Source organism: Gammaproteobacteria bacterium (assembly GCA_029881255.1).
Lineage (GTDB): Bacteria > Pseudomonadota > Gammaproteobacteria > S012-40 > S012-40 > JAOUMY01.
On sequence record JAOUMY010000001.1, the window covers coordinates 288358 to 749730 of the forward strand.

Genomic DNA, 461373 nt, shown 5'->3' on the forward strand with positions numbered 1-461373 from the left:
TGACGAGGTAGAAAATGGCAAGCTCGCAGTCGAGGCCTGCGAAAAGACAAGGTATGACCTGGTACTGATGGACATTCAGATGCCGGTTATGGATGGCCTTGAAGCCACTCGGATTATCAAGCGCTTCAAACCCGCACCGTTAATTGTCGCTTTAACAGCTTTCGCAATGAAAGAGGATATTGATTCTTTCTTTTCAGCGGGATGCGATGGCTATATCACCAAACCTATCGAAACGAACGCCTTCATGGAAAACATCGCGGACTATATCAAGAAAGCGAAAGATATTTCCGCGGAAGCCTCACGCTAGCGAAGACTCAGAAACGGAGTTTAAACAGCTTTCGAATATTGCTCCACACCAAACACCACCGTCGTATTTAGTAACTTCAACTCTTTCACACGCTGTTGCCGTTGCTCACTTGCATGCCAGTAGTATGGCGTCATTTTCAGCAAGTCAAAGATAAATGCATTTTCAACTACCATCTCCCATTGCCAAACACTGCTTGATTTGAGTTCTAAGCCTGGAAAATCTGGCGCTGCATCTTTATGCGGTCGGGGAGTTTCGTAAATGAGTTCTTTAAGTTCGATTAGATGTTCTGCTGCTGATGTAATTCTCAAAAAACAGCCATTGTTTTGTAGAACGCGCAAAATCTCGGCACTATTGGTGGGTGAGTTTATGCTATAGACAAAGGAGAACTGCTCATCGGTGAATGGTAAATCACTGCTGCTGGCGACTATATATTGTTCATTAGCCGAACGCTTTGCTGCCATACGCACGGCGTCTTTTGATATATCAATACCGGTCAGTTGCGTACCTGGCAAAAGCATATTCACTCTCCGCGTAAAATATCCTTCTCCGCAACCAATATCCAACACACTGTTTACCGAGTCATTACCCTTCGAGAGTTCCTGCGCAATATTTTCAACCAGTTTGTCATAATATCCGTTTTCCAGAAAGCGCCGTCGACTGATGAGCATTTCTTTACTATCACCCGGATGACGGCTTTTTTTCTTGTGCGCAAGCATCAAATTGTAATAGCCCTCTTTCGCACGATCAAAACTATGCCCAGACTCACATAGGAGACGCGCGTCTGCGTGCAAAAGGCTCTTACGGCAAACCGGACAACGTAGTGATAGCATAGCCAACCTTTTAAATACTCAAGCCTCGATCAAGACAGCGATATGTAATCGCTTCCGATATGTGAGGTGAATGAACCTCTTCGCTTCCATCAAGATCCGCAATAGTGCGGGCAACTTTGAGTATCCGAAAGTAGGCACGCGATGACAAGCGAAAACGATCCATAACCGTGTTCATAAGCAACTCGTCCGCTTGCGTAAGTTTCACGTATTGCTTTATTTCCTGGTTTCGTAACAGACTATTGGCTTTGCCACTCCGATCTATCTGTCTCTTTCTAGCATTGACGACGCGAGCCCTGACGGTTTGGGAGTTTTCTGCATTATTCGCGTTGTTGTGCAGATTCGACAATGGAATACGCGGCACTTCTATGTGCAAGTCTATCCGATCAAGCAAGGGCCCAGAGATCTTATTGCGGTAGCGACTGACTTGCTCAGATGTACAACGACATCGTCCGTCACTATCACCGAGATAGCCGCACGGACAAGGATTCATCGCCGCGATCAATTGAAAGCGCGCAGGAAAGTCGATTTGGCGTGTCGCGCGAGAGATCGTAATGCCACCGGACTCCAATGGCTCGCGTAAAACTTCCAACACCCGCCGATCAAATTCGGGTAACTCATCGAGAAACAAGACGCCATTGTGCGCCAGCGAAACCTCTCCAGGCCGTGGCACGCTCCCGCCACCCACAAGCGCGACAGCGGAGGCGGTATGGTGAGGTGCGCGAAAAAAGCGCTTTCCCCACTGTGCAACGTCAAACCCCGTGTTACTAATTGAATACAACGCCGCTGTTTGTATCGCCTCTTCTTCACTCATATCCGGCAGAATACCGGGCAAGCGACTGGCGAGCATGGTCTTACCCGTCCCCGGCGGCCCAATAAACAATAGATTGTGCCTGCCTGCTGCGGCGATTTCCAATGCACGCTTTGCCCTGGCCTGTCCGTTAACCTCACACAAATCATCCTCACCGCTGTTGCTGCTTCTATTCAGCCCACCATGTGCGCAGACCAAAGGCTTTTCTTCACTAAGATATGCGCACACATCAAGCAAGCTTTCGGCAGCGCCATAACGCAATGACTTGACGATATCCGCTTCGCCTGCATTTGCAAAAGGAACAATTAAATTTCGTCCCGCTTGTCTGGATTTAAGTGCCGCCGGCAACACACCACGCACGGGACGAAGCTGGCTGCCTAAGGCAAGCTCTCCGAGAAACTCAAATTTGGACAACACCTCTACTGGAATTTGCCCGGACGCTGCAAGTATGCCAATCGCAATCGGTAAGTCGAAACGCCCTCCCTCCTTAGGCAGATCCGCTGGCGCAAGATTTACCGTTAGACGACGCGCCGGAAATTCGAAACCCGCGTTAAGCAATGCGCTGCGAACGCGATCTCGACTTTCTTTAACAGTTGTTTCCGGGAGACCTACCACCGAGAGTGCTGGTAGACCATTTGACATGTGAACTTCAACCGTGACCAGTGGCGCATCGACCCCAACTGCGGCACGGCTATAGACAATAGCAAGTGACATAATCCCTTCTTATTCTTGTTTTCCTTTAGTGAGGCGGGATTATAGAAAGACTTTTCTTAGCTCAAGCTTGTGATTCAGCTTTCGCGTTTTTCAAGTGCTTCGATTTGACGTTCCAGCGCTTCGAGTTTGGCGCGTGTTTTGGCCAACACTTGTGATTGCACTTCGAATTCCTCTCGCGTAACGAGATCCAGTCGCGACAAACCGCCTTGTACCGCTGAACGTACATTTTTCTCCAGATCGGCCTGTAAATCCTTTAGCCCGCCAGGCAGAGCATCTGAAAATTTCTTTGCAATATCGTCGAGAATCTTGGGATCAAACATTGTTTACACCTGTTGAATTTGAGGCTGGCCAGTATAGCGGATAGAGACGAACAGGCTCAAACACTCACCAGCCGATCCTGCCCCATTACTGTGCATCTTTTTATAGGGAGTGCGCATGATGGTGCGCCAGATTTGGACAAACCAAACACCGTCCGCTCTAACTCTCTAATTTACAACATTATTTACAAGTGGCACACACAATGCTCTAAGGCTGACAGGGCTCAAAATAATATACGCCGCCACAGGTGTCCGGAAATCGGTGGCTTTCGTCTGAAGGAGACTTTTAAACATGAAACTTATTTCTGCAGTTATTAAACCGTTCAAGCTCGATGATGTGAGGGAGGCACTCTCAGAGATTGGGGTTCAAGGCATCACCGTCACTGAAGTCAAAGGATTTGGACGTCAAAAAGGACACACCGAACTCTATCGCGGCGCTGAATATGTGGTGGATTTTCTGCCTAAGGTCAAAGTCGACATCGCTGTAAGCGATGATCTCGTCGCACAAGTGACCGAAGCTATTATAAAAGCCGCTCGCACCGGCAAGATCGGTGACGGAAAAATCTTTGTTTATCCGTTGGAAGAAGTCATACGTATTCGTACCGGCGAAACAGGTAACGAAGCGCTGTAAAGAGGAGAAAGAAAGTGGAAAAATTAGTAGAACTCAGTTATGCACTAGACACCTTTTATTTTCTAATATCCGGCGTTTTAGTTATGTGGATGGCAGCCGGCTTCGCCATGCTCGAAGCAGGCATGGTGCGCGCAAAAAACACTGCCGAGATTCTGATCAAGAACGTCTCACTGTTTGCCATTGCCTGCATCATGTATATGTTAGTTGGTTACAGCATCATGTACGGCGCATCAGACAGCGGCTTCATTCCAAATTTCGGATTTCTGATTGGTTCCGATCATACATTGGATGCAGTTCTGAAAGGTGGAGAGGATGCACCGTATTATTCCAAACTTTCAGATTTCTTTTTCCAGGTGGTATTTGTTGCTACTGCCATGTCTATCGTATCCGGTGCGGTTGCCGAACGCATGAAGTTGTGGGCGTTTCTCGCCTTCGCAGTGGTAATGACGGGCTTTATCTACCCGGTTCAAGGTTTCTGGAAATGGGGCGGCGGTTTTCTTGATGGTCTGGGTTTCCAGGACTTCGCTGGCTCCGGCGTTGTGCACATGTGCGGCGCAGCGGCAGCACTTGCCGGTGTTCTGCTCCTTGGCCCACGTAAAGGCAAATATGGCGCTAACGGTGTCGTCAACGCAATCCCCGGTGCCAACATGCCTCTGGCCACGCTTGGAACTTTCATTCTATGGATGGGTTGGTTTGGATTTAACGGTGGTTCAGAGCTTAAAATTTCCGACGTTGGCGAAGCCAATTCGGTTGCCTCCGTTTTCGTCAATACCAATATGGCAGCAGCTGGCGGCGTAATCGTGGCAATGATGGTAGCTCGACTGATGTTTGGTAAGACAGATTTGACTATGGCACTAAACGGAGCGTTGGCAGGCCTGGTTGCTATCACTGCCGAACCTCTTGCGCCATCGCCTTTGGTGGCGACTATTATTGGCGGTATAGGCGGTGCCTTAGTGGTGTTCTCTATCGTGTCTCTGGATAAACTGAAAATCGATGACCCAGTCGGCGCTATTTCGGTTCACGGCGTGGTCGGTATCTGGGGATTGATCGCAGTACTATTTTCCAATAGTGACGCAACCGTTACTGGCCAGTTGGCAGGTATTGCTACAATTTTTGCCTGGACATTTGTTATGGCCCTCATCGTCTGGTATGTAATCAAGATGGTTATGGGCATCCGCGTCAGTGAAGAAGAAGAATACCAAGGCGTGGACATCTCCGAATGCGGCCTGGAAGCCTACCCGGAATTTACTTCTTCGCGCTAAATCCTCCTCTCTCCCAGAAGCGCGACGGGCACCTCAGGGTGCCCGTTTTCTTTTTATCAGCACAAATCCCTTGCATTCATTAATGTAAAAACCAGATACTCGCTACCGATGAACAACAATAGATCCACGCGAGAAATAATAATTGAGCTCGGAACCAGACAAGCCTAAGGCCCAAATCGAAACAAGCAAGCCATTAAGCGCTATTGAAATCCTTGGTGCAACAGCATGTGGCTTTATCGCCATATTCATTACCACATGGATCAGCAACAAATTCATTGGTACCGGAGGTTCGCTTTATATGGTGGCCTCTATGGGTGCGGCTAGCGTGTTATTGTTTACCCAACCAAATAGCAGCATGTCCCAACCCTGGGCGCTGGTTGGCGGTCATCTGGTCTCATCAAGTGCAGGTGTCATGGCAGCATTACTTATTTCAGACCCCGCGCTGGCGGCGGCGACCGCCGTTGCACTCGCCATTGCAGGCATGCTGGCTTTTAGATGTCTTCATCCACCCGGCGGTGCAGCTGCATTGGGTGCAGTACTGGGAGGGGACAGCGTCACCTCCCTGGGATTTTATTACGTGTTAACGCCCGTACTGTTCAACGCCATCGTTTTGTTATGCTTGGCCGTGATTATCAACAATCTCTATCCTGGCCGACGCTACCCGCGAAGACGTTTTTAAACCATTTACACTACCGTTAAAGGCTGCCGTGACTACCATCACAGAAAGGTGGATTTGCTGTGTGTTTACAACCACACAGAAACAACGTTTTGGCCTTGTCTACGGTAACTTTAACCGGCGAGAAACCAGAACCCTTGTGCGAACCGTCGCAAAATGGCTGCTTCTTTGATTTACCACATGCACACCAGAAGTAATCTCCCGGTTCTACATCGACGGCATAGGGGCCTTTTTGTGCAATATCCGGCTTTGTCATTTTAACTCCTTACGTTTTATGACGAATAACTTCTACCTACAACAGCTATAAAAGCAAAAGTTGTTTTGCTACAGTTGGTTTGTACCAGAGATGCCGCTATTCAACAATGCGCAAAAATATCCACCATGACATGACGCAAAGTCGATTCACGCTATGGTTCCGTGATAAACGTCTGGAACGGGCGTATCGTGCCTCACATACACGCAGAACGCTTATGCTGGTGCGTCTTGCATTGATGTTGGGCGCTATTATTTACGCATTGTTTTCCATACTGGACTATATCGTTTTACAGGAAGAACAGCTGGAGGCGATTGCGATCCGCTTTGCTTTTGCCGTTCCTGCCTTCTTGATCGGCTTAGCCCTCAGCTTTACAGATTATTTTCGCGAACGACTACAGTTTCTTGTTGCTGCACTGGCTGTCGTTGCAGGGCTAGGCGTTGCAGTGATTTCGGTTTTATATCAGGAAAGCATGAGCGACCTGTATCTGGCTGGAACATTAATCCCAGTATTCTGGGCATTCATGTTTTCCGGCTTACGCTTCATTGCGATTGTGACTACCTGTGTCTTGCTAGTCGCTTCCTATGAAATAACATTGATTTTTTTCAGTGACTATTCGACGGAAACGCTTATCAGCTACAACTTTTTTCTCATCACGTTATCTCTGGTTGGTGTCATTGGCGGCTACACAATTGAACGCTACGCACGGCGAGATTTTATTCAATCGCGTATCATTGATGAAAAGCGACGTGAAAACGAACGATTGCTGCACAACATACTGCCATCTTCGATTGCCGCGAAACTTAAGCAAAATCCCGGGACAATCGCCGAACGCCACGAAGACGTAACTGTGATATTTGCCGATATCGTGAACTTCTCTTCTCTGGCGAGAAATCAATCAGCAGCAGAAACTGTCTCCATACTTGGCGCACTTTTCACCCATTTTGATTCACTATGCGATGAGTTTGGTCTGGAGAAAATCAAAACCATAGGCGATTGCTATATGGTAGCTGGAGGCCTGGACGAAGAACCGGGAAACGCTCACCCGGTTCTTCGTGCGGTGGAATTTTCACTTGCCATGTTGCGCCACCTAAAAGAGTTTAATACCACCGAAGGTTTAAAAATTTCTATGCGCGTGGGCATACACAACGGACCTGTCATCGCCGGAGTGATAGGTACAAAGAAATTTTACTTCGACATTTGGGGAGATACGGTGAACATTGCCAACCGTATGGAAAGTACCGGTATACCGGGTTGCATACAACTTTCAGCACACAGTTACGAAGTTGTTCGCCACGACTATTTCTGTGAAAAACGCTCTTCCGTCGAAGTCAAAGGCTTTGGACATATGAGCACTTACATACTCCGCCCGCCTTCGACTCCGCTGAAAAATACTATCGGCCTTGTTTCGACAACAAAACAAGCCCTACAAAACGGGCTACCGGAATTAACTGTCCAGTGACTTCATGATCTCCGGATAAAAGAACTCTGGCGCCGCCATTGCTGCGCGGTGAATAGCAGCATTGTAATACTGTGTACTGAAGGTTTTGGCCTCGGCATCTTTTTCGCGAAATTCACTAATTGGCCTGTCCTTGCATGCCAATGTAGTTGACCACCAACCTGAAGGATAAGTGCATTGAGGAAAAAAGAAGGTCATGGTATCGACGAAACCGCCGCCACGCATCGCCTTATACATACCCTTCAAGATATCCATGTGAATAAGAGGTGATTCGCTTTGCTGAATCAACATGCCATTACTGTCCAGCACGCGCATACATTGCTCAAAGAATGGTTTTGAAAACAAACCTTCCGCTGGGCCAACTGGATCAGTGCTATCGACGATAATCAAATCATAACTCGCATCAGCAGCGTCCTTGATCCACTGCACGCCATCAATAAACATTAGCTCTGCGCGCGGGTCGTCATTGGATTCGCAAAGCTCCGGAAAGTGTTTTTCCGCCATGCGCGTGACCTGCTCGTCGATATCAATCTGTTGCACGGTTTCCACTTCAGAGTGTTTCAACACCTCACGCAGCGTGCCGCAGTCTCCACCGCCGATAATCAGCACCCTTCTGGGGTTAGGATGAGAGAACAAAGCCGTGTGGCTAATCATCTCATGGTAGATAAAGTTGTCTCTCTGGGTCAGCATAATACAGCCATCAATGACCATCAGATTACCGAAGCCTTTGGTGCTGAAGATTTCAATATGCTGAAACTCGGTCTGTATATCCTCGAGTTTCTCATTGATTTCAAAAGCAAAGGCACTATTTGAGATCTTGCTGACCTCAGACCACCAGTCTCCCGACAATGTCATTCATGGACTCCAAAAGAATAGGATTTAAAAAGGGAGCTCATTATAATGGCACACGCCTCAGAATTTCTAATTTTGTCACTCGCAGTAAAGAGAATCGTCTATGAAATGGTCTACCCAGGATTCCCGTAACACCTATAACATCCATCACTGGAGCAGCGGTTACTTCGATATTAATAGCGATGGTAACGCCTGCGCCCTGCCTCAAGGGAAAGACGGTCCTGCTATTGACCTGTTCCGCATTGCCCATGAAATTAAGGACAGCGGTCTGACGTGGCCAGTCCTCGTTCGCTTTACAGATATCCTGCATCAACGGGTGGGCGAATTGTGTGGAGCCTTTGATCAGGCCATCAGGTCGCAGGAATATAAGGGCCACTACACAGCAATCTACCCGATCAAGGTCAATCAGCAGCGAACTGTCGTAGAGCATCTGTTGTCATCCGATCGAAAAAACGTTGGCCTGGAAGCAGGTAGCAAACCCGAACTGATGGTCGTGCTTGCGCACAGTCGCAGCAATACAGACACGATCATCTGCAATGGCTATAAGGACCGTGAATATATCCGACTGGCCCTGATAGGGCGCAAACTCGGTCATCGTATTTACATCGTTATCGAAAAACTCTCCGAACTTAAACTGATACTTGAAGAAAGCGCCAGCCTGGGAATCGAGCCACTACTTGGCGTGCGTGTGCGTCTGTCATCCATCGGCAAAGGCAAATGGCAGAACACCGGTGGCGAAAAGTCCAAGTTTGGGCTGTCGTCCTCTCAAGTACTAGAAGTTGCCGAACAACTCAAAGCACATAAGGCCGAACACACCCTGCGTCTGGTTCACTGTCATCTCGGGTCGCAGCTGGCCAATATTCGCGATATCCAAAAAGGCTTAAGCGAAGTTGCGCGTTACTATGCAGAACTACATAAACTCGGCATCCCGATCGAGACCGTCGATATCGGCGGAGGCCTGGGTATCGATTACGAAGGCACTCGTTCCCGAAATTATTGTTCGATGAACTACAGCATTCAGGAATACGCCAACGATGTTGTGCATAGCCTGTGGCAAATATGCGACGATAAACAACTGCCGCATCCAAACATCATTAGCGAATCGGGACGTGCGCTAACAGCGCATCACGCTGTTTTAATCACTAATGTCGTCGATCAGGAAACAACAGCCAATATGGCGCCGCCTACTCGGCCAGACAACGATGCGCCGATTGTCATTCATAACATGTGGCACACGTATAGCGAATTGAGCGACAGATCAGAACTCGAAGCCTATCACGACGCCATTCATTTAATATCTGAAGCACAGACCGCTTTTCTACATGGTCTGGTGTCTCTGGAGCAGCGCGCCCACGCCGAACAACTGTATACGGCAATTTGTCGCAAAATCCAGCCAATGTTACAGAGTTCACGTCGCAGCCATCGTGAGATTCTTGATGAGTTGAACGAAAAACTTGCGGACAAGTTTTTCTGCAATCTTTCTATTTTCCAGTCTATGCCTGACGTATGGGCAATCGATCAAATCTTTCCGATCATGCCACTGCATCGTCTTGATGAGCAGCCTGAACGCCGCGCGACCATTCACGATATGACTTGCGATTCAGACGGTGCCGTAGAACATTATGTTGATTGCGATGGCATTGAATCGACCTTACCAGTGCACAGTTTCGCCACCGGAGAAACATATCTATTCGGTATTTTTCTAGTTGGCGCTTACCAGGAAATTCTCGGTGATCTGCACAATTTATTCGGTGACACGCATTCGATTAACGTCGAACTAAACATAGACGGAAGTTACCACTTTGCCGAAGCAGAGGAAGGTGATACCGTGAACGAGGTATTAAGTTACGTGCATTACAACAAGGATGTCTTGATGCAGCGGTATCGCAGCAAGCTTGGGCTGTCAGAACTTGACGATGTTGAATCTCAACAAATTCTGAGTGAACTGGAGGCTGGCTTAAACGGCTATACCTATTTGGAGGATTAAGTGGAAATACTAATAATCAGCAACCCTGAGACTTCAAAACTAAAACAACTGGGCGTGCATAACTGGCCCATATGGGAAAAAGAAAAATCAACATTTCCCTGGCACTACAACGAAACAGAGGTGTGTTACATTTTGGAAGGTGAAGTGACAGTAAAACCCAAAGATGGCACCACGGTTACCTTGGGCAAGGGTGACCTGGTAACCTTTCCTAAAGGTCTTGATTGCTCCTGGGAGATCACTCAGGACTTAAGAAAGCACTATAGTTTTACTGGCTAGTTTTCTGATCTGGTGGCGGCGAATTTTTGCCGCCACCGTGTTGACACGAGACTAATCACGTGGGCGACACAATACCTCAACCAGCTTGTCTTCAAGTTCAATCCTGTCGGCAAGCTTCTCACCCAACATCGACAGCTCATCTTCCAATTGCGATAGATCATCACAATGTTCAGGCGTGTCATAACGATCATTGAAATCGAGAATTTTCTGGGTGGAATCTTCAATATGGGGATAAACATGCTTAGCCAGCTTCGCAACCGACATTCTACGCTCCTGATTCGCATCAAAAAAACGATAGAGTCGGAAATGCGCGTCGGCAGTGTAGTCTATGAGCGACTGGCAAAAACGTTGAAGCAAATCGACGAGCTCCGGCGTTGAGGAAAATGGTCGGTGGGCGGCCAACTCTCCGTACAAGGCCAGCATCTCGGTGCGATGACTAACCAACTGCTCTATGGCCCGATGGGATTCAGCACGACGTTCAATCAAGACTTCTTTTGTATTCACGACCATTTCCTCTCGTTCAACGTTATTTCGTGAGCAATCTGCATCTACCATGCCGACTAGCTAATATCGGCGCTGAAAGTACACCTCCAGGCTCGGGTATAATTTTATCTTACTTTCTATACCTATATGCCCACTTTGTTCAACCAAAATATCCACACCAACTTTATAAAATGAATTAATAGGCCCATTCCATGAGGCTTGTGCTGTCACTTGGCCTGTACCCCCTCCCTGCTGAGCGTAGGCACCCACTGCGGTTTGCAGCCGTATATTTTGGCTCAGCGCGATCTGCGTGAGCACTTCTGTTTCCAGAGTGTGCAAGCGCAGTGAAAATTCCTCCGCATCTCCACGGCCCAAATCATATTGATACGATGTTCGATGCGCCAGACGCAGTCGTTTCCATTGAGGGCTAACCAGATTGAGACTCAGACCAACTATTGCTCCTGAACCCGATAGATCTTCGTTACCGACATCTGACATCCAATAACGACCTGCAAGCAATCCGAGATGCATATGCGACCGGAAATAGCTTTCTAACAACTCTGTGCGAACACCAGTCGCGTATCCAAGCTTTACCGGCGTGCCAGAGCCAATAAGCACGGGCATCCTCAGCAATGAAAATGAAAACGCCAGCGGATCAGAATGCCAGTGATTGAAAATATAGTTGGACGCAAATAGCTGCCCGCTAGACATACCCCAGCCCAATCCAAATAAGGCGAAGATTATTCGACGTTGTCTTTTTTGAACGGCAATTCCTCCTCCAGCGCCTCGCAATATTCACGCATATACGCCCTTTCCCTGTCGAGAAAGTCTGACACGACGCGTCGAAATCCCACATCTTCCAGCCAGTGCGCGGACCAGACTGAAGTTGGATAAAACCCCCGGGAAATTTTATATTCTCCCTGAGCACCGGGCTCGAATCGCGCCAGTTTATTCGCGATAGCGTATTCAATGCCCTGATAATAACAAAGCTCAAAGTGCAGACCAGAAAACTGTTGATGGCAGCCCCAATGTCGACCGTACAGGGTATCGTTACTTTTGAAAAAAATGGCCGCTGCGACATAGTTCTTATCTTGTCGCGCCGCGACAACGATGAGTTGCTCGCCCATGCTTCGGGATATTTCCTCAAAGAATGTTTGCGTCAACGTGGGCACACCTCCCTTGTCCAGAAAAGTGTCTCGATAGAAAGGATAGAGTTGCTGCCAATGTGAGTGATTGAGCATATCACCATGCAGTATCTCTATGTCGATACCCGCTTCCTGTACTCGCCGTCGTTCACGCAAGACTTTCTTGCGTTTACGGGAGCTGAATTCGGCAAGAAAGTTTTCAAAATTTTCATAGCCATTATTACGCCAATGAAACTGACAGGCCTGACGGAGCAACATTCCTTGCGCTTGCAACACCGCATGCTCAGTGTCGTGTGGAAACAAGCAATGAAAGCCGGATAAGCTCTGCTGCTGCACAAATGCATGCATGGCCTCCAACAAAGCGCTACGGTAGCGCACCACATCTCTCCCCGGCGCTACCAATAGGCGAGGCCCAGTGGCCGGCGTGTATGGGATCGCACATACAAGTTTCGGGTAGTACGCCATCCCGCTACGCTGATAGGCCTCAGCCCAGGCCCAGTCGAATACCAGCTCGCCGTACGAATTTGTTTTTATATACGCAGGCATTGCTGCAACCAGTTTCCCTTTTTCCTCAATGACAAAATGTGCAGGAATCCACCCAAGGGCTTCACCTACGCATCCACATTGCTCCAAGCCATTCAGAAACTCATAGCGAGTAAAGGGGTACAATTTTCCTGTTAATGTCTGCCATGACTCGGGCGATATTTGACAGAGCGAATTGAGAATCTTTATTTCCATAAATTAGCCAAGGAATCATCTACTGTTATGTCTGCTTCTGCCGGCGATTTTACCGCAAAACTAAAGGAACACTATTTGGAAGCCTTGCCGGGCATGCTTGACGAACTGGAATCCAGCATTGTTGACATGGAAAACAGTAGCAATCCGCGCGAGAGTTACTTCTCTATTTACCGACAAATACACAGCATGAAGGGTAGTGGTGGTACTTACGGCTTCCCGATCATATCTACGGTATGCCACCAGTTTGAAGACTACTTATCGACACTGGAAAAAAACAGCTCCTTCAGTCGAACGGAAATCAACAACATACTCGCCTATGCCGACGTGCTCAAACTCACCTGCGACAAAATCGCCGCAGGCGATACCAGCGTTCACTCTCTCACCTTCGCCCTCGACAAATTGCGCTTTAACGGTAAACGCCCCGCGCTCAAGGGGCTGTTGATCGAAAACTCCAAGATAAATTACGAACTCATAACCCGTGTATTGGGCGAACAAATGGATATCAACCTATCTCACTGCCGTGACGGCCTTGAAGCTTTACAGCGTTTGACCCATGAAAAATTCGATTTCGTGATTACTTCCAGGGAAGTTTCCTCCCTTAATGGTTACGCTATCATCGCCGCCACCAAATTGGGTAGCAAAGTCAATCAGAACATCAAGGCTGCGGTTATTACCAGCGATGATAAGCCGGTACCGAAATCGGAAAACTTTGTGGATAAGACTATTCACAAAGATGGCGAGCTATTCAAATCCATTACCGAATTTGTCAAAAACATTACTCCGCAATAGAATCGGCTCTATTAGGATTTTCCCAGGCTAGTCGATGGCGGATTCTCTGCGAAAAAGTTTTTTCTCCCTGCGCATCCCATCCGAGGAATTCATTCGGGTCTATGAGGGGTCCGCAAAATACGTGGTTACGCGCTCTTACGATGGACGCAACATCCGTTTTCCAGCGAACATTTTGCGCCAGTTTCTAACCCATGATGGTATTTTTGGCGAATTTGTCATCTACTATGACCAACACAATAAATTCCAGGAAATAAAAAAAATCGGCTGATTTAAGTCGACGTTAAGTAATAAAGCATACAAAAACCCCTTTAAAACCAATAAGAACGAGTATCGACAGAAATTTGTATGAAAAATTTCTTAATTTTCATACAATGTTGCCCTGGTCGCCGGACAAACAGATTTCTCCCTACTGCTTCAGTCGTTGTAGGAATCTGCCGTTATAAGCCCGAGAATAAAAGAATTATGTGGGGATTGCATAACGGGGCGACTTAGAAGATTTGTTGATGCAAATTTACAAGAAGCTGGGAAGATGCAATACAGAAAGACACAACTCGCCTTATCCTTAAGTGGGGCGCTCTTAATTTCGTCAATGCTTGATGTTATCTCACCTGCAATGGCACAGGTGGATATCCCCAATCGCAGTGATCGTCGTCCAAACCTGTCGCTGGATCCGTTTGAGCGCGCGCGTGAGGCAATGAAGAACTTACCCAATACTTCCCAGCCAAGCAGGACAGAACCTGAACCAGAGCCCGTGCGTGAACGTGCACAACCGGAAGAACCGCGATCAAGCATCGCTCCCGCGCCCGTCGTGGAAGCCCCGGCATTAGCACCCACAAAGGCATCTGAGCCCGAAGAGCCCGCTGAAGCTTTTTCCTACGGATTAATGGCCGTAGCCGATTATTTCAGCTTGGCCAGTGGTGGCTTAAACCAGGCTGCAGACCCGAATGAAGCGGTGAAGAGCGGTAGCGCATTACTCCTCGACATTAGCGGAGAAATTGATACCGAGGCAGCCGGTTACTGGAAGAATGGACTTTTTTCCGCCCAATTCGTCGTATACGGAACAGTCAGCGCAACTAGCCCAGGCGATATCGTGGGGGATTTCCATGGTTTGAGCGGCAATGACGCAGGACCAGACCCCTTGTACAAAATTTACGAAGGCTGGTACCAGCATTCATTTGATCATGGAAAGGCTTCGATTCGCGTCGGAATTCAGGACTGGAACTCCGAGTTTTATATCTCTGAGTTCGCCAATCTGTATATGAACGGAACACCTGGTATGGGCGGTGTTGTGAATATGGCAGGACCTAGTACTTTCCCCGCCACGTCTTTGGGGTTTCGTTTTCTGAGCGAGCTTACAGAAAATTCCTATTATCAGATCTCCGTTTTCGACGCGACACCGGATGAAGGTGGTATTGTTGCCGTCAATCTCAGCAATGACGATGGTTTTTTCAGCTCTATGGAACTTGGCATGAGCAATGCCGAGCCAGGGGAAGAGGGCTATTACCGCATTGGCGGAGGTATGTGGTTTTTGCGCACACTGATTTCTGGCTATGTCGGTACATCTGAAGAGGATGAACTTATTCCCCCATCCGGTGACCCGGTTGCTGTGAATACGGGCTCATTTGATCCACAGAGTGGGACATATGGTGCCTATGTATTCGGTGAAATGGCCATTGGTGATCGCATTGGTGTGTTCGTCAAGGCCGGCTGGGCCGATCCGCGTTACAATCGTTACAGCCTGTATGGTGCAGCGGGTGTGAATTATTCAGGACTGGTCCCCGGTCGCGTAGACGACGTTCTCGGCATCGCCGTGAACCACACGCAACAGTCAAAACAATTCCTATCCGACAATTGGGACAATGACAACGATGTCCAGTCGAGCTTCACCTACGAAACCAATATTGAGCTAACCTATTCGGCTCAGATTAATGATTGGCTGATGATACAGCCAGATTTTCAGTACATTATGCAACCCGCTATGCAATACGGCATTACCAATGCCGCCGTTGTAGGCATCCGGGTACAAGCGGAATACTGATTACCCTTTAGCTTCCTGCCTCGCAAAACGATATAGAAAACAGATATCTATTGTTTTCGCGCAGGGCCTCAGTTGCACACAGACAGCCATCCTAAAAGTTTCCAGTGGCAGGGAAAATACCCTGTTTTTTCAGCTATATACATTATAATCTGGCTGATATTGCAGGCATTTACGCCAGTTTTAGCAGAAGAACAATTCGAAGACTTCGACCACCTTGCCACGGGATTTGATCTCGTCGGACGCCATTTACAGATCAGTTGCGAGTCCTGCCACGTCAATCGTATATTTCGCGGCACACCTCGCCTGTGTTCAGGCTGTCACAATGGCCAGATTGCTCAGGCCAAATCACCCAATCATGTACCTACCAAACAGGAATGTGACAGCTGCCATCAGCCTACTGGGTTTTATGCCTCGGCACGTATGGACCACACGGGTATCGAGACAAACTGCCTGCGCTGTCACAATAGTGTTTTTGCAAGTGGCAAACATGTCTACCACATACCTGTTAGCGAGGACTGCGAGACCTGCCACGGCATTGGCACCAGTTGGGTGCCTGCGCTCTTTGATCATGTCGGTATTTACAACAATTGCCAGCAGTGCCATGACAACCTGCATACCCGCGGCAAACACCCGCAACACATCACCAGCACCACGGCGTGTGAGGCTTGCCACAACCGCACAGGCTGGCTGCCTGTGATGAATGTCGATCATCAGGAAGTCATAGGGCAGTGTAATAGCTGTCACAATCACGCGATCGCTGAGGGAATGCCACAAAACCATATTCCCACGGTATTGCAATGCAATGCGTGCCACACCGATACCGGAGTCACCTGGCTTATCCAGGCAGGATTCGCAGCTGTCCACGCTGCGCTGACAGGTGACTGCTCAAGCTGCCACAACGGCCAGTACGCAAGCGGAAAATCGATTAACCATTTGCCGACCACACAGGCATGCGAAGCCTGCCACAGCCCCAGCGCGCCAGACTTTGCCACCGTAACGAAAGTTGATCACAACGAAGTCACCGCAACCTGCGCAAAATGTCATACCGGTGCGATTGCACCGGGCAAAAACGATACACATATTGCGTCATCGAATCATTGCAGTAGTTGCCACAGCGTGTTCAGTTTCACTAGTGTGAGCCTGGTCGATCACAACGAAGTTCGAGGTTCCTGCGCCAACTGTCATGACAATTCAACAGCGCTTGGAAAATCGGCAGGACATATAGCAACTACGGAATCCTGCGATATTTGCCATAGCGTTAGTGGATGGTTGCCCACGCAATTCAATCACAGCACCATCGGTAATACAGCCTGTCTTTCCTGTCATGACGGCACCAGCGCCCGCGGCAAAGGTGTATTACATGTCAGCAGCAGTGATGATTGCCAGATCTGCCATCGTGCCGGCGGTAACTGGAGTGTATTCGCACTTGATCATAACAATCTGTTTGGCACCTGCAGCAGTTGCCACAATAATGTCAGTGCACGAGGTAAGCATGCGACACATATTCCGACAACAAATGAGTGCAACGATTGTCACAACAGCACCAGCAGTTGGTTAGTCATTACCTTCAATCACCAGGGTATCGTCAACGGCTGTGATACCTGCCATAACAATGTCAGCCTGGCAGGCAAACCTATTGGCCACATCTCGTCAACCAACCGTTGTGAGGCGTGCCATGCCACGAATGTCTGGAACCCGGTTTCCACTGTTCAGCACACCGAGATTTTAGGTAATTGCCAGACTTGTCATAACAATGTGATAACCTCCGGAAAATCAGTCAACCATATTTCCAGTACTGATAATTGCGGCAATTGCCACCAAAATCCGGGAAGCTGGTTAATCGGCCTTAAAGTTGATCACGGGGAAGTGAGAGGCACATGTGCCGGTTGCCATCCCAACAAACCGATCACTCATATTGCCACCACCAATCGTTGCGGTAATTGTCACACTTCATTTGGCTGGGTTCCCGCCCTCGCTGTTGACCACAACGAGGTACTGGGTAGCTGCGAAACCTGTCACAGCCCACCCGGCAGCCATGTCAGCGTCGGTGTCGTAAATAATTGTCAGAACTGCCACTCGACCGCAAGCTGGCGCAATCCGTCCAGTCGCCTACCTTAACCACACGACTAAGCCATAGGCGCTCAATTAGGCTAAAATAGCGCAAACGTAAATTAAGAGGTGTTATGTGGAACGTTTTACCATGTCACTGGAAGATGATCTCGCGGCACAGTTCGATGAGTTCATCAAAGAGAAGGGGTACTCCAACCGTTCCGAGGCCATGCGCGATCTCATCAGAACACGTATTGAAAAAGAACGTCTGAACTCAGATACGCAGGGCGCGTGTGTTGCGACCTTGAGTTATGTTTACAATCATCACGAAAGTGAGCTGGCCAGTCGTCTGACATCAGCACATCATGACCATCACGATTTAACTATGTCCACCACACATGTACATCTCGATCATGACAACTGTCTTGAAATGGTTATTTTGCGCGGCAAAATTAGTGATGTGCAGCAATTCTCCGATTCAGTTATGGCGGTGCGCGGTGTTCGACATGGGAGTTTACATATGGTCCCGGTGACAATCACTGAGGTATCACATCACGAACACGGACATTCACATACCCATAGCTCGCCAACTACCTGAACTTTGCCAGGCATATAGCAACTGATAAATACATTGAATATACTGGCGTCATATCAGCCAAGACGTTTACGCCATGGATATAGACAAAAAGTCCGGCCTGGTTTTCCAGGCGCGTTATGTACAGTCTCCCAATTGCGATGACAGGCCGCTGGATACCGCAGTCGATCTACTCGTCATACACAACATCAGCCTGCCTCCCTATCAGTTCGGTGGCCCGGAAATCGAACAATTTTTTACTAACTCCCTGGACCATGCCCAACACCCTTTCTTTGAAGAGATCCGTGAGATGCGCGTGTCTTCACATTTTTTTATCCGTCGTGATGGCGAGATCGTGCAGTTTGTACCCACTTGCAAACGCGCATGGCACGCGGGTGTCTCGCAGTTTTGCGGCAGAGAGCGTTGCAACGACTTCTCACTTGGCATCGAGCTTGAGGGCAGCGATTTTGTGGAATTTGAGGACGCCCAGTATTTGTCGCTCACCCGCCTGAGTCGTCTGCTTATGATGGCTTATCCGGGGATAAAACCGGAAAACATTGTTGGACACAGCGATATCGCCCCACAACGAAAAACTGACCCAGGCCCATACTTCAACTGGGAACGACTGCGTAATGGACTTGGCTAATGTGTGTTCCTTTACGCCGCTTGATGTATGATAGAGCGCACTCATATCGAAATATCAGGACTCTTGAATGACCCTGCTCGCAATTATCGCCGCCCTTTTTGGTGAACGTTTCATTGGTTCAGTACAGGAATTCCGCCAGTTTCAGTGGCTGGCTGATGCAGGTGAGTGGATACGCCGACAGTCATCTGGACTGGATAGCTGGATTGGCGCAATACTGATTCTGCTCCTCGCAGGCACCATTGTTGAGCTGGCGTACCTGTGGCTGTCAAAAGGATTCATAATACTCGGCTTCGTGGCAGCCACCGCTGTGCTTTTGTTCTGCATAGGTCCGCGCTCGTTTTATGACCAGATCAAGTCCTTCTGTGATGCTTACAGCAACGGAAACGAAGACAGCGCGTATTGGTATCTCAGCAATCTCAAAGATTCAGCGCTGACGGATGAAGATGAAAGATATTTGGCCAAGGCGGCGCTTGAGGCCGCGTTCGTTGCAGTTAACAATCGCCTGCTCGGGGTGATTTTCTGGTTTGTGATACTTGGCCCATTTGGCGCGGTAATCTATCGCATCAGCGGCGACTTTCACAGACTCGAAGAAGAAGGTGATCAACGCTCTCAACTCTATGCGGCATTTGATCGCATACATTACCTGCTCAATTGGCCGAGCTCACGACTTGTATCCATAAGCTACGCAGCAATGGGCAGTTTCGTCGAAGGTATGTCTCACTTAAAACGTAGTGCCTCACCTACAAGCAACTGGCCGGACCCCAATGAGCAATTGCTTGTGAGCAGCGGTCTCGGCGCTCTGGACCTGAAGCAGGAGCAAGCCACCGAGATCGGCTGCGATCAAATATTTAGCGGATTAGCCCTGTTGAGAAGATCCGTTGCCTTCTGGGTGGGGGTAATTGCATTATTGACTTTGGCTGGTTGGCTGGGTTGATCCAATGCAACACCCCATGACGGGTAGATGCCAACCACATACAGTAAATAAATAGTAGTTCGCTCAAAATCGTTGCCCACAGAGGCAAAGCCATTGCCAGTATTGCGCCTATCATTATTAATTTATAACTAAAATAAACAATGGTTAGATTGCGCAATTGCATAAGCGTTTTGCTGCTTACCGTCACCGACTCAGGCAGCAGCTCCAGACTATCTCCCAGTATGCCCACGTCGCTCACTTCATACACTTTGTTTCGTTGAAGTGCTCTTACACAAAACTTGAGCAATCCTTCGCTGAGTAAAACAGACTCGCGTGAACTGACGACCGCACTGAAACGACGATTGTCTTCATGCGCTAATATTTGAGACTTATCACTTTGGGACAAATCTGCTTTAACCGAATCAAACCCCATGCGATAAGCAAGCTTTCCAGAGGAAATTTCATTATCTTCCGTCAGCAAAATCAAGCGTTCGACATTCAATGCGTGCAGCCCGTCCACGGAAAGCGCAATATCATTTTGCAACGGATCAACAACATTAAACATACCAATGATGTTGTGCTTATTAGCGAGAAACAAAACATCAACGCCATCTTGTTGCCAGCGTTCGAGTCGGTCGTTAATGGTTTGCGTTACCAGACCATTTTCCTTCATCAGTCGAAAGGTACCGAATAAGTATTGCTCTCCACCTAACACACCAGCGAAGCCCTGCTCACCATACTGTTTCAGATCCTCAACTGCTTGACGCGACAACTGCTCATTTCTAGCTCTCTGAACAACCGCTCTAAAATAATCGTGTGCATTTCTTGGCACCAGGCTACGTGCAGTTTGCAATAGAGACTTAACAGATTCACCACTAAGTGAAATCACTTCCTCAACGTGAGCAGCACCCTGTGTAATCACGCCCTGCTTGTCAAAATATAACTTCCTAAGATTTGCCAGACGGGAAAAATGCACGCCTTGCTTTACTAATACGCCACGTTCGGCCAGATAGATCAGCGTTAACAGCGCCCGCCCCTGAATAGTGCTGGTGATTGCAGCTGGACCACTGATTAACAACAAGGCAAGTGCAACAGACACCGAGTATCCTGTATTCAACGCGGGTGAATAAATGGCCCAAAGTAAAGCTAAACCGGCACAAAAACACGCAGCAGAAAAAACGATTGCCACTTTACGGATGCGTTCCAATTCAGGAAAAACAGAATTAACCGATTGATGAAAACCTTGCAAAAAAACTGACCAGCGACTGTCTTGCTGCGAGCTGGTAACACTCACTTGAACTTCGCCCTCTAGTAAACGCCAACCAGCATAAACTTTGTCGCCTTTGCTCAGTCTTCCCGAAATTCTCTCCAGCTTGTTAAAACCTCGAAAGCTGGCGCTGCCCGTTGTGATCTCACCGTCCACCGCCACATACTCTCCAGCTTTTACAAGTAACGTCTGACCTGGCTGAACGTTTGAGGAACACTCACAAACAGTTTTTTCATTGTCTAACAAATAAGCATTCGCAGGGAGTCGCTGACGCAGGGCAAATATACGCGTTCTAATGTAGCGAAAGAATTGACGCTCAAAAAATGCTGCGCTGGAAAACATCGTTACCACCAGCGCCGATTCAAACCACATATGATAAAAATTGGCGATCATGGTCAACAACAAAATCACACTGGCGTGATTCACTTTTCGTTTATGAAATGCGCCTATCACACCATCTTCAAGCAGAGGCCAAATACCTGCAAGTATGGCAATAAAAAACGGTACGATCGCCCATGACTGCCACACAGAGGTCAAACTGTCCAGAACACAACCCATTAGTAACATCAGCGCCGCCACTACGGCACAATAATCCCGCAGGTTTCGCAATCGTTCCTTGACGACTCTGTTCTGCAGACGTGATGCAATATTGTGTTTATCGAGAGCACACACAAAACTGGAAGGGTTAACGCTGCTATCGTGCAAAATGCGCAAGTGCCCGCTGGCAACATCGAGGAAGAAGTTTCGCAAACCCGGCTGATTGCTCATGATCTTTTGGATGACTGCGCGTGTTTTCGCATCGATATCTGCAATGATGTCGAGATCAGCCTGAAATACACCTTGCTCTATCAACACCCTAATACCCTGTCTTTGAACAAATGTTATTAGAGCCGACTCATAATAGGAATCTTTCGCATTTGCAATTAAGGTTGCATCTACAAAATCCACCACAATCGAGTCGTCGCCAAATTCTTGGCGCAACTGTTTTTCAAGATTCGCCGCCTTACGTGGCGTAGTAAGTCCATCAAGTTCCAACACTAATTGCTGCATATTCGGTTTACCATTAATAGAAGTAATCGCTTACATCGCGTTTTTTTGCGAATCCTCTCAAACAATCATCACCAGAATGCAGCAACCATACCCAATCTGGCGCATAATCTGCCTTATCAATTTCCAAATTTTGTATTTCTAGAATTGATAGATATAATGGCGAGTCCCTTTATTTAAGGGACTAAATTCAGGATTCGCATATGTCATCACACAAGACATTAAACGCAGTGGCGCTAGGTGTGCTTTTAGCACTGGCAAATGGCTGCGCAACCAGCATCAAGGAAATCAAGGCGTCTCCAGAGAAGGAAGATGTCGTGCGCCTTCAGGCCATGCCTACCAATGAGGCCATAATGGAGGCGGAAACCTATATTACCCGTTCACGTGAAAGCGAACTGGATTTCCTTACGCCCCAACATTTCGATCTCGCCACCCAGGCAATCACTGAAGCCAAGGATATGTTAGCGCAGAACCAGCCACGGCAGCATGTCGTACAAAAGGTTGCTGTCGCAGAAGCCATGTTAAAAAACGGCGAGCGTGTTGCGCGTCAAATAAAGGCGACGCTTGCGGACGAACTGACGATCAAATCCAATCTGGATGAGCTAAACGCCGGCGAGATATATCGTGGCGAATACGGCAGTCTGATTGCACGGCTAAACAACATAATTCGTCAGGTTGAAGAAGGTAAACGCGCCGAAAAAGAAGAACGCGAGAGTCTTCTCGCCGAGATGAGTAAGCTTGAAAAGAAATCCATCACATATAGTGCATTAAAAGAACCCAAAGAGATATTAAAGCGCGTTAAATACCGCGGCGGCGCCGAGCTTGCGCCACAGACCTATAACGAGGCGCTTGAGGTATATCGCAAGGCCGAAGAATTTATCAATCTCAATCCTCACATGCGCGCAGCCGTCGAACAATTGTCAGATGAAGCGCTATTTGCCGCCAAAAGGGCTCTATATATAGTGGAAGAGGTCGCATCTCTCTCTCACAAAATCAGTATGTCTATGGAGCAGGTGGTACTTGATGAAGAATATCGGCTTTCGCGTGTCGCGCAGGCTTTGTCCACTCATGACGTGAGAGACAATCCATTAGAGGTTCAATCAGAATTACTGGCGCGTTATGTTGAAGAGCTATCTACACAGCAGAAACGTCAGGAAGACCTGGTAATTGCCTTACGAGATACCTTGATCAAGGTGAGAGATTCATCGACGCCGGAAGCAGTGAATGCCTCCATCCGCAAGTTAAAGAAGGAGAACGGCGAGTTGGTCGCCAAAGATGCGCTTTACTCGGCAAAAGTCTCGCAATTACAAGCAGAATTGGAAGCCAAGGAAAGCCAACTTGCGCTGACAAATAATAGGCTGGAGCGTACCGAAAAGGCATTAACCATGTCCGAAATGGAAAGCCAGGCACTTAGCATGACGGTACAACAGCAAAAACAGCAGGCGGCAGAACTCAACACTCCTCCTCAGGCGGAAACACTCACCAAAGAAAGTGCCAATGAAGAAGATAGTAACTCGCTAGCGGATGCCGATTCTGGTGAAGTCGCGAGTCAGGAAGTGGCCTTCGGAGACGAAGTAAGCGCACCAACTGTAGAAAATACCGTTGAAGAGACAAATGAGGCTCCGCAAGCTATAGTCGAAAACGAAGTGGACGACGAGAGCAAGACAACTGAGCCAAACAATCAAACAAGCCCACTTGCACCTGAACCAGTAGCCAGTGCACCTATAATTGATAAACCCGTCTCCGCTATCATTGCAGAATTAAACGCGGAAGAGCCCACCGCTGTTCAAGCAGACCCGGTTAAGACGTCCACCGAGCAAGCAGCAAAACCTGAAGCACTTGCTGCCGGCAATTAAAGCGACAACGATTGGCCGATCAGCAACCCCGAATTGGACTGGCACTCGGTAGCGGCTCTGCACGGGGCTGGTCACACATCGGTGTCATCCGCGAACTCCAGGACATGGGAATCGAACCGGAGATAGTATGCGGCACTTCGATAGGCTCTCTGGTTGGAGCAGCTCTGGTCAAAGGTGATCTTGACCGCCTCGAACGCTGGGCGCAGCAACTCACCAAATCCAGCCTGATAAAATTTCTCGACCTCTCGCTATTAACCGGTGGCGGTTTCATTGAAGGCAACAAATTATTTGAATTTCTCAGTCAACATCTGGGCGATATCGCCATAGAAGAACTCGAAAAGCCTTTTGCCGCAGTCGCCTGTAATCTCGGCACCGGACAGGAAGTGTGGTTTCAAAAAGGTTCTTTATTTGATGCCGTAAGAGCGTCCTCCGCTCTACCTGGACTGTTTACCCCCGTTCAATATCAAGACACCTGGCTAGTAGATGGGGGCTTAGTGAATCCCGTACCTATCTCAGTGTGTCGCGCACTCGGCGCTGAAAAAATCATAGCTGTAAATCTAAACGGCGACATTGTTGGCAAACACATGCCGCGTAAAAATAATATTCCCAACCTGCCAAGCTCCATCGATCACGACAAGGAAACCGGCATGTTGCAACAGTGGATGAAAAGCCTACGCGACCGGGCAAACCACATGGTCAACAACCACTTCGATGAACACACCGAAGCACCAGGTTTGTTTGATGTTATGGCTGGATCAATAAACATCATGCAAGATCGCATCACGCGCAGCCGCATGGCTGGAGATCCGCCGGATGTCATCATTAGTCCGCGCCTGTCACATCTTGGATTAATGGAATTTGATCGCGTCGATGAAGCCGTTGAAGCTGGACGCAAAGCTGTACGTGCGCAGAAAAGTGTTATCGAGGAATTGGTCAAATCACTATGAGTCAAATAGCAGAACAACGCATTAGCATATCCGGGCCGGCAGGCACGCTTGAGGCTGTTGTCTCTATTCCGGAAGAATATAACCAGTTTCATGCTGTCAGCGTGGTCTGTCATCCGCACCCACTACATGGCGGCACAATGGACAACAAGGTCGCGCACACCCTAGCCAAAGCATTTAATTCGCTAAATGTTCCCGCAATACGTTTTAATTTTCGTGGCGTCGGCAAGAGCACAGGACAGTTTGCCGAGGCAATTGGCGAGACCGAGGATGCGCTTGCCGTCATTCACTACGCTCAATCTCAGTTTCCAGATCACGATATCTGGTTAGGCGGATTTTCTTTTGGGGCATATATCGCATTACGCGTGTCGCAACAAATTGAACTGGCGCAGTTAATTACTGTTTCTCCAGCTGTGAATCTTTACGCATTGGACGACTACCGTTCGCCGACCTGTCCCTGGCTGTTGATTCAGGGTGAGGACGATGAAATTGTGCCGGTCGAAAGCGTTAAAACCTGGGCAGACCAGGTGCAACCACCTCCGCAACTTCATCTAATGCCAGAAACCGGACATTTTTTTCACGGTCGCCTAATCGATCTGCGGGACGCTATTATTCATCACCTGGAACAGACTACTTAGTGGAGCCTCTTATATGACACTGCTTTGCGCTATGAGTGAATTACAGGAAAACACGCCACGCGGATTCAGCCTGGGTGACGATCCCGATACCCAAGATGTGTTTCTGATTAAGCGCGATGGTCAGGTATATGCCTTTAAGAACAGCTGTCCGCATACCGGCGCTACCATGAATTGGTTGCCAGACGCTTTCATGGATATGGAAGGGTTTTATATCCAGTGTTCCATTCATGGCGCCTTGTTTAACGTCGAAGATGGTTTGTGCGTGAGAGGTCCATGCGTCAACCAAAGCCTGACGCCGGCCACCATACGCATCGAAAACCAACAGATTTTTCTTGACTGACAAAACTACAGTCTTCAGGATGAAATAATCTAGCGATAGTGATATTAGGCCCGAACACGGAGAAACAAAATTAACGTAAAAGGATAAGAAATTGTCTCGTGACTACCAACACATCAATCCCTACATCCAGGCCCTGCTAAATGATATCGGACCTGAAAAACTCCACCAGCAATTATCCCCCAAGCATCATGAATCGCCACCACACATCGCTCACCGGCCTAATTGCGACATCGACGGTGTCAATGCACGATGGTGTCAGCTAAATGTCGATGAGCACGCCAAAGCACAGTTGTTAGATGCACAAACTATCGCGCAACTACCGGTATTCGAACACAACATTGAAAACCTTATCGGAACAGTAAAGTTACCTGTAGGACTTGCCGGTCCGCTGCGTGTCAACGGAATGTTTGCGCAAGGTGATTATTATATCCCCCTGGCCACAAGTGAAGCGGCCCTGGTCGCATCATATAGTCGTGGTGCGGTATTAATCAGTAAGGCCGGGGGTTGTTCGTCAATGTTACTCAGCGAGGGAGTTAGCCGCGCACCCGCGTTTGCATTCGCAAACATTATAGAAGCTGGCGAGTTTGTGCGCTGGGCAGTACAACAGGTGGACACGTTTAAATCGATAGCAGAAACCACCAGTAGACACGCAAAACTGAGTGATATGCGTGTAACTGTCGAGGGAAATCATGTTTACCTCGGTTTTGAATATTTAACTGGTGATGCTGCTGGACAAAACATGGTGACGATTGCGACTGACGCAGTGGTACAACATATCGCGCAACACAGCCCGACTAAACCGCAATACTTTTTTGTCGAGGGAAACTTGTCCGGCGACAAAAAGGCCAGCGCCTTGTCTTTCCTGTCGGTACGCGGAAAAAAAGTCAGCGCTGAGGTCACCTTGCCGGAAAAACTCGTGCGTGCGGTTTTACACACCACCCCGAAGCAAATGGTTGACTACTGGCGCATGTCGGCGATCGGTGGTGTATTGAGTGGCACCATCGGTGTACAGGGACATTACGCCAACGGACTCGCTGCTTTATATATTGCCTGTGGCCAGGACGCCGCCTGTGTCTCTGAATCTGCGGTTGGTGTCACACGTATGGAAGTGACCGACAACAATGAACTATATGCATCGGTAACATTGCCCAATCTTATCGTTGGCACGGTTGGCGGTGGAACGAAATTACCCAGCCAGAAGGCCTGTCTGGATATTATGGGTTTAGCGGGACATGGTCACGCACGAGCCTTTGCCGAGGTTTGCGCGAGTCTCGCCTTAGCCGGTGAACTTTCCATCATCGGCGCATTAACGGCGGGACACTTCACCAGCGCCCATCAACGACTCGCACGCGGTGATGCAACAGGGAAAGCGGACGATAAATGAATCGATGGTGGATATATCAACGTGAACGATTTCCGCTACTTGCGCACAGCCTGTTAATCCTGGTTTTTAGCGCCTCCGCTGTCACGTACTCGATAATGATTTCAGAAGGAAGTCGCGAGTTTGCGTGGAGCGCATTGGCACTTTCATTTCTGTCCAGCCTGATTTTTTTTATGTTGCTGCGTATCGCCGATGAGTTTAAGGACTATGAAGACGATCTCGCCTATCGACCCTATCGCCCTGTTCCAAGAGGACTGGTAAGTCTAAAAGAACTGGGTGGCATTGGCATGCTCATTATTGTTGTGCAACTTGCGGCCGCAATCGTGTATCAACAAAAGCTTTTACCTTATTTGATTTTTACCTGGATCTATTTTGCGTTAATGAGCAAAGAGTTTTTTGTGCATGAGTGGTTAAAACGTCATGCACTGGCTTACCTTTTTAGTCATATGTTGATCATGCCCTTGATCGCCTTGTATGCAACCGGCTTCGACTGGATACGCACTGATGCTGTACCGCCCCAGAACATTATCTTTTTTCTTGCACTGAGCTTCGTCAACGGCATCGTGTTAGAGATAGGACGCAAGATACGCGCGCCTGAAAGCGAGGAGACCGGCGTTGAAACCTATTCCTTTTTGTGGGGCGCACACGTCGCGGTTTATGCATGGATTGCGACGATATTGATCGCACTTCTTATCGTCGCGCTTGCGGGTGCCGAACTCGATTATTTGGTGCCGTCATTACTCTTAGGCGGAATGTTGTCAGTCACCTGCATTTCCGCCGGTTTAAAGTTTCTGAAAAATATGACGCCGGAATCGTCAAAAAAGATCGAAAATATGTCTGGCATCTGGATATTGATGTCATACCTGACGATCGGACTCATTCCTTATATTTGGCAACAATAGATGAAGAATAGCTATTTCCTCTTTCCATCGCTGCAGGATGATACTTCGAGATACGGCGGCAAGGCCGCGGCGCTTAACCGTTTGTCACGCTACGGACTACCTATACCTGCCTGGTGCGTGGTCAGCACTCATGCCTTCTTCGATGCGCTATCAGATATTTCCATTGAGGAATTTCAACACCTGAGCGACTGGAAGAATATTGCGACCCAACTCGACAAACTTACACCACCCGCATCATTTGAAGATGAGTTACAGGAAGCACTCGAGCACAGCTTTCCGAACGAATGCCAGTACTTCGCAGTTCGTTCCTCTGCGGCAGATGAAGACGGTAGCCAGCATTCCTTTGCCGGCCAATTGGAAAGCTTTTTATATATTCCACGTTCAGAGCTCGTAACACACATCATAAAAGTATGGCGTTCTGGATTCAGTGAACATTTATTGCGCTATCGACGTGAGCGGGGACTTGAAGGCTCGCCATCACCTCCTGCGGTATTGATTCAACAAATGTTACGGGCAGAAACCGCCGGTGTTGCCTTTGGCGCCGATCCAGTTAGTGGACGCCGTGATGTTTCCGTCATTTCAGCTGTTTATGGGCTGGGTCATATACTGGTGTCGGGTGATGTCGATGCAGACAGCTATCGCATTGACCAGCAGGGCAAGGTGTTAGAACAGACGGTGTGTACCAAAACGCACGCATACCAATTTGATGAACAGACACGCCAGATTGCTCAAACACCGGTTGCAAGTGACCTGAAGAACGTCGCCTGCCTCAGACCACCGCAAATATCAGAGATTCAGACCCTATTAGGGCGCGTAAACGAGATTTTTCAGCGTCCACAAGATATCGAGTGGGCGTATGAGAATGGAAAACTCTTTTTACTCCAGTCTCGTCCAATTACGTCTCTCAGCGCCATGCCAGACCCGGGAGGCGAAACCCGCATCTGGGACAATAGCAATATCGCCGAAAGCTATAACGGCGTAACCACACCGCTAACATTTTCTTTTGCCCGCAGTGCGTATGAGGAAGTTTATCGTCAATTCTGCCGCCTCATGAGCGTACCCGCAAACACCATTAATTCCTGCGGCAATGTGTTTCGCAATATGTTGGGGCTGATACAGGGGCGTATCTATTACAATTTGATCAACTGGTATCGACTACTTTCCCTACTCCCCGGCTTCAAGATGAACCGTCGTTTTATGGAACAAATGATGGGAGTGAAAGAAGGAATACCTGACGAGTTCATCAACATAGAAAAGCCCGGATCAGCGGAGAAATTTTTCGATAGCGTGAGATTTCTGCGCACGCTGCTAATGCTGTTTTTTAATCATCTTAGTTTACCCAAAAAAATCGATGCGTTTTACCAACGCCTTAACCGTGCGCTCGCTCTTAGCAGCGAGGAATTGAAACGACAGCACCTAGACGAATTGGCCAAACACTATCGCGAACTGGAGGCAGCGTTGTTGACGCGTTGGGATGCTCCCTTGATCAACGACTTTTATGCCATGATTTTTTACGGTGCGCTCAAAAGTCTCTCGAGCAAATGGTGTAATGACGAGGGCGGCAATTTACACAATGAACTATTACAGGATCAGGGCGGTATTATTAGTGCCGAGCCTGCACAACGGGTTTGTGAAATGGCGGCGCTGGTACAAGGCCAACAGCAGCTGATTGAAACTCTGGAGGCTGTCACGCCCTACAATATCGAGCAGTCACTTTCCGACTGGCCGGAGTTTTACACGCTTTATTCGGCTTATCTGCGCAAATTTGGTGATCGCTGCGTCGATGAATTAAAACTCGAGAGTGAGACGCTCAATGACAATCCTCTCTCACTCATACGTTCCGTCGTCGCACTCGCTCGACGTGATCCACCGGTTACCCCCAATTCAGAATCGAAAAAAAACAACAATGAACGATGGAAGGATCACATAGGAAACAAGCCGATCAAACGACGCCTGTTTGCCTGGGTTTTACGCAATGCGCGAGCGCGTGTACGAGATCGGGAAAATCTGCGCTTCGAGCGCACCCGCGTATTTGGTCGCGTGAGGAGCCTATTTGTCGAGATCGGTAAGCGACTTTATGCGGAAGGTGTTTTGCTGCATCCACGCGATGTCTTTTATCTCAGCGTCGAAGAAAGTCTGGGGTTCATCGAAGGAACGGCCATTTCCACCCAGTTGGCGGAACTCGCGCAACTGCGGCGCAGAGAGTTTGAACACTATTCTACACAGGCGGTGCCTGCAGATCGTTTTGATACCAAGGGCGCTGTTTATATCGGCAACTCTTTTGTTCCACCACACCAGGCAAGCTTTGATCAACACGCTTCGCAACATGCCGGTACCGGTTGTTGTCCCGGCATTGTTCGCGGCAGGGTCCGCGTCATCACTGATCCACGCAGTCAGACACTTGAGGCAGGCGAAATCCTGGTCGCGGAACGCACCGATCCAGGTTGGATTATGTTGTTCGCCTCTGCCTCCGGTTTATTGGTCGAACGCGGCAGTCTGTTGTCTCACGCAGCTATCGTTGCCAGGGAGATGAGTATTCCGGCGATCGTCGCGATTGAGGATGTAACAAAGTGGTTAAAGAGCGGAGACCTGGTCGAGTTCGACGGCACCACAGGAAAGATCTGGAAGCTAGAGGAAGCAGAACATGTCGAGTGAAATCTCTCAACATGCGGATTTTAGTGAAATACGCTACGCCCAATGTTGGGAGGACGCGGACATTCTGCTTCAGGCCTTACGCATACAGCCGGGAGATACCTGTTTATCTATCGCCTCTGCAGGGGACAACACGCTGGCGATGTTGTCATGTAGCCCAGCCAAGGTAATTGCGTTGGATCTCAGTCACGCGCAACTGGCATGTCTGGAGTTGAGAGTCGCGGCCTATCGCAGTCTACAACACCACGAGCTATTGGAGCTCATCGGCTCCGTAGCGAGCACACAACGACTATCTCTCTATCGTCGGTGTCGCAATGCGCTGCCTACATGGTGTGTTGAGTTCTGGGACACGCGCCCGAATGATATCCAGAATGGTATAGGCACGATCGGAAAATTTGAGCATTATTTCGAGTTGTTCCGCAAGCGTGTGCTGCCGCTCGTACATAGACGCAAACGTATTTCCGAATTGTTAGAGGCCAAGTCGGTTGTGCAGCGAGAACGCTTTTACCAACACACCTGGAATAACTGGCGCTGGCGTCTGCTTTTTAGAATATTTTTTTCCCGTCGGGTGATGGGTAGCAAAGGTCGCGATCCACGCTTTTTTCACTATGTAGAGGGCAGCGTTGCCGAACGCATACTGCAACGCACACGCTATGCGCTTACCCAGCTCGACCCCTCGCAAAACCCCTACTTGCAATGGATACTGCTCGGTCAACACCAGCAAGCCTTGCCGTATGCATTACGAGAAGAGCATTTTGAATCCATACGTAATAATCTCGACAAACTTACGCTACACCCGATGTCGATAGAAGATTATCTGGCAAAGCATCCACAGGAAAGAATCGACTGTTTTAATCTCAGCGATATATTCGAATACATGTCTGAAGAAAACTTTCATCGCCTGCTGGACATTATCATTCAACATTCTAATCCAGAGGCAAGACTGGCTTACTGGAATATGCTGGTTCCACGTTCACGTCCACAGAGCCTCAGCGACAGGTTACACGCGAACGAGACATTGGCCAGCGAGCTATTTTCGCAGGACAAGGCGTTTTTCTATAGCCGCTTTATCGTCGAAGAAGTCTCGCAGCAATGAACATCGGATTAAAAATTGTCTTTTTTCTGCTTTTGCTTGTTGGCTACCTGCTTGTAGTTAAATTGCTTGCCAGACGATTCCAGTGGCACCCAGAGCTGTCGCGTAAAGCCGTACATATCGGCATGGGTTGCGTCACGCTTAGCTTTCCTTTTGTTTTTTCGCAGGCATGGGCGGTGGCCGTGTTAACCGGCATTTCCGCAATCCTGTTATTTCTGATTAAAAAGCTACCTATACTCCAGCGCAATCTCGGTAGCGCACTACACGGAGTGAAACGAGACAGTTATGGTGATTTCTATTTTCCGCTCGCTGTTGCCGCCAGCTTCTATCTGGCCAAGGGCGATACCACGCTCTATATGATACCGATATTGATACTCACCTTTGCCGACGCCATGGCCGCGCTTATCGGCGTCTTTCTTGGAGAGACACGCTTCAAGACTTCTGTCGGCGAAAAAACGGTTGAGGGTTCACTAGCGTTTCTGTTTACTGCCTTTCTATGCAGTTTTTGCTATCTGGTCATTTTTACCGACTTTGATGTCTACACCAGTTTGCTGGCGTCCACACTATTGGGCATTGTTATCATGCTGGTCGAAGCCTTCTCCTGGGACGGAATCGACAATCTATTCGTACCCATAGGCTCATTGTTTCTCATCCGCGAATACCTGCATCTAAGTCACGAGACTCTTACACAACACATTGGCATACTGTTGTTGCTACTCCTCGGATTACTCTGGTGGCGCCGCTGGAGCACCTTGCGTAACGAGGCCATTTTACTGGCCTCAGTATTCGGCTATGTCGTGTGGGCACTGGCGGATTGGCGCTGGTTACTGGTAGCCCTGGTAACAATACTCAGTTATCCGCTATTAACCCCGGCGCGTGAAGATATACAGCAGCGTATACACGGTATGTCGGCCATCATCAGTGTTACTGCCACAGGTACATTCTGGCTTTATTTTTTTCGCATACTGGAATACCCAACGCTTTTTTTTCTTTTTTCCCTCGGATTTGCCACGCATCTTTCCATCATTCTTTTCGTCAGACATTTACGTATAAGGCCTCGACTACACCGGGGTATATTAGCCATCATTTGCGCAACCAAGAGCGGGATACTTATTATGGGATTGTATCTGGTACTGGACTGGCAAAAAGATACAGCCTCGCTGTTTTATACTTTGATTAGCTTTCCGTTAATTTTTCTTGCGACATGGATGTTTTCTATGGATCAGACAAATATCGATGAGGCACCAGCCGACAAGGACCGTTGGCTGAGACAATCTACGATAGTCGGATTGGCCACGATAGTCGGTATAACACCCTTGGTACTGTTTTAAAATGAACGATGAATTAAGTATCCGCGAACTTTCTCACTCGGACCTCGAGCACTATAGGTTTGCCTATGGGCTATCGGGGATATCAAAAACTCAAATCGAATCAGATAAACCCCAACTCACACTGGGCATATTTAACGCCGCCCAGGAAATAGAGGCCCACGCCTCGGCATGGTGGACTAACACACCAAAATTGAATAGCCAATCCAGCGGACTCATCGGCCATTATGCCGCGGCAAGTGCCACAGCGGCCCATCTACTCATACACCATATGGAGAAAGTGCTACAGCAACAGCAGTGCGCCTATTGTATTGCTCCGATGAACGGAAACACCTGGAGGAGCTATCGTTTCACTACAGAACTCGGTGACCATGCACCTTTTTTTCTCGAACCCTATACACCGCCTGCCTGGGCTGAGCAATTTCAGACTGCAAACTATTCAGCCCTGGCCCATTACACTTCCTCTCTCGCTGAGGATATGAGCATTCGCGATGAACGGATTCCAAAAATACGCCAACGCTTGCAGCCACTCAAAATCCATTTTCGACCTATTCAGCTGGAAAATTTTCAACATGATTTACAACACATCTACAACTTATCAGTCGCGTCGTTCAAACACAATTTTCTATACACCGACATCGATTTCGAGTCTTTCAGTCAACTCTATATTCCGGTACGTCAATACATAAAACCCGAATTGACCTTGTTAGCATTTGATGGCGATATTCTGGTAGGATTTATTTTCGCGATACCTGACTATTTACAGCAAGGCAAACACGATACCTTTATTATTAAGACCGTCGCTATTTCACCGCTGCGTAAATACGCTGGCCTTGGGGCGCTTCTCGTCGATCAACTTGTCGATAAGGCGCAACAACTAGGTTACCGCCACGCCATACACGCCCTGATGCACGACAGCAATAAGTCTCTGGTACTCAGTCACCGATATGGGAGACCAATACGCGGATATACCTTGTTCGTAAAACATCTGCAGACGAACACAGGTATCGCGCAATGAATGTCGCTGAAATACTCCTGCAACAAACGAAAACGCGAGCGAATGAAGCGGTTCTTATCAGTTATCAGGGAAAGCAGACACGGTTGACATACGCTGAGCTCGATCATCAGAGCGCTTGCGTAGCCAGCCTGCTCCAGCAGCAAGGTATCAAGGCGGGTGACGCGGTATTGATCTTTGTGCCCGTTTCCATCCCTCTCTATGTATCGCTTATTGCCTGTTTTAGACTTGGGGCGATTGCCATGTTCATTGATCCGGGCATGGGTAAAACGTATATCGATAATTGTTGCCGCATATTCCCACCCAAGGCATTTATTGGCAGCGCCAAGGCACATTTACTACGCATTACCACGCGTTCATTACGAAATATTCCCGTTAAATTGCACACAGACCATTGGATACCGTTTTCCATATCATTTACACGCGCGCGTATGTTTAATCCCCTGGCTCACATTGCAGCTGGTGGAAGCGAACCCGCGTTGCTAACCTTCACCAGCGGTAGCACAGGCCGGCCTAAAGCTGCAATGCGTACACACGATTTTCTACTAGCACAGCATCACGAAGTCGTTAAAACCCTGAACGCCAACATCGGCGAACGCGATCTCACTACCTTTCCCATATTTGTTTTGAGCAATATGGCGGCAGGAGTATGCTCTTTGATTCCCGATGGCGATCTGCGCAAACCCGGAGAAATCGACCCGGCGCCTATCTCCGAAATTTTGCAGTCAGAGAAACCACAACGCCTATGCGCCCCTCCCGCCTTGCTGGAGAGAATTGCGAATTACTTTGTTCTGGAAAACAGGACATTGACGGCCAAGACGCATATTTTTACCGGCGGCGCGCCCGTGTTTCCACACCTGATTAAAAAATTGGCAGACATCAATCCACAAGGACTCATCACTACCGTCTATGGGTCTACCGAAGCAGAACCGATTGCACATCAATTGTGGCAGGAAGTTGAGGAGAACGATCTGCACCACATGCTAAATGGCGAGGGACTACTGGTTGGAAAACCTGTCTCTAATATCAAGTTGCGTATTGTTGATTTTGAGTGGGTTAAACAACAATCACACAGTGATTTGGCGACACTTGATCGTCATAGCTGTAGTCAAGGACAAGCGGGAGAAATTCTGGTAACAGGATCACACGTATTAAAGAGTTATTATCTCGGCAAAGGCGATGGTGAAACAAAACGCGATATAAGCGGCGAAATCTGGCATCGAACCGAGGATGCTGGATATTTAGATAAAGATGGGCGTTTGTGGTTACTAGGTCGTGCCTCAGCGCGAATAGAGGATGAGGCCGGTGTGCTATACCCATTTGCCGTCGAGTGTGCCGCACTCATGGTAGACGGTGTGAACCGGGCTGCGCTTATGCAACATCATGGAGAACGAGTGCTGATTTGCGAGACGAATAACAAGACATCCCAAGACTTGTCAGAAGTTCTGCATCAACAACTGAGTTGGGCTCAACTGTCACGCATACTGTTCATTAAAAGAATGCCTGTCGATCCACGTCATAACTCAAAAATACTGTACCCCGAACTTCGATACTGGTTAGACAAAGAAAATCCTGCTTAATACGTTTGACATCGCATGAGGTTTCTATGAACACTACCGAGAACAGTTTAGGTCAAAAAGATAGTGACGCATGACGAACTGGTGATACGAAGATCATGAACACCAAAAAGGACAAAACGCAGGCATTTAAGCTGGGTCGAGGCGTCAGTAACAATGCTGATGGTCGTTTTGAACAACTACAACATATTCCCGCTGTACCGCAATGGCCTGGCGATCTGCACGAAACCGATAATAAAACGACGATCACCTTTGAAAAAGCAAAACGCATTATCAGCTATAATCAGTCTCCTGATGTACCTTTCGATCGCTCTATAAATCCCTATCACGGCTGCGAACATGGCTGCGTCTATTGTTTTGCGCGACCTTCACACGCCTATCACGGCCTTTCTCCCGGACTGGATTTTGAGCGAAAATTGTTTGCCAAGCAAAATGCGGCAGAGTTATTAAGAGATGAGTTGAATGCGAAGAATTATCGCCCTGCGACGATAGCCATAGGTGTGAACACCGACGCCTATCAACCGATAGAGCGCAAGCTCGGCATCACTCGCCGCATACTAGAGGTTTTGGAAGAATCAAGACATCCGCTGGCCATCGTAAGTAAATCAGCACTTATCCAACGCGATATCGATATATTGAGCTCTCTCGCACGACAAGGCCTGGTACATGTGTATATATCACTGACCTCATTGGATAATAGCTTATCGCGTCACATGGAACCCCGAGCCAGTAGTCCTAAACGTCGACTGGAAACTATAGCAGCATTACATGAAAACGGCATACCAGTTGGGGTTATGCTTGCACCAATGATACCTGCAATTAATACAGATGAACTGGAGGCTATGCTACAGGCGGCTAAAAATGCAGGAGCCGAACAGGCTAGTTATGTGTTATTGCGCTTACCCAGGGAGTTAAAGGATATATTCACACACTGGCTTGCTGAAAATTTTCCGCTACGACAGGAGCGCGTGCTGCAATACATCCGCGAAATGCGTGAGGGGAAACTATACAACAACGCATTTGGCACGCGCATGAGTGGCAGCGGCCCCTATGCAGAGATGCTTGCTCAACGATTTCGATTGCAGTGTAAAAAATTGGGATTGAATGAGAGAACAGAAGAGTTACGTACCGATATTTTTCGAAAATCCGCATCGCCGCAGATGTCGTTATTCTAATTCGTTCCGCTTTTACCGATTCTGCTCGAAAGCCATATTCCGCTACGATTTATGGTCAGCTTTTCCATGAGCTCATTGAACGGATATGGTCGGCACAAGAGAAAACCTTGAACAAAATCGATTTCCTTGCGCAGGATAAAACGGTATTGCTCTTCAGTTTCCACGCCTTCGGCAACCGTTTTCAACTGCAAACTCTTTGAGAGAGTTGCGATGGCTTCGAGTATCGCCACATCTTCCGCGCAAGAGGACAATTCGCTAATAAACGTTTTGTCTATCTTGAGCGTCTCGACGGGAATACGCTTTAAGTAATTCAAAGATGAATAGCCCACGCCAAAGTCGTCAATCGCCACAGAGATACCAAATTCTCTCAACTTCAACAAGGATTGAACGACCTGTGAAATATCGTTCACCAAAAGAGATTCGGTCATCTCAAAGACCAGCTTCTTACCCGACACGCCGGATTGCAAAAGTATGCTATGCACAGACTCAACAAATTCTGCCTGCATAAACTGTTTGGGTGAAATATTAACGTTCACGCGTATATCGTCACACCCCATGCGCTCGAGACGGCGTATCGTCGCGCATGCTTCCTGAATAACCCATTTACCAACTTCTACGATTACACCGCTTTCCTCAAGCGTGGAAATGAATTGCAGCGGACTAACCAAACCTAACTGTGGACTTTCCCAACGGATCAGACACTCTAGTGCGTCAACCTTGCCGCTACGTGTCTCAAGTATGGGTTGATAGTGGAGTACAAATTCTTTGTTTGGCAAGGCCAGATGCAGCTTTTGCTCGACTTCGGCCTTGGCATCAGCGACAGAACGCATGCGATGCGAAAAGACCTGATACATATTACGCCCACCCTTTTTCACAGCATACATCGCGGCGTCCGCATTCTTAATAACCTCATCAATGGAGATGTCGCCATCCTCAAACGGATAAAAAGTAATACCGATACTCGAGGTGACAAACAAGGTTTTGCCTTTGATAACCATAGGGCGTGCAAGCGCATCGAGAATTCTTTCAGCAACTACATTCGCCTGGTCCACATGCAAAATATTTTCAAGAATTACAACGAATTCGTCTCCACCGATACGCGAGACGGTATCACTATCACGCACAGCTGTGGTCAAACGTTTGGCCACTTGCACCAACAAGGTGTCTCCCACTGCATGCCCGAGGCTGTCGTTAATCGGTTTAAATCGATCGAGGTCGATAAACAGAACGGCGATAAGTGTTTCTTCTCTTGTCGCGCGACGCATTGCATGATCCAGTCGGTCCTGTAACAGTAGCCGATTAGGCAAGCCCGTTAACGCATCATGCAGCGCTCGCTGTTCTATCTCTTTCTTGTTTGTCTCTAACGAAGTGTAGTTTTCAACAATAATCGTGTCGGCGCGTTTGACCACTGTAAACAACGCCAAAAACAGCAGTGAAAACATCAGCACCACAATACCGTATATCGAATACACAGTGTTCTGGATGGTGCCGTATAAAGGGGTAACATCAGAGTACAACTCGAACACGCCGTCAATGCTGCCGGTGTCCAAATTTAGTATGGGTATGTAACTGGCGATGAGATTGCGATTACGAATGGTGCCATCAATAGCCGGCATCCCTTCCTTGTATTCCAGTTCCGTCGCATGACCACCTGCCATAGCGGTCAAGAAATCGGGGTTTTTCGATTTATCTATACCGATCTGGGCTGCATCGGTTGAGAAAATTGTCAGTCCCTTGATGGTATAGATCTTCACCTTCACCACATCCAGCCCTATGGTGTCAGTACGGATATCCCGTTTTAACTGCTGCGTGACCGGATGGTTGCGTATATCTTCAAATTCCAGTACTTCCAGCTCGTGGACAAAGTTCGAGTAATACGGCCACAAGGTATTTGCAAATACCTGGGCAAGGGCAGCGTTTTTACTTTCCCCAAGATAAATGAGGTTTTCCTGCGCAATATTCTTGTACAGGTAACCCAATATAGTCGCTACTACCACCATGCTTACCAGACTGGCTATCGTAAAGTAGCGTACGAGCTTGAACACTAATTCCCACCAAAGCGACTGTTACAACTATGTCTAGATCGACTTCTTAAGGATTTCCTTTACCTCAGGGGGGCTGTTACAGACTTTTATTTTGGTTTGCACTAGAATATTCGGCTTTATTTTAGAAAAGACTAATATGCGCTCCCGTGACATAGACAAAATCTACTCACAAGCCCTGGGCAAAATCGTCGATTTTCGCTTTGACGAGCAGGTAGCCAAGGTCTTTCCGGACATGATAAATCGCTCTGTCCCGGGGTATGCCTCGATTATCCAGATGATCGGGACGTTAGCAGATCAATATGCCCAGTCCGACAGTAATTGTTATGACCTCGGTTGCTCGCTTGGGGCAGCCAGTCTATCCATCCGGCACCACTTGAAAGCGCCTAATTGCCGCATTATTTCCGTGGACAATTCGCAGCCCATGTTAGATAGATTTCAGTCATTGCTCGAGGAAGACTCGGCTGATACACCAGTTGAACTGATGTGTGCAGACGTACGTGATGTCGATATCCACAAGGCCTCTCTTGTGGTTCTAAATTTCACCTTGCAGTTCGTGCCCCTGGCCGACCGCCAGCGCTTAATCAACAAAATCTTCGCTGGCATGCTTCCCGGGGGCATACTTGTGCTATCCGAGAAAATTAGCTTTGACGATCCCAATAAGCAGCAAATGTTGACCGATCTTCACCACGCCTTCAAACGCTCACAGGGATATAGCGATCTGGAAATCAGTCAGAAACGCACAGCGTTGGAAAATGTGCTTATACCAGAAACCCTCGACGCGCATATCTCTCGACTTACTCAAGCCGGTTTTCAGCAATCACATATGTGGTTTCAGTGTTTTAATTTCATGTCACTGGTGGCGGTGCGGTGATCGACTTTGGCGCGTTCTATCAGGTACTGGCGCAGGACGCCAAACTCGCAAAGTTTAGCGATACCTTCCGCCTAAACATAGAACAGGTATGTCAGCGCAAAGACGGCAATCTACCTGGATGGTTGACGATTTTGGACGCACTTCCTCCACTCAGTCCACATCATATCGAGTTGAATCAAGCTGTCATCGAAATAGGTTCAGAAAAGCAACTTAACCAGTACGACCAGCAGCGTTTGGAGAAACAACTGCGCGCACTTATGCCTTGGCGCAAGGGGCCATTTTCAATATTTGGCATCCACATTGATACCGAGTGGCGCTCCGACTGGAAATGGGATCGGGTTGCGCCACACCTGTCTTCACTTGAAGGCAGGCGTGTACTCGACGTTGGCGCCGGTAGCGGTTATCACTGCTGGCGTATGTATGGTGCGGGTGCTTCTCTGGTGGTAGGTATAGATCCGTGGTGGCTGTATATCATGCAATTCGAGGCCATCAAGCATTTCATTGGCGAGGTATCGGTATTCAACCTGCCTCTGGGCATACAGGATCTCCCGGTAAATATGCAGGCCTTCGATACCGTGTTTTCCATGGGCGTGCTGTATCACCGCAAGTCACCAATAGAACATCTGCAACAACTCGCCCAGTGCCTGCGCCCAGGTGGAGAACTCCTGCTGGAAACACTGGTTATTGAAGGCGGAGCCGGTGAAGTGCTCGTCCCCGACGACCGCTACGCCAAGATGAAAAACGTCTGGTTCATACCCAGCACAGTTGAACTCGAACGCTGGCTCAAGCGCTGTGGTTTTACTGATATCCGCCTGGTGGATCTCAATCAGACCACGCTTGAGGAACAACGACCAACTAACTGGATGACAGGCGAATCCCTGCCAGACTTTCTAAACCAGACTGATCAAAATTTAACCATCGAAGGCTATCCGGCCCCAAAAAGAGCTGTTTTTCTCGCTACACGCCCCTAAAAACGGCAATTATTCACTTTTCTGAGGCTATTCGGCGCGGTGCTTGCTTTAAAAGCGCTTACCTCTTGAATCCTCAGGCTAAAACAGGTGAACAGCGTGAAGACAGCAGAAACGGTTCAGGACCACATCGAAGAAGGCCTGAAAGCACACCAGGCAGGCCAGCTGCAGGACGCAGAAAAACATTACCACAAGGCGCTGGAAAGCGACCCAAACAATGCCGACGCCTACCATTTACTGGGCATGCTGGCCTACGATATTCGTAACTACGATGTCGCCAGGGAACTTGTGCTCCATGCCGTCGACCTCAACGATAGCGTTCCCCTGTTTTATAACAATCTTGGCAATATCTTCGCGCAGCTCAATGAGCTTGAAGCCGCCCACGACTGTTTTAACAAGGCCATAAGTCTTGATCCGGGCTACCCCGACGCTCACTACAATCTCGCAAATATACTGCTGCAGCTCGAAGAGGAAGAACAGGCGATCAGCGAATACAAACGCGCTATAGAACTGGACAACAACTTTACCCAGGCGCACATCAATCTTGGTGGCGTCTACCTGGACCAGGGGAATTTGCATAACGCATTGGTGCTTTTCGGTAAGGCGGTGGAACTGGAACCTCAAAATCCGCGCGCACGCCGCGAACTTTCAAACACTCTCATCGCTCACGCACTACAGGATCAGGACAAAGGGGATATTACGGCTGCGATCGAATGGCTCGATCGTGCATGTAAAGCAGACAGTCGTAATAGTGAGGCCTTCCAGCACCTGGCGCAATTACACTACCAAAACGGACACATCAGCCGAGCAAAACAGGCTTATCTGGAAGGTCTGCAGGACAATCCACTCAATGCAGACATGTATTACAACCTGGGCGTCCTTGCAAGACAGGAGAACAATCCAAGCGAAGCGGTAGGAAGGTTTCAGCAGGCCATCACCGTTGATAAGCAGCATTCTGGTGCACACTACAATCTGGCCAATACCTACAAGGAATTGGGGCAATGGGATGAGGCCTTAAAGCACTACGATTTAGCCATCGAGGCAGATAAAGATTACTGGCCATCCTATGTCAACAAGGCCATCGTCCAACAAGGATTAGGTGAATTCGAACAGTCTCTGGCGACTCTTCAAACCGCCGACGCATTACACCCTAATGATTTTCAGATACACAACAACATGGGCATGACCTTGCAAAGCCTGCGTCGTGCCGACGAGGCCATAGCACATTATGATCAAGCCATCGCACTAGAACCTGCAAACCCGGAACCCTACTGGAATAAGTCACTGGCCTTATTACTCAAGGGAGACTATACGCAAGGCTGGCAGTTATACGAAAAGCGCTGGGAGCTAAAAAACCAAAAGCTCGGCACCAAACCCTCTTTTGCACAAGCACAATGGCGAGGTGAAAGTCTAAAGGGAAAAACCATTTTATTGACTTCGGAACAGGGCCTGGGTGACTCAATTCAATTTATTCGTTACGCCCAACCCCTGTCCGAACTTGGCGCCAAAGTCATCGTGCAATGCCCTAATTCACTTATCTCACTTTTTAAGACTGTGCCTGGGATCACTACTGTCCATGGGCCCGACGATACGCTGCCGACATTTGATACCTACTCTCCGCTGATGTCCGTACCAAAAAATATTGGCACAACCTTAAAGACAATTCCTCAAAGCGTCCCCTATTGCGAAATCGATTCGGCAAAAATAGAGGACTGGAGTGATCGTCTGCGTACGGTCACAGGTTTTCGGGTTGGAATTGCCTGGGCGGGAAACCCAAGACGCCATGACGTGGATAATAACCTCATTGACTCCCGTCGCAGTTGTTCACTAAAAGATTTCAAGACCCTCTCAACCGTCCCTGGTGTAACCTTAATCAGTCTACAGAAGGGCGAAGCCTCTATGCAGACCATTGTCGACAACGGCGGCGTGAATATTGTGGATGAAACAAACGCACTAAATGATTTCAGCGATACTGGCGCATTGATCGAAAATCTCGACCTTGTAATCAGCGTGGACACATCCGTTGTTCACCTCGCCGGTGCTCTCAATAAACCGGTGTGGGTCTTGTCACGATTCGATGGTTGCTGGCGCTGGCTATTGGAGCGCGACGATAGTCCGTGGTATCCGTCACTGCGTCTTTTTCGCCAAACCACACCTGGCGATTGGCAAAGCTTAATGACTGAAGTAGGTCACGCGCTGTCTCAATATATCAAGCAAACTCGCTAACCATACTCAATCACTTAATAACCGACGATATTGGCGTTCGCATCTACTTGCCTGACAATTTCAATCAATCTGTCATAGCTAACTCGGTCAATTCGAAATTCAACATTCAAAAGACTGGGCTTGGTACGCATAAAAAAGACATCGACAACCGCAGCATCATTCATTAAACGCGTGATAATTTGATCACGCTGTTGCGCGTCGACCTGCTCTTTTAACCAAATAATAGCTGTTCCATACCGTATACGAACGGCTTCGCGCGCCACGTCCAGGGCGCGTCCTTCAAACTGGATTTCATTAAATGTTATGGCTTGCATAAAGACTCCCTCTCATTTTTTCGACGCGGTTTCTGCGCTCTCTGTTATAGCCAGAATACGCTTTGGGCCGAAATTGAGAAGTGAGTCAGTTCACAGGAGGTTCTGATTCAGTCATCAGTAGATGAAAGCCAGGCAACAAGATAAAACAAGCGCAAGCCCTCAGAAGATCGAGCAGGTCCAACGACTTTCGCCGCGTACCAGTGCTTGGTCGGGTCTGCATTGTTTAAGGCTTCGTGTTCGGATTCCTGTATTTGGACACAGTTTTCCGGGTAGCGATCACGTTTACGCTTGGGCGCGTAAATGATAGCGAAAACTTCATTCACCACCCCCGTCTCTACATCACGACAATACCCGTTTACCATGGCTGTCCTCGTTTACGATTACCTATAACTGCTCAGCACAGTAATCATAACGTAAATACAACACAATGAAAAAAGGCGGCCAAAGCCGCCTCTCTTAGAGCATCATTCGGTTAGCTGGTGAAACTAGTCCAACTTAGCGGTACCGTCACCTGTCTCACTTTGCTCGGCCGGTGCAGCATTTTCACCTGACTCCTGAGCAATCAGTTGAACACATTCCTCAACATATGCGCGAATTTCTGATGCGTCGACCAGTCCGACATCTCGCGCTTCTTCAGCGCAATACGCTGCTGGTGATTCCCCTTCACCTATCGCGAAAGCCATGGACGGCATAAAGAAACCGACCAATATAACCATCAATAAACGTTTGCTCATCCCGTCGTCTCCTAACTATGCTATATGGATTGCAGCACCGCGGCACATAAGTCCGCTTATTATGTATAGCGCCCGCATCCCTCGCAGGTACAACGAATTAATCTGATGATAACCATTGAAAATATTACTCAAATTTACCCAAAAAGCGGCAAGGAATAATTCGGTCGCCAATCACATTGGCGCGTTCGCAAACGGAAAAAACGGCGGGATGTGACTTGAGAAACCTGAAGCGTTGGAAACTGTTGTGTTACTTCAGCGACTGGCCAGACAACTTGCAGAGAAATGCGAAGGTTTAACATAGATAAGATGCAACGGGAGGCGGCAGAGAGGACACTCAACCACCTCACGCGTTACGACTTGTCATCGACTAAATACCGGCTAAATAGGAATCGAAATCGTCTCGAAGCAAGTCTTCTAAAGCCTTGCGTTCACGATACTCTTCCAGCCGGCGACGAGCCGCCGGGTTCATTGAGCCCGATCTCACTATTTGAGGCGTACTGTCCTCTTCAACCTCTGAGTCCGAAGTCTCACCATCTGAATCCAACTCCAGATCGTCGTCGATTTGCTCTTTTTCGCGCATAACTCCCCCTTTAATCCAGACAGCCACACGTAAGGGCTATATACAATGGCGGGCAACCTGCGTAAAAACAAAAAAATTGATCGTTACGATAAATATAATATTTGTTAATTAACAACAGGATACGCCATCTGAGCTTAATAAAGTCTAAAATACGGTCAATAATTGACCGAAAATCAGCCCCTGTTTCATATCTTTTCCCTTGGATTCACGTCTTTATGTCACCAAGAACCACAGGGCAAACAAAATAGCACTATATGTGATCTTATTAGACTGCACTCTCCGCCCTGAGCGAAACTTTTTTTTACCTTGTTGTAGGTGCTTCTTCCTTATAGCGCTAACAGAAGTTTACAAACCTATGCCGCTAGGCACCTATAATTCACGCCTCGCCTAAACGATAACCTACAGGTACGCATGATGGTTACAGGCTTATGATATGAGTGACTACCAAATACTTACATTTCCCAGAGAAATTATGCAACGCATGAGCGAACTCGCAATGCGCAAAGCCGAGCTATCGATTTCCGTTAATAAGTTTTCGGATTCCGGTGATGCTCGAGCACGTGTGGTTGGCTACGATGAAGGTAAGCGCGTGCTTGGTCTTTCATTTTTCCGTAATACCAATGGCAAGACCATCAAGTTGTCTTCAAACAAGCTATTTATCAGCGCACATGACAACGGCATACACTATCGTTTCGTATCGCGCGTTGTCCCCACTGAGGTGCTGAATGCCGCTTACGGCATATCTTTCCCAGAACAGCTGGAATATTTGCAGCGGCGCAATTTTTATCGCGTGAATGTATCGAAAGAAAGCGCATCGGCGCGACTTTTCATACCTAGCTTTAAGGCGATCAACGCAGATCTGTTAGATATCTCTGCCAAGGGCTTACGCGTCTTAACCAACGGCGCACCCGAACTGGATCTGGAGCGAGGTTTCAGTATCCCGAGGATAGAACTAACCTTACACGATTTAGGCGAGGCCCAGTTCTCCACACTAGTGCGATATTTCAAAAGAGCCGGCGAAGGCCAATACATTATCGGCATGGAGATCGAGGATATTGCAAACGCCTACAGCGTGATGATTGAGCGCTTTATTGCACAGCGAGATAGAGAGCTACGTCAGAAAGCTGTTGGACTGTAAGACCGAGGGCTAGTTACTTTCCGACTCTTCCGTAACGACTTTAAAACCGGGGAAATGAAAAACCAGTTTCACACCGGTTTGATAAAATCTATTTCCATTTTCGAACTGTCGGTGTACGCGAAAAAATATTTCCAGATCGCGAACAATACGTTCTCCGCGTTGACTCAGCTTCGGAATAAAGACAGCGGGAATAAAACGACTGTTAAATTCCAAACCGACAGTATGCCCGAGTCCGTGGGTGTATCCGTATTCCGCGTTGACGATGCCGGCCACGGTAAAAATATTGGCAAACAAGGCGTGGCGTGAACCATCGGTATCAACGTCGAGCCGCGGCCACATACCCAAAAAGCCACCGAGCATCAGATTCTCGTTATAAAACTCCATAGAACCACTGTAGCGCCAACGGTCTTCAAGCTGAGATACACCTGCACCAATCGATATTTGCGGCTCATAAGCAAACGAGGCGCCGACGTAGGCCCAAGCAACAAGAAAGCAAGAGAAAGCGCGTTTTAGCCGTCCAGGTATCCTATTTTTCAATCAATGCCTGCAAGGTCGATCCGAGTTCTGCTGGCGATTTAGCTGTGGCCACGCCAGCCTTTTCCAGGGCTGCAAATTTTTCCGCTGCTGTGCCCTTCCCTCCGGCAATAATAGCACCCGCATGCCCCATACGCTTGCCCTTAGGCGCGGTAACGCCTGCGATATAGGCAGCGACTGGTTTGCTCACATTAGATTTGATGAACTCTGCAGCTTCCTCTTCGGCGGTACCGCCGATTTCACCAACCATCAATATCGCTTCGGTCTGCGGATCTTTTTCAAACAATGCCAGCGCATCGATAAACGTTGTACCAGGAATCGGATCACCGCCTATACCGATACAGGTGCTTTGGCCATATTTCAGATCAGTAGTCTGTTTTACCGCTTCGTATGTCAGGGTACCGGAACGGGAGACTACGCCAACCTTTCCGGGTAAATGAATATGCCCCGGCATAATGCCGATCTTGCACTCGCCTGGTGTGATGATTCCTGGACAATTCGGCCCTATCAATCGTGCACCGGCTTCATGTACCACCATATTGGCCTCAAGCATATCCAAGGTAGGTATGCCTTCGGTTATACACACAATCAACTCGATACCCGCATCGACGGCCTCAAGTATCGCGTCTTTACAGAAAGGCGCAGGCACGTAAATGACGGTCGCGTTGGCGTCGGTTTCACGCTTGGCATCTTTGACGGTATCGAATACCGGCAAGCCCAGGTGTCGTTGACCACCTTTTCCGGGTGTAACGCCACCAACCATTTTTGTACCGTAAGCAATCGCCTGTTCCGAATGGAAAGTGCCTTGCTTACCAGTGAAACCCTGGCAAATCACCTTGGTGTTTTTATTTACCAATACACTCATTTGCCACCTCCAATCGACTCGACAACCGCCTTCGCAGCATTATTCAAACCTTCCGCTGCGATCAGACTCAGCCCGCTGGCAGCAAGTAACTCGCGTCCTTTGTCTGCATTATTTCCTTCCAGACGCACCACCACCGGTACATTGACCTTAACTTCCTTAACCGCGCCGATTATGCCTTCAGCAATCATGTCGCAGCGGACAATACCACCAAATATATTTACCAGCACCGCTTTGACATTGCTGTCCGAGAGTATCAGTTTGAAGGCTGCCGCCACGCGCTCACGCGTTGCCGTGCCACCAACGTCGAGAAAATTTGCCGGACTTCCACCATGTAGCTTGATGATATCCATAGTCGCCATCGCCAGCCCTGCGCCGTTGACCATACAACCGATTTGCCCATCCAGGGCGACGTAATTCAAATCCCATTCTTTTGCCTCGACCTCGCGCGTGTCCTCCTGGCTGGTGTCACGTAAATCGCCAAGGTCTTTGTGCCGGAATAGTGCGCTCTCATCAATATTGATTTTGCCGTCCAGGCATAAAAGATCACCGCTCTTGGTTACCACCAGCGGATTCACTTCGATCAGACTCAGGTCTTTTTCGACGAAGAGTTTGGACAGACCTATGAGGATTTTTGAAAACTGCTTGATCTGTTCTGGCGTGAGACCTAATCCGAAACCCAGATCGCGGCACTGATATGGCTGCATACCCGTTAGTGGGTGTACAACAGATTTGAGAATTTTTTCCGGTGTCTCAGCGGCGACTTTTTCAATTTCGGTTCCACCTTCGGTCGAAGCCATGAATACAACGCGACGAACGCCGCGATCGACAACCGCGCCGACATAGAGCTCGCGATCAATATCACACGGCGATTCAATCAACACCTGATTCACCGGCTGGCCTTTGGCGTCGGTTTGAAATGTCACGAGATGAGTGCCAAGCAGACTCTTGGCAAAATCAATGGCCTGTTGCTTGTCGTCGAACAGTTTCACGCCGCCAGCTTTTCCACGGCCTCCCGCGTGTACCTGGGCTTTGACAACCCAGCGATTTCCGCCGAGCTCTTCGATCGCCTTCTTCACTTCCTGTTCGTTCGACGCAACACGATGTTCCGGTACTGCGATTCCGTATGCCTTGAACAGTGCCTTGGCCTGATACTCGTGTAGATTCATAATGTCTCCGTTATTAGCGTTTGCCTTTCGCCTGTACCGCGTGTATTGCGCGCCCGTGTACAGAGAGCGCCGCTTCATGAAAGGCTTCCGACAAAGTGGGGTGCGCAAACATCGTCATCGCCAGATCCTCGCTACTGGCCGAGAATTCTATCGCAATTTTCGCCTGCGCGATAATCTCCGAAGCCTGTGGTCCGATAATATGTACACCAAGCACGCGATCGGTTTTCGCATGCGCGATAATCTTAATCAAACCCTTAGTATTATTGATTGCCCGCGCGCGACCACAACCACTAAAAGGAAACGTGCCTATCCGATATTCGATGTTCTGTTTCTTGCACTCGTCTTCCGTCTTACCAACCCAGGCGATTTCCGGATCGGTGTAAATGACGGAGGGGACGGTGTTCAGATCTACGTGCGCGTGTTCACCCGCGATGATTTCCGCGACCATCACACCTTCCTCGGAAGCCTTGTGTGCCAGCATAGGACCACGCACCACGTCGCCAATTGCATAAATACCATTGATTGATGTACGGCACTGCCCGTCGACGACAATAAAGCCTCGCTCATCGACAAGTGATTTCAGATCATCGGCAAACACCTCTTCCGAATTGGGCGATCGGCCTATTGCGACAATCAATTTATCGACTTTTTCGCTATGTGATCCTTTTTCGTCGTCATATTTAATATCGACTTTGTTGGCTTTCACCTCGACCGTTTTGATCTTGGCGCCCATGCGCACTTCCACGCCCTGCTGATCAAAATACTTTTTCGCCTCTTTGGCGATTTGCTGATCTGCCTCAGGAAGAAAACTCTTGCTGGATTTCAAAAGAAACACCTCAGCGCCGAGACGTCGCCACACGCTACCCAATTCCAGTGCGATAACCCCCGCGCCGATGATACCGAGTTTCTTAGGCACGCTGTCAAACGATAAAGCCCCTGTCGAATCGACGATGTGCTTGTGATCGTATGGCGCCTGTGGCATTTCTCTCGGCCTTGAACCTGTGGCAATGATGATATTTTTTGCGCTGATATGCTGCACATCGCCTTTGCCTACCGGATTGACACGAATAGTTTTGTCCCTGGACACCTGGCCCATGCCGTGAAAAAAGGTGATTTTATTCGCTTGAAACAAGGCCGCAACGCCTTGCGTCAACTCACGCACGACCTGATCTTTACGCGCGAGCATTTTGTCCAGTTCGAGTTTGACGCTACTCAGTTTGATTCCGTGTTTTTCGAACTCATGTTGCGCGCGTTCATATAGTTCGGAAGATTCGATCATGGCCTTGGACGGAATACATCCCACGTTCAAACAGGTTCCGCCCGGAGAGGCTTTATTTGCTGCATCGACCCAACCGTCTATGCAAGCGGTCTTGAATCCCAGCTGTGCACTACGTATTGCCGCGACATAACCGCCGGGGCCTGCACCTATTACAACCACATCGAATTGTTGTGACATGATTTATCCTGTTAACTTTGAGCGTAATTATCAAACGGAACAGCGGACTGTGATCGAGCAACGACTGACCCAGGTCCGTACGTAGGCAGCCTATTTGGACTGCTGAACTAGATCTCGAGCAAAATCCTACCTGGATCTTCTACCAATTCTTTAATGGTGACGAGAAACTGCACGGCTTCACGTCCATCGACGATACGATGATCATAGGAAAGGGCGAGATACATCATCGGGCGTATCACAACCTGACCGTTTTCGGCCATGGGACGATCCTGAACTTTGTGCATACCCAGTATGGCGCTTTGAGGTGGATTGAGAATAGGCGTCGACATCAGTGAGCCGAACACGCCACCATTGGTGATGGAAAACGTACCACCGGTGATGTCTTCCATGCCGAGCTTCCCTTCTTTTGCACGCGTACCGAAATCGCGAATCCTGGATTCAATTTCTGCAATGCTTAATTGATCTGCGTCGCGCAGTATGGGCACCACCAGGCCACGTGGCGAACCAACGGCAATACCAATATCGAAGAAACCGTGATAGACGATATCATTTCCATCCACAGAGGCATTGATCTCCGGGAATCGTTTAAGCGCCTCGACAGCCGCCTTGACGAAGAAAGACATAAAGCCGAGGCGCACGCCATGCTTCTTCTCGAAAATGTCTTTATATTTTGCGCGCATTTCGGTGACCGGCTGCATATTGACTTCGTTAAAGGTAGTCAGTATCGCTGCCGTCTGTTGCGCCTCAACAAGACGCTCCGCAATACGCGCACGTAGCCGCGTCATGGGCACACGCTTTTCTTCTCTAGCGCCGACCTGGGCAACAGGTGCTGCAGAACTCGCAGTTGTCGGCATAAGATCCTCTTTCAGCACTCGGCCACCTTTGCCACTGCCACTGACTTTGGATGTATCAATCCCTTTTTCTGCTGCCATTTTTCTTGCTGCCGGCATCACTAACTTTTCATCCACGTCGGCAGGAACCTTGGCCGCCGGTGGAGTAGATACTGGAGGTGAAGGCGTTTCCGATTTTTTCTCGGCGCTGGCTTTGGCATATGCAGACGTATCGAGACGCGCAATAATCTGCTCAGAGACGACAACCGTACCTTCGCCCTCAACAATCTCATCGATAATGCCATCTTCCGGCGCAGGCACTTCAAACACAACCTTGTCTGTTTCAATATCAGCAATGACTTCTTCACGATGCACGGCATCGCCTTTCTTCTTATGCCAGGCGACTATGGTTCCGTCGGTGACAGATTCGGGAAATACAGGCACCTTTATTTCAACAGTCATTGATTAAACTCTCCAGTCTTTCTATTTAAATTCCTTGAAGGCATCATCCAGAATTTTCGCCAATTGCTCTCGATGTACCGACATATATCCACAAGCCGGAGCCGCGTGAAAATCTCTGCCGGCATAGTTCAAATACCCTCGATTGCCTATGGCTGTACGCACATGGTGTTGCGAGGTAAACCAAGCGCCCTGGTTTTTTGGTTCTTCCTGTGCCCATACGAACTCATGAGCATTGGGATAACGATCAATTTCTTTCTTCAACTCTTGCGTTGGGAAAGGATATAGCTGCTCCATACGCATGATCGCAACATCGTCACGTCCCAGTTTTTCGCGATGATCGTATAAATCGTAATAGACCTTGCCGCTACAAACCACGACACGGGTGACTTTGTCCTCTTTGAGATCAGCCGTATCGGGTATGATGTTCAGGAAATTGTTATCGGTCAGTTTCCATAAAGGACTGGCGGCGGCCTTATGCCGTAACAAACTCTTTGGCGTCATGATTACCAGCGGTTTGCGACACTCCATATGCATCTGTCGTCTGAGCAAATGAAATATCTGCGCAGCGCTTGATGGCATGCACACCTGCATATTGTTTTGCGCGCACAGCTGTAGATAGCGCTCGGGACGTGCCGATGAGTGCTCCGGCCCTTGTCCCTCAAAGCCATGAGGCAACATCATCACCAGACCACTGGAACGACCCCACTTCTGTTCGCCTGCACTGATAAACTGGTCGATGACCACTTGCGCACCGTTGGCAAAATCACCAAACTGCGCCTCCCAAATCGTCAGTGTTTGAGGATCCGTTGACGAGTAACCATATTCGAATGCGAGCACCGCTTCCTCAGATAGCAAGGAATTGATAACCAGGAATTTACCTTCCGCACCTCGTATACGACGCAAAGGTACGTGTATGCGATCTGTTTCCTGGTCATGAATGGTGGCGTGGCGATGAAAGAAAGTCCCGCGCCCACAATCTTGACCCGACAAACGTACGTTATAGCCTTCCTTCACCAATGATGCATAGGCCATGGTTTCTGCAAAACCCCAATCGACATCAATCTCACCATTGGCCATTTGACGTCGGGTATCCAGGAGCTTCTTGACCGCGAAGTGAATCGAAAAATCTTCCGGTATCGTGGTGATTTCTTCGCCCAACTGCTTTATCAACTTGGCACTGATACGGGTATCGCAGTCCTGTTCTAAAGGCTTGTTGATGTGCGGTCGCCACAAACCCGCGTGGGCGTAGTTTTCGGCAACCCCACCACGACTCAAGGCTTTCACCACGGGCTTGTCTAGTTCGAGCTCAGCTTTATAATCGACAACCATCTTATCGCCATAACCACTTGGCACTACCTGAACATCTTCAAGATGCTTGGCGTACAACGCGCGCGTTGTAGGCAACTCACGAATTGCGCGATACATCATGGGTTGTGTAACCCAAGGCTCATCTGCCTCATTATGTCCATGACGACGATAACAGACGAGGTCGATTACCACGTCTTTCTTAAAGCGCATACGATAATCCACAGCCAGCTGCGTTACAAACAACACCGCTTCAGGATCATCACCATTGACGTGAAAAATAGGTGCGCTCACCATCTTCGCTGCATCCGTGCAATAGAGTGTTGAGCGTGCGTCGCGCTGATTGCTGGTGGTAAAACCAATTTGATTGTTCACTACGATGTGAATTGTGCCTTTAGTCGAATAGCCGCGCGACTGTGACATATTCAGTGTTTCCATCACTACGCCTTGTCCGGCAAAGGCAGCATCACCGTGTATGATGACAGGCAAAACCTGCATCCCTTCTTTGTCATCACTTCTGTCTTGCCGCGCGCGCGCGGAACCTTCCACCACTGGACCAACAATCTCCAGATGCGAGGGATTAAACGATAACGCTACGTGAACCGAGCCGCCGGGCGTATCGATGTTTGATGAAAAACCCTGGTGATATTTTACGTCACCAGAAGCATCACCATTGCGCGCGGCCTTGCCTTCAAATTCCATGAATAGTTCCGCGGGTACTTTACCCATGATGTTTACCAGCACATTTAGACGCCCTCTATGGGCCATGCCGATAGCAATCTCTTTGAGACCCGCATTTCCTCCGCGCTGAATAATTTCATCCAGCATCGGAATTAGACTTTCAGCGCCCTCTAACGAGAAGCGTTTTTGACCGACATATTTAACGTGTAGATAGCGCTCCATCCCTTCTGCAGCGGTGATCAGACCAAGCAGCTTTTTTCTTACCTCAACCGGGTATATCCGCGCGCCACGCTCTTTTTCAAACTCTTCCTGCAGCCAGCGCTTTTCGTGAGGATCGGTGAGATACATGAATTCAGCACCCACAGATCCACAATACGTAACCTCCAGGAAATCGATAATTTCGCGCAGAGTAAGCGTTCCCTTACCACCTAATGAACCGCAACTAAAGGTCTTATCAATATCGGCCTCAGTGAGCTCTTGTCGGGGTAATGGAGAAAAAGAAATCTTGTGCTTCACCAGGGGGTTAATACCTGCGCGCAAATGCCCGCGGAAACGATAGGCATTGATCAATTGCAAAACCCGCATCTGTTTCAGCGTTTCCAGACCCTCGGCAGGCGCGGCGGCGCCATAACTGGGTTTGAAGTTTCGAAATACATCCTTGATCGCCGAATGCACCTGATCCGGCGCACTGGCATTCACTCGCGGTAGGGAATCAAAAAAGGATCGCCACTCCTCACTCACACTTTGAGGATTGGAAAGATAGTCCTCAAACAAGGCCTCAACGTAAGGCGCGTTACCCCCAGAGAGCTGGGAACTTTCCCACAATGCTTTTAGCGATGCGTATTTATTCAAATCGTCCATTCGTCACAACACAATCCGGATATCCATATATGAACTCGACTAAAACTACTAATTCTGAACCGAATTACCGACTTATTTTGAAATTTTTTTCTACCGGAATTTACACCGGTTTTACATTCCCGCACTTTACTCCAGTGTAGAGCAAAATTCTGGCCGTTTCGGCGCAATAAAACATTTGAATTCACACACATGCAAAGGTTCCCAAGTTAATGGGCGGAGATGGTGCTCAAACAACTCAGTTTAGTGATAAAAGCATAGCGAATTCTCCATCCGCCGCTATGTTCACAGAGCGATATATTCGCCACAGAACCAAGGTCAATTTCAAACCCTGAGCAAACCGTCCAAACGGTGTCACTTTGGAATACGCTCAGAACTGACGTTACGGCGATAGTGGGTAAATTCCAGCGTAAAGAAAATGTTGGCACTAACCAGTATCAGACTGATAAACACCGCACCAAAGTAGGTATAGCCTTGATCAATAGCGAACTGATGATAGGCATCAATGCCCGCTAGTATCGTTAGGTTGTGCGCTATTGCAAATACGCTCACCAGAACAAAACTGAAGGGAATAACAAATCCTAACATCGCCAGGTGCGCGTCTTTATATCGCTGATTAGGTGTTTTGAATTGACTGGCGAACCATTGTCGCCAATTGGCATCGAAACCATTGAAGTAATAAAACACAAATCTTCTTATGCCGAGGCCCGGCTGCGTCACAGGACAACGCTGTCGATTCAGATAGAAGTAAAAAACGCCTGCCGCCAATATACACAACAGCGATTGAACCACCAGAAAACCACCCCAGGACAGATTCAAACCAGCGACTAGAGGATTCCACTCATACGCCAGATCTGGCGTAATGTGATATGTGATAACCAAATCGGCACTGCGCAATACCACTAGCAACAAAAATAGTAGTAGGTAAACCTTCATTCCTGCATCCAACATCCGGCATAGTTAGTACTTACCAAGCAGACAAGTCAACTAGAGTCAATTCAAATTCACCAAGATCAAGTGAATGTGTTATGACCGCGTGCCTCTCGTCAAGTTCTCAAATCAATACCTGTCCAGGAATACAACAAGCATACCGTCGACTCGTTTAGCGAAAGAATTTTCGCGTACTGAGCGGCGCTGTTGAACCTATGGCTGGTATCCACTGAGCCACCGTATGACATTGATTGCATGAATTGGATGAAGGAACATGCGTCACGCTTTTCCCTATCGCGAGCACACCATTGTGACAATTGATACAAAGCCCAAAAACCTCATCGTGGTCGACACGAATAACAGGTACCCAGGTTAATGGCGAGTGGCAAGCCGCGCAGTTATTACTGGTCGGTATATGTGACGCCGGCAATGGCGTCGTTCCAGGTGGCGCAGGTGTAGGCGCAGGGACTGGCGTCCCGCCCGGCAGGGCGTTTGTTGGATTAAACCAGGTTATTGTACTGTGACATGCCTGACAATCCTGGCGAATACCAACTGCGATATGTGTCGCTGGCGAGATATGACAACTTTCACAAACACCAAGTACCTCATAGTGATCTACATTAATAGGCACCCATGTCATTATCGAGTGACAGGCATTACAAACATCCGTGGTTGAGATATGGCCAGGAAATTTGCCCGTTGCAACGGTACCGTTGTGACAAGCGACGCACTGACCAATAACCTCGTTGTGATCAACGGAGATCACTGGCATCCAGGCCATTGTGCTATGACAGGCGCCACAGTTTTCGGTCGCTGCGATATGCTGTGGAGGTTTACCCATGGCAACAATATTGTTATGACAGCTCAGACATTCTCCCATCACCTGAGTGTGGTCTACGGTAATTGCCGGCATCCATGTAGTGGTCGTGTGACAAGCGTCACAGGCGTCAGAGGCGATAATATGTGTTATATTTTTTCCAGACGCTGTGACACCGTTGTGACAATCCATGCACGCACCAATAACATAACTGTGATCGACCATCGTAAGCTGTCCATCTGGACTATGGCATGCCAGACAATCATTTGTGGTAGGAATATGATTCGCTGGTAGAGGCTGAGTCGGATCAAAAGTGGAAGGCGGAGCCGTCGGCAAAACCTGTCCCGATGTCGCCCAAATATCAAAATTCAAACCTTGTGATGACACCCGCGATTGTTTCCAAATAACACGGCGAGCACCGCCTGTCTCTTGAAGAATTGACGCCGATTCAACAAATCCGTTTTCGATGTATTCAACAATCTTTTCGGGATTCGACCATAGGTTATTGCTTTCGAGATGTGCACTGTATAGCGTGCTGGTCTGCGCACTGTTCACTACCCAGGTAGCAGAAAGCATTTCGCCACTCAACGACAAGCTTGTCTCAGCGATAAAACTTCCTACAACACCGACTGGGCCTTTCTCACTTTGCACGGGAGGACTGATACTCTCCGGCGATTGCCAGTTAGCGTTAGAATACCGACTGGTTCGGACCAGAGAGAATACCTGGGTACCTGCAACAACGTCTTCTACCCAGGCCAATGCCGCGTTTCCATTTTTGTCACGCGCAAAGCTAAACGGTACGCGTAGCGAATTGCAAACATTTGCCGCCGGACAAATCATCAGCATGGGCTGTCCCCAGGTAGTCCCGCGTAATTCAGACCGATATAGTGAGTCGCCTCCAACATCATCGATATTCTGAATGATGAGTTCCATGCCGCCATCAGCGCGATTAAAAAGCGCTAACTGAATGAATTCACTCGTAGGGGAAAAGACTCCAGTCGGAAATTCCAGCGGATATAGAACACCGGTGTTCATATCAAATACGGCAGCACCGAGATTTACGGTGGCATTCGCCCCTTTTTCCGCCCACGCAATATATGCCTGCCCTGATGAGGTGAACACCGGCCTGGACATCATCTCTAAGCTAGCTTCTGAACGTAAAAGGGAAACAGGCGCAGACATAGACTGCCCCCAAATGTGGAGAGTAAAACCCGTGGCGGTATTTTCGTGTGAAAAAATGATAACTTGATCGCTTGGCGTAAGCAGGGGATAGGTTGCCGTTCCCGGCAAAATCATTTCCGCCGGAGTCCATATACCGTTCAACCTGCTCCAGTAGACGTTTCCTTGAAATGTCCAACTCGCGATAGGTGTAGCCGGATTTTCTCCGAAGACAAATTTCGGTAGCGTCGCATTAATCGATTGATTTAACGGAATTGGATTGCTTGATGTAAAACTTCCGGCACCATCCGCTAATAGCGCCGTAATCTTGCCAACGCTATCGGGGGCAGGCGTGGTCTGCTGTCCCTCATGTAAACGCCAGGCAATAATACTTGCATTATTTCCTGGCGAAAGCTCAGGCCCATGCAGATAGCCAACGCTATTGGCAGGAAGCACGTCGTTTCCCAATAATACCGGTGAAGACCAGCTACTAAGATCGCGGCTTCTAACGACTTGCGTAGTATGAGAATTATTTTGCGTAGAATTGATTTTACGTGAAAAATCTGGAATTTGTTCTGCGCATGAGGTCCATAACAGCACAGTAAAAAGCATCAAGCCGATGGCGGATTTTCTATCCATAGTTTGCTCCCACACAAGCCATTATTGATGTTAAAGGTCTGGATGTGCCTTGCATCAAGTATTATTTTTAAATGCGAATTATAATTATCGCGTCGTTTATCATGATTATTCTTAGTGAACTGAAACTGAGAATATCGAACCCAAATTTGGGCTGAGGCGTCTTTCAAGACATAGGAAAATATATTGCCTTAAGGAACAGATATAAGAAGACGGGGAATTCGAATTTCTGAAGATAGCGGTGTATTTTACTGCCGAAAGATTCGACATATAAAGTTTACGCCTGAATATGATTATCCGCATATCGAAGACGGCGACTCACCTCTCTCGCCATATTCATGTGTAGCAAGGTGTATTGCTTTGGATTTGTTTGGTAAAGATCGAAAAGCGTGTCTTGCGTGATTTCCATGACTACACAAGAAGATATTGCGCGGACGGAAGCACTACGCGGCTGGTGATCAATCAGCGCCATTTCACCAAAACAGTCCCCTCGTCCCAGGTCGAAGAGGTGCTGCTCTGGATCACCACGCACGACTTTAGCCTGTCCACCAACTAAAATATAGAATGCGTCACCTGTATCACCTTCACATAGCATATAGACTCCAGGTTCACAGGTGAAAACTGATGATTTTTCGATGATATCGTTGACTGTCTGCTGATGCAGACCACCAAATATCGGAATTGACAAAAGCTCGGTATCTGGACAACGCATCGAACCACCATTGCAAAGTTATTTTATATAACTATATGCAATAGTGGTTCAAACGCAAATCGGATACCCAATATAAACTACGCTGCACTGGCTACGATGCCATTGTGTCGTAATAAGGCATCTATCTGAGGTTCTCTTCCGCGAAATTCTACAAATAATTCCATAGGCTCCCGCGATCCACCCTGTTCGAGAATAGTGGTTAGAAAACGCAAACCGGTTTCCCGATCAAAAATGCCGTTTTCTTCGAACAGGGAAAACGCATCCGCAGATAAGACTTCGGCCCACTTGTAGCTGTAGTAGCCTGCTGCATATCCACCGGCAAATATGTGCGAAAAGCTATGTGGAAAACGATTAAACGAAGGCGGATGGATCACCGCCACCTGTTTTCTGACTTCTTCCAGAAGAGGATAAATATGTGATGGTTTTTCCGGGTCATATTCCAGATGCAGGCGGAAATCGAAAATCGAAAACTCGAGCTGTCGTAACATCTGCATCGCGGCCTGAAAATTCTTTGCGGCCTGCATCCGTTGATATAAATCATCAGGAATCTGTTCGCCTGTTTCATAGTGACCGGCAATTTCGTTTAACGCTTCCCGTTCCCAGCACCAGTTTTCCATAAACTGACTAGGCAATTCGACAGCGTCCCAGGGCACGCCGCTAATTCCGGCAACACTGGGATAATCAACCCGGGTCATCATATGATGAAGTCCATGACCAAATTCATGAAAAAGAGTGGTGACTTCATCGTGCGTAAACAACGCCGGTTTGTCCCCGACTGGCGGAGAGAAATTACAGGTCAGATAGGCCACTGGTAATTGTTCAACCTCGCCCATTTTCATGCGCGTAATACACTCACCCATCCACGCACCGCCACGCTTGTGTGCACGCGCATATAAATCCAGGTAAAACTGCCCACGCACCTGCCCTTTGTCATCGGTGATTTCAAAAAAACGCACGTCTTTATGCCAGGTATCAATTCCCGCTTTTTCCTGGATATTCACGCCATAAAGTTGTTTGACGGTGTGGAACATACCATTGAGTACCCGATCTTCGGGCAGATAGGGTTTAATTTCCTCCTGGGTCACTGCATATTTATGCTGACGTAATTTTTCGCCATAGTAAGGGACATCCCAGGCTTCCATTTCTTCGACACCGAATTGCGCCAGCGCAAAATCTTTTAATTCCTTTAATTCCGCGTGCGCTTGAGACAACGATTTTTCAGCCAGATCGTTAAGAAAATTCAAGACCTGATCGGTGCGACTAGCCATCTTGGTTTCGATAGAACGCGCGGCATAATTTTCAAAGCCCAGGAGTTGCGCTGCCTCATGTCGAAATTGCAGAATCTTTTCCATAATCTCGCTATTGTCCCACTTGCCCGCATTTGGTCCTTCATCAGATGCGCGAGTGACATAGGCTTGATACATTTCGAAGCGCAGATCACGATCATCGGCATAGCACATCGTAGGATAGTAAGAAGGAAATTCGAGGTTCAACAACCATCCACTCTTTCCCTCACGCTCGGCCAGTTGTTTTGCCAGACCCATCGCGGAATCGGGCAAACCGGCCAGCTGCGATTCGTCTTCGATATGCTTGCTCCAGCCATTCGTCGCATCGAGCAGGTTTTCCTCAAATTTGCTGGTCAGGTTGGATAATTCCTGCATCACTTCCTTATATCGCGCCTTTTTTTCGGCCGGAAGTTCGACGCCAGAGAGACGGAAATCACGCAAACTATCCTTTAACAACTTCTTCTGTGCGGTGTTATAGGTACGGAATTCGTCGCCGGTTTCAAGCGACTTGAGTGCAGTAAACAGTCGTTCGTTCTGCCCCATATCGGTGCTGTAGTCGCTGAGCAAGGGCAGGCAGGCATTGTACGCAGCGCGAAGTTCTTCACTATTGACCACGGAATTCATGTGACTGACGGGAGACCAGGCGCGGCTGAGCTTCTCTTCCATTATTTCCAGCGGCTCAATCAAGGTTTGCCAGGTGTATGTAACGCCGGCATCGAGCATAGCCTCTACGTTATTTCTGTTTTCTTCGATGATTTGTCTTATTGCCGGTTCAACATGTTCAGGCTTTAACTGCGAAAATGGCGGTAATTCATGACTTTCCAAAAGGGGATTGCGATTCATACTTCTTCCTTTGCTTTTGTAAGACTATGCAAGTTATTCAATATGCGGTTTTCATACCCGAATTCAATTCATACAATATAGCCTAACTCATGACGGAACCAAATTCATGCAAACTCACTACGATCTAATCGCCATCGGCGCCGGTAGCGGCGGACTGTCAGTCGCGGAGAAGGCCGCGGCATTCGGAAAACGCTGCGCAATCATCGAGAAGGACACCGTTTTAGGTGGAACCTGCGTCAATCGAGGCTGTGTACCAAAAAAAGTCATGTGGTATGGCGCTGAGATGGCACAAGCCATAAGAAACGCCAGCGGCTACGGGTTCAAGGTTGAACAGAAGGGTTTCGACTGGAAGGCGCTGGTTGATAAACGAGAAAACTATATTCAAGGTATCAATAGCTGGTACCAATCCTGGTTCAAAGACTTGAACATTGACCTGATTGCAGGCACCGCCAGTTTTATCGATAACAACACCCTGGAAGTCAATGGCAAACGTTATACCGCGGATCACATCGTAATCAGCGTCGGTGGCGAACCAATGATACCCGAGATTGAAGGTGCCGAACTGGGCATTACTTCCGACGGTTTTTTTGAGCTACAGTCTCAGCCCGGCAACGTAGCGGTTATCGGCGCAGGTTATATCGCCGTCGAATTGGCTGGAGTGCTAAATGCTCTGGGCAGCGATGTCACTATGTTGCTACGTGGCCAACACCTGCTAGGGCGATTCGACTCCATGTTGCGCGACGTATTGATGGAGGAAATGGTCAACGCGGGCGTCAACATTCTCTCATGCATCCAGCTACAGGCGCTAAAAAAGGAAGCAAATGGCAAAATTACCTTAGTAGGCGCTAACAGCCTTACCCTTGGTGGTTTCGATACCGTTATTTGGGCTGTCGGTCGCAGACATCTCACCTATACGCTCAATTTAGAAAATACCGATGTCACAGTAGAACCTGACGGCACCATCCCAGTTGACGACTTCCAGAATACTAACGTTCCGCATATCTACGCGGTTGGCGATATCACTGGTCAGGCCGCGCTTACTCCAGTTGCTATTGCCGCAGGACGTCGCCTGGGCGAGCGCTTGTTTAATCAGCAACACGATCGCAAAGTTGATACCTCACTAGTGCCAACCGTCGTATTCAGTCACCCCCCCATCGGTACGATCGGTCTCAGTGAAGAAGATGCGCGCAAACAGCATGGGGAAGCAGTCAAGGTGTACCAGACTCGCTTCACCTCCATGCAACAAACCATGTTTGAACACAAACACGAAACAGCAATGAAATTAGTCACAGTCGGTGCACAGCAAAAAGTGATAGGTTGTCACATTATCGGACCCGCGAGTGACGAAATGTTACAAGGTTTTGCCGTTGCCATGCGCATGGGCGCTACAAAAAAGGATTTTGATGATACGATTGCCATTCACCCGACCAGCGCCGAAGAGCTGGTCACCATGCGATAAAGGGGAACATCAATGGCAGTACGTAGTTTTGACGGAATAACACCGGTGCTGGACGACGGTGTCTATGTGGACGAACAGGCCGCAGTCATTGGAGATGTACACATTGGTAAGGACTCCTCTATCTGGCCGATGGTTGCCCTACGCGGCGACGTGCAGTCGATTCGTATAGGTAAGCGCACAAATGTCCAGGACGGCTCGATTTTGCACGTCACCGCAGACAACGCCTTTAACCCCGGCGGTCATGCCTTGACGATCGGGGACGAAGTGACTGTTGGACATGCCGCAATTTTACACGCATGTACAGTCGAAGATCGCTGTCTGGTCGGTATGGGCGCTACAGTTCTCGATGGCGCAGTAGTAAAGACTAACACCATGGTGGCAGCCGGTGCTCTGGTGCCTCCTGGCAAGGTATTAGAAAGCGGTTTCCTGTATGTCGGTGCGCCGGTAAAACAGGCACGCGCTTTGTCGCAAAAAGAAATTGAATATCTGAGCTTTTCGGCTCAACATTATGTCGATTTAAAAAACCGGCACATGAAAGACCAATAAGCATTGTGCCGTTGAAATAGAGAGTTCGCGGGATAAACTGTCCCTAAGCGACCATACGTATTCCAACACCCTGAGTAGCATTTCATGCGCAAGATTATCCATGTCGATATGGATTGCTTCTATGCAGCAATCGAGGTTCGCGACAATCCCTCCCTGCTCGGGCGACCAGTAGCCGTTGGCGGGAGCCCGTCACAGCGGGGAGTCTTGTGCACATGTAATTATGAGGCACGGCGCTACGGCGTCAGATCGGGTATGGCCACGGCACAAGCACTCAAGCAGTGCCCAGAACTAATATTGTTGCCAGTGAATATGGATAAATACAAAAGGGTAGCAAGTGAAATACGCCGTATCTTTGAAAAATTTACTCATCGCATTGAACCACTTTCGCTGGACGAGGCCTATCTTGATGTCACGAATAACCCCTACTCAAACGGCAGTGCGACCTTAATCGCACAAACCATACGCGAAGAGATTTTTGGTAGCCAAAACTTGCGCGCGTCGGCCGGCATTGCGCCAAACAAATTTCTATCGAAGATCGCCAGTGACTGGAACAAACCAAACGGACAATTCGTGATCACTCCAGGTGAAGTAGACTACTTCGTCAAACAACTTCCAATAGAAAAAGTTCACGGTATAGGCAAAGTAACCGCCACTCGCCTACACCAGATGCGCATCAATACCTGCGGAGATCTACAGCGAGTCAGTGTCTATGATTTAGTCAAACAGTTCGGCGCCTTTGGACAAACGCTCTATCAATTATGTCGCGGCATAGATGACCGTGAAGTCGAGCCGTTCCGAGACCGGAAGTCATTAAGCGTAGAAGAGACCTACGCTCAGGACTTACACAGTGCAGACCAATGCATAAAGCAAATACCGGCTCTTTTTCAGGATTTCATGCAGCGCCTTCGGCAATGCAAGGACAAGGGGCCACGGGATATCAAAACTTTATTCGTTAAAATCAAATACGCAGACTTTTCTCAGACAACAGCGCAGGCGCCTGCGATGCATTTATGCGAGGATACATTTATCACGCTGTTTCAACAGCGCTATATCTACAATCCGCGACCAGTAAGACTGATTGGATTAGGCGTGCGTTTTCGCGACAAGAAGGAAGAAGAAGACAAACAGCTTGAGCTTGCATTTTGAAGACTACCAGTATCTACCAAAAATAGCTTAGCATCACACCAGTACTACTAGGCCCAATCAAGGAATAAGACCCATCACCTTGCGAAGTACCAATCATTAACAAAGAAGAACTCAGCAGAAAATGCTCGCCCAATTTTGCCTCAAACCCAAAACCAATGCCGAGGCTTAAAATATTTTGTGTTTCCCATATCTGCACATCTGCATCTTCATAATAAGAGTCATCGAAAGTATTTCTCATGCGAAACAACCAATATGGTCGGACTTTGGCTCTCGAAACATAAAGTCTGGCGTCCATCGTCAAATCAACCGTACTACTTGTACTCTGAATCCCTGATTCTTCTTGCTCATAGCCAGTTGTATCCACATTAAAGGAAAACATCATCAGGTCTGATGCACGATAGTGAACATAAAAATCAGGGAACACCAAATTATTCAATCCAATTCCGAAAGAATCTTTATCATCAGCCTGAACAGATGCAGCAGGGAACAAAAAGGCGAAAAGAAAAAGCTTTCTATAAAACAGAATTTTCGACATAAATCTCACCAGTAGTAGCTCATTCCGAAGCGCCAATAGGGAAATCGGTATGCATAACCCCCATCCAGCTTCACAATATAAATGGATGCAGCCCCTTCTATAGAGACACTTTCCGCCAGCATGTATTCGACACCATAGCGCCCGCCATAATTACCCAGATCATACGTCGGACGTGTACGTCCATTTACCGTTTCAAGACTAACAACGACTGAACTACCTAATTGAAAAAAATGACGAAACGGTGAAGTATTGAAATAGTAACGCACGCCCAGATCCATCACGCCATAGCTTGACTTCAGATCTGAAGTTAAACCACCGCCACCACCCGGTATCAACATCAGGTGCTCAGTTACAGCCCACTTCAGCTGCAGCCCGTATCCATTTTCAATAAACAAGGCATATGAACCTGGTGCTTCTTCCTCCTGTGCATATAACAGGGGTGACGTAACGAAGGAAAATAGAATAATAAATAATCGAGTGGGACTAAATTGCATCGGATAGACTTTTATTTATAGTTGGGTGGATATAGTCTAGTACGAATTTTATTCGATTCCAACAATAAACCACACTTCAAACAAAACTCTCTTTATGCCATTCACTACTTGCCTGCAGGGATGCGCTCCGCCGCTCCAGAAAGTGAGGACCAGCACCAAATCTCACCATCCCTCTAAAGCTGTATCCGATGCCTGCAAAAGGCAAATACTTGTCTGAATATCGGTAAAACGAACAACTGGTTCACCACTTGGAAAAATCATGCAAGGCTGTATGTTTCTAACCCAAATGGGCTATTTAGCAATACGCGCTCGCGTTTCGCCTTGGTTCACTAGCAGAATGGGAACTCAGTAGTAGCCAGAAGACTTCTGTGTTTTTTTTACACCGATCATGTAAATCAATGTAACAAATTTACAAATTTCCAACTGCCGCACATTACACCATTAATACATGCACGGATACCTCCGATATAGCAATACCCAACAACATATTTCCTCAGTATCGAGACACCCACTTGGAAAATAATGAACAATCAAACGACAGAGAAAACGGCTTACATCGCCTTTTGATAGAGCCGTTTCAACTCCTACCAAGCAAATCACAAAGATTTCAGGCCAAATTACTTGCCTCAATACTGGCAACTATATTCATCACGCAATTGGCGGTCATACTTGGAACCCGCATAGGCAACTCGCTTCCTACTATTGTCATTCAAATGATATTACCCATGTCATTCGCATGCTACCTCTTGGCAAGAACGCGATACTTTCAGCTTGGAGCGCTGCTTTGGGCAGCAACAAACTCTCTTGTTCTATTTTTGGTAACGTTAGATAGCCCGAACTGGAACTCCATGCATTTTGAATTTTACTATTTAAGCATCGGCATGTTGTTAGCAGCCATCGTGACTGGCCCGATACCGATATTTGTCATCGGCGCGATCAACATTACGGGTTTGTCTATTCTTGCCGCAACAAAGTCCGGATCAATAATTACCGAATCGGAGATGATTTTTCCGATACTATTTCAATTCATCATTACGCTACTCTTGGCAGGAAAAGTACATTATCAACGCCATGTAACCAAGCTCAATAATCTTGCGCTTACAAAACGTAGCGAACGAATCGACATGTTGATGAATTCGACCAGTGAAGCGATATATGGCGTTGACCTTGAAGGAAACTGCACCTTTGCCAATAATGCCTGCGCAAAACTTATTGGTTACAAGTCTCCAGACGCGCTGCTCGGCAAAAACATGCATAGACTCGTTCATCACTCCAAATCCGACGGCACGCCTATTCCGCTTCGAGATTGTCACATTCACGCCGCAACATTGAACGGACAAAGCTTGCAAACTGAAGAGTTATTTTGGAGACTTGACGGCACCAGTTTTCCCGTTCAGTTTTGTTCCAGTCCAATTTTTAGCAAAGACCAATTAGTTGGCTCAGTAGTAACACTAAGTGACATTAGTGACAAAAAGGCAATTAACAACGAACTAGAGCAAAGTCGCGCACGCTTTGAAGTCATTTTCGAATCTATTCCCGATAGCGTAATATTTGCCGACGAAAACCAGTCTATTCGACTGGTTAACAACGCTACAAAGGCATTATTTGGCTATACCAAAACAGATCTCATTGGCAAAAATCTCAACGAGTTTTTGTCGAATGCAGATACCTCAAGGCGTGATACGCTCAATAAATTTAGTCATCACACCAATACATTGTTTGCGACTTATCGTGCCAGTTATGCAAAACGGGATGGCAGCGTGTTCACCGCTGAAACAACCACAACTCCGATGCGCACATCAAGTGGCAAAAACATAGGACACATAACCTTAATCCGCGACGTTTCCGACCGCGCCTATATGGACAATGTTATGCACTCGTTGGCCAGCGGCAGAGGCGGAAGCAGCGTCAAACAGTTTTTGCAACAGTCTCTAGAGCAAATCAATAGTCTTTTTCATAGCCAGCTTGCCTATGTCGGTCGGTTCGAAAATGAGAACTCGAGCATCAGCATCAAGGCGGCTAAGGGAGAGGCAAACCTATCCTTGGAAATACAGGAGTTTCCAAGCGCAGGCTCGCCCGAACTGAATATTCTAGAGAGCCAGCAAAGCATATATTGCTCCGAGTCGAGTAAGAAATTTCCCGAAAGCCTCATTATGAGTCAATTTCATATCGAAGACTATTTCGCTACGCCGATCATATCCTCAGATGGCAACACTGTCGGCGTTCTGGCCATCGCAAGCCAAGGAGCGCTGCAATTGCCTGACTGGGGAGCAGCGGTGCTTGGTGTTTATGCGACTCGTATGTCCGTCGAAATGGAACGCTGTGCTGCGATTAGCGAATTGAAAGAACATCAAGATTTGCTCGAAACAAAGGTTAAGCAACGGACACAGCAGCTAGAGCATGCACAAGGGGAACTGTTACGCAGAGAAAAGCTTTCTACACTCGGTCAATTGACGGCAACAGTGTCACACGAATTGCGCAATCCGCTTGGCGCCATGCGGCCAGCTCTTTATTTACTCAACAAGAACCTCGATAAGGATAGCCAAAAACTACAAAAGGCCATCACGCTCATCAATAGGAATATTGACCGATGCGATCACATTGTCGATGAATTGCTTGATTTTACACGTACGGGAAATCTGCAAATTCATTCACACACTCTTGACCCGTGGGTAAGCAAACTAGTAAGCGAATTGACAGAAAATTCAGGAGTCGAACTTCACTGTTCACTCGGTTTTGCTGATGAAAAATTCTTTTTCGACGATGCCCGATTGCAACGCGCAATTATCAATATTGTAGAAAATGCGATACAGGCAATGACTACGTCTAGCAATACCGTAGAGAGAGCACCGACACTAAGCCTCATAACACGAGCAAAAGAAGATCGATTGGAAATTGTAGTCGCAGATAACGGCCCGGGAATGGACGAAAAAACCCGTTCGCGAATGTTTGAACCCCTTTTCTCTACGAAATCATTTGGCGTAGGTTTAGGAATGTCGATTGTGAAAAGTATAATGAATCAGCATCAAGGTGATATAGAAATTGAAACGCAACTGGGACAGGGAACTACGATTATTCTATGGATTCCGATGAGTTTTGCGAAAGCCGATGATATGCCAACAGGCTTAGCTAGTGGCAGCAACTAAAATATAGCCTCTAAATTAAAGACAGCGCCTTATTGCAAATATACGAAGAGTGATACGACACGGTCAGATACACCAGAAGTCATCTCTACTCACACAAGACTTTGTCGCACAGCATTTATTACGGATGCTGTTTGCGGGCGTTTTTTTCGCCAGATATAAAACGCTTCTGCAGCCTGTTCGACCAACATCCCTAAACCGTCTTTTACCGCAGGTGCGCCATGATTGCGAGACCATTGCATAAAAGGCGTATCCTGTTTGCCATACATCATGTCATAGCAAAGCGCGCCTTCGACGCATTTTACTGGCACAGGCGGTAACTCTCCCTGCAGGCTGGCGGAAGTCCCATTGATGACGATGTCAAAATTCTCCACGGGTATATTCTCGAAGCTATAGGCTTGCATACTTGAACGTGAGAACTCATTTACCAATTCCCTGGCACGGGACTCCGTTCTGTTCGCAATACAGATACACTCGGGAGATAACTCTAAAAAGGGTTCAAGTATGCCGCGTACGGCACCACCTGCCCCAAGAACAAGTATTCTCTTTGCCGTAATGGAATATCCAATGTTGTTTTGAATGTCGCGCACAATACCAATACCGTCTGTATTGTGCCCAACTATTTCACCGCTGGAGGAAAACTCTAATGTATTAACAGCACCCGCACGATGCGCGAAGTCACTATAGCGATTAGATAACTGCCATGCCTCAGTCTTAAAAGGCACCGTCACATTTAATCCTTTTCCACCATCTTTTTGAAAGGCACGCACCGCGGATGAAAAACTCTCAAGCGGCACAAGTATCGCTTCGTAGGTCAGGCTTTCTGAAGTTTGCTGCGCAAACAACGTATGGATCATCGGCGATTTACTGTGGGCAATGGGATTGCCCATAACCGCATACCGATCCATCTCAGCTAAAAATCGCTTTCAGAATAAAGAAGAAAGAAATTGCCAGGAAAGCTCCGGCCGGCAACGTTACTATCCACGACATAAAAATGGAACCGACAACCTGGAGATTTACCGCGCTCAAACCACGCGCTAAACCGACGCCAAGTACTGCGCCAACTAAGGTGTGAGTCGTGGATATGGGTAATCCCGTGCCAGACGCCAATACTACTGTCGTTGCAGCGGCAAGCGTGGCAGCAAATCCACGGCTGGGCGTCAAATCAGTGATGCCAGTTCCTACAGTTGCAATCACTTTGCGCCCATACATAGCCAGTCCCAACACGATTCCGACACCGCCGAGCCCGAGTACCCATAGCGGCATCGCCGACTGCTGAGCTACCTGGCCACCACTCTCAACTATTCCAACAATTGCGGCAACCGGACCGACGGCATTGGCAACGTCGTTAGAGCCGTGTGCAAAGGCCATCGCGCAGGCAGTAACCATCATGAGAACGCCGAAAACTTTTTCCACATTGGCGAAGTGAAATTTACGATCTGCCTGTAGATCTATATCAAGGCGACGAATAAAGAAGACACCGCCGACGCTAACCATTCCACCGATAACCATCGCAATTAAATAATTTTGCTCTAGCGTAGTTTCAAGACCAACGTGTTTGAGGCCTTTAAACAGCGTAACGAGTGCGACGATAAAGCCGACAAAGAACATATAGACAGGCACATAGCGTTTTGCGTTCTTTAAGGGGTTATCTGTATCAAGAATGAGTCGTTGTACACTCATAAACAAGAGAAAAGCAATCGTACCCGCTAGCAATGGCGATACTACCCAACTCGCTACGATTGAACCAACTTTGGCCCACTTCACTGCCTCAAAACCAATACCGACCGCTGCGAATCCAACGATCGCACCAACAATAGAATGTGTAGTAGAAACCGGCCACCCTTTCATAGAAGCAACCAGTAGCCATAGCCCGGCTGCGAGCAGGGAAGCAAGCATCCCGTACACGAGCAACTCAGGTGACGATGACATTAATTCAGAATCAACAATACCTTTGCGTATCGTTTTGGTAACCTGACCGCCCGCGAGAAAGGCTCCGAGGAATTCAAAGATCGCAGCGATGATAATCGCCTGTTTGATAGTCAGTGCACGCGAACCAACCGACGTTCCCATTGCATTTGCGACATCGTTTGCACCTATACCCCAAGCCATGAACAGCCCGAAAACAGCTGCCAGGATTAGAAAGACGGTTCCATACTCCATCACCATCTTCTTATCCTCCTATCTTGCCAACAACAACTGCAAGCGACTGCCTACACGCTGGGATATATCGGCCAGCTCACCCGTGCTTTCTATCACTTTATAGAAGAACATAACATCAACCGGCGGGAGCTCTTTTTCCATATCGAATAGCATCGCGCGAACACGTACTTCGATAGCATCGGTATCCGATTCAATCTCGTCGAGCTTTTTCAGCATATCCTGTACAAACTCAACTTCTTTACCACGAAAACCAGTCTCTACCAGTTCATCGAGTTCGTTGACTGTTTGTTCTGCCTGTACGGCAGTGTCCACGCAACGTTGAATGAATTGCAGCAGAATTTCATGCATGGACTCAGGAAATGTCATCTTGCGGCCGACAATCAGACCCGCAATATCTTTTGCTGTGTTTGCGATACGATCCTGCATGGCCAGCATCTCAAGCAAATCCCCCCGAGAGACCGGCAGCATAAGACTGTTAGGCAAATGCATACGCAAGTCTTTTTTCAGCTTGTCCGCTTCTCTTTCCTGTTTGGAAATTCTCTTTTGAACGGAATTAACCTGACGCCGATCACCGGCAATGACCGCTTCAAAGAGGCTGATAAGCTCCTTGGCGCAGCCAACGGATTTTTCCATGTGTTGCTGTATGGGTTTGACGGGGGATCGTCCGAATAGACGGTAGATATAATGACTGGACACCGATTTGTCCTCTCTATTTCTCTCTCAATTTGCGCGAAGTATAACGAATAATTCACGAAATGAAAGGCCAATTTTTAGAAAACTGGCAAATTGAGGACGCACCAGCTCAGAGCTGGTGCGTATCGGAAATCATGCCCAGGAGGACTGTTTACGCAGGCGCAACCTTGGGACAATCAGGCCAATTAGCACGCCGAGAATAATAACGCCAGCGCCTGTCATGAACCAATCGCGATCAGAAGCGCCTTTTAATGATTCGTTTTCGATCTTGAGATCTGCGATCTCTTTCGCCATCTCAGCATTCTTTGTCCGCAGCTCTTTGTTTTCACGATCGAGCTGAATAGGCCGTGCAGCAGCATCTTGTATTTCGGTGTTTTGTTTTTCCAGTTTGGAGGCGCGGGATTCCAAAGAACTCCGTTCTTTTTCTGTTTGGCTCAACTCACTTCGAGTGGAATCATATTTCTCTTTTAACTGGTTATAGTCATTTTGCAGACGGGACAAACGATTATTTGTCGATTCCAATATAATATTAGAGGTTGGATCATCGGTGATAAAACGCTCCTGCACCCAGCCTTCGGTACCGTCCTCAAGGCGAACCTGCGCATATTGATCGTCCTTCTCCATAAGCTCCATTTTGGTACCGCTTTTGAGCGTCTTGAGAATACGAAAGCTATCACCTTTACCTGTACGCAAAGTAATGTATAGCACATCAGATACATAAACCGACTTTGCCTCTGCAACCCCAGCAACGGCAAACAAAAATAAAATAGCAAACCAAGCCTGTTTCATCGTTAAAAACCCTAGCAACTCTTCTTCCTTGCGGATTCCATAATTTGTAGAACGTAACGCTCGAAAAAACAATACCTTAACATAACGACCGTCAAATTGTCTCAACTGGCACTTGCATACGCGCGAAAGAGGCGCAAAACACGGACGAGTTTACGGCAATGCATAAACCACACCGAATCACGTCGCTTCTTTAAAACAGAAGTTTAAATCCCACCAACAACAAGACCAGGCCCATTATACGCCGCAGGACTAGCGTGCTGAAACGCTTACCGAGCTTCGCGCCCCACCCTGCACAGAGAGTCGATGCAAGCCCAATCGGAATTGCCGCGGGAAAATACACATAGCCAAACAACAGCGCTGCTTCGTTAGATGAATTCAGAAAAACAAATCCCGCAGATCCTGTAATCGCAATGATCAAACCACAGGCGGCAGACGTTCCTATTGCCCGATGAATTCCAAAACCGCGCCAGTTCAGATAAGGCACCGTCATTGTGCCGCCACCTATTCCCAACATACTCGAAAGACTACCAATACCACTACCGACGGTAAACAACTCCCAAGTTCGACTCACTTCTGGCTTACCTGTGTCGACTGTCGAATTAACGACGTTGCGTAACAACTGCAATCCGATAATCAATTCGAAAATACCAAACAGTGTTTCTAATTGGCTACGCGGACTGTGTCCTGCGAGAAAAACACCAACAAAACTGCCAACAGCTATGCCAACACCAAGCACAGAGAAAGTTGCCCAGTGTAAATTTTTTTGTTGATAATGTTTCCAGGCTGACGCCATCGCGGTAGGAATCATCACTACCAAAGATGTCGCGACAGCGACATGCATGCGCTGTTCGTCGGGTATGTCGCTATATGGCAACAGCCACAGCAGTGCAGGTACTACGACTATTCCCCCACCCACTCCAAGCAGGCCCGCCAGGATTCCGGCCAGACCACCTACAATCAGGTAGCTGATTATATCAATGCTGGGAAATAACGTTTCCAGGAAAGTTTCCGTTTATTGCGAATAAGTCACTGTGTGTGAATATAGCAGGCCGTCAACAAATTCACGATTGAAGAGAAATTTTAGTACGGCTTCCGGTCCGGTACTGGAAGATTGAGAAACAATATCGCGGTTGATCGAACTGTAATACGCACGGACCTCCCAGGCGTCCAGGGCCGTACCGGCCGCAAAATTCCAACCTGGAAACCATTTATTGGTAAGTCCTACAACCGGTTCAAGCAGAAAACCGTCCCCCTTACCTTTTGCCTTCACCCAACCTGGCGTAACCAGCACATGCCACTCGACCTTGCTTACCTGGATTCCTCCACAACTGGGGCAGGGCACGCTATTGGAAGTCTTGCCCTTGAAAATCCAGTAGTACAAATTTGCATCCCCATAAACGCCATCGGTGGTTTTCGTCCAGCTAGCGCTAAGCGTTGTTCCTTCCGGATCGATAAGCGTTGTCGCCGCGGGTTGAGAAATCTCGGCTTGCGCAATATTCATATCAAGGCTTTTAGTCTTTTTAAATAATTGCACGACCTCGCGCGTAATTCGCCCCTGACTATCCTGCTGCCATGCTTTAGCGACATGCCCCTCTTTCTTTTTCTCGTACTCACGCGAATCCGAATACATTACATCTAGTGGAAACCCGTAGTACTGGAGATTATTTGTATTACTCTTTGCCAACAATAAAGTGGAGTTCAATTCACTGCGAAAACTGACGCTAAGCCCCGTACCCTGCCCGAAAGTCAGACCTTGCACGCTAAGACTGGCCGGAGTTGCGACGCCCACTGGCGCGGCAAGCCCCGCTTGTTGATTTTCAGAAAAGTCCAGATCTCTCCGCGCGGGTGGACGAGCAAGCCTTATTAATTCAAATTTGTGAAACCTTTTGGGCTGGATTGTCCCGTCCTCTTGCTCTAGTCCAACTATCCCAAGGATGTCGTATAGGCCATCAACATCTTCAAAAGCATAGGCCTCGTAGGCAAGCGTGCCGGAGTTAGCACCTAATGCCATCCACACTTTTTCCCCTGAGTTCAACGAAACCCCCGAGACTTCGCCATAGACTCCACCGAGCAAAATTGTAGACTCGGCTTTGCGACACTGGTGGCGGATGTCCCCTAATTCAGCCACTGTGGCCATATAAAAATACACCTTGTGCGGTGTATCCAGCTTGCTCGACGGACACACAAACATAGCTTCATAGGATCGGGATTTATCGTTCGCCAGCAATGACACAAAGTTAGGATTGAAAAGCGTGTTACCGGATACATCGACGCGCCAGTCTTTGTCGCCATCGCGAGTCGCAAATAAAACGGCATTGCTGCTGATTTGTACGTTTTTGCTGGAGTTTTTGGATGTAGGAGACTCCAAATTCAAGTCGCAAGCGCTCAGAACAAAGGCGCTAAGAAGAGTCAATAACAACAATATCAGTCTTGAATTCATATAGACGTTTTCGGCACTCCGCGCGGTTTCTCAAGATATTGCAACATCAGATTACCTGCTTTATCGACACAACATTGCCACAATGGCGCAATCCAGGCGGTGGCAATTTTTTCCACTATTATCGCTGGGCCATCAATCACTTGCCCCACAGCCAGGTGATCTCTTCTATACACCGGAACGGTATTATTCACCCCATAAACCGAACTATAGTCATCTATTTCAGCCCATTTCTTGTTGCTGGGAGTAGGAAAGATGATTTCTGGCTCCGGGCCTTTAATATGCGTTCGGATATTCAGTAATTCCACCGTTTCTTCCAGCTTATGACCGAATCGTTGCTCATGGGTTGCATGAAACAAGGCCAGAGTGTCTTCCAGCCCTTCCCAGCTCACCGTCAGGGTATATGACTGCCCTCGATATCGCATATCGACCAGGCGCTGGCAATCCAGCTGGATAGCCTCCAAACCTTCTGCTACCAACGCTTCTTTCCCAGTACTTTCCAGGCGCTCAAATTCCTTTTCCAGTACTGCCAGGTCCAAATTGCGCGCATTCTGGTTAATGGTATGCGAGTATTCACGAGCCCTTGGAGACACTAGCATACCTAATGCCGACAGCACGCCACCATTGCTCGGCACCATACCTCGCTTTATCCCCATAAGCTGAGCTATTTCGCATATATGCAAGCCCCCAGCTCCACCAAAACAGGTCAGCACGTATTGCCTGGGATCCTCTCCGCGCTGTACCGATATCACTCTCAAAGCCTGCGCCATATGTTCATTGGCAATTCGCAGAATGCCTTCACACAAGGTCTCGACAGTCATATTTGCCGCTTGCGCAAGTCGCTGGGCGGCCTGAATTGCGGCCTGTATATCCAGGCTCATGGCGCCACCAAGAAAGGCGTCAGCATGCAAGCGACCAAGAATTAGATTCGCATCAGTGACGGTGACGTGCTGACCTCCCTGACCATAACAGGCTGGGCCAGGGTTCGCGCCGGCCGATTCGGGACCGACCTGTAACATCCCGCCCTCATCCAACCAGGCGATGGACCCCCCACCCGCACCGATAGTGTGCATATCCACCATAGGTACAGCGACAGGGAAATCACCGATTCGACCCTCGTTGGTCAAACGTATATCACCATCGATCAGCGCGACATCTGTAGAGGTACCGCCCATATCAAAGGTCAGGAGACGAGTTTCTCCGCTCTGAAGCCCCATATATCTCGCCCCCCTCAGACCACCAGCAGGCCCGGACAAGAGCAATTGCACCGCCATACGGCCTGCATAGGAGGCGTCGATCGTCCCCCCGGAACTGCTCATTACCGATAACGAGGCTGAAGTCAGCCCCGCCGCCAGGCGTTGCAGATATCCCTGCATCAAAGGACCAGTATAGGCATTCAACCAAGTGGCAATACCCCGTTCATACTCGCGATATTCAGGGAGTACTTCCGAAGAACAACATACAAATGCCAGATCTTTAATATGCTCTTTAACGCGCATTTCAAAACGCGGATCGAGAAAGGCGAACAACAAATTGATGGCAACCGCCGCGGGTTTCAGTCGGATAATTTCGTTGCTGAGATGCTGTAATTGCTCATCAGACATATCCTCTACAAGCTCACCATGAGCACCAATTCTACCTCCACACTCCAAACACAATTCGTGCGCGACAGGTGAATTCACAGCAGATGGCTGAAGCTGGTAAAGCGATTTTCTGGCTTGGCGACCAATACGTAACACATCTGATAAACCGGTGTTGGCGATATAAACCGTACGCACACCTTTGCGCTCCAGAACGGCATTGGTCGCGACTGTGGACCCATGCACAACTGCAAGATCGTCAAAGTCGACACCCAGATCGCGAACCCCCTGCAATATCGCCACTTCGGGCGCATGCGGAGTAGAGAGCACCTTATGAGTGAATAGCTGTCCCTCGCGCCACAACACGAAATCAGTAAACGTACCGCCTGTATCAACACCTAGAATTTTCACGCCTTAGACAACTCTTCCCGGTTACACCCCTTAGCCATTGCAAGATACAAGGCCTTTTGAGCACATTCAATCAAAGTTGGCAGCGCCGCCTCCGCACAATGGTTTGATCACACACTGCTTGTGCCGATGTCTGCACCAATACCTGCGGCTTTTCGCAGCACCTTCGCCATCATTTGACCTGTATCCGATGACTGACAGCCGTGCGCCGATGTAGCATGAAGAATATCGTGGAATTGTGCCATTGTTTGTTCGGCTTCAGAATCCCGCCCTGACCACCCCTGTCAGAGGTAGATTTTTTTTCATTGAAGCGTAATTTTGTATAGTATTGTAGCGATATTATCCTGATTTTTTACGAAGTGGCTTTACATAATATCGGCCTGAAAGCTGCATTGTCGATAACCACCAATTCAATAACACTTGTTTGTAATCGTTTTTGTAAAAACGACTTCCAAAAACTTCAAACGGGAAAAATGCCCCAGCAACATGAGTGATGAGATCTTAATTCGCGCGCAGCAAATCACCCGACGTTATGGCCATATCGTCGCGATCGATAATATCAGTTTCGAGGTGCGCCGCGGCGAAGTGGTAGGTTTTTTGGGCCCCAATGGCGCGGGCAAATCCACCACGATGAAAATCATTACCGGAAACCTGGCACCGACTTTTGGCAGTGTTGAAATCAATGGCTACGACATCATCGAGCATCCAAAAGAGGCAAAAGCGGCTCTTGGCTATTTACCCGAAACACCGCCGTTGTATAAGGATTCCACAGTAAACGAGTACCTGCGCTTCTGCGCCAGACTCAACCACATTCCGCGCCCGCGCATAAAACAAACAATAGATACTGCACGAGAACGTTGCGGTTTAGCCGATGTAGGGAAACGCCTGATCGGCTCACTTTCCAAGGGTTACCAGCAAAGAGTGGGAATTGCTCAAGCTATTATTCATTCGCCGTCAGTGGTTATACTTGATGAGCCCACTGTTGGCCTTGATCCAATTCAAATACGCCAGATTCGTACGTTGATACGCGAATTGGGCAAGGATCACAGTGTTATTTTATCCACGCATATTTTGCCGGAAGTACAAAGCATATGTGATCGGGTTAAAATCATACACAAAGGTAAAATCGTACTCTCAGAAACCATGCATAGCCTCAATCAGAAAATTCAATCCTCTCAAACTCTGATTGCGCTTACCTCTCCGCCGCAACACTTCGATGAGCTTACGAAGATTGCAGGCGTAGAGCAGATAGAAACAATCGACCATCAGCATTACAAAATTCATCATCACCCCGACCACAACCCGGCAAACGCGATTGTTGCCCTTTCAGTGCAAAACAACTGGGGACTCTATGAGTTGATACCGCACAAAATGTCGCTGGAAGATGTTTTTGTCGATATTACTCAGCAGGAAGAGGTACTGGAGTAATGTTTACGATTGCCGCCAGAGAATTCCGCTGCTTGTTTCAAACTCCCTTAGCCTGGGCAATACTCGCAGTGTGCGAGTTTATCGTGGCCTATTTATTTCTGGGACAAGTCGAACTCTTTTTGCAGCTACAAAGCCAGATGTCGGCATTACAGAACTCTCCTGGAGTCACTGAATTTATCGCTGTTCCAACGTTTGCCAATGCCGCTGTGATTATTTTACTCATCATCCCACTATTGACCATGCGTTTGGTTAGCGAAGAAAGACGCAATCAGACTCTACCACTATTATTCAGCGCGCCGGTCTCTATGCTGGAAATCGTACTCGGTAAATTCCTTGGTGTAATGGGTTTTCTGGCAGTGTTAGTTTTACTGATTTTACTCTTACCCTTGTCACTATTGTTAGGCAGCGGCCTTGATTTTGGACGTCTATGGGGCGCTTTGTTCGGCCTCGTTTTGATGATATCCAGTTTCTCTGCACTTGGCCTGTATCTATCAACTCTCTGTCAGCAGCCTTCTTTAGCCGCCGTACTTAGTTTTGGCGCCCTGGTTTTATTATGGATAGTAGAACTGGCAGGGAATTTTTTCGAGCAGGGGCGCCTGCTTTTTGAATATCTTTCTCTGCTGCAACACTACCAGATGATGCTACAAGGCATTTTCCGAAGCAGCGACCTGGTGTATTACTGTTTATTTACCGCTTTATTTCTACTTCTGAGCTACCGTCGGCTGGATGCCGATCGTTTACAACTATAGGGAAATATTGTGCAGATAAATCCTAAAGTCAGACGCCGGTTACAAATTCAGAAAAGCATATTTCTGTTTTTAGTAGGCCTCATCATTATTAGCCTTGCCTGGCTAAGCAAAATCTACGAATTTCAGTCTGATTGGACACACAGCTTAAAAAACACCCCGTCTCGCATGGTGCTCGGAGTATTGGGAAATGCTCACGGACCGATAACCGTGACTGCATTTATTAGCGAAAGCAATAGCGAATTAAGAAAAAGCGTTACCCAGGATATCGAGTTTTTTAGGCGTTATAAAAATGATTTCGTCTTAAAATTCGTCGACCCGATCACCGATCCTGGACTGGCTCGCGAGCAGAATATTAATGCCGAGGGCGAACTGGTAATTGAATACGAGCAACGTAGCGAAAAATTACGCCAACTCGATGAACAGACTGTAGCTAATGCAATACAACGTCTTCTTAGAAACGAGAAAAGCTGGATCACATTTCTAGAGGGTCATGGCGAACGCTCGCCCTTTTCCGATGGAAACCTGGAATACAGCGTACTGAGACAGCAACTCGAGACTAAAGGCTTTAACGTCCGAACAATTAATCTGGCCAGCCAGGCCAACATTCCGGACGACACATCCACCCTGGTAATTGCAGACCCGCAAAACAATCTGCTGGACGGTGAAATACAACTGATTCAGGAATATGTAGACGCGGGCAAAAACCTGTTGTGGTTAAACGAGCCACACACCGCAGTAAACCTTGAATCTTTAGCTGAACAACTTGGCATCGAAATACTTCCCGGAATGATTGTTGATTTTAGTAGCCAATTATTAGGAATATCAGATCCGCGCTTTGTTATGATTCCGGAGTATCCCACTCACCCTATCACTAATAATTTTCAGACCGTCACATTATTTCCAACCGCTGTCGGAATGGAATACCTTGAGGCAGGCGACTGGGACACAAGCACGTTGCTGGAAACACTTCCGCGTAGCTGGATAGAAACTGAGGAACTCAACCCCAACGATGAGATCACCATGGATGCAGGCATTGATACGCCTGGCCCTATCAGTTTGGGACTCGCCGTAACCCGCTTTATTGGGCAGGGAAATTTGGGCGAGGCTGAACGTGACCCGTTGGAAACTGGTCAGAGTGAACTCGATATGGAAGAGCAAGAAATCAGCGCAGAACATCAGCAGCGGATTATTGTGATCGGCGATGCCGATTTTATTGCGGACGCTTATATCGGTGAAGCAGGAAACCTCGACCTGATTTTAAACACTTTTAGTTGGCTCACAAAAGACGACGCCATGATCAATATCCCTGCCAGATCACTGGTTGATAAACAACTGAATCTTAGTTTATCCAAACAACTTTTTATCACCATAAGCTTTCTTGTTATCGTCCCTTTAACTTTAATCGCTTTTGGCGTGACAATTTGGATTAGAAGACGCAGAACATAATGAAGAAAAATATGATTATAAATATTACTCTGGCTGTAGCTGCATTCACCCTAATCGTAAGCATTTATCTAAGCCGTGACCAAAACCCAGCAAGCACGGTTCAAACTAAGGATTTTTCGTTCAAGTCAGCACCCTCGGTCATCAATATTACCCGCCTGGGCGAATCCAATGTACAACTCAAACTAAGTCCCACTGGTTGGCTGTTAAACCATAACACCATCGATAAATTGTGGGTCAGGGCCAACCATTGGAAAGTGGAACAAATCGTCAATTCACCGCAAAACTTCGCTGCAATCTACGTCGCACCAGCAAATACACCTGAAAAGTACGGCATGAAGAATCCGATCGTCACGTTGACTCTTGGCGGCCTACACGTCGTATTTGGTGACACAGACCCAATCAAGAAGAGGCGCTATGTGTTAATTGAAGAATCAATCTACACTATTAATGATGATATTTATCAACACCTGATCTCAGACTACTATAGTTTTATTGATAACTTTGTCCTTCCACAGACAGCAAAAATAACAGGGATAGATACGCAACGCTATAAACTGCAGCAAGACAAAAACGGCAAGTGGAAATCTAGTTTTACCAACCCGTCAACCGCTGATCATATCCAGAAGCTATTAGATGAATGGAGCAACCTAACGGCGCTCAATGTTCAAAAAATTTCTGAAGGCTTATTCAAAGAATCAGTTACCATACGCTTTGGCGACGGTACAGACATAGCTATCCGCGTCTCTCAAGAGGAAAAGCAATTTCGCATGCAAAACCTGAAAACACAGTTTGAATACAACATAAACCCCGAAACGTATCAGCGTTTATTTCCTGAAAAATTAAATTAATGCCTGAATTACCTGAAGTCGAAACAACCGTGCGCGGAATTGCTCCGCATATTTCAAACCAGCGCATATCTGATGTCGTGGTAAGGCAAACCAAGTTACGCTATCCGGTGCCCGACATTCTTCACACAACACTTAGGCGCCAAATCCTGACCAGCGTCTCTCGACGCGCTAAATATCTGCTATTGCACTTCGAAAACGGTACGATGATTATCCACCTTGGTATGTCCGGTAGTTTACGCATATTGACCAGCGATCAGGGACCGGGCAAACACGACCATGTCGACTTAATATTTGAGAATGGCAAGATCTTGCGCTATCGGGATCCCCGCCGCTTCGGCATGATAGATTGGACGGATCAATCACCTGAATCCTACCACCTACTTTCAAAGCTAGGACCCGAACCATTTGATGTCGATTTTAACGGAGGGTATTTGTTTCAGCTTTCAAGGAAACGCAGCATACCTGTAAAACAGCTGGTCATGGACAATCATGTCGTCGTTGGCGTAGGAAATATTTACGCCAGCGAATCATTATTTCTTAGTGGAATAAGACCAGGCAGACGAGCAAACCGAGTCACTCAGACTGAGTTCGATACCCTGGCACGTAATATCGTGCAGGTACTTCAACAGGCGATTACCCAAGGCGGAACGACCTTAAAAGATTTTACCAACAGTGATGGCAGGCCCGGATACTTTGCACAGTCATTAAATGTTTATGGCCGTGCAGGTGAACCATGTACGACATGTGGCTCGGAGATCAAATCAAAGACTATCGCTCAGCGAAACAGTTTCTACTGCCCAAGGTGTCAAACTTGAACGTCGTCTCGCACCGGCAGTCGTGATATGAAAAACAGGGAAATACTCGCCATCATCAGTAGTACCGCTTTTAGCCAAATATATGGGGCAAAAAATATGATGGTAACGCCAAAGCTTAATATAACTAAAACTATCGCGGTTTTTTTACTTTTCGATGGGATGGATTTAGTTTCCCGCCATTGGCGAATAGACGGACCAAACCAACGATTTTCCAATAACCACCAGTAAAATCGTTCTGAGCTGCGCGCATAGCAAGCTGCAGCCAATAGAAGAAAAGGCGTGGTTGGCAAACCAGGCACTACGATACCTATTATGCCCAGCCCAACGAAAATCGTACCCGCAACGAGTAATAAGATTCGAAGCGCTGACGATCGCACTATTCGGGCAGTATGACTATAATCTTCGCTCATCATCTTAACGTGTCGACACTATGACGAAAAAAATTCAATTTAACCTCATTTCCTTGCTGATGTTCATGAATATCGCCACAGGCGCCTATGCTTTTAGTAATGCAATTTATTTGTCGGAAGCGCAGATACAGCAACGTGTAGACAGCGCCTTTCCCCAAAGCATCGGCACTACAACACTAGGCGCTCAATTTCACACCCCTAAAGTACATTTAAGTAAAAACGAAAATCGCGTCACGCTGGAAGTCATGGTTAAACTTCTCACGCCCTCTTCCAGCCAGCAAGCTGCAAAATTATTCGTCAGCGGTACACCATACTACGTTCCGGAACAGGCAGAGTTTCGGCTTAATAGTCTAAATGTAGACGCCCTGGATATTAAACACCTGAGTGCAAACGAAGCCATTCAAATACAGATATTCGCCAATCTGGCTTTGACGGAAGTCATGTTAGACATCCCGATATACACGTTAAATGATAAAGATTTGAGGGAGAAAATTGCGAAGAAGCGCCTCAAGAGCGCACGCGTTGTAGACGGTCAACTGGAGTTGGAAATGTCTTTGGATTAGAGAGACTTTTTCAGTTCCTCTCCGGCGGATTCAATTAGCTTTTCAAGGTCCCAACCGTAATACTCATTGCCGCTATAACCAATGAGCTTTTTGCTAAGACGTTTGCCATTTTGGGCAAACAGCATAACGGTTGGCGTTACCCTTACGTCGTAACGATGCGCCAATTCCTCACCCGAGGTAGAACCGCCGTCAAAATCCTTGATAGGACGATAGCTGTCTATCATTACTTTGCGAATGATAACTTTACGGGTGAATTCATCACTGCGCGCCATAGGGAGGAGGTGATCCGCTTCGAGACGTTCACAGTAGCCACAATCCTCCGCAGCAAACATAAGCATAACCGGCAGTCCAGAATCGCCAATCTGCACACCAAGCGTCTGAAAGTCATCAGGAACAGGAATTCGCGATAAATCCGCATAAAGTGAAATCGGTGACAAACATATCAAGCCGATTCCAGCTAGTAACCCCTTGAAATACATACCCCACCTGCAAAACAACTAAAACTTAGCTCGATACTTAGATAATATAGCAGCAACCCTAGTTCCTTTTTATAGATCTTTCACCCCAAATTTTACATATATGTCACAAAGTCTCTTTGATATTGCGATTATTGGTTCAGGTCCAGGAGGCTATCGGGCCGCTGTTATTGCCGCATTAAGAGGGCAACAAGTCGCTATTATTGAGAAACATCAGTGGGGTGGCTGTTGCCTGAACCGTGGCTGCGTCCCTAAGAAAGACTGGTATCACACCGCCAGGCTTCTGGAACAACAACATTATTATTTACGCGGAATAGAGGGCAAGCTAACTGCCGACATCCAGCAGGCATGGCAACATCAACATCAAATCGTCTCGAATGTTAGAGACAGCTATATTCAGTACATGCAGCGATTGGGAATTCGACAATACCAAGGACATGGCCGGCTACAGGACAGCAATACCATAGCAATAGAACGTGCCGATACGGTAGAACACATAAGTAGTCGTTTTTGTATACTCGCCAGTGGTTCGACAGCACGAATTCCCCATGGATTCGAACCCACTGAACTTAAAGTCCTGACGACGGATATGCTGTTTGAAAGTGGCGTTCCCGCAGGTAAACGCGTTGCAATCGTCGGCAGCGGCGTTATTGCTTCAGAGTTTGCCTATATCCTTACTCAATTGGGACTGGATGTGAGCTGGTTATGCAGGAGCCGTCCTCTCCATCGTTCTGAGTTCAGCCAACCGGCTCTCACTAGCCTCAGTAACGCCTTTGAGGGACTTGCAATCGCCCCGGTTTACTACAAAAGCCTTGAAGTATCTGCAATTGGAGACAATGTAACGCTTACTCGGGATGAGGAAACTCTAGATTTTGACTGGATATTGCTAGCCAGCGGGCGAATTCCTCACACTAGCGAACTGGGGTTAGAACACACTCAGGTACAGGTTTCAAACGACGGATTCATTTTACGCGACGAATATCTGCAAACTAAGGACCCTCAGATTTACGCCATTGGCGATTGTGCATCTCCACAGATGACAGCTAATCAGGCGCTTGATGACGCGTCGGTAGCGATAGACAACATACTCCAGGCACGCACAAGAAAAAGCCGTCCTATTGATGTCCCCCAGGTAGTCTACAGTGCGCTGGAACTGGCGCGTGTTGGATTGAACGAGGACCAGGCTGAAGACGCCGGGCATGAACCGGCTGTTGGATTCGCGTCTTTCGAGCATTCCCCTCTCGCGCTAGGCAAAGACCAAACCCAAGGCTTTGTCCGTATTATTGGTGATATGGACAGTGGTCAATTTCTCGGAGGTGAAATCGTCGGCGACGATGCGGGAGAATTGATTCAATTATTGGATTCTCCTTCTGGCGATAGCCAATTTTTACGCCACCTGCTTGCACGCTCAGTCAACCATCCCAGCCGCGCGGAGGAACTGGTCAACGCCGTAGAGACCATGGCGAGCAAATGGGGCATGGGTGAACTACTGAATCGCGGTCCCAGCACTAAAGAATAGCGACAACAAATAGCTAATCGACGCTTAATCAATTAACGCTATCTTGCAATTCAAATAACCTACCCGAACGTATTATTGCCTTTTGTTTTTGTCAGTGGCATGGTGCCGAGCTGGAGAGGGTGTTTGCAGTCACAGGCCCTATGGCTATACTGATAAGCAGGAGGTGGTTTCGATGGAATCCGGATGGATTAACCCCAAACGTGGTCTCACTGATCTCTTTCAACTCCCCCACAATATTGACGGGCTGGTGAGCAGCCTGAATAAAGATCTCTATATCAGCCCGGAAAAAATCCAGGGTATTTCCCGCCTTGTGGGCAATAGCGCGCTGAAGAGAGATTTTACTGGTCCGCGCCTGTTTATTCGAGCCGAATACTCAGAGTGTCTGCAGCAGGACCGAAACGGTTGGCTGGATGCGCTCAACATTCTTGGGCTGAATGAAGAAACACGCATCTTCAGCAAAATGGATATTACAAATTATACCGAAGAAGTTATCACTCACTGCGCCACATTTTTGTCCGAGTTTGGCAAGGTTCACAACATTTACGCCCTGGCCTTACCGAAAAACGAGAGCATCATGGGCATCGTACGCGCCTCCAAACTAGCCGACATTAATCCCTTGCTCGCGCGCTGTAGTGAGCGGATATATTTCCCTATCATCCATCCCGACTGGGTAACCGAATATCCACAGTATTAAATATAAAAAAAGGCTCCTTGCGGAGCCTTTTTTCTGATGCGTTTTTGTTAATCCAATTTAGCCCAAACTTTCTTCTTCCATATCCACAATAGCAAAGTAAGTAGCACTAAATAGGCAATGACCCATACCCCCAGGCTTTTACGGGCATCCGCATTCGGATCAGATGTCCATACGAGGAATGCCACGACATCCTTGATACGTTGCTCCTGGTAAGCGCGTCGATTTTCATCGACTTCAACCGACCAATCAAAGATATCCGGCATGCGTATCCCCGGAAACAATTTGTTGTCGTATTGATTCTCTGCCGTCTCATGGTATGAAGTGAGCAAGGTGTAGATATACTTGTCACCTTTTTTGCGCGCCTTGGCCATCAGAGACAAATCTGGTGGCACCATGCCAAAGGCCTTGTTCGCCACCGATGGCTTCATCGACGCCGACAATACCTCGTCCATCGCTTTGTCCCCGCGAAAACCATTGATTTCCTCTTCACTAAAACCAATATCGAGAAGATTGCGATAACGGATATATTTCAGCTCGTGGCAAAGGTTACACACATTCATAACCACTTTTGCGCCGCGTTGATATGCCTCCTGACTCAACTCGATATCGACGTCGGCAAGCGGATGCTCCGATGAGGAAGCGATGGCCTGAGCCGTAAACAAACCGCTACCGATAAAAAACATCGCTGAAACAAGGAAAGATTTTTTCATTATTTTTTTCTCCTTGCCATTTTTTCGGCTGCGCGCTGTTTGCGCTGCATGACTTCCGCATCGACAAGTTCCTGCACTTTTGGCGGCAGACCTCGCTTGAGCAACCAGGCCTCTTCCTTACGTGAAATAACTGGCAACAGAGCAAATAATCCGAAGTACATAAATGTTGCAAACTGGCCAATCGGAATCAGCATGCCTTCTGGCGGTTTGGCGCCGACATAGGCTAACACCACCACATCAATGGAAAAGACGATAAAGAGTATGCGATAGAACGGCCTGTATCTCGCCCCGCCGGGAATTGATGATCGATCCAGATAAGGCATTGCAGCAAATATCAACAAGGACAATGCCATCGCCACAACTCCACCAAGAAGATCGGGCACCGCACGCAAGATCGCATAGAATGGTAAGAAGTACCATTCGGGAACAATATGCGCCGGCGTCTTCAGTGGATCGGCCGGAATGTAGTTATCTGCTTCGATAAAGGTATTGGGCGCATAAAACATAAAGTAGGCAAAGATAATCAGGAAAATGCCTATGCTAAATGCATCCTTAACCGTGAAGTACGGATGGAATGGAATATTGTCCTTGGCACCCAGATTCAGGCCGGAAGGATTACTACTCTTCACCATATGCAAGGCCACCACGTGTATGGTCACCATCGCAAAGATCAGGAACGGAAACAGATAGTGCAGCGCAAAAAATCGCGAGACCGTTGGATCACCAACAGAGAAGTCACCGCGTAACCACACCACCAACTCGTCACCAATAAATGGTGTAGCGCGGAACAAATTAGTGATTACCTGTGCACCCCAATACGACATCTGCCCCCATGGCAGTAAATAGCCCATGAACGCCGTCGCCATCAACATGATGAGTAATATCTGTCCGGTCCACCACATCAATTCACGCGGCTGACGATAAGAGCCGTAGTACAGCGTTCTCGCCATGTGAATATAGATAACGATAAAGAATGCAGATGCGCCGGTAGAGTGCATATAACGGATCAACCAACCGTAGTTGACGTTACGCATAATATGCTCAACCGAATCGAAGGCCATGCCTGCATCGGCCTTGAAGTGCATTGCCAGGAAAATACCACTGACTAGCTGTATGACCAGTACCAGCCCAGCAAGGAACCCAAAATTCCACCAGTAGCTGAGATTGCGCGGTACCGGGTACTCCGTCAATTCGTGTTTGATAAACGCAGTAAGTGGAAAACGTTCGTCTATCCATGCAATTAATTTGTTGCTCATGACTCGCCCTCCCTATGCCTTTTTGCCAATGAGAATCTTATCCGCCGCTAAAAACTCATACGGAGGCAACTCCAGATTACGTGGCGCCGGCCCTCTCAAGATTCGGCCGCTGTTATCATAGGAGCTACCATGACATGGGCAGAACCAGCCATCTTTTTTGCGATTGGGCACGCAACCCAGGTGGGTGCATAAACCTATAACCACCAACCATTCTGGATTCTTGGCTCTGGCTTCATCAGGCTCGGGATCCTTACCTTCGCCCTCACCTTTCATTTGCTCAATTTCTTCCACGGTCCGACGCATAATAAAGACAGGTTTCCCCTGCCATGAAACCGTTTTGGACTCACCGGGCTGAATATCCTTGATATCCACCTCAGTCGTCGCCTTGGAAAGGACATCTCGCGACGGATTCATGCTTTGGATAAAAGGCCATGTGGCTGCAGCCATACCGCCAACCGCCACTACACCGGTTATAGATTCTATAAAGTCCCTACGCCCCTCATCTTCGGGGCCTTCATGTACCTTGTCAGTCATTGTTTCACCTTCGACACAAGCTGTAATTGCTGGATCTGGTTCGAGTTCATTGGCAGCGATTTATTTTAAGCTGGAAAAGTAGGCTGCCAGATCGGCGATATCTGTTTCGCTCAGGCCACCCACCATCGCGCTCATCATTGGGTTCTTGCGCGCACCCGATTTGTAGTCTCCAATAGCCTTGGCCAGATAAACCTCCTTCTGACCTTTTAGATTAGGAATCTCCGGTGAAAAGCTGATGCCATCCGGGCCATGACACCCACCACACACTCCTGACTTTTCCTGACCGGCTTTTACATCGCCAGCCACAGCAGTGTGCGTAAGCACCATGCCTAGTATGAAACCGTATGTAGCGACTGCGCATATGCGTTTGATTTTGAACATTCTGGTGGGTCTCCTGATTAAATATAGGCCTAAAGGCAGTTTAGACCCAATAGTAGGATTAAGTTAATTATAATATTTTAATATAGACATTAATTCGGATGATATTCAAAAACTTAGGAAAAAAGTAAAGTAATATTTCTTAAACGTTTTCTCGCTTACGTGCGAGTACTGATGGAATATACTTGGCAAACTCCCAGACGCCGAGAATAAGTAAAAAGGCAAAAGTAGCGGTGAGCGGATTATCCAGCACTGATACAAATCCACCAGTAACTAGAGCAAAAACAATAACTACGACATCAATTACAGCCTTATTCATAGTACATACTTCCCCAATTAATCCAAATTTCGACATTGGCTATCGTCTCGAACTGATGCTTACTAAAGAGTGATTTATCTCGTTGTTACAATGGTTCACAGAATTTCACTCATTTTACCAAGACCCATATAAGCAAAAGATAAACCAGATAAATCGTACAGCGCAGTGATCACCGTGCAGCTCGAAATAAAATATAGAAGAATATTTATATAAATCACATCCACCAAAACAGTCTACTTGGCAGCTGAACAATATTTGTTTTCAGGAATAGTGAAGAGGGAAAAATCGGTCTGGAAGCGGTGGTTAGAAAGATAAGGACATATCAAGATAGGCGCGAGTTTTAAATTCATTTGTGCTGCGAAACTCCCGATAGGAATCGGTAATATTCAGAAGTTTAGCATTGACCTCGCCGCGTACGCTGGCAAAACGGAATCCGCGATTCAAAACCATATCCCAACGGTTATATCCCGATACACGGCTTCCATCGCCTATCCAGCGCATGTCGCTAAGATGATACAGCGCCGAGCTCAGACGAAATTTCCAAGGAAGATGCATACTGGCAAGCATGCTAAGCGTGTGCTCAGGTACAGCTGAACTGACATTCTCGTAATTCATCCCCTCCGGAAACTCGGGACTATCGATAAATCGGAGATGCTGTCCATCCATCTTTGCGTATCCATAGGTAAATGCCAATGAAGCAAAAGTCGAAACATTCGATTTTATCTGCGCTTCAAATCCATATATTGTTGCGTTTGTGCCGTTATGGGTCAGGAAGGGCGCACGTATATCCTCCTGGCCTGCGGTAGCAATCGCGGCGGCAATTGTAGTCGGCTGCTCGAAGCCATAATCATTCGCGGTATATATCAGGTCTTCGTACTTCTCATGAAAAATCTTTACATCAAGCATGGTATTGACCTTGGGCAACTCCATGAGATATCCCAGTTCGGCTGACGTCAGTTTTTCAGACCTTAAGTCGTCTGAATGAATTCGTATCACCACGATATCTGTTCCATCGATTAACTGCGCCGAATGATAGACATTTGCTTCGAGTAAAGAAGGCGTACGTACTCCACGAGTCAACCCAAATCGTAAAGCCTGATGCTGACCAAGACGCAAAGTGGCGCCCAGTCTTGGTGAAACATACGAACCAACTATTTCATTGTGTTCGAGCATCGCGCCCAGATGCAAAGACAGAGGCTCTACTATGCTCCAGTTTATGCTGCCAAAAGCGCGCTCGCTCAAATCCGAAACATATCCCTCTTCGCGTATCAGCCAGCGACTTTTGAATCTATCAAGACGCATCCCCAAGCCCGACACAAAATTTATGCGAAATGGCTTAGAAGCCTGAATTTGATACTCCAATTCCATATCGAAGCGTTCTGCAGCGTTGTCATTGACGGCATACTGCACCATCAAATCTTCGATCTCAAACATGGCTGTCACATCGGCTGAGGTCAAGGAAATCCCTCCACCAGACATAGCTTCTGAAACTTTTCCAATATTGTATTGATCGTGCTGCTCATAATAATTGTGATATGCGCGCAAGGAAACTTCCTGGTGACTGGAAAGACCATGCGACCAACCTACACTTTGATAGTGCGATAATACGTCCCGCGGTCGTTCGAAGGTAAAGCCCACGCCGCCATCTGCGACGCCACTGCCCATTCCGCCGCCGCTCATACCAAACTGCATATCCAGCCGATCAAATGGCGTTGGAGTGTAAATCGTGCGCAGAAAACCAGAGACGATTTCCTGTGTGTCATGCATGCGATCAAACCCGGAGTCAGTCTTGTAGTTCAAGCTTGATACGTATTCCCATTTCCCCTGGATTCCGGCATATCTGGCTAAAATGCTACTCGCATTGATACCGTCAACAGAACGTCCCATCTCGCCGTTCAGGACATCGCCTGCAACGCTTCTCGCATCCAACAAACCGGTGCTCAATTTGACAAAGCCACCCTGCATATCAATGGGAATTCGGGTAATGATATTGATAACGCCAATAAATGCATTTGACCCGTATACCGGCGCGTTCGAGCCACGGATGACTTCGATGCGTTCAACTTCGTCCAGGGTAATGACCTGATTTGTCCAATCCACGGACGAAAACAGCGGCAGATAAATTGATCTGCCGTCAATTTGCACCTGCAAGCGACGGGACCATTCATCGCTTAAGCCGTGGTAAGTCACCAGTGGAAAAGCGCCGTTCACATATGTCATCTGCATACCCGGCACCAGACGAAAAACCTCCGCCAAAGTAGTGGCACCAGAGGCTTCAATCATATTTCTATCGATGGTCGTAACCGACATCGGTACTTCAGTGGCGGGCTGTTCGATGCGGCTGGGAGTTAACGTAACAGGAATATCAGAAAAGAAAATATCCTCGGTAACAAGACGATCACTGCTATCTTCAAGCGCAACTGCAGCGCCTGACATCAGGCAAAAAAGCAGCGTACTAAGATGCGTAAAACTTCTTATTTTCAAGGGTAATTCCAGTATTAATCACTGTGGCGGCACTGTACCCGATAGAATAGTACAAAGGCAATAAGGAGCTAGTCTAAAAGTGCTAGACAACCGTTCGGATTGGGCAATTGGAATTTTCCAAAAAGGAAGAGTAAGAATGGTGCCCAGGGGCGGAATCGAACCACCGACACGGGGATTTTCAGTCCCCTGCTCTACCGACTGAGCTACCTGGGCAACAATGTTTACCGTGAGCCGGCAAACGAAGGTGCGTATTAAAGCTGTTGAAGCCTCACTAGTCAAGCTGGATTTCTAGTGGGCGAGAATTTCTCTAATATCTTATTGAGTTGGCGGGACAAAACCTTCAGGCGTCGCTCCGCCGTCACCAAAAAAGAATTTCTCCATTTGCTCTTCAAGGAATTTACGCGCCTTGGGATCGATAGGACTGAGACGGTATTCGTTCAACAACATGGTTTGCTGTTTTATCCACATTTGCCAGCCTTCCTTGGAAACATTTTCGAAGATTCGCTTACCCAGGTCTCCCGGATAGGTAGGACGGTCCAGACCTTCGGCTTCTGTTCCAAGTTTTACACAGTTAACCATACGTGACATCAGAGTAATTCCTCATTTTCCTGCATCAAAGCATCTAATAATTTTCGTACCGGGGCTGCAAGACCCACGGTTTCTGCTGAGACGCTGTTATACCAGACCGTGGCTGTTGGTTCCATAACACCGGGCGTAGGGTTATCCACATAAGCGATCAATGGCTGTATATCTAAATGAAAATGACTAAAGGTGTGTCGCATCGTTGCCCAATGCCTAAGACCGGCTATCTCAAGCCCAAGCTCAGTGCGACACCACTCTACAGTATCTACATCTTGCGCAGGCTCAGGAAATGACCACAATCCTCCCCAGATACCACTGGGTGGGCGGCGTTGAAGCATTATTTCTCCTTGCGCATTTTTCAGTAAAAGCATACGGGTTTCGCGCACCGGGATACGCTTTTTCGGCTTCTTGCGCGGAAACGCTTGCGCATCACCGACCAACAAGCCCTGGCATTCACTGGCAAGAGGACATCTTTGACAGGCGGGACGACTACGTGTGCAAATCATTGCACCCAAATCCATCATCGCCTGATTGTATTCAGAAACACGTTCGGCAGGCGTTGTCTCTCGGGCCAACTCCCATAGGAAACGATGTACGTCGGGCTTTCCGGGCCACTCATCCACTCGGTAGAAACGGCATAGTACGCGTTTAACATTACCGTCCAGTATGGCGTGGTGCTGTTGCAAAGCAAGCGAAAGAATCGCACCCGCAGTTGATTCCCCTACCCCGGGTAGCGCCAAGGCCTGCTCAAATTCACCAGGAAATTCACCTGCATGTTTGTCACGAACTATTTGCGCCGATTTGTGCAGATTACGCGCGCGTGCGTAATAGCCCAGGCCAGACCAATAATGAAGAACGTCGTCAATGGGTGAGTTTGCCAGGGCGAGCACATCCGGAAATCGAGCCATAAAGCGCTCAAAATACGGGATCACCGTCGCAACCTGTGTCTGTTGCAACATAATTTCGGATACCCAAACCTTGTACGCAGACTTCTGGATTTGCCACGGCAGTGACTTACGACCAAACTCATCGTACCAGGCAAGCACAGCTTGAGAAAAACGCATATTTTTACCCCAATTTGGTCTGACGCAAAAGTCGTGGTAGGCTACCGGAACTTTTTTAAATTTCCAAATTTTGGGTTATGGCGAGTCAGCAAACACGCAATCTGACGATTAAGAATGACAGCGGTAAGCAGTGCTCCGGGCAGATGCACTATACGGCTTTCACATCTGCCGATCGCACAAAACGCGCAGTGCTTTCGCTCCTTGCATGCTGGCTGATTGCCGGTGTTACCTTGTTTATTCCTATTGCCCACTTTTTTCTGGTACCGGCCTTTTTAATCGCCGGCCCGGTTTTATTTTTTCTGCGAATCAAACAAGACGACGCCAAGGAAAAAGCCGAGGGTACGTGCCCAAACTGTGATCAGGCTATTACCGTCGCACTAGAAAATACCGACAAACTTCCTAAGCGGACATACTGTCCATCTTGCGATAAAGCCATAGAGATAGTCGCGTCTGACTGATCGATGAGACCAATATGCGATTAATTATGGGATTTACCATTCTGGGAATTTTTATTGTGTCGGCACTCATCAGTATCGGCCTTTTCCTATTTCAGATTGGCGTCTTTAACCAATAATCTTTCCAATTCCCGTTCTAATTCCCCTTGGGTAATAGCGCGATTAAAACGAACCGCCAGTCTGCCTTCACGATCAATGATAAAAGTCGTAGGTACGACGCCAATTCCGCCTATTCGGCGCGCCTGCAACGCCGGTAAAAATCCTGAACGCAACAATATATTACGGCTATGCAGATAGTCATTCACCCGAGTTCTGGCAGTTACCTCTTCATTGGCAAGCACCACCTGAACACCTCTTCGTTCCCAGGCTTGCCCGACTGATTGCAACATAGGCAATTCGGCACGACAAGGGGCGCACCAGGTGGCCCAGACATTCAAAACAACGATTTGGTCTGCCGGAAATTCAAGCGTTTTGCCCGTAACATCTTCCAGTTCCAGAGCGGGAAATTCATCGCCGACAGACATTCCCTGACCGCCCAATTCCTGCAAAGCAGGCCATGCCATGAAGACAAAAAATGCTATTACAAGCAACCAGATAAACAAGGTTCCAGAAACTTTCATACATACACCAAGAACGTCACTTTAGCACTCTATAAATATATAGTTTGCTGCAATGTAACCGATAAAGTCAGAGTCGGAAAGAAATTCAAAATATTAATCAGGACTTTGTCTACATATAGCGCTCATTGTTATGGATAAGACATCATCGGAAAACAGACACCGTTGGTATCACGCCCTTCCGGTAGACAGAGGCATTATTCTCGCGCTGCTTATCGTCGCCATTATTCCCGTGTCCCTACTCGGTATCAGGTTGTTTCAGGTAGCATGGGATAACGCATGGGAAGAAACCAAGGAAAAGCAACAACTCTTAGCGCAGAATTTAACCGTCCCGGTAAAACAATACACCCACAATCACATAGCCATGCTGCAAGTTCTCGCTCATGCAATTGCCGAGGGGATTGAAGGCATGATGCCTGCTGGACTGGTGGTGCATCGCATGCAGGACTATCTCGACTTTACGCCAGGCTTCACCGCTGTTACCTGGGTCGACACCGACGGCAAAGTTATCGAACACGTTTTCAAACACACTCACCATAACGAACCAAAAAGAATTATAAATAAATTTTTACACCAAGTCATAACGACAGGTGAGTGGGCAATCTCGCCACTGCAGAAAAATTTCTATAACACCGAACCTGTCGTTATTGTTGCGGTACCGATTGAAGACTCCGCTGACAAGATTCATGGCGCGGTGTTTGCCGAACTTGACCTGACTAATCTCGAAGCTTTTCGCAAAAATACAGAATTCGGTGAAAACGGGTTCGCTTTTTTTGTTGATGCAAAAATGCAAATTTTGTCACATCCAAACAAAATTCTAATCAATACCGTATCGCAACTTGCTGCTGCTACTCGCGTAGTAAAAGGTAACAAAGGTCTCAATGTAATCAGAGATTCATCGACAAACGAGGAATTAGTTGTCAGCTTTGCACCGGTAGAAGATCTGGGCTGGGGGGTAATAATACAACAACCCAAACAAGAAATTTACGCGCAGTTTGTCGAATTCATCTGGACACAACTGAGTTGGGCCTTAGTAGGTCTATTGCTATCCCTTGTCATCGGCATACGCATATCGCGCTGGGTGACACTACCGATCAACCGTTTGATGGCTGCCAGTGCCGACTTGATCAAAAATGATTTGAATGGCACCTTGCCTGATACCAATCCGCTTTCTCCGCTAGAAATTCAAAATCTGTCGCAGACCATTGGAGAGCTCACTAATGGTTTTCGAAAGTCGCAAAACGACGTTTATGATCTCAATGCTTCATTACAAGAAAGAATCGATCTCGCCACGAGAAGACTGCGAGAAACCAACGCACATCTCGAGATTGCTCTGGCTCAAGCCGAACAGGCAAGTCGCGCAAAGGGAAACTTTCTTGCCAACATGAGTCATGAATTGCGCACACCTATGAATGCAATAATTGGATATAGCGAGATTCTAGAAGAAATCGCAGACGAGCGTAAACTCGAAGACTTGTTACCGGATATTCGAAAGATTTTATTCTCAGGACGACATTTGTTGGCCTTGATCAGCGATATCCTTGATCTGTCAAAAATTGAGGCGGGAAAAATGCAACTCCACCTCGACATCTTTAATATCAAAGACACGTTCGACGAAGTGTTAGCTTCAGTACAACCGCTGGTGGAAAAGAACTGCAATACCCTGGAATTGCAGTTCACCAACATACGTACTGAAATGTTCGCCGACGCCACCAAGGTACGCCAAGTGTTGCTCAACATACTAAGCAATGCTGTAAAGTTTACGCAAAACGGAAAGATTGAAGTCACGATCAAAGATGCCGCCGAAGCGAGAGACCCGTTTATCGAAGTAGTTATTCGTGATAACGGAATTGGCATATCCAAAAAGCAGATGAAAAACCTGTTTCAGGATTTTTCACAGGCGGACTCTTCCACTACCAAGAAGTTTGGCGGGACCGGCCTGGGCCTTGCGATTAGTCGTCGATTTTGTCGCATGATGGGTGGCGATATCACCGTTGAAAGCGAGCTAAGCAAAGGATCGAGTTTCAAGGTGTCTCTGCCCGTTTATGTCAGCGACCCTATGAGTAATCACGAAAACAGTCCAAGTCTAGAGCCTTCGGCATCCAGCTCACACGCTGAAATTGAACATCAGCAAGCAGCCAAAAGAAAGTAAACCTCATCATTTAGCCCGAAAGCTTTCGGCTAAAGCGCAATATAAATTTCGCCCCACCTAACTCGCTACTTTGTGCTTCCATTTGTCCGTCATAGGCTGAAACAATATCACTCACTATCGCGAGCCCTATTCCCGTACCGCCACCTTGCCCATCTGACCGAACGCCTCTATCCATAATGCGCGCCGCAAGCATTGGGTCTATACCTGGCCCGTCATCTTCGACAATAAAACTCAGCAATTCAACTCCTGCGTCAGTCTCTCCATATAGGCTTACTTTGACATGGCTATGCGCCCACTTGTAGGCGTTATCAAGCAAATTTCCTGTTATTTCCATAAAGTCGGATTTATCGCCATAGAAGATGACATCATCACCAAGATCCAGTTCTACTCGTATATTTTTATCGACGTATACTTTATCCAGGGACTTGACCAATTTGCGCACGTATTCCGTTACATGTTCTGGTCTGATCAACGGTGCTTGCCCTGTCGTCGCGGCCCGTTGTAGTTGATAACTGACAATCTGATTCAGGCGATCTACCTGTTCGATAACCACTTCGCTGAGTTTTCCATCATCTTCCTTGGCTTCCGCGGCACCCTGCAACAATGCTAACGGTGTTTTAATACTGTGTGCCAGATCTGCAGAGGAATTGCGATAACGCTCGAGTCGAACGCGATTACTTTGAATCAAAGCATTTATATTATCTGTTAAGCCTAATAGTTCTTCTGGATATTCGCCTTCTAGCGTCGTTTTATCTCCCATTTCAATCTGCTTTATTTCAGATGCAGCAAGGCGCAAAGGGGCCAAACTCCAGCGCAAAAGAACGGTTAGCGCGATTAATAATATGACGGCAATCGCCAGCAAGAAGAAAGTCAGTTCCCCGCGAAAGCGTTTTATGTTGCGCTTATAGTCATCAAGGGATTCAATAATACTGATAGTATAATGTTCCTGATAACGATCCTGGTCCCAGGACACACCAAAGTCATAAACGAACAAACCCCTGCCACGATTATCTTCAACCTGTTTAAATCGTGACATGGTTTCCGGCACCTGCGTTTGTGGAGGTAGTGATAGACTACGAAACGAAACCGATTGCCAAGCCACAGTACCGTTTTCATGCACTATCCTGGCATAGAGGCCATCATCAGTCTGAAAATAGCGTGCTACCGGCATAACCTGTGGAATATAGATTCCGCCTTCACTGTCGAACTCAGCTACGGCAATCAATGTGAACACATTGTTTTGTAGACGCTCTTCAATTGCTTTCATCACAGTGGTGCGATAAGCCTTATCCAGTGCGTAAAAGGTCAACCCAAGAAAGATAACAAGAAGAATAGCCGTAGTGGTAATTAGACGTAGTGTGAGAGAGCGAAGATGCATGACTTATTCATTACACAGAACGAAACGATAACCTCTACCGCGCAAAGTTTCGATAGGTTTAAATTTATCCTGTGGATCGATTTTTTTGCGTAATCGTCCTACGAAGACCTCGATCACATTGCTGTCTCTATCGAAGTCCTGCGCATAAATATGTTCAGTCAATTCTGTCTTGGAAACGACTTTTCCCTGATTGAGCATTAGATATTCAAGCACCTTGTACTCGAACGCTGTCAGATCAATACTGCTGCCATCTACGCGTACGTCTTGCTTATTGGTATCCAGCTCAACTGGCCCACACACAATAACCGCCGATGACTTACCAGAGGCACGACGCACTAAGGCTCTGACTCTCGCCAGTAATTCTTCTATATGAAATGGCTTGACCACATAGTCATCAGCACCAGCTTCTAGCCCTTCTACCTTGTCTTGCCATCTGCCGCGCGCGGTGAGAATAAGAATTGGATAGCTCTTTTCTTCTTTACGCCACTGGGCAATCACTTCCAGGCCAGAGATACCGGGCAATCCAACGTCGACAACTGCGACATCATAGGGATACTCACGCCCCATATACAGACCTTCCTCGCCAGTGGCGCAGGAATCTACTGCATAAGATTCGGCTTCCAGACGACGAACCAGTTGCTCCCTCAAGGTAGCTTCGTCTTCAATGACCAGAACTCGCATTGTGCTTTACTCTCGATGTAATCAAACAGGATTATAGCGTGCAAAAACTTAATATTTCGATAAAAAGGCCGTGGACAAGACATATAAAAAATTGGCCCGTTGTGACACGGGCCAGATAGAGGGAGGGGAAGACACAAGTCCGGGAGGAGGACTCTAGCAAACATAGAAACAAATTAGAGACCGAGAATGAAATCAACCAGCGTGGCGATATCTTCGTCTTTCACGCGTGGTGAGTAAGGAGGCATGGGTACGCCTTTCGTTACATCCGTCCAGTTACCTTTGCCGCCAGTTTTAACCTTCTTGATCAACTGGTCACGCGCCGCAGCATCACCTTTATAACGCCCCGCCACATCTTTCCAGGCAGGACCAACAACTTTTTTCCCAATCGCATGACAGGCAAAGCAACCGCTTTTCTTAGCCAGGGCTTCATCAGCCATTGCGTTACCTGACAGCAACGCCAGAAGGCTAACAGCAATTATCAGAACATTTTTCATAGGGATTAGCGCCTCTATAATTAATTTAACTGAGCTCCTGGTCTATTGGCGCAACCATCGCCAACAGACGTTAGAGAAAATATAGACTTTCCTGAATGAATAGCGTCTGAATACCGTCACCACCCTGATTCCAGAGAAAATACAGCCCTCGGCAATAAATTACTTATTGAAATGATAAGAAATTTTTCGCTACCGGCCTGTGCTTTGCTAATCTAGTCACAACTGGATAATTGCTGAATATTGATTCAGATATGGCCATACGCCCACAAACACCGCTAGAAAAGTATCAGACCGATCTCGCTCATCAGCTTATCAGTGCAGATCCTGCGCAGCAGAAAGCGGTCGTTCATACCCAGCGTTTATACGAAGACTTACTCAACTCTAGCCAAGCCCGACCCAATCTTTTTGGCAAACTGCTGAGGAAAAAGCCTCAAATCGTCAAAGGCCTGTACTTCTGGGGCGGGGTAGGCCGCGGCAAGACCTATATTTTGGATAGCTTTTACGAATGCCTACCGTTCTCGGCCAAACGCCGCGAGCATTTCAGTACTTTTTTCGGCGGCATCCACAACCTACTCTCCACTCTGCCTCGATCACCTGACCCCCTTAAGGTCATCGCTAAACGTATTGCCGACGAAACGCGGATACTTTGTATCGATGAATTTCATGTCGACGACATCACCGACGCGATGATTATTGCCGGACTGCTTGAGGCTTTGTTTGCAAGAGGTGTTGTGCTGGTAACTTCATCCAATATAGAAGTGACGCAACTATATAAGAACGGTTTGCAGCGAGATCGTTTTCTTCCTGCGATAACGCTCTTACAACAGTACACCGAGATCGTGCACCTGGAAGGTGAAACAGACTACCGAAAACTTTTACTGGAAAAACATGGCACTTATCATATCAATGCGCCGGAACAACAACTCGAAATTGAATTCAAATCACTGGCACCTGAAAACATACGCTGGCGCTTCGAGCTTATCCTCAACCGCCGTCCAATCTCGGCCATCGCGCAGTCTGCAGACATCGCCTGGTTTGACTTTGATCAGCTGTGTAACACCCCTCGCTCATCCAGTGACTACATCGCGCTGGCAAAAACCTACCACACAGTCATGCTCAGCAACGTCCCTGTGATGGGCGAAGGCAATAACGATATTGCTCAACGCTTCATACAGCTAATCGATGCTCTTTACGACCACAAGGTCAAACTTATAGTCGCGGCTACTCATTCCCCTGAAAACCTTTATAGGGGCAACACACTGGCATTCCCATTTCAGAGAACCGCTAGTCGTTTGCATGAAATGCGTAGCCAGGAATACCTCGCCAGCGCTCATCGGGGATAAGCACTTTTAGGGTTTACCGGAAAAAATGCTAAGATAGGGCCAATCACACAGACGCCAATTAAACAATTAATCATTCTGAAGAGCACCCCACGATGGAAATAATCATCAACGGCCAGACACGCGCTGTTCCCGAAGGCTGTACTGCACAGCAACTGGTTGAAATTCTGGAAATAAGCGGCGGCCGCATCGCGATGGAAGTCAACCGTGAAATCGTACCCCGCAGCACCTACACCGAGCACAAACTACGCGCGGGCGATGCTATCGAGATCGTACACGCCGTTGGCGGCGGCCAGCCCACACAATAGAGAGCCATACCATGTTAGAAAACGATACCTTTATTATTGCCGGTAAAACCTATTCCTCCCGACTTTTGGTCGGCAGTGGAAAATACAAAGACCTTGAGGAAACACGTCTCGCCACCGAAGTCAGTGGCGCGGAAATCATGACTGTTGCTGTTCGTCGCACCAACATCGGACAAATGCCGGGAGAACCCAATCTACTCGACGTCCTGCCACCGGACAAAATCACGTATTTGCCAAATACGGCGATGTGTTATACCGCAGAAGACGCCGTTCGTACTTGCCGCCTTGCACGTGAACTTCTTAACGGACATTCACTGGTAAAACTCGAAGTGTTAGGGGACGAAAAAACCCTGTATCCCGACGTAGAACAGACCAAGATCGCCGCGGCACAATTAATCAAAGACGGTTTCGACGTCATGGTTTACACCAATGATGACCCCATCGTCGCCAAACAGCTCGAAGAAATGGGCTGTGTGGCGGTTATGCCACTGGCCGCACCAATAGGCTCAGGCCTTGGAATACGCAATCCGTACAATATCCGCACTATCGTAGAGAACGCCAAAGTTCCCATTTTGGTAGACGCCGGTGTGGGAACCGCATCGGACGCTGCGATTGCGATGGAACTCGGTTGCGATGGCGTATTAATGAACACTGCTATTGCTGGCGCACGTAATCCCGTATTAATGGCCTCGGCCATGAAAAAAGCGATACAGGCCGGTCGTGAAGCCTATCTAGCCGGACGTATACCAAAAAGAGCCTATGCAAGCGCTTCCTCGCCGGTAGATGGCCTGTTCTTCTGACGCGATACTGTGAACGAAGAAACCAAACGCATGCGCACCGTGCGCAGCTTCGTCCGGCGTGAAGGTCGAGTTACTGTCGGCCAACAAAGGGCTCTGGAAAACCATTGGCAGGAATATGGACTCGACTACCGAGCATCCCCTCTGGATTTAACTACCGAATTTGGGCGAGAGGCGCCGCGGTGTCTGGAAATCGGCTTCGGTAGCGGTGACGCCATAATCTCCATGGCCACCAACCATCCTGAAGAAGATTTCCTCGGCATAGAAGTTTTTCGCGCGGGGGCGGGGCAAGTTATCGCACACGCGACAGAACACGGTTTGCACAATATCCGCGTTATGCTCATTGATGCTATAGATGTTTTAAAAAACATGATTGCGGATGAAACCCTCGATCGGGTCTACGTATTTTTTCCGGATCCCTGGCACAAGAAGAAACACCACAAGCGCCGCCTGATTAATTCCGAAAACGCGGCATTGATCGCAAGCAAGCTAAAACCTGGTGGTGACTTCTTTCTGGCTACCGATTGGGAAAACTACGCCCAACAAATGCTTCAAGTATTAGATGAATGCCCTGCTCTGGAAAATACCGCCGATGGCTTTGCCCCTCGCAACGAGAGAAGACCACTCACTCGTTTTGAAAAACGCGGCCAACGACTGGGACATGGCGTTTGGGATCTTCACTTTCGCAAGAGATTGGCGCGACATTTTTAACCGCTTTACGGTTTATTCAGCCCTAAAAGCGATAGAAGTCCATCAAGTCCACCAAGATTAATCATGCACCCCGCTTCTTGCTGCACTTTAGGCTTTGCGTGGTACGCGACTCCGAGGCCCGCAACTGACATCATCTTCAAATCGTTTGCGCCGTCTCCTACAGCCATAGCTTGTCGCGTAGAGATACCCAGCTCCGCACAAAGGGTTTCGAGATATTGCTGCTTAACGGCGGCATCGACAATCTGTCCATTAACCGAACCACATAAATGACCTTCTTCAATTTTTAGCTCATTGGCACGCGAATAATCGAGACGATATTTTTCCATAAGCTTACTAGTGAAATAGGTGAAACCTCCGGAAACCAGCGCAAACTTAATATCGTGATTTTTCAAACCGGCTAACATCACTTCCGCACCAGAGTTAAGTCGGAGCCTTTCCGCGAACACGGTATTCAACACATCCACTGACAACCCTTTGAGTAAAGCCACGCGCTGAGTCAATGACTGCGCGAAATCCAACTCACCTCGCATAGCTGCCTCAGTGACAGCTGAAACTTGTGCTTTTTTTCCTGCGAAATCTGCTATCTCGTCAATACACTCGATGTTAATAAAGGTCGAATCCATGTCTGAAATCACCAGCTTTACCTCAGCGGGATCAAATTCCTCTGGCAGATAATTGAAGTCAGCACCAACTTCCCTGGATAAACTCATCAATTCGTGGTGGTCTAGCAAGTTTTCACCATCGAATTCACAAAAACTGTTGTGCGTTGAGATATGCAATGCGCGTATTCGAGAATCGATGAGTTCTATTTTGTCTTCTCCGGGACGCGCATCAAGAATATATTTATACATTAATTAAACCTTTTGAATAAGCAACCACTAATATGCCTGTTTTTCACCTAATTTTGGGGGTTTTAACGCCTGTAAGGTTGCCCTTATCTGATAACAATGTTATTAATCTTGTTCGATATGCGAGGGGAGAAGCTTAGCATATCCGGAATACCTAAATAATAATCATGGACCGAATTCAAATAGAACGCTATCAAAACCTAAAGAGGGAAACACTATGAAATTCGTGAACACTGTCGCCTTGACTGCGGTTGCTGTCGGCCTCGCAATGGGTAGTGCCTTTGCATCTGACAAAAAAGACGATGCAGGTCATGGTCATGACTATCGTACCTTCCACGTTGATGGCAAGATCGAGTATGGTGACATTGCAGACTCCTATAGTTCAGATCTGGTCATGTATCTTGCTGGAAATCAGTTCATGGTTATGGAAGATCTGATCAAGGATTTTCAGAAAAAGAATCCTGATATCAAAACTGTTTACGTGGAGACCATTCCACCGGGACAAATCCTGAAAGGTCAAATCCTCAAGCAGGGTGAGATCAATGGTCAAAAGACTTCTATGACACCTGACCTATATGCAAGTGTTCGAGATGCTCATCTGAAGAAACTAAATGAAAAGAACAAAATGGATGGCAAGTATATTATCTACACGCACAACAAGCTTGAGCTGATGGTTGCCAAAGGTAATCCTAAGAAGATCATGGGACCAAAAGATCTTGGCCGCGATGACATCGTTCAGTCTCACCCTAACCCACTTACCGAAGGCATCTTCAAATTCTACGGATCAGAAATGCTGAAAGACCTGGATCTTCACGCCAAGGTTACCGGTGGAAAGGAATGTAAAGGCTGTTGGGCGGTTGAAGGTAAAACCTGGTTTACTTCACGTCACCACCGTGAAACACCACACCGCATTGAAAATGGTGAAGCAGATGTTGGTATTGTATGGACAACGGAAATCAAAGAAGCTGTTGACGCTGGCCGCCCGATCGAAGGCGTAGCGATTCCTGCTCCATACAACAAAGAAGACAAAGTCGGTTATGCCATCGGCATCCTGAAGGAAGCGAAAAACAAAAAGAATGCGCAAACTTTCGTTGACTATCTGAAAACTGATGATGCGCAAAACATTTATGCCAAGTACGGCTTTATCAAGGCATCCAAGGCTGACCTGACAGAGCGCAACCTCTAAATATAGCCAAGTCATTCTCACTAAAAGGCGGGCTCTTAAGAGCCCGCCTTTTTTATACACGCTTGTTTAAGCATGAGTGTATCCCTATAATTTGCCGAACAGATCTTCAATTTATCGTTAAAATGATCAGTTCAATAAAAAACCTAACCGAATCAAGAATTTTTCAGAATTTCATCGTTGTAGTAATACTATTTAACGCTGCCATTATCGGTATGGAAACCTATCCGGGAGTACGCCAACAATGGGGGATGGTATTACACTGGTCAGATGCACTATGTCTTAGCATCTTTGTCATAGAGATTATTCTCAAGCTACTTGCATGCGGTTCACGTCCTCAGGACTATTTTCGAAATGGCTGGAATCTCTTTGACTTCATAATCGTCGCCGCCGCCTTTGTACCGGGCCTGCAAAGCCAGACGACCATACTTCGTCTTATTCGTTTATTACGTGTCCTTCGACTACTCTCAGCAATGCCGAGTTTACAAATCATGGTAACCGCCTTGTTGCATAGCATTCCCCGCATTGCGCAAATGGCCCTGTTATCCAGTCTTTTGTTTTATGTCTATGCAGTAGTAGGAAACACCTTGTTTGCCGAGCATGATCCTAAACATTGGGGCACGCTACACATATCGCTATTAAGCCTGTTCAGAACTCTAACGCTTGAGGACTGGACCGACCTGATGTATACAGGAATGGAACTATACTCCTGGTCCTGGATCTATTTTGTCAGCTTTGTATTGCTGGCAACATTCGTTATATTCAACATGCTCATCGGCATAATTCTAGGCAGCATGGAAGAAGCGCGTGCCGTAGTTGAAGCGGAAAATAAGACAGAAGAAGAAAGAAACATCGACAATAAGCTCAACGCCATACGCGAAGCCCTTGATGGCATTGAGGATCATCTGAAAAAAATAGAAAACCGAAAGTGAATGCCAAACCCCACTTCTATCTTTCGAAGCTCTTCAAGATAATAACGCTTGTTGCCTTGTGCACCAATTCTGCCCTAGCGTATGCCGAAACCAAAAAGCATATCCAACACATAGAGCCTCTTAGCTGGAAGGATATGGAAAACGTGTTCTTTTTGGAAAGCCGCGGCAACATGATAGACATAATACGCAACCTACCAAAAGACTTTCCTAAAATACGAAATGCCAACAAGCGAAAAAAACTCTTCATACTTGGCCTGCTACCAATTGTCGAACAGGAAAATCTTCGAATCCGCGAGCAGCGTAATTTGATCAAACTTTTTCTCAAAGACGATCACTGGCCACAAGTCGGCGACAGAAAACAATGGCTAAACCATGCAGTTAAACGTTACCGAATAAACACCGCTATTCCAGCAAAAATCAAACAACAGCTACTCCTAAAAGTAGATGAAATTCCAGCACCGCTTGTCATTGCACAAGCAGCCTTAGAAAGCGGCTGGGGCACATCTCGCTTCGCGCTGGAAGGTAATAGCTTGTTTGGCCAATGGACGTTTGCTGAATCAACGGGTTTAGTTCCAGAAGAGCGAGAAGACGGCGAAACTCATCGCGTCAAGGCATTTAACAACATTAGCGAATCTGTGCGTGCGTATATGCAGAATATTAACACCCATCATGCATATAGGGAGCTACGCAATATGCGCCAGAATATGCGTAAACAATTTTCTCCACTGGATTCATACAAACTTGCGTCAGGACTTAATCGCTATTCCCAAATGGGGGACCGTTACGTACGTGAGTTGCGCAGCATCATGAATAGCGATGTTATGATGCGCATCCTTACTCAGGATACTGAGGATTGATCCAAAGATGGCTATACCAGTAATAACGCAGATTTTCTGGCGATGGCATAGTGCAGTTATAACGAAATCTGCGCGAACGAAAAGTGTGAGTCGCGCTAATACTTATAGAAAATTTTTCGCTACTTTTCTTAACATCTACATCAATTTCACCCGCGCCGCTGGCAAAACAACGGAGTCTCTCACTGGCAAAATTTGTCGCAGGAAGAGAGAAATTCATTGTAGGCGGCTTATCCTGTGTCCACAAAGTATCTGACGGAAACATCTCTCTCGGATTAAACGCCATACTCAAGGCCTTCTCTTTAAACGCTTTCACATCAGAAAAATATTCAGATACTGGAAACCTTGGTAGAAAACCAAAATCACTTTCGCGATTAAACGCTCCTGAATGCTGTCCAAAACCTGTATATCCCAATTCTGTCACCAATACGGCAAGTGCCGGAGAAAATTCACCATAGGGATATGCAAACAGCGTCGGGCGTACACCAAGTTTTTCTTCAATACGAGATTGCGCCCGCTCAATATCATCGGTTACGCGTCTACGCCATGCAGACTGTTCTTCTTTCCAGGGTATCAAATGATTATGGGAAGCCGAGTGATTCCCCACACGCATCCCAGCTGCAACCATTTCAGCAATCTGCTCCCAACGCATATAATTCCTATACGCTTTATCAACATGATCAGTGGAAACAAACAAAGTAAACGGTATATTTCTTTTCTTAAGTTCTGGCCATGCATGGGTGTATACGGACAAGTATGCATCATCCACTGTAATCGCGACGGTTCTATCCGGAATTGGTTTCCCGGCTTTCATATACGAAACAATCTGTTCAAGTGAAAAGAACGTGAATTTTTCTTTTTCCAATAAATCGAGCTGTGCGATAAAGTCCTGCATTCGCGTATTGGTGCTTGGCAACGTGGTTTCACCAAATCGATGATAGATGAATACTACCGCACTATTGTCAGGATGACTGGCAATCTCAGCCTTAGCGCTTATTCCACACGCACTCAACATAAAAATAATAATTAGCCGAGTTAACAACGCTAATCTTCCCATTAAACAACCTGCGAAGCCATACATGGTATTTTTTTGTCCTTTCGTCGTATAGACTAACACAACCGAATCCAAATCATTTCATGAGGCTAGCCCGTGTTCACTGTAGAAACTGTTGTCGTTAGCGCACTACTATATGTATTGATGTTAGTTGCGTTTCGCTTTCCTCATATAAGACTATTCCACATCGGCACAATGTCTAGCGTAATGTTGTTTGACTTACTCATGCCTTTTTATCTCTACTTAAACCGTGACTGGAAGGAACGTCTCATCGACGGAGGGGAGATATTTTCGTTTCTGATCTGGATGCATTTTGGCGTAGTGCTAACCTTGTATGCCTTATACATCATGCAGATCATAGAAGGGCGCAAGATCCTGCGCGGAAAAAACAAGGTACGAGAGTCACACCGCAATCTCGGCAAAGGAATATTATTGGTAAGGTTTATAGTCGTATTCAGTGGCGCCTTACTTTATGAACCGGAACAAACACCACAGGTATAAAAAAAGCCCGCTTTCGCGGGCTTTTTTGTCACGCCTTGCGCTTCTTCTCGATCAAATCGTGAATCATAGGCGTCAAAATCAACTCCATTGCGAATCCCATCTTTCCACCTGGAACCACGATAGTATTGGGACGTGACATAAATGAACCATCTATCATGTTCAACAAATAGGGAAAATCTACTCGTTGTGGTTGACGGAAACGAATCACAATAAAACTTTCATCAGGCGTAGGAATATCACGCGCGATGAAAGGATTCGATGTATCCACCGTCGGTACACGCTGGAAATTAACATGCGTACGTGAAAATTGCGGAGTAACGTAACTGATGTAATCAGGCATACGACGCAGAATGGTGTCAACAATTGCCTCTGCTGAATAACCGCGTTGCGCATTGTCGCGGTGAATTTTCTGTATCCACTCCAGGTTGACGATAGGCACTACGCCGACCAGAAGATCGACGTGTTTGGCCACGTCCACGTCACCTGCAACCACACCACCGTGTAAGCCTTCATAGAACAACAAATCAGTACCAGAAGGAATGTCTTCCCATGGCGTAAATTCACCTGGGCTCAGATTCAGACTCTTATAGGGAACGGCTTCCTCTTCACTATGCAGATACTTACGAGTCTGCCCACCACCTGTCTTACCGTAATGCTTAAACAGCTCTTCCAGTTTGTCGAACACATTACCTTCTGGACCAAAGTGGCTCAGAATCTTGCCTTCGTTCTGGAACTTGGCAATTGCCTCTTTCATTTCCGCACGGTTGTAACGATGGAAACTATCACCTTCCACAACCACAGGGTTTATACCTTCGCGACGAAAAATGTGCTCAAAGGCATTTTTAACAGTCGTTGTGCCTGCGCCGGATGAGCCCGTGACGGCAACAACAGGATGTTTAACTGACATATTTCACTCCTCAGTTCTAAAAACCGACTCAAAACGAGGCCTTCCCCGCGCAGGGAATACCTCAAATATTCAACTGGAACGCAGTCATACCCCTTTGTTTTTCATAATAATTAACCCTGTTCTGGCGGGAATACAGGGTCTATGAGGGGCAAAAACGGATAAATGCGGCCCGCAAAAAGGGCTAAATTATACCCTAAGATTTTAATTTGAAGCCAGAATCGAGCTTAGTTGCGCCAAAAGCGCCTGGCTAGCACCTCGGTGCTGCGCCACAATTTCCTTTCCACGCTCCCCCATTTGCTCTGCTTCTTCGGCGTTATTCAAAAGCCTGACCACCGCTTCTGACAGAGTGACACTGTCACTAACCTCTCGCAACGCCTTTTTTTCCTTAAACAACTTGGCCACATCGGCAAGATTACGGGTATAGGGTCCGGTGATAATCGGCTTTGCCCACAATGCAGCCTCGATGATGTTATGTCCACCTACCGGTACCAGGCTACCACCTACAAATACGACGTCTGCCACACCGTAAAACCAGGATAGCTCACCTATCGAATCTAGCAGAAAGACCTGTACATCCTTGCCACAACTCAGTTGTTCACTTCGCCTTTGAACTTTATAACCTCCCTCTTTGAGTAATTCGCTTACTTCGTCAAAGCGCTCAGGGTGACGCGGTGCAATAACAAGTAAAACATCTTCATTGTGTTGGCGCACCAATTCCAACGCTTTTAAAACAATAAGCTCTTCCTGTTCGCGTGTGCTGGCTGCCAACCAGATCTTTCGTTCATGACCAAAATTGTTACTCGCCTCTCCGGCTAATTTCTGCGCGCCATCATCCAGGGCGACGTCAAACTTGAGATTGCCGCACACTTCTAACTTGTCCGGTTCAACACCGATACCGAGAAAGCGTTGATAATCGGTATCGCTTTGACAGCAGATCCGCTGGACCTTATTTAGTGCTGGTAAAAACAGCGGTGCAAATCGACGGTAACGCACTGTGCTGCGATCCGATAAACGGGCATTGGCGAGAAGAATGGGGATTCCGTTTTGCGAACAGCGCTGGTAAAAATTTGGCCAAATTTCGGTTTCCATAAAGACCGCAATATGCGGTTGAAAGGTCGCGCAGAAACGTGCCGCGGCTCCCGGCAAGTCGATAGGCAAGAGCACGCTATCCACATCCTCACCCATCACTTCACGCACTCTAGCCCTGCCAGTAGGACTGGTATTACTTATCAGCAAACGATAATCCGGAAACGCCTTCATCAAATCACGGATAAATGGTAACGCTGCCTGAAACTCACCAACCGAAGCCGCGTGCAGCCAAATACGTTTTTGCGCAATTGGCGTGCGAAAACCTCCCAGGTAGGCAGCCCAGTTTGATCGATAGAGCGGATTTTTAACTCCTCGCCACAGAATATGCACAAAAAGAACAGGAAGTAGCATTCGCATCAGAAAGGAATAGAGATGACGCACCCTCAAACCTTGACTCGATTTTTCCTGGCGCTACCCAGGAGATTTTTGATAGGCCTTATTTGGTGCACTATTGTCGCAAGACACCAACCCATTACTACGCCAAGTGCAGCACCTGCCAACACCTGTGTCGGAAAATGCAAGCCAAGATAAATTCGGGAAATGCCAACGCTGGAAGCCAGCACTGCAAATACGAGAAACCAGCGCCAGGACTGAAGAAGCACACCCAGAAAAGTCGCCAATAGAAAAAAGTTCAGTGCGTGATTTGAAGGCATCCCATTCGGGCTACCACTACAGGCATGGTGAAAAGGCGATTCCACAGTATGTACGTTGAGTTCAACCATTTGACAAGGACGCGGTTTCTGCAACTGGTGTTTGAGAAAGTTACCTGTTGCGTCGCCTATACCAATAGAAACTAACAAAAGCGACCACAACACAAGTGAATATGGCCCGAATCTCTGAAACAAAAGCAATAGAATCACTAAGAGTAAAGGCGCAGCAAACCAGATTTTGTGCGAAACCCAGCCCATGATTGCATCCAGAAACGGATTAGCAAGCGTATGGTTAAAAAAGAGGAGTAATGTTTCATCCATGGCGTTCATTCTACCGTAATCAATTAACGATTTTCCGTTAAAATAGCGCCATCTATAGCACTGCGAATGTCACCAAAATGCCAGAGCGTCAAACCATCAATTCCATTTGTATCATGCGCATGTCTGCGATCGGTGACGCTGTGCTGACCATACCTCTCGTTCAGAGTCTTCAATATAGCTTTCCTCAGGCGCGTATATATTGGATTACCAGCCCCATAATCTATTCGCTATTAAAGGATCTCGAAGGCGTAGAATTTATCGTCGCCGACAAACCTTCTTCATTGAAAGACTATCTTGCCCTGCGACGACAGCTACGAAAATATCGCTTTGATATTCTCCTGGCCATACAGGTCAGCCTACGCATAAACCTGATATACCCCTTTATACGTGCCGAACGTAAAATCGGCTATGATCGCAAACGGGCCCGCGATGGTCAGTGGCTGTTTACCAATGAGCGAATTGCGCATCGTATATGTCATACCCTTGAGAGTTTTCTGGATTTCGCGGACTTTGTCGGCGCAGACACCAGGCATTGGCCATGGGGCTTACCCATTGATCAGGCCACCCAGACGTGGGCGCGCGAACAATTGGCGGCTGGCGCAGGGAAACATATCGTTGTCGTCAATCCCGCGGCCAGTTCCGTTGAACGCACATGGCCCGAGGAAAGTTATGTCGCGCTAATCGACGAACTTCATGCACACGGCGAAGTATTTGTAGTCTTGACCGGAGGACCATCTCCTGATGAATTATCACTTGGCCAGCGGATCTCTCAAGCCTGCATGCAAGCACCACTAAATCTCGTAGGCAAAACGAAATTATTACAACTTGCCGCCGTGTTGCAACAAGCCAACTGCGTAGTAGCGCCAGATACCGGTCCGGCGCATATTGCCAGCGCCGTTAACACACCTGTTGTGGGATTGTATGCGGTTGCCTCGCCAACACTATGGGGACCGTATCGCTCCATGCATCTCAGCATCGATCATCACGCAGAGGCGATACGCACCATCTTAAACAAAGACCCGGATAGTGTCTCGCCAATGACACGGGTACATGACAGACGTGCAATGGATCTAATCACTGTTGAAGAGGTATTGGATAAAGTCCGACAGGCTCTTAGTGTGACTTGATCGCGTCAATGATACGTGAAGTGGACACGCCTTCGACAAAAGACAATACGCGTACTTCTCCTCCGGCGTCACGTACGCATCGGTTTCCGGCGATTTGTTCTGGTCGGTAGTCGCCGCCTTTGACCAAGACATCGGGCAAAACACGACAGATCAATCGCTCAGGCGTTTCTTCCGAGAATGGTACTACCCAGTCCACGGCGGAAAGTCCCGACAACACCGCCATGCGTTGCTCCAGACTGTTGACCGGTCGACTCGGGCCTTTGAGTTTTTTAACCGAATCATCATCGTTTACCGCGACGATCAATCTATCACCCAGTTGGCGTGCCTGTTCCAGATAGCTGACATGACCAGCGTGTAAAATATCGAAGCATCCGTTAGTCATGACTATGCGCTCACCTTTCCTGCGCGACTCATTTACCATCACAAGCAACAGTTCTTCGTCAGCGATTCCTTGCTGATGCCCGTAGCCACTCTTTAACATCATGCGGATTTCGGCTTCACTGGCAGTAGCCGCGCCCAGTTTGCCGACAGTAACACCGGCTGCGATGTTCGACAGCGCCATGGCATCTTCCAGAGACGCGCCGGCAGCAAATGCGGTCGCCAGGGTTGCGATAACAGTATCCCCGGCACCGGTCACGTCGAACACTTCGCGCGCCTGCGTAGGCAGGTGAACTGGGACTTGCCCTTTACGGAACAAAGACATTCCGCGCTCGCCTCGCGTCACCAGTAAGGCTTCCAACTCCAGCTTCTGCACCAACGCCTCTGCCTTTCGCTGCATTTCCTGTTCGGATGCGCAATGACCAACAACGGCTTCGAACTCCGGCATATTGGGCGTAATCAAACTCGCTCCGCGATATTTTTCAAAATCGCTGCCTTTGGGATCCACAAAAACGGGAATCTTGCGCTGACGCGCAGCAGCAATCATTTTCTCCACCCCAGCCATAGTGCCTTTAGCATAATCGGACAATAGCAATAGGCCACAATGGGAGAGCTGCCCTTCTATTCGTTGCTGAAACAGCTGCTGGTCAAACACAAGTGGCGTACTTTCGAAATCGAGGCGTATGAGTTGCTGTTGCTGACTGATGACGCGCAACTTGGTAATGGTTTCGATGCCTGGAGATCGTAGAATATCGCTGACTGCACCGGCTTCCACCAGACTCTGTTCGATTTGTCTGGCCCCTTCGTCATCACCCGCCACACCACAAAGTACCGACTGACCGCGTAGCGCGGCTATGTTCAAGGCCACGTTGGCAGCGCCGCCGGCACGCGCCTGCTGGTTATTGACCCGCACAACGGGTACTGGCGCCTCCGGCGATATGCGTGATGTGCCACCATACCAATAGCTGTCGAGCATGATGTCGCCGACGACAAGAATTTTAGCTTGGGAGAAATCAGGGATGTGTAGATTCATATGCACCGGTTGAGGTTGTCAGGGCTCAAATAATAACATTTTTAGCGTGTTGCATCGTTGGATTAACGACCTTGTTGACCAGAATGATTAACCAGACTGCCGCGGTCTATCTCTGTTAAAACCAACCATCATTTTTTCGCCAACACCCCTAGGTCTTGAATCCCCTCCTTCGGGCGGACGGTTGTGGCGTAGATGAAATGGTATAACGAAACGTTGTCATACACGCTATTTTCCTCATCTTCAGTACAAGTCAATATCACTTAGCGACACTCTCCTGTACCTGTCTGTGACAAACAATACAACACTATCAACGGAAATACTTTGTTGACCCAAGGTTCACCTTACTAGCCTAACCATGATCTAACTTTGTACCTGCTGCGGGTTTTGCTATCATTTTGCCTCATGTAACTTCTGACAAAGATACCCAGATGAAGATTAGCGGTTTTACCTTTATCAAAAACGCCGAATCCCTGTATTTTCCTGCCAAACAAGCAATCGAGTCGATATTGCCTATTTGCGACGAATTCGTTATCGCACTGGGCGAGAGCGACCCAGGAGATAAAACGCTGGAGCTCATACAGTCGATAGGCTCCGATAAGATTAAGATTGTCAACACCACATGGGATACCGCGACCTACCGACGCAACACCATTTATGCGCAACAAACCGATGTTGCCAAATCCGCATGTAGCGGTGACTGGCTATTCTACATCCAGGGCGATGAAGCCGTTCATGAAGACGATCTGGACGAGGTGCTCAAAGCTTGTCGAGATAACCTGGATAATGATCAGGTTGAGGGCTTTCTTTTTAACTATATGCACTTCTGGGGGGACTACTGGCATTACCATCGTTGTCACTGCTGGTATAGAAGAGAAATACGCCTAATCCGCAATCTTCCTAACATCCATTCATGGCGAGATGCGCAGTCCTTTCGAAAATTTGATGTTTGGAACGACACATTCGAGGATTATGTTAAGAAAGAAAGCAGTCATAAACTAAAGGTGAAACAACTCAATGCCAGAGTTTTTCATTACGGCTACGTCAGACCCCCTCGCACCCTATCGAAGAAAACCTCATCGGCCAGTGCACGATACAGCGACAAAGACCCAGCCGAGCAGGAACAGCAGACCGTGAAAACGTTTTATTATGGCCCCCTGCAAAATCTGAACATCTTTACTGGTAGCCATCCCGCTGCGATGAAGGAATGGATTGATCAATTCAATTGGAAAGATGATCTTCAGTATTATGGCGAACGTGATATGAGCAAACCACTCTACAAACACGAAAGACTCAAGTATCGAATACTCTCATACATAGAGGATCGATTTCTTGGTGAGCGGGAAATCGGCGGTTTCAAGAACTACCAACTCCTTCGCTAAAATTCAATACACCATAACAATCGTGGACTCTGGCGTGCATCATACATTTAAACTGTTTTTGCTTTGTTGATGGGGTATTATTGAAAGTCACGATAGGCTAATGAAAAATAACTTCCTGGAAATTGTATGACGAAAAGAGTGTTGGTTACCGGCGGTGCGGGCTTTCTCGGAAGCCATCTTTGTGAACAAATTCTGTCCCAAGGTAATGAAGTGATTTGCCTGGATAATTTTTTCACGGGCAGCAAACGCAACATTGCGCATCTACTCAACCACCCCTATTTTGAATTGCTACGCCACGATGTTACTTTTCCGTTATATGTCGAAATTGACGAAATCTATAATCTCGCGTGCCCTGCCAGCCCCGTTCACTATCAGTTTGATCCGGTTCAGACAACCAAAACCAGCGTACATGGCGCAATAAACATGCTTGGCCTGGCCAAACGTACGAAAGCTAAAATTTTGCAGGCTTCCACTTCGGAAGTCTATGGAGACCCGGAGATTCACCCACAGACTGAAGACTATTGGGGGCACGTTAACCCCATTGGTATACGCTCTTGTTATGACGAGGGAAAACGCTGTGCGGAGACGCTGTTTTTTGACTACTTCCGACAACACAAACTAAGAATCAAAGTCATTCGCATTTTTAACACCTATGGACCACGCATGCAGCCCAATGATGGCCGAGTGGTGTCAAATTTTATTCTTCAAGCCTTGCGTAACCAGGACATTACTGTTTATGGAGAAGGGACGCAGACTCGTAGTTTTTGCTACGTCGACGAGTTGATTGACGGTATGGTAAAAATGATGAACTCACGCGATGACTTTACCGGCCCGGTTAATTTGGGGAATCCCAACGAATTTACCATGCTTGAGTTAGCGCAGGCGGTTATCGACTTAACTGGCAGCCGTTCTAAAATCACACACAAACCTTTACCTCAGGATGACCCGACACAACGCCAGCCAGATATTACTCTGGCTAAAAAGGAACTCGACTGGGAGCCTAAAATTCGTCTGGAAGAAGGATTGAAAAAGACGATCAATTATTTTGACGAGTTAATATCAAAGGAACTGGTTCAATCTTAAATATATTACATCGTGAGAAACTCGCCTTGGGTTTCTCACTGGATTCGTAATCGAACTCAGATATTGTTACAGCAGACCTTGGTAGACAGACATCATATTTTCTGCACACACCTTCGGTTGGAATTTTCTGGTATGCACCTTACCTTGATCAATCATTTCCTGCGCCAAGTCCGCATTATTGACAATTTCCGTTATTGATCTCGCAAGCGTATCGACATCACTACAATCCACCAAGGCCGCCGCATCACCGCCGGTTTCAGTAAAACAAGAACCCGTCGATGCAATCACCGGCGTACCCATGCACATAGATTCAATAATTGGTATCCCGAAACCTTCATATAAAGATGGATACACAAACAATTTCGCCGCCTTGTATAGTTGCGGCAAATCCTCGTTCGGAATATATCCGGGGAAAAAGACCTTTTCCGATAAACCGAGTTTTGCGGCGCTCGCCTGCAAGCTTTTTTTGTATGAACCGTTACCGGCAAGCACCAGCGAGCAATCAGTTCTTGAAGCAAAACTGGCATAGGCCTGCAGCAGGCTGTCGAGATTCTTGCTCTCGGTCAGTGCGCCTACATAAAAAATGAAATTCTGCGGCAAACCAAATTTCGAATACACATCCTGACTATCGACAACAAGGCTATCGTCGAAAAATTTCTGGTCACAACTTTGATAAACCACCGAAATTTTCTCCGGTGCAATGCTCAAATATTCCTGTAAATCTCGCTTAGTCTGCTCGCTTACCGCGACAATTTTGTCTGCGGCCTGACATGCATAGCGTAACTTACGCATATAAATTTTACGATCTACCCATTTATGGAACTCGGGATGCTTTAAAAACAATAGATCATGGACAGTCACAACAGAACGGATCTGAGTTCGCTTGTGAATACCATATGGCAACTCATGACTCAAACCGTGAAAGATATCAATTTTGTCTTTGCTTGCCGCAGATGCAAGCCCGTACATCCGCCATACCGCGGATAATTTCTTCCCTAAAACCGATGATGGTAGACGAGTCTGAACTTTACCCAGTTGCGACAACCAAGCTTTACGCTCATCACCCGCGGGTTTGGCAGAATAAAGTAAATATTCGTATTGAGGAAAATAAAGGGAAAGGTCACGGATCAGGGTACGACTATAGTTACCCAGACCTCGATTATTAAAAAAAGCCCGCTTGGCGTCGAAGCCGATGCGCATTCGGTTGGGAAAACGCTATTTGGATTTTAAAACGTATTCAGCTCCGCAGTAAGGGCACTTGGCCTCACCAGTCTTTTCAATTGGAAGATAAACCCGTGGATGCATATTCCACAGTGCCGTACCTTCCATTGGACAATGTAACGGTAAAGCGGAACGCGTTACTTCAAATCGGCTGCGGGTGTTGGATTGACTCTGATTAGCAGACATAGCTTCTTCACCTGTTGTATTCATCATACGTAGCTCAACCAGTGTTCATATTCGGAAAGTCGTCCGTGAACGATATCGAAATATTTGCTTTGCAGTTTTTCTGTGATCGGACCGCGGCGCCCCTCACCGATCACGCGATTATCAACCTCGCGTATCGGTGTTACCTCCGCCGCGGTACCGGTAAAAAATGCCTCATCCGCGACATAAACTTCGTCACGCGTGATGCGTTTTTCTTTTACTTCCAGGCCCATCTCTTTTGCCAGACTGACTATCGTGGCTCGGGTAATTCCGTCCAGCGCAGATGTTAGATCAGGCGTATAGATAACGCCATCGCGGACAATAAAAATATTCTCGCCACTACCTTCAGCAACATAACCTTCGTTATCCAGCAGCATCGCCTCATCGTAGCCGCAATCAAGGGCTTCACGTAGCGCCAACATGGAGTTCATGTAGTTGCCATTGGCTTTGGCCTTGCACATAGTAATGTTGACGTGATGACGCGTAAATGATGAGGTACGGATGCGAATTCCTTTTTCCAGCCCTTCTGCACCCAAATAACTACCCCACGACCAGGCAGCGACCATCACATGAGTTTGAAGGTTGTCGGCACGCAAGCCCATCCCTTCCGAACCATAAAAACACATCGGGCGGATATAGGCAGAATCCAGTTTATTCTCCCGCACAGCGGCAATCGTCGCCTGATTGACCTCGTCTTTGGAATATGGCATCGGCATTTGCAGAATCTTGGCGGAACGGAAAAGCCGGTCAGTATGTTCCTTCAATCGGAAAATAGCAGCACCCTTAGCGGTCTTATATGCGCGCACACCTTCGAACACACCCATGCCGTAGTGCAGGGTATGTGTTAATACATGGGTCTTGGCTTCGCGCCAGGGGACAAGCTCACCATCGAGCCAGATGACGCCATCGCGATCATCCATTGTCATAAACTACTACTCCTAAAATCTGATTCGGCAATTCACAAGACCGCGTATTCTACCCGAGCCGAACGCTAAGAGATAGGTTTCAACCGGATTCGAGCACAGAATTCCAGATCCGCGTCACGGCATCCCGGCTTTCCTGGAAATTTGACTCCTGGGTGACCGACTTGGATGCCCGGCTCAAGGTCAGCTCATGCACCGCGTGACGATAAGACAAATAGGTGTTACTCAGCAAAGCAGCGTCTTCCGACGAAAGCTTACCGATCCGCTCAAGCGTCTCGATTATGCGCAAATTATCCTGCCAATCAACAAGTTCTGGGTATTCATGGGCCCAGCGCAACACCAGAAACTGGATAATAAACTCAATATCTGTGATGCCACCCGCGTCCTGCTTAATATCAAACACACCTGAATTCTTGCTACCCAGGGCGTCCCGCATCCGCGTCCGCATCTCTTGAACCTCAGTAGCTAACTTGTGGTGCTCACGTTGCTGGCAGAGTATTTTGCGCCGTATTTCATTAAATGCCTCACCTATACTGGCGCTGCCGGCAACCCAGCGAGCGCGTATCAACGCCTGGTGTTCCCAGGTCCATGCCTGCTTCTGCTGATATTCGAGGAAGGCATTCAGGCTACTCACCAACAGGCCCGACTGACCACTGGGTCGCAAACGCGTATCCACTTCATATAACACGCCGTTAGAGGTTTGCGTATTCAACATATGAATGATTTTCTGTCCAAGGCGGGCAAAGTACACACTATTGTCGAGACACTTTTGTCCATCTGTGTACTGCTCTTCCCCCCGGCTATCGTGCAAAAAAACCACGTCGAGATCCGAGCCAAAGCCTAACTCCCATCCCCCCATTTTGCCGTAGGCAATAATTGCGAAACCCGCTTCCCTTTCCTCAGCATCCACCACATATTTAGGACGACCATGGCGCTGCTGCAGTTGAGCTTGAGATAAATTCAGCACTTCTTTGATAACCACTTCAGCGATAAATGTCAGGTGATCACTTACCTTCGCCAGAGGCATCGCATCGGTTAGCTGCGATGCCGCGACGCGTAACACATTGGCGTGACGAAATTGGCGTAACACATCCATCTGCGCCTCGAGATCGCCCTCGTCAACCGAAGCCATACGCAAACTGAGTTCCTGCGCCAGTTCCTCTTTTTTCATGGGCTCATACAGGCGACGCGGATCTAATAATTCATCCATCAATACGGGATTGCGCGTAATTTGTTCCGCAACCCAGGGACTCATAGACACCAGCCGAACCAATTGCGATAAGGCCATTGGATGTTCGATCAATAAGGCGACATATACCGAACGTCTTGCAATCTTCTCGAGCAAATTTACGATTAATGCTAGTGTGTTTTGTGCGTTTGATGCCTTGGAAATGGCGGACAACACTAAAGGCATCAAGCGGTCCAGGCGGGTACGCGCACGCTGAGAAAGTGCCTTCAGGGCATGACTGTTGTGCAAAGCCTTGATAAAAACAAACGCCTGCGCCCCGTCTTCAAAACCCAGTTCTTGCAACAATTGCGCGGCGTCTGCATCTGACATCCGCCCATACCACATTGCCTTTAATGCCGCGCCTTGCTGATCATCGCTTTCCGACTGCTCTTCCGCCTGGGGTGCACTGAAAATTTGCTCAAAATGTTCGTGCACGACTTGGCGGTGATCGGCCAGTTTCCGGTAGTAGCTTTCCCAATCGGCAAATCCCATTGAAAAGGCCAATCGTATCTTTCCATCTACGTCCTGCGGCAACAGATGGGTTTGCTTGTCTGCATAGGCCTGAATGCGATTTTCGCTCAGGCGAAGAAATTCATACGCCGCACACAATTGCTGCACAACATACTCGGGCAACATCCCCATTTGCCCCAGCATATCGAGTATGTACAGAATCGATCGCTTTTGCAGACGTTGTTCGCGTCCGCCACGTATCAGCTGGAAGGCCTGTCCGATAAATTCAATTTCGCGAATTCCACCACTACCAATTTTTATATTATCTTCCAGCCCTTTGCGTTTAACCTCATTGACTATCAACTGCTTCATTTCACGCAGGGATTCAAAGGCGCTGAAATCGATATATCGTCGATAGACAAAGGGCTTGAGTCGCTTCATTAGTTGCACGCCATGATCCACGTTGCCGGAAATCACCCGCGCCTTAATCATGGCGTAGCGCTCCCATTCGCGGCCATGTTGCTCGTAATAGGTTTCCATTGCATCGAAGCTCAGCGCAAGTTGCCCGCTATTGCCAAAAGGCCGCAGACGCGTATCAACGCGGAACACAAAACCATCCACGGTATTTTCGTCCAACAACCGCGTAAGGCGCTGACCGAGTTTGATAAAAAATTCGCTATTGCTAAGCGGTCGTCTTTCACCGCCCGAGGTTTCACCCTCTTCAACAAAGGTATAGATTAGATCGATATCCGAGGAGTAATTGAGTTCGTATGCGCCTAGCTTGCCCATACCCAACACAACCAGATCAAGTGCCTCACCATCCTGGGATTTTGGTGCTCCATGCAAGCGTTCCAGTTCAATTTGAGCGAAACGGCTGGCAACTTGAACACAGGCCTCAGCCAGCAGGGAAAGTTCGCGAAGCGTTGTTTCTAGGGGCGCCAGTTTCGCGATATCGCGCCAGGCCAGCCTGACCATTTCCCGCTGGCGAAAACGACGGATTTTTTGTGCAAACGCAGCTTCTTCGGTTTCGCTTTCAGTGGCGGAACGAAGCTGGTTCACATACTGAAACTCAGGATAATCCTTGTCCAGATCGCCGCTGCCGATCAGCTCTAAGAGCATCTCGGGTCGAACAATACATACTCTGGCTATAAACTCACTACATGCCCAGACCGCTGGCAGGGAATTCCAATGTTTGCTTTCAGGTAAAGCGGTATCCACACCATCGGCGAACAAATCGGCCACACGCCGTTCCACACCTGGGCGGAGCCCTTCCGGCACTCCGGTAAAATCCAATTTATTTCGTAAATTCAAGATACTGTTTCCATGTCTCTGTACATGTCGGTTCTACATACTTTGTCCGGGCTTCATAAACAATTCAAGCGTTTTTAACGTCTGTCGATAATAGATAGGATATAAACAGGGCGGAATTTCATGGAGTTAAGTGATTATTTAAAGTTGATGGTTCAGTACGAGGCGTCAGACCTTTATTTGACCACTGGCGCGCCCCCCAGCATCAAAATTCATGGTGCGATCAAAGCCTTAGAGAGAACCACCTTACCACCAAACCGCGTAAAAGATATCGCGTATAGCATCATGGACCCTGATCAACTGGCTGAGTTTGAACAACGGCCAGAACTCAATCTTGCCGTTTCGCAGGTAGGACTTGGACGCTTTCGCGCCAACATCTTCAAGCAACGCAGCCAGGTGGCCATGGTAATACGCCACATTAAAACCGATATACCCAATGTCGACCAACTGTTGCTACCGGAAATCCTGAAAGACGTCATCATGGAAAAACGCGGACTCGTGCTGTTTGTTGGCGGAACGGGTTCGGGTAAATCGACCTCCTGCGCCGCACTCCTCGACTATCGGAACGCCAATGCCAGTGGACACATTATTACCATTGAGGATCCGATTGAATTTATTCATCAGCACAAGCGCTCCATTATCAATCAACGGGAAGTCGGAATTGACACCGACTCCTATGAAGACGCATTAAAAAACACCTTACGACAGGCCCCGGATGTCATTCAAATAGGCGAGATACGCGATCGTGACACCATGGAGCACGCTATAGCCTTTGCAGAAACAGGCCATCTGTGCGTTTCAACCTTGCACGCCAATAACGCCAATCAGGCCCTTGATCGTATAATCAACTTTTTCCCCGACGACAGACGCGCACAAGTCTTGATGGAGCTATCCATGAACATGCGCGCGATTGTTTCACAACGGCTGATACTCTGCTCGACAGGGAAGCGCGCGGTTGCCGTGGAAATTCTTTTAAATACGCCGTTGGTATCTGATTTAGTGTTAAAAGGGGACGTACAGAAGATCAAGGAAGTCATGGAAAAATCTGAAAACCTGGGCATGCAGACATTCGACAATGCACTGTTCAAGATGGTACAGGAAGGCAGAATTACCGCCGAAGAAGCACTGAAAAACGCAGACTCGCCCAATAATCTGCGTATTAAAATTAACTTCAAGGGCAATTCGCCAGATGAGTCTGAGCCGTCCAATCTGTCTCTAGCACCAAGCGACAACAACAACCCTTTCTTATAGACACCTGGAACTCTTCTTTCGCAAGGACTTCGCTATCACACGCGCTTTTCAAGTGCCTGACGACGCTGGTGGATCAATGCCTGTCTCTGCTCGTGAGTCATATTGGTACGATTGACCTCGTTTGAGTAGTTCGGGTCTTTCTGGGTACAACTTCTGATTACTCGCACGTTTCCTAAAATCGAGACCGGAATAAAATCCTCATCAGGATGTATGACGCAAAAACTATCCTTGGTGGAAGGCATCATACTTTCTCGCAATTCAATCAAACGCCCCTTCCAGGCATAGTTGTGTCGAATGGCGTCATAAGTGAGGGTGTCATCTGCCAGCTCAAGCTCAGGGGCAAGAAGTATGGCTTGAGCTGCGACGAGTTTTTTGCTTTTTGCGCTATTTGAATAATTGTCGATCGCAATGGTATCGCCGATTTTTACTGACAGCTTCATCCCTAACTTCGCTTCCCAGTAATGTCTTGATACGACCAGATCATCCAACAACACTTGTATGACGTCGGTGATTGATCCATGTATAGGAAAATTTGGCAACCTGGAGGCAACATCAAGAATCGCCTTTGCCATGCTGAGATTCTTGGAACCCGCCTCCATTTTGAGATCGGTTAATGAAAATGTTTTTAACGCGGCTCTTGCCATGTCTGCTCCCTCCCTGTTTAAAAGGCATCTTACATACATGGAAACGCGTCAACGTGTGAACTGCTTCACACCCTGAATTGCAAAATGTTTTGGAATATTCGCCAGGAATTAGCGTTGAGGTTTCTGCCCTATAAAGGCGGCTACATTACGCAAGCCTAGTGTAATTTCGCCTACTGTACCTTCCTCACGATAAGCCAGCACTCTCAACCCGGAAAACAGTTGTAGCATTTCGTTTGGTGCCAATCGAAAATCAGGATTACCTGGACCGCTATAGTCAGGCGTTACGTCGCGCACAAAGGTTTGATAACAAAGCAAGCCGCCGGGCTTAAGCGCCTCGCAAATTTTCGACGCCAAGGCCCGTTCCAGATAGTGCGCCACAACAATGACATCGTATTGATTTTCACCCAACTCGGGAGATGTAAAATCGTGAACACTGGCATTGAGTGGTAGATTATTTTCTTTGGCATAGGCATTTAGCTTATCTACAACCACGTCTGAGATATCCCAGGCATCGACCTGTAGACCACGCTTCGCCAGAAAAATCCCATTTGCCGCCAAACCACACGCCAGATCCAGTGCTTTGCCATCATGCGGCAACAAATGAGCATATTCAGTTATCACCCAAACCGCATCTACGACACCCGTTTGTGCCTGCAGATAAATATTGTTCCACTTGTTTCGCGATGCTGTGTCATTCATGATCATCGTACCTAACGTCGCCAAAAAGCTGGTGACAATAAAACAAGTAACGTAAAAATCTCAAGTCGCCCGAGTAACATGGCAAAACAAAGCACCCACTTAGCCAGGTCGTTAATCTCGCCATAGTGTGCCGCAACCTCACCCAAGCCCGGACCCAGATTATTCATGCACGCTGCAACTGCCGAGAATGCTGTAACCAAATCAATACCAGTACCGGAAAGTATCATCGACATCACAATGAAACTAAGTACGTATAAAGAGAAGAAACCCCACACCGAGTCAATAACTCTTTCATCTAGTGGGTTGCCACCAATCTTTACTGTTACCTGCGCGGAAGGGTGTATCAGACGAACAACTTCGCGCGTCCCCTGCTTCATCAGCAACAAAACACGCATTACCTTCATACCACCGCCAGTAGAGCCTGCGCACCCGCCTATAAAGCTAATTGCGATGAGCAACGCTGGCAGCAAACCAGGCCACAGCGAGAAATTCGTGGTCGTAAATCCTGTGGTTGTTGCGGCAGACACGACTTGAAATAGTCCGTAGCGTATCGCCGACTGGGAATCTTCAAACTGATGCGTGAAATAGAGATAGGCTATGGTGATACCCGCGACTGCAAAGATACCCTTCGCATAGGTTCGAAATTCTTCATCGAGGAGATAGGGGCGCACCGTCATATTACGCCACGCCAGAAAGTGTAGCGAAAAATTCACACCCGCCAGTATCATAAACAGAATGGCGACGCTTTCGATAATCTGACTTTCGAAAAAGCCGATACTCGCATCATGAGTAGAAAAACCACCAATGGCGACAGTGGCAAAACTGTGGGTTAAGGCATCAAAAAACGTCATACCTGCGACCCAATATGCAAGCGTACAGGCCACCGTCATGCCCAGATAGATATACCAAAGCGCCTTTGCGGTTTCGGTGATTCTCGGCGTTAACTTGTTATCCTTCATCGGCCCAGGTGTTTCCGCGCGATAAAGCTGCATGCCCCCGATACCTAGCATCGGCAACACGGCGACAGCAAGTACGATAATACCCATGCCGCCCAACCATTGAAGTTGCTGACGATAAAACAGAATAGACTTGGGTAAATCATCAAGACCGGTAATCACCGTCGCGCCCGTCGTGGTTAAACCCGATATGGATTCGAACACTGCGTCGGTAAACGACAGCACTGGCTCGTCAGCAATGATTAGCGGAACAGAACCAGACGTACCAAGTACCAGCCAAAACATGGCGACGACGATAAATCCATCACGTAAACGGAGCTCACGATGATAGTTTCGTACTGGTAACCACATCACCAGGCCGAAACCCATAATCATCATAAACGCGTCAATAAAGGAAAAAATCACGCCATCGTCATAGATTAGCGAAACCAGCGCCGGAGGAAACATGGACAGGCTGAATATCATCAACAGCATGCCCAATATTTTTTGAATGGCTGCGAGTTGCATTAAGCGATAGCCTTCATATTACAAGAACGTCACGCCAACCTGGAACAGGCGTTCGACTTCAACGATGCGACGTTTATCAACCACGAACAGTATGACATGGTCCTCCGCTTCGATAACCAACTTGCTGTGCGCTACCAGAACCTCATCGTTACGCACTACCGCGCCTATCGTCGTACCAGGCGGAAGCTTGATCTCGTCGATCCCGCGCCCTACAACTTTAGATGAACGCTGATCGCCATGAGCAATGGCCTCAATCGCTTCGGCAGCGCCGCGACGCAATGAATGCACAACGGCAACATCTCCACGACGTACATGGGCAAGCAAGCTGCCTATCGTAACCTGCTGTGGTGAGATGGCGATATCAATGATATCGCTCTGAACCAGATCGACATACTCAGCACGGTTGATAACTGCCATAACTTTACGCGCGCCCAATCGCTTAGCTAGCATGGACGACAAAATGTTCGCTTCATCGTCATTCGTCGCCGCGCAAAAAACATCGGTATTTTCGATGTTTTCCTCAAGTAACAGCCCCGAATCAGCGGCATCTCCATGCAGAACGATAGTCTTTTCCAGCATGGCCGAGATTTCTCTCGAGTGCGCCAAATTGTGATCAATTATCTTCACCTGGTACTGATGCTCCAGAGCCTTAGCCAAACGCCGGCCAATATTGCCACCACCGGCGATGATGATACGCTTTACCGGCTTTTCCAGTCGTCGCAGTTCTGCCATTACGGCGCGAATATTTTTCCGTGCCGCGACAAAGAACACTTCGTCGTTTTCTTCAACGATGGTGTCGCCCTGAGGCATTATTGCTTTGCCCTTACGAAAGATTGCCGCAACACGTGCCTGAATTCCTGGCATATGATCCTTCAGATCTTTCAGCTCATGGCCCACAAGAGGACCACCATGTATGGCCTTGACGGCGACCAGACGCACTTTTCCATTGGCGAAATCCAGGACTTGTAAAGCGCCAGGGAATTCGATCAATCGTTGAATATACTCAGTAACAACCTGTTCCGGACTAATTAGTACGTCGATCGGCAAGGCTTCCTGAGCAAAGAGCTGGGGATGGTTGAGATATTCTTTGGCGCGGACTCGTGCAATCTTGGTCGGTGTGTGGAAAAGGGTATAGGCGATCTGGCAGGCAATCATATTGGTTTCGTCACTATTGGTAACAGCCAATATCATGTCAGCATCTTCAGCACCGGCCTGAACCAGCACATCAGGATGAGAACCCATGCCCTGGACGACGCGCACGTCGAGACGATCCTGAAGTGAGCGAATTCGATCTACGTTAGTGTCTACTATAGTAATATCGTTGGCTTCGCTTGCCAGCGTTGCTGCGACACTGGAACCTACCTGACCAGCGCCGAGAATTATTATCTTCATAGTCGCTTATGACTTTCGTCGTTAACTGGTTTTTTCCAATAAAGCGTAGAAAAAACCGTCCATATTATTCTCACCGGGCAGGATCTGACGCCCCACTGACACGGGACTTCCCCAATCGCTGGCGATGGGACGCTCTCTTGCATCGGCATGTTGCTGAAGAAACGCCTGCAATTGTTTGTCGTTCTCGTCGCGAATAATAGAACATGTAGCGTATAAAAGCACACCCCCTGGTTTCAACACGCGCCAGGCGGACTCAAGTATCTGTGCCTGTGTCTTTACCAACTCGTCGATATCACTTTTTTGACGATGATATTTCACATCAGGATTGCGCCGTATCACGCCGGTTGCAGAGCACGGAACATCGAGCAATAACTTATCGACACTATTGGCTTGCAAGTGCTTGTCCAGTTCACGCGCGTCCATCGCCTGACAATCGGCGTGCAAGCCCAGGCGCGACAGTGTCTGTTCCACCTGTTCCAATCGTTCAGGTTTAAGATCAAGCGCGACAATTCTCAAGTCGTCGCTCTGCTCCAGCAAGGCCGCAGTCTTTCCGCCCGGCGCAGCACAGGTGTCGACAATATAGTCTCCGGTTGCAGGTTTCAGTATCGTCGCCGCCATTTGCGCCGCTTCATCTTGTACGGATACGCAGCCCTGAGTAAAACCGGGCAACACCGCAACATCCATGGCAGATTCCAGCACTACGCCAAAAGGCGCGAAACGACAGGGATGAGCGGCAATACCTTGTTGAGATAACTGCTGTAGATACTCTTCGCGCGTTTGCTTGCGTCGATTGACGCGCAAACTCATGGGCGCTTGGGTATTGTTCGCCTCGACAATGGACTGCCACTGTTCTCCCCAATCTCTCTGCAGATATTCAATCAGCCATTGCGGGTGCGCACTCGCGGCCTCTACATCCAGGCGCAGTTTTTCTTCCAGCTTTGTTTGCTGACGCAGATATTCGCGCAACACACCGTTGAGCAGACCGCGCGCCCAGGATTTTTTGCGCGGTACCAGTTTGACGGTTTCATTAATCGCGGCATAGCTGGGGGTGCGCATTTCGCGCAATTGATACAGGCCGAGTAATAACAAGATCTCGATATCTGCATCCTTGGATTTCAGGGGTTTTTGCATTAGCTGGCACTGCAGGTAGTCGAGCGCCAGCAACTGTCTCATCACGCCAAAAATCATGGCTTGCGCAAAAGACTTGTCCTTGGCGTTTTCGATTGCAGACAGTTGTGCCGGTATCAAAGACGAGAGTGAACGGCCATCGATAAGAATTTGTCGTAGAAGTGAGGCCGCTGCCGCGCGTGGGTTTTGCACGCCAGGCCTACGTTAAGACTTTGCCGCTAACGTCGTTAGCGTTCAGAAAGCTCGCCACATCAACCGGTTTTTTACCCGGCATTTGAATCTGTAATAACTGCAACACGCCATCGCCCGTGGCGACGTCAAACTGTTTTTTCGATGAAGCCAGAATAGTTCCCGGTGTAGCAGTCGACGCTGACGATACCGCCTTCGCCTGCCAGATACGCATAATCTTTTCGTCCAGATTTGTTTGAGCAACCGGCCAGGGGTTGAAGGCGCGGATCAGTCGCTCTATCTCAACTGCAGGCTTTTGCCAATCGATAGTCGCCTCAGCCTTGTCCAGTTTTTTCGCATAATTGGCCAGCGCGTCATCCTGACGTTCGCCACTCACGCCACCCAGAACTAATCGATCGAGTGCAGACACAATTGCCGAGGCACCGATAGACGCCAATCTATCGTGCAGAGTCTGTGCATTATCATCCGCTTCAATCGTGCATTTAACCTTGAACAACATATCACCGGTATCGAGCCCGACATCCATTTGCATGATGGTGATACCGGTTTCCCTGTCGCCGGCCAATATCGCTCTTTGAATGGGTGCAGCTCCCCTCCAGCGTGGCAACAATGATGCGTGAATATTCAGACAACCCAGTCGCGGCGTTTCTAACACGGCTTTGGGCAATAACAATCCATATGCGGCAACCACCATCACATCGGCATTTAATGCAGCGAGTTCCTGCTGCGCCTGCTCGTCTTTTAAACTCACGGGTTGATAGACGGGGATGCCGACATCCAGCGCAACCTGCTTGACCGCGCTTGGCGTGAGTTTGCGTCCGCGCCCGGCGGGTCGATCGGGTTGGGTATAAACCGCAATGACTTCATGCCTGGAACCCAGTATTGCCTTTAGCGCTTCGGCAGCAAATTCGGGGGTCCCGGCAAATATGACTTTCAGGCTTTCCTGCATGGTTTACATCGTGCGGCGACGCAGTTTTTCCATCTTCTTCTTGATGCGAATCTGCTTAATGGTGGAAAGATAATCAACAAAGACCTTGCCTTCGAGGTGATCCATTTCGTGTTGAATACATACGGCGAGCAGGTCATCGGCTTCCAACTCAAAAGGTTTCCCGTCACGATTCAATGCGCGCACCTTTATTTTTTTAAACCTATCTACATTTTCGTAAATATTGGGCACCGAAAGACAACCTTCTTCAGCGGTAGCCGTGCCTTCGTGTTCGACAAGTTCTGGATTGATAAAACACATTGGATTGCTCTTGTCCTCGGTAACATCGAGAACCAACACCCGCTTATGTACATTCACCTGAGTTGCCGCCAAACCAATACCCGGGGCGTCATACATGGTCTCCAGCATGTCATCCACCAACTGCCGAATATTGTCATCGACCTCAGCCACCGGCTCGGCGCGTGTACGCAAACGTGGGTCTGGAAAGTGCAAGATATTAAGAATCGCCATTATTTATCCGCTAACTAATAAAGTAAGCCCGAAGGGAATCCTTTGCCAGAAGAGCGACTTTCAAACACTTGGTTAGTTTCCCTCGAAAGTGTAAGTGAAACGCGAGAACAAAGTTTACCATATGGGCCGTTTTTCAATCGCGCGATAGTATACACTTTTAGCAACAAGACTCGTGCCGGATTTGGATCACAGAGATAACACCATGAAACTAATACGTTTAATCCTGTTTATTGGATTGTGCCTGAGCATCGTTAGTTCCGTCCACGGGGCGGACGAGATTGTACTCAAAGATAAGCATCCTAGCAGCTATCAGGTGAAACGTGGCGACACACTGTGGGAAATCGCCTCACGTTTTTTACGTGATCCATGGCGCTGGCCCGACATCTGGTATGTAAACCCGCAAATACACAATCCCCATGTCATCTACCCCGGTGACGAAGTGGTTCTCACCTATAAAGACGGAAAACCACGCCTGGAATTGCGACGCGGCGCCAGCCACAACGGTCTGCGCATCATTAAACTAACACCTGAAATCCGCAAGCAGGAGTTATCGCGCCCCATTCCGACCATACCCATCGACGCCATACAACAGTTTCTATCTCGTCCAAGAATCATTACCAGGGATGAGGCCAAACACCTGCCTTATGTAGTCTCCAGTCAGGACGCCCATCTGGTTGCGGGGAGTGGGGACAAAGTCTATGCCTCCGGCATCTTACCCAGTGAAAATAACCGCTACACCATCATTCGTTCGGGCCAGACATTTCGCGATTCTGACCGAGGAAAGAACCGAGTTTTAGGGCACGAGGCGATTTATGTCGGAGAGGCATTGGTAACCCAGTATGGAGATCCGTCCACTCTTGAAGTAACTCAGTCCGAACGCGAAATCTTACGTGGCGACTTGCTGATTCCTGCCACAGCACAACAATTGGATTATAATTTCGTACCGAACGCGCCCATTGACCAGGTTCGCGGTCAAATCATTGCCGTAGTTGACGGAGTTTCAAGAATCGGCCAGTATCAGGTGGTCGTGATAAACCGGGGCACAAGCCATGGTATGGACAAAGGCCATGTACTGGCTGTCTACCAAACTGGCACTACCGTTCGTGACACAGTGCGTGAGGGAATATTCGGTAGCGGCGATGTCACCTTGCCTGACGAAAGAATTGGGTATTTGATGGTATTCCGCCCATTTGAAAAACTCAGTTATGCATTGGTGATGAAGGCGACTCGCGACATGCAAATTTACGATATGGTCGTTAACCCATAGGCATCCTGTAGTAAATACATCCTACAAGATGAATTAGGCCGGGATGCCTGATTAAAAAAACAAACGAAAAAGAAGAAGAAAACAATGGAACTGAAATTCTCTCTCGCGCTGCTGCGCGTTTCTGGTATTGGCCCTGTTACCTTCAACCAGTTGGTGGAAAAAGCAGGTTCAGCTGAAGCGGTATATGAAATGGCCGCAACCACCGATAATCCTCTGCAGCTCAGCCCAGCGATATTATCGTCATTGAATGAACCAGACTTCTCTGACCTCGAACCCGTTCTGGAATGGTCAGAGCAGGAAGAAAATCACATTCTCACTCAGCAACACCCGGACTTTCCCTATCTCCTGCGACAACTTCCAGATGCCCCGCCCCTTCTTTATATAAAGGGCAGAAATGACATCCTACGAAGAAATCAATTAGCCATCGTTGGCAGTCGGAACCCGACACATGCTGGACGTCAAGCAGCATTCGAGTTTGCAGAACAGTTGGCCCGTTGTGAACTAACCATCACCAGCGGATTGGCCCTGGGAATCGACACCGCCGCCCATGAAGGTGCACTAGCGGCACAAGGACATACTATCGCGGTCATGGGTACTGGCCTCAAACGCATCTACCCAGCGAGCAATCGCCAATTGGCTCACCGCATAGCCAGCGAAGGTGGCGTATTGATATCCGAATTCCCATTGGATGCGGGACCGGCACGAGAGCATTTTCCACGTCGCAATCGCATCATCAGCGGCATGAGCCTTGGCACACTCGTAGTTGAAGCAGCGCGTCAAAGTGGCTCACTCATAACCGCCCGCCTGGCTGCGGAACAAGGTCGAGAAGTATTCGCTATGCCGGGCTCCATACACAATCCGCTCGCCCGCGGCTGCCATGCCTTAATCCGAGAGGGCGCGAAACTGGTTGAGACCGCCCCAGACATATTGGAAGAAATTTGCGGGAAAATTGGGATAACCCCGGCATCTAATCAACATGACCTTCTAATGGAAGGGGAAAATAATCCCCCATCTACTCTTGATAAACAGTACCATTCTGTTTTAACTTGCGTCGGTTTCGAACCAACGGCTGTCGACACGGTCGTAATCCGTAGTGGATTGCCTGCACCCCAGATCTCCTCGATGCTTTTGGTCCTTGAATTGCAGGGTTTTATCCAGGCCCAAACTGGCGGACTCTACTCCCGCATCAAATGAAAGGCTAAAAAAATGAAAGAAAGTGTTCTCGATGTACTGATGTATTTGTTTGAGAACTACCTTGATGACGATGAAGAAATCACAGCAGATCGCGACATTTTGAATACCGAATTAAAACAAGCCGGCTTCGGCGAGATGGAAGTGGAAAAAGCGCTTTCCTGGCTCGAAGATCTGGCCAGCTTGAAAGAGTCAGGCTTTAAGTCCAATTTGCGGGATATACACGCGTTTCGCGTATTTACCGAACAGGAAGTAAAAAAACTAGACCGCGAATGCATCGGCTTTTTGATGTTTCTCGAACAGATCGGTGTGCTAACCCATGCCACCCGTGAGATGGTCATAGACCGCGTGATGGCGCTCGATAGCGGCGAAATCGACCTCGATCAACTGAAGTGGGTCATCCTGATGGTGCTGTTCAATCAGCCCGGAGAAGAGGAGGCCTTGGCATGGATGGAAGACCTGGTGTTTGACGAACAGGTAGGTAATCTGCATTAATGTCACCTTGCCATTATTTTCCAAACCACTGAAACGATAAGTTAATTAACGAGTTAATCGACAATACATGGGAAACAGTCTCGTCATAGTTGAGTCACCGGCCAAGGCCAAGACCATCAAAAAGTACCTTGGAAAAGGTTTTGAGGTGATGGCTTCCTATGGCCACGTGCGCGATCTCTTGCCGAAGGAAGGTGCCGTGGATGTCGATCACGACTTCCAGATGACTTATGAGCTAGTCGAAAAAAATAAAAAACACGTCGATGCCATCACGAAGGCGATGAAGAAAGCCGACACCCTTTACCTCGCAACTGACCCTGATCGCGAAGGAGAGGCCATATCCTGGCATCTGCATGAAATTCTGAAGGGCAAAAAGGCGCTCAAGGATAAAGAGGTGCATCGCGTCGTCTTCCACGAAATTACAAAACGTGCGATCAAAGACGCAATTGAGCACCCGCGCGAATTGTCTACCGAATTAATCAATGCCCAGCAGGCGCGTCGCGCACTCGACTATCTGGTGGGTTTCAATCTTTCACCGCTGCTGTGGAAAAAGATCCGTCGCGGCCTGTCCGCCGGGCGCGTACAAAGCCCGGCATTGCGCATGATTGTCGAAAGAGAACTGGAGATTGAAAAATTTATCGCCCAGGAATATTGGACGATAGAGGCAGACCTGAACACGCAAAAACAGGATTTTTCGGCCAAGCTCTTCCAGTATGGCGAAGAAAAGATTCAGCAGTTTAGCGTCACCAATGAGAAAGACGCGAAGAAGATCGAAAAAGACGTTATAAAGAAGGCCGGCGGAAAAATGCTGGTCACCAAGGTCGAGAAAAAGCAGCGCAAACGCAACCCGGCCGCGCCTTTCACGACATCTACGCTACAACAGGAAGCTTCCCGCAAACTGGGGTTCAGTGCACAGCGCACTATGCGCACCGCCCAACAACTCTATGAAGGTGTGGATATCGGTGAAGGCGAGATCGGTCTGATCACCTACATGCGTACTGACTCAGTCAATCTTTCCCAGGATGCTGTGGCTGAGATTCGCCAATATATCAGCAAAAAGTTTGGCGCAGACAATGTGCCTGAGGAAATACGCGCATACAAAACCAAATCGAAAAACGCCCAGGAAGCCCACGAGGCGATTCGTCCGACCTCAGTAGATATCGAACCAGAGGCCATCAAAAAGCATTTATCACCAGACCAGTTCAAACTGTATAGCCTGATATGGAAACGAACCGTTGCCTGTCAGATGATACATGCCACACTAAATACGGTCAGCGTGGATCTTACGGCTGGCGATGCCATCTTTCGTGCAAATGGTTCTGTGATCGCTATTCCTGGATTTATGGCGGTTTACCAGGAAGATGTAGACGATGCCAAAAAAGACGATGACGAAGGGCGAATATTGCCGCCAATGGAAGAAGGCGACACCGTCGACCTAAAGCAGATTCGCCCTGAACAGCATTTCACCGAGCCTCCACCGCGTTACACGGAAGCGAGCCTGGTAAAATCACTTGAAGAGCACGGCATTGGTAGACCTTCAACCTATGCATCCATCATCTCGACCTTGCAACAGCGTGAATATGTCGAAATGGACAAAAAGCGCTTCATCCCTACCGATGTGGGGCGCATCGTCAATAAATTTTTGACCGAACATTTTACCAATTACGTCGACTACGACTTTACCGCCCGCCTGGAAGACGAGCTTGACGCTATATCCCGTGGTGAAAAAGAATGGGTGCCATTGATGAAGGGTTTCTGGCAACCCTTCAAGCATCTCGTCGACGATAAAACCGAAAGCGTCGATCGCAAAGACGTTACCCAGGAAATGATCGACGAGAAGTGTCCCAAATGTAATGAGCAATTATCCATACGTCTTGGTCGCCGCGGTCGATTTATCGGTTGTACCGCCTTCCCCGAATGCGACTACACCCGCAATCTCAGCGACGATGCAGAAACAGCGGAACCCGAGATTGTCGAGGGTCGAAAATGTCCTGAATGCCAGTCTGATTTGATTATTCGCCAGGGACGGTACGGGAAATTCATCGGTTGTAGCGGTTACCCCAATTGCAAGCACATCGAGCCTCTCGAGAAACCCAAGGAGACCGGCGTCGAATGCCCGGAATGTCACAAGGGTGAAATGCTTCAACGCCGCTCTCGCTACGGCAAAGTCTTTTATTCTTGCTCGAGATATCCAGATTGCGAATATGCCGTATGGAACGAACCTATCAACGAACCCTGCCCCGAGTGTCAGTGGCCTATGCTCACTATCAAGACCACGAAACGCAAGGGAATGGAGAAAGTCTGTCCTCAAAAGGACTGCGGCTATGCTGAACCCCATGAAGATACTGAGGAATCTGAGGCTGACGGCTAATAATTTGCAATCCCGCTAGCTCTGTAATCCCGAAATCTGTACAATTCGCCGCCACATTCACCCAGGCTCTACCGTCAATGGACAAAATCGAAAATCTTAGAAATATCGCCATCATCGCACACGTCGACCATGGCAAGACAACCCTTGTAGATCAGATGCTTAAGCAGTCTCAGACCTTGGATGCACGCACCCAGCTCGAAGAAAGGGCGATGGATTCCAATGATCAGGAGAGGGAACGTGGTATCACAATATTGGCAAAACCCACTGCCATACGCTGGAACCAGTACCGCATTAATATCGTTGATACTCCTGGACACGCGGATTTTGGTGGCGAAGTAGAACGTGTTTTGTCGATGGTGGATTCGGTTCTGCTTCTGGTCGATTCAGTTGACGGCCCCATGCCGCAAACTCGCTTCGTAACCGAGAAAGCCTTAAGAAGAGGGCTACACCCGATCGTTGTTATTAACAAGATTGACCGCCCCAGCGCCCGCCCGGAATGGGTACTAGACCAAACTTTCGATTTATTCGACCGCCTTGGCGCCACCAACGAGCAACTTGATTTTCCAGTCGTGTACGCATCAGGTCTGAACGGTTTTGCTGGGTTAGACAGTAGCATTCGTTCCGGAAATCTTGATCCTTTGTTCCAGACCATTATTGACAAGGTTCATCCACCGCAAGTCGAAATTGAAGATCCTTTTCAGTTACAGGTTTCCCAGCTCGACTACAACAGCTACGTGGGCGTTATCGGTATAGGCCGAATTGCTCGCGGACGCATTAAACGCAATACACCTGTGGTAGTCGTGGACAAAAAAGGTAACCGCCGCAAAGAACGTGTACTACAAATTCTTGGATTTCTCGGTCTGCAAAGAATTGAGGTAGACGAGGCACAGGCGGGTGATATCGTCTGCTTTACCGGGATTGCGGATCTAAATATATCGGATACTTTGTGCGACCCGGATGCCGTAGAGGCATTGGCCCCGCTTTCAGTAGATGAACCTACTGTCAGCATGACTTTCCAGGTAAATAATTCTCCCTTTGCGGGCAAAGACGGCAAATTCGTCACTTCACGCCAGATCCGGGAACGACTCGAACAGGAATTAATTCATAACGTCGCTCTGCGCGTTGACGATACCGGTGACCCAGACAAGTTTCGCGTCTCAGGTCGCGGGGAATTACACCTGTCGGTATTGATCGAAAACATGCGCAGAGAAGGTTATGAATTAGGCGTTTCCCGCCCGGAAGTAATTACCCGCATGGTTGACGGCGAAAAACACGAACCGTTTGAGCAATTGACGGTTGATGTCGAAGATCACCACCAGGGCACCATTATGGAACGCCTTGGCGAGCGCGGCGCAATGATGCAGAACATGCAACCCGACGGAAAGGGTCGCGTACGCCTCGATTTCATTATTCCATCACGCGGACTGATCGGTTTTCGCACCGAATTCCTGACTGCTACTCAAGGTACAGGACTTATGTTCAGCGTGTTTGACCACTACGGCCCGGCGAAAGTCGGCAACTTTGGTCAGCGCAAGAATGGGGTACTGATCTGTAACGCCCCAGGAAAGGCGCTTACCAACGCCCTGTTTAATCTACAGGAGCGTGGCCGTATGTTTTTGAGTCACGGTGATGAAGTGTACGAAGGCATGCTTGCCGGCATACATTCCCGCGATAATGATCTGGTGGTCAATGTCCTTAAGGCCAAGCAACTGACCAACGTGCGCGCGGCGGGTACAGACGAGGCTCAGATTCTGACACCGCCTATCAAGCACACACTGGAACAGGCGCTTGAATTTATCGACGACGACGAATTAGTAGAAGTAACACCAAATCACATTCGCCTGCGCAAGAAAATTCTTAGCGAATCTGATCGTAAACGCGCCTCGCGCAGCAAGGAATAAGACCTGTCGGCTGCCAACTCCGGTCATAAATGGTAGAGTAACATCCACGATTGACTCAGGAGATTTTGATGGCAGCCTGGTTTATGATCACCCTGGTTGGCGAAGACCAGCCTAATATTGTTGCCTCGGTGACACGTGCCTTATTTGAGGCACAGTGTCATTTAGGCGAGACCTCAATGATACGCCTCGGGGGTAATTTCACTATCATGATGATGGTGAAATACAACGGCGAGGAAGACGGTTTGTCACAACTACTGCAACCGTTATCCGATAAGCTACACCTTCGTCTCCACGTTGATCCCATCACCGGACATTTACACCAGCACAGACAGCCGGACGTGCGTATCTCTGTTTTCAGCGCAGACCGTCCAGGCATCGTCGCCAAGGCAACCGGTAGTCTTGCCGATGCTGGACTGGATATAACTGATCTAGAGTCAGACGTAGGCGGCTCCGAAACAAAACCTATCTATATCATGCATATCGAAGGCGTGGCTAAAAACGGAATCGACGCACTAGAATCAGCGGTTGCTGACATCCGTCAAAACGGTATAGATGTCACCCTTACGCCTATTGAGTTGATGATCGGGTAGCAATAGATGGCTGTAAAGGAGATTCTGACCTACCCCGACGAACGCCTGAAAAGACTCGCGGAAAAAGTCGAACGTTTTGATAGCGAGCTACGCGATTTGATCGCTGACCTTGAGCAAACGCGGCAGGCAGGTCCAGCGGCTGTTGGAATTGCAGCGCCGCAAATTGGTTATAACAAACGTATTGTCATCGTTGATGTGTCCGGTCGGAAAAAAACGCACAACCATGGATATCTCGTTCTCGTTAACCCGGAAATTACCGAATGGGAAGGCTTCGAGGTAGGACGGGAGGGCTGTCTATCAGTGCCTGACTACACCGGCAACGTCATCCGTGCCGAGAAAATCTCTCTGCAGGCCTATGATCCCCAGGGAAACACCATCAAAATAGAAACGCATGGCTTTGAGGCAAGGGCCATACAACATGAACTCGACCATCTTGATGGTTTACTGTTCTTAGATCGCCTGGTGAGTCGACGCAATGACCTTTTCGAACGGAAAAATTACAAATGAGTGAGGAAAAAAATCAGGCTGAACTCTGTCCTTGTGGCAGCAAAAAGCCCTACGACAAATGCTGCGGCCTTTATCACACTGGCGAGCAGCACCCGGCAACAGCTGAGCACCTTATGCGTTCTCGTTACTCGGCATTCGCCAAGAACGACTTCGACTATCTGAACAGATCCACCCATGAAAGCGCCGAACAATATGACACCCCGCATAACCGACAGCTATATAGCCAGTTTGAATGGGTAGGATTAGAGATACTGTCGACCGAAAAAGGCACCATTGATGATAACGAGGGTTATGTAGACTTCGTCGCTAGCTATCGCGTTGGCGGCGGCGATCACACGATTAGGGAAAAAAGCTACTTTCGTAAACAAGGTGGGCGCTGGTTATATTTCAGCGGCAAATCACTTCAAGCCCCTAAAAAGAAGGATGAACGTGTTGGGCGTAACGATCCATGCCCCTGTGGAAGCGGTAAAAAATATAAAAAGTGTTGCATGAACTAAACAGGGCTTAAATTCTTATCTATACTTCATATTGGCTCAACGAAGGCCAAATATACTCGGCTAACACTAATAAGAAGCTATAAAAACAATAATATAAGATTTACATGGAGGGAAGACCATGAAAACAGGCCTATCAGGCACGGTTCTGCTGTGGCTCATTTTCCTTGTCGCCTGTGGCGGCGCATCCCCAAATTTTGGTGACAAAACAGGCGATGCCAAACAGATAGCATTAATCGCCAGCTCCTATCCTCTAAACGGCGACCAAAATGTACCTGTTAGAACGACACAGATAACAGTGAGCTTTGCTATTGATATAGCCCCCGAGACCGTCAGCCAGGAAAACATTCACTTGATGCCGGGCGAAGGGTCAAACATGCATATCTTGACGTCCACGGGCGAAGAGATCAGCTCAGAATTCTATGACAGAAAAGACATGATTAGCGGACATGTGTTTTATAGCCCAGCCGATCGTACGCTGACGTTTAGGCCTGCATCCCCACTAGAACACGGCACCACGTACCATATTCATATCCAGAATCTAAAGCAGCTTGATGGATCGCCACTGGCCACAGGCGCCGACACAGTACAGTTTTCTTTCACCACCGAACACAGAATGTTGGAGCGCGTCAACTTTTACACGAAAGACGACAACGATGCTGATATCATCAACGCGTGGCGTGAATTCAGCTACCGTGGTGACAAGTCTCTGGAAAAAGAAACCATCATAAAAGCCAGCGGCAAAATCAACACTGTCACCGTGTATTCGCAGCTCATGCCCGGCGGTGCGTTCGCAAAAGCTATCGTCTATGAGGGGAACCAGGAATCTATCGCGCATTACACGATGGAAGTGAAAGATGAATTCGGTAATGTTGTAGGCGAAGGGCGCATAGTAGACCCCGGCCCTGATGGCGTCTGGGGAAACAGTGATGATTTACTCAATAGATACACTCGTTACACACATCATCACAATTCTCATACCGAAGTTAGCGTTTTCCGCGTTGCGGATCGCTTACAACAGATAGGCATCACGTCAGCGCCCTGGAGCCAAAGAGAAACCAGTTTTGAAATCACGATAAGTTACCTGATTGAACAGAATGGTCCTCTGTTTGAGCACCGCACAATTTTCTATAGCGATTTAGGCATCGAAAACAAAATCGACCTGGACAAAAACGGTAACCCTGCACCTGTTGACGACGTTGTGACTGGGTGGCGAAAAAGGGATTTCAATAACGATAGTGGATTGCGTACACATCTTTGGACACTACAAGGCAACTTTGACAGCGAGCTCAAACGCAAAACCCCCGAGCTTTCGGAAGCTTTATTCACAGAAAACAATAAAGTAATGCACATGACAAACTATGAATACATTCCTTTATCCATCAACCCGTCGCAATCATTGTTAATAAAAAGCTCAAACTTCGATGGACCTGGTGACGACAAAGACTGGTTAACTTACCAGGACAACCATGTAATCAGTTATGAGGAGTATGAATATGATGTAAACGGGTATTTACAAAAACAAAAGGTATATCATGTTAGCGATGAGGGCGTTGCCAACCTGAAACAGGAATATATCTACAAAGTCTACTAACGACGAACCTGCATTTCAAACATCAGTGTTCCGCCGTCTACATCTGTGATACTAAGCTGCACACTGTCACCATCGCGCAAGTGTTTGCGCGGCTTTTTCAACATCAAATGTTTGCCACCCGGTTCAAACTCGATCACTTCTCCCGGTGCCAGTTCAATCTTTTCCAGATGCTTCATGCGCATCATACCACCTTCTAAAACCGTCGCATGAAATTCCACTTGTTCAAACGAACGACTGCTGATTTGACTCAACACAAGCGATCTATCAGAAACATTTTTTAGTTTTACATAACCGGCCAGTGCTTTTGCATTTGGTGGTGCTTCGCGAACCCAGGCGTTTGTGACTTCAAGAGCCAAAGACCGGGCGCTTGCAACACTGCATAAAACACCGAATAGAATTAGCACACTGATAATGCTACGCATAATATTAGCGATAATAGTCCGTAACCAGACGAAACGCGCGCGTCACTCGTTCAACATCATGGGGAGGCAACACATATGCGCGTTCACGCCCGAGAGGATCGATGAAATAAACGGAAGCTCCATGATTGACAATGTAGTCCCCGGTACTCATATCGCCTTCGTAGTCGTAGATGACCCCCAGAAGCTGAGTCAGCTTGTCGATTTCAGCTTTTTCGCCAGTAATGCCGATGATGTTCTCATTAAAATAATAGACAAAATCATTCATAACATTAACGGTATCGCGCAACGGATCAACCGTCATAAAAACAAATTGAGTTCCCTCTGGCAGACCTTCTTGCTTATACATTTGATCCATGACGCGCATGCTATTTGGGCATACGTCAGGACAATTGGTATATCCTGGAAACAACACTGTCCATTTGCCTAACAGATTTTTCCTCGAAAATATTTCGTCTTTATGAGTCGAGAGCGCGAATTCGCCGATGTCCGCTGGAGGGGAGTCGATAATTACCCCTTTTAAATCCTCTGGCAGCGCCAACTTCGGAGGTTCAGATTGGATTGCCGAAAAGCCGAAATAAATCAATCCAAACCCGGCGATCATCAATACAAGCGCGATCTTAATATTTGTCTTGATCATAATGAGGTGACCTAGCGTGTTTGGTGCAACTTTGCCAGCTTACTGGAATCCATCTTATAGCTGAAAATACGCAATGGCTCATTACCGGTGTTTATTTTATGAATTATCGTAATCATTTCCTTGCCCAGCCCATTTTCATACTTCGTGACATATTCATACATATAAAACTGTCCACTAAAGCGCATATCATTGAGCTTATTTTTCAGGCGAAACGATTCCATTTTCCCCATAATTCCACTGACATCTTGAAAATATTTGTCCCACTCAGAACGGCCTTTTACTGAAAAGAATTCATCATTTACCAGGGAATACAGGGTTTCGTAGTCTTGGGCCTGCAAGGCCTGCATGAAGTCCTTGGCCAGTTTGTCGGCGACGGCGTCTTCCGGTGGCGGAGTGTTATTACAAGCGCCCAGAACCAGCACCAATACAAACATCAAAAACAACTGAACCGCTTTCATATCTATCCCCTTACTTTGAGTAACAAGGTCTCAATATCGTTGTCGATCAAAAGATCACGAGTACTATTCAATTGGGCCAGATCATCGAAAGGACCAATTTGTACTCGGTGCCAGATTTGATCTCCGTCAATTTTTGCAGAGACGATTCTGGAAACAACGCCCAATAACGCCAACGTCGCTTTCCGTTTATCCGCATCAGCCATATTTTTAAATGAACCCGCCTGCAACACGTACACCCCAGGCGTTGCAATTGGCTTTGCGGTTGTTTTCTTATCTTGTTCCTTGCCTGATTCTTCAGGGACAACGACTTCAAGCTTGGGCAACAATTTGTAAAAATCGTAATCAAAAGCACGCTGTTGTTGATCTTCCTTTTGCTCGAGTTTGAGCTGATCTTTAAGCGTCGAACTCGTGCCGCTCGTCGACTGACCTCGCAAAAACACAAGAAAAGCGATAAACAGACCTATGAGCAAACCTGTCGCCAGCCATAACCAGCCAGGAACCGTTTTTCGTTTCGTCATTTTTGGTGTTGCACCACGCTTGCGCGTGTTCTTTGTGCTCGATGCCATGTCTTACATAGCCTCAGGTGCCGACACTCCAATCAATGCTAAACCGTTGTGCAAGACTTGTCTGACAGCAGTTACCAGACAGAGTCGAGCGTTGCGTAATGACTCATCTTCAACGATGAATTTATGTGCGTTGTAATAGGTATGCAAACCATTGGCAAGTTCGCGCAAGAAATGAGGAATCTGATGCGGCTCATAATTCAATGCGGCCGCCTCAACCACTTCCGGATATTTACCTAATAGCGTAAATAAATCCTGCTCATGGGATTCTGTCAGCGAAGAGATCGCAGATTGCCCTGCTACGCTGTCATAGCGAATACTTTTTTCATCAAGTTCACGAAACACGCTGCAGATACGCGCATGCGCATACTGTATGTAGTAGACAGGATTATCGGAGGATTGCGATTTGGCGAGATCCAGATCAAAATCCAGATGCTGTTCACATTTACGCATAATGTAGAAAAATCTCGCCGCGTCGTTGCCAACCTCGTCCCGCAATTCGCGCAAGGTAACAAATTCGCCGCTGCGCGTGGACATCTGCACTTTTTCACCACCTCGATACAGAATAGCAAACTGCACCAGCAACACTTCCAGATCATCCGGATTTCTATCAAATGCCTGAAGCGCGGCTTTTACGCGCGCGACATATCCGTGGTGATCCGCACCCCAAACATCGATGACCTTATCAAAACCGCGTTCCAGCTTATTCAAATGGTAGGCGATATCGGAAGCAAAATAGGTTGTCTGTCCATTGTCGCGCATAACGACGCGATCTTTTTCATCACCCAACGCGCTTGAACCAAACCATAGCGCACCATCTTTTTCATAGACGTGACCGCTATTTTTGAGTTTTTCCATGGCGCGACTTACCGCGTCGGAGTCCATCAAGGAGCGCTCGGAAAACCATTCGTCATAGGTTACGCCGAATTCAGCAAGATCTTCGCGAATGTCAGTCAGGATATTGTTTAATGCAGCGCCGAAAAACACATTGTAACCACTATTCCCAAGCAGTGCTTTTGCTCGTAAGATCAGTCCGTCGATATGCTCTTCCTTGTCACCGCCCGGCTGACCTTCGTCGGGATGAACACCTTCGATAATCTCATCAAAGGAAAAGCGGTATTCCTCACCATGTTTTTCGTAAACCTGGCGCGAAATATCACGAATATAGTCACCCTTGTATCCGTTAGAAGGGAATACCAACTTATCACCGCACAATTCCAGATAACGTAGCCAGACCGAAGTACCCAGTATATCCATCTGTCGACCGGCATCATTTACGTAATATTCCTTGTGTACGTTGTAGCCCACAGCTTTAAGAAGATTCGCGACCACCGCACCATATGCCGCACCGCGTCCATGCCCAACATGTAGGGGACCGGTAGGATTTGCCGAAACAAACTCAACCTGCACCTTTTTACCGGCGCCGACAGAGCTCTTGCCATACTCACTGCCCGCCTTGAGAATTTGTGCTATCAGATGACTATGCGCGTCGGGATTCTGGAAAAAATTGATAAATCCTGGTCCCGCAATTTCAACTTTAACCACCATGGATGAAGTAGGAAGCGCGCCAATAATCAGCTGTGCAATGTCGCGCGGTTTCTTCGCTGCCTGTTTGGCAAGCTTCATCGCGATATTGCAGGCGAAGTCCCCATGGCTCTTGTCCCGGGTACGTTCTATGGTAATTTCCGGTATAGCATCAATATTTAGATCGCCCGATTGTTTGAGCGAATTCAGGGCCTGAGTGACCAGATCAACAATTTGCGTTTTCAAGCGTGCTCGTACTCGCGAGTTTGGAAAAAAGGGCTGAAATTTTACCGTCTGGCGAAGGAAAAAACGAGGACAAAGCCCAAATCACATGAAATTTAGACTCTCCTGCGGGAGGGACAGGGTCAGCTTTCCTTGTTTCCCGCAATCCGGCCTTCCTTGCCAGAAACCAGATTCTGGATATTTGAACGGTGACGCCAGATAAGCAAAATAGTGATAAAGATGTTCATCCACAGGTATTCGGGCACATCGACAAAATACCACATATATACCGGTGTCAAAGCTGAGGCCACCAGGGCCGAAAGTGACGAAATACGGAACACTACGGCCATAACTACCCAGGTGACCAGCGCTGCCACACCAACAGGCCAGCTCAATGCTAACAACACACCCAGGGCCGTAGCCACGCCTTTACCGCCTTTGAAGCCGAAGAAAATGGGATACAAATGCCCCAAAAACGCTGCCACTCCCACTAAGGCCATGCTGGCATCAGAAACAATAAAAGGCTTGGCCAGTAAAACAGGAATCACGCCTTTGACCGAATCACCTAACAAGGTAAGCGCTGCCGCCTTTTTTCCACCATAGCGCAATACATTGGTTGCGCCTGGATTTTTCGATCCAACGTTACGCGGATCAGTCAACCCCATAGCACGGGCCACAATAATGGCAGTTGAGATTGAGCCTATTAAATAGGCACCTGTAATAAATGCGATATCTAGCAGCATTGGGGATTCGGCTTTCGTTGAAACAGGATTCGGATTATAGTGCCACTTTTGTCACAAGTCGCGAACACAATGGATATTATCTTCATAACAGAGCTAAAAATCCAAACCATCATTGGAATATATGACTGGGAAAGAGAAATAAAGCAAACCATCAGCATAGACCTTGAGATGGGCACAGACATAAGAAAATCCGCGCAAAGTGACGCGATAGAGGACACGCTCAACTACAAGAAGGTGGCTAAGCGCATTATCAGTTATGTCGAAGGCACCAGTTTTGAATTGGTAGAAACGCTGGCGGAGAACATCTCCGATCTGGTTCGCGAAGAATTCAAAGTGCCGTGGCTGCGCCTAAGGCTCGCTAAACCAGGTGCCGTACGTGGTTCAAAAGAAGTTGGTGTTCTGATTGAGCGTGGGGAACGATCCTAATGGCCGATGTTTTCGTCAGTATCGGCAGCAATATCAATCGCGATCACAATATTCGCGGCGGATTAAACGCTTTGCGCGAACATTTTGGCGAGATAACCCTATCTCCCGTGTATGAAAGCCTGTCCGTCGGTTTTGATGGCGAAAATTTCTATAATCTCGCGGCTAGTTTCCAAACAAATTTGACCATCGATGAACTCGGCGAACTTTTCGACCAAATTGAAGATGCGTATGGTCGTGATCGTAATAGTCCTCGATTCAGCGCTCGAACGCTGGACATCGACTTACTGCTTTACGACAGAGTCGTAAGCAAAAACCACTGCATCCTTCCTCGTCCAGAAATCTATGAAAACGCCTTTGTGCTTAAACCGCTGGCAGATATCGCCGGAAACCTCACAGATCCACTTAAAGACAAGACCTATCAACAATTGTGGCGTGAATTCCAGGGCGGTGAAAAACAGGAATTGTGGGAAATCAACATCGATTTAAATCCTTAGTGACTCAGAGAACGCCCACCATCTACCGCCAGTATCTGACCAGTTACATATCCTGCATCACGCACCAAATACATTGCCGCCCTCGCGATATCCTCGGGATCTCCTTTTCGTTTTAAGGCGGTTCTGGAAACGATGTCTGCCTTAGCCGCTTCATCTATACCTTCAGGCCACAGGATTGCCCCCGGAGCGATAGCATTCACACGAATATCACCGCCAAGCTCTCTGGCTAACGCCTTCGTCATCATCACCAGACCGGCCTTGGCCATGCAATAAACTGGATAACCCTTTAATGGCTTGTCAGCGTGTATATCAACGATATTGATGATTACCCCATGCCCTTTGCGTAGATAAGGTGCGGCAGCCTGGGACAGAAAAAACGGTGCTTTTAGATTGCTGGCAAACAAATCATCCCACTGCTGCACCGTGACCTTACCCAAGTCTGTTGGGTAAAACGTAGACGCATTGTTCACCAATATGTCGAGTCCACCCCAGACAGCTGCGCTCTGATCAATAATCGATGACAAAAGGCTCGTATCGTTCAGATCACCACTGACCGTTGTCGCGCTGCCCATACGCTGATTATTGAGCTCATCAGCAAGATCCTGAGCCGCCGTAGCGGAATGTCGATAATGAATGACGACACGCATGCCTGCCGCATGAAAATGCCGTGTCATCGCTGCGCCAACGCGGTGGGCAGCCCCGGTAATCAACACGACTTTGTCCTGTAGCGATCCTGTGTGAGACATAATACCTGCCTGTTTCGAGCCAAACTGATGTTAAACTAGCACAAATTTCAACCAATAGAAGTTTCATGTCACTCCCGGATTTCACTCAACTGCCAGCACCAGACGCAGAAGAACTGGCCATCAATAGCAAACTAAATCAGCAGATTCGAGACGAGATCAGCGCCAGTGGCGGCTCTATCAGCTTCGAACGCTTTATGGCCATGGCGCTATATACCCCGGGATTGGGGTATTACGTCAATGGCCGACGCACCATAGGCGTCGGGGGAGATTTTGTTACCGCACCGGAACTGACGCCCCTGTTTTCACATTGCCTCGCCCGACAAATCCAGCAGTTGGCCAAAGAGATCGGGCCAGGTTTTACTGTGCTGGAATTTGGAGGGGGAAACGGGACACTAGCAGCCGAATCATTGGCCTGGCTGGCCGACCATGGCGGACTCCCGGACAAATACTTCATACTGGATGTTAGTCCTTACCTCAAAACGATTCAGCGCGAACGCATACAGAATAAGGTGCCGCAACTCCTGGACCGTGTCGTATGGATATCAGAAGTGCCTGACAAGTTTCGGGGATTAGTCATCGCGAATGAGGTATTGGACGCCATGCCTGTCGAACTGATCCGACTTCATCAGAACGGCACCTATACGCAGATGAGGGTAGCAATTGAAGGAAATCAGTTTACCTGGCTCGAAGCCCCGCTGAACGATCCAACAATTACGGGTATCGCACAGGAACTCACCTCCACATACAGAGACCGTCTGGTAGACGGCTATCTCACCGAAATTAACCGCTATGCCCAGGGCTGGCTGGAGATGCTTGCGGAAAAACTCGACCGGGGGGCCATCATTCTCATCGACTATGGCTATCCTGCGTCCGAATGGTATATCCCGGACCGCTACCAGGGCACACTGATGTGTCACTATCGCCACCGTGCCCATTCCAATCCCCTAATTTTGGCTGGATTACAAGACCTTACGTCCCACGTCGACTTTTCTGCCATCGCCGAATACGCCAGCAATGCAGGCCTGGCGGTCGCTGGATTTAGTAACCAGGCGGGTTTCCTCATTGGCTGCGGCCTGGAATCGCTACTGCAGAATATTGATGCCTCCGATACCCGCAAGTTTCTGGAGGCCAGCGCACCTGTAAAGCGCTTGATTCTCCCTAGTGAAATGGGGGAGTTATTTAAAGTTGTTTCCCTTACAAAAAATATACACATCCCATTGTTAGGTTTTCAGGCCGATAACCGTCTGGATAGACTGTAATTCTCAGAAATACCAAATCGATACCATTTTTTTTGTCACTTTTTGTGTAAATTTAACACAATTTTTTCGATTCACTGCCGACAAATATCTGAGAGAAATCCAGGCAAGAAACCACTAGAAAGCAATGGAACCAAGCCAGTCATCAACAACAAAACTGTCTAGAACGTATCCAAAATCGGTACGTCGAAAACTGGTCATGATCTCCAAATCGGTGATCAAACCTGATCAGCCGTTGTTGTATCCATTGTTTCGCCAAGATGGCAGCCTGTTGGCAGACAAAGGCCTGATGTTGACTGAAAACCAACATGCGACCATCGTAGCCGATGATGTCTATACCCTGGATTTTGAACTGGTATCCGCCGTAGAAAACGTCAAAACGGAAATCGTGACGAGTAGTGCGGAATTGAACGAGTACAAACTCCCTTCACCATTTGAGCGTTTGCGACAGGCTGAGGGAATTTTGAAAGAAGTTTATTCCAACCCCCACTATCCAACCAATCAATCAAAGTTTCTAACCACCATCGGACGTGTTCAAGCGGTTTGTAAACAAGCGCCAGACGCGGCTATTGCCAAGATTTTTCTCGACGACAAAAAAGACTATACGGTTCAGCATGCTGTGCACACCGCAATATTGTGCGAAATCGTGGGAGACTACCTGAATTGGGGCATAGACATAAGGAGATCATTATGTGGTGCCGCCCTGAGCATGAATTTTTCGCTGGGTTTTTTGCAGGATGAGCTTCAACACCAACCAGAACCTTTGACAGATGAACAACGCCAATCAATTGAGAACCATCCTTTAGAAAGCGCCCGGATGCTCAACAAAAATGGTATTACCGACACCAAGTGGCTGGATTTTGTGGCCAAGCACCATGAACAGGTAGATGGCAGCGGTTATCCGAACCGGCTCTCAGGTAAGGATGTACCTGTACAGGTGTCGCTATTACGCCTGGCGGACGTCTACTGCGCCAAAGTAACCGGTAGATCATATCGAGAGCCAATCGTACCCAATATTGCTGCGCGGGATATCTATCTGGACAAAAACGAACATGAGAAAACCACTCTCATCGAAATCTTTGTCAAATGTATAGGCTTGTTTCCACCTGGCACCCTGGTCAAACTTGTGACCGGCGAAACCGGCATGGTGTTAAAGCGCGGTATACGCGTGGATACGCCTTTCGTCAAAATTATCCGCAGCGCGCAGGGAAAGGCATTATCAACACCTCTATTGCGAAACACCCAAACCAAAGGTTATGAAATAGTCGATGTCATTTCGTTTGAGAATGAACGCAAGGATCTCGATTTCGAAGCGCTTTGGAATTGAGTAGCAACCTTCACTATCAACGTCGGAAAAGCCAAAACAATAGCGTCAGAATTAAACTCACGACGATAGAAGTCACCACTGGAAAATAGAAACGGACGTTTTCCTTCTCGATCGCAATATCACCGGGCAACCTGCCGAGACCGAGCTTTTGAACCAGGGGCCATAACAGCCCCAGAACGATAAAGATAAGACCAATAATGATAAGCGTTCGGGACATACTCCCTCCTCACCACCGGGTCTAATTCAGCTGTCGAACCCCCTTCGGTCCACCCAGAATCAGCACATCCGCACCGCGATGTGCGAACAACCCGTTGGTCACTACGCCAACGATCTGGTTGATCTGAGTTTCAAGTTTTGGTGCATCAACGATCTGCATGCCATGTACATCAAGAATGATATTGCCATTGTCCGTGACAAAGCCTTCGCGATATACCGGGTTTCCACCCAACTTAACCAATTGACGCGCTACATAGCTGCGCGCCATGGGGATGACCTCGACGGGTAACGGAAACTTCCCTAACACGCCAACCAGCTTGGATTCATCAGCGATACAGACAAATTTTTCGGATGCTGCTGCAATGATTTTTTCCCGAGTCAGCGCGCCGCCGCCACCTTTAATCAGGTGAAGACTCTCATTGGATTCGTCTGCACCATCGACGTAGACTTTGATATCGTCCACGCTATTTAAGTCATACACCTGAATGCCATGGCTTTTGAGACGGGCAGTAGAGGCTTTTGAGCTGGAAACCGTTCCGTCGATCTTGTGCTTGATTCCCGCCAGGGCGTCTATGAAAAAATTGACCGTAGAACCTGTACCTACACCGACAATACCGCCAACTTCGATATATTCGAGCGCCGCTTCCGCAGCCGCCTTTTTTTGCTCATCTTGTGACATTCATTTCTCCCGTTATAAAACGCTGCTCACTGCCTATTTGGGCTTCCCGCGATTGTAAAGCGTATATTTCAGGCTTTCCAGGAAAATGCGGGCTTATATCAGCCTTTACCGCCATCATTAAAAGAACATGTGTTGGATTTCCGGCTTTTTAATCCAACAAAGTGCTATCATCGCCATTTGTTCAGCGCGCGCAGGTTCTACATGTCCACGGATTATCTAAAACGTATACTCAGAGCCCAGGTATACGATGTCGCCATTGAGACACCACTCGATTATGCCAAGGGACTTTCTAGCAAGATAAAAAACCAGGTCTGGATCAAACGAGAAGATCTCCAGCCTGTGTTTTCATTTAAGATTCGTGGCGCATATAACAAAATCGTTCAACTCTCGGACGAAGCCAGACAAAAAGGTATCGTCGTCGCTTCTGCCGGGAATCACGCCCAAGGGGCGGCACTGGCGTGTCAGCGCCTCGGAATACGAAATACCATCGTCATGCCAAAAACCACGCCTGCAATCAAGATTGACTCTGTTCGTAGCTACGGCAGCGAAGTCGTTCTCCACGGAAACACCTACGACGAGGCTTATTTACACGCACGAAAGCTAGAGGACGAACATGGATATACATTTGTGCATCCATATGATGACCCGGATGTCATCGCCGGTCAGGGCACTGTAGCAATGGAAATACTTCGCCAGCATTCGGCTGAGTTGGACGCGGTATTTGTTCCAGTAGGCGGCGGTGGATTGATCGCTGGCGTTTCTGCCTACATCAAACAGGTCAGACCTGAAATCAAGATAATTGGTGTCGAAGCGGAAGATTCCGCTTGTTTATACGCAGCACTCCAGGCCGGCGAACGAGTCATTCTCGACCAGGTTGGCATATTTGCCGACGGCGTGGCCGTTCGTCAGATTGGTGAAGAGACTTTCAAGCTTGCGAAACAGTATGTCGACGAGGTTATTACTGTAGACGTTGATGAAATTTGTGCTGCGATCAAAGATATATTCGACGATACCCGCTCGATTGCCGAACCGGCAGGTGCGCTTGCAATAGCGGGAATAAAAAAATATGTGCAGCGTGAGCGATACATGGATTTGCAGTTTGTTGCGATCGATAGTGGCGCCAATATGAATTTCGATCGACTACGATACGTTGCAGAGCGCTCAGAGCTGGGCGAGCAACGTGAAGCGTTACTAGCCGTTACGATTGATGAACAACCCGGCAGTTTCCATCGCTTTTGTCATCTTATTGGACAACGCAATATCACCGAGTTTAATTATCGCTACGCCGACGCCAAGATCGCGCATATCTTTGTCGGAATTCAATTACGTGAAATTCCAGAAGAAAAAATTCAACTGATGAAACGCCTTGAAGAACACGGCTACCAGGTACTGGACATGTCTCGCAATGAAATGGCGAAGCTGCATGTCAGGTATATGGTCGGAGGCCATGCACCAGGCGTCGATAACGAAATCATTTATCGCTTTGAATTTCCTGAACGTCCAGGCGCACTATTGCTGTTTCTTACGAAAATGGGACAGCGCTGGAATATCAGCATGTTTCATTATCGCAACCATGGCGCAGCATACGGACGTGTATTAGCTGGAATTCAGGTTCCGAATAATGAACGAAATGACTTTCAGGATTTTCTAAAAGACCTGGGCTATCCCTATTGGGATGAGACTGACAATGAGTCCTACCGCCTTTTTCTTGGCAAACCCTAACAAAGGCGCCGGTTATACCCGCAAAATCAGCGGACAGCGTACAGATTTGGTTTAGACGGTGATTGAGATGCTTGTGTGGTGCTCGCTTCTTCGACCCACTCTATCAAGGAACGCCATTCTTCCTTGTCCCGGTCGCTATTAGCACCATTCAGCTCTAAAACACTAACTCCGTGTTCTGCGGCCTGCATATATGTCTCATTCTGCGACAATACAGCGATAAAACTGATATCGAGATTAGAAAATATACGTTGCATCGCGTAATAAGCCGGGCTTTCTTTTTGAACACGATTTGCAATTATTCCTACTTTTGCACGACTGGGATACATACGGAAAAACGCATGTAAATCGCGTATAAAGATAGCCGTAGCACGAATATCAATTGGCGATGGGGAAACTGGAATCAGAATACGATCAACGTCTTTCAACGCAGAATTGATCTTGTATAAATCGACACCTGCCGGTGTATCAATAATCAGGCGATCGGCATTGGTGGGTAATCTCATTTGCCATGCACGGGTAGCACGAGCGTTTTTAGCGTGAGCTTCGATACCGTGAATATGGGGTTTGGAGTAGGGGCGATGGCGCAGCCATTCACTACTCGATCCTTGTGGATCGTAGTCTTTAACTACGGTATTCAACTCCTTGGAGGCGTAATAACCGGCAAGATTGGTCGCCAGTGTCGTTTTACCACTACCACCTTTGGAGTTTAAAACCATCACCGTCAACATAACACTTCTCCTATCCGCTTCCATTCTGTACAACTTACTACGGGCCTTTATGGCTCAAAGGCTTTCGCCCATGTCATAATTTCGTACAGAAACTGAAAAAACTTTAAGCAAATATGTAACAAATTGATGAATTTACATGTGCGGCATTTCTACAATATTGCGCTTTGACAAGCAACCAATATCCGTGGACCTTTTGACTCAAATGAACCGCGCGTTGAGTCACCGAGGGCCTGATGCCTATGGTATATTTCACCAGGCTCACCTGGGGCTAGGCCATACCCGCCTTAGCATCATCGACCGTGCTCATGGCCAACAGCCCATGTCCACTAGCGACCAACGCTTTACCATTACCTTCAATGGCGAGATCTATAATTACCAGGAATTGGCCTCTCAACTCCTCCGACTGGGTCACAATTTCAAAACCCGCTCAGACACAGAAGTACTACTTTGTTTACACCAGGAATACGGTGATAGAGCAATCAGCATGTTACGAGGCATGTTTAGCTATGTGCTTTATGACAGAGAATCTGACAGGTTATTACTGGTGAGAGATCGTCTTGGAATCAAGCCACTCTATTATTTTCAGGATGATACCTATTTCCTCGCCGCTTCCGAGATCAAAGCCATATTTGCCTCAGGTGTGGTGACTCCAGAACTTGATCCGCAGACTATTTTTGACCATTTCTATTACCAGTTCTCTATTCCTGGTCATACCAGTTTTACAGGTATACACGAAGTACTGCCTGGACATTACTATTCCATCGACACACTTGGACGGACCGAAACTAAGCGCTATTGGAGCCTTATCTTCCCGGCTGATGGTGAATATGAGAATCAAAACGAAAACTATTGGAAACGACAGCTAGAGGATATGTTGGACGAAGTCAGCCAACAGCATACTGTCGGAGAGGTCCCCGTTGGGGCTTATCTTTCGGGCGGACTGGACTCATCAACGACCTGCCATTTTCTTCAGAAACACAGTCCTGGGCCCATTCAAACCTTTTCTATACATTTCGAGAATGCCGCCAGTGACGAATCATACGCCTACAAACCGGTAGCCGAGGCCCTTGGCGTCGCAAATCACGAGCTTACTATACCCGAACCAGTGCCTAGCGACTTTTTGGCTAATCTACAACAAAGTGTCTACCATCTCGAGCAACCGCAGCGCATGGCAGTCGATATTCCCCATTTTTTATTATCTGACTTTACCCGGAAATCCGGGATCAATGTCGTATACACAGGGGATGGGGCCGACGAGATATTTGGCGGCTATGACAGCTACCGCCAGGACGCGATGCGCCTATGGGGAAACCAGGAATCTGATAGAGGCCGCAGGAAACAGCTGTATATGGAGGAATTCATTAAGGAGTTTCCACGAGAACATATTCAATTGCTTTGGTCGCTTCACCAACCTGAAAACCAGCGTAACGTCACCAAGCAGTTTGGCACCTATCCGGTCTGGTATGACTTTTGGCATATTCTCCAAAACTCAAGCAACAAGATTTGGAATGCCGATTTCCTTGCCAGCATAAACACATCTACTCGCATACACGAACTGTCCGACAGAATTCGTCCAGAAGTATCGGGGCTAGCCCCTCTGAATCAATCGCTCAACTACGAAATCAACAGCCGGCTATGTAACTGGATATTACTCAAAAGTGATCGGCTAAGCATGGCCCACGGCGTTGAAGCTCGTGTCCCCTTTCTTGATCATAAACTTGTGGAACTGACTGCTCGAATACCACCCCAGTTTAAATTACGCGGTATGGATGAAAAATACCTACTCAAGACGATAATGAACGACCGGTTACCTCAGATACCGGGTGCATACAAAAAGAGAGGGTTTTACACACCCATTAGAGAATGGTTTTTTGCACCTGGACGTAACCATGGCGATTTTCTGGATTATGAGCCTATTTCTTCTGCCGGAATCTTCAATCACACAGAAGTACAGAAAATACTTTCAGACATACAAGAGGTTACGGAAGTGAACGACATGAACACCTATTATCATGTAATGCGCATGGAATGGATGTTAATGCTAGTACTCACAACGCAGATACTTTACGACCAATTTGTGCTTAAGAAAGCTGCCGTATTTCACGATATAGACTCAGGAGCCAGGGGGGGTCGCCCTTAGCAAAATTCTATAATTCAATAAGTTGTACTAAAAGTGAAAATACCACTTAAAAGCTCATGGTTAATATTTTTCCTGCCCCTACTCGTGCTTGGAGTAATTTCAGCGCTCATACCTTTTTTAAAAAATCTGCCTGATGCCATACAGACGCAACTAGCTGTCCTACCGTATCTGGCCATAGTAGGCACAGGGGTATTAGGCTCTGTATTTCGCAAATATCGTTTCGTATATCTCGCAGTAGTGCTGGGTGTGGCCTATTGGAATTTGCAAATAACGCATGCCGAACAATCCCCAAACAGTTCATTGGTAGATGCTCTATATGGCGTTTATTTCGTAATCAATCTCGTAATAATTAACTATCTCCCCGAAAAACGATTTTTTACGATCGCAGGAGCTGGAATATTTTTGAGTTTCATAACCCAGTTGTTATTTGGGAAATGGCTAATTGTCGATTTTAGTGAAAAGGTTACCGGCCTGCTAAATTACGATCTCGATTTATTGATTGGCTTTGTCAATCGAACCAACTTGCCGACTGTAGTTTTACTCCTATACGTAGCAGCAAGTGTATTTCTCTTTCTGCGATATGGAAAAACCCGCTCCGTTTTTGAAAGCGGATTCCTTGGCACTCTCGTGGCTACCGCTCTGATGCTCAATAGCGAAATGACTCCTCCAAGCGCGGGAATGTTTATGTTAGCAGCGGGATTAATTGCAATGAGTGCACTTGTCCAAAATTCGTACTTTATTGCGTATATAGATGAACTCACTGAACTGCCAGGTCGACGCGCTTTAAATGAAGAACTCGCTCGATTGCGCGGACAATATTGCATAGCCATGTTAGACGTAGATCACTTTAAGAAATTTAACGACACACATGGTCATGATCTTGGTGATCAGGTTTTGCGCATGGTTGCTGCGAAACTTGGTCGCGTCAGCGGCGGTGGAAAGGCATTCCGTTACGGCGGCGAAGAGTTTTGCATCGTGTTCAGTAGCAAGGACATGAAAACGGCTTTTCCTCATTTATCTGCAGTGCGTCAGTCCATAGATGAAACACGAATGATACAACGCAGCAAGGATCGCCCCAAGAGTCGACCAGATATCATTCCTAAGAAAACCCGAAAATTTAAGGAAGTTCACGTTACCATTAGCATAGGCGTAGCGGAAAAAATCCCGGAGCTCGAACAACCTGAAGATGTGTTGAAGGCGGCTGACAAAGCACTATATGTCGCGAAAGAAAAAGGTCGAAATCGTATTAGTCAGTATGGAATAAAATTGGTAGAGGTTCCTATTAACACTTGAGCCGTCTTAGCGAGCCCCATACGCCAATGGGAACGCTAAAATAGTCTCTTCACCTTTTATCTCTGCCTTAACGTACAAGGTATCAGTTTTTGGGTCGCGAACGCGCATCGCACGACGGTACACACCAACGTTTCCATCCTCTATCGCCTGGACCCATTTCCCAGCTTGTTCTATACGTAGATTGACTAGAAGTCCGGATGCAGGTTTACGACGTGGTAGATTTACAATAATTAAGAATTCCATCATGCCTTTTTCAATAAATGGCGGACGCGTCTCTACCCTAAACGTCATATCCTTCCATTCAAGCACTGGGGATTTTGGTATCTCGCCAACGCAGGAAACCATTAGCGCCACGAAAAGCACAATAAAATAAAATTTATTTCGCATGTTCACTCAAATAGGCAGTTAGCTGTTCCAAATCCTCTCGCTTGATTTCGCCAAGTGCTCGGATAATTCGTCGATTATTCATTCTCAATACAACATTTGGCCACTCCTTAGCCGTATGAGTATTAGGATGAGGAGCTCCATGGCAGGCACTGCAATATTGTTTTAGCAATTGCGCACCTGTTGATTCAGGTTCAGGAAAAGTATTCATTACGACATCGTGTGAATTGACTGTCGGTTCCATTTTTGTACAAGCGCAAAAAACACCAACGACTAAAAGAAGACTAGATGTTTTTTTCATCGGTTTCTGATTCCGCTGCCTGCGACAATTTTCGCTGTTTACGTTCTTTCAATACATGGCGTAAATCGACGAAATAGTAAATCAGAAAACTCATCACAATTACCCACGCAGCACCCGCTGGAATTCCCCAGTCGAACCATGGTCGTTCAAAACCAGGACGATTACCCCAAAATGGGAATGTTAGACCTATTGCAACCAGCAAAAGCACAACAAAGATAGCGATAAACCAATATGGTATCGACACATCCGAATCTTTCATGCTTTCGATCATTTCCCAGTCTTCCAGCCCACGCTTATCATGGCGCTCTTTATCGTCCTTATAGCCAAAATTATCCTCGGGTTTTTCTCCCCAGCCGACTTCTTTGGTTGGACTAGGATTTTTAGATTTTTCATCTACCATTACTTTTCTCTCATTACAAAGTGGTTCATACGAGAAAATCCTTCCCAGCCGGAATCAGACTTTGCTCGTACAATAAAATTATACATTCCTGGCGGAAGACTATCGTTCAGACGAAGAAATACATCCTGTCTACCCACAGAACTGAAATTGAGGGATTGGCTGCTAATTGAATATTGATCTTGCTCCAGGCCCTCAACTTCGAGCGTGAGCGCTGCAGGACGAAAGAGCTTAGAAGCAAAGTTAATTCGATATTCCTTCACCTGTGAGCCTTGATGGTTTTCAGATTTATACAATGCCATATGATAGGGTTGATACGAGAACAATCCCCATGAAAACATAGTTATTCCTATAAGCATTGGCGGCAAAACCCAAAGAAAACGTATCCGGAAATGTGCTAAACGATGCATCGCATTCGAATGAATTTTATTTCTTCTTTCACCGAATCGGAATGATAGTAAGCCTGGTTCATTTTTCTTAGCATGCATGGCATTACAGGCGGAAATGCACGCACCACAGTTTGTACAACTGTCGAACATATTTGTATTTTTTGGATCAATACCGACCATGCATTGTGTTTGGCAATAGCTGCATTTTTCGCAGTCCTTCTTACGCGAAGCGTCGTAGTCGATGTGAAGTGTTTCTTTCGTCTTGAACAAATATTGCCACATTCGGTATATGCACATATAACGACAAACATATTGTCGAACAACCGAATAGTTCACAAATGCAATGAACACAAACACCATGTATATCCATCGTATGGAATAAGCGGCTTCAGAGGAATCCTGAAAGGTAAAAAAACCAAATACCTGTTTCGGTGGCACAAAGTACAGCAGTGGAATAATTGATATAACCATCGATACAAGCAAAATCAATAATCCGAGAACAATCCAGTTAATTAAGTTGTTTTTGTGCGCCGCTATTTTAACGGTTTTGGCTTTTTCCCAATCAATCACAGCGCGTTTACCCAACATCTTTGAAGTCAATGCATCCGCTACCGTAGAAAACGAATTCTGGGGGCACGCCCAACCACAAAATGCCGTACCAACGAACGAATAGAGGAGAATGAAGGAACACGCGATTGACAACCAGAAACCAAATACAATCGCAAAATCTGAGAACCAAATTTGTCTGTCTAGAACGACAAAACCTGCGGAAACGTCAATTCTGAAAATACCTAGTGTAGGAATCAGGATTAACGCTAATATAAAACCTGTTTGAAAGGCTTTGCGCTTCCAACGCAAATTATCGGTTGGCGCAGAACCCTGGGTAATAACTGGGATTTTTGACAAAGCATCATTAGCACTCATAGTGACCAATAATATCACAGGCACGCAAAAAACCGGCACACGCTACCATTTTAGTATTATTTTGTTGAAACACTCGGTTTCTTTCGCTAATATCAACAGCTGCCTACCTACGTAGCAATGACAGTACAAATCTGGGGGATAGAAAATGGTTACTGAAATTGGAATAAACATACTTGTACCTATCACTGTATTCGGCTTCCTCATCGTTGGCGCTTACATGATGTCGAGTGCAGCATTCAAAGACGTGTTAGAGCGTCGTAATAAGCAATAAACAAGTGAAAGCCCGGTAGCCCGGGCTTTTTACTTTTAACGCCTGTCTAAAACACCCTGTAGGGCTCTAAGCTGCGGATTTTACTGGACAATTCCGCTCTTGCTGATTCGGTTTCAGCAACAGAGTAAATCTCTAGCAATGCATCCAAATGATCGGGTCTTATAGTTAGAACTTTTGCCAACACCTCTGATCTTTGCAGCCCAGCCGAATCACTTAAAAACAATGCATCCGCATATCGGAAGGAAACCCACCGATCACCAGGGTTTGCTTCATACGCAATTTTCAGCCACTCATAGGATTTCATTGTGTCTCCCCTAATGTCGTAGAGGATTGAAGCTGCCAAAGCTCCAGTGGCATTATATCCCTGTTCAAAAAGGGCAACATCATAATCTGGAACATTCAAGGCTTGTATTGCTGACTCTAGATTTGGCCTTTCTTTCATTACCCACGATAGGGACGACAAAACGGGCGGAATCTTTGAAAAACGCAAATTTGGTAACTCAAACTCAAGAACTGGCGACCATTCATTCTGTATAGGCTGGCTGTTTACCTTTGCTATTCCGACCCATCTACCAAGCCACGTAAACATCGTTTCGTTGCCAAGTACCTTCGCCCTTTGTTCCGCGTCCATTTCGATGAATTTTTTGTCTAATGTCGTTATCTCCACCGGTGACGTGGCAAAACCTACAAGCGCAAGTCGAAATCCATCGAGAAACAGCCAATTGTTTTCGAAAACCTGAGCGAATGTGTTTAAGACAGTATTCAATCCTTTTTCATCGAATTGATTCAAAGCCAACCACTGAACGAATACACCCTGATGAGTGAGCACATTCTTGGCTCGCATGAACTGTTGCATAGACAGCAAATTCCCACGACCAACAAGATCAGGGTGAAACAAATCACCAATAATTAAATCATACCGTTTTTCTGTCATTTTCAGGAAACGGCGCGCGTCATCTCTAATGATGTTAACCTTTTCGGCCGCGTTCAGATTAGCCAATGCGAAATAATTTGATGCCGCCTCTATGGCTCCCTGTGAAAGCTCTACTGCATCTATTTTTAAATTCCCTAAATCAACGAGAGGCGAAGTTGAAATTCCCGTACCATAACCAAGAAACAAAACTGAATCGGGTTCAGGATGCAGAAGATAGGGTAGTCTCGATTGATTTCTTTGTGCGTGAATAGCGTCTTGTGAGGTAGATGCATCCATACGCTGCAGATCATTCAATAGCAATCTTTCACCATCCGTTTTCTGCACAACATTTGTGGTCGTTATTGCATCTTCGTAAATGCTAAGTTCTTTACTCTCACTATATACCCCTGGCATCATATTTTTCACTTCCGGAGGGAAGGACAGAAAAAGAATAAGCGGAATTAAGAAAGCACAAAGAAAAACATATGCACGAGTACGCAACCATACGACATTAACCAAAAGAAAAATAACGGCAGCAAACCCTATGGTTTTCGCGACACCAAAAACCGGTATTAAAACAAACGCTGCAGCGAGCGCACCTAAGGCCGCCCCAAGCGAATTAACGCTGTACAAAATGACGGATTGATGAAGACGCAAATCCATGTGCTTAGCCAACAGAGGAAACCACAAACCCAATAAGAATGTGACGGGTGCCGTAACAATGAAAAGCAGAATACCTTGACTGAATAATGCTTCAGCCATAGACGTATAATGCGCTGCGCCATTGAGTGCCGAAATTGGCTCAATCAGCCAAACAGATAACAACGCGAAAAATGCCACAAGAAAAGGAAAATACTTCAATATCGAGAGCTTGCTTATTCTTGGCGCAAGGAAACTCCCAAATGCAATACCTATTAGAAAGACAGCTATAAGCACCGCCAACACATATTCTGAACGTAGAAAAATCATTCCATAAAATCTAGTCCAGGCTATCTGAAGAATTAATGACGCGAAACCAATCCCGGCATAGGCGAAAAGCGCGCCTTTAACAGATCCAAAATTGAGGCTTTTACTTTCAACCTCCGCTCTAGGGAATACAAATGAAATCAGAACAAAAGATGCACCGACTATAAATCCAAAAATGGCTATGAGTTTTAAAGAAACAATCCAGCCGAATGTAGGTAACAGGATTAGCGGCAGCAGAACCCCAAGGACACCACCCAACGTATTACTTCCATAGATTATTCCCAGTGTAGAATTCGTTTTCTTCAGTGCCTGTAAGAATAGACTAAAACCACACCCAAGTAGCGTGGCCGGTACTGTCATAAGCAGCAGAACAGTGAAAATCTCTAGATTGATCCACGCCCCATAGGTCAGGTCACCGGTTGCGCTTTTACCGTCAATATAAAAAAGTAATTTGGGAAGAAGGAATGAGTAGATTGCTACAAAAATCTCAATCAAACCCAAATAAAAAAGCGGCCTCGCAATATTCGGTGCGAATTTTAATCCTAGCAATCCACCAAAACCGAGTCCAAACATAAATGAGGAAACCGTCAAGGGTATTCCTAAAATACTTACTCCAAAAAGAATACCCGCAGATTTCGCCCAAAGTATTTCGTACGCGAGGGCGCTTGTGCCCGAAAGAAAATAGAGAATGAGAAGAACTGTAATTAACCAACCGGAGGTTCCCCCAGCAGATCTATGTACGTTTTTTGTAATCACTGATTTCAGTAAGGATAAAACCAAACAATAGAGGTAACGGCATGGGCAACCGCTAAAAATACCGTAGCCCCCGCAGATAACATATGACCCACGAATAATTCTTTGCCATGCAATGCCATCGCAAGCCCCAATCCCGCCGTCAAAAAAATTAAAATCAGTAGTATAACGCCCATGATGAAAAGAATTTTATGCTTTTTTCCATCTTCATTACTGACAATGACTGAAACGTTCTGATTCATCGTTTCTTTATTGAACGAATCCATTATGGCGCTCGCCCCATTTGAATCTGCAAATATGGGCACAGGAGTAACAAGAATTAATATAGAAAATAGTACGGAGAACAAATTAGCTTTCAGTTTCATCTAACAAATCCAAATTATTTGTCTATTTGCTTTTTTCAGGCTTTTTGCGCCAGGAATATTTCCAATAAAGCACAACCATTAAAATAGCTGGAAATAACACCATGGGTAGAAGAAAAATAAAAATTCCCCATACGTCATCTATAGAGACGTGAAACCATCGATAGCTGTCAGCCGCAGCATAAGCATTTCGTGCAAGCAAACCTGAAATTAACACGAAGAAAATATTTATAAAACGTACTATCATTTAAAGCCTCAACTCAATTAACATCTTTGGCAATTCGAAAGCCGTAGAAGTCAGATGTGAAATTTGGCCAAGAAAAATTACGGTGGTAGGACGAGGTAGAAAAAGGATCACTTTTCCATGATCCGCCTCGCATTACTTTGTATCTTTCTTCCGTCTCGACAAACTCAACCATACGCAAACTTCTTTCAGCCGCATCAACGGGAATTTGTGGCACCTTTGCTTTAAATAATGAATCGGATGCCTGGCTCCCTTCATAGGGAATTAAATCGTTAGCAACCCATTCCTGTACATTTCCCGCCATATCCATGACACCAAATGGACTTACACCTTGAGGATATTCAAATACTGACGATGTTGATCCCCTATTATAATAGGTATTAAGGTTCTTAGTATTCATTTGATCACCCCAAGGCCAGCGTCTTCCATCAGTTCCGCGCGCTGCTTTTTCCCATTCCGCTTCCGTAGGCAATCTACCACCTGCCCACGCAGCATACTTCGAAGCATCAAACCAAGTCACCATGGTTACCGGATGTGTTTCAACTCCTTCTGGAATTCTTCCATTTACCCAATGAATCGGCGGTCTATGGCCAGTAGAAGCTACGAACTTGGCATATTGGGCGTTAGTAATGGGATATTTGGAAATTTGATATGCCTTAATCTCAGACCTGAACGCAGGGCGATTTTGTTCATCCGATTTAGGATTATCCGTTCCCATCACGAATTCCCCGGACGGGATTGAAACAAGTTCCGCCAGAAGTGTCCAAACCTTATCTTCCACTAATTTATTTGCTTCATCGACAGAATAGGTTTCTTTGTGAGTCTCGCGTTTTTCGTGTCTATCGGAAATATATAGATCTTCACCAGCGGCGCGAATGTGGTTACTTTCTTTACTAAGGTCTATTCCCGCAAGGCTTCGCATTTGATTCATGCGGTTCGCACCCAATTCCAAAACGTGTATCGTACCGGCTACTAGTGCAACTACAATACATGTAACGAAGGTAGCGCCAATAAATCTTTTACGAACTGCAATTTGCTCTGGCGATAACTTTCTATTTTTCACTAGCTCTGTCAAAGTTTACACCTCACTCTTATTGTTATTTTCAGGCGAAGACTCGTGTCGTTTATGCGTTTTTGATATGTGGCTTCGTCCGTACGTTCGCTTGACGATCACTTCCCCAACGATACCGCCCACACCACAAGCTTCAACAGCCACTATGAGGATAAGAATCCAATATCCTATTGGAAGAACTGACACATCTGCACCAAGTTGATTGGCTTCAGCATAGATATACTCAGGTATTCTAACAAGCAGAGGAGGAAAATACGCGATCATCTTCCCACCCAAACCGTATAACATTGAAAGGACTACACCAGCTATAAAGGGAACAAGAATGAGATCGATTATCCACAGTGGTGTGAATGTGCCGATAATTCCTTTAAACAACTCGAGTTCTATACCTGTTACCTGGTCTCCAACGTAAATTATAATCGCGGCGACACATGTGACGATTGTTGCCACTAAAAAATCCAGCAATCTGGACTTCAGTTTATTTAACATTTTCGTTGTAATCCAAACCAGTGAGCTTTTCGTATCTTCTTTTTTTTGTTTCTTCCAAATACCATTCTTCGACTTGTAAGCTAGCAATATATTTTGCTAGTGAGATTCGATCTGTTTCTTGATAAGTTGCGAACGACGGATGGCGATACTCAGGCTTCAATCGACTCGGCAATATATCTTGTGGATTTTCTGCCGAAAAATACTCATATAGCCATTTTTCATCTCGAAAATAGCCCATTCCATCTAATGGTGGCGCCGGAACTGCTTGAGTTAACTCTCTTGTCCCCCAAAGGCTATGGCAACTCTTACATTTACCATCCTTCATAATACGAGCCGCTTCTGAGGTAAGATTCTTGTCCGCTGTTGTATAAAAAGGTATACCAGGATCCGGCTCGGTCTCTTGTGATTCCTTAGCGAATTTAATCGCTGCCAGAATTACAACGCTGACGAGCATTGCAATGAAAATACCTTTCTCACCTTTGCGCATGAAAACTTACTTACTGCTCTTCTTTTTAGCTAAATATTCTTTACGTAATTTTTCCTGGGCTGCCTGAACCTCAACGGACTTTTGGAACTCCTCTGGATCCATCTTATCCTTGTCCTTTTCGTCGAAAACGACATATTTGATATCTTCATCAAATTGATCATTTTTAGCGGCCCAACGAAGCATAAATCCCGCGGCGATTAGAATACCAGCAGCAACAACTAACCATACGTAAATTGTCCAACCGTCTGGTAAATTTTGAAAAAATTCGGCCATACAAAACCTCTGCTAAATTAAATAGCCTTCTATTAGCTGAACCCAGCCAATAATAACCGCTAGCACAACGCCACCCATAATGGCACCAAACATAACCTTTTCACCTTTTTTCATTCCCGGTTTGCCTTTACGTGGCATATACAACCAAATAATGAATGAAAAAAGAATCAGCGACAAAACTAAAAAAACAAAAATTCCGTAGCTAAATTTTTGAGACCGTAGCCCTTCGATGCTCATATCGATCCCAAAAACTAGATTTGGGTTCTCTTCGGCAACCATTTGGATGCCATTAATGAGGTAATGGGAAACATCAAAAATCAAAGAAAAGATGCTAATTATAAACTCTGCTAAATTACCCATAGAACCCACAGATAACAAAAGAAATTACGCTGCTGAATTATACTATGAATAGCTACAATAGTCTGAGTTTTGAGCACAAAAAAAAACCGCCCTTTATAGGGCGGTTTTTCTTATACAACCGACTAGTTGAAAACGTCGTTACCGCCTTCTTCCTGATGCTTTTTCCAGAAAGCATCTACGAACAAAAGACCGTACAACGCTGGAGCAGTAAACACGAACGCAATTACGCCCATGAATACACCTGGTCCAAAATCTATGTCTATCATGATAGAACTCCTATGTTATTTCATGCTTGGCTTGCGAGAAAAATGGGGCAAGCGCTTAATCACGAGAACCATAGTCAACACGAAGTAGCTGACATAGAAAACGTCGATCGTGTAGCCCTGATCCCACCAAGGTTGAAGACGGGTACGAACGGTTTTACCACCTACATCGACCCAAGCGCCTTCGAAATTGGCAAGAACCAAGCGATCACCAAGAACCGTGTACCAGTTCAACGGGTATTGACCCCCGGCTTGAATTTCCTTGATACCCGGCGCGATATTCAAAAGATCATCCCAAGTTAAAGGATGACGCTCTAACGCAGCTTTGGTGCGGTCATCTGCCATGTCAAAAGCACGGTTTGAGACGTACTTGATTTTTTCGTCAGAAGTCGCAAGACGCTGCACTTCCGGAGAGTCCATCAAGGCAACAAAGTCCTTGTAGTTATCGGCGTTTGGACGTTGACCCCAGATAGGCATGGTCATCATGAACGCTGTCAAGATAATCAAAGCCATCAACAAAACCATCGGCATAGGAAGGCGATTATTTGCTTCCCAAAGTCCGCCGTGCTTTTCATTGGCCCACAAGTCCAAAATTTCTTTCTGTTCCTGCTCGTCTGAGAGCGAAAACATCGGCTGATCAAATTTCCAACCCATAGTCTCTTCCTCCCTTATTTCAATGCTGTCATGATCCAGTCGACCACAGCTCTGACTTCTGAGTTAGCAGCAGGCTCTGGTACTTCTGGAGCGTAGATACGCTTACCATGGAGGTAATCACTGTATTCAGCACGCCATTTGGCAAAATCAATCTTATTGCCATTTGCATCGGTTTTACCCCAAAGGTAATCGAAACGTGGCATGATCGAATTTGGCTGAACAAGACGTGGATTGAAAAAGTGCATGTACATCCATTCTCTAGATGAGTTACGTGCTGCTACGTGCAGAAGGTCAGGAGCCTTACGGTCTGAACCAAAAGCGGTAGGCATTTCACCATTAAAGTCACCTAGATAAGGAGGCGCGCCGAAGTATTGCCAGTCCTGTGTCTGTTCTGGCAACAGCGTATGACACCACCAGCAACCCTCAGAGATGTAGATAGTTTTACCCTTACCTACATAACGTGAGTTAGCGTCACCACCAGTACGAAGTACCTGATCAGGCGTCCAACCGCGAGTAGCAGTTGCGTTTTCAACGTAGTCGATTTCTTCTCCGTTGAACTCACCTTTTGTGATCAGGAAAACTGCGCCTTGTGATGAATTGGCAGCTTTGATCTTACCAAGACTCAAGCTCAGCTCTTCAACGCCCTTACCCAATCCACCCGTGTGGTTAACACCGCTGGAAAAAGGGGTACCGGCTTGATAAACATAAGCTCTGACCGGTGGATCGATAGCCGCACCAGAAGCAGGATCCTTATTCAGAATCACTGTAACGGGCTTACCTTCACCAGACACAGTCGGGTCTTCATAACTCCAACCTACAAGACGACCAACTGACAACTGCTTGTCCAGACCGACCCAGGTAGAAACACCTGTACGGAAGTCATAGCCTGGAAACAGCAGCGTAATACACATTGAGAAACCAAGCATCAAACCAACGCCGGCTGCTCCAAGTTTGTGTTTTCTAAAAGCCACTTTAATTCCTCCCTAGCTTTTTAACACCCGGGATGAACCCGGGTGCTAATCACAAAGCCCAAATACTTTTAACGCTCGTATGCCATTTCGTGAGCATAACGACCTTGTGGAACAACAGTACCTTCACGTGCAGTCATCCACATGTTGTACAACCAGACAACATTACCTGTGAATACCATGGTACCGCCAATCCAGCGAGCAATCATATATGGATGCTCTGCAACAACAACATCAATGTATGGCACTTCGTAGATCTTACCTGCGCCCTGAATCAAACCAGCGATGGTCATAGAGATCCAGTAGATACAGAAACCTACGATGAAGAACCAGTAGTGAAGGTTAGCAAGAGCCAGAGAGTACAGCTTACGACGCAGTACTGACTGTAGACCAAAGTAGACCGCTGCTGTTTCCAGGAAGCTAGACATACCAAGTAGTGCCAAGTGAGCGTGAGCAACGATCCAACCAGTACCATGAACATACCAGTTAATTGCACGCGTTTGCTGGAAACCACCTTGCATGTTCAATGGAACAGCCAGAAGCACACCAGTGATGGCAAACTTGGTTTCCATATTTTCAACAAACAGTGTCCACTTACCTTTCATGGTCAACAAAATGTTGGCAACGAAAGCAACTGCTGGGATAAGAATCAATACACCTTCTACAGACGCGAAAGATTTCAACCACTCTGGCAGCGGAGCTGACATCAAGTGGTGAGAAGCTGGCGTAGAGTAGAACGCAATAATCGCCCAGAAGTGGAGATGCGCAATACGGTGAGAGTACAACGGATTACCAGTCAGCTTAGGCACAACGTAGTATGCAATCGCTGCAGCAACTGGCGTTATCCAAAGACCCAACACGTTATGCGCAAACCAGAACGTCAGATAGCCCTCAGTAAGACCAGTCAGATTGAACAGCTCAGCTGATTGCCCAACCAGGAACACGATGATAACCATAAATACGCAAGCACCGAAGAACCAGTTGGTAATATAGATACCCTGGGTTTGGCGATGTGCAATAGTCATCCATACGTTAATTCCAAGTGGAACAAGCACGCCAAAGATAACAACCAAATCGATTGGCCAGATCAAGTCGTTATATTCACGACCAGAAGTGAAGCCCAACCAAAGCAGGATCAAACCAAGGCTCAGACCGACATTCCAGAGGAATACAGTCCACAGTCCTAGCTTTTCAGACCACAGCTTGGTGTTACCTAGTGCTGGCGTCATGTACATCATTGTCATACCGAACGCCATAGATATCCAGCCAACGATAACGGCAAGTACGTGTACCTGACGCATGTGACCGAATGCAAACATTTCCGTACCGGTTACCCAGTCAGGGAAAGCCAGCTTGGCCGCATTGAACGAGCCCAGACCCGTACCAACAACAAACCAGAAAATAGATGAAAAGCCAAAGAATATAGTCGCAGATCCTGGTGGGATCTCGTCATTCCTGGCAAACAAATATTTCATCAGCATTTAAAATTACCTCCCAAGTCAAGAAACTCCCAGAACAAACGCAAAATTACTCTTGCATTTTATTCAATAGATACCAGGAGAACCACATACTCGAGAATGCGAGCAAAATACCGCAAGCACCTGCAAATGTAGCCATGTTTACCCCCTTATCTTTTATTACCAACCGGTGTTGTCGCGTTGTGTTTCGACTTCACCATGTTTCTTCATGGCAAGACCGACGATAACTGAAAGTGCCAAACCGAACACAATCATTACGATATCGACGAAACCTGAGAATGTAGATGGAGAATATGCTTCCATTCCCCAACCACCCCAACTTTCATAAGGGCCTCGACCTACAGCGCACATAACTGCTGCGCCAAATACGCTTCCGTTACCCATTCCAGTCGTGAAGACTGCAACAAGGAGAACGAAAAACGTTTTTCCCAAAGTAAGTTTATTTTGCATTTCCACCCTCCATTTCGAGATGAACCCAGGCACGAACCCTTAAACAGGTTCTCACGAATTTACTTGTGAGAAACCATTAAAAGGCTCACACAAAGCCCCTTTTAAGGAAACTAGAGAATCGTGACACATGACAAAATTCAGGTCAAGAAAATTCAAGAAAAATTACGCAGTACAGATTGTGATTTATGCACGAAAAAACATTGGTATAGGAAAATAATTTCCGTTACATAACTGAGCAAACGTGTCAGAAAAGTTTAATTTGGGCAAATTAGTTTTCGATTGTAGAATTGCGGTTTCGCATACAAAAGCTACGAATGAAATGAAAAAGACCGAAATCGCAATCTATTTATTTGTTGGCGCGAGCTCGCTGGTATTAATTTCTTACACCGTACGCATGTTCACACAAGGGCTACTAGAGGAAGAGACAATAGTAAAAGCCCAAATTGTGGTCGCAATACTATGGGCATTGGGCTTAGCAGGACTAGGCTGGGACATTGCAAAGAAAAGACGCCAACAGTAGAAGCGCAGAATACTTTTACTTAAAAACTCTCAGACGAGATTTCAATTCATCAAAATCCGAGTCTTTAGCAAATTGCCCTTTATGAAAAACAAATTTTTGAATCTTACCTGTTAAATCATTTCCACTGATGCCTATGCTTTTTCCAGCAAAATCCGCAAAAAACCTTATATCCTTCACAAGGTCTATGGTGTCCTGATTCTTCAACTCCAAGGTCACGCCCTTCTTTGAAACATTAAGAGCTGTCGGAGATGAAGGTAACATCATGAGCCGTGTCTTAAAGATTCGGTTAAACGCTATCAGAAAAATCAACGTGGAGGCAAAAAGCAATACATACGTAAAAGAGGAATTACCTGAGAACCATAATTTTGACGCATAGGCCATAAGAAAAATAAAGGTAGGAACGTACAATATGAGATCCCACATTACACCTTTTTGATCTTTCGAAAGCTCAAATCTATAAGGTTCAGCCATTTCTATCTAACCCTGAGCCTTCTCCACAACTTTACCAATCATGTAGTCCATTTCCTGATAAAGAACTCGGCCCGGTTGTTTTGAGCGAACGATACCGTTTTTATCTATGATAAAAGTCCATGGATCACCCTTCACTTGATAGGTGACAAATGCCTCGGGATTCATATACTGATCCATGTGAAGAAAAGCAACCTGGTCGCCATATTTATCCATCATGGATTTGAGCATTTGCAACTGCTTATCACACACAGTACAGTGACCTGGTGTCGCGAACTCTAAAACAATGGGTTTTCCCAACGCCAAAGCCTCGTCCACTGACAATTTGTACATGCGCGCATCGGGATAACGATAACTAGTTAGCCTACTAAGATCACCACCAACGTCATCAGATTTCTTTGTACGCAGTGACGGAGCTTGCTGACCAATATTCAAGGCACCATCTGGCCGCTCAAGAGAACAAGAAACAAAGAGAGGAAGCCATAAAATGACCGCAAGTTTAGCGAGATTCATAGCCTTTTTCCCACCCTGTGCAGGTTTTGAATAAATTATATGCCCAAATACAATTCGCAAGAAGCACCAGAGTGCCAAAAATCCCCATAGTAGCCAACAACGGCTTTACAATATGCTCCACTTCCGCTGGAGTTGAATTCACACTTGCGATACCACCCATAATTCCAGCAATGACAAAAAATACAACCATGCCGATCACGCCAATATTGTGCACCCAAAAGTGGGCTTTAACCAAGGTCAAACTATAGATTGGTCGCTTTATCAACCTGGGAACCACATAGTATACCGCAGCGAATATCGCCATTTCGACCCAACCCAGAAGATTAATATGGGTATGGCCTCGCACAATTAGATTTCCATGTAGGCGGTGGTCAACAAAATGCCGAAGCTCCGACACCCCACCCATGATTGCGCCCCACGAAAACCCGATCAGACTATATATAATGCAGGCGTAGATAAACCACAGCGTGTATTTCCGATACACTATTTCCTGTTGATGTTCCCAAGGTTTAGACATAATTTTTTCCGAAATTTTAAACACTACTCTTTATCAGACGAGGGCTTATCTCTGATATCTTCATATTTGCCTTGCCAATCTTCGGGCGCCCACATTTTGACCATATTATCGATAAATTCTGATCTTTCCGGTGGCGGAACTTTAGCAACAGATGAACCCGCGTCTGCGCGCAATTCCGAAAGAAATATCGCGATTACTTTTCTATCTTCGGCTGGTATATCACTTACGTAAGCAGCTTCTTTAGGCGGAAGGCCATGATCCAGCGTCGGTGAACCATAGACTTCTTCAGGCTTCAAAAGAAAACTTTCTATCCATTCGACCGTTCGCTTTGAACCAATCCCATCAAGTGACAAACCCATGCTTGTTCCTGTACGTAAAGCTCTATGACACGAATTACAACGATTCTTTCGATAGAGCTCAGAGCCCACTTTTCCAGCTTCAGAAAAGTCGAAATGTGTTAGCTGTTGAAACATTGGTTTTTCGGAATTCATACGATAGGTTTCAAGACCTATGTATGCGATAACAGCCAATAGAAAGAAGATACCGAATATAATAAAAAGAATTTTTTCGCCGGATTTTAACGGCTGCTTTTTACCCATTTATCACCACACTTTATATTCGGGACACACAAAATTGGATGCATATAATACCGGGAAAATAAGCCACACGCTAACAATCATTTAAAAAAAAAGGCGGGCCTCAGGCCCGCCTTTTCCTCACACAACACTGATTAATGATCGTATGGTGTGAACATATTTCCATCAGAATAAAAAGATGCATTTGTCAGGTAAGTAGCTGCATTATGAATGTCTTCGTCAGTCATATTGCGTGCAACTTTCTGCATCTGGCTTAATGGGTCGTTAGTACGACTTCCATCGCGCCACTTCTTCAACTGGTTTACCAGATATACATACTTCTGCTGGCCAATTTGTGGATATACCGGAGGCGCACCGCGTCCATTGTAGCCATGACAGGCTTTACAAGCTGGAACCGGTTTGGCTCTAGTACCCTGACCAAACTCAACAAGAGACTTGCCTTTGTGCGTCGCACCGACCTCAATCCCTTGCTCTTTGAGAGCATTCATATCAGAGCCTTTCCACTCGTTGCCTTTCTTCTGTGTAGCCTTAAGACTTTCCAGATAAGTCGCAACATCGTCGCGGTCCTGAGGACTCAAACCTTTGGCATTCGCGTTCATAACAAACATGGTGGTATCCATACGCTTGTCTGTCGCGAAATCCTCAAGTTGCTTTCTCAGGAAAACGTGAAATTGTCCTGCAATGCGTGGCGTACCCATTGCGTCGTCTCCTGTACCATCCTGACCATGGCATGAAGAACAAGCAGGCACGTCGCCTTTACCATTAAAAAATATACTTTTACCGTTAGCAATGTTGCCCGTACCTTTTGGATACTGGGCAGAAGACATCGCTACCGACGGCACTACAATGCTCGCAACAAATGCTGCCGCCGAAATAGCCGTTATAAAACGTCTCATAAACTGAAGTCCTCCCAGTTAAAGCCTCCCAGATGTAAACCCCACCTTATTTCTTCTCAGCAAACTTTAAAAACCTGCTCAGACATCTTTACGACAGCAGAAATAAGGACTCTCCAGAATTCTTACGAATTCATTTTGACCATAACCCAGGCCAGGAGAAAAGCGCCTACAAACCATAGAAGGTAGAGGATCGCGACTGACTGTGTATCAAGCATTAATCCACCTCCCTAACAAGTTCAAAAATGCAAGATCTCATAGAATCCGTGGCACATACCACGGCAGAGGACGCCATTCAAACACTAAAACAAAAAGGTGTCAACAGAATAAACAACAACATAATCAAGATTAGAGAAATACATTGGCGCAGCTGATCAAAAAATAAACAAAACTATTTTCCGATAAAAATTGTCGGGATGCATCGAACGAACTAGCACTCACATTATGATGACGGTCACGAACAAATCCGTTATCCTTCCGCGCCTATCAACGCATTTCAGCAACGTATATAAGACGAAAATGAATCATAAAGTCATTCCTGAAAAATATTTGGCACTTCTTTCACTCATAGTGTGGGGCGCTCTCGTACTCGGGCTCGGACTAGTGCGATTCGACGCCTATGGACTTGATGAGGGAGCAGCCCGTGCATTAATGCTGAACTGGTCTGTTGCCGACAACATTGTAAATCCGATTTTTGTTTTGGGAGCGCCGGATTTTCGCGCGCTTATGTACTTACCCATAGGTTTGTATTGGACGGGAAGCATTTTAGCGACAAAAGTCTTTAGCATTATAATTGCGTTTATAGGTGCTTTTTTCCTGTATCGTTGGACGAAACGGTTAGACAACTCCGAGAGTGCGCTTGTCGCTACCGCACTATATCTGGTGTCACCGATTGTGCTCACGCAAATCGATTCTCTGGGCGCCGGATTGTACGTCATACTTGCATTCGCACTCGGTTCCTGGCTGGACAACGCTTATCGACAGACTGATCGTTATTTTGGCGCTTGGTATTTTTTACAGCTGGTGTGGATCGCAGTAGTAATCGGATTACACCCAATCGGGCTCGCTTATCCGCTTGCGTTGATCTACCGATGGTATAGTACGCCACACCCACAGAAAAAATCGCGTCATATTTTCGTCGGCATTGCTATCAGCTCATTTTTTTCACTCGCTATCACAATGGGTTGGCCTAGTGTTGACTGGTTTAACAATCCATTGACAAGTCTCAGCCTATCGCTTGATGGAAGCATCGTTCAGAGTACCGAACACATAAACTGGGTGCCAGGAGTCATATTAGCTTTTCTTGCTTCAATTTTGTTGGTAACCGAGATTAACACCATTAAATCCGATGTCCTTTGCAGCATGTTAGCCATCGCCATGGTTATTGGGATTGTTACTGGAGATGCGACCTGGGCTACTTTGGTAGTCACATACGCGATTTACCGCGGCATACCAAGGCTAATAGCGTGGAATAGTCGTAAGGAAGCCGGGAGCTTTCTCGGCCAAAAAGGCGCCACTATCGTGGTTGCTTTTGTACTTTCAACATTCTTTATGCTTCAAGCAAAGGAACATTGGCGGGACATCAAACTTCAGGTGCTGACACCAGAAGACGAACTAATAGAAAATCTCAGCAGTATTGCATTGGACAAAGATTCGGCCTTTAGAGCGGCCAGTCAATGGCCCGGACGCACTATGATCGCAACACGTCGCGACGTTTTACCGCTACCGCCAGGATTTAATTCCGCTGAGGAGCTGTATGAGAACGCGGTAAAAGGCGTAACTCACATTCTTTTCGATCCATATGATAAAAACAATGTTGATCTAGCGCGCAATCTGGCGCAATTGGTGTCGGTGACCGAAACATTGGCACTTAATCGTGATGCAGCATTGGTACGAGTAAAGGAACACAACGTTCAACTACACATCCGACCAAACAACCTTGGTGAAACTTCCGACACATCGACAAAAGAAAGTGACGCAAGCATAGCCGACAAATGAGGTTAATGAGATGAACAAGGCATACAGGACTTTTATCCTGTGGTTAATCTGGGGCTCTGCTGCGATTACCATTTATCTCGGACTTTATCTCGATACCGACATTCTTCAATTTCTACGTCAAGACGAAAGCAAAATCACTTGGATAATCACGCTACTCTTTCTGGTTGGGATAGTAGGGAGTTTTTTTCTCACTATTGCCATCACTAAAGAAGCTATCGAGGCCCAAATCCAAGATCAACTAGCAAAAAAAAGTGGGCTTGCCGGGCTGCAGCCAAGCGCCAGAAAGAAAAAAGCCGTTAATCGTTTTTACGACTCACTTAAAGTCACCGCTTTATCCAATGAGGCACCTAATGTTGAAGCGCTGATGGAAACTGAGTTTTCCTCGTATTCCCGCATGAGTCATGGCGTAGAGACCCTGGGCAATCTTCTCATAACGTTAGGTCTAATTGGCACTGTAATGGGTTTAACGCTAACGCTTACCGGGTTAACAACATCTCTTGATGCATTGGGGCATGATCAAGAATTGCTATTACAAGGCCTACGTAAAGCAATGGGGGGCATGGGAACAGCATTTTATACCACACTGCTTGGCGCTGTACTCGGAGGGGTGTTGTTACGAATATTTGCGTTAATTACGGAAAACGGGATTTCTAGTCTAAGCGAAACATTAATCAGAACATGCATGGTTCATTGCGCACCTGATTTTAAACAGAGCATGGAAAAGGACATCCGCTTCCTTAATGCGGAACTGGAAATGCTTGGAGACAAAGTAATTGCCTTAAAGCAGGCGTTTAACGACTCAAAAGTATCAATGAATGAATTTCGGGAGTCTATAAAGGAACTTTACAAGCTTTCCGGGGATGACGATGGAGTTTATACCCTAAAAGAAACGCTACGCATGCAAAAGTACTATCGCGCCTTGCTCAAGCAGGAGCTTCAGCTAATGAATAGGATGAATCGCTCCTGGTGGGGCAGATTCAAGGAATTTCTGATTTCAAGAAAAGATTAGGATAGTCACACACAGATGGCTAGAAGACGTCGTTTTACATACACCAACATATACGAAAGTTTTTCTGACGTTTCTCTATTAATGCTCGCCACTTTTATATTTTTGCTCGTAACAATACTACTCACCTCGCGCATGATGCAGGAATATGAGGTGCCCAAGTTGAAAGAAGAAATCACCGATCTAAAAAATAAATTGGCCGCTGCGCAAATCGATGTAAATCAGTACACCAGCACGCTTGAGCAAATGATTGTATCTGCAGAGGCCGGTAGCCCAATAGATAAATTGATCGAGACCGCAACCTTTGGACGAAAGGATTTTGATTTGTTCGTCGAGGGATTGAAAGACTTGCCTGGCGAGGATCTGCACTTGGTTGTAGATGCGTCGGGATCGATGCATGGATTGACATCATTTTTGATTCCCGTGTTACGCGCAATAATTGTACGATCACAAAAACGACTTGGCGCTATTACGTGGTTTACTGACGGCGAGGCGGAAACATATACCGGCACCATGGGTGAAATGTTCGACAAACTAATGTCCGGCGCACCATTTGGCGGAAATCGCGAAACTATCGGAAAAGCCTTCCGTGTAGCGACCAGAAACGCCAGCGTTCCAGGCGCCTATTTACTCGTTGGAGATGAACCATCTGATGACGAGATTTATTATTCAGATATTCCGAGCCCCGTATTCAGTCTTCCACTTGGTCGTTCTGACCCTGAGACCAACCGCGAATACAAGAAAATTGCCGATAAAACAAATGGAAGGATGCTACACCTGGATTTTCGTTAAATAATCCGAGCAAAATAGTGCGAAGGTTGTATGAATCTTGCCAATTCCCTGTGCTACACTCAATCAGACATAGTTATAAAAAGCAGAGAACATTGAAATGATGACAACAATACCTGCAGAAACTACGCTGATTGGGGAGATCCGAAGCAAAGGCAAGATGCGCATAGAAGGACATGTGGAAGGCACCGGCGATATAGATGGAATGCTGCTGCTCACACGTCAATGCGTTTGGAAGGGAAAGATCATTGCCGATGTCGTAATCGTTGAGGGAACAATGGAAGGCGATATAATCGCCCGACAGAAGCTGGAGATCTATTCCAACGCGAAGATTAGCGGATCAATCATTTGCCCCAAGATTTCGATTATGGAAGGGGCCAGTGTCAACGGAACGTTGCGCATGAAGCAGCCCGAACCACCTATCGGCTTGCTTGAATCCAAGGCTCGTAAAGATAAGAAAGCGCAAGCCGAAGAAAAGCGCACAGCTAAAGCGGTGGGTGAATAATCACTTAACCCAATCAATTAGAAGTAATACGGCTATCAATAGCGAAGCTACGCTTAGAATTAATACGGCCCCAGCTGCAGCGTCTTTTGCAGTTTTGATCGCTGGCTGAAATTCAGGCGAGACGTGGTCGCATATTGCCTCAAGCGCGGTATTAAACAGTTCCGCAGCCAAAATGGTGCCGCAGAGTAAAACAATTAGCGCCCACCACCACAGGTCTGGATTAATAAAAATCAGCATAGCCACAGCGAGACAACTAAACAGCAGTTGGGTCTTGAAACTATTTTCCCGCCAACCTGCTCCTATCCCAGCCAGCGCATATCGTAGCCTGGCTGTAAATCTTTGATTCTTTTGCACGATGCGATTCCTAAAGCGGCATATTCAATGTAATCCGAGCAAAATAACCGATCCATCCCAAGAATCTCTTGCTATAAATTCATTCTGCTCTCTTTGTACACGATTCATCATATCTACGTGTTCTGTAAATGAATAGGATAGTGGATCGAGAAAAGCGCCAACTATCTTTCTTCTCGCAAAAAATCCCATAATTTGTTTTTCCACTTTCTCAATCGTGCCGACAAAAATATGCTTTCCGTTATTTAGTTTATATTGAGTGGGCCATATTCTAATTAGCGTTTCACTATTCACATCCGAGTCTTTACCAAAGCGAAAAACACGTATTTCTTCTCGTCCTTGATACAGGTTTGGTATTACTGATTGTTCTTTCAGTGGAATCTGAGGCGCAAGAAAACGTAAAACATTTACAAAATTGAAATCCAGCGTTTCTTCCCAGCCATTAGTGAGTAAAATCTTGTCAATTTCTTCAGTTGATCCTGCCCATTGGAAGGTCAAAGGCTGCTTAGCTCTTCCAAATAAGTCGAAACGATAGGCTGGAGAAATATTACGCCAAAAACGATGCGTCCAATCCGACTCACTGACAATAATATGCGACTCTTCATAGACAAATCTTCTTGCATCAGATTCATACTGAAAAAACAGATTCAATGTATAAATGCCGAAGAAAATACCTACAGTTACAATACCAGTCTTCTTTACATCTATTTTCTCATGCGCTCTTCTACGCAAAACAAGAGCAACCACTAAAATCCACGCAATACCGAAACTGTACCCAACCATTACATCACTAAACCAAAAGCCCCCTAAAACAAGACCAGACAAGGCAAGCATAAAAAGAAGGATGATATAAATAAAGTATAAAAATGCGCGAATTCTTGCACTAAGTCTTTCGCTGAAAATAATGACAACGAAACCGTAAACTAGCACAGGCATTATCGCATGCCACGCTGGAAAATTTTCCTGAAAACCAGGACCATCCAAAACAAGGGGACGGCTAATCTCGAATACCGCGTCAAGAAACAGATAGGCGAAATATCCGAATCCGAGCAATAAACTCCAATACCTAAGCATTCGCCAGTCGGAATGTTTCCAGTGAATAAATACAAAGCCAAGGACGATTGCGGCTAGAACAACTCGATCTCCCAACTGATAGATACCAATTAAGAATTTATCGAGCCGTGGCCAACGTGCCTGTTGCAAGAAATTGAAAATCGATTGATCGAAAAACACACCTTCTTCGCTTACTGTTAAGGCGTGTATCCCCCAGATAAAAATAGAACTGAAAAACAAAAGACAGCACAGCCACCAGAATAACGCGATACCGGGAGTATAATCAGGATCCAGAAGCTGTTTCGACATTTTACCGACACGCGGATGTCGAATACTCCATTGATATACTGAATCAATTTTTGAAGCTATCCACGGACTCATTGCGGTTGTGGTTTTTTTAGCCAGCCAGTAACTCACCCACAAGGACAAAACCATAATCACAATTATGAGCGCTAGTCTGCCTGTCACGTCCGACGCAATACCTATGGATGTGCCGAAAATAATTCCCGGCACTAAAACGACCGGCGCCCATACAATTGCCGACGCAACATTTACTGTCATGAAACGCATGCCCGGCATATTCATCATTCCGGCAACTGCTGGAATAATAGGCCTGACAGGTCCGACAAACCTACCAAACAAGATACTTTTTGCGCCATGGCGTAAAAAAAATTGCCTGGTATTTTCCAGCAACTCCGGCTTTTTTACGAAAGGCCATATTTTTTCAATTTTGCTTGAAAACAGGCGACCTATCCAAAAACTAACGCCATCCCCTGCAATGGCTCCTAATGTCGTCCATAGAAATGCCGATGAAAATTCCATGACGCCGGTACCAATAAGCGCACCAATACCAAACATCGCTGCAACGCCGGGGACGATAAGTCCCACGACGAGTAACGATTCAGACATCGCAATTAGAAAAACAACGAGGCCGGCCCAGCCGGGGTGATCACGAATCCAGTCGAATATGGGTGTTAGACTATCCAGATCCATGTTTCGTATACGAAAGTAAAAGAAATGATGCCGGGAGAAAAAGCTCCCGGCCAAATTATTAAAGTGTAGACATGACCTTAGCAGCCGACTCTATCGTTGCCTGAATATCGGCATCGGTATGCGCGCCCGATACAAATCCGGCTTCATATGCCGAAGGCGCAAGATAGACACCTTCGTTCAACATCCCGTGATAAAAACGTTTGAAGCGGTCGATATCGCAGGCCGCAACTTGTTTAAACCGACTTACGCTGCGTTCTTTGCTGAAAAAGAATCCGAACATTCCACCCACCTGATTGGTACAAAGCGGAATATTATTCTCCTTAGCAACCGTGCGCATTCCTTCACACAAGGCCTTAGCCATGGAATCCAGACGCGCATGAAAGCCGCTGGCTTGCGCAAGCTTCAATGTCGCCATGCCCGCCGCCATAGAAGAAGGATTCCCTGATAAGGTACCCGCTTGATAAACCGGCCCCAAAGGCGCGATTCTTTCCATGATATCTTTACGTCCGCCAAAGGCACCCACGGGCAAACCGCCACCGATGACTTTACCCAGCGTCGTGAGATCAGGCTTCACGCCAAAGTGTTCCTGCGCACCTCCAAGACTGACACGGAATCCGGTCATGACCTCATCAAAAATCAATACTGCACCATGCTGATCGCAAACATCACGCAAGCCTTCCAGAAAACCCGGCTCTGGCGGGATGCAATTCATGTTTCCGGCAACAGGCTCAACGATGATACAAGCGACCTGATCACCAATTTCAGAGAACACTTTGCGCACTTCTTCGATATCGTTATATGTCAGAGTAATTGTATGTTCGGCCAATGACGCTGGAACGCCTGGCGACGTTGGAACGCCTAATGTAAGCGCACCAGACCCGGCCTTGACCAACAGCGAGTCTGAATGACCATGGTAACAGCCTTCGAATTTGACGATTTTATCCCGACCAGTAAATCCTCTGGCCAGACGAATCGCACTCATAGTAGCCTCAGTGCCAGAACTCACCATACGCACCATATCGATTGATGACATGATGTCGCAAACCAACTTCGCCATTTCCGTTTCGATCCGTGTAGGCGCGCCGAATCCGAGACCTTTGGCAACAGTCTCTTGAACCGCCTTGATCACTTCTGGATGAGAATGGCCCGCAATCATTGGGCCCCACGAAGCAACATAATCTATATATTTATTACCGTCTTCATCATAGAGATAGGCGCCTTCACCCTTTGCAAAATAGACAGGGTCCCCGCCAACACCGTTAAACGCACGCACCGGAGAATTCACGCCACCCGGTATGTAGTGTTTGGCTTCTTCAAATAATTCGTGAGAACGAGACATTCCAGTTTTCCTTCATTTTAATTCACAACGCTAATTTTGAGTCTTGCACCATGACCGGACTGCTGAAAACAGCCGTATAGGCGCGAGCATTTTCTTCCGCATCACCAAAGCCGAACAAACCATGAATTGCCGCGACAGCATCAACGCCTTCATTGATCAAAGTGGCCGCATTTTTTGGCGTAATCCCACCTATGGCAACAACGGGAATTTTAAGTACACTCTTTGCTCGCCGTATAAGCCCAATATCGGCTTGAACCGCCTCAGGTTTGGTTTGTGACGGAAAAAACCGGCCGAATGCAACATAGTCAGCACCATTGGCCTGCGCCTCGACCGCCCGTTCGAGACTGTTATAGCAAGATATTCCCATAATACGGTCACCGAGTCGCCTTCGTGCCACCGTGTAACTTCCATCGGAGTGACCCAAATGTACCCCATCGGCTTCAACTGCCAGCGCCAATTCCACATCATCATTGATTAAAAAAAGCGCGGAATACTGATGACACATACTACGTAAAGACATCGCCTGTTCGACTCGCTGCTCAAAGGGCAAAGTCTTTTCGCGATATTGCAATACCCTGACGCCACCCGCAAGAGCACACTCGGCTTGTCGTAGGATGCCGGGTGACGACATGGTAATGCCATACACGCCGGTAATTTTGGCTCTACTCACCTGACTCCTCTCCAACTGCCCAGAAAAATCGGTTTGGTATCCATTGGCCCATACCGAGACGAATTGCGGCCTTTAGACTTTGCCAGGTGAATTCCTGCGCTTCACGAGCTGTTGCCAAAGGATCCAGACCCTGGGCTAGCAAGGCCGCAACGGCAGAAGCCAGGATGCAACCTGATCCATGATAATCGTGAGGTAAGCGTTCCCATTCATAGCGGTCCATCATGCGGCTGTTACCGTAGAGAACATTAATTACTTTTTCGGTATTTTCATGGGTTCCCGTCAATAAAACATATTCTGCCCCCATGTCCATAAGCTCGTGAGCACAGGCATCAAGGTTGTCGGCTTCGTGGCATAACATGCGCGCTTCCCAGGAATTCGGCGTGATAAATGTACTTTCCGGGACCAGCAAACTTGCCATAGCATCCTGGATTTCCGGATCTGAAACCATTGCACCGCCGCCAGCACGTAACACGGGATCAAACACCACCGGAATATTGCGATAGTCCTGCAAAATAGAATGCACCGCTTCCACCGCGTCGACACTACCAAGCAAGCCTATTTTGAAGCCGTGCACAGGCATGTCTTCCAGAACCGCGCGGGCTTGTTCAACTATAGTGCCTACATCCAGGGGAATGAGACCTTTTACGTTCTGCGTGTCTTGCGAGGTAATTGTGGTGATCACAGGGGAGGCGTGGCAGCCCATGCTGGCAAGTGTCTCGATATCTGCCTGAATGCCCGCGCCGCCGGTCGGATCTAATCCCGAAAAACACATAACTACGGTTGATTCAGTGGTATCCACGCCTTACCTCAGTCGTTTTGGCAATTAAGCTCGATTATACTACTTCTTCTCGGACTTGGCGGACCCAATTAAGATGAAACATGGACTAGACTGGCAGCAAATACATAGTGTTTTCCTGGATATGGATGGCACTTTGCTGGATTTACATTTTGATAACCACTTCTGGCAGGAATTCATTCCTCAGCGCTACGCAGAACAAAGAGGCCTCGCCAAGGAAGAGGCGAATCAAATACTTGTTCCCAAATTCAAGGCTCAAGAGGGCACACTTAACTGGTATTGCCTGGACTACTGGAGTGAACAGCTGGAGATGGACGTTGCATCATTGAAGGAGGAAGTAGCGCATCTCATCAATATCCGTGAAGGAGTCAACGAATTTCTACATACTCTACAGAAAACCGACAAACGCGTAGTATTAATGACTAATGCCCACCGCGCTGTAGTGAAATTAAAGATGAAATACACCGGGCTAGATTCCCACTTTGCGGCCATTGTAACTTCCCACGAAATTGGGTACCCAAAAGAGGATCCGAAGTTTTGGCGCGCGCTACAACCGATAGAACCCTACGACGCTGCACACACCTTGTTTATCGATGACAGCTATAACGTATTGCGCTCAGCTAAAAAAGCAGGTATTAAGTATTTACTCACTATCGCGCAGCCATCAAGTCAGCTTGAGCCCAGGTACACCGATGAGTTCGAGGTGTTGAGTAATTTTAAAGACATCATGCCACCCTTGGCCTAACTAAGCGCCAATCAAACCAAAGAATCCTGCAAAAAACAGCAACATTAGCGTCGCCGACGCGGTATACAAGGCAAGCGATAGCACCGTGTTAAACTTTCTGGCGCGAAATCCCAGGTAAATCAGCACAACCGTTAGCAGAAAGAGCAATAATAATCCGCGGTTCATTTCCAGCTTCTCTTATGATGCGTACAGGCAGATACTACACGACGGAGAGGCTGAAATCTCAGTTATAGCCTGACTACTTAACGATGTCCGATAGTTTCTTGCGTAAATTCGTCGCCTTAAAGGAAGGAATTTCATAAACCCAAGGTTTCCATCGTTTAGACAAATTATCTTTTTGCGCCTGTATATCTGTAGTCGCCATATCCGTAGCACTCGCGGCGACTATCAGATAGTCCTTCTCTTCCTGCTTGTAGACAGCCATATCAACCAGCAAGCCGTCGAAGGTTTCTACCTTGATTTCAGCTTTTTCCGCCTTCTTCAGGTCAACCTGACCATCCGCATATACGTTTGAGAATTCCAATTTGCGAAAATTGTTTGCTAGCGCATTGACTGCCGACGCAGATGCTGGGGTTTTGCCTTTCGGTGCATTAGCCAGGTTAAAGTCCTTATCTTCCGATTTCGCTTTTTCGATTAGTATTTTTTCTTTCTTACTTACCTCAATTGCCACGCTTTTGATTTTCGCTGGATCGAGATCGAGTATTTGTTTATCAAGCCAGTTTGCTTCATCCCCAGGAGTTTCGATGCGGCCTTTGACCAGCCACGCTTGCTCTTCTCCCTGGCGACGTATATAAAGCGTGTCGCCTTTCACCGTCCCTAAAATAACTGCTGCGATTTTATTGCCCGAGCCATCGTTTAGCGTAATAAGCTTGTTCGCTGTACCTGCCACATGGTCCTGAACGCCTAGCTTCTCATAGTTTTCGGACTTCTTGGTTTTTGGCTCAACGGTTTTCAACTCCGATAAGCTAAGAATAAGATTCTTCACATGTGAGAAATCCACGGGGTGATCGTTCTTCTCCTTTAAAACCCAGCTATCGTCCTTTTTCAAAACGGTAGCATGCATATTACTAAAACTCACTTCCACGCCAGCGACATCATTTATTCGGCCTTTGAGCTCCGTCAGATATTGATCACCACTGACTTCATCTTCTAACGCCTTGTTCTGACTGGACGAAACAACAATCGCCAGAACAAACAACGTTGCGACTGCAAGACCTAAATATAGATAAGATTTATTATTCACTTCATCTACCTCGCTTGCCTAAACAGCATTCACACTGGCACGTAAGCGCTTTTTACGCATCATTGTAAGAACCAATGCGACAATGATAATCAGAAAAGGCACGATAGTAATATTAAGAAACTTCAGCCACGAACCCAGACCCTCTATGCTTTGTGTAAGCTGGTGTTGAACATTTCTCAACTCTTTTCGCGTCTGTACCTGCTGTTCGCGAAATTTTTCAAGCTCCGTACGCTGCTCCGAACTCAAAATAACCGAACTACCACCTTCTTTCTGGCGTTGCAGCTCGGATAGTTTGCGCTCAGTTTCACGCAATTTGTCCTGCAATTGCTTTTCCTTGTCTCTGAAACGCGTCTCTGCTTCTCGCTTCAACTCTTGTACCTTTTCGAATGGTCGTGCAGAACGCCCTCGACTGCGCAGACTGATTAAGTCATTGCTACCCGTCAGATTATCGAGCGCATTGATTACAAAAGTATCGTTATTGGCCTGTGGAAATGCGATACGGTTTCCGAAGAAATTCTGCAACTGTACCCACATTTTGTCTTCAAGCATGTCGGTATCCGCAATAATAATCACATTCGAATCTTCTTTACTCTCCTTGGTTCCACTCTGTGTGGTATCACCATTTTTCAACCCATCAGGAAAGGCGCTTTTGAACTTTCCGCTTATGCGCGCAGCGACGGTTAGCTTCTCACCGCCAGCACGATAATTTCTCAACAACTCCAGTGGGCGTGCCTGAAACTGAAAACTGCTTTGTGGTATGGTCATAGCCTGATCTGACGTTTCCAGCAACGGACTGAATTCAAGCGTAGAACCCTCCTTTTTCTTCAGCCGTCCGGCGGTCCCCAACATAACTTTGCGTAATTCGCCGGTTACAAAATCAGAAGAATTGAAATTGTCTTCGTCCAATGACAGCCAGGCAACGTATTCGACTGGCTGAACTCTCATTCCGGCACGGGCATTAACTCGGGTAGCTGATTTGATGTCGCCAACAACCTGCCCTTTTACAAGCTCAACGCCCCAAGCATCAAAAAGCTTCTCCATACTTGAATCACGCTTTGCCTGAAATGAAGCCATCGGATTTTGAGGATCGGTAGGCGGCGTATCAACATCTGAGTGCGGGTCAACAAAAACCAGCACACGACCACCGCCCAGCACGAATTGGTCAATTGCGAACAGCGTTTGGTCAGAAAGCGTTTTGGGATGAACAATCATCAAGACGTCAATTTCTTGCGGAATTGATGTAACAGACGATTCAAATTTACGCACTTCGAATAGTTGTTTAATCTGCGAAAGAATATACCACTCGCCATCGCCTTGCTGTGGTCCAAAAGGGTTTGCCGGTGCGCCCCCTTCAAGGGGAAGCTCACTGATTAAACCGACAACTTTGCGTTTAGGATTCGCAAGTTTGTGCACCAACTTGGTCAAATCGTATTCAAGCGACTCTTCCTTGTCTGGCGCAAAAAACGGAACAATCTCTTCTTCATCAGTGGAACTGGTACCTACCAGGCCGAAATAGGCCTGTGTGCCCGCAGCATCGACGGGTACGCCTTGCAAACCCTTGCGCACCGCTTGATCTTCTTCGTCGGAAAAGGGCTCAGGATTCTCAACGATCAATCGAATTTTGCCGTCAGCGATATTGGCATATTCTTCTAACAACTCTTTCACTCGACGCCCATAGTTTTGTGCCACTGGAATCCCCGAAAAAAGGGCTTCAGAAAAGTAAAAGCGCAAGGTCACAGGCTCATCAATTTGTTCCAGGATTCGTTCGGTACCGTCCGACAGGGTATACAAACTGTTTTCAGTCATGTCCAGCCGCACACTTTTGAACAGCAGACCAGCGACCAAGTTAATCAATAACAACAATACACCGGCTATAATCAGGCCGGATGACGAGAGCAATTTTTTCTTATCCATGTAATACCCTCCTAGTTAGCCTTTTTCATATCGACAAAAATTACGTTGGCGAACAACCAACAGGCTATAAAAGAGACAAAAAAGATTAGGTCTCGAAAATCTATGACGCCTTTAGTGATAGAGCTGAAGTGCGTGAGGAAGCTCATGCCACTAATAGCCTCAATCAAGATTTGCGGCGCCCAGTCACTGAAGAAGTCGAGCACCATGGGGAAACCTGCCAAAATAAACGTGAAGCAGATAACCACCGAGATCACAAACGCAATTACTTGATTTCGCGTAATAGCGGATATGCATGACCCTATTGCCAGGAACGCACCTGCCATTAAGAAACTACCGACATAACTGGCAACGATTACCAGGTTGTCAGGGCTACCGAGATAGTTCACGGTTATCCAGGTAGGGAACGTCAGCAATAGTGCGATTCCGGTAAATGCCCAGGCAGCTAGAAACTTACCAATAACGGCATCACTGATGGAGATAGGCAATGTCATCAGCAATTCAATCGAACCGCTTTTTCGCTCTTCTGCCCACAGCCGCATCGATAAAGCAGGTATCAGAAAGAGATAAAGCCAAGGATGGTAATTGAAGAAAGGCATCAGATCGGCCTGACCTCTTTCGAAAAATCCACCTAGATAGAAGGTAAAGACACCGGTCAGCATTAGGAAAATGACGAGAAAAACGTATGCCACAGGCGTAGCAAAATAGTTCGCAAATTCACGTTTGAATATGGCGCGGATATTGTTCACGACAAGGCCTCCTCTTTCGCAGCGCCAGCATCTATAGTGACGCGTCGGAAAACTTCATCCAGAAAACCTTTTTGTACATGGAAGTCTTTTAGGTGCCATGATTGCTCACGAGCTAGGTCGTTTAGACCTTCAACAATCGATATCCCCTTTTCAGGGATTAGAATAACTCCCTCGGCCTGCAATTCGACATCTGCCACACCAGGTATCGCCTTGCATTTGGTCTCGACATCTGCCGGTACAGCACTGGAGAAACGCAAGACAACGGAGTTATGGTAACGAGATTTTGATTCCAGTTCCCCAGGGGTTCCATCAAACACCACACGCCCCTTCGCAATGATAATCACGCGACTACAGATCGCATGCACTTCCTCAAGAATATGCGTTGAAACGATAATCGCTTTCTCTTTGGACATTTCAGCGATCAGTTCTCGCACTTCGTGCTTCTGGTTAGGATCCAGACCATCTGTCGGTTCGTCCATTACCAAGACAGGAGGATCATGCAAAATTGCCTGTGCAAGCCCAACGCGCCGCTTAAATCCTTTGGACAGGTTTTCAATTGGTTTATGTACTACGCTCTGAAGATTCGTTCTCTTGACAGCGGCGTCGACTTTTCGCTGGCGCTCCTCACCGTGAAAACCACGAATTTCCGCAATAAATGACAAAAATGTCATCGGCGTCATATCGGAGTAGGCTGGCGCACCCTCAGGCAGATAACCAATGGATTTTTTGATTTGTACCGGATTGGACTCTACATCGTCGCCGCACACTTCAACGCGACCCGATGAAGGAGAGAGAAACCCTGTTATCATTTTCATCGTTGTCGATTTTCCAGCCCCGTTCGGACCAAGAAAACCCAGAACTTCCCCCTTATTTACACTAAAGGAAATTCCATCCACGACTATTTGTTGATCGAACTTTTTTACAAGATTATCGACTTTGATCATGCTCATATTGGCAAAACCCTTGTTTGATTTATTCGTCAGTTAAGCAATCATGGCGAATTATTCGAAAATTTTTCCCGCTGTCAAGACCTCATGTTTGGGTGTCTTTAACGACAGCGCTCAGCCAGCCAACTCATAGCTAGGCGCCCGGCTTCGACCATTTGCTCTGCTGAAAGTTCCTTTCCGACGCGCTCTCGATGACGCACCGCCTGGACATCGCCCAATTCTGCAGCGATATTAAACCACTTATAGGCTTCCATATCGTCGCGTGGCACGCCTTCGCCCATGGCGTACCGGATTCCAAGATTATTTGCTGCCTGCATATGCAAATGTTCGACCGCCACGCGATACCACTGCACCGCGATCTCGAAATTTCTTGTGACGCCATCTCCTTCAGCATACATTTGGGCAAGATTAAACTGGGCATCAGCCATGCCCTGGTTGCCCGCCGACGCGTACCAATATGCGGCTTGAGACTTATCTACCGCGCCGCCCTGTCCGTAGTAAAACATCATGGCCAGATTGAATTGCGCAGGGGCGTAACCTTGGTCAGCCGACTTTTGATACCATATTCGAGCTTCCCAAGGGTTAGCACTGAGATGCTCACCATTTTCGAGCATCACAGCAATATTGAATTGTGCAAGCCGGTCGCCGTTTTCCGCGGCTTGTTGCCATAGCTGTATGGCCTGCCGTACATCGCCAGACTTATATGCCTTTAATCCCTCTTCAAAACTCACGATTCCACCCTGTTTCGTTTCAACACAGTGTCCAGACCAGCATTACCTTGTAAGCCCCCGCTATGTAGCATAGTGACGACACTACCACGAGGGAAAAAGCCTTTGTTCAGAAGATCAAAAACACCATAGACCATTTTCGCCGTATAGATAGGGTCGAGTGGAACTGCTGTACGCGTTTCGAAATCGGACTTAAACGACAAAAGATCTCTATTTAACTTCGCGTAACCACCAAAGTGGTAATCACTAACTAATTGCCAGCTCTTGTTCACATTTGGTGCTAGATATGCAGAAATCTCTCGCTCAAAAAATCCTTCTGCCTTTAGTACCGGAAATCCTATAACGCTTCCTCTCTCGAGTTCGGCGGCTGCCACACTCATCCCAGCGATCGTTGCGCCTGTGCCGCACGCTGCACAGATATAATTTGTTTCACTGCACTGGCTATATATTTCTTCCGCAAGTTCTTGGCAACCACGTAAGGCATATTCGTTGCTACCTCCTTCGGGGATTATATAGAATTCACCAAATCGGTCTCGCAACTTTGTGACAAATTGCTCTGTCTCTTTTTGCCTGTATTCTTCACGATTTACAAAACAAAGGCGCATACCTTGTCCCGCTGCAAAGCTCAGCGTTGGATTTTCGGCATAACTCTCCTCACCGCGAATAATACCGATGGTATTTATGCCGAGAATTTTGCCCACTGCCGAAAGAGCGTGAATATGATTCGAGAAAGATCCGCCGAAACTCAGCAAAGTACCAAAGTTCTGTTGAAGTGCAGAAAAGACATTATATTTTAGCTTGCGATATTTATTGCCTGACACAATTGGGTGTGTCATATCGTCACGTTTAATCTGTAGTCGTACGCCTTGTTTGCGCGCTTCGGGGATATCCAATACCTGTAGCGGCGTTACGGCGTCGAGACAAAAAAATGATTCAGCGGCCGCAAGTGTAGCGTTCATTCCTTTTCGTATCTTAGAGAAATTGAATTCACGCAATAACGAAGACCCGTGGGCGCGGGACCGTCGGTAAAAACATGCCCTAAATGCGCATCACATTCAGAACATGTAATTTCAACGCGGCGCATTCCGTGACTCAAATCTACGGTTTCCTGGATACAAGAATCACTGATTGGCGCCCAAAAACTAGGCCAACCCGATCCCGAATCATATTTGGATGCTGTTTCGAACAATGGTGTTCCACAGCAAACGCAATGAAACACACCACTCCCTTCCACAGAATTATAATCCCCGGAAAACGGTGCTTCCGTGCCTTTTTCCCTACAGATTTGGAATTGCTCTGGCGTAAGTTTTGAACGCCAGTCGTCTTCAGTACTCATATCGCATCCAGAATTTTTTCCGCTTTACTAACATCAAAAGCGCCGCCATTTTCCATATTCAATATCGTTACGATTCCATCTTCGATAAGCATGGAATAACGCATGGAACGCTCGCCTAATCCAAAACGTGTCATGTCCATATTAACGCCTATTGCCCTGGCAAAATCTCCGTTTCCATCGGCGATGAATCGAACTTCATCCACAATATTATTGTCTTTTGCCCAGGCATTCATAACGAATGCGTCATTTACCGCAATACAGACAATATCATCTATGCCTTTTTGCCTAAGATCATATGAGTGTGAAACATATCCCGGCAAGTGTTGCTCAGAACATGCTGGCGTAAAGGCGCCAGGAACAGCGAATAAAACAACCCGTCCTTTGGAAAATAGCTCCCCAGAACTGATGTCTTTAACACGTTTCCCATCCATATATTGAAGAGAAATGTTGTCTGGAACGCGATCACCTACTTTAATCATTCAGCTATTTCTCCGCCACGATATAAGCTAACCAGGATTCCTGCTGATCAACTTCTGTTACCTTCCGAAAGTTTCCCGTTCCCACAAGATAGTCATTGTCAGGGTCATCATCGTCTTCCTCAAATTCTTCCCAATAAACGTTAACTTTGCTAAAACCTGCATCAAGCAGAATTTCATGAATTTCGGGAATAGACCACAGACGCCAATCATATTCGAATGCTCTCTCCATGCGCGAACCGTCTTCGAAATCGAAATGTATGTAACACATTAAATGGTTAGTGATAGGATTAAATTCTGCCTGTTCCCAGACATAGGTAGCGTCTTCATCCTCTATTTCCCGCTCTTCTTCAACCGTATCGATGGTTGCTGTTCCACCGAGTAAGTCCAGAAAAAACAGACCGTCTTCTTTCAGGCCACGACGGGCATTTTTGAAATAGTTTAACAAGGCCTGGCGCGTTTTGAATATGCAATAGCTGAAGTTCATCGCGCAAATAAGATCGACCTCTTCAGTTTCCACATCGACGACATTTTCGTTTAACAGTGTAATTCTCGACGCTACATCCTCACCAGCAGGTTTGAGGTTGTGCCGGATTCCCCAATCTAGAGTCTCCTGACAGATATCCACACCGATCGCGCGTCGTTTATTGTCTCGGGCCACCCAGGTCATACTTAACGCCGCCGTTCCACAGAAATCTTCACGCATTGTCCTAGGTGTGCGTCCGCGCAATTCCTTGAAGCTATCTTCGAAAAACTCGACTTCAGTCTCGGGAGCTTGAACAGATTTCTGGTAAAGCACATGGCGATCAGCTTGATCAGCCATGGTTTTACCACTCTTGTTGCCTTTACGAGCTTTTGCGTTAGTCATTTAGTCTACCTGTGCCAAGTCAGTCCAGCATTGTAGCGTTTTCATGTTGGAGGCGAAACCCACCTGACTATTCGCCCAGAACATGTTTCTTCACGTATAATCCGGCCCTTTGGCACATACTCTCATGATCTATTGCGATACCAAATTCAACACACATCTCGCTGAATTACTTGCTCTTTACGGCATGGAGCTTGTTATTGTTGACGATACCTCAGATATCCCCGGTACTTTTTGGGGAGCGCCGGAGGCAGGATTGATTGGTAACACGCTGTACGTAAGACACGATACGCCTTTACATTCGGCCTTGCACGAGTCCTGTCACTATATCTGCATGGAACAGACACGCCGATCAGATCTGCACACAAATGCCGGTGGTGATTACGCGGAGGAAAATAGTGTTTGTTATTTGCAGATTTTATTGGCTGATACTATTCGAGGGTTTGGTAAAACACGCATGTTCCAAGATATGGACGCCTGGGGTTACAGCTTTCGCCTTGGATCGGCACGCGCCTGGTTTGAGCAAGACGCCGATGACGCATACATCTGGTTGCGTAAAAATGGCATCCTGGACGAAGCGGGCAATATCACCTATCAAATCAGGATCTAAATTCGTGGGATTTTATATAAGCAAGTTCATTTCTGAATGGATACTTCCGCCGGGTGGACTGATATTGTTGCTAGTAGCAGGAATTTGGCTGAACCGAAGGAAGAATGCTTGGGGAACACGCCTCATCTACTTTGCGACTTTTGCATTGTTTATACTCACGCTGCCGATTGCATCCATGAGTTTGATGTCCATAATAGAGCCTTACCCTGCAATCGCACCCGATAGACTAACTGGCCAAAGTGCGCAAGCCATCGTCATTCTCGGAGGTGGCCGTAGTTACGACGCGGCGGAATACCAAGGCGATACTGTTTCCGAGGTGACACTGGAACGACTACGTTATGGCGTTTTTATCCAGCACAAAACTGGATTGCCGATTTTAGTAACAGGTGGAAGCCCACTGGAAGACCGGCAACCAGAAGGTTGGCTGATGAGTGAAACACTTAAACAAAGTTTTCAGATTTCGCCCCAGTGGGTGGAAGATGAAAGCGTAAATACAGCCGAAAACGCGATCTTCAGCAATAAGATATTAAAAAAACAAGGAATACGCCGGATTCTACTAGTCACTAATGCCTGGCATATGCCTCGCGCGGTAACAATATTTGAGGCGCAAGGCCTGGAGGTAGTAGCCGCACCAACGGCGTTTGAAGGGTTTAGTAAAAAGCCTCTGACATTTTTTGATTTTATTCCTAACGCGAAGGCGTTTCTCAAAAGCTACTATGCCATACACGAATTGCTTGGAAGTTTCTGGTATGCGATACGCTACTAAACAATTTTACGTGCGCTATCTACTAATTTTGTTTGCCATACACCTACTGGTAAACACGGCCCATGCTGAGTATACAGCCATCGAACTCGGCGGTGATATAGGTCAAGTAGCCTTACCTGTCACCGCGTTACTGTTAACACTTCACGACAACGAATACGACGATACCAAGCAATTTTTAGCCGCCTACACCACAACAATAGCGATTACACACATCGGAAAATTTGCAATTAATGAGACACGTCCTAACGGTGGGGATCATTCTTTTCCTTCAGGCCATACAGCGTCCGCTTTCGCAGGGGCAGCGTACATTCATAGCCAATATGGCTGGCGCGCAGGCATTCCGGCATATTTGGCGGCAAGTTTCGTCGGATGGAGTCGCGTCTACGCAAAGAAGCACTGGCCGCATGATGTAGTCGCCGGCGCAACGTTAGCTGTCGGGGTGAATTATTTTTATCGCTATCTATTCAGACACGAGTTAGCCGTCGGTCCCAGCTATAACGGAAAATACAGCGGAGTACAGTTTCGAGCGGCATTCTAGAAAAAATTATTGCCTTTAGAGTGGGATTGTTGAGGGGGAAAGACCTAAAATAGTATCAGGTCGTGGCTTTACAGCGTTTCGCATAAAACCCAAAAGGGGTTAACTATACTCAGGGGGCAAATCTATTTTCAGTGCATTGGCAATATTCTTAACGACTACATTTGCGTTAAACGGCTTAACGATGAAACCACTTGCGCCTTTATCCACAGCTTCCTTGACTTTCTCTTGTGTAGCATTACCGCTAATCATCAATATTTTTGCGTTGGGCAAAGCTTTTCTGGCTGGCTCAATCAAATCCAGGCCGCTACCATCCGGCAACATAATGTCCAGGAACACGACATCCGCTTGATGACTTTTTATCGAAATGTCGGCATCCTTAACTGAAAAGGACTCGTGTACGACCTCTATCGAGAGTTCTGACAGAATCATTCGTAGTACCTGCCGGATAAAGCTATCATCGTCTACAATAAGCGCTTTCACTATATTCGTCCTAATCTTACTGCCCTAACTCTGTTATCGGTATCAATCCAAAAGATTTTATATTTGATGGAAATTGAAACAATTTGTGACAAAAAACTACCGGTTATTGCATGTTCTGCAAGAAAGCCAGGTCAGACTTTTCTGTCTTTCCAAGTTTCCAGACACCACGTTTTTTTGCATGCTTTATAGCAAGTTCAGCCATATTACCGCTATGGTTATGTTGAATAGTCAACACCATACCCGGCTTAATCAAATCTGGATCCTTTACTCTGGCAACATTACTCTGAAAAATTAGTGGCCATTTCAAGGCGTCGCCATAGACATCAAGTTTTGCAGCGATCTTCCATAATGAATCGCCTTTTTTTACCAGATACCGACTGGTTTTAGGCTCCGACTCAATTTCAATTTTAGTCTCCACGACTTCAATCGCTGGCTCGACGATTTCCTCAAGCTTTTTAATGGGGGCCTGTTCAGGCGGCTCGGCTGCAGCAATTGCTTGTTCAGGCTGTGTGGGCGTTGTAGCCTTCGTGCAGGCCATCAATATTACTCCAACCACAAGGATCGCGCAGATAAGCATCCTGTCAGACATCAGTCTTCTCCAGATTTCCGGTATCACCAATATAGCGGTTTACCACTTTCAAAATTTATCTCCAATAAAGCATGGCTTTTATTTTGACTACACTATCCAACCATTTCTGTTTGCCCAAACACGTCCGCTTCGATTAAATCCCATTTGCACAGTAAATTGGCGAGTCGATCAATATTAATTGGCTTAGACAAAATGTCGTCTGTTCCTGCCCTCATACAAGCTTCAGTATCTCGCTCGCTAAGTTGGGTACTTAGGAGCACAACAGGAGTTCCCAACGCACGTTCATCCTGATTTTCTTTTTTCGAACTAGACAGGCGTGCCTCGTAGCCTTTTACGCGCTGAACAAACTCAAGTACTGGCACGTCTGGCAACTGATAGTCCACCAGTAACAGACCATAGCTACGGGACTTAATCGCCTCAAACGCCTCTTTTTCGTTTTCAGCCAAATCTGCCACTACGCCAAGACGAGCCAACATACCTACAATCAACTTTTGATAAGTACGATTATTTTCGACAACCAATGCGACCGGCGTGTTTTCGTCCTGTTCGCGCAAACTATGTCTTGTTACAAGCTCATTGCTATATGAATCCGGCAACTCTCTACGCAGTTCCAGAAGTGCTTTTTTCAGATCGCTTCGATTAATTGGCTTTGTCAGATAGGCGCGGATACCTAAGTCCTTCGCAACCATGCTGTCACCGGGTATCCCATGCGACGTCAAGAGAAGCACTTGGATATTTTGTATGTTGACGTCTTCCCTCATATGTCTCACTAGTTCAAAAGCTTTGTCCGTAGCAGAGCTAATTGAAATATCGAGAATGAGAATGTCATATGGTCTATTACTTTGTTTCGATCGACTCAGAATGGAAAGTGCGCTTTCAAAATTGCCGCTCGTGTCACAACTCACACCCCAATTACTAAGAGCCGACGCAATACTCTTTCGATTGCTCGCATTTTCTCCAAGCATGAAGGCCGTTAGCCCATTTAACTTGCCTTTAGCCAAAACGTGTTCTATAGAATTTGCAACTTTCAAAGGCAGGGTTAGCCAGAATGTGCTTCCACCTAGCGAGTTTTCACGAAATCCAATCTTACCCCCCATCATCTCCACCAGTTGTTTGGTTATGCTAAGACCCAGACCAACGCCGGTGTTTTCTCCTTCGGGAATGATTTCTGTTTTTTCAAATTCGGTAAATACGGTGTGCGCTATCTCCGCGTCGATTCCTACACCGGTGTCGGTTACTTCTATTCTAACCGTTGCCTTGCCATCTTTGAGTTTTTCGAGCGTAACATTGACAGAGATGTCGCCGTGTTCAGTAAATTTCACGCCATTTCCGATTAGGTTAACCAGAATCTGGCGCAATCTTGTGGGATCACCAATTACTCTTTCTGGAACCTCTGCATTCACCAGACTTACAATATCCAGTCCTTTTTTGTATGCTTCTACCGAAAGAATTTCTGTTACATCTTTTATAGTTTGACGTATATTGAATTCGATTTTGTCGAGTTTGAGCTTTCCTTTTTTCAAAGCTGAGAAGTCAGTAATCTCGTTCAGTAGCTCTAGTATCCATTCACTGTAACGAGTCGCCAGATCAAGATACTCTTTCTGCTTGTTGTCCAGACGAGATATCCGCAACAATGACAACATTCCAAGAACATTATTCAGCGGGGTACGAATTTCGTGACTGATATTTGCCAAATCTTTCAGCCTTACACTTGCGTCATTTCCGGTATTCTTTCCACTACCACCTTTACGCATATTGACATCTGGGACTACCAGCGAACCTTTTCGCACATATCGTTTCCGCTTATTACGAAACACTATCAGAAAGATTGCTGCAACTAGGAATAGGGAGCCGGCCGGAATAAACTTATCCAGAACACGTTGCATAAGCAAATCATTTTCCATTTCCAGGAGAAACGAAAATTTGAATGCGTCACTGTTTAGATAGGCCCAAATAGCGCCATCCGACTCTAACACTGGCACATCTGTCGCTTCGTTCACAAAGCTAAGATAGACCTTCTTCGCCGTTTTTTCAGGACGACTTTCTTCGCGTACCTCGAATGCTTTTTGGAAAATAATATTGGCTTGTTCATCTATGACGTACACATGATTAAATTTGAAGCTTTCACCAAAAGAGGTAAAGTAGTCGGCAATCGCTGATATATCCAATCCAAGACTGATAACGCCAACGGAAAATCCGTCTGCCATCAGCGGAATGGTGAATTCAAAATTCGTTTTTTCGCCGTCAAATACCAACGTACCTACGGATTCAAAAGGCCGTTGTGCCATCCCGCGCTGAAAGAAGGCATCTTTCTCCACATTCATGAAATGTCTGGAGGGGCCATTTTCATCAACAACTATCCGTTCACGGCCGTACCGGTCGACCAGACGAACGCTTTTGACGAATTGTTTGCGCAATTTGAGGAATTGACGGAAATAGTCTTCCACATTACGTGCGTTACGCGTTACCTGGCTTCGAGGCACGGTACGCGCGGCAATGCGTATTGCGGATTCATGACGCGCCAGAAATTGCAGATCTGACTGCCACTCAACAACCTTGCGCTTAAAGCCATCCTCGGCAATCCGCATGGTTTGCGAGGTGCTGGCTTTAATATTCTCAATCACCACTTGCCGCATAAGCAGAAAAATACCTGCCAAAGAGACAACCAGGATCAATGTGAGTAATGCTAATCTTTTCAAGACGTTCCCAGGACACTGAATTTATAGTCGTGATACCTGGAATATATCGACAGCAAGCGACCTAAAATTCAGTGCCCATGGGAAATTTACTGATACATCCTGGCAAATTGCATAACGATGAAAAACAATAAGTTAGGATCTAGACGATAGAACTCGCGGGTTTCAAAGCCTGTCCAAGCTTAATGCCCGCCTGAATTCCAGGCTTATATAAGCCTTCTAAAGATCGCGCTGCGATGTTTGCAGGAGTCATCTTGATAATCCCGTTACGTATTGCTCTAACCATCCCGTTTTGCGCGTGTGCCAAGCGCCCAAAAGAGTAGGAACGCTCACGAAACAAGTTCACTCGCTTTGTTCGGCAGCGGGATATACCGTTAATCAATTGTCCTTTTCCACTAACACGATAGGATTCAACCAGGGCTGCAACATCTTCAAACGCCATTGCCGCGCCTTGCCCCATATTTGGTGTCATTGCGTGTGCAGCATCACCAATCAGAATGACATTTTGGCTCCCCCATTCCAAGGGTAAATCTCCGAGCGCATTAAAAAGTATTTTTTGTTCTGTTTGTACTGCATATTTCAAGAGATCTTCGGTGTGTAACGAAAAATTTGCAAATTCTTCAGGACGCAGTGGTAATTCCTGGCGAAGGGTAAAGTCAAATTGCGGATCGCTTTTCACTAAAAACATATACAGTAGATTATCAGCCAAAGGAATTAAACCGACTCTTTTTTCAACGCCCCACATTTCCAGCGCGTTTTGTTGCTTATATATGTTAGGCACGACTAAGCGCCAGCACACCTGGTCAGAATAACGGAATTGCTTAGTCGATTCCTTACCGAGGATAAAGTCACGTATTTGCGAATGTAGACCATCTGCTCCAAGAACGAGATCATAATCACATGTGAAACCATCTTTAAATGCGACTGTTACATAGTCGTTTTCTTGCGTTTCCAGCGATTGTATTTGAACGCCAAGCTTAAGCGTTACGCCAGCACAGGAATTCAACAAAACTTGGTGCAGTTTTCCTCGGTGAATCGACACGATTTCGCCCAATTTTGAACTCGCTGCGCCCAGTAGTATGCGACCTTTTTGATCGCGTAATTCCACACCGGGTAACACACAACCTGACGACCGAATAGCGTCTCCTAAACCCAGTGCATCGAGAATCGCCAACGCATTTGACTGGAGCATAATTCCCGCGCCATCGAGATTCCATTCCGTTCTTTTTTCAACAACAGTGACCTCAGCACCCATACGACTCAGCGCAATAGCGGATGTGAGCCCTGCAATACCGCCACCAACGATGAGTATGTTTGAACGCATAGAACCTCCAGTTCAAGAATTGATACAGTGAAAAAATATAATGTGTATATACGGCATAGATGTTGATTATAGACATGTCATGCACTCAGTCGTAAAGCCCCTATGCCGCAACTTAGAAATCATTCTACGTGAAAACCCACGAGGGATTAGCGAATATGAATTGATCTCCAAGTTGAAAGCGCAAGGTTTATTTTCCCATGAACCTGAAGTTGGTGGGCATCTCCAATTATTTCGCGTTCACTTTCTACTTTTTCATTGTCTTTACTTGCTAGACCAGGAGCTTACTTGTCAAAAAAAGGGCCGACTGGAAATCAGCGTTCTGAAAATTCGACTAGATGACACGATGGCACAGTCTACCGATTTGGGATTTCACGATCCGTTGCGGGATTACTATCTCGACATTTCCAATCTACACGATACGAGTGCAGAGGAGGTCGAGTCTCTATTAGGTAAATTCTGGGATACATTCTCGCGCCTGGAAGGCAGACAAGCGGCGCTCGAAGTCCTCGGCCTGGTTGACCCTGTAGACAACGTGGAGATTACTGAATGTTATCGCCGTCTAGCAGCCACCCATCATCCAGATCGTGGTGGCAACAAAAGTCGACTACAAGAAATCAATTTTGCCTATCGACAACTCATTCAAAAAAGCACGTCCTCGTAACCACCTTCAGGCCAAGAATCTTTCAGGGTTCCACAGCGCCAGTCGCAAGTTGCTGAAATTAACCGGCAAAACATTCCCCAATCCTTCCAATATTTAGCCAGCAAGAAACAACTACTTAAATAGAAATCTTAACTTCTGTTTTCACAACAGAACCGGCAATTAAACCTCGCCGCTGAGAATAGAAATCTTGCTGGTTGACCATGCAATAAGTCTAGATAAAGGAGGGCCATTTAAGGTTACAAGCGCAATTATTCGGACAATTGGCTAGAAGCAGTCTGATTTTGACATCTGGACATAAAATTCACCTCTATTTCAAGAAGGCGAACATAAAATTCTAGTGTTTTAGTGCGGTTTGGTTGACAGAGCTGGTCATATAGACAAGACTCAATATAAGACAAAATAAAAATCACAATAAATCAATAACAAGAGACGTGGGGAATATAATGGGAAATTCACAAACTACGGCTGCAATCGGCGGCTACATCTGACGAGCCCGATAAAATTTATAACAGGGCCGGAAACGAAATAACACTTTCAAAATACTTTTCGATTCCCAAAGCCCCAGATCAACAATCAGGCAAAAGTCGTCAGGTGTGTCTATGGTGGGAGCGCAATTCAAGGATATAACAATCCTTCGAAGCAAGGTGTTTTTAGCGCAACTTGTTCTCGTTGGCGCTGTGCTATTGGCCTCATCATTTGCCCACGCCAATACCACCTCTTACGTAAATACAAATAATTTGCCTCTCAGTCACGGCGTATTCAACTATGCTTGCGAAAGCTGTCACCAGGCAGATGACTCCCCCATACTAAACATCCAGCATGAGCAATTTCAAAAAACATGTCACGAGTGTCACAATACTTTCGTTGCAACAGGTCCGTCACCGCAACACATACCTGTTACAAGTAGCTGTGAGAACTGCCATCAAACAGATCGCTGGGAGATTAGCTATTTCGCACACAATGTAGACGAGGTTGGATGCAATAACTGTCACAATGGCCGGATTGCAATGGCGCCTGGGATAGAACACACCGGTCACGGACAATGCGACGAATGTCATAGCACCGATGACTGGTCTGTTACCCTTGCCCAACTAGCGCCTAAGGGACGCACGACATCGATCGGCATGCTCGCCGTCGGCCAAGGTCCAAATCATATACCTTCTAGTACGAACTGCCCGGCTTGTCATACGACAACAGCATGGGTACCTGTTTTTACAGTAGATCATGCAGAAGTTATTGGCACATGTCAGTCCTGCCACAATGGCTCCACCGCACCGGGGAAAACCACCAATCACGCAGCCACCACCGACGATTGCGGCGCATGTCATACAACTCAGGGGTGGCGCATTGGTGTAGTAATGGATCATACACAGGCATTAGGCGAATGCGCTGCTTGTCACAATGGGCGAAGCGCCTCCGGCAAGTCGACATTACACATTCCTGTTTCCGATAATTGTGGTGCATGCCACAGCATAACGGCCTGGTCACCGGTCTTGATAGTTGATCATGCCGAAGTCATTGGTGATTGTGTTTCATGCCACAATGACCGTCGTGCAATGGGCAAACCTGCCGGACACATACAAAGCACAAGGGTCTGCAGCGCATGTCACACAACCGGATCTTGGCTAGAGATACTGGCGGTAGATCATAATGAAGTCATAGGAACATGTAACAGCTGCCATAATAGACCCGCCGGCCATATAGCAACAACGAATGAATGTGGCGCGTGTCATAGCACCACTGGCTGGCTGAACGTCGTCGCCGTTGCTCACACCGAAGTCCTTGGAGGATGTTTCGACTGCCATAACGGCAATATTGCTGCTGCAAAATCCACGAGCCACGTTAACACCAGCAACTTCTGTGGAAACTGCCATTCCACTGCAGCCTGGGTACCGGTACTTGCCGTCGATCATAACCAAACCACTGGCGCATGTATCAGCTGTCATGATGGTTTCAGTGCAACCGGAAAGAGACGTATACATATTGCCAGTAGTGATCGTTGCGAAAGCTGTCATAGTACTAGCAGTTGGACGCCAGCGACGGTAGTAGATCACCAGGAAGTGATGGGGAGCTGCAGAAGTTGCCACAATAACAGTGTTGCTCCAGGCAAATCAGCACGCCACATCGCAACTTCAGATGTTTGTGATGCCTGCCACACGACTACTAGCTGGTTCCCAGTTGTACTCGTCGATCATAACGAAGTTGTTGGATTCTGTAGCGACTGTCACCGTCGCCCTGCAGGTCACATACGCACAACCGATTTCTGTGAATCTTGTCATGACAGCAATGGCTGGGTTCCTGTATTTACCGTAGATCATAACGAAGTATTAGGGCAATGCAGCAATTGCCACACCTTGCCAGCAGCGCATGGTGTAACCACCAATCTTTGTAGCGCATGTCATACCAACACCGTGAGTTGGGCTCCTGTGCTAGCCGTAGATCACACTCAGGTAATCCAGTGCGCATTCTGCCACCCACTACCAGCGGGACATGACCCAGTAACACAAGACTGTAGTGCGTGTCATACGCCCGGTGCTTGGTAAGAAACTTTTTAGCGTTCTTTGTAAGCGCGTCTACTTGATCAAAGGAAGCGAATTCCGGCATGCAAGTCGTTCTTTGCCTACCGATCAAGGTGCGCTAAAGCCGCTGACTTTCGTCCAAAGTTAAAACTGGCGAAAAGTGGGTCACGGCATGGCATGCATGACATAGTTCAGTCGTTTGAATATGTGAATCCGGTTTTCCGGGGACGAAATTCCCACTGTGGCAAACGGAACAATCGTTGGCGTATTGAGTGTGATCTATGAATACCGATAGCCAATCCAGCTTGGAATGACACCGTTCACATAGATCACTGGTTCCATTGTGGACGGTATTTTCCAGATAATGATTTGTGTCTATGTGACAATCGAAACACAAGGTATCGTAAGTTGTTTCGTGCGCGCTTGACCCATACAGGCTTGTCCAGTCTGTTTTCACATGACAAAACTGACAGTCCTTTTCCGTTGGCACATGACCATGTACCGCTAAATAGTCATGACAATTCCGACACGTTCCTAGCGCCTTTGTATGCTCAAGACGCAACGAGGTTTTCCAACTAAATTTCGTATGACACGCCTGGCAGCGACTCGATGTTACAGGATGCCTGGCAAAGATTTTCTGCGGAAATTTTCCGTGGCACTTTGCACACCCGCTGACAACACCATCATGCTTGTAGCGTTGTGCGGCCTGGTCCATAACCAGTGAATATACTGAACCGGGAAGTTGGCTACCCATATACCAGAAACGCGCACTATGACATCGCCCACAGTCAGAGTAGGTAAACTGTTCGGATGGATGCGCTTCATCACCTACCCCATTTGTACCATTATGACAATCGGCACAAAATAATCCGCCATGTTTGGTTGTTACCACTACCGTGTCAGAATGCGACAGTCCCAAGGTGTCCCTAACCACAAGCTGCACAACATAGTCGCCACGGATATCCACGCTCAGTTGCGATTTTGAACTTTGGCCGTTCATAACATGGGCCTGGCTTGTCGGCGGTTTAGCAATGAGCTCCCACTTGTAAAATAGGCCATCATTATTCGGATCGTAAGAGGCGCTTCCGTCCAGGGCATATACACCCGGATTATGTATTAGGATATCTTTCCCTGCCTCCGCCACCGGGGGCAAATTGACTGTTGGCTGCGGGTTAGGTGAGGCTTGGTCGGAAACGTCGATGACAATAATTGCCGGTTCACTTGTTTCGAATCCGTCGGTTACCAAAAGATGTAAAACATAAACGCCTGTCGCGTCCAATCGTAATTCAGTCTTTACTGCCAATTGATTAGCAATGTCACTTTGGCTTCCGTCGGGCTTGGAGATTATCTGCCAGTGAAAAGTCAACTCGTGTCCATCACCATCTGAAGAACGACTGCCATCCAGGGAAACACTGCGCCCTACCTCCGGTATACCGAAGAAAACCGGCTTCGCAAACGGCCGTTGATTCAGCGCTGTAACGATGACTTGATCGGGCGCACTATTTAGTTGTCCATCATTCACATGAAGCTGAAAAATAAAAAGACCAGGACGGTCTGGGACAAATTCAAACCCTTGTTGATCGGCTTCGATCAAGATTAAGTTAGAACCCGATGGTTTACGAACTATCTCCCAATGATAAGTAAGACGTGCGCCCTCCAGATCGCTAGAGCCAGCGCCATTTAGTGCAATACGGGTCCCAACGATTATTTCCCTGTCAGCACCCGCATCAGCAACAGGCGTCGCATTGGCTTTTTCCACATCTGCCACTCTCGGCAAACCCGGTTCCTCACAAGCCCAACCACACAACGCAAAGACTGCTACACAACAGAACGGCCAAAACCTGCGCGTATATCGCACATCCTTTCCCCACTGAAATATCAAACATGACTTGTTTTTTTATTTACAGCATAGGGAATATCTAACGACTGATCAAACTTAAACCGGATTCTTTCTGGCAGACATCAACGCATCAAATCCTCCGCCATTATGTACATTGCTGAAACCGGCAGCGCGCAAAATACTTTGCGCTTTACCTGAACGACTTCCACTACGGCAATACACAACTATTGGCCGATTCTTATCGGCACCAAATTCACTCAAGCGTTGACTCAATTGATTGACCGGTATCAGTTTGGCACCCGGCACGTGGCCAGACCTGAATTCGCCAGGTGTCCGAACATCCACCAGCAAGGCGCCTTCGTTAATCATTTGCCAAGCCTTTAGTTGGCTCTCATTACTACAAGCGCTGAGAAGACTAAAGCCTAACAGCATGACAACAAATGTAACTACCTGTTTTTTCATTCAATACCTCCAGATAAAACAAAGACACTGTATTAGCATAATCTAATATAGACTGGGTATCGGCCGGCTTCTGGGAAATTCAATAGGAAGATTCTTAACAAATAGACATGTCGGGAAAAAACAAGCGTAACTTCAACTTTTCCTTCTAATTCGCGTAAAATGACGGCCTCTATTGATTGACACACCAGAGGACTTCAGCACATGCAAACATTGGTTGGCATCATCATGGGTTCGACCTCAGACTGGGAGACCATGCAACATGCGGCACAAGTGCTGGAACAGCTCGGTGTTCCACATGAGGTAAAGGTCGTTTCAGCCCACCGTACACCGGATTTGCTTTTCCAATATGCGAGTGAAGCAGAGCAAAGAGGGTTAGAGATCATAATTGCCGGCGCCGGTGGCGCAGCCCATCTTCCCGGCATGGTTGCCTCCAAGACGGCACTCCCTGTACTCGGCGTCCCTGTACAGTCCAAAGCCCTCAATGGCATGGACTCTTTGCTGTCGATAGTACAAATGCCTGCGGGCATCCCTGTTGGCACTCTCGCCATCGGCAATGCTGGGGCTACTAATGCCGCGCTTTTGGCAGCAAGTATGCTAGGAAACCACTATCCCGCGATCCGCCAGGCAGTAAATGATTTTCGCAACGCACAAACACAAAAAGTTCTGTCGGTGCCAGATCCGCGGGACATGCCATGAAACTCGGGATACTCGGTGCTGGTCAGTTAGCTAGAATGATGGCCCTCGCTGCCTATCCTCTAAACATCAAATGCCGATTTCTGGACCCTTCCGCTGACGCCTGCGCTGCACCTCTTGGGACCTTAGTCCAGGCGGCATATAACGATGAGTCGGGCTTACAACAGCTCGCGCAGGAGCAGGACTGCGTCACTTTCGAATTTGAAAACGTACCTGCAGATGCCCTGCAATCACTGGCAAACCAAGTTCCCGTATATCCGCCTCCACGTGCGCTTCTGGTGTCGCAAGACAGGCTCACGGAGAAGTCATTATTTCAATCGTTGGGAATAGGGACCGCGCCTTTTGTAGAGATCAATTCTGTTGAAGATTTACGCGAAGGCGTAAAACAACTCGGGCTGCCATGTATATTGAAGACTCGCAGACTGGGCTATGATGGCAAGGGCCAGGCAGTGATACGAGACATCTCGAAACTGGATTCCGCATGGGAACAGGTTGGTCGAGTACCGTGCACCTTAGAAGGTTTTGTCACTTTTAGTCGCGAAGTATCGATTATTTCCGTGCGCAGCCGCAGTGGCGAGATACGCTTTTATCCTTTGGTAGAGAACGTACATCACAATGGCATACTTTACCTGTCCACTGTGTTGATTTCTGATCCCATACAGGCTCAAGCTGAGGGTATGGTACGTAAGCTACTTAATGAATTAGATTATGTAGGTGTGCTGGTGTTGGAATTATTCCAGGTCGGTGATGAGCTGCTGGCAAATGAGTTTGCGCCGAGAGTGCATAATTCGGGTCATTGGACTATTGAAGGTGCGCAAACCTCGCAGTTCGAAAACCACATCCGTGCTGTCTGTGGTCTGCCATTGGGCAGCACGGAATCGCGTTGTTCCGCCGCCATGGTCAATATAGTGGGTGCATTACCAGACACCGAAGCGATTCTGGAAGTTTCAGGGGCAAGCCTCCACTTGTACGATAAACAACCGAGAAGCGGCCGAAAAATCGGGCATATTACCATCTGTGCGTCTGGCCCAGATCTGCTCGCAGAACGGATCAAGAGTATTACCTCTCTCGTTCCGAAGAATTAGAAAAACAGGTGTCTCGCCCACACGACGCCGAACAGTAACCAAACCTTAAAAGAACAGCTGTATACTGCGTAACTACTTGAAAATAATATTATTAGCAAGAAGGGCCTCAGGTTTGCAAATAGGCCTGGGCAATAATGAGGGGAGATTAAAATGAAATCCGGAATAGAGAAACTCGATTCAGTAACAACGAATGAAGGAACATTAAGTAGCTCAAGGCGTGCGCAGCTAGAAAATTACATGTACGGGCTCTATTTGACCGACGATTTTCCAAAGCATGCGGGTAACGACGTCGAGCAATCGAAAAATGGTTTGGCCCTGCCAGAAACCTGCTCGCCAACTTTGCTAGCAGCCATCAGTTTATTCTTGGTCGTCGACGCCATACTAAGTGTTGTCTTGCTAAACATGGGAAACACCCAACACCTGTCCTTACTACAGATACTTGCCAAGGCCGATTTCGCATTTTTCTTTATGATAAAGAGTGTAGTTACTGCCGGTTTTATCGGTGTAGTGGCGATCTACAGACACTATACCTCGCTTGCGAAGATTACCGGGAGACGTCTGCTTTCTCTTGCCTTTCTCGCTTATTCGCTTTTACTAATCTATGAACTTAGACTGGTCTGGTAACCAGGCTATGGTTTCAGCGAATTCGCGTTTTTCTCCGACGAAGGCCTGAAAGTAATCTCGATATCGCTGAAGTTTTGAGTGTACAAGGGCTCATCTGCTGGAATAGGAAATGGCTGAGCACGATAGATTGAGTGATTGATGCTCATATTGTATGCGTGACTTGGGCTAGATTCTAAAAATTCACTTTTTAGTACATTCCCCTTTTGATCGAGATATATCTTAACGCGCGCAAATGCCATATCTGGCGGCGTGTCTCTCGGATAAAACCAGTAGCGCTCAATGTGCTGGCGAATTTCACGTTCAAAACATTGTATCCTTGCCTGACTGGTCGACATTGCGTTACATAATTCGCGTATTTGTGCGTTGTACTTATCTACTGAATCAACACCAGGCATCTCATCCATATCACCTTCACAAGTCAACGCCAGTATCGCGAACCAAGTAAATATTGCCAACCTGAGCATAATCGAAATGATGTTATTAAACATTGACCTTGAAAAGTGGAATACCATTTTAGGTGCCTGAAAAAAGTCTTATGGGTAAAAATGATTTTTAAAATGTAATATTTTGTAAGATGTTTTTACCACATTAACAACAATTTCAAGAAAATAGAAATGTCGCGCTCAAACAACGGCTTAACAATACCATATCATTCAAGAAGTCTTTGCCAAGCATTTAATTAAAAACAGCTTTCTGCCGAACTTTACTGAACATCAAAAAACAAGCTTCTATGGAGCGCTGTATGAAGATCAGCAAGAAACTAGGCATATCAAATTCAATACTTATTGTCATGCTGTTTATCAGCAGCGCTAACGGTTATATAGCAACATCATCCTTGTCTCACAAACTTGATTTCCTAATTGAAAATGCCTGGTCAGCTGCAGACGGAGCCATGGAAGGCGTAATCTCCATACAGGAGGAAATTATCGTACTTCGCGACTTGTTATCGCGTGGTGGCAACATTAATAAACTGGAGGCAATCACCTCAAATGCAAAGGATGCTTTTGCAAGAATGATTTCATCCGGACTTTTTAATAAGACTCAGATTGATGGACTAAACGAACAACTTGCAATATATACAAAACATAGAGATAAGATCGTCAATGACTTTCGTCGTGATGCGTTGACAGACGAAAATTATCAACGTTACTTAAAAACAGCTGACTCACTCTTAGCTTTCTTGAGCGAATTGGAGGAAATCGGCGATTCCAAGGTAGAAGGTCAAGTCGATGAAATCAACTCTATTGAAACCCGCTCTTCCTATTCAATTACCGTTGTTATACTTCTCGGTATAGCAACGGCGGTATTGAGTTGGTGGTTTTCAGTAAAGACTATTGCACAACCGATTCAAAACCTATCACTTAAACTCCAGGATATCTCTGAAGGAAGCGGAGACCTCACTACGCGACTAAAAGTCAGTGGTAAAGATGAGGTCGCAATTGCTTCTTCAGCGTTCAACAAGTTCGTTGAGAAACTTCAGGCAATGGTCACACAACTACGTGATAGCGTTGAACAGATCGATGAACGATCTCATTCCTTTCGCGGAATCACTAATGACTTACGTGGAAATGTTGTACAACAGACAAGCGAAACACATCAAGTTGCTACAGCAATAAATGAAATGGCGGCCAGCGTTCAGGAGGTTGCTCAAAACGCGGCCGGCGCCTCTCGCGCGGCAGACGAAGCCGATAAAATGATAGAGCAGGGCAACAGTGTCGTGAAAGCCGCAGCAAGCGCTGTGAAATCGCTGGCACAGGAGGTGGAACGATCTGCTAATGTATTAGGGCACCTGGATGAACAAAGCCAAGCCATAGAATCCGTGCTCGACGTCATAAAGGCCATCGCAGAACAAACGAATCTACTTGCATTAAATGCCGCTATTGAAGCCGCTCGTGCCGGTGAACAGGGAAGAGGATTCGCGGTGGTTGCCGATGAAGTCCGCACTCTGGCCAGTCGCACACAAGAGTCAACAAATGAAATACAGACAATGATAGGCGCCCTGCAAGAGGCTTCTAAACAAGCGGTGCACGCTATGGAAGGAGGACGCTCCCAGGCAGAACAAGCGGTTGATGAAACCGACAGAGCGGCATCTTCACTTTCTGCGATTAGACAAGGGATTACGCGTATCGTAGACAGAAATGCTCAAATTGCCAGCGCAGCAGAACAACAAAGCTCTGTGGCAGAGGAAGTCAACAGAAATATCGACAGCATCAACAACCTCGCATCAGAGTCAAACTCTTACGCAGACAAGACTTCAAATGCAAGCCAGGAATTGAGCCAACTGGCTAGCGAGATGCGCGACGTAGTCAGTCAGTTTAAGATTTAGAGGTCACACTAAAACGTAGTACCCTTGTCGATTCTTCTTCGTTGAGACTTGAGTTGACTTCTCTTACCCTTTTCATCCAGCCGGCGCTGCTTAGTTGCTTTGCCAACTTTCGTTGGGATACGTTTCTTCTGTGTTCTTAGCGCTTTCGAAATGATATCGCGTAAACGCATTAGCGCATCTTCTTTGTTCTTTTCCTGACTTCTGTAGTTTTGTGCTTTGAGAATAATAATGCCTTCTTGTGAGATACGACTGTCGTTCATGCAGAGCAGCCGTTTCTTCACCAGATCGGGCAATGTTGATTGACGAATGTCAAAGAATAAATGAATCGCAGAGGAGACTTTATTGACATTTTGCCCACCTGAACCTTGTGCACGTACGGCACTAAGCCGTATCTCACTTTCCGGCACAAAAATATTGGCAGATACATATATACCTGCGCTCATCAAACTCCGGCCGTACGCAACAATAATTTCAAAAACGCCTTGCAGGAGTCGAGTGAAGCTGACTCCTCCATGGTATGGTATCCTGTGGTGGGAATCTGTAAGGTCGTACCGTGAACGAACTCTTTAGAAGCAGCAGTGATACGTCCCATTTCTGTGCTACCGAGTGAACGTGGACTTTGCCCCTGAGCAATCAGCTGTTTATTTATCTCATCCAAATATTTGTCTTTATAGGCATAACTTATATTTTCTTCTTCGCAAAGACGCTGTAACTTTAAAGTGGTTTCTTGATTAAATACAGCGTTCGCATCCCGGGTACGCAACACCACCTGTTGTTTATCCGCTGCCTCAACGTCGTTATAAGGACTGGTGTCGACGACAATGAGTTGATTTGTAGAGCTGCCAAAACGCCGAAACCATTCAAGCAAATAACGCCAGCTTTTACCCGCCTCCTCTTGCGCGGTAAAAAATGCCGTTCCTTGGTAACCAAGATCAAACAAATGAACCAGCATTGCGGTCGTTAAAACGTTATCCAACTGCCCATAAAAACGACCATCTCGCATACTAAGCCTGTCAGAAAATGCGACTGGTGTGCCTGCAACCAGATGCTCCAAACCCTTTACTTCGAATATCAAGTTATTTCGAAAATTACAGACATATGACCGTACGATACTGCCTGCGCCGCGATATGCTCCCGACCAAGGTTCATAAGCCATTACCGGAACTGCAGGAAATCGATCAGCCACTTTGGCCATTAGTTCTTCAGATACCGAATTTCCGAGCAAGTCAGAGCGACTACCGGCAACAAATGCGGCATATTGAAATTCGTTCGGTCCGGTACAAATCAACCCATGTCGATCAATATGTGCCGAAAACATTGACGAATCAGGCGCGTTGCCTTGTGCCACCAACAGGCCTTCGTACCAGGTAACTTTGGCATTTCGTTCTTCGAGCATGCGCTGTAGCACACGAAAGAAAGAGTGTTCCGCACCCACTACGCATGGATGGCGAATCAATTCTTTAAGGATGTCTACAAACATGTCCAATTTTAATTCTGACATACAATACCTTATCAATTAGCGGCGGCGACCACCCAATAGCGAACCAAGTAGACCACGAGCCAATTGCCTACCCAGTTGAGACCCAATCGAACGCATGGCGCTTCGGGCCATAGTCCCCAATAATTCTTCGGCCTGTGAAGTTTCACCTTTTACCGGTTTCTTTTGCTTATACGGCTCAGAGTTTTCTAGTGCAAATTGTTTTTTGCCACGCTCTGCCAATATTTCGTGAGCGGATATCCGGTCAATCTGTGTGTCGTATTTGCCACGTAGCGGCGAACGCGTCAGATGCTCTGTTCTTTCCGCCCCGCTCAAGGGACCAATACGTGATTTGGGAGGATGTATAAGCAAACGTTCGACAGGCGTCGGCTGGCCCAAATCATCCAATACAGACACCAACGCTTCCCCAACTCCCAAAGTGGTTATCACCGCTTCGGTATTCATGGAAGAATTAGGCCGTAAGGTTTGGGCGGCGGCTCTTACGGCTTGTTGGTCACGTGGCGTAAAAGCACGTAATGCATGCTGAATACGGTTTCCTAGTTGACCCGCGATATTAGCCGGAATATCCGCTGGAGACTGGGTAATAAAATATATACCCACGCCTTTAGAACGTATTAGGCGAACAACCTGCTCCACTTGTTCAAGCAAGACCTGCGGGGCATTCTTAAATAGAAGGTGCGCCTCATCAAAAAATATCGCCAGGCAAGGTTTGTCCTGGTCACCACGTTCAGGTAGCTGTTCAAACAACTCCGCCAGTAACCACAATAGAAAACTCGCGTATAACCGAGGTCTTGGTAGTAGCGGCGTAGCGTCCAGCATACTGATTACGCCATTGCCAGAGAAATCGACCTGCATAAAATCTTTTAGCTGTAGTGCCGGTTCACCAAAAAACCTATCGGCACCCTGCTGCTCTAGTACCAGTAGGCCTCGTTGTATTGCTGCAATGCTGGCACTGGAAATATTTCCATAAAGACTCTTTAGATCACGCGCATTGTCACCCACCCACGATAACATGCTGCGGAGATCCTTCAGATCCAGTAACAGCAAACCCTCATCATCGGCTATTTTGAAACAGGCGTATAACACAGCTGTTTGAGTGTCATTCAGTTCCAAGAGGTTGGCTAGCAGCAAAGGACCCAGTTCCGAGATAGTCGTACGAACAGGATGTCCTGATTCTCCCATCAAGTCCCACAACACAACTGGCCAGGCCTGATTAGCGTACTCACTAAGCTTCAACTGTTCGAGCCGCTGTTTAATACGCTCGCTGACCGAACCTGGACGCGCCAAACCAGACAAATCACCTTTGATATCGGTAACAAATACCGGCACGCCGTTTGAGCTAAACCCCTCGACCAGGGTTTGTAAGGTAACCGTTTTACCCGTACCAGTTGCGCCCGTTATGAGTCCGTGACGATTGGCCATAGACAGACGCAGCCCTGATTCCGGATGTCTTTCCCCTGCAAAATAAAGCTTTTCACTCATTGTTGTATACACCCCAAATATGGCGAGAATCTATAGCCACAATGTCGCGGAATATAGTGCCTTCCCCCCCTCAATAACAAGTTTTTTCGATTTTGAAGAGGGTACGCCAGTAAAACAATAGGCAAGTTGTTTGCGGCTCCAATCACTCTAAGGACGCCTTCAATAACAATTACTAAGCATGTTGTTTTTACAGCACTTATTCAAGATTTCACCGGAAATTCCGACACATATATACCTGGGTGACAATTCACTTTATACGCGCCAGTTATATAGATTCTGCACAATGTCTGAAAGCAACCTGCTAACTCAAAGTTACTATTACTTATTGGTATTTCTTTCGATAGTTATTGCCTTTGTCACTGCATTCACCTGTTTTTTGATGGTGCACAACTTTAACCCCCGGAATAAAATCTGGCATATCATTGGTGGCACTGTGCTGGCTCTTGGCATATGGGCAACACACTATCTTGTTGTTGCCGCGCTTATCCTGCCAAATCCCATAAATTTTGAGCTCAATACCGTCTACTCGTCAGTGGTAGCTGTCGTTTTTGGTAGCGTCGCCTCATTCCTATACGCATTGTCAACCGGTGCAGAGATTTCAAGAACAGGTTATGCAGGTATTTCTCTGGGTACAGGCGTAGCACTTTCTCACTATCTGTTACTCGAAGCCATGACCATCGAAGTACCCGTTGAATACGACCCGATTTGGCTGGCGATATCATTTTTCACCTCGGCATTCGCTGCGACATTTATTCTTAGCAAAAGTCGATCTGTTGTATTCGACCAATTTTCGCTGTCTGGGGACCAACTTCTTAAAGCATCTCTCGCCGTAACAGCCGGTATTGTCATCGTTCATTTTAGCGGTATGGGGGCGGTGGAAATCGCCGCACCGATCAAAAGCGGTACAAGCGAAAATTTGGCACACACTGCCACAACCGAGATGGATGATGCATCAAATACCATCTTTGGTGTTGTGGTTATGGTTCTGATGATTGTAATTGCGCTGCTATTACTGTACGCACTCAAAGCCAAAAACATAGCCACGAACGAACAAGAAGAAGAACAAGAAGCGCTCGAAAACATAGCTGCAAGCGTACCTACAGACAACGATTCCGACACAGAGGACAGTGACAACACAGAAACCCCTCAGTTAACGCAACTCAACAAGATGTCATCGAATCTAAAAAGGGCTCAGGAAGGTTTTTTTGAAAATGGTGAAACAGACAAATTTTACGAATCTGTAGTGGATAATGTTATCAAGGCGACCGACGCAGAATTTGGAACCATGGTATTTGTCGATAAAAATGGAAAGATAAAACGAATGGTTAGCCAGGGAAGCAACCAGAAATCAGCTGATTTAACCGGCCAAATCCTGGCCAACAATAAAATTCTTGATTTGGACAATGAATTCGCATCCAGGCACACTGACATCATAGACGACCCAGCCTTCTCTAAACTGAGAAAGATGTTTCCTGAAATGCACGATGTGATGATACAGGCGGTAAAGAATGAAAACGGTTTGCGCAGCTTTATCATCTTGGGAAAAGGAAAAAAGAAGACAGGAGAATTTTCACAAAGTGATGCCGCGCTAACAACACATTACGCAAATGATGTTCTGCAATCGCTATACAATATGCACCTCATGAGTAAGCTCAAGGAAAACACTAAAGAATTGCAGAAAGAGAAGCAGACCAGAAAGAAACTGGACAATGATTTGGTAAAAGCCAAACAGAAAATATCTAGAATCGAAAGAGAAAACCTCGCCAGCCAACTTGCGACAGGCGTTGCAAACAACATATCAACGCCAGCGAAAATTCTAGACAAAAACATGAAGAACCTGCACGCCAAATTCAACAGTCTACTCAACACGCTAGAGACAGAGCAGGATGGAGCCAATGCGGTTGATGGAAAAAAGGTCAGAGAGATGGGGGCAGATATTCTTAAACTTGTACAAGAATCCAATACCAAGTCCTCTGCCATCAGTAGCTCTCTTGAGACTCTCAAAAACTATACACAAAACGTTGAGGCCCCATGGGAACAGGCTGATATTAACCTCATATTTGATGAGTCTCTTGAGGAATGCTCAGATGAAATTTCGAGCAAAATAAAAATTCGTAAGAAATACGGAAAACTATCACCAATTGAATGCCTACCAACCGACATGCGACAACTCGTCAACAATTTACTACTCAACGCCGCCCAATCCATTGAAAGAAACGGCATGATAGAGATCAGCAGTGGCGAAGAACAAAAGCAGATTTGGATAAAGATTATGGATACCGGCAAAGGAATACGAAAAGAAGATATCGATAAGATTTTCGATCCATTCTATTCTACGAAATTGGACAGCAAAGGTACCGGATTGGGGCTGTCACAAGCGTACGACATAGTACAAAGACATCGCGGCACTATGGACATAGAGAGCCAGGTTGGAATTGGCACCGCCGTTGTCATTAAACTACCCATACTACAACGAGAACAAGCGCTCGCCAGTTAATTAGAGTTGCGCGTCAGAATAACCTGTTTTTATTTTACGTCGGTATGTTTCAACAAGCTCGTCTGCCACTCCATGTGAGACCTCATAAATTTCGTTAAACTTGTCGATTTGTTTGAGAGCGACAGGGTCATTGCTTTTAGCTACATTGTCTAGAAACGCCTTGCCTAATTCCAGATCTTTTTCCACGCCTAGTCCAAACATATACATAATGCCAAGGTTTGCCTGTGCTGGCATTGAACCATTTTGAGCAGCCTGCTTGGACCAGTAATAGGCCAAGTCATAGTCAATATCTACGCCCGTTCCGTTAAGGTAGTAGGTGCCAATATCAGTTTGAAATTCCTGAATACCTAGAGATGCCAATTCCTCGCACCAATACGCGGTTTCCGTCGACTCACTTTTCGCCAGATATGCATTATGTAGCTCCCATTGTGCGCGAAATTCTCCCTCATACGCGGCATTTAACAACCAGGCTTCGCTCATTTTTTCATTTTTTTCCACTACCACACCATCACGATAGGAAAACCCTATTATCATGTAAGCGATAGCCATACCTTCCGACGCCGCACTTTGCGCCCAAAATAGTGCCGCATCTAAATCTTTTTCCACACCCAGTCCATCGTAGTACATACGCGCCAAATGCGCTTGTGCGATTGCGACATCTTGTTTTGCAGCTGATGTAAGTAGCTTAAGGGCACGCGCATAATCTTTTTCGACGCCAAGTCCCGTCAAGTACATAATACCCAGACCTGTTTTACCGGCGGAGTCGTCAGCAGAAGCGGCCTTTTCATACCAGTAGGCTGCTTTTAAAAAATCCTGTTTTACACCAAGACCTTCACGATAAAGCATAGCGAGAGAGGTTTGTGCTTCAATCTGCCCTTGCACAGCAGCCTTAGTGAACCAGTGAAAAGCCTGCTCAAGATTTTCCTCGGTGCCCAGACCGTGAAAATAGATATAAGCGAGATTTGTCTGCGCGACGCTATAACCCTGGTCGGCAGATTGGTTCAGCCAGTAATAGGCTTGCTTGTAACTTTGCTCAACACCGTCACCATTCATGTAGGCAGTACCTAATGCGCCTTGTGCCTGAGCACTACCTTCATCTGCTGCCCTACGCGTCCAATACAATCCTTTCGAAACATCGGCGAGTGGATTACTTTTTACAAGATACAGACCGCCAAGTTCACTTTGTGCGGTTACGTCGCCGTCAAGTGCCAAAGGCTCAAACCAATCAATAGCCCTACCATAGTCAATATCAACCTCCTCGCCCTTAAGAAAAATATAACCTAAGGTCAGTTTCGCCTCTGTATTTCCTTTCGCCGCCACTTGTTCAAACAGCGCTATCGCTTTTTGCGGGTCTTTTTCGACCCCTAAACCTTTTAGATAAAGACCGGCAAGACGCACCACACTATCAGTTAAGCCCTGACTCGCCGATTGTTCATACCAGTAGGCGGCTAGCGAATAATTCTGTTCGATCTCAATACCTCTTTCATAGTATAGGCCCAGATCGTACTGATACTCTTTGTCTCCCAGTTCAGCCAACGATTTAACAAAATCCACGGATCTTTTCGTCGATAGGTTTTTCTGAGTTATTGGCGGGTTAGAGATTTGTGCAGGAGGCAGAATGGTACATGCAACGAAGGAAAGCGGTATCAGCATTGTAGTTATCAATTTCATTTTTACATATACCTTGGTATGCCCTTGCCAAGCGGGCGGTTCAACGAATTTTAGATTATGTCTTCTCAGACAAATGTATGGGCGAGAAGCACGTTTGATAAATACAGGAATGAAGTGAACAAACTCTTAACACGCGGGATTTGGGGTGATTTCGGGCTGCATTGTAGACCTGATTACTCTCATCACGGTGATGAGGGGCTCTGTCAGGCCTCAATAAAAGCCTGACAAGGCAAAAATAATTAATCTACTCGCACTCTGGCCACACCTTGAGCGCTATCCCCACCAACTCCCTTAACTTCTACCACAAAGGCATCAAAAACCCCACCAGACAATCACGTATGGGGTGTATAGGAGACCAGATTACCACTCAGCAACAACTCACCAACGAGAGCTGACAGCCCAAATGGTAATAAAGATAGTCATTAGAAGTTAAAGGCGACGCCCCAGTAGACTTTGTTGTCCAGGACACTCCGTGAGGTCTTTCCATCCAGCAGCAAGCTGAATTGAAATTTGTCCAACTGTCCACGTATACCTATACCGTATTCTTTTCCGTCGGTATCCAGTTGCATAAGCAGATATTTCGAAAATTGAACATTAGCGCCAATGAACAACGGTTTTGGCGTTCCAGACAATTTTGATCCGACAGTTAATGAAATTGGGCGAATCTTATAAGAGGCAGCTAAATAAGAGTTACTGCGATAAATCCCAAGCGCTATAACTGGAAAACCTTTAAACAAACGGTCCTGTGTTTCACTATTAATTTTGAATAAAAAATTAAAATTGTTTTGCGCCGGCAGATCGGACATCACACCAATTTCCAACCAATTTCTCACGCCATATAGAAAATAGAAATTGTCCCATCGCAAATCACGAAAATCCTCCCAGATTCCGATAGCGCCTTGACCCTGTTTTAAACTGAACGCGGAAGGTGTTTTTACCTGGCCGACGGGCCCATACAGGGATGCACTATGTTGTGCGATATCTCCTGCATTCGCAAATGAAGTCTGGGCCAGGTAGAACAGCACCAGGCGTAACAATATTTTTTTAATTTGCGAATGCGTCATGATATCCGGCATATGTTGAGTCCACAGCGGCACAGCATAATAGACTTTTTAGAACTTTCAAACATAGAATTTTCTGTATCAATATTCGTATTCACGTGTCCGGAATTGGCGACAATTTGTGTCGCAAATTTGAAATTTTAAAATGCACATTTTCGAAATGCAGTAACAGACGGCAAGCCTGTTCGCTGTCTTTTGAAGTCATTTTGGAAGAATCGAAAGTCCAGTGCCTGACTACTTGTCAAAGATCGTTTTACGACTGCCGGGCGAAATCACGTGGTCGCAAGAATCTCGTTGCCTAAGATACAGTACTCAACACTTTCATGGTTCATAGATCAAAACTGGTGATTCAAGCCGACACTAAACGATATATTCCCTCTTTGGTCATAAATCGAAAACAGCCGCGCAAGCGAATCTCGGTTGAGATAGCTTAATTCTGGCGTGACATGGACAGTTGGATTAATTTTTAGGCGTGTATTAATGAAAGCACCGAAAAAATACTGATTTTCGCCGCCTAGCAGACTGCGCATAATAATTTTCGGCCCCACCGTTACGGTATGCACCAGTCGGAAACGTGAACTGAAAAGCAATGTGCCGTATAGGTCTACGATGTTGGGTCTGTCGGTAATTCCATTTAATCCGATTATCCCAATCGATGTTTCTGCCGCAGCCGAATATTTCGTATCCTGGAAGGTGGTATATTTTGCGCCCAACATCGGCCCCCAATGATAGCGGGCTTCAACATCTAGCTTATCGGATACGCCATAGATTACGTATGGCTCAAGCATGCTGAGCACCGGATAAACGCCTTTCTTGAGATACTGCTTGGTCGAAAAATTTATCCCTACGTTAATCTCGTCCTTCTTGCTGGACTCAGCCGACTTGGTCGTCGCCACACTGACGCAAGCTGTGCTCAAAATCAGACAGCACGACACCAGCGCAAGGAAAACGCTAAATCGAAGCAATACTTTATCCTTTCTATTTGTGTAATTCGTTTAAGCAGCCTAAGGCAAATCACAATCAAAGGGGTACCATACACTCTGAAATTGCGAAGGCCTTAAGCTGATATACACACAACGTGCCGGGAGATGGGCACCAAAAAGGCGTACTAGGAAAATCATAAGCCATAGAGTCACGCAGTCGAATTAAATTTGACCTACCAGGCCTATACCTGTGACAGACTCAACACCAATAACTATTTTCAAACCCATCGACGACTGTCATTATTTCACGACACAATAGCGAATATATTCCCATGAAGACCTACGTATAGCGTTGGCCCTATTTGTGCTAGACTGGCCTACAAAATACATATGCCTAGACTACTCATCTACAAATATATAAAGGGCCGCACAACATGACTGAGTCTGAAAGCTTGCAAGTTTTTCTCAGATTTCTCGATCAACGATATTCGGAGTTCAAACTTCAACTTGAGATTGTGCTGGAAACCATGACCTCAAATGATCAGGAGTCCAAACTGTCCAACGCCAGACAACTATTAAGTTCTGGTTCTGCACTCGCCCTAACCCTTGCAGCTTCCGATAGGCCATCTTGGCTAAGAGAAATTATTGATAATACCGAATGGTATGTGGGCAATTATGGTAACAATAGTGCAAACCATGCGTATCTGATGAAGATACTTGGCAACTTTGACACTGCACTGAATCATGAGTGGCTGTTCACTCAAACTGAGACTGCTCAGAGTTACAACCATGATAACCTGTATCAAAACCTTAATGGTGAAAGCAGAATCGTGGAGTTATTTGATCAAATGGCGGAAACGCTTAATCAAATGATAGATAGCTGTGAGATTGATAGCGTGTCTGCAATTAACAGCCTGGATCAACTTATATTGCTCATTAAACAAAATAGACAAAGTTCTTTTTTTTCCGTCACGGCAACACAGGATTTCATTACACGTTTTATAAAGAACGCAACCTGGATGCATATTCGCAAGATCCCTGGCGTCAAGACTCTAAAAGATAACTTTGAGAAAACAATAAAGGATATGGATACAGAGATAGACAGGGTTCAAAAGGAAATTTCAAATGCTATTCAACAGCGTTATGACAATTCTGTAAAGCCCATCATGAATCGCAACCCGGTAAAAAAAGTTCAGGCGGAACCTGAGACAATAGAACAATAGAACAATAGAACAATAGAACAATAGAACAATAGAACAATAGAACAATAGAACAATAGAACAATAGAACAATGGAACAATGGAACAATGGAACAATAGAACAATAGACTGAGACCGGGATTTCTCCAGGTTTCAACGCCTAAATCCGAAGCAGTATTTCATTCATCGCCAGTCTGGACTTAGGCAGTTTATAATTAAAGTCCTCTTCAGGATGATGATAGCCAATAGCAAGCGCAACTTCGCAACGATACCCGGCAAGTTCTTTTTCGAATTCCAAATTGACTTTAACCGTATCGATTCCTTCCAAAGAAGTTGAATCAATCTTCAGACGAGCCAGTGTATGCAAGGTATTTCCCAGCGCAATATAGGTCTGCGCCTTTGTCCAGGCGCCGTTAAACCCGGTAGCATCGGTATTCCAGTCGGCAAATCGATATGAATTAAATGCCGACTCACGCGCCTCGGGCTTTATTCGGCCGTCTTCAATATATTTGTCTACAACTTTGGAAAAGTTTTCGCGCGTATAGTACGGATTGTGCGCGAAGAGAATAATCTGCGAACTATCGAAAACATGAGCCCGATTATATTGATGTTTTTCGGAAAAGGTTTCATACATACGCTTTTTGGCATCATCACTCTCGATAACGATAAATTTCCATGGTTGAGAATTTATCGAAGATGCAGAGAGACGCATCGCCTCGAATAGGATATTGAGGTTTTCTTCAGATACCTTGCGCGCAGGATCATATTTTTTGCTTGTATAGCGCCACATTAAATCATCGATTACTGAATGTTTCATACTCACCCCATTCTGTCGCAAGAAAAAGACGTATTCATATAATAATGTAAGACGTCATTCAATCGAACTTTTTATCGACAAGAATTCTCAAAACAAAAAGCCCCGAAGCAATTCGGGGCTTTTCTGTCAAGTTAAAACCAGACTATGCGGCTTTAGGAACACCGTGGCCATTGCTTCGTGTGGGTGAATTCATATAGAAATCCACCACTTTCTTACCCTGAACCTGGTTCTGCTGTCTCAGCAGAACGTCATATCCCAGGATTGCCTGAATCACCAGCACAATTGCGACGGTATGTGCATAGAATGCCCAAATTGTAGCTGCAGGAGGATGCGCAATCGCAAAAATTGACAATCCAAGTCCTAAAAGTAAACCCAGTGTGTTCGTTACCAGGCTTGGTTCGGGCAAATACCGAGACCCAACAGCTTTAGGCGTTAGCCTTTTTCCCAGTATCGCTAGTGATACTAGTAAGATCCCAAAAATATTGGCCGCGGCCATCCATTTCATCAAAATCGGTGGATCTACCATAGCGGTCATGATGACACCAAAGCCCAGTGCTAAGTAGACACCGCGCTGTATCAGCGTAGTATCCACCTGCAAACTGGTATTCGGTTGTAAGGTAATGATTTTTTCCATCGTAATTCTCCAAACTCTAGGATTAAGGGGGCTAGCAAAATGCTTCGCCATGCGCTCACTATCTTCTAATCCGGAAAATTTCGACAACGAGAATTCTGTAGTTGCTTGATTGAAGAAAATCAATACTACGCGACTGCTGTCTGTTCGCGGTTTTCAAACGGCAAGCTTGGTGAAAGACAACTATAAGCGATTCTTCTGCCATCACTCTTGGCAAAGTCAACGAAGGCACGCGCAGCGGGAGACAGTCTTTTACCTGCCGCATAGGCCAGATACCACTCTTTCATTATCGGAAAGCCTTCAACATCCAATTCAGTCAGCAGTCCAAGCTTTAACTCCAAGGGCACCGCAAAACGAGACAACACACTCAGGCCCAGCCCACCAATTACCGCTTGCTTAATTGCTTCATTGCCACCGAGCGTCATACGCGTGTTTAGACGGATATTTTTTTCTTCACAGAAACGTTGTATCTCTTTCAGTGTCGTGGAACCTGGCTCACGGACAATAAATGGCTCTTTCATCAGTCTTGCCAAAGAAATATTTTTTTCTTTTGCTAGCGGATGATCGCGCGGTGCGATTACTACCAATGGATTTTCGACAAGAGAGATTACCTTAACGTCTAAATCTGTAGGTATGCGCCCAAACACATAGAGATCATCGGCGTTGTTTTCCAGTCGCTCTGTAACAATCGGACGTCTTGCAACGGTTAAATTAATGTCGATATTCGGGTAGGCTTTGTAGAATTCTCCAAAAATTCGCGGCAGAAAATATTGCGAGGTGATATTTCCGGCAATACATAACATACCTTGCGGCTCATTCTTGTACTCGGCAACTTCCCGTTCAATTTCACCGAGATCTGTCAGCAGTTTGCGACAATGCTCGTAAAAGAGTTTACCCGGCGCCGTGAGATACAATTTTTTGCCTACTTGCTCAAAAAGAGGAATACCGAGACTTTCGGAAAGATGTTTTATCTGTAGCGAGATCGTAGATTGAGTAACAAATAATTCCTCTGCCGCACGTGTAAAACTCAAATGCCGCGCGACAGAATCAAATGCCTGTAATTGGCGAACACTAACTCTCAACATTCCATTAACCTCCAATGCCAAGTTTCCTTAGATGGAGGGCAAGGCGTAATAATTTCAAGTATTAAAAGAAATATTTTTTGCCGGACGACCTTTATTTAACAGTACGATCTCGGAAACAGAATTGTTGTCACCTGGAACACGTTCTACAAAACAGCTGGCTTTACGGCGGATCACCAATACATTGTCTGGCGGTAGCGTTGCATTGTAAGCATCTTGGAATTTCTTAACGGCTTGGCAGTAGAACGCGTTACAGGTGGCAGATCTGAGCTCGAAAGGGAGCACACAACCCATTTCTCCCTGGTTGATACAGGCGTTAGAAATAGACTCGCCTGGCAGAAAGGACAGGTAGAGGTTACAGACATCATTTACATCAAATTCTGGATTTTTATCAATCAGCGTTTTTATACTATTTGCCGATAAGAAGGCATGTTCCGCACCATGCGTGCAGCAACCACCCTTGCAAATCGAGCAACATTGGTCACACCACTTTTTCAAACCAGCTTTTTTTGCAAACAGGTCGTAAACAGCTGATTGTCTTTGGATGGCATCTTGATATTGTCCATTCGGGACTTCAACGGCGCCCGTCAACGCAAATGCCTCATTGGTAATTTTTAGCAAGTGCTCGACATATTTTTCACGTCGATTTTCCGCAAGTTTCTCTCGCCCTGTGTTTCCAGAAGGCAAGGACACTACCGTTAAATTTTCGTTCTTCAACAGATAATTACCGGACAGCACATGATCGCGAATCTGCGTATTTTCTCGTTTCTCTCTTTTTTTACACTTCGCCCGGTAAGTTTTTAGCTCCGCTTCCTTTATACGCCTATCCAGAATGAGTTTTCGTTTGAACGCTAGATGAGCGTCAAACAAGTGTGGCTCCATGAGCGACTTCTGATCAAATACTTGTTTGCATTCAAAAGCGGAACAAAGTACCGGTTGCTTATCATCTACAAACAAGGATTCGGTGGGGCTTAGCTGAGTGTCGCATACTGCGCATCGATAGGGCTGACCGATGCGCAACATTGTCTCCATGATTGTCATTTCAACATCCGTATCCGCTTGGTATGTGCGTTAAACTAAATAATTGCCTAATGTAATGAAATTCACATACGGCACTGACTTCAATAGGTCAATCGGCTGGTCTATTTCTGAGATGTTCAAAATAACAGTAAAGCGCACTTGGAACTATGCGCTGGTTAACAGTTTATCCTCATCATGTATATTCGAGACACAAAAAGGTGCTAGTCAAGACAGCGACGACGTTCGACAAAGCGGAACGAAGTCTGGTGCCGAGGAAAACGTTTGTTGCTTAGTGAAGATACTTCGTCACCAAGAAAATAATTGCTGTTGTAAACAAGGCGATAGCCAAGGTTCTCACGCCCGACCACAACCAGAATGTGTTGCTTAATCTTCCGACAAATATTCCGAGAAAAAACAGTGAGATAAAACCTACCAACATAGATGCTAACAGGGCGTTTTGAACTGATAGTGTAGCTCCCTCCAAAAAGAGCGGCGAAAGTATCAGCATCGAAAGCAGAAAGGGGGAAGCTCCATTGACCAAGGCCACAAATAGCGGTACCCGACGCATTTGTTGCTCATGCTGTGATTCCCCCATGTCACGAATCATGGCATGTTCGAGGTCGGCTAATTCCTTTTTCCGCTCGGCGGTTTCGCTAATATATGCACTGGAAAATCCGCTTATACCCAACGCGACCGCCGCACCCAGACAGGCACTAATGACTGGTGCAACGGTGTCGGTTCCCCCGAAGTAAAACCCGACCATTATACCTAGCATGGTCAGTCCGCCATCGAAACCATTCACTACCATGTAACGCCGTGCAATCGCGAGTCCCGGCGTAAAAATTCGGCGTATACTTGTAATCACAAGCTATTATGAATCTCTATTTCATCAACGCTATGGAGTGAACCGCCCATGGCGTGTATTGCGTCTTTAATCGGGTCCAGATCGATATTGTCGCCTTTGATCTCAATAATCACAGACTCTGTCTTTTCATCTACCTCGTCGACTGCATAAATTACCTGATAACCGACGGACAACTCTGCAAGAGTTTTCGCAAAATCAATACCTTGCGGCTGATGCGGTTTGAGTACGTCCAGCACGATGCGTTTAATCGAAGACACGCAGAAACCTCCACACTAATTCAGCCTTTTCTTATACACGCACACCTGCGCAATGACAACAATCGCCTTTTTAAGTAGCATGCATATTTAGTTTCAGAGGGAATATCTCCTATCTATTATTGGTGCTATATTTTGACAAGTAGTTGTTGCTGACAAGCAAGTTCAAGACATCCGCGCACGCATTTTCTAACATACGACTCAATTGTTTTTTTCGGAGACTTCATTAATAGATGGCCATCACCCTAATAGAGGACAAACCCAAACAGCAACTATTCGAGGAGGCAGCCACAGATCCCTTATTGTCGGCGGTCAGCCAATATGACGAAGTAGAGGCATTTCTTTCTCGACTGCAACACTCAACCATTGAACTCTCCGACTTAATTCACAAGGAATTCGAAACACGTCGGGTACGCTCGCTTTCACGCCTATCCGCCCTAAAGCAAGCCATCCAGGAGACACATGACACCTTGGCAGGGCAGTTTGGAAAGCTTCTGGAAATGTCCACTGTGGATAAATATGTTTTACGCTCAACCTTTGCGCGCATGGAAAAAACGCTCATCCGACTATCGCGTGAAGTACATCCATACCTCACCAGCGTGTTGGAGCCTCTGGCACCTAATCACGGCGTTATCAATACGCTTATGTCCCAGGTTCTCGCAGCATATTATCGTGCAGTCTCGGATGCACCCGAAAACCTGGTATCCGTTGTCGATTATTATACTTTGGCTATTATTCGAGAGGGTAAATCCGTTGTAGAGGCCTTCATCGAGGAATTCGAATCAACGACGATAGATAGAACACACAGTCGATTTAATCTTTCAAGTTATCGCAGGCTACGCAAACATTTTTATCACCGACTTCGAATCTTGGAACTTCCTCTTGCCCAAATGACCAAAAAGCAGTTTTTGGATCATCGCAACGATTTAACAGAGCAATTAACGCTGCAACATGAACAAATACACCATCAGCTTAGTGGCAACCTTGATGTAACCTGGCGGACTATACGCTTCAGTCTGGAAGAGGTATTGGCCGAGCTCGATGATATTTTGGACGATACCATCGATATGACGACAACATCACTAAATTCCCGACTAAGTGAACCTCAACAGATTTTATTAGATGGCCTTCAAAAGGCTTACGACTCTTTCGAAGAAATTGGTGAACAGTATTTTAATTTTTTCAATCATGTAGAGGCCTTGCTGGAAGATGATAGCAACAGCTGCCTTCAGGCATTACGTGCGCAGGTACAAAGAATACTAACGTTCAGGGAATCTCCACCTAGCAGAAGCAACCCGCTTAGATTCAAGTCCGCGATATTGTGGGCCAAGATCAATCGCATTTTTGATCTAAACATTGATGACATTAATCGTGGAAATCGACATATATTTAGCGTTGCTCGTGGCGGTGTAAAACAAGCGTTAAGGCATTTGCAAAGAGAGTCATATGATCAAAACACTTTGCTGCGCATGTCCGAGTTGCCTCCCATTAGCGAAATATTTGGTGCTGAGCGAAACCTTCCGCCAATATACAGAAGACTATTTAGTTCAAAACCACTTGTTACTCTCGACATGGTAGTTTGGAGAGAGGAGCCTATCAGTCAGTTCATGGAGATATTTTATCGCTGGGAGAGTGGTCATGAGTGCTCGATCAGTATATGTGGCCAGGAAGGTAGCGGGAGAAACACGTTACTCAACGTTCTAGAAGGTGAACTCGAGTCTCTGATTGTCCGCCAAAGGGTAGAGATTACTGAAAGATTGCGCTCGCAGGCCGATATCATCAGGATGTTTCAGAATTGGTTCAAGATTGAGGAAGATGTCGAGTCCTTGGATGAACTCATTAGCTTGTTACACCAACAGCCCAAGCAAGTCGTATTTGTGGAAGGATCACACAATTTACTGTTACGTACTATTGGCCTGAGAAACGCACCTCATGCCATGATGTATGTTATTTTGGCGACCAGATCCCAATTTCTTTGGGTTATGAGCTTCAAGCAATATCCTTGGCAAAGATTATCCTATCTATTCGATATACAACGCTACTTTACGCACCGAATTTCTATTGATTTTGGTAGCGATGTAGAAATAAGAGACGCCATTTTACTTCGACAACGCTGTTCACAATATCCGGTAGTTTTTACTGCCGGCTCGGTTCGTAGAACAGTTATCAAAAGAACGGTTAGCAGGCTTGGTGAAGAGTCCGCTCGAGCACAGAAAATATTGACAGATCTGTATTTTGAAGAGCTCTTTCAGATCAGCGGAAAAAACATGAAGGCGGCCATGTATTTTTGGCTCTACTCTATAAAATATGATGCCACCAACAAACGCATTCTTGTCATACGAAGTCCTAGAGTGGAATTTGGATTTATTCAGGATTTGGATCGCTTATACCTATTTACACTGGGCGAAATAATTTACCACGGCGAGTTGTCGGTAACTGAACACGCGGAAATATTTAATTTGAACACTTTTGTCAGCCGAAGCCGACTGGAATATCTACGCCACATTCGTCTGCTTGAAGCACTTCGCTACGGAAGAAACAAACTGCCTTCCTCATATGGCATAAATCCAGTTTTTTACCAGCCCTTAGTATCGATACTAAGCGCGCAGCACATTTTGTACTAGGAGTAAATGAGAGAGACAATGGATCAAAATGCGATAAAAACATTAACCGATCTGCTTTCGTTCAATGTGATCGTCGTTGGCGTTTTACTGATCACTATGGCATGGCTGGTTGTACATGCGCTTGATTACGCCTCTCTACGGCTTAGTACACGCTTTCCAAAATATCGCCTGCAAATCTCCCGAGTATTTCCTATCGCGCGTCTACTTACATGGGTAACAGCGTTTTATATTTTAGTAGTGGATATCATACATCCTCCTCAGAACACAGCACTGGCTATACTTGCATCGGCAGGTTTAGCCATTGGCTTGGCTGCGCAAGACCCAGTCAGAAATATATTGTCTGGCATATTGATACTTTTCGATCAACCGTTTCGCGTTGGGGATATGATTCGTGTGGGCGAATACTATGGTGAGGTCGTGCGTATCGACACCCGCACAACTCGCGTTAGAACATTTGATGATAATATTGTCAGTTTCCCAAATTCCTTGGTTTTGACGCAGGCTGTCGCTAATTCGAACAGTGGCAATCTCGACGAACTCGTAATGGTGACATTTCATCTACCAGCATATATTGACACCCAGTTGCTAAAAAATCTTTTTTGGGAAGCAGCCGCCGCTTCACCGTATGTCTATTTGCGCAAGGGCATTACCGTATTGGTTGAAGATCAGTTCAATCGATCCTTTTTGACACGCATAACAGTCAAATGCTACGTAATTGACGTACGCTACGAAAGACTCATGCATAGCGATATTACAGAGAATATTAAATCCGAGTTGATTAAGCTCGGACTGATCAATAAGGAAACCGTCATTTTTATGGCTGACCAGCCTGTTGAGTTTCATTCGAAAAACTACGAAGAAGAATCGACACCTAAAGACAATGGCATTGAGAAACAGAATTCAAGAATAATTAGCTAAACCGAGCGATCCAGGAATACATTCATTGAATTAAGATTCGTCCAGTGGCGCGACACGAAATTTTCCTGCATCAACTGAAACAACGGTTACACGTGTACCCGCACCTAGCTGTTTGTTCAAACTTCCTTCATCCAATTCTACTTTCCACTCAATACCAGAGTAACGTGTCTTCGATGTACTATTCGAACTTAAATCGGACTCAAGATTAAAAACCAAACCTACAAAGTCACTACTGGTATCGTGAACATCATTGTTTCGAGTCTTTTCCATACTTTTTAACGGTTTCCATAGTGCCGCTGATATCAAAGCTGAAGAGAGCGCGAAACTGCCGATACTCGCTAACCAAGTGTCTGAAAGTATGCCCGCCCATAGCAAGCCTCCTGTCAACAGGGCACCTAAACCGAGAAACAGTACAAATCCGGTAGAAAAGCCAAGCACTAGCAACTCAATAGCAAGTAGCAGGAAACCTGCGGTAAACCAGAACGCATGTAAGTGCGTATTAAAATACTCAATCATTTTGAGTCACCAGGCTGAGAACCAAATGCCTTACTCTCATTCATAGCAGCAACGATCGCAACCGCCTCAGCGACTACCGGTGCTGCTTCGTTGGATTTACCATCCATAAGTACTACTGTAGAACTCTTGGCAATGGCATGTTTCGCATCGATAGCCTTGGTCGCCAGATCAAGCTGCACCGCTTTTTGGCCTTGCGCTGTGGCAGCCGCTTCGCCTATGGTTAGCAATGCTCCAGCCTTGGCCACCGCTACCATTTCGATCGCGCGCGCTTCACCCTCTGCCTTCAATATCTGTTCAGATTTATCTGCCTCGGCAGCCAATACCCGTGCCTGTTTCTCTCCTTCGGCAATATTAATCGCCGACTGTCGTTCACCTTCTGATTCCAGAATTGCCGCACGCTTTTCCCGTTCAGCTTTCATTTGTCTTTCCATTGCTTCGAGTACGCTACGTGGTGGCTCTATATCTTTAATTTCGTAGCGTAACACCTGCACACCCCAAGGTTCGGACGCTTCGTTTATTGAGTTTACAATGGCGACGTTAAGCGTATCGCGCTCCTCAAAAGTTTTATCGAGGTCCATCTTTCCGATTTCCGAACGCATCGTCGTTTGTGCCAATTGGGTTACTGCAAAGGCGTAGTCTTCGACACCGTAACTCGCCTTATAGGGATCAAGAACCTTAAGATACAACACGCCATCTACAGTCAAGCCGATGTTATCCTTTGTTATCGCGCCTTGACTGGGGACATCAATGGCTTGTTCTTTGAGAGTGCGAATATAGGCGACTTTATCTATAAAAGGCACAATAAAATTCAGACCAGCCGTAAGCGTGGCGTTATAGCGACCAAATCGCTCGATCACATAGGCGTTGTTCTGCGGAACAAACTTTATAGAAGTCTTTAGAAGCAAGACAACCACCACAGCAAATCCCATCCAAAAACCGAACGCTAAATCCAAATAGCTTCCACTATCGTCTATCATTGGCCTCTCCATTTCTCTTTGAATGTGCGCCTAAAAGAATTACTTACTATTACCACTGTTTCGTGGAGTTAGACTACCACTGCTGATCGCTATTTCAAGCCATAAATCAGGATCTCCAAGGGGAGCATCAATATGTCACCGACAATTTTTGACGTCTTTTTGAAGTTTTCCTCGCGCGATTTCTTTTTCCATTCCGCTTCTGAAATGACTCTTCCATCCTCGGCCCAACGTTGAATTGGACCGACGGGATTACCGTTTGAATCCGTATTCATACTCAGCATTGGCTGCCCATCTGGATACCAGAATCGCTTTATGCCATGAGTCGTGGAATTCGCCGGTATAATCTCACTTTCGACGTAGCCCGATTCATACCAGGTTTTTTTATATGGCAGTCGTTCATCGAGCTTGTTCACACCGTTTTCATACCATTCTTTCCTAAAAACAAAACCTGCGCCCTCTTTCGGCTCCAGTTCAGACGTTAACTGTCCGTTTCGTGCCCAGGTTTTTCCCACGCCTTTGGCCTGACCATTTTCATAGAAACGATGGGATTGTTTAGCTCCATTGTCCCAATAGGTAGTCCAGCTTCCATGATTTTTTCCGTTTGTATAGTCAATTGTTGCAGAAACATTGCCGCATACATCAAAGACTGTCATCGTTCCATGCTCTACACCATTTTTGAACGGTCGCTCCGCCCATAAATGCCCGGCGTGATACTCGTACTCAGTCCCCTCTTTTTTGCCGTTCACAAAGTTTCCTTTAAGCAAACTTCTCGAGGCATACCACTTTTTGCCATCAATATGTTTTGAATATTTACTATCGTAGTTTATTTTGTATGATCCATGTCGCACACCGCTGACCTCCTCACCAAAGAAATACTTTTTCTTGGCATCCAAATACTTTGGTTCTGGTATAAGCGTAAACAAGTAGGGATATTCCTCACTAGATTTCACAGTGTCGGGACGACAACTGGGGGAGGGTACATTCTTTTGGCTAACTGCGACGCTTTCCGGACGATGCTGTCTTTCGATTTCAGGCAACGTAGATAACTTCGTTTCTGTCGCTCTAGCCTCCGAGGTGTTTTTCTCCGCCTGATTTCTGTGAAAAGGGGTCTTAGTAACAAGCTGTTGTGATTTATCTTTTACTATTTTCGTGTAGTCCTTTCCGCATGCGAAAAGGCAAAATAGAACAGTTACATATACCACACTTCTCATACCGGGATCCCCTTGCGTGCTGGCGAAAGACGTAAAAACAGGAATGACAAATGCAAAATAGTCGCCGGTTTTAGGGGTAAATTTGAGAAATTGAATCTAAAATAGTTGTTATTAGCTATCTGAAGACATCTTGCTTTTTGAGACAGTGTTTGCCGCGCGGCAACAAACCACTTTCTCAGGCAGATAGTTGTCGTGTAAGAACACAATTCAAAATCTCTCGTTGCACATATCGATCAAAGAGGACTGTTGCTTAAAATGGCGGGTTGTTTTCTCCTGCCGGTCTTAAATAATGCAATCGAAAATTACCTATTCAAATGGCATTTTCAATAAAACAAGAAAATCTTTTCAATCATAGTTCTACAACTAGACGGCGTCGAATATCTGGCCTTAGATTTATCAGACTTCAAACGCAGAATAGGAAAGGATCACTTTCAGGTACGGCGCATATGTCAGAATCGCCCCTTGGTATGCTCCAGAATTGTGATAGGCTTCCAGCATATGTTGAAAAGCAATCTCATTCTCTGGATTCTCTTTGAGAGCTTCAAGCGACTCAAGAAATGGCTTGATAGATTCTTCGTCAAGATAGGTTTTCAACATCACAATATCATTGGCTACCCTGTTGGCACTAACTGGGCGGAACTGAACACTATCAATTTGGTCTTCTACATCATCGAACTCAGGCGGTTCCTCATACACATTCCAACCAGGTGCTTCCGGTCCTGGATCGCTTTCAATATCCAATTCTACGCCATCTATTTTGTATTTTAGTAACTCAATAAATCTACTAAAGCTTTCCTGACTCGGCTCGTTGCGGTACATGGAAAACACTACTCGGTTTCTACCGCTATCGTAGAAGTCCAGTTCATCTCCATTTTCTACGCCTTCAGAATTGAGCAAAGCAGTATTCAATGCCAATTTTTCGGATTTTAGAATCCCCTTAACCTGAACATATAAGATGTCATCAACAATTTCGAATTCTTTACTGCCCTTTAAGAAGCGCTTTTGCACTAACTTCATAATTTATTTCTCTCTTTGTATACGCAGGAAAGTCCATAGCTACTTCAACCAGTGTTGAAGTTTGTTAACAATGCGCCCAAATCCACTACCAGAATTTTCTTGCTTGGCGAAACAGAATGCGAAAAACTCTCGTCGCTCTGACATCCAATCTTGCTTGTAGGCATCGTTTCCAGTTAAGAAATCGATTTCCGAAACCCTATCAACGTCGATCACATATTGCATCAAAAAACTGGTCAGAATGGATCCCGTGGAGTAGTGTTTCCACGCCTCATCGTAAGCCAAACGGAATATACTCGCCTTTCTATTATGTACAAACCATATTTGCGCGGCCACGGGTGTATTTTTGACATAAAGAATTGCTAGTCGAGTCCATCCCCGTTGAGAAAACGCATCAACAAAACGGTCTACAAAGTCCACTCTCTGTTCATTTGACTTCCAACTCGCGCTATAAACCCTATAGTAATCCTGCATCATCTCTAATACATCTCGTCCGGTAAAAAGACGTATTTCAAACGAGTGATCACGTTGTAATTTACGACTTTTACGGGTGATAGTATTACGCAGTTTGGCAGGACGGCCTTTCAAATATTCTTCAAAACACGACTCTTCAACCTTGTGCCGCCAGTTATAGTGCCTAAAGTGGTGTTCAAATTGAAAACCTATTGACGTTAGCGCTTCTTTCAACGCATGTATCTTATGGTCAGATTGCGTGACAGGTTCCAACAATAGCCCCGAAAGAGGTAGCGTACGCAGACCTTTGGCCAGACATTGCAAAACTTGAGTTGTACAGTCATCTGACAATAGAAGCCCGAAATTTGGCGAGTATTGGTGTTTAAGCGAATACCAGTTTTTACCCGCATTACTCGCAAGTGGAAGCAATGCCATCACTTGATTTTCGCGTACCACGCAAGCGAGAACCAACTGCTGCCCATCATCCAGGGGGGAGGCTGTCAGGCACTGAAACCATTCTCGGGAAAGAAAAACACTGTTTTCCTCGGCAATGCCGAACAATTCAGATGCGCTGTCAGGCACATGTAGCCAATTTGTGTAGCAAATAAACTGCATTTGTTCCAGGGTGTAAGAAAATCAATTTTCGGTAGTATAACGCCAAAATGACTCTAGTGTCTTTGTAACGAAAAGGCTCTCGGTCACCGAATACTCGCCTACATATAGTTCTGTTGCATCCCATAGACACTCATTTACAAGAAAATTTTGTCTATTAGAAAAATGGTCATTTGCTTTACACAAGCTTTGCTTATATCCCTATCACTCTGGTTGCGCACGACGTTTGGGGTAGCTCGCTTGCTGTGAAGTCAGAAGAAATTTGGCGGTTGGAGATCTTGTCATGGAGACCGTTGGTGTACCAAATCGTCCAGTTCCAGCTTTAGCATTTCCTGTCGACTATAGCGGCAAGTCTTTTGTTTGACTGGGCGATACATTCTTACATCGGCAAAAGGCAACATGATACTTTTGTTGCAAGACTTCCGTTTGTTGATTTATGGCAAGGACATACTTGGTTCCACGCCGCCATCATTTTCAATTTGCCTCACACTCCTGGCCGCATCGGCGAAGTCGCGGCCGCAGCAAATGCTCGCAAACTTTTTTCATTTGATGTCACAAACTGAGAGTAGACTTGATCTTGTGTAGACTGAAATCCGGGAACCAGGATACAGCGGCAGAATACAAGTCACTAGTGACTTGTGTGTGCATAGACTACACGATGATTGTAAGACACGCGTCTGGAAAAGGCAGTTTTCACATTCATTAGGTATTGAGCAAAAAAAACATTTTGTGTTGTTGCCAATTACCGACAACTGTTTGCAAAAAAACAAACTATAGTTACATCAATTGGACTCTAAGCAATGCTTTTTGCTTTAGGGTACAAGACTTGCAGCAAACCAGCCTCGCAGGAAACAACATTCATTAAAGGAGTTGATATGAGAACCAAGCTGATTACCATTACCCTTACAACATTAGGTATTTTTGCGCTGTTAGGATGTGAAAAGCAGAGCAAAGAGACTGAAACCACTGCAGCAGAACCTGCTGTTCAAATGGGTACTATGAGCAACGACACAATGAACAACGAGTCAATGGCGCAGCCAGGTGGCGACTCAATGGAGTCAGACAACACCGCACAACCTCAGTAAAAATTTGCTAAGAAAAGCCGGCTTATGCCGGCTTTTTTCTTTCGATTTGGGTTTATTTGTGCTGATATTTTATACACATGACAAAAACGAATACTACACACTTGGCACTTCCAGGTTATTTTAGACGAGTCACATTTAGTCAACTGATCACCCGCGTATCTAAACAAAAAAGCTGAATTCAGTTAAATTCCCACTACCAGAAACAGACCTTCGTAATAGTCCACTCGAAATTGATCTTAATATTCCAAACATACCTAGCTTTAACATCTCCTTAGTCTGAATACGCTACTTTGACCAATTCGCACCGACGAAATTGCACGAAGCAGTTCCATAATTTTCTTTGGCAATACGAATTAGTTAGTGCGGAGCATCTTTTTCTGTTGAGACGATTCCGTCAACTTAATGAAATCAGGGAGTAACTTATTGGCGTTTGTTTACACCGCATGTTCAACGAGGAATCTAATTCCCTTAATTGGGCATAAGTCAAAAGATTTTGATTATGAACAACTCGACATTACAATATCGAGTATTTATAAACCTACTGAACGTGTGGCAGGATAGAAAAAGGTGATCTCTGTGAGAGATTCTTTTGTCGGCGGAACACAGCACTTTCTGTAAGATACGCATTTATACACATAGCTCGATTACGAGGCAGAAAATAAATTAGTTATGAACATGCAAGTTTTAATCGAATGGCTCGAGCCGATATTGGAATTGTTTGGCAAACATCCCTATATGAAGTCCTTAGTTGTATTGGCATTGGCCTTCGCAGTTGCCAACCTGATTTCTTTTGTCGTTAGCCGAATTGTCGTTCGCATCACTATACATACTGGCACAGAGTTAGATGATCGTATAGTAAGACTGTTAAAAGGCCCTGTTTATTGGACGGTGATATTGGTAGGCGGTCTGGCGGCCATTTCCATGCTTGAGTTCTCTCCATCACTAGATTTCGGATTAAGCGGAATTCTCTATAGCATACTTATAGTTCTCTGGTCGCTTTTTATCACTCGTCTATTGAGATCTATTTTGGTTTCGATTAGCAGCAAACCCGATTCGTACTCATTGGTTCGGCCGCAGACATTGCCACTGTTCAGCAACGCCTCTTTTTTAATCGTAACCGTATTAGCCATATATCTGTTCTTTGAGACATGGAATATCGATATGACTGCCTGGCTGGCTTCCGCTGGGATTATCGGTATTGCCGTCGGTTTCGCCGCCAAGGATACGCTTGCCAATCTGTTTGCCGGCGTCTTTATTCTTGCTGATGGTCCGTACAAAATTGGCGATTATATCGTGTTGGAAAATGCCGAGCGGGGCAAGGTAACGCACATCGGAATTCGAAGCACGCGTATACTTACTCGAGACGACGTAGAGGTCACCATTCCCAATTCCATCATGGGCAATTCGCGCATTACCAATGAGTCAGGCGGACCATATGAGAAGTTTCGCATCCGGGTGCCTGTTGGCGCAGCATATGGGAGTGATATTGATCAGGTCCGCGACACTTTGCTGAAAGTAGCCTTGGAAGAGCCTGGCGTATGTAACAATCCCGAGCCAAGAGTACGGTTTCGTCGATTTGGAAACTCAGCTTTGGACTTCGAACTGTTATGCTGGGTAGAGAATCCGGAACTCCGCGGTCGTGTTGTGGATGCGCTTAACTCAACCATCTATAAACAATTTAAACTTACTGGCATCGAGATCCCTTATTCAAAACACGATATCTACATCAAAGAGATGCCCGATAAGTTTAAATAGCCTGAAGACATCAAGTGTAGAGAATTGAGTTTCGAAGCATTCTAAACCTCTTTTTTCAGCATCGATCGTGTTAAACGGTGTAGAAGCAGGCTTACAAACAGCAAAAATGACGGCCATTTGTGTCAAAATACATGCATAATTCGCTTATAGCGCAGGAGTATAGCTTTACCTAACAGCCGCACGTTATTTATAATCGAATTCAAATACATAGAAATAGTTAATATAAAAACACTAGTACTTTTGGGTGGTAGGGAGAGGCAATTCGGTGCTGTGGAGTTGCTGTGCTCATAAAAATAAAAACTCGGCAATAGAGGCGTTCATGAGCTCTGTGTTCAAAATTCTTTTCTGTTTCACCTTTATCGTCCTAAGCACCACTACCTTTGCAAGCCCACCTGGACAGCCCGACACCGAAAAGCAACATCCGCATCGCCTACTCATAAAATATAAAGCTTCAAGTGTCGCTCAGTCTCAACGATTGCGAGCACGAAATCAAAACATACAGGATATTAAGCCTTTATTCGGCCGTTCAAAGAAAAATTTCTCTCGACAATTCACACATTCCGCAAAACATCACGGCTTAGACCGTTGGCACAGACTCAGTATTTCCGATAAGACTGAGATGGAAATGCTCCTTAAACAATTGAGCACAGATCCTGACATAGAAGTCATCGAGCCGGATTTTGTTCTTACAACCAGTACGGTACCGACAGATCCGTCCTTCGGTCAGCTATGGGGATTGGTAAATACGGGACAAGCAGGCGGAACTTCCGGAACTGATATAAGCGTCGAAAGTGTTTGGAATAGCTCTAACCACGGCAATGGCGTTGTTGTTGCGGTAGTCGACACTGGCGTCGATTATACGCATACAGATCTCTCCTCAAATATGTGGATCAATAACGACGAAATCGCCGACAACGGTGTTGATGACGATGGAAATGGTTACATAGACGATGTCTTCGGCTACGACTTCGCCAATAACGATGGTGATCCCATTGATGACAACGAACACGGTACTCACGTCGCAGGCACAATAGCGGCAAGCGCAAACAATGGGGTTGGCGTCGCTGGCGTAGCCTGGTCGGCGAAGATTATGAGCGTTAAGTTTCTAACTTCCCGCGGTGGGGGATATACAAGTGATGCAATACAATCGATTCAATACGCAATCGATATGGGTGCAAACATCATCAATGCCAGTTGGGGTGGCAGCGGTTATTCTCAGCTTCTTTTTGATGCTGTATCTGCAGCAAACGATGCAGGCATCACCCTCGTCGCCGCTGCCGGCAATTCCTCAATAAATATCGACATGTCTAAACATTACCCCTCTTCATTTAATCTGCCAAACGTTATCTCCGTTGCGGCATTTGACCGCTATGGAAACCTGGCGGGCTTTTCTAACTGGGGGCCTGAATCTGTACATGTTGCGGCGCCAGGCAAAGCGATCTATTCGACCGTACTTGGCGACACGTATCGACTACTCAGTGGCACATCAATGGCCGCCCCTCATGTTTCAGGCGCAGCGGCATTACTTCTTTCCGAGGATATGACGCGTACACCCGAACAAATCAAACAACTACTAATATCAACTTCTAGCTACTCTGATACCTTGAGTGAAAAGACCATCAGCAAAGGCAGAATAAATATTAGCGATGCATTTAGTTGTGTACCTGGGGACATGCGTATCGTTTCAACATCTTTATCGAATAACTTTGATATTCGCACCGGTGACGAACAGGTCATAAGCGTCAAGGTATATAGTTGCGACCAACAAGTTAAGAACGCGCAATTAAGCGTCAAGTTAAATGGAGCGAATGTTAAATATTTAAATGATTCCGGTTTAAATGGAGATGAGCAAGCAGGTGACGGAAAGTATTCAATATCGTGGAAACCCGATGCTTATGGCGACGTCACATTAGAATTTACCGCTACTCACAATGTCTATTCAACTTCCTCAATAACGATTGTTGGTACGATAAGTCAGAGTCAGGACTATCAAGTAGACGATACCATTCCTTTTAACTGGCAGGACGCTACCGGTGGAACGTCTCTAAGTTTGGGAGATGACCAATCTACGCAAGTTGACATGGGTTTTCCTTTCCGATTTTTCGGTAACGCATATGAAATTGCCTATGTCAGCTCAAACGGCATGCTAACGTTTGGAAAAGGGTCAGCACTCAGCGCCAACACCGCAATACCTTCACCTATCATTCCCAATAATTATATAGCGGTATTGTGGAGTGACTTGAATCCTTCACTGAACGGAAATATCTACTCGGCACAGTTTGGGGTCGCGCCCAATAGAAAACTGGTTATCAGCTGGAATGATGTCTCTGTATTCAATGGCTCGCTCAATGGTGGAACATTTCAGGCCATATTGCACGAAGGTAGCAACGATATCGTACTGCAGTACCAGGACGTCCTCTTTGGAAGCCAAGCTGATAACGGTGGCCAGGCCACAGTAGGAATCGAAAATTCCGACGGCAGCCAGGGCGTACAGTATTCGTATAAAACGCCATCTTTGAACAACAATAAAGCGATACGTTTCAGGCCCGCTCTTCGGCCAGTCGCCAACCCTGGTGGCGCATATCAGAGTGAGATAAACCAACCCGTCAATTTTTTTGGTTCGGCAAGCTCAGATCGGTCCAATGCCGTATTTAGCTATGCATGGAATTTTGGCGACGGAACCATCAGTACAGAACACAATCCCGTACACACATACACGCAAAGAGGCGTATTTGAAGCAACGTTAAAAGTAAACGATGGATTTGAAGACTCTTTGCCTGCGACGACATCGGTTATTATTGGTCCCAACCAGTTACCCGCCGCCCGTGCAGGCGGACCCTATACGGGTTATGCAAATCAGATCATCACTCTCGATGGCAGCCAGTCTACCGACCCGGATGGTGATGCTCTTGGCTACAATTGGGATTTTGGTGACGGCAATGTTGGATTCGGCATTTCACCCTCTTACACCTATAACGCTCCTGGTATATACACCGTGTTTCTTTCAGTTAGTGACGGATATGGCACATCTACATCTACCGCAACGGTAACATTGGAAAATCGTTCTCCTGTGGCAGAAATTACGGCGCCACTTGTTGGCGCATTAGGTGTCCCAGTTAATCTTAGCGCCTTGGCTTCTCATGATCCGGATAATCAATCGATTAGCTATAGCTGGGATTTTGGTGATGGACAAAGCTCAACCCTTGCCAATCCCGCTCATATTTTTGCAAGCACAGGTGTATTTAATGTCACGCTAACAGTTAGTGACGGAATACTTTCCAACAGCACGCAACATTTCATAGAAATAATTGTAAATACAACACCGATTGCGAACCCAGGCGGACCCTATCAGGGATATGTCGGCAGTGAAATTGCCTTCGATGGATCCGGTTCTGTTGACGCAGATGGTGACATGCTTAGCTATATTTGGGACTTCGGCGACGGAAGTAGCGCAAACGGAATTTCTCCCACACATGTTTACACACACAAGGGGAATTACACTGCTTCCTTGTTAGTCAACGATGGTTTTAGTGATTCTGTTATGGTTACTACTTCCGTCGTTATCCCCAATCGCGCACCTACTGCAGAAATATTGTCGAGCGAAAATAGCAGAGTTGTTCTTGGACACGAAGTGTCTTTTTCAGGTTCTGGCTCCTTTGATCCCGACGGTGATAACCTCAGTTACAAGTGGATCATTGATGACGTTGGAATACTAAATTCTATTTTATTTTTTCATGCGTTTTCTACGCCTGGAAACCACACTGTACAGCTGATAGTAAATGATGGAGAAGCAGACTCTCTGCCAGTCACAAAATCCTTTTTTGTCATTTCTCCTCCAATAGCTTTAGCAGGAGGCACACAGATTTATTCGTCTGGAGAGACTGCCACGCTTGATGCCAACTACAGCTTTGATACTGACGGTTATCTAGTAGATTATCGGTGGCAACAAATTTCCGGCAACACGGTGGAAATACAGTCAGTGGATTCGCAACAGGCCAGCTTTGTTACTCCTCCTGCAAACGTACACTGGAAAATGGTTTCTGCCGGTGAGCACCATACTTGTGCGATCGACTCGATGCAATCTTTATGGTGTTGGGGTAGTAATTATTTTCAGCAAATACCTTCATATGAATATCAACACAAAACACCAGTGGTAGTCGAATTTGCAGAACAAACCACCTGGCAACAGGTTTCAACCGGCGCTAGACACACATGCGCAATATCGGCCGACAACAGACTCTATTGTTGGGGAGATAACTCCGAGGGCCAGCTAGGCGCTATTAGTGGTGGTAATGGAATATTAGCCTACGTGGCGGTACTGGATGGCACAAATTGGAGAATGGTGGATTCGAGCAGGTACCATTCTTGTGCCGTAGACGCAGACAGTCAGTTGTTTTGTTGGGGAAGAAATAGTTCAGGACAACTTGGCCTGGGAGACAACTCCAGTCGAGCTAGTCCAGGTCAGATTTATTCTCCAGTGACAAATGCCGTTTGGAAAACGGTAAAGACCGGGCTTTCACACACCTGTGCGCTAGATACCAGTAATAGCTTATGGTGCTGGGGAAGTAACGGCGAGGGACAGCTCGGAATTGGCGATACCATTGGCGAAGCAACACAACCCATGATTGTTCCCACACCGAACAATGCGACATCATGGTTGGATTTCATTGTAGGGGATAGCCATAGCTGTGGAATTGGAGACGACGGGAAGCTTTATTGTTGGGGAACGAACGGGCCAGGGTGGCTTGGTACGGAGGACAAAAATTACCTGGTGTTTTCTCCTTCCCTAGTCGTCACAGAACACGACTTTACACAGTTATCCGCCGGAACCCGATTTACTTGTGCATTGGCTACTGACAAACAAACCTATTGCTGGGGTAAATCTGATACTGGGCAAACCGGTGCACGCGATTTTACAGAGGTTTATTCGCCTACATCGCCTATACAGTTCTACTCAAACATTGCGCAGATTAGCACAGGGGCTAAACATTCCTGTCTACTTAACGAACAGGGTGCGATGGCGTGCTGGGGAGACAATACATATTACAATATCTCTCCTTCTTCTCAGGTCATGTATTTTGCACCTGCCTTATCCACAAAAAACGAAAACGTTTTGACATTCAGTGTAACGGTCACGGACAACGATGGCTTAACATCGACGAGTAAAACACCCGTCATCATTAATCAGCCTCCAACAGCGATGATACCTAACAGTGTTACAACCTTTCACAATACACCAGTAGAAATCGACGGCGCCTTGTCTCACGACGCAGAACTTGCGCAGCTTAATTATTCATGGAAACTAGACGGGGTTGAGATTTCGACTTCACCAATTCTCAGACGATCGTTTTCTGAGCCAGGGGAATATCTTGTTCAACTAACGGTAAACGACGGATACGCCGAGTCTTTACCCGTCACTACTACTGTTTTCGTAAATGCTACTCCTACGGCACATGAAGGTCATATCAATTCAGTGCCGTCCATAGTAAAAATAGAGGTATATTCCGTTAACGATGCACCTGTTGCCGTTGATGATCACTACAAAACAACTAAAGGAACGGAATTGGTCACTGGAAATGCGCTTGAAAATGATTCTGACGCTGATGGTGATCAATTAATTGTTATGCAACTTAGCCAACCGGATCATGGCACAGTCTATTCCAATAATGACGGCACCTTTACCTATACTCCACAAGCAGGATATGTTGGGACTGACAAATTTACCTATACTATAACCGATGGTCACCAAGGCATGGATGACGGTGTGGTTCGTATAACCGTAGAGGAATTATTACCTGATACACAAAAATTCGCCGCATCGTTCAATATCGAAAAATTGCTATTGGACGCCAGCAGCGAAGAAATGGTATTCCGTATAAAACCTACTTCAGCACCACTATCAGGCGTTACGTTGCGTTACTATACGACAGATGGTACCGCATATCGTGATATAGACTTTGGCACAATCGAAGGAAGCGTACACTGGGATAAAGGCGATGCAACTGAGCGCGAAATTGCAATCCCACTACTAGCAAAGGAATACGTCAACAACATCTATTTTAATCTCGTGTTTGTTGTTGAGGAAGGTAATGTAATTTTTGAAAATGGAAGCACAGCCATAGTTACCATTGCAAAAAACCTCAAGGCACGAAGAAAATTAGGTTCAATCGCATTTGAATTTCTACTATTTACTATATTTTTCTTCTTCATTCGAGACAGGCACAACCGACAAGCTTTTATGAATGCATGATGATCGATCTTGCGTTTTGAGATACACAACATGCCATAATTTCGCTGTTCGGAACCCAGCGGAATAATCCAAAATCAAGAATGTAATCAAGGACGATTTGTGAACGTTGATACCTACTTGCAGCAATATCTGGAATTCAGAGATGAACTTCGCGGATATTTGTTTCGACTGCTGGCGAATAGAGCGGATTGCGAAGACGTGTTGCAAGAAACCTATATTAAGTTCTCTGAAAATATGGATTCATTTCGTGGTGAGTCTTCGTTTAAAACCTGGGTATATTCCATAGCAACCAACCTCGCGAAGAATATTCTTTCACACCAGGCTCGGTGGAGAGAGGATTTCCAGGATAAGGGCAAGGACCTGCACGTTCAGGACAGTACTATGTCAGAAAAGCTGTACGGAATCTGGGCATCTACACCGGATGCTAACTTTGAAGTTCGACAACATCTGGACTACTGTTTTACCTGTATCAGCAAAACCCTGCCGCTAATTCAACAGGTTTGCCTTCTACTCAAGGATGTTTACGGTTTCAAACAAGCTGAGATTGAAGCCACTACTGGCCTATCCGAAGGAAAGGTAAAACACGGCATCGTCGACGCACGCAAGACTATGATTAAACTGTTCGATAATCGCTGTGCTCTGATTAAGAAGCAAGGCGTCTGTAATCAATGTACTGCCTTGAAGGGGTTTCTAACCTCAGAACAAAGTGCTCACCAGGAAGCCAACCAACTCGCACTGGTGCAAGAGGCTGAAAGCTCAGACAGTGAACGACTACTAGAGCTTCGTCTCGATATTGTGCGTTCGACCGACCCCATCAACAATACACAACATGACATTCACATCTACTTTCTTGAAAATCTTCCTGAATGGGCCGAACGAATGTCATATTCCGACAAGGACAAAAAAAAAGACCCGGCTCAATGAGCCGGGCACATCGCTTCCTGCGGGTGACTAATCTAGTTTGATGACATATCGTATTTGTTTTTCATATTGTCCTTAATAATGTTTCCAATCGAACCGGAGACTCCTTCACATTGCGTTCCTTCATCTAGCGTAATGTGATGAGTATCTGCATCCATCAGCGAATCGGCTGCGATACAAGATTTTAGATCGAGTCTTGTACCCAGACTCTCTGGTTCTTCCAAGCAATCTGTTACCTGATAAGTCAGCACCACGTTAGCCCCCTATGGGAGCTTTTTTCTCACGTTTCAAAAAACTTCCCCAAATCCCGTTCAAAAACCTCTGCCCATTTGTCCAAGTTCTGATTAGAGGCAAAACAGACTTTTAATCAGTTTTTTAATTGGACAAAGGAGAAAGAAATGACTACCCCATCAACACAGGTATGGCAGGCGTTCATGCAATCAATGCAGGCGGGAGACAATCATTGGCAGAGTTTGGTTTCAGATGATGTTGTTTTTACCGGACCGGTAGAACAGGTAAGGGGCAAAGACGACTTTATCAAATTGAACCTGGACTTCTTCAAGATGGTTGTTGCCTATGATCTACACCATCAAGCCGCAGGTGAAAATACAGTGGCTACAGAGGGAACCATCAAGATCAAATCACCCAAAGGCAATGAGCTAGCTTTTGATCTTGCCGAGTTCTACAACATCAAGGACGGCAAAATCCAATCCGTTTCCATTTATTACGATCCACGAGAATTCATACAAGAGTTTTCGATGTAGCGTTCAACCAAACCGGGGTCTGCTTGAGTGCAGACCCCAAACTATCTGGAGATTTTTATGGCAAACTGGCTATATCCCGCAAACACACAATATCACGATGTACTTGGCGCATTTTCTAAGAAGACGGTGTACTGGCCGGCAAAGACTAAGGTAAGCAAGGGTGACAAAATATATATTTACCTGGCTGCGCCCCACAAACAAATCGCCTTCATAGGCGAGGTTACACAAGTCGACATAACAGAAGAAAGCGTGATCGAGGACATCAAAAGGTTTTTCAAACAACTCCCAAAGAAGAAAGGAGAGCCAACACCGTTTATGAAAATTGGTAAAATTCAACGCGTCGATATTGAGGCGGACTCACCTTTAGCCTTGTCTTCGCTCAAGACACACGGTCTTCGTGGCATGTTGATGGGACCACGCAATCTCGAAAACAATCAAACGCTCCTTAACTACTTCCAGGAAGAACTAGAATGAGTTATGAAAAAGTTGCCGCTAAACTTGTAAAAGAAGAGGGCGTTGAATACTCCACCATGATGAATTCGCCATGTCTGCGCTATCAAGGCACGTTCATGGCAATGATGTTTACACAGCAAGACGCGCTGATCGTGAAGGTATCGCCTCAAAGAGTTGATGAAATCATCGCTACTGGGGAGGGATTGGCGTTTAATCTGACCGGGAAAAAGTTCAAGGAGTGGGTATTGATTCCTTCGAAATTCGAGAAGAACTACGAGGGATATATGAAAGAGGCTTTGGAATATGCAAAGCACGGATAGATATATTGCGCATGCTTTTACAAATAGAGATCTCAGCGTTTTGACATGATGTTTACTTGAGTAGACCTGGCACGGGTATATCAAAGGCCCTGGAGTTGGTTAGCAGCTCTGACAACAGCCCTGTCCATTCCTGCTCATAGGTATCGTCATTATTTTCATCGACGCTTAATTGGTAAGAATTACTCACTACCTCAAAATGGAGACTGCCGGCATCGCCAAAAAGCGTTGCCGCACCCCCCAAGGGCAACCCACCTATGTACCCCGGAAGTTTAGAAAACGGATTAGAGGTACTAAGCGTAAGAAGCCCAAATTCAGATAGGTAAATTTTTGATTGATACACCTGACTCGCAAGTATTTCGTTGTCAGTTACTTCAGAGGTTCTAACGATTTTTAGCCCTTCCAACAAGGTTTGCATAGAATCAGCAGTATTTTCCTTCAGAATATCTGCTTTCAGTGTGACAAGAAGTTTTGTCTCTTCGCTAAATGTCACGATGCCGTTTAGTTTTAAATCATTTTCAGAATCGGATACTGAAAGTTCAGTGAATTGCGTTACCGCTCGAAGGAGATCGTTCTCCCAATTTGTATCAATATTTATTCGGCCGGAGATAGTGGCGTTTTCAAAACAATACTCATTAAATACAGAATTGACGGTATAGCCAATTTCCGTTCCAGATTGATTGGTTAGAGTAAGCAGGTTTGTTGACGCAGTACCGCCGCAATCACTTTGCAGTTCATAGATGATTGGTTCCTTCGTCGCCAACTGAAGTTTAAACGCAGAGACTATTTCTGGTTTGCCTACCCAACTTATATCCCGGTCTCCGAAAATTGAAATCCACAACGCATATCGCGCTGCCTCTTGGGCAGCGTCTAAAGTCTCGTATACCGAACTGAAATACAAAGTGAAATGCTCAACAGCATTTTCGGTTGTTAACATAACTGGAGCTTTGGCCCCTTTGTAAGATAGACCGGCTGGTGAATCCGTGTGGAAACACGAAATTGCCAAGAATATGACCACAAATAGGGTTAAAATTTTGAACAAATTTAACTCCAAGATTTCGACATTAAGGCAGAAAACACATTGCCATTTTAACCTTTGCTATAGGCGTTAATGCTACTATTATCGCTAAATTGACTACTTATGGGGATTAGTCATGAATAATGAAGAATTGGTACGCTATAGCCGCCACATGATGCTGCCAAATTTTGACTATGATCGGCAGTATAAGTTAACTCAATCCCGTGCCCTGATCATTGGCGCAGGCGGGCTTGGCTCGCCAGTTGCCATGTATATGGCCAGTAGTGGGGTGGGGCACATTGTGCTATCGGACTTCGACGTGGTCGAACTGCACAATTTACAACGTCAAATTCTACACGGTAATAACGACGTTGGCCGACCGAAGGTCGATTCGGCCAGAGAAAAACTTGAGAGCCTCAATTCCGAAATCAAGATTACGACATACAATGAAAAACTGAACGAGGAACAATTACGAGAGGAGGTTAGGCTGGCTGACGTGGTCTTGGAAACCACCGACAATTTTGACTCACGTTTTTTACTAAATCGTATATGCGTGGAAGAAAAAACACCCCTAGTGTCCGGCTCGGCCATTCGATTTGAAGGCCAGGTCACAACCTTCAGACCAGACATCGGAACCGGACCTTGCTACCGCTGCTTGTATAAAGAATCCGATGATGCCGCCGCAAGCCATTGGGAAACCTGCGCCGCCAGTGGCGTACTGGCGCCGGTTGTCGGCGTGATAGGTTCAATGCAGGTGATAGAGGCCATCAAGGTGCTTACCGACTTGGGGCAGGATCTTTCCGGACGGCTACTGATTTTTGATGGCATCTATATGGAATGGCGGGAGATGAAGTTAAAGAAGAAGCCGGATTGCCCGGTATGTTCGAAGTGATAGCTAACGAATCACTTCCCGAAATAGGACGTGACAGAGTTAGCGCTTCTCAATATAAATCTCGTCCTCGTCATACTAAGAACAGTTTTTTTGCGACTTTCTGCGGCGGGTAGTGTAACACTTGAAGTTCTACGCTCAGTTCAACGCCATCTAAGACATTTTATGGTAAGGAAGACCTTGAGAAATCGAGGTCTCCCAGGTCTTTTGAATGTTCAGCGATGTAGCGCTCTTACCTTTTAATCGTTTACTCAAACTGACAAGACCTTAATAAAGCTTTCTATATTCACAATCTTTTGTAGGCAAATGGAATAAGATGGACCTGTTAATTCTTATTCCTATACCTCTTGGAATTTCACCTATCAGACGCCATAACCTCAGTTGTCCGTATACTAGTAACACTATTGGTTGTTTCAAAGCCAACTGCGGAGGCTACATTGTCAATTCCTTTATTTTTCGTCCTTCTGCTCGGTTTTACAGTTATTACCTATCTTCTCTACAAGCCGCGATGGCGTGCGCGACGTCGAAAACAGATTAAAGACGCAAGCTTTCCAGCGAAGTGGAAAAATGTTTTGTTAACCCAATGGCCGCTATACCGGGAAATTCCAGACCTGTTAAAAGAAGGGCTACACCAACGCATACAGCTCTTCATTCAAGAGAAACAGTTTGTTGGCTGCGATGGTTTTCAGATAACGGAAGAACATAGGTTATTAATAGCTGCACAGGCGTGCCTGCTCGTCATCAATAAACCGTATGAGTATTTCGACGAACTGAAAAGCATACTAGTTTATCCGTCTGCATTTATAGTCAAACACAATAGACAGCTTGCGAACGGCACTATTGCTGAAGAACAGAATGTAAATTCGGGCGAGGCCTGGGAGACCGGAAAGATAGTTCTGTCCTGGGATGATGCCTACGCAGGAATGATCAATATCAAAGACGGAGAGAACGTTGTAATTCATGAATTTGCTCATCTTTTAGATCATACCAATGGCACTGCCAATGGCGCCCCCTTACTTGAGCATGCAAAAAATTATGACGTATGGTCAAAAACGTTTCAGACGGCCTATAACCGATTGCTTCACAATTTGCATACTGGCGAAAAGTCTGTGTTTAACCCCTACGGTGCTGCTAGCCCAGGTGAATTTTTTGCGGTTGCGAGTGAAATGTTTTTTGAAAGAAGTCGTTTGTTTCAGAGCGAGGAACCAGAACTCTATCAAGAATTGGTGAGATTTTATGCGGTTGATCCAACGTTGTGGTAAATTTTACGGGCGTATTTGAAATTAGACTACATGAAGGCAAGGATCGATTTTACATTGTAGATATTACCACCCAATTTTAATTGACCGGCATCGATCTCATAATTAGCCAAAAGGCGAATATACTCTTGCCGCTTTTTTTACCTAATCGTAATTGGCGGTAATCCTGATTTGAGAACTGGCAGGTTAGCTAATAAACGAGCCATTCGTCCATTGCCATCGATGAAGGGGTGGATGTGCACAAACGACATATGCAGAGTTGAATACGCTTGAATTGCTTCGTTGCGATCATGTTCAACTGCGTTAAATTTGTTCAACAAGTCAATCTACTGTTTCATTAAACCCGGCGTATCCTCCACTTTTGTGTATTCAATGCAGATCTACCTATCATTGTCATCAACGGAATACGTACCATTTGGCTCTCGCTTCCGAGCACCGACGGGCTTTTAGATATCGGGTATCTGTTCCTTTTGTATGGCAGTGTGTTGCCTTCCAATGAAGTTGAGGTGTGCGACCAAAGGTTCCTCAACTGAGCGAGTAGACTACGCTTTATATCACTATCAAGACCTTCCAGGAATTTCACGTATATGCTTACCTTTGAGAAAAATTCTATTAGGTAACAAAATACTGACATAAAGCCATTGCTGAGTCCAAAAATAGCGGTTTGGAGCGCTTTGGCAGGGGACACACCATCTTGCAACCAAGGCTGTTGGGGGCATGAGAAGATCCATTGCACCAAGCCAACTGTACGCTCCTACAACTTTTTCCTCTACTAACGGTATAATGCAAAACACTTACCCTGGCACAGGCTTCGACAACCCAAATGATTAAACTAGGCAGAGAATACGAACTGGACGTTGTGAAGGAAATGGACTTCGGGTTTTTCCTTGATGCGGAGAATCTAGGCGAGATTTTGCTGCCACGCAAGCTGGCGCCCAAGGGTTTACAAGTCGGCGACTTTATTGTGGTGTTTCTGTATCTGGACTCGGAAGACAGACCGGTTGCCACTCCACAAAAAGCCAAGGCCCGTGTGGGCGAGTTCGCCTATTTAAAGGTTAAGGATGTATCAAAAGTCGGCGCCTTTCTTGACTGGGGCCTGGACAAAGACCTTTTAGTCCCGTTCGGCGAACAACACCGCCCGATGGAGGTGGGTCACTCATATCTGGTGTACTTGTATATCAACGAAGCCGACGGGCGCATTGTTGCCTCGTCCAAAGTAGATAAATTCATCGATGAACAAAAGTCACACAATTTCAAACCGAAACAGGCCGTCGATTTAATCATAGCGAACAGCACCGAGCTTGGTTTCAAGGCCATTATCAATCACAGCCATTGGGGGGTGTTGTACAAGGATGAAGTACAACAGCGTTTGAGCTTTGGGCAATACGTGAAAGGCTATATAAAGAATATTCGCCCGGATGGAAAAATTGATTTGATGTTGCATAGCAGCAAAGAGAAGCTCGACAAAAATGCCAGTATCATTAAGACCTATTTAGAAAAACACAGCGGTTATGCGAAGTTTCACGACAAGTCCGATCCTAGAGATATATACAAGGCCTTCGGCCTGAGCAAAGCGGCATTCAAAAAGGCAATTGGCAACCTGTACAAGCAACAGATTATTTTGATTGAAAAAGAGGGCATTCGTTTAAAGGATCAAAAGTAGTATAAATCAACTTTGTTCCTTTTTTTTCTGAAAAGTGTCGAGAAAATGTCTGCCTATTACAATGGAGTTGAGCTTAGTCTGTGGTAGAAGAACTAACAATGGGCGACTAATTTGAGTATTTGTTTCGAGCTTGCCTAACGATGTTTAAAAAAAATCCGGGACAGAGCACAGCTCTAAAAAATTAAAAACCACTGAGCTCTAATCCCGAATTTCCGGAGGAAAAGCTTATTTCGCCTATGCCTCTGCAACTAAACGAGTAACATTATCTTCCTCAATTTCCACTTCGCCCTGCACGACACCTAGTGAAGACAGGGCACTAACATTTCCTTTACACGCCTCGATCACCTGGTCTTTATTATTCGCGAGCAGGAGGCCGAATTGCTCCGCCTTCTGGCTATTTACACCAGGTATGTTTGCAATGAGCAGTTCGGTAAACTGTTCAGCCAGTTCTAACACCTTGTCATGCGCCTCTGCGTCTTTCTTGCTGTCAAACATGCTTCCATCCCTATCACATAACCACTTTGCTAATACAGCCATTTTCGTCCTTACCTCTTGATTGCTGGAGATAGTAACAACTGTACATACGTACAGCTTTAATTGCAAGCACTTGCGAGCTACGTATTCAGGACACTAACCTCCAGATACTGCTACCTCACGCCTCCCCCGCGGAGATAAATCGTAAACACCGAGCGACACCCGATCGAACCAACCATACACATCGTTATACAAAATATTTCTAGCCTTTGGTTCCTGCAGGGACTTGGCAATGTTCGCTGCTTTGGTCGGTCCTTGTTGTTGCAGGAATTGGGCGATTGCCAGGGATTTTTGACGGTACGCTGTTATAGTGCCGATTTTCTTTTCGATGCCACCCAGGTTTGGATCACCTACTCGGTTAACAAACTCGCCAAGTAAGCGCTCCTGCCGTTGTTTTGATTTGCGGGGCTTGTATTCAGCGGGATCAAGCAACACCTCCACTTTTGCACGTTTGCTTTTTGGATCGATCAACAACAAACCCAGGCCCAGCATCTTGAGCAATTTTATAAGCTGCTTGCGTCGACGATTCAGGCTTTTGCATTGTCTAGGCACGCCGATGTAAACCTTGGATGTAAGCGCCAAGCGTTCAACCGACTGAAGAATGACATCAAGATTCAAAATCAACTTTAGCTCTACGACAACGGGCTCCTCATTGTCGCGTACTGCAAGAACGTCGCAGTTATGGATTTCACCTTTGACATCGTAGTTTTGAGTTTCAAAAAATTTTTTCAGAGGCAGATATAGATCAGATTCCTTCATCGTTTATTTGATCTTATCTCGTTCCAACACCGAGGCATCATAAGAGGGGCGTTGCTCTTCGGTGAGTATGGCGCGCATCTCTACCAGGTGAGCATAGCGCAGACGCAGAATTTGATTCTTAGCGGCCATCAATTCGTCAATCTTGGCGTTAATCTGAGCAGGATCAGCATTGTCTTTCACCGTTAGCTCGTTGAGTGCATGCTGCAAATCCTTTTCCTGTTGTTTAAATGGCGCCTGATCCTTATCCAGCTTGTGGTGCATCTCATCCACGGCTTTTTTCTGAGCTTTAGTTAAGGTTTTCGCCCAGGCCGGCATTTTGTGTTTTGATTTACCACCTTCATCATTGTGGTGATTATGACCAGATTTCTCCATGGAGTGGTTGCCATGGTTGTCCTGTTTTCCGTCTGCAACACTCCCTGTAGGCAGCAAACAGACTGAAAAAGCGAATATCGCGATTCCGACACGTAGTTTCATACCACACCTCTATTTTCGATTGATCGTCCCAAAATAGTAGAACGTCACTCTATAGAGTTTAGCCAGCGAAAACAATTTAGAGAGATGCGGCTATTCCTAGCCGCGCTCCCAAATCAATGTTGCAAATTTGCGATCATTACCCCATTCAACTGGCGGAGTGCTGATACGAAGTGTGTTGTCTTTCAATTTGAAAAAACGTTTTTGCGGCTTGCCTTCCCAATTGGGAAACATCGAACGTTCTACATGATGAATAACAAAGCCTTCCTCTTCATTTAACTCGAACGTTCCGTAGTATGAAACACAATTTCTGAAATTCTGTTCAAACTCTGCCGGCGTGCCAACTTGTTGGTCACCACTTTCGAACTGAGGACGATCAACACTCATCAGTTGTGCCGAAACCAGCCCACAACGTGAGTAGAGCAATACGCCCTGAGCCGACTCACCGAAAGGGTAGCTAATCTCCCCATTGGATGATTCAATCTGAAAGGTCTTGAGACGCCATGCCCCGATAAGGGCATGGAGTTCTGGTTTCATCGTATCTGCTGATCCCATAACAGTCGTCTCCTTCGATTAACCACGCAGAGCCATAGGCACGTTATTGACTTCGATTTGTGGCGCACCCTTGGCTTTATAAGCAGCGGGAATACTCTTGGCCAGATCCGATTCGCGATAGTTTTGCAAGGCCTCCATCGAATCCCAGATATATACACCGGTCCACACATGGGGCTGAGAATTCTTGACGTAGTACTTCTGGATCAGACCAGGGACTTCAAGAAATAAAGGCAGACGCTCTTTTGCGATCTTCATAGCCTGCTCGTCTGTAAGTTCGGTTTCGAATTTTACGTTTGCGATAATCATGATGTTCTCTCCTTGGTTAAGTTAATGTGTTCGGTTTTTCCTAAGCACGGAGAAATTATCGGTCATGCGATGACGCAAAAGAATTCCCATAATAAGAAAACCATATTTGCGAAAACGCACAGCCCATGGTTGTGCAATCGCGCCAGGAGATACGCCCGCTACAGCATACCGCTTCTTAACAACACGTCCTAAAACCGGAAAATTTATATAAAACAATAAATTAGCATATTATTTCTAAGAGGGGATACTTCTCTCTGCAGCAAACTCTACCGCGGTTGGAAATTATGTAGAGTCAGGCTTCCGCAGCAGGCAACTCTACCCAGAACCGGCTACCACGGCTCTGGCTGCTGTTTAAACCTATGCTTCCACCCATAGCCTCGATTAGGTTCTTGCACAACGCCAAACCAATTCCAGTACCTTCGACGGAACTCAGTGGCGAATTTGCCCGTTCAAAGTACTCGAAGATAAGCTCCAGCCGATCGTCAGGTATACCCATGCCGTTATCTTCAACCGAGATCCTGACCAATTTTTTAGTTTTCTTTTGCGCGTGGATAAAGACACTACCACCTTTGCGATTGTACTTTATAGCGTTGGCAACCAAATTGAGTATGATCTGTCTCAGTCGATCGGCGTCTGCAATAACGCACTCATTCATAGATAAATCTCGTCCAAGGCTAATATCTTCTTTTAATACCAAGGGACGCAACGCTGAAAAGACATCGTCAATGACGTCGGCTACCAGAACTTTTTCCGATCGAATGCGAAACTTACCCTCTTCCAGTGCGGCAAATTCCAATATATCGTTTACTAAGATCAAGAAGTTCTTACTCGCCAGTTCAATCTCACTCACATAGTCACGCAGAACATCATTATTTTTAATATCATCTTCAAGCATTAACAGCTGTGCAAAGCCATTTATGGCATTAAGTGGGGTACGAAACTCATGGCTTACCGAGGTAAAAATTCGGCTGCGTGACTGAATAGAAAGTTTTAACTGAAGGCGGAGAACATTTGTCCATCCGATAAGAAATCCTGCTGTATTGCTGATAATAAGGGGGATAACAAACGATTTTGGTTCAATATTTTCCAGAACGATACTGAATTGGATAAACACTGGAACGGCAAAAAAACAAAGCGTTAGCAACCACCCCTTTAAGAAGGTTTTTAATTCTCGGCTATCCAAATTATGTTTGTTCATTCACACAATAGTAACGACCACTGCCCGAGATGCTAGTTACAATAAAATGCGGACAGAAATTGTATTACCTATAGAAGTTAAATCTTTAATCAGGCGCAAATCATGCCAGTTCGATTCACCGGATATGAAAGCTATCACCGTGGGGAAACTGTGCTTTTGGTACCTTACTGCCTTAAAGACAACTCCCTCGATCGATGAGCCATCCAGTCTGCGTAAGTCGCAACTAAGCTGGTTTTAATTGATTGCATGCGGGTCTTTCGGAACCCAGACATTGCAAATATATTACTGCGGAAACATCTCCCGCAACTTATCGCGGTCGTACCACCATTCATCACCTGGTACGAGAGCGTTAATGACTTTGCTCAGTCTCGGTAGAAAAATACTGGGATCTTTGAGTTCGAGTTTTTCCATCCAGAAGTCCATTACATCTTGCGTATCAACCTGACTGTGGCCACGTGCAACATGGGACAGCAAACTAGTACTAAGGAAATTCAAATTCTCGAATTCTTCATCGGAGGCACGGAGGCCGACGAGATAATGCGCGGTAGCTGCAGCGACGGCGGCACCATCGGCGGTGGGTGGTGTTTCATCGACAAAATGTTCCAACAAGGAGATGCTAACTTCCGGATGCACCGGGAAAGAAACCGCCAACCAGATACCATGGATCAGCGCTTTGATTGGCTCTTCCTGCTCTGATTGGTACATGACATCGCAAATCTCAGCCGCCTGTTGCCAATGATTATTCTCTACTAACACATCGAATGCTGCGCGACCGTCTGGCCAGATATCCTTCTTTTTACCCAGAGCCAGTAGTACATGCGCCTTTTCCAGGGTGAGCAGAGCTTTATCCAATGGCGTGCCGTCTTCACCCAGGGATTCGATTCGATTGTTCACATCCTTGAGTTTCGCTTCCATTTCAAGGCGTTGATCTAAATCGCTTCCTACGAATTTGTCGTTGTTTGGGTTGAATCTTTTTATTTCGGCCATGGTAATACTCTTTTTCTATGCGGTAATGTTTGCGTGATCGCCTATGATACCGGCTCGTTTGGATAAAAACGACCATACTTTTTGCGAGACAAATAGGAAAGAGCGTTCCGTTATCTGTTTAATAAAATGCGTCTTTTACCACCCAACCAAGGTAAAGCCCGATACCGAAAACACTATGCATGGATAGGCTTATTAATCGAGAAACCATCGGTTTAGGCGCCAGCCTTGCAAAACAACCATATCCAAGACCGGGCTGTAGTATCAACCAAGGAACGGATACCGTAGCCAGACCAAACGTAATGGCTGACATTAGGCTCGGGCTATCTTGAACGATTATCAGGTAGACAAATGCGTAAGCCAAGCCAACGACATAATGGAATACCCAGCCTACAGCTAACTCATGATTTATCTTGCTGCTACTGGAAATTGGTCGATGCATGAACCTTCCTTTAGGCAAATGGCCAAGCCATCGGCCAACCATGGCCCAGTTTGTTGTGGGTAACTTGAAGCTTTTACTTAAGAAGACGGCCCAAATATCCATGGTAATAGTTGCAACGACTCCCACTACTAATACTGTTGACACCATGTCCATATCGTTCAACATCGCTTCCAACCGGATCCTTTGCGACCGCTATCGTTATGCAATAATACACATTACGTCTAACTTGAACACACATGTCTAGCGTTTTTCTGAATCAGAGACATTATCTTCATCATCTTTAAACATAAAAATAACTACCGAGTTTTGGAAGTCGATTTGATCAAACAATTCTTCCATACACTTTCTTGTATTTTCATCTGTAGGATACCCGCAAAACCTTGGCGCGGAGGTGGCATAATCGCCGATAATTTTCACACGTTTGATAATGTGTGGAAACCGTCGTGAGAGTGAATTTGACTTTTAAATCCTGTTGAAAGATGCAAGGCCTCACATACCTCAGCTTCTTTATGTTTTTTCTTGTTTGTCGCGCAATATTCTCGTTTCGTTCACGAACAACTTGCTGCCTTGAATAACCTCAGTGTGGTAAATAATTTACGCATTGTTCTCCAATGACAGATATTCCTGGCATAACTATTTTTCAACCCCCCCAATATAAGCAGACTATAGCGCTCGGCAATAGTGTCCGCTACACTAGTAACGGCTCATTCAGAGCCATTTGAAATTCTGGTGAAGAGACAACGACTTAAGATGGACAATGAGAATCTAACACCGGAATTTCAAGCAAATAGCACACCTCAGTCATCGTTTGCCAGAATTTTCTCGCTTTTGATAAAAGCAGCGCTTGCTTCAGCGATTTTGCACTTTCTATTTATCTACTATTTCCCTTTAGATTTCTTTGATCGTCTCTTTTCTACTGAAACACCGTCCGGGCTGCATACACCGTCTGCGCCGGAAGCCATAAATATAAATCTTTCTGCTGGTACATCCTCACAGACAACAGAGCAAGAAATAGGCAATTCGAACGATTCACCAGAGGCGAGCCAGGCTGATTCTGGTGGATTAGATGGCATTGACAAAGACAAATGGGGTGAACTGCTAGAACGACTGGAAAAGAATACGGGATTTCAGCAAGGCTTTCATCAGACCTATGAAAACTTTTTGCCTAATACGGAAGTGGGCAATGCCTACAAGTTTCGTGACCGCAAACACGAGGATATCGTGATCAAGGAGGTCTTTCCTACTATCCACGATATCGAAAAACCTTTTCACGAGATTCTGAAGCAAGCCAACAAGAAAATGAAAGACTATACCGAACGAAATGACATCATTGAGGCGTTTCGCGATCCGCTGACAGTAAAAAAGAGTTCACTCGAAATTCGATTTAAAGCTGAAGAGGAAGTCGAAGGTACTCCCGTTCTAAACTTTCCTCCCGCAGAACGGCAAGCATATTTCGACAAAACCCTGGCAGAGGACAAAACAAAGCAACTCGGCGACTTTATTCAAAAATATTTCAAATACGACCCAAACAAAGGTGATTTACCCATAGCAACCAGAGAACTTTATTATCAAAATCTGGAACGCTTGCTTTATTCATTTAGCACCGACAATACCTATTTTTATTTGGACTATTATCTCGAAAATTTGAACAAAGAGGACTTTCTATTTAATGCCCTCGATCAAGTGTCCAAGCTAGACGGCAGCAAAACGGCGACCGAACTCTTGTTCATACTACAAGAACTATACGACATCCAACAGCGTGCCTGGAGAGTCTATTTTGACTTTGGTAAGACATATGAAAAAATCTCCAAGGAAAAAGGAAACCGACTTCGCGTGGAAACCCTGCGAAGAGTTGATGAGCGTTACAAGCCGGTGTTGGAATCAAAGAATTTGACCAACTATGCTGAGCTTCAGAAAAAGTATCTCCAGAGACGACTCGAGATTACCGATCACATTATCAACAATACGCCAAATAGATACCGCATACATGATGCACAATTCGCACAGGCTTCGGTTTTGTGGGAGATGGGCGTACTTGAAAATAATAGCGTAAAGATTAATCAAGCCATTCAAACCTGGAACTCACTCTTAAACCAGGCATCACAAAATACACTTTCAGATATTGAAAAGGAAGAGTTTACAAACCTGCCCTTCTTATTTGAAATCGAAAAGCATTTGACTAATTATCAGAGATCACCTGATAGATTCAAACCCGCTCTCGCACAAAACATAAGCGCGCTGCTCACGCGAAAGGACGCGAAACGGATTGCCGAAAAACATGCGCGTGAGATGAGGCTGTTGTGGTCGGATAATCGGTAAGATTGCTGGTGCTTGATTCGAGATTTTACCTTTCTATTGAACCCTGAAAACTTGGGATAGCATTTATATTATCTACCCAGGCAGCCTTAGTTGAGCAAAAGACATTTACCTGAGGATTAAAATCTGCTGGATTTCTCAACGCTCCGAAAAATATAAGACTCAATCCCGGCAGGCGAAAATTCTTGTTGTAGATTGGGCTTCCGCAATCAGAACAAAAGTACTTAATACCTACATTGTCAGCCTCATACTGTTTTAGCGAGTTTTCACCTTTGGATAACTGAAGTTCGTTTTCAGCCACCGCAATATAGGTAGAAAACGCGGTGCCATTTCTCTTTTTACAATCATCACAATGGCAGTTGACCACCATTTTAGGCTTACCGGTTAGTTCAAAATGTATATTTTCACAATAACAGGAACCGCTGATTTTACTGCTCATGATCCATTTCCCTTTCATTCGCCATTTCAGAATGTAATATGTTATGCATAATTATGATATGTTCAACAACATATCAAAATTTTTAGGACTAAGACATGCCGCCGTACGGGCTTGATAAGATTGCTGATTGAGGCCTTTGAATAGCGCAGTGGCCACCATTCCTCAGCCAGCAAGTGCAAAAAATACCATTGGCGGATTAGCTACGCCGCGATTTTTGATCATAAATAGCTAACTCCATCTTGAATATCATAAAAAATACCATCGGGATTCCCTACGGATCTTATATATTTATGGACATGAGCGAAAAACTCCCTTTTGCGACTCTTTCTTTTATCCATTTACGATATCTTCAGGAATTTCGGGACCATCATCAACGCTAGCCCAATACCGAACAATGCGTAAGCACTGTCGACTGCATAAGGAAAAATCATCAAGGCTATGCCACATATCAACACAACAAAATTCGCATTTCGTTTACCATATGCAAAATAGGCCATGCCGATCACGCCAAACATAAGACTAAAAAACAATGACCATGCATCGGACATGACAGACATTCTCCTATTTAGGTGTTCTCAATATGTAGACACAACTCCCGCAAAACCACGATTTTCTGGTCCCAATATTCACTTTGTAGATGTTTGTAGCCGATGTACTCGGCATTCTCTGCATTGATCGCCATGACCCATATCACGGCAACGATTTCAAACAAAGGGATGGCGGCCAATTCATCCTCATCAAGTCTTCTTATCTGCTGATATCCCTCCAGAAAGGATGCCCTGATGTCGGAGGCCTTTTTGTGTTTGTAAAGCGAAGAAAAGAGTTTTGCTATCTCGAAGGAACGGTAGCCATAGCCACACTGGTCGAAGTCAAAAAGGGTTATTCTATCGTCAAAGTTGATATGAAAGTTATTGGCGTTTATATCGCCGGCACATATTCCATATTTGCTGCCACTTCGATCGAGTCCGGAAAGTTTTGGATAAATTTCCTCACGCAATTCACACAGAAAATCATAGTCGCAGTCATCAAGAAAGGGTTTAATCAGACCTAAAGAGCGATCGACAAGGTAGGAGAAATCGAGTTCCTGCCCTTGGACAGAAGGAACAAATTTGTCGGCATGCAGATGCATTTGAGCAACCACAGTACCCAGCAGGTTTGACTCCTCAGCAGTCAGATCTTTTCCCGGCGCATTTCCTTCGGCATAACGAAACAAGGCGAAAAACCTTTCACCCTCGGACGTCTCTAAACGGAAGCAGGATTTATTATTGATCGTAGGGACGAGACGCGTTACCGATGCATTCTTCCCATTCAAGAATTTAACAAGCTCCAGTTCAAACTGAATTTCTATCTCGCTGCGCCAAGTATTTCGATAAACACGGAATATATACTGCTCAAAGTTACTGGTGAGTATGTAGTTGTCATGTAGCCCTGCGACATAGAAATGACAGTCGAGATCGCCATCAAGAGAGTAGTGGTCTTGTGCGAGTCGGATGACTGATTCAGAGGCAATCCTGGTATACGAATAGTGTAAGGATGTCATCTAGTGAATTCCGGCTTAGTGTGGACTTAATGTAGGATAAACAGAAAAAGGATTCTATTCCCGTTTTAGATCATAGAGCAAAATGCGGGGAAGTCCTCGCTTTTGGTTTCAATAGAGATTCGCTTTCTTTTAAATGTCTCGACAAATTCTAATCCCTTTTTGCTCTCTGACCCTGGCTTTCCCCGTAAAGCGCGTTAGTTCATGGGGAGAAATAATTCATGCATGGGTAGCGAGTAAGTGGCTCTGCAGAGGCAAACCGCCTCTTTTTATTCCACATAATTGGCAGGTGAATATTAAAATGTGTCTTGGACAGGCGTGACGAATAACTTGGCTAGGGAGAACGCTCGCGCTTTCGACAAATAAACTTGCTATAACCTTCCATCTTCAATTCTGCGCTCTGTAAGTCAAAATACCTTTGGAAAAGAGCGGATTGCATCGCAGTTAGCGCGTAAAACAATCAATACTACACCCCCATGGCGCTCGCTAAGCTCCGAATAAACCTAAAGATTTTCAGGCAATATCCGCCTAACTATATAGTGTCAGCGCGCATAGAAAACAAAACAGACTTGGTAATGCCTAAAACAAACAAATTACGCATATTTCATCTGGGTATACGCCAGAAAGTGTTAATGGTGCTGCTAACCGTTTTACTTTCAGCACTAACGGCTAGCGGCTGGTTTGCCCTGCAACAGGAAAAGGACAGTGCTCAGAAAGAGATCAATCAACGGGGTGTCGATATTGCCCGGTTCGTTGCGAAATCGCTAGCGTTTTCAGTGGTTGGCTATGACTATCACACGATTCAACTACTTCTTGAAGAAATTGTCAGTTCTGACGAGATCAGTTATGTCCGCGTCACTAATGCAAAAGGCAAGGTAATGAGCCAACAGGGCAAGAAACCTGATGCCAATGCAAAAAACACATTCAATTTTGAAGAAGACATCCTTTTGGACGACTCAGTTGTGGGCAAACTTGTCCTAAGTTTCAACTCTGAAAAAACGGCCCAACAACTTGAGTCGCGAAAATTTAGTTTAGTCACCCGTGAAGCTTTCATTATTCTCATGATTGCAATTGCCGAATTTGTGGCCTTGTCATTCCTCATCATACATCCCGTCAAAGTTATTTCCGAGTCTCTTGATAGAGGCGTTGATAACAGAGGAAATGTGGTCGCCGAAATTCCTCTGAATTCCAAAGATGAATTTGGTCAATTGGCGAACAAATTTAACGAGCTTGGAAAACAACTCAACCAAGCGAACTATCAACTACAGGAAAAAATCGACCTTTCTGACGCGCGACTTCGGGAAACCAATATTGCATTACAAAAACAATCTGACGAACTCAAGCGTATGAATGAAGAGTTTCGCATCCTGTCGATAACCGATGCACTAACCGGCTTATATAATCGACGTCATTTTGAAGAATTGATCGCAGTCGAAGTCAGTTTGACGGCGCGGCATGGAGACAATAACAGTCTCATGATCATAGACATTGACCATTTCAAACGAATCAATGACACGTACGGCCATTTAACCGGAGATAGCGTTCTGAAAACGGTGGCGAATGTGCTAAAGACTGAGTTACGAAAAACCGATGTACTGTGTCGCATCGGTGGGGAGGAGTTTGCTGTTCTTTGCAAACGGGCCGGTAGAGAAGAGGCGATGATTGTGGCTGAAAAACTTAAGAAGGCGATCAATAGAGCCGTCATTGACGTAGGCGACCACATCGTCACAACCACTGTCAGCATAGGCGTGGCTACCATACCGGATGAGCAAGGAACGGATAACGTTGATGCCTTCTATCGGAATGCCGATGCAGCATTGTATTACTGTAAGGAAAATGGACGAAATCGCCATTTTCATTTTTACGACTTGCCTGTTTCGGAACAATTCAGACAAACCGGAAACATTTCACGAAGCTAAAGGAGAGGATTAATGCTAATAGCTGCAAAACGACAGTGGATGGCCCTCATCGTAGGGCTTGTATTTTCCTCAATAGCAACTGCGGAAGCGAAGAAAGAAATCATTCTAGGATCTGTGGCAATGGATATTCCTGCGGTGATGTATAAAAGACTAACGCCATTAACCGACTATTTAAGCACTGAATTAGGTTTACCTGTAACGCTCAAATTGTCTCCGAACATGGGCGCCGCCATTAATGAAATCGCAGATGACAAGGTGGACATTGCCTATCTCACACCGGTTGCCTATTTGAAGGCGCACAAAAAGGGTAAATCACAGATTATTGCGAAGACTGTAACCAACGGCAAGGCTTCGTTTCAGCTCATGATTGTGGTCAAGCACGACAGCCCAATAAAGATTGTAGAAGACTTGGCCGGTAAATCCTTTGCCTTTGGCGACAAAAAGGCCCTCTTGCAACGCGCTGCTGTAGTCGGGTCGGGTATTCAACTGGAAAAGCTGGGTTCTTATGAATTCATTGGACACTACGACAACATTGCGAATGCCGTATTGCATGGCGATTTTGATGCGGGAATATTAAAGGATACTACCGCCTTCAAATGGGAAAAAAAGGGATTAAGAATACTGTACGCTTCGCCCAATCTTCCGCCTTATAATATTGCCGTGAGCAAAAAAGTAGATCCGACAATGGCCGCCAAAATCAAAAAGGCCTTTTTGGCATTGAATAAGGAAGATGAAAACCACTTGTCGGTCATCAAGGCCTTGGACAAGAAGTACGACGGGTTCGCCGATACCAGCGATGAGGAATATGATGTCATCAGGCGCTTGATAAAGCCGTTTAACAAATAAGTTTGGGTCGCCATACTGGAACGATTACGAGGACTTTGCAACCAACAGTGTTAGTATCGTTCTGGAGCAAGCCCTCGCGGGGTTCGACTTATGGGCGCAAGTGCAATAACCCAAGGAATTTCTGACGAAAACGCAACATACTGGATTTAGCCCAATGCCTTCCGCAGTGTTCCCTCTACTTTTTTCGGTCTTATGCTTCCAACCAATATCGTTTCACAATTATTAAACACTGCCAAGCGATGGATAGCTTGGGTAAATGGCTTAACAAACCGATCATGGTCTAAGTCTTTTGCTTCGATGTGTAAGCTGATTAGCTCAAACTTCCCGGTGTTTCGATGTGCTTTGCAGTCTACCCGACCGACAAAATTCTCGTCATAAAGAATCGGAAGACAAAAATAGCCGAACTGGCGTTTTTCCTTGGCTACGTAACATTCCATTTTGTAGTCAAAATTAAACAGGCGCTGAATTCTGTCACGGTGAATGATGGCGTTGTCGAATGGCGAAAGCAGTTTGACGTTTGCCGCCGGGCGCTTGAGCTTGGCATCAAGATTCGTGGTGGTTGTGTACAATACAGGGCCACTGTCGGCTGAGATCTTAGTTAATGCCCCTTGCTCGATTTCATTTTGAATAAGATCAGTAAGCGCATTTCGCAGCGTCTTGCCCTGTCTCAAATGAGTTAATTGTTTGAGCGTCGTGAAACCGTAGGCGCGGATCGTCGTATCCAGCAGGTATTCAGCAAATTCGTGTAGCGTAGGCTCCGCGGTTTCGACCGTGTCTGGTAACACTCTCTCCCTCAGGTCGTAAACTTTTTCCATCCCCTCGCGGCCTGTAACCATAAGCTCGCCCTGCATGAACAGCGTCTCTAGCGCGAGTTTGCTAGGCTTCCAATTCCACCAGCTTCCGCTACCGCGCTTTACCACATCAAAATCTCGTGCCTTTAAGGGACCATCCAGACGAATTCGTTCCATGACATGATTGAGATATTTCTTTTCTGCCTTTGCCAAATAGGGAAACTCACCACGCTTTACCGCCATCATCTGCGGCATGGCATATCGATAGTCTCTCATGGGTAAATACGATGCCGCGTGATACCAATACTCAAATGCCTGTCGTTCCGCGACTAAATCGTATAAGTGCGATGGTTGGTAGTCCGGAATACGCGTCCATAGTGTGTGGTGATGAGCGCGTTCAATCACGGCAAGGGTGTCGATTTGTATGTAACCCAGATGCTCCAGGGCATTAAGGGCCGCTTGCTTCCCCTTCCCGTAAGGACGAGCGGATGACAGTCCTTGCTGTTGCAGGGTTAAGCGACGTAGATGATTGAGCATAAGGTTGGTATGAAGCAATTTACCAAAACAATACTACTCCTTCAGATCAGCCCTGGTCTGCGTTCCAACATTCTCTATCGACAATATGTATGTCACCAGTCGTTCCAGGTGTTCCTGCGACACTCGATTGCCGTGTGCAGGCATCTGTGCGCCGCCGGTAATGTCGTTCCAATTCCCATTTCCGCCACGTCTGATTTTATCGATGAGATATTCCTTCGCATCCGGAGAATTACGGTAACGTTCCGCTACGAGTATCCACGCAGGTCCCACGATAGATGCCCCTAAATTGTGGCAATTGATGCATCCATTCACGTGGGCGATCGTCAGTATGTCTGCCGACTCGTGACGTTGCGTTATTGAGTCGCGATCCTCACGATTTCCGCAGCCTGATAACAGCATAATCGTAATTATCACAATAAGCTTGTGCCGCATTGCTATCATCTATGTTTGTCCTTATGGTGTTTGCGTAGGAAAGGAAAAATTGACTATAAAGCGGGGTCAGATAACATCTTTATGTGGTTTTTATAATTTTTGATTCCTCGCGAACCAGGCAAGTTTTAACGCTTCTTCCAACCACGCCAGACGTTGAGCAGGCGTTGATTTGAGAGCGTCCTCTATCTGCGCACGCTCTGTTGCTGCCCGCGAACCGAAATCACTTGCCTGTGTGTTGGATTGACTATCGTTTTGCTTTTTCATTGGCTTTCTTGATCAGTTCCAGTTTCCCAATATCATCCTAATCTAACGGAAGACGAGAACATCGTATAATTGTTTCAAAAAATAAAAGCAAATTTTCTTTGAGCCCGCTTGCGCTATTTCGAAAGCTTTGCACTCGCAATGCGATTCAGGCTTATGCCGGATTCCGCTGCTTGAACCGCCAGTTGTCTATGGATCTCGGGGGGAACTCTCACCATGAACTTGCCGCTGAATGTTTTTGTCGATAGCGGCTCTGGCACGTGTTCGCCGTTGGTTTTTAATTCGTCAATGGTTTCGTTGACCAGCGTCATGATTCCTTTCAGGGCTTTTTCCTGGGTTGATTCAAGCCAACTCAGACCAGGAAACTCGGCACATAGTCCAACATATTCCTGATCTTCTTCCGACCATAATACGCGATAGGCATATTTATCCTGGATTTGCTTAGCGGCCATCGCTCGCCTCTATCTTCTCTATTATTAACAATACCTGTTTCACCTGATATGCCTTGGCCTTACCCTTATGGTTTTGGATATTCACCCTCGGGTCGCCCGGCCACGGGGTCTTGAACACGCAGTGACTGCCTCCGCTTTGGCGCGGCTCACCGAAGTAGTGCACACATACCTTCTTCAAGTCTTTGAAAGTCTGCCCTTTTGGGCTGTTTTTCATAGACTTAAGGATTTCTTCGATATCCGCCATCGCTAGAATATAGTATCAATAATGATATCGTCAAGAAGGGGAGAGTCTTTAGGGGAAAACCCTGACGATGGGGAGACACCCGTTTCTTTTGGACTGCCAAATTCTGATGTCGAACCGGCTTTTCTCGAATTTTTATCTGTCTCCAGAGCATCCCTGTCGACGTTGATGCTCAGCAGGATGAAATCGATGAAAGCAGAAAAACTTGGAACAGAACACTTCTGTTTTCCAGACATAGCTACTTCCCTGTTATTTTTGTTTTGAAGTGGCGCTGACTATGAATCGTTTTGCTTAAGCTCAACTCTTTGGAATGCCGGAAGATTTGAATGCGACTTTTTCATCAGTTGTAAATCACAGGCCTCGTATTTTGTGTACATGCGTTTGAAGGCTCTTCCTTCTTTTGTAGCATTGTCTTCCGCTTTAACTATTTTCCTAACTCCTCAAAAAGGCCCACAATGACTCATAAACCCAACCGAGCCCCTCCCCCATGACCAACATCGAAACCAAACAACACCACCCCATCGCACTCCACCACCTAGGCTTTCGCCCCTTCTTTCTCCTAGGCAGTTTATTCGCCCTAGTAAGTATTGCCCTCTGGACGCTTCAATATCATTTTTCAATCGCCATACCCGCCATTCCTCAGTACCCGGCTGTAGTCTGGCATGGGCACGAGATGGTTTTTGGTTACGCCATGGCGGTAGTTGGCGGTTTTTTATTAACCGCCGCGCGCAACTGGACCAATGTACAAACCTTACACGGCGCACCTCTGCTCATACTGGCCGGTACCTGGCTGCTTGCCCGCCTGTGTGCCTTTATCGACAGCGCTTATGCCATGCAGGCGATGATCCTGCTCGATATCGGTTTCGATTTCCTTTTATTCCTGTCGATACTCTACCCGATAGTCAAGGTACGCCAATGGAGCCAACTCGGCATTTGCCTGCTGGTCTTGCTCATTGGTCTGTCCAATCTGCTTTTTTACAGCGGCCTGACCGGTTACACCATTGCCGGGATTGAAAGTGGACTGAAGGCAGGATTGTATTTGATCGTCATCTTGATCCTGCTCATGGGCAGACGCGTCATCCCGTTTTTTATTGAGAAGGGCGTCGATGAGCCGGTGAAGCAAAAGAATTATTTGTGGTTAGACAATGTCGTCATCGTGTTGGCGATAGCCTTTGTCATCTTTCAGGTGTTCGCTTTTCAGGTATTCATTGGGGCAAAACACATCGCGAGTCTGTTGGCGATAGTCCTCGTGTTGTTACACAGCTGGCGTCTGAGACTCTGGCATACGCCGGGCATCTGGAAAAAACCGTTGTTGTGGGTACTTTATATCGCGTATGGCTTTATCGTGATCGGATTTTTATTGGTCGCGCTGGCTAACCAGGGTTATATCAGCCCAGCACTGACGACACATGCGTTTGCTTATGGTGGAATTGGTTTGATGACGATAGGCATGGCGGCGCGTGTTGCGCTCGGGCATACGGGGAGAAATGTTTTTCAGCCGCCGGGGATTTTGTTTTGGGTGTTTCTTGCTGCCGCTATCGGTGCGGTTGTCAGGGTGTTTTTGCCTTTGGTAAGGCCGGACATGATCAGCGTCTGGATCGGGCTATCGCAAGGGTGTTGGATGCTTGCTTTTGGGGTGTTTAGTTGGGTGTATGTGCCGATGTTGGTTAAGGGGAGGGTTGATGGGAGGTATGGGTAGGGTGAGCCATGAGGGGTACCGTCGGAGTCTGTTCCCTTTTATCATCTTCTTATCCATTGACCATAGCTCAATCGCCAATATCAAAGACAGGATTAAACAACTTATTAGGACCGACCTCCATATCGCCCACAAAACGTATTACATCAGCGTGTATTTTTTGCCAATCTTTTAGATAGGTTTTATGAAATCTATATTCCAATACCACGTTCCCCCACACCGGGAATTTTGTTTCGCAACTGGGAGAGAACGCTCTTCCCTCTTCAGGATTAGCATCGCATTCGTAGTAAATAAACTCATTTTCCTTTGTAGATATATACAGTTCCTTTTTCCAAAGACTCCCCATATAGTTCAAATTGAATTTCGAAGAAATTGGTTTTTCCTCGGTGGTGAGACCAAGGAGACGTTTTTGACGTTGAATGTACTCTGCCTTGTTACCACGATCACCGAACTTTCCTAACGAACTTTGATTCAGGTTTTCTACGATATCAAGCGTTATACGAATTCTTCTACCCATACCATTTTTGTTCGACGTAAACTCTTCTTTATTTTCCATGGATCTTCCCTCAAAGTCGGGTAGCAATGCAAGGAAGTCTATACCGGTTACGTTCTTTCCTTTTCGATGTGTTGCTCACCAATATTTCAACGGAACACTAAATTCCGCGCCGTCAATAGATACTGTCATTGTTTTTTTTAAATCTTCTTCGTCCCATCCATATCTCTGCTGGTCATTAAAGGCTATCGGTAATACGACTAACGCAAATATGATTGCCAGTTTAGTGCCTGCATGGGCCATTGATCTACGGTTTTCTCGGAAATTAAGCAAGCCCTTGAGTAGGGCATAAAGCGCAGCCAATGAAACGGAGATCAATATAAGGTATGAAATTAGAACTACTATGAATTTTCCGGTACGAAAAAGTGGTAAACCGCCACGGTCATCAAGGAATACTACGTGATATAACAATGGCAGAACCAATGCGAAAGCAATCCAAAAATAAGAGCGATAAGTCTTCATACTTTTTCTTTATTTAAGCGAAACACCGGCTGACCACCAATAATTTCGCTTTTGCTAGAGCGACTTTTCTATTTCCCTCTACGTTCTATTTCCTGTTCGAGAACCACTCTCGTAGTTTCTCGCTTTCAGTAATTTTCTCCAACAACAGGAGATTCACATTCCATTCTTGGACCTAATCCAGCTTATCATTTCGTTCGTACGATTATTCCATGGTTCGCGTGTTCACGGGTTAGAGAAAACGTGTCTATATAGTGTCTTTATGTTTATCGAGTGACGAATCTAGAGGCTTTAGGTAAATTCAGGTATTTCCATACGTCAATCTACAAGGACAGCTGGTTGAAAAGACCGTTTCCGAGTTGGAACCATTTGCCCATTCACTGACTGGCAACAGAGTGACCGAGTTTTCCACAGCGCGATGTCTGTCGGATGCTTGCTTTTGGTGTGTTTAGTTGGGTGTTTGTACCGACGTTGCTTAGGCGCTCGGGCCACGTTCATACCACAAAAACCCCAAACCCTGTAATATCAAAGCATGCATTCACTAGCCACCCTAATCACCGGATATTCAATTTTCGCTGCCCTGGTCATTGGTCTCACCCATTTCCGTTCAGAGAATTACTTTGAAAACCGATTATCACAACTTACTGGGATTGCCCTGGTAAGTGTCCTTGGCTTAATACAACTATTACACGCCGGCCTATTGCTTGGTGTCGCAGATCTCATTCATTCGCTGATATACCTTGGCCTGCTTTTTTGTGTGGCGCCGCTATTCTATTTGTTCAGCATGCCCTTACTTCACGCGAAATCCGGCGCAGGAAGGTTTGCATTCATGCATTTCTTGCCTATCTTCCTCGCTTTCCTTGTCGACCCTGAACTGGCACTTCCGCTCGCCTTTGCTTTCGGATCTGGTTATTTAGTCTGGTTGATTAAAAGCATTTACGGCTTACGTATGCAGCGGAGTCGCTTCAGGATTGAAATAACGATTTTGGGCATGGTGATTTTGGTGGCATTCGGTGTAGTCACCCTGGTACTCACGCTTCCCAAATCAAACGAACAGCTTTTCTATGAACTCTATGCCATCGCCATTGGCCTGGGCTTTTTGTTAACGAGTATCTTGCTACATCTAAAGCCAAGCCTGGCGAGCGATGTCGCGGAAGTAGCGCGGGAAACCTATGCCGTATCAACACTCGGCCAGGTCGATTGTGGCAGGGCACTATCGCGGCTCGAGACCCTCATGCAGACCGAGCAAGTCTATACCTCACCGGAGTTGAAGCTGGAACAGCTGGCACAACAGCTCGATTTATCGGGTCACCAGCTTTCAGAACTGATCAATACTCGCTTGGGCAAAAACTTTTCCCGCTATCTCCGGGAGGTCCGAGTAGAGGCCGCCAAGGCCATGCTCACCAATGAGCCCTCTGCCTCAGTACTATCAGTCGCCTTGAGCGTAGGATTCGCCACCCAATCCAACTTTTATGATGCCTTTAATGAGATATGCGGCATGACGCCCGGCAAATATCGAAAAATCAAAAAGATATAGTCTAGCTCGCCAGTCCAATTTCTTACCTTTTATTCCAGAATGATCAAATCGGAGGCTTAGTCCGACACCTTCACCTAGTCTGTGGACATCAAACCCCGGATTTAGGTGATCTATGAACATTTTGCTCACTGGCTCATCAGGCTTTATCGGTCAACACCTGACCAGGAAACTCACCGCCGCCGGTCATCATGTGGTGGGGGTCAGTCGTCGTGACGGCGTCGACTTCAATAATATGCTCAGGCCAGCGGACTGGCATCCCAACCTGGACGGAATCGATGCCGTGATTAATGCGGTAGGCATTATCGCAGAAAAGAAAGGGCAGTCTTTTCTAAACCTTCATCATCTCGCCCCTGTCGCCTTGTTCCAGGCCTGTGAACAAAAGGGAATTAGGCGTGTTATCCAGATTTCCGCTTTAGGTGCGGATGATAGTGCATTCAGCGCTTATCATTTGAGCAAAAAAGCGGCAGACGAGGCGCTCATCACGTCTTCGCTAGACTGGTTTATTCTTCGCCCCTCCCTTGTTTACGGTCCCGGCGGGGCCAGCACCGCCATGTTTGAAGCCATGGCATCGCTGCCGTTAATTCCGGTGGTGGCAAGGGGTCGGCAGATGATCCAGCCGGTGCATATCGATGATCTACTTGAGGTCGTACAGCTTTGTCTGTCATCCAATCCTACGCAACAAATCATTGATGTCGTTGGCCCTGAAGCCATTAGCTTTTTGCAGTGGCTACAGGCGCTACGAAACAAAAAAGGTAAACACAAAACGATATCGCTATCTGCGGCACTTTGGCTTGCCATGGCGGGCGCTCATCTATTGAAAGGGCTCATACCTATGCTGCACCCGGACAATCTCAGAATGCTGCAAAAGGGAAACACCGCTAGCCCGGACAGAATGACACAGCTATTAGGAAGGACACCGAAGCATGTACCTTAGTATCAAGTACTTTCATATCCTGAGTATGGTTCTGCTCTTTGGCACTGGCTTTGGCAGCGCCTTTTACAAATGGATGAGTGATAGAACGGGCAATATTGAGCATATCTATCATACCAACAGGCAAGTTGTACTTGCCGACTGGATATTCACCACGCCAACGGTCATTTTTCAACCACTGTCGGGTGTGCTCCTGGTTTATCTTCTGGACATCCCCATCACAACAGACTGGGTCATCACCAGCATCCTGTTGTTCCTGTTTGCCGGCATCTGCTGGTTACCCGTTGTTTGGCTACAAATAAAAATGCGCGCTCTGTCTCTTGTCGCATTGGAAACGAATACCCCACTTCCAGACCTCTACTGGCGTTACGCCCGGATCTGGTTTTGGCTAGGCATACCGGCCTTTAGCACCATGCTGGTTATCGTTTTTCTCATGGTTCATAAGTAGGAGACGGTGAATGAAGGCTCAGCACAATATCATGAAACTCGCACTCGGGGACCAATGGCAAGCCCTGCCCCCACCACTCAAGCGGCACTACCAGGATGGCAACAATCAGGACATTGGCCACCTTGATGTGGAATACCCGGGGTTCATGCAGCCCTATCTCAATCTGTTGAAACTGTTTGGTGCCCTGGTGAACAAGCGAGGCGTTGGTATCAAGACCACCGTGAAAAAACAGTCCGGACATGACAGACAGTACTGGCGACGCACTCTACATTATCCCGATTCCCGACTGCGCACCTTTAATAGTCGTTGGATCTATGCCGGTGAAAACAAACTCATCGAATTCACTAATCCCATGCTTGGCCTAAAGATGGAGGTATGGGTGGAAGGAGAGGACCTCTATTACAGTGGACTCTGTTACATCATCAAACTGGGAAAACTGCATATACCTGTTCCTGAATGGCTGGTTTTGGGTCACACAACCATTGTAGAAAGGGCTGTTGATGATAGGCACTTTGAGATGGACTTTCGGCTGACGCATCCGTTGTTTGGACAGGTGTTTCGGTATTCGGGGAGGTTTAGGACGGAAAGGGAGGCAGGGGATTAGCTTTGGCGTCATCCGGCTTTAACTGAACGAAAGGGGGACCATTGAGTAGGCCTCTCTAATATTAGAAATAGTTGTTCGCTGACCTCGGTTTTCCGTTACAACACCGCCTTGGGCAGTAAAGCTTTTGTGTATCTCCCACGATACACAAGCGGCAATTGCGTATCATTTAGCTTTGCATTGGATACACAAACTGGACTACTATAGGCCCTAGTCCAATAATCCGAACAAGGTCATGGCTCAGCCGTACAATCCAGAACCTCTACCAATCAAAGAGTTAAGCAAAGATCAACTCTTTACGGCTGTTGGTGAGGCCAACGCTGCGCTTGCTCGTTACGACGGCTTGCTAATGGCCATGATTAACCCAGCGGTCATGCTCTCGCCTTTAACCACTCAAGAGGCCGTACTTTCCTCAAAGATCGAAGGAACACAGGCTACAGTCGAGGAAGTTCTCGAACATGAGGCCGGTCAGGAATATGACGAGGCAAAGAGCAACGATATCCAGGAGATCGGCAACTACCGCAAAGCTCTAATGCTCGCCAAGGATAGTGTAATGGATCGTCCCATTCGGCTGAGTCTGATCCGCGAATTGCATCGCATCCTAATGAATAGTGTACGTGGCGCAGACAAAGAACCCGGCGAATTCCGTAAGGACCAAAACTGGATCGGTGCGCCCGGCAGCAGCATTGACGAGGCCAGTTTTGTCCCACCAAGCCCACTGCAACTCATGGATCATCTCCAGGCCTGGGAGGCCTATCTCGATAGTGTCGATATCGATCCCATTGTGCAAACTGCCATAGTGCACGCCCAATTTGAATTGCTACATCCCTTCAAGGATGGAAATGGGCGTATTGGGCGCCTCTTGATACCGCTGTTTTTATATAGCAAGGGCCGCCTGGCCAGTCCGATGTTTTATCTGTCCGCCTATTTGGAACAACACCGCGAGGAATATTACGCACGTCTACGTGCGATTTCCCAAAAGGGTGACTGGACCGGTTGGTGCGCCTTTTTTCTGCGTGCGGTGACCGTCCAGGCAAACGAAAATGGCATCATCCTACGCGAGATTATGGCACTGCATGAAGCGACCAAAGTACAGATACGCGACATTACCCACTCGCCCCATAGCGCGCAACTGGTCGATGCCCTGTTTGATCGCCCCATTTTCACCGCGGCCGATATTGCCCGTCGTGCCGAGGTACCCAAACCCACCATGCACAAGCTGATCAATAGTTTGCTAGAAGAAGGGATCTTGCACACGGTGAGGCAGGCTGCTGGGCGTCGACCGGCGATACTGACCTTTGGCGAGTTGTTGAATACCCTTGAGCGTAAACAACTCGTGTAGATATATCTATGTAGGCCTGCACGAGCGATTGCGACTGCGAGCAATAAATTGAAAAAAAGAGAAACCCATGCCCACGTTAGATTGGATAGGAAAAAAGGCCGTCGTCAAACACCACAAGGAGGTGCCGTATCGCTTATTGGAGCCGGTGAAGAAGTATTCATACGGCGATCCCGACAGCGGCAACCTCATTGTACAGGGTGACAACCTGCACGCCCTCAAGGCGCTGCTGCCTCGATATGCCGGACAGGTGAAGTGTATCTATATCGATCCGCCGTATAACACAGGCAACGAAGGCTGGGTGTACAACGACAACGTCAACAGTCCTGAGATCAACAAGTGGCTGGGCGAGGTCGTGGGCAAGGAGGCCGAAGACCTGAGTCGGCATGACAAGTGGTTGTGTATGATGTATCCCCGTCTTGTGTTGCTCAAACAATTCTTGCGTGAGGATGGTGTTATATTTGTGTCCTTGGATGACAACGAGATATCTTCTTTACGCTTAATCATGGACGAGGTTCTTGGGCGCAAGAATTTCATAGCGACTGTGCTTTGGCAAAAGATATTTTCGCCGAAAAACTCGGCTAGACACTTGTCTGAAGATCACGACTATGTCGTTATCTATTCAAAGAACGCCGAAAAATGGAAGCCAAATTTGTTACCGCGTAGTGACGAGGCAAAAGCACGCTATAAGAATACCGATAACGACCCACGTGGTCCATGGACTTCCGGAGATTTACAAGCTAGAAATTATTATTCAGAGGGAACATATCCAGTGACGTGCCCATCTGGGAGAGTTATATCTGGCCCAGGTAAAGGGATGTATTGGCGGGTTTCCAAATTCAATTTCGAGCGAATGGATCAAGAGGGAAGAATTTGGTGGGGTGAAGATGGCAATAATATGCCTCGACAAAAAAGATATTTGTCTGACGTTAAAAGTGGAATCGTGCCACAAACCATGTGGTTCTATAAAGATGTTGGACACACGCAGGAGGCCAAAAAGGAACTTATAGAACTCGTGGATTTTGAAACCTCTGATGATGTCTTTATCACACCTAAACCCACTCGATTGATTCAAAGAATTCTCCAAATAGCTACGGACAAAGATTCTATAATTCTGGATTCTTTTGCTGGCTCTGGCACAACCGGTCACGCGGTACTAAAACAAAACGCCGAGGACGGCGGCAATCGTAAATTCATCATGGTTGAGATGGATGATGGAATCGCCAAGGACGTGACCACACAACGAATGCGCAATGTCGTCTCAGGCTATATCACCACAAAGGGAAAAGAAGTTGAAGGTTTAGACGGGGGTTTTCAATTTTGCAAACTCAGCTCCGAACCCCTGTTCGATCCCAACGGCCAGATCCGGGCCGATGTAACCTTCGAGCAACTCGCCGAGTTTGTGTGGTTCGCCGAGACCGGCAGTGGTTTTCATGGCAAGGCCAAGTCACCTCTGTTGGGCCTGCACCGAGGGCGAGCGGTGTATCTGTTGTACAACGGCATCCTCAAGGACAAGTCGGTGGATGGTGGTAACGTGTTGACCACACCGGTTTTGAATGTGTTACCGAAGCACCATGGGCAACGGGTGATATATGCTGCCGCCTGCCGTCTCGGCCAGAGTCGCCTGGACAAGTTGGGCATCGTGTTTAAACAAACCCCTTACGCGCTGGAGGTGTAACGTGACAGCCTTTACCCCGAAGAATTACCAGGCAGCGGTACTCGACAGCGTTCGGTTGTATTTTCAACACTGCCGTGAGTTGGCCAATGCCAACACCGCCTTTTATCAGACTACGCTTGAGTTGTGGGAGCGCGGTAGCAGCTATAATCCCATCGAGGGTTTTGCCAGCGATATGCCCTATTTTTGTCTGCGCGTACCGACCGGTGGCGGCAAAACCTGGCTAGCGGCCAAGTCGGTGTCGGCGATCAATACACACCTTTTGGGAACGGAACACAGCGTCATTTTATGGTTGGTACCCTCCAATGCCATTCGTGAACAGACGCTACGCGCACTCAAGGACAGACACCACCCCTATCACGAGGCGCTAAGAGAAGCCGGCACAGTGACGGTGCTTGATCTGGATGAGGCCAAGAATGTCACCCGCTCCACCCTGGATACCTCGACTACGATCATCGTCACCACGCGTCAGGCCTTTCAGGTGGACAATACCGAGATACGCAAGGTGTATGAATCCAGCGGTGCCTTGATGCACCACTTCGATAGTCTCAGCGGGGAACAGCGCGCCCATCTGGAAAAAGAAGATGGTGTGGTTCCCTATTCGCTTACCAACGTACTGCGCCTACGTAGGCCGTTTGTTATTGTCGATGAAGCCCATAATAGCCGCACCGATCTGTCCTTTGAAACGCTCGCCCGTTTTCAACCTAGTGGCATCATGGAACTAACCGCCACCCCGGACACCAAGACTCATCCCAGCAATGTACTACACAGCGTGTACGCCGCTGAGCTGAAGGGTGAACAGATGATCAAGCTTCCTATTCGGCTGGAAACAGAGCCAGACTGGCAGCGCTGTCTTGCCGATGCAATCGCCCGACGCGAGGAATTAAACAGCATTGCTACTCAGGAGCAACGTCAGGGTGAAGCCTATCTAAGACCTATTGTTTTGATCCAGGCTCAGGCGCGTCGCAAAGACCTGGAAACCTTGGATGTGGATACCGTACGTGAGGAGCTCATTCGCAATCACAATATTCCAGAGGCAGAAATTATCATCGCCACTGGAGATGAGAAAGGACTAGAAAAAATTGAGGTCGAATACGAAGAAGGTATATTGTCCGAAAAATGCCCCGTCAAGTTTGTCATAACGCAGCAGGCGCTTGCCGAAGGCTGGGATTGTCCCTTTGCTTATATTCTAGTGAGCATGGCCGAGGTTCGATCCTCAACCGCAGTCGAGCAATTACTCGGTCGAATACTGCGTCAACCAAATGCAAAACACCGCAAGAATGAAGCACTCAATCGCTCGTATGCTTTTGTTGTTTCCCGTGACTTTAATGCAACCGCTGAAGGTTTACGTGATCGACTGGTTGAGGGCGCCGGTTTTGATCGCAAAGAAGCAAACGAATTTGTTAATTCTGGCCGGCCTGATCAGGCCGTTTTTGACTTAAATCATCGCCGCGCTGTGGTGCGTCCGGTGGTTGTTATTCTGCCCGAAACACCCGAGATAAAAAACATACCCAAAGCAACGCGCGACAAACTCAGCTGGGATAAGAAAACGAATACGCTGACCATTAACAAGCCGCTGAGCGAGGACGAGACTGAGGAAGTAAAGGCAACAGTAAAGCAAGCTTCAACCATAGAGGCAATTGAAACCGCCGCCTATGAAAGCCGAACGACAGCGGTTGAAATCTACCAGACACCAGCACAACAGGGCATTCCTTTTCGGGTTCCACAATTCGCCTTAGTGGTCCAGGGTGAACTGGAATTGTTTGAGAACCCCGAACAACTTGATTACCCTTGGGATGTCACCCTCTATGACGCCCATCCCAATCAGGAAGAACTGGCAAGACTGGACTTGATTAGTAAAGTAGCTAGTGCCGGCGAACTTGATATTGATGAAAACGTCGGCGCTATGAAAGTCAATTTTTTTCGTGAGATGCAGCGTGATCTCGGCCTTGTCTATACGCCGGAACACTGGGATGAAGTAAGGCTTGCTACCTGGCTCTGCCGAAATCTTCCTGATCCTACATTGACACACGAGAGCAAACGAGCCTTCGTATTGGCCTGGCTGAACCATTTACTAGAACGTGAAGATATCGATCTGGCACGAGCGAATCAGTATAAATTCGAGATTAGGCGCTTATTAGAATCACGAATTAGTACGCACCGCAAGGAGGCCGCGAAGGCCGCCTTCCAACAAAATTTGTTTTCAGCGGGCGTAGAGGAAAGAGTTTCTGTTAGCGACGAGTATGCGTTTACCTTTGCACCACTTGCCTACGCACCCAGCGCAGACTATGACGGAGAATACGGACACTATGATTTTCGTCATCACTATTACGGGCGAATTGGTAGTTTTGACTCCAAAGAGGAGTTTGAGTGCGCGGTTTGGCTAGACCAACAGGCCGAGGCAGGACGGATAAAGTTTTGGGTGCGCAACCTCGTACGTAGAGAAGGATCGTCTTTTTCCTTGCTCAAGGCTGATGGACGTTTTTACCCCGACTTTGTTTGCAAATTGCCTAGCGGGGTAGTATTGATCGTAGAATACAAGGGCGCTGACAAATGGGATACACCGAAGGTGAAGATGGATCGAGACATTGGCGAGCTTTGGGCTAATATGAGCAATGGTCAATGTCGATTTGTTATGGTGAAAAATCGGGACTGGAGTGCGATTAGTGCTGCGTCGCAATAGGCAAACAAAGAACCTTGTTCTCGTTTCATCGGCTTGAAAGCACGAAATCGCAAACTCCGCGGTGGTCAAAATGCCAAAGAAAAGCCCGCATCTGCGGGCTTTTCTTCAATCTCAGGCCTTGGAATAAACCTCAACGCCCTTCCTCTTAAACTCTATCGCCTTCTCCTGCATGCCCTTCTTCAGCGCTTCCTCTTCCGAGATTCCTTGCTTCTCTGCAAAGTCCCGCACGTCCTGCGTTATCTTCATCGAGCAGAAGTTCGGGCCACACATGGAACAGAAGTGGGCGGATTTGTGTGCGTCTTTGGGCAGTGTTTCGTCGTGAAACGCGCGTGCGCGATCCGGGTCAAGGCCGAGGTTGAACTGGTCTTCCCAGCGGAATTCGAAACGCGCCTTGGACATGGCGTTGTCACGAATCTGTGCACCGGGGTGACCTTTTGCCAGGTCGGCGGCGTGGGCGGCGATCTTGTAGGTGATGATGCCTTCTTTTACGTCGTCACGATTTGGTAAACCGAGGTGTTCTTTTGGTGTGACGTAACACAACATGGCGCAACCATACCAACCGATCATCGCCGCACCGATGCCGGAGGTGATGTGATCGTAGCCTGGTGCGATGTCAGTCGTCAGTGGGCCAAGTGTGTAGAACGGTGCTTCGTCGCAGCACTCCAGTTGCTTGTCCATGTTTTCTTTGATCATGTGCATGGGCACGTGGCCGGGGCCTTCGATCATGGTTTGTACGTCGTGTTTCCACGCGATCTTGGTCAGTTCACCGAGGGCTTCGAGTTCGCCAAACTGCGCTTCGTCGTTGGCGTCGTAGATCGATCCGGGGCGCAGACCGTCACCGAGTGAGAAGCTCACGTCGTAGGCCTTCATGATTTCGCAGATCTCTTCGAAGTTTTCGTACAAAAAGTTTTCCTTGTGATGCGCGAGACACCACTTGGCCATGATCGAACCGCCGCGTGACACGATGCCGGTGAGGCGTTTCGCGGTCAGCGGTACGTGGCGCAACAACACACCCGCATGAATCGTAAAATAATCCACGCCCTGCTCCGCTTGTTCAATCAAAGTATCGCGGAAGATTTCCCAGTTGAGTTCTTCGGCCTTGCCGTCGACTTTTTCCAGTGCCTGATAGATCGGCACGGTGCCGATGGGTACCGGTGAATTGCGAATAATCCATTCGCGTGTTTCGTGGATGTTCTTGCCGGTGGACAGGTCCATGATGGTGTCCGCGCCCCAGCGTATGCCCCAGGTCATCTTGTCGACTTCTTCTTCGATGGAGGAGGTGACGGCCGAGTTACCGAGGTTGCCATTGATCTTTACGAGAAAGTTGCGCCCGATGATCATCGGTTCGAGTTCGGTGTGGTTGATGTTCGCGGGAATGATCGCGCGGCCGCGGGCGATTTCATCGCGCACGAATTCCGGGGTGATCTGGCGCTGGATGTTGGCGCCAAAAGAGTGGCCCGGGTGTTGTTCCTTGAGTTTTTCCAGATACAAATCCATGCGCAGGTTTTCACGAATCGCGACGTATTCCATTTCCGGCGTGATGATGCCTTTGCGCGCGTAATGCATTTGCGAAACATTGTGCCCGGCCTTGGCCTTGCGCACCGGGCGCACGTGGCCAGCAAAACGCAGCGAGTCCAGGCGATTATCGGCGGCGCGTTGGCGGCCGTAGTCGGAACTCAGGCCACTGAGCAACTCAGTGTCATTGCGCTCCTCTATCCATTGGGTCCGGATGTCGACCAGGCCTTTGCGGATGTCGATCTGTGTGTTCGGATCGGTATAGGGGCCGGAGGTGTCGTAGACCGTGACCGGGTCGTTCTTCTCCTTACCCATGGCCAGTGGAGTGTCAGTGAGGGTGATCTCGCGCATCGGCACACGAATATCGGGGCGGCTGCCCTCGATGTAGATCTTCTTGGAATTGGGAAACGGCTGTATCGAGGCGTCGTTGACCTTGGCCGTTTCACTCAGGAATTCTTCTGGGATTGCGCTCATGTAGCTTCCTCTAAATAAAGGTGTAAGAACGCAGGAAAGGCATAAGTAAGTGCTTCCCTACGCCGGTATTGTCCGGATCAGGTGCTAACCGCTTGATTTGGCCAGGGTACTAGAAGTGAAGCCTGGTGATATCAAAGGGTTAAGGGTCTTTCTCAGCCAGGCATCGTTTATCAGCGAGCCCAGCACCCCTAGCGTCGGTGGAGAGTAGCATACTTCTATATAGGTGCACACCGGCAGGCCAGGGGAAATCAGTCAGTTCATGGTATTGGGGCACGTATTTCCAACAAAAAAATAGTGAAAAAATATCTCAACTTTGGGGAACAGATTTTTTCGTGCAGGGTCGAAAAAATTCACGTGGGGTGGAATAAATAATAACCATATACCAAACAACAAACCCAAGGAGCTGCACAAAATGAATATGAAACTCATTGTTGGAACGATTGCCCTGACCACGCTTGTTGGCTGCGCTGCACCAGCCAAGGTTAGCCAGATGACATTGAAGGATTCCGATACTTCGACCTATATCAAAACCACACCCTTATCCCATCGCATCGTAGTGGACAGCGTTGAAGGCGGAGAAAACGGGGTGAGGAATTTGCGCTTGGCCGAGGTCGGTGATGCTGAATTCCGTCTAGCCCTGGAGGAGTCACTCGAAAAGGTAGACTTATTGGCAGAGGATTCTTCGGCCCCCTACGCGCTATCGATTAAGATTCTCAATTTTAAGCGCCCCAATTTTGGACTCACCACCAAGGTGAGTACGACCATCCAATACTCACTCACGCGCAAAGCTGACAAGCACAATCTGTTCGAACGCATCATTAGCTCTGAACATACCGCCACACTGGGTGACTCCATACTCGGTTTTCAGCGTGTACGCATAGCAACCGCAGGTGCGGTAAGAAACAATATTGAATTCCTCCTTCAGCAATTGAAGGAACTAAAAGTCGAGCACATGGAAGTCGCACTAAGATAGAACCGATACTGCGGGATCGGCTCAGGCAATCCCGCAGTTACTTTGGTTAATGAGCATGTCATTGCGCCCCACTCTAGTCGCGCTTATTTTCTATTAAAAACAATCGATTAGCGCATACTCAGCAAGGCCTTCATCTCGATAGCCCAATCAGTCCCTGACAAAATCAAGGACTTACAGAAATGATTAATACCCAGCTTCTACCAGGCAAAAACAGCAGCTTAGGCACGACCTACCTTAGAAATAGTTGCTACGATTAATTGTAGGCGGTAACCTTATCCGCCCCGTGAAGTTACGAAATCGAGACCTGACGATGAGAATGGAAATGGCCAAGATAGACTTTGATCAAGCAAGATTTAACATGGTTGAGCAACAGATCCGCACCTGGAACGTGCTCGACATGGAAGTTTTGGAGGTACTGAAATCGGTTCCACGGGAGGGTTACGTCCCCGATACCTACCGAGATCTCGCCTATACGGACATGTCTATCCCCATAGGCCACGGTGAGGAAATGCTTCACCCTAAGTATCAGGCTCACATACTTCATGCACTCAAGCCACAGGCCGGCGATAGCGTGTTACAAGTGGGCGTAGGTACTGGTTATGTATGTGCTTTACTCGCGAAGATGGCCGATCGCGTTTATGGCGTGGATGTCGAGCCGGATTTTCTGAAGATTGCATCGCAAAATCTGGCCAAGCAAAACGTCACCAATGTCATTCTTGAGGAAGGCGATGCCTCATGTGGCTGGTCTGAGCATGGGCCTTATGACGCGATTGCCCTGACTGGCGCGGTCGAAGAAATCAACGATGCCATCAAACAGGAACTTAAAATCGGCGGACGTCTGTTTGCTTTTGTAGGTAACGCGCCGACCATGCAGGCAGTACTGGTTACCCGTACTGGCGATCATAGCTGGGAAGAAAAGTGTCTGTTCGAATCAGAAATTCCCTCGCTACACCATGATCGTCGCCCACCCGAATTCGATTTTTAGCCAAGGGGAGTGACGATTCACTCCCTTTGTACATCCTTCAATGCAGCAATATACCCCCACTCAGCTACGCGAACTGCTCGACGGCACCGCTACGTCGCCATTTTTACTCGATGTAAGAGAAAGATGGGAGTTCGACACCTGTCACCTGGAAGGAAGTGTGCATATCCCAATGGGGGAAATCCCGGCGCGTCTGGATGAAATCCCGACGGATCAGACTGTTGTGGTGATTTGTCACCACGGGGTCCGCAGTATGCGCGTGGCGATGTTTCTCCAACACAACGGCTTTGAGGATCTGGTCAACCTGACTGGCGGTGTAGATCGCTGGGCCAGGGATATAGATCCAGATATGGCGGTCTACTAGTGTAATAAAGGCCTTCTCTTACTGAGGTGGTCACTAGCTTTACCTGCTTAAAGAGTAAAATGACAAGACGACTGCGCTCGATACTCCTATTCGTGCTATGGGGCTTGCCTGCGATATCGCTGGCGGAGGGCCTGCTTGATGTGTTTAATCTGGCTATCGAGAACGACCCTCAGTTGCGCGCCGCCATGGCTAATCGCGATGCGATTAAAGAGGCCAAGGCACAGGCCTTTGCAGATTTTCTGCCGTCGGTAAACTCCACTGCATCTGTCACCCAGTACTACCAGGTTTATGATCTTTATTTGGTGTATTTCGAGAACGGCGCGCCACCTGTCGAGGCCAGTTATGGCTTAAATATGTTCAAGAGCTACCAGGGCTATCTAACGCTACGCCAGCCGGTGTTCGACATGGAATTACTGGCGCGGAATAAGACTGCCAACCTGGAGGTAACACGCTCGGTATTAGGCTATCGGATAGCACAACAGGAGTTGATATATCGCGTCATCGAGCGCTATTTCGAGGTGCTGCAGAAAACGGGTGATCTCAATTTCGCACGCGCAGAAAAAAAGGCGGTCGCCAGACAATTACGTACAACTAAGGCTCGCTTCGATGCAGGTTTGATCGCCGTCACTGACGTACATGAGGCGCAGGCGCGGCATGATCTTTCAGTGGCACTGGAAATCATGTCTGAAAGCGAACTTGCCCTGGCGGAGGAAAAAATGCGCGAGGTAACCGGGCAATCGCCAAAGCAACTTTTTCCACTCCGAGAAGAAACACCGCTAGTGCCTCCAACACCGACAAACATTAATGACTGGGTCAATGCTGCGCGCCTCCAGAACCTACGTATTGCAGAGCAACAACTGAAGGCCGATGTCGCCAATCAGCGTATTAATGAAATCAAGGCACGTTATTTTCCGAAATTCGACATCACCGCCAATGGCGGCTACGTCGACTATGGCGGTGCCTATTCGCAGGTGTATAAAGACGCCAATGTCTCACTCAATATGAATATGGAACTCTATAAGGGTGGGCGCACGCGATCGGAAATTCGACAGGCACGAAAACAACACGAAAGTGAATCGCATACCCTGGACCAAATCGAGCGTGAGGTTTTAACCGAAACCCGCAGTGCTTATTTAGGTGTATTGGCGGGCATGAGTTACGTCAAGGCCATTAATCAGGCGACTCAGTCCAGTGGAAAGGCACTCGCCGCAACCGAAGCCGGCTTTGATGTGGGAACACGCACCGCGGTACAGGTAATGGATGCGCAAAGAGAGCTGTTCCGCAATCAGCGCGACTATGCCCATGCCCGTTATCAATACATACTCAACACACTAAAACTCAAAAAGGCCGTGGGCCTGTTGACCATAGATGATATCGAGCAGATCAATAGCTGGTTGCAATAACGCTTAATATCAAGGTTCGAAGATTTCGCAGAAATAGTGCAACAGGAAAATATGCGCTTCCTGAATACGCGAGGTGCGTTCACCGGGGACGATCACAGGCAGGTCGACAATTGGTGCTAGCTCGCCGCCGTCGCGGCCAAGTAAACCAATTGTCGCAATCTTTTGCGACTTGGCCTGGTGCACAGCCTCACGCAGGTTTGCAGAATTACCAGAAGTGCTGATCACCAGTAATAAATCATTCTGCCGGCCTAGGGATTCCAACTGGCGCGCAAAGATACGCTCATAGCCAAAGTCGTTGGCAATCGCTGTCAAGGCGGACGAATCGGTAGTCAGGGCAATCGCCGGATAGCCTGGACGCGTTTTTTCAAAACGCCCGGAAAGCTCCGATGCAAAGTGTTGCGCATCCGCCGCTGAGCCACCGTTGCCGCAGACGAACAGGCTATTGCCCATTTTGAACGTCGCAGCGATTACACGCGCCGCCTGTTCGGCAGGTGATGCCAGTTCATGGAGAACATTAAAGGTATCCAGGTGTTCGGTCAGGGAGTTTTGAAAAGACTGCATACTGGCTCTTGGTTTGTGTGTAAGGGAAAGCGCGGTTATTATTCCAAAATTCCGTGCATAACGCAGCAAAGTCGAACGAATTTAACAAATCAGTGGATCATCTTTCTTTTTCATTCGCATATCTTGCACCGCGCTACTGGCTTGTCTGGCTGTGGATAGGCGCGTTACGTAGCCTGGTGGCGCTGCCACAACCAATGCGCATGGCCGCTGGCCGCGCAATCGGGCGGCTGTTACTCAAATTCGCGGGCAAGCGGCGGCGTATCGCTGAGCGCAACCTGCACTTATGTTTTCCCGAGGCAGACGCCAAATGGGTGAGTGACATCACACGTGCAAATTTTGAATCCATGGGCGAAGCCCTGATCGAAACCGGGATGTGCTGGTGGCTAGCCGAACCGAAGTTGATTGCCTTGACTGATATAAAAGGGCTTGAGCACCTGCAAGCTGCATTGGATAAGGGCAAGGGCGTCATTCTGCTGAGTGCGCACTTTACCTCGCTTGAACTCGGTGTCCGTTTGCTCGACCCATTCACCGAAGCCACTATCTACCCGGTATATCAACGTCACAAGAACCCATTGATGGAATACATCATTACCGGCAACCGACTCAAGCATGCCAAAGGCGTATTCTCAAATGACAATGTCAGGGGCATGATTCGGGCGCTACGAAATAATGGTGTCCTGTGGTACGCGCCGGACCAGAACTATCGCGGGCAATTCAGCGCCATGGTGGATTTCTTCGGCCATGCCGCGCCGAGCAATACAGCCACTTCGAAACTCGCCCAGGTATCTGGCGCGGCGGTACTCCCTTATATCATTCAACGTCGTGCTGACGGCTTAGGCTATTGTGTGGAAATCGGTGCAGCCCTGGACAATTTTCCCGGAGAAAGTGCAGAAGTCGACACGCGCCGTTATCACGAAATCATCGAACAGGCGATACGCATTACACCCGAACAATATTTGTGGACACACAAACGCTTTAAGCGACGACCGAAAGATTTTGAAGACGTGTATGCGGGAATTTAAAGGGGAGTGAGCACTCCCCTTTATCGTAAAACTATTTCTTGGATTCTTTTTCCACCAGGTAATTAATCACATTGATGGTGTTGGCGTTACCGCCGGTGTTGCGGTTTGAAACCCGATATTTACCGTTTACGATAAATGCAGGTACACCATTAATGCCATAACGCCCCGCCAATGCCTTGGAACGGCGGACATAGGTTTCGACGGCAAACGAGCGAAAAGTTTTGGTGAATTCAATCTTGTCCACGCCATGTTCAGCGAAGAAGTCACGCAATTGTTCGTCGGTATCCAGGTGACGCTTCTCCAGATGGATAGCATTGAATAAGGGTTGTTGAATCTTGTCTACCACACCTAACAGCTCTGCGGTGTAATAGGCACGCGCATGATTCTCCCAGCCCGGACGAAAAATTGCCGGTGTACGCACGAATTCGCTACCTTTGGGCTGCTTTCTCAACCAGCGTTCCACATAGGGCTCCATACGGAAACAGTGAGGACAGCCGTACCAGAACATCTCGCGCACTTCGACCTTGTCGCCGGTTGTTGTGGGTTGAGGTGGGTCGATACGCTCGTAATGTACCCCTTCCTCGAATTCTTCCGCGTGCAAACCTATCTGCATACCTGCAAGCATTGCGGTAGCAACCAGAATCTTGGTCAATTTTCTCATTATTCACCTCCATTTTGGGCCGCCAGCCTAGCCTAATTCGTGGCCCAAGACAAATCAAAGTTTGATATCATGCGCTACACAAAACGCGGTCTTTCTTTTGACCATGGAACCTAAAATAGTGCGGCAAATATCCGTAAGAAAAAGGGATAACGGCTTAATGACTTCAGAAAAACTCAATCTCATCGATTTCCTGAACCAGCAGAAACTGTGTCAGTCGCTGACGGTAAAGGAAGTCCAGATCCTGCTCGACTACACCGAGATCGTCACCTACAAAAAAGGTGACGTGATTGCCGATATCGGGGAAATCGGCGAAGCCCTGTATTTCGTTCTCAAGGGCGAAAGCGGTCTATTCTTCGATGAAGGCAGTGGCGAAACCGAAGTTGGCATAATTCACCCAGGCGAATTAATGGGTGAAATGTCGTTTTTCGATATGGAGCCACGCTCGGTAAGGGCGAAGGCTATGACCAAAGAGACTCAGCTGCTCAAGCTTCCACGTACTATGTATAACCGCTTGCGCGTGGAGCACCCCTATATTGCGGTGAATTTGCTCGAGCATGCCATTGTGAGCCTGGATCACCTGTTCCGTCGACTCAGCTCTGATGTAGCGACCTTCTCTAATTACCTCTACGGTAAAGGCAAGAAATAAGCGCAATGGATAGCCCTGTCTCGGCCTTGCTGCGGCGGGCGCATTTCACCATCGCGGTAAACGCCATCAAGCAATTACCGACGGATACAGGTATCGAAATCGGATTTGCCGGTCGCTCCAACGCCGGCAAATCCAGCGCGATCAATACCATCACCGGCATCAAGTCGCTAGCGCGGACCAGTAAAACACCGGGACGCACCCAGCAGATTATTTATTTTGATCTCGATGAGGAACGGCGACTGGTGGATCTGCCGGGCTATGGCTTCGCCAAGGTACCGGAAAAAATCAAAAAACACTGGCAAGGGCTGATGGAGGGCTATTTTCAGCGCCGCAAGTCTTTGCACGGCGTGGTGTTAGTCATGGATGTCCGACATCCCCTCAAACCTTTTGATATTCAGATGCTGGAGTGGTGTAAGGACACCAACACGCCGGTGCAGATTCTACTGACCAAGGCCGACAAGCTCAGCCGGGGCGCGGCAGACAAACAACTCCATGCCACGAAAAAGGCGCTCAAACAGCAAGGCCTGCTGCTGGGCGAATTGCAATTGTTTTCATCGCTTAGCGGCACCGGCAAAGAACAGGTTATAGAAAAGCTGGAAGAGTGGTTGGCGCCCACCCCGGCCGTCGATGTAGGGACCGACGACGAATAATTGAATACCCATAATAAGAAACCCCGGCGTAGATTCTACGCCGGGGCTGGGTTCACTCGACTCTGGGATATCGAGTTTGTTTAGACCCGCCAAGGGAGGAGTAGCGGGTAAGTAGTGTTGCGCCTACTCGATATCTTGAGACACAGGGTCCTGTCGAAAAGTTTCCCGTGGTTTAAAATTATTTTTACTTTTTTAGCAAATATCGAATTATCAATGAGTTAATTTTTATCTTTCAGGTCTAATGTGCCTCATCCCAGTTATTGCCTATCCCTACATCGACTAAAAGCGGGACTTTGAGCTCGGCCGCAGACTGCATCAGCCCGCGAATTTCGGCTACGGAGGGCTCTAACATCTCCTCGCGGATTTCAAAAACCAGTTCATCGTGGACCTGCATAATCAAACGAACATCGTCCTTTTGCCCTTGTATCCACTGGTCCACAGCGATCATCGCCTTTTTGATAATGTCTGCCGCCGTACCCTGCATCGGCGCATTGATTGCGGTTCGCTCGGCATATTGACGACGCTGGTGATTATTGGCGCGGATATCGGGGAGATAGAGGCGACGACCGAACAGGGTTTCGACATAGCCGCGGTCCCTGGCCTGGGCGCGAATATTGTCCATATAGGCCTGTACTCCCGGGTATTTGTGGAAATACTGATCCATATATTCCTGGGCTTCGTTGCGCTCAATACCCAGCTGTTTGGACAAGCCAAAGGCCGACATACCGTAGATCAAACCGAAGTTAATAGCCTTGGCACTTCTTCGATGTTCACTGGTGACTTCTTCGAGAGGCACGCCCATTACATCTGCCGCTGTGGCTCGGTGTATGTCCTCGCCTTTCTGAAAGGCCGTAAGCAACCCAGGATCATCCGATAGATGCGCCATGATGCGCAATTCGATCTGAGAGTAGTCAGCCGCAACGATGCGATAACCCGGTGAGGCGACGAAGGCCTGACGGATTCTGCGCCCTTCCTCGGTCCGAACGGGAATGTTCTGTAGATTTGGGTCTGAAGACGAAAGTCGGCCTGTAGCCGCTACAGCCTGATGATAAGAGGTATGTACGCGCCCACTACGGCTGTCGATCTGCTGCGGCAGCTTGTCCGTATACGTCGACTTGAGCTTACTGAAGCTGCGATGCTTCAGGATCAGGCTTGGTAATTCATATTCGTCGGCGAGCTCCTGCAAAACATCCTCTGCGGTTGATGGCTGCCCTTTCGGCGTTTTACGAACCACCGGTAGACCCATATCCTCAAACAATATTTTTTGTAACTGCTTGGGAGAGCCTAGATTGAATTCACCGCCGGCCAGTTTGTAAGCCTCTTGTTCGATACCAGCGATACTGACTTCCAGCTCTCCGCTTTGCGCCTGGAGTTTGTTAGCATCTACCAACACGCCGGTGCGCTCCATTCTTGCCAGCACCGGTTCGAGGGGAATCTCGATATCGGTATACACAGGGCTGAGTCCAGGCTCCGCCTGTAATTTAGGCCAAAGTGCGCCATGCAGGCGCAATGTGATATCCGCGTCCTCAGCGGCATAAGGCCCGGCCTCAGCGATATCAATCTCATTAAAGGTCTTTTGCTTCGCACCTTTCCCCGCAATGTCTTCGAAGTGGATAGTCTTGTGGCCGAGGTATTTCAGTGCCAGAGAATCCATATCATGGCGAGTTGCCACACTGTCCAGGACATAGGATTCAAGCATGGTGTCATGGGCAATTCCACGGAGATGGATATCGTAATTCGCCAATACGTTCATATCGTATTTGAGGTTCTGACCGAGCTTGGCCCTGGCGGGATTCTCCAGCAATGGTTTTAAAGCATTCAACACGCTTTCTCTGTTTAGTTGCGTAGGCGCGCCTTCATAGTCATGAGCCACAGGCACGTACGCGGCGTGAAATGCCTCTGTCGCAAACGAAACACCAACGATTTCGGCCTGCATATAGTCGAGGCTGGTGGTTTCCGTATCGAAGGCGAATAGTTCTGCCTGTTCTAAACGTTTCAGCCAGGTGTCAAAGCTTGCCTGGTCGGTGACGATCTCATACTGGCTATCTTGCGCGATGGGTTTCGCGGTCTTGGGCTGAACATTTACCGTAGGTTTTTCTTCACCGAGTAGTTCACGCAGCCAGGTTTTGAATTCCAGTTCCTTGACCAACTCGACCAGAGCCTCCTGATCAGGCCCGTTGTATTGAAGATCGTTGATGCCGAAAGGCAACTCCACATCACATTTAATCGTCGCAAGCTGGTAGGAGAGAGGCAGTTGCTCCAGGGTTGCACGCAGATTTTCACCGACCTTACCTGAGATCTTGTCGGCGTTGTCCATGACACCCTGGAGAGAATCGAATTCACTCAACCATTTCACCGCAGTCTTCGGACCGCATTTCGGCACACCGGGAATGTTATCCACGGTATCGCCGATCAACGCGAGATAATCGATGATTCGGTTTGGTGGAATACCAAACTTTTCGACAACACCGTTGGTGTCCAAACGGCTATCGTTCATGGTGTTAATCAAGGTGACATGCTCATTGACCAGCTGCGCCATATCCTTGTCACCCGTAGATATGATGGTGTTCAGTTGATGCTCAGTCGCTTGCTGCGCAAGCGTGCCGATGACATCGTCAGCCTCTACACCTTCGATACACAATAGCGGCAATCCCATGGCCTTTATGACCTTATGAAGCGGCTCGATTTGTGCTTTTAGTTCTTCAGGCATAGGTGGTCGATTAGCCTTGTATTCGGGATACATATCGTTACGAAATGTTTTGCCCTTGGCGTCGAATACAATAGCGACATCTTCCGGATCGTAGTCGCTAATCAAACGCCTTATCATGTTAGCCACGCCATAGATTGCACCCGTGGGTTGTCCCTTGGAATTTGTAAACGATGGCATCGCGTGGAAGGCGCGAAATAAATAGGAAGATCCATCAACAAGTATTACCGGTTTTGAATTTGTCATGCCTAAAGTAGTCTAAATATTTGTGTTTGTTTTGAAGGATGATGTATGAACGATATTAAAAAGTCATCGCACCCCAGCTTGAATCCCATCAATGATTCGATGCTTACGCGAGAATCATGGAAAATTTTTCAGATCATGGCCGAATTTGTCGAAGGATTTGAACGTCTGGCCAAGACCAGTCCTTCCGTCAGCATCTTCGGTTCGGCCCGTACACCTGTGAATCACGAGTATTATAAACTCACCGAGGACATTGCACGTGAATTATCCAATGCGGGTTTTAGCGTCGTCAGTGGTGGCGGCCCTGGTATCATGGAAGCCGCGAATAAAGGGGCATATGGCGGTAAATCACCAAGCATTGGTTTGAATATTCAATTGCCTTTCGAACAGTCTGGAAACTCTTATCAAGATATTTCACTCACATTCCGCCATTTCTTCTCGCGCAAGGTGATGTTCGTCAAACATGCCGCTGCGTATGTTGTAATGCCTGGCGGCTTCGGAACGCTGGATGAGCTGGCTGAAATACTCACACTGGTTCAAACCGGTAAGACGCGCAAGATTCCTATCATTCTGGTCAAAGCAGAATTCTGGCAAGGCCTGTTGAAATGGTTCGAAGAAACATTGATCCCACAGGGCATGATTGACGCAGACGATATGAAGCTTATTCAGATTATCGAGGAACCGAAAAAAATTACCGAGGCTATATTCAAACACTATGAACAACACGGTTTTGAGCCTTCTGCGGAAGAAAAAGAAACCATGCTTGATTTGTAGCAAGAAAATAGGCAGCTGGAATTGCGTAGGGTTATAATCGCCCTATGAAGACAATAATCGCTTATTCATTTTTGGTATTTTTTTCCGCTTCTGCGTTTGCACAGAGTGAACGGGAAAAATTTGACGAGAATTTCGAATCAGAAGTTCGAATCGTTGATACCGCGCCGGGACTAATTGAGGAATACAGCAGTAACGGGCAGGTATTCATGATCAAGATTACACCCAAAAAAGGTCGGCCGTACTATTTAGTCGATGCAGATGGTGACGGGAACTTGGAATCACACCGCAATGACAATGCGCCGCGCTTGTTGATTCCATCGTGGGTGATATTCAGCTGGTAGGCTTTTCTGAAATTTTCCTGCACAAACAAAAAGGCCTGCTTACGCAGGCCTTTTCGCAAAGGATAAATCCTTTAAGGTTGATTAGTTGGCCAAGCCAAGAACGAAATCAACCAACTGCTCGATGTCAGCGTCAGCTACACGAGGAGAGTAAGGAGGCATTGGAACGCCCTTGGTAACTTCAGTCCAGTTACCCTTACCACCCTTCTTAACCTTTGCTACTAGAGCAGCCTTTGCACCGGCGTCGCCCTTGTAACGCTTGGAAACATCACCCCAAGCAGGACCAACAACTTTCTTGTCAATTGCGTGACAAGCAGTACAACCACTCTTTTTCGCCAAAGGAGGCATATCCTGAGCTTGTGCCTGAGATACACCAAATACCATTGCAGCAGCGGCAGCTACACCTAACCACTTTGCCTTCATAATTTTCCTCCCTATCTACCAATTTTTCGGAAAACGACCCTTCGGGAATCGTAATGTAATCAGCATTTATTCTGACCCATTCGAAGGGAAACCCAACCATGCTTAAGAGCCAAAAGACCATCAAAACATAATGGAAGCCGCTTTTATGCCATGCCTTAGGGAGGGTGTCAAGTTTATATCACTTGGCTTTTGTGAAAATTCTAGGGCAAAAAAAAGGAAGGGCGCCTGAGCGCCCTTCATAACTTTTTGAAAGTGTGAGTAATAACTATACCTGTGTCACAAAGTTTGTCGGTCCTGTACCGTAGTCAACAGTGTAACCAGTGCCATCCTTATTGGTTTTCATGATTACAGGCTGATATATCCCGGTACCAGGCACCAGCTCCATATTCATGAGGATGGTATTTTCGTCGATTTGCTCATATGTGGTATCAACGGTGTTTTGGCTGCCGGACGTAAAAGCGGTGTCTCCGCCGATTTGGAAATCGACGGTAACTGTTCCGTCATCATGAAAGACGAAACCAAAATTGGTATCGCCACCGGCGGAGATCAGATCTAGCGCCTGGCCCTCTCCTGGAATTTCTCTAAACTGGTCATTGAAGGAAACGCGCGCATCGAAATTGATCGACGTCCCATCGACATATACGCCATCTTCAAAAATCCGAATAACTTCCGCTACGTCAACCTTCGGTCCGCCGATGTTGGTGAGATAAACAGGGTCAGCGCATGCGGCAATCGCCTGATTTATGATAGCGCGATCGACCAGTTGTGCCGGATTATCGCCGAGCAGGGTTTGCTGTGTACGACCCCGCATCAACGTCGCAACAACTTCGATCGCCCGTAAACGCTGAAGAATATAGGTCTCGGCGGAAATCGCTCCGAGCGCATCATTAAACAAATCATCGATCAAAGCCGGAAGACCATCAAGGCGCCCGACGATTGTATTTACGAGAGTTGTCGTTGGTGCCTCATAGGTGATGCCTTTCAAAGCGAGATCATCGCTTACTGCCTGCCATGCATCCGTTACGATTTCGGATGCGTTAGCTTGAAGTACAGCGCTCATGGTTTCCGTACCAATCACACGCTTGGCGATCTCTACCTGAACATACGGCATAACGTCATAAGGATACTTTCCACTTTCACCTTTGAAACTATTGTTTGTTTCAGAGTGTAGTAGCTTTGTGACGACCGCTGCCGGTTTTTGGGCCATCATTGCCATGTGCGCCAAGGCCATACGGTCTGAATCGGAGAGTGTTGAACTACTGGTGTAGTTCATATAGTCCTGCTTTAACACATTGGTGTCGGTAAGAGGCTCATTCGCCGGATACACCGATTCATTCTGAGATGCAGCGTGCAACATGGAGCCAACAGGTGTAACTGCTTGAGGCTTGGTATAACTTCCAGCGCCTATCGTCACTTCCAGCGTAATAGTGCCTTCAAGCGACTGGCTCGTACTTAGGTCGTAACCATTTGCGACGCGTAAAGGCGCTTTTGAGACACCGGGTTTAACTTTTAGGCAGTATTGTTCGTCTGCCTTTGCCTCTTCGTAGGCTATGTACTGAGCGGTTGACGTGTAGTCGATATATTCTTGTGAATCCTTATTCGCCGGTTCACCGTCTGGCTTGCCAGGTACATATCCACCTTTTGCACAGTAATCATAGGGAGCCGTTGTATCGTCCGACTTATCTGACGGAGTGCCTGCATTATCGATGGTTTTCTTCGGGTTATAACTAAAATAACCATCTTCATCGGTTAAAGCAAAGGGTTCCCAACCATCGAGCATATTGTTGTTATTTGAATCGAGATAAACATATCCCTGGGCGACAGGTCCATCCACTGCGCGACCGCTGACGAAACTCAGTTCGGTATTACCCGAATCCTGTGACTCACCTGAACATGCTGTCAGCACTGAGGAAACAACGGCGGCAAGAACGTAGTATTTGAAATTTGATTTCATCTTATATCTCCTGTTTCCTTACCAGACGTAGTTCATGCCGAGATTCGCATAAAAGCTTCGACGAGAGAGAGACCGAATCGTAGGATCAATTGTTACTGTGTTTGACCCTGTTTGAATTTGCTCTGGAAGTTCTACTGTTTCGAACGAGACCGCGACATCAGCGGTTATAAACAACCAGGTGAACCCAGTTGTTAAATAGCCAAGCCCTGAGCCAGCCAAGTTTTTACGTAAGCCCACTCGAATACCGGGCAACAAAACGTAAGGGGAGGCGTACCCGGTACTAATAGATGCCCATTGGTACGCTTTGCCAACAGGGTCAGAAACTGAGTTTGTCTCCAGCGCCCCAGCGACAACCCAGTTACGGCTCTTGGAGTAAAGTGCCGCTTCTAAATTGATCTGGGGAATCATGGTGTATTTTTCAGTGAGATCCAGCTCACCCGCATAGGCTTGTGCCTGATAACAAACGGTGCGTGAATCTGCAGATAGACTGTCTCGCTCGCAATTTACACCGACAGTGTTGTATTCGAACGACGGCATGGTGATGTTCTTCAAAGTCGCGCCAAGACGATAATGGTCGGTAATCCACAATGCGCTGGCGTCTAGTCCAAAAGCCCATTGGTACGGACTACCGGTTGAATTGGCCTCATCTAGTTGGTCTTGCAGAACCGATTCGGCTTTGTTGATCGAAACTGCCGGCAAAAGCGTCTTGTTTACCAAGCCCATATAGAGGGAAGCACGAACACCAGCAAATAATTTTCCTTTGTCGTTGTTCCACACTTGGCGACCATAGCTCAGATTAAAGTCATTTATCTGAGCAATTTTGGTGTATAGGGCGCTATTGGTATAGAACTTATCCGTGATTCCCGTAATAGGATTAATCAGCGGGTTCGATGCGATAGGAGAATCTAGAAACTTAATCCGCCCTCTCGCCGTCAAGTTTGCATCTAAAATAACGCTGCCAAATGACTTGTGGGTAATAACCAGTGGAAACATTGGTACGTTTGTTTGTAGGCCAATATTGATATCCAGCGCTTCGCTCGCGGTTTCCATTATGTTGTTTGCGGAGGTAAACAAGGTTTCCACTATATCCAGATTGATGTCAGTAACATTGCTACCACCTAGAAAATTCTGCATCTCATTTTGAACAGAAGTAAATTCGTCCATGATGCCGGTTAATGTGCCAAATGGGCCTACGTCAACACCGACGCCAAATGAACTCCAGATCCCCATGCCAAAACCACCATTTCCCCAGGCGAGAACACTCGCACCTGTCGCCGGATTATTTGAATAGGACAACAAATCCTGATGCTGCGCGATTTCTCCCCATGTCAGGTTAGAACCGGCAGGATGGTAGGTTTGTGCCGCCTGAGTAGTGAGGCTGACGGCGCCGAGCATCGTGGCAAGCAGTAGACGTATTTTCATTTCATTCCCTAAATTTTCTGTGGAAGCCGATGGTTAATACTGGATCGATTCTAAAGGATCAATACCCTTTCTCGTCCTAAGTCGGCATACCAGGTAGCTTCTTTAGACTCGACCACGACAATAATTACCCTCAATATGATACAGTTCGCAATACTAACAAAAACCTGGAGAATTTCGATGAATAACGCGGCGTGTCCGCATTGTGGAAAGGAAACAATTTCACTTTCTCAACGCTTAATAACAGGACATTGGATAGACACCTACTGCAGTGAATGCAGCGGACGCGTTTCAATGAATCCCATAATTTTATTCGTCATGTATTTTTTATTGCTGTGGGATCTGTTCTTTTTTGGGTTTATGGCTTACGTAGAAAAAAGCATAATTTACTTATCATTAATGATTGTCGGCTGGCTCATAATGGAAGTTTTTATTTATTATGTTCCTCTCGTAGCCTTGCGACCGAAGAAGAAAAAGTAGCAAAACAGGTATGGCGCGTATCCTTTGCATAGGTAATCTCACCCTGGATATCGTTAACATTGTCGACGGCTATCCGCGTGAAGATGAAGAGAAAAGAGCACTTCAACAACGTCGTGTCAGGGGTGGAAACGTAGGCAATACCTTAGTCGTGCTTAAACAGTACGGCCATGAATGCCACTGGTGTGGCACATTAGCATCAGATAGCGATGGCAGGTGGATCAAGGAAGAACTCAATACCCGCGGAATACACACTCGAGAAATTGTCATTCATAACGGGGCCACGCCGGTATCTCACATCATTCTAAACAAACAGAACGGCAGTCGAACCATCGTACATTATCGGAATCTGCCCGAATTAGCTTCCGAACAAATCGTAGGCTTAGATTTTGCTCAATTCGACTGGCTGCATCTAGAGGCCCGAAATTGCATCGAACAATTGCAAATTTTGAAGATGGCTCGCGCTGCGAATCCCGATTTGAAGATTTCAATTGAAGTCGAAAAATTTCGTGACCATATAGAGCGCTTATTTTCTGAAGCCAATTTCATATTTTTTTCAAAACATTTTTCTCTACAAAAAGGCTTTGATAACGGAAACGAATTGTTTGTGTATGCCAGGGAATTTAGTAAGGACGCATACATGTCTTGTACCTGGGGAGAATACGGGATCTTCTACAGCGAGCCCTCCTTGGATACGGGAAAAATTGAATCCATAAAAGTGGATGCAATTACGGACAGCATCGGTGCTGGTGATACTTTTAATGCCGGTGTGATAAACAGTCTTTTAGAAGGTAAGTCGTTCGTCGAGTCAGTAAAGGACGGCAATCGCCTGGCGGCGAAAAAGCTTGCGCAATACGGTTTCGACAATCTTGTAAATTAGACGTGAATATCAAGATGATCGAGCACGTCAGTCAAACGTTCCAGGCGTTGTTCTGGATCATCTAATTGCAGAAAATATTGTTTTTGATAGAGCTTCAGCGGAAGCATTTCCGTCAAGCGATAGCTTACCCACAGTGCATCATCATATCGCTCGGGCAAACCTGAATAAAGATCGGAGTAATTAGACAACGATTCTTTAACAAACTTCATAATATTGGTGTACTCTTCCTTCAATAGAATACCTTTTCTTTCCGGAAGCAGTTCTACCTCTGCAAGCATTAAGTTATTTGGTTTTACTGTTGAGGAAATAATCTTAAACCGCTGCTCACCGACAACGGTAATGCCAAGAATCCCATCTCGCCCCATATTCCAATCTTTGATACGGGCGATAGTCCCAATTTCATGTGGATTAGCGGTTGAACCCACTTCATCACCTTCGGCGATCAGGCATATACCAAAAGCAGAATCCTCTTTCATGCACTTGCTAATCATGTCCAAATAGCGCGGCTCAAAAATTCGAAGGGGTAGTGGACCTTCTGGTAACAGAACGGTATGCAGCGGAACTACAGGGATTTGAATGCGTTTAAATTCAGTCATCATCACTTGCTCCCCAGCGGGGCGCAAGTGTCTGGTCAATATGAAGTTGATCCAGGATTCGAGCGACAACAAAGTCAACCACATCCGCAACGGATTCCGGCTTGTGGTAGAAGCCGGGGCTTGCGGGCAATATAGTCACACCTAGTTTTGACAGTTTCAGCATATTCTCTAAATGTATTGCGGAGTAGGGCGTTTCTCTCGGCACGAGAATTAACTTTCGGCCTTCCTTTAACATTACGTCAGCGGCTCGCTCGATCAAGCTACGACTTGCACCGCAGGAAATTGCAGAAAGTGTGCCGGTCGAACAAGGGCACACCACCATAGCGTCGGCCGCATTCGATCCGCTGGCAACAGGTGACATCCACTGGTCTTTATTGAAAACCTGAATCTGATTTTCTGATGCATTAAAACGTTGTGTGAGTACGTTTGCGACTTCTTTGGCTTGGCTTGGTAGGTGAATATCCGTTTCAGTTGCAAGGACAACGCGTGCCGGAGAAGAAATGAGAACGTAAATCTGTTTTTTTGACTGAACTAAACACTCTAAAAGACGAAGGCCATAAGCTGCACCTGAGGCACCTGTTAACGCTACTGTGATACGTTGGTAATTGTTCACTTATTAAGCGCTTTAAGTATTCGTTCGTGGATATTTTCAAATCCGCCATTACTCATCACCAGGATGTGGTCACCCAGTTTTCCTGTTGCGGCAATATGCTGAACGATAGATTCCACTTCATCGAAAACTGATCCTCGATCCCCCAAGCGGTTCACAACCGAACCTAGATTCCAATTGACACCTTTCGGCTGAAACAAAATGATCTCGTCCGCATCTGAAAATGCGTCAGCAAGTGTTTCCATGTGAACACCCATGCGCATGGTATTCGATCTCGGCTCCAACACCGCCGTAATTTTTTGTGACTTTACTCGTTTGCGCAAGCCTTGAAGAGTCGTATTCACCGCAGTAGGATGATGCGCAAAATCATCATATACGCTGATACCTCTCACCGTGCCTCGAAGTTCCATTCGACGTTTGACGTTTACGAAATCAGCAAAACTTTCGATAGAAACTGCCGCCGGAACACCTGCATGTCTGGCGGCGGCGATCGCAGCCAAGGCATTGCTCACATTGTGTAATCCCATAAGAGACCACTTCAGTCTGCCTTGAACAGCGCCGTCAAAATAGACGTCAAACTCACTACCATCGTCATTTATGAGTTCTGCGGTCCAGCCATGGCGACCTTCAAGAGAAAAATTTTCACGTGGTGACCAAAGACCCATTTCTAGCACTTTATCGATATTGGCATCGTTTTCCGGCGTTATAACGAGTCCGTTTGATGGAATAATCCTCATCAAATGGTGAAATTGTTTTTGAATTGCGGCAAGGTTTTCAAAAATATCCGCATGGTCGAATTCCAGGTTATTCAGAATCGCTGTGCGAGGTTTGTAATGGACAAATTTGGATCTTTTATCAAAAAAAGCGGTGTCATATTCATCCGCCTCTATCACAAAGAAAGGATCATTACCTTTACGCGCAGAGATACCAAAGTTTTCAGGGACGCCTCCAACCAGAAAGCCGGGGTTTAATTTGGCTGCGTCTAGCAACCAGGCCAGCATACTGCTCGTAGTCGTCTTTCCATGTGTACCGGCGACGGCCAATACCCAACGTCCTTTTAGTATGTATTCTGCGACAAACTGAGGCCCGGATATATATGGCAGATCTCGATTCAGTATTTCTTCAACAATGGGCAGACCACGCCTCATGGCGTTGCCAACTACATATAAATCGGGATTCACACTTATCTGGTCGGCTTCATAACCCTCAATCAGAGCGATGCCGTGTGCTTCTAGTTGCGTGCTCATCGGCGGATAAACACTGGTATCGGAGCCTGATACCTTAAATCCCATTTCCTTGGCCAGCATAGCGACACCACCCATGAATGTGCCGCAAATACCGAGTATATGAATATGCATACGCTATCCCAAATTGATGGACATAAGCTTTAAGATACGCAAAGTGATGGCGAATGACATATACATCAGCACCAATGAAACACCGGCTGCAGCATACAGCGGGATGCTTAACGCATGTCTAAAAATGTGGGCAACAATTATCGTTTCCCAAACCACTAGCGCTATCCACGTAATTGAGTAAAGGATATCGGTATCTTCACCACCTTGGCCAAGTATCAACACAATTGGCAAGGCGATCAATGAAATTAAAACTCCACTACCCGTAAACGCTGTGGTTGTTTGCACAATTCGCTCCGGGAATTTACGGATCCATAGTGCAAGATTGATGAAGAACATTGCCAGTATCGTCTGAATAAGGGCAATAATTGCCGCAACGATAATACCCTGGCCAATACTTGTTAATAACGCGCCGCTAGTCCAGTAGGCGAAAACTGTTAGATAAAGTACGGTAGTCGATGTTGGTGCATCCTGTGGTGCGGCTCTGAAAAGACACAAATCCACATAGAATCGAATCCATTTGAACATGGTAGTTTACGCTTGAGGAAATTGGATCGACATCTTATTCCACGGTCACAGATTTTGCGAGGTTTCGCGGCTGATCCACATCGGTGCCTTTCAATACCGCCACGTGATAAGACAACAACTGCAAAGGGATAGTGAATAGAATTGGAGAAACAACCTCAGAGGCATTTATCACCTTGAAAACCCGGGTATTTTCATCTTCCAACACCTCAGCCGCAGGATCTGCGAAAACGATTAATTGACCGCCGCGTGCCGATACTTCTTGAATATTGGATTTCAATTTTTCGACCAGATCGTCGTTTGGAGCAACGGTGATAACTGGCATATCATCATCAACGAGGGCAAGTGGTCCATGTTTTAATTCACCGGCAGGATAAGCTTCTGCATGAATATATGAAATTTCTTTAAGCTTGAGTGCACCTTCCATTGCAATTGGATACATTACCCCTCTTCCCAGGAACAAGGAGTGATGCTTGTCAGCGAAACTTTCAGCCAGAAGTGCGATTTCTGGATCAATCTTGGTTAGCAATTCCTCTATCTGGGCAGGCAAATGGGTTAACTCTTGAACAATTTTGGCTTCGGCTGATTCGGTCAAGCCATGACGTTTTCCCAAAACCACCGCAAGCATTAGCAGTGCAGCCAACTGAGTAGTAAATGCCTTTGTTGAAGCAACACCAACCTCAGGGCCTGCTCTGGTAAGGAAAGTTATGTCAGAGACACGACTCAAAGAACTTTCCGGAACATTGCAAATAGCCAAAGAGTAGCCGAAACCAAGACGCTTTGCTTCTTCTAGCGCTGCAAGCGTATCTGCTGTTTCACCCGATTGTGAAATAGTGACGACAAGACTGTTTTTTCTCACCACCGGGCGGCGATATCGAAATTCGCTGGCTATTTCTACATTACACGGTATGTTAGCGATTGCCTCTAACCAGTATTTTGCCACCATACCGGAGTGGTAGGATGTCCCGCATGCAATGATTTGTACCGCTTCAACTTTATCAAATATCACTCCAGCGCCCTGACCAAATGTTTCATCCGGAATGCGATGGCCGATAATTCTACTTTCTATTGTTTCCGCAATTGCACGCGGCTGTTCGTAGATCTCCTTTAACATAAAATGTCTGTAGGGGCCTTTATCTGCAGCGTCAGCTGTCAGATTGGAAACCTGAATATTTCTTTCAACCGCCGTTCCATTACCATCATAAATTTGTAAATTGTCTTTACTGATTTCGGCAATATCACCATCTTCCAAAAAGATAAAACGATTCGTGACCGGTAACAGGGCAGCGACGTCTGATGCAATAAAATGTTCTCCGATACCAATCCCTATCACAAGAGGGCTTCCACGCCTTGCAACAACCATTTTTTGCGCATCATCTTTATCAACGACAGCTATAGCGAACGCGCCTTTTAGATTGGCAACCGTTTTCTGAACAGCCGCTAACAGTGATTTTGTACTTTGAATGTGGTGATACACCTCATGAACAATAACTTCAGTATCAGTTTCTGAGGTAAATTCAAAACCGAGTTTTGATTGCGCTTCCCGCAGCTCTTCGTGATTTTCGATAATTCCATTATGTACTAATGAAACCTTGTTTCTACAAATATGGGGATGAGCGTTCTTTTGCGTGGGTTTACCGTGCGTCGCCCATCGTGTATGTGCTATGCCGAGATGCCCAATCAACGGATTTAATTGAAGATTTTCCTCAAGAACTTTAACCTTCCCGACTTCTCGAGCACGTTTAAGCTCAGACTGTTCAGTTCTAACGACTAATCCAGCAGAGTCATATCCTCTATACTCAAGGCGCTTTAGGCCTTCAAGAAGAATGGGGACGACATTCCTTTCTGCTACTGCTCCAACGATTCCACACATACATAATCCTACTTCGATTTTTTAACAGGTCTTTTCCAGCTTGGTACGCTGATTTGTTTGCTGCGACTTAACGTCAGTTCATCTACCGGGGCATCCTTGGTAATGGTAGAACCTGCACCAATAGTGGCGCCATTTCCTATCGTAACCGGGGCAACCAATTGGGTATCTGAACCAACAAAAACATCATCGCCGATCATCGTCTGGTGCTTGTTCGCGCCGTCATAATTACAGGTAATAGTGCCGGCACCGATATTTACGCGCTTGCCTATGACGGTATCGCCAATATACGACAGGTGATTAACTTTGGAGTTCTCTCCTATAGTCGCTTTTTTTGTCTCTACAAAATTGCCAATTTTTACTTTTGAGGCTAGCGTTGTATCGGGACGAATTCGTGCATATGGCCCGATTTCACATTCTTCTGCAATAGTGGAGGAATCAACAGAACTGAAAGGGTGAATAATCGTCGAACGTCCTACAGTAACATCCTTTAGGTGGCAATTAGCGCCGATCCTAACGCCTTCTTCCAAGACGACATCACCTTCGAACAGACAGTTGATATCAATTTCACAATCGCGAGAGACGGTAAGCGTTCCACGTACGTCGATTCGGGCTGGATCGCGCAATGTCACGCCTTCTTTAAGCAAACTCTTTGCGATAGTGAGCTGAAGATGCCGTTCCAGTTCGGCCAATTGCTTTTTGTCATTTACACCAAGAATTTCCCAGACAGTTTCAGCAGAAACCGTGGCTACGCCAAACTCTTCAGACACTGCCATAGCAATTATGTCTGTAAGGTAGTACTCGGCCTGTGCATTATCGTTCGAAATATTATCAAGCCAGTGGCGCAGGCAATGCGATGAAGCGACCAATATGCCGGTGTTAACTTCATTAACCTCAAGTTCGGATTCATTTGCGTCTTTTTGTTCAACTATATGTGTAACGTTAAACTCATGATCACGAATTATCCGACCATATCCAGTTGGGTCGTCAAGCGTGGCGGTTAGTAGAGCGATACTATCATTGTGTGATTTATCGCAGTTCAATAATGCCTGCAAGGTCTCGGTACGTGTTAACGGAACATCACCGTACAAAATCATCACTCGGGCATTGTCAGGGATAAGATGCATTGCCTGCATCACCGCGTGACCTGTGCCCAATTGTGTTACTTGCTCAACCCACTCAACACCGGTCGCGGCAAGGTGCTCTTTAACCGTCTCACCCCCATGGCCGTAGACCACTATCGTCTTCTGGGGGCGCATAGATTGCGCTTTTTCAATAACGTGCAGTAACAGCGGCTTATTAGCGAGCGGATGAAGCACTTTAGGAATAGAAGAGCGCATTCTAGTGCCTTTACCAGCGGCAAGAATTACGACATATAGGTCCATGGCAAACGACGTCCCAAGTTTGGCAATATGCGGCTAATATAGCAGGAAACAGCAAAGGTTTGGAGAACAGCTTCCCGAGCACCGAACGGTACCCGGGAAGAGTCTTGAACAAGATTAACGGTGTATATTCTTCTTAAGCTTTTGAATCAGTTGCAATTGGGCAATTGCTTCAGCAAGCTCAGCCTCAGCACGTGCGTAATCCATTTCGGCGTGTTTATCTTCCAACGCCTTTTCGGCACGTTCCTTCGCAGCCATTGCCTCCGCTTCATCCAAATCTTTTGCGCGTATGGCTGTATCACTGAGGACGGTGACCACATGAGGTTGAATTTCCAGAATACCACCGGAAACATAAACCATATGTTCTTCACCCTCAGGCGTTTTGATGCGAAGTTCACCTGGCTTCAAAGTCGTCAACAAGGGGGTATGGCGAGCCATAATCCCCACGTCGCCCTGAGAGGCCGGTGCAAAAAGCATCTCCGCGGTGCCGGAATAGATAGACTCTTCCGCGCTTACCACATCAACATGAAAAGTCAAAGCCATTAGCTTTTACCTCTGTGGGTTATTTCATCTTTTTGGCTTTTTCTACAGCTTCGTCGATAGTACCGACCATGTAGAAAGCCTGCTCAGGCAAGTGATCGTATTCACCAGCAAGAATCGCTTTAAAACCTGCGATGGTATCTTTTAGTGAAACGTATTTGCCGGGCGCACCAGTGAAAACCTCCGCAACAAAGAACGGCTGTGAAAGAAAACGCTGCATTTTACGCGCACGCGCAACAACCAATTTGTCATCTTCAGAAAGTTCATCCATACCCAAAATGGCAATGATGTCCTTCAGTTCGTTATAGCGTTGAATTGTCTTCTGGACGCCACGAGCAACATCGTAATGCTCTGAACCGATAACCAGTGGGTCCAACTGACGTGAAGTTGAATCCAGCGGATCGATAGCAGGATAGATACCTTGAGCAGCGATGTTACGAGAAAGTACAACCGTCGCGTCCAAGTGAGCAAAGGTGGTAGCAGGTGACGGGTCGGTCAAGTCATCAGCAGGTACATAAACGGCCTGTATGGATGTGATCGAACCAGTCTTGGTAGAAGTAATGCGTTCTTGAAGCACACCCATCTCTTCAGCAAGTGTTGGCTGATAACCTACCGCAGAAGGCATACGACCCAGAAGTGCAGATACTTCTGTACCAGCAAGTGAATAACGATAAATGTTGTCAACGAAGAACAGAACGTCACGGCCTTCTTCGCGGAAAAATTCCGCCATGGTCAGACCCGTCAAAGCTACACGCAGACGGTTTCCAGGAGGCTCATTCATCTGACCGTAAACCATCGCTACTTTGGATTCCTCGAGGTTGTCTAGACGAACAACTTTAGCGTCAGACATTTCGTGGTAGAAGTCGTTACCTTCACGAGTACGTTCACCAACACCGGCAAATACAGATAGACCCGAGTGCTGAGTAGCAATGTTGTTGATCAGCTCAAGCATGTTTACCGTTTTACCAACCCCGGCACCACCGAAAAGACCGATCTTCGAACCCTTGGCGAAAGGACAAACTAAGTCGATAACTTTGATGCCTGTTTCCAGAAGTTCTGTTGCTGGCGAAAGTTCTTCGTATGCAGGCGCCTTACGATGAATTACCCAACGCTCGTCTTCACCAATTGGACCCAGTTCGTCGATTGGCTCACCAAGAACGTTCATGATGCGGCCTAGCGTTTTCTTACCAACCGGTACTGAAATCGCTTTGCCAGTGTCGTTTACAGACATATTACGCTTCATACCATCGGTAGAACCAAGCGCTACACAACGGACGATTCCGTCGCCTAGCTGCTGCTGGACTTCCAGCGTCAGACCAATTTCTGGAGCGGTTAAAGCGTTGTAAACCTTAGGCACTGAGCCCGACGTGAATTCTACGTCGACAACAGCACCGATGATTTGGACGATTTTACCTGTGCTCATTTACAAATCCCCTATAAGCTTCAAAATATTCTTTACGATACGGCAGCGGCGCCGCCCACGATCTCGGAAATTTCCTGAGTAATCGCAGCCTGACGGGCCTTGTTGTACACCAGTTGCAACTCTTTGATGAGGCTACCGGCATTGTCGGAAGCGCTTTTCATAGCAACCATTCGGGCAGCCATTTCACATGCGACATTTTCTACAACGCCCTGATACACCAAAGACTCGATGTAACGTGCCATAAGATCATCCAAAACATCTTTGGCTTCGGGCTCGTAAATGTAATCCCAGTGATGTTTCAATTCGTCTTCTGGCTTATCAACCTCGATAGGTAACAATTGATCAACTTGCGGCGTTTGCGTCATGGTATTTACAAATTCATTGCTAACCAGGTACAAACGATCGATTTGACCGTTGTCGTATGCATCAAGCATTACCTTGATGGCGCCTATCATCTCCGCAATTGCTGGCTTGTCACCGTACTGCGTGAGTTGGGAAATGATATTTCCACCCAGACGGGAAAGAAAAGAAGCACCTTTCTGACCAATACAACACAGGCTGACGTCAACACCCTTATCGCGCCATTGCTTCATCGAGGAGATTGTCGCTTTCAACAAGTTGGTGTTTAGACCACCACACAAGCCGCGATCGGAAGTGACTACGATATAGCCAACTTTCTTTATGTCACGACCACCCTTTAAATAAGGGTGCTTGTATTCTGGATGCGCGTGGGCTAGATGAGCAATTACATTGCGGATCTTTTGGGCGTATGGACGAGAAGCCTGCATACGCTTTTGTGCCTTACGCATTTTACTGGCGGCAACCATCTCCATGGCACGAGTGATCTTCTGGGTGTTTTTAATACTCCCGATCTGATCTCTAATCTCTTTACCTACTGCCATGTCAGTACTCCGGTTTAGTAAGCGCTAGTCGCTTTAAAACTTTCGATGGCGCTGCGCATCTTGCTTGCGATGTCATCGTTGAAGTCTGCAGTTGTGTTGATCTGTTTTACCAGATCCGCTGCATTTGAGCGTATGTGCGAATGCATTGCAGATTCAAAATCAACCACTTTTTCAACAGGAACATCGTCCAGATAGCCTTCATTTGCGGCAAACAGAGAAAATGCCATTTCTGCAGTTGTCAGAGGAGCATATTGCTTCTGTTTCATCAGCTCGGTTACACGCTTACCTCGCTCAAGCTGCTTACGAGTAGCTTCGTCGAGGTCTGATGCAAACTGAGCAAACGCTTGAAGTTCACGATACTGAGCAAGGTCAAGACGTATTCCACCACCAAGCTTCTTAATGATCTTGGTTTGGGCTGCGCCACCAACACGCGAAACTGAGATACCAGCGTTGATTGCAGGTCGAATACCAGCATTAAACAGGGAAGTCTCTAGGAATATCTGACCATCGGTGATAGAGATTACGTTCGTAGGAACGAAAGCGGAAACGTCACCAGCCTGAGTTTCGATAATCGGAAGAGCGGTCAATGAACCAGTTTTCCCTTTAACAGCACCGTTAGTGAATTTTTCAACATAGTCAGCATTAACGCGCGCAGCGCGCTCAAGCAGACGAGAGTGCAAGTAGAAAACGTCTCCAGGATAAGCTTCACGACCTGGTGGACGACGCAGAAGTAGCGACACCTGACGATAAGCCCAAGCTTGCTTGGTCAAATCATCATAAATAATAAGAGCATCTTCGCCACGGTCACGGAAGTATTCACCCATTGTGCAACCTGAGTAAGGAGCTATATATTGCATAGCTGCTGCATCAGATGCAGATGCGGAAACAACCGTGGTGTATTCCATAGCGCCATGTTCTTCCAACTTGCGAACAACGTTTGCAATAGAAGAAGCCTTTTGACCGATAGCAACGTAAATACACTTAATGCCTGAATGCTTTTGGTTGATGATAGTATCAACAGCAACAGCCGTTTTACCGGTCTGGCGGTCACCGATAATCAATTCACGTTGACCACGCCCAATTGGAACCATGGAATCGATAGACTTCAATCCAGTTTCAACTGGCTGATCTACCGATTGACGTGCGATAACACCGGGAGCAATTTTCTCAATTGGAGAAGTCTCTTTGGCGTCAACAGGGCCCTTACCATCAATTGGGTTACCAAGTGCGTCAACAACACGGCCAAGCAACTCACGGCCAACGGGAACTTCAAGAATGCGGCCTGTACATTTAACTTTGTTGCCTTCAGAGATGGCTTCATAGTCACCTAAAAGAACGGCACCGACTGAGTCGCGTTCAAGGTTTAGTGCCAAACCAAAAATTCCGCCTGGGAATTCTAGCATTTCACCAGCCATCGCGTCGGACAGGCCGTGAATACGTGCGATACCGTCAGTCAAACTGACAACAGTACCTTCGGTACGAGCTTCTGTAGAAGCTTCGAAACCTTGGATCTTCTTTTTAATAAGATCACTAATTTCTGCAGGATTTAATTGCATGGGGTATTCCCTCTTAATGCTTTAACGAGTCATTTCGGTGGCGAGTTTTTCAAGCTGGCCAGAGATTGATCCGTCGATCACTAAATCTCCAGCGCGAATTATCGCGCCACCCAACAACGATTCATCGACGCGATAGCTTAATTCAACATCACGCCCGAGACGCTTTTTCAATGCGTCAGCAAGAGACTTTTTCTGTGCGTCGGTAACGTCTTTAGCGGAAACCAATTCAGCCTTGACCGTCTTCTCTTCTTCAGCACGCAGCAGTTCAAAACCTGTAGCGATTTCTGGAAGAACAGAAAGACGATTGTTGTCGGCCAGAACCTTTACGAAATTCTTTCCTTTGTCGTCGAGCTTGTCACCGGCAACACCGATGAAAATTTCGGCAACTTTATCAGAGGAAAAAGTTGGATTTCCGTAAACGCCAGTCATTTCGTCACTTGAAGCAATTGCTGCTAAAACGCTTAGTGCCTCTGTCCATTTTGCAAGACGCTTGTCTTCACGCGCGATCTCGAAAACGGCATGAGCATAAGGCCTTGCGATTGTGCTTGCTTCTGCCATAGTCGTTTACCTCAAATTTTCGCCGCTAATTCGTCCAGCACTTTCGCATGTGCTGCAGCATCCACTTCGCGCTTGAGTACTTTGGATGCACCTTGTAGGGCGATTGCTGAAACTTCTTTACGAAGCGTTTCTTTCGCGCGGTTAACTTCCTGTTCTATCTGTGCGTTGGCGCCGGCGACAATACGATCCGCCTCAGTTTTAGCGTTTTTCTTAGCTTCTTCAACTAAGTCATTACCACGTTTCTGAGCGTTCGAGACGATTTCGGCAGCTTGTTTCTTGGCATCCGAAAGAACGTCTTTGGCGTGCTTTTCAGCCAATTCTTGTTCTTTCTTTCCACGTTCTGCCGCGGCTAGGCCCTCAGAAATGCGCTTTTGCCTTGCTTCCATCATAGTCGTCAGGGGCTTCCACAGCACCTTGTTGACAAACACAATGAGCAAAACAAACGCGACAATCTGCGCGAGCAGAGTCACTGTAATATTCATTTATTTATCCCCTTAGTCTGGTACATAGAACAATCGGACTGGAATTTAACCGCCAATTGCTGCTTGCAATGCACCAACGAAAGGATTCGCAAACAAGAACCACATTGCGAAAGCGAGGATGATGAAAGGAAAAGATTCCATCAGACCAGCAAAGATGAACATGTTTGTCATTAACTGGGGACGCATTTCAGGCTGACGAGCGATACCTTCGAGTGTTTTCGCACAGATCAAGCCCCAACCGATAGCAGAACCTAGACCAGCTGCTGCCAGGATCACACCAACGCCAACAGCAGTATAGGCGTAAATGTTCGCGATCATATCGGGTGTCATAGTTTTTTCTCCTTACACAAATTTAAATTTAAAAACCAAGAATCAAAATCGTTAGTGGTCACTGGTATGGGCCATACCCAGATAAACCAGTGTCAATACCATAAAAATAAATGCTTGAAGTGTGATTACAAGAATATGGAATATCAGCCATGCCAGGTCTAAAACAACCTGCAACGGAACGATAAACAGAAGTCCAAATCCGATCGCAGCTGAACCACCGAGCAATGCAATAAGAAGGAATACCAACTCGCCAGCGAACATGTTACCGAATAGACGAAGCCCTAAGCTAAGCGGTTTTGCTAGTTCTTCGATTGCTGTCATTACGATATTGACCGGAATGACAAATTTTCCGAATGGATGGAAAAGAAACATTTTCAGGTAACCGACAGGGCCTTTAACTTTAATATTATAAAAAAGAATAAGACCAAAAACGGTTAACGACATTGCCATAGGAATGTTAATGTCAGTTGTAGGGACTACCTTAAGGTATTCGATTCCAACAAAAGTGGCTAACAAGGGTAAAAGATCAACAGGGATCAAATCCATGAAGTTCATTAACCATACCCACAGGAAAATAGTAATGGCTAGTGGGCCAATAATGGGGTTATGGCCGGGAAAAGTGTCTCTAATTTGACCATTGACGAAGTCAACGATACTTTCAACAGCATTCTGAAAACCACTTGGTGTATCAGACTGGAGGTTTCTTCCCAGTCTCCAGGCAGTAATGACGATCAGTGCACCAAGAAGTATACTGAAGAAAATACTATCAAGATGCAGCGCCCAAAAACCCGCTGCTTGATGAGTCACTGGATCACAATCACCCACACAAAGGTTGGTCAAGTGATGCTGGATATACTGGACGGTACCGCCACCAGATTCGCTAGCCAAGATAATTCTCCTATCCTACTTTGGATAAACCCTTAAACAAAAAAACGAAACCTATTTGCGCAGCAATAAACCCGGCCGCCATTGCAAGTGCGTCCAGGTGCAAAAATTTCAGTCCTAAAACAAACAGGATAATCACTAACAAGAATCGTTTTACGGCACCAAAGTAAAGTGTGCCTACGCTCTTGCCAGGGTTATCGATCGCGCTTGCTTCTGCTTTGCTAACACCGGTTCCGAGTAAAAAAGCCGATGCGCTGCTCGTAAGCGCGCCTGCCAAAGCTGAAACAGCTGCGACTAAATCCTTAAACAAAAGGAACAAAACCGCGACGATCGCACCAGCCGCAAGTTGATATAAAATCAGATACCGCGTTTTGCGGGAAACTTCGTCGGTGGCAACGTTCAATTTAGATCCGGGTGAGTCAGAAGTTTATAGGCCTTCAAAGTACCGCCCAGCAGGCCAAGGAATCCAAAAGACAACAAGAAAATTGGCTTGGTATCCAGCCAGTAGTCGGTGAGAAAACCGAGCAAAAACCCAGAGATAGTCATGGAACTCATGATAGTGCCTACACTAATTAGAAGTAGGCCCGGTTTCTCAGGCTGCCCCATATATTTAGCCCGTACCTAAAAGCGGGCGCAATTATAGCCTGTAGGGATTGGCAATCGCAAGTCGAAAACCGACGAGAATATTTGGGTTAATAGATATAGTGAATACAATAGATTACGGCGAGAAATTACTTTATATGGTCAAGAATTCCTTCAAGTTCTTCCAGACTGTTATAAAAAATTTCTACCTTACCATTACCCTTATCTTGGTGCGCAAATTTTATTTTTGCACCAAGGATTTCAGATAGATGGTCCTGAAACTTACGGATGTTTGGGTCATCCTTCTTATCTGCAACTTTTGGTTTCTCTGCTCTATCGAGAATTTTCCTGACTAATTTCTCAGTTTCCCTCACAGACATACCCTTGGACTGAACAATCTTAGCTGCCTGCAACTGGTCACTGGCCGATAAAGCGAGCAAGGCCCTGGCATGACCCATTTCCAAATCACCGTTAGTTAACATCTGTTTTAGTGTATCGCTAAGCGACAAGAGTCGAAGCAAGTTGGTGACAGCAGCACGCGAGCGACCAACAGCATCTGCTGCCTGTTGATGAGTCATACTGAATTCATCGATCAGTCTTTGTAGGGCCATCGCCTCTTCAATAGGATTGAGGTCTTCACGCTGAATATTTTCAATCAGCGCCATTGCAACAGCAGCTTCATCGGGAATATCCCGAACGATAGCTGGTATCTTATCCAACCCAGCCATTTGTGTTGCACGCCAACGCCGCTCACCAGCAATAATCTCAAAGCGACCACTTCCAATTGAGCGTACAACTATTGGTTGCACGACGCCTTGCGATTTAATAGAGGCTGCGAGATCTTCCAAAGATTCCGTGCGCATATCGATACGCGGCTGGTAACGCCCACGTTGAATGAGATCAACTGCAAGTTCGCGTAATTCGCTTCCATCGACATTATCACCAGGCGAATTAGACTCTGAAGTCATGCGTGCAGGCTTAGCTTGTGCTAGCAATGCGTCTAAACCCCGACCCAAACCTCTTTTCTTGTTCATCTGGCAATCCTGTTATCTTTTAATTTTCAGCGACGGCAACGCGCGCGCCAATGCGGCTATCTTCACGCCGTAAAATTTCACCGGCAAGAGCAAGGTAGGCCTGCGCACCCCGTGAAGCGCGATCATAATTTAGAACCGGCATGCCATGGCTTGGAGCCTCAGCCAAACGCACATTTCGCGGTATGATCGTCCGATAGACTTTATCACCAAAAAATTTCACTAGCTGTTCTGTTACTTGCATAGCCAGGTTATTGCGCGGGTCATACATAGTGCGCAACAACCCTTCAATTTCGAGTTCTGGATTATGTACTTCTCTCACTTTTTCAATCGTCTCGACCAACGCGGATAAACCCTCAAGCGCATAATATTCACACTGCATAGGGATCATAATGGAATTGGCGGCAACCAAGGCATTCAGTGTCAACATATTTAGAGAAGGTGGACAGTCGATCAACACAAAATCGAAATCACTTTGTACCTCAGCGAGTGCTTTCTTCAGACGTATATCGCGATCCGGCATATTCAAAAGATGTACTTCGGCGGCGGTTAAATCAGAATTGCTACCCAGTACAAAATAGCCAGAATCTTCTGCATACACAACAGCATTAGCGACCGGTGTATTTTCGACCAGAACATCGTAAGTACCGAGTTCTATATCTCGCTTATCCAGTCCACTACCCATTGTGGCATTGCCCTGCGGATCGAGATCAACCAGCAAAATCCTGCGCTTGGTAGCACTCAATGACGCCGCAAGATTGACCGATGTCGTTGTTTTTCCGACTCCGCCCTTCTGATTTGCTACAGCAATTACTCGCATGCTCATCTATCTCACCAACTAGTTACGCTTGATTTCAACGATACACCGATATTCCTTTTGCGAAGGAATGTTCAATTCGATAATTTTGTGGCTAATAGGAACGCCAACTTCAGATAGTTCCGCAGCAACTCCAGGGCCCTTCATTAAACTAAGACAGGCAGAAGGCGGCCACACATGATCTAACAATTCTAACGTCGTGGCAATGTCAGCAAATGCCCTGGATAAGATTTGATCAAATGGTGATTCACAACGCAGGGTTTCGATACGATTATTCATCACGGTGATATTCTTAAGCGAAAGCTCCAGTTTCACCTGGTTCAGAAAGCGTGTCTTTTTTCCATTGCTGTCTACCAAGGTAAAATGTCGATCTGGAAATGCAATTGCCAAAGGTATACCGGGTAGACCCGCACCAGTCCCGATGTCGGCAATTTCTCGTCCATATATATATGGAATAAGGGCAAGGCTCTCAACTATATGCCTAACAAGCATGGTTTGGCGATCTTTAATCGCTGTCAGATTATATGCCTTGTTCCATTTAAACAGTAAATCCAGGTAGCGCAGCAGAAGTGAGCGCTTATCTTCGCTTAGCTCCAAACCCAATCCATTAATGTACGATAGAAGGCTATCCGACAAATCGTTCATAATAAATGCCTAAACGCCAATCGCTCGAGAAGTGGACTGCTTTTTTATATAAACGAGCAAGAGAGAAATTGCCGCTGGTGTTATACCGGAAATACGACCTGCTTGGGCAATATTCGTTGGTTTAATACGTGATAATTTTTGTTTAATTTCGTTGGACAAGCCAGAAATTATTGAATAGTCAAAATCTTCAGGAATAGACATAGATTCCAAACGTTTCGATTTTTCAATGTCCAGCGCCTGTCGATCGATATAACCTGAATACTTTGCCTGAATATCAATTTGTTCGCGTACTTTTTCGTCATTAATGCCTGGACCAACATTCGGAAATTCCATCAACGCTTCATAATTTACTTCCGGACGGCGTAGCAATTCTAGTGCATTTGCTTCATGTAGAAGTCGTTTACCTAGAATACGCTCAGCAGTCCCTTCAACGAGTAGCTCTGGTCTTATCCAAAGACTCTTCAGGCGTTGCTGCTCCAACGCAATGGAGTCTTGTTTTTCATTAAACAATCGCCATCTGTCTTCGTCCACGAGGCCTAATTCGCGTGCTTTTGTAGTGAGACGTAAATCTGCGTTATCTTCTCTCAACAAAAGCCGATATTCCGCTCTACTGGTAAACATACGATAGGGTTCTTGCGTACCTTTAGTTATTAAATCATCTATGAGCACGCCTATATAGGCTTCTTCACGTCCCGGGGACCATGGCTCAAGATTTCTACAAAAACGACTCGCATTTAGTCCAGCAATCAAACCTTGTGCACCAGCTTCTTCGTAACCAGTCGTTCCATTAATCTGTCCAGCAAAGAAAAGCCCCTGGATAAATTTAGTTTCCAAAGATGATTTCAGGTCACGAGGGTCGAAAAAATCATATTCAATGGCGTATCCAGGCCTGAGAATGTGTGCGTTTTCAAAACCACGAATAGATCTCACGAGTGCCAATTGCACATCGAAAGGAAGACTGGTCGAAATACCATTTGGATAGATCTCCTTTGTAGACAATCCCTCTGGCTCAACAAAAATTTGGTGCGAGTTTTTATCCGCAAAACGCATGACTTTGTCTTCTACCGACGGGCAATATCGCGGACCCACTCCCTCAATCACACCACTATACATGGGTGATCGATCGATTCCCCCACGGATAATTTCGTGCGTACGTTCATTCGTTTCGGTGATATAGCAATTGATCTGGGGGGGATGATCCTCTTTACGCCCAATAAAGGAAAAAACTGGTACCGGTGTGTCTCCGGGTTGCGCCTGCAATTGTGAAAAGTCGATAGTATTGCCATCTAATCTAGGCGGTGTACCCGTCTTTAATCTTTCTACATTAAAAGGAAGATCGCGAAGTCGCTGGGAAAGAGCATTTGCTGGTGGATCACCAGCGCGACCTCCTTGATATTGGCTCAGTCCAATATGAATTCTGCCTCCCAAGAACGTGCCTACTGTCAGAACGACGGCTTGCGCGCTGAATTTCAAACCCATCTGGGTAACAACACCTCGTACGGTGCCGTTTTCAACGATCAAATCATCAACAGCTTGCTGAAAAATGGTAAGTCCAGGCTGATTTTCCAGAGTCGCACGAATTGCATTTTTATAAAGCAATCTATCACATTGTGCGCGGGTAGCGCGTACTGCGGGTCCTTTGCGTGAATTCAAAATTCGAAATTGAATTCCCGCTTTATCAGTCGCACGGGCCATTATGCCACCCATGGCATCGATTTCTTTTACAAGGTGGCCCTTTCCAATTCCACCAACTGCCGGGTTACAGCTCATTTGACCCAAGGTATCTATATTGTGAGTCAATAAAAGCGTTGCCGCACCACTCCGTGCCGCGGCCAAGGCAGCCTCCGTTCCGGCGTGACCACCACCAACTACTATGACGTCAAATTTATCTGAATGAAACATTTCAACACCTTACGCCAGATTTGGACCGAAAGTGTCCAAACTGCCTATTTTCCTATACAAAACGAAGAGAAAATCCGCCCTAAAAGATCTTCGTTGTCGAATTCTCCGGTAATCTCATTAAGCGCACCTTGAGTTACCCTTAAGTCTTCTGCCGCCAGTTCCCCTGCTTTTTGTAAAACACAATGCTCATAGGCAATATCCAGGGATATATTTGCACGTTGCAGTGCATCCAAGTGTCTTCGCCGCGCAAGGAAAAGACCTTCTGGATTCGAAATCATTCCAATCGATGCTCGGAGGTAACTGGCGAGCAGATCGAGCCCAGCATTCGTTTTCGCGGAGAGCCGCAACGCGTCGAGTTGCTCGAATCTAAATTGCTCGGGTTTAGAACCACTTTCATCGATCTTGTTAAAAACCAAAGTTACTGGTAAATCGGGGGGAATAGTGCTGATCATGGTTCGATCGAGATCCGATATTCCTTTTACGTCGTCTATCATGTAGAGAACTCGATCTGCCTTCTCCACTTCCAACCATGCCCGGCGGATGCCTTCTTGTTCGACTACGTCGCCAACCTCACGTAAACCCGCAGTATCAATAATGTGCAAAGGCAACCCGTCAAGTTGAATATTCTCTCGAAGCACATCTCTGGTTGTGCCAGCAATATCAGTCACGATTGCGGCTTCCTTGCGTGCAAGCGCATTTAACAAACTGGATTTTCCTGCGTTAGGCTGCCCAAGAATGACCACGGCCATACCTTCCTTGAGGAAGGACCCCTGACGCGAATTCTCAAGAACAAGCTCCAATTGTTCTTGCAAACGAACAAATTTCGTTCCTAACTCCGCTTCTCCAAGAAAATCGATTTCCTCTTCTGAAAAGTCTATGGCCGACTCAATGTACAGTCTAAGGGAGATGACCTGTTCAACCAGATCATGGATTGCGGAAGAAAATTCACCCGATAGTGATCGTATTGCGGAACGTGCAGCTGAGCTTGACGTCGCGCTGATTAAATCTGCAACAGCTTCAGCCTGGGCCAAATCGATCTTATCGTTGAGAAACGCTCTTTTTGAAAATTCACCAGGTTCTGCAATGCGAGCCCCCAAACCAACAACGCGTTCAAGCAACATATCGAGAACAACCTGACCACCATGAGCCTGTAATTCGAGTACATCTTCACCGGTAAAAGAATTGGGTCCTTTAAAAAGAAGGGCAAGTCCAACATCAATGATGCTATCGTCATCATCTTTAAATGGAAGATATTCTGCGAAACGATAGGCCGGGATTTTTCCGAGTACAGATTCGGCAATAGAGAACACCAGAGGACCGGACACACGGATAATGCCTACGCCCCCGTTTCCGGGTGGCGTAGCCTGAGCCGCTATAGTGTCCATTTTAGGCCTTCCTTGTTTCCTTCTCTATTTTGTGAGTGATATACCACTGTTGAAGTATCGACAGCAGGTTATTTACCACCCAGTATAGAACCAGACCGGCAGGGAACAACATGAAAAACAACGTAAATACCAGCGGCATAAACTGCAGAATTTTTTGCTGCAGTGGATCCATCGATGGGTTCGCGCTTAATTTTTGTTGAAAGTACATGGAAACGCCCATAACGATGGGTAAAACATAGAATGGGTCTTTTGCTGAAAGATCCTGGATCCAAAGAATAAAGGGAGCCTGTCTCAACTCTACAGATTCCAGAATCATCCAGTAGAGAGAAATAAATACTGGTATCTGAACAAGCATAGGCCAGCACCCACTTAAAGGATTTACTTTCTCCTTCTTATAAAGCTCCATTGTGGCCTGACTCATGCGTTGGCGGTCATCACCATAACGATCTCGAATCGCTTGAAACTTCGGCGCTAGGGCGCGCATATTCGCCATCGAACGATAGCTGGCTTCAGATAATTTGTAGAAAAATACCTTGATCATCAGAGTAAGCATGATAATCGACCAACCCCAGTTACCGAGAAAACTGTGGAAAAACTCTAGAACCCAGAATAAAGGTTGGGCAAGAAAATGTAATATTCCATAGTCAACTGTGAGCTTAAGGTTTGGCTCTATTTTTTCCAATCTAGACTGAACTTTTGGCCCAACATAAAGATTATTAATAAAATTTGTATTTGCACCAGGCGCTACTATGGTTTCCGAGGATGTCATGCCAACGATAAAACGGTCATCTTTTAATGCGCGCGTATAAAAATGGTTTGCTTCTTCATTAGGTGGAATCCAAGCCGCTACAAAATAGTGCTGCAACATCGCGCCCCAGCCACCTTTGGTATAGCTCTGATCTGGTTTCCATTCCGCCATCTCATCGAATTCTATTTTTTGGTACGGCTTTTCTACGCTAGAAACAGCTGCTCCGGTAAATGTATACAAGAGACGTGATTTCCCAGGTTCTTCAAATTTGTTGCGCTGTAATTGGCGATACAAACGACCTTTCCATTCAGCTGCGCTCTGGTTTTCAATTTTGTGCTCCACGTTAATAAGATAAGAGCCACGAGTGAACGTTAAAATCTTCATTACTCTAATTCCGGACTGAGAAATCCAAGTCAGAGGAACTACTAATTCGTTCTTACCGTCTTCCATGCGAAATTCAGACTGTTCGCTTTGAAAAATGGAATGATGATCCGGTGCTTCAGTCGTTGATAAAAGTCCGGTCTGGGCAATAAATAGCTGTGGCAATGCATCATCCATAAGTGGATAAGCCATCTGCGGCTGATCGAGTGAAATCGGAAACTTCTTCAGAAAAACTTTGCGTACATCACCGCCACGTGTTTCAAGCTCTAGATCGAAAACATCCGTAGTTACCAAAATGCGCTTACTTGAACCTAAGGCGTTTTGAGTCGCAGTTGCTGGCTTTTCAGGAGCATCAGGCGTTGACACGGGAGAAACGGGAAGATCTTCCGTTTCGGGAGCAACTGTACTCAACATTTCCTGTGGCGCTGCCGGTACAGATGACGCTGAACCAGCTTCCACGATCTGATTGGGCGTCTCAACTGGGTTATATCGTTGGTTCCATGCATCCCACAGAAGCATTACAACCAAACTTAAAGCAAGAAACAATACTAAACGTTGGGTATCCATAGAAGTCCGCTATTACCTATCATCAAAATCAATTCTTTTGGATTTTTTCCGGAACCGGATCAATTCCGCCTTCATGCCAGGGATGACACCGACTTATACGTCTAAAAGCCATCCATCCCCCCCTTAAAATCCCGTATTTCGAGACTGCCTCTTCTGCGTAATGGGAGCACGTTGGATAGTACCGACAGTTGTTACCCAAAAATGGACTAATAAAGTATCGGTAGACCCAAATTACTCGGGAGAATAGGAATCGCAGTAATCGGCTAATTTTTTCCATAGTCTGGTCAGTTCGTTGGACAATTGTTCATTATCTGACAAGCGCAAATCGTGACGGGCAACAAAAATAACGTCCAATGAACAAAACTGCCACTGATTTTTGCGAAAACTTTCTCTCACTACCCGTTTTACTCGATTACGAGACACTGCTTTCGGCAAAGATTTCTTGGAAACCGCCAAACCCAGACGAGAATGAGACTGAGAACCACATGCTACAAATAGAGAGAAAAATCGGGAATGAAATTTTTTTGGCTTTCTGAAAACGTGTTGAAATTCTGCAGATGACAAAAGACGCGCCGAGCGGGGAAATCGTTGATTGTTTCCGTCCACTTCCTTCATAACACCTGCGAGAATTGGGTTACCCGGCACAGCCTGCAAAAAACACAGGATGTGCCTGATATGACTTAGACAGTCAGACGATGTCTACCCTTCGCACGTCTGGCGCTCAGAACACGACGGCCATTTTTAGTTGCCATACGTGCACGAAAACCGTGAGTACGTTTGCGTTTCAAAACGCTAGGTTGAAAAGTTCTTTTCATGTCCCGGGACCACTCGAAATTTAGCGAAAAAGAAAAGGCGCAAAGAGTAGCATAGGTCGTAATTTTGTCAATAAATAATTAGAAAAATCACCCTAAATAAAGCGGTAGCATCTATACCGAGAGGCCGCTAAACTGTTTCGTCTCAAAAAAACCCTTCTGGTAGTAATTAGTGCAAAATAATCTATGGAATCAATGCCTTGAAAGGCTGGCGGGCGAGTTAACCTCGCAACAGTACAATACCTGGATACGCCCCTTGACCGCAGAGGATGGAGACAAGGAGTTAAAATTGTTAGCTCCCAATCGGTTTGTAATGGACTGGGTTTCCAAGCGTTTTCTAGGCAAAATCCAAGAAATTTGTCGGGATCTTAAAAAGGGAACAGAAGTTAGCCTACACATCAGCAGCAATGAAACACAGATAAATAATACAGAAACAGCGACTGAAAAACAGTCCGTTATTGTTGTAAAACCTCGTCCAACGGTCAAGAGGTTTGAAAAGAAAGAAGGCGAGGGTGATAGAACCAGGAGACGCGAAGACGCGCCAAACATCGTGCGTCATGCCACCCTCAACGGTGGATTTACGTTTGCTAATTTCGTCGAGGGAAAATCCAATCAGTTAGCACGGGCCGCATCATTTCAGGTCGCTGAAAATCCTGGGGGTGCTTACAATCCATTGTTCATTTATGGCGGTGTTGGATTAGGGAAAACACATCTAATGCATGCCATAGGCAATCATATACTGGCAAACAATCCCAGAGCGAAGGGAGCATATCTCCATTCGGAGAAATTTGTTCAGGATATGGTTAAGGCCTTACAGCACAACGCAATAAGTCAGTTTAAAAATTATTACCGTTCACTCAACGTACTGTTAATCGATGACATACAATTTTTTGCGGGAAAAGAACGTTCCCAAGAAGAATTCTTTCACACCTTCAACGAACTTCTAGAAGGCCAACAACAAATCGTTTTGACCTGCGATCGCTATCCAAAAGAGGTCGACGGCCTTGAAGAGAGGTTAAAGTCTCGCTTTGGTTGGGGCTTGACCGTAGCCATAGAACCGCCAGATTTTGAAACTCGGGTCGCGATACTGCTAAGCAAAGGGCAACAACTAGAGGCCGACATACCAGACGAAGTCGCCTATTTCATGGCAAAAAAACTTAGGTCAAATGTTCGTGAACTTGAAGGTGCGTTACGAAGAGTCGTTGCTAACTCGCGTTTTACGGGTAGCCCAATAACACTCGATTTTACACGCGAAGCACTTAGGGACTTGCTTGCCCTACAAGATAAACTTGTCACTATCGAGAACATTCAAAAAACTGTGAGCGACTATTACAAACTGCGAGTGGCCGATCTTCTATCAAAGAAAAGAAGTCGATCCGTCGCGCGACCGAGACAGATTGCCATGTCATTAGCCAAGGAATTGACTAATCATAGCCTACCAGAGATCGGTAATGCATTTGGTGGACGAGATCATACGACGGTGTTACATGCCTGCAAGAAGGTGAAAGAGTTAAGAGTCAGCGACTCAAAACTTGAGGAGGACTTTAATAACCTTGTGCGTATCCTGAGCACATAGTTGTTAGCAAGCTGTGGATAACAAGGAACAAAACGAAACGCGTTAATTTATCGACACTTTATCCACAGTTTGCTGATAGAATACAAAGCCGTTTTACACGCTGAATAAGTCTAGTAAACTATTGATCAGGAATGGGAAATTGAGAGTTATACAGTTTTGGCTTTGGGTTAATAATAATAAATAATAAAATTAATTAATTTATATATATATTTAGGTTCAGAGCATGATATTCAAAACGCAAAGAGAAAACATACTTAAACCTTTACAACTCGTCAGTGGCGTTGTCGAAAAAAGGCAGACTATGCCTATTTTGGCAAATGTATTACTCAACTTAGGTCCAGATGGTTTACGCATCACGGCGACAGATTTGGAAATGGAAGTCAGAGCTAAATCAGACATCCAAGTCGAATCATCTTTTTCAACAACCGTACCCGTCAGAAAATTACAGGACACGATTAAAACTCTTCCAGAGGAATCTGAAATCTCATTTGAGATAAGTGGTGAAAAGGCTTTGCTAAAAAGCGGTAGAACAAAGTTCACACTGACAACCATGCCAGCTGAGAACTTTCCGGTAATAGAAACCAAAAACCAGATTTTTAGGTTTTCACTTCCGCAGTCAAAACTGAAGCAGCTCATAGATAAAACACAGTTTGCAATGGCATTACAGGATGTTCGTTATTATCTAAATGGGCTTCTTTTTGAACTACAGGGACACACGATAACTGCAGTAGCCACCGACGGACATAGACTTGCGATGTGTCAAGAAGAAGCGGATATCCAGGCAGTAGAGAAGATTAGCGTTATAGTTCCTCGTAAGGCGGTCATGGAATTATCTAGACTTTTGGAGGATTGTGAGGAACTGGCAGAAGTCGTTATAGGCGAAAACTACATTAAAACTGAACTCAAAGATGTGTCTTTCACCTCTAAATTGATCGATGGTCAGTATCCGAACTATCAAGCGGTGATACCAAGAGAAGGTGAAACGCAAATGATAGGAAATCGAAGTGATCTAAGGCAATGTTTGATCCGCACCTCTATCTTGTCTAACGAAAAATATCGCGGTATTCGAATTCAATTATCGGAAAATAAACTTAGAGCCTTAGCAAACAATCCGGAGCAGGAAGAGGCAGAAGATGAAATAGAAGTCGATTATAACGGCACAGAGATGGAAATTGGCTTCAATGTAAACTATTTGTTAGACGCAATCACAGCCATAGCGGACGAACAAGTGAAGATAAGTTTTGCGGATGGAAATGGCAGTGCTTTGATTACTGCAACTGGCAAACAAAACTGTATTTATGTCGTGATGCCAATGCGTATTTAGTATGGCAATCAGCCGCCTTGACATATACAACGTACGAAATATCAAGCAGCAGAGAATTGAACTTGGGCAAGGGCTCAATCTTATATGGGGCGAAAACGGGAGTGGGAAGACCTCTATCATTGAGGCTGTTCATATACTTGCAAGCGGAAAATCTTTCAGGACAAATCAAGTAATTAGTGCTGTTACTAGAGGACAGGATGTTCTAACTGTAAGCGCGAATGTCGATTCAGAAAAAGACGGTGGGGAAACACTCGGTATCTCACGAGGGGAGAAAATTGTTGAGGCGCGAATCTCGGGTCAAAAAGTACGGACATTTTCTGAATTAGCCAGGAGATTACCAGTAACAGTTATCACGCCTGAGAGCCACCGGTTATTAGAGGGCGGACCCAATTGGCGCAGGCGCTTTCTGGATTGGGGTTTGTTTCACGTGAAACCTGAGTATGCACAGCAGTGGTCTAAATTTTCACAAATCCTAAAGCAAAGAAATAGAGCTCTACAACGTCCCGACAGCAGTAATTCTATTGAAATTTGGACTGAGCAACTGATTGTAGCGGCGCAAGATGTTGATAAAGCCAGAAAGAGTTACTTTGAGGACTTGAAGCCAAAATTAGAGGAATTTTGTACCTACTTTCTCCCAGAAAGGGAAATCCGCTTTAGTTACTATCAAGGTTGGCCTGACAAACCATTTAGTATTGCCGTTAAAACATCGCTCGATAGAGACAGAAATTTCCAAAGAACGGAGTATGGTCCACATAGAGGTGACATTCGTCTGAAATTCGATGGATCAAGTGCAAAGGACGCCGTTTCAAGGGGACAACAGAAATTGCTGGTATATGCTTTGGAATTGGCCCAAATTGACTATTTGAATAAAAGTATAGGTAAAAACAGCGTGTTACTGTTGGACGATTTAGGTGCTGAACTGGATGCAGCCAAAATTGAAAGTGTACTTAGTAAGGTAAATATGGAATTCAACCAGGTAATAATTACTGCGACTTCAAGAGACCAGATACCTCTGGATTCATTTTCTGCAAAGAAATTGTTTCACGTGAAACAAGGGGTAATTCTAAATGACTGACTTTTACAGAAATAATTGGTGATTTTATGAGCCAGAGCTACGATTCTTCCAATATTAAAGTGTTAAAAGGCCTAGACGCCGTTCGTAAACGTCCTGGGATGTATATCGGAGATACCGACGACGGTACTGGATTGCATCATATGGTATTCGAAGTAGTAGATAATTCTATAGACGAAGCACTAGCAGGCCATTGCAACAAAATAAAAGTTGTAATCGAATCTGATGGCTCTATAACGGTTTCTGACAATGGTAGAGGCATCCCAGTAGATATTCATCCTGAAGAGGGCAAATCTGCCGCCGAAGTCATTCTGACTGTTTTACACGCAGGCGGAAAATTCGATGATAATTCATATAAAGTTTCGGGCGGTTTGCATGGCGTAGGTGTATCAGTAGTAAATGCGCTTTCAGAACGCCTGCTTTTGACTATCTATCGTGAAGGTAAAAAACACCATCAAGAATATCAGTTGGGAGAGCCAAAAGAAGCTCTAAAAGTCGTTGGTGATACAGAAAAGCGCGGAACGACTATCAATTTCTTACCAAGTAAGACAATTTTTTCAGACGTTCTTTTTCACTATGATATTTTAGCTAAACGTTTGAGAGAACTATCGTTTCTTAATTCTGGCGTGCGAATCGAACTTCTGGACAGGCGTACAGAAAAAGAAGACATTTTTGAATACAAAGGTGGGATAAAGGCGTTTGTTGAACATTTGAATCAGGTAAAAAATCCGATTCATCAAAATGTATTTCACTTTGAGACAAATCGTGATGATATCGGTGTTGAGCTCGCATTGCAGTGGAATGATTCCTACCAGGAAAATATTTATTGTTATACCAATAATATTCCTCAAAAAGACGGCGGGACGCACTTGGCCGGTTTTCGTAGCGCTTTGACTCGGTGTCTTAATCAATATATTGAAAAAGAGGGCATCGCAAAGAAATCAAAAATTAATACAACAGGCGATGATGCGCGGGAAGGTTTAACCGCTGTTTTATCTGTGAAAGTACCCGATCCCAAATTTTCTTCTCAAACTAAGGATAAACTAGTTTCATCTGAGGTGAAGGGGGTAGTCGAGTCGACTATGTCCGAATTTCTAAACAGTTATCTGTTAGAAAATCCGCAGGATGCGAAATTAGTCGTTGGCAAGATTGTTGAAGCGGCACGAGCAAGAGAGGCTGCGAGGAAAGCTCGTGAAATGACTCGTCGAAAAGGCGCACTCGATGTCGCTGGTCTTCCTGGCAAATTAGCAGATTGCCAGGAAAAAGACCCATCGCAATCTGAGTTATTCATTGTGGAAGGAGACTCCGCGGGAGGTTCTGCTAAACAGGGTCGAGACCGAAAATTCCAGGCAATTCTTCCCTTGAAAGGGAAAATCTTAAATGTGGAAAAGGCACGTTTTGACAAAATGCTTTCCTCTGCAGAGGTCGGTACACTCATTACAGCCCTTGGATGCGGTATTGGAAAGGATGAATACAATCCGGACAAGTTACGCTACCACAGAATTATTTTGATGACCGATGCAGACGTTGATGGATCACATATCCGAACGCTTTTGCTTACTTTTTTCTACAGACAAATGCCTGAATTGCTAGAGCGAGGACACATTTATATCGCTCAACCTCCTTTGTATAAAGTTAAAAAAGGCAAACAGGAATCGTATGTCAAAGACGATAACGCCTTACTATCCTATCTCTTGCAAACAGCGTTGGACAGTGCTGCTTTACATGTAAACGCTGATGCCCCTCCGATTCAAGGTCAAGCTTTAGAATCTATTGCACATGAGTACCAGGCAGTAATGGCGACTATAAAGCGTCTGGATTCACGATATACCAATCAATTTCTTACGAAGTTGATTTATATGGAAGAAGCAACCGAAGAAATTTTGAACGACAAAGTCCGTTTTGAAAGTTTAATGTCGGAATTAGTCTTATCTCTGAATGATGATAAAAGCCGAATTCACTTTAGAGCGGAATTTTCATCGCAAGATGAAGACGTGAGTTTCTATCTTATAAAAGCCCAACATGGTGTAGAAACGAAGTTTTCAATAGATTGGGCGCTGTTTGGTTCTGCCGAATATCGTGCAATGGTGAATCTAGGAACAAAACTTAAGGATTTAGTCTCAGATAATGCTTTTGTACGTAGAGGTGATAAAGAACAACCCGTGTTCAATTTTGGACAGGCACTAGAATGGTTGTTGAATGAGGCCAAGCGTGGTCAACATATACAACGATATAAAGGACTAGGCGAAATGAACCCTGATCAACTTTGGGAAACCACGATGAATCAGGATACTAGGAGTCTACTGAAAGTTAAGATAGAAGACGCTGTTGCGTCTGACAATATATTTACTACCCTAATGGGAGATCAGGTTGAGCCCAGACGAAATTTTATAGAAAGACACGCATTATCTGTCTCGAACCTGGATGTATAGACCTAAAAAAACCCCGGTCTTCGATACCGGGGTTTTATCTATTTATTTGTGGTAGGAAACTACACGTTCGACTTCGTTTTTTGAACCCAATATAACAGGTACTCTTTGATGGATGTCGTTTGGCGCGATTTCCATAATTCGCTCAGTACCGGTACTACTTGCCCCACCTGCTTGTTCTACGATAAAGGACATGGGGTTGGCTTCATACATGAGGCGTAATTTTCCAGGCTTCGTTGGATCCTTAATGTCTTTCGGATACATAAAGATTCCGCCTCTAGTCAATATACGGTAAACCTCTGCTACCATCGACGCTACCCAACGCATATTGAAGTCTTTATCGCGACTTCCTGTTTTGCCGGCTATACACTCTTCTATATACCGTTGAACTGGTGGCTCCCAAAAGCGTTGGTTTGACATATTTATTGCGAATTCTTTGGTGTCCGCAGGTATTTTCATATTTGGGTGTGTAAGAATGAATTCCCCAGTGTGCGGTTGAAGTGTAAAGCCATTTACGCCATTTCCTGTCGTGAACACGAGCATTGTTGATGGTCCATATAGACAAAATCCACCAAATACCTGTTTTGTACCGGGAATCAAATAATCATCCTTGGTAGGATTTGTTATCCCGTCCGGACACTTAGTGATCGATATTATCGAACCAACCGTGAGATTGACATCAATGTTTGATGAACCATCCAATGGGTCAAAATACATTAGATATTTGCCCTTTGGAAATTCACTTGGGATCTGATAAACATCATCCTCTTCCTCAGAAGCCATCCCAGCAAGGTGTCCGCCCCACTGCGTCGAGGTAATAAACATTTCGTTGGACATGACGTCGAGTTTCTTTTGAGTCTCGCCCTGTACATTTTCGCTTCCGGCTGTGCCCAATACGCCAAATAATGCGCCGTGATTGACAGACTCGTGAATCTTACGACATGCGGTTGTCACGTTAAGTATAAGATCGACTAAGTCGCTATCGAGATTCTGGCCGTTTCTTTGTTCATTCTTAAGAAAGCGAACCAGATTAATCTGAGTATCCATCATTTTTTCCTTCTATAAATTTAATCTATTTGGTCAAAGATTGGCGCGCATTTTAGCAGAGGTTTTTAGATTTACCGAATTTGAAACGATTACCGAACTTTTTGTTCGATTTGTTTTATTGGCAGTAAGCCAGGATTGGTGATCTGTTCCATTTGGCCTTCTATCCAAGTTTCAACTAAGTTATTGATTTCTTCAGGTGATTTTCCTTCAGGATAAATTGCTTCACCGATTATCATTTTCACGGTACCCGGTTTGATTAGAAAAGAACCTTTTGCCCAATATTCGCCGGCATTGTGGGCTACTGGAATAATTGGTGCCTTGGTAGCCTCGGCGAGCCGGGCGCCCCCAAGCTTATATTTTCCTTTCTTGCCAGCTGGGATTCGCGTACCTTCTGGAAAAATAACTATCCACAGATTGTCTCGCAGCCTTTCCTTACCTTGTTCTATTATCTGCTGCATTGCCGCTTTACGAGTGCTGCGATTAATAGCAATTGGTTCCAATTGAGCCAATCCCCAGCCAAAAAATGGAACGTGTAGCAGTTGCTTTTTCAATATCCAAACATGATGTGGAAAAACTTTTTGTAGCGCATAAGTTTCCCAGGTCGACTGATGTTTGGCCATGATGATTGATGCCTTATCATGTAGATTCTCTTTTCCAATTACCTCCATATCTAATCCTGCTAAATACTTTAATGCGAGCATGTTGGAATACGCATACCCGAGTATGTACGTAAAACGAAATTTTAGAGGCATAAAGAAAAAGAGTGCGCCGGTTAATCCAAAAAAGATCGCGCTTATCATTTGATAAAATTGATAAAGGGTTGATCGCAGAAAAATCATCTGTTATGTCTTCTTGATTCTAAGTTGTTTGAGTCAGCGATTTTATACTGCATTAGCGATTATCGCATCAACTGCGTGTTCCAGATCTTTGAAGACGGGAATATTTTCTTTTATTGATGAGACCTTTGGTGAAGAAGCCTTACCTTTTCCTGTTAGGACTAAAATAGGTTTAGCATGACATTGAAATGCCGCTGCCAAATCCCGTGGAGAGTCTCCAACAACAGGAATATTGTTAAGTTCTACGCCAAAATATTCTGAGATGCGTTTATATAACAAGGTATGCGGTTTTCGGCAGTCACAACGATCGCTATCGATATGTGGACAGAAAAATAACCCATCAATATGACAACCATTAGCCAGAAGATAGCGCGACAATTTATTGTGCATAAATGAAAGCGTTCGCGTAGAAAAATACTTTCTTCTAATTCCTGACTGATTTGTCGCGACGGCCACTAGAAATCCGTTCTTCTTTAACCTGGAAATTGCCTCGATACTACCAGTGATTGGCACCCACTCTGATTCATTCTTAATATATTCGTCCGAATCCTGATTAATGACGCCATCTCTATCAAGAATTACTAGCCTTCTATTCATAGATATTTCTTTTATACCGCATTGAAAAGACGATTGTGAGAAAAATAAATATTCCAATGAGATCAAAGGCACTTTGTCTTGGTGCGAGTAATATTTCTGCTCTCGATGCTTTACACTTCTCACATATGGGCCCGACAAATCGTCCGATAAATTCGGGTCGGTTTGTGCTGTCAATGAGTACCTCTTGTTCTGTTTCCAATTTGACACCGATCAAATCGGTCTTGATTTTTGACAAATACGTTCCGGCACCAACATTCGCGCCAATATATTTTACAACGTAGATAGTATTGGTTTCAGACACGAAATGCACTGCCAAAGGCTGTATGGTAAATACGTACTGCGCGTCTACAGCTGTTCCAAGTGTATAGTATTTCTGCTTAGCGTCATTGGATAGATTGATCTCTACCAGTTGACTTGGCGTCTCTGAACTCGGTGGCAAATATCCGAATGGATCTTCGACTGCGGTGCTTGCAATGAATAAAGAATCAAAATCTTTTGCATAACTAAGTCCAAGAGGTCCCTTACTATGATCTAAAGTGATTGTTTGTTGTAGTTCTAATTGGCTGCTAGCATAAGTAAGAATAGATACAGTATTTATCTTTCTATTGCTGACAAACACGCGATAATTTCTTGGATCAATTGTTATTCCTATACTTCCAACATTCTTTAGTGAAACTTCGTTCACTATTGCCTGAAAGCCAGTATTGTTGGCATTGATCATACTGATGCCAGAGTCTATTGTTTTTCCATCTGAGTCAATTTTCGGCCCAGTTGAGAATATGAAATTTCCTATGGAGTCGATTGCTCCGCTGTTATAGTCCACTGGAATCAGATCAACTTCCCCGCTTGGTAATCCTTCATCATCTAGTTGTACTTTTGTGACTCCTCCGTTATGCGTGACATATAGAGAATTTGTGAGTTGATGATATATAAGCCCAGACGGCTGCTCACCAATTTCAGATATTTTTGCCTCGGGAAGATCTTTGTTAATCGTAGAATCGATTACCATTACGTCACCTGGGCGATCAATATATCTCTCCGTGACATAAACCTTTGTGCCGTCGCTATTGATGGCTACGCTGGTAGGGTTAACGGCAAATATAGTGTCAACTAACTCCATAGTCTGTGTGTCGACTACTTTGATGGCGCCATCTTGACGCAAGATAGGAATGTAGGCGTAGCGGGTAGGTGATTCAATATATGAATCCAAGTTATCAGAATTAGGGATCGTACAACCCGAGGAAATAAGCGTAGTTAAGCACAATAAGACTAAGCCTACGCATTTTGAAGCCGATAAGAATTGGGAACTTATCTGCATTTCTTCCCATCCACATGATTTCATTGACTCTTTTTCCTGCACAAGGAGCTACACCATCGCGCAGTTTCTATTTATTTACAAATAACTTATTGAAAGCAATAAAGAGTCTAATTTATCTATCTGATCTGAAGCTTGCCTATGTCTGCGACCTGATTAAAAAGCTGATTAATACTCGCTATTAGAGTTAATCTATTATTTCTCAGAGCCTTGTCTTCACTATTGACCATAACGGAATCGAAAAATTCGTCTACCGTAGTCCTCAGTCCGGATAAGATTTCCAAGCATCTGCTGTATTCTTCGTTCTCCAAGGCTAGATTGGTGTCAGGTTGAATGTCCTGAATACACTTGTATAGTTCACCTTCAGCCTTTTCTTGAAACAATTTCGTATCAAGCTTCCCGAGTGATAACTGAATGGTTTCGGATTTCTTTAAAATGTTGCTGATGCGTTTATTGGCAGCGGCCAAACTCTCCGCAGCTGGATTTCTCTTAAATTCTTGTACCGCCATAATTCGTTTGCTGATATCACTTGGGCTGAATATGTCGATACTAATTACAGATTCAAATACGTCTACTTCATAACCCTTTTCAGCGAAGTAGCCACGCATGCGCTCATTGATAAAAATTAATACCTCTTGCGCGGTATGTTTTAATAAAAGTTTGGACGGATACCCCGCCTCTGCCGCTTCTAACAGTTCATACAAATTGATGTTCTTGTTGTGTTCGACAAGTATACGAATCACACCTAATGCCGCGCGGCGCAAACCGAAAGGATCTTTGTCACCGGTGGGACTTTGTCCTATGCCAAATATTCCTATTAAAGTGTCTACTTTTTCTGCGATTGACAAAATTTGCCCTGCCGAGGATGTAGGCAGGGAATCTCCTGCAAACCTGGGCTTGTATTGTTCATCAATAGCGAGGGCAACTTCATCGTGTTCTTTTGCCGCAAGAGCATAATAACGGCCCATCGTACCCTGTAGCTCAGGGAACTCGCCGACCATACCAGTTACGAGATCACACTTAGCCAAATATGCTGCGCGACTAGGTATGCGAGAATCTTCGCCAAATTGACTTGCAATAAATTCTGCCAATCGTACAACTCGGCGAGTTTTATCGGCCAAACTACCTAGTTGATGTTGGAAAACGATATCCTCAAGGCGTGAAAAATAACCCTCGAGTGGTGTTGCTTTGTCCTGCTTCCAAAAAAACTCGGCGTCAGAAAGTCGTGGACGTATTACACGCTCATTTCCCGTTCTAACTGACTGAATATTGCTGCTCTCTATATTCGATATAGTTATGAAATAAGGCTGTAAATGCCCGTTTTTATTAACGTGAAAATACTTCTGATGATTCTTCATTGCAGATATAAGTGCTTCCTGAGGTATGTCGAGAAAATCCGTATCAAATTTTCCTACAACCGGTGCCGGCCACTCAACCAATCCAGTAACCTCGTCGAGCAAACTCTCGTCTATAACAGCAACGCAACCAATGTTATTAGCCGCCTCTTCAATTAAACTCCTAATTGTATTTTTCCGCGTGGCATAGTCCGCGAAAACTTTTCCTTCGCCAGCCAACAAATTTACGTAACTATCCGGTTGAGGAATGGTTATGGGTTCTGGATGATGGAAACGATGGCCAAAGGTGGTGTTCGAAGACCTATGTCCGAATAAAGAACAATCAACGACACTATCGCCAAACATCACAACTAACCACTTAACGGGACGAACGAAATCATGTGTGTGACTTCCCCAGCGCATTCTTTTTGGAACCGGTAGTCTATTTAACGCTTGCTGAATGATGAGTGGTATTAACTCATTTGTAGGTAAGCCAGGCTCAAGCTTCTTAAATACCAACCAACTCCCTTTATCTGTTTCTAGTTTTTCGAGTTCATCTACGCTACAACCACAAGATCGCGCAAAACCCTCTGCTGCCGGAGTAGGACAACCATCCTCCTTAAATGCGGCTAATAAAGCTGGGCCACGTCTTTCGACAAATTTGTCAGCCTGTTGTACGGATAGAGATTTTACATATATCGCGAGTCTTCTTGGTGTGGCATAACCTTGGCTTAGTTCAAATGCCAGTTCGGCTTTGCCTAAACCATCGATAAAGTCTTGATGAAACGCATCAGACAATCTCTTTAATGCTTTCGGTGGTAGTTCTTCGGTACCGATTTCTACAAGTAAATCTTTCGTATTCATTTGGATGTATGTCCGTGTAACATTGGAAATCCAAGAGATTCGCGATTGTCATAGTAAGATTGCGCGACCGCTTTTGCTAAGGTTCTCACACGCGCAATAAATCTGGCGCGTTCAGTGACTGATATTGCGTGTCTAGCATCTAACAAGTTAAACGTGTGCGATGCTTTCAACACCATCTCATACGCTGGCAACGGTAGGCCATCTTCGATAAGTGCATGACTTTGCGTCTCACATGTATCAAACCAATTAAATAATGAAATGACGTCGGCTTTCTCAAAATTATAAGTAGACATTTCCACTTCGTTCTGATGATAAACGTCGCCGTATCTGATTTTTCCTAATGGACCATCGGCCCACACGAGATCGAAAACACTGGTCACATCCTGTATATACATGGCCAACCGTTCTAGCCCGTAGGTAATTTCCCCTGTTACAGGTTTGCAATCCAAGCCGCCCACCTGTTGAAAATACGTAAATTGGGTAACTTCCATTCCATTTAGCCAAACTTCCCAGCCTAATCCCCAGGCGCCTAAGGTGGGTGATTCCCAGTCGTCCTCTACAAAGCGTATGTCATGTTCCAAAGGGTCAAATCCCAACATACGTAAAGAATTGAGATAAAGATCCTGAATGTCATCGGGAGAGGGCTTTAACACAACCTGAAATTGATAATAATGCTGAAGTCGATTAGGGTTCTCGCCGTATCTACCATCGGTGGGCCTTCTTGAGGGCTGAACATAGGCTGCTGCCCATGGCTCGGGCCCGATTGAACGCAAGAAGGTAGCAGGATGAAAAGTGCCGGCGCCCACTTCCATGTCGAAAGGTTGAACCACGACGCACCCTTGCTGCGCCCAATAGTGTTGCAGACTCAGGATTAATCCCTGGAAGGTGTTGATATCAAAATCAGATTTTCTCATTTCTCTCAATTGTTTCAGATAAAAATGGGCTTAAGTATACAGACTGGTGTACAAAAAATATATGAGCCTGGGGCGAATACCAATAGGTTTCATGATGTTAAAATTTACGAGGATTTACTTATATCTGAACAGTGAATTCCTTTGCGGATTCAAAGTTAAAACGCTGATTTTAAGCTTATTTTTCTAAAGACTTTACGCTACAAAGCCGACATTAAAATGTATATGTTTTGTTGCAGGTATGTAATGTCCAGACTTTACCTCGAACCTACGGTTACCGCGCATTGGCACTCTTTAGTCTTGGAAGCTGAGCAAAAATGCGATTGCCAGCTATCAGATGAACTTGAAAGCTATCTTGTCTTTCTGTTGATGCGATTTGCGGATAGGACAGATATAGCTAACTCTATAATGGCATTGGAATACCTTAAAAGCATGAAAAATTGGGGTAAATTGCGGCAAGATGGTCTACGAGATGTTGGAGATCGTTGCCTTTTGTTTTCTGGCTTGTATCCTCAAAGAGCGAAGCGGAAAAGGGTAAAAATTAGCTATTTTGTCGACTTGGGGAGAAGCGCCTATGGGCAGCTGAGTGAGACTTGTTGCCAAACCTCTGGTCGTGTCTACAAAGACCTAGCCATAGCTTTTGTAACCTTGATGGATATCCTTCTTGCCATCCGTGAACTAAGCTTGGATGTGCCGCTTTTAACCCCACTTGAAGCACTGGAGTTGTGGCAGGATACAGGTAGTAAACGTGCGTTGAAGGCAGCAAACTCAATTTCCGACGACGGCATATTGATTCTTGGGACTGATTCTAAGTCCTCTCACTAAATACTATTGTTTTTCACCAATTGATACCTTCTCTTTAGCGTGATTCTGCTAAAATCACCGTCCGTTTTAAGCTATATCTATATCAACTATCTTATGTCTACAAAACGAAAGGCAATTGCCCTGATCTCAGGTGGTCTCGACTCAATGCTTGCGGCTAAAGTGGTTCAAGACCTAGGTGTTCATGTCGAAGGTATCAATTTTTTTACCGGTTTTTGTGTAGAAGGACATACACATGCCATACGTAAAAAAGACAAGCCCAAGCGCAATAACGCCCTGTGGGTGGCGGAGCAATTAGGGATTAAATTACATATTGTCGACGTTGTAGAACCCTATAAAGATGTTTTGCTGAACCCAAAACATGGGTATGGCCAAAATATGAATCCGTGTCTGGATTGCAAATCGTTTATGGTGGGACAGGCGGTAAAATGGATTAAAGAAAACAATTTTGATTTTATTGTTACAGGAGAGGTAGTAGGACAACGGCCAATGTCACAACGTCGCGATACGATGCCTGTTGTAGCTAGAGAATCTGGAGCGAACGATCTACTCTTACGTCCCTTGTGCGCAAAAATTCTACCTCCAACTTTGCCGGAACGTGAGGGATGGGTCGACAGAGATAAACTTCTGGCCTTTAATGGCCGATCTCGCAAACCGCAAATCGCTCTCGCAAATAGCCTTGGTTTTACTGAATTCGCTCAACCTGCCGGTGGCTGTTGTTTTCTTACCGATCCAAATTATTCAAAACGTCTTGTGGATCTTTGGCATGGACGTCACGATCGTGATTACGAGCTTGATGACGTGATGTTGCTAAAAGTGGGCAGGCATATCAGGCCCAATGATAATTTCAAAATGATTGTGGGAAGGGAAGAGGGTGAAAACAATTTCCTTGAAGGGTATCGAAAACAATTTATCCATATGCGAACGCCGGATCATAGCGGGCCCCTCGTACTGTTAGACGGAAACCCGAGCGCAGACGATATTGAGCTAGCGGCGAGGATCACAGCAAGGTTTGGAAAAGGAAAATCATTGCCATTGGTAAAAGTGGAAATAGGTGAATTATCCGGGGTGAAAAAACTTATCGAGGTCAAGCCAATTTCACCGTCAGAGATGCCGGAGGATTGGACGCTATGAGTCACTACGAGTTAGATGCCCGTCGTCTGCTTTGCCCTTTACCTGTGATTCGAACTCAAAACAAAATTAAGACACTTTCGGTTGGTGACCAACTATTGGTGATTTGCACCGATCCTGGGGCTGAGAACGATATTCCTGCCTGGTGCCGCATCAATGGACACAAACTTGTATCCATTGATCACGAAGATCGGGAACTCAAAATCTTGATCGAGGTTTCAAACGTTGACTAACGCACCGACAGATGATGGATTGAAAACGAGACATGCTGTTATTAAAAAAGTAACAGTTGTCGGTGCGATCGTTAATGCAGCGCTGTCCGTCATCAAAATCTTCATGGGATATATTGCCAACTCGCAAGCCCTAATTGCAGATGGGATGCACTCATTGGCCGACCTGATAAGTGATGGCGTTGTTTTGTGGGCTTCTAAACACAGTACTCGTGAAGCCGATAGTGAGCACCCTTATGGGCATGGCCGAATAGAAACACTGGTAAGTGTCTTACTTGGAGCGTTTCTTATTTTTGTCGCGATAGGGTTAATGGTAGACGCTGCGGTTTCGCTAACAGAAGAGGGAATTCTCAGTCAACCAGAGCTACTTGCCCTGTTCGCAGCTATGTTCTCTATTTTTGCCAACGAGTGGTTGTTTCATTACACCAGATCGGCGGCCAAGCGAATTCATTCTAATATATTACATGCAAACGCGTGGCACCACCGGTCCGATGCCATCTCATCCATCATCGCTCTGGTGGGGATAGGCGGAACCATGTTGGGCTTCCCCTATCTGGATGCGATAGCTGCAATCGGCGTGAGCCTGCTTATAGCCAAAGTTGGGTGGGATATCGCATGGCGTTCATTACAGGAATTGATAGACACAGGACTTGATAAGGGTAAGGTTGACGAAATCGAAAAAACGATTCTGAATGTTGATGGGGTGAAAGAGGTTCATATGTTGAGGACCCGGCTTCATGGAGGCCAAGCGTTCGTTGATGTGCATATACAAATAGACAACCCACGTATTAGTGTTTCGGAAGGTCACCATATAAGTACTGTCGTTCAAAACAAACTCCTGCAGGAGGTTTCGGAAGTTAACGACGTTGTCGTTCATATAGACCCGGAAAACGACGAGACATCTGCACCAAGTGAGGGCTTGCCTTTAAGAAATAAGGTGCAAAAGAAGCTGCAACTGTATTGGAAAGATTTAGAGCTCGGTAAAAAAATTAAGCGTATTACCTTGCATTACTTAGATGGTAAGATTCAGGTCGATGTTGAATTGCCACTGGACCTCATTAGCTCCGCGGTTCCACCGGGGAAAATAAAAGAAGACCTGGCAAAACTTTGTGAAAACGATCCCGATATTGCAGGAATAAAGGTTCTGTTTAGCTGAGCGCACCTTTTTGGTGCTTTACTATACAGGACCGCACCAATTTGGGGCTGTTTGCATTGTGCATCTTCGGCCTGCCGGTCCTAACTTTTTGATAAAACGGCACAAAAACTCGTGGCATACATTATGCTGAGAGCGTCCTAGTATTTACATATCGCACCCTATTCGGGGGCACATTATATTTTGGAGGATTGAAATGGCGTCCAATGTTTTAGAGTTGATAAAAAAACACGAAGTGAAGTTTCTTGATGTTCGCTTTACTGATACGCGCGGAAAAGAACAGCACCTGACATTCCCATCTACCATGATCAATGAAGATCAACTAGCCGAAGGTTTTATGTTTGATGGTTCATCAATTGCTGGTTGGAAAGGGATTAACGAATCAGACATGATTCTTCGTCCAGACGAATCAACAGCTGTTTTGGATCCTTTTTCTGAGGATGTAACTCTGATTATCCGCTGTGATATCGTCGAGCCTTCGACAATGCAAGGTTATGAGCGTGATCCGCGTTCTGTTGCAAGACGTGCAGAAGAATATTTGAAATCGACTGGGATCGGTGATACCGCATTTTTTGGTCCAGAGCCAGAGTTTTTTATTCTAGATGACGTGCGTTGGGGCTCGGACATGAGTGGCTCTTTCTGTAAGATCGATTCTGCTGAAGCAGATTGGAACTCAGAAAAAGTTTTTGAAGATGGCAACATGGGACATCGTCCTTCGGTTAAGGGCGGCTACTTTCCTGTTCCACCGGTTGACTCACTTTATGACATTCGTTGCGCTATGGTTGCGGCGATGCAGGAGATGGGTTTGGAAGTGGAGGTTCACCATCACGAAGTTGCCACTGCTGGTCAGTGTGAAATCGGTGTCAAATTCAACACGCTGATCAAGAAAGCTGACGAAGTCCAGTTGTTGAAATACTGTGTCCACAATGTCGCCCATGCTTATGGTAAAACAGCCACTTTTATGCCCAAGCCTATGGTTGGTGATAATGGCAGTGGTATGCACGTCCACCAGTCAATTTCCAAAGACGGTAAGAATTTGTTCTCTGGTGATCTATATGGTGGTTTGTCAGAAACAGCGCTGTTCTATATCGGCGGAATCATCAAACATGCGAAAGCGCTTAACGCTTTTACAAACGGTTCAACCAATAGCTATAAGCGCTTGGTTCCAGGATTCGAGGCTCCAGTTATGTTGGCCTACTCTGCACGTAACCGTTCTGCTTCAATCCGCATTCCGTACGTACAAAACCCTAAGGCTCGTCGTATCGAAGTTCGTTTCCCTGACCCGTCTGCAAATCCATATCTTGCCTTCGCTGCAATGCTGATGGCTGGTCTTGACGGGATTCAAAACAAGATTCATCCTGGCGATGCAATGGACAAGGATCTATACGATCTTCCGCCTGAGGAAGAAGCGAAGATCCCACAGGTTTGTTACTCACTGGATGGAGCGTTGGATGCATTGGACAAAGATCGTGAGTTCCTCACTCGCGGCGGAGTGTTCACCGATGACATGATCGACGCGTATATTGCGTTGAAGATGGGTGAAGTAACTCGCATTCGCATGACGACTCATCCTATTGAGTTTGATATGTATTACAGCGTGTAATTGTTGTTTAAATCAAACGCCCCTTTTCAGGGGCGTTTTTTTTTGCCTATTATATGGTCTGTGTTTTGAAAGGATTAATATATGCGTCTTTTTCTTCTTACTCTCATTTTTATGTGGTGTACCGCAGTTTGGGCGGAAGTATACCGATTTGTTGATGATGAAGGCGTTGTTCACTACTCAGATTCTAAAAAGGAAGGTGCTGAAAAAATCACGATCGATAAATACACACCCAAAAACCCATCTTCTCAACTCAAACCAAAGCTTCAAGATCAAAAAACAAAAGAGGTTCCACCAAAACCTACAGGTGAGCCTGGATTTCCTGGATATAGTAAATTCGAATTAACGTCGCCCAAAGATGATGAAGTCGTACGAAGTAATAGTGGTGAGCTTAATGTTAGGCTGACGTTGACGCCGAGCCTATTTTTTCGCAAGGGACATAAAATTGAACTCTATATGGACTCAAAAAAGGTGTTTTCTGGCAGCACTACGGTCATTCCTTTGAAAAATGTAGATCGAGGAACCCATAGTTTGCGAGCTGAAATCATTGATCCCGCTAATGGAAATGTTCTAGCAACAACACCGCTCATTTCTTTTCACTTGAAACGCTTTTCTGCCCTGTTTTAGATCGGTTATGTTTCCCGTTTGAATATGTGCACTATTGTGGTGCATAATAATTTTGTGTTAGTTTTCCTCTCATTTTCAACCGCCCGTATCTCATTGGTTTTATTGCATATTTCAATATGTTTGTGAATTATTGAGTTGGTCAAATATTTGCTATCTATCCTGTAACAGTTTGGGGCTTTGGTTTTGCATTACTCACCAGTAAATATTTTAGAGAATCTTGAAACAGCTGTGCTGCTCGTCAACGCCTCGGGGATGATTCAGTACATGAATTCAAGTGCTCAATCACTGTTTAGCACAAGTTTGAGACAGGCCGAGGGGCAGTCTATTTCTACCTTGTTTTTGCGCGCGGAACACCTTGTTAATGCTTTGAACAAGACAGTAACCGAGTCTTCATGTTTTACCGAAAGAGGGGTTGAAATCACATTGTCAAACCCAGTCAAAAGGATACGTGTTGATTGCACATTTTCACCCTTTTCCGACGAGCACTTCAGGTCGTCTGCTTTAATCGAAATGAGACGAGTCGACCGAATGCTAAGGATTGAGAGGGAAGAGCGACGACTCGCGCAGCAAAATGCAGTGAAACAACTCGTTCGTGGCCTAGCGCATGAAGTGAAGAATCCCTTAGGAGGACTGCGAGGTGCGGCGCAACTTCTAGAGCGAGAGTTAGAAAGCGCAGATTTAAAAGAATTTACGGATATTATTATTGGTGAGGCAGATCGCTTACAGCAATTAGTTGATGACATGCTGGGACCGAATCAGCTTCCACGTAGGGCGAAAGTTAATATTCACCAGGTATTAGAAAGAGTGCGAAATCTGGTGGAGATCGAATTCGGAAACCAAACTCGCTTTGTTCGTGATTATGATCCCAGTATTCCGGAAATCACTGCAGACAAAGATCGACTTATTCAGGCCGTTCTGAATGTAGTGCGTAATGCTGTGCAGGCTATCAATGAAGCCGGTCGCGTAATAATTAAAACTAGGACTCTGCGTAAATTTACGCTCGGTAATCACTGCTTTCGTTTGGTACTAAAAATCGAAATTCGGGATAACGGCCCTGGTATTCCAGAAGATATTGCCGATCAAATTTTCTATCCCATGGTGACAAGTAAAGTGACAGGTTCAGGATTGGGACTTGCTATTACACAAACCATCGTTGGGCAACATGATGGCTTGATTGAATGCGTTAGTGAACCAGGGGACACTACTTTTACAATTTTACTGCCTTTTAGTGATGCCGATTTGTCTACGAACGGCGAATAACAGTTATAGGTAACAACAATGGGAAATAATGACCTTGTTTGGGTAATTGACGATGACCGGTCCATACGTTGGGTATTGGAAAGGGCTTTGCGGCAAGCTGGCTTCGATGTGGAATGTTTCGAAAGCGCGACCACCATCATACAACGTCTCCAGGGTAAGCGACCGTCAGCCATTTTATCCGATATTAGAATGCCGGGCATCGACGGACTAGTATTGCTCGACAAGGTGGTTAATGAATTTCCGGAAATTCCTGTAATTATAATGACCGCACACTCTGATTTAGATAGTGCTTTATCAGCATATGGTGGAGGCGCGTTTGAATATTTGCCCAAACCATTTGATGTTGATGAAGCAGTTGATTTGGTTAGGCGTGCGGTTGAACACAATAAAGACTCCAAATTGACTTTCTCATCAGACGAAAGTATTTCGAACACCGAAATAGTCGGTGAAGCGCCTGCTATGCAGGAAGTCTTTCGCGCGATAGGGCGCTTATCACGTTCCAACATTACCGTTTTAATAAACGGTGAATCCGGAACTGGAAAAGAGTTGGTAGCCAACGCGTTGCATCGCCACAGTCCGCGTTCAGAATTTCCCTTTATTGCGATAAATACAGCTGCCATACCTCGAGACTTGCTTGAGTCGGAATTGTTCGGGCACGAAAAAGGCGCATTTACCGGAGCTCAAGCGATGCGGCGTGGTCGTTTCGAACAGGCAAATGGTGGTACGCTCTTTCTGGATGAAATAGGAGATATGCCTGCAGAACTTCAAACTCGTCTGCTCAGGGTATTAGCGTCAGGAGAGTTTTACCGTGTCGGTGGTCATGAGCCGGTAAAGGTCGATGTACGGATTATTGCTGCGACGCACCAGAACCTCGAAAAATTAGTTGCAAAAGGCCAGTTTCGCGAAGATCTTTTTCACCGTTTGAATGTCATTCGTATTCATATACCGTCTCTACGAGAGCGGAGGGAAGATATTCCAACTTTGATGCGGTTCTTTTTGAGTCGAGCCTCGAAAGAACTCAATGTTGAACCGAAAATTTTACGTCAGGATACGGAACGTTTTCTAACCCAGCTTGAGTGGCCCGGGAATGTTAGGCAGTTAGAAAATATCTGTCGCTGGCTTATGGTAATGGCTCCGGGTGCAGAAATTCACATAGATGATTTGCCTACGGAATTACGTTCAGAAAATGAAACTGACTCAGCGGTTGAAGACTGGGAGAAATCATTAAGAAATTGGGCCGCAAGTGCTTTGAGGCAAGGTAAAAACGAAATTCTTAGTACATCGACCCCCCGTTTTGAAAGCATTATGATCTCCGTTGCGTTAGAGTTTACCGGTGGCCGTAAACAGGAAGCAGCTAAACTTTTAGGTGTTGGGAGAAATACCTTGACTAGGAAATTGAAAGAATTGAATCTGGAAAAAGACGATGTGCTGGTGGAATAGCGCCAGTTTCCATTGCTGACGTTTTATCTCTGGGTTGGTACGATAGCGTCTTAAATGAAAACTCTATACGACAGCGTAAATGATTAATATCGTTCTCTATGAACCCGAGATTCCACCCAACACTGGCAACATAATGCGTTTGTGCGCAAATATGGGCGCCAATTTACATCTTATTAAACCCTATGGTTTCTCTTTGGAAGAAAAAAAATTGCGCCGAGCCGGCCTGGACTATAAAGACTGGGCCATCGTAACCGAATATGAAAATTTTGAATCGTTTTTTGAAATTAACAAGCCAGATATTCTCTACGCTGTTTCAACCAAAGGTGTCGTTCATTACGCCGAAATTACCTTTACTGATGGGGACTATCTACTCTTTGGTCCCGAATCGCGAGGGCTGCCTTCGAATATATTGTCCGATTTGCGTTTGCGAGCCGTGATTAAGATCCCCATGGTGGAAGACAGTCGTAGTCTTAACCTTTCAAACGCTGTCGCTATTATTGCCTACGAATTTTGGCGACAACTGGAATATGTTGGAAGCAGTAGCAGTTAACGCTAAACCATGTGGCCCAGGTAAGTTCTTAGATACCTGCGTTGAAAGTGTTCGATATTCCACTCTCGCCTGCTGATACGAAGCTGTTCTTTTGGTCGATAAATAAACGCTAGTGAAGTTTGACCATCCGGTAACCTTACCCTACACAGAACCCGGCGGTACATTCTACCTTCGTAACGATCGAGTTTGTTGAGCTGTTTTGTATTTAGCGTAAGCAAAGTTCCTTGTAGTACTTTTCCTTTCTTCGGTTTAGCTACAGGAAAACACTCGCCTGTCACTTGGTAGGCCTGCATATGCGGAAGTTCGGCATTCACTGTCGAAATATGTTTTCTAAACAATTGCCATCGTATTTTACGTATAAGTAGCGTGCCGTAACAAAACACATGTTGTTTCATTATTCAGATTTGATTGAACGACCGAGTAAGGCATGAACGGCAGCGAGAGGATCTTCTTTTTTATAAATAATGCGATAAACATGTTCGACGATGGGCATCTCGACTTTGAGTTGTTTTGCTAGTTGATGAGCTTCCTTTGCAGCATATACGCCTTCTGCAACTTGGCCTAGTTTCAATTGGATTTGTTCCAATGACTCGCCTGCGGCCAGGCTGATACCTACACGTCGATTTCTCGATTGATCATCTGTGCACGTTAAAACCAAATCTCCAAGTCCTGCGAGGCCCATAAATGTGCGAGGGTCTGCGCCTAAAGCTACCCCTAATCGTTGTATTTCAACTAACCCCCGAGTTATTAAGGCTGCACGCGTATTTGCTCCGAACTCAAGCCCATCCGCAATACCGGCGGCAATGGCAAGAACATTTTTTACGGCTCCGCCAACTTCTACACCGATTAGATCATTGCTGGTATAGGCGCGAAATGTTTCGTTGTGCATGATGTCAGCGACTTTGTTGGCGAATTCGTCATTATCGCAGGCAACCGTGATTGCAGTAGGAAGACCTTTGGCTACTTCTTTGGCGAATGTCGGCCCGGAAACGACAGCAACATTTCTGTCCTTTCCTAGCTCCTCAATACACACCTCGTGCATTAGTTTAAAACTATCTTTTTCGAATCCTTTGGTAGCTAACAGTACATCAGTCTGGGGTCTTATGTACTTGCCTATTTGATTTGCAACATGCCTGAATGCGGAGGAGGGAATGACCAACACGAGCAATTCACTTCTTGTGACTACAGTCTCTAGATCGCTTGTGGCGTGGAGAGTGTTCGGAAATACGACATCAGGAAGATAACGACTATTACGCGCTTCAAGTGACATCTTCTCAGCCTGATCTTTGTCTCTTGCCCAGAGAAATACGTCGTGACCGTTACGTGCAAACAAAATAGCCAATGCAGTTCCCCAGGAACCAGCACCTATAACGCCAACTTTATAGTTTTGTCGTTCAACCATTAATGCGTAACAGGTTCCTTGCCTCCCTCTGCTCTATCCTGCATGTGTTGCTGATATAGGGCATCGAAATTTATTGGGGCAAGTAATAACTGAGGAAATCCTGAGCGAGAAACAATATCCGAAATCGCTTCGCGCGCATATGGAAAAAGTATATTGGGGCAGTATGCACCGGCCATCACGCCCTTTTCCTGATCGTTATAGCCTTTGATAGTAAATATTCCGGCCTGCTGAACTTCCACTAGAAACGCGGTTTTGTCACCAAGCTTGGCAGTGACCGTGAGGGTGAGAACGATTTCCTGAACATTTTCATCCAGACGTTGAGTGTTATTATTTAACTGAAGATTGATATCTGGTTGCCATTGTTCTTTGAAAATTTCAGGCGTATTCGGTGCTTCGAGTGAAATATCTTTGGTGTAAATCTTTTGAATTGCAAATTCGCGGCTATCACTGTTTGACATTCTAAATCCTTATGCTTACGGTGTTTCCGTTTCCTAAGATGGCTCCGGCCACATATTTGTGTATTGGGTAATTGAGTCTAGTTCTTCCAGTTCTCAGTTGTCTTTGGAGATGCCTAGCAGTTCGTCCAGTTCGCCATCAAATGCGAGTTCCTGCATATCGTCAAAACCGCCTACATGGAAATCCTCAACGAAAATCTGAGGTACACTAGTGCGACGGCTTCTATCTTCCATTTCTATGCGCTTCGAGCTGTCTATATCTACACGTATTTCTGTGTAGTTAACACCCTTCTTGTCGAGAAAACGTTTGGCCATCGTGCAATAAGGACAGCTTCCTGTCGTATATATAGTGACTTGTTTCATGCCGCCTTTGCTTTCTTTTTCTTGCCAACAGCCCCGCTAACAACCGGCATATTGGCTTGAATCCACGCACTGATACCGCCACGCAAGTTGTATACCTGTTCGAAGCCGTGTTTTTTCAGAATTTGGGCGCCTCTTACTGAGCGATTACCAGACTGGCAATACACAATAATGGCTTGCTGTTTGAGTTTATCTAGCTCTCGGGCGCGGGACTCTAGAGCGCCAACTGGTATGTGGCTGGCGTTCTGTAGATGAGCCTGTTTAAATTCATTTTCCAAACGAACGTCAAGTACATGTGCCTCATTATTGATCAGCCTTACAGCCTCGTTAATTCCAATATGATTAACACCGCTAAAACTGGAATCGAGGATATTGCGCACTAAAAGTACGGAGAGCACAATGAACGCGCCTGTTAAGATCCATTCTTCTGCCACGAAGGCCATGAAGTTTTCCATTCAACTAACCTTTATTTCCGTAATGTTATATCTGATGTGCATGAGACGCGTATTTTATACAGGTAAAACCAAGCTTGATAGCCAAAGTAAGCTTTTTTAATTCCCTCTGGCCATGTAAAATACGCGCCCAAATTTAGTGTTGTTTTGGGCATCCGTGCCGCATATGTTTTGCAGGTGTTTATGCACTGCAGAAAACGTCCCGCATCATGCCGATGAGACGAAGTGTTCTGTTGTCACTGACTCTGTAATAGACACGGTTTGCATCCTTGCGGGAAGCTAGAATGCCCTTATCTCTGAGTATTGCCAGGTGTTGGGAAATATTGCTTTGCGAGGTTCCGACCATCTCCACAATATCTTGTACGCTGACCTCGTTAGGTCCAAGTGTACACAAGATTTTGAGTCGCAAGGGGTGAGCCATCGCTTTTATTGAGTGCGCGGCACGTTCAATATCTTCATCCTGAGTTGGTAGAGGGGTTAAATCGTCGTTTGTCATTTGAAAACCTGTATCAATTTCTGGCAACCATGTGCAGGAATTTTTTCGCCTAACACTATATTATTAAAACATTATACAATGATAATCTTTTTTTTAGCCCTGGCCACATAGATATTTTTTGTCCCTGTACTTAGGGAGTTTATTAGGGCTAGTCCTTTGTTTTATTGGATTTAAAAGGCCATAAATTTTTTATTGTTCAAGGAAAATATGAAAACTAAGCATCGACCTTTGTTGTTAATGATTCTCGATGGCTGGGGTTACCGAGAAGACCCTGAGTTTAATGCTATTGCACATGCAAATACACCCAATTGGGACCACATCTGGAATACTTACCCACATTCTTTGATCCGCGCCTCTGAGGCAGCGGTTGGGCTTCCGAACGATCAGATGGGGAACTCAGAAGTTGGTCACCTAAATCTTGGTGCCGGCCGAGTCGTTTACCAGGAAATTCTGAGAATAGCACGGTCGATAGAAACGGGAGAATTTTACGAAAATCGCACACTAACCCAGCCAGTTGATCTGGCCGTTCAGACCGGAAAAGCTGTTCACATTATTGGCCTATTGTCTGATGGCGGAGTGCACAGTCACGTTGAACATATTCACGCAATGGTAAAACTTGCCCTCAACAGAGGTGCAAAAAAAGTTTATCTACACGCATTTTTTGATGGGCGGGATACTGCCCCTAAATCTGCTGAAAAACACATCATAGAAATGGAGTCAAAATTCAAAGAGTTTGGCGGAGGCGAGTTCGCTTCCGTAGTCGGTCGTTACTATTCTATGGATAGAGACAATCGTTGGAAACGCGTCAAGAAGGCCTATGATGTTATCGCACATGGAGAAGCAAAATATTCAGCGACAACGGCGCTGGAAGCGCTTCAAAATGGCTACGATCGGGAAGAGACTGACGAATTCGTCAGAGCAACAGCAATCATGGGCACTCGTGATAAACCGGTTACGATAAACGATGGTGACGTGGTTTTCTTTATGAATTTCCGTTCCGATCGTGCGCGCCAATTAACACGCGCTTTCATCGAAAACGAATTTGACTGTTTCGATCGTGGTACAGCTCCCAAATTGGGCGCTTTTATAACATTGACCGAATATAACAGTGATTTTGATGTGCCTGTGGCTTATCCGCCGGAGAGACTTCAAAATGTTTTTGGTGAATATATCTCTCAGCTTGGTCTTCGCCAGCTACGAATTGCGGAAACAGAAAAGTATGCCCATGTGACGTTTTTTCTAAATGGTGGAAGAGACGAGCCTTTTGCGGGTGAAGATCGAATATTAGTCCCTTCACCAGACGTTGCGACCTATGACCTCCAACCAGAGATGAGTGCGCCCACGGTAACACAAAAGCTTATCGATGCAGTTACTGAAGATAAATACGATGTCATCATTTGCAATTTCGCTAATCCGGATATGGTCGGACACACGGGCAACTTCGAAGCGACAATAAAAGCAATAGAAGCGCTTGATATCTGTATTGGTAAGGTGGTTGACAAGGTCACCTCTGTTGGCGGAGAGATTCTCATTACCGCGGACCATGGTAACGCAGAGTTCATGCGTAACAAGCAAACCGGCCAGCCGCATACCGCACATACTACGAATCCAGTGCCATTTATTTATATTGGTCGTAATGCAGCGCTTGATGAAATCGGTGCATTGTCCGACGTGACCCCGACGATGCTGTATTTAATGGATATTGAAAAACCGAGAGAAATGGGCGGCCATAGTATGGTTAAACTGATCTAGTGGATTTTGCACAGGGATGTTTTCGCATTCCTTTTTGCACGCTGGTGCTTATAGCAACCAGTTTGTTTCTTTCTCGTCCTCTTTACTCAGCCGAATCACAATCAGAAAAGCTACACGCCGAAATAGAGCTGATTAAGGCAAATCTTTCCAGCACCCAACGTAATATCACGCAGGTTGAGCACCAACTGGAAACGCTGGACCAGGAAATCGCTAGCTCCACCAGGCAACTGGTATCTATCCGCCAAGATATATCCCAGGAAAGAAATGACTTAAGCGAAATTCGACGTCAGCTTAGCGAAGTCATGGATGAAAAAAGACGGCAAACTGACACCCTGGCTCAGCAAATTCGTACCCGCTACATGTTGGGTAGAGAGCCTTTGTTGAAAATGGCCTTGGGCCAGAACAATCCGGCGAAGATTGGGAGGCTGGTGACATATTACGATTATCTAAATCAAGCGTATGTTGGCGAAATAGAACATCTCGCCCGACGAAAAGACGCGCTATCGAGACTGAACACACAACTGGAACAACGTACAAAAAATCTTGAAACCCTATTGACGCGTCACCAATCAAGATTACGGGACTTTGAAAATCAAAAACAACGCCGTACGTTAGCAGTGGATAAGTTGCGAATAGAAGAGAGTGACTCCACTCAGCGTTTGGCCAAGATGTTGGCAGATTTTCGGCAGTTGGAACGTTTGACTGAGAAAATGGGTCATATTACTGACTTATCCGACTCTAAAGCCTCGTCTGGCATAGCATTCGCAAAGTTTAAGGGCTCACTGCCATGGCCTGTTGAAGGTAAATTGCTGGCGCAATTTGGTGGCTCGCGAGTGAGTAACGGTCAACTTTCGTGGCGAGGTATTTTGATTGACGCCGAGGAAGGTGATGTCGTTAAAAGCGTTGCGCCAGGTACTGTCGTATTCTCGGACTGGTTGCGAGGTTATGGATATATGCTAATTGTTGATCATGGCGCGGGTTATTTGAGCCTCTACGGTCACAATCAGGCCCTTATGAAACTGGTAGGGGACAAGGTTAAGCAGGGCGACAAAATTGCGCTGGTTGGACAAACGGGAACCACACGCAAACCCTCGCTTTATTTTGAAATACGTTTTAAGGGTGAGCCGGTTAACCCCCAGCGCTGGATTGCATCAGCCCGCTAAATTATGTGTGGTTCAGTGTTAAAAACGGTGTAATATTGTGCGATTTCAATAACTAACATATGGGTGCTTTCGCAGTTGCCTATTTGCTCAGCCGGTAGTGAGGCCGGGGAGAATAAGATGAAGCAGATGACCAAGACACTAACACTAGTAACAACAGGCCTGATACTCGGGATTGGAATCTCTATTGGACATGGAGTATTTGCTGAACGAGAGGATATCCCAGAGCGCGCGCCAATTCCCGTCGAGGAGTTACGTACATTTACTGAAGTCTTTGCAAAGATCAAAAGTGATTATGTCGAACCGGTTGATGACAAAACGCTGCTCGAAAATGCAATACGGGGCATGCTTAGCGGACTTGATCCACACTCCACCTATCTTGATCCAGAAGGTTACAAAGAATTGCAAGTTGGTACCACCGGACAATTTGGTGGCCTCGGAATAGAAGTCGGTATGGAGGATGGTTTTGTAAAAGTCATCTCGCCAATCGACGAAACGCCAGCGGAACGCGCCGGTGTTAAATCTGGTGACTTAATTGTACGCCTGGATGACACCCCGGTTAAAGGGTTAACGCTAAACGAAGCGGTCAAGATTATGCGTGGCAAGCCAGGCTCTGCCATCTTGCTTACCATAGTTCGTGAAGGTGAGGAAAAGCCGCTAAAGATTACAATTGTCAGAGACATTGTACGTGTGCGTAGTGTCAAGAGCCGTATTCTAGAACCTGGCTTTGGTTATATTCGCATTACCAATTTCCAGTCTAAGACGGGTGAAAACCTGATCGAGGAAATAGAGGATATGCAGAAGAAGACTGATAACAAGTTAAAAGGCCTGATTCTGGATCTGCGTAATAATCCGGGTGGGGTCTTAAGTGCAGCTGTTGATGTTTCTGATGCGTTCCTGACGGGAGGTTTGATTGTCTATACCGAGGGAAGGGACAAAGATTCACGACTAAAATTTAATGCCACGCCAAACGATATTTTGAACGGCCGTCCGCTCATCGTAATGGTAAATGGTGGCTCTGCATCGGCATCCGAAATCGTAGCAGGTGCGCTTCAGGATCATAAACGCGCCATCATTTTGGGCGAAAAAACCTTCGGTAAAGGTTCTGTGCAAACGATATTGCCAATGAACACCAATGCCGCCTTGAAACTGACGACTGCTCGCTACTACACGCCTTCCGGGCGTTCCATACAGGCAGAAGGGATTGAGCCGCACATCAAATTGCAAACCGTTAGAGTTTCCACCGTAGATAATCAATTTGAAAGGATTAAAGAAGCGGATCTTGCTGGTCACCTGGAAAATGAGGAAGACCGTAAAGCCAAGCAAGAGAAAAAGGCCAAAGACGGTGAAGGTGAAGAAAATCTTGCTCAAAGCGACTATCAATTGTATGAAGCGTTGAATACCTTACGTGCACTCAGCATAATGGAGTCTGGAGCCAGAAATTAAATCGGGTCGCTGATTTGTACATCAGTCGATATTTCAAAGATCAGGGTTTATATGGGCAGAAACCTATCAAAGTGGTTATCGCTTCGATAGGTTTTTGTTTTGCACTCTTGTGGCTCGGTTTTCCATTATCTGCGTTAGCTTCAGGTTTGAATACCGGGCAGATTGCGCGTCCGGTAGTCGCTATAGTCATAGATGATATAGGCGACAACCTCGAAAACGGTGAGCGGGCCATCTTGCTTCCTTATGCGCTTACTTACTCTTTCTTACCCCACACGCAATATTCTTTAGCGCTAGCACGTTTGGCCGAAAAAAAGCGCAAGGAAATTATGCTGCATTTGCCCATGGAACCGATGGGTGATGAAGCAATGGGGCCGGGGGGCTTGCAGCTGGAAATGGAGCGCGAAGTTTTTGTTCGAACCTTGCATGATGATATGCAGTCCTTGCCCCATTTTGTGGGAATCAATAACCACATGGGTAGCCGCCTTACCCGTTTCTCGGTGCCGATGCGCTGGTTAATGGAAGAACTGAGTCGAGTTGAAGATGTCTATTTTGTCGACAGTTTTACCACTACCGATAGTGTTGCGTACGAAACTGCTCGCGAATATTCCATTCCGACGCTGACTCGGGACGTCTTTCTTGATCACAATAGAAATTTTTCTGACATGCCGATGCAATTTGCACGTTTGCTGGCAATCGCTAGGAAACACGGTACTGCATTGGCTATTGCGCATCCCCATAACGACACATTGGAATTTCTGGATAGAATGCTGGCTGAGTTGCCACACCAGGGCTTTCAACTGGTACCGGTCAGTCAATTAATTGAATTTCGAAAAAGGAGGAATACAACATGGCGAGCGTCCTTGTCCCTCTTGCCGAAGGATTTGAAGAATTAGAAGCTATTAGTATTACGGATCTATTGACCCGTGCCCAGGTTGATGTCGTGACTGCTGGTTTGAAAGACGGGCCAGTTCGGGCAAGTCGCAATATTTGCGTTGTTCCGGAAACGACGATTGATCAGATTGGGGATAGACTGTTCGATATGGTGGTGTTACCCGGTGGCCAACCGGGGAGTAACAATCTCGCAGCAGACAAGCGAATACTCGATATTTTGAGAAGACATTACGATGCGGGTAAGTTTATCGCAGCTATTTGTGCAGCGCCTAAGGTATTGGCTAGTGCTGGCCTGTTGGATGGCAAAACAGCGACCAGTTATCCGGGTTCACTAGAAGGGATCAATATCGAGAACTTTAACTATAGCCATGACCCCATAGTTAGCGACGGCAATGTGATAACATCTCGAGGTCCAGGTACGGCAATGGATTTCGCACTCCATCTGGTGGAGCTTTTGATGGGCGAACAAACCCGTCATAACGTGGAATCTCATCTACAACGACCCGTGTAGCCGGGAACATCACCGCGTTAATCCGGTCTATATACCACGGTCGCGAGCTTGTTTGTATTCGGCGCAGATTTCGCTTACTCAAGCACATTTCAGAGTCAGTTTAGGGCTGAAAGCAAGTTGCTTTAATAGTTGTTTATCAGGGAACAAGGCATGACAGTTTCTGCAATTTTTAAATCTCACCTGGAATTACTAAATCAGAAAATTATTGGACAACAGTATCTTACGGAAAGGATGTTTATAGCACTTCTGGCAGATGGCCACTTGCTGGTAGAAGGTGCGCCGGGTTTGGCAAAAACAACGGCGATTAAAGAATTAAGTCAGGGCCTGGAAGGAGATTTTCATCGCATTCAATTCACGCCTGACCTTTTGCCCGCAGATTTGACGGGAACTGAAATCTATCGTCCACAGGATGGCAGCTTTATTTTTCAAAAGGGTCCACTGTTTCACAATCTGTTACTTGCTGACGAAATAAACCGAGCACCGGCAAAAGTTCAATCGGCTCTGCTCGAGGCCATGGGTGAGCGACAAATTACTGTCGGTGGTGAAACTTATCCCTTGCCACAACTCTTTTTGGTAATGGCTACCCAAAACCCGATTGAGCAGGAGGGAACCTACCCTTTACCGGAAGCTCAACTTGATCGTTTCCTCATGCACATCAATATCGGTTTTCCCGATAAAGAGTCAGAAAAATCTATCTTGCGATTAGTTCGACAGCAATCGATGAATTTAATTACCAATGAACCGAAAGTTGAAAATAACCGCATTTCACAGGAAATTTTGTTTAAGGCGCGTCAGGAAGTTCTTGAGATCCACATGGCTGAAAACCTGGAGGAGTATTTGGTGCAACTGGTTATGGCCTCAAGGGAAGCAAAGCGTTGGAGTGATGATCTCCATCGATGGATTCGTTTTGGCGTTAGCCCCCGTGCGACCATCGCGCTTGATCGTTGCGCGCGTGCGCATGCCTGGTTGAATGGACGAGATTTTGTTTCCCCCGACGATATTCAAACCATTGCGCCTGATGTCATGCGTCATCGGATTTTATTGACATATGAAGCGGAGGCAGAGGGTATCGATGCCGATAGAGTGGTACGCGAAATTCTGAACCGCGTACCAGTGCCTTGATTCGGGTTTGTAAATGTTACGTGGTAACGGAATCTGGGCGGAAGTCGATGAATTAATTGCTCTAAAGGCTTTTGCGGGTCAAATTTTCAAACGAGCAGAAAAAAAATCTTCCTCACCTCTTGCTGGTGGTTATGCCTCACCTTTTCGCGGCAGAGGTATCGATTTTAGTGAGGTCAGAGAATACCAGCCTGGTGACGATATTCGTTCGATAGACTGGCGTGTAACTGCCCGTACCGGAACGCCCCACACTAAATTGTATATCGAAGAAAGAGAACGCCCGGTTTTCTTTATTCTGGATTTTAAGCCATCCATGTTTTTCGGTACGCGACAAGCATTCAAATCGGTAGTGATGTGTTACCTGAGTGCATTGTTGGCATGGGCGGCTACTGGGCATGGAGATCGTGTTGGTGGCCTTCTCTACGGAAGTGATGATCTGGTCTTTCTCAAACCGCTATCAGGAAAGCGAGGTCTTCTCCGATTTATCAATATGATTTCTTTGTGGAGCAAAAAAATTCCCGATAGCTATCCAAACATAGCTTTTAACGACGAGGCGGTGATTCGGCGAGCAAAATCCCTCATTAGACCTGGTAGCCTCGTCTATATATTGAGCGATTTTCGAACTATTAGTGAAGACTTTGAACGTCAATTAAATTCACTCGCGCGCCATTGTGATGTTGTAGCGATAAATATTGCCGATCATCTTGAACGAAATCCGCCGGCGCACAATCAGCTACGCATATCGGATGGAAAACAGTCTGCCACAATTGACACCTCAACAAAGGCTTCAGTATTTAAGCTGCGTTCCCAGCACGAATCTCGCCTCAAAAGGTTCGAATCTTTATGTTCGCGACACGGAATACATTCACTTGTCTGTTACACCGATGATGAATGGGCGGAAGTACTGAGGCAAGGTCTGGCTGTTCGCCACCATAATTCTAAGAGTGCTATACGATGAACGATCTGGCATCTGTTTTAGCCAAAATGCGTGATATTCATCCCCCAGAACAAGTTTCCTGGTGGCCACCGGCGCTGGGATGGTGGTTGCTGGTTTTAATTCTGTTATTTACCTGGATTTCTTGGAAACTGTGGAAACGTCGGGCTAGCTCTGTATTGCGCACAATAGCAAAAAAAGAATTTGAACGTCTATTACGTGACTTTGAAATAGACAGAAATAAGAATTCACTATTGCAGGAAATTTCCATTTTTCTGAGGCGTACGGCGCTTGCGGCGAATTCCGCAACAAACGCTTCCTTAACTGGTATTTCCTGGTTGCAGTGCCTGGATGAATTGTCGAAATATAAAATGTTTGAAAATGGTGCTGGACGAATTATTTCCGAATTACCCTATCAAGCTAACCAAGATTTTGAAGCACAGAGCCTTTTGAAAGAGCTTCGAGTGTGGGTGAATAAACTGAAATGATAGAGTTCGAATGGCCATACTTCTTTTTTCTTCTTCCACTGCCAGTGTTGACGTGGTTGATTTCCCGCAAGACCAAGACTAAAGAGGTTTCTGCGCTGAAAACCCCTTTTTATCAAGAATGGTTAACAGCGCAAGATGTGAACGTAAGGATAAAAAAATCACGGCCATGGAAGTTTTTCGTTGCCTTACTCGCATGGTGTCTTCTTATCACAGCTACTGCCAGACCATCTTGGATTGGAGAAGCCATCGAAATTCCGATCAGTGGTCGGGATTTAATGATGGCGGTCGATTTGTCTGGCAGTATGGAAGTGCCTGACTTCCGCCTCAATGGAGATCAAGTCGATCGGCTAACAATAGTCAAAGAGGTTGCGGGTAAATTTATTGAAAGAAGAGTGGGCGACAGAATAGGACTGATACTCTTCGGCAAACGCGCCTATGTGCAAACACCTTTAACATTTGATTTAACAACAGTGCAAAATATGTTGAATGAGTCAGTAATTGGTCTGGCTGGAAAGGAAACGGCAATTGGTGATGCGATTGGCCTAGCGGTGAAACGCCTTAGAGAAAGACCTGAACAAAGTCGAGTATTGATCCTGTTAACCGATGGCGCAAACACCGCCGGTGAAGTAGCACCAGAACAGGCGGCCAGTTTAGCAGCTGAAGCTGGCCTAAAGATCTACACAATAGGCGTTGGTGCGGACAAGATGGAGATCAGTTCGTTTTTTGGTTCCCGGACTGTGAATCCCTCATCTGATCTTGATGAGGCGACGCTAACAAAAATTGCCGAACTAACCGGTGGGAAATATTTTCGTGCGCGAGATACGCAAGGTCTGGAGGACGTATACACCCAACTGGATGAACTGGAACCAATGCGATCAGATAGCGAAGTGTTTCGTCCGCGTAAACAAATATTTTTCTGGTTTCTGACGCTAGCATCCATTTTGTACATTGGAATATTTTTATCGAGAGTGATTGCTTTTTTGCGTGTGGACAATTCTCACACAGCAGGACGAAGCAATGTCTGAATTTATGAACAATTTTCAATTTCTTCGCCCATATTGGCTTTTCGCCATCATTCCATTGTTGTTAGCGATAGTGTATTGGAACCGATTTATTACTGTTCAAACCGACTGGCACGATTACGTCGATGCGAAATTTCTCGAACCATTAGGTTTGGGTAAAGCAGAAAAAAAGAGTAGCAGTCGTTTACCAAGACTGTATTCTTTCGTGGCTGGGATTCTCTGTATTTTCGCTTTGGCTGGGCCAGTGTGGCAGAAACTTCCACAACCGATCTTCAAAATTGAGCAAGCGAGAGTCTTTGTCCTTGATTTGTCTGAATCCATGCTGGCGGCTGATGTAGCGCCAAATCGTCTCGCCCGGGCAAAACTGAAACTTTTAGATTTGTTAAATTTGAGTAAAGAAGGTCAATCTGCCCTGGTGGTTTTTGCTCAGTCTCCCTATGTGGTTTCTCCATTGACAGATGATGCACAAACTATTGCAGCCATGGTACCTCCGCTCTCAACCGATATTGTTCCTGTACAGGGCGACGATGTCGATGCGGCTATAGAACAGGCGCGTGACCTTCTTGTACAAGCGAATTTGAGTCGTGGCGAAATCATTCTTATTGGTGATAGTGTTGTTAAGGACGATACAAATTTACGTCGATTGCAGGACGATGGATTTAAGCTCAATGTTCTGGCTGTTGGAACAGAAAAAGGAGCGCCAATTGAGGCGACAAACGGGGGGTTTCTAAAAAATTCTCAAGGCGCAATATTGATGCCTCGTCTCGACACTCAGTCGATGAAATCTATGGCTGATTTGAGTGGCGGTCGATACAGTGAAATTTCTATTGACGACAGCGATCTGAAAATTTTAATGACAGAGCCAGGTGCTACTGATATGCGATTCTCAGAATCTCAGGATGAAAGAGTGAGCGATCAATGGAGGGAAGAAGGGCCATGGTTGCTCGCATTAGTAGTAATTATTGTTGCGCTTAGTATGCGTAGGGCTTGGCTATTTAGCATTGTGCTGGTTGCTACTATTGCGCCCTACGATCCGCTGTATGCAGCCGACTTTGATATGTTATGGAAAAACGATGATCAACGCGGCAAACAATTGTTTGATGAAAAGAAGTACCGCGATGCAGCACAAACTTTCGGAGATACGCGTTGGCAGGCAACGTCGCTGTATCGAGATAATAAATTCGCTGAGGCTCTGGAACGCTTCTCTAAAGAAGGTGATGTAGAAGATATATACAATCGAGCCAATACATTGGCCAAATTGCAGAAAATTGAAGAGGCTATCAAAACCTACGACGAGGTATTGAAACGTAGCCCACAACACGAAGACGCCCAGCATAACCGAGACTTGCTGCAATCCTTTCTCGATCAACAAGAAAACAAGCAACAAAATGGTCAGGGAGATGAGCAACAAAATAACGAACAACAAAACCAGGACGAAAAGCAAGGCGCTGATGGACAACAGGGTAACGAAAACGATCAACAAGAAAACAATGCTGATCAATCGTCTGATAAGAGTAAAGGTCAACAATCTCAGCAACAACAGCAAGCCAGGGAAAAAGGAAAAGAACCATCCGATAATGAGTCGCAACAAACCGCTCAATCTGGGCAAGATAAAAAAGAGGAAGCGGAACAGGAGACACAGTCGCAAGTAGCAAAACAGGATGATGAGAATAAGCAGGAAATGGCAGAAGAGAAGCAAGCTGTGGCGGCTACGGACTCCAAGGAGGCTTATACCGAAGAGTCTCAAGCGATGGAGCAATGGTTGAGACGCATTCCTGATGATCCCGGTGGCTTACTAAGACAAAAATTTATCATTCAGCATCGTATGCGAGATGCACAGAGGAGATCAGAATAATGAGACGTTCACTGATTATAGGCCTCATCTTCAATCTAATTTTCATACCTGTGTCACTGGCCGCACCGAAAGCGATGCTGGATAGAACGCAAATCACAGAAGGTGAAACGGTACAGTTAGTCATCGAAGGAGATGAAGGAGAACCGGATTTGTCGCCTCTAGAGGCATTGTTTGATGTCTTAGGTACCTCTACCTCAAGCCAGGTAAACATCATCAATGGTCGAATGACTTCGAATAAACGCTGGATTGTTAGTCTTAGCCCTAAGCAAACGGGTACGCTTGTGATTCCCTCCATTACAATGGGAGGGCAAAAGACTGCACGCTTGCAACTGGTGGTTGACGCAGCAGGAACGAGAGCTTCCACCCAAAACGGGAATCCCGTGTTTGTCGAAGTGAACGCAGATCCGAAACAAGCCTATGTGCAATCTCAAGTGATTTATACAGTAAAGCTATACCACGCAGCAGATATACGAGATGGGGGTCTGTCTCAGCCAACGATTGATAACGTAGTAACCGAACGTCTTGGTGAAGACAAAAACTACCAAAGCCAGGTCGGGGGCCAACTTTACCAGGTTACCGAACGTCGCTACGCTTTATTTCCCCAGGCGAGTGGCGATATGACGATTCCCCCGATGGTGTTTAGTGGGCAAATTGTCGATATGCGATCGATGATGAACAACCGAGGATTAGATCCTTTTAATCGTTTTTTTAATCAGCCTACGTTTCGCCCGATTCGTCTACGTAGCAAATCGATCACGATACAAGTTAAACCTAAGCCTGCAGAAGCAGGAAATGGAGCCTGGCTTCCTTCCAGAAAACTGGACTTGACGGAAACGTGGTCAGAAAAACTGGATCAACTCAAGCCAGGGGAGCCGGTGACCAGAACGATACGTATAGAGGCTGTCGGTTTGACTGGCGCACAACTTCCAGAAATAAACATAGTTGAACACCCTGCATATAAACAGTACCCAGACCAGGCGCGTGTTGAAAATCTCGACGGTGGTGATTCCTTGATTGGATTGCGAGAACAAAAAATCGCCATTGTGCCAAATCAAGATGGTTTGATAACGCTTCCTGAAATCAAACTGGAGTGGTGGAATACACAGAAGAATAAAAAGGAAGTAGCGCTAATCCCCGCCCGTCAACTCAAGGTTCAAGCTCCTCAGGTAAAACCTTCGGGCGCCGACAATAGCAAGTCAGGTGGAGAACTACCGGCAATTCAACCTCGACTGTCAGCTGCAAAACAACAAACACTTCCTATTGCCGGCGGCGTTAGTGAAATTTGGGTATGGGTCAGTTTGATTAACCTAATAGGTTGGTTGACCACTGCCTGGTTATGGTGGCGTTCACGTGCGATTGGTATTCCTTCGACAGTTACCAGCAATAATGGAAAGATAGTCGACGCGACAAACCCGGCGCAAAAAAAGGCAGCGATTAAGGTCGCCTGTTTGGAAAACAGTCCCGCCAAAACGCGTAACGCACTCATTGCATGGTCTCAGGCAAATTGGCCCGAAGTGGCCCCATCTAACCTACACCAGATCAAGTCCTGTCTGGAGTCTGATAGAGCCAAAGCGCTGTTGGATGAATTGGACCAGGTGTTGTACGCACGAGGCGAACAGCGCTGGGATGGGCACCGCTTTTGGGATGAAATAGCGCCGAGTCTGAAAATGCCGATGTCTGAATATCGTGAAAATTTACCCAAACTGCCACAGCTTTATCCTGTATGAGACTAAGTACCAACCCGTAACGCTTTTTTAGCTGTCCTGGGATTGGTATCATGCCCAGGTTTTTTACGTGTTACTGAGGAATAGCCATGGCAGGAAAGAAATCGCCGCGCAGAGCCCAAAAAAAAGAGATTTTGCGTCGATTCGACGACAGTTTTGACCTGATCCAGCTGGATCTGGGTTTTGAAGTGAAACGCATCAAGCCAAAAGCGATGCTGTACGGCTTGCTTACCGCATTCACACTCTACGGCATTGCATTCAGTCTGACCTATTATGCAATGAGCAACAACAACTTACCCTTGGACCTTTTTTCCAAATTGGTTTGGGTCATCATGATACCAACGACTATCGTCGGCTTCTTTGTATGGCAGCTAAGCAGAAACCGCATGGAATACCCGGTTCGTATGCGTATTCGTGAATATATACATGCCATTGAATCAAAAGGTGGTTTGCTGTGGCGATTCTCACCCCTGCTGGATTTGCTACCTACACCGAATCCCGATGTGAAAAAAGCCTTTGCCTATTCTGAACAAGACAAGATCGAAAAGCTGGATATTGATGATTATATTTTGGCTGTAGATACCTTGAGGGAACTACTGTTTGATAGTCAAAGCAACCGTTTTACTAGCCAACTTGCTGAAAAGCTGGAAGATAATTTTAGTCAACAGACGAGGGCGGCATAGCCTCTATTTCAGTTCGATATAAGTTTTTTCCTATAAAATTCAGGCCGTTGTTCAAAAAATGAGTTATTGAAATGCGGCAAATATCTTCATTTATTTTTATCTTTATTACGGGCTTAATTCTGTCTGCTTGTTTTCATAAGGCTGAAGAACCCAATCTTGGTGCAATGGATCTTGCGCTTTTTCATCCGGAACTGCCTAGTCATGGGACGTATGCGGAGCTATTGGGCGCACCGCAATTGGAAATTAGTACTATTGAAGACGCTCAGGACATATCGGGCAAAATCGTCCTTCGACTGCTTAACCATATGGCTATCTACAGTGATGAAGTGGATCTCCTCGCCTCATCAGGTATAGGCACGATTGGTTTGGCGCCGGCTTTTAAACCCAAGGGAAAACCAAGAATTCTGTATGCAAATACCTGTGTAGCGGAAGGTGATAGTGAGGAACTGGACGCAAGCGAAGTTGACGTCAAGAATCTGGAGAATTTGACATCGGTGTTTCTTGATGACAAAGACAACAGTGGCACGGTATCGGAAGGCGACGGGTGGATACAGCTGATATCACATTGCGAAGAATCCGATCTTTCGAATACAACCGGGACGTTGTATTTCAGCAACTTTGCACACCAACAGGATGCCCTGACCGGTGTAGACGCGCCAATTGCCGAATTGAAAGTGGATGCACACTTCGAATCGCAGTATGTGAATACCTTTCCATTGTCAATTATGTTTGAACACTTCAGTGCGATATTCAATCGAAGTTATGACGCAAATGACTTTGTCACCAGTTCGTTTGTGGTTGTGCCAGGGGCGCATTCTATGGCAACGCGAACGGCTTCTGAAGAGAGTATTCAGCAATATGTGCTGTTTTATGAGGACGCTTCTGTTACCTATGTTGAAAGTGCCGATGACGAATTTGAATATATAAACTTTAAGGGAAAGTATTACGACAGCGATCTTGATGCTCATATCGTTGTTGATGATTTACAAATGACGTTTGACTATGCCTACGATAATAATCTTGGTGCACTTACCGAGCTTAGTATGACACTAAATTCTGAGGCCGTTACAGTCTCATTTGCCGACAGTATGATTACAATTACTATGGGCAGTGAAAGTGTTGAATTATCAATCTCAGAATTTTTAGGCGCGGAATATCAAAGTATCGTTCCGATGGATTAGCTTTTCTCCTAGTTGGCTAAAAAGGGTATCATATCGATACCCTTTTTTTATCTTTGGAAGACAATGCATCACATAGAAATTCGTGAAAGCAGCCGTGCCCGGCACCTGAGCTTGAAAATCACTTCATATGGTCAGATCGTGGTAACTGTTCCTCGACGAATGCGCAATGTTTGTGTGTCAAGTTTTGTACAACAGCATCGCGAATGGATCGATAGTCGCTTGGATAAATTACGGCAAACTCGCCAGGTGTCTGCTGAAGCTGATGTAATGGAACCGAAGCAGATTACCTTGTTGGCCACGGACGAAAGTTTTATCGTCGAATTAAAGTCGAAATGTTCGCAAAATAATCGTATCTGCGAATATCCCGGCCGTTTATTGGTAGAAAATTCTGGTACAGTTGTGTTAGCCGACCAGTTGAAACATTGGATGCAAAAAAAATCAAAATCTGTGCTATTGCCATGGCTGGTACAGAAAAGCCAAGAAACCGGCCTTGTTTACAAAAAAGTAAGTGTGCGAGGGCAAAGAACCCGCTGGGGAAGTTGTACTGCGACAGGAAATATTAGTCTGAACCGTAATCTTCTTTTTGTACCGCCAAACTTGCTCGACTATCTTTTGCTTCATGAGTTATGCCATACACGCCACTTAAACCACTCACGTAAATATTGGGAGCTTGTTGCCAGTTTCGAACCAGACTATCGAAATCTGGAGCAACAACTCTCCCATGCATATAGCTACGTCCCTATGTGGGCAGTTATATAAAATCGACAATTCGTATTACAGGGAAATATAGACTTTCCCATCTTTGACACTACATGTGTAGGTTGCGAGATCTTTTTCGCCCCTGATGAAGTTTAGAGCTTGTATGCCCGGTGGAAAATTTGCCCATTTGCAGGCCTTGCCATCTCGAATATCGAATTCTGCACGATGAAATTTACACTGTATCTTGCCGTCTCCAACGATTTTTCCCTTGGCTAGAGGAGCACCCAAATGGGGGCATTTGGCTTGTGTGGCAAAAAAACCGTCAGGAAGATGATAAAGTACGTATTTTTCACCGGAAGCTTCTACAGCCTTCAGGGTGTTTAACGGGACGTCAGACTCATTTGCTACCAAAACATCAGCCATGATTTCTCCAAAATATGTGATTTAATCCTCGAATTCTAACACAAGCGAGTGTATAGGGCTGAGAGAGTACGGTGGTCAAAATGTAAATGAGCGGTGTGTCATATTTCTGTAACATAGATAGGGCTTAATTCGAATTCAGATAAAAAGTGTCATCTATGAAAGAAATCCATTTATTGATTGTAGAAGATGAGCCAGCTATCAGAGATATGCTCGATTTCAGCCTGGATCACAAAGTTTTTCGCTTAAGCATGGTCGAAAATACCGCGCAGGCGCGTCAAATAGTGCTTGATGATCCCCCTGATCTTATCGTTTTAGATTGGATGCTTCCAGGTGAGTCTGGTGTCGAGTTTGCGCGATATTTGAAGTCACAGGAATTCAGCAAAGAAATTCCAGTTATTATGCTGACAGCAAAAGGTGAAGAAGATGATAAGATCCGTGGCCTGGAAGCGGGTGCAGACGACTATGTGACTAAACCCTTTTCACCACGAGAGTTAAGCGCAAGAATTAAAGCGGTCCTCCGTAGAGGCTCTTCTGCCACGACAACGGTCTTTGAGTTCGAGGCCCTCGTCCTCGATGTTGAAGCGCATCGCCTTACCATAGATAAGCAATTAATTGAGCTTGGACCTACAGAGTTTCGGCTTTTCAAATTTCTTTTGAGCCACCCCGAAAGAGTGTATAGTCGCGGTCAATTGTTAGACCGGGTTTGGGGCAATAACGTCTATGTTGAAGAACGCACTGTCGATGTGCATATTCGCCGACTACGTAAAGCCCTGGGAAATTCAGGGTACGACAAGTATGTCCAGACTGTCCGAGGCGCGGGCTATCGCTTTTCCAAACAGGTATAGGTTTGTCACGCAATACCGTCACTGAATTGACCAGATTTTTTCTTCTTCTGGGCTTATCTGCTTTCATTGGCAGCCTTTTCGGTGCGGCACAGCTGTTCGCGCTGTTTACTTCTATAGGCATTTCCCTATTCCATATTGTACGCATTACCCGTCTAGAAGAATGGATGGGCAGTAGTCAGAGGGAGGTACCCGAAGCGAATGGTATATGGGGCAAGATTTATGATCATTTACATCGCAATCAGAAGCGTAATCACGCGCAAAAAAAGACGCTCGCTGCAGCGTTGTCACGCTTTCGACAGATTACCGCTGCATTGCCCGATGGCGTGGTGATTCTGCAGCGTGACCATATTATCGATTGGTGTAATGACTCATCAAAACGTCTTTTAGGAATTCGAACTCCCCACGACATCGGACAGCCAATTACTAATCTTATACGTATTCCTGCATTTTCAAAGTATTTAAAAAAGAACGAGTTTAATGAGACGCTACAAATTCGTTCTCCTGAAAACGAATTCATCAGTTTGAGTATTCGTATTGTACCGTACGGTAAAGACCAAAGTTTAATGCTGGCGAGAGATATGACGAAAATTAATCGTCTTGAACAGGCTAGAAAAGACTTCGTTGCGAACGCATCCCATGAACTTCGTACGCCCTTAACCGTGGTAAACGGCTATCTTGAGGCCCTGGCAGAAGACGATAGCGAGGAATTGAAACGATACTCGATGCCCATTCAAGCCATGCGTGAGCAAACGCTACGCATGCAAAACATCGTTGAAGATCTGCTGGTACTTTCTCGACTCGAAAACTCCGCGACCTTTAACGATACCGAAAAAGTTGATATAGCTGCACTACTAAATGAGGTTTATTTAGAGACACAAAAGCTGGCTAAGGAAAAGAATCAAATCGTTTCCTTGAATTCGGATGTCAAGCACTTGGTGCTGGGTAACCACGGAGAATTGTATAGCGCAATTTCAAATCTTGCGTTTAATGCGGTTCGATATACACCGGTAGGCGGAAAAGTATCTCTGTCCTGTAGGGATGCTATCGACGGTATTAAAATTTCGGTTGAAGACAGTGGTATAGGCATTGCGCCTCAACACATTCCGAGGCTTACAGAGCGTTTTTATCGTATCGATACAGGTCGTTCAAGAGAAACGGGTGGAACAGGCCTTGGACTGGCAATCGTTAAACATGTTTTAATGCGCCACAATGCAAGGCTGGAAATTGAAAGTAACGTAGGTAAAGGTTCGAAGTTTACTGTCTTTTTCCCAGAGTCTCAGTTTCTCAATGACAGCGACGATGTCACAAAAATGTCATAAATCTTTAATAGTATTGTCACCTGACTGATCGACACTCGTTCTCTAATGATTTATTTGATCTACAGGAGCATTTATATGAGATCTTTGTACATGTCAGGTATATTTTTCCTTAGCCTGATTTTCGCTTCCTCGGCCATGTCCCAAAGCAGTGTGGATGAAGGCCTTCCAAACTACTCCAAAGCAAGTGGTGTATCCGGCAATATTTCCAGTGTTGGATCAGATACCTTGGCGAACTTGATGACGTTGTGGGCGGAAGAATTTAAACGCCTGTATCCCAATGTGAACGTACAAATTCAGGCCGCGGGTTCTTCGACGGCTCCTCCGGCACTAACAGAAGGGACTTCGAATCTTGGACCTATGAGCCGTAAAATGAAGGACAAAGAAATCGAATCTTTTGAAAAACGACACGGATACAAACCAACGGCGATCCCGGTTGCGATTGATGCCCTGGCGGTTTATGTCCACAAAGATAACCCAATCAAGGGTCTAAGTATCAAAGATGTCGATGCGATATTTTCCAGTACCCTGAAATGTGGTGCCGACAAGCCATTCCAGACATGGGGTGACGTGGGTTTAACCGGAAGTTGGGGAAGCCGTACGCTACAGCTATTCGGTCGTAACTCTGTTTCAGGTACCTATGGCTATTTTAAGCAAAAGGCCTTGTGTAAGGGCGATTTTAAAAACACAGTGAATGAGCAACCCGGTTCAGCCTCTGTTGTACAGTCTGTATCTTCTTCCTTAAATGGTATCGGTTATTCAGGCATTGGTTATCGCACCTCCGGTGTACGCGCATTGCCGTTGAGCAAGAAGCCGGGTAAACCCTTTGTTGACGCAACTGCCGACAATGCTGTAAACGGCACCTATCCTCTATCACGTTTCCTCTATGTTTATGTGAATAAGCATCCGAATAAGCCTTTGCCTCCCTTGGAAAGGGAATTTCTCAAAATGGTTTTATCCAAAACCGGCCAACAAGTGGTAATTAAAGATGGCTATATTCCTTTACCCGCAAAAACAGTTGAAAAACTGTTGGCGGCGGAATTGAAGTAATTCTAGTAGCGGTAATTGTTGCGGCCAGAGTATGTATAAACGAAAACCACGTATTTTGTTTGTTTCTCTGGCCGCCAACGGAGCTGCGCTAATTGCCCATGAAATTTGCGCTAAAAGCTCGTCAGAGTACCTGGATTCACGCGGTGTTTTTTTACCGTTGAGTGAAACCAAAACGAAAGAGGAGCAGAGTCTAAGTGAAATTACGCAAACTCGAGATCGTCGTCTGGCAAAAGAAGACTTGGACTGGGCCGACCTTATTGTTGAGATCGGTGGCGTCGAAATATCCTCGGAATTCAAAATTCCGCAGACGACTAGTCGAAAAAAGTGGACACTTGATGACGCTTTGTTGCAGGCCGCAGGGATCTCAGACGATGCATCAGGGTGTGACAATATTTCTAAGGAATTTGATCGCCGTATCAAGAGCATGGTAGCGGGAATACGTATGCTGTCATCCTCAGACTAGATCTGTAACATTTCTGTAACATGACGGTAATAATATTGCTGCCATGAACAAACCCACAAATACACAATCACTTCTTCCTTCTGGCGTAGAAGCACTTCGTCGTCATAAGCGTCGTATTTTATTGGATAAATTCTGTCGTTACGGAATAGGGTTTGGTGGCGTTGGCGTCATTATCGCTATTACGCTTATTTTCTTTTATCTTTTCTGGGTGGTTTTGCCTTTATTGTCCTCAGCAAAAATTGAACAGTTTTCTCACTTTCCCGTACCCGGTTCCGGCAAGACAGTCTTTTACAGTGTCGAAGAACAAACCGATCTGGCATTGCGCATAACTGACACTGGCCAGTTGATATTTTTCGATACTAAATCGGGCGAAATTAGAGAAACGCTTGAAATACCGACTCCCGAAGGTGCGTCAATCTCGGTGATCGAGCGAGGTGATCCGACGCTGGGTGAGTTTGTCGTTGGTTTCGACAATGGTAGTTTTTATGCTGGTAAGATTGCCTACAAAATTAGCTATCCTGGTAATGTTCGCACCGCGAAGCCATCGCTTGAACATCTTAGCGGGGAGGAGCCTCTGCCGCTAATTGATGACGTAGAGGACGCGGTACGTTTAATCGCCATCCAAAGTGGCGAGGAAGGCTTTACCGTTGCAGCGACATTGTCCGATGGCCAGCTGATGGTGGCGGGTTTCGAAAAAGAAGAATCTCTTTTTGACTCTGAAGTTTCCTATTCTAAAACATCGGGATTGATTGAGAACGTTGAAGGCGATTTTTCCCGCCTGCTCTTGAATAAAACCCAGGATGTTCTTTCGGTACTCAGTGATGACAAAATCCTGTATCGCTTTGACATTCGAGACAAAGAAGAACCCGGTGTAGTCGAGCAGGTTGACGTCTCGGACGGCGCGCGCGTTACAGACATGCGCTATCTCGCGGGCTCAGTTTCTTTGTTAATCGCAAATGACAATGGCAACATTTCGCAGTGGTTTGCTGTTCGAAATGAGAATAATGTTAAAGGGTTGACTCGGATTAGAGACTTCGAGATGGAGTCACGTAGTTCTGTCAAACTCGCACCTGAATATTTCCGCAAGAGCTTTGTCGCCTTTTCTGAAGACGGCAATGCTAGTCTTATTCATACCACCGCGCAGCGAGTTTTGTTAACGGAGCGCTTATCGGATAAGGAATTTGTTAACGCGAGTTTTGCACCTAGAGCCAATTTTCTCATTGCAGAGACGAGTAACGGTGAGGTGATGAGCTGGCGTGTTCACAACGAACACCCGGAAGTCTCGTGGCACTCACTTTGGGAAAAAGTCTGGTATGAAGGATATAGTGAGCCCGAGTTTGTTTGGCAGTCATCCGCAGCGAGTAATGATTTTGAACCGAAGTTCAGCCTGGTACCTATTTCATTTGGTACGTTAAAAGCCGCATTTTATGCGATGCTGCTGGCTATGCCATTGTCAATACTCGGTGCAATCTACGCAGCCTATTTTATGGCACCAAAGCTCCGCCAAAGCGTTAAGCCAACAATAGAAATTATGGAAGCGCTTCCGACGGTTATTCTTGGATTTCTTGCAGGATTATGGCTGGCGCCATTTTTAGAGGAGCATCTACCTGCTGTATTTGCCCTGGTCGTATTGATACCTCTTGGAATTATTCTTTTTTCATTGCTGTGGTCAACATTGCCGGGACAAATTCGAAATTCTGTGCCAGACGGATGGATGCCGATCCTGCTTATTCCCCTCATTCTATTGTTGAGCTGGTTGGCGATACTAGTGAGTCCCGGTATGGAAAGCGTGCTATTCGATGGAAGCATGCCGTCATGGATGAAGTCCGAACTGGGTATTGATTTCGATCAGCGAAATTCTTTAGTTGTCGGGCTTGCTATGGGGTTTGCAGTTATACCAACCATATTCTCCATTGCCGAAGACGCAATTTTTAGCGTCCCAAAGCACTTAACCAACGGTTCACTGGCTTTGGGTGCGACGCCTTGGCAGACACTGGTGCGAGTTGTACTTCCTACGGCAAGTCCAGGCATTTTTTCTGGCGTTATGATTGGTTTCGGAAGGGCTGTGGGAGAAACCATGATTGTGTTAATGGCAACAGGGAATACGCCGGTTATGGACATGAGCATTTTTCAGGGCATGCGTACGCTTTCTGCAAACATCGCAGTGGAAATGCCAGAATCCGAAGTTGCCAGTTCACATTACCGCATACTCTTTCTCGCGGCGTTGGTTCTGTTTGTCTTTACATTTCTCTTTAATACCCTGGCAGAGCTGGTGCGTCAGCGTCTGCGCGAAAAATACAGTTCGATCTAGGTGTTGGTGATGAAGAAAGTCAATATAAAACACTGGTACCGTTCGGGTGATCCCTGGATCTGGCTGACTGCGGGTGCTGTCGCCATCAGTATGATTATGGTCGTCGGTTTGTTAATGCTAATTGCCGTGCGCGGTCTGAGCTACTTCTGGCCCTCAGAAGTTTATCAATTCGACTACCGAAATAATGACGGTACAACGAGCGAGATTGTCGGCGAAATATATGACACTGAAATTGTCAGTTCTGCACGTTTAAGAGAGGCAGGTGAACCCGTTCCTGCCGGAGTGACGGAGATTACGCGTTTCCTGATTAAGATCGGTAATCGAGATGTCTACGGCATGGATTTTAAGTGGCTAAACGAAACACAGATTATCTCTCGCAAGCAATCTACGGAGGCAATGATTGCAGAGCGAACCGAGTGGGGAAATTTCTATGGAAATCTACAGGAAGTAAGAGAATCCGGTAAGCCAGTCGCCTCCGGTGCTGGTGCTTGGCAGGCGCTTGGTGAGAGACTGGTTCGCGCTACAGTCATTGCCGAGGAGATTCATAAAGTAGAAAAATCCGAAATTGGCGCTATTAACTATTCCCTGGAGCGCATTAGACTAAAGCAGCGAAAGCATGAACTGAATGGTTCACTTACTGAAGAAATTAAAGCTGAACTTGATGCTGAAAGAACAACATTAAACCAGGAATACGAATCCCTACAAAGCAAACTCGCTGGCCTGTACAAAGATATCGGGCGCGACAGTTTGTTGGCCACCATCGCTGGCGGACAACAGATTGAAATACCCGTCTCCAAACTGGTTAGAGTGTGGCGACCGAATGATTTTGGCTTGTTTGATAAGCTAGGCCACTATTTTGCCAGTTTATGGGAATTTGTTTCAGGCGAGCCACGCGAAGCCAATACTGAAGGTGGAATTTTTCCCGCTATATTTGGCACTGTGATGATGGTTATCATCATGTCTTTCTTCGTGACGCCTTTTGGTGTTGTCGCAGCAGTTTATTTGCGGGAATACGCGACTCAAGGGCCTTTGACCAGAACCATACGTATTGCGGTAAACAATCTTGCAGGGGTGCCTTCGATTGTTTATGGCGTTTTCGGTCTGGGATTCTTCGTCTATTTCCTCGGTGGAAACATCGATCAACTTTTCTTTCCTGAATCGCTGCCCGCGCCGACCTTTGGTACGCCGGGTATTTTCTGGGCATCGCTAACACTGGCGATTCTGACTGTACCCGTTGTGATAGTTGCTACGGAAGAAGGTCTATCGCGTATCCCGCGCAATATACGTGAAGGCAGTCTGGCCTTGGGTGCGACCAAGTGGGAGACTTTGTGGCGTACGATACTGCCGATGGCCAGTCCGGCAATGATGACGGGTTTAATACTAGCCATTGCACGCGCAGCTGGTGAGGTTGCTCCTCTTATGTTGGTTGGTGTCGTGAAGCTTGCCCCATCTTTACCGCTTGATGGCAATTTTCCCTTTTTGCACCTGGATAGAAAATTCATGCATCTCGGGTTTCATATTTACGATGTGGGCTTTCAAAGTCCCAACGTTGAGGCGGCGCGTCCGCTGGTGTATGCAACGGCATTCTTGTTGGTAATGGTAATTATTTTGTTGAATCTCGCAGCTATCGCCATCCGTAATCATCTGCGCGAGAAATACAAATCCTTTGATCAATAAATAGGTATTTTATGAGTCAGGCTATACGCACACATGCAATTAACATGGAAACGCTTGGTCGCGGAGCTAAAGCATCGGACGGTTCTAAGACAGATACATGTATTGATATTAAGAACCTCAATCTATACTACGGTGAAAAACATGCGCTCCACGATATTAATCTCGCGATTCCGCGTCATAAAGTTACCGCGTTTATAGGCCCGAGTGGTTGTGGCAAGTCTACGTTGTTGCGTACCTTGAATCGCATGAATGATCTGGTGGATGGCGTTCGTATTGACGGTTCAATCAAGATTGATAATGAAGATATATATGCCAAAGACATCAATATTTCGGAGTTACGCCGACGTGTCGGCATGGTTTTTCAAAAACCAAATCCGTTTCCAAAGTCGATATATGAAAATGTCGCCTACGGTTTGCGTTTGCAGGGCATAAAAAGTCGAAGAATGTTGGACGAGGTCGTTGAAAAATCTCTGAAAGGCGCGGCATTGTGGGAAGAAGTTAAGGATCGCCTGCATGACAGTGCCATGGGATTATCTGGTGGACAGCAGCAGCGTCTGGTAATTGCCCGTGCTATCGCCATTGAGCCGGAAGTTTTGTTGCTTGATGAACCTGCTTCCGCACTAGATCCTATATCGACCTTAAAGATCGAAGAGCTGATTTATGAATTGAAAGATCGTTTTACCATCGTGATCGTTACACATAATATGCAACAAGCCGCACGGGTGTCAGATTTTACGGCTTTTATGTATATGGGTGAGTTGATTGAATACTCAGATACGAATACCCTGTTTACTAACCCAAAGAAAAAACGTACCGAAGACTATATTACGGGACGTTACGGTTAACAATTCCTGGAGTCAGTGATGGACAAAGAAAGCATCAGTCACCACATTTCCAAGCAGTTTAACGCTGAACTGGAAGATATTCGCAATCGCGTTTTGAGCATGGGCGGTTTGGTTGAACAGCAGCTCATTCTTGCTATTAAGGCGATGGTGGAAAGTGACAAAGAAGCTGCTGAAAAGGTGGTAGAAAGCGACTACAAAGTCAACGCCATGGAAGTCGAAATAGATGAAGAATCGGTACAGGTAATTGCACGGCGACAGCCTACTGCAAGTGACTTGCGCCTGGTCATTGCCGTTATCAAAACGATCACCGATTTGGAACGTATTGGTGATGAATCAGAACGGATTGGTCGTATGGCACTGGACGTCATGAATAACCCCAGTCTGCAGTTGCCGATTACCGCATGGGATAACATGGGGCAGCGCGTACGCCGCATGTTACATGATGCGCTCGATGCGTTCGCGCGTATGGATGCCGAGGCTGCAATGCGCGTGTGGAACGAAGATAGCAATGTAGACGGCGAATACGAAGGTATTATGCGTCAGCTGATGACATATATGATGGAAGATACACGCGCGATACCTAAAATTCTGGAAGTCATCTGGGCGACACGTGCGTTAGAGCGTATAGGTGACCGAGTTTCAAATATCTGTGAATACATTATATATCTGGTAAAGGGTAAAGACGTCAGGCATATTAGCGTTGAACAAATGGAAAATACCGTTCACGGAAGCTGATGTTGAAAATCTCACGCCGTGCAATATTTTTGTTGCCGGTTCTATTACTGCTGGTATCTTGCGGCATACTGCCGCGGAACGAACTAGCCTCCGATACCGGCCTGCTGTGGCGAGTTGAAGGGAAGGGTATTCCTGTTTCCTATTTATTCGGCACCATGCACTCGGAGGATCCAAGAGTGTTGGCGCTTTCTTCGGAAGTGGAATTTGCGTTCAACTCTGCTTCAAGCCTGGTTTTAGAGATCAACTTCTCTGACGAGAGTCGTCAATACGCCGTCACCAGTATGTTTTTCCAGGACGGCACACGCTTAAGCGATTTATTGTCAGCCACTGTCTACGAGCAAACGCTAAATTTGATGAGTGTTCGCGGTTTGGATGAAGTTCGTGTTTCGCGAATGAAGCCTTGGGCAGCGTTTACCTTGATGAATATGCCCGAGTCCAAAACCGGAATCTATCTCGATATCAGTCTGTACCAGCGTGCACTAGGTGACGGGAAAGAAGTGTTAGGTCTGGAGACTATTCAGGAACAGATCTCGACCTTTGATGACATGGATATGTCGACCCAGGTTCAGTTATTAGAAGGGTCTTTGGGCAAGGCAAAAGACTTTGAAAAAGCGCTGCAAGATACCGTAGAGCGCTATTTGTCACGTGACCTAAATCGACTGAGCGAACTGAATGAAGAATTTCTTGAAGAGATGTCCCCTGAGCTTGCGCATACCTTTCGTCGGCGTCTGATAGACGACCGAAACCAGCGTATGTTTTCCCGCTTGATATCATTGCTGCCTAATCAAAAGTACTTTGTTGCAGTGGGTGCTTTGCACTTGCCCGGTGATACAGGTTTAATTGCTCAGCTACGTGATGCAGGTTTCCAGGTTACTCCTGTCTACTAGCGTTTGCACCGACTTAGTCACCGGCCAGAGAACAGGCATAGCAATAAGATCTTGCCTGCAGCGTAATTGAAACCATCTATGCTCTGGTCTTATTTCTTTGATCTGAATCCCGTACCCGGTTAATCCAGGACGTTTTCTAAAGTATTTCTATATTCCTGTCGACTGTAGATGGTGATTAGTTGTCACTTTTTATGATGTACGGAATAAGAATACTATGCTCATATCAAAATCAGCTGCGGCAACCAAGGGAATTCTGCATAAGCTTTTAATTTCTATGGCATTATCAGTCGCCGTGGTTTTGGCGGCGGTCGTTTATAGTACCTACAACACCTATTCATCTTATGCCGCGTTTGAACAAATTAGCGTATACGAATTCGGCGCGGTTTCGCTTTCGGCAGATACAAACTCCAGTTTTCGTCGTCAGATACAACTATGGGATGATGTTTTGCTAAGTGGTGGAAACGATGAGGAAAGAGAGAAATATTGGAAAGCGGTGAAAGATGCACATGACGATGTCCAAAGCCGCATCATAGAGCTAAAGCAGGCTTCAAAGGAAGCCAAAATGTCAGATTTGTTGGACAACTTCCAGCAAAATCACGCCCAGCTGTTTTTTGAATTTGAAAAGGCCTACCAAGCATTTTTGGAATCAGAATACGATGCGGCTAGTGCCAATCGTCTCGTAGATGAAAAATATGAAGCGGCAGCTGAGCTGGTAGAAGAAATCGAAACGTTTAGTAAGGATAGCCTGGCACTTTCCCTCGGCTCTACCCTAGGTTCGGCGCGTGAAAATCTATTGATTGCTTCCGTAGTGCTGTTAATCGGCATCTGCATTTCCTATGTTGGACTACTGATTCTCGCCAATCGGCAACTCATATCCCCTAGCCGTAAACTCTCGCAAAACATGGCCCAAATTGCTGAAGGTGACTTTACCGTGGAAGTCTCGTTTTCCAGCAATGACGAACTAGGCGAGCTGGCGGAAAATCTGCGGAAGTTTAAATCATCGATTGGCAATATGGTGACCGAAATAATTTCTGTGGTGAATCAGTTAAATCGCTCGGCGGAGGCAATGTCTTCGATAGCGCAACAAACCAAAGACGGTATCCGTCGGCAGAATGACCAGACTGAACAGGTTGCGACAGCTATTAACGAAATGACATTGACGGTTCAGGAAGTTTCCAATCACGCGACGCAAGCAGCAAACGCTGCTACCGAGGCCAATACACAGGCAGACACTGGGAAAACAGAGGTGTCCAAATCGATCGCGGCGATAAATGCATTGGCAAGTGAAGTTGAGCAGTCCGCTGGGGTGATACGTGACCTCGAACAGCATAGCCAGGCTATAGGATCGGTTCTAGACGTCATAAGAGATATCGCTGATCAGACAAATCTACTGGCGCTAAATGCCGCAATTGAGGCCGCCAGAGCAGGTGAGCAAGGTCGAGGTTTTGCCGTCGTTGCTGACGAAGTACGTATGCTTGCACAACGTACCCAGGAGTCTACACAGGAGATTCAGGGAATGATTGAGCGATTGTTGAGTGGAGCGGACAATGCCGTCAATGTTATGGAATCTAGCCAGGGACGAGCGGTAAATACAGTGCAACAAGCCGAAACCGCCGGTGATATTCTAAGTACAATCGTTGGTGCTATCGGTCTGATTAGCGACATGAACGCACAAATCGCCAGTGCGGCGGAAGAGCAGGCTGCCGTTGCCAATGAAATAAATCGCAACATCACTACGATTTCAGACATTTCCAACTCTAGCGCGAAGAATATCGATCAGACCTCAAAGGAAAGTGATAATGTGGCACGCATGAGCCACAGCCTGCAGCAATTGGTTTCACGATTTAAGGTCTAGCCAGTTCCCAGCAAATCTTCCCAGGTCAGTCATTACTTACCTGTCGAGACATTCCCCCCTCCTTTGTCTATACTGTCTCCCTTGTTTAAACTCCACATCTGATCGAAGACTATTCTGAGTTGTATGGGACGTTACAGACCGCCACCCGGGAAAAAATCACCTTATATTACCCCACAGGGCAAGGCTGAACTGGAGGCTGAGCTAAAATACCTATGGCAGGACAAACGGCCGAAGGTGACCCGCTCGGTATCGGAAGCTGCGGCCCAGGGTGACCGTTCCGAAAATGCCGAATATATCTACGGCAAGAAGATGCTCCGTGAAATTGATAGTCGAATCCGTTACTTACAAAAACGATTGGATGAATTGATCACTGTCGAGCGCATTCCCGATGATTTATCGCGTGTTTTTTTCGGTGCCTGGGTGAGGCTGGAGGATGACGAAGGCCAGTTCCTTACTTTCCGTATTGTGGGACCAGACGAATTCGATCCGAAGAGAAACTGGATCAGTCTGGATTCGCCTATGGCTCAGGCATTGTTAAAAAAGGCCATAGGCGATGAAGTATCTGTGCAGACACCTAAAGGGCGTTTAAGCTATATCGTGGATGCTGTGTCATACCAGGGAGAATTTGAATCGTGAAAAGAACAACAATATTGCTGATACTTGCCGTGATGTTTTCAACATCTATGGTGTGGGCCGAAGAAGATGTGTTGATATATCCCGGAGACAAAAAATATAAAACCATACAAGACGCGATAGACGATTTTGATACTCATCAAAAGACGATTATTGAACTACCCCCAGGCGAATACAAACTCACTCAGCCTCTAATCCTTCGTGATGGTATGACTCTGCGCGGCCAGGACACAGCGCTGACGGTTTTGCGCCCAGACGATGGCGTGGAAAATCTTACGCTAATCAAATTGAGTCAGATTAATAGTGCCACCATAAGAAATCTCACCTTCCGTGACGCTCTGGTAGGAATAAATTTAACTGACAATTTTTCTTCCAGTTTTAAAATTCGTAACAATGTTTTCTATCTAGGCGTGAGCCCTGAGGGAACGCAAATGTCGGTTGCTGTTGAACTGTCGGATACTGTTAGTTTGCCAGATGTTCAATTTAATACCTTTTACAAAAATAGTATTGCGATTTCATCAACTGCAGATGTTTTTGGCACTGTGAAAAACAATATCTTTTCGAACAACGAATTTTATACAGATAATCTTGTCAGTAGCCACTTTAGTTACAACTGTTTCGTTAAGAACACGAATGAAATTAACAAAGATGATCCAACGCCTTTCTTAGTGTTTGCCGACGATGCAAAATTTTCCTATATTGATGAAACAAAAAAAATATTCGATTTTCATTTGCAGGCAAACTCACCGTGCAAGGATCAGGGTAGTGTGGATGGTAATACCCCAGACCGATTCGTAGATGAAAAAGAAAGCACAGAAAATATTCCGGATTTCGGTGCATATGGTGGTCCGGACCGCGATCCATATCCATTTTCTGTGACATTGAAAAAAGTCGAAGCGTCATTGGTTGACGATGGAACTTACACTTTGACAGTTATATGGCTCCCCTCAAAAGACTTTATGATGGCAGCAACAGGCTCGCATTATAAACTCGACTTTGGAACGGAAAGCGGAAAGTATGATTTGAGTTTTTCCGAGAGCCTGGCCTCGCCCTACACCATTACAGAAGATTTGGTGGATAAAGAGGCGAATGCAGGTTTTTATACGACAAATATTGCGGGTTTTAATATTGCCGCGCAATCGATAGGAACGCCGGTAATCTCGTCTACGGTTGCCGCAAATCAACGCCTCGAAGTAACCTGGTCGGCGGTAGAAAATGCCAGCGCCTATCATTTGACCTACTCTCGCAATGATGATGGCAGCGATTCGAAGACAATAGAAAATATTAAAGGTACGCACTACCTGATCGAAGGGCTTGAAAACGGCGTTGCTTACTCTGTTTCGGTGGCGGCAATATTTCAGCCAACATTTTATTTCCAAATGCGCGCGGTTGAAGGTTTGAGTGGCAGTAATTTTGAGAGCCACGACAATTCAAAACTTGAATACAGTATACCGCTTGGCGACGATATCGTCAGTGCGCCATCGGTTTCAGCAATGGCTACTCCCGACTTTGTGCGGGCGTATCCTGCGCTGCCTAATGAGGGTTGTTTTATTGCTACCGCAACATTTGGAAGCTACGAAGCTTATGAAGTGCAATTTCTACGCGATTTTCGTGATCGATTCTTACTTACGAATAAACCCGGAAGGCACTTTGTTAATTGGTATTATCGTTACGGGCCAATTGCCGCTACATGGATAAATAGGGCGCCAGAATTTAAACCCCTGGTACAGGCGGTACTCTATCCATATGTAGGGATTTCACGAATGTTTTTGAGTTTCGGATCTGTTGCTTCGGGATTGATTCTGTCGATTCTTTATTTTGTACTAACATTGTTTATGTTCAGACTGACCAAGCCTTTATTAACGGGGCGTGCTCATGATTAAAATCAATCACCTCAGCCTTTGTGTTTTGTTGTTTGTATTGCCCAGTGGTATAGCTCACGCTGGTTGGCAAATGGAAAGTAAGCTGGGGGTGTTTCAGCCAAACTATCAAAACTGGGCAACCTATTATGGTAAGGATTGGACAGGCGCTGCTTCCCTCTCCATAGCGTATAAACCGATTAGACTTATTGCGATTGGTGTAGACATGGTTTATCTCCGCGCGAGTGGGGACGGTGGATACCAGAGTAGTGGCGCGCTAGGTGGTGAGGTCACGCATGAAATGGCACCTGGCTCTGCATATCTCGAGCTTAGTGGGTATATTTTTCGTAATCAGTGGGTCGTACCGTTTGTCGGCGGTGCCTACGGGCGCATGACTTATCGGCAACAAGTGACATACCAGCCAGATATTATTGGCAATCTATATGGCTCAACGGTTTTTGCCGGAGCACGAATCCTGCTGGATGGACTAGACCTGAACGCCGCTAAACTGTTACGTGAAGACTACGGAATTGCGCATTCCTATTTGACGCTTGAGTTGAGGCGATTAAGTGCAGAAAAATCGGGCCAGGATCTTGGTGGTAATTTCCTGTTTGGCGGTCTAAATTTGCTGTTTTGATTGGGCCTGGAAAAAGTCGTTACACTTTCGACCGGAAAAAGCGATGTCAGATTGTTGTTCTAGCGAACGAGATACAAAAAAAGCCGCCTGTCCAGGTTGCGGTCAACAAGGCGCACGAGTGAAAGATGTCACTTTGCGCCACCAACTCGTGTATCCCTTGAGTCGAGATATCGACGAGCAACATGTCTATTTTTTCTGTGCTACAGAATCTTGCAACGTTGTCTATTACGAAGCAGATGGCAAGCAATATCATCAAAACCAGGTGCGTACTCCTGTGGGGCAAAAAAGTCACAGCCCCGATGCCTTGGTGTGCTATTGCTTTGGCATTAGTCGGGCACAAATACAAAAAGATCGCGATGATGGTGTATCAAACGCACGAGATTTTGTTCAACTACAGACCAAGGCAAAACTATGCGCTTGTGTCGAACGAAATCCATCAGGAAAGTGTTGTCTGTCTGACTTTAACTGCTGAGCCGTTCAAAAATACGAAAGCCGGCTACGTAGGTTCCGATACCAGATCCTAGAGATGCGAGCAGAAAGACCAGCAAAGTACGGGTCACCCGGTTTTTCCACCAACCGATCACACGCGTTGTATCACTACGCAGTTTTTCAAAATCTCCCACGCTAGGTTTTCGAACATAGAGTTCTGCTGCCGCTGCCACCATCCCCGCGCCTATCATCGGATTCAACGAGGTAATTGGTGCCGCAATAAAAGCGGTGATTATTGTCAGTGGATGTCCAGTGGCGATGATTGCGCCTATTGCCGAGAATCCACCGTTGATTAATACCCAATCTTTTATCAGCTGAATTCCCAGTTCGGTGTTACGCGAAAACCCAAGCGCAAATCCAATGATAATTATCACTACAATTAGCCAGGGTAAGAACTTTAAAAGTTTACCAGGTGGAGGTAAGCGATCAAGTTTGTCTATTAAGGTCTGCGGTTCTTCGATACCTTTATTCAAATAGTCGGTCATGCCTTTCATATGACCTGCACCGATAACCGCAAGAATATTTCTGCAGTTCTTTTCCTTGAGTTCAGCCACAAGTCGGGCACTCATATACTGATCTCGTTCGTCTACTAGTGGCTTGTAGATAAACTCGGCCTCCTGGGCGAATTGCGAAAAGGTAGACTCGAGAATATCGCCTTCTTTTAGTTTCTCGATGTCCTCTTCAGAAACTTTTTCTCTGGATACGATACTGGCAAACAAACCGGTGATGATAGTAAAGCGCTGCCACCAGGGGACATTACGATAAACGCGTTTAAGTGTTGTACCGATTTCTCTGTCGATAAGTAATACAGGAAGATTGGCTTCTTGGGCCTTCTCTATGGCTATGCGCATTTCCGCGCCTGGTTGTATATCGAATTGCTCGGCCATACGTTGTTGATGCGCACCGAGAGCGAGATTTGCCGCGACCATGGCGGCCTTGCCTTCTTTGAACACCTGAAACAAATCCATTTTTGCTAAAGCGTCGGGATTAACGATGGCATTGTGGCGACTTGGACAAAGCTCAACTGCGATGGCATCGTATCGGCCACTAGCGATGTGGCGTTCTACGGCCTCAGCACTGGCGCGGGAAACATGCGCAGTACCCAGCAAGGTAATACTTGAACCGTTGATTTCAATAACGCTGGTGGGCTGCAGGTTTTCCTGTTCGGATTGTGATTCTTGCATGTGTATTTCAATCTGACTGTTGAGGACCAAATGCCGTCTGGCTTAGCGAAGCAGGCAACGATACCATATCCGTGGTAAAAGCCAAACGAAACTCAAAATGAAACAAGTATATATCGCTGCAAATCTGCCCGATGCCCATATGTGTAAAGACTATCTGGAATCTTTTTCCATGCCCGTGATTATTAAGGGAGAGTTTCTTACCGGGGCAGCTGGTGAGCTGCCGGTGAATGCCTATCCGTCGGTGTGGGTTGTAGATGAACGCGACTACGAACTTGCCCTCACAAAAGTAAAAATCTACGAGCGCCATGAGTCAGTTGATCAGCTATATGATAATGACTGGCTGTGTGAGCAATGTGGTGAGCGAATTGAAGCGCAATTTACACAATGCTGGCAATGTGGCAATCAACGAAATCAGTAACCAATCACACCGCTACTGGGAAGTCCCTCGCGTCCCATCATTGCCCACATAACTTGAGCCACACTCTCTGGTGCAATTACCGTATGTTTATTGTCGGAGCTAAATAATGTTTTTCTCAGTTCCATGCGGATCTGGGGATCACCCGAAAGATCGAATATCACATCGAGTTTTTCACCTAGTTCAACTATCTCTTCAACATTCAACTGTTTAAGCCCTTGTTCCTGGGCGATTTTATTGAGCAAGGTGCCTTTCGCACTATAAACGCCTACGATATTGATGCCCCGTTCTTTCAATAGCAACATCTCTTTTAGGAAAATCTCACTATTGTCCGCGCCGATAATGGCGATATTTTGCATGGTCATAACCCGTCCCCTATGGTTTTTCTAATACCAAGTATAGCGGCGTGTTTAGAGGAAATTTTTAGAAATCCAGGGCTATTGATGCGTGGCAACACGTACGTGTTCCGGTGCGTTACGGGCGCGATCGAGGGCCTGTGCCGCGAGTGCGAACAAGGCGGACTCGATATCGGCATCTTTTGGATACGCAGAAATACCCACGCTAACGCCTACCCGCAGAGTTTTACCATCCCCAATGTTGATGGAGTTGTCCGAAATGGCCTTAACGATGCGCTCAGCTGTTTCTCTGGCACCGTCACCCGATGTCTCTGACAAGATCACCGCAAAATCGTCACCGCTGTAGCGACAGGCGATATCAGTAGGTCTGATCGCAGACGATATCTGCATAGCGACTGAGCAAAGTACCGAATCGCCAACTAGCCTACCATAGGTCTTGTTGACGCTGCTGAAGTTGTCGATGTCTATGAACAAAAGCGAAAAGTCTCGGCCATGGCGTTTGGCCCTTTGCATTTCTACGTTCATTTCGTCGTGAAATTTACTGGCATCGTAAAGTCCGGTCAAATTGTCGTGAACTGACAGGTAATCAATTTCATTTTGCATATTGGAAAATCGCTCGGCCATGATGTTGAATGCGCTGGCGAGGTGTGCAAATTCATCGTTGGTCTTGATATTGGCGCGGCTGCTCAAATCACCTTGGGAATATTTGTGGACAGTACGTTCCAGGCGTTTAATCGGGTCGAGTACGGCATGCTGAAGTGCAAAGGCTTCTATGAGCGCCAGCACCACGCCAAAACAAAATATCACACCTAATATTGCTACGGACACCCACTGGTTTTCCTGGGCGTTGAAACGTAGTTTGCTGATTTCGCTACGGGCGGTGGAGTTGAGGTCGTCAAGAACCGCCATACTGCGGGACAAATGCCGGCTAAATTCATCCATGCGATTGGTCAGCTCATCGTATGGCGGAATGTTGTTTAGGGTAAGCAGTTTCTCGCCGAGCGCCTTGGCTGCTAGCCACTCTGCACGGGCGAGTTTGATCAGGTCGGATTGCTGGGGCCGTTGCACGACGGCCATAGCGTTTTCAAAATTACGATCTATCTCTACGCTGAGCCGAATAAAGTTTTCACGATCGCCGGCTTCGCCGCGGCTGAGATATTGGGAAAAGGGTAGCTCGGTCTGTATCATCTGGTGCTTCAGACGCGTCGCCTGGTCTATCTCCTGAAGCGGGGCATCAATGAGCCTGTCCAGTGTCTGTACGTTGCCCCGGATATTGTTATAGGCGCTGACCATTAGTACCGCGCTCGGAATGATAAGCAAGGTAATTCCGACCAGAATCCGGGTCCGTAGCGAAACGCGAAAATGTCTGAATGCAGGCATGATCCCTGTAAATCCCTTCCACACTAGGGCTGCGCCCTTATTCCTTGTTTAGAAAGAGGAATTAGGCGTAACCAATACAAATGACTATTGTTGTTATCGGGTGTGTTGTTGCTTTTATTTAGGGATTAGAAGGTCTTAAGCGAAGATAATTCCGGGAATTGTCGGGTATGCCCCGAAAAAGAAAAAGGGGTCACAAAAGCGACCCCTGGTTCACTGGGAGGTGAAAACCAAAATGCCAACAAGCGAGTGTTATTGTTTATTCACCCACACTTACTGTCACCGCAGTTAAGACATGTCATGCAGCCGTCCATTTTGATCATGGCGTTGGTGTTGCACTTGGCGCAGAGCTGGGCACCTGCCGGAAATTCGCTGCTGGCGTCATCGTTCTTCGCTGATTTGCCTTCGTACTCGGCGCGTTTGGCCTCGATGAATTGACGCTGATGATCATCTAGTCCATCTGCCTCAAGCAAGCCGATAAGCTGCATGTGGTTTTCGATAACATCGCCAATTTCCGCGACCAGGGAAGGCATGTACTTGCCTCCCTTCTTGAAATAGCCCCCGCGAGGATCAAAGACGGCCTTGAGCTCTTCCACCAGGAAGATGACATCACCACCCTTACGAAACACGGCGGAGATGATGCGCGTCAGCGCAACTATCCACTGAAAGTGGTCCATGTTCTTGGAGTTGATGAAAATCTCAAATGGCCGACGAACCTCGTGCTCCGTGCCCTGATTCAAAACCACGTCATTTATTGTGACGTAGAGAGAATGTTCGGACAGAGGCGTTTTGAGCTTGTAGGTCGAACCGAATAGCATCTCGGGACGCGCTACGTGCTCATTCATGTGTTCCAGTTCCGGCTCCAGAGGTTTGACCTCTTCCGCGGGCGCTGGGGTTTGTTTGTTTTCGTCGTCTTTCACGACTCGATAATTTACGATTTTTTTGTTTATCCTGATACTCACTTCTGTACTCCTATCTTCGGGCTAATCAGTCTGCGCTGATATGGCCTTAGAATTTTCCGTAATAACCTTCTTTGAGGGCGTCATAGAGATTGGCGGCGGTATGTATTTCGCCATCATATTCAATCTCCTCGTTGCCCTTGACCTCGACTGTGCTGCCATCATCCAGGGTAAAGCGATAGATAGTGTTTTCCAGGTCCTTTTCTTTAACCAGTACGCCCTGGAAGGCCTCCGGGTTGAAGCGAAAGGTGGTACACCCCTTTAGGCCTTGCTTGTACGCGTGTAGATAGATGTCCTTGAAGTCTTCGTAAGGATAATCTGTCGGTACGTTGGCGGTCTTGGAGATCGAGGAATCTATCCACTTCTGTGCAGCGGCCTGTATGTCAACGTGGGCGTTGGGCGTTATATCCTCGGCGGTGATGAAATAGTCGGGCAGTTGCTGGTCTTGCTCGATGGCATAGGGTTGCGCGTTCGGGTTGATCATCTCCCGATAGGCGAGTAACTCAAACGAATACACGTCTACTTTTTCTTTTGATTTCTTGCCTTCACGAATTACGTTGCGGGAATAGTGATGGGCAAAACTCGGTTCGATGCCGTTACTCGCATTATTGGCCAGTGATAGAGAAATGGTGCCAGTCGGCGCGATAGAGCTGTGATGCGTAAAGCGGCAGCCCTTGTCGATAAGCTGTTCAACCAGTTCCGGCTCAACATCGGCGATCTTCTGCATATAACGACTATATTTGCCGTGCAGAACCTTACCTTTAAGTCTATCGCCGACTTTTACACCGTCGCGAATCATTTCCGGGCGCTTGCGCAACATCTCAGGAGTAACTTCGAACTCCTCATTCATGATAGGCGCAGAGCCTTTTTCTTCAGCCAGTGCAAGACCGGCTCGCCAACCCTGTAAGGCCATTTCACGCGTGACTTTCTCGGTAAATTCGAGAGAGTGTTCTGAGCCATATTTCATACCGAGCATAGTCAGTGTAGAACCGAGGCCAAGATAGCCCATGCCATGACGGCGCTTACGCAGGATCTCATTGCGTTGGCCTTCCAGAGGCAGGCCATTGATCTCGACGACATTGTCTAGCATGCGTGTGAAGACATCGACTACCTGTCGGAACTCCTCCCAATCAAACTCGGCGGTTTCGGTGAAAGGCTTGCGCACGAATTTGGTCAAATTAATAGAGCCAAGAAGACATGAGCCATATGGCGGAAGTGGTTGTTCACCACAAGGATTGGTGGCGCGAATATTTTCTTCGAACCAGTTGTTGTTCATCTCGTTGACTTTATCGATGAGGATGAAGCCAGGCTCGGCGAAGTCGTATGTGGAGGCCATGATCATGTCCCACAGACGGCGCGCCTTGATGGTGCGATAGATTTTACAGGCAACCTGTCCGCTCTCATTCACGATGTAATTTTTATGTATCGGCCAGTCGCGCCAGACAAAACGCTCCTTGTCGGAAAGATCTATCTTGTCCGATTCTGCCTCTGATTGGGTGACAGGAAACGCCAGCTGCCAATCTTTGTCTTCCAGTACGGATTCCATGAATTCCTGGGTAATAAGAAGAGAAAGATTGAACTGGCGCAGACGACCGTCTTCGCGCTTGGCGCGAATAAATTCCATTACATCGGGATGACCAACATCGAATGTCGCCATTTGTGCGCCGCGACGTCCGCCAGCGGAAGAAACGGTGAAACACATCTTGTCGTAGATATCCATGAAGGACAGAGGACCAGATGTGTGTGCGCCAGCGCCGGAAACATAGGCACCCTTGGGACGCAGTGTGGAAAATTCGTAACCAATGCCACAACCGGCCTTCAAGGTTAAACCGGCTTCGTGAACTTTTTCCAGTATGTCGTCCATGGAATCACTGACGATTCCGGAAACCGTGCAATTAATAGTTGATGTTGCTGGTTTGTATGCCTGGGCACCGGCATTCGACATAATTCGTCCGGCTGGAATCGCGCCGTGACGTAAAGCCCATAGAAATTTTTCTTCCCATTCTTTTTGTTTCTCTGCATCGGTTTCAACTTCGGCAAGAGCGACAGCCACACGGCGATAGGTATCGTCCATGCTCTGGTCGATAGTGTTGCCATGTTTGTCTTTCAGTCGATATTTTTTATCCCAGATGTCGAGAGACGCAGCTTGATAATCGATTTCAGTGACCTTGTTGGGAACGGCTTTCAAATGTGCTGATCGCGCTTTCGCTGATGTCATGATAAATCCTTCTGTATACGAGCAATAAAGTAAGGCTATTTCCTCTCTTTTCCCCTCTCCCGTTTACGCCTGATTCCTTGTGTTTTTTTGCCGTATTCCATACCACAACATCTAGTGTTGTGTCATAAGGTTAGTTTCAGTCTCAGAAACTGTCAACCGTTGATTAGCAAGTTATTTTTGTTTGATTTTCATGGCTTTACGTTATCCACAGCTTGCTAACAGCTTATGCCCGGACTTATTCATAACCGAGGTGGATAAATATTGACCACAATATATAGTGGTTGGGAGAGGAGGCATTTTTACGCGGGCTTGAGGCAAAAATCAAGTACAAAAAGGCGCTTGAAATTTCTACTCTCGACCCTAAATCAGGTGTGAAGAGAATTTATTCCATCCAACTGAAGGAGAGTCATATGTCTAACCTTACTCGTTATGAACCATGGGGCCTTTTCAGCCAACTTAGAGATGAAATGGACAAGATGTTTGATCGTACACCGCTAACCGCTGCCGGTAACCAAATCTCCGGTGGCGATTGGGCGCCAGCGGTAGATATCAAAGAGGAAAAAGAGCGCTATGTGATACACGCGGACATTCCAGGCGTAGATCCAAAGGATATTGAAGTCCACATGGAGAATGGTGTGCTGACAGTCAAGGGGCAGCGCGAGTCGGAGAAGAAAGAGGACCGCGAAGGCTATAAGCGCGTAGAGCGTATCAAGGGTAGTTTTTATCGAAGTTTTTCTCTGCCAGAGTCTGTAGATACGGATGCGATATCAGCGAAAAGCCTAAATGGCGTGCTTGAGCTCGTGATTCCTAAGTCGAATAAAAACAGCAGCCGAAAAATTTCGGTGGAAGGCTGAGCATATTTTGTACGGGTGTTCATGTGAGCGCGTAAGGCGCAAACTTAAATCCAATAGGCACGAGTCTTATGGTGCTATGTGGTTAATCCTTAGTGTGTAGGCGCTCAAACCGTAACATACGCGTTTATTGAATTTGTGGGGGCTTTATGGCAATTAGGCAGCAACTGAATCGGGCATGGGAACATCTCGCGGACGGCTGGCGTCATTTGACTGAGCGGGCATCCCATGCCCTGACCCATTTTCATCCCCATCGTGAACCAGATGGTTCCGATGAGGTCCATCAGCTGGTGAGCAGAAGTGCTCGTTGGGCCTTGTTATCCGCAGAAGTTGCGGACAATGACAACGAAGTCAGCGTTCGTCTCGAAGTGCCCGGTATGGATAAACAAGGGTTTGATATTGAGGTCGATGAGCAGTATCTCGTCGTACGCGGCGAGAAACGTGCTCAGCATAGTGGTAAGAGAGGGCACTACCACATAACCGAATGCGCTTATGGCAGTTTTGAGCGAGCAATTCCTTTGCCTTCAAAAGTCGAGGCTGATCAGGCTCGGGCTGTTTATAAGCAGGGAGTGTTGTATATTACGCTCCCCAAAATGCACAAGACCGTAAAACGAAAGATTGATGTAAGCGCAGCATGAAGAAGTTAGTAGATCTACGTAAGCGTTTTTTTGTAGCTATTGTGATGTTGCTGGTGGTTTCGCCTGTCATTGGTTGGGCCGCAGTGCCACTCAGTAAACTGGCAGGGTTAGCCGGGGGCGAGGAGCCCTCATTGGCACCTATGCTCGATGTGGTAACACCGGCCGTCGTGAATATCTCAACCAAAGGGCATGTGGAGACTCAGAACAATCCGTTATTGAGTGATCCGTTTTTCAGGCGTTTTTTTAACGTGCCCGAGCAACCACGACAACGCGAAACTCAGAGCCTGGGTTCTGGCGTCGTTGTTGACGCTGCGCGTGGGTATGTCCTTACTAATGCGCACGTAATCAAGGACGCGGATGAGATCACTGTTACCTTACGTGACCGCCGTAGTCTGAAGGCAAAATTAGTTGGTTTCGACAAGGAAACAGATGTCGCCGTTATACAGGTTGACCCTAAAAAGCTGGTCGAAGTCCCCTTTGCAAACTCAGATAAGCTGCGCGTAGGCGATTTCGTCGTCGCTATTGGGAATCCCTTCGGCTTGGGCCAAACCGTTACTTCGGGAATTGTTAGTGCGCTTGGACGTAGTGGTCTGGGGATAGAAGGATATGAGGATTTTATTCAGACCGATGCTTCTATAAACCCAGGAAATTCCGGCGGTGCTCTGGTAAATTTGCGCGGTGAGTTAGTTGGGATAAATACGGCTATACTTTCACCAGGTGGTGGCGGAAATGTCGGTATAGGTTTCGCCATTCCAATTAATATGGCCAAAGAGATTATGCAACAGTTGATCGATCACGGCGAAGTCAAGCGTGGTCGATTAGGCGTATATATTCAGGATTTAACGCCTGACTTGGCAAGCGCGTTCGGTATCAAGCAAAAGGAAGGTGCCGTTATTTCGCAGATTGCAGAGGGTTCTTCCGCTCAAAAAGCGGGTTTGAAGGCCGGCGATGTGATCATCTCGGTCAACGAAAAACCGGTTGCGGACTCGTCAGATTTGCGCAATGTCATAGGCTTGCTGCGAGTTGGGCAACAGGTTGATATGGAGATTGTCCGTAACGGTAAGCAAAAAGACATAGTCGCTGTTATTCTTGAGCAGTCACAGGCCAAGATCGACGGAGAAAAGATTTCGTCACGATTTAGCGGCGCGGTATTTGAATTGACGGAAGTCGAAGACGCCGGTCGCGGTGTTGTGGAAGGTATTCAGGTAGCATCGGTACAGCGCGGAAGCCCCGCGGCAAGTACCGGTCTACGTGAAGGCGATTTAATCATTTCGGTTAATCGGCGCTACGTCAGAAATTTCGATGAACTAAAAGCGGCGGTTCGCCAAAGCAGTCGCCGGGGTATTCTGATGAATATCCAGCGTGGCGACGGAGGTTTGTTTCTGCTCATACAGTAAAAAATGCACGGTAAAGCCTCGGCTTAACCGAGACGAAGAAAAGATGAGGCCGACACGAACGGCCTCTTTCTTTTTATGTATCGCTTGATTTTTTTCATAAGCTTAGTTTTGTCAATGGCTTAGGGAATTTTTATAAGTCGCTTAATACGCTTAATTGGCAATCCGGGCTATAGAATATTAAAGTACCAGAATCTTCTAATATACGAGCAATATCCAGAGTTTATATGGGAATTAATATGACCGCTTCCAACGGTAAAGTCGAAGTCAAGAACACTACTTGTTATATGTGCGCCTGCCGTTGTGGCATACGCGTCACTCTCAATGACGGCGTAGTGCGCTACATCCAGGGTAATCCCGAGCATCCATTAAATAAGGGTGTGATCTGTGCCAAGGGTTCCTCAGGCATCATGAAACAGTATTCACCGGCGCGTTTGACGCAACCGCTCAAGCGTAAGGAAGGCGCTGAACGTGGGGATTCTGAGTTTGAAGCCATTTCCTGGGATGAAGCCTTCGACATACTCGAAAAACGTCTTGGCCATATTCGCGAAACCGATCCGAGTAAATTTGCATTGTTTACCGGCCGTGATCAGATGCAGGGTTTGACTGGTCTATGGGCACGTAATTTCGGCACGCCGAACTATGCGGCGCATGGTGGTTTTTGCTCGGTCAATATGGCTGCGGGCATGATTTATTCTATAGGTGGCTCTTTCTGGGAATTTGGTGGTCCCGATGTCAAGAAGGCCAAAGTCTTGATGATGTTTGGTACGGCCGAAGACCACCACTCCAATCCGCTCAAGATCCAGATTGGCGAATTTAAACGTAGTGGCGGGCGGTTTATCTCGGTAAATCCCGTGCGCACCGGGTACTCCGCAGTCGCCGACGAATGGGTGCCGATTAAGCCTGGTACCGATGGCGCGTTTATCATGGCCATGATGCGCGTCATTCTTGACGAAGACCTATATGACAAAGAATTTCTAATTGACTACACCAACGCTGGACAGCTCGTCATTGATGAGCCCTTGCGTAATGACCACGGTATGTTGGCGCGCGATGACCACGGTAGAGAGTTGTGGTGGGATGGTAAGTCCGGCGGCGCTGTTCCGTTTAAGACCGAAGGTGCCGATGTCCAATTATTTGGCGACTACAAACTTGTTGATGGCACGAAAGTTAGGCCAGCATTCCAGCTTTTAGCTGATCGCATACGTGAATACACTCCGGAAGCGGCGTCGCAAATCTGTGGCATACCTGTGGCAGACATTTATCGCCTGGGTCGTGAACTCGGTGACACGGCAATGAATCAAGGCTTCGAGATGCCGATGCAGTGGACTGATGCCTGGGGTAAGAAGCACGACAAGATCATCGGTCGTCCGGTCGCTTTCCACGCCATGCGTGGTTTGGCAGCCCATTCCAACGGTTTCCAGACTATTCGTGCCTTTTCGATGTTGATGACGATACTGGGTACGATAGATCGCCCCGGCGGTTTCCGTCACAAAGCACCGTATCCCCGCCCGATTCCGCCAGGGCCAGCGGTACCGAACAAGCCGGAAGACGTACAACCAGGTCGCCCGCTGAATGGTGCGCCCCTTGGTTCTCCCGCCAGTCCCGATGACTTATTCGTCGACGAAAATGGCAATCCTTTGCGCATCGACAAGGCCTTCTCCTGGGAACATCCGCTGTCCCTGCATGGCCTGATGCACAATGCGATAACCAATGCCTGGCGCCAGGACCCGTACAAGATCGATACATTGCTAATCTTCATGGCCAATATGGCCTGGAACTCGACCATGAATACCTCTGACGTGCGCACCATGCTCAACGATAAAGAGGAAGACGGTACTTACAAGATTCCATTCCTGGTGGTGTGCGATGCCTTCCAGTCAGAGATGGTGGCCTATGCGGATCTGGTGCTGCCAGATACGACGTATCTGGAGCGTCACGACTGTATCTCAATGCTGGATAGACCGATTTCGGAATACGAAGGTCCGGTCGACTCGGTACGTATCCCGGTGTTACCACCGACGGGCCAGTGCAAACCGTTCCAGGAAGTGCTGGTGGAATTGGGCAGCCGCTTGAAGTTTCCTGTCTTTACGACAGAAGACGGCAAGCGCAAGTACAAAGACTATCCGGAGTTCATTACCAATTTTGAAGTGACCCCTGGTTGCGGTATTGGCTTTCTTGCCGGTTGGCGCGGTAAAAACGGCGACAAATTCCTGAAGGGTGAACCGAACCCGAATCAGTGGAAGATGTACGAAGAGAATAACTGCGTGTACCACTACCACATGCCCGAGCACATGCAGTACATGCGTAACTGGAATAAGGACTATCTCGACTGGGCCTATGATCACCTGTTGATCACCAAGAACGCGCCGATTATCCCGCATATCTACTCGGAGATCGTGCAGCAATTCCGTCTCGCCGCAGAAGGCAAGCGTGAAGGCAAACAGCCACCGGAACACCTGCGCGAGCGCGTAAAAACATTTTTCGATCCACTGCCATTTTTCTATACGCCGCTGGAAGAGCAGCGTACGGATACGGATAAGTATCCGCTCAATGCACTGACACAGCGTCCTATGGCGATGTATCACTCGTGGGATTCGCAGAACGCATGGTTACGTCAGATCCATACCTATAATTATTTGTATATGAGTCCCAAGCTTGGTGAGCAGGGCGGCTTTAACGATGGTGATTGGGTATGGGTGGAGTCTATGCACGGCAAGGTGCGTTGCATGTGCCGTTTCAGTGAGGCGGTGGAGCCGGGTACGGTGTGGACATGGAATGCGGTTGGTAAGGCATCCGGTGCATGGGGCTTGGAAGCAGACGCGAATGAATCACGCAAAGGCTTTTTGCTCAACCACGTCATCTCCGAAGAATTACCGCCAGGGCCTGAGGGTGATCATATCTCTAACTCAGACCCAATTACCGGCCAGGCAGGTTGGTATGACGTGCGCGTACGCGTGTACAAGGCCGACGACAATGAGGAGCAAGTCAGTTGGCCACAATTCAAGACTCAAAAAACCGTCCCAGGTCAGCCGCAGCGTAAGAGCTTTCTGGCCTACTTCGCCGGTCGTAAATAAGGAGTAGCCTGAGACATGACACAACTAGCTCTCGTTATCGATTTGAATGTGTGCGTGGGTTGTCACGCCTGTGTTACCAGTTGTAAGGAATGGAACACCTCGGGAACAGCGGGACCTATGCCCGATAACAATCCCTATGGCAAAGATCCCAACGGCGTATTCTTTAATCGCGTCCAGACGTTTGAGGTCGGTACTTTTCCGAATACGCAAACGATTCATTTTCCAAAATCCTGTCTGCATTGCGAAGACGCGCCATGTGTCCCGGTATGCCCGACGGGTGCGAGCCATAAGCGCGCAGAAGACGGTATCGTGCTTGTCGATTATGACAAGTGTATTGGATGTAAGTATTGCTCCTGGGCGTGTCCATATGGCGCGCGTGAGTTCGACGAACATGCCAAGGTAATGAAGAAGTGCACGCTGTGTGTGGATCGTTTGTATGACGAATCTCTGCCGGAGGCGGAACGTAAGCCCTCATGTGTAATGGCATGTCCGGCTAGTGCGCGTATTTATGGCGACGTCCATGACCCGGACTCAGAAGCATCACGTCGTATCCGCGAAAATAATGGTTATCAGTTGATGCCAGAAATTGGTACGCGTCCGGCGAATCACTATTTGCCGCGTCACATCAAGCGATAAGAATACAGGAGTAAGTAATGCATCCAGCGTTTTCCGTTATTTTCTTTACAACTCTTGCCGGCGCTGGCCAGGGTTTGTTTACTGCGTTATTGGTCGGGCAGATTTACGAATTGTCCGAGCCCATGGTTCAGTATGGAAATAATTTTTATTTTATAGGCGGCGTAATCGCCCTGGTGTTATTAACTGCCGGCCTGATTTCGTCGACGTTTCACCTTGGTCACCCATTGCGGGGTTGGCGGGCATTTTCTCAGTGGCGTACCTCATGGTTGTCGCGCGAAATCATCGCCCTGCCATCGTTTATGCTGATGGTGTTTATCTATACGGTTGCTCACTTCCTGCGCATGGATTACACCACGACGCTGGCCATAGGCCTGGTCGGTATGATCTTCAATATTGGTTTGTATATTTGTACTGGAATGATTTACGCCTGTTTGAAATTCCTGCGCGAGTGGGCGACACCGTTGACGGTGATTAACTTTGTCGTATTTGGTACGGCATCGGGATTCTCTGTCGCGGCGGTATATGCAAGCCTGGAAGCGCCTGCATTGATTCAGCCTTTCGCCTATATAGCCTTGATTGCCACCGTCTTTGGACTAATCACCCGCGGAATGGTGTTGTCACGTAACAAAGAATTGCGCGAGAAACCGACAACCACGGTACAGACGGCGATCGGTGTGCGTCACCCCAATATCAAACAGCGTTCGATGGGGATGATGGGCGGTTCGTATAACACCAGGGAGTTTGTTCATGGTGCGAAAGAATCATTCGTACAGAATATCAAAGTGGTTTTCATGCTCACGGCTTTCGTTATTCCGGCCGGTTTGCATCTAGGCGGGATCATCACTGACATCACCCATCTGTACGCTGCTGCACTGGCGATACACATGTTTGGATTGGTGGCAGAACGCTGGCATTTCTTTGCCCAGGTCAATCATCCACAGAATATTTACTATCAGACAGTAGGCTGATGTCTTCGAGAACTAAGCTTAAAGGGGGTGAGATTTTCTCGACCCTTTTTGTTTAGATTTTGCTCGCTGGAATTCTTATGTCTGAATCTACCTCACTGCTTTTGAATAAGGTTGAGAACTAGTGGTGGCTATGTCAGTACAAAATTAGTTTGTTTCCTACTGTTCTACAATGATTTCTGATCGTTCCGGGTGTGCAATATAGGTGTCGTATATGGCAAATTCAGATTTCAAAATTTTATTATCTGGCCTGATTATGCTTCTGTTCTGCAGTATTGCCACTGTCGTGGCAGGCTTTTATTCGGGATTTCAGGCAGAAAAAGACATTACCCTTACCGTAATGGCAGCGATGTTTGTTTATCCGTCCCCTTATTTGTTGTTACTGGTGCTTGGCGGGGCAATCTATCACACGAAACGTTGGCGTCCGATAGCACACACCTTCAATTTGGGTAGTTTTGCGATGCTAATTACGTGGGCTTACCATCTCTTTGTTAAAGACAGGCCGGAGGTGGAAGACGGTAGTGCCTTGGGTCAAATTCTATTGGGTAATTTTTACTATGCAGCAGGCCTGTTTGTTGCGCTATTGATTGTATTGATTATCGAAGCGAATCTCGCCTGGCCTTCTGCGCAATGAATTCTAAAACGCCGATGGCGCGAGCGGCGCAGCGGGTTGGCTCAGCCTAATTGGATAGCTTTGATCAAAAACGTAATTTAGTGGAGACATCGTAGTTTCCCACTGACCCTTGCGAATATTTTCAGGATTATTGCCGCGAAATACCAGGTAGCTGTATGGCTTGTATTGTGGAAGTTTTCGTGTGAGCCCTTGGATTGCCAGGTTATTTTTTGCGGCAACCCAGATGATGGTTTTCATTTCGTCATTTCGATTTGTGAGAACAACGGAATGTTCATCCCGAGTGTAGGTCTGGTTTTCTATAATTACGCCATCCGGCGTCAACGCCATCCCGGTTTTGGGCAGTCGCTGCATAAATTTGTTATTCCACCCTAATAGCCAGACTATGTCTCCTTGCGGGATTTCATTAATGTCTTTGTCCTTTGCTATGGTCCAGTTCGCTGGGCTCTGGGCCGCCCAGGTTTTGACCATGTTCTCATAGGCCTGAGCGTTTTCGTCCGAAGATATGACGGCGACAATTTTGTTTTCACCAAACCCCAGGCCAAGCGCCGAAGGAATTTCGTAGTCACTGAGACGTCGAAAAACGTCAAACCCAGGATCAACTTTCATAGCAACCGGCATATGCGAATAGTTTAAAACATATTTCTGTTCGCGCTGGGCTAAGGTAACGGTCACATTTTCTGGGGTGTCTGCCTCTGACCAGATTTCTATGGGAATATCGAACTGAAAGTCCAGAGTGTCTTGTGTTTGTCTTAACGTGAATATTAGCTGTTTGCTTATGCTATCCACCACAGGTTCGACCAATTCGATCGATGGCGCGCCCGTCGATTTTACCCATTGCAGAAAATAGTCTTCGAAACTTTTGCCTATCATGCCTTCAACAATGGTGCGCATATCGTCATAGCTGTTGATTTTAAACTTGCCCTGGGCGAAAAAGGCTTTAAGGAAGTCCTTGAATTTTTCGTCACCTATTTTCAGACGTAACATGTGAAAAAACATTAAAGCCTTTCCATATCCTATCGCCTCAGATCCTTTGCTATGTTTAGAACGGAATTCTGCTAGGGGAAATTCTGTCTGGGTACGCGCAAAATCCGTATATGTTTGTAGGATCTCGCGTCTATAGTGCGCTCCAACATGTTGCTGCTCTTTGTAGAGATGGTCTGATAAATAAGCCGTTAGCCCTTCTGCCCAATTACCGGTTTCATAGTCGACATAAACGCTGTTTCCCCACCAGTTATGTAATATTTCGTGCGGATAAGAGGTATAAAGGGTCTCTGGCATGCGAATTAATTTCGGGCCGAGTAGCGTGAATGAGGGCATGCTAAATCCGCTTTCCCAAGAATTTTCGATTAATGCAAATTTGGAGTAGGGATATGGTCCGATGAGCTCGTTATACATATCAATGTAATCAAACGTTGCCTGGAGAAAATGTTCGGTCAACTTTTTGTCAAAGCTGCGCATAAAGGCATGGGCGGTGAGATCTCTACGGGATTTGTTAAATTCGACAACCGCACCGCCAACAATGTAGATATTGTTCTGCGCTTGAGTTTCTTCCCAATTCATGATGTGTGAGCGCTTACTGTGGGTGTCTGATCGACGAGTTCCCTGGCTGATGATGGTATAATCTTTGGGCACGGTGATATCGAGCTCAAACGTAAAAAGTTCATCGGCAAAAACAGGGAACCAACCACTAGAGGAATCCAGGAAGATCCCATCTTCACTAATAATACCGACCTGGTCTGCGGGGTTGGCACTTAAGGAAATAGTGCCGCTATACGAAAGACTCAATTGCTTTATGGGAGCACTGAGACGATATTCCTGAAATGTTGTTCCTAAATTGTTTTCTACCCCGGTATTTTCTGTCGTTTCAATCGGGACGTTGGATTTCTCAATTTTGAATGCCTTGTTTAAACGAAAGCTCAGGGATGTATTTTGCATGTTCTCTGGCACTGAAATAGTGTCTGAGATTTTGATACGGTTTTTCTTTGGCGATATCGAAATTTCGAAAGAATGATGTACAACTTCGGTGTTTTTAGCGCTATTGTCAGCACTGGAATAGGAAACCCATAATTGGCAAATGGCGAATAATGAGATGTAGAAAGCCAGTTTTTTCATTCTTTATAAGCGACCTGTATTTCTGAATAAAGCGACCTAAGATTTTATTGCAAAATTCATACAGAGTCCTGTTCTATCGGGGGAGTTTATATGCAAAGGTTTATTTTCATTGCTGTTTTTAGTGGGTTGTTTGCCTGTACGTCTGCTCCACAGAAGATCGAGTTGCCGGCAGAAACCAAAGAACAGGAGGCAATTCTTACGCCTGCAGAACCAGCGGCACCACCGCAAATTGATTATAGCCAGGAGCAAGTGTTTGCTTTCAACGACATCAGTTTAGCGCCGAGCGCTATCGATACCGCGCTAGATACTGAGCGCAATGAAGAATCGTGTCTCATTGAAACGCATAAAACACATGTGGCCATGCCTAAAGAGCAGATCGCCAGATTGTTGAAAAGCAGTTTGTCGAGCAAGTGGATTAAGCCAGCCAATATTGACCGACCCTATCAGTGCAATGTCGAGCTTCGTTTGTCTGAAAGTGGTTGTGTGACCGAAATTGATATCAAAGGCTGTCAGGACAATCAACAACTCGTGCGTTCGATAGAAATTGCGCTATTCAGATCTGCGCCCTTGCCTGAGTTACATCCATCAATTGGAGATGGAAGCCTGTTGTTCGAGTTCTTTGCAGGTCCATAGCAAAGGATTATTTGTCATCCAACTTGACTTCAGGCGTCTAAAAACCGGAAACTTTCGCCAGTCTTCATTAATTTGATTAGAAGGAATACGTATTCGTGATTATTAAGCCAAAAACCCGTGGATTTATTTGTACTACCACCCATCCAAGCGGTTGCGCCGCGAACGTCGCTGAGCAAATAGAAAAAGTGCAGGCAGGTGGCAAGATCGAAAACAGTCCGAAAAAGGTCTTGGTCATAGGGGCATCTACGGGATATGGGCTGGCCTCGCGTATCGTAGCGGCTTTTGGCTGTGGTGCTGCGACTATCGGCGTATTTCTGGAAAAGGAAGGGACCGAAAAAAAGCCTGGAACTGCTGGGTGGTACAACACGTGGGCGTTCGAAAATGCAGCGCACAAAGCGGGTCTTTACGCCAAGAGTGTTAATGGTGACGCGTTTTCACATGAAGCGCGTGCCAAAGTTATCGAGATGATTAAGGAAGACCTCGGGCAGATAGACATGGTGGTCTATTCACTTGCCTCGCCTGTGCGTAAGTTGCCTGATAACGGCGAATTGATCCGTTCAGTGTTAAAGCCGATTGGCAAACCGTATAAGGCAACAGCTATAGACTTGAGCAAGGATGAAATCATACAGGCTGAGGTTGAGCCGGCGACTGACGAGGAAATCGCCAACACCGTAACTGTCATGGGTGGCGAAGACTGGGAATTGTGGATGTCTGCTCTGCAGGAAGCTGGCGTGCTGGCCGATGGCGTTCAAACCCTGGCCTATAGCTATATCGGTAGTGATATAACATGGCCTATTTACTGGGAAGGGGCGCTTGGTAAGGCTAAGGAAGATATGGATCGCGCGGCAGCTTCGTTACGGAAGCAACTTGCACCGCTGAATGGAAGCGCCAACATCGCTGTGTTAAAGAGTGTGGTGACCCAGGCATCGGCGGCGATACCGGTGATGCCGCTTTACATCGCGATGTCTTTTCGCGTTATGAAGGAAAAGCAAGTACACGAGGGTGTGCTGGATCAAATCAATCGCATGTTTCGTACACAACTCTATCGCAATGGTGGGCCCGAGCTAGACGATACACAGCGTGTGCGTATGGACGACTGGGAACTGCGTGAGGATGTTCAAGGCGCTATCAGAGAAATGTGGCCGCAGATCACCAGTGCCAATCTGTTTGAAATGACCGACTATCAAGACTACAAAGATGAGTTTCTAAAGCTATTTGGTTTCGGCGTTCCCGGGGTGGACTATGATGCAGATGTGAATCCTGCCGTGGACTTTCATCCAGCTACACTCTAATGGAATGGTGACAGCTGAGTGAGAGCCAGTAGGTTGCTCTCACTCAATCCAGCGTCTTAATCACTCGGCAATTCGTACAGAAAGATGATTTCAAGTATTCATTTCTGAAATCCAGACGTGACTATGTATGAATTTGCTGAGCCAACCAATGCTGTAATGCCTCATCTGCCTGGCGTAGAATTTCGTCGTTTAACAAACCTCGTTCAATTGCCTGTTTGACAGCACGCACACGTGGGTTGATCCACTCCGGGGTGACGCTTTCGTCATTGGCATTGAGTTTCTGATATATTGCGGCGAGTCGATTCTGTACGCCGCGTCGAGAAAGATAGCGCCGACGCGCAATCCCATTGTCCGTCAAGCCCAGTGCCATATCGATAAGCGCTTCATACTCAACATCAGTTAAAGCATCCATGCGTGTGGTGAGGCGTGCTTGTACGGGTTTGATCATAGGATCAATCCAGCACTGATCGTCAACAAACACAGCCTTAATCGCTTTGCCAAGTTCGACGGAAGTGTTGTTCTTCAAGACATAACCATAAACAGTCTGTTCGGGGACAATTTTTTGTAGTTCACGCAAATAGCTTTCATCTGCATGATTACTCCAGAAAACAATACGAGCCGATGGCTGTACTTGCCACAGCTTTTTAGCCAGGGCCAGACCATTTAGATCCGGCATTTGAATGTCAGTGAGTAAACAGATGTTGGCGCAGCCCCTCAAGGCGCTAAGTGCAGATTGCCCTTCCCGGTGAAACACAATGGTAAGTCCACTCAGTGTTTGTTCAAGAAACTCACGATCTCGGGGATTGTCTTCAGCGACATGAATTACAGCATCATGCATAGCGAACCTCGAGTTCGAGGCAGGTACCGCTACTGAAACGTGACTGGCGGAATGAAAGCTGGGCACCAATCAGTTTTGCACGCTCAAGCATATTGCTAATACCAAAGCCCCCGGTGGCAGACTCCTGTAAACCGTTTCCATCGTCTTCAACGATAAAGCGCACGCCGCTTTCACTACTTAAGGCGCTTACCTCCAGACGTTTTGCGCTGGCATGCTTGACCGTATTGATGATGGCTTCCGTGATGATTCTGTAAACATGTATGAGTTTATCCGGACCGAGATGTTCTTCAAGATGGTCAGGAACACTGAGATGATAGAGTTGTTTGTTCTGGTCTAAATGTCGGTTCATATAGGCATTCAGACTCGCCTGAAGACCAAGATGACTCAGTGTCTGCGGGTGTATGTCCTCAATAATGTCGCGTATGTTGGTGATGCACTGGTCAACGTCCTTGGTATACATATCGTCAAGTTTTCTACGAAGCGCTGCAAGGTCAGCTAAAGCGCCATCATGTAGTTCCATCGCCAGCCGCCGCCGCTCTTCTTCGGCGCCTTGCATGAGTTTATCTACGGCCACGACATTTATCAGCTTTTGTGTCATATCAGATAAATAATTGGTGAGTTGATCGAGTTCATCCTGCGGTTTTTCAGAGCGCGGCGTCACGTGTAGATCGCCCTGAGTGATAGAGCGTGCATGTTCAGCAAGAACACTTATTCGGCGACTGATTCGAGTGCTGAAATACAGAGCAAGTCCAACGCCAACAACTATACAAGCGAAAATACTTACCAGAGACCAAAAAATCAGCTGATCGCCAGTTTGGTTCAATTCATCATAGTATGTCATGTATGTGTCACGCTTTTGCGCGAGTAATAGGTTGTATTGGTGCTCCAGGCGGGGTAGCAGTTTGTCCAAGGTCGCGGCGGCATGCGCAGCGTTCCATTTGTCAGACATATTTAGCGTCGCTACGCTGGCGTTGATTTGATTTATTAGATCATTGCTTAGATAAGGTCGGCATGCCTGGCAGTCTATCGCATCGCTATACATCATAAATTGATCAGAATAATTAAAGACGAATTCGTCTTCTTCTATAGCAATAGACTGTTGTTGGTTAATCAGGCGTAACATGCGCTCACCCGCCCCTATGGCGATGTGTAAACTGTCGGTGAGTTTGGCCCAATGCCTTATTTCGCTGTTTTTTGTTGTTAATTCCGTATGGTAGCTGCGCATAAAGCTTACCAGGATGATGAGTATAAGCACCATTAGAAGTGGCGCCAGAAGGATTTGAGAGCGAAATGACATGTGGTGAACCCGTATTCAGGAATAGAGAACTATCAATATCAAAATGCTACGCGGAAAGACAATAGTATCGAATGTGAATATGCACAGTTCGTGTCCAGTTTGAAAGTACTCATCACTGTGCATCCGCCCCTTAACAAGTTGTTTGCTTGACGGGATGATGGACTCCTTTCAATGCAAAGGATGCCAGGAATGAGAGCTATATTTACTCTAATCGTCATATTTGTCGTGAACAGTGCATTCGCCGTAGAGGAGCATCGGATAGCCGGACCAACGCCGAATCTTGCAAATCCCAACGTTGTACAGGTGAGTGATCGGGTTTTTGCTATGGTCGGCGATATGGACGTGCCTAACAAAATCAATCAGGGTTATATCTGCAACTCAGTTTTTGTTATTGGGGAAGCTGGCGTGATGGTCTTCGATTCCGGTGGCAGTAAGCAAATTGGCGAGATGATTATCCGCGAAATTCGCAAACGCAGTGATAAACCGATTACCCACGTCTTCAATACTCACCATCACGCCGATCATTGGATGGGTAACCAGGCCTTTATTGAGAGCAGCACAAAAACAAAGATTTTCGGACATGCTGTCATGATCGATACTGCACAGCAAATCGGCGATCAGTGGACAAAAATTCTTCTCGATATGACTAAGGGTGAAACCGCGGGAACCAGGCCTGTCTATCCTTCAGAACGGTTGCAGGGCAATGAAACACTGCAACTGCATGGCTTGACGCTCAAGCTTTATCATCCAGCTCATGCTCATACAAAAGGTGATATTGCGGTATTGATAGAGGAAGAAAAAGTCTTGCTTGCAGGCGATATATTGTTCTATTTGCGCACGCCTGGATTTCAGGACGCCAGTCCAATGGGTAATCTAAAGGCATTGCAGGATCTGAAGCAGATGTCGTTTACCAAGGTGGTTCCCGGTCATGGGCCGGTGACTGACAAAAATGGGATCGACTATATGATTGATTATGTGCATCTGTTACACGATCAGGTAAAGCACTATTTCGATGAAGGTCTGGCGGATTTTGAAATGAAAAATAAGATCGAGGTTGGCAAATATCGTCAAATGTCAGGCTTTGATGATCGCTTTGGCATTAATGTGAATCGTATGTTTCTGGAGGTGGAGGAATCCAGTTTTTAGGGTGGTTTTAGTGAAAAGAATTGAGCTTTTAATGTTGTGTTTCGTGATGGCTCATGTGTTGCCAACCGTACAGCTAAAAGTTTCGCAACGACTTAGAACTTTACGCCAGTGTTGGTATATCCACGATTGGGAGAACCAAATTAGAAGTAGCAATCCCGGTAAACTCAACTGACTAAATGTCTTTCGCACAGCGAAATCCGACGTCCTCGCCCAGTACTTCAGGCTCGGCATACTGACGGGTTGCGCCGCGGAAGAAGTAGCTTATAGCGTAGTGGCCCACACCTCCGCCGCCACCGCGGATAACCTTGTGTATGGTGCCGAACTTTTCGTTTTGATTATTATTCCCGGGATAGGCTTGATACCAATCGTCTACCCACTCCCAGACATTTCCTCCCAGGTCGTAGGCACCGTAATAAGATTTGTTCTGTGGATAGGCACCTATCGGGGCAATGCCTTCGTCAAACTCAGAATCGTCCCCTGTTTCAGTTTTCTCCGTATCCCATTGATTGCCCCAGGGAAATTCATTGCCATTAGGCCCGCGCGCAGCCTTTTCCCATTCCGCTTCTGTAGGCAGTCGTTGACCACGCCACTTGCAATACGCGTCGGCGTCATGCCAGCTCACCCCTGTAGCGGGATAGACGTCTAGCTCGGCTTGTTTCTTTTTCATTTCCTCGATTATGGCGGCACGACTCATTTTGGTGGTGTCCATATCGAGTTTGAAATGTTCCGCAGCGATTTTACGAAACAAACCCTCTTCCATAGTGGCTGCCTCTTCCATAGTCAGCGCGTAGCCGTTTTGAAACCAATACATAGGTTTTTTGTGCTCAGTAGCACTTACGAATTCCTTGTACTGCTTGAGGGATACCTCGTACTGATCGATATAAAAATCTTTTAAATGCATCGTGTGTTGCGGGTGTTCATCCAGAAATAAAGGATCGGGAAATCCGTAGCGTTGTTGCAGGCCTTCTTTGTCTTCCTTGTCACTCCCGCGTATGAACTCACCAGCTGGGACTTTTACCATGGCAATATTTGCATGGCTTCCCTGAACAACCTGTTTCGCTTTTTCCGATTTAGCGGTAAGCGGTGCCTGTTCCTCATTCGTCGTGTTTTTGCTGCAGGCGCTAATCATTAGGCACAGAAATAGAAAAGGAAAAAGTGTTTTCATTTTTTAATCTCAATCACTGTCTTTGGCGCAACGAAAGCCAAAGGTGTCGTTTTTTGTACGGCGCGCGAAAAATGCGCGATTATATACAGGTGCCGAAATACCGCATTTATAAAATGAGCAATCAAACCACGAACCACCCTTAAGTGTTTTGTATCGTTTACCGTAGTTCTCCGAGGCAACTTTGCTATTGGGGTAGGCCTGATACCATGAGTCGGTCCATTCCCACACATTGCCCGTCATGTCGTAAACCCCGAATGGACTCCTGCCGCCTTCGAATGCGCCAACCGGCGTGGTGTCGCCAAGTTTGCGACCGAGTTCCAGCCAACGTAAGGGCATATTGGCGTTTTTTACTTCGAAGGTATTGCCCCAGGGATAGGTGCGTCCGTCGTGTCCTCGCGCCGCTTTTTCCCACTCGACATCGCTAGGCAATCGTTTGCCTGCCCACTCACAATATTCCTTTGCATCGTACCAATCGACGTAAGTTACCGGGTGATCTGCCTTGCCTTCCGGGTAATTGCGATTGACAAAATGTTTGGGTGATTTACGACGGGTTTCCTCAATAAAACGTTTGTATTGCAGATTCGTTACTTCATATTTATCGATCAGAAAAGACCGTGTTTTCGCCGTGTGCTGAGGGCCTTCGTCAAACAGACGCTCATTTGTGCCGCGTATAAACGTCCCTGCCGGAACAGATGCCATCTCGTTAGGTTTGTCGCCTAAGCGAGACTCTGCGGAAAACATAGGGAATTGCATACCTAACACCGCTTTCCCCTCGTCCTTCTGTTCGACAGGATTCTGCGGAGCACTGGCGATGGTCTTTAGTTTGTGTTTGATTTCCGTACGCGTATGACAATTCAGGCAACTATTATCGTTATTACGAAGTATGGCTTTGATGTCGATGCCGTCGCTATGGCACTTAACACAGGCCTGGACGTGAAAATGGTCGGCTGGCTTTTCCATTGCCAAAACGGCAACGGAAAAGGCTAGCGAAATAAAAAAAAATATTACTGATGTCATATGGATTGTCGTCCGGTTGTCACACTGGACAACCGGCTTGTCGTTCAAGAAAAGCTTTCCAGACTGTGACCGAAGTTTTCCTCGTAGCGTTGTCCGAAAGACTGGCGAGTAAAACTATGGTTTTGTGGTCCGTGGGTTTCAATTTTTATTGCACCGCATAAAGATGCTATCCGACCCGTGGTTTCCCAATCCAGATCATGCATGAGCCCAAATAAAAGACCAGCGCGATAGGCGTCACCACAGCCGGTTGGGTCGTTGAGTTCCTTAGGTGTGGCACTAGGGATCTCATGACGATGAGTCTTGGTGTATATGTGAGAGCCTTTACTGCCAAGCGTTACAATAAACGCCTCAGTTTGTTCGGCAACTTCGTGAGGAGACAAGCCCGTCTTGTTCTGCAACATCTCGGCTTCGTAATCATTAACCGTCACCCAGGTTGCCAATTCGATAAAGCGTTTCAATTCATCACCGTCGAACATTGGCATGCCTTGACCCGGATCAAATATAAACGGGATACCGGCTTCATAGAATTCCTGCGCGTGTTGTAACATACCGTCACGGCCATCGGGAGAAATAATGCCGATGCTAATTCCTTTCGCTGACTTTACCGAGTTCTCATGGGAGAAACCCATGGCACCAGGATGGAAGGCGGTGATCTGGTTATCGTCCATATCGGTTGTGATAAAGGCCTGCCCGGTATAGCTTTCCTTGATGGTCTTGATGTGTTTGCGACTGATACCGCACTCATCCATCCAGTTCGCATAGGGGCCGAAGTCGCTGCCAACCGTGGCCATAGGCAGGGGATCGCCGCCGAGCAGCTTCAGGTTGTAGGCGATGTTGCCGGCGCAGCCACCGAATTCTCTGCGCATCTCAGGCACCAGAAAGGATACGTTTAGCATATGGGTCTTGTCGGGCAGTATGTGATTCTTGAACCGATCATGGAAGACCATGACGGTGTCGTAGGCATAGGAACCGCAAATCAAGGCAGTCATCTTACTTCTCCTGAGATTTTCAATGGCTTGTAGTGTACTGTTTTTTTATCGGTGGGAAAAACCGCAGTTCAGAAATATAGGATCAGCGCCCAGGTGAGTAGGACATTCAGCTGGGCCAGCATAACTGCTGCAGAGCCTAAGTCCTTGGCGCGGCCTGACAATTCATGGTGTTCCGTGCTGACGCGATCGACTATGGCCTCCAGACCGCTATTGAGCAACTCGACGATCAAAACCAGCACTAACACGCCGCAAAGTATTGATTTTTCCAGGCCAGTTTCGCCCAGCCAGATACCCAGCGGGGCAAGTATAAAGAAAAGAACGATTTCCTGGCGAAAGGCCTCTTCATTGCGCCAGGCGGCTTTTAATCCCAACCAGGAATATTTTGCCGCCACTACCGCTCTAAAGAGGCCTCTGCTCTCTTTCATTTATTTGTTGTTACTCGCATGCCACGACAGGTCTAGCTGCTTTGCAGCCCTGACTTCATCCAGGCGTTTCACCGGCATGGTGTGCGGCGCGCCAGTCACTTGTTCAGGCGTTGTCTCTGCCTCCCGTTGGATTTGCACCATGGCCTCGACAAAGGCGTCGAGTATTTCCCTGGACTCGGTTTCTGTTGGTTCGATCAACAGACACTCGGGTACGAGTAGAGGGAAATACGTCGTCGGCGCATGAAAGCCCAGATCGAGCAGACGCTTGGCAAAATCCATGGTGTTTACCTTGAGCGTCTTGGCCTGTGATTTGAGGGTCACAATAAACTCATGTGTGGCGCGTCGTTCGGGAAAGGCCAGCTCAAAACCTTTCTGCTGTAGACGCTTCATCAGGTAATTCGCGTTTAGGGTCGCAAACTCACCCACGCGATGCATTCCCTCTTTACCGAGCAAGCGCGCATAGATGTAGGCGCGCATTAGGATGCCGGCGTTACCCATGAAGGTGCTCAGGCGCCCCATGGTCGCAGGCATGTCTTTTTCCTGCAACAGGCGGAAGGTGTCACCCGCTTTGGCGACGACAGGAACAGGCATATATGGCAAAAGTCGTTCATTTACGCCGATCGGACCCGCTCCTGGCCCCCCTCCACCGTGTGGCGTGGAAAAGGTTTTGTGTAGATTCATATGAATAACGTCAAATCCCATATCGCCGGGTTTTACTTTCCCAAGTATGGCGTTGAGATTTGCACCATCGTAATAAAGCAGTCCACCCGCTTGATGCACGATGCCAGAGATTTCCTTGATCTTGCGTTCGAATACGCCCAGGGTGGATGGGTTGGTCAACATCAGACCTGCTGTCTGTGGTCCGACCGCAGTTTTTAGCGCTTCAATGTCCACATCGCCTTGGTCGTTGGTCGGTATCTCACGAACCTTGTAACCGCACATGACTGCTGTCGCAGGATTTGTCCCGTGCGCTGCATCGGGTACCAGGATCTCGTTACGTTCGCTATCACCTTTCGCATCGTGATAGGCGCGGATCATGGCAACACCGGCAAATTCTCCCTGAGCGCCAGCCATCGGTGCGAGTGCCACGCCCTTCATACCGGTGACGTCTTTGAGTATTTCCTGGAGGTCATACATGCAGGCAAGAAATCCCTGGCCTAGCGATTCGTGGCTATACGGGTGTCGCGCCAAAAAGCCAGGTAGCATTGCGAGTGAATTACACGCGCGCGGGTTGTACTTCATGGTGCACGAACCCAGTGGATAGAAATGGGTATCGATGGAAAAGTTTTTCTGCGAAAGGCGGGTGTAATGCCTAACCGCCTGGAGCTCAGATACCTCGGGCAAGCCTGGACGTTTTTTACGTCGAAGTGCCTCAGGTATGCCGTTGTCCGCTGTGGTATTAACAGACTGGGCGTGATTAACGCGTCCGTTTTGTGCCAATTCAAAAATCAACATGGTGTTTTACTCTCTTACAACGCGGACTGGATGGCATCGACGAAGGAGTCGATGTCTGCCTGTGACTTGGTTTCGGTAGCGCAAACCAAAATAGCGTTTTCCAGTTCCGGATATTCGTCTTCCAGCGCATAACCGCCAACAATGTTTTGCCCAGCCAGTTTGCATAGCAAGGCCTTGGCGTCACCCTTGATCTTGATCACCTGTTCGTGAAAGAAAGGTGGCGTAAACGCGGCCTCAACACCATTCAGTTGAGTCAACTTGTTGATCAATGTTTGGGTGTTCTGGTGACTGGCTAGTGCTGTACGCTCAAGTCCATCGGGGCCCATGATGCTCATGTAAATAGTCGCGGCGGTGACCATCAGTCCCTGGTTGGTACAGATGTTTGATGTCGCTTTCGATCTACGTATGTGTTGTTCACGCGCCTGCAAGGTCAGGGTAAAGCCGGGCTTACCATCAAGGTCTACAGTGCGTCCGACGATACGCCCAGGCATTTGTCGAACATGTTCTATTTTGCAACACAGAAAACCGAAGTAGGGGCCGCCTGAAGACAGTGGAATACCTAGCGGTTGACCATCGCCACAAGCGATGTCTGCGCCATCTTGCCCCCATTCTCCCGGCGGCGTCAGTAAGGCGAGACTGGTGGGATTGGTAATGCCGATTACCAACGCGTTGTGTGAGTGTGCCCAATCGGTGAGCGCATTCACGTCCTCCAGACAACCGAAGAAGTTGGGCTGAGGTATAACCAGCGCCGTAAAGTCACCCGGCTCTGCCGGTAGAGATGCGACATCGACTATCCCTCTGCTGCGATCGTAGTCGATTTCCTCAATGACGATGCCCTGGTTCTTGACGATAGTATTAGCCACTTTGCGATAGCTGGGATGCACCGTGCGTGGCATCAAGATGCGCTTGCTCTTGGATTTACGATTGGCACGTACGGCCATCAAAATCGCTTCCGCTAAGCCCGTAGCGCCATCGTAAAGAGAAGCGTTGGACACATCGAGACCAGTTAGGCTGGAGATCATGCTCTGATATTCGTATATCAGCTGCAATGTGCCCTGGCTGGCCTCGGCCTGATAAGGCGTATACGCGCTATAGAATTCACCGCGGGTGGCGATTTCCCAAACCGCCGCCGGAATATGATGCTCATAGGCACCGGCACCGGCAAAGCACAAGGGCATTCCGTCTTTGTTTGCGCGCTCACTCATCAGTCGCGCGACGGCCATCTCACTCATTTGTGAAGGCACTCTGTCCAGGGTGTCATTGCGTAGCGCTGCTGGAATTTCATCGAACAAATCGTTAATGCTGGAGACACCAATGGTGCCTAGCATGGATTTGATGTCTTCTTCGGTATGTGGAATATACGGCATAGTTAACTCGGTTCGGTTTAGTGCTCTTCTGACGCGGCGAATTCGGTGTATTCCGCGGCACTCATCAGCTCTTCCAGCTCACTGGGGTTGCTCATTTTGATGCGACAGATCCAGCCATCGGCATAGGCGTCGTTATTGATTGTTTCGGGCGTGTCACCCAGGTCCTCGTTGCTTTCAACGACTTCGCCGGTAACCGGGGCGTAGATATCGGAAGCGGCCTTAACCGACTCGACTACACCACAAGGCTCGCCTGCTTCGGTTTCGGTACCGACTTCTGGCGGCTCAACAAAAACCAGATCACCAAGTAATTCCTGTGCGTGATCGGTGATGCCCATGGTGATAACGCCGTCATCACCAATTTCGACCCACTCATGGGACTTGGTGTACTTGAGGCCTTCAGGGATATTGCTCATGTTTGTGTTCCTCTTGTTGATTTATAAATCGATTTGGGATTTTCCGTTACGAACAAAAACGGTTTTTACCACTTTCGCGGGCAACTGTTTATTGCGGATTTCTACTAATACTTCGTCACCTGTGTCCTTGGGAACGCGCGCGAGTGCAATCGCTTTACCCAGGGTGGGGGAGAAACTACCACTGGTGATTTCACCTTCGCCAACACCTTCGACGATAACTTTCTGATGATTGCGTAAAACGCCTTTGCCTGACAATACCAGGCCAACAAATTTCCAGGGATTGTTTTCGCGGTAACTTGCCAAAGCGTCGCGACCGATAAAGGCGCGATCCTGAGGTTCCCAGGCTATCGTCCAGCCCAGGCCGGCGGCTAGTGGCGAAGTTTCTTCGTCCATATCGGTGCCGTAGAGGTTCATGCCGGCTTCAAGACGCAAGGTATCGCGCGCGCCCAGGCCAATAGGCTTGACCCCATTGGCGGCGAGTTTTTGCCATAGGTCTGAGGCCTGTGCAGCAGGCAGCATGATTTCAAATCCATCTTCTCCGGTATAACCGGTACGGGCGATGAACATGTCGCCACAGGCTGCGGCAACAAAAGGCTTTAATTCTGCGGCGGGCGTTCGTGCATCTTTATTGAGTACCGATAGCGCTTTTTCTCTGGCATTCGGACCCTGAACCGCAATCATGGCCAAGTCGTCGCGTGTTTGAATGCTAACCCCAAAGTCCCGTGCCTGTTGCTCGATCCAGGCGAGGTCTTTGTCACGTGTTGCGGCGTTCACCACGGTGCGAAACCACTGGTCGTCCATATAATAAGTAATGAGGTCGTCGATTACGCCACCATTGGGATTCAACATGCAGCTATAGACGGCCTTGCCGGGGAAGGTGCACTTGTCGATGTTATTGGCGAGCAGGGTGTGCAGGAAATCTTTGACCTTGTCACCACGCATATCGACGATAGTCATGTGCGATACATCAAACATACCGGCATCATTGCGTACCTGATGATGTTCTTCGAGTTGGGATCCGTAATGGATGGGCATGTCCCAGCCCGCGAAATCAACTATTTTGGCGCCGGCCTGCTGGTGGTCCTGAAATAATGGGGTTTGTTGACCCATGGGATAGTTCTCCCTGTTTGCGTGATGGAATACAGCCACTAAGGCTACCTACCCCTCTGTCCGCAAACCTGAGAGTTTAGAGTCGAGTGACTCCTCCCCTTCGGTGGGCTGTGTGCAGCCACTCTCCAGAGCCAACGTTCGATCTGTGATGGTCGAGTCCTGAATAGTCCTTTTGCCTGAGCGATTCCGGGAAGTTGCGCCTTCGGCCCCTCGTTTTCTTGCGACGAGGTGTCTCCTAAACAGGGATACGTTGGAATGGCGAATGATACCGGGCAAAGTGGGGAATTAAAAGGTTTTGTTGACCATGTGCAGCTTGGGGAATTCGAGCGTATAAAAAAAGAGGGCCTAAGGCCCTCTAGTACCAGTGTGGCAACTTTTTATTAGAATTTTGCACCGATGGAGAAACCGAGCCCGGGCAATATCGTGCCGGTATTCAGTACCCGCATAACGCCGGCCTTGAAGTCATAAAAGATGACGTCATTGAACATATTCGATTGGCCTAGAAACAATTCGAATGAGGGCGACAGACTGCGTCCGGTGATATCTGTGCCGCTGGCGTCTTTGTAATAATTGAGACCACCTTTGAGCTCTACAAATATGCCTTTCATGTTTTCTTCTTTGTAGCCTCTCATTCCGACAGACGCACGAACACCTCTGCCTTCGCTTGGAACGACCTTGGTACCAGAAACATAGTGGATTGAGGAAACCAGCGAGATCTGGTCAGAGACGCCTGTCTCAAAATTTAAGTTGGCATCGCCGATTCCAATCATTGTGAGGACATTACTACCTACTTTGGTGTGTCGTTCGTGGTCTGCGGCACGTGCGCCGTTCATGCAGGTAGCGAGTGTCAATATCAAGATGAGAGCATAGTTGGTAAAGGTCAGATTTCTTTGCAGTGTATACAGTTTCATAAGATTTTCTCCTGAAGCGTTTCGGTGAAATATTTGCCGTTGTTGCTGAGTTGATTGTCGGGTGTATGCGGTATGGATAAGAGGACGAAACACGACATTGCGCGGGAAAAAAACGACAGGATTTTTCTAGTACAGGCAGGTGCGGGAAATCGGCGCCACTAGTCGGGAAAAACGCGCCAGCAGCTTGAAAATAGGGTTTCTACACGGCCTCGGCGCGATAGGCCTCGGGTGACAGGCGCGTCCATTTTTTAAACGCCTTGCGAAAGGCGCTGGACTCGGAAAAACCCAAGAGATAGGCGATTTCATCGATGTTGAGATTGCGTGTGTTCAAATAATACTTGGCCAGTTTTTCTCTTACCTGATCGAGCACAGACTGAAAACTGGTGCCTTCATCCTTTAACAAACGTTGGACAGTGCGTGGACTCTTGCACAACACTTTGGAAACCGAATCGAGGCTGGGTTTTTCTTTATCCAGTGTTCGATAGAGCTCTCGGGCAACGAGTCGCTGAAATTCATTGTCCTGGCCCAAGTCCTTCAATACTGCCTGGGCACGATGTTCAAACATTTCGTATAGCGCATGATTGCCAGTCAAAATGTTCTGAGTGAAATCCTGTTCCTCAAAAACCAACATGCTGCGAGATTGATGATAGGCGATGTTAGCGCCGAAGATTGTTTGATATTCCTGCGCTTGAGCGAGTGTGCCGGGCTTGTCTATGACTAATCCGGTATGCAAGGGTTGTATCGATTTTCCCATCAACCATTTCACGGTAGACATGAAGCCGGCCATGTGTGAGATATAGGCGCAATCGGGTACTTCGCATCGAACGTCGGGATGTACCGAAAAGCCTATTTCGATTTTCCCCTGTTTAAGCTCGGCCGACAGCAGCAGCCCTTCGCCATAAATGTGTTGATATTTGCAGAAGCTTTCCAGGGCCTGCCAGGTATTGGGGGCGTTTAATACCAGATAGCCTACCAGACCCATATCGGATGCCTGAAACAGTACACCGTGGTGCAGGCCAAACAAGGGATCATTGGAAAGAATTTCTGCCTCGCGCATTAACGCAAAGCCGATTTCCGAATCGACACGAGTATCCGGGTCGTTGGTAACGGACAAAGGTAAATTGACACGGCTCTTGAGTTTCTCGACATCAATGCCCAGGGCCTGAGCATTTCGAAGTATGGTGATAAGTACGCTATTTGATGCCTTGGCCATGTGCTGGTGCCGTTGAAACAGGTCTTCGTATAGTAGGCGAAAGTTGCAGCGGTTCACAATGGCGCTTTTTCATGAGCGAGTGGCGCTAGATCACGAATGTTAAAATCGCTAGAAATTTAGTCCTTAAAGCGTGCATGCCGTTTTTGCGCGGCGGCGAGCATCATTTCATCGAAATCGGCAGAGAACATCAACGAGGCATTTTTTGCTGCGACAAAGGCCAGGCTTTCGTTCAGGCTGTGATCCAGATTGAAATTAAGCGTACGCTTTATGCCACGAACCGTCGCAGGCGATTTGCTCGCAATGTCGGCAGCTATGTCGAGCGCAGCTTTTATCAGGCTGTCTCGGTCAGGCAAAACACGGTTAACAAGTTTTATCGCCATGGCTTCTTCACCACCGACTTCCCTGCCTGTGTATGCCAGTTCTCGGGTTAGCCCTTCGCCAATGATGCGTGGCAGGCGCTGCAGGCTGCCCAGATCGGCGACGATGGCTAGGTCGACTTCCTTGATTGAAAAGCGTGTATCCACCGAGGCGTAACGCATATCGCAGGCACTGACCAGATTTAGGCCACCGCCTATACAGGCACCTTGTATTGCTGCGATTATTGGTTTGCTGCAATTCTCTGCGGCGTTTACGGTTTGTTGCAGTTCGAGGATGAAAGACAGGCAGGATTGCTGCCTCTCCTCAGGCGTGAGTCCTTCGATTTCCTTTCGTTTGCGAGCCACAATTTCGAAGTCTATACCCGCCGAAAAATGTTTGCCGCGTGCGCTGAGCACACCAACACGGGCCTTGCTCCGGTCTAACCACTCGAATACCCGTTTCAATTCACGCCACATGGTATCGTTTATGGCGTTGGCCTTGTCTGGTCGGTTTAGCTCGATGTGGACAATCTTGTCTGACTCGCTGACGTTCAAGGTTTCGTAATTCATTCCGAGGCTCCTGAAATCGATTCAGAGTGACAGGTTAGCGTTTAATGGCGTTCCGTTTTCATCATTATCCAGATAGCCGGTAGAGTGCCGATGACGAGCACTAGTGCAGCCGGTGCCGCCAGTTCCAGCATTTCCTCGCTGGCTTCGATCCATATACGCACCGGTAGCGTATCAAATCCGGTTGGGCGCAGTAGCAAGGTGGCAGGTAATTCTTTCAGTGTGTCAATAAACACCAATACCCAGGCACTGGCGAGACCACTGCGGATAACGGGCAAAATCACCAAACGCAGATTTTCCAGCGGCGTGGCGCCGAAAACGCGACCGGCTTGTTCCAGTGAAGGTGTGAGTTGTTGCAATGCGGCCTCCTGGGACTGTATCGCCAGGGGTAAAAAGCGTATGACCATAGCCAATACCAGCGCCGCAAGAGTGCCATACAAAAACGGCAATTGTGCAAGTATGAAACTCAATACCCCAAGCGCGACCACCGGGCCAGGCAGTGCGAAACCAACACTCGATAAATGCATGAATGCGGTACTGGTTCGCGTGTGTTTGCGTGAATGAAAAAACGCGATGGGAAATGCGGCGACGAGTGCAATCGTCGCCGCTGTAAACGAGATAACCCCGGAGTTAATTGCGTAGCCCCAAAACTCCGCCCCTAAACTTTCATTAAGCAGTGATTGCCAGGTCCAGCTTAGCATCCAGCCCAGGGGCAGCAGAAAACTGAAGAAACAAATACTGCCCAGCCAGGCCCAAATCATCACGGTTTGTCCAGTCGTGGCCGGTTTAAGTGTGACTTCCAGGCTTTGACGACTGGCGTAATAACGTTGGCGAGTTCTGAAAATGCGCTCGCCGATGAGAAAGGTGAGACTCAGTATGATCAACACCAGGCTCAAACCTGCAGCGCCCTGATAGTCCATGCGCCCGCTCATCTGGGTGTAGATCGCGAGCGTGAAAGTTTGAAAACGCAGCATGCTCACCGCGCCGAAGTCGGATAAAACATGGAGCACGATTACCGCCAAGCCTGCGGCGATAGCGGGTCGTAGGAGTGGAAGGTTGATGCGCCAAAACACTTCCAATCGTCCGGCGCCTTGCAGTCTTGCCGATTCTTCAAGCGTACGTGTCGAGTGGGAGAGTGCCGCCCGTACAAGTAAATAAATATACGAGAAACCGGCTAAAGACAAAATGAATGCAGCGCCGTAGACGTTATAGATATCGGGTGCCTGGCTACCAAATAAAGCCGTCCATGTGGAGCCGATAAATCCATCCCGCGCCGTTGTCGAGGTATAGATATGTGCAAACACATAGGTCGGAATTGTCAACGGCAATAACAACAGCCACTGGGCGAGTGTGCGTCCGGTGAAATCAATGCGCGCCACCAGCCACGCGCTGGACACGCCAAAGACAAAGCTGAAAATCGCCACTAGTGTTGCGAGGCCGAGGGTGTTGCCAAGTAGTTCAGGAAGGCGATTTGTCCACAGTCTTGCCCATTGGGTGCTATCCAATTCTAAACTGCTTTCGATGACAAATAGCAGCGGGACTACTGCCATCACCACGATGGTGGCGGCAATAATCCCAAGTTGCCCCATACGGGGTCCACGATAAACGCTATGGCGGGCAATGCTGTGAGTGGTCAATGTCTCGTTTTACTAATTATGTCTGAGTGTCTTTAAACAACGTTTATGCCGGAGTTGACTATGGTAATCCGGCTGCTTCTATCAGATCGATGGTTTCATCGCGCAGCTTACCAAGTGATTCCATCGGCGTGCTGGCGATGGTGATCGAAGAACGCTTAGGTATCTGCGGTGCTGTGGCAACGTCAGGGCGCACGGGATACTCGTTATTCACTTCGGCAAACATTTGCTGACCTTTATCCGAGATCAGGAAGCGGACGAATTTTTCTGCCAGCGCCTTTTTATTCGTGTGCTTGGTGACCGCAATTCCCGCCACATTCCAGGCGATGCCCATGCCGTCCTGGTCAGGCACAACAATGCGTATCGGTGCATTAGGTTCTTTGTCCAGGTGACGGAAGATATAGTAGTGATTGACCAGACCGACGACCGCTTTCCCGTCGGCGACCTCTTTTACCACGTGGCTGTGCTTGTTGAACTGCTTGCCATTTGAGTTTTCTTTCAGCCCTTTTAGCCAATTGAGAGTCGCGTCTTTGCCTTTTTCCTGCATGTATACGCTGGCACCGGCAATAAAGCTTTCATTAGTGCTGTAGGTGATGCCGATTTTGCCCTTCATTTCCGGTTTGGCCAGATCGAATACAGAGTGTATGTGTTCGGCCTCGGGGCTCTTGGAATTAACGACTAATACCCGCGCACGTGCGGAAAGTCCGATCCAGCTATTGTCGGCGGCGCGGTTGGACTGTGGAATCTGGTTTGCGATTTCGCCAGATACGGGTTGGAATAGTCCAAGTTCGGCACCTTTCTGCAGATTACCGGCATCGTTACTAAGGTAGAGATCCGCCTCGGTGCGTCCGCCTTCGAGTTTGAGTTTGTTTAGCAGCTCGGTGGATTTGCCGGAATGGAGGACGACCTGAATTCCTGTCTCCTTGGTAAAGGCCTCGGCGACGGGCTTGACGAATTTATCGCTCCGACCAGAATAAACGACCAGAGACTCGGCGACGGCATTTTGTCCAAGGATGCTGGCCAAGCCTAATAATATCAATGAATTGAAGCTGCGCTTCATAAGGGATGCTCCTGCAATAAATAACCTAGATGCGAATGATAATGATTCTCATTTCCGTTTTCAAGTCTGTTTTCATCACGGATTTCATGTATGGGGCGAATTTGTTGACTGTGGTAGACTTCCCGCTTTGTCAGAGTCCAGCGGGAACAGTGTCATGCTGTTAATGATTGATAACTACGATTCCTTTACTTACAACCTCGTGCAGTACTTCGGCGAGCTCGGTGCTGATGTGCGAGTGGTGCGCAATGACCAGGTGACTGTCGACGAATGCGCGCAAATGAATCCGGATTTTTTAGTTGTCTCACCAGGGCCGTGTACCCCAAATGAGGCGGGCATATCTGTCGCTGCGATCAAGCATTTTGCCGGAAAAATTCCAGTGCTTGGCGTGTGTCTGGGTCATCAAAGTATAGGCCAGGCCTTTGGTGGCCACATTGTCCACGCCAATGCCATCATGCATGGCAAGACTTCCATGGTTTATCACCAGGACAAAGGCGTTTTTAAGGGGCTGAAGAATCCTCTGGAATGTACGCGTTATCATTCCCTGGTTATAGAGAAAAAGAGTATTCCTGATTGTCTGGAAATTACGGCGTGGACGCAGGACGAAAATGGCGGTGTAGACGAAATCATGGGTGTGCGCCACAAAGAGCTGATGATCGAAGGCGTGCAATTTCATCCGGAGTCCATCCTGTCCGAACAGGGACATGAGATGCTGAAGAATTTTCTGGATATGAAAAAGTAAAAGAGGAATGAGCAATGGACTTACCTGCTGCGATTAAGGCGGTTACAGAACGACGTGATCTGAACGCAGATGAGATGCGTCAGGTAATGAAGACCATCATGACCGGCGAAGCGACTCAGGCGCAAATCGGTGGCTTTTTAATTGGCCTGCGTATGAAAGGTGAAACCGTAGACGAGATTGCCGCCGCGGCAGAGGTGATGCGTGAATTGGCAGCACGAGTGACGGTTACTGGCGATCATCTCGTAGATACCTGTGGTACCGGCGGTGATGGAGCCAATACTTTTAATATTTCCACATGCAGTGCACTTGTTGTGGCTGCTGCGGGTGGCAAGGTTGCCAAGCATGGCAATCGTTCTATTTCCAGTAAATCCGGTAGCGCGGATGTGTTGGAAGCGGCCGGGGTAAATCTCGATCTGACGCCACAGCAAGTTGCCCAATGTATCGATAAAGTCGGCGTCGGTTTTATGTTTGCGCCAAAACACCACGGCGCGATGAAGCATGCAATAGGTCCGCGCAAAGAGATGGGCGTGCGTACGATCTTTAATGTTCTCGGCCCGCTGACGAATCCTGCCGGTGCGCCAAATCAGGTTTTGGGTGTGTTTAGTAAGCAGTGGGTGGAGCCGTTAGCCAATGTATTGGCCAAGTTAGGTAGCAAGCATGTGTTAGTCGTTCATGCCGACGATGGCATGGACGAAATCAGCATCGGCGCAGAAACGACCGTGGCCGAATTAAAGAACGGTGCGGTGACGAAGTATACCATTTCCCCCGAAACCTTTGGTATGAGCAAAGGGGATGTGTCCGCCTTGGCGGTAGATGGTGCGCAAGAGAGCCTGACGATGATTAAGCAAGTGTTAGATAATCAGCCAGGTCCGGCTCGTGACATCGTGGTTCTGAATGCCGGCGCGGCGATTTACGCTGCCGGTTTGACAGACTCACTGGAAAAAGGTGTGGCGACAGCGGCTGAAGTGATCGCCTCTGGTGCCGCTCGCAATAAACTTGATGAACTCGTTTCCACTTCGGCAGAAATGAAATAAAGCTATGTCTAGTACACCTGATATTCTGGTCAAGATTCTCGATCGAAAACGCCAAGAAATTGATGAGCGTTCCTCTCTGATCAGCATGCATGACTTGCGCAACATGCTGGAGCAGTCGACACCGCCGCGCGGTTTCGTCAATGCCATACGCAATAAACTGGACAATGGTCTGGCCGCAGTCATTGCCGAAGTTAAAAAGGCCTCGCCGTCTAAAGGTGTGTTGCGCGAAAACTTTAATCCGCTACAAATTGCACAAAGCTACGAGCGTGGCGGTGCCGCGTGTCTGTCAGTATTGACCGATATCGATTTTTTCCAGGGCAGTGATGAGTATCTTGAAAAGGCACGGGGTGCAGTTTCGATTCCGGTTCTGCGTAAGGATTTTATTATTGATCCGTATCAGGTTTATGAAGCGCGTGCAATCGGCGCTGATTGCATTTTGCTAATTGTAGCGGCCTTGGAAGACGGTCAGATGATAGCTCTATCACGCCTGGCGGAAGATTTAGGCATGGATGTTTTACTTGAAGTGCACGACGAGGAAGAATTGCGACGCGCTCTGCGTTTAAAACTGCCACTCATTGGTATCAACAATCGCAACCTGCGTACATTTGACGTGAGTTTAGACACGACGATTGAGTTATTAAAGATGATTCCCGACGATCGCATCGTAGTGACCGAAAGCGGCATTCTTAAAAAAGCCGACGTGGAATTTATGCACGAACATAATGTGCACGCTTTTTTGGTTGGAGAAGCCTTTATGCGCGCGGAAGATCCGGGCGCAGAGTTGTCTCAATTGTTCTTTTCCTGATCCGACCAAATAAAACAGCGAATTACACTACCGGATCTCCCGCCAGGATGAGATTTTCGGCATGTTGTAAATTTTCCGGGGTGCCGTAAATTACCAGGACATCACCATCCTGTAACTTGATATCGGCGGGCGGTTCGTTAATGACCTCTTCTCCTCGCCTTAGGGCTCTAAGTTTTACGCGGCTTTTTTGCCAGTCAACTTGATCAATGCGCCTGTTAACCGCCTTGGCGCCGGTTGTTATGGTGACGCAATGCAGCCCCTCGCGTAAGACCGGAGCCTCTTCAACATCGTGAGTTTCCTCACCGTGAAACATCTCGTGTAAGGCATGATAATGACCGGCCCGGACTTCCTGTACCTGTTTCCTGATGCGAATTGCTGGGACATCAAGCAAACGTAGCAAGGCAGACGCTAGCATCAGGCTTGCTTCGAGTGTTTCAGGCACTACCTCGGTTGCTCCTGAGTTATAAAGGGTTTTTAGGTTCGAGTCGTCGCGTACGCGGACGAGAATAGGCATTTCAGGGCAATGTTCGCGCGCCTGTTGGATAATTTTTCTGGTGGCGTTCAAGTCGTCGTAGCTAATTAATAACGTTTTGGCTCTTTCCAGACCAGCTGCGATGAGTAATTCGCGATGGGTAGAGTCGCCATAGTTAACCGGTTTTCCCGCCGCACGAGACTGTCGTACTACCTCGGCATCGAGATCAAGCGCAGTGTAGGGAATACTTTCCTGTTCCAGAAAGCGTGCGACGTTTTGGCCTATGCGACCAAAACCACAAATTATCACATGCCCTGACAGGTTTTGAGTTTTCTCGGCGATTTCGGCTTCGACTTTTTCACGCGATGCACCATAGGTTTCGGCGAATAATTTTTTTGCGAGCGGGCCGTTATAGCGAACCAACGTCGGCGTTAAGACCATGCTTATGACGCTGGCAGCCAATACGATCTGTCCGGCGTCGCCAGATATGACATTGTCTGAAATCGCAAGCGCTAACAGGGCAAATCCGAACTCACCACCCTGACACAACACCATCCCGGTGCGGAAAGAAACGCCTTGCTCGGCGTCGACGATCAGTCTGCTGAGTATATACACAACGCTTAGCTTCAGTCCCATAAAGCAGATCAACACCAGCACTACCCAATGTATGACGGCGGGTATCGTATGCAGGTTGAGCAACATCCCAATGGTGATAAAAAAGAGGCCAAGCAATACATCGCGCAGCGGTTTGATTTCCACTTCCACCTGGCTGCGAAATTCGGTTTCGCCAAGCATCATGCCTGCGATAAAAGCGCCTAGCGCTAAAGACAAGCCGGAGTAAGACGTAGCCAGGGCAGCCGCTAGCGCAAACAATAAGACCGTTAGCGTGAACAACTCCGATGAGCGATAGCGCACCATTTCACGAAATAGTGGGCGCAATAACCAGTGACCAACCGCCATCATGGCGATCAGTACGATCACGCCCTTGAGCATAGCCAGTGAGATCTCACCGGCGATCCCATTTTGATCGGGCTGTGACAATGCGGGTATGGCAATCAAAAAAGGTACGACCGCGATGTCCTGAAAAAGCAGGATGGCTACGGCGTAACGCCCATGACGGGAGCTTAGCTCTAGCTGTTCACCCAGAAGTTTTATAACGATGGCGGTAGAGGATAAGGCGAACACGCCACCGATAACAAAGGCACTACCCCCACTTTCCCCCAGACCCCAGGCGATGATCGCGATCAAAGTGGTAGTGATGATGACTTGCGCGCTGCCTAAACCGAGTACCTCGCGACGCATGGCAATAAGTTTTGGTAAGGAAAATTCCAGCCCCAGGGTAAACAACAGAAACACCACGCCAAACTCGGCGAGCAGGCGAATGTTTTCAGAATCTTCGACCCATTCAAGTCCGTGCGGACCGATTAAGACGCCGACGGCTAGATAGGCAAGAACGGAGGGAAACTGAAAACGCTTGAATAAGGCAATTGCCAGAACGGACACGGCGAGTAATGTGACAACTTCCAATAAGGTTTCGTTGTGCATATTTTCAGAATAGTTAGGGTACGGGAGCAGTGTATCACGATGTAAATTGCAAGTAAGTGTGTAGTGAATAGAAGTTACAGAAAGCCGCCCAGTCGTTGGGCGCGCACGACTTTGTTGAATTGCTCAACCCAGTATTGATCAAAGGTCTTTCCACTTTTCGCGTTGATATCCACCACGGCACGCAAGATAGTTTTTCGTCGGGGTTGCTGGGGTTGTGCATGGGTTAGCGCAAAAAAATAGTCACATATAGATAAAATCTTTGCACCGTGACAAATCGCGTCCCCATATATGCCGTCGGGATATCCAGTGCCATCAACACATTCGTGATGCTGGTATATCATCTGGGCGCACCCATTAAGGTCTGGCATCGCCAGGGCCAGTTCGTAACCACGGGTCGTATGCATCTGTAAAAGCTGTGTTTGTTTTTCATTTAGCGCTTCGTTGGAAAAATAGATGTCACTCAAGGATAGCAAGGCAAAATCATGTAAATATACGGCGGCCTCTAATTGGTAAACATCCACCTGATTTTCCGCCATAGCGTTCATACCCAGGGCGAGTGACAGAAGTTTTTCTGTTCGACCATGCCAGTGTGTCTGTCGTGCATCTACAGTCTCAGACAGTATGCGCAAATGGCTGAAAGTCGATTTATCGACATCTGCCCGTGGGATGTCGACTTTGTTGTTGAAGTAAGGCTTGGTTTCAAATAACTCGACACCTGCGTCTTCAGTTTGGTCGGTTTGGAAATCGCCGACCAGTAAATTGAATATTGTTGTTGAAATGGAGTAGAGCTTTTCGTTATCGGTAACATGCGCGAGGGGCGAAATGGCGCGTTGCACCAATTGGATGGTATCGAAGTCCACCCCTCCATCCTGTATGGCCATTTTTATCATGTCTTGCAGTCGTTCGAGGATTGCTATAGTGGCGTGTAACAAGTTCGTGAAATCGGGCGTAATGACTGAAATGCGTTTATACACGCCATTCAAAACATATAGCGGCTCTACGATAGGGGGGATATCTGATGAGCTAGCGATAGCGAACATTTCGTTGAGGTTTATGCGGATCTGATCAATGGCTTTGGTATCCATAACCGTGTTTTGATCCGCATAGGTTTCGATGCGTGCGATGTGTATGTCGAATCGCTCTAATACTTCCTCTAGAAGATATGGATCCTCAAAGATTGGAAGCTTGCTGTTTGAATGACTCATTTTTAGTACTAGTGAACTAACCCATAGGTGTAAATCGACCGTGATTGAAAATACTTCAATCGTACTAGGGGAAATAAGAGGTTTTGTATTCTTGTAGACATGGCAAGAGGGCACAAGGTACCAAACGCAAATTGCTTCCCTGGACTAGCTCCAATAGACTAAGGTGTTGAGGGCAGCTACACGCTGAGACAACACGAGGGATAGATATGGTCGGCAAGAAAAACATCGTTTTTGGTTTTTTATTTCTGGTTATCACCGCATCGCTTGGTCCGTATATGGTTACAAACTATGGGACCTGGACCAAGTCATACACGGATAAGCAAGGCATAGTTGGAAAGCTGCAAGAACTTAAAGCGAATGAATACGAGATGGACCTGGAGCCAGTGGATCCAGGCAAGCATGCCAGACTGAATACGGATAGCATTCTGATATTGAATCAGTTGATCAATGCCGAGACCGAGATTGATATGATCAAGGGTGGTCCTCATGCCCATGGCAATCTGGAGGCCTTGTTAAATATAGCGGTTGGTGTTGTGCTCTGTTTTCTCGCTTGCGGACGATTAATCAAACAAGCCATTAGCTGGATGTTCATACTTGGCACGCTTATGCATTCGGGTCTGTTGTTTTTCGAACGTGTTTTCCAACATGAATGGGCGGGTACATTATTGCAAACAGGTATTGGCCCGGTACTGATTCTACTCGGTTTGCTGTTGACCGGTATCATGGCTGCACTAAGCCTGCAGGAGCAGCCACTGCGCGACTGATGATAGGATTGCTTCAACGTGTTACAGAAGGAAAAGTCGTTGTTGCCGGTGAAACGATAGGCAACATTGGTGTCGGTCTGGTGGTGTTGGTAGGCGTCGAGCGCGGCGACCAACGTCTCCAGGCCGATCGACTCTTGGAGCGTCTGCTATCTTACCGTGTTTTCCCTGATGAACAGGGACGCATGAATCTTAGCGTCAGGGATGTAAACGGGGGGGTGTTATTGGTGCCGCAGTTCACTTTGGCTGCTGATACACGCAAAGGTAACCGACCCGGTTTCTCAACAGCCGCCGAACCGGCGGAAGCAAAAGAGTTGTACGAATACCTGGTGACCATAGCCGCAAGTCGTTATGCACATGTGGCTACTGGACGTTTTGGCGCCGATATGAAGGTTTCACTCACCAACGATGGGCCAGTGACTTTTTGGATACAGGTCACCCCTACTTAAACCTGATGCCGAGGTGACACAATGTCGAAAACATTGATGGATTACGTCAATGCTGCACGGGAAGCGGTTTCACATCTGGGTTGTGATCAGTTGCAGGACTTTCTCGAAACCAAACCTGATCTACTGGTAGTGGATGTGCGCGAGGAGAGTGAGTATGCCGCCGGCCATATTCCCGGTGCGATCCTGGTGCCACGAGGTATATTGGAGGGTGCGGCGGATCTGAACTATGGCAAACGTGATCAGATTCTAAGCGAGGCCCGAAAGCGGCCGATAGTCGTCTATTGCGCAACCGGTGGGCGTAGCGCTATGGCGGCTTTGACCTTGATCGAAATGGGATATGCCGAGGTATACAATCTGGCGGGTGGTTTTGTGAATTGGGAAGCTGACGATTTGCCCGTGGAATCACCATAAAGCGCCAGCCTAAATCTCCTTGTGCGTTGATCTGAGTCCGGGGTTTCGGCACAATGTGCCCACAGAATAATGGGTGACAAACCCAATCCCCGGGAGGATGCAGGAATGAAAATTAGATGTTTGTCTGTGGCATTTGCGTTCGTGGCAATATTGTCGCTAGCCGGCTGCGCTACCAGCATAGTTAAACAGACTCACCCCTTATATGCCGCTCCAAGCGATGCCTATGCCGAAGTGGTCTTTTTTCGCCCTATGCCACGGCGTACCCGCGGGGTGGCAGACAATGATGTCACCATAGAAGTGGATAAACAGGAAATGCTCAAATTATCCGCAGGTGAGTATGTAGTGTTGCGTCTGAAGCCCAGTGAGGTGGAAGTCACCATGCGCAATATGACTTACCTGACCTATCGTGTGATGCCGGAAGAGGTGTATCGTGCGCGCAGAATCAGCTTCGAAGCCAATAAAACTTACTATATCCAGGCGATGCTCAAGGTCGAGGAATTTCGTGGCTATTATTTCGTTCCTCAGGTGATAGAAGAGGAGCAGGGGAAGCAAATTGTGCGACAGCTAAAGCCGGTCACACAACCCGTCGGCTAATATCCCAAGGTATTTACAATAACATGCCGCCTTGTGCGGCATGTTTCGTTTTACAGGACAGAAAATTATGTATGTGCGAAGTCGGTGGTTTCTATTTGGTGTGTTTTTACTTGGAGCCTGCACCGGTAATGGCGTGGTCAGGGACGTCAAGATTGAGCCCACGCTGGCACGTATGGGACACGCTGATACGATTACTGTCAGCGTAGGTCGCGACGTGGAGCACATCGATATCGCCGTTTTACCTGGTGGACCTTATATAAAATCAGAATCTTTGCGTTCGTCCTTGTTACCGTCGCCGTTCTCAAAATTTGGCGCGCGGCTTGAGATAAGCGGGGACGGTTTTGGTCTGGTGGGAAATGACGGTGTAGAACGTTATGAATTATCGCATTCACCAAAATTGATTGAGTTCAACCAACAGTCCGTATGTGTCCTCGATGATCAGCAACAGCTCATTCATATCGAACGCGTGAACAAACAGCGGACAAGCACCACGGTGAAGGCAGGCGCGAGTGCGATAGAAGCGTATGAGCATGGTTGTGTGGTCATGCTTGATCAGCAAAGCCTGGTTCACTATTTACCGAATTCCAACAGACTCGTGGAGTCGAGTGAATATCGTCTCGACAATCAGGCGTGGGATATACGGGCAGAAGGACGCAGGCTTCTGGTCGCCGATGGTCTGACGGGACTAACCGTATTAGATATGCAGTCTGGCAGCCTGGGCTGGGTGAGTAGTTACAATAAGCTAGGCGATGTGCGATTGGTGGCTGGTGATGGCGAATTCGTCATCGTTGCTGATCAGCATAATACGTTAAGCCTGATTAGTCTGGAGCGGGAAGGTACCGCGCGTTTGATTTCGGATTTTCATCTGCCGCATCCGGTTTCTGCTCTAGCGCTAAAAGATTTACAGGTATGGGCCGCGTCTGGCGAGCAGGTATACCAAATCGATTTTTCCTCTTTGGGTACACCTGTCTTGAGCTATCTGGGTGTAAATTTAGGTGGTAGCCGACGTTCCTTCCTCGACGGTGATTTAATCTATGTTGCCGATTGGTTTTCGGGCATGCATATCTACGATGTCAGCATCCCGAATGCGCCGCGTTTGGTTTCCAGTCTTCATACGCCTGGTTCTCCCAAAGGCGTCATCGTAAAAGACAATATTGCCTATATCGCTGATGACGATCATGGCCTGCAAATCGCTAACGTAAAAAATACGCGACGCCCAGCTATTATCGCCGAGCTTCCGCTGTCTGGTTTGGCGTATACCATGAAATTGGTCGGCAGCCGTTTATATGTCGCTGCGCATCGCGGTGGCTTGCATATTGTTGATGTAGCAAACCCGGCAAAACCAAAACTATTGGGCACACTTGATACCGCCGGGAAGTCCTGGGCTGTTCACGTACTGGGTAATCTGGCCTTCGTCGCTGATGATGACAGTGGCGTGTTGGTGGTGGATGTCAGTGAACCTGGAAGCATGCGTGTGGTAGAACAATTTTCCCCTGGAGGGCACGCCGAAGATATTGTGATACGCGACAATCTGGCCTATGTGGCGTTTTTCGAACAAGGCTTATTTATTCTTGATATCAGTAATCCTCGGCATATACGTCAACTGGCGCATTTACCAACGCCGGGTAATGCACGTGGCATCCAGCTCGATGGTGATACGCTGTATCTTGCTTCTTGGGAAGCCGGTCTACAGGTGGTCGATATCGCGTCGCCCCATAAGCCGCGCATTGTTGGGCATTATGACACCAAGGGCGATTTATGGGGTCTGGAGCAGCGCACCGGTATCGTGTACGGACTGGACTGGTGGGGTGGCTTAAAAATCATAGATGTCACTCAGCGTGAGACGCCACGTTTGATAGGGCAGTATCAAAACGCTGGAAAGATACACCACATCGCAAAACAAAATAACTATCTCTATCTTGCCGCTAGCCAACGCGGCTTACAGGTGTTTGACGGTAAGAATCCCCTGAATCCGGTTTGGGCAACAGGTGTGGACGTTGATGGTAGTGCACGAGATGTTCTTATTCGAGGAGATACGGCTTATGTGGCTGTGGCGGAATTGGGCGTTGCCTTAGTGGATATCAGTAATCCCTTTCATGCACGTTGGAAGGGGCGTGTTGAATTGCCGCGGGGTGTGGATATTCTCGCGGGTTATAAAGACTTTATACTTGCGGGAAAAACTGGTGAGAGTCTTGAGTTGCTTTCAATAGATAAGCAAGGCGAACTACAGCTTACCGATTATATTTCGCTAAAGCCCAAATTATTAGCGGTTGTAGAAGATGGATTTCTAATTGTAGATACCAATGGGGATCTGTTTTTACTCTGTGATTTAGATCGGCACTCATCAGCTTTGCGCAAGTTGAGAAGTCTCGGTCGACATGTTGAACGGGTGGCTGTTGGTGGAAGCCATCTGTTTGCCTATACCAGCGACAAACAAATACAACGCTATGTTTTACCCAATGTCGATGTATTGACTGATACTGTTCAATTGGAGCAAGCAGCCGATGGCCTGGCTTTTTTTGAAGGGCGGTTGTTTGTTTCGCGACACCAAAACGGGGTGTTGGTGATTAATTACTCTGGATCAAAGCCGCTCATAGAAATGGAATATGCGGCAACCCACTCCATAGAGCAGGCATTGATCACTGAAGAGGCAATTTTTCTTGCGGGGGAAAACATTATTGTTTCCGGCGAAAGACTGCCGGGTTTTTCCGTTTCCAAAGCCAATGGGAAAGTCCAGATTACGCTTTCACCTGATATGCCTATGGGTTCGTACGACTTACGCCTTACCGAAAACGGCGTGCAGACCCATGTGCGAAATGCCTTCGAAGTGGGGTTCAAAAAGCCGGCTAAATCTCACTTTACGCTTGAAGATTTGAAGAAGAAAATGCAGCAAGGTAATTTTGAAGGTAAGGCGCCTTAGGGATTTTGTCCGCTAGACCACAATGAATAGTATCTGTCGAAAATTTTTTCGGCATATTTAGTGCATTAATGGGGCATACCCAAACCGGAATCCTGACCGTGTTTGCATTGAAACAGAAAATTGTGGGAGCCATAAGCGTGACAGACGAAAAGGTCGGTGCACCTCTGACTTTCGCCAAAGACGCACCCACAGATCTGTATACTGAGAACCAACGTCTCAAACGGCAATTACGTGCCTACCTATCCAAGGCCAGACAGAACGAAGAAAAGTTTTTGCGCCTACAAACGCTGGAACTCCAGCTTATTAGCTGTACTTCCCTAAAAGATTTGATCCACACTGTTACCCATGATTACCGATTGGCCTCAAATTTAGAGAAGGCCACACTGGTGCTTTACGATCCCGAATACGAATTGCGTAGAATTCTTGAAGAAGATGGCGTCGATCACGAGCGTCATCACGACTTGTTGTTTACTGAAAACCTCAATGATCTAAAAGCACTGTTTGGCGACGCGAGACGTCCTTACCTTGGTAGTTACAACTCACTCGTACATGGTCATATGTTTAAGATAGACGATAACGGTTTGGAAAGTATTGCTGTATTGCCTTTGGCGATACGTGGGCGCCTGATAGGCTCACTAAACCTTGGAAGCTACCATTTGGGCCGTTTTGTACAGGGTACGGCGAGTGACTTTCTTGAGCGTCTAGCTAATATTGTCGCGGTATGTTTGCTTAACGTAAAAAATCACGAGCAGCTGAAGAAGATCGGTCTTACCGATGTGTTGACGGGCCTGAATAATAGGCGCTTTTTTGATCAGCGCTTATTGGAGGAAGTGGCGTCTGTGCAACGCAATCAGGCGCCTTTGTCTTGCTTGTTTTTCGATATTGACTTCTTCAAGAAAGTAAATGATGTGTATGGACATCAGGCCGGTGATATTGTTTTGCGAGAAGTGGCCGCAATTATTCGCCAAAACCTGCGTGCGACCGACGTTATAGCTCGTTTTGGTGGAGAAGAGTTTGCTGCCTTGCTCCCTCATACCGACGCCAATATTGGTATGGAAATCGCCGATCGCATCAGGGCAAGTATCGCCAATAGGCAATTTGATATTGGTGAAAACGAATGGCTCGAGCTTACAATATCAATAGGGATGTCGACTTTGAAAGATGCGGATATCGGTACAGCGCCAAAATATCTTGGAGAAAAGCTGATTCAACGTGCAGATGAAAATTTATACAAGGCGAAATCCAGTGGCAGAAACCGGGTAATCGGCGATATTCCCAATCCACAACTGGACTTTGATGGGTTATAAAAAAAGGGGGCTAGGCCCCCTTTTCAATATTTACTTCACGATTTCTTTCATCGCCTTGAGTGGCAGGATCTTTACGACCTTGGTTGCCGGCTTGGCTTTGAACATCATCTCTTCGCCAGTGAATGGGTTGACACCTTTGCGGGCCTTACGAGCCGGCTTGGTAATCACCTTCACCTTAAACATGCCCGGCATGACAAAAAGTCCAACCGAATTACGCTTAATGTGACGATTAATAATATTGCTATACGCGTCCAGTACGCCGGAAACATCCTTGCGACTCATGCCTGTCTCATCTGCAATTTGTGCATACATTTGAGACTTGGTCATCTTTTCCTTGACCGGGCCTGTTTCCATTTTCACCGGTGCTGCCTTAACTGTCTTAGTAGCAGCTACCTTTTTCGATGTTGCCTTTTTGGCAGATGCTTTTTTGCTTACTGCTTTTTTAGCAGTCGCCTTTTTCGCACTTGCCTTCTTTTTGCCAGCCTTTTTCTTTGCCGCCATTATCCACTCCTATGCTGTAGAAAAGCCATATTCGTTAATGGAAAACTACATTTCCCGGTAACGAAGCGTATATCGTGTTGTTAAAAAAATCTATAGTATTTATTCATTAATTAGTAAAAAATGTGCAAAAATCACTTTTTTTACGCAAGTTTCTAACACAAGCGGGGTAACGCATTTCAATGAATCCATTTAATCGCATGCAAAACGTTTTAGTTGTATTAATCGTTAGCGTGATGACCGCCTGTGCAGGTGATACCTACTCAGAATTACAGCTTGCGGCGGCACGCGGACAAACAGACCGGGTAGCGGTGATGCTTGATAAAGGCGCCGATGTTAACGACTACAACAAGCACGGACGTACCGCTCTGATGATGGCTTCGGCGTCAGGACATAACGACACTGTAGCGTTATTGTTAAAGCGAAATGCATTTATCAACGCGCAGGATGTTGATGGCATGACGCCATTGATCGAGGCTGCCGCCAGCGGTCATGACAAAACCATCACGCTGTTGCTCGAGAATGATGCTGATATCAATATCACTAATAAATATGGTGCAACCGCGCTGACAAACGCAGTATTTTTCAGTCATGTCGATGCAGTAAAAGCCCTGCTTTCGGCGAAGACGCGTTTAAGCGAGGAAACTACTGAGAACGCATTTCTCATCGCCGCTGGTTTAGGCAATCTTCAGATGCTTACTGACTTGCTCGATTATGGCGTGAATATCAACTCGCGTGGAAAGAAGGGACGAACAGCCTTAATGGCAGCTACGACTTTTGAACACGAAGATGCAGTTCAGTTGTTAATCAGCAAGGGTGCTGATCTCAGCATACGGGATATCGAAGGCCAAACCGCTTTGGAAATCGCAAAAGAAAACGATCTGAAAAACATCGTTGCTCAACTCTCCAGTGTACGAAAAAAGTGAACAGAAAGCTGACGATTGAGAGTCGTAAGCAAGGCTTGACGGAATTTACTCGAGAAGTTGAGGCGATTATCGGTGAGAATCCTGTTCGCGACGGTTTGTGTACGCTATTTATTCGGCATACCTCTGCCAGTTTAATCATTCAGGAAAACGCCGATCCGTCGGCGCGACATGATTTAGAAAAATGGTTAAACCGCCTGGTGCCTGAGAACGACGCGCTTTATACGCATACGCTTGAAGGCGTAGACGATATGCCTGCACATATAAAATCAGTGCTGACAGCGACGTCTTTGTCTATTCCGATAATTGAACACCGTCTAGCCTTGGGAACTTGGCAGGGAATTTATCTGTGGGAGCATCGTCACGGCATTAACAGACGTGAGGTGATAGTCAACATCAGCTGATCACTGCGGGCGTTTCGATTCCTGTTGAGATGCAGGGAAAGGGTTGTCATTATCTCTCCACCACGCCGCTGGTGATCCTTCATGGGGAACACTATGACAGCGTTCGCAGGTCCATAGAGCAAATGCTACCTTGTCATGGCAACGACCACAGTACTGCCCGGCGATGATGGCGTCCATTCCAATTTTAGGATTGCCGCCTCTTTGGGGAACAAATATCGCTGGATGGCAATTTGAACAATCCAGCCAGCGTGTGTGCGCCAGATGAGGGAATCGCACCCATGGCATTTGGGCAGTGTCCTTAAACACGATGTCCATGTCCATAATGTTCATCTGGTCTGCGCCGGTAAGACTCATGCGAGGGTTGATGGTGCCCTCGTCAATAGCCTTGACCCAATTTACTCCGCCGCGACGGTCGGCGGGGAATTCTTTCATCGCAGTGGCGGGCTCTTGCAGTTGCTTGAGTGCGTCATTGCCATTATCGTGTATGCCATCGACAGTTAAACCGGAAAATACGGGTTGATTAACGAATACGCGCGTGTCGTCTTCCTCGTAGGTGCTGACTTTCCCTCGTACCGTGTAATCTGCGCCACCTCTACTGAACGAGCACGACGATATAACTGTGCTGACGATAAGCACTGTAAGGATTAAGGCAAAAAGCCCTTTCATTCGCATTTTCCCCCCTTTACACACAAATCAGGGCCTTGCTCCCGCTGTCTGTAAAATATGCGTTAGTTCTGTGTAATCTTCTGATATGGCGATCATTAGCGGCGTGCGGCCATCTTTCGTTCTTGCCTGCACATCGGCGCCGCGGTCCAATAGCAATGACACGGTATCCTGATTGTTTCTTTGTACCGCCCACAACAGCGGTGTCCAACCATCTTTCGTTTTTGCGTCGAGTTCGGCGTTATTTTCCAAAAGTATGCTTGCGATTTTTGTATACCCTTTTTGCGCGGCTCGCGTCAATGGGGTCCAGCCTTTCTCATCACTCGCATTAACATCGGCACCGTTGTTCAATAAAGTCATTACAACTTTTTCATCGTTTTGCCGTACCGCGTGCATTAAAGCGGTCCAGCGGTAATTATTCTTTTCATTCACATCGTGCCCGGCTTGTATCAGTGACTCTACCTGCGTTGTGTCCCCTTGTATAACGGCTTTCATCAGCGGCGTATTCCCGTCGCAGCCGGACAAGGTGACGATTAGTGTAATGATAAAGATAGTGAGGCGCATGGCTATATTCGTATCGAAAAAAAGCCACATATTAGCACGGCTTAAGGAGAAATCGAGTTCAAAAGGTATTGAATTGACGCCGGTGTTCCTAAGAACTGCCGGCGTCCCTCCCCCCTTGAAAACCGATTTTATTCGCTGGAGCTAAGTTGAACGTTATGCGAAGGCTCGACGTGGTTGACGTGCTCCAGAACTTCGAGTAATTCAGCCTTTACCCGTGCCAGGAGATCTGTGTTGCCTGATATTTTGTACTCTTTCAGCAGTAGATATGCTGTTGCAGGATGGATAACGGCGTCCATAAGGCTCATCATTGGACCAAAATGATCTATTTTGTCCGGATCAATTCCTTTTGACTTTAGGAACTCGCCACCATGCCAGAGTGTCTCGATTTGATCCAGGGTCAGTGACTTCATGCCTTCAGCGTTTAAAATTGTGAGCTGAAGTGGCGTACCGCCCTGAGGGTTGCTTTGTAGGTAGCTAACGCCTCCTTCAATGCCAACCACCATCAATTCTTCCTGGGCGGCGATCATGGCATCAATGTCTCCCACTACACCCATATTCATCTGACGTATGGTGTTGTTAGCGAGACTCCGGTACGTATCCACGTCTAACGCATATGCCGAACATGATAAAGTGGTGAGCAAGAAAGCCACGAACCTAAGCGTATGTTTCATTTCCCATCCCCAATTTTTGCCGGCATTTTCCGTAATAGCCACTTAAGTGGCTATTAAATCAAGGTTGGCCGTCTGTTACGCTGACCTTTCCGATCTTCGCGATGGTATACCCAATCTGTTTTGATACCACTGAAGCACCGACCCCAAGGTAGAAGTTGTCAGGATTAGTTGGATTGGACTGCGCGACTTGGTGCCAGTGCCATGTAGCTTTATCGAGGCCATGTTCACCTTCGAAGTACAGACCTCCACCGGTAAAAATAAATACCATTTTATAAGTCTGTGGTCCCATTTCCAGTCGCATGGAGGTGGGCACGAGCGGTACGGTAGCGCCGGGAATCGAAACCAATGGAACGGTTACAGTATAAGGATTAAATGCGGCCAGGCTTGCAGGGGTGTATCGACTAACGCTCAGACCGAACCCTTTTGCACCGTCAAACCAGGCAGATATATTTGGGGCGCTACTCGGCGAACCGTTTTCCAGCCATCCTTGTCCCGAGGACACAAGAAAATGTAGTACGAAGTAATTGTCTGCCAGCGGCCCGGTGTAAGTTGGGTTACCACTAGCGTCTACTGATCGATTACCTGTGACCTGGATATTTTCAAGCACAAAAACTCTTCTAAAAGTCGCGGGATCTGAGCCATCGGATCCGAAGAAATTGAAATCTACATTGCTCTTATGCGTGAGGAAACCGCCGCCATGGGATTGCTTGTTGGAGTTTGAGTATAGCGTTAATTCAGAATTCGCTTCTTCGAAGGAAAGCAAGCTACTGGTTTGTCGGTAACTGGCCCAATCCCAAGGTTCGGAGGCTATGTCGCGGGGTGGATTACCGAGTGAACTGTAATATGCTCGGTATTGAGTAAGGTTCATGAGATACCGGCTGGGATCAGTTGAATCGAAATCTTCGACAAAGAAAGTTTGCGCTGTTGCAAATTGTGCGGATGCCAGCATCGCCATGCCTGTAATGGCTGCGGTTATTGTTTTGTTCATGATAGTCCCCTCGTCTCGAGCACTCTTATTTTGATGATTTTTAGTTTATTTTCAAAGCGATATTTGGATATTGCTTATAGTTCCCTACTCCGGTGCGCGCTTTGGCTGAATTTGTAGTTCTTATTACAACCGCGACTTTTAATTTTTATAAAAGTAAATCTAGCACATACCTATCGTGATTGACACTATCGGATGTGGTCGTCGAGCAGTTTGCGCCATTGCTGGAATCTGTCCAGGAGACCAGGGTTGCAGGTGGGATAGAATGCTTTTTGATGTAAATCGTTAGACGTCGTTTTTTCCGCTAAGAGAAAAAACAAACCCGCACAGGTCGTCTCAGAAAGAGACTGCCGTATAACCGGTATACCGGAAAGGTCCGCAAGTTTTTGGCAAAAACCCGGGTTTCTTCCCAGACCACCGCCAATCTGTATATTTTTATATCCGGAAAACAAAGCCATATTGCTTTGTAGCATGAAGACGATGCTTTCCAGTATTGCAACCATGGCTTCTTGTGAGTCACAAGACCTGTCAAAACGGCTCTGTCCCTCGGAAATCCAGAAGGGAGAGCCGATTCCGGATACCATATTTAAAAACACGGGTGGGTTCTGGTATTGCTCCGTCCACAAGGAGAGAGAGTCCTCGTAATTTTCTACCTGGTGTTCCTGTGCATACCACTGTAACGCGCGGCCGGCTCCATTTACGGTACCTTCCTTTACATACAGTCTTGAATTTGGTTCTGTATACACTATGCTGCGCAATAAGCCGTCAGCTTCGGAATCTATCTGTTGCGCAATGACTTGTTGGACAAAGGCGCCAGTGCCTGCATTTACAAACAGCGTTTGGCTTGGTGGTATTCCCATTGCAAATATCGCTGCGGATTGATCGCCGGTACAAATAGTGAGAGGTATCCGCCTATCGCCAAGTTGTATTGTTCCAAAACGATCGCGGGTATATCTGCACTCAGGAAGATGTTGCCTGTCAATTTGAAAGAGCGCTAACAAGGTTTGATCCCAGTCACCTGTGTGATAGTTGTAGAGTAAAGTTCTACCTGCATTAGCAGGATCACACACAAAAGGGTGGTCGTTTATTAACTTGTAGAGCACAAAACTCGCTACTGGCCCAATTGCAAGACGTCCTCCTTCACAATATCGCTTTACGGATTCAAGATTTTCAAGACACCAGCGCATTTTGCTAGCGCCATAGTGCGCGTTCAACACCAGGCCGGTATTTTTTGAAATCAAATCCTGATGGGTTTGATATTTGCCAAGATCGGGGAGGGTGCGTCTGTCTTGCCAACTGAGTATCGGGCTTAAAGCCTCGCCGGTTTCTCGATCCCAGCAAACCATGCTTGAGCGCTGCGTAGCCAATCCGGCTGCAACTATTCGTTTAGCGTCCTCGCCTGTTTGTTGGGTAATTCGAGTAAGAATGTGAGAAAAACTGTTGATGTACTGAACAGGGTCGTGTTCCACCCGTAAATTGTCAGGTGTATACGTATCAATTTCGGAATATGCGGAGAATATTTCTTTTCCTTGAGAGTCGTATACAATGCCCCGGGTGGCGTGTCCACCCTGGTCGAGTGCGAGATACCAGTTATCCTTTTTCGTTTTCATAAGCCCACCGGATTCAAAGGAATCTGTTTATGTTGATCACTGATCTGCACCATATCAGTTTCATCGTTTCTGATACAAAGAAGTCGCTGGCATTCTATTGCGACATTCTCGAATTGCAAGTTGACGAGAAGCGACCTGATCTTGGATATCCGGGTGCATGGATAAATATTGGTTCTTACCAGCTCCACTTGCTTGAATTGCCCAATCCCGATCCGACTCAAGGGCGCCCGCAACACGGTGGCCGCGATCGTCATGCCGCTTTCAAAGTCGACGATTTTGCACGATTGTTACAGGTGCTGGAAAATCATCGAATCGAATACACATTGAGTCGATCAGGTCGTCAGGCGTTGTTTTGTCGCGATCCTGATGGCAACGCGCTGGAGTTTATCGCCTGATTATTCGTCGGATGCGAGTAGTTGAGCATTGCCTCCCACCGCTGCGGTATTGATGCTCACCGTTTTCTCAGTCGCAAAGCGTTGTAGATAATGTGGTCCACCGGCCTTCGGGCCGGTCCCGGATAAGCCCATACCACCAAACGGCTGCACGCCGACTACGGCGCCTATCATATTGCGATTCACATAGATATTCCCGGCACGGATGTGTTCACACAGCCATGCGATGGTTTGGTCAATGCGGCTATGTATGCCAAAGGTAAGTCCGTAGCCAGTGGCATTGATCTCGTCTGCAAGTTTATGTAATTCATCAGCCTTAAATCTAACTACATGCAAGACGGGCCCAAATATTTCTTCTTTTAGATCGGACAAACTCTGCAACTCTATCAAGGCAGGTCCGAATAAGTATCCACTGCTCGGCGCGGAAACGCGTGTTTGAAATAGCAATCTCTTTTCGGAGGACAATTGTTCAACGTGTTGTCTTAGTTTTTCCAAAGCGGCTTCGTCAATGACAGGCCCGACATCGGTTTCCAGCATAATCGGATCGCCTACCGAAAGTTCAGCCATAGCACCGCATAGTAATTCTATTACGCGATCGGCGATGTCCTCCTGGATACACAAAATACGCAGTGCCGAACAACGTTGTCCTGCGCTATTAAAGGCAGACTGTATGCAATCCGCAACAACCTGTTCCGGTAGTGCAGAGCTGTCGGCAATCATGACGTTTAGTCCACCGGTCTCGGCAATTAAGGTTGCAAGAGGACCGATGCGATTGCTTAATGTGCGTTGTATCTGTTGTGCGGTATCTGTAGAGCCGGTAAATGCAACGCCGGAAATTCGCGAGTCGCTAAGTAGATGCTGACTTACATCGGAGCCCCGCGCGGGAAGAAATTGCAATACGTCACGGGGAATTCCTGCGTCATGTATTAATTGCACGCATCGAAAAGCGCACATAGTCGTTTGAGAAGCTGGCTTGGCGATAACTGAATTTCCGGCCATTAATGCCGCAGCAACTTGGCCTACAAAAATTGCTACGGGGAAGTTCCAGGGGCTAATGCAAACAAAAATGCCTCGTCCTGTTAAAGAAAGTCGATTGGTTTCACCGGTAGGGCCTGGCAACGAATTAGGTGAACCAAAATTCACCTTGCCGTTTTCTGCGTAGTAGCGACAGAAGTCGATAGCCTCGCGTATTTCTGACAAAGCGTCGGTAACACTACGTCCACCTTCCTTCACGCATAAAAACATCAATTCATCTCGATGTTCTTCAAACAAATCAGCGGCGCGAAGCAGGCAATCGGCGCGCTTATTTGCCAAGGTTAGGTGCCAGTTTCGAAAACCCTGTTCTGCGCTGTTTATTGCCGGATGCATTTGCTCTGGTGACGTAAGTATGGCTTCACCGAGCTTCGATGCCGTATGGGGGTTTAATATGTCGATGCTGGTGGCTTGAACATTTTTTTCTATATGAGCTAAAAGTGGTGTGACGCGCCAGGTTTTTCGACCACTAATTTGATTAAAGTGAGTCTGCAACTCCGTTAATCTCTCAAGATTGAAGAAATTGACACCTTTTGAGTTTGGGCGACTATCGCCATACAGGTAGTGCGGCAACACAATTTTGGGGTTGGCATACTTTTCAAGTGCGTTAAGTCTGCGCAGCGGATTGGCAACAATATCCTCGACGGCAACGCTATCGTCTTCAATACGATGAACAAAGGAAGTGTTTGCGCCGTTTTCTAACAGGCGGCGTACCAAGTAGGGTAGCAAATCTTCATAGCGTCCGACCGGCGCGTAAACGCGACATGGTGGACCAGAATAGCTGATTAACGAATCGTAAAGCTGTTCGCCCATGCCATGCAGGCGTTGAAACTCGTATGCCTGCCGATCACGAAACATGTTTCGGATTGCGGCGACGGTATAGGCGTTATGCGTGGCAAACTGGGGATAAAATACCTCTCCGGCCTTCAAAATATGATGTGCGCAGGCGAGATAGGAAGCATCAGTGTTTTGTTTGCGTGTGTAAACAGGATAGGATTCAAGGCCGCGTTCCTGCGCCCGTTTGATTTCAGTATCCCAGTAGGCACCCTTTACAAGACGTATTGGAATACACTTGTTCGCTTCCTTCGCCCAAGAAGCAAGCTGTTGAATGACGAGTGGCGCTCGTTTCTGGTATGCCTGTACGGCCAGGCCTAGTCCCTGCCAATGTTTTAATGCACTATCGAAAAAGACACGTTTGAAGATTGCGAGAGATAACTCAAGTCGGTCAGCCTCCTCTGCATCAAGAGTGAGGCCGATTCCATTGGCTTCGGCTTCATGACAAAGCTCAATCAAGGCGTCCCCCAGCTCTCTTTCTACACGTTCAAACTTTCCAAGTTCGTATCTTGGGTGAAGTGCTGATAACTTGACAGATATGCTTGGCGCAGAGAACACATTTTGCTCCCTGTTGTCGCTACCGATCTTTTTTATGGCGCAAGCATAAGCATCAAAGTAACGAGAGGCGTCTTTATTTGTCAGGGCAGCTTCGCCCAACATATCAAATGAATAACGGTACTGATCAAAACCTTTCGAATGACTCTTTTTTAGTGCCATATCGATATTCGTACCCAGTACAAACTGCTGACCGAGATACTGCATCATTTTTTTTAACACATTTCGGATTAATGGTTCGCCCATGCGGCTTACCAGTGACTCGAACGTTTGGATATAGCTACGAGTATGATTGCTGGCAGACTTTAGCAGTCGACCACTAAACATCAGACTCCAGCTGGAGGCATTGATAAAAAGTGATTTCCCCTTTCCAAGATGACGTTCCCAATGCGCGGCCGCCAATTTTCCTTCTAAGAGCAGACTAATCGTATGAGTATCGGGAATGCGAAGTAAGGCTTCCGCAATACACATCAAGACGATGCCTTCATCGGTGTTCAAGCTAAACTCATGCATAAGCGACTGCATACTGGTACGTTCGGCTTTGCGACTGCGCACATCTTTTACCAGTCGTGCGGCTTCCTCTTCCGCGGTTTCCAGCAGAGTGGTGTATGGCGCTAGTGTTTCCAGCAGGGAGCGAACACAGTCGTCCTCGTCCCAAAGATACGCATGGGACAACTTGTGATCGAATTCGGCGCTTAGCTCAGGCTTTTTTGAAAATATCATCGGTTTTTTCCAACTAAGTTCCAATCCGGCACAAATATTTCAACGTATGGGTATGCATAGTGTCTCACAATATAATTTATGACAAAGTCTTCCCTACGAAATCTATTCATCTTTGGCGTGCCATCCTGTCTTGGCGCGCAAGATACTCGTTGCGAAAGCGGCCCCTTTGCCATACGGAGTGCAGGATTGGAACAAGCACTAAGTGAGCGCTTCGAGCCCTATTGGCATAATGTAGCGGTATCTGATTCGACTCTCAATGAAGATAAAGTCGATGCTATTCTGAGTATATGCGAACAACTTGCCAGGGGTGTTGAGCAGATTGGCGAACAGCAATTTGTAGTGTTGGGAGGTGATCACTCGTGTGCTATTGGTACCTGGAGTGGCGTTAAACGGAACGACGCGACAAAGAATAGGGGTCTGATCTGGATCGATGCCCATATGGACAGCCATTTACCAGAGACTTCTCCCAGTCATGCTTTACACGGCATGCCTCTCGCATGTCTACTAGGTCATGGCGACAAGCGTTTTTGTGAATTGTCGGGCACTCGACCCGTGCTACTTCCACAAAATGTGGTGCTGTTAGGCATACGCAGCTATGAACCGGAAGAGGCGGTGTTGCTTGAACTGTTAGGTGTAAAAGTATTTACCATGCAGGATATTTCACAACAGGGTTTTATAAATGTTTTTAGTGAGGCCTTAACCCTGGTAAAGTCCAATAGCGATAGCTTTGGCGTGTCTATCGACTTGGACGCTATTGACCCGCGCTTCGCGCCGGGTGTGGGTTCACCGGAGCAAAACGGTATTTATCCTGATGAATTGTGTTTAGCGCTTTCATCGCTGAGAAATGAATCTGCGTTTCGTGGATTGGAAATCGTTGAGCTGAATCCAGCGCGTGATATCGACAACAAGACAGTAGATTTGTGTATTAGGTTGGTCACTAGTATTTACTAAGGAAGCGGAATGGATTTAATCGAGCTTGAGAAAACGTATTGCGCGCACAACTATGAGCCTTTGCCGGTTGTCATCTCTCGTGGTCGCGGTGTGTTTGTATGGGACCCCAAGGGTAAGCGCTATTTCGATATGATGAGCGCGTATTCCGCTGTCTCCCACGGACATACTCATCCTCGTTTAATTAGCACGCTAACTACGCAAGTAACTCAGCTCGCAATAGTTTCGCGTGCCTTCTATACCGATAAGCTGGGTGAGTTTCTCAAGCGTGCATGTGAATTGACCGGACAGGCCAAGGCCTTGCCGATGAATACTGGTGCAGAGGCTGTGGAAACGGCCTTAAAGGCTGCAAGAAAATGGGCTTACACGGTTAAAGGCGTTGAAAAAAACAAAGCCGAGATTCTCGCCTGCAAAGGTAATTTTCATGGTCGCACTATTGCGGTTGTTGGACTTTCCAGCGAGGAACAATATCGTGACGGGTTTGGCCCTTTTCCTCCCGGTTTAAAGACTATTGCCTATGGTGACCCGGCCGCATTAGAAGCTGCCATCACGCCAAATACGGCAGCTTTTCTAGTGGAACCAATACAAGGCGAGGGCGGTATTATTGTTCCACCCGAGGGATATCTCACGGAATGCGCAAAGATATGTAAAAAGCACAATGTATTGTTGATTTGCGATGAAATTCAGACCGGCCTCGGACGTACGGGTAAATTTCTCGCGCATCAGCATGATGGCATTCAGCCTGACGGCGTGATTTTAGGCAAGGCGCTTGGTGGTGGGTTGTTACCTGTATCGTTATTTTTGTCGAGTGAAGAAGTAATGGGTGTGTTTCATCCGGGAGATCATGGTAGTACCTTTGGTGGAAATCCTCTCGCGGCCGCGGTGGGTTTAGAGGCCTTGAATGTTACCGTGGAAAAACAACTGCCCGAGCAGGCTGCCAAGCTCGGTGAATATTTTATGGAAGCCTTGCGCAAGATCGATACACCGGTGATCAAGGAGGTACGTGGTAAAGGACTGATGATAGGCGTCGAAGTGGATAGCCAGTATGCAACCGCGCGCCAGGTGTGCGAAGTGTTGATGAACAAATGTGTGCTAACTAAGGAGACGCATGAGACAGTCATTCGATTTGCGCCACCGCTGGTTATAACAAAAACAGAATTGGATCAGGCGCTGGAAGTTATTCGCAGTGCATTTCTTGAGTTTAATGCCTAAAAGGTTTGCGATTACCTATTGATCACTGGTGGCCTGATAGACATCGGCGCGTCTCTCCCAACGCGAATAATGTCCTGATGTGGTTTCCACCGTATAAACAAACCATTCAGAGTTTGCCGTCATCATACGAAAGAAGCTGCCTTCATCGTTGACCGCCTGACCAAAATCCTGTTCAGGCAAAGTCTGTTGAAGTATCGCTAATACCTCCGATGCCTTATCAGTTATACGCGGGGTCTTAGGCAAATACTCAACATTGGTCTTTAATACTATCGTCTTGACACGCTCCCGAGTTTTGTTATCCACCTGATCACGATGAAGCAAAACGTCAATGTTTCCTGGCGTGTTAAAGGTGAAGTCCTTCAACAACGTTGTCACTTTTTCCTGCTCAGTCTTGAGATGTTCAGGGGTTTCTTTGACCGACTGTGTGCATTCCGAAACCAATAACAAGGCAAAAGGAATAATGACTACGAGAAACAGCAAACCTTTCATAGAACATCCAATATCACGACTTTAGTTAAAGATTAAATGTGGAAGTCGTCGATTTTAGCAGAAGCCAGAGTGATAGGCTTGTATATAAAGGTGCCCACAATAGCGGGCACCCATATTCCTATCCAAGCGTGATAGACGTACCGATGCCGTTTTGAGAGTGCTTGTTTATGCGCAGATGGCGAAAAACGAGCAAATGTCCGAATAGCGCAGAGCATACCAATACTCCCGGTAGTAAAATAAATGGCGAAAAGGTGACCCATATATTTGGGGTGTCGGTCGGAATCACCTGCAAGGGGTGTGGCATAGTCAGAATAGCGGTTCCTACGACGTTGATGAGTAATGCGAGTGAAAGTAGATTCCATCCGAGTATCCATTTGGACGAGACATGTCCTCGAAACAGAAATAAGGCAAGAATCACGGCAGTGATACCGCTGAGAATGTCCATATTTCTTCCAGAATAAGTCATCTCCATAGGCGCAATCCCCTGAGTTGCTGCGTGATGTATCAGTAATTCAACAGGTATCCTGAATACTTGAAACCCGACTAGCAGTAGTATTGGCGTGTTGCTGGCGATACGTTTGCCGATCGGGGAAGTGGCCAAAACGGCGGTGAATATCAGTAGCGCAATAAACACTCTCAGGCCTGGCGGTGGAAAGGTTTCAAAAGTATGCATCCAGCCTTGCTGGCTTAGTAGAAGTAACATACCCGTTAGTATTATTAGAAAAATCCCGGTATTCATCGCTGCCCGAAAGTTAAACCCTCGCCCAATATTTGATGGTCCGGAATAGGCATTGCCGGCTATCCAGCACCACCAAAGACTGACAATGAGTGAGAGGGCGACAAATCCTGCTTGCAGTCCAAGCGAGGGTATGATGTTCAGTTCCATAGTCGTAGCTCCTTTGCTATTATTAACTAATAGTTATTACTATTAAATACTATTAGTTAATAAAGTCAAGCATTGGGATGGAAATGTCGGACAAAAAACGCAGTTATCAACAGTTCTGTAGTGTGGCCCGTGCGCTGGATGAGGTCGGCGAACGCTGGACTCTGTTAATCGTGAGAGAGCTCTTGTTGGGGCTCTGGCGCTATTCTGACTTTTTAGAGCGACTAAAAGGTATCACTACCAACCTGCTGGCAAAGCGCCTGGCAAATATGGAGGCTCTGGGGTTAATTCAAAAACAGGCTCAATCCAGCGTTGGTTCACCCCATGTATATGAATTGACTGCAGCGGGTAGGGAGTTAGAGCCTGTTATTCTCGCACTGGGAAGATTTGGCTTTCGTTATATGGCGACGGGACCATTGTCGAATGATCAGATGGATATAGGCTGGGGTTTGCTTACCTTGAAGTTGCGCTATCACGGGACAAATAGCGGAACCCTTACGCTTCACCTGACATCTGCGCGGTCAGTAATACTTTATCAAATCAGGTATTCGCCGGAGTATGTCGATATCAGGCATGGGCAGTCGTGGGTTTCTGAACTGGTGGTTGAGATGGCTCTACTAGATTTTCGTCGTATGGCATTTCAGGGCGTAAAAGCGTCACTATTACAAGAAGAAAAAAAGATTCAGCTACAGGGCAGGGCCGAGAATTGGCAAAAGTTTCTAAAAAGCTTTGCCTTTGAATGAACAACTTTTTAAACAGGGCGCAGTCAAACGTGCCTTAGTGTGTCAGAGTTGGTGCGGGTATGAAGTTTCAGCAAATTTTGATATTCACAATATTGTTGTTTTTTACGAGTTTTTCTATCTATGCATCTGAATTGTTGGCGGATAGATTAGGCTACTATCAAGTCCATCAAGCCTTTCTTAATGTAAATAACTGTGATGAAGCCGGTAAGCCGGTGTTCTATGCAAGCTCATTCTTGCGCGTGATGAGCTATGGTGAGAAGCCGGTTACCTATACCGTTTCAACCTGTGATGGCGACAATCTTGACGAATTACAGTGTGGTGGAAATTATCGAACCACGCGTCTAAATACTGAATTTAAGGGCGGTATGGAGGGTTACTATTACAGCGCCAGGGAAGGACTTGCAAAGGATAAAACGCCGCAATGTACATTTACAGCTTTGCGAAGAAGAGTGATTCCAGGCAAAGGCGGTATGTTGCGCTATGAACGAACCGATTGGGGTGTGGAGCTCGCGGATTACAAATTCGAATGTACTCGCGAGATGGCGCAAACCTACTTTGAGTCGCAATCAATGAAATGTTCAACACACATCGCAATCGACGCGATCAAAGTAGATAACGTGGAAAAATAGTCCGTCTATTGAAATAAAAAGTAATGATAACTACGCAAGTTCTTCAGCTACTTTTTCCTTCAAAGCGGGTTTTTCGAACATGATGCCTTTCCAGCCAGAGCGCATAAAATTACGGATATTCTGATGGTCATGCCCGTTGGGATTTTTAACGACATCTTGATAATACGTTCCGAAACATGCAAGTACATCACGTTCGCTGAGTTTGTTAATCAAGCCAAACGAGAATATTTTACAAGAACCTTCGTTTTCACCAGCCTCATTTATAATCAGGTTATCGCCACTACCATTGGTAAATCTAACAGGCGTGTAGTCATATTCAGCGTCAATTAACTCCATGACTTTTTCAAATGCGATTGCATTAGGTGTCGCTTTGATTCTCTGAATAAATTCTTTTTTTTCCATTGTTACAGCTCGTGTTCCTGAAAATGCGGGAAAATGATTATATACGTTTAAACCTTAACTTGGAATGTATAAGACGAGTTGAATATCGCACACTATAGCTGCGACAAATTGACAAGACTTTTGCCTGATTAGGATAAATAAGAAGTGGTGCCTTACCACGAATTTACACGATAAAGTGATATTTTTTTGAAAGGAGAAGATTTGTCGGACTAACGAGTGCCGTGAATTACCATGGTTTTTCCCGCGACCGAAATCAATCCTTGTTCTTCCAGATCTTTGAGTACTCGCCCCGCCATTTCGCGTGAGCAGCCGACGATGCGTCCCAATTCCTGACGTGTGATTTTAATTTGCATCCCGTCTGGGTGGGTCATTGCGTCGGGTTCTTTGCTCAGGTCGAGCAAAGTGCGGGCAATTCGGCCCGTGACATCCATAAAGGCTAAGTCGCCAACCTTACGGCTGGTTTTGCGTAAGCGGGCTGCCATTTGGCCTGCGAGCTCAAACATTAACTCGGGTACTTCAGTAACAAGCTGTTTGAATTTTGCGTAACTGATTTCAGCCAGTGTGCACTCCGTTTTGGCCCGCACCCAGGCGCTGCGATTCGATTTGTCACCAAAAAGCCCCATTTCACCGAAAAAATCGCCCTTATTGAGGTAGGCCAATACGATTTCATGGCCATTATCATCTTCCATTAGAACGGATACAGATCCGTCTACGATAAAATAAAGCACGTCTGGGGTGTCACCAGCGTAGATGATCAGGCTCTTGGCGGGATAGCGGCGGCGATGACAGTGGTCGAGGAATTTGTCCATAGCAGGATTTTCGGTAATCCCTTGAATTTTATTGCTATCTTGCGTCAATGCATTTGCCCCGGCCATTATCAGTACCTCGTGATTTTTCAATCTGTTTCATAGATTTGTGCTACTATAACGGCCCTTTTTTGGCGGAGCTTGAACACTAATGAAGGCACGTGTGAAGTGGGTCGACAATGCAATGTTTGTGGGCGAATCCGCCAGCGGGCATGCGGTTGTAATGGATGGCCCACCTGAAGGTGGTGGTCAGAACCTCGGTTTTCGTCCGATGGAAATGCTGTTGCTGGGATTGGGTGGATGTACTAATTATGATGTGGTCTCCATACTCAAAAAAGCACGCCAGCCCATAGTAGATTGTGTTGCCGAGATCAGTGCGGAGCGTGCTGAGTCTGTTCCTAAGGTCTTTACACGTATCCACGTCCATTTTGTGGTTACTGGCAGGGAAGGGCTCAAAGATGCCCAGGTAAAACGAGCAATAGAGCTGTCAGCGGAGAAATATTGCTCGGCCTCTATCATGCTGGGTAAGTCGGCTGAGATAAGCCACGACTACGAAGTACAGATAATCGAGTAGGGCGGTTTTATGCAAAGACCTGAATCTACCGCGGGTATGCGTCATGTGGCACTGTTCAGTCGTGATCTCGAGGGTTCTGAGCGATTTTATGTCGACTTGATGGGCATGCAGGTGGAGTGGCGACCTGATCCTGATAACGTATATCTAACTAGTGGTAATGACAATCTTGCATTACATCGTGCGTCCGCCGATACCAGTCTGGCACCCTTTCAACAGCTGGATCACATCGGATTTTTTGTAAATAGTATGCAAAATGTCGATGAATGGTTTGCCTTTCTCGGTCATCATGGTGTAAAAATGCGCAACGAGCCGCGCACCCACCGTGACGGGGCGCGGAGCTTTTACTGTTATGACCCCGATGGCGTGGTGGTGCAGATCATTTACCATCCACCGATAAGCGGTAAATAGCACCAAACATTTACTTCAGCATCCGGGGAGAATCCTACCGATGTCAAAATCGGCAAAAAAAATCCAATTGCATGGCTTCAATAATCTCACTAAGTCTTTGAGTTTCAATATCTATGATATTTGTTATACCGAAACCGAGAAGCAGCGAAGGGATTACATTGAATACATCGATGAGGAATATAATGCCGAACGCCTGACGAGTATTCTGACCGAAGTGTCAAATATCATCGGTGCCAATATTCTCAATATCGCCCACCAGGATTACGATCCCCAGGGCGCCAGCGTCACCATGCTGATATCCGAAGAGCCAATTACTACCGGTGAGGTTTCCAATAAGGAAGATCTCAACGAAGAAAAGCCTGGGCCCTTGCCCGATGCCGTAGTTGCGCATCTCGATAAAAGCCACATAACTGTGCATACCTATCCGGAGAGCCACCCGTACGAAGGGATTAGCACCTTCCGCGCGGATATTGATGTGTCCACCTGTGGGCGTATTTCACCGCTTCGGGCACTGAATTTTCTGATTCACAGTTTTGATTCAGATATCGTTATCATGGACTATCGCGTGCGCGGATTTACCCGCGATATCTCTGGTAACAAGCATTACATTGATCACGAAATCAACTCTATCCAGAATTATCTGTCTGACGATACGCGTGAGCGTTATAAGATGATTGATGTAAATATTTATCAGGAAAACATCTTTCACACCAAAATGATGCTCAAGGATTTTGAGCTGGATGATTATCTGTTTCAGATTTCAGAGGGCGACCTCGACCCAGAGCAGGTTGAAGATATACGTGCCAGTCTCCAGCATGAAATGGAAGAAATCTTTACTGGCAGCAATATCGATCACGTCTGATCAGAAGCGATAAGCAGTTTTTGTCATCACTTTTGAGGTGATTTTCATCAGGGTTTTTATCGGTGGGGGAAGATCTGCGCCACCGGCTTTGCGTGCCACGTCCGCATGATGAATCTCGTCCGCTTTCATTTGTTCAATTATGGCGCGGCTCTTGGTGTCATTCGACGAGATATCCTCCAGATGATCCTCAAGGTGTTTCTCAACCTGACGTTCAGTCTCTACAACAAAGCCCAGGCTCCATTTGTCGCCGCTTGCACCGGCAACAGCGCCTATCAAGAGCGAGCCGGTATACCAGAACGGTGCAAGATACGAGGTGTGGGAATCTAGCTCTCTGAGTCGAGTCTCACACCAGTCGAGATGGTCATTTTCCTCTTGCGCTGAACGCTCCATTTGCTCTCTCACACGCGTGTTGCGCGCAGTCAGCGCCTGGCCCTGATACAGCGCTTGTGCAGCGATCTCGCCCGCATGATTAACGCGCATCAATCCCGCCGAGTGACGCTTCTCAGCTTCGCTCAAGGTCGGTTCATCTACATCTGCTGCCGGATTTGGTCTTTCGGTAATATCAGGTCTGCCAAAAATCGTGCGCACACCTTGATCGATATTAGCGATGAAATGATCAATGGGGCTCATTCGACGATTCATGGGTTTCCTCTATCAGTTGTTGTTGGAGTAACAGTAAGGGATGTACAACAGGGATGTCCAGTCCGGCTTCTTCCAGCCCGAGCTTGATCTGAAGGCGGCAACCGATATTGGAAGTAACAATGATATCTGGATGCTCTGCTGAAATGTCCTCGATAATTCGATTGCGCAACACCTGGTTGTTTTCCTGAGGATCAAGCAGGTGACTGCCTCCTGCACCACAACAAGAGGAGCGCGTTTTCAATACACGTATCTCCAGTTCGGGAATTCGCCCAAGTATAGACATGGAGTCGCCCTCATTCTTTAAGGCATGGCGTTGAGTGCAGGGTTTATGTAGCAAAACACGCTTAGCCAGAGGGCGAAAGCGGGTCGGCCGTGTTTCCAGGATCGCTGAAACAATTTGCGTTAGGTCGGTGATCGGCGTGTTTGGCAATTGTGTCTGCAGGCGTTTAAGTGCAGAGCCGCAACCGCTCGCAATGAAACCGATCTGTGTTATGTGTTTTTGCCCAAATATGGTGATATTGCGTTGTGCATCCTGTTCCATGCCCTGTGCGTCGCCTAAATTCGCTGCTAGTGCGCCGCAACATCCCTGTTCTTGTGGAATGTGAACTTGCTGGCCAAGATTGGTGAGTAAGGTCTGAGCAGCGTGTATGGTATCGGATTCGGCATGGCGACCGATGCAGCCGGTAAAAATGGCAATCCCTGATTTTGTAGACGTCTTTAAGTCGGTCTTCGTGTATGAACTTGTTTGCTTGGCAAGTCGTTGCAGGTGTCCCAGGCCCAGCCGTTGCGTCAGGCCACTGATTTCACCCAGCCACGCGAGACCGCTGCGCTGTACGATTTTACTGGCCTGAAACAGTAGAAGATTCTTACGCGTATCACGCAGGAGTCGAATGATGCGTCTAGTGTTTCCGGGTATCTTGTGTTCCCAGTCGTACGCCTGTTTAAACAGGGCGATCAGCTTGCTGTATTGCACACCGGAGGGGCAAACATTTTCGCATTGGCCGCAGCTGAGACAGCTTTCTATATGTCGTGTCAGCGTCTGGCTCTCGGCTAAATTGTCCTGCGCCCAGGCGTTGATTAAGGAAATGCGACCTCGTGGTGACTCCTGTTCGATGCGTTGAACCTGATAGCTTGGGCAGCTTGTGGAGCACATGCCGCACATGACACAGGTGTCAGCGATTGCCTGGAGTTGATGCTTTATTTCGGTGCGTGGTGGTTTATCCGGCATGGCAATGAATTTTGATAAAACTGGTAGAATGGCGCGATCTTAACAGACTCATGAGAGGAAGCCATTAATGTCTGATTCCTATTATAAGTACCATGTGTTTTTCTGTACCAATCAGCGCGATGATGGCAGTCAATCTTGTGGGGACTGTAACGCCGGTCAATTGAGAGACTATGCGAAAAAGGCGGTGAAAGCTGCGGGACTAAACAAGCCCGGGGGCGTGCGGATCAATACCGCTGGTTGTCTTGATCGATGTAGTGAAGGACCGGCGATCGTCATTTATCCACAGGCGGTCTGGTATACCTATGTGGATCAGGAAGATATCGATGAAATTATCGAATCTCATTTGAAGAAAGGGGGGATAGTGGAGCGGTTGAAATTACCTGACTAGTTCAGTAACCATTCAGTCGGTGGTCTTTATAGTCCGCGTCTAATCCTTACCGGCCTGACTATCAGGCCAAATCCACCTCCTCCCTCCTTGGTGGTTTGTATAGAGCGGCTTATGCCGCTCTTTTTTTATCTGTATGCAGCATGGCTATTGACACCAAAGAGCTGAGTCAATACTATTACGGCCCTTTTCAAGCGCTGTCTCTAGGGTTAAGGACATTTAAGATGAAAACGTTTAGTGCGAAGCCGGAAACTGTAACACGTGACTGGTATGTAGTTGATGCTACAGGTAAAACTTTAGGCCGTATGGCTTCCGAGATTGCTCGCCGTCTGCGTGGCAAGCACAAGCCTGAATATACGCCACACGTGGATACCGGTGACTATATCGTCGTGATCAACGCGGAAAAAGTCGCTGTGACCGGTAGGAAAGCGACAGACAAGATTTATTACCGCCATTCCGGTTTTCCGGGTGGTTTGAAGGAAGCCAGCTTTGAGAAGCTGATCGATCGTGCGCCTGAGCGCGTTATCGAACTGGCCGTCAAAGGCATGATGCCTAAGAATCCTCTTGGACGTGCTATGTTGCGCAAGTTAAAGGTTTATGCCGGTTCTGAACACAGTCACAGTGCTCAGCAACCTCAGGCTCTGGAAATTTAAAAAAAGGTTTATACCATGGCAGAACAATACTACGGTACAGGTCGTCGCAAGAGCTCTACAGCGCGAGTTTACTTGCGTCCGGGCAAGGGTGATATCACCATAAACAAGCGTTCTCTGGAAGAATACTTTGGTCGCGAAACTGCCCGTATGGTGGTTCGTCAACCGTTAGAGAAAGTCGATGTAGTTGGCAAGTTTGACATCCATGTCAATGTTGCCGGCGGCGGTATTTCAGGCCAGGCCGGTGCGATCCGTCATGGTATTACTCGCGCGCTGATGAACTACGATGAGGCGCTGCGTTCTCCACTACGCAAAGCCGGTTTTGTTACACGTGATTCGCGCGAAGTTGAACGTAAGAAAGTTGGTCTTCACAAAGCACGTCGTGCGACTCAGTTCTCGAAGCGTTAAACGTTTTTCTCTTCCAAAAAACCCCGCCCATATCGGCGGGGTTTTTGTTTTTCTGCTCCTTACAATAATCCTCTTTTTTTCCTAATGTTAATTATTAGATTGGTGTTGTAACCATATGAATTGCCGATAGCGGTGGTCGTGATTTGATCAATTGTATATTCGGTTGTGTGGTGAATTTGTGTTTTAAGCCTTTCATTTTTTTTATTTTTTTTGGAACTTTTCATACAACGGAAACTTGTCTTTTCTCACAAAAGCTGTTTACATTAGTCCCCACTAGTCAATTGGTATTAAATTGATTAAGACTTTTTTTACATGAGAGAGAGGAGTATTGGGTATGAAGAAGAGTCTGACAGCTCTGGCCGTAATGGCGGCCGTTTCTCTGCCATTCGCTGCAAACGCGGGTGATATGGAAGCGGAAGTATACGGCAAAATGCACGGGTCTATTGACTACGTGAATAATGCGAACGATGCGAGTTTTTTTGATTCAGTACACATGAGTGCGAACTCCAGCCGCCTGGGCTTCAAGGGTGCTGCCGATCTGGGCGGTGGCATGAAGGCCGTGTGGAAAGTTGAAAGCGATGTTGCACAAGGCGAGGCCGATGGTAAAACTGGCTTGGGAACAACTGGAATTGGTAATCGTGCCACATACGTCGGTCTTTCTACCGGTGCTGGTACTGTTACGATGGGTAGAGATGAAACACCAGTTAAGCTCATCAGTCGTAAAACCGATTTATTCGGCGACCAAATTGGTGACTCACGTAATGTGATGCAGGGCAAAGTTACCGACCGTCGTGAGGGTGAGTCTGTACAATACGTATCTCCTGCTGTTGCCGGCGCACAGTTAGCAATAATGACTACCTTGTCGGATGCCAAATATAATTCAACAACTGGTAAGCAAGATGCGGCTAACTTTGGGGGCTTTATCAGTGCTTCAGTAACCTACAAGATGGGTAAAGAGTTGTATGCAGCTCTTGGCTATCAAATGGCTGATGGAAATTCTTTAGGTAAACCCGCGGCAGAGACTGAGGGTGTTACACGCCTTGGTCTGAAATACAGCATGGGTGCGATCGGCGTAAATGCATTGTTCCAGATGACCTCAAACGAGGGTGGTACTAAAGACCTCGGTCGTATGGCGTACGGTGTAGGTGCAGCTTATAAGATGGGCAAGATGAGCATCAAAGCACAATACTACGGAGCTACTGCCTCTGTTGACACCAAAAAAGACGAAGCTAGCATCTTAGCTATCGGCGTTGATCAGAAGCTTGGTGACAAGACTACTGCCTATGTTGCCTACGCGATGAGCATGAATGGTGCTGACGCAAGCGCAGGTGTTTCCGGCGCAGGTCATGACAATCCTGGTGGCGACACTGGCAAGCCAGGTAAAGGCGACGGCGCCATGGGTCTGTCTGTTGGTATGATACACTCGTTCTAAGTTTTATACCGAGACAAAGCAGTTAAAAAGCAAATGGGAGAGTGGTATATTCACTCTCCCATTTCTTTTTGGGCCTATTCAATTTTTAGCCGAGGTTGTTTAATGAACAAAACTTTTGTAGCCATTGCATCGGCGTTTGCAGTGGCTTTGCCCGTTGTAGCGCAGTCCGCTGAAATGGATGTACTTCAGGTCTACGGAACTGTCCACACTTCCATCGACAGAGAAGTAAAAAATGGCAATACCAGTTTCGATGTCGATTCCTCAGCAACCCGTGGCTGGGGCATAGGCGCCAAGGGCGGCATGGATGCAGCGGGTGGTCTTATCGCGATCTATCAATTTGAGATCGGTTATGACGGCGCTAAAGATACCGGAATAAACGCCACGGATTCCAATAGCGATGGCAACTTCGATAAATACGGTAATGTGATACCCGGATCATTTTATTTGCGCGACAGCTGGGTTGGTCTAAAAGGCGGATTCGGTAAAGTGCGTATCGGGACTATGGGTACGTATTACAAAGTCAGCGGTGCGAAAATAGATCCCTTGTTTACGACAGCACTTGAAGGTCGCGACAAGACCTTCCATATGATGTCTCCTATGCACTCTGGCAACGGCATCGGTCAGGGTCGCGGTAGCGATATGATTAGCTATGATTCACCGTTGGTCGCCGGCATGATTACGGTCAATGCGCATCTACAGCCTCGTGGTGACGAGTGGAACTATGGTGGTGGTGGTCAGCTACGTGTTGGTCCAGCCACTGTCTTTGGTGCGTTGACGACTAATGAGTTTGGCAGCAGAGCCTTGAAAGGTGGAGCCCAGGTGGTGTTTGGTCCAGCCAAGATCGCTGCGCAGTATGAAAGAGGGAGTGCGCTTGGCGGCAAGCAGTACTTTTTCGGGAGCGGCACATTTGACATAACCCGCGAGGCCGAAGTCTCCGGTGATGTTGGATACGAGCTTGATAGTGGTGATATTTCAGCAACCGGTGCTTTCGTCTACAAAATGTCGAAAAAGAGCAATCTTTACGTCGGCTATGGTCTGAACAGAAAAGGCTCAGACAGCACTACGGCGAAATACTCAGTTGCTACTTTAGGTCTTAAGCATAAGTTTTAATTCTGGTTTTGCCATCAGGAAAAGGGGCTGTGGCCCCTTTTTTGTTGCCGGGCTGGAAAATACTGAGTGAAATGATAAACTATTCGGCCTTTTAAATATCGCAGTGGGGACTTATGTTGAATAAGCCAGAATTGATACTGATAGATTTGGACGGCACCCTCGTGGATTCCGTGCTGGACATTGTAGTCGCCGTCGACAAGATGATGGACGAACTCAATATGCCACAACGTGGCGAAACCAAGGTGCGCAATTGGGTAGGCAATGGCGTCGAGCGCATGGTCAAGCGCGCACTGACCGATTCCCTGGATGACGAGCCAGAGGCAGCATTGTTCGACAAGGCCATGCCGATCTTTTCCCGCTACTATGCAGAGGCCAATGGTAATTTCAGTCAGTTGTTTCCTGGCGTGAGCGATGGTCTGGCGATGCTCAAAGATAAGGGTTACAAGTTGGGTTGTGTTACCAACAAGGCCGCAGATTTCACTATTCCGTTGCTCAAGGCCAAAGGGATTTACGACTATTTCGGCGTAGTAGTGTCTGGTGACACACTGGCAGTCAAGAAGCCCGATCCAGCTCCTTTACTCCATGCCGCCAAAGAACTCGGTGTCAATCCCGCTCGGTCGACTATGCTCGGTGACTCCATGCACGATGTAGAAGCCGCACGACGTGCAGGTTTTCAGGTAATTTGTGTGAGCTATGGTTATAATCATGGCCACGATATTCGTGAGGCCAATCCCGACGCCGTTGTCGATAGCTTCACGGAGTTAGAAAACTTACTACCTGCCTGATGAGGTAAGCAATGTCATATCAGCGAGTGATACAGCGTGCAATGTGTGAACGATGGCACTGAGCCACGTCTATTGCATTGTATACTCGCACCGATATTGAAAGGCTTACCATGAATCAACAACAATTCGATGAACTACATAAACTGGGCTTCAACCGTATACCATTGATGCGCGAAGTCCTGGCTGACCTGGATACGCCCTTGAGTGTCTATCTCAAGCTCGCCCATGGCCCCTACTCTTATCTGTTTGAGTCGGTACAGGGTGGGGAGAAATGGGGGCGTTATTCCATCATTGGTCTGGCGACTCAGACACGTCTGGAAGTCCGAGAAAACCACATCCGTATCTTCGATGGTGAGCAATGTATCGAAGAACATACCCATGCCGATCCGCTCGAATTTATTGATGGTTACCAGGCCCGGTTCAAGGTACCTGATGTAGAGGGTTTGCCTCGCTTCACCGGCGGTCTGGTCGGCTATTTCGGCTACGATACTGTTCGCTATATCGAGCCTCGACTCGGTGCCTGTAAGGCGCCGGATCCGATCGACAACCCGGATATCGTGTTAATGCTTTCCGATGAGGTCGTCGTCTTCGACAATCTCAAAGGCAAGCTGTTTCTGCTCGTGCATGCAGATCCCGCACAAAATGACGCATACAAAACCGGTCAACGTCGATTAGAAACCCTGGCCGCACGCCTGGCAGAACCGGTTCCTGCGTCTATGCGTGAACCCCGTCCGACCCAGGCAATAAAGGAAGAAGATTTCGTCTCCGGTTTCACCCAGGAAGGTTTTGAGCATGCGGTACGCCGGATCAAGGACTATATTGTCGAAGGCGATACCATGCAGGTGGTTATTTCACAGCGCCTGAGCGTGCCTTTCGATGCCGATCCGCTAGACCTCTATCGCGCCCTGCGCAGTTTCAATCCCTCGCCCTATATGTATTACATGAATATGGGTGACTTCTACATCGTCGGTTCTTCGCCAGAGATCCTGGTCAGGTTGGAAGACGGCGTGGTAACCGTTCGGCCCATCGCCGGTACTCGCCATCGTGGCAAGACCGAAGCCGAAGACAAGATGCTCGAACAAGACCTATTGTCAGACCCCAAGGAGTTGGCTGAGCACTTGATGCTCATCGACCTTGGGCGTAATGATGCAGGGCGAGTCGCCGAAATCGGTAGCGTGAACCTAACCGATAAAATGGTCATCGAGCGCTATTCCCACGTGATGCACATCGTCTCCAATGTCACCGGAAAGTTAAAAGACGGTATGGACGCCATCGATGTCATCCGTGCGACCTTTCCTGCGGGAACCGTGTCAGGCGCACCCAAGGTACGTGCGATGGAAATCATCGACGAATTAGAGCCAGTGAAGCGTGGTGTCTATTCCGGTGCGGTAGGCTATATCGGCTGGAACGGCAATATGGACACGGCGATTGCGATCCGCACTGCTGTAATCAAAGACCAGACCCTCTATATGCAGGCCGGCGCCGGTATCGTCTACGATTCTGTTCCCAGTAGCGAATGGGAAGAAACCATGAACAAGAGTCGCGCGATTTTCCGCGCCGCGACCCTGGCCGCCAATGGCCTAAACGACACCAAAGACGGTCACCGCTAAACGGCTATTTGTAGTGCACCCGGTGATAGACGCTGGCGTGGCACTTTGGACAAGGCGGTATATGTGCGGGCTCCTTGAAGTGAACTTCCTGGCCACACTGCTGACAGGCCAGTGTTCCCGGCGCGGTGATTTCACCGGTATGCCACTCGCCAGTGTGATCGCTGTGTTGTCGCATGTGGTCGAGTTCGAGCTTGGTCTCGTCGACCATATATTCGAAGTTATCACGCAGTTTTTGTTCGAGTAGAAGCATATCCAGGCGCGCCCAGTCCGCGAGTTCGCGTTCACCCTCGGCGATATAGCGCGCGGCATGTTCGATATCTTTTTTCAGATAGACGGCAACACGGCCTGCTTCTTCTTTGCTGAGCTCACCGAGTTCTGCCAGCCGGTCGCCGGCCATCTCGATAGAGGTTTTAATGCGTGGCTTGAGGTCATCGGCCAATTCCTTGACCACCTCCCGCGCTTCATGCAGGAGCTTGTGATAACCCGTGATCAGACGTTGAACCTGGGGAGAATGTTGTTCACTCATGATTCCGACTCCTTTTGCGCATGGTTTGTCTTTATAATAACCCACCCACAGAAATTCAGCAGGTAATGATTGATACATGGAACAGCAATACCAACCCGATGTGATCGAAGCCGAGGCCCAGGCCTATTGGGAGCAAAATCAGAGTTTCAAAACGGTAGAAGACGCTAGTAAGGAAAAATTCTACTGTCTGTCGATGTTTCCCTATCCCAGCGGCAAGCTGCACATGGGCCATGTACGAAACTACACGATTGGCGACGTACTGAGTCGCTTCCAGCACATGCGTGGAAAAAATGTGTTACAGCCCATGGGTTGGGATGCCTTTGGTCTGCCTGCCGAAAACGCCGCGATCAAAAACAATGTGCCGCCAGCGCAATGGACATATCACAATATTGATGAGATGCGCGCTCAACTCAAGCGCCTGGGCTTTGCCTACGACTGGTCGCGTGAGCTGGCGACGTGTACTCCTGAATACTATCGCTGGGAACAATGGCTGTTTACCCGCCTTTATGAAAAAGACCTGGTCTATAAGAAAGTCGCACCGGTGAACTGGTGTCCCAATGATTTGACGGTCTTGGCCAACGAACAGGTCATCGATGGTTGCTGCTGGCGTTGTGACACGCCGGTGGTGCGCAAAGAGATTCCACAGTGGTTTATGCGCATTACTCAGTATGCCGACGAATTGCTGCGTGAGCTCGACGAATTGCCTGGCTGGCCGGAACAGGTTCGCACCATGCAGAAGAACTGGATTGGGCGTTCCGAAGGCGTGGAAATCGTTTTCGGTATTGCCGGTGGCGACGAAACCTTGAAAGTGTATACCACGCGCCCGGACACCCTCATGGGAGTTACCTATGTCGCGGTCGCACCCGAGCATCCATTAGCGCTAAAGGCCGCCGAGTCTAATGCGACACTGGCAAAGTTTGTCGAAGAATGTAAGGTCATGGAAACCTCCGAGGCCGCCATGGAGACCATGGAAAAGAAAGGTGTCGATACCGGAATTAAAGCCATACACCCGATTACCGGCGCAGAAGTACCCGTATTCGCCGCCAATTTTGTGTTGATGGGCTATGGCGAGGGCGCGGTGATGTCGGTACCGGCCCATGATCAACGCGACTGGGAATTTGCACAGAAATATGGCCTGTCGGTGAAGCAGGTGATCACCCCGATAGACGATAAGTTCGTTGATTTGGGTAAAGCGGCCTTTACCGAAAAAGGGCGTCTCATGGACTCCGGTGAGTTCAGTGATTTGAGCTCAGCTGAGGCCTTTAATGCCATCGCCGCCAAGCTGTCGGAAATGGGGCGCGGTCAGAAGCGTACCAATTATCGTCTGCGTGATTGGGGTGTATCCAGACAACGTTATTGGGGCGCGCCGATCCCGATTATCAATTGCGATAGCTGCGGTGCGGTCGCCGTCCCCGATCCGGATTTGCCGGTAACCTTACCTGAAGACGTCAAATTTGATGGTGTTGGATCGCCGATCAAGAAAATGCCTGAATTCTATGAAACCTCTTGCCCTAAGTGTGGTGGCAAGGCCGAGCGCGAAACCGATACCTTCGACACCTTTATGGAATCGTCGTGGTATTTCGCTCGCTACGCCAGCCATGATGCCAATGCGATGGTTGATGAGCGCGCCAATTACTGGTTGCCGGTAGACCAATACATCGGCGGTATCGAACACGCGATTTTGCATCTGTTATATGCGCGTTTTTATAACAAGTTGATGCGTGATGTTGGCCTGATCAAACACGACGAACCGTTTACCAACCTGTTGACCCAGGGCATGGTATTGAAAGACGGGGCCAAGATGTCCAAATCCAAGGGTAATACGGTAGACCCACAGGCATTGATCGACACCTATGGTGCCGATACCTCGCGTCTGTTCATGATGTTTGCCGCGCCGCCGGAACAATCGCTGGAATGGTCGGATGCCGGAGTTGAGGGCGCGAACCGCTTTATACGTCGCCTGTGGAGACAAGTTGTTGAGCATGTCGAGGGCGGATCATCAAGTCCGCTCGATGTTGCGAAACTAAACGATGATCAAAAGGCGATACGCCGTACCTTGCATCAGACTTTGCGCAAAGTGACGGATGACATGGACCGCCGTTTTACCTTTAATACGGCGATTGCGGCGGTCATGGAATTACTCAATGCACTCGCAAAATTCGATGATAATAGTGAAGGCGGTCGTACCGTTCGCCAGGAGGCATTGGAAGGGGCGGTGTTGATGTTGTCGCCGATTGTTCCACATGTCACGCATCGCCTGTGGCAAATGTTGGGCAAACAAGACGCCATCATCGAATGTTCATGGCCGACAGTCGACGAGAGCGCGCTGGTCTCCGATACCGTCGAATTGGTCATACAGGTAAACGGAAAACTGCGTTCAAAAATTGCTGTTGCTAGCTCGGCGGACAAGGCCTCTATTGAGAAACAGGCGCTGGCCGACGAAACCGTCCAAAAGTTTATCGAAGGCAAAGAAATCAAAAAGCTGATCGTGGTACCTGGTCGTTTGGTGAATATCGTTGTTGCGGGATAGCAGTCGCTGTCTGTTAGTGTTTTTTTTGCTGTTGCTAACGACATCATGCGGCTTTGCCTTGCGCGGGTCCCAGCTAACGACTCAAACAACAGTCTCCACCCAAAGCGATGAGCATGGCTCGCCGCTGTTGTTTCTGTTGAACAGGCGTCTCGATGAGCGCGGTGTGCTACGTGAAATCGGCCAGGGCGATTGGCATGTTCATTTGGAACGGCCAGATTGGCAAACACGCTTATTGAGTCTCGAAGGGGCCCAAAGAAATCAATTAATTCGTCTGGTGTTGCACTATCGTGTAACAGACAGGGGCGATAAAACGCCATTTGGAAGACGACGTTTCGAGCAGGAACGTGTTCTGAGTGTCGACGATAATCTTTTAACCGGTGCGCAGAGCCGTACGGAAGATTTGCAGAAGAGTATTTTACGCAACGCTGTAGAACAGATTGTCGCTGATATTTACCTGGCGACTGCGTCTTCAGCACAACCTCGTTAAGTTAGATGAATATTCGAATCGAACAAATCGCCACGCATTTGCGCTCACCGTTGTTGCCTGTTTACGTTGTAACGGGTGACGAACCATTGCAGCATGGAGAAACCATCGATGCGATACGCAGTAGTGCGCGCAAGCAGGGTTTTGAAGAGCGCGAAGTATTCCATGTGGAGCAACACTTCGATTGGGGCGCTGTGTTAGAAGCGGCGAACGCCATGTCACTGTTCGCCAGTCGTAAAATCATCGAAGTGCGCATGCATAATCTAAAGCCAGGTGATAAGGGAACGGACGCATTGTGCAGTTATGCGAAAAATCCTTCGCCGGACAATGTGCTCATTGTTGCGCTGCCGAGACTCGATGCCAATGCCAAACGTAGTCGCTGGTACAAAGCCTTGGATAACATCGGTGGCGTTATCACAGTATGGTCGGTAGAAAGCGATCGCCTGAGTGGCTGGATTGCGCGGCGCATGAAGCAACACAAACTGGAGCCGACGCCTGAGGCGGTGCAGTTTCTCGCCGACAAGGTAGAGGGAAATATGTTGGCTGCGGCACAAGAGATCGAAAAACTCGCTCTATTGCATCAGGGCTCGGTGGACGTTGATATCCTTGCCGAAGAAATCGCTGACAGTGCACACTTTGATGCGTTTGCGCTGATTGATGCCGCATTAGAGGGAAAGGCGGAGAGAGTAGAACGCATCCTCGGTATTTTGCGCGCGTCAGGTGCGGAACCTGTTGCGATATTGGGCGCAATCAGCTGGCAGTTGCGGATACTTTATCAACTGTCCTTGCCGGGGAACGGGGAACAGGAATTTCGTCGGCTGGTACCGATTCCTCATCGCCAACCATTAGTACGGAAGGTCTTGAAGCGTCACTCGATTAAGCATTGGCAAAACATGTTGTGTCAGGCTGCGGCTCTCGACCGGGTCAATAAAGGCATGCGACCGGGTAATTCCATTGATGAGCTGTTAAAATTGGCCCTGGCGATGGGTGGTACCCAGTTAATGAGAGAAACCGTATGAGTGATGTAAAGACCTATATGCAGCAGCTCGGGCAACAGGCCCGCAAGGCCGCACGTGCCTTGATGAGAGCCGATACCAATAGTAAAAACTCCGCGCTGCTGGCTATGGCTGCGGAAATTCGCAGCAATTCGGCAACTATATTGAAAGCAAATCAGAAGGATATGGATGCGGGTCGTGCCTCTGGTCTCGATGCTGCCCTGCTAGACCGGCTGGAATTAAATCAGGCCCGTGTCGATGCCATCATTGAAGGACTCGAACAAGTCGCTGCACTACCTGACCCTGTAGGAGAGATCTCAGATCTCAAATATCGCCCATCCGGCATCCAGATAGGGAAGATGCGCGTACCGCTCGGTGTGATTGGCATCATTTACGAATCCCGACCTAACGTGACAGCGGATGCGGCAGCGCTGTGTTTGAAGTCAGGTAATGCTGCCATTTTGCGCGGTGGATCAGAGGCTATACATTCCAATCAGGCGCTGGCCCAATGTATAGCCGCAGGGCTAGAGAAGGCAGGCCTGCCAAGAACAGCGGTTCAAGTCGTGGAGACTACTGATAGAGCCGCCGTTGGTGAATTAGTACAAATGCCTGACTACGTCGACGTTATCGTCCCACGCGGTGGCAAAGGTTTAATTGAGCGAATTAGCCGCGAAGCACGTGTACCCGTCATCAAACATCTCGATGGGGTTTGTCATGTCTATATCGACGATAAAGCCGATCGAGCAAAGGCACTGGCGATCGCATTCAACGCCAAGACGCATCGATATGGTACGTGTAACACCATGGAGACGCTATTAGTGGCGAAAGGTGTCGCGGCAGATGTGTTGCCAGAACTGGCGAAGATGTACGAAGAGAAAGGTGTTGAACTGCGTGGCTGTGTGGCGACGCGTGACATCTTGCCTAATGCGCGTGCGGCGACCGAGCAGGATTGGGCGGAAGAGTATCTTGCGCCTGTTCTCGCGATTCGTGTTGTCAGCGGTATCGATGAAGCCATAGACCATATTGAACAGTACGGCTCGCATCACACCGATGCGATTGTCACTGAAGACTATACGCGAGCGCGTCGTTTTCTTGCAGAGGTGGATTCGAGCTCAGTCATGGTCAATGCATCAACGCGTTTTGCAGATGGTTTTGAATATGGATTGGGTGCCGAGATCGGTATCAGTACCGATAAATTTCATGTACGTGGCCCGGTAGGTCTGGAAGGTCTGACCTCGCAAAAATATGTTGTTCTCGGAAACGGGAATATACGAACCTAAGGTATGAGAGGCGTCGATTGCGTATAGTCGGGTTTCTTGGGGGTACGTTCGATCCGGTTCACTTCGGTCACTTACGAATTGGGTTGGAGATTAAAAACGTATTGGCGCTGGATGAGTTGCACTTTGTCCCTTGCGCCAAGCCACCACACAAATCCGGCGTAATGGCGAGTGCAGAACACCGCAGTCGTATGCTGGAACTGGCAATAGAAAACATCCCAGGCTTTGCTCTGGATACAAGAGAGTTGGACCGGCAGGGGCTTTCATATTCCATCGATACCTTAAAATCGATCCGCGAGGAGTATGGAGATGCGACGTCAATTTGCTGGATAGTCGGTTCTGATTCTTTCCAGAGTCTGGACACCTGGCATCAATGGGAGCAATTGTTCGATTTTGCTCACATCGTGGTAGCCTGTCGTCCCGGTTGGAAACCGGATGTTGAATCTGCCGTTGGGCAGCAGCTTTCGCGGCGCATTGTGAACGAACCGTCGCAGCTGAAACAGACCGCGTGTGGCCTGATTTTACCGTGGCAGGTCACGCAACTGGCTATTTCAGCAACGGCAATTCGTGAAATGGTGGCGAAAGATTTTAGCCCGCGCTTTCTGCTTCCAGACGCAGTGCGGGATTTCATTGAACTAAACAAGCTTTACAGGCAGTAAATAATGCAGACAGAAGAATTACTACAATTAGTTATCGATGCGCTTGAAGATATGAAAGCGAAAGACATTAGCGTTATCGACGTGCGTCACCTGAGCAACATTACCGACATTATGGTAGTCGCAACAGGTACCTCGACGCGTCAGGTGGCCAGTATTGCATCGAGTGTGGCGGAGAAAGCGAAGGCTGCAGGGGTAATGCCTTTTGGTGTCGAAGGCAGTTCAGTCGGAGAGTGGGTACTGGTGGATCTTGGCGATGTGGTTGTGCATGTAATGCAGCCGTCTATCCGCGAATTTTATCAGCTTGAACGTCTCTGGAGCACGCCGCCGGCGGGTGAAGGACTGGAAGACGTCAGCAGTAAAGCGAATTGATGCGCTGGTATGCGCATACACCTTATTGCGGTTGGTAACCGAATGGAGGCCTGGGTAAAGGCCGGTTTCGACGAATACGCCAAACGCATGCCGAAAGAATGTCAGTTAGTACTGAAAGAAATTGAACCCGCCAAGCGTAGCAAGTCGGGTAATTCTGAGACCTACAAATCGATAGAAGCAAAAAAAATCCTCGCCGCAATTCCGGAGGGTTCGACTGTAATAGCGCTGGATGTTCAGGGAATGCAATTTTCAACTGAGCAATTGGCCGAGCATATGACGGACTGGATGAGTAGTGGTAGAGACGTAGCGCTACTGGTCGGAGGTCCGGATGGGCTGGACCAGCAGTGTTTGTCGATTGCGAATCAAAAATGGTCATTATCACGGTTGACGATGCCTCATCCGATCGTGCGTATCGTTTTGGCAGAACAGCTCTATCGAAGTTGGAGTATTACGCGTAACCATCCCTACCATCGCGCCTGAGTGGATTTTCACGGTTTTCAATTGTTTTAAAGGCTTAACTCAAGCCTTTTAAGTTTTGTTGCGGTATCCTTAGTCACTGGTGACATTACCGGGATTCCGTACTTGGCTGATCTCATTCTCGCATCAAAATCTCCCCGCCGTGTCGAGCTATTGCAACAGCTGGGTTTAAAGGCTCACATTATTTCGATCGATGTGGACGAGTGCGTATTGCCTCAGGAAAAACCAGACGAATATGTTCTCCGGGTGTCTAAAGAAAAAGCACGGGCCGGATGGGAAATATTATCGCCTGAAATACGTCACTTACCGGTATTGGCGGCCGATACAGCCGTCGTACTAGACGAGGCAATACTCGGCAAACCTACGGATTATGTTGATGCGCGACGAATGTGGCGCATGCTGTCGGGTGTGCAACACGACGTGCTGAGTGCGGTTGTTGTCACCCAGGAAAATAAAACAGAATGTATCTGTCAGCGCAGTCAGGTGCGCATGCGTGACATCAGTGAAGCTGAAATGCAGGCCTATTGGAATACGGGAGAACCGTGCGATAAGGCCGGTGCTTATGGCATACAAGGGATAGGTGCTCTCTTTATTGAGCATATAACGGGAAGCTATTCGGGCATTATGGGTTTGCCTTTGTTCGAAACAGCACAAATCTTGAAAGGGTTTGGGGTTCGGGTGTTGGAATAGCGGTTTTTCAACACAGCCAGAGAATAAAGAAGTAAAAATCTATGAGCGAAGAAATACTAATTAATATTACGCCCCAGGAGACGCGCGTTGCCGTTGTCGAAAACGGTGTATTGCAGGAAATTTTTATCGAACGCGCGCGCAAGCGTGGGCTGGTGGGAAACATTTACAAGGGCAAGGTGTGTCGTGTTTTGCCCGGCATGCAGGCGGCTTTTGTGGAAATTGGCTTGCAGCGTGCGGCATTTTTGCATGCATCAGACATTTTTACCGGCCAATCGACAGTTGATGAAGAGGGCAAAGGCAAACCCAATGAACCGGTGCAACCAATTCAGGAACTTGTTCGTGACGGGCAGGAGATTTTGGTTCAGGTTATTAAGGACCCGCTCGGAACCAAAGGGGCGCGTCTAACCACTCATCTGACGATTCCCGCGCGTTTTCTGGTGTACATGCCGTTGACAGAACATGTCGGTATTTCGCAAAAAATCGAGGATGTTGAAGAGCGCGATCGACTGAAGAATATGGTGAGTGAGCTGCGCCAGACGATTAAGGGTGGCGGATATATTGTGAGAACAGCAGCTGAGGGCGTGCATGAGCACGAATTACGTGCCGATATGCTCTACCTGTCTCGTATATGGGAATCCCTGTCTGAACGGAATCGTTCACAATCAGCACCGGAAACCATCCACGAGGACTTACCTCTTTCCATGCGTGCCATCCGCGATATGGTTGGCAGTGATGTAGAGAAAATTCGCATCGACTCGAAAGAGCATTTTGACAAGGTCGTGAAGTTTGTCGGCAAATTTATACCCGAACTATTGTCCGGTATCGAATACTATCCCGGGCCTCGTCCAATTTTCGATTTGTATTCGATTGATGACGAAATCCAAAAAGCCTTGCAGCCAAAAGTGCAGCTCAAATCGGGCGGCCATCTGGTAATCGACCAAACTGAAGCAATGACGACGATCGACGTCAATACTGGTGCCTTTGTTGGTCATCGCAACCTGGAAGAAACAATATTCAAAACTAACCTGGAGGCGACCCAGTCCATTGCGCGGCAACTGCGTCTGCGAAATCTCGGTGGCATCATCATTCTTGATTTCATTGATATGTTAAATGATGAACACAAGCGACAGGTGTTACGGTCGCTGGAGAGGGCGTTGGAAAAAGATAATGCCAAGACGTCTATTAGCGAAGTTTCCGCATTGGGTCTGGTACAGATGACGCGCAAAAGAACGCGTGAGAGCTTGGAGCATGTCCTTTGTGAGTCCTGTTCGGTCTGTGGAGGACGTGGCATGATAAAGACGCCTGAAACTGTGGCCTATGAGATATTCCGCGAGATCCTGCGTGAAGCTCGACAATTTGATTCCGAAACCTTTTTGGTGCTGGCATCGCCAAATGTGGTGAATCTAATGCTGGATGAAGAGTCCCCCAGTGTTGCAGAACTGGAATCTTTTATAGGCAAGAGCGTGCGGTTTCAGCCGGAAATTCAGTATTCGCAGGAACTGTTCGATGTCGTTCCTATGTAGGAGGGTTTGTAAAAACTAAGTGACCTTACGCGCAAGAATCTTCAAAGTCTTTTGGAGTACCTTAGTTTATCTTTTGGTGACGGTAGTCGTATTGGCGGCTGTCGCGCTTACGCTTGCACGCATATGGCTACCTACCGCTGAAGATTACAAAGGCGAAGCAGAAAGCTGGGTCAGCGATTTTCTTGGACAAAGAGTTACTATCGACTCGTTGAATGCTGACTGGCGCGGATTTGAACCGCAATTGGTTTTGGAAAAGGTACAGCTATTATCTGATGATGGAAAAACCATCATCAGTGCCTTTGAGAAGGTAAAGATAGGTTTTGATCTCGTATCATCGGCTTTCAGACAAACCGTGGTGCCGGGAGGTCTGGTGGTTGAGGGCGCGCGACTGGTGTTAGTTCGTCAGAAAGATGGTCGCTTTTCGGTTTCCGGATTTGCAACAACGCAAACAGACCCTGCCGATTCAGAGGCAACGAGTGCATTACTCGAAACCATGCTGCTCGAACAAAGGCTTTTGAAGATTGAAAATAGCTCGCTGGTTTGGCGAGATCGGGTCAATAATGATGAGACGCGGCTTTTTAGCGATGTAAATATCACCATACGAAATGACGGTTCTCGTCATCAAATCGAAGGTTCTGTCTTTCTTCCGCAAGATCTTGGTTCTCACATGCTGTTCTTTCTTGATCTACGCGGCAATATTTTTTCGGGTAACGATTGGTCTGGCAGTGCGCAATTGACTGCGGTGGGAATCGAGCTGGTTAATTGGATGACAGAAAAGCGTCTGGCCAATCTCGAACTCGCCAAGGCGATTGTTAGTACCAGCACGTGGGCACGTTTGCGTTCAGGCAAACTCGAGGAGCTTCGGGGCGAGGTCCTCGCCTCAGATGTTCAGCTGCGATCCCAGGACAACCCGCGTCTGAACAAGATAGACAGTTTGAGCACTGATTTCAGTTTGGAACTTCGCGACAATTTGTGGCAACTCACACTGGACGGATTGACCTTGATCCGAAATGGTAAGGTGTGGCCAAGAATGCGCGTCGATACGCGTTATGACGGAACCAGCCAATCTCTGGAACTGGAAGCCTCTGAGCTCGAAATCGGTAACATTTTGCAACTTGCGTTAATCAGCGATGTTATCGAAAAGACAGCGGGGACCTACTTGCGCGATGCCAAGCCAGAAGGGCGCATGGAGAATATTACCTTTTACTCTGCTAAAGACAATAATGGCGATGATGTATTCGCTTTTGGCGCTCGATTCCGCAATGTCAGTATTGGTGAATCAGGCAGTGTTCCTGGTTTGCGAGGAATCACAGGAGAGATAGAGCTGAGTAATCATGATGGTTATGTCTGGTTGGATAGCGAAGACTGGGCAATAGATTACAGCGGTATGTTTAAGAACACACGACTGTTCCAGCACTTGTCTGGAAGCGTTATGTGGAAAGCCGATCAAAACGGCCAATGGAAAATCTACGGTAACAATCTGCGCGTGTTTGATCAAAGAGCAGAGGCTAAAGGTCAGTTCTATGTACGTTTGGAACCCGAAAAAGCGCCTTTTCTGGATCTTGCCTTTGGGTTGAAAGGAAACGCGATTACGCGTGTCCGTAAATATCTGCCTGATGCAATGATGAGCGAAGAGTTGACCAAGTGGATTAACAACAGTGTTTTAAAGGCCACAATTAAGGCGGGCGGTTTGGTTTACTACGGATATACGGACCGTTATCCGTTTAACGAGCGTGACGGTCATTTTGGGCTGAATCTATTACTGCAGGAGACCGATCTGCGCTACTTGGAAGGCTGGCCAGAAATCACCTCGATAAATGGCCAGTTAGACATGGACTCACATGGTTTAGTGTTTTCATCCAACAATGCAAAGATTTATTCCAATCAAATTGATAGCGTTGGGCTTTCAATAAAGGATTTTTACGCAAAAGATTTGCGCCTCGCAATTGCTGGAAGTGTAACGGGAAGTACGCGCGACAAATTTAAATTTATGTATCAAAGTCCGCTGAATGAAATCTTTGCTAAGCACCTGAAGGTGTTTTCTGTTTCAGGGCAAAGTGAATTGGCAATAGGTCTGGATATACCGCTGTCGGGAGAAGGCGACTTACTTGCCAGTGGTAGTCTGCTGATGAGCGATAATCGCCTGAATGCAGCGGAACTCGAGCTTGATCTAAGCAACATAAGCGGCAGTCTGCGTTTTGACGAACGCGGAATCTATGGTGAAGATATTAGTTTGAAATTTAATGGAATCGATATTCTCGCCGATGTGGAAACTGTTGATGTCGGCGAAGGGCGAGAGATGGTGTTTTCACATACTGGCGCTGTTACCCACAAACAAATCAGCCAAATCTTCAAGCAATATGTTAAGCAACCACAGTGGTCAAACTTTATCGCTGGAGACACGAATGCCGATGTCAGGTTTTATGTTCCGATGATAGACGGTGGTCCCCATCGAAACATGACGCTTGAAGCGTTTTCCATGATGGAAGGGGTTGAGATAAAGCTACCGACTCCCTTCGGTAAATCGGCTGACTCTCAACGACGCTTTTCTATTAGCACGGAGTTAGGTGGAGAAGAGAACACGCTTTCGCTGGCGCTGGGAGACACGCGCTTGGCCTTGCGTATGTTGTCAGCGGCTGGTGAAACGAGCGTAGAAAAAGGCGCGGTTGGTTTTGGCGTGGAACCCGTATTGCCAACTGAACACGGCTTTCACTTTACCGGAGGTATTCCCAAATTTTTCTGGTCCGAATGGCAGCCTTTGTTGATGCCTGATGCGGGCCAGCCAGGATTGCTGCAATCCGAAGGTGGCGGGGGTTCTGTTTATTTTGATGTTGCCGTCAATCAGACAGAGATTTTAAGCGCGCGCTTTGCAGATGTGCGTGTACAGGCGTCGAACACTGCTCAAGGCTGGACAGTACATGCTAGCGGTCCAGAAATTCAAGGCAGCGCCTATCTGCCAAGTGTATGGAATACCGCGCCAGTTGTACTCGATACTAAAAAACTTCACATCAAGATACCTAAAACGGAAGAAGAGTCTGAAACAGTAGATCCAAACGACTTGCCGCAGCTGCGATTCAAGAGCGAAGATTTTTCGTTTAATGATATGCGCTTTGGCAGAACTGAATTTTCTACCTCAGCGGTAGCCGGAGGCATGCGTCTTGATGAGTTCAATTCCTCGTCTGAGATTGCTGATTTCGCCGTTAAGGGCGACTGGACGGTAGATGCTAACAAACATAAATCGAATTTTACGATCGGTATGAAGGCTAAGAATTTTGGCCAGATGATGGATAGTTGGGGCTATAAAGACATTATTGATAAAGGCGATGGCCTACTCAATATCAATGCAAACTGGCTAGGTGCTCCTACGGCGTTTTCTTTCCCGACGTTGAAGGGAAATATGGAAATCAGTATGAACAATCTGCGCCTTATGGATTTGAATGTAGGTGCGGCTAAGATGCTGGGACTCTTAAGTCTGGAGGCCATACCAAGGCGTCTGTTCTTTGACTTTAGAGATGTGGTGCAAAAAGGTGTATTGTTCGATAGCGTGCAAGGTCAGTTCGACATACAAAATGGTGATGCATTTTCCAGTGGTATGGTATTGACTGGGCCTAGTGGACGCATGGGGCTCGCGGGTCGCATCGGCCTGGCGCAAAAAGAATATGATCTGGTGATTACATTTATACCGAAGGTTTTGGATGCGCTTCCTGTGATAGGGGGGATTGCGACTGGTGGTCTAAGTGTTGTTGCACCAACGGTGGGTGCGACGGTATATGTCATGCAAAAGCTATTTCAGTCTCAAGTCGATGAGTTGAGCGCTGTTCAATACACCGTTACCGGATCTTGGCAGGAGCCGAAGGTTGTTCAGGTCAAAGCGCCATCCAAACAAAAAGGCGAGACTGAATTTGTTGATGAACAATAAACATCTGTGGTTTAAAGTCTATTGTTGTTATTTGTTTTTAACTGTCGTTGGGAGTAGGAGTATATGAAGCGGGTTGCAGCTATTCAGATGGCCTCTGGACCAAACGTGCATGCAAATCTGATTGAGGTCAAACGGCTGATCGGCGTGGCTGCGGAAGAAGGCGCACAGCTTGTCGTATTGCCGGAAAATTTTGCGCAAATGAGCGCCGATCGGGATCTTTTGAAGATAAAGGAAAAAGATGGCAGTGGCCCGATTCAGGATTTCCTGTCGGAAATTGCGGAAAAATTCAAAATATGGCTGGTTGGTGGCACCATGCCTATGGAAAGTGATCATCCCAATCTAGTTCGTTCCGCGTGTCTGGTGTTCGATCAAAGCGGCGAGCGTGTCGCACGCTACGACAAAATTCATTTGTTTGACGTGGATATTGTAGACAGTGATGAACACTACACCGAATCGAAAACCATTCAACCCGGAAAAGAACTGACAGTTGTCGATACGCCAGTTGGCAAAGTCGGGTTGGCTATCTGTTACGATATCCGCTTCCCTGAACTCTTTCGCGGCTTGCTCAGCAAAGGTGCGGAGATATTTGCTATTCCCTCTGCATTTACAGCGATTACCGGGCGAGCTCATTGGGAGCCATTGATCAGGGCCAGGGCGATTGAAAATCTTTGTTTTGTCATCGCGGCCGGACAAGGTGGGTACCACGTTAGCGGGCGCGAAACCCATGGCGATAGCATGATTGTCGATCCTTGGGGAACCGTGCTGGATCGTTTGCCACGTGGTTCTGGCGTGGTGATTTCAGACATCGATAATGACCGTTTGAAGCAGATTCGCAAACACTTCCCGGCGATAAAACATCGTCGTCTCTAATGGAGAAAGCATGAGTCAGTCTATCCAAGTAGCGCAGCAGTTAATACTTACTCCGACCGGAATTACCGAAAACGACTTGTCTAGTGTTCTGGGGAAGATTGTTTCTCAGCACGGTGTCGACAATGCGGATTTGTATTTTGAATTTTCACGCTATGAATCCTGGTCACTGGAAGATGGCATCGTCAAAGATGCATCTTTTGGAATAGACAAGGGCGTAGGTGTGCGCGCACTTAGTGGTGAGAAAACCGGTTTTGCCTATTCCGACGATATCTCGCTTGCTGCATTGGATCAGGCTGTGTCTACAGTGCGTGCCATTGGGCGTCAGGGACAACAGGGCAAGATCAAGGTTGCGAGTGGCTATGTTGCCGGTTTGAATCTCTACCAGCCGCTTGATCCCATGACTTCACTAACGGAGCAGGAAAAGATCGCCCTGCTAGAGAGTGTTGATGCGGAAGCACGCAAACAGGATCCGCGTGTTTCTCAGGTTATGGTGGGTATGGCGGCGACGCACGATGTGGTCCTTGTTGCGGCTTCTGATGGAACCTTGGCAGCTGATGTTAGGCCTCTGGTTCGATTGAGCGTGAGTGTGGTGGTAGAACAGGATGGTCGTCGTGAAACGGGATCTTCCGGTGGTGGTGCAAGACTCGATTTTACCTATTTCACACAGCAGGATCGCGCAAAAGAGTATGCACGTGAGGCGGTGAGGCAGGCACTGGTAAACCTGGATGCAGTCGATGCGCCAGCAGGCACGATGGAAGTCGTGCTTGGTCCGGGTTGGCCAGGTGTGTTGTTACATGAAGCTGTTGGACACGGACTCGAAGGAGATTTTAATCGAAAAGGCAGCTCAGCCTTTAGTGGACGCGTGGGCGAGAAAGTCGCTTCCGAGCTGTGTACGATAGTTGATGACGGCACAATACAGGATCGTCGCGGCTCTCTGAATGTGGACGACGAAGGCGTTCCGACGCAATGCACTACGCTTATAGAGAAAGGAATTCTCAAGGGGTATATGCAGGATAAACAGAATGCACGTTTGATGGGCGTGGCGCCGACTGGCAACGGTCGACGTGAGTCATATTCCCATTTGCCGATGCCGCGCATGACGAACACCTATATGCTTGCAGGCCAAAGCGATCCTCAGGAAATTATTTCTTCGGTAAAAAAAGGATTGTACGCGGTGAATTTTGGTGGTGGGCAAGTCGATATTACCTCCGGAAAATTCGTCTTCTCCGCCAGTGAGGCCTATCTTATCGAAAATGGAAAAGTGACAAGGCCGGTGCGCGGTGCGACGCTGATTGGCAATGGTCCGGAAGTGATGACGCGCGTGTCGATGGTCGGCAATGACCTGAAACTGGATCTCGGGGTAGGCACCTGTGGTAAAGAAGGCCAAAGTGTACCCGTAGGTGTTGGTCAGCCGACATTGAAGATAAACGAATTGACTGTTGGTGGCACAAGCGCCTGATAGGGGAGTATCAAATATGAATAATTCACAATTAGCCCAACAAAGCAGCCAACAGTTCGAATCGCTTTTACAGCAGGTCATCGAGGAAGCGAAAAAACAGGGCGCGACTGCTGCAGAAGTTGCGCTAGGTATTGAATCAGGTTTGTCAGTTACGGCGCGTTTGGGCGACGTTGAAACGATTGAGTACCACCATGACAAAGGTATCGGTATTACCGTGTACATTGGGCAGTCCAAGGGTTCGTCCAATACGTCAGATTTTTCCGAAAAATCTCTGCGCGAAGCAGTTGCGGCTGCCTGTGGGATAGCGCGCCACACCGCGAAAGATCAGTGGTCAGGATTGCCGGAACGCGACGATCTTGCCTGGGAATACCCCGATCTTGATTTGAATCACCCCTGGGACGTCAGCGCAGATCAGGCGGTGGAAATAGCGCTCGAATGTGAAACGGCGGCGCGCGAATACGATAAACGCATCACCAACTCGGAAGGCGCGACTCTCAATAGCCATAGCGGTTTGCACTATTACAGCAACAGTCTGGGCTTTGTTGGGCATTATCCAACCACCCGTCATAGTTTGAGTTGCTCAGTTATTGGGCAGGATGGTGGCGCTATGCAACGAGATTATTGGTATAGCGTGGCGAGAGACAATGTGGCACTCGACAGTGCTGCGAGCGTGGGTAAAACAGCTGCGCAACGTACAGTGGCGCGACTCAATGGCAAACGACTATCTACACGCAAGGCGCCGGTGGTGTTTGTGCCAGAGATGGCAGCTGGGTTCATCGGACACTTTCTTCGCGCCATACGTGGCGGAAGCTTGTATCGCAAAACCAGTTTTCTACTCGATTCCCTTGGACAGCAATTATTTCCGGAATGGCTAGATATCAGCGAACGTCCGCACATAAAAGGATCCTTGGGTAGTGCGCCATTCGATAACGAAGGTGTCAAAACGCAGGACCGGGAACTTGTTGAGAGCGGCGTATTAAAATCCTATCTGCTCGATAGCTATGCCGCGCGTCGTTTAGGCATGCACACTACTGGACATGCGGGTGGTGTACACAATCTGGTATGTGCAGCAGGCGATCTGGATCAACAAGGTCTGCTCAGAAAAATGAACACTGGCCTGCTGGTGACAGAATTAATGGGGCAAGGCGTAAACGCCGTCACCGGCGACTATTCCCGCGGTGCTGCGGGTTTTTGGGTTGAGAATGGTGAGATTCAATTTCCAGTAGAGGAAATTACCATTGCCGGGAATCTCAAGGAAATGTTCAAGAATGTAGTCGCTATTGGTAACGACGTCGATCGACGCCGAAATATACAGACAGGCTCAATCATGCTTGAGCAAATGACTATTGCCGGGGAGTAAGTTACCGGAGTTATAAATTCCTGGTTTTTTCCAGCATACGTTCGATTGAGCGATCAGGGTTAAAGGCCTTAACTTCGTCCAGGTCCAACCAACGGACTTCGTTCGATTCATCATTGCTACGCAAAGGCAGAGTGTCGTCGATTTCGAACAAAAAGCGCACGTCATAGTGCTCGTGCTGTGGCTCTTTCTTGGTCGCGGGAATCGTATGTATATCGACGTCAAAAATATCAGTGTCGACGATGCGTATGTTTTTAAGCTGAACGCCAGATTCTTCTGACGCCTCTTTTAGTGCAACACCCGGAGTATTCGGGTCACCATCCGAATGCCCGCCTGGCTGTAACCACCGATCAAGTTTTCGATGATGTAGCATCAGTGTCTTTGTCCGTTGTCGGTTAACAATCCACGCCGAGCCGGTAATGTGTCCAATCTTCAAAGAACGCTCAAAGCAGTCGTCATGTTCCTGGACAAAAGACAACATGCGAAGTCGCGTGGACTCCTCTTGTTCATCGAAACCAGTGTAATTTGTGAGTAGGCGTATTAGCGTTGATCTTTGCATAGCACCATATTATATCCAGTCTCCTGACCATTGTTTGTATAATTTTTGCCACAGCTCTTCCGGGTGCTCATCGAAGACATCTTTAATACTGCCAGGCGCTACCAACCAAACCTCGTTATCCAATTCCTTGCGCAACTGCCCAGGCCCCCAGCTACTGAAACCAATAAACGTGCGGGTTTCATCATGTGACACGCGATTGATTTCTATCATTGCCTTGTCTCCCGCGCCAAAATACAAACCTTGAACGATGTCATGTAATTCCGGGTATTTGTGTGCTTGAGTAAGGACGAACAGAAACTGGGCATGCATAGGTCCACCAAAATATAGTTTTGATGGGTGTTCAAGTCGCATATTATCGGGCATTGCCTCATTCACTGTCATATGCGTGGGTTTGTTGATGATAAAACCGTGGGTTCCG

The 461373-nt window shown here is 46.9% G+C and carries 455 protein-coding genes, 1 tRNA gene and 2 riboswitches (2 of these 458 cut by a window edge); of the genes, 215 read left to right on the plus strand and 241 right to left on the minus strand.

The genetic code is table 11. The annotated features are described in order from the left end of the window. Window positions 1-307: the 3' portion of a response regulator gene (locus tag OEZ43_01270; GenBank protein ID MDH5544187.1), read on the plus strand. Its footprint begins 83 nt before the window's first position; 307 of the gene's 390 nt are visible here — the last part of the coding sequence; its start codon lies beyond the left edge, outside the window; it ends in the stop codon at window positions 305-307. Window positions 308-327: 20 nt separating this feature from the next. Here OEZ43_01270 and OEZ43_01275 read toward each other — a convergent pair whose 3' ends face one another. From OEZ43_01275 to OEZ43_01285, 3 genes are all read right to left on the minus strand, one after another. After that, window positions 328-1137 (minus strand): methyltransferase domain-containing protein, encoded by an 810-nt coding sequence (locus OEZ43_01275; GenBank protein MDH5544188.1) that lies wholly within the window; start codon window positions 1135-1137, stop codon window positions 328-330. A gap of 10 nt (window positions 1138-1147) precedes the next feature. After that, window positions 1148-2659: a YifB family Mg chelatase-like AAA ATPase gene (locus tag OEZ43_01280; protein ID MDH5544189.1), complete on the minus strand. Its 1512-nt coding sequence runs from the start codon at window positions 2657-2659 to the stop codon at window positions 1148-1150. Window positions 2660-2733: 74 nt separating this feature from the next. Then, a complete protein-coding gene (locus tag OEZ43_01285) occupies window positions 2734-2979 on the minus strand; it encodes an accessory factor UbiK family protein (GenBank protein ID MDH5544190.1) in 246 nt (81 codons plus the stop codon). A 289-nt stretch (window positions 2980-3268) separates the two neighbouring features. On the opposite strand from OEZ43_01285, the gene glnK reads away from it, so the two are divergent. The 3 genes from glnK (at window position 3269) to OEZ43_01300 (ending at window position 5548) form a co-directional block, all read left to right on the plus strand. Continuing rightward, complete coding sequence (gene glnK / locus OEZ43_01290) at window positions 3269-3607, plus strand: P-II family nitrogen regulator (GenBank protein MDH5544191.1); 339 nt, start codon at window positions 3269-3271, stop codon at window positions 3605-3607. 14 nt (window positions 3608-3621) lie between these two features. Then, window positions 3622-4869 carry an ammonium transporter gene (locus tag OEZ43_01295; GenBank protein MDH5544192.1) on the plus strand — a complete coding sequence of 416 codons (1248 nt, stop codon included), beginning with the start codon at window positions 3622-3624 and terminating at the stop codon, window positions 4867-4869. A 142-nt stretch (window positions 4870-5011) separates the two neighbouring features. Then, window positions 5012-5548, plus strand: coding sequence for an HPP family protein (locus OEZ43_01300; protein MDH5544193.1), 537 nt, complete (start codon window positions 5012-5014; stop codon window positions 5546-5548). 16 nt (window positions 5549-5564) lie between these two features. On the opposite strand, the gene OEZ43_01305 is transcribed toward OEZ43_01300, so the two are convergent. After that, a complete protein-coding gene (locus OEZ43_01305) occupies window positions 5565-5801 on the minus strand; it encodes a CDGSH iron-sulfur domain-containing protein (protein MDH5544194.1) in 237 nt (78 codons plus the stop codon). 106 nt (window positions 5802-5907) lie between these two features. Between OEZ43_01305 and OEZ43_01310 the strand changes: the two genes are divergently transcribed. Further along, entirely contained in the window at window positions 5908-7260 is a 1353-nt protein-coding gene (locus OEZ43_01310; protein MDH5544195.1) for a hypothetical protein, read from the plus strand. Here OEZ43_01310 and speE read toward each other — a convergent pair. Continuing rightward, the gene (gene speE / locus OEZ43_01315) at window positions 7246-8112 is read right to left on the minus strand and encodes a polyamine aminopropyltransferase (GenBank protein MDH5544196.1); all 867 of its coding nucleotides are present in this window, start codon (window positions 8110-8112) and stop codon (window positions 7246-7248) included. The two genes, OEZ43_01310 and speE, sit on opposite strands and share 15 nt — an antisense overlap. 100 nt (window positions 8113-8212) lie before the next feature. Here speE and speA point away from each other — a divergent pair, with 100 nt between their 5' ends. Together speA and OEZ43_01325 are read left to right on the plus strand one after the other, a co-directional pair. Continuing rightward, window positions 8213-10096, plus strand: a complete 1884-nt coding sequence (gene speA / locus OEZ43_01320; GenBank protein MDH5544197.1) for a biosynthetic arginine decarboxylase — start codon at window positions 8213-8215, stop codon at window positions 10094-10096. Next, complete coding sequence (locus OEZ43_01325) at window positions 10097-10372, plus strand: cupin domain-containing protein (GenBank protein MDH5544198.1); 276 nt, start codon at window positions 10097-10099, stop codon at window positions 10370-10372. It abuts the gene before it with no gap. Window positions 10373-10423: 51 nt separating this feature from the next. On the opposite strand, the gene OEZ43_01330 is transcribed toward OEZ43_01325, so the two are convergent. The 3 genes from OEZ43_01330 to OEZ43_01340 are packed head-to-tail and all read right to left on the minus strand — an operon-like array spanning window position 10424 to window position 12738. Then, window positions 10424-10876, minus strand: coding sequence for a sigma D regulator (locus OEZ43_01330; protein MDH5544199.1), 453 nt, complete (start codon window positions 10874-10876; stop codon window positions 10424-10426). A gap of 60 nt (window positions 10877-10936) precedes the next feature. Next, window positions 10937-11566, minus strand: a complete 630-nt coding sequence (locus OEZ43_01335) for a hypothetical protein (GenBank protein ID MDH5544200.1) — start codon at window positions 11564-11566, stop codon at window positions 10937-10939. Window positions 11567-11595: 29 nt separating this feature from the next. Continuing rightward, complete coding sequence (locus tag OEZ43_01340) at window positions 11596-12738, minus strand: GNAT family N-acetyltransferase (protein ID MDH5544201.1); 1143 nt, start codon at window positions 12736-12738, stop codon at window positions 11596-11598. Between the two features lie 27 nt (window positions 12739-12765). On the opposite strand from OEZ43_01340, the gene OEZ43_01345 reads away from it, so the two are divergent. The 7 genes from OEZ43_01345 (at window position 12766) to ampE (ending at window position 19768) form a co-directional block, all read left to right on the plus strand. Next, the gene (locus OEZ43_01345; GenBank protein ID MDH5544202.1) at window positions 12766-13527 is read left to right on the plus strand and encodes an Hpt domain-containing protein; all 762 of its coding nucleotides are present in this window, start codon (window positions 12766-12768) and stop codon (window positions 13525-13527) included. Window positions 13528-13561: 34 nt separating this feature from the next. Further along, on the plus strand, window positions 13562-13795 hold the full coding sequence (locus tag OEZ43_01350; protein ID MDH5544203.1) for a DUF2835 domain-containing protein: 234 nt from the start codon (window positions 13562-13564) through the stop codon (window positions 13793-13795). 261 nt (window positions 13796-14056) lie between these two features. Continuing rightward, window positions 14057-15565, plus strand: a complete 1509-nt coding sequence (locus OEZ43_01355; protein MDH5544204.1) for a carbohydrate porin — start codon at window positions 14057-14059, stop codon at window positions 15563-15565. Between the two features lie 159 nt (window positions 15566-15724). Further along, window positions 15725-17683 (plus strand): cytochrome C, encoded by a 1959-nt coding sequence (locus OEZ43_01360; protein MDH5544205.1) that lies wholly within the window; start codon window positions 15725-15727, stop codon window positions 17681-17683. A 67-nt stretch (window positions 17684-17750) separates the two neighbouring features. Continuing rightward, window positions 17751-18212 carry a nickel-responsive transcriptional regulator NikR gene (nikR, locus tag OEZ43_01365; protein MDH5544206.1) on the plus strand — a complete coding sequence of 154 codons (462 nt, stop codon included), beginning with the start codon at window positions 17751-17753 and terminating at the stop codon, window positions 18210-18212. Window positions 18213-18285: 73 nt separating this feature from the next. Further along, window positions 18286-18834: a 1,6-anhydro-N-acetylmuramyl-L-alanine amidase AmpD gene (ampD, locus tag OEZ43_01370; protein MDH5544207.1), complete on the plus strand. Its 549-nt coding sequence runs from the start codon at window positions 18286-18288 to the stop codon at window positions 18832-18834. Window positions 18835-18901: 67 nt separating this feature from the next. After that, window positions 18902-19768 (plus strand): regulatory signaling modulator protein AmpE, encoded by an 867-nt coding sequence (gene ampE, locus OEZ43_01375; protein ID MDH5544208.1) that lies wholly within the window; start codon window positions 18902-18904, stop codon window positions 19766-19768. On the opposite strand, the gene OEZ43_01380 is transcribed toward ampE, so the two are convergent. Further along, window positions 19683-22064: an HAD family hydrolase gene (locus OEZ43_01380; GenBank protein ID MDH5544209.1), complete on the minus strand. Its 2382-nt coding sequence runs from the start codon at window positions 22062-22064 to the stop codon at window positions 19683-19685. The two genes, ampE and OEZ43_01380, sit on opposite strands and share 86 nt — an antisense overlap. A 200-nt stretch (window positions 22065-22264) precedes the next feature. Between OEZ43_01380 and OEZ43_01385 the strand changes: the two genes are divergently transcribed. The 12 genes from OEZ43_01385 (at window position 22265) to OEZ43_01440 (ending at window position 36962) form a co-directional block, all read left to right on the plus strand. After that, on the plus strand, window positions 22265-23917 hold the full coding sequence (locus tag OEZ43_01385) for a hypothetical protein (GenBank protein MDH5544210.1): 1653 nt from the start codon (window positions 22265-22267) through the stop codon (window positions 23915-23917). A gap of 11 nt (window positions 23918-23928) precedes the next feature. Next, window positions 23929-24864: a patatin-like phospholipase RssA gene (rssA, locus tag OEZ43_01390; protein ID MDH5544211.1), complete on the plus strand. Its 936-nt coding sequence runs from the start codon at window positions 23929-23931 to the stop codon at window positions 24862-24864. Continuing rightward, window positions 24861-25499 (plus strand): alpha/beta hydrolase, encoded by a 639-nt coding sequence (locus tag OEZ43_01395; protein MDH5544212.1) that lies wholly within the window; start codon window positions 24861-24863, stop codon window positions 25497-25499. Before rssA ends, OEZ43_01395 begins: the two co-directional genes overlap by 4 nt. A 13-nt stretch (window positions 25500-25512) precedes the next feature. Beyond that, window positions 25513-25839, plus strand: a complete 327-nt coding sequence (locus OEZ43_01400; protein MDH5544213.1) for a Rieske 2Fe-2S domain-containing protein — start codon at window positions 25513-25515, stop codon at window positions 25837-25839. A 91-nt stretch (window positions 25840-25930) separates the two neighbouring features. Beyond that, window positions 25931-27223 (plus strand): hydroxymethylglutaryl-CoA reductase, encoded by a 1293-nt coding sequence (locus OEZ43_01405; protein MDH5544214.1) that lies wholly within the window; start codon window positions 25931-25933, stop codon window positions 27221-27223. Next, window positions 27220-28122 carry a UbiA family prenyltransferase gene (locus tag OEZ43_01410; protein ID MDH5544215.1) on the plus strand — a complete coding sequence of 301 codons (903 nt, stop codon included), beginning with the start codon at window positions 27220-27222 and terminating at the stop codon, window positions 28120-28122. Before OEZ43_01405 ends, OEZ43_01410 begins: the two co-directional genes overlap by 4 nt. Next, a complete protein-coding gene (locus OEZ43_01415) occupies window positions 28123-30777 on the plus strand; it encodes a PEP-utilizing enzyme (protein MDH5544216.1) in 2655 nt (884 codons plus the stop codon). After that, window positions 30767-31870 (plus strand): BtaA family protein, encoded by a 1104-nt coding sequence (locus OEZ43_01420; protein MDH5544217.1) that lies wholly within the window; start codon window positions 30767-30769, stop codon window positions 31868-31870. Before OEZ43_01415 ends, OEZ43_01420 begins: the two co-directional genes overlap by 11 nt. Beyond that, a complete protein-coding gene (locus OEZ43_01425) occupies window positions 31867-33198 on the plus strand; it encodes a hypothetical protein (GenBank protein ID MDH5544218.1) in 1332 nt (443 codons plus the stop codon). The genes OEZ43_01420 and OEZ43_01425 overlap by 4 nt, the downstream gene beginning before the upstream one ends. A 1-nt stretch (window position 33199) precedes the next feature. Then, on the plus strand, window positions 33200-34213 hold the full coding sequence (locus OEZ43_01430; protein ID MDH5544219.1) for a GNAT family N-acetyltransferase: 1014 nt from the start codon (window positions 33200-33202) through the stop codon (window positions 34211-34213). Next, a complete protein-coding gene (locus tag OEZ43_01435) occupies window positions 34210-35790 on the plus strand; it encodes an AMP-binding protein (protein MDH5544220.1) in 1581 nt (526 codons plus the stop codon). The genes OEZ43_01430 and OEZ43_01435 overlap by 4 nt, the downstream gene beginning before the upstream one ends. A gap of 95 nt (window positions 35791-35885) precedes the next feature. Next, window positions 35886-36962 (plus strand): PA0069 family radical SAM protein, encoded by a 1077-nt coding sequence (locus OEZ43_01440; protein ID MDH5544221.1) that lies wholly within the window; start codon window positions 35886-35888, stop codon window positions 36960-36962. On the opposite strand, the gene OEZ43_01445 is transcribed toward OEZ43_01440, so the two are convergent. Then, window positions 36959-39007, minus strand: coding sequence for an EAL domain-containing protein (locus OEZ43_01445; GenBank protein MDH5544222.1), 2049 nt, complete (start codon window positions 39005-39007; stop codon window positions 36959-36961). The two genes, OEZ43_01440 and OEZ43_01445, sit on opposite strands and share 4 nt — an antisense overlap. A gap of 136 nt (window positions 39008-39143) precedes the next feature. Here OEZ43_01445 and cmoA point away from each other — a divergent pair, with 136 nt between their 5' ends. The 3 genes from cmoA (at window position 39144) to OEZ43_01460 (ending at window position 43072) form a co-directional block, all read left to right on the plus strand. Beyond that, a complete protein-coding gene (gene cmoA, locus OEZ43_01450; GenBank protein ID MDH5544223.1) occupies window positions 39144-39878 on the plus strand; it encodes a carboxy-S-adenosyl-L-methionine synthase CmoA in 735 nt (244 codons plus the stop codon). After that, complete coding sequence (cmoB, locus tag OEZ43_01455; protein MDH5544224.1) at window positions 39875-40849, plus strand: tRNA 5-methoxyuridine(34)/uridine 5-oxyacetic acid(34) synthase CmoB; 975 nt, start codon at window positions 39875-39877, stop codon at window positions 40847-40849. Before cmoA ends, cmoB begins: the two co-directional genes overlap by 4 nt. 96 nt (window positions 40850-40945) lie before the next feature. Continuing rightward, the gene (locus tag OEZ43_01460) at window positions 40946-43072 is read left to right on the plus strand and encodes a tetratricopeptide repeat protein (GenBank protein ID MDH5544225.1); all 2127 of its coding nucleotides are present in this window, start codon (window positions 40946-40948) and stop codon (window positions 43070-43072) included. Window positions 43073-43086: 14 nt separating this feature from the next. Here OEZ43_01460 and OEZ43_01465 read toward each other — a convergent pair whose 3' ends face one another. The 4 genes from OEZ43_01465 to OEZ43_01480 form a co-directional block, all read right to left on the minus strand. Then, on the minus strand, window positions 43087-43386 hold the full coding sequence (locus tag OEZ43_01465; GenBank protein MDH5544226.1) for a hypothetical protein: 300 nt from the start codon (window positions 43384-43386) through the stop codon (window positions 43087-43089). A 107-nt stretch (window positions 43387-43493) separates the two neighbouring features. Further along, complete coding sequence (locus tag OEZ43_01470) at window positions 43494-43748, minus strand: hypothetical protein (GenBank protein MDH5544227.1); 255 nt, start codon at window positions 43746-43748, stop codon at window positions 43494-43496. 123 nt (window positions 43749-43871) lie between these two features. Then, window positions 43872-44120, minus strand: a complete 249-nt coding sequence (locus OEZ43_01475) for a hypothetical protein (GenBank protein ID MDH5544228.1) — start codon at window positions 44118-44120, stop codon at window positions 43872-43874. Between the two features lie 367 nt (window positions 44121-44487). Beyond that, a complete protein-coding gene (locus OEZ43_01480; GenBank protein MDH5544229.1) occupies window positions 44488-44700 on the minus strand; it encodes a hypothetical protein in 213 nt (70 codons plus the stop codon). 433 nt (window positions 44701-45133) lie between these two features. Here OEZ43_01480 and OEZ43_01485 point away from each other — a divergent pair, with 433 nt between their 5' ends. Continuing rightward, window positions 45134-45838: a PilZ domain-containing protein gene (locus OEZ43_01485; protein MDH5544230.1), complete on the plus strand. Its 705-nt coding sequence runs from the start codon at window positions 45134-45136 to the stop codon at window positions 45836-45838. A gap of 9 nt (window positions 45839-45847) precedes the next feature. Here the strand turns inward: OEZ43_01485 and OEZ43_01490 are convergent, their stop codons facing one another. The 10 genes from OEZ43_01490 to prlC all read right to left on the minus strand — a co-directional run bounded on the left by OEZ43_01490 (window position 45848) and on the right by prlC (window position 60377). Next, window positions 45848-46375: a hypothetical protein gene (locus OEZ43_01490; GenBank protein ID MDH5544231.1), complete on the minus strand. Its 528-nt coding sequence runs from the start codon at window positions 46373-46375 to the stop codon at window positions 45848-45850. Beyond that, window positions 46365-47237: a succinate--CoA ligase subunit alpha gene (sucD, locus tag OEZ43_01495; GenBank protein MDH5544232.1), complete on the minus strand. Its 873-nt coding sequence runs from the start codon at window positions 47235-47237 to the stop codon at window positions 46365-46367. Before sucD ends, OEZ43_01490 begins: the two co-directional genes overlap by 11 nt. Continuing rightward, on the minus strand, window positions 47234-48403 hold the full coding sequence (gene sucC / locus OEZ43_01500; GenBank protein MDH5544233.1) for an ADP-forming succinate--CoA ligase subunit beta: 1170 nt from the start codon (window positions 48401-48403) through the stop codon (window positions 47234-47236). Before sucC ends, sucD begins: the two co-directional genes overlap by 4 nt. A gap of 13 nt (window positions 48404-48416) precedes the next feature. Then, window positions 48417-49859: a dihydrolipoyl dehydrogenase gene (lpdA, locus tag OEZ43_01505; protein MDH5544234.1), complete on the minus strand. Its 1443-nt coding sequence runs from the start codon at window positions 49857-49859 to the stop codon at window positions 48417-48419. Between the two features lie 107 nt (window positions 49860-49966). Further along, on the minus strand, window positions 49967-51151 hold the full coding sequence (gene odhB, locus OEZ43_01510) for a 2-oxoglutarate dehydrogenase complex dihydrolipoyllysine-residue succinyltransferase (GenBank protein MDH5544235.1): 1185 nt from the start codon (window positions 51149-51151) through the stop codon (window positions 49967-49969). Window positions 51152-51172: 21 nt separating this feature from the next. Continuing rightward, window positions 51173-53998, minus strand: a complete 2826-nt coding sequence (locus OEZ43_01515; protein ID MDH5544236.1) for a 2-oxoglutarate dehydrogenase E1 component — start codon at window positions 53996-53998, stop codon at window positions 51173-51175. Window positions 53999-54349: 351 nt separating this feature from the next. Continuing rightward, entirely contained in the window at window positions 54350-54931 is a 582-nt protein-coding gene (locus OEZ43_01520; protein ID MDH5544237.1) for a hypothetical protein, read from the minus strand. A gap of 166 nt (window positions 54932-55097) precedes the next feature. Continuing rightward, window positions 55098-57539, minus strand: coding sequence for a hypothetical protein (locus OEZ43_01525; protein MDH5544238.1), 2442 nt, complete (start codon window positions 57537-57539; stop codon window positions 55098-55100). 274 nt (window positions 57540-57813) lie between these two features. After that, a complete protein-coding gene (locus OEZ43_01530) occupies window positions 57814-58248 on the minus strand; it encodes a cyclic nucleotide-binding domain-containing protein (protein ID MDH5544239.1) in 435 nt (144 codons plus the stop codon). Window positions 58249-58325: 77 nt separating this feature from the next. Next, a complete protein-coding gene (gene prlC, locus OEZ43_01535; protein ID MDH5544240.1) occupies window positions 58326-60377 on the minus strand; it encodes an oligopeptidase A in 2052 nt (683 codons plus the stop codon). 106 nt (window positions 60378-60483) lie between these two features. Here prlC and gorA point away from each other — a divergent pair, with 106 nt between their 5' ends. The 3 genes from gorA to dinB all read left to right on the plus strand — a co-directional run bounded on the left by gorA (window position 60484) and on the right by dinB (window position 63528). Continuing rightward, the gene (gene gorA / locus OEZ43_01540; protein ID MDH5544241.1) at window positions 60484-61836 is read left to right on the plus strand and encodes a glutathione-disulfide reductase; all 1353 of its coding nucleotides are present in this window, start codon (window positions 60484-60486) and stop codon (window positions 61834-61836) included. 12 nt (window positions 61837-61848) lie between these two features. After that, complete coding sequence (locus tag OEZ43_01545; protein ID MDH5544242.1) at window positions 61849-62382, plus strand: gamma carbonic anhydrase family protein; 534 nt, start codon at window positions 61849-61851, stop codon at window positions 62380-62382. 84 nt (window positions 62383-62466) lie between these two features. Continuing rightward, entirely contained in the window at window positions 62467-63528 is a 1062-nt protein-coding gene (gene dinB, locus OEZ43_01550; GenBank protein ID MDH5544243.1) for a DNA polymerase IV, read from the plus strand. A gap of 13 nt (window positions 63529-63541) precedes the next feature. Here the strand turns inward: dinB and OEZ43_01555 are convergent, their stop codons facing one another. Next, window positions 63542-64063, minus strand: coding sequence for a hypothetical protein (locus OEZ43_01555; protein ID MDH5544244.1), 522 nt, complete (start codon window positions 64061-64063; stop codon window positions 63542-63544). A gap of 5 nt (window positions 64064-64068) precedes the next feature. Next, the gene (locus tag OEZ43_01560; GenBank protein MDH5544245.1) at window positions 64069-64557 is read right to left on the minus strand and encodes a hypothetical protein; all 489 of its coding nucleotides are present in this window, start codon (window positions 64555-64557) and stop codon (window positions 64069-64071) included. 848 nt (window positions 64558-65405) lie between these two features. Between OEZ43_01560 and OEZ43_01565 the strand changes: the two genes are divergently transcribed. Continuing rightward, window positions 65406-67703, plus strand: coding sequence for a PAS domain S-box protein (locus OEZ43_01565; protein MDH5544246.1), 2298 nt, complete (start codon window positions 65406-65408; stop codon window positions 67701-67703). Window positions 67704-67792: 89 nt separating this feature from the next. Here the strand turns inward: OEZ43_01565 and aroE are convergent, their stop codons facing one another. The 8 genes from aroE to OEZ43_01605 form a co-directional block, all read right to left on the minus strand. Further along, a complete protein-coding gene (gene aroE, locus OEZ43_01570) occupies window positions 67793-68608 on the minus strand; it encodes a shikimate dehydrogenase (GenBank protein ID MDH5544247.1) in 816 nt (271 codons plus the stop codon). 1 nt (window position 68609) lies between these two features. Next, window positions 68610-69869: an inorganic phosphate transporter gene (locus OEZ43_01575; protein MDH5544248.1), complete on the minus strand. Its 1260-nt coding sequence runs from the start codon at window positions 69867-69869 to the stop codon at window positions 68610-68612. Window positions 69870-69881: 12 nt separating this feature from the next. Continuing rightward, window positions 69882-70559: a TIGR00153 family protein gene (locus tag OEZ43_01580; protein ID MDH5544249.1), complete on the minus strand. Its 678-nt coding sequence runs from the start codon at window positions 70557-70559 to the stop codon at window positions 69882-69884. A 129-nt stretch (window positions 70560-70688) separates the two neighbouring features. Then, complete coding sequence (locus tag OEZ43_01585; GenBank protein MDH5544250.1) at window positions 70689-71345, minus strand: TIGR04211 family SH3 domain-containing protein; 657 nt, start codon at window positions 71343-71345, stop codon at window positions 70689-70691. A gap of 190 nt (window positions 71346-71535) precedes the next feature. Next, window positions 71536-72303: a sulfite exporter TauE/SafE family protein gene (locus OEZ43_01590; GenBank protein MDH5544251.1), complete on the minus strand. Its 768-nt coding sequence runs from the start codon at window positions 72301-72303 to the stop codon at window positions 71536-71538. 54 nt (window positions 72304-72357) lie between these two features. Next, the gene (locus OEZ43_01595) at window positions 72358-73785 is read right to left on the minus strand and encodes a hypothetical protein (GenBank protein MDH5544252.1); all 1428 of its coding nucleotides are present in this window, start codon (window positions 73783-73785) and stop codon (window positions 72358-72360) included. After that, window positions 73782-75773, minus strand: a complete 1992-nt coding sequence (locus OEZ43_01600; GenBank protein MDH5544253.1) for a hydantoinase/oxoprolinase family protein — start codon at window positions 75771-75773, stop codon at window positions 73782-73784. The genes OEZ43_01595 and OEZ43_01600 overlap by 4 nt, the downstream gene beginning before the upstream one ends. A gap of 107 nt (window positions 75774-75880) precedes the next feature. Next, window positions 75881-76015 carry a hypothetical protein gene (locus tag OEZ43_01605; protein MDH5544254.1) on the minus strand — a complete coding sequence of 45 codons (135 nt, stop codon included), beginning with the start codon at window positions 76013-76015 and terminating at the stop codon, window positions 75881-75883. 241 nt (window positions 76016-76256) lie between these two features. On the opposite strand from OEZ43_01605, the gene OEZ43_01610 reads away from it, so the two are divergent. The 5 genes from OEZ43_01610 to mutM are packed head-to-tail and all read left to right on the plus strand — an operon-like array spanning window position 76257 to window position 81056. Beyond that, entirely contained in the window at window positions 76257-77198 is a 942-nt protein-coding gene (locus OEZ43_01610) for an ABC transporter ATP-binding protein (GenBank protein ID MDH5544255.1), read from the plus strand. Further along, window positions 77198-77947 carry an ABC transporter permease subunit gene (locus tag OEZ43_01615; GenBank protein MDH5544256.1) on the plus strand — a complete coding sequence of 250 codons (750 nt, stop codon included), beginning with the start codon at window positions 77198-77200 and terminating at the stop codon, window positions 77945-77947. Before OEZ43_01610 ends, OEZ43_01615 begins: the two co-directional genes overlap by 1 nt. Before the next feature lie 9 nt (window positions 77948-77956). Next, the gene (locus OEZ43_01620) at window positions 77957-79393 is read left to right on the plus strand and encodes a GldG family protein (protein MDH5544257.1); all 1437 of its coding nucleotides are present in this window, start codon (window positions 77957-77959) and stop codon (window positions 79391-79393) included. Then, window positions 79393-80241 (plus strand): DUF4340 domain-containing protein, encoded by an 849-nt coding sequence (locus OEZ43_01625; protein ID MDH5544258.1) that lies wholly within the window; start codon window positions 79393-79395, stop codon window positions 80239-80241. The genes OEZ43_01620 and OEZ43_01625 overlap by 1 nt, the downstream gene beginning before the upstream one ends. Further along, entirely contained in the window at window positions 80241-81056 is an 816-nt protein-coding gene (mutM, locus tag OEZ43_01630) for a bifunctional DNA-formamidopyrimidine glycosylase/DNA-(apurinic or apyrimidinic site) lyase (protein ID MDH5544259.1), read from the plus strand. Before OEZ43_01625 ends, mutM begins: the two co-directional genes overlap by 1 nt. Here the strand turns inward: mutM and OEZ43_01635 are convergent. Continuing rightward, complete coding sequence (locus OEZ43_01635; GenBank protein ID MDH5544260.1) at window positions 81047-81469, minus strand: YbaN family protein; 423 nt, start codon at window positions 81467-81469, stop codon at window positions 81047-81049. The two genes, mutM and OEZ43_01635, sit on opposite strands and share 10 nt — an antisense overlap. Window positions 81470-81486: 17 nt before the next feature. On the opposite strand from OEZ43_01635, the gene OEZ43_01640 reads away from it, so the two are divergent. After that, complete coding sequence (locus tag OEZ43_01640; GenBank protein MDH5544261.1) at window positions 81487-82029, plus strand: DUF1439 domain-containing protein; 543 nt, start codon at window positions 81487-81489, stop codon at window positions 82027-82029. On the opposite strand, the gene OEZ43_01645 is transcribed toward OEZ43_01640, so the two are convergent. After that, window positions 82026-82508 (minus strand): thioredoxin fold domain-containing protein, encoded by a 483-nt coding sequence (locus tag OEZ43_01645; protein ID MDH5544262.1) that lies wholly within the window; start codon window positions 82506-82508, stop codon window positions 82026-82028. The genes OEZ43_01640 and OEZ43_01645 overlap by 4 nt on opposite strands. 100 nt (window positions 82509-82608) lie before the next feature. Here OEZ43_01645 and OEZ43_01650 point away from each other — a divergent pair, with 100 nt between their 5' ends. Beyond that, complete coding sequence (locus OEZ43_01650; GenBank protein MDH5544263.1) at window positions 82609-84024, plus strand: NAD(P)/FAD-dependent oxidoreductase; 1416 nt, start codon at window positions 82609-82611, stop codon at window positions 84022-84024. A 172-nt stretch (window positions 84025-84196) separates the two neighbouring features. Next, complete coding sequence (locus OEZ43_01655; protein ID MDH5544264.1) at window positions 84197-84718, plus strand: hypothetical protein; 522 nt, start codon at window positions 84197-84199, stop codon at window positions 84716-84718. A gap of 47 nt (window positions 84719-84765) precedes the next feature. On the opposite strand, the gene OEZ43_01660 is transcribed toward OEZ43_01655, so the two are convergent. The 9 genes from OEZ43_01660 to mutY form a co-directional block, all read right to left on the minus strand. Further along, window positions 84766-85428 carry a cytochrome c1 gene (locus OEZ43_01660; protein ID MDH5544265.1) on the minus strand — a complete coding sequence of 221 codons (663 nt, stop codon included), beginning with the start codon at window positions 85426-85428 and terminating at the stop codon, window positions 84766-84768. Continuing rightward, window positions 85428-86684 (minus strand): cytochrome b N-terminal domain-containing protein, encoded by a 1257-nt coding sequence (locus OEZ43_01665; GenBank protein MDH5544266.1) that lies wholly within the window; start codon window positions 86682-86684, stop codon window positions 85428-85430. Before OEZ43_01665 ends, OEZ43_01660 begins: the two co-directional genes overlap by 1 nt. Before the next feature lie 12 nt (window positions 86685-86696). Continuing rightward, window positions 86697-87218 carry a ubiquinol-cytochrome c reductase iron-sulfur subunit gene (petA, locus tag OEZ43_01670; protein MDH5544267.1) on the minus strand — a complete coding sequence of 174 codons (522 nt, stop codon included), beginning with the start codon at window positions 87216-87218 and terminating at the stop codon, window positions 86697-86699. 60 nt (window positions 87219-87278) lie between these two features. Further along, window positions 87279-87599, minus strand: a complete 321-nt coding sequence (locus OEZ43_01675) for a cytochrome c (protein ID MDH5544268.1) — start codon at window positions 87597-87599, stop codon at window positions 87279-87281. Between the two features lie 139 nt (window positions 87600-87738). Further along, a complete protein-coding gene (locus OEZ43_01680) occupies window positions 87739-87915 on the minus strand; it encodes a hypothetical protein (GenBank protein ID MDH5544269.1) in 177 nt (58 codons plus the stop codon). Window positions 87916-88218: 303 nt separating this feature from the next. After that, complete coding sequence (locus OEZ43_01685; GenBank protein MDH5544270.1) at window positions 88219-90399, minus strand: TonB-dependent receptor; 2181 nt, start codon at window positions 90397-90399, stop codon at window positions 88219-88221. A gap of 137 nt (window positions 90400-90536) precedes the next feature. Beyond that, window positions 90537-90612, minus strand: a tRNA-Phe gene (locus tag OEZ43_01690). Window positions 90613-90714: 102 nt separating this feature from the next. Then, window positions 90715-90987 (minus strand): oxidative damage protection protein, encoded by a 273-nt coding sequence (locus tag OEZ43_01695; GenBank protein MDH5544271.1) that lies wholly within the window; start codon window positions 90985-90987, stop codon window positions 90715-90717. Continuing rightward, window positions 90987-92045 (minus strand): A/G-specific adenine glycosylase, encoded by a 1059-nt coding sequence (gene mutY, locus OEZ43_01700; protein ID MDH5544272.1) that lies wholly within the window; start codon window positions 92043-92045, stop codon window positions 90987-90989. Before mutY ends, OEZ43_01695 begins: the two co-directional genes overlap by 1 nt. Before the next feature lie 77 nt (window positions 92046-92122). Here mutY and OEZ43_01705 point away from each other — a divergent pair, with 77 nt between their 5' ends. Then, a complete protein-coding gene (locus OEZ43_01705; GenBank protein MDH5544273.1) occupies window positions 92123-92503 on the plus strand; it encodes a hypothetical protein in 381 nt (126 codons plus the stop codon). 86 nt (window positions 92504-92589) lie between these two features. Here the strand turns inward: OEZ43_01705 and OEZ43_01710 are convergent, their stop codons facing one another. Further along, window positions 92590-93120: a TlpA family protein disulfide reductase gene (locus OEZ43_01710; protein MDH5544274.1), complete on the minus strand. Its 531-nt coding sequence runs from the start codon at window positions 93118-93120 to the stop codon at window positions 92590-92592. 130 nt (window positions 93121-93250) lie between these two features. Here OEZ43_01710 and OEZ43_01715 point away from each other — a divergent pair, with 130 nt between their 5' ends. Beyond that, complete coding sequence (locus tag OEZ43_01715; GenBank protein ID MDH5544275.1) at window positions 93251-95269, plus strand: ATP-binding protein; 2019 nt, start codon at window positions 93251-93253, stop codon at window positions 95267-95269. 10 nt (window positions 95270-95279) lie between these two features. On the opposite strand, the gene OEZ43_01720 is transcribed toward OEZ43_01715, so the two are convergent. The 3 genes from OEZ43_01720 to OEZ43_01730 form a co-directional block, all read right to left on the minus strand. Continuing rightward, window positions 95280-96647: an ATP-binding protein gene (locus OEZ43_01720; GenBank protein MDH5544276.1), complete on the minus strand. Its 1368-nt coding sequence runs from the start codon at window positions 96645-96647 to the stop codon at window positions 95280-95282. Window positions 96648-96650: 3 nt separating this feature from the next. Further along, a complete protein-coding gene (locus OEZ43_01725) occupies window positions 96651-97328 on the minus strand; it encodes a response regulator transcription factor (GenBank protein MDH5544277.1) in 678 nt (225 codons plus the stop codon). 173 nt (window positions 97329-97501) lie between these two features. Further along, entirely contained in the window at window positions 97502-97822 is a 321-nt protein-coding gene (locus OEZ43_01730; GenBank protein MDH5544278.1) for a c-type cytochrome, read from the minus strand. A 251-nt stretch (window positions 97823-98073) separates the two neighbouring features. On the opposite strand from OEZ43_01730, the gene zapE reads away from it, so the two are divergent. The 4 genes from zapE to trmB all read left to right on the plus strand — a co-directional run bounded on the left by zapE (window position 98074) and on the right by trmB (window position 100975). Next, complete coding sequence (gene zapE / locus OEZ43_01735) at window positions 98074-99165, plus strand: cell division protein ZapE (protein ID MDH5544279.1); 1092 nt, start codon at window positions 98074-98076, stop codon at window positions 99163-99165. 92 nt (window positions 99166-99257) lie between these two features. Then, window positions 99258-99470, plus strand: coding sequence for a sulfur carrier protein ThiS (gene thiS, locus OEZ43_01740; GenBank protein ID MDH5544280.1), 213 nt, complete (start codon window positions 99258-99260; stop codon window positions 99468-99470). Between the two features lie 11 nt (window positions 99471-99481). Then, on the plus strand, window positions 99482-100267 hold the full coding sequence (locus OEZ43_01745; protein MDH5544281.1) for a thiazole synthase: 786 nt from the start codon (window positions 99482-99484) through the stop codon (window positions 100265-100267). A 30-nt stretch (window positions 100268-100297) separates the two neighbouring features. Then, window positions 100298-100975 carry a tRNA (guanosine(46)-N7)-methyltransferase TrmB gene (gene trmB, locus OEZ43_01750; GenBank protein ID MDH5544282.1) on the plus strand — a complete coding sequence of 226 codons (678 nt, stop codon included), beginning with the start codon at window positions 100298-100300 and terminating at the stop codon, window positions 100973-100975. 5 nt (window positions 100976-100980) lie between these two features. Here the strand turns inward: trmB and serB are convergent, their stop codons facing one another. After that, window positions 100981-101826, minus strand: a complete 846-nt coding sequence (serB, locus tag OEZ43_01755; protein MDH5544283.1) for a phosphoserine phosphatase SerB — start codon at window positions 101824-101826, stop codon at window positions 100981-100983. A gap of 214 nt (window positions 101827-102040) precedes the next feature. Between serB and OEZ43_01760 the strand changes: the two genes are divergently transcribed. The 3 genes from OEZ43_01760 to OEZ43_01770 all read left to right on the plus strand — a co-directional run bounded on the left by OEZ43_01760 (window position 102041) and on the right by OEZ43_01770 (window position 104795). After that, window positions 102041-103009 carry a substrate-binding domain-containing protein gene (locus OEZ43_01760; protein MDH5544284.1) on the plus strand — a complete coding sequence of 323 codons (969 nt, stop codon included), beginning with the start codon at window positions 102041-102043 and terminating at the stop codon, window positions 103007-103009. Window positions 103010-103131: 122 nt separating this feature from the next. After that, window positions 103132-103938 (plus strand): ion transporter, encoded by an 807-nt coding sequence (locus OEZ43_01765; GenBank protein ID MDH5544285.1) that lies wholly within the window; start codon window positions 103132-103134, stop codon window positions 103936-103938. A gap of 134 nt (window positions 103939-104072) precedes the next feature. Further along, entirely contained in the window at window positions 104073-104795 is a 723-nt protein-coding gene (locus tag OEZ43_01770) for a glucosaminidase domain-containing protein (GenBank protein MDH5544286.1), read from the plus strand. On the opposite strand, the gene OEZ43_01775 is transcribed toward OEZ43_01770, so the two are convergent. Continuing rightward, window positions 104773-105849 (minus strand): polysaccharide deacetylase family protein, encoded by a 1077-nt coding sequence (locus OEZ43_01775; protein MDH5544287.1) that lies wholly within the window; start codon window positions 105847-105849, stop codon window positions 104773-104775. The two genes, OEZ43_01770 and OEZ43_01775, sit on opposite strands and share 23 nt — an antisense overlap. Before the next feature lie 93 nt (window positions 105850-105942). On the opposite strand from OEZ43_01775, the gene OEZ43_01780 reads away from it, so the two are divergent. Further along, on the plus strand, window positions 105943-106347 hold the full coding sequence (locus OEZ43_01780; protein MDH5544288.1) for a hypothetical protein: 405 nt from the start codon (window positions 105943-105945) through the stop codon (window positions 106345-106347). A gap of 28 nt (window positions 106348-106375) precedes the next feature. Here the strand turns inward: OEZ43_01780 and OEZ43_01785 are convergent, their stop codons facing one another. From OEZ43_01785 to OEZ43_01795, 3 genes are all read right to left on the minus strand, one after another. After that, a complete protein-coding gene (locus OEZ43_01785; GenBank protein MDH5544289.1) occupies window positions 106376-107254 on the minus strand; it encodes a phosphoribulokinase in 879 nt (292 codons plus the stop codon). Window positions 107255-107455: 201 nt separating this feature from the next. Next, a complete protein-coding gene (waaA, locus tag OEZ43_01790) occupies window positions 107456-108724 on the minus strand; it encodes a lipid IV(A) 3-deoxy-D-manno-octulosonic acid transferase (protein MDH5544290.1) in 1269 nt (422 codons plus the stop codon). A gap of 2 nt (window positions 108725-108726) precedes the next feature. Beyond that, window positions 108727-109314 carry a phosphatase PAP2 family protein gene (locus OEZ43_01795; GenBank protein ID MDH5544291.1) on the minus strand — a complete coding sequence of 196 codons (588 nt, stop codon included), beginning with the start codon at window positions 109312-109314 and terminating at the stop codon, window positions 108727-108729. A gap of 77 nt (window positions 109315-109391) precedes the next feature. On the opposite strand from OEZ43_01795, the gene OEZ43_01800 reads away from it, so the two are divergent. Further along, window positions 109392-110441 (plus strand): glycosyltransferase family 9 protein, encoded by a 1050-nt coding sequence (locus OEZ43_01800; GenBank protein ID MDH5544292.1) that lies wholly within the window; start codon window positions 109392-109394, stop codon window positions 110439-110441. On the opposite strand, the gene hldE is transcribed toward OEZ43_01800, so the two are convergent. After that, window positions 110428-111852 (minus strand): bifunctional D-glycero-beta-D-manno-heptose-7-phosphate kinase/D-glycero-beta-D-manno-heptose 1-phosphate adenylyltransferase HldE, encoded by a 1425-nt coding sequence (hldE, locus tag OEZ43_01805; GenBank protein ID MDH5544293.1) that lies wholly within the window; start codon window positions 111850-111852, stop codon window positions 110428-110430. The two genes, OEZ43_01800 and hldE, sit on opposite strands and share 14 nt — an antisense overlap. Window positions 111853-112280: 428 nt before the next feature. Here hldE and OEZ43_01810 point away from each other — a divergent pair, with 428 nt between their 5' ends. Further along, window positions 112281-113231 (plus strand): hypothetical protein, encoded by a 951-nt coding sequence (locus tag OEZ43_01810; protein MDH5544294.1) that lies wholly within the window; start codon window positions 112281-112283, stop codon window positions 113229-113231. Window positions 113232-113357: 126 nt separating this feature from the next. Further along, window positions 113358-114314 carry an SDR family oxidoreductase gene (locus OEZ43_01815; GenBank protein MDH5544295.1) on the plus strand — a complete coding sequence of 319 codons (957 nt, stop codon included), beginning with the start codon at window positions 113358-113360 and terminating at the stop codon, window positions 114312-114314. A 66-nt stretch (window positions 114315-114380) separates the two neighbouring features. Here OEZ43_01815 and OEZ43_01820 read toward each other — a convergent pair whose 3' ends face one another. The 4 genes from OEZ43_01820 to glnE form a co-directional block, all read right to left on the minus strand. Next, the gene (locus OEZ43_01820) at window positions 114381-115514 is read right to left on the minus strand and encodes a glycosyltransferase family 4 protein (protein MDH5544296.1); all 1134 of its coding nucleotides are present in this window, start codon (window positions 115512-115514) and stop codon (window positions 114381-114383) included. A gap of 15 nt (window positions 115515-115529) precedes the next feature. Next, window positions 115530-115721: a zinc-finger domain-containing protein gene (locus tag OEZ43_01825; GenBank protein MDH5544297.1), complete on the minus strand. Its 192-nt coding sequence runs from the start codon at window positions 115719-115721 to the stop codon at window positions 115530-115532. 23 nt (window positions 115722-115744) lie between these two features. Further along, entirely contained in the window at window positions 115745-116665 is a 921-nt protein-coding gene (locus OEZ43_01830) for a branched-chain amino acid transaminase (protein ID MDH5544298.1), read from the minus strand. Between the two features lie 79 nt (window positions 116666-116744). Continuing rightward, complete coding sequence (gene glnE, locus OEZ43_01835) at window positions 116745-119651, minus strand: bifunctional [glutamate--ammonia ligase]-adenylyl-L-tyrosine phosphorylase/[glutamate--ammonia-ligase] adenylyltransferase (protein ID MDH5544299.1); 2907 nt, start codon at window positions 119649-119651, stop codon at window positions 116745-116747. A 120-nt stretch (window positions 119652-119771) separates the two neighbouring features. Here glnE and OEZ43_01840 point away from each other — a divergent pair, with 120 nt between their 5' ends. Beyond that, window positions 119772-120899, plus strand: coding sequence for a PilT/PilU family type 4a pilus ATPase (locus tag OEZ43_01840; GenBank protein ID MDH5544300.1), 1128 nt, complete (start codon window positions 119772-119774; stop codon window positions 120897-120899). Window positions 120900-120934: 35 nt separating this feature from the next. Here the strand turns inward: OEZ43_01840 and OEZ43_01845 are convergent, their stop codons facing one another. The 7 genes from OEZ43_01845 to def (OEZ43_01875) all read right to left on the minus strand — a co-directional run bounded on the left by OEZ43_01845 (window position 120935) and on the right by def (OEZ43_01875) (window position 127870). Further along, window positions 120935-121543, minus strand: a complete 609-nt coding sequence (locus OEZ43_01845; GenBank protein ID MDH5544301.1) for a hypothetical protein — start codon at window positions 121541-121543, stop codon at window positions 120935-120937. Window positions 121544-121651: 108 nt separating this feature from the next. Beyond that, the gene (locus OEZ43_01850) at window positions 121652-122242 is read right to left on the minus strand and encodes a methyltransferase domain-containing protein (GenBank protein MDH5544302.1); all 591 of its coding nucleotides are present in this window, start codon (window positions 122240-122242) and stop codon (window positions 121652-121654) included. Window positions 122243-122253: 11 nt separating this feature from the next. Continuing rightward, complete coding sequence (locus OEZ43_01855) at window positions 122254-123705, minus strand: TrkH family potassium uptake protein (GenBank protein ID MDH5544303.1); 1452 nt, start codon at window positions 123703-123705, stop codon at window positions 122254-122256. 18 nt (window positions 123706-123723) lie between these two features. Beyond that, window positions 123724-125097 (minus strand): Trk system potassium transporter TrkA, encoded by a 1374-nt coding sequence (gene trkA / locus OEZ43_01860; GenBank protein ID MDH5544304.1) that lies wholly within the window; start codon window positions 125095-125097, stop codon window positions 123724-123726. A gap of 21 nt (window positions 125098-125118) precedes the next feature. Then, window positions 125119-126417 carry a 16S rRNA (cytosine(967)-C(5))-methyltransferase RsmB gene (rsmB, locus tag OEZ43_01865; protein MDH5544305.1) on the minus strand — a complete coding sequence of 433 codons (1299 nt, stop codon included), beginning with the start codon at window positions 126415-126417 and terminating at the stop codon, window positions 125119-125121. A 7-nt stretch (window positions 126418-126424) separates the two neighbouring features. Then, entirely contained in the window at window positions 126425-127363 is a 939-nt protein-coding gene (gene fmt / locus OEZ43_01870) for a methionyl-tRNA formyltransferase (protein ID MDH5544306.1), read from the minus strand. A 3-nt stretch (window positions 127364-127366) separates the two neighbouring features. Beyond that, window positions 127367-127870 carry a peptide deformylase gene (gene def / locus OEZ43_01875; protein ID MDH5544307.1) on the minus strand — a complete coding sequence of 168 codons (504 nt, stop codon included), beginning with the start codon at window positions 127868-127870 and terminating at the stop codon, window positions 127367-127369. Window positions 127871-128072: 202 nt separating this feature from the next. Between def (OEZ43_01875) and OEZ43_01880 the strand changes: the two genes are divergently transcribed. The 9 genes from OEZ43_01880 (at window position 128073) to OEZ43_01920 (ending at window position 138277) form a co-directional block, all read left to right on the plus strand. Further along, window positions 128073-129137, plus strand: coding sequence for a LysM peptidoglycan-binding domain-containing protein (locus OEZ43_01880; GenBank protein ID MDH5544308.1), 1065 nt, complete (start codon window positions 128073-128075; stop codon window positions 129135-129137). 84 nt (window positions 129138-129221) lie between these two features. After that, entirely contained in the window at window positions 129222-130331 is a 1110-nt protein-coding gene (gene dprA, locus OEZ43_01885) for a DNA-processing protein DprA (protein ID MDH5544309.1), read from the plus strand. A 12-nt stretch (window positions 130332-130343) separates the two neighbouring features. Beyond that, window positions 130344-130823, plus strand: coding sequence for a DUF494 family protein (locus tag OEZ43_01890; protein ID MDH5544310.1), 480 nt, complete (start codon window positions 130344-130346; stop codon window positions 130821-130823). Between the two features lie 67 nt (window positions 130824-130890). Next, entirely contained in the window at window positions 130891-133191 is a 2301-nt protein-coding gene (gene topA / locus OEZ43_01895; protein ID MDH5544311.1) for a type I DNA topoisomerase, read from the plus strand. Window positions 133192-133268: 77 nt separating this feature from the next. Then, entirely contained in the window at window positions 133269-135092 is a 1824-nt protein-coding gene (gene typA, locus OEZ43_01900; GenBank protein ID MDH5544312.1) for a translational GTPase TypA, read from the plus strand. Between the two features lie 68 nt (window positions 135093-135160). Next, window positions 135161-135682, plus strand: a complete 522-nt coding sequence (locus tag OEZ43_01905) for an amino acid-binding protein (GenBank protein ID MDH5544313.1) — start codon at window positions 135161-135163, stop codon at window positions 135680-135682. Window positions 135683-135688: 6 nt separating this feature from the next. Next, on the plus strand, window positions 135689-136189 hold the full coding sequence (gene def / locus OEZ43_01910) for a peptide deformylase (protein MDH5544314.1): 501 nt from the start codon (window positions 135689-135691) through the stop codon (window positions 136187-136189). Beyond that, window positions 136186-136686: a YchJ family metal-binding protein gene (locus OEZ43_01915; GenBank protein MDH5544315.1), complete on the plus strand. Its 501-nt coding sequence runs from the start codon at window positions 136186-136188 to the stop codon at window positions 136684-136686. The genes def (OEZ43_01910) and OEZ43_01915 overlap by 4 nt, the downstream gene beginning before the upstream one ends. A gap of 118 nt (window positions 136687-136804) precedes the next feature. Next, window positions 136805-138277 carry an Ig-like domain-containing protein gene (locus OEZ43_01920; GenBank protein MDH5544316.1) on the plus strand — a complete coding sequence of 491 codons (1473 nt, stop codon included), beginning with the start codon at window positions 136805-136807 and terminating at the stop codon, window positions 138275-138277. Here OEZ43_01920 and OEZ43_01925 read toward each other — a convergent pair. The 6 genes from OEZ43_01925 to plsY all read right to left on the minus strand — a co-directional run bounded on the left by OEZ43_01925 (window position 138274) and on the right by plsY (window position 142846). Further along, the gene (locus tag OEZ43_01925; protein MDH5544317.1) at window positions 138274-138699 is read right to left on the minus strand and encodes a copper chaperone PCu(A)C; all 426 of its coding nucleotides are present in this window, start codon (window positions 138697-138699) and stop codon (window positions 138274-138276) included. The two genes, OEZ43_01920 and OEZ43_01925, sit on opposite strands and share 4 nt — an antisense overlap. A 4-nt stretch (window positions 138700-138703) precedes the next feature. Beyond that, the gene (locus OEZ43_01930; GenBank protein MDH5544318.1) at window positions 138704-139336 is read right to left on the minus strand and encodes an SCO family protein; all 633 of its coding nucleotides are present in this window, start codon (window positions 139334-139336) and stop codon (window positions 138704-138706) included. 11 nt (window positions 139337-139347) lie between these two features. Then, entirely contained in the window at window positions 139348-139794 is a 447-nt protein-coding gene (locus OEZ43_01935) for a hypothetical protein (protein ID MDH5544319.1), read from the minus strand. Window positions 139795-139796: 2 nt separating this feature from the next. After that, the gene (locus OEZ43_01940) at window positions 139797-140360 is read right to left on the minus strand and encodes an SPOR domain-containing protein (GenBank protein MDH5544320.1); all 564 of its coding nucleotides are present in this window, start codon (window positions 140358-140360) and stop codon (window positions 139797-139799) included. Between the two features lie 3 nt (window positions 140361-140363). After that, entirely contained in the window at window positions 140364-142127 is a 1764-nt protein-coding gene (argS, locus tag OEZ43_01945) for an arginine--tRNA ligase (GenBank protein MDH5544321.1), read from the minus strand. A gap of 119 nt (window positions 142128-142246) precedes the next feature. After that, window positions 142247-142846 carry a glycerol-3-phosphate 1-O-acyltransferase PlsY gene (plsY, locus tag OEZ43_01950; GenBank protein MDH5544322.1) on the minus strand — a complete coding sequence of 200 codons (600 nt, stop codon included), beginning with the start codon at window positions 142844-142846 and terminating at the stop codon, window positions 142247-142249. 69 nt (window positions 142847-142915) lie between these two features. Here plsY and folB point away from each other — a divergent pair, with 69 nt between their 5' ends. Beyond that, window positions 142916-143272, plus strand: a complete 357-nt coding sequence (gene folB / locus OEZ43_01955) for a dihydroneopterin aldolase (protein MDH5544323.1) — start codon at window positions 142916-142918, stop codon at window positions 143270-143272. Next, window positions 143272-143766 (plus strand): 2-amino-4-hydroxy-6-hydroxymethyldihydropteridine diphosphokinase, encoded by a 495-nt coding sequence (folK, locus tag OEZ43_01960; protein MDH5544324.1) that lies wholly within the window; start codon window positions 143272-143274, stop codon window positions 143764-143766. The genes folB and folK overlap by 1 nt, the downstream gene beginning before the upstream one ends. Here folK and OEZ43_01965 read toward each other — a convergent pair. After that, the gene (locus tag OEZ43_01965) at window positions 143763-144512 is read right to left on the minus strand and encodes a pteridine reductase (GenBank protein MDH5544325.1); all 750 of its coding nucleotides are present in this window, start codon (window positions 144510-144512) and stop codon (window positions 143763-143765) included. The two genes, folK and OEZ43_01965, sit on opposite strands and share 4 nt — an antisense overlap. Window positions 144513-144577: 65 nt before the next feature. Between OEZ43_01965 and OEZ43_01970 the strand changes: the two genes are divergently transcribed. Both OEZ43_01970 and OEZ43_01975 read left to right on the plus strand, forming a co-directional pair. Then, on the plus strand, window positions 144578-145771 hold the full coding sequence (locus OEZ43_01970) for an SAM-dependent methyltransferase (protein ID MDH5544326.1): 1194 nt from the start codon (window positions 144578-144580) through the stop codon (window positions 145769-145771). 196 nt (window positions 145772-145967) lie between these two features. Next, window positions 145968-147095, plus strand: coding sequence for a hypothetical protein (locus tag OEZ43_01975; GenBank protein ID MDH5544327.1), 1128 nt, complete (start codon window positions 145968-145970; stop codon window positions 147093-147095). A 16-nt stretch (window positions 147096-147111) separates the two neighbouring features. Here OEZ43_01975 and OEZ43_01980 read toward each other — a convergent pair whose 3' ends face one another. Both OEZ43_01980 and rpiA read right to left on the minus strand, forming a co-directional pair. Then, complete coding sequence (locus OEZ43_01980; protein ID MDH5544328.1) at window positions 147112-147312, minus strand: DUF2905 domain-containing protein; 201 nt, start codon at window positions 147310-147312, stop codon at window positions 147112-147114. A 21-nt stretch (window positions 147313-147333) separates the two neighbouring features. Continuing rightward, entirely contained in the window at window positions 147334-147990 is a 657-nt protein-coding gene (rpiA, locus tag OEZ43_01985; GenBank protein MDH5544329.1) for a ribose-5-phosphate isomerase RpiA, read from the minus strand. A gap of 201 nt (window positions 147991-148191) precedes the next feature. Between rpiA and ilvA the strand changes: the two genes are divergently transcribed. Then, the gene (gene ilvA / locus OEZ43_01990) at window positions 148192-149712 is read left to right on the plus strand and encodes a threonine ammonia-lyase, biosynthetic (protein MDH5544330.1); all 1521 of its coding nucleotides are present in this window, start codon (window positions 148192-148194) and stop codon (window positions 149710-149712) included. A 26-nt stretch (window positions 149713-149738) separates the two neighbouring features. Here ilvA and OEZ43_01995 read toward each other — a convergent pair whose 3' ends face one another. Continuing rightward, window positions 149739-150440, minus strand: coding sequence for a ParA family protein (locus OEZ43_01995; protein ID MDH5544331.1), 702 nt, complete (start codon window positions 150438-150440; stop codon window positions 149739-149741). A 136-nt stretch (window positions 150441-150576) separates the two neighbouring features. Here OEZ43_01995 and asnB point away from each other — a divergent pair, with 136 nt between their 5' ends. Next, a complete protein-coding gene (gene asnB, locus OEZ43_02000) occupies window positions 150577-152580 on the plus strand; it encodes an asparagine synthase (glutamine-hydrolyzing) (GenBank protein MDH5544332.1) in 2004 nt (667 codons plus the stop codon). Between the two features lie 33 nt (window positions 152581-152613). Further along, window positions 152614-153873, plus strand: a complete 1260-nt coding sequence (locus OEZ43_02005) for a GGDEF domain-containing protein (GenBank protein ID MDH5544333.1) — start codon at window positions 152614-152616, stop codon at window positions 153871-153873. A 6-nt stretch (window positions 153874-153879) separates the two neighbouring features. Here the strand turns inward: OEZ43_02005 and OEZ43_02010 are convergent, their stop codons facing one another. The 4 genes from OEZ43_02010 to OEZ43_02025 are packed head-to-tail and all read right to left on the minus strand — an operon-like array spanning window position 153880 to window position 156268. Further along, the gene (locus tag OEZ43_02010; GenBank protein MDH5544334.1) at window positions 153880-154260 is read right to left on the minus strand and encodes a hypothetical protein; all 381 of its coding nucleotides are present in this window, start codon (window positions 154258-154260) and stop codon (window positions 153880-153882) included. Next, on the minus strand, window positions 154250-154558 hold the full coding sequence (locus OEZ43_02015; protein ID MDH5544335.1) for a cytochrome c: 309 nt from the start codon (window positions 154556-154558) through the stop codon (window positions 154250-154252). Before OEZ43_02015 ends, OEZ43_02010 begins: the two co-directional genes overlap by 11 nt. Continuing rightward, the gene (locus tag OEZ43_02020; GenBank protein ID MDH5544336.1) at window positions 154542-154958 is read right to left on the minus strand and encodes a hypothetical protein; all 417 of its coding nucleotides are present in this window, start codon (window positions 154956-154958) and stop codon (window positions 154542-154544) included. Before OEZ43_02020 ends, OEZ43_02015 begins: the two co-directional genes overlap by 17 nt. Next, window positions 154958-156268, minus strand: coding sequence for a 4Fe-4S binding protein (locus OEZ43_02025; protein MDH5544337.1), 1311 nt, complete (start codon window positions 156266-156268; stop codon window positions 154958-154960). Before OEZ43_02025 ends, OEZ43_02020 begins: the two co-directional genes overlap by 1 nt. Window positions 156269-156413: 145 nt before the next feature. Between OEZ43_02025 and OEZ43_02030 the strand changes: the two genes are divergently transcribed. Continuing rightward, window positions 156414-156539, plus strand: a complete 126-nt coding sequence (locus OEZ43_02030) for a hypothetical protein (protein MDH5544338.1) — start codon at window positions 156414-156416, stop codon at window positions 156537-156539. Between the two features lie 46 nt (window positions 156540-156585). Here the strand turns inward: OEZ43_02030 and OEZ43_02035 are convergent, their stop codons facing one another. The 13 genes from OEZ43_02035 to OEZ43_02095 all read right to left on the minus strand — a co-directional run bounded on the left by OEZ43_02035 (window position 156586) and on the right by OEZ43_02095 (window position 166271). Continuing rightward, window positions 156586-159174: a fused MFS/spermidine synthase gene (locus OEZ43_02035; protein MDH5544339.1), complete on the minus strand. Its 2589-nt coding sequence runs from the start codon at window positions 159172-159174 to the stop codon at window positions 156586-156588. A gap of 5 nt (window positions 159175-159179) precedes the next feature. Then, window positions 159180-159536 carry a hypothetical protein gene (locus OEZ43_02040; GenBank protein ID MDH5544340.1) on the minus strand — a complete coding sequence of 119 codons (357 nt, stop codon included), beginning with the start codon at window positions 159534-159536 and terminating at the stop codon, window positions 159180-159182. Window positions 159537-159558: 22 nt separating this feature from the next. Beyond that, window positions 159559-159780, minus strand: a complete 222-nt coding sequence (locus tag OEZ43_02045) for a hypothetical protein (protein MDH5544341.1) — start codon at window positions 159778-159780, stop codon at window positions 159559-159561. A gap of 13 nt (window positions 159781-159793) precedes the next feature. Next, a complete protein-coding gene (locus tag OEZ43_02050) occupies window positions 159794-160852 on the minus strand; it encodes a formylglycine-generating enzyme family protein (GenBank protein ID MDH5544342.1) in 1059 nt (352 codons plus the stop codon). 3 nt (window positions 160853-160855) lie between these two features. Beyond that, the gene (locus OEZ43_02055) at window positions 160856-161338 is read right to left on the minus strand and encodes a hypothetical protein (GenBank protein ID MDH5544343.1); all 483 of its coding nucleotides are present in this window, start codon (window positions 161336-161338) and stop codon (window positions 160856-160858) included. Beyond that, a complete protein-coding gene (locus OEZ43_02060) occupies window positions 161328-161825 on the minus strand; it encodes a cytochrome c (protein MDH5544344.1) in 498 nt (165 codons plus the stop codon). Before OEZ43_02060 ends, OEZ43_02055 begins: the two co-directional genes overlap by 11 nt. A gap of 6 nt (window positions 161826-161831) precedes the next feature. Then, a complete protein-coding gene (locus OEZ43_02065) occupies window positions 161832-162098 on the minus strand; it encodes a hypothetical protein (GenBank protein MDH5544345.1) in 267 nt (88 codons plus the stop codon). Window positions 162099-162110: 12 nt separating this feature from the next. Then, window positions 162111-162458: a hypothetical protein gene (locus tag OEZ43_02070; protein MDH5544346.1), complete on the minus strand. Its 348-nt coding sequence runs from the start codon at window positions 162456-162458 to the stop codon at window positions 162111-162113. A gap of 122 nt (window positions 162459-162580) precedes the next feature. Beyond that, entirely contained in the window at window positions 162581-162724 is a 144-nt protein-coding gene (locus OEZ43_02075; protein MDH5544347.1) for a hypothetical protein, read from the minus strand. Window positions 162725-162739: 15 nt separating this feature from the next. After that, window positions 162740-163375: a hypothetical protein gene (locus OEZ43_02080; GenBank protein MDH5544348.1), complete on the minus strand. Its 636-nt coding sequence runs from the start codon at window positions 163373-163375 to the stop codon at window positions 162740-162742. Window positions 163376-163389: 14 nt separating this feature from the next. Beyond that, entirely contained in the window at window positions 163390-164286 is an 897-nt protein-coding gene (locus OEZ43_02085; GenBank protein ID MDH5544349.1) for a cbb3-type cytochrome c oxidase subunit II, read from the minus strand. 128 nt (window positions 164287-164414) lie between these two features. Next, a complete protein-coding gene (locus tag OEZ43_02090; protein ID MDH5544350.1) occupies window positions 164415-165821 on the minus strand; it encodes a cbb3-type cytochrome c oxidase subunit I in 1407 nt (468 codons plus the stop codon). A gap of 159 nt (window positions 165822-165980) precedes the next feature. Beyond that, complete coding sequence (locus OEZ43_02095; protein MDH5544351.1) at window positions 165981-166271, minus strand: hypothetical protein; 291 nt, start codon at window positions 166269-166271, stop codon at window positions 165981-165983. Window positions 166272-166590: 319 nt separating this feature from the next. Here OEZ43_02095 and OEZ43_02100 point away from each other — a divergent pair, with 319 nt between their 5' ends. Then, complete coding sequence (locus OEZ43_02100) at window positions 166591-166791, plus strand: hypothetical protein (protein ID MDH5544352.1); 201 nt, start codon at window positions 166591-166593, stop codon at window positions 166789-166791. 15 nt (window positions 166792-166806) lie between these two features. Here OEZ43_02100 and OEZ43_02105 read toward each other — a convergent pair whose 3' ends face one another. The 5 genes from OEZ43_02105 to OEZ43_02125 all read right to left on the minus strand — a co-directional run bounded on the left by OEZ43_02105 (window position 166807) and on the right by OEZ43_02125 (window position 169781). Further along, window positions 166807-167262: a hypothetical protein gene (locus OEZ43_02105; GenBank protein ID MDH5544353.1), complete on the minus strand. Its 456-nt coding sequence runs from the start codon at window positions 167260-167262 to the stop codon at window positions 166807-166809. A 6-nt stretch (window positions 167263-167268) separates the two neighbouring features. Then, on the minus strand, window positions 167269-167772 hold the full coding sequence (locus tag OEZ43_02110; GenBank protein MDH5544354.1) for a thioredoxin family protein: 504 nt from the start codon (window positions 167770-167772) through the stop codon (window positions 167269-167271). Next, entirely contained in the window at window positions 167759-168289 is a 531-nt protein-coding gene (locus tag OEZ43_02115; protein ID MDH5544355.1) for a cbb3-type cytochrome c oxidase subunit I, read from the minus strand. Before OEZ43_02115 ends, OEZ43_02110 begins: the two co-directional genes overlap by 14 nt. A 23-nt stretch (window positions 168290-168312) precedes the next feature. Next, complete coding sequence (locus OEZ43_02120; GenBank protein ID MDH5544356.1) at window positions 168313-168888, minus strand: cytochrome c; 576 nt, start codon at window positions 168886-168888, stop codon at window positions 168313-168315. Window positions 168889-169019: 131 nt separating this feature from the next. Next, a complete protein-coding gene (locus tag OEZ43_02125) occupies window positions 169020-169781 on the minus strand; it encodes a c-type cytochrome (GenBank protein MDH5544357.1) in 762 nt (253 codons plus the stop codon). Window positions 169782-170297: 516 nt separating this feature from the next. Between OEZ43_02125 and OEZ43_02130 the strand changes: the two genes are divergently transcribed. The 4 genes from OEZ43_02130 to OEZ43_02145 all read left to right on the plus strand — a co-directional run bounded on the left by OEZ43_02130 (window position 170298) and on the right by OEZ43_02145 (window position 174076). Further along, window positions 170298-171776, plus strand: a complete 1479-nt coding sequence (locus tag OEZ43_02130) for a hypothetical protein (GenBank protein ID MDH5544358.1) — start codon at window positions 170298-170300, stop codon at window positions 171774-171776. 10 nt (window positions 171777-171786) lie between these two features. Continuing rightward, window positions 171787-172785 carry a MotA/TolQ/ExbB proton channel family protein gene (locus OEZ43_02135; GenBank protein MDH5544359.1) on the plus strand — a complete coding sequence of 333 codons (999 nt, stop codon included), beginning with the start codon at window positions 171787-171789 and terminating at the stop codon, window positions 172783-172785. Between the two features lie 15 nt (window positions 172786-172800). Continuing rightward, complete coding sequence (locus tag OEZ43_02140; protein MDH5544360.1) at window positions 172801-173574, plus strand: hypothetical protein; 774 nt, start codon at window positions 172801-172803, stop codon at window positions 173572-173574. Window positions 173575-173671: 97 nt separating this feature from the next. Continuing rightward, window positions 173672-174076 (plus strand): polymer-forming cytoskeletal protein, encoded by a 405-nt coding sequence (locus OEZ43_02145; protein ID MDH5544361.1) that lies wholly within the window; start codon window positions 173672-173674, stop codon window positions 174074-174076. On the opposite strand, the gene OEZ43_02150 is transcribed toward OEZ43_02145, so the two are convergent. From OEZ43_02150 to OEZ43_02170, 5 genes are all read right to left on the minus strand, one after another. Continuing rightward, complete coding sequence (locus OEZ43_02150) at window positions 174077-174430, minus strand: diacylglycerol kinase (protein MDH5544362.1); 354 nt, start codon at window positions 174428-174430, stop codon at window positions 174077-174079. Between the two features lie 24 nt (window positions 174431-174454). Next, the gene (locus tag OEZ43_02155; protein ID MDH5544363.1) at window positions 174455-176389 is read right to left on the minus strand and encodes a VTT domain-containing protein; all 1935 of its coding nucleotides are present in this window, start codon (window positions 176387-176389) and stop codon (window positions 174455-174457) included. A gap of 142 nt (window positions 176390-176531) precedes the next feature. Further along, window positions 176532-177812, minus strand: a complete 1281-nt coding sequence (hemL, locus tag OEZ43_02160) for a glutamate-1-semialdehyde 2,1-aminomutase (GenBank protein ID MDH5544364.1) — start codon at window positions 177810-177812, stop codon at window positions 176532-176534. 22 nt (window positions 177813-177834) lie between these two features. Beyond that, complete coding sequence (gene thiE, locus OEZ43_02165) at window positions 177835-178482, minus strand: thiamine phosphate synthase (protein ID MDH5544365.1); 648 nt, start codon at window positions 178480-178482, stop codon at window positions 177835-177837. Beyond that, entirely contained in the window at window positions 178475-179281 is an 807-nt protein-coding gene (locus tag OEZ43_02170) for a hydroxymethylpyrimidine/phosphomethylpyrimidine kinase (GenBank protein MDH5544366.1), read from the minus strand. The genes thiE and OEZ43_02170 overlap by 8 nt, the downstream gene beginning before the upstream one ends. Window positions 179282-179354: 73 nt before the next feature. Between OEZ43_02170 and yrfG the strand changes: the two genes are divergently transcribed. Continuing rightward, entirely contained in the window at window positions 179355-180023 is a 669-nt protein-coding gene (gene yrfG, locus OEZ43_02175) for a GMP/IMP nucleotidase (protein MDH5544367.1), read from the plus strand. Here the strand turns inward: yrfG and OEZ43_02180 are convergent, their stop codons facing one another. The 10 genes from OEZ43_02180 to OEZ43_02225 all read right to left on the minus strand — a co-directional run bounded on the left by OEZ43_02180 (window position 180024) and on the right by OEZ43_02225 (window position 188281). Next, window positions 180024-180188 carry a hypothetical protein gene (locus tag OEZ43_02180; protein MDH5544368.1) on the minus strand — a complete coding sequence of 55 codons (165 nt, stop codon included), beginning with the start codon at window positions 180186-180188 and terminating at the stop codon, window positions 180024-180026. A 73-nt stretch (window positions 180189-180261) separates the two neighbouring features. Beyond that, window positions 180262-181266: a DUF4340 domain-containing protein gene (locus tag OEZ43_02185; GenBank protein ID MDH5544369.1), complete on the minus strand. Its 1005-nt coding sequence runs from the start codon at window positions 181264-181266 to the stop codon at window positions 180262-180264. Between the two features lie 18 nt (window positions 181267-181284). Beyond that, complete coding sequence (locus tag OEZ43_02190) at window positions 181285-183180, minus strand: Gldg family protein (protein MDH5544370.1); 1896 nt, start codon at window positions 183178-183180, stop codon at window positions 181285-181287. Between the two features lie 11 nt (window positions 183181-183191). Then, window positions 183192-183926, minus strand: coding sequence for an ABC transporter permease subunit (locus OEZ43_02195; GenBank protein MDH5544371.1), 735 nt, complete (start codon window positions 183924-183926; stop codon window positions 183192-183194). Then, on the minus strand, window positions 183923-184870 hold the full coding sequence (locus tag OEZ43_02200; GenBank protein ID MDH5544372.1) for an ABC transporter ATP-binding protein: 948 nt from the start codon (window positions 184868-184870) through the stop codon (window positions 183923-183925). Before OEZ43_02200 ends, OEZ43_02195 begins: the two co-directional genes overlap by 4 nt. A 104-nt stretch (window positions 184871-184974) precedes the next feature. Beyond that, window positions 184975-185604: a sel1 repeat family protein gene (locus tag OEZ43_02205; protein MDH5544373.1), complete on the minus strand. Its 630-nt coding sequence runs from the start codon at window positions 185602-185604 to the stop codon at window positions 184975-184977. Then, complete coding sequence (locus tag OEZ43_02210) at window positions 185601-186560, minus strand: pyridoxal-phosphate dependent enzyme (GenBank protein MDH5544374.1); 960 nt, start codon at window positions 186558-186560, stop codon at window positions 185601-185603. The genes OEZ43_02205 and OEZ43_02210 overlap by 4 nt, the downstream gene beginning before the upstream one ends. Beyond that, entirely contained in the window at window positions 186557-186937 is a 381-nt protein-coding gene (gene msrB / locus OEZ43_02215) for a peptide-methionine (R)-S-oxide reductase MsrB (GenBank protein ID MDH5544375.1), read from the minus strand. The genes OEZ43_02210 and msrB overlap by 4 nt, the downstream gene beginning before the upstream one ends. Continuing rightward, window positions 186934-187416, minus strand: a complete 483-nt coding sequence (locus OEZ43_02220) for a peroxiredoxin (protein ID MDH5544376.1) — start codon at window positions 187414-187416, stop codon at window positions 186934-186936. Before OEZ43_02220 ends, msrB begins: the two co-directional genes overlap by 4 nt. A gap of 4 nt (window positions 187417-187420) precedes the next feature. Beyond that, entirely contained in the window at window positions 187421-188281 is an 861-nt protein-coding gene (locus tag OEZ43_02225) for a class I SAM-dependent methyltransferase (protein MDH5544377.1), read from the minus strand. 124 nt (window positions 188282-188405) lie between these two features. Here OEZ43_02225 and OEZ43_02230 point away from each other — a divergent pair, with 124 nt between their 5' ends. Genes OEZ43_02230 through OEZ43_02240 form a run of 3 tightly spaced genes read left to right on the plus strand, consistent with a single transcriptional unit; the run spans window position 188406 to window position 190192 of the window. Further along, window positions 188406-188888 carry a hypothetical protein gene (locus tag OEZ43_02230; GenBank protein ID MDH5544378.1) on the plus strand — a complete coding sequence of 161 codons (483 nt, stop codon included), beginning with the start codon at window positions 188406-188408 and terminating at the stop codon, window positions 188886-188888. 4 nt (window positions 188889-188892) lie between these two features. After that, complete coding sequence (locus tag OEZ43_02235) at window positions 188893-189654, plus strand: YdcF family protein (protein ID MDH5544379.1); 762 nt, start codon at window positions 188893-188895, stop codon at window positions 189652-189654. Continuing rightward, a complete protein-coding gene (locus OEZ43_02240) occupies window positions 189638-190192 on the plus strand; it encodes a phosphatase PAP2 family protein (GenBank protein MDH5544380.1) in 555 nt (184 codons plus the stop codon). The genes OEZ43_02235 and OEZ43_02240 overlap by 17 nt, the downstream gene beginning before the upstream one ends. A gap of 99 nt (window positions 190193-190291) precedes the next feature. On the opposite strand, the gene OEZ43_02245 is transcribed toward OEZ43_02240, so the two are convergent. The 4 genes from OEZ43_02245 to OEZ43_02260 form a co-directional block, all read right to left on the minus strand. Then, complete coding sequence (locus OEZ43_02245; GenBank protein MDH5544381.1) at window positions 190292-190672, minus strand: response regulator; 381 nt, start codon at window positions 190670-190672, stop codon at window positions 190292-190294. A 103-nt stretch (window positions 190673-190775) separates the two neighbouring features. Next, window positions 190776-191261, minus strand: coding sequence for a LysM peptidoglycan-binding domain-containing protein (locus OEZ43_02250; protein ID MDH5544382.1), 486 nt, complete (start codon window positions 191259-191261; stop codon window positions 190776-190778). Window positions 191262-191353: 92 nt separating this feature from the next. Beyond that, window positions 191354-193960: a response regulator gene (locus OEZ43_02255; protein ID MDH5544383.1), complete on the minus strand. Its 2607-nt coding sequence runs from the start codon at window positions 193958-193960 to the stop codon at window positions 191354-191356. Window positions 193961-194099: 139 nt separating this feature from the next. Beyond that, a complete protein-coding gene (locus OEZ43_02260) occupies window positions 194100-195281 on the minus strand; it encodes an FAD-dependent oxidoreductase (protein ID MDH5544384.1) in 1182 nt (393 codons plus the stop codon). A 79-nt stretch (window positions 195282-195360) separates the two neighbouring features. On the opposite strand from OEZ43_02260, the gene OEZ43_02265 reads away from it, so the two are divergent. Both OEZ43_02265 and OEZ43_02270 read left to right on the plus strand, forming a co-directional pair. Beyond that, entirely contained in the window at window positions 195361-195942 is a 582-nt protein-coding gene (locus OEZ43_02265) for a DnaJ domain-containing protein (GenBank protein ID MDH5544385.1), read from the plus strand. A gap of 599 nt (window positions 195943-196541) precedes the next feature. Next, a complete protein-coding gene (locus OEZ43_02270; GenBank protein ID MDH5544386.1) occupies window positions 196542-198485 on the plus strand; it encodes a hypothetical protein in 1944 nt (647 codons plus the stop codon). A gap of 94 nt (window positions 198486-198579) precedes the next feature. Here the strand turns inward: OEZ43_02270 and OEZ43_02275 are convergent, their stop codons facing one another. Further along, window positions 198580-200238 carry a PKD domain-containing protein gene (locus OEZ43_02275; protein MDH5544387.1) on the minus strand — a complete coding sequence of 553 codons (1659 nt, stop codon included), beginning with the start codon at window positions 200236-200238 and terminating at the stop codon, window positions 198580-198582. A gap of 159 nt (window positions 200239-200397) precedes the next feature. Continuing rightward, complete coding sequence (locus tag OEZ43_02280) at window positions 200398-200763, minus strand: rhodanese-like domain-containing protein (protein MDH5544388.1); 366 nt, start codon at window positions 200761-200763, stop codon at window positions 200398-200400. Between the two features lie 201 nt (window positions 200764-200964). Here OEZ43_02280 and purE point away from each other — a divergent pair, with 201 nt between their 5' ends. The 3 genes from purE to OEZ43_02295 all read left to right on the plus strand — a co-directional run bounded on the left by purE (window position 200965) and on the right by OEZ43_02295 (window position 203165). Continuing rightward, window positions 200965-201459, plus strand: a complete 495-nt coding sequence (gene purE, locus OEZ43_02285) for a 5-(carboxyamino)imidazole ribonucleotide mutase (GenBank protein MDH5544389.1) — start codon at window positions 200965-200967, stop codon at window positions 201457-201459. Continuing rightward, window positions 201456-202541, plus strand: a complete 1086-nt coding sequence (locus OEZ43_02290; protein ID MDH5544390.1) for a 5-(carboxyamino)imidazole ribonucleotide synthase — start codon at window positions 201456-201458, stop codon at window positions 202539-202541. Before purE ends, OEZ43_02290 begins: the two co-directional genes overlap by 4 nt. Window positions 202542-202691: 150 nt before the next feature. After that, on the plus strand, window positions 202692-203165 hold the full coding sequence (locus tag OEZ43_02295; protein ID MDH5544391.1) for a hypothetical protein: 474 nt from the start codon (window positions 202692-202694) through the stop codon (window positions 203163-203165). Between the two features lie 5 nt (window positions 203166-203170). On the opposite strand, the gene OEZ43_02300 is transcribed toward OEZ43_02295, so the two are convergent. Beyond that, complete coding sequence (locus OEZ43_02300) at window positions 203171-203653, minus strand: TonB C-terminal domain-containing protein (GenBank protein ID MDH5544392.1); 483 nt, start codon at window positions 203651-203653, stop codon at window positions 203171-203173. 254 nt (window positions 203654-203907) lie between these two features. Between OEZ43_02300 and OEZ43_02305 the strand changes: the two genes are divergently transcribed. Beyond that, entirely contained in the window at window positions 203908-205491 is a 1584-nt protein-coding gene (locus OEZ43_02305; GenBank protein ID MDH5544393.1) for a methyl-accepting chemotaxis protein, read from the plus strand. A gap of 8 nt (window positions 205492-205499) precedes the next feature. Here the strand turns inward: OEZ43_02305 and arfB are convergent, their stop codons facing one another. Genes arfB through OEZ43_02320 form a run of 3 tightly spaced genes read right to left on the minus strand, consistent with a single transcriptional unit; the run spans window position 205500 to window position 208471 of the window. Next, a complete protein-coding gene (gene arfB / locus OEZ43_02310; protein ID MDH5544394.1) occupies window positions 205500-205934 on the minus strand; it encodes an alternative ribosome rescue aminoacyl-tRNA hydrolase ArfB in 435 nt (144 codons plus the stop codon). Continuing rightward, window positions 205934-206992, minus strand: a complete 1059-nt coding sequence (locus OEZ43_02315) for a peptidase M42 (protein ID MDH5544395.1) — start codon at window positions 206990-206992, stop codon at window positions 205934-205936. The genes arfB and OEZ43_02315 overlap by 1 nt, the downstream gene beginning before the upstream one ends. 15 nt (window positions 206993-207007) lie before the next feature. Then, window positions 207008-208471, minus strand: a complete 1464-nt coding sequence (locus tag OEZ43_02320) for a DUF853 domain-containing protein (GenBank protein MDH5544396.1) — start codon at window positions 208469-208471, stop codon at window positions 207008-207010. Window positions 208472-208754: 283 nt separating this feature from the next. Between OEZ43_02320 and OEZ43_02325 the strand changes: the two genes are divergently transcribed. Beyond that, entirely contained in the window at window positions 208755-210968 is a 2214-nt protein-coding gene (locus OEZ43_02325) for an ATP-binding protein (protein ID MDH5544397.1), read from the plus strand. Here OEZ43_02325 and OEZ43_02330 read toward each other — a convergent pair whose 3' ends face one another. The 3 genes from OEZ43_02330 to OEZ43_02340 all read right to left on the minus strand — a co-directional run bounded on the left by OEZ43_02330 (window position 210969) and on the right by OEZ43_02340 (window position 214665). Next, window positions 210969-212522, minus strand: coding sequence for an SEL1-like repeat protein (locus OEZ43_02330; GenBank protein ID MDH5544398.1), 1554 nt, complete (start codon window positions 212520-212522; stop codon window positions 210969-210971). It lies immediately after the preceding gene. Window positions 212523-213061: 539 nt separating this feature from the next. Continuing rightward, complete coding sequence (locus OEZ43_02335; GenBank protein ID MDH5544399.1) at window positions 213062-213715, minus strand: hypothetical protein; 654 nt, start codon at window positions 213713-213715, stop codon at window positions 213062-213064. Between the two features lie 320 nt (window positions 213716-214035). Next, complete coding sequence (locus tag OEZ43_02340) at window positions 214036-214665, minus strand: hypothetical protein (GenBank protein MDH5544400.1); 630 nt, start codon at window positions 214663-214665, stop codon at window positions 214036-214038. 392 nt (window positions 214666-215057) lie between these two features. Between OEZ43_02340 and OEZ43_02345 the strand changes: the two genes are divergently transcribed. Continuing rightward, entirely contained in the window at window positions 215058-215846 is a 789-nt protein-coding gene (locus OEZ43_02345; GenBank protein MDH5544401.1) for a hypothetical protein, read from the plus strand. A gap of 136 nt (window positions 215847-215982) precedes the next feature. On the opposite strand, the gene OEZ43_02350 is transcribed toward OEZ43_02345, so the two are convergent. The 6 genes from OEZ43_02350 to OEZ43_02375 form a co-directional block, all read right to left on the minus strand. After that, the gene (locus OEZ43_02350; protein ID MDH5544402.1) at window positions 215983-216639 is read right to left on the minus strand and encodes a nitroreductase family protein; all 657 of its coding nucleotides are present in this window, start codon (window positions 216637-216639) and stop codon (window positions 215983-215985) included. A 142-nt stretch (window positions 216640-216781) separates the two neighbouring features. Further along, entirely contained in the window at window positions 216782-217273 is a 492-nt protein-coding gene (locus OEZ43_02355) for a hypothetical protein (GenBank protein ID MDH5544403.1), read from the minus strand. Between the two features lie 125 nt (window positions 217274-217398). Further along, window positions 217399-218355 carry a LysR substrate-binding domain-containing protein gene (locus OEZ43_02360; GenBank protein ID MDH5544404.1) on the minus strand — a complete coding sequence of 319 codons (957 nt, stop codon included), beginning with the start codon at window positions 218353-218355 and terminating at the stop codon, window positions 217399-217401. A 54-nt stretch (window positions 218356-218409) separates the two neighbouring features. Beyond that, a complete protein-coding gene (locus tag OEZ43_02365; protein MDH5544405.1) occupies window positions 218410-219393 on the minus strand; it encodes a hypothetical protein in 984 nt (327 codons plus the stop codon). Window positions 219394-219661: 268 nt separating this feature from the next. Then, complete coding sequence (locus OEZ43_02370) at window positions 219662-220237, minus strand: VIT1/CCC1 transporter family protein (GenBank protein MDH5544406.1); 576 nt, start codon at window positions 220235-220237, stop codon at window positions 219662-219664. Then, window positions 220234-220494: a DUF211 domain-containing protein gene (locus OEZ43_02375; GenBank protein MDH5544407.1), complete on the minus strand. Its 261-nt coding sequence runs from the start codon at window positions 220492-220494 to the stop codon at window positions 220234-220236. Before OEZ43_02375 ends, OEZ43_02370 begins: the two co-directional genes overlap by 4 nt. A 230-nt stretch (window positions 220495-220724) precedes the next feature. On the opposite strand from OEZ43_02375, the gene OEZ43_02380 reads away from it, so the two are divergent. Next, window positions 220725-223115, plus strand: coding sequence for a hypothetical protein (locus tag OEZ43_02380; protein MDH5544408.1), 2391 nt, complete (start codon window positions 220725-220727; stop codon window positions 223113-223115). A 6-nt stretch (window positions 223116-223121) separates the two neighbouring features. Next, window positions 223122-224033 carry a mechanosensitive ion channel family protein gene (locus OEZ43_02385; GenBank protein ID MDH5544409.1) on the plus strand — a complete coding sequence of 304 codons (912 nt, stop codon included), beginning with the start codon at window positions 223122-223124 and terminating at the stop codon, window positions 224031-224033. A 30-nt stretch (window positions 224034-224063) separates the two neighbouring features. Here OEZ43_02385 and OEZ43_02390 read toward each other — a convergent pair whose 3' ends face one another. The 5 genes from OEZ43_02390 to OEZ43_02410 form a co-directional block, all read right to left on the minus strand. Beyond that, the gene (locus OEZ43_02390; GenBank protein MDH5544410.1) at window positions 224064-224549 is read right to left on the minus strand and encodes an NfeD family protein; all 486 of its coding nucleotides are present in this window, start codon (window positions 224547-224549) and stop codon (window positions 224064-224066) included. Continuing rightward, entirely contained in the window at window positions 224546-225526 is a 981-nt protein-coding gene (locus tag OEZ43_02395; protein ID MDH5544411.1) for a paraslipin, read from the minus strand. Before OEZ43_02395 ends, OEZ43_02390 begins: the two co-directional genes overlap by 4 nt. Window positions 225527-225615: 89 nt before the next feature. Then, a complete protein-coding gene (locus OEZ43_02400) occupies window positions 225616-226737 on the minus strand; it encodes a hypothetical protein (protein ID MDH5544412.1) in 1122 nt (373 codons plus the stop codon). Window positions 226738-227133: 396 nt separating this feature from the next. After that, complete coding sequence (locus tag OEZ43_02405; GenBank protein MDH5544413.1) at window positions 227134-227754, minus strand: hypothetical protein; 621 nt, start codon at window positions 227752-227754, stop codon at window positions 227134-227136. 39 nt (window positions 227755-227793) lie between these two features. Beyond that, complete coding sequence (locus OEZ43_02410) at window positions 227794-228819, minus strand: GNAT family N-acetyltransferase (protein ID MDH5544414.1); 1026 nt, start codon at window positions 228817-228819, stop codon at window positions 227794-227796. Between the two features lie 872 nt (window positions 228820-229691). Between OEZ43_02410 and OEZ43_02415 the strand changes: the two genes are divergently transcribed. The 4 genes from OEZ43_02415 to OEZ43_02430 all read left to right on the plus strand — a co-directional run bounded on the left by OEZ43_02415 (window position 229692) and on the right by OEZ43_02430 (window position 238830). Next, window positions 229692-229901 (plus strand): hypothetical protein, encoded by a 210-nt coding sequence (locus OEZ43_02415; protein MDH5544415.1) that lies wholly within the window; start codon window positions 229692-229694, stop codon window positions 229899-229901. 669 nt (window positions 229902-230570) lie between these two features. Beyond that, on the plus strand, window positions 230571-231656 hold the full coding sequence (locus OEZ43_02420; GenBank protein MDH5544416.1) for a mechanosensitive ion channel: 1086 nt from the start codon (window positions 230571-230573) through the stop codon (window positions 231654-231656). Between the two features lie 625 nt (window positions 231657-232281). Next, a complete protein-coding gene (locus OEZ43_02425) occupies window positions 232282-237906 on the plus strand; it encodes a PKD domain-containing protein (GenBank protein MDH5544417.1) in 5625 nt (1874 codons plus the stop codon). 99 nt (window positions 237907-238005) lie between these two features. Further along, window positions 238006-238830: an RNA polymerase sigma factor gene (locus tag OEZ43_02430; GenBank protein MDH5544418.1), complete on the plus strand. Its 825-nt coding sequence runs from the start codon at window positions 238006-238008 to the stop codon at window positions 238828-238830. 32 nt (window positions 238831-238862) lie between these two features. Here OEZ43_02430 and OEZ43_02435 read toward each other — a convergent pair whose 3' ends face one another. Next, complete coding sequence (locus OEZ43_02435) at window positions 238863-239078, minus strand: hypothetical protein (protein ID MDH5544419.1); 216 nt, start codon at window positions 239076-239078, stop codon at window positions 238863-238865. Between the two features lie 147 nt (window positions 239079-239225). Between OEZ43_02435 and OEZ43_02440 the strand changes: the two genes are divergently transcribed. Genes OEZ43_02440 through OEZ43_02450 form a run of 3 tightly spaced genes read left to right on the plus strand, consistent with a single transcriptional unit; the run spans window position 239226 to window position 240364 of the window. Continuing rightward, window positions 239226-239591, plus strand: coding sequence for a nuclear transport factor 2 family protein (locus OEZ43_02440; protein MDH5544420.1), 366 nt, complete (start codon window positions 239226-239228; stop codon window positions 239589-239591). Window positions 239592-239648: 57 nt separating this feature from the next. Beyond that, window positions 239649-240065 carry a hypothetical protein gene (locus tag OEZ43_02445; protein MDH5544421.1) on the plus strand — a complete coding sequence of 139 codons (417 nt, stop codon included), beginning with the start codon at window positions 239649-239651 and terminating at the stop codon, window positions 240063-240065. Then, entirely contained in the window at window positions 240062-240364 is a 303-nt protein-coding gene (locus tag OEZ43_02450) for a hypothetical protein (GenBank protein ID MDH5544422.1), read from the plus strand. Before OEZ43_02445 ends, OEZ43_02450 begins: the two co-directional genes overlap by 4 nt. A gap of 52 nt (window positions 240365-240416) precedes the next feature. Here the strand turns inward: OEZ43_02450 and OEZ43_02455 are convergent, their stop codons facing one another. Further along, window positions 240417-241403 (minus strand): hypothetical protein, encoded by a 987-nt coding sequence (locus tag OEZ43_02455; protein MDH5544423.1) that lies wholly within the window; start codon window positions 241401-241403, stop codon window positions 240417-240419. A 112-nt stretch (window positions 241404-241515) separates the two neighbouring features. Between OEZ43_02455 and moeB the strand changes: the two genes are divergently transcribed. From moeB to OEZ43_02470, 3 genes are all read left to right on the plus strand, one after another. Next, window positions 241516-242271: a molybdopterin-synthase adenylyltransferase MoeB gene (gene moeB / locus OEZ43_02460; GenBank protein MDH5544424.1), complete on the plus strand. Its 756-nt coding sequence runs from the start codon at window positions 241516-241518 to the stop codon at window positions 242269-242271. A 434-nt stretch (window positions 242272-242705) separates the two neighbouring features. Beyond that, entirely contained in the window at window positions 242706-243530 is an 825-nt protein-coding gene (locus OEZ43_02465; GenBank protein ID MDH5544425.1) for a zinc-dependent peptidase, read from the plus strand. 820 nt (window positions 243531-244350) lie between these two features. Next, on the plus strand, window positions 244351-245190 hold the full coding sequence (locus OEZ43_02470; GenBank protein ID MDH5544426.1) for a S1-like domain-containing RNA-binding protein: 840 nt from the start codon (window positions 244351-244353) through the stop codon (window positions 245188-245190). Window positions 245191-245424: 234 nt separating this feature from the next. Here the strand turns inward: OEZ43_02470 and OEZ43_02475 are convergent, their stop codons facing one another. From OEZ43_02475 to OEZ43_02510, 8 genes are all read right to left on the minus strand, one after another. Beyond that, on the minus strand, window positions 245425-245727 hold the full coding sequence (locus tag OEZ43_02475; GenBank protein ID MDH5544427.1) for a YebG family protein: 303 nt from the start codon (window positions 245725-245727) through the stop codon (window positions 245425-245427). Between the two features lie 93 nt (window positions 245728-245820). Next, the gene (locus tag OEZ43_02480; protein ID MDH5544428.1) at window positions 245821-246483 is read right to left on the minus strand and encodes a DUF2161 family putative PD-(D/E)XK-type phosphodiesterase; all 663 of its coding nucleotides are present in this window, start codon (window positions 246481-246483) and stop codon (window positions 245821-245823) included. A 3-nt stretch (window positions 246484-246486) separates the two neighbouring features. Further along, entirely contained in the window at window positions 246487-246957 is a 471-nt protein-coding gene (locus tag OEZ43_02485) for a periplasmic heavy metal sensor (GenBank protein MDH5544429.1), read from the minus strand. Between the two features lie 96 nt (window positions 246958-247053). Next, window positions 247054-247509, minus strand: coding sequence for a lipocalin-like domain-containing protein (locus OEZ43_02490; GenBank protein ID MDH5544430.1), 456 nt, complete (start codon window positions 247507-247509; stop codon window positions 247054-247056). A gap of 18 nt (window positions 247510-247527) precedes the next feature. Beyond that, window positions 247528-247815, minus strand: a complete 288-nt coding sequence (locus OEZ43_02495; GenBank protein ID MDH5544431.1) for a YdhR family protein — start codon at window positions 247813-247815, stop codon at window positions 247528-247530. A gap of 292 nt (window positions 247816-248107) precedes the next feature. Next, window positions 248108-249013, minus strand: coding sequence for a HAMP domain-containing histidine kinase (locus OEZ43_02500; protein MDH5544432.1), 906 nt, complete (start codon window positions 249011-249013; stop codon window positions 248108-248110). A gap of 282 nt (window positions 249014-249295) precedes the next feature. Beyond that, window positions 249296-250000 (minus strand): hypothetical protein, encoded by a 705-nt coding sequence (locus tag OEZ43_02505; protein ID MDH5544433.1) that lies wholly within the window; start codon window positions 249998-250000, stop codon window positions 249296-249298. Between the two features lie 118 nt (window positions 250001-250118). After that, window positions 250119-250586: a DUF2938 domain-containing protein gene (locus tag OEZ43_02510; protein ID MDH5544434.1), complete on the minus strand. Its 468-nt coding sequence runs from the start codon at window positions 250584-250586 to the stop codon at window positions 250119-250121. Between the two features lie 582 nt (window positions 250587-251168). Between OEZ43_02510 and OEZ43_02515 the strand changes: the two genes are divergently transcribed. After that, on the plus strand, window positions 251169-252758 hold the full coding sequence (locus OEZ43_02515; protein ID MDH5544435.1) for a hypothetical protein: 1590 nt from the start codon (window positions 251169-251171) through the stop codon (window positions 252756-252758). A gap of 25 nt (window positions 252759-252783) precedes the next feature. Here OEZ43_02515 and OEZ43_02520 read toward each other — a convergent pair whose 3' ends face one another. From OEZ43_02520 to OEZ43_02530, 3 genes are all read right to left on the minus strand, one after another. Then, the gene (locus OEZ43_02520; GenBank protein ID MDH5544436.1) at window positions 252784-253194 is read right to left on the minus strand and encodes a GFA family protein; all 411 of its coding nucleotides are present in this window, start codon (window positions 253192-253194) and stop codon (window positions 252784-252786) included. A gap of 338 nt (window positions 253195-253532) precedes the next feature. Continuing rightward, entirely contained in the window at window positions 253533-253751 is a 219-nt protein-coding gene (locus OEZ43_02525) for a hypothetical protein (protein MDH5544437.1), read from the minus strand. An 8-nt stretch (window positions 253752-253759) separates the two neighbouring features. Beyond that, window positions 253760-254734, minus strand: a complete 975-nt coding sequence (locus OEZ43_02530) for a phosphotransferase (GenBank protein ID MDH5544438.1) — start codon at window positions 254732-254734, stop codon at window positions 253760-253762. 572 nt (window positions 254735-255306) lie between these two features. Between OEZ43_02530 and OEZ43_02535 the strand changes: the two genes are divergently transcribed. Both OEZ43_02535 and phnD read left to right on the plus strand, forming a co-directional pair. Continuing rightward, the gene (locus tag OEZ43_02535) at window positions 255307-256650 is read left to right on the plus strand and encodes a diguanylate cyclase (protein MDH5544439.1); all 1344 of its coding nucleotides are present in this window, start codon (window positions 255307-255309) and stop codon (window positions 256648-256650) included. Between the two features lie 12 nt (window positions 256651-256662). Further along, window positions 256663-257496 (plus strand): phosphate/phosphite/phosphonate ABC transporter substrate-binding protein, encoded by an 834-nt coding sequence (gene phnD, locus OEZ43_02540; protein MDH5544440.1) that lies wholly within the window; start codon window positions 256663-256665, stop codon window positions 257494-257496. Window positions 257497-257642: 146 nt separating this feature from the next. Here phnD and OEZ43_02545 read toward each other — a convergent pair whose 3' ends face one another. The 6 genes from OEZ43_02545 to OEZ43_02570 all read right to left on the minus strand — a co-directional run bounded on the left by OEZ43_02545 (window position 257643) and on the right by OEZ43_02570 (window position 260446). Next, on the minus strand, window positions 257643-258824 hold the full coding sequence (locus OEZ43_02545; GenBank protein MDH5544441.1) for a winged helix DNA-binding domain-containing protein: 1182 nt from the start codon (window positions 258822-258824) through the stop codon (window positions 257643-257645). A 33-nt stretch (window positions 258825-258857) separates the two neighbouring features. Beyond that, window positions 258858-259265, minus strand: coding sequence for a c-type cytochrome (locus tag OEZ43_02550; GenBank protein ID MDH5544442.1), 408 nt, complete (start codon window positions 259263-259265; stop codon window positions 258858-258860). Window positions 259266-259346: 81 nt separating this feature from the next. Further along, entirely contained in the window at window positions 259347-259520 is a 174-nt protein-coding gene (locus OEZ43_02555) for a hypothetical protein (protein ID MDH5544443.1), read from the minus strand. 113 nt (window positions 259521-259633) lie between these two features. After that, complete coding sequence (locus tag OEZ43_02560; protein ID MDH5544444.1) at window positions 259634-259969, minus strand: type II toxin-antitoxin system HicB family antitoxin; 336 nt, start codon at window positions 259967-259969, stop codon at window positions 259634-259636. Then, entirely contained in the window at window positions 259959-260213 is a 255-nt protein-coding gene (locus OEZ43_02565) for a toxin HicA (GenBank protein MDH5544445.1), read from the minus strand. Before OEZ43_02565 ends, OEZ43_02560 begins: the two co-directional genes overlap by 11 nt. Window positions 260214-260215: 2 nt before the next feature. Next, the gene (locus tag OEZ43_02570) at window positions 260216-260446 is read right to left on the minus strand and encodes a hypothetical protein (GenBank protein MDH5544446.1); all 231 of its coding nucleotides are present in this window, start codon (window positions 260444-260446) and stop codon (window positions 260216-260218) included. 251 nt (window positions 260447-260697) lie between these two features. On the opposite strand from OEZ43_02570, the gene OEZ43_02575 reads away from it, so the two are divergent. After that, window positions 260698-261909 (plus strand): NnrS family protein, encoded by a 1212-nt coding sequence (locus OEZ43_02575; GenBank protein ID MDH5544447.1) that lies wholly within the window; start codon window positions 260698-260700, stop codon window positions 261907-261909. 67 nt (window positions 261910-261976) lie between these two features. Here the strand turns inward: OEZ43_02575 and OEZ43_02580 are convergent, their stop codons facing one another. Further along, entirely contained in the window at window positions 261977-262462 is a 486-nt protein-coding gene (locus tag OEZ43_02580) for a hypothetical protein (GenBank protein MDH5544448.1), read from the minus strand. A gap of 75 nt (window positions 262463-262537) precedes the next feature. Then, on the minus strand, window positions 262538-262921 hold the full coding sequence (locus OEZ43_02585; protein MDH5544449.1) for a hypothetical protein: 384 nt from the start codon (window positions 262919-262921) through the stop codon (window positions 262538-262540). 529 nt (window positions 262922-263450) lie between these two features. Here OEZ43_02585 and OEZ43_02590 point away from each other — a divergent pair. From OEZ43_02590 to OEZ43_02620, 7 genes are all read left to right on the plus strand, one after another. Continuing rightward, window positions 263451-264455, plus strand: a complete 1005-nt coding sequence (locus OEZ43_02590; GenBank protein ID MDH5544450.1) for a helix-turn-helix domain-containing protein — start codon at window positions 263451-263453, stop codon at window positions 264453-264455. A 112-nt stretch (window positions 264456-264567) separates the two neighbouring features. Further along, a complete protein-coding gene (locus OEZ43_02595; GenBank protein ID MDH5544451.1) occupies window positions 264568-265389 on the plus strand; it encodes an NAD(P)H-binding protein in 822 nt (273 codons plus the stop codon). Continuing rightward, the gene (locus tag OEZ43_02600) at window positions 265379-265834 is read left to right on the plus strand and encodes a DUF2269 domain-containing protein (GenBank protein ID MDH5544452.1); all 456 of its coding nucleotides are present in this window, start codon (window positions 265379-265381) and stop codon (window positions 265832-265834) included. Before OEZ43_02595 ends, OEZ43_02600 begins: the two co-directional genes overlap by 11 nt. A gap of 10 nt (window positions 265835-265844) precedes the next feature. After that, window positions 265845-266438 (plus strand): DUF4166 domain-containing protein, encoded by a 594-nt coding sequence (locus tag OEZ43_02605; GenBank protein MDH5544453.1) that lies wholly within the window; start codon window positions 265845-265847, stop codon window positions 266436-266438. A 232-nt stretch (window positions 266439-266670) separates the two neighbouring features. Next, a complete protein-coding gene (locus OEZ43_02610; protein MDH5544454.1) occupies window positions 266671-267777 on the plus strand; it encodes a Fic family protein in 1107 nt (368 codons plus the stop codon). A 67-nt stretch (window positions 267778-267844) separates the two neighbouring features. Beyond that, window positions 267845-269452 carry a site-specific DNA-methyltransferase gene (locus OEZ43_02615; GenBank protein ID MDH5544455.1) on the plus strand — a complete coding sequence of 536 codons (1608 nt, stop codon included), beginning with the start codon at window positions 267845-267847 and terminating at the stop codon, window positions 269450-269452. A gap of 1 nt (window position 269453) precedes the next feature. Beyond that, window positions 269454-272132: a DEAD/DEAH box helicase family protein gene (locus tag OEZ43_02620; GenBank protein ID MDH5544456.1), complete on the plus strand. Its 2679-nt coding sequence runs from the start codon at window positions 269454-269456 to the stop codon at window positions 272130-272132. Between the two features lie 111 nt (window positions 272133-272243). On the opposite strand, the gene thiC is transcribed toward OEZ43_02620, so the two are convergent. After that, the gene (gene thiC / locus OEZ43_02625) at window positions 272244-274121 is read right to left on the minus strand and encodes a phosphomethylpyrimidine synthase ThiC (protein ID MDH5544457.1); all 1878 of its coding nucleotides are present in this window, start codon (window positions 274119-274121) and stop codon (window positions 272244-272246) included. Between the two features lie 412 nt (window positions 274122-274533). Between thiC and OEZ43_02630 the strand changes: the two genes are divergently transcribed. The 4 genes from OEZ43_02630 (at window position 274534) to OEZ43_02645 (ending at window position 277843) form a co-directional block, all read left to right on the plus strand. Beyond that, window positions 274534-275094, plus strand: a complete 561-nt coding sequence (locus tag OEZ43_02630) for a hypothetical protein (GenBank protein MDH5544458.1) — start codon at window positions 274534-274536, stop codon at window positions 275092-275094. Window positions 275095-275416: 322 nt separating this feature from the next. Then, window positions 275417-276079, plus strand: a complete 663-nt coding sequence (locus tag OEZ43_02635; GenBank protein MDH5544459.1) for a protein-L-isoaspartate O-methyltransferase — start codon at window positions 275417-275419, stop codon at window positions 276077-276079. 40 nt (window positions 276080-276119) lie between these two features. Beyond that, window positions 276120-276440 carry a rhodanese-like domain-containing protein gene (locus OEZ43_02640; GenBank protein ID MDH5544460.1) on the plus strand — a complete coding sequence of 107 codons (321 nt, stop codon included), beginning with the start codon at window positions 276120-276122 and terminating at the stop codon, window positions 276438-276440. 59 nt (window positions 276441-276499) lie between these two features. Continuing rightward, window positions 276500-277843 (plus strand): TolC family outer membrane protein, encoded by a 1344-nt coding sequence (locus OEZ43_02645; GenBank protein ID MDH5544461.1) that lies wholly within the window; start codon window positions 276500-276502, stop codon window positions 277841-277843. 9 nt (window positions 277844-277852) lie between these two features. Here the strand turns inward: OEZ43_02645 and OEZ43_02650 are convergent, their stop codons facing one another. After that, window positions 277853-278404 (minus strand): SIS domain-containing protein, encoded by a 552-nt coding sequence (locus OEZ43_02650; protein MDH5544462.1) that lies wholly within the window; start codon window positions 278402-278404, stop codon window positions 277853-277855. A gap of 53 nt (window positions 278405-278457) precedes the next feature. Between OEZ43_02650 and lpxL the strand changes: the two genes are divergently transcribed. Then, the gene (gene lpxL, locus OEZ43_02655; GenBank protein MDH5544463.1) at window positions 278458-279426 is read left to right on the plus strand and encodes an LpxL/LpxP family Kdo(2)-lipid IV(A) lauroyl/palmitoleoyl acyltransferase; all 969 of its coding nucleotides are present in this window, start codon (window positions 278458-278460) and stop codon (window positions 279424-279426) included. 31 nt (window positions 279427-279457) lie between these two features. Here the strand turns inward: lpxL and OEZ43_02660 are convergent, their stop codons facing one another. Next, window positions 279458-280087 (minus strand): thiol:disulfide interchange protein DsbA/DsbL, encoded by a 630-nt coding sequence (locus OEZ43_02660; protein MDH5544464.1) that lies wholly within the window; start codon window positions 280085-280087, stop codon window positions 279458-279460. Window positions 280088-280244: 157 nt separating this feature from the next. Between OEZ43_02660 and OEZ43_02665 the strand changes: the two genes are divergently transcribed. Beyond that, window positions 280245-280733 carry a cyclic nucleotide-binding domain-containing protein gene (locus tag OEZ43_02665; GenBank protein ID MDH5544465.1) on the plus strand — a complete coding sequence of 163 codons (489 nt, stop codon included), beginning with the start codon at window positions 280245-280247 and terminating at the stop codon, window positions 280731-280733. A gap of 5 nt (window positions 280734-280738) precedes the next feature. Next, window positions 280739-281383, plus strand: a complete 645-nt coding sequence (gene yihA, locus OEZ43_02670) for a ribosome biogenesis GTP-binding protein YihA/YsxC (protein MDH5544466.1) — start codon at window positions 280739-280741, stop codon at window positions 281381-281383. Between the two features lie 238 nt (window positions 281384-281621). Here the strand turns inward: yihA and polA are convergent, their stop codons facing one another. Continuing rightward, the gene (polA, locus tag OEZ43_02675) at window positions 281622-284336 is read right to left on the minus strand and encodes a DNA polymerase I (GenBank protein MDH5544467.1); all 2715 of its coding nucleotides are present in this window, start codon (window positions 284334-284336) and stop codon (window positions 281622-281624) included. 45 nt (window positions 284337-284381) lie between these two features. Here polA and OEZ43_02680 point away from each other — a divergent pair, with 45 nt between their 5' ends. Both OEZ43_02680 and OEZ43_02685 read left to right on the plus strand, forming a co-directional pair. Continuing rightward, window positions 284382-285107, plus strand: coding sequence for a TIGR00730 family Rossman fold protein (locus OEZ43_02680; protein ID MDH5544468.1), 726 nt, complete (start codon window positions 284382-284384; stop codon window positions 285105-285107). A gap of 44 nt (window positions 285108-285151) precedes the next feature. Then, complete coding sequence (locus OEZ43_02685) at window positions 285152-285448, plus strand: DUF2782 domain-containing protein (GenBank protein MDH5544469.1); 297 nt, start codon at window positions 285152-285154, stop codon at window positions 285446-285448. An 81-nt stretch (window positions 285449-285529) separates the two neighbouring features. Here OEZ43_02685 and OEZ43_02690 read toward each other — a convergent pair whose 3' ends face one another. The 3 genes from OEZ43_02690 to OEZ43_02700 form a co-directional block, all read right to left on the minus strand. Next, a complete protein-coding gene (locus OEZ43_02690) occupies window positions 285530-285868 on the minus strand; it encodes a c-type cytochrome (GenBank protein ID MDH5544470.1) in 339 nt (112 codons plus the stop codon). 265 nt (window positions 285869-286133) lie between these two features. Next, on the minus strand, window positions 286134-287822 hold the full coding sequence (locus OEZ43_02695) for a hypothetical protein (protein ID MDH5544471.1): 1689 nt from the start codon (window positions 287820-287822) through the stop codon (window positions 286134-286136). Between the two features lie 18 nt (window positions 287823-287840). Further along, the gene (locus OEZ43_02700; GenBank protein MDH5544472.1) at window positions 287841-289244 is read right to left on the minus strand and encodes a conjugal transfer protein TraF; all 1404 of its coding nucleotides are present in this window, start codon (window positions 289242-289244) and stop codon (window positions 287841-287843) included. Window positions 289245-289421: 177 nt separating this feature from the next. Between OEZ43_02700 and OEZ43_02705 the strand changes: the two genes are divergently transcribed. Together OEZ43_02705 and OEZ43_02710 are read left to right on the plus strand one after the other, a co-directional pair. Then, window positions 289422-289721, plus strand: a complete 300-nt coding sequence (locus tag OEZ43_02705; GenBank protein MDH5544473.1) for a hypothetical protein — start codon at window positions 289422-289424, stop codon at window positions 289719-289721. Window positions 289722-289731: 10 nt separating this feature from the next. Next, window positions 289732-290598 carry a PfkB family carbohydrate kinase gene (locus OEZ43_02710; protein ID MDH5544474.1) on the plus strand — a complete coding sequence of 289 codons (867 nt, stop codon included), beginning with the start codon at window positions 289732-289734 and terminating at the stop codon, window positions 290596-290598. On the opposite strand, the gene OEZ43_02715 is transcribed toward OEZ43_02710, so the two are convergent. The 25 genes from OEZ43_02715 to rpmH all read right to left on the minus strand — a co-directional run bounded on the left by OEZ43_02715 (window position 290595) and on the right by rpmH (window position 312485). Beyond that, the gene (locus tag OEZ43_02715; GenBank protein MDH5544475.1) at window positions 290595-291197 is read right to left on the minus strand and encodes an LON peptidase substrate-binding domain-containing protein; all 603 of its coding nucleotides are present in this window, start codon (window positions 291195-291197) and stop codon (window positions 290595-290597) included. The two genes, OEZ43_02710 and OEZ43_02715, sit on opposite strands and share 4 nt — an antisense overlap. Continuing rightward, the gene (locus OEZ43_02720) at window positions 291187-291807 is read right to left on the minus strand and encodes a UbiX family flavin prenyltransferase (protein ID MDH5544476.1); all 621 of its coding nucleotides are present in this window, start codon (window positions 291805-291807) and stop codon (window positions 291187-291189) included. Before OEZ43_02720 ends, OEZ43_02715 begins: the two co-directional genes overlap by 11 nt. After that, window positions 291804-293162 carry a UDP-N-acetylmuramate:L-alanyl-gamma-D-glutamyl-meso-diaminopimelate ligase gene (gene mpl, locus OEZ43_02725; GenBank protein MDH5544477.1) on the minus strand — a complete coding sequence of 453 codons (1359 nt, stop codon included), beginning with the start codon at window positions 293160-293162 and terminating at the stop codon, window positions 291804-291806. Before mpl ends, OEZ43_02720 begins: the two co-directional genes overlap by 4 nt. Before the next feature lie 3 nt (window positions 293163-293165). Further along, window positions 293166-293687 carry a hypothetical protein gene (locus OEZ43_02730; GenBank protein ID MDH5544478.1) on the minus strand — a complete coding sequence of 174 codons (522 nt, stop codon included), beginning with the start codon at window positions 293685-293687 and terminating at the stop codon, window positions 293166-293168. A 34-nt stretch (window positions 293688-293721) separates the two neighbouring features. After that, entirely contained in the window at window positions 293722-295557 is a 1836-nt protein-coding gene (gene glmS, locus OEZ43_02735) for a glutamine--fructose-6-phosphate transaminase (isomerizing) (GenBank protein MDH5544479.1), read from the minus strand. Window positions 295558-295565: 8 nt separating this feature from the next. Then, window positions 295566-296939: a bifunctional UDP-N-acetylglucosamine diphosphorylase/glucosamine-1-phosphate N-acetyltransferase GlmU gene (glmU, locus tag OEZ43_02740; protein MDH5544480.1), complete on the minus strand. Its 1374-nt coding sequence runs from the start codon at window positions 296937-296939 to the stop codon at window positions 295566-295568. A gap of 114 nt (window positions 296940-297053) precedes the next feature. Continuing rightward, window positions 297054-297479, minus strand: coding sequence for a F0F1 ATP synthase subunit epsilon (locus OEZ43_02745; protein ID MDH5544481.1), 426 nt, complete (start codon window positions 297477-297479; stop codon window positions 297054-297056). Window positions 297480-297498: 19 nt separating this feature from the next. Next, entirely contained in the window at window positions 297499-298899 is a 1401-nt protein-coding gene (gene atpD / locus OEZ43_02750) for a F0F1 ATP synthase subunit beta (protein ID MDH5544482.1), read from the minus strand. Window positions 298900-298931: 32 nt separating this feature from the next. Continuing rightward, the gene (gene atpG, locus OEZ43_02755) at window positions 298932-299801 is read right to left on the minus strand and encodes a F0F1 ATP synthase subunit gamma (GenBank protein MDH5544483.1); all 870 of its coding nucleotides are present in this window, start codon (window positions 299799-299801) and stop codon (window positions 298932-298934) included. 14 nt (window positions 299802-299815) lie between these two features. Further along, entirely contained in the window at window positions 299816-301357 is a 1542-nt protein-coding gene (gene atpA / locus OEZ43_02760) for a F0F1 ATP synthase subunit alpha (protein ID MDH5544484.1), read from the minus strand. Between the two features lie 21 nt (window positions 301358-301378). Beyond that, the gene (locus OEZ43_02765; protein MDH5544485.1) at window positions 301379-301915 is read right to left on the minus strand and encodes a F0F1 ATP synthase subunit delta; all 537 of its coding nucleotides are present in this window, start codon (window positions 301913-301915) and stop codon (window positions 301379-301381) included. An 11-nt stretch (window positions 301916-301926) separates the two neighbouring features. Then, complete coding sequence (locus OEZ43_02770) at window positions 301927-302397, minus strand: F0F1 ATP synthase subunit B (GenBank protein ID MDH5544486.1); 471 nt, start codon at window positions 302395-302397, stop codon at window positions 301927-301929. 45 nt (window positions 302398-302442) lie between these two features. Then, window positions 302443-302727 carry a F0F1 ATP synthase subunit C gene (gene atpE / locus OEZ43_02775; GenBank protein MDH5544487.1) on the minus strand — a complete coding sequence of 95 codons (285 nt, stop codon included), beginning with the start codon at window positions 302725-302727 and terminating at the stop codon, window positions 302443-302445. 51 nt (window positions 302728-302778) lie between these two features. After that, window positions 302779-303615 (minus strand): F0F1 ATP synthase subunit A, encoded by an 837-nt coding sequence (gene atpB / locus OEZ43_02780; protein ID MDH5544488.1) that lies wholly within the window; start codon window positions 303613-303615, stop codon window positions 302779-302781. A 10-nt stretch (window positions 303616-303625) separates the two neighbouring features. Further along, complete coding sequence (locus OEZ43_02785; GenBank protein MDH5544489.1) at window positions 303626-304015, minus strand: ATP synthase subunit I; 390 nt, start codon at window positions 304013-304015, stop codon at window positions 303626-303628. Further along, on the minus strand, window positions 304012-304218 hold the full coding sequence (locus tag OEZ43_02790) for an AtpZ/AtpI family protein (GenBank protein MDH5544490.1): 207 nt from the start codon (window positions 304216-304218) through the stop codon (window positions 304012-304014). Before OEZ43_02790 ends, OEZ43_02785 begins: the two co-directional genes overlap by 4 nt. 125 nt (window positions 304219-304343) lie before the next feature. Next, entirely contained in the window at window positions 304344-305228 is an 885-nt protein-coding gene (locus OEZ43_02795) for a ParB/RepB/Spo0J family partition protein (GenBank protein ID MDH5544491.1), read from the minus strand. 19 nt (window positions 305229-305247) lie between these two features. Further along, window positions 305248-306045 (minus strand): ParA family protein, encoded by a 798-nt coding sequence (locus OEZ43_02800; GenBank protein MDH5544492.1) that lies wholly within the window; start codon window positions 306043-306045, stop codon window positions 305248-305250. Between the two features lie 18 nt (window positions 306046-306063). Beyond that, window positions 306064-306687, minus strand: a complete 624-nt coding sequence (gene rsmG, locus OEZ43_02805) for a 16S rRNA (guanine(527)-N(7))-methyltransferase RsmG (protein ID MDH5544493.1) — start codon at window positions 306685-306687, stop codon at window positions 306064-306066. Between the two features lie 9 nt (window positions 306688-306696). After that, window positions 306697-308589, minus strand: coding sequence for a tRNA uridine-5-carboxymethylaminomethyl(34) synthesis enzyme MnmG (gene mnmG, locus OEZ43_02810; GenBank protein ID MDH5544494.1), 1893 nt, complete (start codon window positions 308587-308589; stop codon window positions 306697-306699). 44 nt (window positions 308590-308633) lie between these two features. Then, window positions 308634-309974, minus strand: coding sequence for a tRNA uridine-5-carboxymethylaminomethyl(34) synthesis GTPase MnmE (gene mnmE / locus OEZ43_02815; GenBank protein ID MDH5544495.1), 1341 nt, complete (start codon window positions 309972-309974; stop codon window positions 308634-308636). A gap of 1 nt (window position 309975) precedes the next feature. Further along, entirely contained in the window at window positions 309976-311670 is a 1695-nt protein-coding gene (gene yidC, locus OEZ43_02820; protein MDH5544496.1) for a membrane protein insertase YidC, read from the minus strand. 28 nt (window positions 311671-311698) lie between these two features. Beyond that, window positions 311699-311947, minus strand: coding sequence for a membrane protein insertion efficiency factor YidD (yidD, locus tag OEZ43_02825; GenBank protein ID MDH5544497.1), 249 nt, complete (start codon window positions 311945-311947; stop codon window positions 311699-311701). Next, on the minus strand, window positions 311902-312285 hold the full coding sequence (rnpA, locus tag OEZ43_02830; protein MDH5544498.1) for a ribonuclease P protein component: 384 nt from the start codon (window positions 312283-312285) through the stop codon (window positions 311902-311904). The genes yidD and rnpA overlap by 46 nt, the downstream gene beginning before the upstream one ends. A 65-nt stretch (window positions 312286-312350) precedes the next feature. Beyond that, window positions 312351-312485 carry a 50S ribosomal protein L34 gene (rpmH, locus tag OEZ43_02835; protein MDH5544499.1) on the minus strand — a complete coding sequence of 45 codons (135 nt, stop codon included), beginning with the start codon at window positions 312483-312485 and terminating at the stop codon, window positions 312351-312353. A gap of 169 nt (window positions 312486-312654) precedes the next feature. Here rpmH and dnaA point away from each other — a divergent pair, with 169 nt between their 5' ends. The 4 genes from dnaA to gyrB all read left to right on the plus strand — a co-directional run bounded on the left by dnaA (window position 312655) and on the right by gyrB (window position 318886). Then, complete coding sequence (gene dnaA, locus OEZ43_02840) at window positions 312655-314058, plus strand: chromosomal replication initiator protein DnaA (GenBank protein MDH5544500.1); 1404 nt, start codon at window positions 312655-312657, stop codon at window positions 314056-314058. Between the two features lie 223 nt (window positions 314059-314281). Then, window positions 314282-315382, plus strand: coding sequence for a DNA polymerase III subunit beta (dnaN, locus tag OEZ43_02845; protein ID MDH5544501.1), 1101 nt, complete (start codon window positions 314282-314284; stop codon window positions 315380-315382). A gap of 1 nt (window position 315383) precedes the next feature. Continuing rightward, window positions 315384-316457, plus strand: a complete 1074-nt coding sequence (gene recF, locus OEZ43_02850; protein ID MDH5544502.1) for a DNA replication/repair protein RecF — start codon at window positions 315384-315386, stop codon at window positions 316455-316457. Between the two features lie 26 nt (window positions 316458-316483). Further along, entirely contained in the window at window positions 316484-318886 is a 2403-nt protein-coding gene (gyrB, locus tag OEZ43_02855) for a DNA topoisomerase (ATP-hydrolyzing) subunit B (GenBank protein ID MDH5544503.1), read from the plus strand. A gap of 42 nt (window positions 318887-318928) precedes the next feature. Here gyrB and OEZ43_02860 read toward each other — a convergent pair whose 3' ends face one another. From OEZ43_02860 to glyQ, 6 genes are all read right to left on the minus strand, one after another. Beyond that, on the minus strand, window positions 318929-319930 hold the full coding sequence (locus tag OEZ43_02860) for a class 1 fructose-bisphosphatase (GenBank protein MDH5544504.1): 1002 nt from the start codon (window positions 319928-319930) through the stop codon (window positions 318929-318931). Between the two features lie 89 nt (window positions 319931-320019). Beyond that, window positions 320020-320769: a 1-acyl-sn-glycerol-3-phosphate acyltransferase gene (locus tag OEZ43_02865; GenBank protein MDH5544505.1), complete on the minus strand. Its 750-nt coding sequence runs from the start codon at window positions 320767-320769 to the stop codon at window positions 320020-320022. Between the two features lie 42 nt (window positions 320770-320811). Next, window positions 320812-321363, minus strand: coding sequence for a D-glycero-beta-D-manno-heptose 1,7-bisphosphate 7-phosphatase (gene gmhB / locus OEZ43_02870; protein ID MDH5544506.1), 552 nt, complete (start codon window positions 321361-321363; stop codon window positions 320812-320814). Beyond that, complete coding sequence (locus OEZ43_02875) at window positions 321356-322705, minus strand: hypothetical protein (GenBank protein ID MDH5544507.1); 1350 nt, start codon at window positions 322703-322705, stop codon at window positions 321356-321358. Before OEZ43_02875 ends, gmhB begins: the two co-directional genes overlap by 8 nt. Before the next feature lie 92 nt (window positions 322706-322797). Next, on the minus strand, window positions 322798-324876 hold the full coding sequence (glyS, locus tag OEZ43_02880) for a glycine--tRNA ligase subunit beta (GenBank protein MDH5544508.1): 2079 nt from the start codon (window positions 324874-324876) through the stop codon (window positions 322798-322800). Beyond that, the gene (glyQ, locus tag OEZ43_02885; GenBank protein MDH5544509.1) at window positions 324873-325790 is read right to left on the minus strand and encodes a glycine--tRNA ligase subunit alpha; all 918 of its coding nucleotides are present in this window, start codon (window positions 325788-325790) and stop codon (window positions 324873-324875) included. The genes glyS and glyQ overlap by 4 nt, the downstream gene beginning before the upstream one ends. A gap of 243 nt (window positions 325791-326033) precedes the next feature. Between glyQ and OEZ43_02890 the strand changes: the two genes are divergently transcribed. From OEZ43_02890 to trmL, 9 genes are all read left to right on the plus strand, one after another. Continuing rightward, complete coding sequence (locus OEZ43_02890) at window positions 326034-326612, plus strand: hypothetical protein (GenBank protein ID MDH5544510.1); 579 nt, start codon at window positions 326034-326036, stop codon at window positions 326610-326612. Between the two features lie 93 nt (window positions 326613-326705). Beyond that, window positions 326706-327743 carry a tRNA (5-methylaminomethyl-2-thiouridylate)-methyltransferase gene (locus OEZ43_02895; protein MDH5544511.1) on the plus strand — a complete coding sequence of 346 codons (1038 nt, stop codon included), beginning with the start codon at window positions 326706-326708 and terminating at the stop codon, window positions 327741-327743. Then, window positions 327740-327973 (plus strand): sulfurtransferase TusA family protein, encoded by a 234-nt coding sequence (locus OEZ43_02900; protein ID MDH5544512.1) that lies wholly within the window; start codon window positions 327740-327742, stop codon window positions 327971-327973. The genes OEZ43_02895 and OEZ43_02900 overlap by 4 nt, the downstream gene beginning before the upstream one ends. Then, window positions 327966-329126: a cation diffusion facilitator family transporter gene (locus tag OEZ43_02905; protein ID MDH5544513.1), complete on the plus strand. Its 1161-nt coding sequence runs from the start codon at window positions 327966-327968 to the stop codon at window positions 329124-329126. Before OEZ43_02900 ends, OEZ43_02905 begins: the two co-directional genes overlap by 8 nt. A gap of 193 nt (window positions 329127-329319) precedes the next feature. Beyond that, the gene (gene glnA, locus OEZ43_02910; GenBank protein MDH5544514.1) at window positions 329320-330726 is read left to right on the plus strand and encodes a glutamate--ammonia ligase; all 1407 of its coding nucleotides are present in this window, start codon (window positions 329320-329322) and stop codon (window positions 330724-330726) included. A gap of 81 nt (window positions 330727-330807) precedes the next feature. After that, window positions 330808-331350, plus strand: a complete 543-nt coding sequence (locus OEZ43_02915; GenBank protein ID MDH5544515.1) for a DUF4124 domain-containing protein — start codon at window positions 330808-330810, stop codon at window positions 331348-331350. 183 nt (window positions 331351-331533) lie between these two features. Next, window positions 331534-332610: a nitrogen regulation protein NR(II) gene (gene glnL / locus OEZ43_02920; protein MDH5544516.1), complete on the plus strand. Its 1077-nt coding sequence runs from the start codon at window positions 331534-331536 to the stop codon at window positions 332608-332610. 18 nt (window positions 332611-332628) lie between these two features. Then, window positions 332629-334050, plus strand: a complete 1422-nt coding sequence (gene ntrC, locus OEZ43_02925) for a nitrogen regulation protein NR(I) (protein ID MDH5544517.1) — start codon at window positions 332629-332631, stop codon at window positions 334048-334050. 79 nt (window positions 334051-334129) lie between these two features. Further along, complete coding sequence (gene trmL, locus OEZ43_02930) at window positions 334130-334600, plus strand: tRNA (uridine(34)/cytosine(34)/5-carboxymethylaminomethyluridine(34)-2'-O)-methyltransferase TrmL (protein ID MDH5544518.1); 471 nt, start codon at window positions 334130-334132, stop codon at window positions 334598-334600. Between the two features lie 394 nt (window positions 334601-334994). On the opposite strand, the gene OEZ43_02935 is transcribed toward trmL, so the two are convergent. From OEZ43_02935 to OEZ43_02955, 5 genes are all read right to left on the minus strand, one after another. Further along, complete coding sequence (locus OEZ43_02935) at window positions 334995-336002, minus strand: NAD(P)-dependent glycerol-3-phosphate dehydrogenase (GenBank protein MDH5544519.1); 1008 nt, start codon at window positions 336000-336002, stop codon at window positions 334995-334997. After that, complete coding sequence (secB, locus tag OEZ43_02940) at window positions 336002-336460, minus strand: protein-export chaperone SecB (GenBank protein MDH5544520.1); 459 nt, start codon at window positions 336458-336460, stop codon at window positions 336002-336004. Before secB ends, OEZ43_02935 begins: the two co-directional genes overlap by 1 nt. 93 nt (window positions 336461-336553) lie before the next feature. Continuing rightward, a complete protein-coding gene (gene grxC / locus OEZ43_02945; GenBank protein ID MDH5544521.1) occupies window positions 336554-336820 on the minus strand; it encodes a glutaredoxin 3 in 267 nt (88 codons plus the stop codon). Then, window positions 336817-337272, minus strand: a complete 456-nt coding sequence (locus OEZ43_02950; protein ID MDH5544522.1) for a rhodanese-like domain-containing protein — start codon at window positions 337270-337272, stop codon at window positions 336817-336819. Before OEZ43_02950 ends, grxC begins: the two co-directional genes overlap by 4 nt. Window positions 337273-337450: 178 nt before the next feature. Beyond that, entirely contained in the window at window positions 337451-337765 is a 315-nt protein-coding gene (locus OEZ43_02955; protein MDH5544523.1) for a metalloregulator ArsR/SmtB family transcription factor, read from the minus strand. A 207-nt stretch (window positions 337766-337972) separates the two neighbouring features. Here OEZ43_02955 and gpmI point away from each other — a divergent pair, with 207 nt between their 5' ends. The 14 genes from gpmI to OEZ43_03025 all read left to right on the plus strand — a co-directional run bounded on the left by gpmI (window position 337973) and on the right by OEZ43_03025 (window position 353290). Further along, window positions 337973-339517: a 2,3-bisphosphoglycerate-independent phosphoglycerate mutase gene (gene gpmI / locus OEZ43_02960; protein ID MDH5544524.1), complete on the plus strand. Its 1545-nt coding sequence runs from the start codon at window positions 337973-337975 to the stop codon at window positions 339515-339517. After that, window positions 339517-340680 carry a peptidoglycan DD-metalloendopeptidase family protein gene (locus OEZ43_02965; GenBank protein ID MDH5544525.1) on the plus strand — a complete coding sequence of 388 codons (1164 nt, stop codon included), beginning with the start codon at window positions 339517-339519 and terminating at the stop codon, window positions 340678-340680. The genes gpmI and OEZ43_02965 overlap by 1 nt, the downstream gene beginning before the upstream one ends. Before the next feature lie 117 nt (window positions 340681-340797). Continuing rightward, complete coding sequence (locus tag OEZ43_02970; GenBank protein MDH5544526.1) at window positions 340798-342123, plus strand: S41 family peptidase; 1326 nt, start codon at window positions 340798-340800, stop codon at window positions 342121-342123. Window positions 342124-342137: 14 nt separating this feature from the next. Then, window positions 342138-343016 carry a divergent polysaccharide deacetylase family protein gene (locus OEZ43_02975; GenBank protein MDH5544527.1) on the plus strand — a complete coding sequence of 293 codons (879 nt, stop codon included), beginning with the start codon at window positions 342138-342140 and terminating at the stop codon, window positions 343014-343016. Beyond that, window positions 342971-343525 (plus strand): DJ-1/PfpI family protein, encoded by a 555-nt coding sequence (locus OEZ43_02980; protein ID MDH5544528.1) that lies wholly within the window; start codon window positions 342971-342973, stop codon window positions 343523-343525. The genes OEZ43_02975 and OEZ43_02980 overlap by 46 nt, the downstream gene beginning before the upstream one ends. A 150-nt stretch (window positions 343526-343675) precedes the next feature. Continuing rightward, a complete protein-coding gene (locus tag OEZ43_02985; GenBank protein ID MDH5544529.1) occupies window positions 343676-344647 on the plus strand; it encodes a MoxR family ATPase in 972 nt (323 codons plus the stop codon). Window positions 344648-344660: 13 nt separating this feature from the next. Beyond that, the gene (locus tag OEZ43_02990) at window positions 344661-345602 is read left to right on the plus strand and encodes a DUF58 domain-containing protein (GenBank protein ID MDH5544530.1); all 942 of its coding nucleotides are present in this window, start codon (window positions 344661-344663) and stop codon (window positions 345600-345602) included. Next, window positions 345599-346066 (plus strand): DUF4381 domain-containing protein, encoded by a 468-nt coding sequence (locus OEZ43_02995; protein ID MDH5544531.1) that lies wholly within the window; start codon window positions 345599-345601, stop codon window positions 346064-346066. Before OEZ43_02990 ends, OEZ43_02995 begins: the two co-directional genes overlap by 4 nt. Further along, window positions 346063-347091 carry a VWA domain-containing protein gene (locus tag OEZ43_03000; protein ID MDH5544532.1) on the plus strand — a complete coding sequence of 343 codons (1029 nt, stop codon included), beginning with the start codon at window positions 346063-346065 and terminating at the stop codon, window positions 347089-347091. Before OEZ43_02995 ends, OEZ43_03000 begins: the two co-directional genes overlap by 4 nt. Then, window positions 347084-348943, plus strand: a complete 1860-nt coding sequence (locus OEZ43_03005; GenBank protein MDH5544533.1) for a VWA domain-containing protein — start codon at window positions 347084-347086, stop codon at window positions 348941-348943. The genes OEZ43_03000 and OEZ43_03005 overlap by 8 nt, the downstream gene beginning before the upstream one ends. Further along, window positions 348943-350670 carry a BatD family protein gene (locus OEZ43_03010; GenBank protein MDH5544534.1) on the plus strand — a complete coding sequence of 576 codons (1728 nt, stop codon included), beginning with the start codon at window positions 348943-348945 and terminating at the stop codon, window positions 350668-350670. The genes OEZ43_03005 and OEZ43_03010 overlap by 1 nt, the downstream gene beginning before the upstream one ends. Before the next feature lie 86 nt (window positions 350671-350756). Beyond that, window positions 350757-351350, plus strand: coding sequence for a hypothetical protein (locus tag OEZ43_03015; protein MDH5544535.1), 594 nt, complete (start codon window positions 350757-350759; stop codon window positions 351348-351350). 71 nt (window positions 351351-351421) lie between these two features. Beyond that, window positions 351422-352531: a hypothetical protein gene (locus OEZ43_03020; protein ID MDH5544536.1), complete on the plus strand. Its 1110-nt coding sequence runs from the start codon at window positions 351422-351424 to the stop codon at window positions 352529-352531. Between the two features lie 63 nt (window positions 352532-352594). After that, a complete protein-coding gene (locus OEZ43_03025; protein MDH5544537.1) occupies window positions 352595-353290 on the plus strand; it encodes a M48 family metallopeptidase in 696 nt (231 codons plus the stop codon). A gap of 15 nt (window positions 353291-353305) precedes the next feature. Here OEZ43_03025 and OEZ43_03030 read toward each other — a convergent pair whose 3' ends face one another. Continuing rightward, window positions 353306-353653 (minus strand): Rieske (2Fe-2S) protein, encoded by a 348-nt coding sequence (locus OEZ43_03030; protein ID MDH5544538.1) that lies wholly within the window; start codon window positions 353651-353653, stop codon window positions 353306-353308. A 155-nt stretch (window positions 353654-353808) separates the two neighbouring features. On the opposite strand from OEZ43_03030, the gene phoB reads away from it, so the two are divergent. The 14 genes from phoB to OEZ43_03100 all read left to right on the plus strand — a co-directional run bounded on the left by phoB (window position 353809) and on the right by OEZ43_03100 (window position 369238). Beyond that, on the plus strand, window positions 353809-354498 hold the full coding sequence (gene phoB, locus OEZ43_03035; protein ID MDH5544539.1) for a phosphate regulon transcriptional regulator PhoB: 690 nt from the start codon (window positions 353809-353811) through the stop codon (window positions 354496-354498). A 2-nt stretch (window positions 354499-354500) separates the two neighbouring features. Next, a complete protein-coding gene (gene phoR, locus OEZ43_03040; GenBank protein ID MDH5544540.1) occupies window positions 354501-355817 on the plus strand; it encodes a phosphate regulon sensor histidine kinase PhoR in 1317 nt (438 codons plus the stop codon). Between the two features lie 75 nt (window positions 355818-355892). Further along, on the plus strand, window positions 355893-356864 hold the full coding sequence (locus OEZ43_03045; protein MDH5544541.1) for a phosphate ABC transporter substrate-binding protein PstS family protein: 972 nt from the start codon (window positions 355893-355895) through the stop codon (window positions 356862-356864). Between the two features lie 31 nt (window positions 356865-356895). After that, a complete protein-coding gene (locus tag OEZ43_03050; GenBank protein MDH5544542.1) occupies window positions 356896-357327 on the plus strand; it encodes a hypothetical protein in 432 nt (143 codons plus the stop codon). A 43-nt stretch (window positions 357328-357370) separates the two neighbouring features. After that, complete coding sequence (locus OEZ43_03055) at window positions 357371-359638, plus strand: ABC transporter permease subunit (GenBank protein ID MDH5544543.1); 2268 nt, start codon at window positions 357371-357373, stop codon at window positions 359636-359638. Between the two features lie 9 nt (window positions 359639-359647). Beyond that, window positions 359648-361315 carry a phosphate ABC transporter permease PstA gene (pstA, locus tag OEZ43_03060; GenBank protein ID MDH5544544.1) on the plus strand — a complete coding sequence of 556 codons (1668 nt, stop codon included), beginning with the start codon at window positions 359648-359650 and terminating at the stop codon, window positions 361313-361315. A gap of 44 nt (window positions 361316-361359) precedes the next feature. After that, window positions 361360-362160: a phosphate ABC transporter ATP-binding protein PstB gene (gene pstB, locus OEZ43_03065; protein ID MDH5544545.1), complete on the plus strand. Its 801-nt coding sequence runs from the start codon at window positions 361360-361362 to the stop codon at window positions 362158-362160. A gap of 18 nt (window positions 362161-362178) precedes the next feature. Next, on the plus strand, window positions 362179-362895 hold the full coding sequence (gene phoU, locus OEZ43_03070; GenBank protein ID MDH5544546.1) for a phosphate signaling complex protein PhoU: 717 nt from the start codon (window positions 362179-362181) through the stop codon (window positions 362893-362895). Next, window positions 362895-363782: a TraB/GumN family protein gene (locus OEZ43_03075; GenBank protein MDH5544547.1), complete on the plus strand. Its 888-nt coding sequence runs from the start codon at window positions 362895-362897 to the stop codon at window positions 363780-363782. Before phoU ends, OEZ43_03075 begins: the two co-directional genes overlap by 1 nt. 214 nt (window positions 363783-363996) lie before the next feature. Continuing rightward, on the plus strand, window positions 363997-365637 hold the full coding sequence (locus OEZ43_03080; protein MDH5544548.1) for a methyl-accepting chemotaxis protein: 1641 nt from the start codon (window positions 363997-363999) through the stop codon (window positions 365635-365637). 123 nt (window positions 365638-365760) lie between these two features. After that, entirely contained in the window at window positions 365761-366273 is a 513-nt protein-coding gene (gene greB / locus OEZ43_03085) for a transcription elongation factor GreB (GenBank protein ID MDH5544549.1), read from the plus strand. Beyond that, window positions 366270-368153: a hypothetical protein gene (locus OEZ43_03090; GenBank protein MDH5544550.1), complete on the plus strand. Its 1884-nt coding sequence runs from the start codon at window positions 366270-366272 to the stop codon at window positions 368151-368153. The genes greB and OEZ43_03090 overlap by 4 nt, the downstream gene beginning before the upstream one ends. After that, on the plus strand, window positions 368146-368766 hold the full coding sequence (locus OEZ43_03095) for a hypothetical protein (protein MDH5544551.1): 621 nt from the start codon (window positions 368146-368148) through the stop codon (window positions 368764-368766). The genes OEZ43_03090 and OEZ43_03095 overlap by 8 nt, the downstream gene beginning before the upstream one ends. Window positions 368767-368809: 43 nt before the next feature. Then, window positions 368810-369238, plus strand: a complete 429-nt coding sequence (locus tag OEZ43_03100; GenBank protein MDH5544552.1) for a hypothetical protein — start codon at window positions 368810-368812, stop codon at window positions 369236-369238. Here the strand turns inward: OEZ43_03100 and OEZ43_03105 are convergent. Beyond that, on the minus strand, window positions 369228-370439 hold the full coding sequence (locus OEZ43_03105; GenBank protein MDH5544553.1) for a TraB/GumN family protein: 1212 nt from the start codon (window positions 370437-370439) through the stop codon (window positions 369228-369230). The two genes, OEZ43_03100 and OEZ43_03105, sit on opposite strands and share 11 nt — an antisense overlap. Before the next feature lie 97 nt (window positions 370440-370536). Here OEZ43_03105 and OEZ43_03110 point away from each other — a divergent pair, with 97 nt between their 5' ends. Next, entirely contained in the window at window positions 370537-370857 is a 321-nt protein-coding gene (locus OEZ43_03110; protein MDH5544554.1) for a DUF2007 domain-containing protein, read from the plus strand. Here OEZ43_03110 and OEZ43_03115 read toward each other — a convergent pair. The 4 genes from OEZ43_03115 to OEZ43_03130 form a co-directional block, all read right to left on the minus strand. Beyond that, window positions 370851-371219: a homoserine dehydrogenase gene (locus tag OEZ43_03115; protein ID MDH5544555.1), complete on the minus strand. Its 369-nt coding sequence runs from the start codon at window positions 371217-371219 to the stop codon at window positions 370851-370853. The genes OEZ43_03110 and OEZ43_03115 overlap by 7 nt on opposite strands. 72 nt (window positions 371220-371291) lie before the next feature. Next, complete coding sequence (locus tag OEZ43_03120; GenBank protein ID MDH5544556.1) at window positions 371292-372590, minus strand: diguanylate cyclase; 1299 nt, start codon at window positions 372588-372590, stop codon at window positions 371292-371294. A gap of 260 nt (window positions 372591-372850) precedes the next feature. Further along, window positions 372851-373549 (minus strand): NrdJb, encoded by a 699-nt coding sequence (locus tag OEZ43_03125; protein ID MDH5544557.1) that lies wholly within the window; start codon window positions 373547-373549, stop codon window positions 372851-372853. 46 nt (window positions 373550-373595) lie between these two features. After that, window positions 373596-375764 (minus strand): adenosylcobalamin-dependent ribonucleoside-diphosphate reductase, encoded by a 2169-nt coding sequence (locus OEZ43_03130; protein ID MDH5544558.1) that lies wholly within the window; start codon window positions 375762-375764, stop codon window positions 373596-373598. A 410-nt stretch (window positions 375765-376174) separates the two neighbouring features. On the opposite strand from OEZ43_03130, the gene OEZ43_03135 reads away from it, so the two are divergent. The 7 genes from OEZ43_03135 to OEZ43_03165 all read left to right on the plus strand — a co-directional run bounded on the left by OEZ43_03135 (window position 376175) and on the right by OEZ43_03165 (window position 383959). Next, window positions 376175-376618, plus strand: coding sequence for an Hsp20/alpha crystallin family protein (locus tag OEZ43_03135; GenBank protein ID MDH5544559.1), 444 nt, complete (start codon window positions 376175-376177; stop codon window positions 376616-376618). Window positions 376619-376764: 146 nt separating this feature from the next. Beyond that, entirely contained in the window at window positions 376765-377253 is a 489-nt protein-coding gene (locus OEZ43_03140) for an Hsp20/alpha crystallin family protein (protein ID MDH5544560.1), read from the plus strand. Beyond that, the gene (locus OEZ43_03145) at window positions 377250-378650 is read left to right on the plus strand and encodes a DegQ family serine endoprotease (GenBank protein MDH5544561.1); all 1401 of its coding nucleotides are present in this window, start codon (window positions 377250-377252) and stop codon (window positions 378648-378650) included. Before OEZ43_03140 ends, OEZ43_03145 begins: the two co-directional genes overlap by 4 nt. Window positions 378651-378874: 224 nt before the next feature. Further along, window positions 378875-381724 (plus strand): molybdopterin oxidoreductase family protein, encoded by a 2850-nt coding sequence (locus OEZ43_03150; protein ID MDH5544562.1) that lies wholly within the window; start codon window positions 378875-378877, stop codon window positions 381722-381724. A gap of 15 nt (window positions 381725-381739) precedes the next feature. Next, window positions 381740-382360 carry a 4Fe-4S dicluster domain-containing protein gene (locus OEZ43_03155; protein MDH5544563.1) on the plus strand — a complete coding sequence of 207 codons (621 nt, stop codon included), beginning with the start codon at window positions 381740-381742 and terminating at the stop codon, window positions 382358-382360. 17 nt (window positions 382361-382377) lie between these two features. Beyond that, a complete protein-coding gene (locus OEZ43_03160) occupies window positions 382378-383328 on the plus strand; it encodes a dimethyl sulfoxide reductase anchor subunit (protein ID MDH5544564.1) in 951 nt (316 codons plus the stop codon). A gap of 211 nt (window positions 383329-383539) precedes the next feature. After that, the gene (locus tag OEZ43_03165; GenBank protein MDH5544565.1) at window positions 383540-383959 is read left to right on the plus strand and encodes a hypothetical protein; all 420 of its coding nucleotides are present in this window, start codon (window positions 383540-383542) and stop codon (window positions 383957-383959) included. A gap of 3 nt (window positions 383960-383962) precedes the next feature. Here the strand turns inward: OEZ43_03165 and OEZ43_03170 are convergent, their stop codons facing one another. Next, complete coding sequence (locus OEZ43_03170; protein ID MDH5544566.1) at window positions 383963-386071, minus strand: M1 family aminopeptidase; 2109 nt, start codon at window positions 386069-386071, stop codon at window positions 383963-383965. Window positions 386072-386161: 90 nt separating this feature from the next. Here OEZ43_03170 and OEZ43_03175 point away from each other — a divergent pair, with 90 nt between their 5' ends. After that, window positions 386162-386704 carry a hypothetical protein gene (locus OEZ43_03175; protein ID MDH5544567.1) on the plus strand — a complete coding sequence of 181 codons (543 nt, stop codon included), beginning with the start codon at window positions 386162-386164 and terminating at the stop codon, window positions 386702-386704. Window positions 386705-386799: 95 nt separating this feature from the next. Then, window positions 386800-387996, plus strand: coding sequence for a trans-2-enoyl-CoA reductase family protein (locus OEZ43_03180; protein MDH5544568.1), 1197 nt, complete (start codon window positions 386800-386802; stop codon window positions 387994-387996). 121 nt (window positions 387997-388117) lie between these two features. Here the strand turns inward: OEZ43_03180 and OEZ43_03185 are convergent, their stop codons facing one another. Continuing rightward, window positions 388118-388834, minus strand: a complete 717-nt coding sequence (locus tag OEZ43_03185; protein ID MDH5544569.1) for a response regulator transcription factor — start codon at window positions 388832-388834, stop codon at window positions 388118-388120. After that, window positions 388827-390131: a HAMP domain-containing protein gene (locus tag OEZ43_03190; GenBank protein MDH5544570.1), complete on the minus strand. Its 1305-nt coding sequence runs from the start codon at window positions 390129-390131 to the stop codon at window positions 388827-388829. Before OEZ43_03190 ends, OEZ43_03185 begins: the two co-directional genes overlap by 8 nt. A gap of 189 nt (window positions 390132-390320) precedes the next feature. Here OEZ43_03190 and OEZ43_03195 point away from each other — a divergent pair, with 189 nt between their 5' ends. Further along, window positions 390321-391277, plus strand: coding sequence for an MBL fold metallo-hydrolase (locus OEZ43_03195; GenBank protein ID MDH5544571.1), 957 nt, complete (start codon window positions 390321-390323; stop codon window positions 391275-391277). Window positions 391278-391449: 172 nt separating this feature from the next. On the opposite strand, the gene OEZ43_03200 is transcribed toward OEZ43_03195, so the two are convergent. The 13 genes from OEZ43_03200 to OEZ43_03260 all read right to left on the minus strand — a co-directional run bounded on the left by OEZ43_03200 (window position 391450) and on the right by OEZ43_03260 (window position 404959). After that, on the minus strand, window positions 391450-392442 hold the full coding sequence (locus tag OEZ43_03200; GenBank protein ID MDH5544572.1) for a formylglycine-generating enzyme family protein: 993 nt from the start codon (window positions 392440-392442) through the stop codon (window positions 391450-391452). 9 nt (window positions 392443-392451) lie between these two features. Continuing rightward, window positions 392452-393459: a formylglycine-generating enzyme family protein gene (locus OEZ43_03205; protein MDH5544573.1), complete on the minus strand. Its 1008-nt coding sequence runs from the start codon at window positions 393457-393459 to the stop codon at window positions 392452-392454. 44 nt (window positions 393460-393503) lie between these two features. Then, entirely contained in the window at window positions 393504-394448 is a 945-nt protein-coding gene (locus OEZ43_03210) for a carbohydrate kinase family protein (protein MDH5544574.1), read from the minus strand. Window positions 394449-394516: 68 nt separating this feature from the next. After that, entirely contained in the window at window positions 394517-394873 is a 357-nt protein-coding gene (locus OEZ43_03215) for a diacylglycerol kinase (protein ID MDH5544575.1), read from the minus strand. Beyond that, complete coding sequence (gene gcvPB, locus OEZ43_03220) at window positions 394874-396328, minus strand: aminomethyl-transferring glycine dehydrogenase subunit GcvPB (protein ID MDH5544576.1); 1455 nt, start codon at window positions 396326-396328, stop codon at window positions 394874-394876. A gap of 14 nt (window positions 396329-396342) precedes the next feature. Beyond that, window positions 396343-397695 carry an aminomethyl-transferring glycine dehydrogenase subunit GcvPA gene (gene gcvPA / locus OEZ43_03225; protein ID MDH5544577.1) on the minus strand — a complete coding sequence of 451 codons (1353 nt, stop codon included), beginning with the start codon at window positions 397693-397695 and terminating at the stop codon, window positions 396343-396345. A 17-nt stretch (window positions 397696-397712) separates the two neighbouring features. Continuing rightward, window positions 397713-398108, minus strand: coding sequence for a glycine cleavage system protein GcvH (gene gcvH / locus OEZ43_03230; GenBank protein ID MDH5544578.1), 396 nt, complete (start codon window positions 398106-398108; stop codon window positions 397713-397715). 21 nt (window positions 398109-398129) lie between these two features. Then, the gene (gcvT, locus tag OEZ43_03235; protein MDH5544579.1) at window positions 398130-399218 is read right to left on the minus strand and encodes a glycine cleavage system aminomethyltransferase GcvT; all 1089 of its coding nucleotides are present in this window, start codon (window positions 399216-399218) and stop codon (window positions 398130-398132) included. Between the two features lie 46 nt (window positions 399219-399264). Next, window positions 399265-399357, minus strand: a riboswitch (glycine riboswitch). A 15-nt stretch (window positions 399358-399372) separates the two neighbouring features. Then, window positions 399373-399466, minus strand: a riboswitch (glycine riboswitch). Window positions 399467-399598: 132 nt separating this feature from the next. Next, complete coding sequence (locus OEZ43_03240; GenBank protein ID MDH5544580.1) at window positions 399599-400129, minus strand: hypothetical protein; 531 nt, start codon at window positions 400127-400129, stop codon at window positions 399599-399601. A 199-nt stretch (window positions 400130-400328) separates the two neighbouring features. Then, window positions 400329-401342, minus strand: coding sequence for an AraC family transcriptional regulator (locus OEZ43_03245; protein ID MDH5544581.1), 1014 nt, complete (start codon window positions 401340-401342; stop codon window positions 400329-400331). Window positions 401343-401458: 116 nt separating this feature from the next. After that, on the minus strand, window positions 401459-402268 hold the full coding sequence (locus OEZ43_03250; protein MDH5544582.1) for a crotonase/enoyl-CoA hydratase family protein: 810 nt from the start codon (window positions 402266-402268) through the stop codon (window positions 401459-401461). A gap of 41 nt (window positions 402269-402309) precedes the next feature. Beyond that, window positions 402310-403854, minus strand: a complete 1545-nt coding sequence (locus OEZ43_03255) for an iron ABC transporter permease (GenBank protein MDH5544583.1) — start codon at window positions 403852-403854, stop codon at window positions 402310-402312. Between the two features lie 106 nt (window positions 403855-403960). Next, window positions 403961-404959, minus strand: a complete 999-nt coding sequence (locus OEZ43_03260) for an extracellular solute-binding protein (protein MDH5544584.1) — start codon at window positions 404957-404959, stop codon at window positions 403961-403963. A gap of 154 nt (window positions 404960-405113) precedes the next feature. Between OEZ43_03260 and OEZ43_03265 the strand changes: the two genes are divergently transcribed. The 3 genes from OEZ43_03265 to trpC are packed head-to-tail and all read left to right on the plus strand — an operon-like array spanning window position 405114 to window position 407537. Continuing rightward, a complete protein-coding gene (locus tag OEZ43_03265; GenBank protein MDH5544585.1) occupies window positions 405114-405698 on the plus strand; it encodes an aminodeoxychorismate/anthranilate synthase component II in 585 nt (194 codons plus the stop codon). A gap of 14 nt (window positions 405699-405712) precedes the next feature. Beyond that, window positions 405713-406732: an anthranilate phosphoribosyltransferase gene (gene trpD, locus OEZ43_03270; GenBank protein MDH5544586.1), complete on the plus strand. Its 1020-nt coding sequence runs from the start codon at window positions 405713-405715 to the stop codon at window positions 406730-406732. A gap of 4 nt (window positions 406733-406736) precedes the next feature. Continuing rightward, window positions 406737-407537 carry an indole-3-glycerol phosphate synthase TrpC gene (trpC, locus tag OEZ43_03275; GenBank protein ID MDH5544587.1) on the plus strand — a complete coding sequence of 267 codons (801 nt, stop codon included), beginning with the start codon at window positions 406737-406739 and terminating at the stop codon, window positions 407535-407537. A 22-nt stretch (window positions 407538-407559) separates the two neighbouring features. Here the strand turns inward: trpC and OEZ43_03280 are convergent, their stop codons facing one another. Together OEZ43_03280 and OEZ43_03285 are read right to left on the minus strand one after the other, a co-directional pair. Beyond that, window positions 407560-409554 carry a monovalent cation:proton antiporter-2 (CPA2) family protein gene (locus tag OEZ43_03280; protein ID MDH5544588.1) on the minus strand — a complete coding sequence of 665 codons (1995 nt, stop codon included), beginning with the start codon at window positions 409552-409554 and terminating at the stop codon, window positions 407560-407562. 74 nt (window positions 409555-409628) lie between these two features. Then, entirely contained in the window at window positions 409629-410759 is a 1131-nt protein-coding gene (locus OEZ43_03285) for an HD domain-containing protein (protein MDH5544589.1), read from the minus strand. Window positions 410760-410965: 206 nt separating this feature from the next. On the opposite strand from OEZ43_03285, the gene OEZ43_03290 reads away from it, so the two are divergent. From OEZ43_03290 to OEZ43_03315, 6 genes are all read left to right on the plus strand, one after another. Then, entirely contained in the window at window positions 410966-411523 is a 558-nt protein-coding gene (locus OEZ43_03290) for a hypothetical protein (protein ID MDH5544590.1), read from the plus strand. Beyond that, window positions 411523-411969 carry a D-aminoacyl-tRNA deacylase gene (gene dtd / locus OEZ43_03295; GenBank protein MDH5544591.1) on the plus strand — a complete coding sequence of 149 codons (447 nt, stop codon included), beginning with the start codon at window positions 411523-411525 and terminating at the stop codon, window positions 411967-411969. Before OEZ43_03290 ends, dtd begins: the two co-directional genes overlap by 1 nt. A gap of 21 nt (window positions 411970-411990) precedes the next feature. Next, window positions 411991-412380, plus strand: coding sequence for a rhodanese-like domain-containing protein (locus OEZ43_03300; protein MDH5544592.1), 390 nt, complete (start codon window positions 411991-411993; stop codon window positions 412378-412380). A gap of 105 nt (window positions 412381-412485) precedes the next feature. Beyond that, window positions 412486-412974 carry a hypothetical protein gene (locus OEZ43_03305; GenBank protein MDH5544593.1) on the plus strand — a complete coding sequence of 163 codons (489 nt, stop codon included), beginning with the start codon at window positions 412486-412488 and terminating at the stop codon, window positions 412972-412974. A 67-nt stretch (window positions 412975-413041) separates the two neighbouring features. Next, entirely contained in the window at window positions 413042-415894 is a 2853-nt protein-coding gene (locus OEZ43_03310; GenBank protein ID MDH5544594.1) for a hypothetical protein, read from the plus strand. Between the two features lie 137 nt (window positions 415895-416031). Beyond that, complete coding sequence (locus tag OEZ43_03315) at window positions 416032-417201, plus strand: DUF484 family protein (GenBank protein MDH5544595.1); 1170 nt, start codon at window positions 416032-416034, stop codon at window positions 417199-417201. Between the two features lie 30 nt (window positions 417202-417231). Here the strand turns inward: OEZ43_03315 and OEZ43_03320 are convergent, their stop codons facing one another. Further along, window positions 417232-417702 (minus strand): HU family DNA-binding protein, encoded by a 471-nt coding sequence (locus tag OEZ43_03320; protein ID MDH5544596.1) that lies wholly within the window; start codon window positions 417700-417702, stop codon window positions 417232-417234. Between the two features lie 179 nt (window positions 417703-417881). Between OEZ43_03320 and OEZ43_03325 the strand changes: the two genes are divergently transcribed. Both OEZ43_03325 and OEZ43_03330 read left to right on the plus strand, forming a co-directional pair. Next, window positions 417882-418625 carry an ankyrin repeat domain-containing protein gene (locus OEZ43_03325; protein ID MDH5544597.1) on the plus strand — a complete coding sequence of 248 codons (744 nt, stop codon included), beginning with the start codon at window positions 417882-417884 and terminating at the stop codon, window positions 418623-418625. Beyond that, a complete protein-coding gene (locus OEZ43_03330) occupies window positions 418622-419026 on the plus strand; it encodes a secondary thiamine-phosphate synthase enzyme YjbQ (protein ID MDH5544598.1) in 405 nt (134 codons plus the stop codon). The genes OEZ43_03325 and OEZ43_03330 overlap by 4 nt, the downstream gene beginning before the upstream one ends. On the opposite strand, the gene OEZ43_03335 is transcribed toward OEZ43_03330, so the two are convergent. The 5 genes from OEZ43_03335 to OEZ43_03355 form a co-directional block, all read right to left on the minus strand. Continuing rightward, a complete protein-coding gene (locus OEZ43_03335; protein MDH5544599.1) occupies window positions 419027-419692 on the minus strand; it encodes a hypothetical protein in 666 nt (221 codons plus the stop codon). It abuts the gene before it with no gap. A 27-nt stretch (window positions 419693-419719) separates the two neighbouring features. Beyond that, the gene (locus tag OEZ43_03340; GenBank protein MDH5544600.1) at window positions 419720-420253 is read right to left on the minus strand and encodes an ankyrin repeat domain-containing protein; all 534 of its coding nucleotides are present in this window, start codon (window positions 420251-420253) and stop codon (window positions 419720-419722) included. Between the two features lie 128 nt (window positions 420254-420381). After that, window positions 420382-420855 (minus strand): hypothetical protein, encoded by a 474-nt coding sequence (locus OEZ43_03345; protein ID MDH5544601.1) that lies wholly within the window; start codon window positions 420853-420855, stop codon window positions 420382-420384. A 127-nt stretch (window positions 420856-420982) separates the two neighbouring features. After that, entirely contained in the window at window positions 420983-421912 is a 930-nt protein-coding gene (locus tag OEZ43_03350) for a hypothetical protein (protein ID MDH5544602.1), read from the minus strand. Window positions 421913-422097: 185 nt separating this feature from the next. Next, complete coding sequence (locus tag OEZ43_03355; GenBank protein ID MDH5544603.1) at window positions 422098-423519, minus strand: FGGY family carbohydrate kinase; 1422 nt, start codon at window positions 423517-423519, stop codon at window positions 422098-422100. A gap of 29 nt (window positions 423520-423548) precedes the next feature. On the opposite strand from OEZ43_03355, the gene OEZ43_03360 reads away from it, so the two are divergent. Continuing rightward, complete coding sequence (locus tag OEZ43_03360) at window positions 423549-423914, plus strand: VOC family protein (GenBank protein MDH5544604.1); 366 nt, start codon at window positions 423549-423551, stop codon at window positions 423912-423914. Here OEZ43_03360 and putA read toward each other — a convergent pair whose 3' ends face one another. Continuing rightward, window positions 423915-427055, minus strand: coding sequence for a bifunctional proline dehydrogenase/L-glutamate gamma-semialdehyde dehydrogenase PutA (gene putA, locus OEZ43_03365; GenBank protein ID MDH5544605.1), 3141 nt, complete (start codon window positions 427053-427055; stop codon window positions 423915-423917). Between the two features lie 78 nt (window positions 427056-427133). Here putA and OEZ43_03370 point away from each other — a divergent pair, with 78 nt between their 5' ends. Next, window positions 427134-428006: an arginase gene (locus OEZ43_03370; GenBank protein ID MDH5544606.1), complete on the plus strand. Its 873-nt coding sequence runs from the start codon at window positions 427134-427136 to the stop codon at window positions 428004-428006. 9 nt (window positions 428007-428015) lie between these two features. Next, window positions 428016-429215, plus strand: coding sequence for an ornithine--oxo-acid transaminase (rocD, locus tag OEZ43_03375; protein ID MDH5544607.1), 1200 nt, complete (start codon window positions 428016-428018; stop codon window positions 429213-429215). 15 nt (window positions 429216-429230) lie between these two features. Here rocD and OEZ43_03380 read toward each other — a convergent pair whose 3' ends face one another. Together OEZ43_03380 and OEZ43_03385 are read right to left on the minus strand one after the other, a co-directional pair. After that, on the minus strand, window positions 429231-429704 hold the full coding sequence (locus OEZ43_03380; protein ID MDH5544608.1) for a hypothetical protein: 474 nt from the start codon (window positions 429702-429704) through the stop codon (window positions 429231-429233). Window positions 429705-429822: 118 nt separating this feature from the next. After that, window positions 429823-430590, minus strand: coding sequence for a hypothetical protein (locus tag OEZ43_03385; GenBank protein MDH5544609.1), 768 nt, complete (start codon window positions 430588-430590; stop codon window positions 429823-429825). An 83-nt stretch (window positions 430591-430673) separates the two neighbouring features. On the opposite strand from OEZ43_03385, the gene OEZ43_03390 reads away from it, so the two are divergent. Together OEZ43_03390 and OEZ43_03395 are read left to right on the plus strand one after the other, a co-directional pair. Further along, on the plus strand, window positions 430674-431330 hold the full coding sequence (locus tag OEZ43_03390; protein MDH5544610.1) for a helix-turn-helix transcriptional regulator: 657 nt from the start codon (window positions 430674-430676) through the stop codon (window positions 431328-431330). Between the two features lie 59 nt (window positions 431331-431389). Further along, window positions 431390-431959 carry a hypothetical protein gene (locus tag OEZ43_03395; protein ID MDH5544611.1) on the plus strand — a complete coding sequence of 190 codons (570 nt, stop codon included), beginning with the start codon at window positions 431390-431392 and terminating at the stop codon, window positions 431957-431959. 30 nt (window positions 431960-431989) lie between these two features. On the opposite strand, the gene OEZ43_03400 is transcribed toward OEZ43_03395, so the two are convergent. Beyond that, window positions 431990-432361, minus strand: coding sequence for a HopJ type III effector protein (locus OEZ43_03400; protein ID MDH5544612.1), 372 nt, complete (start codon window positions 432359-432361; stop codon window positions 431990-431992). Window positions 432362-432570: 209 nt separating this feature from the next. Continuing rightward, on the minus strand, window positions 432571-433236 hold the full coding sequence (crp, locus tag OEZ43_03405) for a cAMP-activated global transcriptional regulator CRP (GenBank protein ID MDH5544613.1): 666 nt from the start codon (window positions 433234-433236) through the stop codon (window positions 432571-432573). 82 nt (window positions 433237-433318) lie between these two features. On the opposite strand from crp, the gene OEZ43_03410 reads away from it, so the two are divergent. Genes OEZ43_03410 through speD form a run of 3 tightly spaced genes read left to right on the plus strand, consistent with a single transcriptional unit; the run spans window position 433319 to window position 435011 of the window. Beyond that, window positions 433319-433741 carry an OsmC family protein gene (locus tag OEZ43_03410; GenBank protein ID MDH5544614.1) on the plus strand — a complete coding sequence of 141 codons (423 nt, stop codon included), beginning with the start codon at window positions 433319-433321 and terminating at the stop codon, window positions 433739-433741. 9 nt (window positions 433742-433750) lie between these two features. After that, window positions 433751-434149, plus strand: coding sequence for a VOC family protein (locus OEZ43_03415; GenBank protein ID MDH5544615.1), 399 nt, complete (start codon window positions 433751-433753; stop codon window positions 434147-434149). 40 nt (window positions 434150-434189) lie between these two features. Then, entirely contained in the window at window positions 434190-435011 is an 822-nt protein-coding gene (speD, locus tag OEZ43_03420; protein ID MDH5544616.1) for an adenosylmethionine decarboxylase, read from the plus strand. Here the strand turns inward: speD and coq7 are convergent, their stop codons facing one another. After that, window positions 435012-435653 (minus strand): 2-polyprenyl-3-methyl-6-methoxy-1,4-benzoquinone monooxygenase, encoded by a 642-nt coding sequence (gene coq7, locus OEZ43_03425; protein MDH5544617.1) that lies wholly within the window; start codon window positions 435651-435653, stop codon window positions 435012-435014. After that, the gene (locus OEZ43_03430) at window positions 435628-436881 is read right to left on the minus strand and encodes a (Fe-S)-binding protein (protein ID MDH5544618.1); all 1254 of its coding nucleotides are present in this window, start codon (window positions 436879-436881) and stop codon (window positions 435628-435630) included. The genes coq7 and OEZ43_03430 overlap by 26 nt, the downstream gene beginning before the upstream one ends. Before the next feature lie 67 nt (window positions 436882-436948). Between OEZ43_03430 and OEZ43_03435 the strand changes: the two genes are divergently transcribed. The 7 genes from OEZ43_03435 to trpE all read left to right on the plus strand — a co-directional run bounded on the left by OEZ43_03435 (window position 436949) and on the right by trpE (window position 443261). Then, on the plus strand, window positions 436949-437269 hold the full coding sequence (locus OEZ43_03435) for a (2Fe-2S) ferredoxin domain-containing protein (GenBank protein ID MDH5544619.1): 321 nt from the start codon (window positions 436949-436951) through the stop codon (window positions 437267-437269). A 221-nt stretch (window positions 437270-437490) separates the two neighbouring features. Continuing rightward, window positions 437491-437919, plus strand: a complete 429-nt coding sequence (rplM, locus tag OEZ43_03440; GenBank protein ID MDH5544620.1) for a 50S ribosomal protein L13 — start codon at window positions 437491-437493, stop codon at window positions 437917-437919. A 15-nt stretch (window positions 437920-437934) separates the two neighbouring features. After that, window positions 437935-438324 carry a 30S ribosomal protein S9 gene (rpsI, locus tag OEZ43_03445; protein ID MDH5544621.1) on the plus strand — a complete coding sequence of 130 codons (390 nt, stop codon included), beginning with the start codon at window positions 437935-437937 and terminating at the stop codon, window positions 438322-438324. A gap of 334 nt (window positions 438325-438658) precedes the next feature. Next, the gene (locus tag OEZ43_03450) at window positions 438659-439756 is read left to right on the plus strand and encodes a porin (GenBank protein ID MDH5544622.1); all 1098 of its coding nucleotides are present in this window, start codon (window positions 438659-438661) and stop codon (window positions 439754-439756) included. Window positions 439757-439858: 102 nt separating this feature from the next. After that, window positions 439859-440866 carry a porin gene (locus OEZ43_03455; GenBank protein MDH5544623.1) on the plus strand — a complete coding sequence of 336 codons (1008 nt, stop codon included), beginning with the start codon at window positions 439859-439861 and terminating at the stop codon, window positions 440864-440866. A 113-nt stretch (window positions 440867-440979) separates the two neighbouring features. After that, a complete protein-coding gene (locus tag OEZ43_03460) occupies window positions 440980-441651 on the plus strand; it encodes a phosphoglycolate phosphatase (GenBank protein MDH5544624.1) in 672 nt (223 codons plus the stop codon). 110 nt (window positions 441652-441761) lie between these two features. Then, window positions 441762-443261, plus strand: a complete 1500-nt coding sequence (gene trpE / locus OEZ43_03465; protein MDH5544625.1) for an anthranilate synthase component I — start codon at window positions 441762-441764, stop codon at window positions 443259-443261. A gap of 4 nt (window positions 443262-443265) precedes the next feature. On the opposite strand, the gene OEZ43_03470 is transcribed toward trpE, so the two are convergent. Next, window positions 443266-443787, minus strand: a complete 522-nt coding sequence (locus OEZ43_03470) for a zinc ribbon-containing protein (GenBank protein MDH5544626.1) — start codon at window positions 443785-443787, stop codon at window positions 443266-443268. Window positions 443788-443863: 76 nt separating this feature from the next. On the opposite strand from OEZ43_03470, the gene leuS reads away from it, so the two are divergent. The 13 genes from leuS to pmbA all read left to right on the plus strand — a co-directional run bounded on the left by leuS (window position 443864) and on the right by pmbA (window position 460399). Continuing rightward, the gene (leuS, locus tag OEZ43_03475) at window positions 443864-446317 is read left to right on the plus strand and encodes a leucine--tRNA ligase (GenBank protein ID MDH5544627.1); all 2454 of its coding nucleotides are present in this window, start codon (window positions 443864-443866) and stop codon (window positions 446315-446317) included. Then, window positions 446304-446804, plus strand: coding sequence for a hypothetical protein (locus OEZ43_03480; protein MDH5544628.1), 501 nt, complete (start codon window positions 446304-446306; stop codon window positions 446802-446804). The genes leuS and OEZ43_03480 overlap by 14 nt, the downstream gene beginning before the upstream one ends. Window positions 446805-446809: 5 nt before the next feature. Continuing rightward, window positions 446810-447820, plus strand: coding sequence for a DNA polymerase III subunit delta (holA, locus tag OEZ43_03485; protein ID MDH5544629.1), 1011 nt, complete (start codon window positions 446810-446812; stop codon window positions 447818-447820). After that, a complete protein-coding gene (locus tag OEZ43_03490; protein MDH5544630.1) occupies window positions 447817-449076 on the plus strand; it encodes a glutamate-5-semialdehyde dehydrogenase in 1260 nt (419 codons plus the stop codon). The genes holA and OEZ43_03490 overlap by 4 nt, the downstream gene beginning before the upstream one ends. A 17-nt stretch (window positions 449077-449093) precedes the next feature. Beyond that, complete coding sequence (gene nadD, locus OEZ43_03495) at window positions 449094-449732, plus strand: nicotinate-nucleotide adenylyltransferase (GenBank protein ID MDH5544631.1); 639 nt, start codon at window positions 449094-449096, stop codon at window positions 449730-449732. 3 nt (window positions 449733-449735) lie between these two features. Then, window positions 449736-450101: a ribosome silencing factor gene (gene rsfS, locus OEZ43_03500; protein ID MDH5544632.1), complete on the plus strand. Its 366-nt coding sequence runs from the start codon at window positions 449736-449738 to the stop codon at window positions 450099-450101. Between the two features lie 9 nt (window positions 450102-450110). Then, window positions 450111-450581, plus strand: a complete 471-nt coding sequence (gene rlmH / locus OEZ43_03505) for a 23S rRNA (pseudouridine(1915)-N(3))-methyltransferase RlmH (GenBank protein ID MDH5544633.1) — start codon at window positions 450111-450113, stop codon at window positions 450579-450581. 102 nt (window positions 450582-450683) lie between these two features. Continuing rightward, complete coding sequence (locus OEZ43_03510; GenBank protein MDH5544634.1) at window positions 450684-451268, plus strand: Maf family nucleotide pyrophosphatase; 585 nt, start codon at window positions 450684-450686, stop codon at window positions 451266-451268. A 41-nt stretch (window positions 451269-451309) separates the two neighbouring features. Further along, window positions 451310-452791 carry a ribonuclease G gene (gene rng / locus OEZ43_03515; protein MDH5544635.1) on the plus strand — a complete coding sequence of 494 codons (1482 nt, stop codon included), beginning with the start codon at window positions 451310-451312 and terminating at the stop codon, window positions 452789-452791. Between the two features lie 19 nt (window positions 452792-452810). Continuing rightward, window positions 452811-456710 carry a YhdP family protein gene (locus OEZ43_03520; protein MDH5544636.1) on the plus strand — a complete coding sequence of 1300 codons (3900 nt, stop codon included), beginning with the start codon at window positions 452811-452813 and terminating at the stop codon, window positions 456708-456710. 63 nt (window positions 456711-456773) lie between these two features. After that, complete coding sequence (locus OEZ43_03525; protein MDH5544637.1) at window positions 456774-457580, plus strand: carbon-nitrogen hydrolase family protein; 807 nt, start codon at window positions 456774-456776, stop codon at window positions 457578-457580. A 10-nt stretch (window positions 457581-457590) separates the two neighbouring features. Continuing rightward, the gene (gene tldD / locus OEZ43_03530) at window positions 457591-459039 is read left to right on the plus strand and encodes a metalloprotease TldD (protein MDH5544638.1); all 1449 of its coding nucleotides are present in this window, start codon (window positions 457591-457593) and stop codon (window positions 459037-459039) included. Between the two features lie 16 nt (window positions 459040-459055). Beyond that, entirely contained in the window at window positions 459056-460399 is a 1344-nt protein-coding gene (pmbA, locus tag OEZ43_03535) for a metalloprotease PmbA (protein MDH5544639.1), read from the plus strand. Between the two features lie 10 nt (window positions 460400-460409). Here the strand turns inward: pmbA and OEZ43_03540 are convergent, their stop codons facing one another. Further along, window positions 460410-460955, minus strand: a complete 546-nt coding sequence (locus OEZ43_03540) for an NUDIX hydrolase (GenBank protein MDH5544640.1) — start codon at window positions 460953-460955, stop codon at window positions 460410-460412. 9 nt (window positions 460956-460964) lie between these two features. After that, window positions 460965-461373 carry the 3' portion of a YqgE/AlgH family protein gene (locus OEZ43_03545; protein MDH5544641.1) on the minus strand. Its footprint extends 200 nt past the window's final position, so the window shows 409 of its 609 coding nt (coding positions 201-609); the start codon falls outside the window, past its right edge; it ends in the stop codon at window positions 460965-460967.

Coding starts and splice junctions, on each gene's coding strand:
- OEZ43_02080 (MDH5544348.1), bottom strand. CDS start 163,375: ATGGGTTGGAAATTTGATCAGCCGATGTTTTCGCTCTCAGACGAGCAG.
- OEZ43_02700 (MDH5544472.1), bottom strand. CDS start 289,244: ATGAAAATACGTCTACTGCTTGCCACGATGCTCGGCGCCGTCAGCCTC.
- dinB (MDH5544243.1), top strand. CDS start 62,467: ATGCGCAAGATTATCCATGTCGATATGGATTGCTTCTATGCAGCAATC.
- OEZ43_02445 (MDH5544421.1), top strand. CDS start 239,649: ATGGCAAACTGGCTATATCCCGCAAACACACAATATCACGATGTACTT.
- OEZ43_03210 (MDH5544574.1), bottom strand. CDS start 394,448: ATGACTGCCTTGATTTGCGGTTCCTATGCCTACGACACCGTCATGGTC.
- OEZ43_01760 (MDH5544284.1), top strand. CDS start 102,041: ATGAAATTCGTGAACACTGTCGCCTTGACTGCGGTTGCTGTCGGCCTC.
- OEZ43_03265 (MDH5544585.1), top strand. CDS start 405,114: ATGCTGTTAATGATTGATAACTACGATTCCTTTACTTACAACCTCGTG.
- OEZ43_03185 (MDH5544569.1), bottom strand. CDS start 388,834: ATGCATGATGCTGTAATTCATGTCGCTGAAGACAATCCCCGAGATCGT.
- OEZ43_03120 (MDH5544556.1), bottom strand. CDS start 372,590: ATGCCTGCATTCAGACATTTTCGCGTTTCGCTACGGACCCGGATTCTG.
- OEZ43_02190 (MDH5544370.1), bottom strand. CDS start 183,180: ATGGATAAGAAAAAATTGCTCTCGTCATCCGGCCTGATTATAGCCGGT.
- OEZ43_02405 (MDH5544413.1), bottom strand. CDS start 227,754: ATGAAGTTAGTGCAAAAGCGCTTCTTAAAGGGCAGTAAAGAATTCGAA.
- OEZ43_01625 (MDH5544258.1), top strand. CDS start 79,393: ATGAAGAAAAATATGATTATAAATATTACTCTGGCTGTAGCTGCATTC.
- rpmH (MDH5544499.1), bottom strand. CDS start 312,485: ATGAAAAGAACTTTTCAACCTAGCGTTTTGAAACGCAAACGTACTCAC.
- OEZ43_03540 (MDH5544640.1), bottom strand. CDS start 460,955: ATGCAAAGATCAACGCTAATACGCCTACTCACAAATTACACTGGTTTC.
- OEZ43_01440 (MDH5544221.1), top strand. CDS start 35,886: ATGAACACCAAAAAGGACAAAACGCAGGCATTTAAGCTGGGTCGAGGC.
- OEZ43_01810 (MDH5544294.1), top strand. CDS start 112,281: ATGAAGATTAGCGGTTTTACCTTTATCAAAAACGCCGAATCCCTGTAT.
- OEZ43_01715 (MDH5544275.1), top strand. CDS start 93,251: ATGGATAAGACATCATCGGAAAACAGACACCGTTGGTATCACGCCCTT.
- OEZ43_02710 (MDH5544474.1), top strand. CDS start 289,732: ATGGCGCGTATCCTTTGCATAGGTAATCTCACCCTGGATATCGTTAAC.
- OEZ43_02585 (MDH5544449.1), bottom strand. CDS start 262,921: ATGAAGACTTATCGCTCTTATTTTTGGATTGCTTTCGCATTGGTTCTG.
- OEZ43_02230 (MDH5544378.1), top strand. CDS start 188,406: ATGATCTATTGCGATACCAAATTCAACACACATCTCGCTGAATTACTT.
- asnB (MDH5544332.1), top strand. CDS start 150,577: ATGTGCGGCATTTCTACAATATTGCGCTTTGACAAGCAACCAATATCC.
- trpC (MDH5544587.1), top strand. CDS start 406,737: ATGTCTAGTACACCTGATATTCTGGTCAAGATTCTCGATCGAAAACGC.
- glyS (MDH5544508.1), bottom strand. CDS start 324,876: ATGAATACGAAAGATTTACTTGTAGAAATCGGTACCGAAGAACTACCA.
- ampE (MDH5544208.1), top strand. CDS start 18,902: ATGACCCTGCTCGCAATTATCGCCGCCCTTTTTGGTGAACGTTTCATT.
- OEZ43_03215 (MDH5544575.1), bottom strand. CDS start 394,873: ATGAAAGAGAGCAGAGGCCTCTTTAGAGCGGTAGTGGCGGCAAAATAT.
- OEZ43_01800 (MDH5544292.1), top strand. CDS start 109,392: ATGCCAGAGCGTCAAACCATCAATTCCATTTGTATCATGCGCATGTCT.
- OEZ43_01465 (MDH5544226.1), bottom strand. CDS start 43,386: ATGCAAGCCATAACATTTAATGAAATCCAGTTTGAAGGACGCGCCCTG.
- OEZ43_02895 (MDH5544511.1), top strand. CDS start 326,706: ATGTCTACAAAACGAAAGGCAATTGCCCTGATCTCAGGTGGTCTCGAC.
- tldD (MDH5544638.1), top strand. CDS start 457,591: ATGAGTCAGTCTATCCAAGTAGCGCAGCAGTTAATACTTACTCCGACC.
- OEZ43_03050 (MDH5544542.1), top strand. CDS start 356,896: ATGTATAAACGAAAACCACGTATTTTGTTTGTTTCTCTGGCCGCCAAC.
- OEZ43_01695 (MDH5544271.1), bottom strand. CDS start 90,987: ATGTCACGTATGGTTAACTGTGTAAAACTTGGAACAGAAGCCGAAGGT.
- rng (MDH5544635.1), top strand. CDS start 451,310: ATGAGCGAAGAAATACTAATTAATATTACGCCCCAGGAGACGCGCGTT.
- OEZ43_01970 (MDH5544326.1), top strand. CDS start 144,578: ATGTCACTCCCGGATTTCACTCAACTGCCAGCACCAGACGCAGAAGAA.
- OEZ43_02610 (MDH5544454.1), top strand. CDS start 266,671: ATGGCTCAGCCGTACAATCCAGAACCTCTACCAATCAAAGAGTTAAGC.
- OEZ43_03370 (MDH5544606.1), top strand. CDS start 427,134: ATGACAAAGTCTTCCCTACGAAATCTATTCATCTTTGGCGTGCCATCC.
- OEZ43_03255 (MDH5544583.1), bottom strand. CDS start 403,854: ATGGGGCAACTTGGGATTATTGCCGCCACCATCGTGGTGATGGCAGTA.
- OEZ43_02935 (MDH5544519.1), bottom strand. CDS start 336,002: ATGGTTGAACGACAAAACTATAAAGTTGGCGTTATAGGTGCTGGTTCC.
- OEZ43_02640 (MDH5544460.1), top strand. CDS start 276,120: ATGCAGCAATATACCCCCACTCAGCTACGCGAACTGCTCGACGGCACC.
- OEZ43_02645 (MDH5544461.1), top strand. CDS start 276,500: ATGACAAGACGACTGCGCTCGATACTCCTATTCGTGCTATGGGGCTTG.
- OEZ43_01850 (MDH5544302.1), bottom strand. CDS start 122,242: ATGAATGACACAGCATCGCGAAACAAGTGGAACAATATTTATCTGCAG.
- OEZ43_02745 (MDH5544481.1), bottom strand. CDS start 297,479: ATGGCTTTGACTTTTCATGTTGATGTGGTAAGCGCGGAAGAGTCTATC.
- OEZ43_02045 (MDH5544341.1), bottom strand. CDS start 159,780: ATGATAGTACGTTTTATAAATATTTTCTTCGTGTTAATTTCAGGTTTG.
- OEZ43_02970 (MDH5544526.1), top strand. CDS start 340,798: ATGAAGCAGATGACCAAGACACTAACACTAGTAACAACAGGCCTGATA.
- rpiA (MDH5544329.1), bottom strand. CDS start 147,990: ATGTCACAAGATGAGCAAAAAAAGGCGGCTGCGGAAGCGGCGCTCGAA.
- OEZ43_01855 (MDH5544303.1), bottom strand. CDS start 123,705: ATGCAACTCGCAGCCATTCAAAAAATATTGGGCATGCTGTTGATGATA.
- mnmE (MDH5544495.1), bottom strand. CDS start 309,974: ATGGACACTATAGCGGCTCAGGCTACGCCACCCGGAAACGGGGGCGTA.
- OEZ43_02115 (MDH5544355.1), bottom strand. CDS start 168,289: ATGTCTAAACCTTGGGAACATCAACAGGAAATAGTGTATCGGAAATAC.
- OEZ43_02900 (MDH5544512.1), top strand. CDS start 327,740: ATGAGTCACTACGAGTTAGATGCCCGTCGTCTGCTTTGCCCTTTACCT.
- lpdA (MDH5544234.1), bottom strand. CDS start 49,859: ATGTCACAACAATTCGATGTGGTTGTAATAGGTGCAGGCCCCGGCGGT.
- OEZ43_02580 (MDH5544448.1), bottom strand. CDS start 262,462: ATGGAAAATAAAGAAGAGTTTACGTCGAACAAAAATGGTATGGGTAGA.
- OEZ43_03115 (MDH5544555.1), bottom strand. CDS start 371,219: ATGACCATGCAAAATATCGCCATTATCGGCGCGGACAATAGTGAGATT.
- OEZ43_02355 (MDH5544403.1), bottom strand. CDS start 217,273: ATGGAAAAAATCATTACCTTACAACCGAATACCAGTTTGCAGGTGGAT.
- yidC (MDH5544496.1), bottom strand. CDS start 311,670: ATGGATACCCAACGTTTAGTATTGTTTCTTGCTTTAAGTTTGGTTGTA.
- coq7 (MDH5544617.1), bottom strand. CDS start 435,653: ATGAATCGTCGAATGAGCCCCATTGATCATTTCATCGCTAATATCGAT.
- OEZ43_03360 (MDH5544604.1), top strand. CDS start 423,549: ATGTTGATCACTGATCTGCACCATATCAGTTTCATCGTTTCTGATACA.
- OEZ43_02665 (MDH5544465.1), top strand. CDS start 280,245: ATGACTTCAGAAAAACTCAATCTCATCGATTTCCTGAACCAGCAGAAA.
- OEZ43_01565 (MDH5544246.1), top strand. CDS start 65,406: ATGCATTTTGAATTTTACTATTTAAGCATCGGCATGTTGTTAGCAGCC.
- OEZ43_02980 (MDH5544528.1), top strand. CDS start 342,971: ATGGCGAGCGTCCTTGTCCCTCTTGCCGAAGGATTTGAAGAATTAGAA.
- OEZ43_03190 (MDH5544570.1), bottom strand. CDS start 390,131: ATGTCATTTCGCTCTCAAATCCTTCTGGCGCCACTTCTAATGGTGCTT.
- gcvPB (MDH5544576.1), bottom strand. CDS start 396,328: ATGTTGATTTTTGAATTGGCACAAAACGGACGCGTTAATCACGCCCAG.
- OEZ43_01280 (MDH5544189.1), bottom strand. CDS start 2,659: ATGTCACTTGCTATTGTCTATAGCCGTGCCGCAGTTGGGGTCGATGCG.
- OEZ43_01705 (MDH5544273.1), top strand. CDS start 92,123: ATGGCGAGTCAGCAAACACGCAATCTGACGATTAAGAATGACAGCGGT.
- OEZ43_02860 (MDH5544504.1), bottom strand. CDS start 319,930: ATGGATACTCAGATTAATCTGGTTCGCTTTCTTAAGAATGAACAAAGA.
- OEZ43_02550 (MDH5544442.1), bottom strand. CDS start 259,265: ATGATAGCAATGCGGCACAAGCTTATTGTGATAATTACGATTATGCTG.
- OEZ43_01890 (MDH5544310.1), top strand. CDS start 130,344: ATGAAAGAAAGTGTTCTCGATGTACTGATGTATTTGTTTGAGAACTAC.
- OEZ43_03395 (MDH5544611.1), top strand. CDS start 431,390: ATGAAGTTTCAGCAAATTTTGATATTCACAATATTGTTGTTTTTTACG.
- OEZ43_02590 (MDH5544450.1), top strand. CDS start 263,451: ATGCATTCACTAGCCACCCTAATCACCGGATATTCAATTTTCGCTGCC.
- OEZ43_02635 (MDH5544459.1), top strand. CDS start 275,417: ATGGCCAAGATAGACTTTGATCAAGCAAGATTTAACATGGTTGAGCAA.
- OEZ43_02420 (MDH5544416.1), top strand. CDS start 230,571: ATGAACATGCAAGTTTTAATCGAATGGCTCGAGCCGATATTGGAATTG.
- OEZ43_01345 (MDH5544202.1), top strand. CDS start 12,766: ATGTCTGCTTCTGCCGGCGATTTTACCGCAAAACTAAAGGAACACTAT.
- gcvT (MDH5544579.1), bottom strand. CDS start 399,218: ATGGGTCAACAAACCCCATTATTTCAGGACCACCAGCAGGCCGGCGCC.
- OEZ43_03000 (MDH5544532.1), top strand. CDS start 346,063: ATGATAGAGTTCGAATGGCCATACTTCTTTTTTCTTCTTCCACTGCCA.
- OEZ43_01310 (MDH5544195.1), top strand. CDS start 5,908: ATGCGCAAAAATATCCACCATGACATGACGCAAAGTCGATTCACGCTA.
- dprA (MDH5544309.1), top strand. CDS start 129,222: ATGGAACTGAAATTCTCTCTCGCGCTGCTGCGCGTTTCTGGTATTGGC.
- OEZ43_02250 (MDH5544382.1), bottom strand. CDS start 191,261: ATGTCTGACAGGATGCTTATCTGCGCGATCCTTGTGGTTGGAGTAATA.
- OEZ43_02060 (MDH5544344.1), bottom strand. CDS start 161,825: ATGCGCAAAGGTGAGAAAGGTATTTTCATTGCAATGCTCGTCAGCGTT.
- OEZ43_03470 (MDH5544626.1), bottom strand. CDS start 443,787: ATGAGTGAACAACATTCTCCCCAGGTTCAACGTCTGATCACGGGTTAT.
- OEZ43_02990 (MDH5544530.1), top strand. CDS start 344,661: ATGTTACGTGGTAACGGAATCTGGGCGGAAGTCGATGAATTAATTGCT.
- OEZ43_01595 (MDH5544252.1), bottom strand. CDS start 73,785: ATGAATTCAAGACTGATATTGTTGTTATTGACTCTTCTTAGCGCCTTT.
- OEZ43_02070 (MDH5544346.1), bottom strand. CDS start 162,458: ATGGGTAATTTAGCAGAGTTTATAATTAGCATCTTTTCTTTGATTTTT.
- phnD (MDH5544440.1), top strand. CDS start 256,663: ATGCTAATAGCTGCAAAACGACAGTGGATGGCCCTCATCGTAGGGCTT.
- OEZ43_01915 (MDH5544315.1), top strand. CDS start 136,186: ATGAGTGAGGAAAAAAATCAGGCTGAACTCTGTCCTTGTGGCAGCAAA.
- yihA (MDH5544466.1), top strand. CDS start 280,739: ATGGATAGCCCTGTCTCGGCCTTGCTGCGGCGGGCGCATTTCACCATC.
- ampD (MDH5544207.1), top strand. CDS start 18,286: ATGGATATAGACAAAAAGTCCGGCCTGGTTTTCCAGGCGCGTTATGTA.
- thiC (MDH5544457.1), bottom strand. CDS start 274,121: ATGAGCGCAATCCCAGAAGAATTCCTGAGTGAAACGGCCAAGGTCAAC.
- putA (MDH5544605.1), bottom strand. CDS start 427,055: ATGATATTTTCAAAAAAGCCTGAGCTAAGCGCCGAATTCGATCACAAG.
- OEZ43_01720 (MDH5544276.1), bottom strand. CDS start 96,647: ATGCATCTTCGCTCTCTCACACTACGTCTAATTACCACTACGGCTATT.
- OEZ43_02605 (MDH5544453.1), top strand. CDS start 265,845: ATGAAGGCTCAGCACAATATCATGAAACTCGCACTCGGGGACCAATGG.
- atpA (MDH5544484.1), bottom strand. CDS start 301,357: ATGCAATTAAATCCTGCAGAAATTAGTGATCTTATTAAAAAGAAGATC.
- OEZ43_01435 (MDH5544220.1), top strand. CDS start 34,210: ATGAATGTCGCTGAAATACTCCTGCAACAAACGAAAACGCGAGCGAAT.
- OEZ43_03095 (MDH5544551.1), top strand. CDS start 368,146: ATGATTAAAATCAATCACCTCAGCCTTTGTGTTTTGTTGTTTGTATTG.
- OEZ43_01425 (MDH5544218.1), top strand. CDS start 31,867: ATGAACATCGGATTAAAAATTGTCTTTTTTCTGCTTTTGCTTGTTGGC.
- OEZ43_02490 (MDH5544430.1), bottom strand. CDS start 247,509: ATGGGATCAGCAGATACGATGAAACCAGAACTCCATGCCCTTATCGGG.
- rsfS (MDH5544632.1), top strand. CDS start 449,736: ATGCAGACAGAAGAATTACTACAATTAGTTATCGATGCGCTTGAAGAT.
- OEZ43_02955 (MDH5544523.1), bottom strand. CDS start 337,765: ATGACAAACGACGATTTAACCCCTCTACCAACTCAGGATGAAGATATT.
- OEZ43_01935 (MDH5544319.1), bottom strand. CDS start 139,794: ATGAAAGCGGTTCAGTTGTTTTTGATGTTTGTATTGGTGCTGGTTCTG.
- OEZ43_02265 (MDH5544385.1), top strand. CDS start 195,361: ATGCACTCAGTCGTAAAGCCCCTATGCCGCAACTTAGAAATCATTCTA.
- OEZ43_02790 (MDH5544490.1), bottom strand. CDS start 304,218: ATGGGGCAGCCTGAGAAACCGGGCCTACTTCTAATTAGTGTAGGCACT.
- OEZ43_02950 (MDH5544522.1), bottom strand. CDS start 337,272: ATGGAAAACTTCATGGCCTTCGTGGCAGAAGAATGGATCTTAACAGGC.
- OEZ43_02565 (MDH5544445.1), bottom strand. CDS start 260,213: ATGGCGGATATCGAAGAAATCCTTAAGTCTATGAAAAACAGCCCAAAA.
- OEZ43_01355 (MDH5544204.1), top strand. CDS start 14,057: ATGCAATACAGAAAGACACAACTCGCCTTATCCTTAAGTGGGGCGCTC.
- OEZ43_03460 (MDH5544624.1), top strand. CDS start 440,980: ATGTTGAATAAGCCAGAATTGATACTGATAGATTTGGACGGCACCCTC.
- OEZ43_03300 (MDH5544592.1), top strand. CDS start 411,991: ATGTCGAAAACATTGATGGATTACGTCAATGCTGCACGGGAAGCGGTT.
- grxC (MDH5544521.1), bottom strand. CDS start 336,820: ATGAAACAAGTCACTATATATACGACAGGAAGCTGTCCTTATTGCACG.
- gyrB (MDH5544503.1), top strand. CDS start 316,484: ATGAGCCAGAGCTACGATTCTTCCAATATTAAAGTGTTAAAAGGCCTA.
- OEZ43_02360 (MDH5544404.1), bottom strand. CDS start 218,355: ATGTTGAGAGTTAGTGTTCGCCAATTACAGGCATTTGATTCTGTCGCG.
- OEZ43_02140 (MDH5544360.1), top strand. CDS start 172,801: ATGGCTAGAAGACGTCGTTTTACATACACCAACATATACGAAAGTTTT.
- OEZ43_02010 (MDH5544334.1), bottom strand. CDS start 154,260: ATGCGAAATAAATTTTATTTTATTGTGCTTTTCGTGGCGCTAATGGTT.
- OEZ43_01905 (MDH5544313.1), top strand. CDS start 135,161: ATGGCAGCCTGGTTTATGATCACCCTGGTTGGCGAAGACCAGCCTAAT.
- OEZ43_03385 (MDH5544609.1), bottom strand. CDS start 430,590: ATGGAACTGAACATCATACCCTCGCTTGGACTGCAAGCAGGATTTGTC.
- OEZ43_01385 (MDH5544210.1), top strand. CDS start 22,265: ATGTCATCACACAAGACATTAAACGCAGTGGCGCTAGGTGTGCTTTTA.
- OEZ43_03145 (MDH5544561.1), top strand. CDS start 377,250: ATGAAGAAGTTAGTAGATCTACGTAAGCGTTTTTTTGTAGCTATTGTG.
- OEZ43_01795 (MDH5544291.1), bottom strand. CDS start 109,314: ATGGATGAAACATTACTCCTCTTTTTTAACCATACGCTTGCTAATCCG.
- OEZ43_03005 (MDH5544533.1), top strand. CDS start 347,084: ATGTCTGAATTTATGAACAATTTTCAATTTCTTCGCCCATATTGGCTT.
- OEZ43_03310 (MDH5544594.1), top strand. CDS start 413,042: ATGTATGTGCGAAGTCGGTGGTTTCTATTTGGTGTGTTTTTACTTGGA.
- OEZ43_01395 (MDH5544212.1), top strand. CDS start 24,861: ATGAGTCAAATAGCAGAACAACGCATTAGCATATCCGGGCCGGCAGGC.
- OEZ43_03410 (MDH5544614.1), top strand. CDS start 433,319: ATGAAGGCACGTGTGAAGTGGGTCGACAATGCAATGTTTGTGGGCGAA.
- OEZ43_02305 (MDH5544393.1), top strand. CDS start 203,908: ATGAAGATCAGCAAGAAACTAGGCATATCAAATTCAATACTTATTGTC.
- polA (MDH5544467.1), bottom strand. CDS start 284,336: ATGACAAATTCAAAACCGGTAATACTTGTTGATGGATCTTCCTATTTA.
- OEZ43_01380 (MDH5544209.1), bottom strand. CDS start 22,064: ATGCAGCAATTAGTGTTGGAACTTGATGGACTTACTACGCCACGTAAG.
- OEZ43_03130 (MDH5544558.1), bottom strand. CDS start 375,764: ATGACATCAGCGAAAGCGCGATCAGCACATTTGAAAGCCGTTCCCAAC.
- OEZ43_02680 (MDH5544468.1), top strand. CDS start 284,382: ATGAACGATATTAAAAAGTCATCGCACCCCAGCTTGAATCCCATCAAT.
- OEZ43_03450 (MDH5544622.1), top strand. CDS start 438,659: ATGAAGAAGAGTCTGACAGCTCTGGCCGTAATGGCGGCCGTTTCTCTG.
- OEZ43_03045 (MDH5544541.1), top strand. CDS start 355,893: ATGAGATCTTTGTACATGTCAGGTATATTTTTCCTTAGCCTGATTTTC.
- OEZ43_02055 (MDH5544343.1), bottom strand. CDS start 161,338: ATGTTAAATAAACTGAAGTCCAGATTGCTGGATTTTTTAGTGGCAACA.
- OEZ43_02875 (MDH5544507.1), bottom strand. CDS start 322,705: ATGAAATCATGTGGATGGGAAGAAATGCAGATAAGTTCCCAATTCTTA.
- OEZ43_03200 (MDH5544572.1), bottom strand. CDS start 392,442: ATGAAAACACTTTTTCCTTTTCTATTTCTGTGCCTAATGATTAGCGCC.
- OEZ43_01730 (MDH5544278.1), bottom strand. CDS start 97,822: ATGAAAAATGTTCTGATAATTGCTGTTAGCCTTCTGGCGTTGCTGTCA.
- OEZ43_01410 (MDH5544215.1), top strand. CDS start 27,220: ATGAATCGATGGTGGATATATCAACGTGAACGATTTCCGCTACTTGCG.
- OEZ43_01660 (MDH5544265.1), bottom strand. CDS start 85,428: ATGAAAAAATCTTTCCTTGTTTCAGCGATGTTTTTTATCGGTAGCGGT.
- OEZ43_03320 (MDH5544596.1), bottom strand. CDS start 417,702: ATGGCGGCAAAGAAAAAGGCTGGCAAAAAGAAGGCAAGTGCGAAAAAG.
- thiS (MDH5544280.1), top strand. CDS start 99,258: ATGGAAATAATCATCAACGGCCAGACACGCGCTGTTCCCGAAGGCTGT.
- OEZ43_02085 (MDH5544349.1), bottom strand. CDS start 164,286: ATGTGTATTACGCTGCTGTTTCCAGGCTATGACTTCCGTACAGGTGTT.
- OEZ43_01335 (MDH5544200.1), bottom strand. CDS start 11,566: ATGTCTAGCGGGCAGCTATTTGCGTCCAACTATATTTTCAATCACTGG.
- OEZ43_01925 (MDH5544317.1), bottom strand. CDS start 138,699: ATGCGTAGCATTATCAGTGTGCTAATTCTATTCGGTGTTTTATGCAGT.
- OEZ43_01415 (MDH5544216.1), top strand. CDS start 28,123: ATGAAGAATAGCTATTTCCTCTTTCCATCGCTGCAGGATGATACTTCG.
- gpmI (MDH5544524.1), top strand. CDS start 337,973: ATGAAAACTAAGCATCGACCTTTGTTGTTAATGATTCTCGATGGCTGG.
- OEZ43_01520 (MDH5544237.1), bottom strand. CDS start 54,931: ATGAAGGTTTACCTACTACTATTTTTGTTGCTAGTGGTATTGCGCAGT.
- OEZ43_02510 (MDH5544434.1), bottom strand. CDS start 250,586: ATGGTGTCAACAGTATTAGTAGTGGGAGTCGTTGCAACTATTACCATG.
- OEZ43_01775 (MDH5544287.1), bottom strand. CDS start 105,849: ATGGGAAGATTAGCGTTGTTAACTCGGCTAATTATTATTTTTATGTTG.
- OEZ43_03135 (MDH5544559.1), top strand. CDS start 376,175: ATGTCTAACCTTACTCGTTATGAACCATGGGGCCTTTTCAGCCAACTT.
- OEZ43_02390 (MDH5544410.1), bottom strand. CDS start 224,549: ATGATTGAGTATTTTAATACGCACTTACATGCGTTCTGGTTTACCGCA.
- OEZ43_02695 (MDH5544471.1), bottom strand. CDS start 287,822: ATGAAATCAAATTTCAAATACTACGTTCTTGCCGCCGTTGTTTCCTCA.
- phoB (MDH5544539.1), top strand. CDS start 353,809: ATGAAAGAAATCCATTTATTGATTGTAGAAGATGAGCCAGCTATCAGA.
- OEZ43_03010 (MDH5544534.1), top strand. CDS start 348,943: ATGAGACGTTCACTGATTATAGGCCTCATCTTCAATCTAATTTTCATA.
- OEZ43_02210 (MDH5544374.1), bottom strand. CDS start 186,560: ATGAACGCTACACTTGCGGCCGCTGAATCATTTTTTTGTCTCGACGCC.
- OEZ43_02065 (MDH5544345.1), bottom strand. CDS start 162,098: ATGGCCGAATTTTTTCAAAATTTACCAGACGGTTGGACAATTTACGTA.
- trmL (MDH5544518.1), top strand. CDS start 334,130: ATGATTAATATCGTTCTCTATGAACCCGAGATTCCACCCAACACTGGC.
- gmhB (MDH5544506.1), bottom strand. CDS start 321,363: ATGAATAGAAGGCTAGTAATTCTTGATAGAGATGGCGTCATTAATCAG.
- OEZ43_02730 (MDH5544478.1), bottom strand. CDS start 293,687: ATGTTCAAATGGATTCGATTCTATGTGGATTTGTGTCTTTTCAGAGCC.
- aroE (MDH5544247.1), bottom strand. CDS start 68,608: ATGGATCGGTATGCGGTTATGGGCAATCCCATTGCCCACAGTAAATCG.
- yrfG (MDH5544367.1), top strand. CDS start 179,355: ATGAAACATGGACTAGACTGGCAGCAAATACATAGTGTTTTCCTGGAT.
- OEZ43_03075 (MDH5544547.1), top strand. CDS start 362,895: ATGTTGAAAATCTCACGCCGTGCAATATTTTTGTTGCCGGTTCTATTA.
- OEZ43_01770 (MDH5544286.1), top strand. CDS start 104,073: ATGGAAAACGTGTTCTTTTTGGAAAGCCGCGGCAACATGATAGACATA.
- prlC (MDH5544240.1), bottom strand. CDS start 60,377: ATGAATCGCAATCCCCTTTTGGAAAGTCATGAATTACCGCCATTTTCG.
- OEZ43_03430 (MDH5544618.1), bottom strand. CDS start 436,881: ATGCCGGATAAACCACCACGCACCGAAATAAAGCATCAACTCCAGGCA.
- OEZ43_02075 (MDH5544347.1), bottom strand. CDS start 162,724: ATGATAGACATAGATTTTGGACCAGGTGTATTCATGGGCGTAATTGCG.
- plsY (MDH5544322.1), bottom strand. CDS start 142,846: ATGCTGCTAGATATCGCATTTATTACAGGTGCCTATTTAATAGGCTCA.
- recF (MDH5544502.1), top strand. CDS start 315,384: ATGGCAATCAGCCGCCTTGACATATACAACGTACGAAATATCAAGCAG.
- OEZ43_02335 (MDH5544399.1), bottom strand. CDS start 213,715: ATGCCGGATATCATGACGCATTCGCAAATTAAAAAAATATTGTTACGC.
- OEZ43_01350 (MDH5544203.1), top strand. CDS start 13,562: ATGGCGGATTCTCTGCGAAAAAGTTTTTTCTCCCTGCGCATCCCATCC.
- OEZ43_01930 (MDH5544318.1), bottom strand. CDS start 139,336: ATGATCAAGACAAATATTAAGATCGCGCTTGTATTGATGATCGCCGGG.
- OEZ43_02025 (MDH5544337.1), bottom strand. CDS start 156,268: ATGAGTGCTAATGATGCTTTGTCAAAAATCCCAGTTATTACCCAGGGT.
- OEZ43_01840 (MDH5544300.1), top strand. CDS start 119,772: ATGGAGTTAAGTGATTATTTAAAGTTGATGGTTCAGTACGAGGCGTCA.
- OEZ43_02220 (MDH5544376.1), bottom strand. CDS start 187,416: ATGATTAAAGTAGGTGATCGCGTTCCAGACAACATTTCTCTTCAATAT.
- OEZ43_01615 (MDH5544256.1), top strand. CDS start 77,198: ATGTTTACGATTGCCGCCAGAGAATTCCGCTGCTTGTTTCAAACTCCC.
- gorA (MDH5544241.1), top strand. CDS start 60,484: ATGCAAACTCACTACGATCTAATCGCCATCGGCGCCGGTAGCGGCGGA.
- OEZ43_01830 (MDH5544298.1), bottom strand. CDS start 116,665: ATGACAATGGATGATCGCGATGGCGTCATCTGGCTCGATGGTGAGCTT.
- purE (MDH5544389.1), top strand. CDS start 200,965: ATGCAAACATTGGTTGGCATCATCATGGGTTCGACCTCAGACTGGGAG.
- secB (MDH5544520.1), bottom strand. CDS start 336,460: ATGTCAAACAGTGATAGCCGCGAATTTGCAATTCAAAAGATTTACACC.
- OEZ43_02155 (MDH5544363.1), bottom strand. CDS start 176,389: ATGTCTGAATCGTTACTCGTCGTGGGACTTATCGTCCCCGGCGTTGCA.
- OEZ43_01560 (MDH5544245.1), bottom strand. CDS start 64,557: ATGCAATTTAGTCCCACTCGATTATTTATTATTCTATTTTCCTTCGTT.
- OEZ43_03455 (MDH5544623.1), top strand. CDS start 439,859: ATGAACAAAACTTTTGTAGCCATTGCATCGGCGTTTGCAGTGGCTTTG.
- OEZ43_02440 (MDH5544420.1), top strand. CDS start 239,226: ATGACTACCCCATCAACACAGGTATGGCAGGCGTTCATGCAATCAATG.
- OEZ43_03490 (MDH5544630.1), top strand. CDS start 447,817: ATGAGTGATGTAAAGACCTATATGCAGCAGCTCGGGCAACAGGCCCGC.
- OEZ43_02615 (MDH5544455.1), top strand. CDS start 267,845: ATGCCCACGTTAGATTGGATAGGAAAAAAGGCCGTCGTCAAACACCAC.
- petA (MDH5544267.1), bottom strand. CDS start 87,218: ATGACTGACAAGGTACATGAAGGCCCCGAAGATGAGGGGCGTAGGGAC.
- mutY (MDH5544272.1), bottom strand. CDS start 92,045: ATGCGTTTTTCTCAAGCTGTGCTTGCCTGGTACGATGAGTTTGGTCGT.
- sucD (MDH5544232.1), bottom strand. CDS start 47,237: ATGAGTGTATTGGTAAATAAAAACACCAAGGTGATTTGCCAGGGTTTC.
- rocD (MDH5544607.1), top strand. CDS start 428,016: ATGGATTTAATCGAGCTTGAGAAAACGTATTGCGCGCACAACTATGAG.
- OEZ43_02350 (MDH5544402.1), bottom strand. CDS start 216,639: ATGAAACATTCAGTAATCGATGATTTAATGTGGCGCTATACAAGCAAA.
- OEZ43_03155 (MDH5544563.1), top strand. CDS start 381,740: ATGACACAACTAGCTCTCGTTATCGATTTGAATGTGTGCGTGGGTTGT.
- OEZ43_03305 (MDH5544593.1), top strand. CDS start 412,486: ATGAAAATTAGATGTTTGTCTGTGGCATTTGCGTTCGTGGCAATATTG.
- OEZ43_03175 (MDH5544567.1), top strand. CDS start 386,162: ATGCAAAGGTTTATTTTCATTGCTGTTTTTAGTGGGTTGTTTGCCTGT.
- OEZ43_01545 (MDH5544242.1), top strand. CDS start 61,849: ATGGCAGTACGTAGTTTTGACGGAATAACACCGGTGCTGGACGACGGT.
- OEZ43_02130 (MDH5544358.1), top strand. CDS start 170,298: ATGAATCATAAAGTCATTCCTGAAAAATATTTGGCACTTCTTTCACTC.
- OEZ43_02425 (MDH5544417.1), top strand. CDS start 232,282: ATGCTCCTTAAACAATTGAGCACAGATCCTGACATAGAAGTCATCGAG.
- OEZ43_01765 (MDH5544285.1), top strand. CDS start 103,132: ATGATCAGTTCAATAAAAAACCTAACCGAATCAAGAATTTTTCAGAAT.
- OEZ43_01820 (MDH5544296.1), bottom strand. CDS start 115,514: ATGCGCATCGGCTTCGACGCCAAGCGGGCTTTTTTTAATAATCGAGGT.
- OEZ43_02400 (MDH5544412.1), bottom strand. CDS start 226,737: ATGAGAAGTGTGGTATATGTAACTGTTCTATTTTGCCTTTTCGCATGC.
- OEZ43_03100 (MDH5544552.1), top strand. CDS start 368,810: ATGTCAGATTGTTGTTCTAGCGAACGAGATACAAAAAAAGCCGCCTGT.
- OEZ43_02145 (MDH5544361.1), top strand. CDS start 173,672: ATGATGACAACAATACCTGCAGAAACTACGCTGATTGGGGAGATCCGA.
- OEZ43_02600 (MDH5544452.1), top strand. CDS start 265,379: ATGTACCTTAGTATCAAGTACTTTCATATCCTGAGTATGGTTCTGCTC.
- OEZ43_01485 (MDH5544230.1), top strand. CDS start 45,134: ATGAGTGACTACCAAATACTTACATTTCCCAGAGAAATTATGCAACGC.
- OEZ43_02380 (MDH5544408.1), top strand. CDS start 220,725: ATGGCCATCACCCTAATAGAGGACAAACCCAAACAGCAACTATTCGAG.
- topA (MDH5544311.1), top strand. CDS start 130,891: ATGGGAAACAGTCTCGTCATAGTTGAGTCACCGGCCAAGGCCAAGACC.
- OEZ43_02715 (MDH5544475.1), bottom strand. CDS start 291,197: ATGATGACTGAATTTAAACGCATTCAAATCCCTGTAGTTCCGCTGCAT.
- OEZ43_02770 (MDH5544486.1), bottom strand. CDS start 302,397: ATGAATATTACAGTGACTCTGCTCGCGCAGATTGTCGCGTTTGTTTTG.
- OEZ43_03165 (MDH5544565.1), top strand. CDS start 383,540: ATGGCAAATTCAGATTTCAAAATTTTATTATCTGGCCTGATTATGCTT.
- rsmG (MDH5544493.1), bottom strand. CDS start 306,687: ATGAACGATTTGTCGGATAGCCTTCTATCGTACATTAATGGATTGGGT.
- OEZ43_01745 (MDH5544281.1), top strand. CDS start 99,482: ATGTTAGAAAACGATACCTTTATTATTGCCGGTAAAACCTATTCCTCC.
- OEZ43_02890 (MDH5544510.1), top strand. CDS start 326,034: ATGTCCAGACTTTACCTCGAACCTACGGTTACCGCGCATTGGCACTCT.
- OEZ43_02555 (MDH5544443.1), bottom strand. CDS start 259,520: ATGAAAAAGCAAAACGATAGTCAATCCAACACACAGGCAAGTGATTTC.
- OEZ43_01665 (MDH5544266.1), bottom strand. CDS start 86,684: ATGAGCAACAAATTAATTGCATGGATAGACGAACGTTTTCCACTTACT.
- OEZ43_02180 (MDH5544368.1), bottom strand. CDS start 180,188: ATGAACCGCGGATTATTATTGCTCTTTCTGCTAACGGTTGTGCTGATT.
- OEZ43_02685 (MDH5544469.1), top strand. CDS start 285,152: ATGAAGACAATAATCGCTTATTCATTTTTGGTATTTTTTTCCGCTTCT.
- OEZ43_03160 (MDH5544564.1), top strand. CDS start 382,378: ATGCATCCAGCGTTTTCCGTTATTTTCTTTACAACTCTTGCCGGCGCT.
- OEZ43_03025 (MDH5544537.1), top strand. CDS start 352,595: ATGCATCACATAGAAATTCGTGAAAGCAGCCGTGCCCGGCACCTGAGC.
- OEZ43_02110 (MDH5544354.1), bottom strand. CDS start 167,772: ATGAATCTCGCTAAACTTGCGGTCATTTTATGGCTTCCTCTCTTTGTT.
- glyQ (MDH5544509.1), bottom strand. CDS start 325,790: ATGAGAAAATCTGATTTTGATATCAACACCTTCCAGGGATTAATCCTG.
- OEZ43_01940 (MDH5544320.1), bottom strand. CDS start 140,360: ATGGCATCGAGCACAAAGAACACGCGCAAGCGTGGTGCAACACCAAAA.
- OEZ43_03260 (MDH5544584.1), bottom strand. CDS start 404,959: ATGAAGCGCAGCTTCAATTCATTGATATTATTAGGCTTGGCCAGCATC.
- OEZ43_02595 (MDH5544451.1), top strand. CDS start 264,568: ATGAACATTTTGCTCACTGGCTCATCAGGCTTTATCGGTCAACACCTG.
- OEZ43_02135 (MDH5544359.1), top strand. CDS start 171,787: ATGAACAAGGCATACAGGACTTTTATCCTGTGGTTAATCTGGGGCTCT.
- OEZ43_03195 (MDH5544571.1), top strand. CDS start 390,321: ATGAGAGCTATATTTACTCTAATCGTCATATTTGTCGTGAACAGTGCA.
- OEZ43_01610 (MDH5544255.1), top strand. CDS start 76,257: ATGAGTGATGAGATCTTAATTCGCGCGCAGCAAATCACCCGACGTTAT.
- OEZ43_03290 (MDH5544590.1), top strand. CDS start 410,966: ATGGTCGGCAAGAAAAACATCGTTTTTGGTTTTTTATTTCTGGTTATC.
- atpD (MDH5544482.1), bottom strand. CDS start 298,899: ATGAGCACAGGTAAAATCGTCCAAATCATCGGTGCTGTTGTCGACGTA.
- OEZ43_02290 (MDH5544390.1), top strand. CDS start 201,456: ATGAAACTCGGGATACTCGGTGCTGGTCAGTTAGCTAGAATGATGGCC.
- msrB (MDH5544375.1), bottom strand. CDS start 186,937: ATGAGTACTGAAGACGACTGGCGTTCAAAACTTACGCCAGAGCAATTC.
- OEZ43_02125 (MDH5544357.1), bottom strand. CDS start 169,781: ATGAGACGTTTTATAACGGCTATTTCGGCGGCAGCATTTGTTGCGAGC.
- OEZ43_02300 (MDH5544392.1), bottom strand. CDS start 203,653: ATGTTTAATAACATCATTTCGATTATGCTCAGGTTGGCAATATTTACT.
- OEZ43_02030 (MDH5544338.1), top strand. CDS start 156,414: ATGGTTACTGAAATTGGAATAAACATACTTGTACCTATCACTGTATTC.
- OEZ43_01555 (MDH5544244.1), bottom strand. CDS start 64,063: ATGTCGAAAATTCTGTTTTATAGAAAGCTTTTTCTTTTCGCCTTTTTG.
- OEZ43_02985 (MDH5544529.1), top strand. CDS start 343,676: ATGACAGTTTCTGCAATTTTTAAATCTCACCTGGAATTACTAAATCAG.
- OEZ43_01530 (MDH5544239.1), bottom strand. CDS start 58,248: ATGCGTTGTCCAGATACCGAGCTTTTGTCAATTCCGATATTTGGTGGT.
- mpl (MDH5544477.1), bottom strand. CDS start 293,162: ATGCATATTCATATACTCGGTATTTGCGGCACATTCATGGGTGGTGTC.
- OEZ43_01965 (MDH5544325.1), bottom strand. CDS start 144,512: ATGTCTCACACAGGATCGCTACAGGACAAAGTCGTGTTGATTACCGGG.
- OEZ43_03335 (MDH5544599.1), bottom strand. CDS start 419,692: ATGAAAGGGCTTTTTGCCTTAATCCTTACAGTGCTTATCGTCAGCACA.
- OEZ43_02545 (MDH5544441.1), bottom strand. CDS start 258,824: ATGCTCAATCATCTACGTCGCTTAACCCTGCAACAGCAAGGACTGTCA.
- OEZ43_02475 (MDH5544427.1), bottom strand. CDS start 245,727: ATGGCTGTATTAGCAAAGTGGTTATGTGATAGGGATGGAAGCATGTTT.
- glnK (MDH5544191.1), top strand. CDS start 3,269: ATGAAACTTATTTCTGCAGTTATTAAACCGTTCAAGCTCGATGATGTG.
- OEZ43_01640 (MDH5544261.1), top strand. CDS start 81,487: ATGACGAAAAAAATTCAATTTAACCTCATTTCCTTGCTGATGTTCATG.
- phoU (MDH5544546.1), top strand. CDS start 362,179: ATGGACAAAGAAAGCATCAGTCACCACATTTCCAAGCAGTTTAACGCT.
- glmU (MDH5544480.1), bottom strand. CDS start 296,939: ATGGACCTATATGTCGTAATTCTTGCCGCTGGTAAAGGCACTAGAATG.
- OEZ43_02270 (MDH5544386.1), top strand. CDS start 196,542: ATGGTGGGAGCGCAATTCAAGGATATAACAATCCTTCGAAGCAAGGTG.
- OEZ43_01635 (MDH5544260.1), bottom strand. CDS start 81,469: ATGATGAGCGAAGATTATAGTCATACTGCCCGAATAGTGCGATCGTCA.
- OEZ43_02500 (MDH5544432.1), bottom strand. CDS start 249,013: ATGAACAAACATAATTTGGATAGCCGAGAATTAAAAACCTTCTTAAAG.
- OEZ43_01920 (MDH5544316.1), top strand. CDS start 136,805: ATGAAAACAGGCCTATCAGGCACGGTTCTGCTGTGGCTCATTTTCCTT.
- OEZ43_03355 (MDH5544603.1), bottom strand. CDS start 423,519: ATGAAAACGAAAAAGGATAACTGGTATCTCGCACTCGACCAGGGTGGA.
- OEZ43_01645 (MDH5544262.1), bottom strand. CDS start 82,508: ATGTATTTCAAGGGGTTACTAGCTGGAATCGGCTTGATATGTTTGTCA.
- zapE (MDH5544279.1), top strand. CDS start 98,074: ATGGCCATACGCCCACAAACACCGCTAGAAAAGTATCAGACCGATCTC.
- OEZ43_03170 (MDH5544566.1), bottom strand. CDS start 386,071: ATGAAAAAACTGGCTTTCTACATCTCATTATTCGCCATTTGCCAATTA.
- OEZ43_01515 (MDH5544236.1), bottom strand. CDS start 53,998: ATGGACGATTTGAATAAATACGCATCGCTAAAAGCATTGTGGGAAAGT.
- OEZ43_02705 (MDH5544473.1), top strand. CDS start 289,422: ATGAATAACGCGGCGTGTCCGCATTGTGGAAAGGAAACAATTTCACTT.
- OEZ43_03390 (MDH5544610.1), top strand. CDS start 430,674: ATGTCGGACAAAAAACGCAGTTATCAACAGTTCTGTAGTGTGGCCCGT.
- OEZ43_01605 (MDH5544254.1), bottom strand. CDS start 76,015: ATGGCACAATTCCACGATATTCTTCATGCTACATCGGCGCACGGCTGT.
- trmB (MDH5544282.1), top strand. CDS start 100,298: ATGCGCACCGTGCGCAGCTTCGTCCGGCGTGAAGGTCGAGTTACTGTC.
- OEZ43_02200 (MDH5544372.1), bottom strand. CDS start 184,870: ATGATCAAAGTCGATAATCTTGTAAAAAAGTTCGATCAACAAATAGTC.
- OEZ43_03380 (MDH5544608.1), bottom strand. CDS start 429,704: ATGAAAGGTTTGCTGTTTCTCGTAGTCATTATTCCTTTTGCCTTGTTA.
- OEZ43_03150 (MDH5544562.1), top strand. CDS start 378,875: ATGGGAATTAATATGACCGCTTCCAACGGTAAAGTCGAAGTCAAGAAC.
- OEZ43_01710 (MDH5544274.1), bottom strand. CDS start 93,120: ATGAAAGTTTCTGGAACCTTGTTTATCTGGTTGCTTGTAATAGCATTT.
- OEZ43_02020 (MDH5544336.1), bottom strand. CDS start 154,958: ATGGTAGATGAAAAATCTAAAAATCCTAGTCCAACCAAAGAAGTCGGC.
- pstB (MDH5544545.1), top strand. CDS start 361,360: ATGGAAACGCTTGGTCGCGGAGCTAAAGCATCGGACGGTTCTAAGACA.
- hldE (MDH5544293.1), bottom strand. CDS start 111,852: ATGAATCTACACATCCCTGATTTCTCCCAAGCTAAAATTCTTGTCGTC.
- OEZ43_03080 (MDH5544548.1), top strand. CDS start 363,997: ATGCTCATATCAAAATCAGCTGCGGCAACCAAGGGAATTCTGCATAAG.
- leuS (MDH5544627.1), top strand. CDS start 443,864: ATGGAACAGCAATACCAACCCGATGTGATCGAAGCCGAGGCCCAGGCC.
- gcvH (MDH5544578.1), bottom strand. CDS start 398,108: ATGAGCAATATCCCTGAAGGCCTCAAGTACACCAAGTCCCATGAGTGG.
- ilvA (MDH5544330.1), top strand. CDS start 148,192: ATGTCCACGGATTATCTAAAACGTATACTCAGAGCCCAGGTATACGAT.
- OEZ43_02660 (MDH5544464.1), bottom strand. CDS start 280,087: ATGAGAAAATTGACCAAGATTCTGGTTGCTACCGCAATGCTTGCAGGT.
- fmt (MDH5544306.1), bottom strand. CDS start 127,363: ATGCAGGAAAGCCTGAAAGTCATATTTGCCGGGACCCCCGAATTTGCT.
- glmS (MDH5544479.1), bottom strand. CDS start 295,557: ATGTGTGGAATCGTTGGAGCAGTAGCAGAAAGGAATGTCGTCCCCATT.
- dtd (MDH5544591.1), top strand. CDS start 411,523: ATGATAGGATTGCTTCAACGTGTTACAGAAGGAAAAGTCGTTGTTGCC.
- OEZ43_02525 (MDH5544437.1), bottom strand. CDS start 253,751: ATGTCTGTCATGTCCGATGCATGGTCATTGTTTTTTAGTCTTATGTTT.
- OEZ43_01825 (MDH5544297.1), bottom strand. CDS start 115,721: ATGTCTGCTAATCAGAGTCAATCCAACACCCGCAGCCGATTTGAAGTA.
- OEZ43_03240 (MDH5544580.1), bottom strand. CDS start 400,129: ATGAAACTGTATACACTGCAAAGAAATCTGACCTTTACCAACTATGCT.
- OEZ43_03435 (MDH5544619.1), top strand. CDS start 436,949: ATGTCTGATTCCTATTATAAGTACCATGTGTTTTTCTGTACCAATCAG.
- OEZ43_03110 (MDH5544554.1), top strand. CDS start 370,537: ATGAAACAAGTATATATCGCTGCAAATCTGCCCGATGCCCATATGTGT.
- OEZ43_02630 (MDH5544458.1), top strand. CDS start 274,534: ATGAATATGAAACTCATTGTTGGAACGATTGCCCTGACCACGCTTGTT.
- OEZ43_03525 (MDH5544637.1), top strand. CDS start 456,774: ATGAAGCGGGTTGCAGCTATTCAGATGGCCTCTGGACCAAACGTGCAT.
- OEZ43_02320 (MDH5544396.1), bottom strand. CDS start 208,471: ATGAGTGAAAAGCTTTATTTTGCAGGGGAAAGACATCCGGAATCAGGG.
- OEZ43_03340 (MDH5544600.1), bottom strand. CDS start 420,253: ATGCGCCTCACTATCTTTATCATTACACTAATCGTCACCTTGTCCGGC.
- typA (MDH5544312.1), top strand. CDS start 133,269: ATGGACAAAATCGAAAATCTTAGAAATATCGCCATCATCGCACACGTC.
- OEZ43_02325 (MDH5544397.1), top strand. CDS start 208,755: ATGTCTGAAAGCAACCTGCTAACTCAAAGTTACTATTACTTATTGGTA.
- OEZ43_01675 (MDH5544268.1), bottom strand. CDS start 87,599: ATGTTCAAAATCAAACGCATATGCGCAGTCGCTACATACGGTTTCATA.
- glnA (MDH5544514.1), top strand. CDS start 329,320: ATGGCGTCCAATGTTTTAGAGTTGATAAAAAAACACGAAGTGAAGTTT.
- speE (MDH5544196.1), bottom strand. CDS start 8,112: ATGACATTGTCGGGAGACTGGTGGTCTGAGGTCAGCAAGATCTCAAAT.
- OEZ43_03020 (MDH5544536.1), top strand. CDS start 351,422: ATGCGGCAAATATCTTCATTTATTTTTATCTTTATTACGGGCTTAATT.
- OEZ43_01430 (MDH5544219.1), top strand. CDS start 33,200: ATGAACGATGAATTAAGTATCCGCGAACTTTCTCACTCGGACCTCGAG.
- OEZ43_02410 (MDH5544414.1), bottom strand. CDS start 228,819: ATGCAGTTTATTTGCTACACAAATTGGCTACATGTGCCTGACAGCGCA.
- folB (MDH5544323.1), top strand. CDS start 142,916: ATGGATATTATCTTCATAACAGAGCTAAAAATCCAAACCATCATTGGA.
- OEZ43_02225 (MDH5544377.1), bottom strand. CDS start 188,281: ATGACTAACGCAAAAGCTCGTAAAGGCAACAAGAGTGGTAAAACCATG.
- OEZ43_01785 (MDH5544289.1), bottom strand. CDS start 107,254: ATGTCAGTTAAACATCCTGTTGTTGCCGTCACGGGCTCATCCGGCGCA.
- hemL (MDH5544364.1), bottom strand. CDS start 177,812: ATGTCTCGTTCTCACGAATTATTTGAAGAAGCCAAACACTACATACCG.
- OEZ43_02915 (MDH5544515.1), top strand. CDS start 330,808: ATGCGTCTTTTTCTTCTTACTCTCATTTTTATGTGGTGTACCGCAGTT.
- OEZ43_02240 (MDH5544380.1), top strand. CDS start 189,638: ATGCGATACGCTACTAAACAATTTTACGTGCGCTATCTACTAATTTTG.
- moeB (MDH5544424.1), top strand. CDS start 241,516: ATGAATAATGAAGAATTGGTACGCTATAGCCGCCACATGATGCTGCCA.
- OEZ43_03205 (MDH5544573.1), bottom strand. CDS start 393,459: ATGACATCAGTAATATTTTTTTTTATTTCGCTAGCCTTTTCCGTTGCC.
- speD (MDH5544616.1), top strand. CDS start 434,190: ATGTCAAAATCGGCAAAAAAAATCCAATTGCATGGCTTCAATAATCTC.
- OEZ43_02395 (MDH5544411.1), bottom strand. CDS start 225,526: ATGATAGACGATAGTGGAAGCTATTTGGATTTAGCGTTCGGTTTTTGG.
- OEZ43_02480 (MDH5544428.1), bottom strand. CDS start 246,483: ATGAAGGAATCTGATCTATATCTGCCTCTGAAAAAATTTTTTGAAACT.
- OEZ43_01475 (MDH5544228.1), bottom strand. CDS start 44,120: ATGAGCAAACGTTTATTGATGGTTATATTGGTCGGTTTCTTTATGCCG.
- trpE (MDH5544625.1), top strand. CDS start 441,762: ATGAATCAACAACAATTCGATGAACTACATAAACTGGGCTTCAACCGT.
- OEZ43_03415 (MDH5544615.1), top strand. CDS start 433,751: ATGCAAAGACCTGAATCTACCGCGGGTATGCGTCATGTGGCACTGTTC.
- OEZ43_01285 (MDH5544190.1), bottom strand. CDS start 2,979: ATGTTTGATCCCAAGATTCTCGACGATATTGCAAAGAAATTTTCAGAT.
- OEZ43_01655 (MDH5544264.1), top strand. CDS start 84,197: ATGGAATCCGGATGGATTAACCCCAAACGTGGTCTCACTGATCTCTTT.
- rpsI (MDH5544621.1), top strand. CDS start 437,935: ATGGCAGAACAATACTACGGTACAGGTCGTCGCAAGAGCTCTACAGCG.
- OEZ43_01725 (MDH5544277.1), bottom strand. CDS start 97,328: ATGCGAGTTCTGGTCATTGAAGACGAAGCTACCTTGAGGGAGCAACTG.
- OEZ43_01575 (MDH5544248.1), bottom strand. CDS start 69,869: ATGGTGATGGAGTATGGAACCGTCTTTCTAATCCTGGCAGCTGTTTTC.
- OEZ43_02365 (MDH5544405.1), bottom strand. CDS start 219,393: ATGACAATCATGGAGACAATGTTGCGCATCGGTCAGCCCTATCGATGC.
- OEZ43_03285 (MDH5544589.1), bottom strand. CDS start 410,759: ATGAGTCATTCAAACAGCAAGCTTCCAATCTTTGAGGATCCATATCTT.
- yidD (MDH5544497.1), bottom strand. CDS start 311,947: ATGGAAAAAATTAGCCGATTACTGCGATTCCTATTCTCCCGAGTAATT.
- OEZ43_02865 (MDH5544505.1), bottom strand. CDS start 320,769: ATGATTTTTCTGCGATCAACCCTTTATCAATTTTATCAAATGATAAGC.
- OEZ43_02535 (MDH5544439.1), top strand. CDS start 255,307: ATGCCTAAAACAAACAAATTACGCATATTTCATCTGGGTATACGCCAG.
- OEZ43_03055 (MDH5544543.1), top strand. CDS start 357,371: ATGAACAAACCCACAAATACACAATCACTTCTTCCTTCTGGCGTAGAA.
- OEZ43_02345 (MDH5544401.1), top strand. CDS start 215,058: ATGACTGAGTCTGAAAGCTTGCAAGTTTTTCTCAGATTTCTCGATCAA.
- pmbA (MDH5544639.1), top strand. CDS start 459,056: ATGAATAATTCACAATTAGCCCAACAAAGCAGCCAACAGTTCGAATCG.
- gcvPA (MDH5544577.1), bottom strand. CDS start 397,695: ATGCCGTATATTCCACATACCGAAGAAGACATCAAATCCATGCTAGGC.
- def (MDH5544314.1), top strand. CDS start 135,689: ATGGCTGTAAAGGAGATTCTGACCTACCCCGACGAACGCCTGAAAAGA.
- OEZ43_01400 (MDH5544213.1), top strand. CDS start 25,513: ATGACACTGCTTTGCGCTATGAGTGAATTACAGGAAAACACGCCACGC.
- OEZ43_02450 (MDH5544422.1), top strand. CDS start 240,062: ATGAGTTATGAAAAAGTTGCCGCTAAACTTGTAAAAGAAGAGGGCGTT.
- rplM (MDH5544620.1), top strand. CDS start 437,491: ATGAAAACGTTTAGTGCGAAGCCGGAAACTGTAACACGTGACTGGTAT.
- OEZ43_01305 (MDH5544194.1), bottom strand. CDS start 5,801: ATGACAAAGCCGGATATTGCACAAAAAGGCCCCTATGCCGTCGATGTA.
- odhB (MDH5544235.1), bottom strand. CDS start 51,151: ATGACTGTTGAAATAAAGGTGCCTGTATTTCCCGAATCTGTCACCGAC.
- OEZ43_02570 (MDH5544446.1), bottom strand. CDS start 260,446: ATGTCTGGAAAACAGAAGTGTTCTGTTCCAAGTTTTTCTGCTTTCATC.
- OEZ43_03325 (MDH5544597.1), top strand. CDS start 417,882: ATGAATCCATTTAATCGCATGCAAAACGTTTTAGTTGTATTAATCGTT.
- OEZ43_01480 (MDH5544229.1), bottom strand. CDS start 44,700: ATGCGCGAAAAAGAGCAAATCGACGACGATCTGGAGTTGGATTCAGAT.
- OEZ43_03400 (MDH5544612.1), bottom strand. CDS start 432,361: ATGGAAAAAAAAGAATTTATTCAGAGAATCAAAGCGACACCTAATGCA.
- speA (MDH5544197.1), top strand. CDS start 8,213: ATGAAATGGTCTACCCAGGATTCCCGTAACACCTATAACATCCATCAC.
- folK (MDH5544324.1), top strand. CDS start 143,272: ATGGCCGATGTTTTCGTCAGTATCGGCAGCAATATCAATCGCGATCAC.
- OEZ43_03105 (MDH5544553.1), bottom strand. CDS start 370,439: ATGCAAGAATCACAATCCGAACAGGAAAACCTGCAGCCCACCAGCGTT.
- sucC (MDH5544233.1), bottom strand. CDS start 48,403: ATGAATCTACACGAGTATCAGGCCAAGGCACTGTTCAAGGCATACGGA.
- OEZ43_02650 (MDH5544462.1), bottom strand. CDS start 278,404: ATGCAGTCTTTTCAAAACTCCCTGACCGAACACCTGGATACCTTTAAT.
- OEZ43_02485 (MDH5544429.1), bottom strand. CDS start 246,957: ATGAAACTACGTGTCGGAATCGCGATATTCGCTTTTTCAGTCTGTTTG.
- serB (MDH5544283.1), bottom strand. CDS start 101,826: ATGTATAAATATATTCTTGATGCGCGTCCCGGAGAAGACAAAATAGAA.
- rnpA (MDH5544498.1), bottom strand. CDS start 312,285: ATGAAGGAAGTGGACGGAAACAATCAACGATTTCCCCGCTCGGCGCGT.
- OEZ43_03250 (MDH5544582.1), bottom strand. CDS start 402,268: ATGAATTACGAAACCTTGAACGTCAGCGAGTCAGACAAGATTGTCCAC.
- OEZ43_03030 (MDH5544538.1), bottom strand. CDS start 353,653: ATGGCTGATGTTTTGGTAGCAAATGAGTCTGACGTCCCGTTAAACACC.
- mutM (MDH5544259.1), top strand. CDS start 80,241: ATGCCTGAATTACCTGAAGTCGAAACAACCGTGCGCGGAATTGCTCCG.
- OEZ43_01420 (MDH5544217.1), top strand. CDS start 30,767: ATGTCGAGTGAAATCTCTCAACATGCGGATTTTAGTGAAATACGCTAC.
- OEZ43_02105 (MDH5544353.1), bottom strand. CDS start 167,262: ATGGCTGAACCTTATAGATTTGAGCTTTCGAAAGATCAAAAAGGTGTA.
- OEZ43_02690 (MDH5544470.1), bottom strand. CDS start 285,868: ATGAAGGCAAAGTGGTTAGGTGTAGCTGCCGCTGCTGCAATGGTATTT.
- OEZ43_01585 (MDH5544250.1), bottom strand. CDS start 71,345: ATGAAACAGGCTTGGTTTGCTATTTTATTTTTGTTTGCCGTTGCTGGG.
- OEZ43_02520 (MDH5544436.1), bottom strand. CDS start 253,194: ATGAGCAGTAAAATCAGCGGTTCCTGTTATTGTGAAAATATACATTTT.
- dnaN (MDH5544501.1), top strand. CDS start 314,282: ATGATATTCAAAACGCAAAGAGAAAACATACTTAAACCTTTACAACTC.
- OEZ43_02505 (MDH5544433.1), bottom strand. CDS start 250,000: ATGGCCGAAATAAAAAGATTCAACCCAAACAACGACAAATTCGTAGGA.
- OEZ43_02385 (MDH5544409.1), top strand. CDS start 223,122: ATGAGAGAGACAATGGATCAAAATGCGATAAAAACATTAACCGATCTG.
- OEZ43_02470 (MDH5544426.1), top strand. CDS start 244,351: ATGATTAAACTAGGCAGAGAATACGAACTGGACGTTGTGAAGGAAATG.
- OEZ43_02095 (MDH5544351.1), bottom strand. CDS start 166,271: ATGCAAAATAAACTTACTTTGGGAAAAACGTTTTTCGTTCTCCTTGTT.
- OEZ43_01995 (MDH5544331.1), bottom strand. CDS start 150,440: ATGTTGACGGTGATGGTTTTAAACTCCAAAGGTGGTAGTGGTAAAACG.
- OEZ43_01525 (MDH5544238.1), bottom strand. CDS start 57,539: ATGGATAGAAAATCCGCCATCGGCTTGATGCTTTTTACTGTGCTGTTA.
- OEZ43_02015 (MDH5544335.1), bottom strand. CDS start 154,558: ATGAAAAAAACATCTAGTCTTCTTTTAGTCGTTGGTGTTTTTTGCGCT.
- mnmG (MDH5544494.1), bottom strand. CDS start 308,589: ATGTTTCATTCAGATAAATTTGACGTCATAGTAGTTGGTGGTGGTCAC.
- OEZ43_01650 (MDH5544263.1), top strand. CDS start 82,609: ATGTCACAAAGTCTCTTTGATATTGCGATTATTGGTTCAGGTCCAGGA.
- OEZ43_02765 (MDH5544485.1), bottom strand. CDS start 301,915: ATGGCAGAAGCAAGCACAATCGCAAGGCCTTATGCTCATGCCGTTTTC.
- OEZ43_02295 (MDH5544391.1), top strand. CDS start 202,692: ATGAAATCCGGAATAGAGAAACTCGATTCAGTAACAACGAATGAAGGA.
- OEZ43_03015 (MDH5544535.1), top strand. CDS start 350,757: ATGGCAGGAAAGAAATCGCCGCGCAGAGCCCAAAAAAAAGAGATTTTG.
- atpE (MDH5544487.1), bottom strand. CDS start 302,727: ATGACACCCGATATGATCGCGAACATTTACGCCTATACTGCTGTTGGC.
- OEZ43_01275 (MDH5544188.1), bottom strand. CDS start 1,137: ATGCTATCACTACGTTGTCCGGTTTGCCGTAAGAGCCTTTTGCACGCA.
- pstA (MDH5544544.1), top strand. CDS start 359,648: ATGAAGAAAGTCAATATAAAACACTGGTACCGTTCGGGTGATCCCTGG.
- OEZ43_02575 (MDH5544447.1), top strand. CDS start 260,698: ATGACCAACATCGAAACCAAACAACACCACCCCATCGCACTCCACCAC.
- OEZ43_03245 (MDH5544581.1), bottom strand. CDS start 401,342: ATGGCCAAGGCATCAAATAGCGTACTTATCACCATACTTCGAAATGCT.
- OEZ43_02260 (MDH5544384.1), bottom strand. CDS start 195,281: ATGCGTTCAAACATACTCATCGTTGGTGGCGGTATTGCAGGGCTCACA.
- OEZ43_02530 (MDH5544438.1), bottom strand. CDS start 254,734: ATGACATCCTTACACTATTCGTATACCAGGATTGCCTCTGAATCAGTC.
- OEZ43_01470 (MDH5544227.1), bottom strand. CDS start 43,748: ATGGTAAACGGGTATTGTCGTGATGTAGAGACGGGGGTGGTGAATGAA.
- OEZ43_01845 (MDH5544301.1), bottom strand. CDS start 121,543: ATGGCAAGAGCCGCGTTAAAAACATTTTCATTAACCGATCTCAAAATG.
- OEZ43_02040 (MDH5544340.1), bottom strand. CDS start 159,536: ATGAAACTGAAAGCTAATTTGTTCTCCGTACTATTTTCTATATTAATT.
- OEZ43_03280 (MDH5544588.1), bottom strand. CDS start 409,554: ATGCACAACGAAACCTTATTGGAAGTTGTCACATTACTCGCCGTGTCC.
- crp (MDH5544613.1), bottom strand. CDS start 433,236: ATGGCCGGGGCAAATGCATTGACGCAAGATAGCAATAAAATTCAAGGG.
- cmoA (MDH5544223.1), top strand. CDS start 39,144: ATGCGCTCCCGTGACATAGACAAAATCTACTCACAAGCCCTGGGCAAA.
- OEZ43_01815 (MDH5544295.1), top strand. CDS start 113,358: ATGACGAAAAGAGTGTTGGTTACCGGCGGTGCGGGCTTTCTCGGAAGC.
- OEZ43_03350 (MDH5544602.1), bottom strand. CDS start 421,912: ATGAACAAAACAATAACCGCAGCCATTACAGGCATGGCGATGCTGGCA.
- OEZ43_02995 (MDH5544531.1), top strand. CDS start 345,599: ATGAACGATCTGGCATCTGTTTTAGCCAAAATGCGTGATATTCATCCC.
- OEZ43_02100 (MDH5544352.1), top strand. CDS start 166,591: ATGAAAAAGACCGAAATCGCAATCTATTTATTTGTTGGCGCGAGCTCG.
- OEZ43_01980 (MDH5544328.1), bottom strand. CDS start 147,312: ATGTCCCGAACGCTTATCATTATTGGTCTTATCTTTATCGTTCTGGGG.
- atpG (MDH5544483.1), bottom strand. CDS start 299,801: ATGGCAGTAGGTAAAGAGATTAGAGATCAGATCGGGAGTATTAAAAAC.
- OEZ43_01975 (MDH5544327.1), top strand. CDS start 145,968: ATGATCTCCAAATCGGTGATCAAACCTGATCAGCCGTTGTTGTATCCA.
- OEZ43_02495 (MDH5544431.1), bottom strand. CDS start 247,815: ATGATTATCGCAAACGTAAAATTCGAAACCGAACTTACAGACGAGCAG.
- OEZ43_02120 (MDH5544356.1), bottom strand. CDS start 168,888: ATGGGTAAAAAGCAGCCGTTAAAATCCGGCGAAAAAATTCTTTTTATT.
- holA (MDH5544629.1), top strand. CDS start 446,810: ATGAATATTCGAATCGAACAAATCGCCACGCATTTGCGCTCACCGTTG.
- rlmH (MDH5544633.1), top strand. CDS start 450,111: ATGCGCATACACCTTATTGCGGTTGGTAACCGAATGGAGGCCTGGGTA.
- def (MDH5544307.1), bottom strand. CDS start 127,870: ATGGCGATTCTTAATATCTTGCACTTTCCAGACCCACGTTTGCGTACA.
- OEZ43_01880 (MDH5544308.1), top strand. CDS start 128,073: ATGAAACTAATACGTTTAATCCTGTTTATTGGATTGTGCCTGAGCATC.
- OEZ43_03140 (MDH5544560.1), top strand. CDS start 376,765: ATGGCAATTAGGCAGCAACTGAATCGGGCATGGGAACATCTCGCGGAC.
- greB (MDH5544549.1), top strand. CDS start 365,761: ATGGGACGTTACAGACCGCCACCCGGGAAAAAATCACCTTATATTACC.
- OEZ43_02315 (MDH5544395.1), bottom strand. CDS start 206,992: ATGTCAGAATTAAAATTGGACATGTTTGTAGACATCCTTAAAGAATTG.
- arfB (MDH5544394.1), bottom strand. CDS start 205,934: ATGAGCGCAGGTATATATGTATCTGCCAATATTTTTGTGCCGGAAAGT.
- OEZ43_02795 (MDH5544491.1), bottom strand. CDS start 305,228: ATGAACAAGAAAAGAGGTTTGGGTCGGGGTTTAGACGCATTGCTAGCA.
- trpD (MDH5544586.1), top strand. CDS start 405,713: ATGGACTTACCTGCTGCGATTAAGGCGGTTACAGAACGACGTGATCTG.
- OEZ43_02280 (MDH5544388.1), bottom strand. CDS start 200,763: ATGAAAAAACAGGTAGTTACATTTGTTGTCATGCTGTTAGGCTTTAGT.
- OEZ43_02415 (MDH5544415.1), top strand. CDS start 229,692: ATGAGAACCAAGCTGATTACCATTACCCTTACAACATTAGGTATTTTT.
- OEZ43_01680 (MDH5544269.1), bottom strand. CDS start 87,915: ATGAATAAGGCTGTAATTGATGTCGTAGTTATTGTTTTTGCTCTAGTT.
- OEZ43_02800 (MDH5544492.1), bottom strand. CDS start 306,045: ATGCGAGTAATTGCTGTAGCAAATCAGAAGGGCGGAGTCGGAAAAACA.
- trkA (MDH5544304.1), bottom strand. CDS start 125,097: ATGAAGATAATAATTCTCGGCGCTGGTCAGGTAGGTTCCAGTGTCGCA.
- ntrC (MDH5544517.1), top strand. CDS start 332,629: ATGGGAAATAATGACCTTGTTTGGGTAATTGACGATGACCGGTCCATA.
- OEZ43_01340 (MDH5544201.1), bottom strand. CDS start 12,738: ATGGAAATAAAGATTCTCAATTCGCTCTGTCAAATATCGCCCGAGTCA.
- OEZ43_02560 (MDH5544444.1), bottom strand. CDS start 259,969: ATGGCCGCTAAGCAAATCCAGGATAAATATGCCTATCGCGTATTATGG.